Origin of the sequence: Marinobacter sp. LA51 (assembly GCF_030297175.1) — a bacterium.
GTDB classification, from domain to species: Bacteria; Pseudomonadota; Gammaproteobacteria; order Pseudomonadales; family Oleiphilaceae; genus Marinobacter; species Marinobacter apostichopi.
In genome coordinates this window covers 576,717-1,038,089 of the sequence record NZ_AP028070.1, presented here as the reverse complement: position 1 = coordinate 1,038,089, position 461,373 = coordinate 576,717, and the positions used below count along the sequence as shown (strand labels likewise).

The window sequence follows — 461,373 nt, the reverse complement described above, 5'->3', positions numbered from 1 at the left end:
GTGATAGTTCACCTTTTGGGCGAGCTCGTTCAGGTTCACGTCATAGAGCGACAGCCGCTTGAACTCGTCTTCCAGAATAGCCCGGCCATCGACGATGTTGCGGCCACGATCCTGCTCCTTGAACCAGTGCGTCACCTTGGCCCGGGCACGGGAGGTCTGCACGTAGCCCAGGCTCGGGTTCAGCCAGTCCCGGCTCGGAGCCGCGTTGTTGGAGGTCAGGATGAAAATCTGGTCGCCGGTTTTCAGCGGATAGGTCAGCGGTACGATGCGGTTGTTGACCCGCGCACCGCGACAGGCGTGGCCGATTTCCGTGTGCACGCGGTAGGCAAAGTCCACCGGTGTTGCACCTTGTGGCAGGTCGACCACATGACCTTCCGGGGTAAAGACATAGACTCGGTCCGAGGCCACGTCAGACTTCAGATGGTCGGCCAGCCCGGACAGATCACCCAGATCCTCCTGCCACTCCAGCACCTGCCGGAGCCAATTGATCTTGGCGTCATAACCGGTCGATTTGTTGCTCTTGTCCGTGCCTTTGTACAGCCAGTGGGCACAGACACCCAGCTCCGCCTCCTCGTGCATCTTGTGAGTACGGATCTGAACTTCCATCACCTTGCCTTCGGGCCCGATCACGGCGGTATGCAGGGACTGGTAGCCGTTTTCCTTGGGGTTGGCGATGTAGTCGTCGAATTCGTTGGGAATGTGGCGCCAGATACCGTGCACAATGCCCAAAGCGCCGTAGCAATCCCGGACTTCCGGCACCAGGATGCGAACGGCACGAACATCGTAAACCTGGGAAAAATCGATACCCTTGCGCCGCATTTTGCGCCAGATACTGTAGATGTGCTTGGCGCGACCGGACAGGTCGGCGGTGATCCCCGAGGCTTCCAGTTCCGCCTGCAGAGTCTCGATAACCCGTTTGATGTAGCCGTCCCGATCGAGGCGCTTTTCGTCTAACAGCTTGGCGATCTTTTTGTAGGCCGTTTCATGCAGGTAGCGGAACGACAGGTCTTCCAGCTCCCACTTGATGTGACCGATGCCGAGCCGGTGCGCCAACGGGGCGTAGATATCAAATACCTCACGCGCGACCCGCATGCGCTTCTCTTCCGAGACGTTCTTGACCGCCCGGATGGCACAGGTCCGCTCCGCCAGCTTGATCAGCGCGACCCGGACATCGTCAATCATGGTGACCAGCATCTTGCGGACGTTATCCAGCTGGCCCTCACTCTGGCCCAGAACATTGCCCTTGAGCGGATGATGGATCGAGGAGATCGCCGCCATCTGCTGAACGCCATTGATCAAACCGGCAATCTCGTCGCCGAACTCCTTGCGGATATCTTCGAGGGCTACCCGTTCTTCCCGAACGGCCCGATACAGTATCGCCGCCACCAGGCTGGCCTGATCCAGATGCAGCTCAGCCAGCACCTGGGCCATTTCAATACCAATACGAAAGCTGCTGGAGCCCGGTGCCCACAGGCGGTCCTCGCGGAACGCCTCCAGATCGATTTCCGCAGCCTTCTCACAGGCACGGCGAAACTGGTCGACATCGTCCAACTGAGTCTGGGCGGCGATGTGCTGGACACAACGCTCGATGTCCACCTCGCCATCGCCGGTAACGGCATAATCTTCGCGAACTTTTACCATATCGGTTTTACTATTCTCGGTCGTTCCTGCCGCCACCCGGGTGGCGGCGCCAATCCTTTAGCCGGAATCCCGCTCAAACAGGGCGATGGATTCGACATGAGTGGTGTGAGGAAACATATCCATCACGCCAGCACGCACCAGCCGATAACCATTGCGCACCATGACACCAGCATCCCGTGCCAGTGTTGCAGGGTTACAAGAAACATAGACGATTTTACTGGCCCCGAACGCCGTCAGGTATTTGCAGATTTCCTCTGCACCCGAGCGAGGCGGGTCAATCAGGATCTTGTCAAAGCCCTCTTTTGCCCAGCTCTGGCCGGTGAAATCACCGTGCAGATCGGCACCGTGGAAGGCCAGATTGTCGAGGCCGTTCAGTTCCGCGTTTTCGCGACCACGAACCACCATGGCGTCGTCACCTTCCACGCCGACGACCTGGCCACCCTTGCGCGCCAGCGGAAGAGTAAAGTTGCCAAGTCCGCAGAACAGATCGAGCACCCGCTCCCCCGGCTGCACGTCGAGCCAGTCGACAGCCCGGTGCACCATGGTGCGATTAATACCAGCGTTGACCTGGGTGAAATCCATCGGATGGAATTTCATGGTCAATTGGAACTCGTCCAGCCGGTAACTGAGCCGCTCATCATGCCGCCCGGCGGACTCCGGCCAAATCCGGTGTACCGTGTCCGGTCCTTTGGGCTGCAGATAAATATGCAAATCGTGGGCCTGACCAAACTCGACCAGGCTGGCCCGATCACTGTCACTCAAATCGTCCATGTTGCGGAATACCATGACAGCCTCGTCATCGCCGCAGGCCACCTCGACCTGGGGAATGCGATTGTAGGCATCGAGGCCATGGAGTAGTTCACGCAGGGGCAGAATGCGCTCACCGATGCGCGGATCCAGCACAGCACATCTGTCAATGTCGGTCAGGAAGCTGTTGCGTTTTTCGCGAAAACCGACCAGCACCGATTCCCGCGCCGGTACATAGCGCACGCCCAGGCGCGCCTTGCGGCGATACCCCAGGCTGCTTTCTGAACGCATCGGCGCCACCCATTCTTCCGGCTCAATGCCCCCAAAATGGGCAAAGTGTTCGCGCAGGGTGTCTTCCTTGAACTTAATCTGGGCATCGGCACTCATGTGCTGAAGACTGCAGCCGCCACACAGGTCGGCAAATTCGCACGGCGGTGTCTGGCGCTCCGGTACGCTTTCCAGCACTTCCAGGCTCCGCAGTTCGTCAAATTTGCTGCGGGTACTGATCATCTTTGCCATCACGGTTTCACCCGGCAGGGCACCGTCTACGAACTGGGTCTTGCCGTCCTGGCGGGCAATACCCCGGCCGTCATGACTCAGTTTTTCTATTTCACAGCGCACTGGCTCTTTAGGAAGAGCCTTACGGCGTCGTCTACTCATACTGACTACTCTTGGTGATAGGTCCTGGTCGTGAGACTGCTCAGGCGCCGGGAAAGACGCCAGTGGAGAGGTATCGGTCGCCACGGTCACAAATGATGGCCACGATGACGGCGTTTTCAACCTGCTCAGACAGCCTCAGGGCGGCGGCGATGGATCCGCCGGAGGATACGCCACAGAAGATACCCTCCTGGGATGCCAGGGCGCGCATGGTATTTTCAGCCTCTTCCTGGCCGATATCGAGCACCTGATCCACGCGGGCGGCGTCATAGATCTTCGGCAGGTACGCCTCCGGCCAGCGCCGGATACCCGGGATGGAGGCCCCTTCCTTCGGCTGCAGGCCAATAATCCGGATGTCGGGATTACGCTCTTTCAGGTAACGGGAAACGCCCATGATGGTGCCGGTGGTCCCCATGGAGCTGACAAAATGGGTGACCCGCCCTTCGGTCTGCGCCCATATTTCAGGCCCGGTAGTGCGGTAGTGGGCCAGCGGGTTATCCAAGTTGCTGAACTGATCCAGCACCTTGCCCTTGCCTTCGGATTCCATCTGCAGGGCAAGATCCCGGGCCGTTTCCATGCCCTCTTCCCGGCTCACCGTGACAATCTCGGCGCCGTAAGCACGCATTGATGCCCGGCGCTCTTCGCTCATGTTGGCAGGCATGATCAGCACCATGCGATATCCCTTGATTGCCGCTGCCATGGCCAGGGCAATACCGGTATTTCCGCTGGTGGCCTCGATCAGGGTGTCCCCGGGGCTAATCTCGCCGCGGCGCTCGGCCTCCTGGATCATGCTGATAGCCGGCCGATCCTTGACCGATCCGGCCGGGTTGTTGCCTTCCAGCTTTGCCAGGATGACGTTGGAGGTCTCGCCCGGAAGTCGCTGCAGGCGAACCAGAGGGGTATGCCCGACATAATCTTCAATTGTGGGGAAATTCATATCATTACCCTGTGGTACACTTTTGCGATCGCATGATACGCGTTATAGCTCCTGTCTCCCAATACAGCTTCTCGCTATATCCATGACCGACAGCTATAACCGAATCGACTTTTGCCGGGGCGCTGGGACTGATACCTCAGTCAATCGCCTACGGATCATCTATTCTGACAAGGACGTGACCCCGTAATTACATCTCGGGGCCCAGGCAATAAATCAGGAACCGGGTATGCGGCGCTGGGGCATTCGCAAAAAAGTATTGGTGGTGACCCTCATCCCCACCCTGCTAACCACTCTCATGCTGGGCATGTTCTTCACCTACAGCTGGGTGAACAACATCGAAAGCCTGCTGCGTGATCGGGGCGAATCCCTGTCGCGGCAATTAGCGGCAGCCTCCGAATATGGCCTGTTCACCGCTAACCGCAGCCTGCTCAGCAACCTGTCCAATGCCCTGCTGGAAGAGCAGGATGTCCGCTCCATTACCTTCTTCGACAGCGACGGCGCCCGCCTGTTGCACACCGGGCCAGGCAGCTCCGAAGTCGTTACCAGTGAAAACCTGGTGCCCAACACCGCGACCCGCCTTCCCCGGGAAGACAGCACCCGGTTCGTGACCCCTGTATCACTGCAGGAGCTGATGATCGAAACCGTGCTCGACCCGGACGTACGGGAGCTGGGGGCGCAACCGAGGCCTCCTCTGGGCTGGGTTGCGGTGGAAATGTCCCACGTTCGCACCGAGAAGGAAACCTATAAGGCACTGCTGATTTCACTGCTTCTGGTCCTCGCCGGCGTGGTATTGAGTCTGGTCGTTGCCCTGCGCCTGAGCCGGGCCTTTACCGACCCGGTGTTTGAACTGAACGAGGCGGTCGCCAAACTCAAGGAAGGCAAACTCGACACCCGCGTATTCACCCGGGCCGGTCCTGAATTCGAGCAGCTGGAATCAGGCCTCAATGCCATGGCGGAGGAACTGAGCAAGGCCCAGGCCGAGATGCAGCAGAACATCGACCAGGCCACCGAGGATCTCCGCGAAACTCTGGAGACCATCGAGATCCAGAACATCGAACTGGATTTCGCCCGCAAGGAGGCGCTTGAGGCCAGCCGCATCAAATCGGAATTCCTGGCCAACATGTCCCATGAAATCCGTACACCGTTGAACGGCATCATCGGCTTTACCGAGCTGCTACTGAAGAGCCCCCTGCCCCGCCAGCAAAGGGACCACCTCAGCACCATCCGCAAATCCTCGGAAATCCTGCTGACCATCATCAACGACATCCTGGACTTCTCGAAGATTGAAGCCGGCAAGCTGATCCTGGACCGGGTACCGTTCCAGCTGAGAGACATTGTCGAAGAAGTCATGGTGATGCTGGCACCGGCAGCACACGCCAAGAATCTGGATCTGGTACCACTGGTCTATAACGACGTGCCGGACAACATTATGGGCGACCCGTTGCGGGTCAAACAGGTGATTACCAACCTGGTCAACAATGCCATCAAGTTCACCCAGACCGGCGAGGTGGTGCTGCGCGCCAGCCTTGAGGAGGACTCTGAGGACAGCAATCAGGTGACCCTGCGCCTGAGCATTTCCGACTCTGGTGTTGGCCTGTCCCGGGCCCAGCAACAATCGCTGTTCAATGCCTTCAGTCAGGCGGACGCGTCCACCGCCCGCCAATACGGCGGCACTGGCCTGGGCCTGGCGATTTCCAAGCGGCTGGTGGAAGAGATGGGCGGCAAAATCGGCCTGGACAGTGAACTCGGCAAAGGCTCCACGTTCTGGTTTACGCTCACCTCGGAACTGTCCACCAGCGCCGAAGGCGTTGCGCCCCGTGATGGTCTCCAAGGCGAGCGGGTTATCTACCTGGAGCAACAGACCACAACCGGACTGGCAGTTGAGCACCTGCTGCGGGACTGGGGCATAACGGTCGACCGGGTCGCCTCCCCCGGCGCCCTGCAGGAACAGATCGAAGAAGCCCAGAAAAACCAGGCCGGCTACGCCCTGGCGATTATCGGTATCACCCGGCATCTGCTCAATTCCAGCCAGTACTGTGCCATGTTCCGGACCCTGGAGATTGAACGGGACTGCCGCACACTGCTTCTCACACCCACCCTGGAAACACACGACACCCCTCTGTCCGGACTCGCCAGCGGACACCTGACCAAGCCGATCTGCCGGGGCGCGCTCTACGACGAATTGCTGCTACTGGTACACGGCATCAGCTCTGGTGGCCACCTGGCACTGGATTTCGACCACCGCACCACCAGCCTGGCCGCTACCAATGTCCCCCGGGTGCTGGCGGTGGATGACAACGACGCCAACCTGAAGCTGGTAATGACCCTGCTGAGGGACTGCCAGATCGAGGCCGAAGGTGCCTCAAGCGGCTTTGAGGCATTGAGCAAGGCGCGCAAGAAACCGTTCGACCTGGTGTTCATGGACCTGCAAATGCCCGGCATGGATGGGGTGGAAACCACGGCTCGCCTACGAGACCTGGACCAGGCCCCACACCGCACGCCGATCATCGCACTGACCGCCCACGCCCTGGCCGACGAGCAGGACCGGCTGTTCCAGCAGGGCTTTGACGGCTATATGCCCAAACCCATCAGCAGCAGCCAGCTCACCAGCATTATCCGACAATACACCGGGTATGAAAGCATCGCGGTGGGCGAAAGCAAACAGATCCCGGTTCCAGAAGTTCGGGACACCGGGCGGGCCATGAGGCCATCCACCCGTACGATGGAGCAGGACTGCGTCAGTATTCGCGAGAGCATTCAATTGGCGGCGGGCAAGACGGATCTGGCAGAAGAATTGTTCAGCATGCTGCTGGAGCAGGTACACAATGATCAGAGCCAGGTAGCGGAATTCTGGCGCCGGGGCGATTTGGATGGACTACTGGAGTGCGTGCATAAGCTGCACGGCGCTACCCGTTACTGCGGCGTGCCGGAACTTCGAGCCGCCGCCAACCGGTTAGAAACCGCTCTGAAGTGCGCTGCTCCGGATATCGAGCACCACAAGGTACAATTATTGGCAGCGATGGAGCGGCTACAGAACTGGAGCGAACAAACCGACTGGCAACGGTTATTCCGGGCCCAGCCCCAACCGACCGAAACCAGCTGAGACCGGGGAAGGTTTAGGAAGGCTCAGGCCCGGCCGCGGGCCTGATCAAGAATCGCCTTCATGTCCCGCACTGCGTCCTTGAGCCCGGTGAACACGGCGCGGGCAATGATTGCATGGCCGATATTGAGCTCATTGATACCCGGAATCGCAGCAACCCGCTCGGTGTTGTGGTAATGCAGGCCGTGGCCAGCATTAACGATTAGCCCCCTTTTTCGGGCATAGGCGACCGCAGAGGCAATAGTCTGGAACGCAGACTCGGCCTCCTCAGGCGTCTTAGCCTCTGCGTATTCACCGGTGTGCAGCTCGATGACCGGTGCGCCACAGCGCACGGCGGCGTCAATCTGGGCAGTCGCCGGATCGATAAACAGCGACACTTCAGAACCCAGCTGAGCCAGGCGATCGCAGGCCTTGGCCACTCTCGCCTCCTGGCCCTCAACGTCCAGACCGCCCTCGGTAGTCAGCTCCTCGCGCTTCTCCGGCACCAGGCACACGCACTCCGGCCGGACCTGTTCGGCAAAGGCCAGCATGGCGTCGGTCACTGCCATCTCGAGGTTCATTTTGGTCTGCAGGGTTTCCCGCAACAGCAGGACATCACGATCCTGAATGTGACGACGATCTTCGCGCGGATGAATGGTAATCCCATCCGCGCCCGCCTCTTCCGCCATCAGGGCGGCCTGAACCGGATCAGGATAACGGGTACCCCGGGCCTGGCGCAGGGTTGCGACGTGGTCAATATTGACGCCGAGTAAGACTCTAGGATTCATGCCGTTCTCTCCGAAGGTGACTGAACAAATTGCGACTGTGGAGCGGACGCCCCTGCAACAGGTAATCGGTTAAGGCCCGCATGACGCGCTTGGCCACGCGCCGGCAAGGCTCGGCGTCCAGGTCGCCGGCCGCCAGCGCCTGCAGGACCTCCCCGGGAAGTTTCTGGACCCGGGCACCCGGACCTGGCTGCGCGACAATTCCCTGTTCCGGATCATAACAATACTGCTGACCCGCCTCGACGGATTGCCCGGTATCGGTGGCAAGGTCCCAGGAAAAATCAAAACCCAGCTCTGCGGCAAAAGCCCGCTCAAAGCGCCGCAGCACCGGTTCGATGTCGGTGGTTTCGGCCAACTCGGCAATGGCGTCGATGTACGCTGCGAACAGGGTGGGATGCGGATCCGCCGCCGGCAAAATCCGCTGCAGGAGTTCGTTCAGGTAGAGACCGCTGTACAACGACGCCGTGCGGTGCAGCGAGGGGCCAATGCGGGTATCAACCTGAGTCAGGGTTTTCAGGTCGCCGCGCCCGGCCCAGTCAAGCATCAGCGGCTGGAAGGGCTGCAGTTGAGCCTTCAGCGGACTCTTGGCACTGTTGGCGCCCCGGGCAATGACGGTCAACCGGCCACGATTCAGGGTGAACACATCCACCATGAGGCTGGTCTCCCGCCAGGGTCGGCGGTGAATCACGTAGGCGGGCTCTTGGTGCTCCGGCCCCGTCATAGCTGCCTCAGAGGTCGTTCATACCGAGGCTTTTCAGGGCCCGATCACTGTCAGCCCAGCCCCGTTTCACCTTGACCCAGAGCCGCAGCATGATCTTGCTATCAAACAACCGCTCCATATCGGCCCGGGCTTCCTGACCAATGCGGCGCATGCGCTCACCCTTGTCGCCGATCATGATCTTCTTCTGTCCTTCACGCTCCACCAGAACCAGAGCGGAAATGTGCAGGGTCTTGCCTTCGCGCTTGAACTCCTCAATTTCAACCGCCACGGAGTACGGCAGTTCGGCGCCCAGTTGCCGGGTGATTTTCTCCCGCACGATCTCCGATGCCAGGAAGCGCTCACTGCGATCGGTAATCTGGTCATCCGGGTAAAAGTGAATGCTTTCCGGCAGGAAACGGCCAACAGCCTCCTCCAGCGGTTCCAGGTTATTTTCCTTGAGCGCGGACAAGGGGATGATTTCGGCAAAATCCCGCTTTTTCGACAGCATGTCGAGGTGCGGCAACAGAGTTTCCCGCTTCTCGATCTTATCGACCTTGTTCACCGCCAGGATCACCGGACACTTGAGCTTGGCCAGTTTCTCCAGGACCAGCTCGTCCGCCGTGGTCCAGGACAGCTGATCGACCACAAACACCACGACATCAACGTCGATCAGCGCCGAGGTGGCCGCCTTGTTCATGTACCGGTTCAGTGCCCGGGGTTCTTCCTCGTGCATGCCCGGGGTATCCACATAGATAGCCTGAACCGGTCCCATGGATTTGATACCCAGAACCTGGTGACGAGTGGTTTGCGGCTTCCGGGAGGTGATGCTCAGCTTCTGGCCAAGGATATGGTTCAGCAATGTGGATTTACCCACATTGGGACGACCGACAATGGCCACGAACCCGCAGCGACTGTCCGGGTTTTCCGGCCGGGTAATATCATTCATTACTGATTCTCCACGCCCAGTTCTTTCAGGGCGTTTCGGGCTGCCTGCTGCTCGGCGACGCGGCGACTGTTGCCGGTTCCGCTGGTCTTGCGATCCAGTGACGGCAGCGCGCAGGTTACGTGAAAGGTCTGGTTGTGGGCTTCACCATCAACCGAGATGACGTCGTACTGTGGCAACGGAAACTGGCGCGACTGCAGGTATTCCTGCAGACGGGTCTTGGGGTCCTTCTGGGTGTCCTGCAGGTCCAGGTTCCTGAGCCGTTGCTCGAACCACTGCAGCACCTTCTCGCGGCAAGTGTGGAAATCACTGTCGAGATAGATGGCACCGATGATCGACTCCACCGCGTCGGCCAGGATCGACTCGCGGCGAAACCCGCCACTCTTGAGCTCGCCGGACCCCAGACGCAGATAGCTGCCCAGCTCGAACTCGCGACCGATTTCAGCCAGGGTCACGCCTTTGACCATGCGCGCCCGCAACCGACTCAACTGCCCTTCCCGGGCCTTTTCGAAGTGCAGGAACAGATACTCGGCGATCACCATGTTAACAATGGAGTCGCCCAGAAACTCCAGGCGCTCGTTGTTCTGGTTGCCAAAGCTGCGATGGGTAAGCGCCAGCAACAGCCGCTCTGGCGATTTAAACTGATAGCCTATGCGGCGTTGTAACTGATCCAGATCCGGTTGCGAACTCACTTGCCCTTCATCTCGTATTCATGCTTGAAGTGAACGATGGTATCGACATTGCTGAACAGATCGTTGCGAACCTCATAGTCGACCAGGATCATCACAGTGTCCCCGTCCTTCTCGACGGTGATGTTCTTGGCATCAAAGCCGCGAACGTTGTTCACGCTCAGGCGCTTGTTGATCAGAGTGCGTACCTGCGCCGGCCCCATGGTCGACAGACCGTCAGTGCCATCGAGGCTTTCCAGCGCCTCTTGAATGGTGATGTCATCCAGATAGATCGGACCGAGCTTGATGGCCAGGGTTAACAGGCCACCGAAAAACAGCACCATCACCATCATTGTCAACGCCGAAGCACCTGTTTGCCGGGTCATGGCGGAGAGATTATTTTTCTTCATTATGACTGCACTCCAGAATTGTCGGAATTACTCGATACCGCCCACACGATCAAAGGATGGCAGACTGGTAAGCGATTTCCAGTGCATCCAGATGCCAAAAGCCTTGCCCACAACCAGCTCATCGGGAACCATGCCCCAGTACCGGCTGTCGTTGCTGTTGTCGCGGTTGTCGCCCATAACGAAATAGTGATCATCGGGCACTACCCATTCGCCCTCGCCACTGGCGCCGGGCCGACCCATGGTCAGGAAAATATCGTGCTCGACATCACCAAGACTCTCGCGGCGTAACTCGACCGGCGGAAGACGGGCGACAAACTTGCTCTCAACCTGCTCACCGTTGATGAACAGCTGCTTGTCGCGGTAGCGGATAGTGTCACCCGGCATACCGACCACACGCTTGATGTAGTTGGTGGCGCCATCCTTGGGGTAACGGAAGACCATGACGTCACCGCGCTCGGGGTCGCCGAGTTCCAGTACCTCGGTACCGGCTACTGGCAGCCGAAGCCCATAGGCGTATTTGTTGACCAGGATAAAGTCACCCACCTCAAGGGTCGGCAACATGGAGCCAGACGGAATCTGAAACGGCTCCACCAGGAATGAACGCAGCACCAGCACAATCGCCAGAACCGGGAAAAACGACCGGCTAAGATCAACCAGATAAGGCTCTTTCGGCTCGTCCGCCTCGTCGACAGTGCCGACCTGGGCATCAGGGGAAGTCGCCTGGCCATTGGCCCGAGCCGCTTCCAGCCTGCGCTCACGCAAAAACAGTTTGTCCGCCAGCCAGATCAGACCTGTCGCGAAGGTCAGAACTACCAGAACCAGGGGAAAATCGATGTCCATCCAGGCGCCTTCTATTTATCCACTTGCAATACGGCCAGAAACGCTTCCTGAGGCACCTCGACATTACCCAGCTGCTTCATTCGTTTCTTACCCTCTTTCTGCTTCTGAAGCAGCTTCTTCTTACGGCTGACGTCGCCGCCATAACACTTGGCCGTTACGTTCTTACGCAGGGCCTTCACAGTCACCCGCGCCACCACCTGGGTGCCAATGGCAGCCTGGATGGCGATATCGAACATCTGTCTGGGGATCAGTTCTTTCATCTTGTCGATCAGCTGACGTCCCTTGTAGTGCGCCTGTTCCTTGTGAACAATCAGCGCCAGTGCGTCAACCCGCTCACCGTTGATCAACACGTCCAGACGCACCAGGTTGGCTGCCTGGAAGCGAATAAAATGATAGTCCAGAGAGGCAAAGCCACGACTCGCAGACTTGATACGATCGAAGAAATCCAACACCACTTCCGCCATGGGCAGCTCGTAGGTCAGCTGCACCTGGGTGGACATGAAGTGCATGTTTTTCTGTACACCACGCTTTTCTTCACAGAGCGCAATCACGTTGCCAAGATGTTCCTGGGGCACCAGGATGCTGGCCTCGACGATGGGTTCACGCATTTCCTCGATGGAACCAACATCCGGAAGCCTGGACGGGTTGTCCACCGAGAGCGTCTCACCCTGTTTGGTCTCCACCTCGTATATTACCGTGGGCGCCGTGGTGATCAGGTCGATGTCGTATTCCCGTTCAAGCCGCTCCTGGATGATTTCCATGTGCAGCATGCCAAGGAAGCCACAACGGAAGCCAAAGCCAAGGGCATCGGAGCTCTCGGGTTCGAAGAACAGCGAGGCGTCGTTCAGCGTCAGCTTTTCCAGAGCATCCCGGAAATCGTTGTAGTCATCGGCACTGACCGGGAACAGGCCTGCATAAACCTGCGGCTTGACCTTCTTGAAGCCCGGCAGCATCGGTGTCTGCTCGGAAAACTTCTGATGCACGATGGTGTCACCGACCGGCGCCCCGTGGATATCCTTGATACCCGCAACGACAAAGCCCACATCGCCGGACTCCAGGACATCGGTGTCTTTCGGCTTGGGATTGAAGATGCCCACCTTTTCGGCGTTCCAGGATTTTCCGGTGGACTTGATGACAATCCTGTCCCCTTTGCGCATGGTGCCTTCGGTAACCCGTACCAGTGACACCACGCCGAGGTAGTTGTCGAACCAGGAATCGATGATCAGCGCCTGCAATGGCGCGCCCCGATCGCCTTTGGGAGGCGGGACACGCTTGATCAGGTCTTCCAGCACGTCCTCGACGCCGATACCACTCTTGGCACTGCAGCGGACCGCTTCCGACGCCTCGATACCAATGATGTCCTCAATTTCGGCCGCCACCCGCTCGGGCTCAGCCTGGGGCAGGTCCATCTTGTTCAGAACCGGGACCACTTCGAGACCCTGCTCGATGGCGGTGTAACAATTGGCTACCGACTGGGCCTCAACACCCTGTCCGGCGTCGACCACCAGCAGGGCACCTTCACAGGCATACAGGGAACGGGAGACCTCGTAAGAGAAGTCGACGTGCCCGGGGGTATCGATGAAGTTCAGTTTGTATTCGTGACCGTCCTTCGCCGTGTAGTTGAGCGTGACGCTCTGGGCCTTGATGGTAATCCCGCGCTCCCGCTCCAGGTCCATGGAATCCAGGACTTGCTCGGCCATTTCGCGCTCGGTCAGGCCACCGCAGATCTGGATAAAACGGTCCGCGAGGGTGGATTTACCATGGTCAATGTGGGCAATGATGGAGAAGTTACGGATTCGGCTCAGTTCAGTCACAGACAATAAATACTCGTATAGACGAAGGATTGAGCCCGGAAGGGCCGGTGCCGGGATCCGGGAACGCCGTGATTTTACCGGTTACCGGCCGTCATTGCCATGATCAGGACATCAGCGGCTTCTCGTACTGGCGAATCAGGAAGCCAATCAGGGCATCTTCATCCAACGGGTAGCTGAACAGGTTACCCTGACACTGGGCACAGCCTGCAGACTTGAGGAAGGCGAGTTGCTGCGGCGTTTCCACCCCTTCGGCTACGACCGTCAGGTGCAGCTTGCGCGCCAGGGCGATGACCGCCGAGGCCACATCGGTAGCGCTGACATTGTAGGGAATGTCGCGAATAAAGCGGTGATCAATCTTGACCACATCCAGCGGCAGTTGCTGCAGTGACACCAGGGAACAGGAGCCAGTTCCAAAATCGTCCAGAATCAGGCACACCCCCAGATCGTGCAGGGCGGTTAACAGCTCGCGCAGGACTCTGGGGTCTTCATTCAGCAACTCGGCCGGCATTTCCAGCTCCAGGCGTTCCGGCGACACCCCTGTCTCGGTAATTACCTGCCGGATCATGTCCAGGAACCCGGCATCGGTGAGCTGCCGCACGGACAGGTTAATCGCCATCTTCAGGGACTCGAAACCGGCCCGCTCCAGTGCCTGCACCTGAATACAGGCCTGGCGCAGCGCCAGTTCACCCAGCTGGAGAATCAGACCGGTTTCCTCGGCCAGACCAATGAACTGCTGCGCCGAGACCAATCCCTTCTCCGGGTGATGCCAGCGCAAAAACGCCTCAACGCCAATGACCCGCTCGCTGACCAGATCCAGTTTCGGCTGGTAATGCAAAACAAAACGATCGCCTTCCAGCGCTGCCGCCAACTCTTCCTGCTGCAGCAGACGGCGAGCCGCCTGGATATTCATGGCCGGCGTGAAGAACTGATAGGTATTGCGGCCCATTTCCTTGGCACGGTACATGGCCAGGTCCGCGTACTTCATCAATGTCCCGGGATCCTCACTGTCCTGCGGAATCATGGTGATACCGATACTGACAGTGATACCGACTTCATGCTCACTAAGGCGGACACGCTGGCACAACCGGTGCAAAATCGTTTCCGCCACCTTACCGGCAGCCTCCGATTCACCCACCCGGGACAGCAAAACAACAAACTCATCGCCACCCAACCGGGCTACCGAATCCTCCTCGCGGACACAGCCTTCCAACCACTCGGCGACCTGGCGCAACAACTCATCGCCGGCATCGTGCCCGAGGGTATCGTTGATCCGTTTGAAACCATCCAGATCCAGGAACATCAGTGCCGCGGGCTCGCCACTGCGCCGGCAACGACGCACGGCATGATTAAGCCGATCACGGAATAACTGGCGGTTCGGCAGTCCGGTCAGCGGATCGTAAAACGCCAACCGGTGCAGCTCTGTCTGGGCCGCCTTCAGCTGCGTCAGGTCGCGCAGGCTGAGCACCACGCCATTCACGCCTGGCACCGAGAGCATGGCGGTAAAGGTGCAATCCATATCGCGCCAACGGCCTTCCGAGTCACGGACACGGGCCCGAATCACTGGCTGCTGCTGGCCGGGAGCCCCGATGGCGTCCTCGAAGCCTTGCTGCAACTTCGACCAGTCGTCGACATGGACCAGGGTTTCAAGGTTAAGCGCCGCGATCTCACCCGGATCGAAGCCCAGAATTTCGTCGCTGGAGGGACTGGCGTAGGAAGCCTGGCCGGCCCGATCCAGTACCAGGGTCACACTGGCCGCACCTTCGGTGATGGCCCGATAGCGCCCGGCACTGATCTGCGCCATCAGGCGCGACCGGATCAGGGCCAACACAAACAAAAACAGCAGAACACTGATAACAATACCGCTGCCCAACACAATCGGTGGCCGCGGGTCCGAGGCCAGGAAATCAAAGGCGGGCGTGGACCGGGTCTGGAGCAGCCATTCCCGGCCGCCGGCATTCAGCGTCTGGCTCATCTGGAAACTGAAGTCGTTATCCAGGGAGCCCAGGTTCGAGCCGTACATCAGGTTGTCACGGCTGACCGTTCCGTTGTCGTAGATACGGACATCCAGAAAGGGTGAAATCAGCCCGACGATGCCATCAATCAGGTTATTCATCCGGAACGCACTGAACACAAATCCCGCCAGCATCATCTGCCGTTCGTTGCGAAGCTCCGGCACCGCCCCGCCCTGGTACACCGGGTAGTACATCAGGAAGCTGGCCTGATCTTCGGCCACCTCTTCCTGAATCAGCACGACCTTGGCGGTCACCGTCGGCTTGGCTTCGTCCCGCGCCAGCTCCATGGCCCTGCGATGCACTGGATCGCTAAAGGCATCGTAGCCCAGGGCCCGGTGGTTGCGGTCGGTGCCGGGCTCCAGGTATACCATCGGGTAATAGTAGGGGCCGGTACCCAGCGGACTGACCAGGTAATTGTAGACACCTTCTTTTCGCACTGAAGAGATGTGGTCGGCCATCTGCCGGACCCCGATGCGCTTGACGTAACCGATCCCCTGGATACCCGGGTAATAGCGATCAATGTCGACCTTGTCGACGTAAACGCGCCATTCGTCACGGGAGACATCGCCTGCAACGGAGAACAGGCCAGCGCTGCCCGCCAGCACTTGCTCGTAGTTCAGCAAACGTTCTTCTATCGCGGTTTTAAGCTGGAGGGTCTGAGTGCGAAAACGGGCCTGGGTACGCTCATCGACCAAGTGGATCGACACCTGCCAGAGCAACACAGCAACGCCAAGCACGACAAAAAAAATCAGCCAGGCAATCCACGCGTTACGAAATTTCAGCAGCTGTCGTAGAGGAAGATCCTTTGTGTTCGTCATCTGTTCTGGTCCGATCCATGGCCATGATTTTGTTGGAGATGCGCCAGTATAACAAAAGCCCCAAAGTGTGTCGTTTATGACAACACCCGGGGGCTTGAGTTCACCGCTCAGTGCGTGGTGACAATGCTAATGGGCTGGCGGCTCAGGGTTTCATGACCAGATACACCGCCCGGCCCTGACGAATTACTCGCACCGACACCGCCCGGTCCTTCGGGAGTGCCTCAATCACCTCACGGAACTCCTCGACCGACGTTACCTTCTCCCGGTTGATCTCGGTGATCACGTCGCGCGGCCGAATACCGGCCTCAAAGGCGGGCCCGCGGGCGATATCAGACACCACCACACCGCCATCGACGCCAAGGGAGTCGGCCAGTTCAGCCGGGATAGGCTCAACGAGCATGCCCAGCGGCGCCGACGATGACTCCCCCGAGCCATCTGCCGGTGCGGCTTTCTTCTCGCCGCCCTGCTCCGGGAGCTTGCCAATTTCGACGTCCAGCTCAATCTCTTCACCACCACGAAGCACCGTGAGCTGAGCGGTTTCTCCAATCGGCGTTCTGCCCACCATGGGCGGCAGATCGGACGACAACTGCACGTCCTCGCCATCATAAGCCAACACGATATCGCCCGACTGCAGTCCAGCCTGTTGTGCCGGCGAGCCTTCCATCACTTCTGCCACCAGCGCACCACGGGGCCGCTTCAGACCAAAGGATTCAGCCAGATCACGATTGACCTCCTGGATCAGCACGCCAAGCCAGCCCCTTGCCACGGTGCCGTTGTCGCGGATCTGCCGGAATACGTTCATGGCGTCGTCGATGGGGATGGCAAACGAGACTCCCATGAAACCACCGGAGCGGGTGTAGATCTGGGAGTTAATACCGATCACATCGCCATCCAGATTAAATAACGGGCCGCCGGAATTTCCCGGATTGATAGCAACATCGGTCTGAATGAACGGAACATAGTTTTCGGTCGGCAGTGACCGGCCGAGAGCACTGACAATACCAGCGGTTACGGTGTAGTCGAACCCGAAGGGCGAACCGATCGCGAACACCCACTCGCCCACCTTGAGATCGCGGGAGCGGCCAATTTGTACCACTGGCAGATCATCACCGTCTTCGATCTTCAGTACTGCCATGTCCGAACGGGGATCGGTTCCCACCAAAGTCGCCGGCAGTTCGCGGCGATCGTTCAGGCGTACGATGATTTCATCAGCACCTTCCACCACGTGGTTGTTGGTGAGGACATAACCATCCCGGGACACAATGAACCCTGAACCCATGGAGCGGCGAGGCTGGGACTTGCCCGGACCGCCACCAAAGGGCGACTGGGGGCCCCGGAAGAAATCCTGGAAGAACTCGGGGAGTTGTTCGAACTGCTCCTGATCAAATGGGGTGCCATCAAAGCCTTTGAAGCCCTTGAATCCCTGCGAGCCACTTTTTGGCGCACTGGTGGTGGCAATATTAACCACTGCACTGGAGTTTTCCTCCACCAGCTCAGTGAAATCAGGCAGGCCTGCAGCCGCAACCCCCTGACTCCAGAAAACCGAAACCATGACGGACAGCATCAGCAGAGCACAGAACCCTCTCCATACCCGGTTGGCAGGTGCAGGTTGAGCGACCTCTGTCAGTATTGTCGGCATGTTGTTCTCCCTTAGATTTATGTCATCACACTAATTTTTTAAGGTTGACGAAGCGGATTTCAACTTAAAAAACGGTAGGATTTCGATACAGATCAGGCCCACTGACCCGTAGCGATGCGATTGACCCGAAGCAGCCGGGGCTGGTAACGGTCACCCCGACCAGCCTGGAGCCCTCTGCCGATCCAGAAACCGGCAGCCATCCCAGCCACCGCCCCCGCAATAGCCCCAGCGTCCATACCGCCGGATAACTGATGGCCGGCGATGCTTGCCAGCACCATCAGCAGCAGCGGCACTGCATAGACCACCAGTGAAGCGGACAGCAGGGCCTGCTCGTCAATACCGAGGGTTACTTCATCACCAACCTGGGCCCTCACCGTGTTTTCTACCAATACTTGATTGGCGCGCCCGCCAGAAGCCGATGCCAGCACTCGCTGACCGCAGCCATTGCGGGCCGAGCAACTTTCACAGGCACTCTGTCGAATCGTCTGAACCCAGGCCTGCTCACCTTTGAGCGCAACGACAGTTCCGGTTTCAGTAATCATGAATCATCCGAATGGAGTGCCAGGGCATCATCAACGCGCACCGATTCCGCCACCTTACGCGCGGTTTTTGGCGGTACTTCGCCCACCACGGTCACAAGGAACCGGCCATCGCCGGCATCAAGCTCCCGCATGTATACGGTGGTGGCACCAATACGGGAGGCACCAACCGGCATTCTGATCGCACCCTCCGGTTCAACGAACACCGAGAATGCTGCCAGGCCGTCGGAAAAGGCAACGGCTCGCCCAGGACCAGAGCGGGGTGCGGCAGCCGGCACAAACCCGGGCGGCTGCCACCCCAGATCCCAGCCTTTCATGACCGAGCTCTGAACCGGCTCCGGCGATGGCTCCTGCTCAAGATTGTGGGTCACTTCCCGGCCCTTGGTCTGGATCTCAAATTCGCTGTCTGCCAGGTCGTCCGTAATCTCCAGGCTGGTAAACTGGAAATGCTCCAAGACCTTGCCATGGGGCTCGCCCACGTGACTCTTGACCAGCAGGCCACTGGCTTTCTCAAGCCAGAGGCGATGATTGTAACGATGCGGATCCTTGGCGGTTAACGCGATGATCACCGAGTCATAGCCGGCCACACGATCTTCGCCGACCAGCTCAGCCTTATACCAGCGGCTTACCGGCACAAGCTCATTGGCGTAGGCCTCGGCAAAGGGGCCTGACGGAATCACCTGGTCCAGGCGCACCTCGCCATGCCGTGGCAACACACACACCACGTTCATGCCCTTGCGGACAATCTCACCATCGCCACCGTCCTGCAATACCAGGCGCTCGTGCACCATGCCATTCCTGAACCGGTGCGCGATACGCATGGAATGCACACGGTCGCCGCGGGCGTACACAAAAACGCCCCGATAAGAGGTCATATTCAGTGCTGGTCCCAAACGCTCCAGCCATTGGCTGGCCTGGTTCGGCTCGCTTGCTGCCGGTGGACTGGCGAAAAGCAGTACCAGTGCAGCTACGGCCATCAGATGACACCAGCCTCGATGCAGGAGCCCGGCCGGCCGGTTAGGCGCATTGAACTCTGCAACTAACATTAGTAACCGCTGCCTGTGGCACTGACCATGCGGGCATAGCCCACCGATCCACGACCGGCACCCACGCTGTTGTGCTGGGCATGTTCCAGCAAGTACCGACTCACGTGTTCCCACTGTTCCTGATCCAGCCCCTGCAACGCCACTTCATCCACCGCTTGCACCTCAGTGGACTTGTTGAGTTCAGCGCTTGCCACCGGCGCACCCTGATTGGTGTCGGCCGACTCCCATCCGGCACCGGCACCGAAGCCTATGAGCAGCGCCATGGTGACCATGGCAACCGCTGGCCACTGCCAGCGGACTACCGATCTGGGCGCTGCCGGACCCTTTTTGCTAATGCTCGGGGGCCGGCCATCGAGGACTTCACGGACGGCACCACTGACATCGACGCCCTCGGCCGGCGAGTGATTCTTGTGCATCAACCCCCGAACCTGCTGCCAACGCTGCCACTGATCGCAAACTTCGTCCTGCCGACCATGGGACAGCAGTCGACGAACCGACAGCTCGTCGGCTTCATCGTCCATCATGGCAGAAAGTGTTTCTCTGAGACGATCATCCATCGGATGTACCCTCAACTACGTCACTGAATGATTGAGCAAAGGCCCGAGATATCGATCAACGGAATCACGGGCCCGAAAAATACGCGAACGCACCGTACCGATCGGGCAGTCGAGAATCCGGGCAATGTCCTCGTAACTCAGCCCGTCATACTCGCGCAGCAAAAACGCCGAGCGTAGCTCTTCTGGCAACTGGGAAATCGCCTCTGACAACGCCGTCTGGAGTTGTTCCCGCTGCAACATCCGCTCCGGCGAAGCAACGTCCCGGAGCCGACCGCCGTCATCGAAATTCTCGGCCTCGGCCACGTCTGCACTGCCCTGCGGCCTGCGCCCACGCGACTCGAGATAATTCTTGGCGGTATTGACCGCTATCCGGTACAGCCAGGTATAAAATGCACTGTCACCGCGGAACCGATCCATGGCCCGGAAGGCTTTAACAAAGGCCTCCTGGGTCAGATCCATCACTTCCTGACTGTCGTAGACATAACGACTGATGATCGACGCCACCCGGGACTGATATTTCACCACCAGCAGATCGAACGCCGCACGATCACCATTTCTCACCTTGCGTACAAGCTGAAGATCGGTCTGACTGTCGCTTCGTTCACCCTGTCGTGGGTCTTGGTCAGGAGTCATGGACGGCTTGCCGGGCTTCCCTGTTTTCTCGGCCAAAGATTCGGCCTTTGCGAGATTTCGTTGATTCATTCTTGCTGTCCGGCGTCCATTTACAGAAGAGGGCGCACCACCCCGCAGGCGGCTGACCCATTCAGGCCAAATAGACAGCACGTGCAAAGTTTAGTTCAATAGGCGTCCACATTATGGCCCGCGATCACAACCCAATGCCACAGTCCTACGAATTCGATGTCCTTGTTATCGGCAGTGGTGCAGCCGGCCTGACCGTTGCACTCAACTTGCCCGAACACTTGCAGGTCTGCGTTATCAGCAAGGCCGACATTTCCAGCGGTGCGACGCTATGGGCCCAGGGCGGTATTGCCGCGGTGCTCGATGACGACGATTCCACCGAAGATCATATTCAGGACACTCTGGCCGCAGGTGCCGGGCTGTGCCACGAGGATGCAGTCCGGTTTACCGTCGAGCACGGCCGTGAAAGCATCGACTGGCTGATTAATTCCGGTGTCGATTTCACGAAGGATGAAAACGCCCATTACCACCTGACCCGGGAAGGCGGTCACAGTCATCGCCGCATCATCCACGCCGCAGATGCGACCGGCCACGCGGTGTCCACCACACTGACCGAGCAGGCCCTGGCGCGACCCAATATCGAACTGATGTCCAGCCGGGTGGCCGTCGACCTGATCACCAACCGAAAGCTGTCGTTGCCCGGCAACCGCTGTGTGGGTGCGTATATCCTGAACCTGGAAGACAACCACGTGGAACTCTTCCGGGCCCGCTTTACGGTGATCGCCACCGGGGGTGCTTCCAAGGCCTATCGCTACACCACCAATCCGGATGGCGCGTCCGGGGACGGCATTGCCATGGCCTGGCGGGCCGGCTGCCGTGTTGCCAACATGGAATTTAACCAGTTCCACCCGACTTGCCTGTACCATCCTCATGCCAAGTCGTTTCTCATTACCGAGGCGGTCAGGGGTGAAGGCGGTCTGCTGAAGCTGCCAGACGGTAGCCGCTTCATGGATCGTTTCGACGAGCGCGCGGAACTGGCGCCCCGGGATATCGTGGCCCGGGCCATCGACCATGAGATGAAGCGCCTGGGTGCTGACCATCTGTACCTCGATATTAGCCATAAACCGGCCGACTTCATCAAACACCACTTTCCGACCATCTATGAGAAATGCCTTGGTTTTGGCATCGACATTACCCGCGAACCCCTGCCGGTGGTGCCTGCCGCCCATTACACCTGCGGCGGCATCATCACCGACGAGCGTGCCCGGTCTGACATCAACGGCCTGTACGTAGTCGGCGAGGCGGGCTTTACCGGTTTGCACGGAGCCAACCGGATGGCCAGTAACTCTCTGCTGGAATGTCTGGTCTACGGTCGCTCGGCAGCGGCAGATATTGCCCGCCGGGAAGCGGACATCCCGCCACCGCCCGACGCCCCGGGCTGGGATGAAAGTCAGGTTCGCGACTCCGATGAGGACGTCGTGATCTCGCACAACTGGGATGAACTGCGCCACTTCATGTGGGACTACGTCGGAATCGTGCGCACCACTAAACGGCTGCAGCGCGCCAAGCACCGGGTCGATCTGCTGTCCCGGGAAATTGGCGAATTCTACAGCAATTACCGGGTATCCAATGACCTGCTGGAATTGCGGAATCTGGTGACCGTGTCTGACCTGATCATCTGCTCTGCCCTGCAGCGCAAGGAAAGCCGGGGTCTGCACTACACCCTGGATTTCCCCGGACTGACCGGTGAAGCGAAGGACACCGTGCTGGTTCCAACCACCTACCGTACGCTATCCCCCTGACCGGGGTGTATTTTAGCCAACAACCCATTCAACCCAACGGAATCCGCTATGCCCGAACACACTGCTTCCTCCGACAACGTCGATTTCAACCGTATGTGGTGGCACAGCCGCCGCGGCATGCTGGAATTGGACAACCTCCTCATTCCGTTTATCGAGGAGGTCTACCGAGACCTTCCAGACGAAGACAAGGCTCGCTATAAGAAGTTGCTCAGCTGCGAGGACAATGACATGTTCGAGTGGTTCATGCAGCGTAGCCGGCCGGAAGACCCGGATCTGCAGCGCATGGTCGACATGATTGTGAACCGTGTCCAGCCGGATTGAGTTACCACTCCGGCCATCGCTGGCCGCCGGCCTGGTTGCCTCGGCACCCTGGCTGGCGATGGCCTGCTTTATCCTGATAGCAGGTACTGCCAACAAAGGCCTGCTACTGCTGGGCCTCATCCCCACCCTGGCCGGCGCCCTCTTTCAGTTCCGTAGTACTGGGTTGCTGAGGACAAAACGCGCCGTGACCGCCCTGCAGGTTTTGGATGGGCAACTCTACGCCCAGCTAAGCCATTCCCGCACCACCGCCATGGAAATAGCCAGCTCCAGTCAGCTCGGTGCCCACCTGGCACTCTTGAAACTTCGTCCTGTCGGCACAAAGTTGTACCCATATTCCGCGATTCTTCTGACCGGCACCGGCCCTGTTCGTGGTAACGTGCCGGAAGATGAATTTCGTCGCCTGCGGGTATGGCTCAGACTGGGCCGATCTCAGCCAAGCCCCGTGTAACGCCCCGAGTTGGAGTACTCCATGACTGACGCGAAATCCCCGGTCACCGCAGACAGTGGTTCTGACCAATTGACCGCCGATTTTCCTTTGCCCAAGACCGGCTGGTCGAGCTTGAGCAACCAGCTGCTGGTGCGCATCAGCGGACCGGGCACCGACAAGTTCCTGCAAGGTCAATTCAGCCAACACCTCGATGAAGTCGTCACTGGGTACTCACCCCGCGCGGCCGCCGCCACGCCCAAGGGCCGGGCCTACTGCCTGACGCGCATGGTTCGTGACGGCGACGACGTGCTGATTGACCTGCAACACGACTCGGCTGACGCCACCCTGACCCAACTGCGCAAATACCTGATGCTGTTCCGGGGTACGTCGGCAGAGACAGTCAACGAAGGCCGTGTCATGGGTCTGTTCGGCACCTCGGTGGCAAGCGCCCTGGCTGGTGACGGGCTCAGCGAGCTCAACCAGCCCGGCGATACGGTGGCCGTTGACGGTGGCTTCCTGATTCGCGTCGAACCAACTGCCGATGGCCTCGACCGGTTTGAACTCTGGCACACAGGGCCTGGTCAGACGGCCCTCGATGACACCGATGAACATCCCGAAGCTGACTGGCAAGCGTCGGAGATTGCCGCCGGAATTGCCAGTCTGACAGAACAGACCCGGGAAGCTTTCGTGCCCCAGATGCTGAACTGGCAGCACGTCGGTGGCGTGCACTTCAAAAAAGGCTGCTACACCGGTCAGGAAGTCATTGCACGAATGCACTTCCTCGGCCAGCTGAAAAAGAGTCTTTACCGCTGCCGGATTGGCAGCACTGAGACGCCGCAACCCGGGACTTCCGTCCACGCCGACGGCCGGTCAGTGGGCACCGTGGTCAATGCCATCGCGTTGGCCAACGGCAGCTGTGAATTACTCGCAGTGCTCCGGCACGATGCCGAAAACAAACCGCTATCGATAGACGGTTATGCCGACCTCACGCTGGAACAGCTGCCACTGCCCTACGCCGTACCCGAGCGAGAAAAAAGCGCTCAGAAAGATACATAAGTTGACAGGAAAATCTCGGCTGATTTGCTATAAAGTAACTCACTTATTTGATTTTTATGGGCACTGGCTATTTTTGACCGCCGAAGCCCACCCCTGACAAGCGGATTGCTACTGACCATGTCGAATATCGTCGAGACCATTAAGACCGAACTGATTGATGCCATTGAAAATGACAAGCTGCTGCTGCCTACGCTGCCGGAAGTCGCCCTGCAGGTTCGGGAGATCGCGGAGAACGAGGATTCGGGCATTGCCGATCTGGTCAAGGTCATCAGTAATGACACCGCCTTGTCTGCTCGTATCATTCGGGTCTGCAACAGCCCGCTGTTCCGGGGTAGCCGCGCCATTGAGAACCTGAACATGGCGGTCAGCCGGTTGGGCATGGCCTACACCAGCAACCTGGCGATGGGCCTGGCCATGGAACAGATGTTCCAGGCCACCTCAGACATGATCGACAAGCGCCTGCGTGCGACCTGGCAGACCAGCACCGAAGTCGCGGGCGTCTGTCACGTACTGGCGCAGCATTACACCCGACTCAAACCCGACCAGGCGACACTGGCGGGGCTGGTGCACCTGATTGGCGTACTGCCGATTCTTCGTTACGTGGAAGACCAGGACATCCAGATCAGCAGCATCATGCTCGACAATATCATTGATGAACTGCACCCACGCCTGGGTGCCACCATTTTGAAGAAGTGGGATTTCCCGCCCGAACTGCAGAATGTGCCGCTAGAATATGCCAAGTTCCAGCGCCAGGCCCCGGCCGCCGACTACGCCGATCTGGTCATGGTAGCCAACCTGCAACTGGTGTCAGGCAGCGAGCATCCATGGACGGAAATGGACTGGAATGGCATCCCCGCATTCGAGCGCCTGGGCCTTGATCCGAACATCGACATGAGTGAGGAAGAAGACCTGAACGCCCAGATGGAAGCCGCAATGGCGCTTCTGCAGTAACTGCTGGGAATGAGGGTCAAACTTGATGACCGGGGTTGATCGCTAGAACTGATAGTTAGCAAACAACTCGGCTTTGGAGGGCAGCGCCCAATCGATGGATGGCTGCCCTTTTTGTTGCAGCCATTGATTAGCGCGGGAAAAGTGGCGGCAGCCGAAAAAGCCGCGATAAGCACTCAACGGCGAAGGATGCGGCCCTTCCAGCACCAGGTGTCGATCTCGATCGATATGCCGACCTTTCTTGCGGGCGTAACCACCCCAGAGCAAAAACACCACCCCGTCACGCTCACGATTGACGGTCTCGATCACCTTATCGGTAAACGTCTCCCAGCCCTTGCCCTGATGGGCGCCAGCCTGACCCTGCGCGACGGTCAGCACACTGTTCAGCAACAGCACGCCACGATCAGCCCACGGCTGCAAACATCCGTGATCAGGCGTCTCGATACCGAGATCGCTGCGAATTTCCTTGAAGATGTTGACCAGAGACGGTGGCGTCGCCACCTCAGGCCGGACCGAAAAGCACAGCCCGTGAGCCTGCCCGGGGCCATGATAGGGATCTTGCCCGAGTATCACCACGGAGACATTGGCAAGAGGGGTACTGTTGAGGGCATTGAAGCAGTGATCGCGGGCCGGGAACAAAGCCGTGCCGGCCTGCTGCTCCGCCGCCAGAAACCCCGCCAGCGCCTTCATATAGGGCTGGCGGAATTCATTGCCGAGATGGTCGGACCAGCCCCGGTCAGGCCTGAGCTGATGCGCCAGAACCTCAACCGGATGCATGGCTCAGCCCTCGTTGTTGCGGGTTTCTGCCTTGTGCTCCGGACGCATGGCCGGGAACAGGATGACGTCACGGATTGACTGGCTGTTGGTCAGCAGCATCGCCAGACGGTCGATACCAATACCTTCACCGGCGGTCGGTGGCAGGCCGTATTCCAGCGCCATGACATAGTCTTCATCGTAGAACATGGCCTCGTCGTCACCGGCATCCTTCTCGGCGACCTGCTCCTGAAAACGTTCAGCCTGGTCTTCGGCATCGTTCAACTCGGAGAAGCCGTTGGCGATTTCGCGACCACCGACAAAGAACTCGAATCGTTCGGTGACAAACGGATTGCTGTCTTTACAGCGAGCCAGCGGCGACACTTCTTTCGGGTACTCGGTGATGAAGGTCGGCTGAATCAGTCGATGCTCGGCCGTGGCTTCAAAGATCTCGATCTGAACCTTGCCCAGGCCCCAGCCTTCCTTCAGGTGGATACCCAAATCCTTGGCAACCTGTCTGGCGGAGCTCTCGTCGGCCAGTTGCTCGGCCTTCACGTCGGGGTTGTAGCGCAGAATGGCTTCAACGACAGTCAGGCGTTCGAACGACTTACCGAAGTCGTACTCCACCGACTCCTCGGTGCCATCGGACAAGGTTCGGGTGTTGACCACCGTGGTGGTATCCAGAACTTTCTGGGCAATGGTGCGGATCATGTCCTCGGTGAGGTCCATCAGGTCGTTGTAGTCAGCGTAGGCCTGATAGAACTCAACCATGGTGAATTCCGGGTTATGCCTGGTCGAAAGTCCCTCATTCCGGAAGTTCCGGTTGATCTCGAACACCCGCTCAAAGCCACCGACAACCAGACGTTTGAGGAACAGCTCCGGCGCGATGCGCAAGTACATGTCGATACCCAGGGCGTTGTGATGAGTCACAAACGGACGAGCGGTGGCGCCACCTGGGATCACCTGTAGCATTGGGGTTTCCACTTCCATGAAATCCCGGTCGGTGAAGTACTGACGCATGGTACTGATGATTTTCGAACGGGCGTGGAACACCCGACGGCTGTCTTCATTGACCATCAGGTCCACGTACCGGTGGCGATAACGGGCCTCGGTATCGGTCAGGCCTTTGTGCTTCTCCGGCAGCGGACGCAGGGATTTGGTCAGCAGCACGTATTCGTCCATGGTGACGTAAAGATCGCCCCGGCCAGATTTCGACAAGGTGCCCCGAACACCAATGATATCGCCCAGATCCCAGTGTTTGGTGTCCTTTTGCACGTCTTTCGACGCATAAATCTGGATACGGCCAGACGCGTCCTGAACCACCTTGAACGCCTTACGATCCAGCATCATGCGGCCCGCGATGGCCACCTTGATACCCATGGACTCCAGCTCTTCCTTGGTTTTCTCGCCGTAGGTCGCCTGCAGCTCGGCTGCGGTGGCATCACGACGAAAATCGTTAGGGAAGGGATTGCCCTGCTCGCGAAGCTCGGACAGTTTGGCGCGACGCTCGGTAATCAGCTTGTTGTCCTCAGGCTGTGCATTCTGGGTGTGATCAGTCATGTTGGCTCACTAAAATCGGGAATGTCCGGGTTCTTTGGGCGCTGCTAATAATTACAGCGCCATCTTCAGGCTGGCTTCGATAAATTTATCAATATCGCCATCCAGTACCGTCTGGGTATTACTGGTCTCAACCTTGGTCCGCAGATCCTTGATGCGGCTGTCATCCAGCACATAAGAACGGATCTGGCTGCCCCAGCCGATGTCGGCCTTGGCGTCCTCGGCCTTCTGTTTCTCCGCGTTGCGCTCCTGCATCTCGCGCTCAAACAGCTTCGCCTTCAGCTGTTTCATGGCCTGGTCTTTGTTCTGATGCTGGCTTCGGCCAGCCTGACAGGCCACCACAATACCGGTCGGATTGTGGGTCAGACGGACCGCAGATTCGGTCCGGTTAACGTGCTGACCACCAGCACCGGATGCCCGGTAGACATCGACGCGCAGGTCCGACGGGTTGATCTCAATCTCAAAGCTGTCGTCCACTTCCGGCGACACAAACACCGACGAGAACGAGGTGTGACGACGATTACCGGAATCGAACGGAGACTTGCGAACCAGACGATGGACACCGGTCTCGGTGCGCAGCCAGCCATAAGCGTAGTCGCCCTGGATGTGAATGGTGGCACTCTTGATACCGGCCACGTCGCCTTCCTGCAGTTCGACAATCTCAGCCTTGAAGCCGCGACGCTCTGCCCAGCGCAGGTACATGCGCAGCAGCATGTTGCCCCAGTCCTGGGCTTCGGTGCCGCCGGAGCCGGCCTGGATGTCCAGGTAGGCATTATTGGAATCCATTTCCCCGGAGAACATCCGGCGGAATTCCAGCTTTTCCAGCTCTTTGTCGAGCGATTCCAGATCGGCTTCGATCTCCCCGACCGTGTCGGCATCCTCTTCCTCGGCGGCCAGATCGAGCAGACTCTCGGCGTCGCCCAGACCACTGGTGAGGTTGTCGATGGTTTTCACAATCAGCTCAAGATCGGAGCGCTCTTTACCTAGCGCCTGGGCCCGCTCTGGGTCGTCCCAAACGGTGGGCAGTTCCAGTTCGCGCTCTACTTCGACCAGTCGTTCACTTCGTTGATCGTAGTCAAAGATACCCCCTGAGCGCTTCAGTGCGCTCACGAAGGTCTTTAATCTTCGTCACAATGGGATTGATTTCCATGAAACCCTTACTCGCTCTATAAAATGATGAGTAAAAACAGAGGCGGGATTCTACCGGATTTCCGGCAGTAAATCAGCCTGCGGGCTTGCGCAGAGGTTCCAGATAGTCGACGAGCAGCTGAAGATTGGTCCGCCCGCGAAAGGTATTGGCATCCGGCTTGTACACCACCCGCGCTCCGGTGCGAGTGTAGTCCGGCACTTCGGGGCCGGTATTGAAAGCAATGCCATCGATGATGCCGCCACCCTCAAACGGCTGCAAAACCAGTTTGAGGTGATTCTCACCAACCACGCGCTGACTGACCACCCGGAATTCGCCATCAAAGATCGGCTCCGGGAAATGCTGGCCCCAGGGTCCGGCGCGCTTTAGCAGGGCTGCCGTTTCCAGGCGCAGCTCATCCAGCGCCAGCGGGCCATCGGTAGTGATCGCGGCTTCCAGGTCCGCGGCCACCAGAGTGTCGCGCACGACCTTGTCGAAGGCTTCGGAAAAGGCGTCGAGGTCGCTTTGGGCCAGGGTCATGCCAGCAGCCATGGCATGACCGCCGTATTTCTTCAGCATGCCCGGATGGCGGGCATCTACGGCTGCCAGGACATCGCGGATGTGCAAGCCGGGGATGGAGCGGGCTGAACCTTTGATGTCTTCGCCGTTATCATCGCTGGCAAAGGCGATGGTCGGCCGATTGGTTTGCTCTCGAATACGGGCCGCGAGAATACCAATCACGCCCTGATGCCACTCCGGATCATACAACGCCAATCCCCATGGCAGACCTTCCAGATCCAGTGACATCGAAGCAAGCAGATCCTGGGCCTGGGCTTTCATGTCCTTTTCGATGGTGCGGCGTTCCCGGTTAAAGGTGTCCAGCTCACGAGCCAGTCGACGGGCCTCATCGGGACTGTCGGCGAGCAGGCAGGCAATGCCGATACTCATGTCGTCCAGACGGCCGGCGGCGTTCAAGCGCGGGCCAACCACAAAACCAAGATCGGTGGAGCTGATCGCTGTGTGATCCCTTCCAGCGACCTCCAGCAACGCCAGAATGCCCGGCCGGGCCTCGCCCTGACGGATTCGGCGCAGGCCCTGTTCGACAAAAATCCGGTTGTTATGATCCAGGGGCACCACATCCGCGACGGTGCCTAGCGCAACCAGATCGAGGAGCGCGCCGAGGTTGGGTTCAGGTTGCGGCAGCAGCGACTGTTCACGCAGGTGCTTACGCAGCGCGGTGAGGACATAGAACATGACTCCGACACCGGCGGCATTCTTGCTCAGGAACGGACAGCCAGGCTGGTTCGGATTCACGATGGCATCGGCTTCCGGCAGGGTGTCGCCGGCCAGGTGATGATCGGTGACGATCACCTTCATGCCCATATCGCGGGCAGCCTTCACCCCTTCGATGGCGGAAATACCGTTATCCACGGTCACCAGCAAGTCCGGCAACTCGCCCTCATCCCGCAGTCGTTCGATGATGCCCGGGGTCAGACCATAACCATCGGCAAACCGACTGGGCACCCGGAAATCGACGCTTCGCAGCCCGAGCATCGACAGTCCCAGCATGGCAACAGCCGTACTGGTGGCACCATCGGCGTCGAAATCGCCCAGCACCAGAACACGCTGCTGCTGCCCGATGGCCTCGGCTAACAACTCGACGGCACGGTCGATGCCGCGCAACTCCATCGGTGAAGCCAGGGATTTCAGGGTATAGCTCAGTTGCTCATCGGAGGTAATACCCCGTGCAGCGTAGAGACGGCGAAGCAAAGGCGGCAGGTTTTGCCCCCAGGCCGGCGCGGTGTCCGGCTGGGGGCGACGCAGGATTTTTTTTGGTGTCATACCAAGTCAGGCGTTCTTCCAGTGCTTGGTAATAAACTCCTGCACACCGGCGATGTTGTTGTCGAGGACGGTGTAACGCTCCTCGCGCTCAAAAAGATCCGCCATGTGCGCGGGAAGCTCCGGCTTCACCGACACTCCAGATTCGGCAATGGCATCCGGGAATTTCGCCGGATGGGCCGTACCCAGGGTGATCATGGGCACCGAGCTATCGCGCCGGCAGTTACGAGCTGCCCGCACACCGATGGCGGTGTGGGGATCGAGCAAGTACTCGTTCTTTTCCTGAATCTCGCGAATGGTATCGCAGGTCGCCTTGTCGTCCACGGCATCGCTGTCGAACAACTTACGGGCGTGCTTCCAGCGGTAGTCTTCGATGCTGACCGGACCTTTGGTAGCGTTCTCCAGCAGCGTTTTCACTGCCTGGCCATCGCGGCCATGGAGATCGAACAGCAGGCGCTCGAAATTGCTGGACACCATGATGTCCATACTCGGCGACAAAGTATGTTCGAGCTGATGCTGCTCGTACTTGTTGCCACTCATGAAGCGGTGCAGGATATCGTTGCGGTTGGTGGCAATCACCAGCTGGGAGATTGGCAGCCCCATTTTCTTGGCCAGGTAGCCGGCAAAGATGTCGCCGAAATTCCCGGTGGGCACGGAAAACGCCATGCTGCGATCTGGGCCACCCAAAGCCAGGGAGGCTTGGAAGTAGTAGACAATCTGGGCCATGATCCGGGCCCAGTTGATGGAGTTCACCGCGGCCAGCTGGGTCTTGCCACCCAGGAAGCTCTGGTTGCCAAAGCTTTCCTTCACCATACGCTGACAATCGTCGAAATTGCCACGCACGGCGATGTTGTGGATGTTGTCCCCGGTCACCGTAGTCATCTGGCGACGCTGGACTTCCGACACCCGCTCGTGGGGATGCAGAATGAAAATATCCACGTGCTCACAGCGACGACAGCCTTCAATAGCCGCAGAACCGGTGTCACCCGAGGTAGCCCCCATGATGACCACGTGCTGCTTGCGCTTTTCCAGCACGTAATCGAGCAAACGACCCAGCAGCTGCAGGGCGAAATCCTTGAACGCCAGGGTCGGACCGCGGAACAGTTCCATCACCCACTCGTTGGAGTCCAGCTGGACCAGCGGCGCTACCGCCTGGTGGCTGAACACCGAGTAGGTTTCATCCAGCATCTTGCGGAAATCATCGGCCGGAATGGCGTCGTCCACAAACGGATGCATCACATTGAATGCTAGCTCACTGTACGACAGCCCGCGCCAGCTCCGGATTTCTTCCAGGCTGAAATGGGGCAAGGATTCCGGAACGTACAGCCCGCCATCGGTGGCGAGACCGGTGAGTAGAACGTCTTCAAAGCCCAGTGCGGGGGCTTCGCCCCGCGTACTGATATATCTCACGTGCGAGCTACCTGTCAGTTAAAGTTTTCAGCGCGGATGCGGACCACATGACCGTCGGTGTCAGTCAGGGCTTCCAGCTCTTCAATGGCGCGATTGATCTGCCGCTCCTGAACGGTATGGGTCAGGATGATGACCGGAATACGACCATCCTGCAGTTCGGATTCCTTCTGCATGATGGACTCGATGTTGATGCCATGCTCGCTGAGGATCGAGGCAATCTTGGCCAACACACCCGGACGGTCCAGGGCAGTAATGCGCAGATAGTACGCAGACTGGATGTCTTCCATGGACAGCACGTCCAGTTCCTCAAGAGCCTCGGGCTCGAAGCCGAGGTAAGGCACCCGCTGCTGGCTGCCGCTGGCGACAGCCCGTGCCACGTCGACGATGTCGGCGATAACCGCAGAAGCGGTTGCTTCGTCACCGGCACCCGGGCCGTAGTACATGGTCTGACCGACGGCATCACCATCCACCAGAACGGCGTTCAGCACACCATCAACCTGGGCGATCAGGTGACTCTGGGGCACCAGGGTCGGATGCACGCGCAACTCGATACCATCATCGCGGCGACGGGCAATGCCCAGGTGCTTGATGCGGTAGCCGAGGAGTTCGGCGTGGGAAATATCGTAGGGCGTAATCTGGGAAATGCCCTCGGTGAAACCTTTTTCAAATTGCAGCGGAACACCAAAACCGGCCGAGGCCAGGATGGTCAGCTTGTGGGCGGCATCGATGCCTTCCACGTCAAAGGTCGGATCGGCTTCGGCGTAACCCAGGTCCTGGGCTTCTTTCAGCACTTCGGTAAACTCACGGCCGGCGCGCATCTCGGTCAGGATGTAGTTGCCAGTTCCGTTGATGATACCGGCGATCCAGTCGATGCGGTTGGCCGCCATACCCTCACGGATAGCCTTCATCACCGGAATACCACCGGCGACACCGGCCTCGTAGGCTACAACCACGCCCGCTTTCTGGGCCGCCTCGAAAATTTCGTTGCCGTGCACTGCAATCAGCGCCTTATTGGCGGTTACCACGTGCTTGCCGTTATTGATGGCAGTCATCACCAGCTCTTTGGCAGTATCATAACCACCGATGAGCTCGACCACGATGTCCACGCCGGGATCATTTACGACGTCAAAGATATCAGTCGAAAACGGCACATCGCCCAGATCCATATCGGTCCGGGGACGACGACTGGCAATCCGGGTAATTCGGATGTTGCACCCTGCTCTGCCGGCAATGAGCCTGGCATTCCGGGTCAAGACATTGAATGTACCGCCGCCAACGGTACCCAGTCCGCAGATTCCGACACTGACGTCTTTCAAACTCTCACCTCTGATCCCGAACGGGTGCTGATGAATTGCAATTTTGGGGGGATAGTATACCGATTCAGGTGCCCGTGAATAAGCCCTGAACCGGAACCGTATCAAATCCGTGAAGGGCCCCGCATTGGAACGGAGCCCTGACAGGTTTTAGAGCAGACCCAGGCCCTGGGCAAGATTGTCAGCGGGCACGTAACCGCGAACCATGTTGCCGTCTTCCAGCACGATGGCCGGGGTTCCGGTTACGCCAACACGACCACCCAGCTGGTATTGTTCCAGCACTGGGTTCTCACAGCTGGCTGAAGCTACCGAACGGCCACCCTTGGCGGCATCCATGGCAGCTTGCTGATCCTCGGCGCACCAGACCGACACGTACTTGGTAAAGGAAGGGGTGCCCGGACCGGACCTTGGGAAGGCGTAGTAGTTGACGGTAATGCCGTAGGCATTGAGCTGGGGCACTTCGTCGTGGAGCTTCCGACAGTAAGGGCAATCGATGTCGGTAAAGACATGGATTTCAGCTTTTTGCTCGCCTTTGGCCGGGAACCGGATTACGCCGTCGTCACCAAAATTAGCCATGGTCTGTGCACGCTGACTGGCCCGCGCCTCTTCGGTCACATTGGCAATGCCGTTATCGGTGACCTTCAAAAGGTCCCCGGTCAGCAGGTACTGGCCATCGGCGGTGGTGTAGATGGTATCGCCGTTGTTGCTCTGGACCTCATACAAACCCGGCGCCTCGGATTCTTTAACGGACAACACCTTCAGGCCCGGCACGGCAGCGGTCAGGCGGCTGGCGATTCCGTCCTCGACCTCACCCGCCGTGCTCGGCGCGGCCGCCACAACACCGCCTAACAAGGCCGCACCTAAAACCACGTTCTTCAGATAATTTCTGGCAGACATAACTACATCCAGTCAGATGACATTGGGCCCCGGGCGCACCGGACAGGCCATGAAAACACGATACTGCGACACAGCGTGACCGCAAAAGTTCAACTCCGACACCTTAACCAAAAAACACCGGCTCAGCCACGAGGATGATGCGACTGGTGCAGCGACTGCAGACGTTGGCGGGCAACGTGAGTGTAAATCTGGGTGGTAGAGAGGTCAGAATGCCCCAGCAGCATCTGCACCACGCGCAGATCCGCACCGTGATTCAGCAGGTGGGTTGCGAAGGCATGCCGCAGGGTATGAGGGGAAAGATGCTTGCGAATACCAACCCGGCTTGCGTAGTGCTTGATACGGTACCAGAAGGTTTGCCGGGTCATCGCGGCGGGCCGATTGCCTGGGAACAGCGCGTCGCAGGAGCGCCCTTTAAGTAATTCCCCGCGGGACTCTTTCATATAGCGCAGCAGCCAATCCACTGCCTCCTCGCCCAGCGGCACCAGGCGCTCCTTGCCGCCTTTACCGGAAATCCGGACCACACCCTGACGCAAGTTGACCTGGTCTACCCGTAACTGGGTCAGTTCAGACACCCGCAAGCCACAACCATACAATATTTCCAGCATGGCCCGATCCCGCAGCTCAATGGGCACTTCAGGGTCCGGCTCGGCCAGCAGCGACTCCACTTCCTCTTCGGTCAACGAATCCGGCAACCGGCGCGGAAGTCTGGGGCTGTCGATGCGCAGAGTCGGATCCTCCGCAATTACGCCTTCGCGTAACAGAAACCGATAGAAGCGCCGCAGGCCGGACAATCGCCGGGCGGCAGTGGAGGTCTTTACACCTTCAGCCAGCGCCCTGGACATCCACGCCAGCAGATCGGTTCGGCGCACGGCCGTGAGCAAGGGCTGACCGGGCTGATCGTGTAACCAGCCTGCCAGGCGAACAAGATCACTGCGGTACGCTTGCCGCGTTTTCTCGCCCAACCCGTCCTCCAGCCAGATGGCATCGGTAAAACGGGCAATGATGGCCTCATCTTCGAGTCTCAATACTCAAATCCCATGCGATCGCTCAGACAGGAGCATGCCTGACCGAACAAACAGACACAAAAAAGGCAGCCAATGGCTGCCTTTTTTACAAGCGTTCTGCTCAGCGAATGGCTGATCAGCCCAGCTTTTCCTTGATACGAGCTGCCTTACCAGACAGGTCGCGCAGGTAGTAAAGCTTGGCCTGACGCACGTCACCACGACGCTTCACACTGATGCCGTCGATCAGCTTGGAGAAGGTCTGGAAAGTACGCTCAACACCAACACCGTAAGAAATCTTACGCACGGTGAAGGAGGAGTTCATGCCACGGTTACGCTTGCCGATGACAACACCCTCGAACGCCTGCAGACGCTCACGGTTACCCTCGGTTACGCGAACCTGTACAACCACGGTGTCGCCCGGCGCAAAGGCAGGGATCTCCTTGGTCATCTGTTCTGCTTCAAGTTGACTGATGATGTTGTTCTTGCCGCTCATCGTAATGCTCCTGATACCCAATCTTTTAATGCCCTGATGATTCAGAGGCACCCGGTTCGTTCAAAATCTCTTCCAGTAGCTGACGCTCTTCATCCGTAAACACCCGCTGTTCCAGCAGGTCGGGGCGTCGCTCCAGGGTTCGCCTCAGCGACTGCTTCAGTCGCCAACGCCGGATCTGATCATGGTGACCGCCCAATAAAACATCCGGCACCGCCTGACCTTCGTAAACTTCGGGCCGAGTGTAGTGCGGACAATCCAGCAAACCGTCAGCAAAAGAATCCTGCTCTGCCGACTGCGCATGACCCAGCGCTCCGGGGATGAGGCGTGTAACCGCATCAATGACAGCCATGGCCGCCAGTTCGCCACCGGACAAAACAAAATCACCCAGTGACACTTCCCGATCGACTTCCGTCGCAATCAGGCGCTCATCCACACCCTCGTATCGGCCTGCCACCAGAATCAGTCGTTCTTCCGCCGCCAGGGACTCAACAACAGACTGATTCAGCGTTTCACCTTGCGGTGACAAATACACCACACAGGCCTTACCAGGTGCCGACTCCCGTGCCGCACTGATAGCATCCCGGAGAGGCTGAATTTTCATCAGCATCCCCGGCCCACCACCGTATGGCCGGTCGTCCACCGTGCGGTGACGGTCATGGGTGTAGTCACGGGGATTCCAGCTTTGGAAGGTCAGAAGACCATCCCGAACTGCCCTGCCCGTAATCCCAACATCAGTTACCGCACTGAACATCTCCGGGAATAAACTGACTGCGCCAATCCACACCCGTCAGAACTCCGGATCCCAGTCTACGACCATCTGGCCCGCCGCCAGATCCACATCCCTGACCACTTGCTCGGGCAGGTAAGGAATCAGACGCTCGCGCTGATCGATGGAGCTTGCCGAAGCTTGCACCACGAGGACATCATTGGAACCCGTTTCAATCAGGTGGTGCACTGTTCCCAGGCACTCACCGTCGACCGTAGATACCTCAAGACCTTCAAGCTGAAACCAGTAAAACTCACCTTTCGGGAGCTCCGGCAGCTCATGGGTGCCGACTTTGACCTCTGCACCGCAGTACTTGAGAGCAACATCTCGATCATCAATGCCTTTCAGCCTGACGACGATCCCCTGCCCTTGGCGGCGACCCTCCTCAAGCTTGGCCGGAATACGTCTACCGTCGAGCTCTAAAGTCCAGTCGCGGTAGTTCAGGATTCCGTCCTTGGGGTCAGTGAAGGAGTAAACTTTTAGCCACCCCTTGACCCCAAACACCGAGGTAATCCGGCCGATCACAGTTTCCTGCGAAGTCTGTGTCATGCCTTAAACCCCGGTCTTAAGTCGTACTTACTCAGCGCCTTTCAGCAGCTGGGCAACGCGCTCGCTCGGCTGGGCGCCTTGGCCCATCCAGAACTCAACGCGCTCACGATCTACACGCAGACGCTCTTCCTGACCGCGGGCGACCGGGTTGAAAAAGCCAACTCGCTCAATGAAACGACCGTCGCGAGATTTGCGGCTGTCGGTAACTGTCAGATGATAGAACGGGCGCTTCTTGGAGCCACCACGAGCCAAACGGATGCTTACCATTTAACCAATATCCTGTTCTGTTGTACGAAACTTGTACGATTCACGCCAACTGAAACGCAGTTGGCGCGAAGACCCATACTCGAAAGGGGCGCTATTCTATGCTAATTAAGCGCCAATGAAAACAGCGAAACACGTTGATTCCCTGTTTTCGGTGTAAGGCTTTTTACATACGGCCAAACGGAGGCATTCCACCTCCACCACCGCCGCCGGGCGGCATCATACCACCAAGTCCGCGCATCATATTCGCCATACCACCCTTTTTGCCAAATTTTTTCATCATCTTCTGCATTTGCTTGTGCTGTTTGAGCAGACGATTGATGTCCTGAATCTGGGTACCGGAGCCGGATGCGATTCGACGCTTGCGCGAATTATTGATGGTATCGGGGTAGCGACGCTCCTTCGGAGTCATGGAGCAGATAATGGCCTCCATTTGCCCCATGGACTTGTCATTGACCTGCTGCTGCGCCATCTGAGCCATCTGCCCCATGCCCGGCAACTTATCCATCAGGCCACCGATGCCACCCATGCTCTTCATCTGCTGGAGCTGGTCCCGGAAGTCCTCGAGATCGAAGCTCTTACCCTTCTTGATCTTCTTGGTGAGCTTCTGGGCCTTCTTCTGATCCAGTTTGCGCTCTGCTTCCTCTATAAGGGAGAGCACATCGCCCATACCCAGAATCCGGGAGGCAACCCGGTCAGGATAGAAGGGCTCGAGGGCGTCGGATTTCTCACCCACACCCAGGAACTTGATTGGCTTGCCAGTGATGTGACGAACGGACAGCGCCGCACCGCCGCGGGCGTCGCCGTCGGTCTTGGTCAGCACAACACCGGTTAATGGCAGCGCGTCATTGAACGCCTTCGCGGTATTGGCGGCATCCTGACCGGTCATGGCGTCAACGACAAACAGGGTCTCAACCGGATTAACCGCTTTATGCAGTCGGCCGATTTCACCCATCATCTGCTCGTCTACGTGCAGACGACCGGCGGTATCCAGGATGACTACATCAATGTGTTTTTTGCGGGCCGCGTCAATCGCACCCTCTGCAATGTCCACTGGGTCCTGCTCGGCAGTGCTGGGGAAAAACTCCACACCCACTTCACCAGCCAGGGTTTCCAGCTGCCGGATAGCCGCAGGGCGGTAGACGTCTGCACTGACCACCAGCACTGACTTTTTCTGGCGCTCTTTAAGGAAGCGCGAAAGCTTGGCAACCGTTGTGGTTTTACCTGCACCCTGCAAACCGGCCATCATGATGACCGCCGGCGGTTGCACTGCCAGGTTAAGGGACTCGTTGCCCTCGCCCATGACACGCTCCAGCTCCTGCTGGACCACCTTCACGAACACCTGGCCGGGCGTCAGGCTGCGCTGGACTTCCTGGCCAATGGCCCGCTTGCGGACACCTTCGACGAAATCCTTGACGACCGGCAGGGCGACATCCGCTTCCAGCAGCGCCATCCGAACTTCGCGCAGCGTATCCTTGATGTTGTCGTCGGTTAGCCGCGCCTGACCGGAAATCTTGCGCAGGCTACCGGAAAGTCGGTCTTGGAGGTTCTCAAACATGTTGCTCTTCCGTACCCCGGATAAATTGAGTGCATGGAGTGCAGGTGCCGGCTCGGCGCCTTGATTCCAGTTGCATAATCGCGACATTATAACCAGACTATCGCCCTGAAACGACCAGCCCGGTCAAATCGGTGAAACGAACCACCGATCTCCTGTAATAACAGTGGTATATAAGGAAGTTATGGGAACGCTGATTCTCGCGGTCACCGCTCTTTTCCTGTACAGCGTGGGCACCGCGCTGCAGGCTTTGCATTTCAGGGGACGCATTACCAGCAATCTCGCCATCACCACCCTGATTGGGGTGCTCGCACTGATCAGCCACGGTTTGCTCATAGCCCAAAGCGTCCATCACGACGGCGGCTTCGACTTTGGCTTCTTTAAAAGCTCAGTGCTGATTTCCTGGCTGATCGTACTTATGTTGCTGGGCCTGAACCTTAGAAAGCCGGTTCAGAACCTGTTCCTGGTCGTTTATCCGCTGGCCACCCTGACCATCATCCTGGCCCTGGTGACACATACACCGTCGAGACTGGTCTCGGATGACAGCTACGGCATGCTGTCACACATCGCACTTTCGGTCACAGCCTACAGCCTGTGTTCTCTCGCTGCCATCCAGGCAACCCTGCTCTACTTCCAGAACCGTCAGCTGAAACGCAACTACAACAGTCTGCTGGTGCGGAATCTGCCGCCGTTGCAGACCATGGAGTCGCTGCTGTTTGAAATGGTCTGGGCAGGCGTGGTCATGCTGATCCTGGCCATCGCGACCGGCGCCCTGTTTGTGCAGGACCTGTTCGCCCAGGATCTGGCGCACAAAACTGTATTCTCCATGCTCTCCCTGCTGGTTTTCGTCGCCCTTCTGATCGGACGTTACACCAGGGGCTGGCGCGGCCTGACTGCGAGCCGCTGGACGCTGGCAGGCTGCGCACTGCTAATGCTGGCTTTTTACGGCAGCAAATTCGTCCTGGAACTGCTGTTCCAGAAAGGTGCCTGAGCCCGGACCTCATAACTTGACACCGACCTTGGCCACACCCTACTTTCCCCACTTGTCGGTAATATAAGGACGCTCCCCTTGAACGAAACATCGCTGACCGCGCTGTTTATCCTCCTCGTCGGCCTGATCATGCTGTCCGGTTTCTTCTCGAGCTCGGAAACCGGCATGATGTCCCTGAATCGATATCGCCTCAAACATATGGCCAAAACCGGCCACCGGGGCGCACGCCGGGCAGAAAAGCTGCTTCAGCGAACCGACCAGCTGATCGGGGTTATCCTGATCGGAAACAACTTCGTGAATATCTTTGCGTCGTCGATCGCCACCGTCATTGCCATCAAGATCTGGGGCGACGCCGGCATTGCCATCGCAACCATCTTGCTGACCGTGGTGATACTGATTTTTGCCGAGGTCACGCCAAAGACCCTGGCAGCGCTGTTTCCCGAAAAAATCGCCTTTCCGGCCAGCTACATCCTTGGCCCGCTGCTGAAAATCCTCTATCCCATTGTCTGGGCGGTGAACCTGCTCACCGGCGGCATCCTGAAACTCCTGCGCATCTCGCCGGAAGACGCCGCCACCGACCACCTCAGCCGGGAAGAGCTGCGCACCCTGGTGAATGAGGCTGGCGCGCTGATACCAGCCAAACACAAGGACATGCTGGTGAGCATCCTGGACCTGGAAAAGGTCACGGTGAACGACATCATGGTGCCGCGCAACGAAGTGGTGGGTATCGACCTGGAAGACGACACCGACACGATCCTGCGTCAGCTCCGAAGCAGTCAGCACACCCGCCTGCCCGTGTTCTCGGGTGACATTAACGAGATCAAGGGCATACTGCACCTGCGCAGCGTCTCCAAGCTGCTGCTGCACGAGGAAGTCAACAAGGCCATGATCATGCAGCTGTGCCAGGAGCCCTACTTTGTACCTGAAAGCACGCCACTGAATACCCAGCTGATCAACTTCCAGAAAGGCAAGCGCCGGTTCGGCGTGGTCGTTGACGAATACGGAGACGTGCTCGGCCTGGCCACTCTGGAGGACATACTGGAAGAGATCGTAGGCGAGTTCACCACCGACTACGCCGCCACCAGCCCAGACATCATCCCTCAGGACGATGGCACCTTTATTATCGATGGCACCGCTGCCGTGCGCACCATAAACAAGACTCTGGGCTGGAAGCTGCCGATCGATGGCCCGAAAACCCTGAATGGCTTGATCACCGAGACCCTGGAGAATATTCCTGACACCAACGTGTGCCTGAAAGTCGACGGGCACCGCGTTGAAGTACTCCAGATCAAGGATAACGTGGTTAAAGCTGCCATCGTCCATCCCCGAAAGCGCCGAAAACGCGCTGTGGCGAGATAATCACCGAACTCCCTATAGATCCCGGAGTTATGAAGAAGCAGACTTTAGAAAGATCAAATATTAACCACTTTCTTGACCCTTATCGATTAGCCACTAACACTTAGAATGGTGACGAATAAGCAATCTTAAGGAGCATGCCTCTGGACCCATCGCCAAGCGTTGGGTGGCTGCCCCATCCCAGAGCCCCTCAACCCGATGCTCCCCAGAATCTCACTGGCGGTACGGAGAACTGGGCCAGTAATACCGAATACAGTGCCTGACACATGCACCGTTTTTTGACGTCGGTCGCAGGTCTGGCTTTAGTCATGTTAACTTTGCTGAAAATGCGGTAAATTTGACCAATAATTAGAAAATCAGGATTTTTGCTCGGTCATGTATCCGGTTGAGGCGTAAAAGGAGTCTGCCATGAACAAGCAGTCCGGCATACATTACCTTCGCGAGCACAGGGAAGCGGGCAACAACAAACCGGTCCCCGCGGAGGTTACCCGCATCCGTGACACGGTGGTCGCCGGGCTGGGCGATCTGATGCAGGGCGCATTCGATGCCGTCGACGATTCACTGTTCGAGCTCGCCAACAATGCGCGCAGCAACAACGAACAGAATCGCTACTTTGAGGCCATGCGCGAGATCCGGATCAAGCGCAAGGGCGTTGAGCGCCACTTCCAGAGCGCGGTCGCCCACTTCTTCTCGAAGCCACCGCACACCGGCCACAGCCAGGAAGAGACCCTGAGCAAACAGGCCAGCTCCGAGAGTCTGTCGCTGGTCGGCGATGAGGATCTGGAAGAACAGGTCGCCCTGAATGCCATGATCACCAAGGCCAAGGCCCACTTCCAGGGCCCGCTGCTGCAATTGCAGACCCGATTCGGTCAAGTTTACTCCGAAGCGACCGAAGAATCCCCCGTCAACCCGATGGCGCCCGAGCATCTCTGCAGCGCCTTCACCGAAGCCATTGAAGCCCTGGAAATCCAGATTCGTGAGCGTCTCATCCTGCTCAAGCAGTTTGATCGCTACGTGGTATCCAACCTGGGCATGCTATTGGACGAGGCCAACCGGATCTTGATCCAGGCGGGTGTGATCCCGAATTTCCGCTACCACGGCAAAGCTGGCAAGCAACATACCGCCGAATCCGCCAAGGATGCCCCCTCCCAGGCACCAGAGGCAACGGAGCAAACCAGTGCCGAGGCCGCAAGCAACCGTGCGGTATTCGAACAAATTCGTCAGATGTTGGCCCTACAGCGGGCTAATGCCGGGATCCCGCCGCGCGCCTCCGATCCAGGCATTCGCCTGGTTGGCGATTCCGAGCTGGCGGACCTGCTGAACGCCCTACCCCTGCCGGATACCCGTCCGATCAACGGCAATCTCAGCGACGGCGAGCCAATCACCATTGATCTCCGCTACGTAGTCCAGCAGATCCTGTCCCAGGCCGATGCCGGCGATGGCCGGAAGCCAGCACTGGACGAGTTCGATGAGGACCTCATCAACCTGGTGTCCATGCTGTTCGAGTTCATCCTGGACGATTACAACCTGTCTGCGCCAGTACAGGTGCTCATCAGCCGATTACAGATCCCCATTCTGAAAGTGGTGATCCGGGACAAGACCTTTTTCAGCCAGGCCAACCACCCGGCTCGGCGCCTGCTCAACTCTATGGCCCGCGCAGGCATTGGCTGGAGCTCCAGCGATGAAAAGGCAAAAGACAAGCTGTACAACCAGATCCATAACATTGTTCAGCGGATTCTCAACGAATTCACCGGAGACGTGACCCTGTTCGAAACCCTGAACCAAGAATTTGACCAGTTTCTCGAGAAAGAGAATCGGAAATCCTCCCTCGTCGAGCAACGCACCCGTGAATCCGAGCGTGGCCGCATCAAGTCTCAGCGGGCGCAGGAGACCGTCGACAACCTGCTGAAGCAGAAAGTCTCCCGTTACAAACTGCCCGAAACCATTCACGATATCCTGATGAATGGCTGGAGCCGCGTAATGTTCCTTGCATATCTGCGGGACGACGTAGAGCATCGCTGGAACGAATCTGTGCGTGTCGTCGACGACCTGATCTGGTGCCTGCACCCGCACCAGGAAGACGACGAACGGGATCAGTGGGTACGGGTGGTTCCCAGCCTGCTCAAGACGCTTCGCGCCGGACTGGAAGAGGTCTCCTACAACTCATCGAAACTGGATGTGATGATCGGGCACCTCAAGCACGAGCTGGCAGAAGCCTTCCGGACCAACGCAGCTATCGAAGCGAGACAGGACTCCCCAACCGAGCCCGAGCAAGACATTGCCACGCTGCACCAGACCGCTGTGGAGCGTCAGCAAGAGCTGGAAGAGGCCGCGATTTCGGAGTATGTAGCTCAGATCGATACTATCGAAATCGGCAACTGGGTGGAATTCCGCCTGGTGAATGGCGCCAGTTTCCGCTGCAAGCTGTCGGCGATCATTGAAGAGGCGGACTGCTTCGTGTTTGTTAACCGCATGGGCCTGAAGGTCATCGAGAAGAATCGGATTGCGCTGGCGCACGAAATGCGCCGAGGCCGCCTGACCCTGCTCGAACAGGGTGCGCTGATCGACCGGGCCCTGGACGCGGTAGTCGGCAGCCTGCGGAGTAAAACAGCCTGAGTCTGATGCAGAAAACCGAAGGGTCCAAGCACAGCCTGCCGGCCGGCTATCGCATAGTACTGGCGATGTCGGCGGCCTTTCTGGCCCACACGCTGCTACTTTCCGGGTTTCCGTCGCCGTTTCAGGAGCCCGATGATATCCGCCATCGCGTCAGCGTGGAGTTGGTTGCCCCTGGCACAGTAACCCGTCCCGATCGCACTTCGGCAATGGCAAAGGCCAATACCCGCAACCCCAGATTCGAAGTCCCCGCCCTTAAGACCGAGACCACACAAACACGCTCTGAACCCGTTATCCGTACCACCAGCGACTCCAGCGTCAGTAGCCAACCCCAAGCTCAGGCCTTGACCAAGAATGCGCCGAACACACCAGGTGGCGGGGCCACTGCATCAACCTTCGCACCAACCGCCAGCACTCCCTCCCGGGCAGGCGAACAATCGACCAAGGTTAAGCCGCGCCCCGAAGCAACCACCACCCGAATAACGGAATCGCCGGACGAGCAGGACCCCTACCTCGTCAAACTGGCAGTCCACCTTGGTCATGAGCTTGAAAAACTGAGAGTGCCAGCAATCGCCCAGCTGTCGGAACGGCTGGTAATGGAAATCGAGTTGCAGTTGCTGAACAATGGTGCCCTGACACGGGCGAGAGTACTGAAATCGACGGGGCTTAAGCGAATTGACGATGCGGCTTACCGCGCATCATTGGCCGCCAGCCCCTATCCGGAGCCTCCGGTCGGCGGCCAGAGCCGGTTCGAGATTGAACTGGTGTTCTCCCCGAACCGGTTCTGAAGCGTTCAAATCAGGCTTCGGCCTGCTTGGCAGCGTCCTTGACCATCTTGGTCAGTTCACCGCTCTCGGACATTTCGAGGACGATGTCGCAGCCACCTACCAATTCACCGTTGATGTACAGCTGGGGATAGGTTGGCCAGCTGGAGTACACCTTCAGGGCTTCGCGGAGTTCCTGGTTGTCCAGAATGTTTACAAATGCGAAGCGCTCGCCACAGGCCATCAGAGCCTGAACCGTCTTGGCGGAAAACCCGCACTGGGGAGCCTGGGGGCTGCCTTTCATGTAAAGGATGACGGGATTATCGCCGAGCTGGCTCTTGATGGTTTCGTTAATGTCCATGAACATTCACCTCTGATCGGAAACGGAATTGCCAATGGGCAACGGACTTGCAGTCTATTGTACACGTCCAGCGAAGACCGCACCAAACACGGCACCGCGCTGGCCGCCTCAGCCGGGCGCCACAGCGTTGTCATCCCTGCTACGAAGGGCTAGACTTGTTGGCCCATTTTTTCAGGCAACGTATTCGCCAACTCCGGTGATGCCGGGCTTCGTTGACATAAGGGCCAATGCATGGCGGCACGACACTTTCTGACACTGAATGACATGACCACCACCGAGCTGGAAAGCCTGGTGGATCATGCCTCCAAACTCCGGGATGAGTGGCATCAAGGCAAGGTGCGGGACACTCTCAAGAATCGCGTCCTGGCGATGATCTTCGAGAAATCCTCGACCCGGACCCGGGTGTCGTTCGAAGCCGGGATGGCGCAGCTGGGCGGCTCGGCCTTGTTCCTGTCACCCCGAGACACCCAACTGGGTCGCGGAGAACCGATTGAAGACTCTGCAATTGTCATTTCCAGCATGGTCGATGCGGTGATGATCCGCACTTTTGCCCATGACACGGTCGAGCGCTTTGCTGCCGCTTCCCGGGCACCGGTCATCAATGCCCTGACTGACGATTTTCACCCGTGCCAGCTACTTGCCGACATGCAAACCTACCGGGAACACCGTGGCAGCATTCGCGGTGCCACCGTGGCCTGGATTGGCGACGGCAACAACATGTGTCATTCCTACGTCAATGCGGCAGCGCAGTTCGACTTCCATCTTAATGTTGCCTGCCCGGAAGGTTACGAGCCCGATGCCGAACTGCTGAAAGCCCATGGCGATCGGGTAACCCTATTCCGGGATCCGGCTGAAGCGGCGCGCAAGGCCAACCTTTTAGTCACCGATGTGTGGGCGTCCATGGGCCAGGAAGAAGAACAGAAGATCCGCGAGCAGGCCTTCCGAAGCTATCAAATCAGCCCCGCGCTGATGCAGGTGGCCGACAAGGATGCCCTGTTCATGCATTGCCTGCCGGCCCACCGTGGCGAGGAAATTTCGGCTGACATGATGGAACACCCCAGTTCAGTGGTTTGGCACGAGGCCGAGAACCGGCTGCACGCCCAGAAAGCATTGCTGGAGTTCCTCATCCTCAATCAGCTGGACTAATGCCATGCATACTCCCACCCATTCCCCGGACGGCTGGCTGCTCGAGGTGAACAACCTGTCCTGTGGTTACGGGGGTGACTCCGTGGTCCGAGACGTCAGCTTTGCACTCAGCCATGGTGACATCGGCTGTCTGCTGGGGCCCAGCGGCTGCGGCAAGAGCACCATCTTGCGGGCTCTGGCCGGCTTCCTACCTCTAAACAGCGGCGAGATCAGCCTGCTCTCTCAGGCCATCAGCCTGCCCGGCCGGACGTTGGCGCCGGAGAAACGCCGGGTGGGCATGGTGTTTCAGGACTACGCCCTGTTTCCGCACCTGACCATCGCCGACAACGTCGGCTTCGGCCTGCGCAACATGTCCAAGGCCGAGAAGCATCAGAAAGTGGCGGAACTGCTCGACGTGGTGCACCTGCAGGATCTGGCCAACAACTACCCGCACGAGTTGTCGGGTGGCCAGCAACAGCGCGTTGCCCTGGCACGCGCCCTGGCACCGGAGCCGACGCTGATCCTGCTGGACGAGCCCTTCTCCAACCTGGACGCAGACCTGCGTCGCCGGTTAAGCCTCGATGTGCGGGATATATTAAAGACTCTCGGCATCAGCGCCATCCTGGTCACCCACGACCAGCAAGAAGCATTTGCCATGTGCGATCAGGTCGCGGTGCTTCGCGACGGTCAGATCCAGCAGTGGGACGTTCCCTACAACCTCTACCACGAACCCTCGAACCGCTTCGTTGCCGGCTTCGTTGGCCAGGGCGGTTTCGTACCCGGGAAGACCCTCGGGCCGGATACCATCGAATCCGAGCTGGGTGTGATTCACGGCAACCGGGCCTACAACTGGTCAGCCGGCACCCTGGTGGATGTACTCATCCGCCCCGACGATATCGTCTATGATGCCGACTCCGAGCTGCGCCCCAAAGTCGTTGAAAAAACCTTTGCCGGCACCTCGACGCTCTACCGCTTCCGATGCTCGGAGGACACCGAGTTTGAGGCGCTGTTCCGAAGCCACCTCGATTTTCACCTGGGCGAGCACGTCCCCGTGCGCGTAGAAGCCGATCACCTCATCGCGTTTGAGCGCAACGCCTGACCGCAGTCAGTCGTTGCAGACTCGCTCAACAGCATCGATCCAGCCAGCGTACAGGGACTCCCGCAGCGAAGGCCCCATGCGCGGCTCGAATCGGCGCTCGCATTCCCAGAGTTTGGCGATTTCCTCAAGACTGGAGTAGACCCCCGTTTGCAGGCCTGCCAGATAGGCCGCGCCCAGAGCAGTTGTCTCGGTGATTTTTGGGCGGTCCACGGTGACATCAAGGATATCGGCGAGGAACTGCATCACCCAGTCGTTGACCACCATACCGCCATCCACCCGCAAGGTTTTCAGGTGGGCGCCGTCGTTCTGGATGGCCCGAATCAGGTCCTTGGTCTGGTAACACACGGACTGAAGACCGGCCGTCACGATTTCGGCTATTCCGGTATCCCGGGTCAGCCCCATGATTGCGCCCCGGGCATGCGGGTCCCAGTGTGGCGCGCCCAGACCGGTGAACGCGGGCACCAGGTACACCGGATTCTCAACACCTACAGACTCCGCATGCGCCGTCGATTCACTGGCGTGTTTGATCAGCTTCAGGCCATCCCTCAGCCACTGCATGGCAGCGCCAGCCACAAAGATGCTGCCCTCCATGGCATAGCAGGGCTTGCCATTAAGGCGGTAGGCCATGGTGGTTAGCAACCGGTTTTCCGATCGCAGCGCCTTATCGCCGGTATTCAGCATCAGAAAACAGCCGGTGCCGTATGTGCTCTTCGCCATCCCCGGCTCAAAGCACGCCTGCCCGATCAGGGCTGCGTGCTGGTCGCCGGCAACGCCGGCAATGGCAACCGGCGCCCCCAGCCAATCCACCTGGGTAGTGCCATAATCGGCGGCGCTGTCCAGTACCTCGGGCAGTAACGACCGGGGCACCCGGAACAGCTCCAGCAGCTTATCGTCCCAGTCCTGGTCGTGAATGTTGAACAACGCAGTACGAGAAGCATTGGTCGCATCAGTACAGTGGGACTCTCCACCGGTCAGATTCCACAGCAACCAGCTGTCAATGGTGCCGAAGGCCAACTCGCCGGTCTCGGCGCGAGCCCGCGCGCCCTCGACGTTATCGAGAATCCATGCGATTTTCGTGGCCGAGAAATACGGGTCGATCAACAGCCCGGTCCTCTCCACCACCGTATCCTCATGGCCATCAGTCTTGAGCTTTGTGCACACCGATGCGGTGCGTCGATCCTGCCAGACAATGGCGTGGTAGATGGGCTTGCCAGTGCTGCGCTCCCAGATCACCGTGGTTTCGCGCTGGTTGGTGATTCCGATGCCCGACAGGTCTGCAGCCGACACATTTGACCTTTCCAGGGCACTGCGACACACCGCCAGCGTACTTTCCCAGATCTCAATCGCGTCGTGCTCAACCCAGCCGTCCCGGGGGAAATGCTGATGAAACTCCTGTTGGTCAGAAGCAACACTGGCACCGGTGTCGTCAAACACGATGGCGCGGGAGCTGGTAGTGCCCTGATCGATGGCAAGCAGGTAGCGAGTCATAAAGATCTCCGTTTGTTTTTCACGGATTCTAGCAGCAGTGGAAATGCGAGGAGACCGAATGGGACAAAAAAGGAGGGGAAAATAAAAAAAGGGCCGGAAAACCGGCCCTCAAATGACGAATGAAACAAGGAAAGTTCCTAAGAACTACAACCTCAAAAGCCATCCCTTACACTCTTAGTATTAGCCAATCGGTGACGTTCGTCCGTAGCGGTTGTGTAGCGACTTTGTTACATCTGGTTAGACCCTGAGCTGCGGGTCACATAATCGGGTCAATCGGCTTCTTACGCGGCCACACCAGGCTGAAACGCGCCCCACCCAGCTCGTTACTGCGGCCTACAAAAGCCTGCCCGCCATGCCAGTACAGGATGCGCCGGACAATGGACAAGCCCAGGCCATATCCGCCAGAAGTACGGGTTCGGCTGTCATCAAGCCGTGCAAAGGCGGTAAACACTTTTTCCCAATCTTCCTCTGGAACCCCGGAGCCGTCATCTTCAACGTCAATCCGACAGTTGTCCTCGTCGATGCTGCAACGCACCAGCACCCGGCCAGCCGCGTACCGTCCAGCATTACCGACCAGGTTCTGAACAGCCCGGTGGATATAACGCGGCTCGACATCGGCAAGGGCCCATTGCTCGGAGGTCGGGTCAATATCTGCCTCGATTTTCAATGCCGGTCGAATCAGTTGCTGCTCTGACACCACTTGCCGAACCAGATCGGTGACCGACGCCTCCTGCAACGAGAACACCGGTCCGCCCTGCTCCAGCCGAGCGTAGGTCAGAATTTCATCAATCAACTCATCCAGTTCCTGGATATCGCCATCGATGCCTTCGAGCTGTTTCTGCAGCCGCCCTTCATCCTGGCAGTCCTCAATCATCTGCACGCCGAACCGGATGCGGGCGACTGGCGTGCGCAGCTCATGAGAGACCGCGTGAATCATTTCACGCTGCACATTAACCAGACGCTGAATGTGCTCTGCCATGCCGTTAAAAGAGGCACTGAGGCGGGCAACCAGGGTCCCGGACCCGGTTTCCACCCGGGCGCCCATCTCGCCGCGGGCAATGCGAATGGCCACCGACTCAACTTTACGCAGGTTGCTGTCGACGGCACGTACCCCAAGGAACACCGCGACCGCGAGCACTCCACCGACCACCGCTACCAGCAGCAGAATCACCGGCCAGGCCCAGGGCGTGAACGGAGGCGGCATGGCAATCCGGAACAGCTCACCATCATCGAGCTTCAACAGCACATGCCCCATGCCGATCGGACCCTGCTGGTAAAACACCAGGCCATCGCTGGCCACCCGCTCAAGCACCTCATCGGATGGGAGCAGGCCGGCATCATTCACCGGCACCACCTCAACATTAAGCGCCTCGGCAAACTGGGACGCCATGCTGGCACGCTCGTCCGGGCCGGATGCCCGCAAATGCCACCGCACGATCAGGGCAACTGCTTCAGCCACCTCCTGGTACGGATCGTCCAACTCCATCTGCAACACTTGGGCATCGGGACCGGCTGCCAGAATCCGGTAGCCAGAGGGGGTGGCCAGGGAGACAACCTGATTGTAGCCAAGGCGCTCCAGCGTTACCGGAGATAAGGCCAGCTCGTCAGCGGAAGTCACTTCGAAATCGTAGAGTGAACCGAGCCAGTGATAGCGCTCGGCCGCATCGGGGTCGGACTGGAGCCAGCGCATCAGCGGCTCGGGAAAACGCTCATGCCAGAACTGGGACCTGACCGAATTGACGCCCACAAAGAGAGCGACACAGACAACCAGAACCAGCATCACCAGGCCGGCAAAGCGCGCATAAAGCTTGAGAAAGAACATCAGGGGCATGTCATGAACCCTGGTACGGAACGCCGATGCCTTTCAGAGAGATCGCACCGGCTCCAGAGACTGAATTGTCAGGCTTCCTTTACAAAGAGGTAGCCTTTACTGCGGACGGTTTTGATTCGACGGGGATGGATGGGATCGTCGCCAATCTTTGGCCGGATGCGGGAGACCCGAACATCAATAGAGCGATCCTGACCATCGTATTCGATGCCACGCAAGGCGGTGAAGATTTCCTCGCGGCTCAGCACCCGTCCGGCGTTGCTCGCCAACAACCAGAGCAGGTCGAATTCCGCACTGGTCAGGTCGATACTGGCATCGCTTAACCAAGCCTCGCGCATGGACCGATCAACTACCAGGTCGTTGAACTGCAAACGAACCGGCTCTTCACCGTTGGCTTCGTCACTGGCGGCCTGCCCGGCTTCCGACACACGGCGCAGCATGGCGCGTATGCGAGCCAACAACACGCGCGGTTTAGCCGGTTTGCCGATGTAATCGTCCGCCCCCATTTCCAGGCCAAGGACCTGGTCCAGGTCATCGGTGCGGGCTGTCAGCATGATAATGGGGCCGGAATAGAACGGACGCACCCGACGGCAGATCGACAAGCCATCCTCGCCCGGCAACATCAAGTCCAGGACCACCAGATCCGGCTGCTCATTACGAATGCGCTCAACTGCCGCACCACCGTGGGTTTCGAGCGAGACCTGAAGACCGTTGCTCTCGAGATACTCACGGGTCAGCTCGGCCAGTCGCTCGTCGTCCTCAACAATGAGAATTCGCCAACTTTCGTTTGTCTGTTCCACGCCATCCATCTCTGATTTTGTTTTTCCAATTGTGAGTCGTACCGTTTGCCCGACAATACAGACAACCTCCGGTAACAGCAATTATACATGCTATTCAGAAATATACATGGAACCAGGACTCTGTTACAGCCCGTGACAAAGCGCCTCGCCTGCATCAGCTAATCGCGACCTGTCATACAGACGTCACTCCCTCGTCATGGGTGTGTCACACCGGCTTCATAGGCTTGTCGGGAAATGGACACAAAAGAGACCATGCCATGACTGCACAAACCGCGAGACCACGTCGAAGCGCTCGTCGCCTGACCAGTGCCATCACCCGCAGCCCCGATTTGATTGAAGCGGCGCAGCGTCTGCGCTACCAGGTGTTTTCGGAGGAATACGGCAGCGACCTGGGCGCCGAGGTGCCAGGACTGGACCGCGATTCCTTCGACGCCGTCTGCGACCATCTGATCGTCACCGACGGTGACAGTGGTGAGCTAGTAGCGACTACCCGCATCCTGCACCAGGCCAACACCGAACTGGTCGGCGGCTTCTATTCCACTGGCGAATTTGATCTGTCGGCGCTGAACCAGTTGCCGGGCACCGCCGCCGAACTGGGTCGCACCTGCGTGCACCCCGACTACCGCAATGGCGCGACTATAGGGTTGCTGTGGTCGGCCGTGGCTGAATACCTGATGGCCCGCAAGGTTGACTATGTGATCGGTTGTGCAAGCATCAGCATGGCCGATGGCGGTCTGAAAGCCTGGCGGATCGCCCGTCAACTGCAGCACGAGTACCTGGCAGACGACGAGTACCGGGTATTTCCAAAACGAAAACTGCCGCACCTGACCCATGTTATTGATGACACCCGCACGGTCATGATTCCACCGCTGATCAAGGCCTACATGCGACTTGGCGCCAAGGTATGCGGCGAACCCTGCTGGGATCCGGAGTTCCGGTGCGCCGATTTACTGGTCTTACTGGAAGTGAACAATCTGGCCGCTCGCTACAGCCGCCACTTCCTGGGCAAGGCCTCTTAAGACCACTTCTTAAGACCTCCTCTTAAGGCCTTTTGACGGAGCTTGCAGACTGCCAGTAAGACGGCAGAAAACGGGAGACTTTCCATGGCATGGCTCAGACTCACCTTTCGGCTGACCGCCTTTTGCCTGTTCCTGGCCGCGACCGTGCTGCTGGCATCCAGCCTTCTGGCCTTCGATCTGCTGACCCGCCGGCGGGTTGATCGAACGCCCTGGGCGCGTCGATGCTTCCTGTGGGCGTGCCGGTGTCTCGGATTTGGAGTTCGGGTTCACGGCGCCCCACCCGAACGCAACGTCCTGTACGTGAGCAACCACATCAGCTGGTCCGACATCCCGATTCTGGGCAGTTTGACCCCGATCCTGTTTCTGTCCAAGGCAGAAGTGAGCGACTGGCCGATCATTGGCTGGCTGGCGCAACAGGCCGGCACCCTGTTCATCAAACGCGGGGGTGGGCGGGCCAGGCGGGTTCGGGCTTCAATTAGGGAAAAACTGCAGGCGGGGGAATCGGTACTGGTGTTTCCGGAAGGCACCACCGGTGTCGGCTTAACAGTACTGCCCTTTCACGGCTTGCTGCTCGGCGCCGCCACCGACTGCGGGGCGCCGATCCAGCCGGTGACGATCAGCTATCGCCGCTCGGGACGCCCGGACCCTCTGGCTCCGTTCGTAGGCGACGACACCTTCCACAGCCACCTGGTGACGCTGCTGAAACAGCCGCCGACTCAGGTCGATGTTGTGTTCCACCCGGCGATTGGGGTCGAGCCCGAGCTGACCTCGTCGCAATTGGCGCTCCAGCTCCGAAATACCGTTCAGGGAGGTCTGTCGCAAGTTCAGGCCGGGGAACTGGACCGCGCTGGGGACGACGACATCAGGACAGCGGACGGCCCTGAGCCATCTCATCCTCAGTAGCTTCCCGGCGGCCCACGACCTCCAGATCGAAGTACAGGGTGAAGCCGGCCAACGGATGATTGGCATCAACCTTAACCAGGTTGCCGTCAATAGAGACGACTTGAACGATCTGCGCCTCATCACCGGTATTGGTCTGGAATTTCATGCCGATCTGAAGATCCTCCACCCCCTCAAACAGCGAGCGCGGCACCTTGCGAATCAGCTCCGGGTTATGTTCGCCGTAGGCCATCGCCGGCGGCACCGTGACTTCCAGGCAATCACCGACGTTGCGATCCTTCACCGCTTTCTGAATACCCTCGATGATGTCCGGGCTGCCATAGATAAAGTGCAGCGGCTCGCTGCCTTCAGAAGTATCGACAAGTTCGCCGATCTTGTTTTTCAGCACGTAGTGAACGGTGAAAACGTCAGGTTTGGTTTGTGAGACATCCATCAGGCTTCTGGGTTTCCTGTGTCGGTTGGTGTGTCATTCAGTTGCAGACCGTAAATCACCAGGCGCTGATCCAGCTTTGCCCGCAGCCCCGATGGCTGCGCCAGCCCCATGCGTTCGAGCAATGAAGCAAAGCGGTTGTCGTTATCCCGGGCCCTGACAGCCTGCAGAAGTGTCCACAGTTTACCACGGCGGGTTGCCGTTGCGGCTTTCAGAGTCTTAAGGGCTTTCCCTAACGTCAGTTCCTCGTCAGTAAAGTCCCGTCCGAACGGGAACGCCGGAAACACATCGGTGTCGCCTCCGGCCGCAACAGCGGCCTGGACAGCTTCCGGCGTGTTGTCGCACCAGTCCGCCGGCAGGCGGAAATCTGCGGCCACCTTGCCGGCCTTTTGCGCCTGCTTCAGCAAGCCGGGCTGGAAACGGGAATCGGCAATGCGGATCAGCCGCAGATAAACCTGCTCGTCGGACTGGCCCCGCAAATCGGCGATGCCGTACTCGGTAATGACAATGTCCCGAAGATGCCGGGGAATGGTGCAGTGGGCGTAGTTGAAGACAATGTTGGAGACGGCCTTTCCACCGGACTGGCGAGTAGCCCGCAGAGTGACGATGGACCGGGCTCCGGGTAGCTCATGGGCCATGGCGACAAAGTTGTACTGGCCGCCCACGCCGCTGACCACGCGACCATCCGCCAGCCCGTCCGACACTGCGGCACCGCCCAGGGTATACATCATGGTGGAATTGACGAACCGGCTGTGGAGCCGCTGTGCCGCTTTCAGCCGCTGGTCGCCAAAGCGATGATCATACAGGTGATTGATGAAATTGACGCTGGTCATACAGATCTGGTCCCGGCGCTCGTCACTCAGGTCCCGCAGCGACTGATAAAACCTCTCTGGCCCGACGTAGAAGCCGCCGTGCATGGTTACTCCGCCCTTCAGACGCGACCCAAGCGCCAGCGACTTAATGGCCTCCCGGGCCTGGGGATCATCCAGATCCCCATCAACCGGCTGGGAGCCCACAAGCAAACGGCCGCCCCGGAATTCCACGGTATCCCGAAGGATGCCCAACCGGACCAGCCAGGCCACATCTCTGGCCCGCATGGGTGAATCGATCAGCTGTTCGCGACGAAGCACATCCAGGGATTCCATCGTCACCTGCTCACTCAGCTCGCCCCGATTGATCAGGATCTGCAAACCGGCATGGTCGAAGACCTCACGCCTTAGAATGCCCGCCTGCATCAGGTACAGAAAACCATCCACCATCATCTCGCTGCAGCCATACAGGCCTCGTTCGAACGGGCCAGTGCCACCGTCGGTTTCGGCCACGGGAAAGCGCTCGGCAATTCTTAGATCATCGTACACCGCACGCCAACGCTCGTTGTCCTGATGCCGGAGGATGGCGCTGTGCACCAGGGCGGCCCCCAGGGAACCTATGCCCACCTGCAGGGTGCCGCCGTCTTTCAGCAAGGCGCTGGCGTAAAAGCCAATCAAGTGGTCTTCCGGGCTGATGGCCATCTCCGGCGCCGAGAACAGCGGATGATCGGTAGAGGGCTGTTCAAATACCACATCGAACTCCGACTCTTCCACAGCGCAATGGCGGTCCATCCAGGGCAGGTTCTGATTCATTTCCGCTACCAACGCCACCGGTGAGCCCTGCTCTTCCCGGGCGCGCAGCTCCGGTATCAAGTCAAGAGTAAGATCCGGATTACAACTCAGGCTGACCATGCCCTCGCGATCTGCGAGTTCACCCGGAGCGACCATCTGAGCCACCACATTGACACCCTGCGCCATCAGATCGCGAACCGCATGGGTGTAATTGCTGCAGACGTAATGCCGCTGTTGTGATTTATTGTTGAGGTAGTTGCCGGCTTTAAAAAAGAACTCAGAGACCTGCACGTTATCGGGCAAGCGATTGGCGGAGACGTCCCTGGCGTAAGCCAATTCCGGAATCCGGCCGTAGAGCCGGTCGGCAAAGGGGGTCAGGAATCGCTTTTCCAGTGACGAGCCACCCCTGGGTGCCAAAAGCGACAGGGCGGTAACGATGTGCAGCTGGATTTCAGGATCAACTTTGGCACGCTGGTACAGGGCGTTAACGAAACGGATGGGTTTGCCAAGCCCCAGGGGCAGGCCGAGCGTGATGGTTTTCCCCACCCGGTCAATCACTGCATCAACACAAGCCTCTACATCGTTCGAACGTCGACCAGTATCAGTCGCCATTGCCAAGCTCCTTATGGATCAATCCGGCGGTTGTTACGGGCGATGATCACACGACACCTGAACGCTGGCAATGTGCCAGATCAGGTTTACGACAGAGAGATTGGCAATGCGAGGGCAAGAACTAACGGAATCGGGAGAGGGTCAGAAATTCCACTTCAGGTTCAGGCAGGCACCTTCATTCAGCAGCGCGATGCCATGATCGGGCTGCGCCGGCTCGGATGCATACCGTTTACCGCCTTCTTCGGAGCGGGTCAGGGTTAGCGTCAGCAAGCGGGAGCCAATCTCACTGACAGCCTCGAACGGGCCATCGTCAAAATCACCTGACATGCGTTCCTGGAGCTCGTAGACGTCCTCGACGGTGACGGTTTCACCCAATTCATCGAACACGCGCTCAGCGGCTTCGGCGCGGACAACAAAGGCGGCGAGATTAAGGGCTAGTAATGCGACAAAGATGCGAATAATCATGACACTTCAACGACCTGGAAACCGGGAGGATTGTAGAGATACCTAAGTCTAAAGTCTAATGATTAAACGCCGGAAAGATGTGAAATTGAACACAAAAGCGCCACTGATTTGTCAGCGAACACCTCCGTTTTTGTCAAAAAATAATCCAGGGTATTTCAGCGTGTAACAGACAACACGCCCAGCCTCGACATTTGCCGGGACTGGGCCGCCGGTTATGGGCAGGGGTAAGTAAACTCGGCGTGCAACGCCTCGATGGCGTCGAGCACGTCCTGATCAAGGGTGATGGCTGCGGAACCGATGTTCTCCTTCAACTGAGCCATAGAAGTGGCGCCCACGATGGTGCTGGTGACAAAACTGCGACTGTTGACGTAGGCCAGCGCCAGCTCCACCGGTGACAGCCCATGCTGTCGGGCCAGTTCCACATAGGCCCGGGTTGCGGCCATGCCGCGGCTGTTGCTGTAACGCTTGAACCGCTCAAACAGAGTGAGCCGGCCGTTCTCCGGCCAGCTCTCGCCCAGGTACTTGCCGGAAAGCATGCCAAATGCCAACGGCGAGTACGCCAGCAGACCGGCCTGTTCGCGATGGGCGACTTCCGCCATACCCACTTCAAACGACCGGTTCAGTAGGTTGTAAGGATTCTGGATACTGACCGCGCGCGGCCAGCCCTTTTCCCGGGCCAGTCGCAGATACTCCATGGTGCCCCAGGGGGTTTCGTTGGATAACCCGATCTGCCGAATCTTGCCCTCCCGGACCAACTCATCAAGGGCTTCCAGGGTCTCTTCAATGGGGGTCGAGCTCTCCTCCGGGTTGGGTTGGTAACCCAGCTGACCGAAGAAATTGGTGCTCCGATCCGGCCAATGCACCTGGTAAAGATCGATGTAATCGGTTTGCAGGCGTTTCAGGCTGGCCTCGCACGCCTCCCGGATGTGCGCGCGCGTCAACCGGGGGCCGTTTCGGAGGTAGGTCAGGCCATTGCCGGGCCCTGCCACTTTGGAGGCAATCACCAGGTCATCACGGCGACCGCGGCGGGCCAGCCAGTTCCCCAGGTACTGCTCGGTCAATCCCTGGGTTTCGGCCCGGGGTGGCACTGGGTACATCTCAGCAGCATCAATGAAGTTCACACCAGCCCCAGTGGCGTAATCCAGCTGTTCAAAGGCTTCCGACTCGGTGTTTTGCTCGCCCCAGGTCATCGTACCCAGGCAGATCAGGCTGACATCAATGTCAGTATTTCCCAGCTTTCGCGTTTGCATAGTGTCTCCGCATCGGATGGTGGAACGGGTAAAGGGATTGTCATGGGACTGTCGCAGAACTGTCACGCCCGGTTTCCATAGTAAGGACATGTCCGAGGAACCACAGGAATCATCGTGACCGAAACCGTTCAGGCCGCACGGCGCCAACAGCACATTACCATTGTATCTGAGACCTTTCCGCCGGAAATCAATGGCGTGGCGAACACGCTCAGACACCTGTGCCAGGGCCTGACGCAACGAGGCCACCGGGTTACCGTGATCCGTCCTCGTCAGCGACAAGAACGCAAGGGCCTGGTTGCCGAAGCGGGCCAGGCACTGTTCAGTCGAGAACACCTGGTTACCGGCCTGCCGCTGCCGGGCTACGCCGATCTGCGTTTTGGCCTGGCTCGAAGTGGAACTCTTCGCAAACTCTGGCAACAGGACCGGCCCGATGCCATCTACGTGGCCACCCAAGGCCCCTTGGGCATCGCTGCGGTGTCGGCGGCCCATAGCCTGGGCCTGGCAGTCAGTTCCGGCTTTCACACCAACTTTCACAGTTACAGCAACTACTACGGCATTGGTGTGCTCGAACGCCTTCTATGCGCCTATGGCCGCTGGTTTCACAATCGTACGTCGATCACCCTGGTGCCGACCCGGAAAATGGCACAGACCACCGCTGCCATGGGTATCAGGCCCACCGGTCTCTGGAGCCGCGGCGTAGACTGCACCCGGTTTGCTCCCCATAAACGGGATCAGGAATTACGGGCGCAATGGGGCCTGAAGGCCAATGAGCTCGCGGTGATCTACGTTGGTCGGCTTGCCCCAGAGAAGAATCTGCGCATGGCGGTGGCCTGCTTTGAGCGACTTCGCAACCTGCACCCTCGGGCCCGGTTCATCCTGGTGGGTGACGGCCCGATGCGCCGGCAATTGGCCGAGCAACACCCGGATTACATTTTTTGCGGCACCCGGCGCGGTGAGGACCTTGCTCGCCACTATGCCTCCGGCGACCTGTTCCTGTTCCCGAGCAAAACCGACACCTTCGGCAACGTGGTTCTCGAAGCCATGGCCAGCGGGCTGGCGGTGGTTGCCTTTAATGACGGTGCTGCCAGCGAACACCTGCGGAACGAGGAGAACGGCATGAAAGCCGACCTGCAGGAGGACGAGGACTTTGTCGACGGTGCCCTACGGCTGGCCGACCAGCCGACGTTACTGAATCGCATTCGGGCCCAGGCCCGACTGGACGCCCTCGAACTGGATTGGAACTCGCAAATTGAACAGTTCGAACAGTTAGTTTTCACGCAAACAGCCAGGACCCGATATCATGCCATCGACAACCAAAGCATCTCGCTTCTTTGAACTGGCGGACCAGCGGGAATACGCGTTCTGCCAGGCCATTAACCGTGTTGCCGGCGTCCCCTCGGTACTCGGCTATTTCCGACTGGTCAGCCGCCTCGGCGATGGCTGGTTCTGGTACGCACTGATCCTGACCACGCCCTTCCTGTGGCCAACTGAAGGTCCGGCGCTGGCTTTACTGATGACCCTGACCGGCCTGACCTGCACCCTGACCTACAAACTGCTCAAACGACACCTGATCCGAGAACGACCGTTCATTTCGTTCCCGTCCATAAACTGCGGCACGCCACCTCTGGACCGATACAGTTTCCCGTCCGGTCACACCCTGCACGCGGCCTGTTTTCAGACCATGTTGTTTATGGCCAGCCCCGCTTTTGCTCTGATCATCCTGCCCTTCACCCTCAGTGTTGCCGCTTCTCGGGTGATACTGGGACTGCATTACCCGACGGACGTTGCTGCCGGTGCCGTGATTGGCGGATTGTTGGGGTATCTGTCGATGCACTACTTGCTGGGCGACTTCCTGCTGCTGCTCCCGGGCTGAGTTCAGTCAAACAGCCGCAGCTGCGTCACCGGCGCATCGTCGTTGCGGAATCGCACGCCCAACCCCAGCAGTCGCACGGGTCGATCTTTCTCGCCCGCCAGCTCTTTGAACAACGGCAGATAGTCCTCGACTTCCGGCTCCTGCACATGCTCGCGGACCCGTTCGAGGGTATGGGTGGAAAAGTCGCTGTAGCGGATTTTGATGAACAGCTTGTGGATTGGTTTGCGCCCGCCCTTGCGGGTCAGCCGCAGATTCAGATCCGCGACCAGCGACGCCATCACCGTCTCGCAGGCAGCGCGGTCAGGCAGATCCTGGGAAAACGTGCGCTCAACACTGATTGATTTGGCAATCCGCGACACCACCACCGACCGTTCATCACGGCCGTGTGCCATCTCGTGCAGACGGTAACCCTGCTTGCCAAACCGGTCCATCAGCACTTCCGGGCCAATGGCCTGGAGATCGCCGCAGGTCTCGACACCCAGGGCGTTGAGCTTGGCCGCAGTCACCTGCCCTACGCCAAACAGCTTCTGTACAGGCAACGTGCGGACAAAGCCGTCGACGTCCTCAGGTCGGATTACGAACAGGCCGTCGGGCTTTTCCCAGTCACTGGCAATCTTGGCGAGAAATTTGTTGGGTGCAACACCCGCTGACACGGTAATCCCGACCTCGCGGCGAATGCGCTCGCGCAGGTAACGGGCCATCAATGTGGCGCTGCCTTTGTGATCGGTAACTTCGGAGACATCGAGGAAGGCTTCGTCCAGTGACAGCGGCTCCACCAGATCGGTCATTTCCCGCAGAATGGCCATGACCTGCTGGGAAGCCGCCCGGTAACGGCCCATGTCTGTGGGCACAGTCACCAGGCCCGGACACAGCCGTCGGGCCTCACTGCCCGGCATGGCAGAGCGCACACCGTAGGCGCGGGCCTTGTAGTTGCAAGTGGTCACCACACCCCGGCCGCCGTCGCCGCCCACGGCCAGCGGCACCTCCCGCAGGGTTGGATCGTCACGCATCTCCACCGCGGCGTAAAAGCAGTCGCAATCGACATGAATGATCTTGCGCTGGTGCATGGTGCCTGGAACTCGCGTCAACATTCTGTACATTTATACAGCCTTGTATCTTACGGTACTATGCTGAGAATGTCAGGAATTCCAGTGATCACGAATCGAACTCATCGCGAGGCCCCATGAGCAACCCTATTCCCGAATCCGATCGAACAGAAATTGAAGCTGCCGCCTTTCGTCGCCTGGTAAAGCACCTGCGCGAACACACCGAGGTGCAGAACATTGATTTGATGAACCTGGCAAGTTTCTGTCGTAACTGCCTGTCGAAATGGTACCGCGCCGAAGCTGAGCAGCAAGGCTTCGAGATTTCCGACCCGCAGGCCCGGGAAGAGATCTACGGCATGCCCTACGAGGAATGGAAAGCCCGTTACCAGACCGGTGCAAAACAGGATCACAAATAATGAACGTGAACGAGGCGGTGCGTATCCACCTGGCCTCCCTCGCCGCCGGCCATGCGGATTTCAACGATACGCTGGCGCTGATCGAGCGCCACTTCGAGTATCAGCCGACCGGTTTCCACAACGGCCCGCTGTATAACGCCGCCGGAGAAAATGCCGGCTCGTGCCGGGTCTTCGCCTTGGGCCAGCATTGCAATCTGACCGAGGCCGACACGCTGGCACTGTTTGCCCAGCACTACCGCCAGGTTCTGGATGAGCCCGCCGGCACCAGCCATGGCAATATCCGCCAGTTCGTCGGCACCGGCTGGTCCGGCATCCGTTTCGAGGACAGTCCACTGCGACCGCGCCCGTCGCCCAACACCATGGAAGAGACCCCTTCATGACCGATACCGCTACCCCCGGCGTTAAACAGGTTTTCCAGTTGAAAAGTGCCAGTGTGTCCATGACCGCATTGGAACTGCACTATTTCGACAACGACGACTTCGAGGCCACGCTTCGGGACAAGATCAGCCAGGCACCGGGGTTCTTCAAGGACATTCCGATCATTGTCAGCCTGGAAAAGTACGAAGGTCTGGACAGCGAACTGGATTTCTTCAAAATCATCGGCGCCTGCCGGCGCCACCAGATCCATGTGGTCGGCGTGCGCGGAGGCAATGACGACCAGCGACGACTGGCCCGTGGCGCGGCCTTGGCGCTGCTGCCGGGCAACAGCCACCGGGACCGGACCCATGCTCCAGACGCCTCAGCCGAGACCCCGGAATCCAGCAGTGCCACCGCTCCAGACGCCCCGGCAGCCGAACCAGCACCTGCGCGGGTGATCAATCAGCCAGTGCGATCCGGCCAGCAAATCTACGCGCCCGAGGGTGACCTGGTCATCCTGGCACCGGTGCAGGCCGGCGCGGAAGTGCTGGCTGCGGGCAACATTCATGTTTACGGTCCGCTGCGCGGCCGGGCATTGGCGGGTATTCACGGAGCTGAGTCGGCCCGCGTTTTCTGCCAATCTCTTGAAGCGGAGCTTGTGTCCATCGCCGGACACTATAAAATCTCCGAAGATCTTCAGGACAACGGCTGGAAAAAAGCTGTACAGATCCAGCTCAGGGACGACCTGCTGGTGGTGACGCCACTGGACAAGGCCTGATATCGAGACGGACTGCAAAAAATTGACCGGATAATTCCGCAGACACGACGAATCCACCGCGAAACAGGAATTTTACCTTGGCTAGAATCATTGTCGTTACTTCAGGAAAGGGCGGCGTTGGCAAAACCACGACCAGCGCCTCGATCAGCACCGGACTTGCCAAACGCGGCCACAAAACCGTCGTTATCGATTTCGACGTGGGCCTGCGCAACCTGGATCTGATCATGAACTGTGAACGACGGGTCGTGTACGACTTCGTCAACGTCATCCAGGGCGATGCGTCCCTGAACCAGGCGCTTATTCGCGACAAGCGGGTGGATACTCTGTACATCCTGCCCGCGTCCCAGACTCGCGAGAAGGAAGCCCTGACCAAAGATGGCGTTGAAAAAGTCATCAACGAGCTGTCGGAAACCTTTGACTACATCGTTTGCGATTCACCGGCCGGTATTGAACACGGTGCGCTGATGGCGCTGTACTACGCCGATGAAGCAGTGGTTGTGACCAACCCGGAAGTATCTTCGGTGCGCGATTCCGACCGTATCCTGGGCATTCTGCAAAGCAAATCCCGCCGTGCGGAAATGGGCCAGGATCCCGTCAAGGAGCACTTGCTGCTCACTCGCTACAACCCGCATCGGGTCGAGCGAGGAGAGATGCTATCAGTGGGCGACGTTGAGGAAATCCTGGCGATTCCGCTGCTGGGCGTGATTCCGGAAAGCCAGGTGGTCCTGAATGCCTCCAACCAGGGCCTTCCGGTCATTCTGGAAGGCGAGAGCGATGCCGGCCAGGCCTACGACGATGCTGTCGGGCGGCTTTTGGGCGAAGACCGGGAACACCGGTTCATGACCGCCCAGAAGAAAGGGTTTTTCTCACGGATGTTCAAGGGAGGCTGAGGGATGAGTTTCCTCGATTACTTTAAAGGAAAGAAGACGAAAACCGCCAGCGTCGCCAAGGAGCGACTGCAAATCATTGTCGCCCATGAACGCGGACAGCGAGACCAACCGGACTATCTGCCCAAGTTGCAGCAGGAGCTGCTTGAGGTCATTCGCAAGTATGTGCAGATCAGCGATGACATGGTGCAGGTGGAAGTCGACCGCAACGACAGTTGTTCGGTGCTGGAACTGAACGTCACCCTGCCTGAGCGGTAACCGAAGCTCGACGCCCGCCGGTTTACCAGCGGGCGTAATGGTCTTCCATCAATCCCCGTAGTCCGTCTACGGGGATTTTGTTTCCCGCATCGTCTCTGACAAATCCGCGGAAGGTGCCGATGAACTGCCTGAAGTTGGACGCCAGCACCAGCGCATTCAGCTTTTCCCGGCGCACGCCAGCTGGAACAAAGTGCAACGCCACTCGCCCGTCGTCAGTACTTACATACCAGTCGGCCCCTGGGCGGTAACGATCAAAGACAAACCGGGCCGTTCCGACCCGGATGCAACGCCCATCCAGCCAGATGGCGTTTTCAGTCATGCCAGTCTCATTGACTCCAGCCGCCAGGTTGAGCCCCAGTGAGCGCCCGTCGGCCAGCGTTCCCGCCATACAGGCCCAGTTCCAGGCTGTCTCCCGGCGCATAAAACCGCAGCTCCAATCGACTGTCGCCCGGGTATTGGTATCACACCGCCAGATACGATGATCCCAGCGAATCTCGCCCTCCACCGACAGGCCTGCGGATTTACGAGTGAATACCCAGCCATCGTAACCAGCTGGGCACACCAGCCGGAGCGGATCGTTATCGTCTTTGATCTCCAGATCAATCCGGATGCCACCGGGTGCCGAGACGCTGATGTTACGCCCGCCGACGGCGGCACTCACCCGAAGTGAGACATCACCTTTGGTGAAACTGGCGACACCATGCTCTGGCAGAGGCTCAATCCGGGTGCCGCGGGCAAAGGGCTGGAGGAAGGAACGTTCGTACTTGGTGCCGGTTTCAAAGTCATACAGATAGAAAAAACCATTGGCCACCAGCTTGAGATCCACCAGGGCCATACCAAAAACCCAACCGGGCGCCATGGCACTGACAAACTGGAACTGGTTGAAACGCCAGCGTCGAGCCAGGCGGGAGCGTGGGCGGTCCATGACCGAACGCAGGTCATAGTCGAGATAATTGATCTCCTCCACCGGGTGGTCAATCACCCCGGGAGTGAGCCTTCCCTTTCCATCAATGAGCTTGCGTAAAGTCATAATCGCGTCAGTTCGGGTCATTTGACGGGACAGGCTGCCCAGGGAGCTACCTGGTTCACAATCCCTTGTTTTGGTGGGCTTATCGGATATCGCCCCATGCTAGACTCCGGCCACCACTGTCAAGGAAGTTTACCCCATGAGAAAGACCGGAGCCCACCGTTTTTCGGGCTACGTTTCAGCCATCTCCGGCGGACTCTGCGCCTTACTGGTAACCGCGTTCGCGGCCGCCGGCGTACAGACCGGGTTACCGGCCGAAAACGACGATGGCTGGAGCCTGCGCAAAGAAGCCGACAATATCCGGGTGTATACCATCGACCACCACGACTCCAGTTTCAAGGCGTTCAAAGCTGTGGCCACTCTGGACGCGCCCATCGAAACCGTTATGGCGGTCATGATGAACCCAAAATCCTGCGTCGAATGGGTCCATAACTGCACCGAATCCTATGCCTTCGGCACCGGCAGCTTCCACGACCGCTACGCCTATTCCGTCAACGACATGCCCTGGCCCGTCACCGACCGGGATTACGTGCTGCATATCCGAACCCGGGGCAACCGGAACACCGGTGAGATCGTCATGAACCTGAACGCTACCCCCAACCAGCGGGCAGAATTCGACAATCGGGTTCGCGTGGACCGCTCCGACACCCTGTACCGTTTCATCCCGGAGGGTGGCAAAACCCGGATGACCTGGCTGCAGCACACCGACCCCAATGGCGCCCTGCCCGGCTGGTTGGTCAATTCGCTGCTGGTGGATATTCCCGTTCGCTCGCTCAAGGCCCTGGAGCAAGTGGCCGGCAAAGATCGGTACCAGGATTTCGAGCTGGTCTATGATGATCAGGATCGGCTGGTGGATGTGCGCCCAACCGAGCATTGAGGGATGACGCACATCCACTGACAGGCTAAGCTTGATCAAAATGAACACACAGAAGGCAGGCCCCGTTTAATGACCGTTCTCGCTTTCGAGATCATGACCCCGACCATCAAGGCAGTTCCCCAATCCTGGACCATGGACCGACTGGCTCGGTTCCTCACTGACAACGAAATCACCGGCAGCCCGGTCACTGACGAAGACGGCGACATCGTCGGTATCGTTACCCTCAAGGACATCACCGAATTCCGCTGGAACGCACACCGCTCTGGTGCCGATGCAAGTCTGACATCCGAAGAGCAGGAAGAAGCCCGCCGCCTGCGCATGGTGATTTTCGAGGAAATGGGCAAAGTTCCGGTCGAAGTCCGGGATATTATGACCCCAAGCATTTTATCGGTTGACGAGCAGACGCCCGTGCGCGACATTGCGGATATAATGATGCGTGAACACCTGCATCGGATCTTTGTCACCAGGGATTCAAAAATTACCGGTATCATAACGACTTACGACATGCTGAAGCTGATTTCGGACACCGCACTCACGCAACGGTGTACCGGTAACGACTGAGCCACCAGAGAGGTAGCGCCACCTATGCCCAGAGCACCAGAAGCTCGCAAAAAGATGTACGTCCTCGACACCAACGTTCTCATTCACGATCCCAACGCCCTCCTCAACTTTGAAGAACACGATGTCATCATTCCGATGACCGTCCTCGAAGAACTCGACAGTCTGAAATCCGGCAAGCAAGCGGTTGCTGCAGACTGCCGTCAGGCCATCCGGAACATCGATAAACTGCTGGGCGATGCCACTCCGAAAGAGATTGAGAAAGGCGTCCCGATTGTGCGTGGCAAAAAGGCCGAGCCGCTGGGCAAGCTCCTGATTCTGATGAGCACGCAGCATGTGAATTCTCACTCCTTGCCCGAACACCTGAACGACAACAAGATCATCAATACCCTGGCGGCGCTGCAGAACGAGCACCGCGCCCGGGACATCATCCTGGTCAGCAAAGACATCAACATGCGCCTGAAAGCGCGCGGCTTTGGCGTTGAAGCCCAGGATTACCACAACGACCAACTGCTGGACGACATCGACCTGCTGCCCAAAGGTTACCGGGAGTTCCCGAACTCGTTCTGGGACAACATCGAGAAGGTGGAAACCATCCAGCGCGAAGGCATTACCGAGCATATCCTCCGGCGCGAGGGTGAGCTGGCACGGCTGAACATCAACGAGTTCGTGATTGACCAGCAAGGCTTCGTCGGCAAGGTCTCCGACCTGTCCGAGACCCAGATAGTAATCCGGGACCTGCACCAGCATGACCTGATGAACGAAGAAGTCTGGGGCCTGGTGCCGCGTGATATATACCAGGCACTGGCGCTTAACCTGCTGCTGGACCCGGACGTGCATCTGGTCAACCTGACCGGTTCGGCGGGCTCGGGCAAAACCATCCTGGCATTGGCTGCCTGTATCGAAATGACGGTGGCCAGCAAGCTGTACAAGCGCATCATCGCCACCCGCTCAACTCAGGGGCTGGACGAAGACATCGGCTTCCTGCCCGGCACCGAAGCCGAGAAGATGGAGCCCTGGCTGGGCGCCATCGTCGACAACCTTGAGGCCCTGCACGAAGACGATGAAAACATGACCGCCAGCGTGGATTACATCCTCAGCAAGGTGCCTCTGCACTTCAAGTCGATGAACTACATTCGCGGTCGCAGCTTCCAGCACAGCCTGATCATCATTGATGAATCCCAGAACCTGACACCGCATCAGATCAAGACCATCATCACCCGTGCCGGTAACGGCTCCAAAGTGATCTGCCTGGGCAACCTGGCACAGATCGACACGCCGTACCTGAGCGCCCTTAGTTCGGGACTGACCTACATGACGGAACGCTTCAAGAGCTTCCGTCACGGTGCCCACATCCACCTTCAGGGTGTGCCACGCTCGGTTCTGGCGGAGTTCGCCGAGGCCAATCTTTGATCGGGCTACTATAGAGTTGGGCTAAGTTGGAGAGACCAGCAAGACACAAAAAAACCGGGGCCTAAGCCCCGGTTTTTTTTATTCCCCTGCCGACTACACCCGGTAGCGGCTGACCTGATCGGACATATCCGATGCCAAAGCCTTGAGTCGCTGGGTTGCGGCCCCCGCCCGACGGGTACCATCGGCCGTCTGTTCGGTGATCGCCACGATCTCGTGAACATTCTGATTAATGGTCTCGGAGACACTGGTCTGTTCTTCCGCCGCGCTCGCAATCTGGCTGTTCATGTCGTTGATGGTGCTGACTGCCTGATTGATCCGCTGCAGGGCATCGTTAACCTGACGAGTCTCTACCACAGTCGCCTCACTGCGCTCGCTGATCGAACCGATCAAGGTGACGGCATTGCTGGCGCCAGTCTGCAGACGTTCGATGGTTTCCTGAATTTCCTGGGTGCTCTGCTGAGTCCGGCTTGCGAGAGTGCGGACTTCATCCGCAACCACCGCAAAACCACGACCGGCCTCACCGGCCCGCGCGGCCTCAATCGCAGCGTTCAGGGCCAACAGGTTGGTCTGATCGGCAATCTCACGGATCACTTCCAGCACGTTATCAATCTTGCGCGAGTCCGACCCCAGCTTTTCGATAACCTTAACACCCTCTTCGACCTGCTCAGACAAACCACCGATGACACCGATGGTCTGGTGTACCAGGCCCTGGGCATCACAGACCTGAGCGTTGGCGTGGTCCGCAGCCTCGGAGGCCTCACTGGCGTTGTTGGCCACTTCCTGAGCCGCCGCAGTCATCTCGTTCATTGCCGTCGCGACCTGATCACTCTCGGACTTCTGGCGCTCAACACCGCCCTCGGCTTCCGCCATAACCTGGTTCAGCTCTTCGGACGCCTCGTTCAGGGTGCGCGTGGACGACAGCACCTGCTCCACCAGACCATGCACCTGATCGGCGAAACTGTTGAAGGCGGTAGCCAGCTGGCTCAGCTCGTCCTTACCATCAATCTCCAGACGTCGGGTCAGGTCGCCATCACCACTGGCGATGTCATTCATGGCGGATACCGCCGACTTCAGTGGCCGGATGATGCTGCGCACCACGATCAAAGCCAGCAATACAATCAGCGCCAGCGCCACGAGTGAGGTGGTGATGGAACCGAACACGGCGTCATTAAGGGATTCACCAACCTTGGCATCCATGGCGGCAATCTGGCCTTCCAGACCGTCCACCCAGAACCCGGTGCCAATCATGATGCCCCACTTCGGCAGCATTTCGGCGTAACCGAGTTTCGGTGCAACCTGACCGGTATCGCTGTTTTTCCAGCCGTAGGATACGTAGCCACCGCCACTACGGGCGGCCTTGACCAGCTCACGGATCAGGTAGGTGCCGTTGGGATCCTGAAAGCCCCACAGATTCTTGCCTTCCAGCGCAGGCTTAACACCATGCATGACATTCACACCGCTGGTGTCATAGGCAAAGATGTAGCCGGGGCTACCAGAATCGTTGAACCGCAGCTGGCGCAGGATGTCGTAGGCCTGGGCACGGATTTCCGGATCGTCAGCCGAGCCCGGCTGATCGTACAGATGCGCAATCGAAGTGCGCGCCAGCTCCAGATAGTTTTTCAGTTCTTCGCGTTTACTGGCTTCCATATCGGTAGAGAAACCGGCCACGGCTTCATTACCGATTTCCCGGGCCTGATTCAGGTTGTAGCTGGTGAGGAAAGCAGTCAGCACGATGACGGGCACCAATGCCAACAACAGCACCCGGGTCTGGATGGTCAGATTTTTCATAACAAAGGCTTCTTTTAATTCGATGCGCTGAATGTCCGGTGAATCCGGACTCATGAAAGTGCCGTAATGTTACCGAACCCTGCACCGATAAATCATTGGACATAATGCGTAATTTGGAAACAGTCCGTAACCGGAACGGACTGCCCACGGTGTTTTGCTCAGTCCTTGAACTGGGCCTTGTCCAATCCGTGCTTTTTCATCTTGTCGTACAGGGTTTTTCGGGCGATGCCCAGCTGTACCATGGTGTCCTTGATGCTGCCATGACAGGCATTGAGGGCACTGACGATGGCCGAGCGCTCAAAGCCGTCCATCATCTCAGTGAGGGTTTGGCGGCCGGCGACATCGTCAGCGCCATTGCCGGCATTGCCGTCCAGCGCGGCCGGCCCCAGCAGCACATAGCGTTCGGCCAGGTTGCGCAGTTCCCGCACGTTTCCGGGCCAGGAATGCTGCATGAGCCGGGCAGCCTGACTCGCGTCCAGGGGAATGCTCTCGCGATCGTAGCGGGCGGCGGCAATCAGCACGAAGTGATGGAACAGCAGGGGAATGTCCTCCTTGCGTTCCCGCAGTGGAGGTATGTCCACTTTCACCACGTTCAGCCTGTAGTACAGGTCCGAGCGAAACTCACCGACATCGCTCAACTCCTTCAGATCGGCCTTGGTGGCGGCAATGATGCGCACATCCACATCTATGACCTGATTACTGCCCAGGCGCTCAACTTTTTGCTCCTCCAGAACCCGCAGTAACTTGACCTGCAGGGCCATGGGCATGCTTTCCAGCTCGTCCAGGAACAGGGTGCCCCGGTGGGCGTGCTCGATCTTGCCGATGCGCCGCTTGTCGGCCCCGGTGAACGCACCCGCTTCATGACCAAAAAGCTCACTCTCAATCAGGTTTTCCGGCACTGCACCGCAATTAATGGCGACAAAGTTGTGGGCGCTGCGCTGACTGTTTTCATGAATATAGCGAGCCAGTGCGTCCTTACCGGAACCGGTTTCGCCGTGCAGCAAGACACTGGCGGAGATATCCAGAACCGGATCGATGGTGGACATCACCCGCTGCATGGTCGCCGATTCGCCCAGCAGCCGAGGCCCGGGGCGTGCCAAATGCTTTAACTGGGCCTTCAGGCGCCGGTTTTCCAGGGCCAGGTGCCGCTTCTCCAGGGCGTGGTGCAAGAGCTCGATCAATTCCTCATGATCGAAGGGTTTCTCGATAAAATCGTAGGCACCCTGCTGCATCGCGGAGACCGCGGTGCTGATGTCGCCCTGCCCGGTCAGGATTACCACTGGAATGGCGTCGTCCAGGCCACGGACCCGATCCAGCATGGCCAGGCCATCCATGCCCGGCATGTTGTAGTCGCACAGCACTACACCCCCGTAGTCGGCAGTGATGGTTTCCAGTGCGGAGGCTGCGTCCTCAAAACAGGCGACCTCCAGCTCCTCCAGTGCGAACGTCTGGCTGATGGCCTTGCGGATGTGTGGATCATCGTCCACGAAGATTACTGAAGGTTCTGTCATTCCATGGTCTCCCGTTTTTTCAGGGTCAACACAAACTCCGCGCCAGGGCCGTCGGTCCGGTTGTTCCCGGTCAACCGACCACCCAGGGCATCAACAATCTGGCGCGAGATGGACAAACCGAGCCCAAGCCCCTGCTTGACGGACTTGGTGGTGAAGAAAGGCTCGAATATCTGCTCGCTGTTGCCGGGCAGACCGGAACCGTTATCCCGCACCACACATTGCCAATGCTCACCCCGGTCCTTGATATCGATGCTGATCCGGGGTTGCTCCCGATCTTCAACCGCCTGTACCGCGTTGGCCAGGAGGTTAACCATCACCTGTTCAATGCGGATCAGGTCGCCGTGGCACAAGACCGGCTGCTCTGGCCGATGCCAGTGGATTTCGACACCGCCGCTGCTGGTCTGGGCTTTGATGATTTTGAGTGCGGCATCCATAGGCTGACACAGATCCACCACCGACGGCGGACCTTCGGACTTGCGGGCAAACACCTTGAACTGCCGGGTCAGCTCGGACATCTTGTCACACAGGCTGACGATCTCCTGCAGATTGGCATCCACCATCTCGGTGGCGCCCTTGTCCAGAAACTTGCGGCTGTTGCGGGCGTAGGTCTGAATGGCGGTCAACGGCTGGTTCATTTCATGGTTCAGGCCCGCCGACATCTGCCCCAGAACCGCCAGCTTGGCGGCCTGAATCAGCTCTTGCTGGGTTTCCCGCAGCTCGGTCTGGGTGCGCTCACGTTCCTGAATTTCTTCCAGCAGCTTTTCATTGGAGCGTTCCAGATCCACCGTGCGCTCGGCCACGCTGCGCTCCAGCTGCTCGCCCCGCAGCGCCAGTTCCGCCTCCCGGCGGTAGCGCTCGCGCAGATACAGCCAGGTCAGCAGCCCCCCGAAGAAGACCGCCAAACCGCCACCCACGAAAGCCAGCCGCATCCAGACCACCGGCTGGGTACTGACCATCACCTGCAGGGTCCAGTCCAGCCGAGGCAACTCGGTGCGAACACTGAGGTAGTCCCCCTTGTGCCCATCCCCGAGGATCCGGATTTTGCTGGACTGTTCGGACAGCCCCCAGGGCCGCCCCAGCGGTTCAAACTGGATCGGCGCCAGTTCCCGGTTGGGGTAGCGCTGGCGCTCCGTTGCCCCCATCTCGGCATCGGGTTGGAAGTCCCGGTAAAGCCAACGTGATTTGCTGGCCAGAAAGCTGATACCGGATGGATCCAGCACCACCATTTCCGCCTCGGTCAGAGACGCCGGCCGGTGCCACTGGGATTCCAGCTCGTGCACCAGGACTTTCACCGCAATAACACCCAGAACCTTTCCTTCCGTGCCCCGGATCGGATGAGAGAAATACAGGCCGCGCACCCCAGACATCAAACCCAGGGCAAAATAGACCGCGGAATCACCGGTTGCCAGGGCCTCGGAGAAGTACGGACGAAAGGAAAAATTGCGACCGACAAAACTGTCGTTCTGCTGGTAGTTATTGGCGGCGATGGTCAGGCCGGAAGTATCCATCAGATAGACATCGGAACTGCCGACAATGGTGGCCATTCGCTGCATTTCCTCGTTGGCCAGCAGGATCAGCTCCGGGTTGTCAGGTTGGCGCAGCGCCTCTTCCAATAGTGGGTGCTCGGCCATCAGTTCAGGGATCGGCAGGTAGCGGTTCAGCTCATTGGCCACCAGCTGGCGATAACGAAAAGATTCTTCGAGGCTTTCCTGTTCGACCTCGCGGTAGCCCACCCAGCCGCCAAGGGTCCAGGCCAGTAATAGGGTCAGAACAAGCAGTGCGATCGCACCAATCCGGTAGGGCATAGGGCCGGTTCCTGCAAAAGCCGCTAGGGTAGCGCCCGGAACCGGGCCGAACAACCGCAGTGAATGCGTCTGCCCAGCCCGCTCCGGGCCAACCGTCAGGCCGGCGCCATCCCAACAGCGCGCTGGCGCTGCATCAGAAACGCCACGATGGCGAGACCAATACCGGCCAGATCGGTCCAGATTCCGCCTTCAATCATCATCAATGCGGCGACGATGAGCAGTACGCGGGTAATCCAGGGCGCCGACACCCGGGCAAACCAGCCCAGCACACCACCGGACAACATGTACACGCCGAAGGTGGCGGTCACCAGGGCCCGGGCAATCTCGAACCAGGTCGCGTCCATCAACAGCGCACTGTTGTAGAAGAACATGAATGGCACGATGAACGCAGCAATACCGATACGGAACGAGGCTACCGAGGTTTCCATGGCGTTGGCACCGGAGATACCGGCCGCCGCGTAGGAAGCCAGCGCCACCGGTGGGGTGATCGCCGACACCACAGCAAAGTAGAACACGAAGAAGTGCGCAGTGAGCGGTTCAATGCCCAACTGGACCAGACCCGGCGCCACCACCGACGCTGCCACGGCGTAGGCGGCCGTGGTCGGCATGCCCATACCCAGCAGAATCGAGATGAACATGGCAAAGATCAGCGCCAGCAGGTTACTGGCAGCAGCCACATCCAACAGCAGCACCGAGAAGCGCGCGCCAACCCCGGTCAGGGAGATAACGCCAACGATAATGCCGGCGGCAGCACACACAACAATGATCTGGACCGCCATGTAGGACGCAATCTCAAAGGCCCTGAGGATGGACTTCAGGCCCATCTTGTGAGGCGATATCCAGCTCACTACGGCAGCAGACACGGTCGCCAGGGTACCGGCCCGAATCACCGAGTAACCCTGGAACAGGGCCACGATCAGGATCACAATCGGAATAAACAGGTAGGCCTGTTTTGCCAGCCGCTTCAGGTTCGGCAGCTCGTCCTCGCGCATGCCGCGCATGCCCAGCTTCTTGGCTTCAAAATCCACCATGAAGTACACCGACGCGAAATACAGAATGGCCGGGATGATCGCGGCAATAGCAATTTCGGTGTACGGAATGCCGGTAATCTCGGCCATGATGAACGCACCTGCGCCCATGATCGGCGGCATGATCTGGCCACCGGTTGAGGCGGCTGCTTCCACCGCGCCGGCGGATTTCTTGCTGTAGCCCACCTTCTTCATCAGCGGAATGGTCAGCGACCCGGTCGATACCACGTTACCGGCACTGGTACCGTTGATCATGCCCATCAGGCCCGAGGCAAAGATGGCAACCTTGGCCGGACCACCACGGGAGCGGCCGGCGGCGGCAAAGGCGAAGTTGACGAAGTAGTCACCCACTTTCGAGGCCTGCAGAAAGGCTGCAAAAATGATGAACAGGATGATGTAGGTAGACGATACCGCCGTGGTCGGGCCGAGGATGCCAGCGTCGGTATAGACCTGGCTGAAGAACCGCTGGACCGACAGCCCGGGATAACCCAGGAACCCAGGCAGATAGGGCCCGGCAAAGACATACACGAGAAAGACCAGGCCGATGACTACCAGGGCCAGCCCGGCCACCCGCCGGGTGAGTTCCATGATCAGCGCGGTACCCGCAATGGCTGCAAACGAGATGCCGATGGGCGCAAACGAGGTGCCCGTGGACATGCGCATGGAGGTGTTATAGACCACCAGAAAATAGGCCGCGACGGCAATGGAGCACACGATCAGCACCAGATCAGGCACGCTGAACAGGGAGCGCTCGCGCTGGTGGAACCAGGACATAATGATACCGAGTCCGGTGGCCGCCAGCAGAGGCCAGCCAAAATGCCAGGTTTCCAGTTCCACCGGAATCCGCGGGGTTCCACCCTGCACCAGCTGATAGAACGAAAACGTCTGGTACAACGCGTACAGTGCAGGCAGTAGCGCTGCCGCAGCGAACCAGGTGGTCCAGCGATGGCGGGCCGAACCTTCTTCTGCGGAAACAAATCGGGCGCCGGCAAACAACATGAAGCCCAGTACCAGGGCACCGGCAATGTGGACAATCCGGAACGACCAGGTTTCCAGCGGAGCAATGTTCAGGGTGTACAGATGGAACGCTGAATAGGCAATAGCCAGCAGCGTTACGAATTTCAGGAGGCCGCCTTTAAATAGTCGGCGGTTGGCCTCAGCCGGCTCCTCGTCCACATCGTGCGCCAGAATATGATCGTCTTCAGGCATGGCGGTGTCGGCAGACTGGGGGTGGTCGGTTTTGGAAGTGTGTTCTGTGGTCATGATAAACCCTGCTTACAGGAAAGCTGTCGTTGGCCTGAGGCCAACGGCATCCAGGGCGGGCCGCCAGCGCGGTCCGCCCTGTCGGCGATGGTTACTGCTTGATGCTGCCGTCTTCGATCGGGTAGCCGTTCTCATTGAACCAGCGAGCGGCGCCCGGATGCCAGGGCAGTACGTTGTTCTTGCTGTAGTTCTCAGGAACCGAGTTACGAGCTGCCTTGTGGATGGAGACCATCTTGTCGTTGTTCTCCATGGTCAGCTTGGTGATTTCGTACACGAAGCTCTCCGGCATGTCGCAGTTCACCATGGCGAAGTTCCACATGGACACCACGCGAGAGGACTCGTTCAGGGACTGATAAGTATCGGCCGGAATAGTGAACTCAGAGACCGGGAAGTTTTCAGTGATCTTCTTGGCCTCGGCGTCGTTCATGCCAATGATGTTGACGTCGGTCTGCACTTCCAGCTGACTGACCGCGGGGATCGGAATACCCGCGGCGAAGGCCACCACATCAATCAGGCCATCCTGGAGCTGACCACCCAGGTCAGACCAGCTGCCATTGCGGCGCTCGAAGTTTACACCCAGGGTTTCCATCATACGTGGGAAATAGGTATCGGAGGTGGAACCGGCAGGGCCGAAACCGATGGTGGCACCATCCGGAATCTCGTCGATGGAGGTAATGCCGGAGCTGGTCAGTGCGGTCACCGAGAACGGTGTCTCGTACATCGGGAACATGGCGCAGACGTTGTCCATATTCATGCCCGGTGCCAGTGGACTTTTGCCCTCCATGGACTCACGAGCAGGGCCCATGGTAGTCAGGCCGAATTTCAGGTCGCCGGTGTGTACCAGGGCCATATTCTGCATCGGGCCGCCGGTGATTTCAGCACCGCCAGATACACCCAGGTTCTCCGCAACAAAGTTGGCCCAACCCGAGCCATAAGCGAAATAAGTGCCGCCCTGACTGGCGGTACCAACGGTGAAGCTTTCCGGCCATCCGGAACGGTCTTGCGCAAATGCGGTTGGTGCAACAACGAGAGTGGAGGCGAACGCGGCCGCCATTACGGCTTGGGTCTTCATAGAGGATGCTCCCCGTTTCATTTTGTTTGTTGGGTGCTTATTAGAGCCATCAGAAAGACCAACGGCTTCAGGCTAAGGAGCAAGGAGCAGACCAGTTCGAAAAAATCGTTTCAAACCAATGCAATACGAAATGCACTGGGCAATCCCTGCTCGGAAATGGGTGAACTTCCACCCATAATTTTCGGGCAATGGGTGGAAACTCACACTCAGTGTAGAACGGATTGGCAGACTCGTAAGGCGGGAAGGCGAGGCCGGGGATTTACCATCGCCCCTGCAGGGTTGCGACCAGGCGACGGCCACCGGCGTGGTCCCGGTGCTCGCACAGATAGATGCCCTGCCAGGTGCCCAGGGCCAGCCGACCATGATTGACCGGCAGGGTCAGGGAGGGGCCTATGAGGATGCTTTTGATGTGCGCCGGCATGTCATCCGGCCCTTCCAGCACATGCTGATAGTGGGGCGCATTCTCGGGAACCATAACGTTGAAATGCCGTTCAAGATCGCCGCGGACATCCGGATCAGCATTTTCGTTAACCGCTAGCGACGCCGAGGTATGTTGGATAAACAGGTGCAATAGCCCCACCTCGCAGTTGCTCAGGTTGGGCGCCCGGGCCAGAACTTCATTAGTTACCAGGTTGAACCCCCTTGGCAGGGGCTCCAGGTCAATAAATGTCTGGTCCCAGATCATCGCTAGCCTCCCGTCATTTCTAGTTTTCGTCCCACGGGTGCACCGGCACTACATCATCGGCCAGATCCGACTCATAACTGCTACGGAAATGCTTCATGGCGGCTTCGGCCTCACCTAGCTCGTCAAAGCGTGCGATGTGGTAAATCGCCTCGCCTTCGTTGACCAGCGGCAGGTTGTTGACGCAGATGACAATGCCGGAACAGGGTGACAGCACCGCATTTTCTGACTCGCCAAACGGGTCGGCCACCATCGCCAGCTTCTGGCCTTTCCGGACCCTCTGCCCCAACCTCGCCACCGGGCGCATGATGCCGTCGATATCGGTGCGCACCCACTGGGAGTTGGCGGCAGTTTCCGAGCGCGACTTAGGGGCGCCCGGGCCTTTCTTGGCGGGAATCATTTCCAGCTCCCGCATCACGCGAATCACGCCTTTCACGCCGCTGGAGATAACGACCTCATCGAACCTCAAGGCTTCACCGCCCTCGAAGGTGATAACCGGGATGTCCTGGGAATCCGCATAGGCCCGCAGACTTCCCTCGCGCAGGCCAGCGTTAATGATGATCGGTGCGCCAAAGGCCTCAGCCATGCGAATGGTTTCCGGGTTCTTCAACTCGGCCCGAATCTGGGGCAGGTTGAAGCGATGAATCGCACCGGTGTGCAGGTCGATGATGTGCGACACGTTCTCCATGATCTGGGTGCGCAACAGATAGGCGATGCGACCACCCAGCGAACCGGATTCAGTGCCCGGAAAACAGCGGTTCAGATCCCGACGGTCCGGCAGATAGCGAGTGCGCTGCACGAAGCCAAAGATGTTCACGATCGGAACCGCCACCAGGGTGCCACGCAGATGGCGCAGGGCGGAATTCTTCAACACGCGGCGAACAATCTCCACACCGTTGATTTCATCGCCGTGAATGGCCCCACACACCATCAGCACCGGCCCGGCACGACGGCCGTGCACTACCTCCACCGGAATGTGCAGTGGCGTATGGGTGTACAACTTTGCGACCGGCACTTCGACTGTCTTTCGGGTACCGGCCTTTATTTCGTAATCGGCAATGACAAACGGAGCACGAGCTGCCATCTTAGCCGCCCCCGCCCTTGGTTCGGGTTTTCCAGGGCTTCTGGTTCTTTTCGGTCCAGTTGATGATCATGCCGGCGATGTTCTTGCCAGTCGCATTCTCAATGCCCTCCAGGCCCGGTGACGAATTCACTTCCATCACCAGCGGCCCGCGGCTCGATCGCAACAGGTCGACGCCGGCCACGTTCAGACCCATGGCCTTGGCAGCGGCAATTGCTGTGCGTCTTTCCTCGGGCGTAATACGCACCAGAGAAGCACTGCCACCTCGGTGCAGGTTGGAACGGAATTCACCTTCCGCACCCTGACGCTTCATGGAGGCAATCACCTTGTCACCGATGACAAAGCAACGAATATCGGCGCCGCCGGCCTCCTTGATGAATTCCTGCACCAGGATGTCGGCTTTCAGCCCCATGAAGGCCTCGATCACGCTTTCCGCAGCCTTCCGGGTTTCCGCCAGTACAACACCAATGCCCTGGGTGCCCTGCAGGAGCTTGATGACCACCGGCGCACCACCCACCATCTTGAGCAGCTCAGGTACGTTATCCGGCTTATTGGCGAAGCCCGTCACCGGCATGCCCACGCCTTTTCGAGCCAGCAACTGCAATGACCGCAGTTTGTCCCGGGAACGGGTAATAGCCACCGACTCGTTCAGGGGAAAAACGCCCATCATTTCGAACTGGCGCAATACCGCCGTACCGTAAAAGGTCACCGAGGCGCCAATCCGGGGAATAACCACGTCGTACTCTTCCAGCACTTCCTCGTGGTAATGGATCTGGGGCTTGGCCGAGGTGATGTTCATGGAGCAATGCAGGCAATCAATCACCCGCACGTCGTGCCCCCGATTGATGCCCTCTTCCACCAGACGGCGGGTGGAGTACAGATTCTTGTTGCGCGACAACACCGCTATTCTCATTTCTCGGTCCTTAGCGCCGGCTCGCCGGCCAAATAAGAGGCTTCAGGGTAAATCATGGAGCGTCCGGCCATGGCGGTGCGCCCTAGTAGCATCCGGAATCGCATGGAGTCCCGGTTGGTCAACGTCATTTCAATCGGCCAGCTCTGATCACCCACCACCAGCGTGGTTTCGATCACTAACCGCAATTCTCTGTGGCCACCGGAATCCGACACGTCACGTTCGTCCAGCACCTTGGCATCGCACTCTACCACCTGCTGCAAGTTGTTCTGGACCGGATGAACCCAAAATCGAACCCGGCGCTCGCCATTGGTAGTGTATGGCTCAGTGCGAAAGGTATGCAGGCACGAGGTCCGGGCTCCGGTATCTACCTTCGCCTTGATCCGGCCAATATCCAGATCCGGCAGTGCAATCCACTCCCGCCAGCCCAGGGCAACCTTATTGTCGTTGGGTTTCGGCGGGATTGTCTTGATCATCTCAACGGTCTTGGTCGACATCCAGCGGTTCCTTGTTAGCAGTGGTCTCCGGCCCCAGCAACTGCACCCGGAACGGCTCAGAATGACTGCCGGCGTAGATACTGGTGTGTGGGAATGGAATCTCGATCCCGTCCCGATCCAGTGTCTGTTTGATTGCCACCATCATACTGCTCCGGCCATCCAGCACTTTGTCCTTGGGCACCCAAAAGGAAAACTGCAGATCCACCGACGACGGACCAAATGCAGTCACCAGCACAAAGGGCTTGGGCTCTTCCAGGCAAACGGGGTTCTTTTCGGCCAGTTTCAGCAACAGGGCCTCAACTCGCGCTACATCTTCAGCGTAGGCAATACCCACGGTCAGGTCGAGCCGGCGAATGGGGAACCGCGACCGGTTGACTACCCGGGTTTTGATCAGGGTTTCATTCGGGATGCGGACATACAGGTTGTCCGGCGTCCGCAGTTTCACGCTCAGCATGTCGATGCCTATGACCTCTCCGATGGTGGCGTCGGCCTCAATGACATCACCAATTTCAAACGGTTTTTCTACCAACAGGAACAATCCGCTGATCATGTTAGAGGCGGAGGTCTGGGAGGCGAAACCGATGGCCACCGTCAATATCCCGGCCGCACCCAGCACCACATCCAGCGAGAAACCGGCTTCTCGTAGCGCGGCAACGGCGAACAACAGCACGATGACGTAAAACACCAGCCGGCGCACCATCACGGTGTGATGCCGGCTGCTGCGCTGTTCCATGAACCGGGCCGCACTGCGCCCGGCCACGGAGCCCAACACCACGCCCAGCACCAGCAGAAACAGCGAACTGGCCCAAACACCCCAGGCAATATCGGTGAACACCGACATCACGCCGGCCTGAATTTGTTCTAACAAAACAGTGACTCCCTCAAACGGGGTTAACCAAACATGCGATCAAACGCGCGGACAAGACGACCACGAGCAACTGGCTCACGGGCCGGACCTACCTGTTGGCATGGCCCTGCCGCTGCCAACAACGACTGGTCCACGTTCAGACTGGCCGAATTCATTTCGGTTTCACACACTACCGTCACCCCGGGTGTCCAGAGCTGCCCGCGTTCATTCAGGTGCAGGGACAGCAACGGCGTGGGCAGGCTGAACCGCTCCAGCAACAGCGGCTCTGTCCGTTGGTTCACGATGGTGACCGGCGTAACCGCCCGCCAGGGCCGCTTGGGCACGGCTTCCAGCACCAGCCGGGCAAAGCTGGACGACGAATAGCACAGCTCCCCCTCCATGGTGTTGCGCCCGACCCACGTGAGCGAAGGCATTCCCAGAGGCACCTCGGTCAGAACTGTTTTCGCCTCTCCGACGCAGACCTTCATCCAGACCACCGTGCCGACGTAAATTACGCAGCGGCCACCGGCGGGGATGGTCAGCGGTTGGAAAGGTCGGATGACCGTGGGCAGGGACGCAACACCGGGGATAAAGGTCACGACATTGGAATCACCGGGGCGGATGAAACGCTGCAGTTCCACGTCGGACGATGGCAAGGTGTGCCCGATGCCCTGGGTCCAGGTGACGGGATCCGTCTCCGGCGCCCTAGTCTGGGACCGAAGCTGCCATTCCTGATCCAGAAGAGTCACCCAAAGACGCACTTGCCCCAGCTGATGATACTGGGTTTGTCCGGAAGCCAGGGTGTACGGCTGAGCCCACACACCGTCTTGCAGACCTTCGGTTTGGGATTCCATTTGTGCCACGGGGCTCCTTAGCGTCTCACTGGCAGATTTCACTCACTATAATCCAATCGTGGCAGCTCAGCGAATATCCAAGTCTGTGATTTTATTGAATCCTTGGCATGTATTTACCCTTATGCCTGACTTTATAAATGAGGTACTTCAAATGCACCTCCAAGAGAGCAACACGCGACAGGACTTCCCATGACACAGCTGGTCTGGTTTCGAAACGACCTCCGTACCGCCGACAACCCGGCGCTCACCGCCGCCTGCAAAGCCAAGAGCGGCGTGCACGCCTGCTTCATCCTTACACCAGAACAGTGGCAGGAGCACGACTGGTCCCCGGCCCGCGTGCATTTCGTCATTGCCCACGCCAATGCGTTGGCCAAGGAACTTGCGCAACTGGGCATTTCGATGACCTTTATTACTGCCAGGCGATTCAGCGACAGCATCGAATCCCTGGCGCAGCTTTGTCGCGACAAAGGCATCAGCCGTGTGCACTTCAACGAGGAATACGGGGTCAACGAGCGCCGCCGCGACAAGCAGCTGAAACGGCAATTGGGCGCTGAGGACGTGGGAGTCTGCAAGTACCGGGATCAGACCGTGGCCCCGGTTGGCGAGATCCTGACCCAGCAGGAAGAGCCCTACTCGGTGTTCACGCCCTTTTCCCGCAGTTGGAAAAAATGGATCGATGTTGCTCAACCGACGGTGCTGCCGATTCCCGAAGCCCAGGGCAAGCCGGTGAAGGCGGCGCGTGTGGACGAGATACCCGAGGCCTTTCGCGATGCCCCGCCAGCACTGGTGAAAACCGGTGAAGATGCCGCCCATGACCAGCTGGAGCACTTCCTCAGTGAACGCGCGGGCTCCTATAAGGAAGACCGGGACTTCCCATCACTGGACGGCACCAGCCAACTGTCGCCGTACCTGGCCAACGGCGTGCTGTCTGGTCGCCAATGCCTGTTGGCGGCACGTCAGGCCCAGGGCATGGGCGGCAATCAGGAAGGCCTGACCACCTGGATCAGCGAAATTGCCTGGCGCGACTTCTACATCAACATTCTTTACCACTACCCGCGCGTGAGCATGCATCGGGCGTTCAAAACCGACACTGAAGCGCTGACGTGGAATGAACCCGGTGAGAAGTTTGAGGCCTGGAAAGAAGGCCGGACCGGAATCCCGATCGTCGACGCCGCCATGCGGCAGCTGAACGAAACTGGCTGGATGCACAATCGCCTGCGCATGGTGACCGCCATGTTCCTGACCAAGAATCTATTCATCGATTGGCGCCTGGGCGAGGCCTATTTCATGTCGAAACTGGTGGACGGCTTTCTGGCATCAAACAACGGTGGCTGGCAATGGAGCGCGTCGACAGGCACCGATTCAGCGCCCTACTTCCGGGTGTTCAATCCGGTCACCCAGAGCGAGCGCTTTGATCCGAAGGGCTATTTTATCCGCCAGTGGGTGCCGGAGCTGGCCAAGCTCGACAACAAGCAAATCCATGATCCCGGCAGCAAAGGGGGCGTTATTCCGAAGGGGTATCCGCGACCGATTGTGGATCTGAAGGAAAGCCGGAAAGAGGCGATTGCCAAGTTTCGGGCGCTGAAGGATTAGTTCAGGGCGTGCCGCAAACCGGGCATTCAGGATCCCGCGCCAGTTTCATTTCGCGCCAGGCCATTTGCCAGGCATCGAGGATCAGTAACCGGCCAACCAACGGCGTGCCGACACCGGCAATCACCTTGAGGGCTTCCATGGCCTGGGCCGACCCGATCATGCCAACCAGGGGTGCGATCACGCCGGCTTCTGAACAGGTCAGTTCCTCATTGCCCTGCTCGGGATAGAGACAGTGGTAACAGGGACTTTGGTCATTCCGGGAATCGTAAACCGAAAGCTGGCCCTCGCCCCGGATCGCAGCACCGGATACCAGCGGCACCTTGGCAGCCACGCAGGCCCGATTTACCGCGAACCGGGTCTGGAAATTGTCACAGCAATCCACCACCAGACTCGCTTCCTCCACCTGCCGGGCCAGTGCATCACCGTCCAGGCGCTGGTTCAGGGCGGTGACTGAAATCAACGGATTGATGCGCTGCACCCGGTTAGCCAGGGCTTCAGCTTTCGACTGCCCCAGTTCCGACTGCTCGAAGCCAATCTGGCGCTGGAGATTCGCCAGTTCGATGTCGTCGTCATCCACCAGGGTCAGCTGCCCAACGCCCGCCGCACCGAGATACAAAGCCACTGGGCAACCCAGGCCGCCCGCGCCTATGACCAGCACCCGCGCCGATTTCAGTGCAGCCTGGCCAGCCACGTCGAAGCTGGGCATCAGAATCTGTCGACTGTAACGCAGCAGCTCGTCATCACTGAGCATGTCGCTCTCCTGTTTGCTGATTCGATGGTTCCGAACGACCGGCCCAACGCCCGAGCGTCATCCGGTCACGATCACCGTAATCTTTCCGGCTTTCAACCGCCAAAAAACCACGCGTCTCCAGCAACGAACGAACCGCACCGGCCTGCTCGAAGCCGTGCTCCATCAGCAGCCAACCACCGGGCTCAAGCCAGTCTGGCGCCTGCTCCACAATCTGTCGGATATCGTCGAGACCATCCACACCAGACACCAGCGCGGACGACGGCTCGAACCGGACATCACCTTCACGGAGATGATGATCGGTATTGGCAATATAGGGAGGGTTGGACACGATCAGATCAAATTTTCCCGGAGTAAGGCCGTAAAACCAGGAGCTCTGCATTACCTCAACCGACAGCCCAAGCTCTTTGGCGTTTCTGCGGGCAAGTGTCACTGCTTCGTCCACACAGTCGCAGGCGGTTACCTGCCAATCTCGCTGTTCACTGGCCAAAGCCAGGGCAATGGCACCCGTGCCGGTGCCCAGATCCAGAACCCGGGCTGCCGCCGGAACCGGCAGCGACAACGCGACTTCCACCAGGCACTCGGTGTCGGGACGGGGAATCAAAGTAGAGGGGCTGACCAATAAAGGAAGAGACCAGAATTCCTGGTGCCCCAGAAGATAAGCCACAGGTTTTCCGGCAGCGCGTTCAGACACCAGGGCATGAAATTCTGCCGCCTGGTCGGCGGTAACCTCGCGCTCTGGCCAGGCGCGGAAACTGGTCCGGCTCAGGCCAGTAACGTGGTTGAGCAGCAACTCCGCATCCAGGCGGGGGCTGTCACCGCCAATCTGCTCAGCGGCCTGGCGCAGCATGTTCTCACAGCTCAGCGGGGTGCTACTGGTCATCAGCCAGTGACGCCAGCAACTCGGCCTGGTGTTCCTGCTGCAACGGCACCAGCACCGCATCCAGATCACCGGACACCACTTCGTCCAGCTTATACAAGGTCAGGTTAATGCGGTGATCGGTCACCCGGCCCTGGGGGAAGTTGTAGGTGCGTATCCGCTCGGAGCGGTCGCCGCTGCCGACCAGGCTTTTGCGAGTTTCGGCCATGGATTTCTGCTGCCGTTCCAACTCGGCGTTTTGCAGCCGGGACGCCAGAAAACTCAGAGCCTTCGCCCGGTTCTTGTGCTGCGACCGTTCTTCCTGACACTCCACCACAATCCCGGTGGGCAGGTGGGTAATGCGGATCGCGGAATCGGTCTTGTTAACGTGCTGACCACCGGCACCGGAGGCGCGGAAGGTATCAACCCGAAGGTCCGACTTGTTAATTTCTACCGCCTCGGCTTCGTCCGCCTCCGGCATAACCGCCACGGTGCAGGCGGAGGTGTGGATGCGGCCCTGGGATTCGGTTTCCGGTACCCGCTGAACCCGGTGAGCACCGGATTCAAACTTCAAGGCGCCGTACACGCCGTCGCCGGCAACCCGGGCAATGACTTCCTTATAGCCGCCGTGCTCGCCCTCACTCTCGCTGACAACCTCTACCTGCCAGCGGCGGCGCTCGGCATAACGGCCGTACATGCGGAACAGATCGCCAGCAAAAATAGCGGCTTCGTCGCCGCCGGTGCCAGCCCGAATTTCCAGGAACACGCTTTTGCCGTCGTTGGGGTCTTTCGGCAGCATCAGCCGCTGTAGCTCTTCGTCCAGCTCTTCGTTTTTCTGCCGGGCAAGCGCCAGTTCATCAGCCGCCATTTCCCGCATATCGGCATCGCTGTCTTCGGCCAATTCTTTGGCCGCTTCGATGTCGTTCAGGGATTCACGCCAGGCTTCGAAGCAATGGACAATCGGCTCTATCTCGGCAAATTCACGGGAAAGATCCCGGAACTGGCTTTGATTGGAGATAACGGATGCGTCGCTGAGCAACGCGCTGACCTCCTCGAAGCGGTCAGAGAGCTGTTCGAGGCGAGATTGAATCGATGGTTTCATATTTTTTCCGGGGTGGTCGGCTCGTCTGCTTCCAGAACATCCAGCTGGTGCAACTCACGCAGCCATTCGGTCACCTCGGGACGTCCTTCGGTAGTCGCCTTGCGGACCTGTACCGACGGTTCATGCAGAAGTTTGTTGGTCAGACCACGAGCCAGACTGCGCAGCACCGTTTCCGGATCGCCTCCGTTACGGAGAGTACGCAGGGCTTTTTCGGTTTCGACATCGCGCAGAACTTCGGCGCGTTGGCGGAATTGCTTGAGCGTTGATACCGCATCGAGCGCGCGGAGCTGATTGAGAAAATCCTGAACCCCGGAGTCGACCAGGTTTTCAGCTTCACGGGCCGCGCCTTCGCGGGACCGGATATTTTCTTCAATAACCTGGCGCAGGTCGTCAACGGTATACAGATAGACATCGTCCAGCGAGGCCACTTCCGGTTCGATATCCCGGGGTACTGCAATGTCCACCATGAAATAGGGCCTGTGCTTGCGCTTCTTTAACGCCCGCTCAACCGCGCCTTTACCCAGAATAGGCAACGGGCTCGCGGTTGAGGAAATGATGATATCGACGTCAGTCAGGTATTCCGGGATTTCCGACAGCAGAATGCCCTTTCCGCCATGCCGGCCGGCCAGGGTCTGGGCCCGCTCCAGGGTCCGGTTCGCCACCAGGAAATCCTGCACGCCGGCATCGGCCAGATGCCGGGCCACCAGCTCAATGGTCTTGCCAGCACCAATCAACAATGCCTTGTTGCGGGACATGTCGGCGAAAATGTGGTGCGCCATGCTGACGGCGGCGTAGGCCACCGACACCGGATTTTCACCGATCGCAGTTTGTGTCCGTACCCGCTTGGCTACCGAGAACGCCTGCTCAAACATTCGGGACAGGAAGGTACCACTGGCGTTGTTTTCCCGCGCCAGGGCATAGGCATCTTTCAACTGCCCGAAGATCTGCGGTTCGCCCAGCACCATGGAATCAAGGCCTGCGGCAACCCGCATCACGTGCCGGACTGCCTCGGCATCCCGATAGACATACAGCGACTGCTCCAGCTCGGAGCTGTCCAGATCGTGAAAGCCCGCCAGCCAGCGCAGCACCGAAGGCGCGCAGTCGTCGTCGCCCGCCAGGTAGAGCTCAGTGCGGTTACAGGTAGAAAGGATGGCAGCCTCGGTGGCACCGGACGCCGCCCGCAATTCGGCAAAGGCGTCCGCCATGTGCTCCGGTGTGAACGCCACGCGCTCGCGCAGCTCTACCGGAGCTGTACGATGATTGATTCCGAGCGTTACCAGTGCCATGTCTTGGTTGTACAACCTTATGCCAACAGGGGTTAATGAACGACATTTTAACGACCAGCGCCCTCCGCTGCCACCTTATTGCCTGAACGCTGCGGCAAGTGCGGACAGGTTGGGCAAGATCAGGCGCTTATGCCATTATAGGGAACCGGCCACGGCCGCGAGCCGATCCAGCTCAAACCAACGGCGGGTTGGCGTCAATCTCTGAAGAGTTGTCGACAGAATCACGGGAAGTTGCATGCACAAATCCGCACCCTTATTGGTCACCTGCCTGCTGGGCCTCTCCCTCGCCGGCTGCGCCAGCCTGAACGGCTCCGGGCAAGAAACCGGCACCGAAGCCCCAGCCGCCGCCGAGGCCAAACCGGCCAGCGAGGCGAGCATTGCGTATGCCGACTTCGAGCCGGACGTTCTCTACCTTCTCCTTACCGGAGAGATTGCCGCACAGCGCGGTCGCTACGATGTCACCCTGGTGAACTACTTGAAGGCCGCCAAAAAGTCCCGGGACAAAGGCGTTATCGAGCGTGCCATGCGCATAGCCCAATCCCTTAATGGCGACAACGCCCAGAAGCAGCTCGCTGACCTGTGGCTGGAAGTCGACCCCGACAACATGCAGGCCCTGCGCGTATCTGCCATCCAGGCCATCAAGCGCAACGAACTGAATACCGCATTGGGTCACATGGAAAAAATCATGAACCAGGGTGGCGATGCTGATTTCGACAGCCTGGCTGCCATGGCTGGCAACCTGCCCCCGGAACAGCAACAAGAACTCCTGCAGCTCTACAAGGAACTGGCGGAGCGCCACCCGAATTCGCCCGAGCTCGACTACAGCATTGCGCTGCTATTAAAGGTAACCGGCGATCCTGGCCAGGCCTTGAATCGACTGACTCCTTTACTCGAGGAGCATCCCAACTTCCAGCCGGCGATCATTCTCAGGGGCGACCTGCTTTACCAGGAAAACGCCCAGCAGCAGGCGCTCGATTACCTGATGACCAATACCCGGCGCTTCCCGGCCAACCGCCGCATGGGCACACTCTATGGCCGTATGTTGCTGGGCGAGGGTGAATTGCAGGCCGCCCAGGACGAGTTCAAACGCCTCGTGCAGCAGTACCCGAATACTCCGGGCCTTCGCTTGTCCCACGCCCTGGTCGCCATGGAAAACGGCCAGACCGACCTGGCCAGACAGGAACTGAACCGTCTGATCCAACAGGGCCACCACACCAACGAAGCCAACTATTACCTCGGGCGCATGGAAGACGAGGCCGGCAATACCCAGCAGGCCATCAGCTATTACCAGAGCGTCTCCCAGGGCAACTACTATTTCCCGGCACTCGCACGCACCAGCGAATTGCTAGCCGAAGAGAACCGGCTAGACGATGCCGTTACCAACATTCGCAACCTGAAAGACACCAATCCTCAGCAAGCGGAGAACTTCTGGCTACTGGAAGTAAATCTGCTGCTGGACCAGGACCGCAATCAAGCCGCCCTTGAAACCGCCACCGAGGCACTGGACGAGTTCCCCGACAACATCCAGATTCGCTACGCCCGCGCCATGATGCTCGACACCATGGATCAGCCAGGACGCGCCGAGGAAGACCTCAAGCGCATCATCGACGAGGACCCGGGCAACGCCGTCGCCCTCAATGCCCTGGGTTACATCCTGACCACCCGGACTGATCGACTGAAGGAAGCCCGCAACTACATTGAGCGAGCCCTGGCCCTGGACCCGGAAAACCCCGCCATTCTCGACAGCATGGGCTGGGTTCTGTTTCAGGAAGGGCAACTGCAGCCGGCCCTCGACTACCTGGCACGGGCCTGGTCCGCATTCCCCGATCCGGAAGTCGCTGCCCACTATGGCGAGGCACTGTGGGTTAGCGGTGCCGAAGACCAGGCCCGCATTGTCTGGAAGGAAGGCCTGGAGCAGGATGCCGACCACAGCGTTCTGCGGGAAACCATTGACCGCCTGACCGATAACGGTGAGCTGTAATGCCACGAACGCTCCGTTTATGGCTGTTACTGCCATTGATCGCCCTGCTTGGCGCCTGCACCACCATCGACCTGGCACCCCTGCCTGAGGGGATGACCGATCAACCACCCGCCGACTGGGCCAAGCGTAGCCAGCAACTGACCCGCTTCGACCACTGGCAGCTGATGGGCAAACTGGCGGTGCGGCAACCCTCCGACAGCGGTACCGCGCTGATCAATCATTGGATTCAACAGGGCGAGGCCTACGACCTGGCCCTGTCGTCGTCATTCCTGGGCATGGGCAGCACCACTCTAAAAGGTGTGCCGGGGTTTATTGAACTGACCCTGCCCGGTGGCGACACCTACCGGTCCGGCGAACCCGAGGCGCTCGTGGCGGCCGCTACCGGCTGGCAATTACCCCTGAACCATCTGGTTTGGTGGATTCGGGGCCTGCCCGCCCCAGGCGACGATTTCCGGCTTCTGTTTAACGACGCCAATCAATTAGCGATCATTCGCCAGGCCGGCTGGGAAATCCGCTACGACCGCTGGCAGCAATTCCTGCCAGACCACCCCACCCTGCCGGCGAAAATCACCGCCCTGAAGGACGACAAGCGGGTGCGATTAGTGGTCAGTAACTGGAACACCCTGGACACCAAGCCGTGACTACCAGCATCACCCTGCCGGCGCCGGCGAAACTGAACCTGTTTCTGCACATTGTCGGGCGCCGGCCCGATGGCTACCACGAACTGCAAACCCTGTTTCAGTTTCTGGACCACGGCGACGACATCACCCTCACACTGACACCCGAGCGTCCGGGCATTCGCCTTGCCCAAGCCCTCGCCGGCGTTCCCGACCAGGGCAACCTGGTGGTGCGTGCCGCCGAGGTCTTGGCGAAACGGGCGAACTCGCCCCTGCCCGGCGTCGACATCAGCATTGCCAAGCGACTACCTATGGGCGGCGGTCTGGGCGGCGGCAGCTCCGACGCCGCCACTACCCTGCTGGGCCTGAATTATCTCTGGCAGCTGGGCCTCGATATTGACGAGCTGGCGCAACTGGGCCTGGCTCTCGGCGCAGATGTACCGGTGTTTGTCCGTGGCCATGCCGCTTTTGGTGAAGGTGTGGGCGAAAAACTGACGCCGGCGACACCGCCGGAGGACTGGTTCGTCGTTCTGAAACCCGGCTGCAACATCAACACCGGTAAGATTTTTTCCGATCAAGGGTTGACAAGAAACACCCCGAGAATCACAATAGCGCCCGCTTTTGAGGGAGACGCCTCGAGGTACCGAAACGACTGTGAAGATGCGGTTCGAAGACTGTATCCTGAGGTCAACCAAAGCCTGGATTGGCTTGCACAATTCGGACCTGCAAGATTAACCGGAACCGGGGCTTGCATATTTGGACGTTTCCCTACAGAATCCGCAGCCCGGATTATCTGGGAAAGCAAACCCTCCGGCATCACGGGGTTCGTAGCTAAAGGGGTGAACTATTCGCCTCTACACAAAAAGCTGACAGAGCTAAAATGATGCCAAAAAAGCACGATACTGGGGTGTCGCCAAGTGGTAAGGCAACGGGTTTTGATCCCGTCATGCGCAGGTTCGAATCCTGCCACCCCAGCCACCTTTCTCCCGCTTCTTCTGAATCAAACGCCGATACTGAGAAGGATGCCGTCGTGTCCAAACTGATGATTTTCGCTGGCAACGCCAATCCTGAGCTTGCCAAAGACATCGCACAGAAACTCCACATTCCCATGGGCCAGGCTACTGTCGGTCGGTTCAGCGACGGTGAAACCACCGTTGAAATCAATGAGAATGTTCGCGGCCATGATGTATTCATCATCCAGCCGACCTGCTACCCCACCAACGATAACCTGATGGAACTGATCGTGATGGCCGACGCCCTTCGCCGGGCCTCCGCAACACGTGTCACTGCCGTTATCCCCTATTACGGGTATGCACGCCAGGATCGCCGGGTACGCTCCACGCGAGTTGCCATCAGCGCCAAGGTAGTAGCAGACATGATCTCCAGCATCGGCGTGGACCGTGTCCTGACCGTCGACCTGCACGCTGACCAGATTCAGGGCTTCTTCGATATCCCGGTGGACAACATCTACGCCACGCCGGTCATGCTCGAAGACATCGAGAAGCAGCGCTTTGAAAACTTCATCGTGGTTTCTCCCGACGTTGGCGGTGTTGTTCGCGCCCGCGCCGTCGCCAAGAAACTGGACGATGCCGACCTGGCCATTATCGACAAGCGTCGCCCGAAGGCGAACGTGTCCCAGGTCATGCACATCATCGGTGACGTTCGCGACAAGACCTGCATCCTGGTGGACGACATCATCGATACCGCCGGCACCCTGTGCAAAGCAGCCAACGCTCTGAAAGAGCATGGCGCAGCCCGGGTTGTGGCCTATATCACTCACCCTGTTCTGTCAGGCCCCGCGATTGACAACATCAATGCGTCGGATCTGGACGAGCTGGTTGTCTGCGATACCATCCCGCTGGGTGACAAAGCTAAAAATTGTGATAGAATCCGCGTCCTCGGAATGGCCGGGCTGATGGCGGAATCTATTCGCCGCGTCAGCAACGAAGAATCGATCAGTGCCATGTTCGAGAATGCCTAAGCGGGCTTAACGCTTTAGCCCTCTGGCAAAACAAGCAGTTACCGAGTCGGGAGCCTAATCAGGCTCCCGACTCTTTTAGTCAGCCGGAAAAGCCGGCTTTTCAGAAACATCACCTGATCCAACGCCTGGTCGCGGGCAGTTCAGGTGACGATTGAGGTTATTACCATGTCTCAGGATTTTGTTATTGAAGCATTTCCTCGTGGCGATCAGGGGAGAGGTGCGAGCCGCCGCCTGCGTCGTGAGGAACGGAAAATTCCAGCCATCATTTACGGTGGTAACAAGGAAGCAACCGCGATTTCCATCTGGCACAACGAGCTGAAGAAGGCTCTGGAAAACGAAGCGTTCTTCTCCCACGTTCTGACCGTTGAACTGGATGGCAAGAAAGAAAGCGTGATCCTGAAGGATCTGCAGCGTCACCCGTACAAGCCTATCCTGACGCACGCTGACTTCCTGCGCGTAGACAAGGACCACGAAATCCACGTGAACGTACCGCTGCACTTCATCAACGAAGAATCTGCACCGGCTATCAAGCTTCACGGCGGTGTGGCTAACCACCAGATCAACGAAGTAGAAGTGATCTGTCTGCCGCAGAACCTGCCTGAGTTCATCGAAGTCGATATGAACGCAGTTGAAATGGACCAGGTTGTTCACCTGAGCGATCTGAAACTGCCGGAAGGCGTTCGTGTTGCTGCCCTGCTCCAGGGTGAAGACCACGACCTGCCGGTTGTCGCCATTCACAAGCCGCGCGGCGCGAAAGTCGACGAAGCGGAAGACGGTGAAGAAGGCGAAGAAGGCGAAGAGAAGGAGTAATCACTCCGGGGGCAACGGCGAATGGCACAGGATATTGTCATGGTGGTCGGACTGGGTAACCCCGGTCCTGATTACGAGAATACCCGCCACAACGCCGGCGCCCTGTTCGTCGAAGCGCTGGCCCGCCATGCGGGCCAGACGCTCCGTCCCGAAAAGAAGTACCACGGGCTCTATGCCCGCATTCAGTGGCAGGGACTCGACCTGCACTTGCTGAACCCCTCCACGTTTATGAACCGCAGCGGCCTGTCCATCAAGGCTCTGGCGGACTTTTTCAAGATTTCCCCCGAACAGATACTGGTCGCCCACGACGAACTCGACCTGCCCCCTGGCACTGCCAAGCTGAAAAAAGGCGGTGGTCATGGAGGCCACAACGGTCTGCGGGATGCCATTGCGCACCTCGGCAGCAAGGAGTTCCAACGCCTACGACTGGGCATCGGCCATCCAGGCGACAGCCGAAAGGTAACCGGATTCGTTCTCGGCCGACTCGGCAAGAAAGAAACCGAGGAGCTGACCGCGGTTTTTGATGAGATTATGCGGGTTCTGCCAGAGGCCGCCAGCGGCAAACTGGCCGCCGCCATGAACCGCCTGCACAGCTTCAAGCCTGCCCCCTGAGAGGGCATTTCCCCTTACTCGCACGTTCCGGCTGACACCGGTATAATCCGCCCACATTTTTAGTACCAGCAGAGGCATTCCATGGGATTTAACTGCGGCATCGTCGGCCTTCCCAACGTCGGCAAATCCACCCTGTTCAACGCACTGACCAAGTCTGGCATTGGCGCCGAGAACTTCCCGTTCTGCACCATCGAGCCCAATGCCGGTGTGGTAGCGATGCCGGATCCGCGCCTGAACAAGCTGTCCGAGATGGTCAAGCCGGAGCGCACGGTTCCCACTACCATGGAATTCGTCGATATTGCCGGCCTGGTTGCCGGCGCCTCTAAAGGCGAAGGCCTGGGCAACCAGTTCCTGGCCAACATTCGTCAGACCGACGCCATTGCACACGTCGTGCGCTGCTTCGAAGACGGCAACGTGATCCACGTCGCCAACAAGGTTGATCCGGCATCTGACATCGACGTGATCAACACCGAGTTGGCCCTGGCCGATCTGGACACCGTAGAGAAGGCTATCAAACGCGTTCAGCGCGTGGCCAAGAGTGGCGACAAGGAAGCCAAGGCACAGCTGGAGATGTTCGAGAAGCTGCTGCCAGTGCTGAACGAAGGCAAGCCGGTGCGCAGCATGAATCTGGACAAAGACCAGATGGCGCTAGTCCGCGAGCTGTGCCTGCTCACGGTGAAGCCAACCATGTACATCGCGAACGTCAATGAAGACGGATTCGAGGACAATCCACACCTGGATACTGTGCGCGAGATTGCCGCTTCCGAGAACGCCGTTGTCGTCCCCATCTGCAACAAGCTGGAAGCCGAGATTTCGGAACTGGAAGACGAAGAAAAGGCCATGTTCCTGGATGAAATGGGCATGGAAGAGCCGGGACTGGACCGCGTTATTCGCGCCGGTTACGATCTGCTGGGCCTGCAGACCTACTTCACCGCCGGCGTGAAGGAAGTTCGCGCCTGGACTGTCCGTATTGGTGCCACAGCGCCCCAGGCCGCCGCCGTGATCCATACTGATTTCGAGCGCGGCTTTATCCGTGCCGAGATTGTGGGCTACAACGATTTCGTCCAGTTCAATGGCGAAGCCGGTGCCAAAGACGCCGGTAAATGGCGCCTTGAGGGCAAGGATTACATCGTTCAGGACGGCGACGTTATCCACTTCCGCTTCAACGTGTAACTTTTCGGGAAAAAGTCAGCCCTAAGCCTTGACAGGATGGGCCCAAATACTGAAAATACGCGCCTCGTTTAGGGCAACGCCCGGAACGAAATGGCAAGGTAGCTCAGTTGGTTAGAGCACAGCACTCATAATGCTGGGGTCGGCGGTTCGACTCCGCCCCTTGCTACCAGACTTCGAAAAGGGTCACGATTCGTATCGTGGCCCTTTTTTCGTTGGGGACGACCCCACCCTTCCCGGGAACTGAACACGGGACGACCCGCCTTCGTAAGATCCTGCTATGAGAACGACCAGAGACAGAATTCGTCAGGCCATCTCGTTCGAACTTATTGGCCTCCTGCTATCCATTCCCCTGGCTGCGTTTACCTTCGGGTACGATCTCGGTAAAACCGGGGTCCTCGGTGTAATCGGTGCAACCATGGCAACGGTGTGGAACTATGTATTCAACCTGGCCTTCGATCACGGCCTGAAGCGACTGACCGGCTCCACCCGTAAAACCCTACCGGTACGATTCATTCACGCCATCAGCTTTGAGCTAGGCTTGATGATCGCATTTTTGCCGGTGATTGCCTGGTGGATGGGAATCGGACTGATTGAGGCCCTGATTGTCGACGTTGCTTTTGTACTCTTTTACCTGGTGTTCGCGTTTGTGTTCACCTGGTGTTACGACATCGTGTTTCCAGACCCGGATACCGGGGAAGAGCTGAACACACGGGCCTGACACTGAAAGCCGCGCTAGTACACTTCAGTGTCTGCGACTATGCTGAATGCAGAAACTCTAACCTGAAAATAAAAAGCGGGCGCGCAGGAGGCAAATTGAGCTCAAGGGACACCACCCCTACCGGTAGCGATGCCCGGCTGAACCCCCTCCTGAGATCCGTGTTCGACAAGCTGGATGTAGCGGTGGTTATCGCGAACCTCCAGCGTGAAATCGTCATGATTAACGCGGCCGCAGAGTCACTTTTCCAATATTCAGAGTTAGAAATCTGGGGCCGGAAAACCAAGGTGCTCTATGCCTCGTCAGAAGAGTTCGAGGAGCAAGGCCGCCAGCGTTACAACGCGGCAGCTCGTGAAACCTCGATTTACACCATCACTTATGCCCGTAAGAACGGCGAGACATTTGAGGGCGAAACACAGGGCGGCCCCATTCACGACGAGCACGGCAAGCTGATCTATTTTGTGGGCCTGATCCGGGACGTCTCCGCGAGACTGTCCGCCGAGCGCACCCTGAACAGCCTGCACAGCATTACCTCGAACCAGAGCCTTTCCTTTAACGAACGGGTGGACGCGATCCTGGAACTGGGCGCGGATCATTTTGGACTCCCAATCGCCATCTTCAGCAAGATCGATGACCCCACCTACACCGTGATGAGGGCGGTACACCCGGAGAACGTGTTGTCTCCGGGCATGACCTTTGAGCTGGGCAACACCTACTGCTCACACGTTTTTGAAGCCAACGATGTGCAGGGCTTCCACCATGTCGCCCAAAGCAGGATCAACAGCCATCCCTGCTACCAGAATTTTGGGCTGGAAGCCTATCTGGGCTCGCCCATTTTTGTCGACGGTGCCCGTTTCGGTACCCTGAACTTCTCCAGTCCCGAGAAAACCCGCCCGTTCACCGGCCAGGACATTGAGCTGGTCCGTTTGTTCGCAGACTGGATTGGCAATGAAATTCAGCGCCAGCGGCACCTGGACTCACTCACCACAGCCCGTGCAGAGATGGAGCGTATAGCAGCAACCGACCCACTGACCGGGCTGGGCAATCGCCGGATGATGGAAACATCACTGAAAAAGGAAATAGCCCGGGCCAAGCGCCACGGAACAACCTTCTCAATCGCCATCATCGACTTCGATCACTTCAAGCGCATCAATGACCGATTCGGGCACCAGGCTGGCGACGAGGCGCTCAAGGCATTTTCCTCCATTGCTCAGCGTGAGGCGCGGGATGAGGACTTGTTCGCCCGCTGGGGCGGTGAGGAATTCATTGCCGGCCTGCCCTGTACCACCAGCGCCGAGGCAGTCAAGATCATGAACCGACTCGCCAGTCAGCTGAGGAACGTCATCATTTCCGATGACGAGGGTGCAGCCAGGCTGACCATCAGCGTCGGTGTAGCCCAACTGCGCGCTAATGAAAGCATCGGTAGCCTGTTATCCAGGGCAGATGAGGCAATGTATCTGGCCAAAAGCTCCGGACGTGATCACATTGTCATTCACAGCTGAGGCACAGGCATCGAATATTCACTTCCCCGCCCGCTCGCAAATTACACAACCTTTGACAATCTAAACCAGGCTATTGCGGTAGTATCGGGCTCTGGCTTCCTGAACTCTTTTTGGTTAGTTCACATCATGCAATCGCGACAAGCCGAGTCCCTGTTCCTGATCGTTCTGGTAGTGACCGTTAGCCTGCTTTCAGCTGGAAGCAGCCTGAAAACGGTCGCAATCTCGCTAGTCTTGTTCGCAACCTGCCTGGCGGTGTTTTTCTACCCCTCTATCCACGACTACCTGAAGCGTCGCCGCCAAGACGAACAAGACAAAGGGCACTGAGCCCTTATTCTCAACTCAAAGTCCCAGATACCGAAAGCCCAGCGACTGCTGGAGCCGGCCTATATATTTTTCATCGATGCGTGTCACCACGCCCTCTTCGTAGGCGAGGTCGAAACAACTATCAAAGGCTTTCGCCAGCGCGGGTTCGCGAAATACCAATTTGTAGGGTGTGGGCGTGAAGATCGGGGCAAACTTCAGATCCGGCAGCTGATCCAGCTCAAATATTGAGGATGCTGAGGTCAGAATACGTCGGTTGATCTCTGCCACGATAAGCCCGTCGGCCAGAATGGCATCTACCCGCCCAAGCAGCAGTAAGTGGGAATGAATCCGCTGGTTCGCGAGCTCCAGAACTGAACCGAATTTGACCTCGTAATTTTCCAGTTCAAGCAGCTCAACACCATTTTTGAAGGTGACCACGTCCCGGCCCTGCAGATCCGCCACAGAGTTGACCCTCGGAATACGGTTAGCGTCGTACACGGCGCCGTTCTGGTACCAGATGTAAGCAGCGGTAGAGTATCCGGAAAGCTGAGTACCCAGGGGCACAGTCATCACCGCGTCGGCTTTATTGGAATCCCGGTAGGTAAAGATGTGGCGACCAAACGGCTGGGTCAGGAATTTGGCCTCATAACCGCACCGCTGCAAAACCCGCTTGACGGTTTCGGCATCCCGGCCCTTCCCGCCCGGCTCAGAGGTGCCCGGTAAATCCGGGGCGAGGATACGAAGAACGCCGGCCAGACTTAGAGACGAGAACGCCAGCAGGCAAACACTGAAGAGAACGGCAAACAACGTTTTGGAAGGGTTCATCGCTCTGATGTGGCGCACCATTCTGGGTAGAGAGTTCTAGCTCGCTACCTGAGAGTATACCTACAGCCAGCTTGATTACGAAATCAACGGATCTGAACCTGAATGCGCATCGTCGATTAGGATCGTCGCCCAATCAGTGGCCACCGGCGCGGGACAGCACGTTCAGCACAAACACCCCTGACACGATCAGTGCCATTCCGACAATACCCCAGGCGTCCAGCTTTTGATCGAACAACAACCACCCCGCAGCTGCCACCAGCACAATCCCCAGACCAGCCCAGATCGCGTAGGCGGTCCCCACCGGTATGCTTCGCAACGCCAGCGACAGCAGATAAAAGGCCACGCCATAGCCCACAACCACGATCAACGATGGCGTCAGCCGGGTAAAGCCATCACTCGCCTTGAGCGACGAAGTGGCCACCACTTCCGCGACAATCGCCAACGCCAGAAATACCCAATTTGTCATTTATCGTCACCTACCTTGGAATGACGCGCCATTGTGCTGATTGGCCGTCCGGATGTGAATCCCGGCATTTCCCTACCCGGCCTGATCTGCCACCCGCCACCCTTCTCGCCGCCGTCAGAATGGCATAAGCTCCGGTTTTACCCGAAGGAGTCCGTCATGCCCCAACCCAACGTTGTCGCCGGTTTGTCGCTGGATCGTCTGGAGCGCATTGCAAGTCACCTTGATGACAATTACATCAGTACCGGCAAGCTGCCCGGCGCCGTTACCCTGGTGGCCCGCCATGGACAAGTGGTCTGGACCCACGCCCAGGGCTTGATGGATGTGGAGCGTAGCAAGCCAGCCCGCAACGACACCATTTTTCGCATCTACTCCATGACCAAGCCGGTGACTTCCATCGCCATGATGCAGCTCTATGAGCAGGGGCGTTTCCTACTGGACGATCCGGTGCACAAATACATTCCGGCGTGGCGCAATCTGGCAGTTTACAAAGCCGGAAGCTGGCCGAATTTCGAGACCCAACCTGTTACCCGCGCCATGACCGTACGGGACCTGCTCACCCATATGTCGGGCCTGACCTATGGGTTTCTGGAGCGCACCGAGGTTGATGCCGCCTACCGCCAGCTCAAACTGGATGGCAGTGGCACTCTGACCCTGGACAAACTGGTCGATCGGCTGGCCGATCTGCCATTGGAGTATTCACCCGGCACCGCCTGGAATTACTCGGTATCAACCGATGTGCTCGGCTACCTGGTACAGAAGCTGTCTGGTCAATCACTCGACGACTACTTTCAGGAGCACATATTTGACCCTCTGGGCATGACTGATACCGGTTTTCAGGTACCTCAGGCTCAGCTGGATCGCTTTGCCGCCTGCTACCTGCACCAACCGGGTGACACCATGAAGCTGCAAGACGATCCGCAGCGCTCGCGCTACCTGAAAACCCCGGGTTTCCTTTCCGGTGGTGGCGGGCTGGTGTCCACGATCAGCGACTACCACCGGTTTGCCCAGGCCCTGTGCCAGGGCGGCGAGTATCAGGGCGAGCGCATCATCGGCCGAAAAACCCTGGAATTCATGCGCAGCAATCATTTGCCCGGCAATCAGGATCTGCCGGCGCTGTCGATTGGCGCTTTCAGTGAAACACCGTACGAGGGCAACGGCTTTGGCCTGGGATTCTCGGTTAAAACCGACGTCGCCAAGTCACACACCATCGGCTCCGTGGGCGAATACGGTTGGGGCGGCCTGGCCAGCACTAACTTTTTCGTCGATCCGGTGGAGGACATGGTAGTCGTGTTCATGACCCAGCTCATGCCTTCTTCAACTTACCCAATTCGCCAGGAGCTGCGAGCAATGGTGCACGGCGCACTCGTTTGACCGGTGTGACAATCCAGTCAATTCGACGATTTGAAACTCTGTGGCATACTGCTGATCAACACCAATAACTTCAACAAACCACAAGCAAGGAAGTTGCAATGAAACTCGAAACCCTGGCATTGCACGCGGGCTTCAGCGGAGACCCGGCAACCAACGCCGCCACCACCCCGATCTACCAGACCACCTCCTACACCTTCGACGACACCCAGCACGGTGCCGATCTTTTCGACCTGAAGGTACAGGGCAACATCTACACTCGCATAATGAACCCCACCAACGGTGTTCTTGAGGAGCGGATGGCCCAGCTGGAAGGCGGCATTGGCGCCCTGGCCCTGGCCTCGGGCATGGCGGCGATCACCTATGCCCTGCAAACCATCTGCAAGGTTGGCAACAACATCGTCAGCACCAGCCAGCTCTACGGCGGTACCTACAACCTGTTTGCCCATTCGCTGCCCAACCAGGGCATCGACTGCCGTATGGTCCCTCATGACGACTTTGACGCCGTTGAACAGGCCATCGACGACAACACCCGCGCCCTGTTCTGCGAATCCATCGGAAACCCCGCTGGCAACGTGGTGGACATCCAGCGCTGGGCCGACATCGCCCACCGCCACGGCATCCCGCTGATCGTGGACAACACCGTCGCCACCCCGTTCCTGTGCCGCCCGTTCGAGCACGGTGCCGATATTGTCGTGCACTCCCTGACCAAATACATCGGCGGCCACGGCACCACAGTTGCCGGCATCGTGGTGGATTCCGGTAAGTTCGACTGGAAAGCCAGTGCCGACAAATTCCCGATGCTGAACGAGCCGGACCCCTCGTACCACGGCGTGGTGTACACCGAAGCCCTGGGCGCAGCCGCGTTTATTGGTCGCTGTCGTGTGGTCCCGCTGCGCAACACCGGCGCCGCGCTGGCTCCGTTCAACGCCTTCCTGATCATGCAGGGCCTGGAAACCCTGTCCCTGCGCATGGAGCGTCACTGCGAGAACGCGGAAAAGGTCGCCAACTTCCTACAGCAGCATCCCTCCGTGGAATGGGTTAATTACGCGGCGCTGGCCAACAGCCCGTACAAGGCCACCTGTGAGAAAATCTGCGGCGGCAAGGCTTCCGGCATTCTCAGCTTTGGCATCAAGGGCGGCCACCAGGCTGGGGCGAAGTTTATCGACGCCCTGCAGCTAATCTACCGACTGGTCAACATCGGCGATGCCAAATCCCTGGCCTGCCACCCGGCCTCCACCACCCACCGCCAGCTCAGCCCGGACGAGCTCAAGAGCGCCGGTGTGAGCGAGGATCTGGTTCGCCTGTCCATCGGCATTGAACACGTTGATGACCTGATCGCCGACATCACCCAGGCCCTGGACGCCGCCCAGGCCTGATCAAACGGCGCCTTCTCTACCGGGTACGACCAATGTCGTGCCCGGTAACCCCGTGATTGCCCCTACCTGCCTTGTAACTGGCCCCGCCTGCCATTACCCTTAAAGGCTGACCAATTTTTCTGCCTGAATGCCCCATTGCATGTGCCTTAATGCATGCCCAAACGAGAGTCCCGTTGCTATGAGCGACAGCGCAAAACCCCGCATTACCAGTGGTTCCAAATTCCGTAACGAGCACGGCTTTTCCGCCATCAAGGATGGCATCAAACGCAGCTCGGGCGAGACCTCGGAATCCAAACCGGTAGAGCGCAAGCCCAAGTGGCTGCGGGCCAAGATGCCCGGTGGTGAGCGTTACGAGGCCGTTCGCAAAAACGTCAGCGATCACCGTTTGAGCACGGTGTGCCAGGAATCCCACTGTCCGAACATTGGCGAATGCTGGGCAGCCGGTACCGCCACCATCATGGTGATGGGTTCGGTCTGTACCCGGGCGTGCAAGTTCTGTGCAGTGGACACGGGTAACCCCAAGGGCTGGCTTGATCACGACGAGCCGGACAACACCGCCAAATCGGTGGAGCTGATGGGGCTGCGCTACATTGTTTTGACCTCGGTCGACCGGGACGATCTCGACGACGGCGGTGCCGCCCATTACGCGGCCTGCGTGTCGGCCATCAAGCAGCGGACTCCACAGGTGGCCGTTGAAGCACTGACCCCGGATTTCGACGCGGTGATGCCCCACGTAGAAAAGGTGGTGGACTCCGGTCTGGACGTATTCGCCCAGAACGTCGAAACCGTAGAACGCCTGACCAGCCGGGTACGTGACCCCCGTGCCGGCTACGAAAAAACCCTCAGCGTTTTGGCTCACGCCAAGAAACATCGCCCCGGCGTGCTCACCAAGACCAGCCTGATGCTGGGCCTGGGTGAAACCGAAGAGGAAATCCTGAAAACCATGGACGACCTCCGCGCTATCGGGGTGGATATCCTGACTCTCGGCCAGTACCTGCGCCCGACACCGAACCACCTTCCAGTAGAACGCTACGTTACGCCGGAAGAGTTCAACCGATACCGGGAACTGGGCCTGGAAAAAGGCTTTATGGAAGTGCCCTCAGGCCCGATGGTGCGCTCAAGCTATCGAGCCGATAAGGTCTTTGATCAGAACAACCTGGGCCTTGCCGTGCCAGAGGTTCCGCAAGTCGACAACGCCATGCAGATTCCGGTTAAAGCGGTCGACTGATCCGGCGCCGCCAGGCGCCAAACAAAGCCCGGCCAAAGGTCACAGTTCGCGGCACTTTGTGGCACACTCTGCACTCGTTTTCAGCTGAGTAGTTGCTTCATGAACCGGTTCGGTACCCTGTACGATCGCCTGATCCTTGCTCGTCCCCTGGTAGTTCTGGGTATTTTTGCTCTTCTGCTGGCCGTGGCTGCCGTCAAATTCGGCCAGTTCCGGCTGGACGCCTCGGCCGAGTCCCTGGTGTTGGAGAACGATCGGTCACTGGAGCAGTACCGCAAGGTCAACCGTCGCTTCACTACCTCCGACGATTTCCTTATCGTCACCTACACTCCCGAGAGTGAACTTTTTTCCGAGGACGGGCTGGGGCGGCTTCGGGCCCTGCGCGACGAACTGCAGGCCCTGCCCGCAGTGGGCTCCACCAACAGCATCCTGAACGTCCCCCTCCTGCACAGCCCCGAGCTGACTCTGGACACCGTCGACGCCGAAATCAAGACCGTAGACGAGGACATGGTTCCACCAGACACCGTCCGCGCGGCCCTGCTGGACAACCCGCTCTACCCCAACCTGCTAATCAGCGAAGATGCGCGGACCACCGCCATTCAGGTCAACTTGCCGACCCCGGAGCGGTATTTTGAACTGCTGCGGGAGCGGAACCAGCTGCGTGACAAGGTGGAGGCAGGCAATGCCTCAGCTGCCGAGCAGGAGCAACTCGAAGCGGCCCAGCAAGCCTTCATCGGCTTCACTGAAACCCAGGGTGCGGAGCGCGACGCCACCATTGGGCGCGTGCGAACCATCCTCGACAGCTACCGTGACGGCGCCGAGATCCATCTTGGCGGCGTGCCCATGATCGTGTCGGACATGATTCGCTTCATCAAGAATGACCTGTCCACCTTCGGGCTGGGGGTGCTGGCGTTTCTGGTGCTAACCCTGGTTATCATTTTCCGCCAGTGGCGCTGGGTGCTGGTGCCACTGCTGTGCTGTGGCTTTACCGTGTGGCTGATGATCGGTTTCCTGGGCTGGGCCCAGTGGCCAGTTACCGTGATTTCCGCCAATTTTATTGCACTGCTACTGATCATGACCCTGTCCCTGACCATCCACCTGATGGTGCGGTACCGGGAATTCCAGCATGACGACACCGAGGCCGATCCCAGGGAGGTTCTGCGGCAGACCCTGACGGCGATGTTCAAACCCTGCTTCTACATGGCCATCACCACCATTGTCGCCTTTGGCTCGCTGACTTTCAGCGGCATCCGCCCGGTGATCGACTTCGGCTGGATGATGACCCTGGGCCTGACCGTTGCCTTCCTGATCACCTTCCTGATCTTTCCGGTATTGCTGCGGCTACTGCCACCCAAGGCGGACTGGACCGTCACCTCTGACCGGGTGCCGTTTACCGATATCTTTGCCCGCTTCACCGAGCGGTTTGGCAAGAGCGTGCTAGTGGGCTCGGCGGTCATCGCCGTGCTGTGTGCCATCGGAGTCAGCAGGCTGACGGTGGAAAACAGTTTCATTGACTACTTCAAGCCGTCGACCGAAATCCATCAGGGCATGATCACCATTGACGACCGCCTGGGTGGCACCACGCCCCTGGACATCGTGATTACCGACGACCCGGCGCCAGAGAGCGCCAGCGCCGACAGCGACCCGTTTGCCAGCAGTTGCGATCCTTTTGTTGAGGATTGTGGCGACGGCGAGGAATATCGGGATACCTGGTACACCTACCAGAAAATGCAGCGTCTGGAGCAGGTGCACGATTACCTCGATAGCCTGCCGGAAACTGGCAAGGTACTGTCGATCACCACCACCCTCGATATTCTGGCCCAGATCAATCAGGGCGAGCCGCTGGATGCGCTGGAGCTGGCCTTTGTGCCGGCGGCAGTACCGGACGATCTACAGGACACCCTGCTGACACCCTACATTTCAGAAGAGCACGATCAGGCCCGGTTCAGCATCCGGATCCTGGAAACCATGCCAGAGCTGCGCCGACAGGCCCTGCTGGATCGCATTCGAACTCACCTGACAACGGAACTCGGCTACGAAGAGGATCAGGTGCTGTTTGCCGGCATGACCGTCATGTACAACAACATGCTGCAGAGTCTGTTCGATTCCCAGATCAAGACCATCGGGGCGGTGTTCGTGGTAATCACCATCATGTTCCTGCTGCTGTTCCGCTCGCTCAAGCTGGCCCTGATCGGCATTGCCCCCAACCTGATTGCCGCCGGCTCGGTATTGGGCCTGATGGGCTGGCTCGGAATTCCGCTGGACATGATGACCATCACCATTGCGGCCATTACCGTTGGCATCGCTGTGGACGACACCATCCACTACATCCACCGGTTCAAGACCGAGTTCGCCAAGGACCGGGACTACCTCGCCACCATGCATCGCTGCCACCGCAGTATCGGCCGTGCCATGTTCTACACCTCGCTAACCATCGTCGCCGGATTCTCGATCCTGGTGCTGTCCAACTTTATCCCGACCATCTACTTTGGGCTGTTCACCGGCTTCGCCATGTTCATGGCGTTACTGGGCGCATTGACCCTGCTTCCGCGACTGATCATTCTAATCCGTCCCTTCGGTCCGGGCGCGATCGAATAAAGGCACAAAAAAGGCCGCATCCGGGGATGCGGCCTTTTCTCTGTTCAGCGTAACCCGATCGGTTTACTGACCCTGCATCTGCTGCTGCATCATCTGCTGCTGTTGCTGACGCTGCTGCTGCATCTGCTTCATCTTTTTGTCCAGAGTGTCGCGCTGTTCTTCGGTGAACACACTGTCCACTTTCGCCTGCATCAAGGTGGACAGGGCTGCGATTTCTCCGGTTACATCACCAAGCTCTTCGGCGTTGTCACGGATTGAGTCCTCGTCGTACTCCGCCTTGATCTCTGACTGCATCTGCTGCTGCAGAGCGCGGGCTTCCTGGCGCAGTTCGTCAATCTTGTCCTGCTTGTCATCGATGATGCCGCGGATCTCGGTTTGCTGATCATCGGACAGGCCAACCATCTGCGCCAGCTGATCCACCTGATCCGGCTGACCACCGGCGGCTTGCTGTGCAACCGCAGGCGAGGACAGGCTCAGTGCAACAACAGCGGTACCAAACATCTTTGCGAGCTTCATAGAGTTCTCCGTTATCGGGGTGGCCACAATTTAAAACCACCGATTCATGCCAGTTGTGTTGTTCAGGTTGTACACCCTAAAACATCACGACGCCGATTTTCACCCCGATATCCCTTCTTTTTGTACATATTTCCCGGCCTGTTAGCGCTCAGCCCGCCACACGCGCGGGCCGAAACAAATGTGAAAATTTGGTCATTCCCCTTCATAATGGCGCCGACCAACGACCTCCGGAGTATATGAGATGGCTATTAACTGGTTTCCAGGGCACATGCACAAGGCCCGCAAGGAGATCAAGCAGGTCATGCCGCAGATGGACCTCATCATTGAGGTGCTGGATGCGCGCATCCCGTTCAGCAGTGAAAATCCGCTGGTACCTTCCCTGCGTGGCGACAAACCACTCATCAAGGTGCTGAACAAACGAGACCTGGCCGATCCGGAGATCACCCAGCAGTGGCAAAACTGGCTTGAAAAGGAACGGGGGGTGCGCACCATCACCCTGACCCACAACCAGCGCAACGAAGCCCTGGGCATTCTCAAGCTCGCCCAGGAGATGACGCCCGACCACGACCGTCAGAAAAGCGCCCTGCGGGTGATGATCCTGGGCATCCCGAACGTGGGTAAGTCCACCATCATCAATACCTTGGCAGGCCGGCCCGCGGCCAAGACCGGCAACGAGCCAGCGGTGACCCGGGCGCAGCAGGCCATCAAGCTGCCGGACAACATCCTGCTCTACGACACCCCCGGCTTCCTCTGGCCCAAGCTGTCGCCGGAGGCCTGTGGTTATCGCCTGGCAGTGACCGGGGCCATTCGCAGCTCGGTGCTGGATTTTGAAGATGTCGCGCTGTTCGAGGCGGATTTTCTCCGCCAGGCCTACCCGGAACTGATAAAAAACCGCTACGGTTTTGACGAACTGCCAGTCGATGGCCTGGCGGTCATGGATGGCATTGCCGCCAAACGCCGGTTCTTTGGTCGCGGCGGCGTACCAGACCTGCACAAGGTGTCAGAGGTTCTGTTAAATGAATTCCGGGCCGGCACCCTTGGACGGGTGTCACTGGAGACCCCGGCTATGGTCGAGCGAGAAGCCGAGGAGGCGGCCCGGGTCGCCGCCGAAAAGGCCGAACAGGAAGCTACGAACGAGAAGGGGAAGAAGAAGGGCCGCAGCGGCAAACGGTGAACGCACCGGTGGTCACGTATTCCGAGGGCATGGCATCGAACATGCCCCGGGCCGTGCGGACAAAATGGGGCTGGTCGTAGAAGCCTGCATCCATCGCCAACTGGGACATCGACTTGCCCCGCTCCCATTGGGCCAAAACCTGGTTCATTTTCAGGTGCAGCAAAAAGCGCCGCAAGGTCACGCCGGTTTGCTGCCGGAACAAATGACTCAGCCGCGACGACGACAACCCCACTGCCTGCGCCAACAGGGCGACATCCACCTTGTCCGGCAACTGGCTACGGAGCTCGTCACAGATCTTCCGCACTCTCCTGTCCATAGGCTCCGGCGGGCCACCCAATTGCTTTACTGCGCTCGACAGAGCCTGCAAGGCTGCTTGGCAATCACCGGGTCCCGCGCCGTGCAGGCTGGCCCGGGTTACCGAAATATCCACCGAGGACTGATCCCCCAGCCGGTGCTGAAGTGCCCGCCAGAAATCACTGTCCGGATCGAGCTGAGCACACCACATCCGGGTATCACCGGGATCAAGGGATTGTTCAACGTCCGGCGCCACCAGCGCAGCCGAGGTCGTGCGCCAGTGACCAGCAACCTGCAATCGGAAGGGGCCGTCGAGGCCGACCAGCCACGACGCACTGATGTGCCGATGAGGTCGGTTCGGTATCAGGTGCCCGATCACCTGCCAGTGATCGGGCCAGAGGAACAAGGTGCCACGCGGCGAATGGTGCATATCCGGGCCGGTTATCTGTTGGTTGGGATGCCCAAAGCATACCTCAGGACAGCCGTTTCTCCAGCCCTCGTGCGACCGCCCTACGTGCCATCCGGGAAAACGGCGCGGGAAATTAAATCACTCAGTGACCCGGAATCTGTCCCTCAGCGTGGTCTTTGCCGTGGCTGCGCTGGGCATGGGGCACAGGCAAACCAAGCTTGGATGCAAACTCGATACTGACAAAGATTGGCCCGATCAGCAGGAACACCAGGTCTTCCACAAACGATGGTTTTTTGCCTTCGATCTTGTGGCCATAGACCTGCAGGGCCCAGGCCGCGATCCATACCACGAGGCTGGTCCAGAACAGTGACCACCCGGCGGCGATGACACCCTGGATGATTAAGGCCGAGACCGCGAACCAGCCGGCCATCAACACAAACACTCCGACCGACAGGCGCAGGTAGACCAGGCCGGAGATCGCGGCCAGCAGGGTCGCGCCATTCACCCATTCGCCCGTTGTGCCGGTCAGGCCTAGCCAGCTACCGATAGGAATCAGCCAGAGTAGGCCGAGGGTAGAGAACACGATGGCGGGCACACACACGATGTGGACCCATTGGTTGAAATTGTTCTGGTGGCTGTCGCCATAATCACCCAGGAACTGCGCCAGTGTACGCATAAGCAGATCTCCGCTGTTGTTGTCGTTAATAACCGCCACTGTAACAGGGGCCCGGGCTTCAACCTTGTACGTAACGGCTATCCTGCGATCTACCAGACCAGCCTCCTGCCCCTTACCAAGGTCAAATATCCCGGGCCTGGCAAAGGGCCTACACTGGGGGACAACAGCATTGATCGCATGACGTCGCCCCACCCGGGCGAGTCGCACAGGAGGAATGTATGAGACGCGTTGTCGTCACCGGCATGGGCATTGTGTCCTGCCTCGGAAATTCGCTGGATGAAGTGCTGGACAGCCTGAAACACGGCAAATCCGGCATCCGCTTCAATGAAACCTATAAAGAAAAGGGCTTCCGCAGCCAGGTTTCAGGCTCGCCAGACGTGGACACCTCGGTGATCGATCGCAAGATGCGACGTTTCATGGGGCCCTCGGCCATGTACAGCTATTTGTCCATGGAACAGGCGATCGCCCAGGCCGGTCTGACCGAAGACCTGATTTCCAATGACCGCACCGGCCTGATTGCCGGTTCCGGTGGTGCGTCCTGCTCCAGTCAGGTCGAAGCGACCGACATCATGCGGGAAAAAGGCGTCAAGCGTATTGGGCCTTACATGGTGCCGCGGATCATGACCAGCACGGTATCCGCGTGTCTGGCCACCGCTTACAAGATTCGGGGCGTGAACTACTCCATGTCGTCTGCCTGCGCCACCAGCGCTCACTGCATCGGCCACGCCATGGAGCAGATTCAGGCGGGCAAGCAGGACATCGTTTTCGCCGGTGGCGGTGAAGAAGAGGACTGGAGCCTGACCATGATGTTCGACGCCATGGGTGCTCTGTCCACCAAGTACAACGATGCGCCAGCAACGGCCTCGCGCCCGTTCGACAGCGGCCGTGACGGCTTTGTTATCGCCGGGGGCGGTGGCATGGTTGTTTTGGAAGAGCTGGAGCACGCCAAAAAGCGCGGCGCCAATATCATTGCCGAATTGACCGGCTACGGCGCTACATCTGACGGCTACGACATGGTCGCGCCCTCTGGCGAGGGTGCCCAGCGCTGCATGAAGCAGGCCATGGCAACCATCCGCGGCAAGGTTCAGTACATCAACGCCCACGGCACCAGTACGCCAGTGGGCGACGTAGCTGAAATGGGCGCGGTACGCGACACCTTTGGCGCAGACGTACCGGCCATTTCCTCGACCAAATCGCTGTCCGGGCATTCCCTCGGCGCAGCGGGCGTGCACGAAGCCATCTATTCACTGCTAATGCTGCAGAACGGTCTGATTGCCGGCACTGCCAACCTGAACAATGTCGATGACAAGATCAGTAACATGCCACTGGTCGGCCCGGCGGCGCAAAACGCCGAGCTCAGCACCGTCATGTCCAACAGCTTTGGCTTTGGCGGCACCAACGCCTCATTGGTGTTTGAGAAACTGTAATACTGATTGGCATGACAGGTCTTAGGGCCTGTCATGCCTCGCCCGTCCCAATGCCCCTGCCTGCCATTCTCATTGGCAAAGCCCCGCTTTCGTATTATGGTAAGACATTGATCAGGGTCAATTTGGACGATCGTCATGGCCAACACACTACCCTTCCGCCAGGTCCCTGCCGCTCTGAAAGCCTCCTGCCATACGTGCAGTCTTAGCAACCTGTGTCTGCCGCTGGCCATCAATGAAACCGATCTTGAAAGCCTGGAAGACATTGTCCAGCAAGGACGAATTTACAACCGGGGTGAGCACATCTTCGATCAGAGCACACCCTTGCGCTCCTGTTTCGCCGTACGCAGTGGATCAGTCAAGACATCGATGGTTTCGGAGGATGGTGAAGAGCAGATAACAGGATTTTTCCTACCCGGAGAGCTGGTGGGTCTCGACAGTATGGGCGGAGATTACTACGCCTGCACCGCCAAAGCCCTGGAGCGAACCAGTATCTGCGAGTTCCCGGTTCAAAAGCTGGAGGAGTTAACAACCCGATTACCCGACCTTCAGCATCACATGTACCAGCTAATGAGCCAGGAAATTCAGCACAGCCACCAGCTGACTATGTTGTTAAGCAAGAACACCGCAGAAGAACGCATCGCCGCACTGCTGCTGTCGCTGTCCAGCCGTTTTCAACGCAGACGCCTGTCCGGCACCCGTTTCGACCTACCAATGGCGCGCAACGATATTGCCAACTTCCTGGGCCTGGCGGTTGAAACCGTCAGCCGGGTGTTTACCCGCTTTCAGAATCAGGGCCTGATCAAGGCCAGTGGGCGTGAGGTTGAGTTACTGGATGTACCGGCACTACAAGGGATTTCCCGGGAATTATCCCGGCGGGTTTGCCCCTAGCAGGCTGCTGACAGGGCTTAGTCGACCGACGCTTTCTCATCCTGCCCGTTCTGCGCCTTCATCATGGAGAACTCTTCCATCAATCCAGAGCGCCAGGGTAGCTGCTTGATGCCGAATGTGTTGCGGATCTTGGTGCAGATCAACGTGGTGTTAACAGGCTCCAGATGCCCCCAGCTCGGCACCTCATCAACCACCCGGATATCTTCGGGAATACCTGGCAGCCCCGCGATGGACAGCCCCAGCTCATAAAGGTTGATCTCCTCGGCACCGGCATACTGAAACGTACCCCAGACCTCGGCACCGCAATCGATCTGCTGAATCACCGCTGTGACCACCCGGGCAAGATCCCGGACCGCCACCGGCTGGCCACGGCAGCGGCCCGGCAACATCAGGGTTTCGCCGGATGCAGTGCTGGCCTGAACCTTGCGAATAAAGCGGGCCAGACTCCAGCCGGTGCGCAGAATAATATGCCGGGGCAACAAAGTCCGAAGGGCCTGCTCGCATTCCCACTGCCAATTGCCCAGCTCGTTACAGGGATGCCCCGGGTTCGAGGTGATATAACCCGTTTGCTTGCGTCCATCGAACACATAGCACGACGACAGCTGTAACAATGCCATGCCACGATCACGGGCAAACTCGGCGATCGCTACGGGCAGGGAAAAGGCAGCCTTATGAGTGCTCTCAGGATCATTCTGAGCCACTTCCGGATCAGACAGCCACAGCGCATTAACAATCAGATCGGTGTCTTCCGGAATCCAGTTCTCCAGGGCATTGAGATTGGCACCGGCAGGATCGCTGACCAGCAATGGGCTTACCTGTAGCGGCGTCTCGCGTAGACGCTCCAGCACCAATTTGCCCAAGGGCCCATAATCATGAACAACAAGCACGTGCACGAGGGGTCAAAGCCTCCAGAACTTCACTGATTTGACGGAATGGCCCAACCGGTCTGGCCAATGGTTAACGGAGATCGGTCTCTACAATAACAGCCAACTACAAGCGCTGGCAGTTTTTCTCTTTACCTTTTCTTTCAACAGTCTACAACAGCAGGATCCGAGATGCTGAAACAACAGAGCCACATCGTGGCACCGATTCCGGACGAACTGCGTACCCGGGCACTCTATACCGTGGAACAGCTGCGGGAGCGCGGCAAAGCCGACAAGGTCGCCATCGACCAGCTGTTTGACCTCATTGTGGAGTTGACCGACGCAGGTCTCGACTTCTTTTTCCTTGAACCACTGCGCCGGCTGAACGCCAGCAGCATGATGATGGGCATGGCCAGGGTAGGCACCAGCAGTATGCTCAAGGGCAGCAAAATGGTGGTACAAAAGGTTCTGAAAAAACTGGACGATCGAAGCCTGGCCGCGATGCTGGATTTCATTGCAGAAATCATTCATGAGCCGGAACCGGCCTGAACCAGTCCACGCTAACGGCTACAACAAGCTATCAGCTATAAATAGACCCGTGGCACCCGAGCCGTGATGCCCGTCAGCAGCTCATAGGAAATGGTACCGGCGCAACTGGCCACTTCATCCACGGCGACGGTTCCACCCCAGAGTTCTACCAGGTCACCGGCCCTGGCATCGGGCGCGTTGCTCAGATCCACCGCGAGCATGTCCATGGACACCCTACCCAGCAGCCGAATCCGCTGGCCATTGACCGCAGCGGGCGTGCCGGTACCGGCGTGGCGCGGGTACCCATCGCCATAGCCAATAGCCACCATACCCATCGGGGTATCCCGGTCGGCCACAAAGCCGGCACCGTAACCAATCGACTCACCGGCACGAACCGTGCGGGTGGTGATCAGCGGTGCTTCCAGCGACATCACCGGTTTTAGGCCCAGCTCCGGGCCGGTCTGAGCCAGCTTTGGTGAGCCGCCGTAGAGCATGATGCCGGGCCGGCTCCAGTCATACAGGGGCTGATCGTGGATGAAATGGGCGGCGGAATTACCGACGCTCTTCATCAGTTCGGGCCAGGCGGCAGTGGCTTGTTCAAAACACAGAGTCTGTTCCCTGGTCATTGAGCTGGCATTGTCGTCGGCGCAGGCAAAATGGGTAACGAAACCAAGCAATCCCGGGCGAGCGCCCATGGCATCCAGGCGTGTCATCACCTGCACCAGCTCATCGGGCTGGAAGCCGAGCCGATTCATACCACTGTTTATCTTGAGCCAGAACGCCGGTCGGGCGCCGGTCTGGGCCAACCAGTCTAGCTGATGATGGCCGTGCACCACCGGCTCGAACCCCCGCCGGGCACACAATTCAAAATCTTCCGGGGCGTGCACGCCCTGCAACATGACCACCGGTTGCAGCAGACCGGCATCTCGAATGACCTCCGCCTCACCGAGACAGGCCACTGCGTATTTGGGGGCGTCGTCGGCCAGGGCCTGAGCCACCGGCACAATGCCATGGCCATAGCCATCGGCTTTCACCACCGCCATCGACAGGGCCGGCGCGGCGCGCTCGGAAGCCAGCCGGTAATTATGGCGCAATGCCTCCAGATCAATGCGGGCAACGGTACTGCGCGGCATCAGTATTCACCACCATAATCGCCGTAGTTACCATGGGCGAGATCCTCGAACTTGGTGAACTTACCGATAAATGCCAGGCGAATGGTGCCGATCGGGCCGTTCCGCTGCTTACCGATAATGATCTCGGCAATACCCTTGTCCTGGGTGTCTTCGTTGTACACCTCGTCCCGGTACACAAACATGATGACATCGGCGTCCTGCTCGATGGCGCCTGATTCCCGCAGGTCCGAGTTCACCGGACGCTTGTTGGGCCGTTGCTCCAGGCTTCGGTTAAGCTGGGACAGGGCCACCACCGGGCAACTCAATTCCTTGGCAATACCCTTCAGGGACCGGGAAATTTCGGAGATCTCAGCGGTCCGGCCTTCGGTGTTGCCGGGCACCCGCATCAGCTGCAGGTAGTCGACCATGATCAGGCCAATCTTGCCGTCGTTTTCCCGGGCAATCCGCCGGGCCCGGGACCGCATTTCGGTCGGGCTCAGGCCCGGGGTATCGTCGATATACAGTGGCTTGTCCTTGAGTAGGCTCACTGCCGAGGTCAGGCGGGGCCAGTCATCTTCTTCGAGCTTACCGCCCCGGACCTTGGTCTGGTCGATCCGGCCAAGGGACGACAGCATCCGCATGGCCAGAGCATCCGCGGGCATCTCCATACTGAATACCAGCACCGGGGTACCGCTACTGATCAGTGCATTTTCAACAATGTTCATGGCGAAGGTGGTCTTACCCATGGAGGGCCGCCCTGCCACGATAATCAAATCGGCCGGCTGCATACCGGAGGTCTGGTCATCCAGATCCCGAAACCCGGTGGTCAGGCCAGTGGTCTGCTCACCGGATTCAAACAGTTCTTCAATCCGGCTCAGGGTCTTGGTCAGGATCGGGTTGATCCCCTGCGGGCCAGAACCTTCCTTGACCCGGGATTCTGCAATCTGGAATACGTTGCGTTCAGCCTCATCCAGAATCTCGTTACTGTTGCGGCCCTGGGGGTTGAAAGCCGAATCCGAGATCTTGCCGGACACTTCCACCAGTTGGCGCAGCACCGATCGCTCGCGGACGATATCGGCATAGGCCCGAATATTGGCAGCACCCGGAGTTTTCTCCGCCAGTTCGGCCAGGTACGCCAGGCCGCCGGCATCTTCGATATCCCCGGCACGCTCCAGGAATTCCGCCAGCGTGACCACATCCAGGGGTTCACTTTCGCTGGCCAGGCGCTCCACTGCCCCGAAAATCAGACGATGATCCTGGCGGTAGAAGTCGCCAGCGGAAATGATTTCCGACACTTCATCGAACCGACGGTTATCGAGCATCAGGCCACCCAGCACGGCTTGCTCGGCTTCAACCGAATGCGGTGGCACTTTGATGCGACTGGTTTCCAGATCACTACTGGCGGGTTTCAGATTGGGCTTGGCCATAACAACGTCTTCTGATGGGTAACACGAATGGTCCAGTTTACGGGGAACGCTTCGGGTTTGGGAGAGGCTGAGAAAAAACTAAGAATACCAGAAAGCAACGGGCCCGAAACCGTCGCCGGTTCGGGCCCGTTCAATCAAGCTAGGCCGGCAGTGCCGGCCAGGCTGGACGCTGCGACAAATTACGCCGCAACAACCGCCAGCTTAACAGTCACTTCTACGTCAGAGTGCAGCTGCAGCTCGATTTCGTACTCGCCGGTCACGCGAATCGGACCTTCGGGCAGACGAACTTCGCTCTTCTCGACGTCAGTACCACCAGCGGTGATCGCATCAGCGATGTCACGCACACCGATAGAACCGAACAGCTTACCTTCTTCACCAGCTTTCGAGCTGATGGTGAAGGCTGCGCCTTCCAGAGCTTCAGCGCGTGCCTGGGCAGCAGACTGCTTCTCGGCAGCGGCTTTTTCCAGCTCGGCGCGACGCTCTTCGAACGCCTTCAGGTTTGCTTCGGTGGCAGGTACAGCCTTGCCATAAGGAAGCAGGAAATTACGACCGTAACCGGCCTTAACCTTTACCTTGTCACCCAGGGAGCCAAGGTTTGCAACTTTCTCGAGCAGAATAACTTCCATCTCGTTAACCTCTTCGTGCTTTATTCAGCCGGCCCGGCAGGCGTTATACGCTTCCGGATATCCAGCCAGCTATCCACAAAAGCCAGAACCACTAACAGAATCATCAGGCTTGGGCCCAGCAAAACCAGCGCAATGTAGAACAGCACCAGCCACTGACCACTCAGCTTTTTACGTCCAACGATGCCATGAGTCAGGGCCAGGCTCGCCAAAAACAGCGGTGTCCCGGCTACCCAGACCAGCAACATGGCATTCAGCCCGAGTACCGGGCCAATCACCATGGTGACTGCACACACCACCGCAACGGCGGGCGACAGCTTCAGGGCATGAAATTCCGTGCGGAATCCACCGGGGTTATAAAGCCCCGCCTGCCACGACCTGGCCAACATCGTCATACCGATACCAGTCGCCAGGTAAGTCCCGGCCATACTGGCATTCATGGTGTCCCGAATAACCTGTTCCAGGTTGTCCCCGAGGGTTTGGGCCACATCGGCATTGTACTGTTCGTAAAAGCTGACCCCGGCCTGGACCAAATCGTCCAACAATCCGGGGTAGATCACCGGCAGCATAAGCCCGGTGACAATCGCCAGAAAGCTCCCTCCGAGAAGGGCTCTTTCCCAGGACAGCGTGGTTCTGAGCACTGACGCCATCAGCATTACCTGAAGCAGTACCGCCAGAGCCGTCGGGTCTTGCCCGAACCAACTCCAGCCGAGTGCCGGAAGCAATGCCCAGAGGCCGATATTAAGCCCCTGACTGATGCCAAGCCTGAGAATCACCAGGCCGACAACCGCTGCGCCAATCCAGAACAGCAAAGGTACCGCAGTTGTGACTGCTGCTACCGCACTGGCCTGAAGGGGACCGCGCATTACAAATTGTGCGAGTGCACGCATGGTCCCAAGTCCTGTTTATCTGTTACTTAGTTATCGTGGCTGTCCGAGTACGGCAGCAGTGCCAGGTAGCGGGCACGCTTGATAGCGGTAGCCAGCTGACGCTGATAACGTGCTTTGGTGCCGGTGATGCGGCTGGGCACGATTTTGCCGGTTTCAGTGATGTAGCCTTTCAGGGTGTCCAGATCCTTGTAATCGATCTCTTTAACACCTTCTGCCGTGAAGCGGCAGAATTTACGACGTCTGAAAAAACGAGCCATAACTTAACTCCTCAACTCCGGTTAATTACTCTTCTTCGTCCTGGGTCTCAGCTTTCTGACGGTCGTTTTGACGATCATCAGTTTCTGCTGAACGACGCGGACGGTCGTCTCCGCCGGAACGACGGTCCTCACGGGACTCGGCAGCTTTCATCGGAGACAGATCGGTAACAGCTTCATCGCGACGCAGAATCAGTTCGCGAATAATGGCATCGTTGAACCGGAAGTTGTGAGTCAGCTCGTCCATCGCGGCCTGTGAACATTCAACGTTCATCAGCACGTAGTGAGCTTTGTGAATCTTGTTGATCGGGTATGCCATATGACGACGGCCCCAATCTTCCAAGCGATGTACCTGACCGCCATCTTCGGTGATGACGCCGGTATAACGCTCGATCATCGCGGGCACTTGCTCGCTCTGATCCGGATGTACCATGAAAACGATTTCGTAGTGACGCATGAGTTCTCCCTACGGTTTAAACAGCTTTCTTTTTGACCGCCACTTCAAATATCGGCGGCAAAACGCGAAAGCAAGGAGGTGACAGCCTTAGCTGTCGGTTTCTTTTTGCTTTATCAATAAGGCTTTACGAGAAAGGCTTGATCAAAAGCGTGGCTGGTAATGCCTGACAAACAGACAATACAAAGCCACCCCTTGGAAAAGGGGTGACGTATTCTAGGCGGACGGGGGCTTCTGTGCAAGGGTTAACCAAGGCGCTGGCGCAGTGCCTGGTATAGGCAAACACCCGTAGCCACGGACACATTCAGGCTGTCGACATGCCCCAGCATGGGGATATTGATGAGCTGGTCACAATGCTCCCGGGTCAGCCGGCGCATGCCCTTGCCCTCGGCCCCCATCACCAGCGCGACCGGGCCCTTGAAGTCGGCCTGAAACAGCGTTGCATCCGCCTCACCGGCAGTACCAATCAGCCAGACCCCTTGATCCTTCAGGGTTCTCAGGAACCGGGCAAGGTTGGTGACCCGCACAAACGGCACGGTTTCCGCGGCGCCACAGGCTACCTTTCGAGCGACCGGCGTCAGGGACGCGGACTTGTCTTTCGGCACAATCACCGCCTGTACACCCACGGCATCGGCGGTGCGCATGCAGGCCCCCAGGTTGTGGGGATCGGTGACGCCATCCAGCACCAACAGGAACGGCGGCTTGTCACTGCCGGCCAGCTGGGCCAGCAAGTCGTCTTCGGTCCATTCCCGGCTCTCGCTGACCGCAGCCACAATGCCCTGGTGCACACCAGATACGCGCTCATCCAGCTCACGACGGTGGACCACCTTCCAGCGCACGCCCAAACCATCGAGCGCATCGGTCACGCTTTTGACCCGCTTATCCTGTCTGCCGGTCTGAATCCAGACCTGCTGCAATCTCTCGGGCTCACGCTTGAGAACAGCCTCAAACGCGTGCCAGCCAAACACAAATTCTCCGGACACTGACTCTGCTTCCTGTTATTTACGGGATTTGCGTTTTTTGTCGGCTTTACCGTCCTTGCCCGGCTTCTTGTCCTTATCCAGGGCAAGCTTGGCGGCCTGGGCCACCAGCTCATCCCGAGCAGACATCGGCTCGTCCGGGTTCGGCTTCGAGCTTTCCGGCTTGGGCTTGGCACTAGGCTTTGAGGCCGCAGGTCGCTTCCGAGGCGCCTTCAGCGGGGCGTCCGACTTTTTATCCGAACCCCCGGTCCGCGGCGCCTTGCCTGGAGCTTTCGCACGGCCCTCTGGCTTACCGCCTCCGGACTTGCCACCGGCCTTGCGCCGACCTTTCTTGACATCCGTACGATCCGGGATATCGAGCGCGTCACGATCTTCTTTACGGTGCACCGGCTCACTGACCAGCTCCAGATCGATCTTGCGATCCTCCATGCCAACTCGCATCACCTTTACCCGCAGCTCGTCACCCAGCCGGAAACTCATGGCCGTGCGCTCGCCGATCAGCCGATGCTTGGCGGAATCGTGATGGAAGAAATCACCGCTGAGAGTGGACACATGCACCAGCCCCTCAATGTAGACACCGGACAGCTGGACAAAGAACCCGAACGGCACCACGGCCGCAATCACGCCGTCGAACTCTTCGCCCACGTGGTCACGCAGGTACTCGCATTTGAGCCAGGCCATGACATCGCGGGTGGCGTCGTCGGCGCGGCGCTCGGCCATCGAGGTGTGTTCACCCAGCTGCTGCATGCGCGCGAAATCGTAGGGGTACTCCGCCAACTGCGGATCCGGCTTCGGCGGCTTCACAATATCCTTGGACTCTGACTCGCTGTGAATCACCGACTTGATGGCCCGGTGAGCGATCAAATCAGGGTAGCGACGAATCGGCGACGTGAAGTGCGAGTAACCGGAAAAGCCGAGACCAAAGTGACCGCCTTCCTCAGGGCTGTACACCGCCTGACTGAGTGAACGCAGCATAACCGTCTGGATGACGTTGGCATCGGAGCGATCCGAAATCTCTGACAGCAATGCCTGGTAGTCGGCGGAGCTGGGGGTATCACCGCCACCCAACTGCAGACCCAACTCACCCAGGAACAGCCGGACCGCATTCAGACGCTCTTCGGACGGACCATCGTGAACCCGATACAGCGCCGGCAGCTTATGTTTCTTGAGGAACTTGGCGGTGGCCACGTTCGCGCACAGCATGCACTCTTCGATGATCTTGTGAGCATTGTTCCGGGTAACCGGGACGATCTCTTCAATCTTGCGATCAGCATCGAAGACAATCTTCGTTTCCGTGGTTTCGAAATCAATCGCGCCACGCTCGGTCCGAGCCTTACGAAGCAACTGATACAGACCATAGAGGTTGTGCAGCTGGGGCAGCACATGGGCGTACTGCTCACACAAACGATAACCCGACTCGGTATCGGGATTTTCCAGCATGTCGCTCACCTTGTTATAGGTAAGCCGGGCATGACTGTACATCACCGCCTGATAGAAGCTGTAACCACTGATTTTGCCGGAAGCACTGATGGTCATATCGGCCACCATGCACAAGCGATCGACACCTGGATTCAGCGAGCACAGGCCGTTGGATAGCTTCTCGGGCAGCATGGGTACCACGTGGTCCGGGAAGTACACCGACGTACTGCGGTTGACCGCCTCATCATCCAGCGGCGAGCCCGGACGGACATAATGGGATACGTCGGCAATCGCAACCAGCAGGCGGTAACCACCCCGTGGTCTTGGCTCGCAGTAGACCGCATCGTCAAAGTCCCGAGCGGTCTCATCATCAATGGTCACCAACCGGAGGTTACGGATATCAACCCGGTTTTCTTTGTCTTTTTCAGTGACCTCATCCGGAATCTTGGCGACCTGCTCCCCTAACGCTGGCGGCCAGCTGTTGGGAATGTCGTAGGACCGGATGGCAACATCAATTTCCATGCCTGGCGCCATATGCTCACCCAGCACTTCAACAATCTTGCCCAATGGCTGAGTTCGCACACTGGGCTGACGAATGATATCCACAACCACATACTGGCCGTGACGAGCTTCACCGGCATGCTCCTGCGGTATCAGCACCTCGTGATTGATACGGGCATTTTCCGGCACCACGAAACTGATACCGCTTTCCTGGAAAAACCGGCCCACGGTCTGATTGGTACGGTACTCGAGCACCTCAACAATGACGCCTTCGCGGCGCCCCCGATCGTCAACCCGATCCACCCGGGCAGCCACCCGGTCGCCGTGAAAGACTTGACGCATCTGACGTGCGGTCAGGAACAGGTCGGAGCCACCGTCATCCGGCACCAGAAAACCGAAGCCGTCCTTGTGACCAATGATACGACCAGTCACCAGGTCTGCTTCTTCAATGGGCAGGTAGGCACCACGACGGTTGCAGATCATCTGCCCGTCACGACACATAGCGATAAGGCGACGGCGAAGGGCTTCAACCCCCTCAGGCGAGGTTTGACCCAGCTCGTCGCACAGAGTTTCATGAGTTGCCGGCGCCCCTCTCTCTTTCAGGTGGGCGATGATGAACTCACGACTTTGAATAGGGTTTTCGTACTTCTCAGCCTCACGATTGGCGTGAGGATCTTGATCTTCTTTCTTCCTGGAAACCATTCGGATCCTTGCTACGATACGGAGCCTCGAAGGCTCATGTGTATAAGATTTGTGTTGCAGTATAACGTCGTGATGGGGTAGCTGCCTAACCGGAGAAGAAGAATAGGCACAAATACCTGCCCGTCTTTTTTAGAAAAAACGTTTGACAGCTTTTGCCGGAATTATTAAAGTACGCGCCATCGGTTGAGGGACACACCTCACCGCTGGCAGAAACGTCCAGTTTTTCAACTGACTAACGACGAGCTGCAAATCACCTGCCGAGGTGGTGAAATTGGTAGACACGCTAGCTTCAGGTGCTAGTGGGGGCAACCCCGTGGAGGTTCAAGTCCTCTCCTCGGCACCATTTCCTCCCCCAGGAAATGGCGAATCACCCAAAGCAATCGATCCTTTCCAAATGACGACCGACCCGCTGATCTGCGTGGCCGGACTGTTTCCGCTTTATCTCTGGTGGGCAATCGCCTACTGCAACAGCCCTATCAGGTAATCAGACAGCGACTGATAATCGTATTCGACCCGTGCGTAAGCCGATGTCGGCGTGCGCTCGAATTCGCGACCACAGAGCTTGTCGCCGTTGTGCCGAGTCAGATAGGCCTCCGCAATCAAGTTTGGCTGGATTGGCGTAAACTCCGAACTTCCCATCGGCGCGTAGTACATCACCCACTCAAAGCCCCGCGTCGCATCCACGTTGGCCAGACCGGCCGTCTGTGGATCCAGGAAACCATAACGCAGCAAACGATTGAACGTGACCTCGCCATTGGTATCGGGATCTAAGAGGGTGCGGATGTCCAGCTCCATTTCCAGGTCGTTGAATGACACTGGTTGCGGCTCATAACCGGAAAAGGAGAAAGGCTCGATTGAACTGACCACCACATCCAAATCTGCGACATTCTTTAGCTCTTCATCGGTCAAACAGACTCCGCCGGGGTCGGCCAGCTGCAGCGACATTATTTCAGCCATACCTTCATTCAGGGTGTGAGGAACAAAGCCGGCAACTCCGTTTGCAATGGCCTCTGACTCAAGAGTCCGGGTGGTCAGCACGGAGCCATCGGGGCGGAAAATGCGGGCTTCCAGCTCAACCCGGTCATCGCTATCCATTGTCCAGCTGTAGGTGATCTCTGGATTACCTCCCAATTCGCTGGACCCAGCAAAGATGCCCTCATGCTCATGACAGGTGGTCGCCGTTTCGAAATGGATTTGATCATTAGCCCAGTCGAACACGAGACGCTCATCGATGCCGGGATTGTCGTAATTAATCACACTCTGCTCAGACAGTGCCGCCGAGGGGAACCATTGAGTAGCGAGCCTGGAAGCATAGCCTTCAACCGCAACCAATCGAGCCAGCTCTGGCATCGACGGCGCCAGGCAGCCATTGGCCGAAATGGACTTGAGCTGCCCTGCCTCGTTGTAGTCAAACAGCAGTTCCGCCGACTGTTTCAGATCCGACACCCCGGTCGGCAGGTCGGCTGACAATTTCGGCTGGGCAAGTATGCGCTGACGGGTCAGCAAGGTCGGGTTACTGAGCTCCAGAGCGACTACCGGCAACTCCAGCGATTCCACCGCCACGGTGGCGTATTCGCTGCCGGCCACTTCATCGACGATATCCACGATGTCAGGGGCATGCTGCGCCAACGACACTCCCAGCAAAACCGCCGCATCTGCGCTCAGAAAACGCTCGGTACCGGTGCTGCCGGCATTGGCCAACAGCTGGTTATAGTCATCTGGAATCTGACTGGCCATGAACCGGGCCAGTGCCCGGGCGTAAGCGTGGGCACGCTCGTCTTCCGCCTGGACGTAATCCCGCCGGAGGTTCATCCCCACCAAACCTTCCGGAAGATTATGCGTTGACCCTTCCGTCAGCCCAGCCAAGGTCCGGAATCTGGCCAGGGTGGTCAGGGGCGTGACATTGCGCACCCCGGGCGATGCCGACAAAAGGTAGGCACTGGCAACCGCGACATTCCCGGCCGGCGTTTGCTCCAGCGTTTTGCCCGGCAGCGCCAGGGCATGCAGTGGGTAATCCCGGGGATCGAGGTCCGGCCCCACCTCCGGATCCTGCTCCAGCTCGGCCACATCGAGGGAAAAGTTGCCGTTTTCACCAGACATTGCGGTCGGCTCACCGGCTTCAAGCACCACTTCTGCGCCGTTATCCAGGGCAATGGTCATCGGCCCCGGGGTGTACTGGCCGTCACCGTCCATATCAAGCCAGACCCGGGCGTTGATCAGGTAACCATCGATGGCCTTGCCGGTGTAGGCCACCGGTTCGCTGTATTCGACACCGTCAAAGTCTCTGCCATCGACAGGCAGGTTGTCGGATTCCTCACCACACCCGGCCAGACCGAGGGCGAGAACCAGAAGTGACACACTGGGGCAATGGGCAGGCTTCATCACGGCAACCGTTTATCCTTGTTAGAGGTTGTGCCGACACTCTAAGGGATGTGGGGACCGGAGACCTTGATAGGTTTGGCAATTTGTAAACTTTGGTAACTCAACCTGTACAACCCCCGGCGCGCGGCACCGGGGGCTATCGATCAGAACGAGCGGGCGACGATTTCTTTCATGATTTCGTTGGTGCCGGCGTAGATTCGCTGCACCCGGGAATCGGCCCAGGCGCGGGCGATCGGGTATTCCCACATGTAGCCGTAGCCACCGTGCAACTGCACGCATTCGTCCATCACTTTGCACTGCAGATCGGTGGTCAGCTGCTTGAGCATGGCGGCGGTCGGGATATCCAGTTTCTTGTCCAGGTGCAGTTCCAGGCAGCGATCGGTAAACACGCGCGCGGCGGTGATTTCAGCCTTCATTTCCGCCATCTTGAAGCGGGTATTCTGGAATGAAATGACAGGTTTATCGAAGGCCTTGCGCTCTTTCACGTAGCCCAGGGTCCACTGCCACGCGGCCTCTGCAGCGGCAACCGCCGACAACGCCACCTGCAGGCGCTCAGCCGGCAGCTCCTGCATCAATTGCACGAAGCCCTGACCTTCCATGGAGCCCAGTAGATGGGTGGCCGGTACTTTCACGTCCTGGAAAAACAGTTCCGACGTGTCCTGGGCCTTCATACCTACCTTGTTCAGGTTCTGGCCCTTCTCGAACCCTTCCCAGGCCGCCTCAACCAGCAGCAGGCTGGTACCCTTGGCACCCGCTTTCGGATCGGTCTTGGCGACCACGATCACCAGGTCCGCCAGCTGGCCGTTGGTGATAAAGGTCTTGGAACCGTTCAGAACATAGTGGTCGCCGTTCTTGACCGCTGTGGTCTTTACGCCCTGCAGATCGGACCCGGCACCGGGTTCGGTCATGGCGATGGCGGTGACCATCTCCCCGGATACCAGCTTGGGAAGGTAGTGCTGTTTCTGTTCTTCCGAGCCGTAATTGAGAATGTACGGCGCCACGATGTCGGAGTGCAGGCCCCAACCGATGCCGGTCAGACCGGCGTAGGCCACTTCCTCAATGACCACCGCGCTGTAGCGGAAATCCGCCCCTACTCCACCGTACTCTTCTGGCATGGTCGGGCACAGGAAGCCCAGCTCACCAGCCTTGCGCCACAGCTCACGACTGACCTGGCCGTCTTTCTCCCATTGTTCGTGATAAGGCGCTGCCTCCTGCTCCAGGAATTTGCGGACGGAATCGCGGAAGCCTTCGAGATCGGCGTCGAACAGTGTACGTGGAATCATGGTGAACCTCGGTGAGTAACCCGTATTGTGATTGTCGTTCACCAAGTCTCGGCCGGGCGGCCGTTTCACTCAATGGTGAAAACCATCAATCGGGCTGACCAAAACCATCGCCGGAAAGCGTTAGTCCTGGCTGTTGCGCTTACTCTCCGAGCGGGCTTCGCCCCAACGGGGCATCAGGTCCTGAGCGATTCCCAGGTGGTCCAGCAGGCGGGCAACGATAAAGTCGACCAGATCCTGGACCGAATCCGGCTTATGGTAGAAGCCGGGGCTGGCCGGCATGATCACCGCGCCCATCCGGGTCAGCTTCAGCATATTCTCAAGGTGCACTTCGGAGAATGGCGCTTCCCGGGGCACCAATATCAGCTGTCGACGTTCTTTCAGGGCGACGTCGCCAGCCCGCTCAATCAGATTATCGCTGGCGCCGGTCGCCAGTGCCGACAGAGTGCCGGTGCTGCATGGGCACACCACCAGCGGGGCTTTTTCACCGGACCCGGACGCCGGTGGCGCAAACCAGTCGTCGCGCCCAAATACCAGAATCTGCCCGGGCTTGGCGCACGCCCACTCGGTCAGGAAATCCTGCATAGCCGGCGGCGTACCCGGCAGTTTCAGCTCGGTTTCGGTGGCAATCACCACCTGAGCCGCCTTGCTGACCATGACATTAACCCGACAACCCGCCGCCACCAGGCATTGCAACAGGCGCATGCCATACTGGGCACCCGATGCACCGGTAAAAGCCAGATTTACGGTTCGCGCCTGCGCTGCGGTCTCAGTCATGGTTCGCCTTGATCATAGGTGTGACAACAGAAAAATCAGCTCTGGATACGCTCAAGCTCGGCAACAAGTTTACCGTGGATACCGCCAAAGCCGCCGTTGCTCATAATCACAATGTGGCAAGGCGCGGGCAGATCGTCCAACACCTGGCCAATCAGTGCTTCGACTGAAGCCTCGACCCGATGCCGGCCCTCCTCTTCATGCGAGGCTTGCCACTCGGCGACCAGTGCCGGCAGCCAATCCATGTTGTTGAGGTTAGCCCAAAGCACCCGGTCTGCCATGGCCGCGCTAGGCAGCAGTGTCTGCTGGTGCACACCCTGCTTCATGGTATTGGAGCGCGGCTCGATCAACGCCACAATCGGCTCGTCTCCGACCTGCGCCCGCAGACCTTCAAGCGTGGTCGCGATCGCGGTTGGATGATGGGCAAAATCATCGTAGACCCGGACGCCGCCCACATCAGCCAGCAACTCCATGCGCCGTTTGACGCCGGAGAACCGGCACAGGGCTGCAACAGCATGATCCGGCGTGATGCCTACATGGCGCGCTGCGGCAATGGCAGACAGCGCATTACGCACATTGTGCATGCCGGTCTGCGACCACTTCAGGGTGGCCACTGGCTGCTCATGGTGAATCACCATAAACCGGCTACCGTCTTCAGAAAGCAGCTCGGCCCGCCAGTCGCAGGTTCGGGGCGTTTCACTGCCGATGGCGGTGTCCTGAACCGGGCTCCAGCACCCCATCTCAAGCGCATTGTCGAGATGCGAGTCCATGGCCGGGCGAATCACCAGGCCCTGGGATGGCACGGTGCGCACCAGGTGGTGGAACTGTCGTTCGATGGCCTCGACATTTTCAAAGATATCGGCGTGGTCGAACTCCAGGTTATTGAGGATCAGGGTGTGCGGCCGGTAGTGGATAAACTTGGAGCGCTTGTCGAAAAACGCACTGTCGTATTCATCCGCTTCGATGACAAAGAAATCGCTGTTGCCGAGCCGCGCCGACACCGGGAAATCGTTGGGCACACCGCCCACCAGGTAACCGGGCTGGAATCCGGCCTGTTCCAGAATCCATAACAACATAGAGGTGGTGGTGGTTTTGCCATGGGTACCCGCAACCGCCAGAACCCAGCGATGACGCAGCACCTCCCGGGCCAGCCACTCAGGCCCCGACATGTAATCGATGTTTCGATTGAGCACCGCCTCCACTTCGGCATTGCCGCGAGACATGGCGTTACCAATCAGTACCAGGTCAGGCTTGGGTTCCAGATGGTCGGCACTGTAGCCCTCCATCAACTGAATGCCCTGGGCTTGCAGCTGAGTGCTCATGGGTGGGTACACGCCCTGATCAGAGCCGGTCACGGTGTGACCGAGCTCCCGGGCCAGAACCGCAAGGCTACCCATGAAGGTGCCACAGATTCCCAGGATATGAATATGCATTCCGTTACTGCCTCTGCCATTGAAACCCGACAAGCCTCCCGTATCCGTCCGAGCCCGTCAAGAGCCGCGCCATCCGCAATCCTGCTCATGAAAATCCACGCGGTTTGGCGTATCATCTGCGCCAACGTTGAACCAGAGGAGGCTCCAGCCCAAGATGGCCATCAAGAACGCATTCTACGCTCAGTCTGGCGGTGTCACCGCCGTCATCAATGCCAGTGCCAGCGGTGTCATCCAGACCGCCCGCAAACACCCGGATAAGATCGGCAAGGTCTTCGCCGGCCGAAACGGCATTATCGGGGCGCTGCAGGAAGAGCTGATTGATACCAGCCTTGAAAGTGATGAAGCCATCCAGGCACTGATCCACACCCCCGGTGGTGCTTTTGGTTCCTGCCGTCACAAACTCAAGAACATCTCCGAGAACCGTCGCGAATACGAACGCCTGATCGAGGTGTTCCGCGCCCATGACATCGGCTACTTCTTCTACAACGGTGGCGGCGATTCCCAGGACACCGCCTACAAGGTATCGCAGATTGGCGAGAAGATGGGCTACCCCATCACCTGTATTGGCGTGCCCAAGACCGTCGACAACGATCTTCCGTTCACCGACTGCTGTCCGGGCTTTGGCTCTGTGGCCAAGTACATTGCCACCTCCACCATGGAAGCCAGCCTGGACATCAAGTCCATGTGCGAAACCTCCACCAAGGTGTTTATCCTGGAAGTGATGGGTCGCCACGCTGGCTGGATTGCGGCATCAGGCGGTCTGGCAGGCCAGGGTGAAGGCGAGCCGCCTCACATTATCCTGTTCCCGGAAATCCCGTTTGATCGCGACGCTTTCCTGGCCCGTGTTGATCACTGCGTGAAGGAATACGGTTACTGCGTGGTTGTTGCTTCCGAGGGTGCCCAGTACGAAGACGGCCGGTTCCTGGCCGACGCCGGTGCCAAGGATGCCTTTGGCCACACCCAGTTGGGTGGCGTAGCCCCAGCCCTGGCCAACATGGTGAAACAGGCCCTGGGCCACAAATACCACTGGGCCGTTGCCGATTACCTGCAACGCAGTGCCCGCCACATTGCCTCGGCCACAGACGTCAAGCAGGCCTACGCGGTCGGCGAAGCCGCCGTGGAAATGGCCATCAGTGGCAAGCAGGCGCTGATGCCTACCATCGTCCGCGAGCAGGCAAAACCCTACCGCTGGAAGATCGGCGAAGCGCCCCTGAGCGAAGTCGCCAACCAGGAAAAGAAGATGCCGATTCACTACATCACCGATGACGGCTTTGGCATCACCCAGGATTGCCGCGATTACCTGCAGCCGCTGATTGAGGGCGAAAGCTTCCCGCCCTTCGAAAACGGGCTGCCGCGGGTAGCGAAACTGAAGAATCAGCTGGTCGAAAAAAAGCTGAAAACGCCGTTCCAGATCTGAATTAATTGAACGATCTGAAGGCATAAAAAAACGCCCGGCGCTCATCGCGACCGGGCGTTTTTTCTTTGGGGGCCGACACTCAGTCCTGGAGCGCGGTTTCCCGACTGCGGACGAACTGGAAAAATTCGTCACATCCACCGACGTATTCATCGCCAACCAGAATCTGTGGCACTGTGTGAACGGGCCGGCCGATCTTCTCGGCAATGTCCGCCTTGCTCAACCCCTCAGCCGCCATGTCGATCCAGGTGTGGGTCAGTCCCTTGGCCTCACAAAGACCTTTTGCGCGGACACAGAATCCGCAGCTGGTGCGACCGTAGATTGTTACATGATCCATTAGGACCTCCTGAAATTCGAGAATTTGCGCGTGACGCTTTCGTGAAAACTTGGGCCACATGATCGCACGGTCAGAAAAAATTGAAAATTGATGCTCTGAATCAGGGTCATAGCGCAGGACCATACCGCCGGTCCTGGCCATGCCCGCCCTGCCCTCAGGTCTTCAGGCGACCCAGTTCCCGCTCCAGCACCTGAACCTGTTCATCCAGGGTGGACCCGCTGCCCTTGACCCGGGAGGCCAGCTCACGCAAATCATTGGCCGCGTCGCCGATGTGGGTCAGGTTGCGGTTGATTTCCTCACTGACCGAGCTTTGTTCCTCGGCCGCAGTGGCCACATGAGTAACGTGCTCGACAATAGTGCCGATACGCTCGACCACCGTCGCCAGCGAGTGGGCGGCTTCCTGGGTTCCATCAACCGCCGATGAGGCACGCTCAACGCCGTTCTCGATCACCGATACCGCGCTGTTCACATCCACCTTCAGACCATCAATCATCTCGCTGATCTCGTCCGTGGACTGCCGGGTACGCTGGGCCAGGGTCCGGACTTCGTCCGCAACCACTGCAAATCCCCGGCCCTGCTCGCCGGCCCGCGCCGCTTCGATAGCCGCGTTCAGCGCCAGCAGGTTGGTCTGCTCGGCGATCCCGCGAATCACGTCCAGAATCCGGTTGATGTCCTCACTGCGGCTGGCCACGTGACCAATGGCAGTGCTGGCCTGGCCCATATCGGTGGAGACCGCGTTCACGCCACTGACTGCCGACTGCAAAGTGTCCTGAGTAAATCGAATGCCGTCCTGGGCCATGCGCGCGTTTTCGGCCGCATCGCCAGCAAAGCCGGCTACCTCACCGGCTGCCGCCGACATCTCATTCATCGCGGTCACCACACTGTCGATGTCCTGGTGCTGACGCGAAGTCTGCTCGTCCGTCTCCAGAGCAATGGCTCCCACGCCCCGGGCCTGCTCACGGACCTGTGAGTTCACGTCCTTCAGATCATTGATCATGCCCCGCAGCCGGCCCAGGAAGGTATTTAACCCACCCGCCAGGTCAATCAGCTCGGCGTGGGTGTCGATGTCCAATTCCCGGGTCAGGTCACCTTCGGCACTGGCCAGGTTCTGCATCCGATCGCGGATTTCGTTCAACGGCCGGGTCACCGAGCGAACCAGCACAATCAGTACCAGCGTGGCCAATACCACCACCACGATACCAACCACGGTCTGATCGGTGGCAGTCGCGGCCACCTCATCCTTCAGCAAGCGCGTCATTTCCTGCACGCCAGCCAGAGCCGCGTCCCGGGGCAGCTCGATCAGCAACGACCACTGGCTATTGGCGAGACTGATCTCCACCGGGTAGGACACCGCCAGGGTTTCACCGTCGTCGAAGCTGCCTTCGCCCTGATGCAGTTGCACGAATTCGTCCGCCAGTTCCGGCAAGGCTTCATTCAGCGGGCGGCCCAGTTGGTCCTGGTAATGACTGGATGCGGCGATCAGGCCGCGCTGACTCAGCAGGGTGACCCGCGACTGGCCGTCAAACAGCGTCTGGCTGACCTCGGTGATGGCCTGCTGCAGGGTTGTAAGGTTGAGATCGGTTCCGGTCACCCCGGCGAACTCGCCATCATCCAGAATCGGAATGACGAGACTGGTCATCAACTCGGTGTAGCCTTTCTCGATTTCGTACTCGTACGGCTCCATGATGCACGGGGTCTTCGATTCAAGGGAGCACAGGTACCATTCGCCATCGCGGATACCGAATTCGTTGCGGGTTTCCAGGTACTTGAACGCTGTCTCTTCCGAGCGGTTAAACACCACGTTGCCGTCCGGTCCCCGGTAGTAATAGATTTCCAGGGTACCGTCGTTGCTGCTGTGCTCTTCAACACCGCCGGTAAAATACCGATCCTGACCATCGTAGGCGTCCGGCTCGAAATGGGCGTAAATAGAGCTCAGGCTGGTTTGCTCCTCCAGAATGGCGCCGATGGTCTCCTGCATGTCACGGCGGCTGATCCGGCCAGAGCTGTCGGCCTGGATATTGCGCGTGATAATATTGCGCACCACCTCGGGCGTGCGATAAGCCGTGGCAAACTGACCGCTGACCAGCTCGCCGTACTTGCCGGCGGTCGCGCTCAACTGGTCCATGACAATGCCCTGCACCGTGTCTCTGGCTTCGGACGTCAACCGGCCTTCCATACTGGCAAGTGACATCTGGGCGGTGACGACAATACTGATACCCAGCACCAACAATAGGGAAATCACCAGGGCATAGAGTTTGAACTGAAGGGATAGCTGTTTCATCGTGAGACAACCTGTTTGTCGCGGCAGCAACATAGTGAATTTCGAATCGAGGAGAACTGATTGGCGTATCTGACGCTCTTCCTGACGGCGTTTGCAGCCGCAACATTACTTCCGGCCTACTCGGAAATCATGCTGGGCACATTGGTGACGCAAGGATTTTCGTACTGGTGGCTGTGGTTTTCAGCCACCCTGGGCAATACGCTTGGCTCCGTTGTTAATGGGATTATCGGCCGACAAGTCGATCGCTTTAAGGATAAAAAGTGGTTTCCGATCAGCGAAATGCAGTTGCACCGCGCACGTAACCGGTTCAATCGTTACGGTCAGTGGTCACTACTGCTGGGCTGGCTGCCATTGGGTGGCGATGCACTGACCCTGGTGGGCGGCATCATGCGGGTGCCCTGGCTTAACTTCGTGATTCTGGTAGCCATCGGCAAGGGGCTGCGTTACGCCTTCGTGCTCTGGCTGGTCGCCGAGGCGTCCTCATCGTAGAGGTATTTGCGCAGCAACGGCTCGCCGTTGAATTCGGAGTGCAGCACGGCGACAAAGGTATACACGCCAATCAGTTTACGGTTGAGGAAGACAAACTCCTTGGGCGGCACCCGAAAATACCGGCTGATGGCCGAGCGGGCCGCCTGACGAGCCACCCGTGACGGCAGGTCACTCTGCTTCCAGCGGTACTCGCCGCGGCCATTTATCGCGTAATCCGGCCACTGCTCATGATCCGAGGCCAGCGGCTCCAGCACCGACATGCACACGTTGCCGAATGTCTCCAGCACATCCCGGGGCCAGTCCAGGCTCATGAACCGCAGCTTCACACCACCATCGATGACTGCCTCAAGATCCTGCTCATAAGAAGCCTGGATCATCTGGCGCACCGGATTCAGGAACCGGTCACTGTAGGATTGCACGGCGCCAAAGTCGAGCAGCACAATGCGGTCATAGCCGGGATCTTGGCCTTCTTCACCCGCGATCCGAATCCGGTAATTACCAAAATTGGGATCGGTCTGGATCTCGCCCCAGACAAACAACTCGCGGAAGAACAGCTCCAGAGCGGCTTTGCCCAGCGCGCTGCGACGTTCCAGGGGCAACTCCTTGACCGGCCCCGAACTCACTGAGTGGCCATGTTCGTAGGTAGAGGCAATGACGTGGGCGCTGGAGTATTCCTGAAGCACCCGCGGCACGATAAAGCGCGGATCGGAGGCCAGCATTTCCCGGAATTTCTCGGTGGTCCGGGCCTCCAGTCGATAATCCACCTCCCGATGCATCATGTCCCGGACTTCTTCCAGCCAGTCATTGAACTCCGGCCCAAAACTGACTAACCGGGCAATCTTCAATAGCTGAGCAACGGAGTTGAGGTCACTGTCGACGGCATCAGCAACCCCGGGATACTGAACCTTCAACACCAGTTCCAGGCCGTCACTGCGACGTACCGCGCGATGTACCTGACCCAGCGATGCCGCGCCGATGGGCTCGGGATCAACCTCCAGCTCCGCCAGACGCGCCGCCCCCAACTCTTCCTTCAGCACCCGCTCAATGGCGGACCATTCAAGCGAGGTGGTCTGATCCTCGAGCGTGTGCAAGGCTTCAGTTACTTCGTCGGGCAGGAAGTGTTCGCCGTACAGCGCCATAACCTGCCCAATCTTGACCACGCTGCCTTTAAGCTGACCCAGTTCATCCACCAGAAAGCGCGCTTGACTCGAAAGCATGGCGCGATGCTTCTGCTCCCGCTTTTCGCGATTACTGAACCAGTTGGTGGCCATGTGCGAGGCCATGCGGGTACCGGCATACAAACCGGCGCGGGTAAGACTGAGCCGACGCTCGAAGCTGCCGGTTTTAATGCGGGAGACCGATTTTCCTGGACGTCTGCTGGCTGACATGCGTGACCTGTCGGGATCCGAGAATTTCACCGCCACCGGCGGCTCTGGTCATTATACGGATGCGGTGCCTATCTGACCTACCTCTATCGACTCGGCAAAAGCGGCCATCGGGCCAATGCAAGCATGACCCGATACAGGGGTGGCGCTTACCAGCCCTGGCGGTGGTCAACCGCTGATGCGCCGAGACCGGCGACCAGCTGAGCCGCCAGGCAACGTTCAAGCTCGGGCACCGTGGCATCGGGGCTGAAATCGGAGACCTGGCTCATGGGCAGGCCGGCGTAGCCGCAGGGGTTGATGCGGCGGAAGGGTTCCATATCCATGGCCACGTTCAGGGCCAATCCGTGGAACGAACAACCGCGCCGGACCCGCAGCCCGAGCGAGGCAATCTTGGACTCGCCGACATAAACGCCGGGCGCGTCTGCCCGCGGCGCAGCCTCGATATCGAGCTCGGCCAGTGTGCGGACAATGGCCTGCTCGATCTGGTCCACCAGAGCCCGAACTCCAAGCTTACGCCGGCTCAGATCAATCATCAGATAGATCACTAACTGACCCGGACCGTGATAGGTGACCTGACCGCCCCGGTCCACCGGGATAACGGGAATGTCGCCGGGGGCAAGAATATGCTCGGCCTTGCCCGCCTGCCCCTGGGTGTACACCCGGGGATGCTCCAGACACCAGAGTTCGTCGGTGACGGTTTCATCCCGCTCGGCGGTGAAGGCCTTCATGGCCTCCCAGGTTTCCATGTAGGGCTGCTGCCCCAGTGAACGAACGATCAGGTCGGCCATTGTGGTTACAGCACCATATGAACCCGGCCGCTGGCCTTGAGCTCTTCAAACAGCGCTTTGAGCTGGGCTTCCCCGGTCGCCACGATGGTCAGCTGAACGGATGAAAACCGCCCTTTGCTGCTGTCGTTCACCGCGATTCTGTCCTCGGTAATCCCCGGTGCATGGCGCTCGACAACCTCGACGACAAAGTCGGTGAAATCCGGTGCGGCATTGCCGATGACCTTGATGACGTAGTCACAGGGAAATTCAATTTTAGGTGCGTTCGGCTCACTCATGCCGTCAATACTCCCGGAGGCATAGCGTCCCCCTCACTGAAACAACTGAACGAAAAAGAGCTTGATGGCATCCCAGATGCGCTTGAAGAAGCCGCCTTCGGGAACTTCCGTCAGGGCCTGTACCGGCTGGTCAACCAGAACCTCACCGTTCAGGGAAACCTTCACCCGGCCCAGCTCGTCTCCCACCTTGATGGGCGCTTTAATCACAGAATCAAGGTCAACCGTGGATTCCAGGTCATTGCGCGAGCCCCGCGGGATTGTCACGAACACGTCGTCATTCAAGCCCACGGACACCTGATCGGCCTGCCCCGACCAGACGTCGGCCTTCATCACTTCCTGGCCAGTCCGGAACAGGCGCTCGCTCTCGTAGTAGCGGAAGCCATAGTTCAGCATCTTCTGGACTTCCTGGGAGCGGGATTCGGAGCTGCTGGTGCCCATCACCACGGCAATAAACCGGGAATCGTTACGTTTCGCCGAAGCCACCAGGCAATAACCCGCTTCCTCGGTATGGCCGGTCTTCAGGCCATCAACCGTGTCGTCCCGCCACAACAGGCTGTTGCGGTTGGGCTGACGGATCTTGTTATAGGTGAAATGCTTCTCCGCGTAGATCGGGTAGTTTTCCGGGTAATCATTGATGATGGCGCGCGCCAGAATGGCCAGGTCGTAGGCAGTGGAAAAGTGCTCCGGCGAAGGCAGGCCGGTGGCGTTTTCAAAATTGGTACCCTTCATGCCCAGCAGCTGGGCCTGCTGATTCATGATGTCGACAAACGCGTCTTCACTGCCGGCAACAAACTCGGCCAGCGCCACTGATGCATCGTTACCTGACTGGATGATCACGCCTTTTAGCAGGGTCTCAACCGGAACGCTGGTGCCCTCACGGACGAAGGTCCGGGAACCTTCGGTTTTCCAGGCGCGGACGCTGATCGGCACCATGTCCGACATGCTGATCCGACCCTCGTCGAGCTCACGCTCGACAATGTACGCGGTCATCATCTTGGTCAGACTGGCCGGCGGCAGACGCTCATGGCTGTTTTCTTCCATGATGATGCGACCGCTCTTGGGATCCATCAGCACGTAGGAGCTGCCAGCAATCTGCGGCGGCGAGGGGATCAGAACTGACTGCGCTGTCGTTTTTCCAACCAGCGCCAGTGTCAGAACCAACAGTATCGAACAGGAACGGAGCAATGATTTTAGGGCCATGGGTTCAGTCATTTGTCGTTAGGTGTGTGTCTTTCTGGTTGTTTATCAGTGTGAATCAGTCAGCAGAATCGATTGGGCGAAGCCTCGCGATTCCAGCAGACTCTGCGCCCTCCGGGCGCTGGTTTCGTCGGAAAACGGACCTACCTGTACCCGGTGGAAGCGGCCCGAGCCGGTATCAATGGAACGGACCCGCAGCGGACTCTCAACGATAGTCTGAGCCCTGTCCCTGAGCTTCTCCGCCGGACCACGGCTGCTGAACGAGCCCAGCTGGACGAACAGGGCATCACCGCCGGCGGTCATCTCGCCGCTGGCAACCACCTGGGTCTCAGGATAGTTCGCGGCGTCACCGGGCATGAACGGCTTGCCCGCAAGCGACATCGAGCCATCCTTCCGGACGGTGATTGCGGCCACCTCGACCCGGGCAGTGCCCCGAGACTGGTAGCCCAGCTTTTTCGCCGCCGCGTAGGAGAGATCAATCAGTCGGTCGCCATGAAACGGGCCACGATCGTTCACCCGGACGATAACCGAACGTCCGTTATCCAGGTTCGTCACCCGGGCATATCCCGGAATTCTAAGGGATTTATGGGCCGCAGACATTGAGTACATGTTAAAGGTTTCGCCATTCGACGTCTTGTGGCCATGAAACTTCTCGCCGTACCAACTGGCAGTACCCCGGGCCACATAGCCATCATTGCTGCCAAGCACCTGATACTGCTTGCCCCAAACCGTATACGTTGACTTGTTGCCAGCCCGGCGCGGCACCTCGTAGACCGGCTTGGCATCAGACAACCCGGAAGCATCAAAATTGCCCGACGGTGCACGATCCTGGGAAATGCTGTAACGGGAAGATTGGTCGGTTTCCGGCGATGACGCGCACCCTGCAAGCAACAGGGCCAATGACAGCGCCAAAAGGGATGAGAACGAAGGCTTGAAAATCACAGTCCGGAATTCCTCTTGCACAACGGCCACCAAATCGACGGGTGGGCAGCCGTGGCTTATTGTAACGGGTTATAACCAAGGTTCACCATTACCCACTCGCCACCTTTACTTAGGCGCTGATCATTCGGCGGTGGGTATGAATGGACATCAGGACACCAAAGGCCGCCATCAGGGTAACACCGGAGGTGCCGCCATAACTGATTAATGGCAGTGGCACCCCTACCACTGGCAGCAGGCCACTGACCATGCCGACGTTAACAAAGATGTAGATGAAGAAGGTCATGGTCAGGGCACCGGCCAGCAGGCGACTGAACGAATCCTGGGCGGTTGCAGCGATGTAGAGACAGCGCAGGATAATCAGCATATACACCAGCATCAGCACCAGCATGCCAATGAAGCCAAACTCCTCCGCCAGCACCGCAACGATGAAATCAGTGTGACTCTCGGGCAGAAACTCCAGATGGGACTGGGTGCCCTGCAGCCACCCCTTGCCGTCAATGCCGCCGGAACCAATGGCGGTCTTCGACTGAATGATGTTCCAGCCGGCTCCCAGTGGATCGCTCTGGGGATCCAGCAAGGTCAGTACCCGCTGCTTCTGATACTCACGCATGACGAAAAACCACATCATCGGAGCTGAGACCGACACCAGGCCTACAAACGCCAGAATCAGCTTCCAACTGATACCCGCGAAGAAAACCACAAACAGACCGGCCATGCCGACCAGCAGCGAGGTGCCCAGATCCGGCTGCTGAATGATCATCATCATTGGCACCAGCACGATGGCCAGGCCGACGATGACATGACGAAAACGGGGTGGCAGAAAATGCCGCGACAGGTACCAGGCCGCCATCATCGGCACTACCAGTTTCATCAACTCCGAGGGCTGGAATCGGGGCAGCCCGGGAATGGCCAACCAGCGCTGGGCGCCCTTGGCCCCGACTCCTACCAGCAGCACTGCCAGCAGGGCGGCGATCCCGGCGACATAGAGCCAGGGCGCCCAACGCCGAAACACCGAGGGATCAAGCTGGGCGAACACCAGCATCACCACAAACGCGACACCGAGTCTGATGCCCTGAGCCTTGACCACGTCGATGTTGCGATCGGCGCCGCTATAAAGAATGAACAGGCCACCAGAGACCAGCACCAGCAGCAAGAACAGCAGAATCGGATCCAGGTGCAGCGCCGACCAGATACCACGGGGCCGACCCAGCGGATTGGTGGCCGTCGAATCGATAAAATCGTGCAGGGCCATTACTCCCCTCCCCCGGAGTCAACGCTGCCCACCAGCGCCTCGTCATCTGACTGCTGGAACTCCAGCAACCAGGCGTCAAACAGTTCGCGGGCCACGGGTGCAGCCGTACTACTGCCACCACCACCATTCTCAACGATGACGGCAACTGCGATTTCCGGATTCTCAACCGGCGCGAACCCGACAAACAGCGCGTGATCCCGGAGCCGTTCCCGCACTTCCTCGGCATCGTATTCCTCGTCCTCAGCCAGACTGAAGACTTGAGCCGTACCGGTCTTTCCCGCCATGCGGTAAGGTGCGCCAGCCCCAGCCCTACGCGCCGTACCTTTGCGACCGTGCATGACCTCGGCCATGGTTTCTACCACATACTCCCAATCACTGGGGTCCTTCAGCTTCAGGGGTTCGTGATTGCTGTCGGGCAGGAAGCCGGACACCGAGGTGTCGCCATCAATGTCTTTCAGCAAGCGGGGCTCGGCCCAGCTGCCCCGGTTGGCGATCAGGGAGGTGGCGGTAGCCAGCTGCAACGGCGTGGCCAGCATGAAGCCCTGACCAATTCCCAGGTTCACCGAATCACCCGGATACCAGGGTTCGTTACGCGTCGCCCGCTTCCAGTCCCGGGACGGCAACAGGCCACTGAGGGCACCGGACACGTCCAGCGCCGCGTCCTCACCGAAGCCAAATTGCGACAGGTAGCTGTACATGGTGTCGACGCCCATCTTGACGGCAATTTCGTAGAAGTAGACGTCACAGGACTCGGCCATGGCGTCCATCAAATCGACCCAGCCGTGGCCACCCCGCTTCCAGTCCCGCCAAAGCCGGCCGCCCTCCTTCAAACGGAAGTGCCCAGGATCCCAAATGGTATAGTCCCGGGTGGTGGCGTCACTGTCCAGGGCGGCGATGGCCATCATTGGCTTAACAGTTGAGCCGGGCGGGTACTGACCACGCAGGGCCCGGTTGAACAGCGGCTTGTCCTTGCTCTCGCTGAGTTCCCGGTATTCGGCGACGCTGATTCCGGTGACGAATTTGTTGGCGTCGAAACCCGGCACGCTGGCCAGCGCCAAGATGCCGCCGGTTGCCGGCTCGATGGCCACAATGGCACCACGGCGGCCGTCCAATAGTTCGTGGGCGCGTTTCTGCAGCCTCAAGTCGAGATGCAACTGCAGGTCTTCGCCCGGAACCGGATTCTCTCGCTCCAATACCCGCAAGGTACGGCCTCGGGCATTGGTTTCCACATGCTGATAGCCAACCTGCCCGTGCAGAATTTCCTCGTAGAAGCGCTCGATACCGGACTTGCCGATGTAGTTGGTGCCAGCGTAATTAACCGGGTCGATGCGCTGCAGTTCGTCGCGGTTTATACGGCCAACAAAGCCCAGGGCATGGGCGGTGAGTTCACTGTGAGGGTAATAGCGAACCAGCTCAGCCTTGACCTCAACCCCGGGCAACTGGTGCCGGTGCACGGCCAAACGAGCCATCTCCTGTTCATCAAGGTCGTAGCGTAGCGGAATTTCCTGGAACGGCCGGCGGGGCTCCTGCAGGCGACGCTGGAAGCGTTCAAGGTCTTCTTCAGAGACATCCAGAATGCGGTCGAGCTGAGTCAGAGTCTCGGCCATGCCGTCCACCCGCTCAGGCACCAGGGTGACACTGAACACCGGGCGATTTTCCGCCAACAGGGTCCGATTGCGATCGTATACGAGGCCCCGGGGCGGCGGGACGGACTGGACCTGCACCCGGTTCTTGTCAGACAGGGTGGTGTAAACCTCGTGCTCGACAATCTGTAACTGGTACATCCGGGCCAGCAGGGCACCAATCAGCACCAGCACGAACGTCAGCATGACCAGGGTGCGGCGCTGGAACAAACGGCGTTCGGCGGCAGTATCCTTGAATTCACCCCACGGCATAACCGCCCCTATGCCCGGTGATACGGGTGGTTACGGGTAATCGACCAGGCCCGGTACAGTTGCTCGGCAAGCAGAATACGAACCAGAGGATGCGGCAGCGTCAGGGGCGACAGCGACCATTGCTGATCGGCACGTTGACGGCAGGCATCCGCCAAGCCATCAGGACCACCGACGAAGAAGCTGACATCGCGGCCATCCTGTTGCCAGTTCTCAAGCTGACTTGCCAGCTTTTCCGTGGACCAGGGACGACCACCAACCTCAAGCGCGACGACCCGGTCTTTCGGGCCGGACGCGGCCAGCAGGGCCTCGCTCTCGCGTTGCATCAGTCTGGGGATATCCGGGTTTTTGCCCCGGTGTGCCAAGGGGATTTCGACCAGTTCCAGCGGCAGTTCCGGTGGCATCCGGCGAGCGTAATCATGATACCCGGCACTGACCCAGTCGGGCATCTTCTGCCCCACGCAGATCAGACGTAAGCGCATGCTTATTCGCTGCCCGCAACACCAAGATCCGGGGCATCACGCCAGAAGCGCTCCAGATCGTAGAACTCACGCGTGGCGGGCATCATGACGTGAACAATCACATCACCAAGATCCACAAGGATCCAGTCGCTCACAGTGTCGCCTTCCACGCTGTTGGCGCGAATGCCTTCGTCTCGGGCGTCCGAGACCACTGAATGGGCGAGGGATTTCACATGTCGGTTGGATGTTCCGGATGCCAGAACCATGAAGTCGGTGACACTGGTACGGTCACGGACATCAATTACGCTGATGTCCTGTGCTTTCACATCTTCGAGCGCGTTAACTACCAGATCTTTCAGTTGTTCTGCCTGCATAATCACCCTGTTAGACGGGCGTCAGCCGAAATGGCCGCCCGAAAAGTCTATTCAGACGCGATTGTAGCACTAAAAGTTGCCGTCAGGGCAGGCTCGATAGAGCCCCTGACGACGAATCTCCTGCCACACCGAATCCGGCACCAGGTAACGGGGTGAGCGTCCGGCTTCGATCCGTTCGCGGATGCCGGTCGCAGAAATTTCCAGCAATGGCAGCTGCAGGTCCAGCATCAAGCCGCAAGGCTGGGCATGCAAGGCCTGAGGGTCAGACACCCGGCGCTCGGCCAGCATCGCCGCCGGCAATCCATCTGGGTCGAGCTCAGCCCCGGGCCGACGAACCACAACAATGTGGGCAAGCTCGGGAATGGACTGCCACTTCCGCCATCGGTCAAAACTGGCGAACGAGTCGGTACCAACCACCATAGTCAGGGGGTGCTCAGGCCCCAGCTCTTCACGCAACTGGCGCAGTGTATCGGCGGTGTATGACGCCCCTGCCCGTTTGAGTTCGCGATCATCGACACGCAGCTGGGGCTCCCCAGCCACCGCCAGCTCCAGGAGCCGCAACCGTTGTTCGGCAGAGGCTCCGGTATCACCTCGGTGTGGCGGGATGTGGCACGGCACCAAATTGATCGGTGCAACTCTCAACCGATCACTGATTTCCAGGGCCAGCCGGAGGTGTCCGTGGTGAATCGGATCGAAGGTGCCGCCATAAATCACATGCATTGGCATCAGGTCCGGATGTGGCCGTCGCCGAACACCACGTATTTCTGGGAAGTCAGGCCCTCAAGCCCCACTGGCCCGCGGGCATGGATCTTGTCGGTGGAAATGCCAATCTCTGCACCCAGCCCGTACTCGAAGCCGTCAGCAAAGCGGGTGGAGGTATTGACCATCACGGAGCTGGAATCCACTTCGGTCAGAAAACGACGCGCCCGGGTGAAGTTTTCGGTGATGATGCTGTCGGTATGCTGGGAGCTATAGCGGTTGATGTGCTTGATCGCACCATCAAGGCCATCAACCACCCGTACTGCCAGAATCGGCCCAAGGTATTCCGCTTCCCAGTCAGCCTCGACCGCCTCAACGGCATCGATGATGCTCCGGGTACGCTCACAACCGCGTAGTTCTACTTCCTTTTCTGCAAAAGCCCTGGCCAACAAGGGCAGAATATCGTCGGCGATCTCGCCATCAACCAACAGGGTTTCCATGGTATTGCAGGTACCGTAGCGCTGGGTTTTGGAATTCACCGCAACACTCAGCGCTTTTTCCGGATCGGCGTGACTGTCGATGTACACGTGGCAGACACCGTCCAGATGTTTGATCACCGGCACACGGGCGTCACGACTGATGCGCTCAATCAAACCCTTACCCCCACGCGGCACGATGACATCCACGTACCGGGGCATGGTAATCAGCTCGCCCACGGCAGCGCGGTCGGTGGTTTTCACCACCTGAACCGCGGCCTCCGGCAAACTGGCCTCGGCCAGCCCCTGGCTCAGGCACCGTGCAATAGCCTGGTTGGAATGAATGGCCTCTGAGCCGCCCCGAAGAATGGTCGCATTCCCCGACTTCAGGCACAGGCTGGCAGCCTCTACGGTCACGTTCGGACGGGATTCGTAGATGATGCCAATCACGCCCAACGGCACCCGCATCTTGCCCACCTGGATGCCGGACGGACGATAAGTCATGTCAGTGATTTCACCAATCGGATCCGGCAAGGAGGCAACCTGTCGAAGCCCCTCGATCATGGTGTCGATTCGCTCCGGAGTCAGCTCCAGGCGATCGAGCATGGCGCCGTCGAGCCCGTTACTCCGACCGCTATCCAGGTCCTTGGCGTTGGCCTCGGCCAGCTCAGTGCGTGCAGAATCCAACGCCCGAGCCGTGGCCAGAAGGGCCTGGTTGCGCACCGCCGTTGTGGAGCGCGCCACCAGCGTCGCGGCTGCGCGAGCCTGCTCGCCGACCTCAGCCATGTAAGCTGCAATATCCATCCGTCTACCTTCGTGTTAACCAGCAAAATTCATTATCAGGGCTTAACTTTACCTTTCCCGTTTCAAGTACGCACCCCAAACAGATATTATAACCTTGCGATATGCCACATACTTAGGGAGTTTCCAAAAAGGACGGATACCATGGCCCAGTTGGCCGAAAACTTTTTGTTGAGCAGACTGTCGCGGGCCGGATTCGTGGTCCTGATTGCCATTTCGGCGCTCAGCGCAACGCTGGGTGAGCCCTTGACGGCGGCCGCTGCCGCCGCTGCGGCCGGCATCGTGATTTGCGCACAAACCTTTCACAGCAATCGTCAGAAACACCCCTGGCCAAGCGTCCAGCGGCTGTTCTTCGTAGCGCTTCTATTACTGATGCTGACCAGTTTCTGGACCGGCCCCTGGGCGCTCAGTCACTGGTTTTACGCCCTTCCCCTGCTGGCGTTCGCGCTACTGCCACTGCAACTGGCGATGGGAATCACCCTGGCGATGATGCTGCTTGCCGGCCTGGCTATCCCACTCGCGACTGGCCTGGCCGATCGACACCAGATGGTCAGCGCTTTTATGCTGACCACCCTGCTCTCGGGCCTGCTTGTATTCCTGCGCGAATACAAGAACCGCCAACTGGCGCCACTGCGCCGCACCGATGAGCTGACCCAAGCCGCCAGCCGGGAATATTTGTCGGCTGACCTGCACAAGGAAATCCAGCGTAGTGAGCGCGAAGGTACCGATATGTCGATCATCATGATTGGCCTGGACACCCACCTCAGCGACCGCAACCCGGATCAGGACATTCGCTCCATCCTGCCCCGCATCGGGCGCTACCTGCATTCCCAGATCCGGGACTTCGACACCTATTACCGGGTGGCGGACCTGCAGTTCCTGGTCATTCTGCCCGGCATCGCCACCCACGACGCCATCAAGCGTTCGGAGATCATACGCAATGGGCTGGGTAAGCTGCTGGAATCCCACGACATGACGCTGACGGTGAGCACCGGCGTGGCCGGCCTGAACATTGGTGACGATGCCGACAGCCTGCAGCAGAGCGCCGCCAACGCCCTGCGCCGTGCTCAGCAACAAGGCGGCAACCGGACCCAGGCCTACAGCGCCTGGAACCAGACCGGGAGCAAGACCTCACCGCCCGCACAAGGACCCACTTCATGACCGAGACCCGCCTGAGAACCTGGACGCATGGAACCGGCTATGTTCTGGCTACGCTCTTCATCCTGGCACTGGCAATGCAGAATCTCCGTTATGGCTTCTACGAGCTGTTTTACCTCGCTACTGGCATGGCAACGTTGACCCTGGCGGGGGTTGCGTATACCGCAGTATGCCGTCGTCACCAGTTGTCGGCACCGGGACACCTGATCATTCTGTCCGGCCTGAACAGTGGCCTGCTGGCCGCCATGCTGACACTCGACGGCCCCGGCATTACTCACTGGGCCATGCCACTGCTGATTCTGAACCTACTGATCCTGCCACTGCGCCAGGGCATGGCACTGTCATTTCTTCTGCTAGTACCCACGGCAGGGGTGGTGCTGTTCCAGCAACCCACTACCGATGCCATCATTGCCATTACCGGCCTGGCTATCCTGCTGGCCGCGGCGTCGCTTTATATATGGCACTACGATCACATGGCCCAATCCGCCGAAGATCTGGCCATTACCGATCCGGTGACCGGAGCCCATAACGCCCGCTTTCTGGATGAAACCCTGCAAAAAGAGATTAGCCGTGCCATTGCCACCGGACATCAGCTGTCGGTTATCGATCTCAGTATCGACTACGCCGACGAAGCGGCAGACCTGCACGGCAAGGCCGGCGTTCAAACACTGTTCCGCGACATGACCGAGCATCTGTTCGATGTCATCCGGGCCGGCGACACCCTGTACACCCTGAACGATTCGGAATTCTTCCTGATCCTGCCGTACACCCCAGAAGAAGGGGTGCGAGTGATTGCCGAACGAATACGCCGAACCATTGCCGAGCATCAGTGGGCCGTCGTAGGCAAAGCCACGGTCAGCATTGGCTGTACTACTCGAGGTAGCGGCGACACCCGCACCGACAGCCTGCGCAAGCGGGCTCACGCCGCCATGGAAGAGGCCCGCCGACGCGGTGCTGATTCGGTCTGGTTCAGTGCCGGAGAGACTATCGCAGCATGAGCGGGGACTGGCTCAGGGAGTTATCGGCCTGGTTAAGCCTGAACCCGGGATGGCTGGCCACCGCCCTATTCAGCACCGCCTTTGTCGAATCGCTAGCTATCGCGGGCATCATCGTGCCCGGGGTGGCAATCCTATTCGCCATCGCGGCGCTGGCCGGACAAACCGGCATGCCACTGACCGAAGCCCTGATCTGGGCCGGCCTGGGCGCCATTGCAGGCGACACCGCCAGCTTTGCCCTCGGACGCAAACTCCAGGGTCGGCTCGATGTGGTATGGCCACTCAGCCGCTACCCCATCCTGATGGCAAAGGGCCAGGCCTTTTTTCGCCAGCACGGCGGCAAGAGCGTGGTCATCGGACGCTTTGTCGGGCCTATTCGCCCGATCATCCCCCTGATTGCCGGTGCCCTGTGGATGCCCTGGCAGCGATTCCTGGCATTCAATATTGTTTCAGCGGTGGGCTGGGCGCCGGTGTACATTCTGCCCGGCTTTCTGGTGGGGAGTGCACTCGCCAGCGACCTTCAGCCACCGGCGTACTTTTACCCGGTGGTAGGCATCAGCCTGGCCGCTTTGACGGCGGTGTACCTGGTCTTGATCCAGTTCCAGCTGGGCCTGGGCAAAGGTGGACGGCTGTATCGCTGGCTGGAACGGCGCATGGCCAGATACGACGCTACCCACCGGTTCTGGCGCCTGTACACCAACCACCGCCCGGATCGGGGAGGCGAATTCCCCCTCGCCTCCATCATGCTGGCGCTGGCCGCCTCCGGCCTGTTCCTGCTCTGGGGTCTGCTGGCCACCCAGACCCACGGCCTTGAGCCATTCAATCAGCTGGCACTGGCCTGGTTTGATCAGCTCCGGCAGCCGCTGCTCGATGGCCCGGTGATTGTCGCCACCCTACTGGGCGATCCACCCGTTCTGACCGCCGCAGCGGTATTGGCCTGCCTGGCACTCGTCTTTCGGGGCTACTACGCCGCCGCCATTCATATCGTCATGGCCGCCGCGCTCGCGATTGTCCTGGTCTGGCTGCTTAAGTTTACCCTCGGTGTCGACCGGCCCGACGCCGTGTTCCGCCCGCCGTCGTCCGGCGCCTTCCCAAGTGGCCACAGCACCGGTATCACCGTGTTTGTCACTCTGCTGGCCAGCTTCGTCGCGGGCGAAAGCCGCAAGCGCCAACGCTGGCAGTTCTATGTCCTGTTTTCATTGCCACTGGTACCGGTCGCACTCAGCCGACTGTACCTGGGAGTGCATTGGTTTACCGATGTGATTGGCGGGATTTTGCTGGGACTGGCCATCACTGGAGTCGTGCGGGCGAGTTACAGTCGTTACGACCGGGTGCACCTGGCCCCGGATCTGTCGATGGCCGTGGCGACAGGCGCGTGGCTGGCGTTTGCTATTGGCTATGTGGTCCTGGCCTGGCCAGAGGCACAGATGAACCTGCGTCCTGCCTAAATTCTCTGGTTTCAGCCCTCTTCCAGAGCCTCCAGCAATTCCTGCAGGCGGCTCAGCCGCTCCAGCGGGTCCTGCAATTCAACCAGACGCTGCTTTTCCTGCTTATCGAGAGGCAACAGCTCGGTCAGGCGCCAGCCAACATGTCGGGCATCGCCATAGTCCACGTCCATATCCAGATCCCGCACCACCGGGTGGCGAAACAGCGCCCGTAGCACCGACGGCAGTTCGTTAAACCGGTCCGGCACTTCGCTGTCAGCCTCATCGAGCAAAACCTCGACATCGCCGACGTTGAGACCATCCTCCTGTTGCCAACTCCTGACCACGGTGACCTTCGCTGCCCCCTCCACCGTAATACCCAGCAAACCGTTCTCCAGCTGCTGAAAATCAATGATGCGAACGTAAGTGCCGATGTCATAGAACGACGCAGTCGGGCCAACTTCTGCGCCATCGCGCAGCAGCACGACAACAAAGCCCCGGTCTTCTTTCAGACACCGGGTCAGCATGTCGATGTAACGCGGCTCAAACAGCTGCAGGGGAATCCGCCCCCTTGGGAGGACAATGGAATTCAGCGGAAAGAGCGGTACATTCATATCAGCACAGGTCACCGAAAGGTGGACTCCAAAGTTAACAGACCCAGCAAGGTCATCGAATTGACAGCAATTGTTGCACTTCATCCACCCGCGCGCGGGCTTCCGTGAGGAGTTGCAGACTCCTCGACGCATTCAGTTCCAACTCGCCCAGCCGTCGATAGGCGGGCACCTGATCAAAACACGGCAGCCCGGCATTCTGCTGGGATCCGATCATCGAGTGCAACTGCGCCACAATGACCACGTCCGTGAGCTGGGGCTCGGCCGACCGGCACTCATAGTCCCAGCTCTCCGCGTGGCGCACAGCTTCAATGAATGACGCCGGGAACCCCCAGTTTTCCAGTACCGCCGTGCCAACGTCGGCACGCAGCTCGCTGATGGCATGGTGCAGATTATCCGGGTTGGCAAACAGGCCGGCATGGTGCTCCGCCTGTACCAGAATCGGTATCACGCCGATGTCATGCAGCAGGCCCGCCAGCATAGCTTCTTCCGGATTTAACCGGGTGGCATGATCCGCCAGCACCCAACACAGTGCCGCCACTTCCCGGGAGTGTCGCCACAACCGCTCCATTTCCTGCTGCAACGCAGGCTGGCGCGTCTTGAACACCTCTCGCATGGAAAACACTGTCACCAGCTGTCGCGTGGTGTGCATGCCTATGCGGACAACCGCCTCGCGCACAGTACGAACGTCACTAAACCCCCTATAAAGCGGACTGTTGCAAGCCCGCACCAGTTTGACCGCAATGGAGGGATCCGCCGAGACCGCATTGGCCACCAGTTCGGCACTGGAGTCATCCCGGTCCACCGCCCGACGCACCTTCCAGGCCACATCCGGCACACTGGGCAACTGGATCTGATTTGAACGCAGCTCAGAGTAGAACTCCATCAACAGCTCGCTCTCGTCATTCCCCTCGCTGGCTTCAGCGGCCATGGATTCGTTCGAGCCCATCCCTTCCTGCTCTACCGGCGCCGAACGCAGCATCTGGTTCAGGATATCCTGCTCGACGATGAGAAATTCGCACAGTTTGACTGCAATCACGTCGTACATCCGTGGCTGCAGTCTGGCGATGGGGTTAAGCGCCGCATTCGACTCTGCCTCGATCAGCGTTTTCCGCCCGTCCACCGACTCCAGCTCGACCTTGCCGGTAATCAGGAAGAAATCGAGACCGTCCCGGACGCCCTTCTCAACCACTCTCTGACCCAAGCCGTAGGTGCGGCGCTCAGCACGACTGGCAAGCAACACCAGCTGCGCATCAGTAAGCCGATTCAAGGGGTGGAATTCTCTCAGACGACGAAAAGGCAGGCTGTCCTCGCCGGCCATAGGCAAGCTCCTTGTATCATCCCGATCCAGTGACGATGATTGATTCCTGTTCTTCATTGTAAGCGCCGTCCGCCAAAACAACCATGCGATAGGTGTCTAATCTGGTATCCTTTGACGCTGCACAACGCCAACCAACAATCACCACCCGGTAAACACAGAGAGATCAGAACATCATGCCTCAGTATCGTTCGCGGACTTCCACCGCCGGTCGGAACATGGCCGGTGCCCGCGCCCTCTGGCGCGCCACTGGTATGAAAGATGGAGATTTTGGCAAGCCCATCATTGCGGTTGCCAACTCCTTTACCCAATTCGTACCTGGTCACGTTCACCTGAAAGACCTGGGGCAACTGGTCTGCCGCGAAATAGAACAAGCCGGTGGTGTCGCCAAGGAATTCAACACCATCGCTGTTGACGATGGCATCGCCATGGGCCACGACGGCATGCTGTACTCCCTACCGTCTCGGGAGATCATCGCTGACTCCGTGGAATACATGGTCAACGCCCACTGCGCTGACGCTCTGGTGTGCATTTCCAACTGCGACAAGATCACTCCGGGCATGCTGATGGCCGCCATGCGCCTGAACATACCGACCATCTTTGTGTCAGGCGGCCCGATGGAAGCCGGCAAAACCAAGCTCTCTGAGCACAAGCTGGACCTGGTCGATGCTATGGTGATCGCGGCCGACCCGAATGCCGACGACGAAACCGTGGCCGAGTACGAGCGCAGCGCCTGCCCCACCTGCGGCTCCTGCTCCGGCATGTTTACTGCCAACTCCATGAACTGCCTGACCGAAGCCATCGGGCTGGCACTGCCAGGCAATGGCTCCATGCTGGCCACCCACGCCGATCGTGAGCAGCTATTCCTGCAGGCTGGTCGTCAGATTGTGGAGAATGCGCGCCGCTATTACGAGGAAGACGACGCGTCGGTACTGCCCTTGAGTATCGCGTCCATGGCGGCCTTCGAAAATGCCATGGTGATGGACGTTGCCATGGGCGGCTCTACCAACACCATCCTGCACCTGCTGGCGGCAGCTCAGGAAGGCGGCGTGCCATTTACCCTGAGCGAGATCGACCAGCTGTCCCGCAAAGTACCGCAGCTGTGCAAGGTGGCGCCCAACTCTCCGAAATACCACATGGAAGATGTCCACCGTGCCGGCGGCATCATGGGCATCCTCGGCGAACTGGAACGAGGTGGCCTGATCAACACCGACTTGCCCACCGTGCACAGTAAGACCATGAAGGAAGCCCTGGAGACCTGGGACATCATGCGGTCACCACCGGCGAACGTGGTGGAGTTCTACAAGGCGGGACCTGCGGGCATCCCCACCCAGACCGCATTCAGCCAGAGCACCCGCTGGCCAACGCTGGACGGCGATCGTGAGACCGGATGCATCCGGGCCGTCGAACACGCCTACTCCTCCGAGGGTGGCCTGGCGGTGCTGTACGGCAACATCGCCCTGGACGGCTGCGTGGTGAAGACCGCGGGCGTGGACGAGAGCATCTTCGTATTCGAGGGCACCGCGCGGGTCTTCGAGAGTCAGGATTCTGCCGTGGCCGGTATCCTCAGCGATGAGGTTCTACCCGGTGAAGTAGTGATCATTCGCTATGAAGGCCCCAAGGGCGGACCGGGCATGCAGGAAATGCTCTACCCCACCAGCTACCTGAAATCCAAGGGCCTGGGCAAGGACTGCGCGCTGCTGACCGATGGCCGCTTCTCCGGCGGCACTTCCGGCCTGTCCATTGGCCACGCCTCCCCTGAAGCAGCCGCGGGCGGCGCCATCGGGCTGATCGAGAATGGTGATCGCATCCGCATCGACATTCCAAAGCGCACCATTAACGTGGAGCTGGATCAGCATGAGCTGGACCGTCGGCGTGAAGCCCGCGATGCCAAAGGCTGGAAGCCTGAACTGGCCCGGGACCGCAAAGTCTCTGCGGCACTGAAAGCCTACGCCCTGCTGGCCACCAGCGCGGATAAGGGCGCGGTCCGGGATCTCAGCAAACTCGACTGAGTTATCACCGGCCCACAAAAAAGCCCGCTCAGGAACACCTGGCGGGCTTTTTCTATTCTTGCTGGCTTACCAGAGCGACCAGCCACCGTCATCGTCCTCTTCAATGGCGCCTTCAGTCTTGTCGTCGGCCTCAACTGACGCTGAGGAATTCGATGCGTCGTCGTTGCTCGCAGACTGACTGGAACCGTTCGATGCTGCAGCGACCTGTACCGAGATCATGCCCAGAGCCTTCTTGGTCTCATCATCAAGCATACCGGTGGCCTGCAGACCATTGTCCTTCTGGAATTGGGTCAGGGCCGCACGGGTTGAGTCGTCCATTTGGGCACTGACATTCTGGATTTCATACCCGGCCCCGTAGAGCGCATGTTTTACCGCCACGGTGTTGTTGGCGGAAACCGTGGTCGCCAACCCGAGCATGATTACGGTGCCGGCGGCAATGGCCAGACGGCCCAGATTGTTGGTCATTTTTTTTGTATTACTCACCTGCATTACTCCTGATCTCATCGATACACTGGTCTTGTTATGTTGAGGTGCCCCCTCTGCACGATCCGGGGCGAACGCTGAAACCTTACCACATATTCATCTTCGTGCACCCAGGGCGATGCGGTGAACGTCAGACCGAATCCTCGTCCTGACGATTCGGCACCGAAATTGACGGTTGGTGATAGGATTCTTCGCCGAACTCCCGGATAAAGATGCCCCAAAAGGCCATGAACAGTGCGGCAACCAGAGGCCCCATGACAAACCCATTGACCCCGAACATGACGATGCCACCCAGTGTAGACAGCAGCACAATGTAATCCGGCAGCTTCGTGTCCCGGCCCACCAGCACCGGGCGCAACAAGTTGTCCGCCAGCCCGATCACCACCACGCCGAAGATGGTCAGAATGGTCGCCTCCACCATGTCTCCGATCGCCGCCAGGTAAATGGCAGCCGGCACCCAGACCAGCGCTGCGCCCACTGCGGGCAGCAAAGAAACGATGGCCATAACCACACCCCACAGCAGCGCGCCCTTGATCCCCAGAACCCAGAAGATCAGGCCACCCAGGGCACCCTGGATGATGGCGATCAACAGATTGCCTTTAACAGTGGCCCGGGTGACCTCGGCAAACTTGGCGAACAACAAACGCTCGCGTTCATCCCCCAGCGGCAGAGCCTTGATCAGCAACTCCACCAACTTGCTGCCGTCCCGCAGCAGGAAAAACGCCAGGTACACCATCAGTGCAAGACCAAGGAAAAACTGGAAGGTGTTCTGGCCGACCCCCAGCGCCTGCTTTGCCAGGAATTGGCTGCCGCCGACGAACAGGCTGACCACCCGGTCCCGAAGTTCTTCAAAACTGATATCGAAAGGCGCCAGAAACGCCTGGATGGCCGGGAACGCCCGGTTGACCTGGTCAACGTACTCACCCGGCCGTATTTCACCGCTCTGGATTCGCTGGTACAGGCCAACGCCCTCGGCGATCAGCGAGGTGATCAATACGAGGACGGGTATCACCACGATGACCATGCAGATCATCAGGGTAATAAGAGCGTTCAGGTTCGGGCGTTCACCCAGCTTGCGCACCAGCAATTGCTGGACAGGATGGAAAATCAGGGCAATGGCTACAGCCCAGAAAATGGGGCCAAAAAACGGCTTCATCAGCAACACAAATGCCAGGGATACACCCACCAGCATTGCGAGAAAAGTCCGTGTTTCAAGTTTTGCGTACATAGTTCTGGGTATTCCTGAGCAAGAAGCGAAGACGAGCCCACGGTAGTATCAGCCGTCGGACAGGCTTAGCCTATCACGGCAACGTGGCCACTGTAGCCTTCTTAGGGGTATAGTGGTCGGTTATTGATCAGCTAAACTAAGACAGGTTCTACTGTTGGAATTGGAAACGTTTACGCCGGAAACTGCCCTGGAAGCCGCCGTCGAATTGCGCCGGGTTCTGGCCGCCCGTACCCACCGTCGCAAGGTGATGGGACAGGAGGTGCTAGTGCCAGGTCAGCTGGGAGAGGCCTTACAACTGCCACGCACCATCAACCGGCTGCAAAGCAAACAGCTGCGGCAGCGGGAACTTGGCCTGGACGATTTTCACGAACTCTGGCCAACCCTGTCGCCGACCACCCGGGAAAAGGTTCTCCGGGCCATTGGCTGGTATGACCCGAAGGCGCTTGATTGGGAAGACAAGCGCTCCAACCGTCGACCGGTGGTCGATCCGGACAACTGAGGCGTAACACTAAGTCGTAATCAGGGACCCAATCTTTAAATTGTCACACTCCGTCCCTAGGTTGGATGTATCAGGAGGATGAATATGACTATGAATGACCAACAAATCTACACCGCCCACCTGGCCGAGGGCAGCACTGTGCCCACTCTACTTTGCGGCCACTGCCGTTCGATACTGTCCCGGGCCCGGATTTTCAGGAACCAGGGCGACAAGCAACACGACGCCGAATGCCAGACCATTGGCCTCTGTTCCGCCGACGACTGCGGTGCGGTGAACTGCTGCGATGCGGCCATGGCCCACATTGACAACCCGGAACTACTGCTCGGCATCGCGTCCTGATTCAAAGCGGCAACGCTCTGTTACGCAACTCAAACACACAAATTTTCCATCTGATTTATCCTGATCTTCGACGATTGTTTGAATCGGCCCGTCTTTCGGGACCGGCAGTCTCCGGCAATCACCACCCCATCAGTCAGGACAGTCGATGGTATGCGTATTCTGAGAACCGATGAAGCCCGCTTCGCAGGTCTTCCGGATTACCCGTTCGCTCCGCATTACATGGAAGTCGCGCCTAATCTGAGGATGCACTATGTGGACGAAGGGCCGAAGACGGCTTCACCGGTGCTGATGCTGCACGGAGAACCATCCTGGTCTTACCTTTACCGGCACATGATTCCGCTGGTTGCCAACGCCGGCCACCGGGTTTTTGCCCCGGATCTGGTCGGCTTCGGCAAGTCGGACAAGCCGGCGGAGGTTGAGGACTACAGCTACGACCGCCACATGACGTGGCTGAGCGCCTGGCTGGAAGAATTGGATCTGCGCAATGTCACGCTGGTGTGCCAGAACTGGGGTTCACTGCTGGGCCTGAGACTGGCCGCCGAGCACTCGCACCGCTTCAGCCGGATCATTGTGGGCAATGGCATGTTGCCCACGGGCGATGACCCGGTACCGACAGTGTTTTCACTCTGGAAGGCCTTTGCCGGCCACAGCCCCTGGTTTCCGATCGGCCGCATTGTTCAGCTGGGGACCGAGCGCACACTCACCAGGGCCGAGCTGGCCGCCTACGAGGCACCCTTCCCGTCTGCCGACTACAAGGCCGGCGCCCGGGCCTTCCCCCGACTGGTTCCGCTATCCAGCGACGACCCGTCCGGAGCGGCGAACAGAGACGCCTGGCGGGTGCTGGAGAAATGGCGCAAGCCCTTCATCACCTGTTTCAGCAGCGGCGACCCGATTACTCGTGGCGGCGACCGCGACATGCAACGCAGGATTCCCGGTGCCCACGGTCAGCCGCACATCACACTAAGGGGCGGTCATTTCTTGCAAGAGGATTCGCCGGAAGATTTCGCGCGCATTGTCATTGATGCAATGAAATCTGAGTTGGCGGCCTGAGCCGCCAACTACCCACGAAACTCCATTAGCCGGTTAACCAAAGACCGTCACGGTTTGCCGGCTAAAGGCAACCAACTCACCGCTGGCAGTCCAAATGCCAGCCTGGGTGTGGCCATAACCAGCACCGGCCTGATCGATACTGGCCTTATAGAGCAGCCAGTCACCGGGCGCCAGGGCCGGACGCGGGTGCACAATGTCCAGGGCCCAGCTCAGGGAGCTGGCCGGCGCCGGGCCACTCAGGTGCGGCAGAACCGCCGGCGGCCAGGCGTCAATCAAGGCAACGATGTGAGCGTCGGAAAAGCTCTCCGGCGTTTCCCGGAACTGCATCCAGCCACCCATCTCACGACCACCTTTGCCGCTGAAGGGCATGTGACCAAACGCCCACCGCATCTCGATGTGCTGGGTAAAATCCGGCGTCACGCCTGGGATGTAGGGCAATGACGGACATTGGTCGACCGGTTCGCAACTCGGCGCTGGCAGCGCATCTACTTGCACCGCAGATTGGCGGTCGCCACCAAAGCTGGCCAGGCACACCAGGCGCGGTTCGCCACCCTGCAGGATACGGCCCTGCACCTGACTGACCGCCTTGCCCTCTCGCAGAATCTCGGCTTCGAAGGTGGCCGCAACGCCCGGCTCTACCGGACCAACAAACGACACCTGCAGCGAGCGCATGGGCCGGCCGGCACTGACCAGATTTTCCATGCGATCAAACATGAGCGCTGCCACCAGGCCACCGAAACTTGCCCGGCCCTGCCCCCAACTGGGTGGGATCGCAAGATCCCCTTCCACTCGCACCGAAGACAACAACTGATCAAAAGTCATTCTGGATTCCTGTTAGCAACCTATCGGGAAAATGGGAGATTGCCGTAGTTACGCTGCCAACGCAATAATGGCGCACCGGCAACTACCTACAGGGTTCACGGGAATATGCGTATTAAAGAATTGCCAAAGAGGCTATAATGCGATCACATCATGCATTGCCTGCAATGCCTTACCTCCCGAATTCCGAGTGAATCAATGTCAGAATTGTCCTTTGCCGAACTGGGTCTGGACCCGGCCGTACTTGAAGCCGTGACCGCCGTTGGCTATGAAAAACCGTCGCCCATTCAGGCGCAGTCCATCCCCGCCCTACTCGCCGGAAACCATCTACTGGGTGTTGCCCAGACTGGTACCGGTAAAACTGCGGCTTTTGCCCTGCCGCTGCTGAGTCGAATCGACGCGTCCGTTACCGAGCCCCAGATTCTGGTGTTGGCCCCAACGCGGGAGCTGGCCATTCAGGTGGCTGAAGCTTTTACCACCTACGCCAGCAAGTTCCGCCAGTTCCACGTTCTGCCAATTTACGGTGGCCAGGACTTTTACCCTCAGATCAAGGGCCTGCGTCGCGGAGCTCAGGTTATTGTCGGTACTCCGGGCCGCATGCTGGATCATTTGCGCAAGGGCACCCTGAAACTGGACAGCCTGAAGGCTCTGGTTCTGGACGAAGCCGACGAAATGCTGCGCATGGGCTTCATTGACGACGTTGAGGCAATCCTCGCCAAAACGCCGGACAACTGCCAGCGCGCCCTGTTCTCGGCCACCATGCCGCCGCAGATCAAGAAGGTTGCCCAGACTTACCTGCGCAACGCCACGGAAGTGAAGATCGAGAGCGAAACCCGCACCGTCGAGCGCATTTCCCAGTTCGTTCTGCCGGTTTACGCCGAGCGTAAGCTGGATGCCCTGACCCGCATCCTGGAAGTTGAGCCGATTGATGCCGCCATCATCTTCGTGCGCACCAAGGCTGAGACCACCATGCTGGCCGAGAAGCTGTCAGCGCGGGGCCATGCTGTGGCACCCCTGAGTGGCGACCTGAACCAACGCCAGCGTGAACAGACCGTTGAGGATCTCAAGCGCGGCAAGAAGGACATCATCATTGCTACCGATGTGGCAGCTCGTGGTCTGGACGTGGCCCGAATTACCCACGTTATTAACTACGATGTACCCTACGATACCGAAGCGTACATCCACCGGGTTGGCCGTACTGGTCGTGCCGGTCGTACCGGTAAGGCGATCCTTCTGGTCACTCCGCGGGAGCGCAGCTGGCTGAAGACTCTGGAGCGCGCCACCAACTCGCCGATGGAAGCTTACGAGCTGCCCTCGCCGACCGATCTCAAAAAGATGCGCGAGCAGCAGTTTGAGAGTCAGTTGCTGGGCTTTGCCGAAGACAAGAAGCTGGCCAAGGCGATGTCGCTGCTGGATGAGATTGCCGAGCGCAACGAGATGGATATGGCCATGGTGGCTGGTGCACTGGCATGCTGGATGGAAGCCGCTCAGCCAGGCTCTCTGCCGCTGGAGCAACCAGAAGCCCTGCCGGTAGTCTCCGCCACTCCGCCCCGTCGTGACCGCAAGGGTGGTCGTCCGGGTGGTTTCAAGAACGGCCCGAAAGGCGGCTTCAAGAAGGGTGGCCCGAAAGGCCGTGGTGGTCCTGGCGGCCCCGGTGGTCGTGGCAAACCTCCCGGAAAGGGCGGCAAGCCCGCCGGCAAGCGCCCACCTCGCCAGGCTTAAGCCTGGCGCTGATAGACTACGAAGCTGTAGTCGTAAGGGTTGTTATCGGACGCGGAGAAATCCTCCCGTCCGATTTCTTCCCACACATCCCAGTTCACTTCCGGAAAGAACGCGTCCCCTTCCACCTCTGCGTGCACTTGGGTAACGTACATTCGATCCACCATCGGTAGCGCCTCGGTATAAATCTGGCCACCGCCGATGATCATCACTTCCTCGCCACCTTCCAGTTCTGCCTGCGCCTCAGCTTTGACCAGAGCATCTTGCAGTGACGTTGACGCCACTGTTCCAGCAGGGGCTTCCCAGTCCGGATTGCGGGAGATAACCACGTTCATTCGGCCCGGCAAGGGGCGACCAATAGAATCCCAGGTCTTACGGCCCATGATGATGGGCTTACCCATCGTTGCCTGCTTGAAGTAGCGCAGGTCACCGGGCAAGTACCAGGGAAGATTGTTGTTGCGGCCGATAACCCGGTTTCGGGACATGGCTACGATGAGGGCTTTCCTCATTTCGGGTCCTCTTGCATTGGAGTTAGCAAGGGGTGGGCCGAGCTGCTCAAAACCCGCTCAAGCACGTCCGTGTGACGCTTGAGCTCCGCCATCCATGGCTCCGCACAGTTTTGAGCAGCTCGCCCCACCCCTCGCAATCAAAATATGAGATAGCCTACCGCAACTTAGATCGCGATCGGCGCCTTGATCACCGGGTACGGCTCGTAACCTTCAAACTCGAAATCTTCCAGCTCGTACTCAAAGATCGAAGCCGGCTTACGCTTGATGACCAGTTTGGGCAACCCGAGCGGTTCGCGCTTGAGCTGTTCGAATACGATGTCGTCGGTCAGGTGGTTCTGGTACAGGTGGCAATCGCCGAAGGTATGCACAAACTCACCCACGTCCAGATCGCATTGCTGGGCAATCATGTGGGTCAGCAAGGCGTAGGAGGCGATGTTGAACGGTACGCCCAGGAATAGGTCGGCACTGCGCTGGTATAGCTGGCAGGAGAGCTTGCCGTCGGCCACGTAGAACTGGAACAGGCAGTGGCATGGGGCCAGCGCCATGCGACCTTCGCGCGCGTTGTCCTGGGGGCCGATGGATTCGTCCGGCAGTTCAGCCGGATTCCAGGCCGAGACAATCAGGCGGCGGGAGTTGGGCTTGGTCTTGATCTGCTCGATAACCTCGCTGATCTGGTCCACTACCCGGCCGTCCGGGCACTGCCAGCTGCGCCATTGCTTGCCGTAGATTGGCCCGAGATCGCCGTCTTCCAGCGCCCACTCGTTCCAGATCGAGACTTTGCGCTCTTTCAGCCAGTTATTATCCGTGGAGCCGTTCAGGAACCAGAGCAGCTCGTAAATAATGCTGCGCAGGTGAACCTTCTTGGTGGTCACCAGAGGGAAACCATCCTGCAGATTGAAGCGCAGCTGACGGCCAAACACGGAGCGGGTACCGACGCCGGTTCGGTCCCCTTTGTTGAATCCGTTATCCACGACGTCCTGCATCAGGTCGAGATAGGCTTTCATTCTGCAGTTCTCCGATAAGCAATAAACATGAGTACGGCGCCGGCCAGGATCATCGGTGTCGACAACACCTGCCCCATAGTCAGCCAGTCAAAGGCCAGGTAGCCCAACTGTGGGTCCGGCTCGCGCACGAATTCAACCAGGAACCGGAAGATCCCATAGAAGATCAGGAACATGCCGGATACCGCCATTCTCGGCCGGGGATTCGCGGAGAACCACCAGAGGATGACGAACAACGCCACACCTTCGAGGGCAAACTGATACAGCTGGGACGGGTGTCGGGCCAGGCTGTCCGGCGCCGTGCGGAACACCATACCCCAGGTCACGTCGGTCGGCTTGCCCCAGAGCTCGCCGTTGATAAAGTTGCCGATACGCCCGGCACCGAGGCCGACCGGCACCAACGGGGCTACGAAATCGGCGATTTTCCAGAAACCAGAACCGACCTTGCGGCCATACCACCACATCGCAAACATCACGCCCAGCAGGCCACCGTGGAAAGACATACCTCCTTCCCAAACTCGCAGCAACCACAGTGGGTCCGCCAGGAAGACGTCGAAGTTGTAGAAAATCACATAGCCGAAGCGGCCACCCAAAATCACGCCTAACGCCAGGTAGAACAGCAGGTCGCCCATTTGTTCTTCGTTGATCGGCGACCAGGGTTTGCGGGTGCGCAGCCGGCCCAGCCACCAACCCGCTACAAAGCCAACCAGATAGGTCAGGCCGTACCAGTGAATCTTGAACGGTCCAATGGCGACGGCCACCGGATCTATTTGGGGATGCTGCAGCATCGACTACCTCTTAACTCAGAAGGAAACGGAGCCCCACAACCAGCAGGACCACGGCGAAGATTCGTTTCAGCACTGCGCCATCGAGGCGGTGCGCCAGCGCGGCCCCGAAGCGAGCAAAGAACACGCTGGTCAACACAATGCCTATAAACGCTGGCAGATAAATAAAGCCGACGCTGTATTCCGGCAGGCTTGCATGATTCCAGCCGGTCCAGATGTTACCCAGGGCGCCGGCCACGGCGATGGGCAGCCCACAAGCCGCCGATGTTCCGACCGCCTGCTGCATGCGCACGTTGCACCAGTTCAGGTACGGCACGGTCAGGGTGCCACCGCCGATGCCAAAGATTGCCGACGCCCAGCCAACGAGTCCGCCGGAGGCCGCCAGTCCAGTATGACCGGGCACATCCCGGCCTGGTTTTGGATTGGCACCGGTCAGCATCTTGATCGCCACGGCAATGACAAAAATACCAATGACAAGTTCCAACGCTGGGCCACTAAGCAATGACGCCGACCAGGCACCCAGAACCGCACCAACCACGATACCCACGGCCATGGGCCGGAAGATTTCCCAGCGCACGGCGCCGCGGGCGTCATGCGAACGAATCGAACTCAGGGAGGTGAACACGATGGTCGCCAGTGACGTGCCGACCGCCAGGTGGGCCGTCACCTCGGGGCTCACGCCCTGGAGGCCAAAACTGAAGATCAGAACCGGGACAATAATCAGCCCGCCACCGATACCGAACAGGCCGGCCAGAGTGCCGGCCAGGGCGCCCAGCGCGAGGTAGGACGAAAACACGTAAAACAGGGTCATTACCTTGCTCACACCCCCAAGAAAACAAGGCTGGTATGATACACACCACAACTTGCAACTTCATTAACTCCCGGAGCGCCGCGTAACGCCATGTGCCTGATTGCTTTCACCCTAGGCCAGCATCCCGACTTCCCTCTCGTAGTGGCCGCTAACCGGGATGAATTTTTCCGCCGACCGACGGCGGCAATGGACTGGTGGACGACGGAACAGGGCACCGAGATCCTGGCCGGCCGTGATCTGCAATCAGGCGGAACCTGGCTTGCGGTGGACCGGGACGGCCGCGTCAGCGCCGTGACCAATGTCCGCGAAGGCTCCCCCGAAACCGGCCAGAGCAGCCGCGGCGAGTTACCGATTCGCGCCCTGGCGGAACCCATTCCAGTCCTTGCAAGCTCGCTGTCGAGCCAAACCGAACAGTATGCCGGCTTCAACCTGGTGCACCTGAACGACGCATCTGGCTGGTATTACAGCAACCGGGACGCCCACCCCGGCCGACGGGTGCATCGCGGCGCCTACGGGCTCAGCAACCATCTGCTGCAAACGCCTTGGCCAAAGCTGCTTCGGCTCCGCCAGAACGTCGCCGAGGTGGTGGCCTCGTCCGGTGGCGACCCGGACCAACTGCACCAGGCATTGATTCCTCTGCTCCAGGACACCACGCCGGCACCGGATGACCTACTTCCCGACACCGGCGTTGGCCTGGACACCGAGCGTTTCCTGTCATCACCGTTCATTGTCGGCGACGCCTACGGAACCCGTGCCACCACCATTGTAAGCGTGTCTCGCCATGGCCAGATCACGGTCAGCGAACAAGGCTGGGGCCCCAACGCGCAAGCACTTGAATATCGCCGTTTCCAGTGGCAGCGATAGCCCGCAAGCTCTGGTATAATCCGCCAAATTCTGACACCCGATCGGAGGGCCCTGATGGCCAGTGAACAAGGCGCCACATCCATTGCAGACTTCGAAAAATCCCTCGATGAACTGGAGAAGCTGGTTCGGGACCTAGAGCAGGGCGAACTTTCTCTTGAGCAGTCGCTCACCGCATTCGAACGGGGCGTCAAACTGACCCGGGAATGCCAACAAGCCCTGAAGAGTGCCGAGCAACGTGTGGAACAGCTGGTCCAGAACAGCGATGGCTCCCTGGAAACCCGACCGTTCAAGCCGGACGATGCCAACTGATGACTGATCAGAACAAACTGGCCATGGATTTCCTGGAGACCTGCCGAGTTCGCGTGGACGCGGAGCTGGATCGATGCATCGAACGAAGCGCAGCCTCCGAACGGCTCCAGGAAGCCATGCGTTACAGCGTGCTCGGCGGCGGCAAGCGCATCCGTCCTGCGTTGTGCCTGGCCGCGGCCAAAGCGGTTGGACAAGCCGGTGACCAGGGTCTGGCACCTGCCTGTTCGGTGGAACTGATCCACGCCTACTCCCTGATTCACGACGATCTGCCGGCCATGGACGATGACGAGTTGCGCCGGGGCCGACCCACCACGCACATTGCATTTGACGAGGCGACCGCCATTCTGGCCGGCGATGCCTTGCAGACCCTGGCCTTTGGCTTGCTGGCCGGCAACAGTGAAGGCAGTGCCGAGGCACGGCTGGCGATGATCCAGGAGCTGGCGCGCGCCAGTGGCTATCTGGGCATGGTTGGTGGCCAGGCCATCGATCTTGAGTCAGTAGGCAAAACGCTGTCTCTGAGCCAGCTCGAAACCATGCATCGGCACAAGACCGGCGCCCTGATCGAGGCCAGCGTACGGCTCGGCGCCTTGACCGCACCATCGGTGTCAGAAGCCACTTTGACGGACCTGACTGCCTATGCCCGCGCCCTGGGCCTGGCATTCCAGGTTCAGGACGATCTCCTGGATATCGAAGGTGACACCGAGGTGATCGGCAAACCCCAGGGCTCAGACGCTGCCCGCGCCAAACCGACATATCCGGCCCTGCTGGGCGTGGCCGGTGCCCGGGAGCACCTGGCCGCGTTACTTTCCGGTGCGCTCGAGAGTCTCCAAGCCTTTGGCCCCGAGGCGGACCCATTGCGGGCAATGGCGGATTACGTGGTGGCACGAACCCATTGAACCCCTGCCCCCGAAGGGCGCACACTGACTTTAATCAATGCGTAACAACTGGCCCGATTGGTGTGAAACAGGCAGCCCTGTTCCCCTATAATGCCAGGCAGTTACCGAACATTCCGAAAAAGACCCGAGCAGATGCAGGATACTTACACATTCAAGGAAATCCCGTCACAGCGGCCCAACACCCCGCTGCTGGACCGGATCGATGCCCCGGCCCAGCTGCGAGAGTTGCCGTCTGAGCAGCTTACGCAGCTGGCCCGGGAACTGCGCGCGTTTTTGCTGTGGTCTGTGGGCCAGACCGGAGGCCATTTTGGCGCCGGTCTTGGCGTGCTCGAGCTGACCGTGGCTTTGCATTACGTCTTCAACACTCCGGAAGACCGGCTCGTCTGGGACGTAGGTCACCAGGCCTACCCCCATAAGATTCTCACCGGCCGACGTGAACAGATGGGCACCATTCGCCGCAAGGACGGCCTGGCCGGCTTCCCGAAGCGCGCCGAGAGCGAGTACGACACCTTTGGTGTGGGTCATTCCAGCACCTCCATCAGTGCGGCCCTGGGCATGGCCATCGCTGCCCGCATGCAGAATACCGGTCGCAAGAGTATTGCGGTCATCGGTGACGGTGCGATGACCGCGGGCATGGCTTTCGAGGCCCTGAACCATGCCGGCCACCTCCACTCCGACATGCTGGTGATCCTGAACGACAACGACATGTCGATCTCCCGCAATGTCGGTGGACTCTCCAATTACTTCGCCAAACTGCTGGCCAGCCGGACCTACAATCAGGTTCGCGACAGCAGCAAGAAGGTGCTTCAGGGCACGCCGCACCTGATGGCCCTGGCCAAGAAAACCGAAGAGCACTTCAAGGGCATGATCGCCCCCGGCACTCTCTTCGAGGAACTGGGCTTCAATTACATCGGTCCTATCGATGGCCACGACTTGCCGTTGCTGGTCGAGACCCTGGAAAACATCCGGGAACTCGAAGGGCCTCAGTTCCTGCACGTGGTAACCACCAAGGGCAAAGGCTTTGCCCCGGCCGAAGCCGACCCAATTGGCTATCACGCCATTAACAAGATCGAGCCGGTTCCGGCCCACAAACCCGAACCAGTTACCCCCAAGCCGGCGAAGCCCAAGTACGCCAACGTCTTTGGTCAGTGGCTGTGCGACACCGCAGAGCAGGACGAACGGGTGGTTGGTATCACCCCCGCCATGTGCGAGGGCTCGGATCTGCTGGCGTTTGCCGAACGCTATCCTGAGCGCTATTTCGATGTCGCCATTGCCGAGCAACATTCGGTCACCCTGGCCGCCGGGCTCGCCTGCGATGGCGCCAAACCGGTCCTGGCAATTTATTCGACCTTCCTGCAACGGGGTTACGACCAGCTCATCCACGACGTTGCGATCCAGAACCTGGACGTGCTGTTCGCTATCGACCGGGCTGGGCTCGTGGGCGAGGATGGCCCGACCCACGCTGGCGCCTTTGATATCAGCTACCTCCGCTGCATCCCGAACATGCTGGTGATGACACCGTCGGATGAAAATGAAACCCGTCAGCTGCTGCAAACCGGCCTGATGTTCAGCGGCCCGGCTGCCGTTCGATATCCCCGTGGTACTGGCCCTGGCGCAGAAATCCAGCGGTCGCTGGACGGACTGCCCATCGGCAAGGGTCGACGCGTTCGTGACGGCAGCAGCATTGCCATCCTGAACTTTGGTACTCTTCTGACACCTGCGCTGGAGGCAGCTGAGGCTCTGGGTGCGACGGTGGCAGACATGCGCTTTGTGAAGCCACTGGACGAGGAGCTGATCGTGGCCCTGGCCGAGCAGCACGAGTTGCTGGTAACACTTGAAGAAAACGCCATTGCGGGTGGCGCCGGCAGCGCGGTAACCGAGTTCCTGAACCATCGCGAGGTACAGATGCCGGTGCTGCAGCTGGGCCTGCCGGACACCTTTATTGATCACGGCAAGCACGGCGAACTGCTGCATGACTGCGGCCTCGATGCCGACGGCATCCGCATCGCCATCGAAGGGCGCATGGAGCGCCTGCAGCGTCAGAGCCTGAAGGCGGTGAAGCAGTCTTGAACTGGTAGACAGTCTTGAACTGGGGAAAGCCCTGAACAGCTGCCACAAAAAAGCCCGCCATTTGGCGGGCTTTTTCATGCTACTGGCAAGAGCTCCCAACCTCAGTCGGTGAGATCGTCGTCCTGATGGGTTTCCAGCCAGTGCCCGAGTTTGCTCTGCTTGGTGTCCAGGTAGTGCTCATTGTGGGGGTTCCGGCCCACATGCAGCGGCACCCGCTCGGTGATATCGATGCCGTACGACTCCAGGGCTTTAACCTTCTTCGGGTTGTTGGTCATCAGCCTCAGGCTCTTGATGCCCAGATGCTCCAGCATGTCCTTGCACATGCTGTAGTCCCGAAGGTCGGCGGCGAAACCAAGCTGCTCGTTGGCCTCAACCGTATCGGCGCCCTGATCCTGCAGGTTGTAAGCACGGATCTTGTTCAGCAGGCCAATGCCACGGCCTTCCTGACGCAGGTACATGAGAATGCCACGGCCTTCCCGGGCAATACTGCGCAAGGCTTCTTCCAGCTGGTAGCCACAGTCACAGCGCATGCTGTACAGCGCGTCGCCTGTGAGGCACTCGGAGTGAGTGCGGGCCAGCATGGGCTCGTTTCTGTCCAGTTCACCCAGAGTCAGGGCCACATGCTCTTTACCCGTGTCCGGTTCCTCAAAGCCGTGCATGTCAAAAACACCGAACGGGGTCGGCAAACGGCAGGTCTGGATATAACGAACAGCCACAGTGGTTCCTCGTGGTTCAGTCAATCGGGCCGCGCATTCTAGCACGCGGCTGTCGGTGATACCCAGTGGCCGCTGCGTCCGCCCTTCTTTTCCAGCAGGCGCACGGCACCAATTTCCATCCCGCGGTCCACCGCCTTGCACATGTCGTACAGCGTCAGCGCCGCAACGCTGGCCGCAGTCAGCGCTTCCATTTCGACACCCGTCTGCCCTGAGAGTTTGCATCGGGTCTGGATATGCACCGAGGCACCGTCTTCGCCCGGCGCCAGCTCAACCTTAACCGAGGTCAGATTGAGGGAATGGCAAAGCGGAATCAGCTCGTGGGTCTTTTTCGCGGCCATTATGCCCGCAATGCGCGCGACCGCCAGCACATCCCCTTTCGGATGGTCACCGGCAACGATCATGTTCAGGGTTTCCGGGGTCATGCGAATGGTGGCCTCGGCCCGGGCTTCGCGCTCGGTTACGGCCTTGTCAGTGACATCGACCATGCGGGCTTCGCCATTATCATCAAGGTGCGTCAGCTTGCTCACGGTGTCTCCAGAACTGTCTTGAATGAGGGTTTCGATTGGCAGGATTAAAAGCATACCAGAGATGAACGCCACAGCCCCGGATAACGATTAGCCTTGCGGCCACCAGAACCGGATACCCGCAATGCCCTGACCACCCTCGTTGCGGACACGGTCAATGTCTTCAGGGTTCAGGCCGCCCAGCCCGAACACCGGAATCTGCGCGGCGGCGGTCAGGGCTCGAAACGCGTCCCAGCCGAAGCCCTCTGCCCCGGGATGGGTGGTCGTGGCCCGCAGTGGGCCCAGGGTGGCGTAGTCCGCCCCGATCTTAACTGCATGGGCCAGCTCACCAGCGCTGTGGCAGGACACACCGAGCCAGACCTGAGACGGAACCGGTCGGGACACGAGATTTGCTGCCTCGCGCCACGGCAGGTGCAGTCCCGCCGCACCCGGTGTATCGGCAAACCTTGCTGGTGCCCCGTGGACGATCAACCCGGTGCCGGAATCCTGGCATACCGCCAGAGCCTGTCGCGCCATCTCTCGGTATACGTCTGACGCCAGCTCCGGAGCCCGAAGTACGATCAACGACTGCTCTTGTTGCGCCAGCGCCGCCTGCAGGCTCGTCGCGCCGTGGTCAACGCTGGTGATGGTGCCGGTGATCGCCAACGCCGGAGGCAATCGCAGGGCCCGGATGATGGGACGATTGGCAGCCGGAAACTGATCATCCTGAAGCTCTTCTGGCGCCACCCAGGCGATGGGCTGACCCTCGCAGCCGACGGCCTCACCGGCGGCTGCTGTGGTGCGCCACACGTCCAGGAACACCCGCTTGTCACCGTAGTCGTGACGAATGCCGATAAGCGGCTCCAGCGACACCTCCGGCACTACCAGACCAGTTTCCTCGGCGATCTCGCGCACCAGTGCCTGCTGGACCGTTTCGCCCGGCTCGACCTTGCCACCGGGAAACTCCAGCAGCCCACCCTGGTGGGTATGGTCAGGACGCCGGGCAATCAGCACCCGGCCATCACGGATAATCACCGCGACGGCGACGTGAACCTCGCGGATCGGCGCTGCAGCGTCGGTCATGCTCAGGTCCGGTACTCGGCGTTAATGGTCACATAGTCGTGGGAGAAGTCGCAGGTCCAGACGGTTTCATTCACCGTGCCACGCTTGAGATCGATGGCGATGGTAATGTCCTCACGATCCATGACCGCCTGACCACGGCTTTCCGAGTAGTCGTCGGCGCGGCCACCGTTACGAACCAGGCAAACCTCGCCCAGGAAAATCTCCAGGGCATTGAGATCCAGATCCGGAACGCCGGCCCGGCCGACAGCGGCCAGAATCCGTCCCCAATTCGGATCGGAGGCAAACAGGGCTGTTTTCACCAGGGGTGAGTGCGCCACTGTATAGGCCACATCCAGCGCCTCCTGCTGAGTCGCAGCGCCGCTGACGTCAATGGTGACGAATTTGGTGGCGCCCTCGCCGTCGCGCACGATGGCGTGCGCCAGATCCAGGTAGACCTGGCGCAGGGCTTCGCGCAGCTTGGGCAACTCGGGGCTGTCCGCGGTAATCTCGGGCCCGGTGTACTGACCACTGGCCATCAACATGCAGCAGTCGTTGGTGGAGGTATCGCCATCGATGGTAATACGGTTGAACGACTTCTCGCCCAACTCATAGGCCAGGGTCTGCAGCAGTGTCGGCTCAATGCGGGCATCGGTGGCGATGAAACCCAGCATGGTGGCCATGTTTGGACGAATCATGCCCGCGCCCTTGCTGATACCGGAAATGGTCACGGTGTGGCCAGCGAGATCCAGCTGGCAGGATGCACCTTTGGGCCGGGTGTCGGTGGTCATGATGCCGCTGGCCGCTTCGGCCCAGCGGTTTTCGTCGGTACTGGCAAGTGCCGCAGGCAAGGCATCGACAATCTTCGCCACTGGCAGCGGCTCACCAATAACGCCGGTGGAGAATGGCAGCACCTCAGTGGCGCTGACACCGGCATGGTCCGCCAGCGCGGAACAGCAGGCCACGGCGTCGGTCATGCCCCGCTCACCGGTGCCGGCATTAGCATTGCCGGTATTGATCAGCAGATAGCGCGGCGCCTTTGCGGCCAGGTGCTGCCGGCTCAGGGTAACCGGTGCGGCGCAGAACTGGTTGCGGGTAAAGATACCGGCGACCCGGCTTTCCGGCGCCAGTTCGAACACTACGATATCCTTTCGGCCGGGCTTCTTGATACCGGCGCTGGCAATGCCCAGCTTGACACCGGCCACCGGGAAAAATTCGGGCAAGGTTCCGGGACCTACTGCCATCCTGTATCTCCTCTGACAATGCCTGAAACAGGCAATTCATAACGTAAAAACCCGCAGCCTGAGGATGTCAGGTTGCGGGTCTTGAACCTTGGTTCAGTCTCAACGATTAACTGACTTTACCATGGCATTGCTTGTACTTCTTGCCGGATCCGCACGGACAGGGTTCGTTGCGCCCGACCTTGCGCTCCTGACGGACAAAGGTCTCCGGCGTAGCGCCAGCCTGCTGCTCGCCCTGGCCGGCGCCTTCAGCCGCACTTTCTGCGGTGGCGCTGGTCTCGTCGTGACGCAGGCGGGCACGGGCCAGTTCCTGCTCCAGCTCCTGCTTGCGACGGCGCTCGACTTCTTCCATCTCTTCCCGGCTCTGCACCCGGACGTGGCAAAGCACCCGGGTAACATCGCGCTTCATGGTTTCGAGCATGTCCTCGAACAGGTTAAACGCCTCGCGCTTGTATTCCTGCTTAGGGTTCTTCTGGGCATAACCGCGCAGGTGGATACCACGGCGCAGGTGGTCCATGTTCGACAGGTGCTCTTTCCACAAGGTGTCCAACACCTGCAGGAAGACCTGCTTTTCGAACTTGCGCATAGCCTCGGCGCCGGCAATTTCTTCCTTGCCCTTATACGCGGTGACGATTTCATCGAGGATCTTCTGACGCAAATTCTCTTCGTGCAGGTTGCTGTCTTCGTCAAGCCACTTCTGCACCGGCAACTCGATGGACATTTCTGACTGCAGCTGGGATTCCAGCCCGGCCACATCCCACTGCTCCGGCATGCTCTGGGGCGGGATGTACTCGCTGACCATGGTGTCGACCACGTCGGAACGGATGGTATCGACCATCTCAGAAATGTCTTCCGAAGACATCACTTCGTTACGCTGCTCGTAGATCACCGTACGCTGGTCGTTGGCGACGTCGTCGTATTCCAGCAGCGTCTTACGCATGTCGAAGTTGCGGCCCTCGACCTTACGCTGGGACTTCTCGATGGCATTGGTCACCATCCGGTGTTCAATGGCCTCGCCCTTCTTCATGCCCATGGCCTGCATCAGGCTCTTGACCCGATCCGGCGCAAAAATTCGCATGAGGTTGTCTTCCAGCGACAGGAAGAAGCGGGAGGAACCCGGATCGCCCTGACGACCGGCACGACCACGTAGCTGGTTGTCGATACGGCGGGATTCATGCCGCTCGGTACCGATGATGTGCAGGCCACCGGCATCCAACACATGGTTGTGGCGCTCGGTCCATTCGGCCTTGATCTTGGCAACATCTTCCTCGGACGGATTCTCCATGTCCGCGACTTCAAACTCCCAGTTACCACCCAGGACGATGTCGGTACCACGACCGGCCATGTTGGTGGCGATGGTGACCGCACCGGGGCGACCGGCCTGGGCAATGATCAGGGCTTCGGAATCGTGCTGTTTGGCGTTCAGGATCTTGTGATCAATGCGCGCCTTTTTCAGCAGCATCGACAACAGCTCGGACGCCTCAATGGACGCGGTACCCACCAGGATAGGACGGCCCTCGGTGGTGACATCCTTGATCTCATCGATGATGGCGTGGAATTTCTCTTCCTGGGTCAGGTAGATCAGGTCATTGTAATCGATACGCTGGATCGGCTTGTTGGGCGGAATCACCACCACATCCAGGCCATAGATCTGGCGGAATTCAAACGCTTCGGTGTCAGCGGTACCGGTCATCCCCGCGAGCTTGTCGTAGAGACGGAAGTAATTCTGGAAGGTGGTGGAAGCCAGGGTCTGGCTCTCAGCCTGGATATTCACGCCTTCCTTCGCCTCAACAGCCTGGTGCAGACCTTCGCTCCAGCGACGACCCGGCATGGTACGGCCGGTGTGCTCGTCTACGATGACCACCTGACCACCCTGGACGATGTAGTCGACGTCCTTCTGGAACAAGTGATGGGCACGCAGAGCCGAATGGACGTGGTGCAGCAAGCTCAGGTTTGAGGCCGAATACAAACTTTCGCCCTCGGCCAACAGCCCCTGATCCAGCAGCAGTTCTTCGACGCGCTCGTGACCGGATTCGGTCAACTCAACCTGACGGGACTTTTCATCGATGGTGAAATCGCCAGTAGGTTCACCTTCTTCCGGCACTTCGCCCTGTTCCAGATTCGGAATCAGCTCGTTGACCGCCTTGTAGAGCTTGGAGCTGTCCTCTGCGGCGCCAGAGATGATCAGCGGCGTCCGCGCCTCGTCGATCAAGATCGAGTCAACCTCATCCACGATGGCGTAATTCAGGCCACGCTGCACCTTGTCTTCGGTGCTGAACGCCATGTTGTCGCGCAGGTAATCGAAACCAAATTCGTTGTTGGTACCGTAGGTAATGTCGGCCTGGTAGGCGGCACGCTTCTCTTCCTGCGGCTGACCGGACGCAACAACGCCGACCTGCAGTCCCAGGAATCGGTACAACTTGCCCATCCAATCGGCATCACGGCGTGCCAGGTAATCGTTCACGGTTACCACGTGAACGCCTTTACCCGGCAGAGCATTCAGGTACACCGATGCGGTCGCCACCAGGGTCTTACCCTCACCGGTTTTCATCTCTGCAATGTGGCCTTCGTGCAGGGTGATACCACCAACCAGCTGGACATCGTAGTGACGCATGCCCATGACCCGGCGGCTGGCCTCGCGAACCGTGGCGAAAACTTCCGGCAGCAAGGCGTCCAGGCTCTCGCCGTCTTCAATTCGACGTCTGAACTCAGCAGTCTTGCCTTGCAGTTCGGAGTCGGAAAAATTGCCAAACTGTTCCTCAAGTTCGTTAATGCGCACCACTGATTTGCGCATCCGCTTGATTTCTCTGGCATTTTTACTGCCGAACATCTTGGTTGCAAGCTTTGTGAACATAGACCACTGCTTCTTTGATTAATCGGAGGAAGCCGGCATTCTAACCTTATTTCGCGACAGGAAAAAAGGTAGCGCTCACGGCCGGACAGATTGGGATAACTTGTTGATGTTCCAACTGCCGGTCAAGGCGACGCTGAGGACGCCGGGACAGCAGTACGTGAGGGAAGGAACCCTCACGTGGAACGGAAAGGAACTTCAGTTGTTGGACCGGGCGATGTACTTTACCGGATCCTTGGAACGGCCGTTATGCAGCACTTCAAAGTGCACGTGCGGCCCCGTGGATCGGCCGGTGCTGCCCATCAGGGCCACTACCTGCCCTTTCTGCACGACGTCACCGACGTTGACTTCAATGGTCTTGCAGTGGCCGTAGCGGGTGACCAGACCGTCACCATGATCGATCTCAACCAGGTTGCCGTAGCCGTAGCGCTCGCCGGCCCAGGTTACGACACCGCCGGCGACCGAGATAATGTCACTGCCTTCCTTGCCAGCCAGGTCGACGCCGTCGTGCCAGGTGCGTTTGCCATTAAAGGGATCGGAACGGTAACCGTACTTGGAGGAGAGCCATCCCCAGGTGATCGGCCGGCCCTCAACAAACATTTCATCTTCGAGCTTCTGCCGCGATGCCAGCTTATCGAGTAGCCGCAACTGCTGCTCCCGGTCGTCCAGCTGGTCTTCCAGACGCTCAATCATCCGGGTCAGTGCCGGTGCGCTGAATGATTCCCGCTCCCCGCTGTCTTCCGGGCCACCAACGGCCGCTGGCTCGTCAAAATTGAACTCTTCACTGGCAACCAGTCCGGATTCGACAAAACGCTGCCCTAGCGCATCCAGCCGGAGTAGGCGGCCCTGTATCTGGCCCAGGCGAAGGGTCAGCGCATCAATCTGCTGCTGCACTTCCTGCTGTACCACCGACAATTCTGACTTCTGTTCGTCCAGCCGCGCCTGCCAATGGGCCACCAGGGCTGACGGGGTCGGTTTCGCGGCCTCAGCCTTGCTGACCGCAACCTGAAAACCTGCCCAGCCCGCCATACCAAGCACCGCCAGAAACAGGCAGAGCAGGCCAACGGCCACCGGCGCGTTCAGTGCCACCACGCGGGATTGCCCGTGATGCCTGCCAACAAGGATAATGTTCATATCATTTTCTGATTTCATCTTGAGTCGCAACCTGTGTCCTGTAGTGTTGCGCCCCGGAAATTTCCATATGGGCTTGCCATCCATGACAACAACTACGTACTGAAAAGTCGTAGCGCCCGGGTAGACATACTTCGTCTCGACAATGTAAAACGAGTCTAGTACAGGCACTACGCATAAACCGTGCCGAAGTGTAACCAATCGTAAACAAATTCGTCGAGTGAAAACCCGCCCATGAAGCGAAAAAGCGAACAGAAAGCAAGCTTTGACAAGCTCGGTGGCACCCCGGTCCTGAAAGAGCTCATGACCAAGGCGGAACTTCATCGCCAGGCCGAGGAACAGGTGCTGTCTGCCCTGCCCGGCTCGCTTGCCGAGGGCACGCGATTTGTCAGCTGCCAGGAAGGTGAACTGGTTTTGTCCGCAGAGAACGCCGGCAAAGCCAGCCAGATTCGCTTCCGCCAACACGAGATCATGGAGAACGTGCGGGAAAACGAACTGTTCAAGTTCGTCTGGAAGCTCAAGGTTAAGGTTGCCCCGCCAAGATTCCGGGACGCACCCAGGTTCAAAAAAGCACCCCTGAGCAAAGAAAATGCCCAGCTCCTCAAAGAGGAAGCCGGGCACACGAAGGATAAAAAATTACGCGAGGTTCTCGAAAAACTCGCAAGCCACGTCCGGGATTAGGCGTCCTGCCTTAAGCCGGGGCCGCCAGCACGGGTTTCATGTAAGAGATGGGCGCGGTCGCTTCGTCATCGAAGGTAACCACTTCCCACGCATCCTCTTCAGCCCTGAGCTTGCGCAGTAGCTTATTATTCAGATCGTGACCGGATTTAATGCCCCGGAACTCGCCAATCAGGCTATTGCCCAGCAGGTACAGGTCGCCGATGGCATCCAGCACCTTGTGCTTAACAAACTCGTCATCGTAACGAAGACCGTCTTCGTTAAGAATCTTGTAGTCGTCAACCACAATGGCGTTGTCCACGCTGCCACCGAGGGCCAAATTCATCGCCCGCAGCTTCTCAATGTCGCGCATGAAACCAAAAGTCCGAGCGCGGCTCACCTCTTTTACGAACGAGGTGCTGGAGAAGTCGACAGTTGCGGTCTGGGCACGACCCTTGAACACCGGGTGGTCAAAGTCGATGCCAAAGCTCACCTTGAAGCCTTCAAACGGCAGGAAGGTCGCCTTCTTGTCGCCTTCTTCAAGGGTCACTTCCCGCTTAATGCGGATGAAACGCTTGGCCGCTTCCTGCTCGGCAATGCCGGCAGACTGAAGCAGGAACACGAACGGTCCAGCGGAGCCATCCATGATCGGCACTTCAGCAGCGCTGAGTTCCACGAAGCAGTTATCGATACCGAGACCAGCCATTGCCGACAGCAAATGCTCTACTGTCGCCACACGAACACCGTCTTTTACCAGCGTCGTAGACAGCATGGTCTCACCCACATTTTCCGCGCAGGCACGAATCTCGACCATTGGGTCCAGATCGGTCCTCCGGAAGATAATGCCTGAGTCGACCGGAGCCGGCTTCAGGGTAAGGTAAACCTTTTCCCCGGAATGCAGCCCTACACCGGTAGCACGGATAGTGTTTTTAAGTGTCCGTTGTCTGATCATCGGTTCATTATTCCGTCACAAAATGTCGATATTCTGAGCAAAAATCTGCCCGGAGAATATCAGAAAGTAAGACTGAGTACCATTTAACCAACGCGGCTTTGCGTCAAATTTACAATAAGCCAACGCTTGGTAATCAGCGCACGTTTATCCGGATTAATGGTTCCCTTCGTCGCCCCAGTTCTCGAAGCTGGAACGGCGGCAGCCTAAACCGGATCACACTTGCAACAGATTATCAATCAGCCTGACGTCTCAGGAATGCGGGAATATCGAGATAGTCGACACCCTGCTCTTCGCTTTCCTTGCTCTGGTCAATCGCAACGTTGCCGTGAGACACAGCGCGACGACGCAGAACCGCCGGACGATCCAACTGGTTGTAATCGGTTGTGCCATCGAGTGTGCGGGAGTTGTCCACCACCTTGGTGGGCTTTTCCCGGTCACCACCGAGGCCAGTCGCTACTACGGTGACCTTCAGTTCGTCGGTCATTTCCGGATCAATCACCGTGCCCACAACCACGGTGGCGGAATCTGAAGCAAACTCACGCACAATGTCGCCAACCTCGGAGAACTCGCCCAGGTTGAGATCCATACCGGCGGTGATGTTGACCAGGATACCCTTGGCGCCCTGCAGGTTGATATCTTCCAGAAGCGGGCTGCGAACAGCGGCTTCGGCAGCTTCGCGGGCCCGGTTTTCGCCGGTGGCGCGGGCTGTACCCATCATTGCCATGCCCATCTCAGACATCACCGTCTTCACGTCGGCAAAGTCGACGTTGATCATGCCGTTGCGGGTAATAAGATCAGCGATACCCTGAACCGCGCCCAACAGCACATCGTTGGCTGAGGCAAAGGCGTCCAGCAGGCTGGTCTTCTTGCCCATGACCGCCAGCAGCTTTTCGTTCGGGATGGTGATCAGCGAGTCGACGCACTCTTCCAGCTCCTTCAGGCCGGACTCGGCGACACTCATGCGCTTGCCACCTTCAAATGTGAATGGCTTGGTAACCACAGCCACGGTCAGGATGCCCAGTTCGCGAGCCACTTCGGCCACAACCGGAGCAGCACCAGTACCGGTACCGCCACCCATGCCTGCGGTGATGAAGACCATGTCGGCGCCTTGCAGAGATTCAGCAATGCGGTCGCGATCTTCCAGGGCAGACTGGCGCCCAACTTCCGGATTCGCGCCGGCACCCAGGCCCTTGGTGATGTTGCCACCAAGCTGGATGATCTGGCGCGCATCCATGTCGGTCAGTGCCTGGGCATCTGTGTTGGCGCAGATAAACTCCACACCTTCGATGTCGCTGTTAAGCATATGACGCACGGCGTTACCGCCGCCTCCGCCTACACCGACGACTTTAATGACAGCGTTTTGCTGGACATTATCGACGAGTTCAAACATTTCCCCTACTCCTTCGTGCTGTTAGTTCAGCCTTTCCAGGCTGTTTATTCGAGAATGTTTATTCGAGATACCTTCGTTTTCTGCATTCCTGGCGGTCAGAATTGCCCCGTAAACCAGGCTTTCATGCGCTCAAACAGCGAGGGTGCATCTTCACCCTTGAGCACCGGCGCCCGCCCCAGATCCATCTGGCGGAAGCCATGGATCAGCAACCCGACGCCGGTGGCGTATATCGGGTTGTTGACCACTTCCGTCATACCCGAGACCGCCTGCGGACAGGCCAGCCTTACCGGCATGTGGAAGATTTCCTCGGCCAGTTCCACCACACCTTCCATGGTGGAAGAACCGCCCGTGATAACGATGCCTGCCGGGATCATGTCTTCGAACCCCGACCGGCGCAGTTCGGACTGGACCAGCGTGAACAGCTCTTCGTAGCGCGGCTCAACCACTTCCGCCAGAGCCTGACGGGACAGGTCTCTGGGCGCACGATCGCCAACGCTCGGAACCTTGATGGTCTCATCGGCACCAGCCAGCTGTGTCAGTGCACAGGCATACTTGATCTTGATTTCCTCGGCGTTCTGCGTCGGAGTCCGCAGCGCCATGGCAATGTCGTTAGTGACCTGGTCACCGGCAATCGGGATGACCGCGGTGTGGCGAATAGCACCACCGGTGAATACCGCGATGTCGGTAGTACCGCCGCCAATGTCCACGACACAAACGCCCAGTTCTTTTTCGTCCTCGGTCAGGATGGCGTGACTGGAAGCCAGTTGCTCCAGGATGATGTCATCCACCTCCAGGCCGCAGCGCTTCACGCACTTCTCGATGTTCTGGGCAGCGTTAACGGCACAGGTCACCAGGTGCACCTTGGCTTCAAGCCGGACACCGGACATGCCCATGGGCTCCTTGATGCCTTCCTGGCTGTCGATCACGAATTCCTGCGGCAGGATGTGCAGGATTTTCTGATCCGCCGGGATGGCCACTGCTTGAGCGGCATCGATGACCCGATCGATATCAGCCTGGGTCACTTCACGATCGCGAATTGCGACAATGCCATGGGAGTTCAGACTCTTGATGTGGCTACCGGCAATGCCGGCATACACCGAGTGAATACGGCACCCCGCCATGAGCTCAGCCTCTTCCACCGCACGCTGGATGGCCTGGACGGTGGTTTCGATGTTGACCACCACCCCACGCTTGAGCCCCCGTGAAGGGTGGGAACCAATGCCCACCACCTCAATGGTGCCGTCCATCTTGCGCTTGCCGACTATCGCAACAACCTTGGATGTTCCGATATCGAGGCCGACAATCATGTTTTCCGTTTCAACCGATGACATGTATCTCACCAAACCGTGGTCTGAATTAACCGTTGCTATGATTTCGGGCCGGAAGTGGCTTCTGCCGCCTTCCATTGCACTGCCACACCGTTGGTGTAGCGGGCATCGACCCGACTGACTTCGTCCGACCGTGACGCCAGTCGGGTTTCATAAACTGTGATAAACCGTTCGAATCTCTGCTCGACCTGATCCCGGCCCAGCACCACTTCGATGCCATTGGCCAGCTGCAGGGTCCAGGCACCTCGCTGCTCCAGCGACAGGCCCGCGAAGTTGAGGCCATGGCCGACCAAGTCTTCGCTCATGGTCTGAGCCATGCGAATAACATCCCGAACCCGTTCATCGGGCCCTGCCAGCTTCGGCAGACGGCCTGCCACTTCCGGGTTGGGCGGCAGAAACAGCTCGCCGGTGCGGCTGACCAGCCGGCCATCGGTCCAGTAGGCCAACGGCTTCTTTTCGCGAATGTCGATGGCCAGCCGATCCGGCCAGACCCGGCGCACCGCAGCTGACTCAACCCAGGGCCGCCGCTCCAGACTCTCCTTGATCTCCGACAGGTCAGTGGCGAAATAGCTTTTGCCAATCCAGTTACCGGCAGCACGCTCGATCGCGACCTTGCTGTCACCCACCAACTCGCCCTTCACATCGACTGCCAGAATCTGCTGATCCATGGCGCCCAGCACCTTGCCAGTGCCCCATGGCACTAACGCTGCGAGCAGTACGATCACCGCCCCCATGCCCACCTGCAACCAGGGCACGGTGGCCAGCACTGCTTTCAACACGCCAAACCGGTCCCGCTCCGGACCGAGGGACGTAGCCCCCCGGCGCCGCGGGGGATCGGACGGTTCCGCCCGACTCCGGATCAGCAGTGTTTCAAGCATCGCTACCCTCCTGGGGGTTAGAGGCCTGGGTGTCAGAGACCAGCGTGTCATGGAGAATCCGGACCACCAGCTCCTCAAAGCTGATGCCCGCCGCCCTGGCCGCCATCGGCACCAGGCTGTGATCGGTCATACCCGGCACCGTATTCACTTCCAGCAACCAGAACTGGCCGTCGCCGTCCTGCATGATGTCGACACGCCCCCATGTCCGGCAGCCCACCACCCGGAACGCATCCAGTGCCAGCTGCTGCAGACGGATCTCGTCGTCGGGCGCCAAGCCACAGGGAATCCGGTAGCGGGTGTCGTCGGCCAGATATTTCGCGTCGTAATCGTAAAACACGTGATCCGTGCTCAAGCCAATGGCCGGCAATGCCCGATCCTGAAGCAGGCTGACCGTAAACTCCGGCCCTTCAATCCACTCTTCCACCAACACCAGGGTGTCCAGCGCCTCGGCTTCCTCGTAGGCTTCCACCAGCTCTTCGGCAGTGTTGACCTTACGGATGCCGATACTTGAACCCTCGCGAGACGGCTTCACGCTCAAGGGTGCGCGAAGCTCCGCCACGATCTGCTCCGCCTCATCGGCGGACGACATGGTGCGGAACTTCGGCGTCGGCAGACCGCAGCCTTCGAACACGTACTTGGTGCGCAGCTTGTCCATGGCCAGTGCCGACGCCAGCACTTCACTGCCGGTGTACGGGATCCCAGCCTGGTCGAGAATCGCCTGGAGCGTGCCATCCTCACCACCACGCCCGTGCAGGGCGATGAAGACCCGATCAAAGTCCGGCTCTTCCACGGTCTTCAACAGGCAACCACGGACATCGACGGCAAAGGCATCAACGCCGGCTGATACCAGCGCCGCCAGCACCGCTTTCCCGCTTTTCAGGGACACGTCACGCTCGGCGGAATCGCCTCCCATAAATACGGCCACGCGCCCCAGCTCGCGCACGAGCTCAGGGGGCGCCTGATAGGGCTGGGGTTCGGAATGTTGCATGTCACTCACTAGCAATTACTCCTGCTGCGGCCAATCTGGCTGCCACACCACCAATATCTCCGGCGCCCTGGGTCATCAGCAGGTCGCCGTCCTGCAGCACATTCGCTAACAGGCTTTCAATTTCGTTGTTGTCTTCCACAAACATCGGCTCTACCTTGCCCCGCTGCCGGATGCTGCGGCACAGCGCTCGCCCGTCAGCGCCGGGAATGGCTTGCTCGCCTGCCGAATAGACGTCCATCAGCAACAGGCCGTCGACCTCGGACAGCACCCGCACGAAGTCTTCATACAAATCGCGGGTGCGGCTGTAGCGATGGGGCTGATAGAGCATCACCAGACGACGACCCGGCCAGGCATCGTGGGCAGCGCGAATGACCGCCTCAACCTCGGTCGGATGGTGGCCGTAATCGTCCACCAGGGTGATGTTGCCCTTCGGTGTCTGGTAATCGCCGTAGACCTGGAACCGGCGCCCGACACCAGCAAAACCTGCCAGGCCCTGACAGATGGCGGCGTCGTCCACACCCTCGTCGGTGGCGACGGCAATCGCCGCTACCGCATTCAGGACGTTGTGGCGACCCGGCATTTTCAGCTCTACCGCCAGATCGGACCGGCCACTGGGGCGCTTCACCACAAAGCGGGTACGCAGGCCGTCGGATTGAATCTGTTCCGCGCGGTAATCCGCCTCCGGATTGTCGATGCCATAGGTGATAATGGCGCGGGAAATACGCGGTATGATTTCGCGCACGTAGCCGTCGTCCACACACATCACCGCAACACCATAGAACGGCAGGTTGTGCAGGAAATCGACGAAGGTCTGTTTCAGCTTCTCGACGTCACCACCGTAGGTGTCCATGTGATCGGCTTCGATGTTGGTCACCACCGAAATCACTGGCGTCAGGTGCAGGAACGAGGCATCGCTCTCATCGGCCTCCGCTACCAGGTAACGGGAACCGCCCAACTGGGCATTGGTGCCGGCGCTGTTGAGTTTGCCACCAATAACAAAGGTGGGATCCAGCCCGGCTTCGCCCAGCACCGAGGCAATCAGGCTGGTGGTTGTGGTCTTGCCGTGAGTGCCTGCCACCGCAATGCCATGGCGATAGCGCATGATTTCGGCGAGCATCTCCGCCCGCGGCACGATCGGCACCCGGCGACTGCGGGCAGCAACCACTTCCGGGTTGTCCGCTGATACCGCGGTGGATACGACCACCACATCGGCCTTGCCACTGTTCTCGGCCCGGTGGCCAATGTGTACTTCAATACCCATGGCCTCCAGGCGTTTGGTGACCGCGCCGGATTTCAGATCAGAACCTGAAACGTCGTAGCCCTGGTTCTTGAGCACTTCTGCGATACCACTCATACCGGCGCCACCAATACCCACGAAATGGATGTGGCGGATACGGCGCATTTCCGGCACCTGGTAAACCAGCGGCGGATTAGTTGGGTCAGCCATTGGCGGCCTCCAGACAATAATTCACAACTCTCTCCGTTGCATCGGGGCGGGCCAACGTGCGCGCGGCCTTCGCCATGTTGATTACGCGGGTCCGGTCGCGTCCTAAATCAGCCAGTGTCTCTGCCAGGTTGTCCGGGGTCAGCCGGGTCTGGGGAATCAGTACCGCCGCGCCGGCTGCAACCATTTGCTGACCGTTCTTGGTCTGATGGTCATCAACCGCGTGGGGAAAAGGCACCAGAATCGCTCCAACCCCAGCCGCGCACAGCTCAGACACCGTCAGCGCTCCAGCACGGCAAAGCACCACATCGGCCCAGGCATACGCCTCGGCCATATCCTTGATAAAGGGCTCGACATTCACATCCAGCCCCTGCTGTTCATAGGCGGACCGGGCCGCCTCCATATTCTTTTCACCGCACTGGTGACGGATGACCGGACGGTCAGCCTCAGCCATTGCCGCCAGCGCTTCCGGCACTTGCCGGTTAAACACCTCGGCACCGAGACTGCCACCCACAACAAGTACCCGCAGCGCTCCTTCGTGTTCGGTCATGCGGTCTTCCGGGGTTGGCAGCCGGGCCAGATCCTGGCGCACCGGATTGCCCGTGCAGCGGGTAACCACACCGTTACCGAAACTGCCTGGGAAAGCCTCAAGCACCGTTTCTGCAAACCGAACCAGAATCCGGTTGGTCATTCCGGCAACCGCGTTCTGCTCATGAATCACCAGCGGTGTCCGGGTCAGCCAGGCGGCAACGCCGCCCGGGCCGGTGACGAAACCACCCATGCCAACCACGCAATGGGGGCGAATCCGGCGCATGATCGTGAACGCCTCTCCCAATGCCCGCATCAGGCGGAACGGTGCTTTCAGCAACGCCAGCTTGCCTTTGCCGCGCAGCCCGGAAACGTGAATCAGCGACAGCGGGATATCGGTATCGCCGATCAGCCGCTGTTCCATGCCACCACTGGCGCCCAGCCAGTACACCTGGTGGCCCTGTGCTTCGAGCGCCCTGGCCGTGGCCAGCGCGGGAAACACGTGGCCTCCGGTGCCACCGGCCATCATCAGGAACCGACGCTGCTCACTCATAGGCAGCCCCTCCCCGAGCTCGGCGACCGGACTTCTCGCCGGCCAGGCGCACCTTATCCAGACGCTCCATCTCGACTCGAGCCAGAACGCCAATACTCACGCACACAATCATCAAACTGGAACCGCCATAGCTCACCAGTGGCAGGGTCAGGCCCTTGGTCGGCAGCATGCCGGTACTGACTGCAATGTTGATGGTTGCCTGCAGACCAATCAGCAACGTAATGCCATAGGAAAAGCAGGCGCCAAAGGGCATATCTGCCTTCTCTGCCCGGCGGGCAATCACGAAGCCACTGACGACCAGCAGAGTGAACAGAGCCAGCACGATCAACGATCCCAACAGACCAAATTCCTCGGCGATGATCGCAAACACGAAGTCCGTGTGGGCCTCAGGCAGATAAAACAATTTCTGGATCGAGTTGCCGAGCCCGACACCACCCCAGTCTCCCCGACCAAACGCGATCAGCGACTGAGTCAGCTGATAGCCGCTGTCGAACTGATCCTTCCAGGGGTCGAGATAGCTCACCACCCGCTTCAATCGATAGGGCTGGGTCAGCACCAGCAGTGAGCCCAGCACCACCAGAATCACAATCAGCGGCACAAATCGGCTGAGCCGGACGCCACTGAGGAAAATCATGCCGGCGGCGGCCGATACCAGCACCACGGTGGCACCGAAATCCGGCTGAATAACCAGCAAAACCGAGGCAACCCCCAGCACGACCAAGGGCTTGAGAAAGCCCGGCCAGGTGTTCAACAGCTCGTCGCGGCGGCGCACTACGTATCCTGCCAGATAGGCGATCAGGCACAGCTTGGCAACTTCCGAGACCTGCACGTTAAACAGGCCAAACGGGATCCAGCGGGTGGAGCCGTTGACGGTCCGCCCCAGCGGCGTCAACACCAGCACCAGGGCCAGTAGCCCAACCCCAAGCAGCAGCCAGCCGCTGCGCTCCCACCAGGCAACCGGCACATTCACCGCCACCAGGGCCATGCCGCAGCCCATCGCGGCAAACAACAACTGGCGGATGACATAGTGGTAGCTGTTACCCATGGTCTCCGCCGCCATGTCCATGGAGGCGGAGGAAATCATCACCACCCCCATCACCAGCAGAGCCACCGAGCTGATCACCAGCATCGGCAGCGGCTGGATTTCACCCAGCCACTGATGTCGGTTTGGTACGGCGAATCCGGTCTGCATCAGAGCGCCTCCACCAATGCACGGAACTGTTCACCGCGATCAAGGTAATCCCGGAACATATCGAAACTGGCGCAGGCCGGTGAAAACAGCACACAGTCGCCAGCCTGGGCCAGTTTGCCTGCGGTTGATACCGCGTCCGCCAGCGTCTTGACCTGATGACACTCAACACCGGTGCCGACGGCGTCGGCAATCAGCCCGGCATCGCGGCCAATCAGCACTAGCGCCCGGCAGTTCATCAGTGCCGGTGCTTGCAATGGCGCGAAATCTGCACCCTTTCCATCGCCTCCGGCAATCAGCACCACCTTGCCCTGTTCCGGCGCCAGGCTTTCAATTGCTGCCACAGAGGCGCCAACATTGGTGCCCTTTGAATCGTTGATGTAGTCAACACCGGCCACCTGGCGGATAAACTCGCAGCGATGCGGCAGGCCGCCGAACTTGCGCGCCACCTCGAGCATCACATCCATCGGCAGTCCGGCGGCACGGCCAAGACCTAGGGCCGCCATCACATTGCTGACGTTATGGCTCCCCATGAGCGACAGCTCATTGGTTCGCACCAGGTTATCGAAGCCGAAGGTCACCCAGGTTCCGCCGTCGTCGTCGCGGGTACTGAAGGTCTCCGGATTGACCCGGTGGAATCCATAGCAGATGAACTGCAACCCTTCCCGAGCCATGGGCGTGCTCAAGGCATCGTCCAGATTCACTACGGCGGTTTTGCAGCCCTGGAAGATCCGTTGCTTGGCCTGGAAATAAGCCATTTTGTTCGGGTACCGATCCATGTGGTCGTCACTGACATTCAGCACAGTGGCCGCCAGTGCATGCAGACCCTCGGTGGTTTCCAGCTGGAAGCTGGATAGCTCCAATACGTACAGGTCAGCGCCACGGCCAAGCAGATCCAACGCCGGCGTGCCGATATTGCCGCCCACCTCGACCTTGCGACCCGCTGCCAGGGCCATCTCACCAACCAAGGTGGTAACCGTGGTTTTCCCATTGGAGCCTGTGATAGCCACGATCGGCGCATCCGCAGCTTCGGCGAACAAGTCAATATCGCCCCGAATTCGGGCGCCGGCCTGTGCAGCCTGTTTGATCGCAGACTCTGCAATGTCGATCCCGGGGCTAACAACCAGTTCGTTGAAGCCGGAGAACAGCTCTGCATCGAACGGCCCCAGGTGCACCGGCACATCTGGCCAGCCTGCGCGCAACTCGTCCAGGCCGGGAGGCGCTTCGCGACTGTCGGCGACCGTGATGTCACGGCCCTGCTCGGACAGATAGCGCACGCAGGAGAGCCCGGTTTTACCGAGCCCTACTACCAGTGTGCGACGATCCGAAACAATGACGCTCATATGCGATGCAAACCCTTAGCGTATCTTCAGACTGGCCAGGCCAATCAGGACCAGAACTACGGTGACTACCCAGAACCGCACGATTACCCGCGGTTCTGGCCAGCCTTTCAATTCAAAATGATGGTGCAACGGTGCCATGCGGAAGATCCGTCGACCGGTGAGGCGAAACGAAGCCACCTGCAGGATCACCGACACCGTCTCCATGACGAACACGCCACCCATGATGAACAGCACGATTTCCTGACGGACCACCACTGCAACCACACCCAGCGCAGCGCCGAGAGCCAGGGCGCCGACATCGCCCATGAAGACCTGGGCCGGATAGGTGTTGAACCATAGGAAACCGAGCCCGGCACCCACGATCGCACCGCAGAACACAATCAGTTCGCCGGTGCCTGGCAGGTGGGGAATGAGCAGGTAATCGGCAAACTGAGCGTGACCGGACAGGTACGCAAAAATCCCCAGGGCACCCGCCACCATCACCGTGGGCATGATCGCCAGGCCGTCCAGGCCGTCGGTGAGGTTCACCGCGTTACTGCTGCCGACGATGACAAAGTAAGTCAGCAGGATGAAAATGACCGGACCCAGCGTCAGCGACACCTGCTTGACGAACGGCACGTACAGGGAGGTTTCCTGCGGCATCGACGAGCTTAAAAACAAAGCGATGGCGGCCGCAGCACCAATAACCGACTGCCAGAAGTACTTCCAGCGCCCGGGCAGGCCACGGGGGTTACGCTCCACAACCTTGCGGTAGTCGTCGACCCAGCCAATGGCCCCGAACAGCAGAGTGACCAGCAGGGTGATCCAGACGTAACGGTTGCTGAGATCGGCCCACAGCAGCGTACTGATGCCGATACCCACCAGGATCAGGGCACCACCCATGGTCGGCGTGCCAGCCTTGCTCAGATGAGTTTGCGGGCCATCGTCGCGCACCGCCTGGCCGATCTGATACTGGCTCAGCTTGCGGATCATCACCGGTCCGATGATCAGTGAGATCAGCAGCGCCGTGAGCGTACCCAGAATCCCGCGCAGGGTCAGGTACTGAAACACGGTCAGTGCCGAGAAATATTGTGATAGAACCTCTGTCAGCCAGAGCAGCATGAGTTATTCACCTTGTCTTTAATTCCCTCTACCACGCGATCCATGGCAGAACTGCGGGACCCCTTCACCAACACCGTCAGCGGCGACTGCTTCGCGCTGATCACAGCGTTAACGGCGTCTTCGTGGGTCTGATATATCTCTGTCGCTGCACCAAAGCCCTCGGCATAGCCTTCACAACCGGGGCCAACGGTCAGCAAACGTTCAATCTGTTCAGTACGGGCGAATTCACCCACTTCCCGGTGCAGGGCGCTGGCCTGCGGGCCCAGTTCGGCCATGGCGCCGAACACGGCGATGCGTTCGCCCGCCTGCTTGGCCAGGACACTGAGTGCTGCCTTCATGGATGCCGGGTTGGCGTTGTAACTGTCATCAATAACGGTCAGTCCCGGCGCCAGTTCGATATTCTGCAGGCGGCCCTTAACCGGCGCTAACGCCGCTAATCCTGCGACGATGGCCTGATCATCAGCACCCAACTCCCGGGCGGCGGCAATGGCCAGCATGGCGTTGGTCTGGTTGTGCTCACCCGCAAGCGCCAGGCCGACGGTGCAACTCCACCCGTCCGGCCCAACAATCTGGAACGACTGGCCGGACGCCTGCGATTGAACGGCTTTAACGCCGTAATCGGCGTCTATGATCCCTTCCCGGCTGACACTGACCACGCGGCGATGCCCTGCCCGTGCCCGCCATTGGTCGAAGGCGGGGTCGTCCCGGTTCAGCACTACCAAGCCGCCATCTTCGACACCTTCGATAATTTCGCCCTTGGCCTGGACAATGTTCTCGTAGCTGCCAAATCCTTCCAGGTGCGCCGAACCTGCGTTGGTGAGCATCACAACGTGGGGCCGGGTAATGGCGACAGTGTGCGCGATTTCGCCCAGCCCGCTGGCACCCAGCTCAATGGCGCCATAACGGTGCTCCGGCGCCAGTCCAAACAGGGTCAGCGGCACACCAATGTGGTTATTCAGGTTGCCACTGGTGGCCAATGTCGGCCCCAGTTGCGCCAGGATTGCGGCGGTCATTTCCCGAACCGTGGTCTTGCCACTGCTGCCGGTCACGGCCACCAATCGGGCGTTGCTTTCGTTTCGATTGCCGCCGGCCAGCTGGGCCAGAGCGTCAACGGTATCGGCCACCACCAGTTGCGGCAGGTCGACGGTGGCATCGGCCTCATCCACAACCGCGGCCACCGCGCCACAATCACGGGCCATCTGCAGAAAACCGTGACCGTCAAAATTATCACCACGCAAGGCGACGAACAGTTGCCCCGGTCCAATTGAGCGGGTGTCCGTGGAAACCCCGGTAAACAGGATTCCCTCGAGCCCTGAACGGGTGCAGGCAGCACCGGTCCACTGCCGGGCTTCCGCCAGCGAGAAGGCGCGCATCATGCCACACCACCATTCAGGTTCAAGCCATGCTGAACCTGCTCTGCGTCGCTGAACGGAATTTTCTGCCCGGCCACTTCTTGATAGGCCTCGTGGCCTTTCCCGGCGATCAGAACCAGATCGTCCGGCGTGGCCATTTTTATCGCTGTCTGGATGGCTTCTGACCGGTCGTGAATCACCGACGCCCGGACTGGGGCAGAAAAACCGGCCACGATGTCATTGGCGATCACGGCAGGATCTTCGCTTCGCGGGTTGTCGTCAGTAACAATGACAATGTCGGCCCGGGCCTCAGCTTCACGCGCCATTTCCGGGCGCTTGCCACTGTCGCGGTCACCGCCACAACCGAACACGCAGATCAGGCGCCCGGTCACGTGGGGGCGCAGGGCCGCCAGTGCGTTGGCCAGCGCATCCGGGGTGTGGGCGTAATCGACTACAACCCGGACGCCATTGGCGCCGCTGAACTTTTCCAGCCGGCCTGGCGGTGGCACCAGGCCACTCACCGCCTGCTGCACGCGCTCAACGGGCACGCCCAAGCTCAGCACGGTTGCCATGGCTGCCAGGACATTGCTGGCGTTAAAGCTGCCCATCAGGGGAACGGTAATGTCGAACGATCCCCACTGGCCATCCACGGTCGCCTCGAAGCCTTCATCAGTGGCCCGGAAGGATTTCAGCCAGAGTTCGGTCTGGGCCTCGTGGAGACTGTAGCGAACCCGGTCGCACTGGCCGTCGAGCTGGTCATAGAGCTGCCGACCAAACGGGTCGTCAAAATTGATCACCGAGACGTGTACGGCTTCCCGGTCAAACAGGCGTGCCTTGGCTTCGCCATAGGCTTCCATGGAACCATGGTAATCAAGGTGGTCACGGGTAAGGTTGGTAAACACTCCTGCCACAATAGTGAGGCCATCGACCCGGCCCTGATCCAGGGCATGGGAGGACACTTCCATCACCGCAGCACGACCACCCTGAGCCAGAATGCGTGACAGCATCCGGTTGGTCTGCACGACGTCGGGCGTGGTGTGGGTAGCAGGCTGCAACGCACCGGGCATGCCGTAACCGAGCGTCCCCAGTACACCGCAAGGCGTTCCGGTATCTTTTAGCAGCGCCGCAATGTATTGGCTGACCGACGTCTTGCCGTTGGTGCCGGTCACGCCAATCAGGCGCAGACGCTGGGACGGGTGCTCAAAGAACCGATCGGCGATCTCGCCCAGACGGTCGCGCAGGCCGACCACCGGCACCAGCAAGGCACCCTGAAATTCCGAACATTCGCCCGACTCAGACGATTCCAGCAATACCACCGTCGCGCCTGCGGCAATGGCCTGTTCAATGTAATGATCCGCAGGCGTCGTGGCGCCAGCGAGAGCAACAAAGGCATCCCCGGACTTTACCGTTCGGCTGTCCGTTTTGAGCCCGTGAATGGTCACGTCGAACACCGACGGCACGGACACAATTCCCTGTAACAGCGTGCTGAGTGATGTGATGCACATAAGCTTACCCTCGCTCCCCGGCTGTCTTCACCGGCGCATTCGCGCCACCGACTTCCAGTTCAGGCTTCACATTCAACAGTCGCAGTGCGTCACTCATGACCCGGGCGAATACCGGCGCAGCAACTTCACCACCGTAATATTCGCCGGACTGAGGCGCATCCACGGCTACAACCGTGACAATTCGGGGGTTATCGATCGGAGCCATGCCAGCAAAAATTGCTTTGTATTGGCTATCTTCGTAACCCTGTTTTCCAACCAGGTGAACCGTTCCGGTCTTGCCGCCAGCAGTATAAAAGCCCGGCTGAGCGCGCTTACCGCTGCCACGGGAAACCACTTCCCGAAGCATGTTCCGAACCTCATAGGTCACCTTCTCTGAGAGTACCCTCTGCCCCTCAGGTTCCCGGTCCAGCTTAATCAGGCTCAGGGGATAGCGAACACCGCCATTGGCGATCACCATGTAAGCCTGAGCCAACTGCAGGGCATTAACACTCAGCCCATAGCCGTAGGACAGCGTGGCTTCCTCAACCGGACGCCATTTGGGCGGCGACGGCAATACACCGACAGCCTCGCCCGGGAAGCCGATGCCGGTTGGCTGTCCAATTCCCAGTCGGCTGTATAAATTGCGGATGGTGTCACCACCAATGTCGGTGGCGATCCGGCTAATGCCGACGTTGCTGGATTTAGCAATGATATCGGTCAGACTGATCACGCCGTAGTTGCGATGATCCCGAATGGTGAAACGGCCAAACCGGCGATAACCCGGCGACGTATCAATGGTGGTGTTAGTGGAATAGTCTCCGGTTTCGAGTGCCGCCGCCATGGCAACAGGCTTCATGGTTGAGCCCGGCTCGAACAGATCGGTAATAGCCTTGTTCCGGAGATTTTCCGGGGCCAGCTGACTGCGATCATTGGGGTTATAGGAGCCCTGATTCACCATCGCCAGCACTTCCCCGGTGTCCACATCCAGCATCACCAGGGTTCCGCCCCTGGCACTGTGCGCCTGAACCACGGCCTTGAGTTCGCGATAGGCCAGATACTGGAGACGAAGGTCAATGCTGAGCTGGAGGTTATGGCCAGGGCTGGCATCTCGAATTAGAGTCAGATCCTTGATGACGCGACCACGGTTGTCCTTGAGCACCCGCTTGCGACCTGACTCACCGGACAGCCATTGGTTGTAGGCCAATTCCATGCCTTCCTGGCCACGCTCATCAATGTTGGTAAAGCCAACGATGTGAGCGGTCACTTCCCCGGCCGGATAATAACGCCGGTACTCCTGACGGGAATAAACTCCGTCGATATCCAATGCCATGACTTCTTTGGCAAGACCAGGCTGAACCTTCCGACGCAGGTAGATGAACTCACGATCGACGTAGGTTTGCAGCCGTTCACGAAGACGGGCCTCACTGATATTGAGCAGCCGGGAAAGGTTAGTCAGGCGGGCCTCATCGGCATCCATCTCAGACGGGTTGGCCCACAGGGTCTGCACCGGCGTACTGATTGCCAGCGGCTCACCATAGCGGTCAGAGACAACGCCGCGATGGGCATCAATGGACTCGACGCGAATGGTTCGAACGTCACCCTGCTTACGCAGGAAATCGTTATCGACCACGTGCAGGTCAACCAAGCGCCAGCCCAGAGCCACGATCACCAGCAAGAAAACGCCCAGCACGGAGCCATAGCGCCAGGCCTTAAGGCCGGACGCCAATCGCTGGCTCCATGTTTTCTGCGTTTCCTGACCGGACAAATCAATCACCCTGACGGTTGTTATTATCGTGTATTAGTGCGCCAACGCCGGCGACATCAGTGGCACCAGAACGATATCCTGGCGCCCCGGAACGACCATCCCGAACCGCTCTGCTGCGAGTTTTTCCACTCGACCATGGGCGCTCAAGGCACTCTGCTCCAGCAGCAGCTGACTCCACTCCTGCTGGTAGCGGTCGCGCTCACCCTGCAGCTGGGACAACGTGTTAAATAATTCCCGGTTCTCATGGGCGCTGACCACAACGCCAATGGATGAGGCCACCAGCAACGTCACCAGTGCCATGGAAATCATGACGTTACGCTGCCGGGTGGCATCAAAAACCTGCCGGGAAATCCGCACAGCTGTGGCAACACCCACGCGCATCCGCTGCTTGTTGAGTTTGGCCGCTTTAACTGGTTGTTCGATTGCTACCGCACCCATGATTAGGCGCTCCCTTTCGGCTTATTATCTGAATCAATTCGTTCCAGAACGCGCATGACGGCGCTCCGGGCCCTGACATTGTCGCCAACTTCGTCTGCACCGGCTTTCGCCGCCTTGCCAATCAGGCGGAATGCCGAAGCTTCCTGATCGGCAGTCACCGGAATGCCTTTCGGCAGTTGCGGGCCGCGCGCCAGATCACGCATGAACCGCTTCACCACCCGGTCTTCCAGGGAATGAAAACTAATCACCACCAACCGACCACCGAGCGCGAGCCGATCGACGGCAGCCTTCAACCCTACTTCCAGATCCTCGAGCTCCCGATTGATGAAAATCCGGATAGCCTGAAAAGTCCGGGTCGCCGGGTGCTTATGCTTTTCTTTCTTGGGTACAGCCTCGCTCACCAATTCAGCGAGTTGGCGAGTGGTTTCAATCGCCTCTTCCTGACGGCGTGCCACCACCAAACGGGCGATACGGCGGGAGAAACGCTCCTCGCCGTATCGATAGATGACATCGGCAATGTCCTTTTCGTCCGCCTCGGCCAGCCATTCCGCCGCGCTCGGGGACTGCTGCGGATTCATCCGCATATCCAGTGGGCCATCACGCATGAAGCTGAAGCCCCTCGAGGCGTCATCCAGCTGCGGCGACGACACACCGAGATCCATCAAAACGCCATTGACGGCCGGCCACTGCTGCCGCTCGAGCGCCACGTCCAGATCCGCGAACGAGCCGTGAAACCAGGAAAACCGGGAATCTTCAGTGGCCAGCTCCTCGGCTACCCGAATGGCCTCCGGGTCTTTATCAATGCCCAGCAGGTGCGCCTGCTCACTCAAGCGCCCCAAAACCAACCGACTGTGGCCACCACGACCAAAGGTGGCATCAACATAGGTGCCTTCGGGATCATTGACCAAGTAGTCGACCGCCGAATCCAGAAGTACCGAGCGATGCGAGAACGCAGCCCCGGACTTCTGCTTGCGTCCGGAGGTCATAGGGAAAGTGCCTCCATCTCAGGGGGCATATCATCATCGTCGGAGGATTCATCGAGCCAGGCAAGCCAGCGCTCCTCACTCCACAGCTCCAGTTTTTTACCCTGACCAATCAACATCAGTTTCTTCTCTAGATGAGCGTAACTTCTCAGTGTCGGTGGAATCAGGATACGCCCCGCGGAGTCCAGCTCCATGGGCGCAGCATTACCAAGCAGCAATCGCTGCAACCGGCGCGCCGCCTTATTCATGTTGGGCAGCGCTTCAATCTTGGGGCGCAGCGCCTCCCATTCGGGCTCGGGGTAAACCAGCAAACACCTCTCTTCATCGGCATTGGCCGTCAATACAATGCGCCCACCACAGAGCTGCGCGAGCTCTTCGCGCAGCTTGGCGGGGATCGCTAGGCGACCCTTCGCATCCATATTGATGGCATGACTGCCAAGAAAATTGCTCATTTACGCCGTCTCTGAGGGCCTGAAAACCACAAAAAACCACTACTAACCACTTTTTCCCACTTATGCACACTATAGAAACACGCAATACACAATGCAAGCGCCGCGAACAGCGTCGTACTGGTAAAAGTTCCTTTTATGACAAGAGGTTACAGCGAGTGATCTGAGGAGGCGCCGAGATTACGATTAAGAAAAGAAGGAAAATCAAGTACCTGCAAAAAAGTCTGAAGAAGGCAAGTTAGGTTTGAGAATCTTTGGATATAACAGGTGCCGCCTTTGGCGGCACCTGTTATAAGAAGAAGAGAAATGAGTTCGCCGATAAGCCGGGTTCTGTCGTGGACAGTCATTCATCTAGGGTCTGCGTCACCACAGACCTCAAGCAACCTACCCGAATCCAGCGCGGGCCACGCCATTGGATTCCTATTTGGTCTTGCTCCAGGTGGGGTTTACCATCGCCGTGAACTGTTGCCAGTCACGCGGTGCGCTCTTACCGCACCGTTTCACCCTTACCGGCGCCCGAAGGCGCTTAGGCGGTCTACTTTCTGTTGCACTTTCCGTCGGCTCTCACCGCCCAGGCGTTACCTGGCACCTTGCCCTGCGGAGCCCGGACTTTCCTCCCCCGGTGAAACACCGGCGGCGACTGTCTGGCGAGCTCGGTCGAGACCATACTCCTGCGCCACAGGCCATGCAAGGAAAAGTGCCGGCGTAGAAATGCCTATTTCAGCTCCAGCGCCCGCTGATAAAGCTCATTCTTTGGCCGCCCACTCAGTTCAGCCACCAGCTTGGCCACCTTCTTAACTGGCAATTCGGGCAACAGCAGTCTAAGCAGGTGATCAACGTCCAAAGCCCCGGCGTCTTCGTCACTGGTCACCGGCTCCGCACCGTGAATCATCACCACGAACTCCCCCTTGGTGCCGTGCGGATCGGCCTCAAGGGTTGCCAACACCTCAGCGACGCTGCCCGAATAAAAGGTCTCGAAGGCCTTGGTCAGCTCACGACCCAGGACAACTTCCCGCTCCTCGCCAAACACCGCCGCAATATCACTCACAGCATCCAGAATTCGGTGGGGCGATTCGTAGAACACCAGAGTCGCCGTCTCCCGAACCTGCTGCTCCAGAGCGGCGCGCCGACCGGAGCGCTTGGCCGGCAAAAACCCGACGAAGAGAAAGCGGTCGGTGGGCAGACCGGCAGCACTGAGAGCCGCCACCAGAGCACAGGCCCCGGGAATAGGAGAAACCTTGAGACCGCGACTGCGGGCTTCACGGACGAGCACATAACCCGGGTCCGAAATGAGCGGTGTACCGGCATCGGAAATCAGCGCGACACTGCGGCCCGCCTCCAGCTCCTCCAGCAAACTTCCAGCCCGGTCACGCTCGTTGTGGTCGTGCAGCGCAATCAGGCGCTTGTGCAACCCCAGGTGCTGCAGCAACCGACCACTGTGACGAGTGTCCTCGGCGGCCACCACATCAACCCTGTTCAGCACGGACACGGCACGAGAAGACAGGTCGTCCAGATTGCCAATGGGTGTCGCCACAATATAGAGAACGCCTTGAGCCTTCTCTTTTTTGCCGGCTTCGGACACCGACTCCCTACCCTCAGATTTCAAATTCTATGCCTCATTGTCACTGATGCCTGCACGATGACACTTACGTCATGTGAATTAACCCCGGAGCTGTTAAACTTGCCACCGTCAGATCGGCGCCACAAGCCCATTTATCCGGAGTAGTTCGAGCTTGCCATGATCAAAAATTCCGTCAACCACCGAGCCCTCGCCACCGTCTTTGCCGTGGCCCTGTTGTCCGCCGGTTGTGCCAGCGTAAACCTTCAGTCCCACGTTGCCCAGAGCCCGCAGCAGGCGCTGGAGCTTGCCGGCCAGGAAGACAATCGCGAAACCGCGCAACGCTATCTGCTGCGTATTGCCAGTCGGTTTCAGGATCAAGGCAACCATGAGGCCGCGCGAACGCTACTGCAAAGCCAACAGTTAACGCAACCGGCACCGGCGCTGAAAAGCCAGAAACGACTGCTGGCTATGGCAAGCGCCACCGCCCTGGACGACAGCGACTGGGCGAGCACTCTCGCTGCCGGCTTGTCTCCGGACAGCATCACCGAGTACAGCCCGGACTTGATGAACCGGGCGGCGCGATTGCAGGCCGAGACCTACACCCTGGCCGGCGAGCCGCTGCCCGCAGCCATGACCCTGATCTTGCTAACCCAGACGGACAGCCAGGCGAATCCGCAGCAGCTGCATGATCAGATCTGGCAGCAACTGAAGACCGTGCCGGATCGGACACTGGAAAGCGCAAACAGCGAAGCTATCGGCTACGAAGCACAAGGCTGGCTGGAACTGGCCATGACCGTGCGCGCGCCCGGCATCGAGTTCGACCAGCAGGGCCGGACCATTCGGAACTGGCAAAACAACTGGCCCGGACACCCGGCAGCCCAGGTTTTACCATCAGAGTTGCAGCTGATTGCCAGCCTGGCGGAAAGTCGCCCTGAAAAGATTGCACTCGCGTTGCCGCTGACCGGCCCCTTGGGCGCCGCAGGCAAGGCGATCCGTGACGGTTTTATTGCCGCCTACTACGAAGATCCGTCCGTAGACCGCGACGCCACCGAGATCCGGGTGGTTGATACCTCGAGCACGCCGTTCAAGGAACTTTACGGCAAGTTGTCCGGAGAGAACGTTGACCTGATCGTCGGACCGCTCGAGAAAGAAGCACTGACCACCCTGAGCGCAATGAACACCCTTCCGGTTCCGGCACTGGGGCTGAACTACCTGCCCGCAGGCAAGAAAGCGCCCGAGGGTCTGTACCAGTTTGGCCTGTCAGCCGAAGATGAGGCCCGCCAGATTGCGGACCGACTCAAGGCAAAGGACATTCATCATGCCCTGGTCCTGATTCCCCAGGGCGAATGGGGCGACCGGGTTGAAGCGGCCCTGAATCAGCGGATGGCCGAAAACGGCAGCCGGGCCCTGGACATCGAACGCTTCTTCCGGGATGACAATCTGCGCGCGGTCACCGCCGACTTGCTGGGTATCAGCGTGTCCCGGGACCGGGCAATCCAGGTGGAGCGTACCATCGGCCTGGACGTGGAATTCGAGCCCCGGCGCCGGCAAGATGCCGAAGCCATCATCATGGTCGCCGAGCCGACCATTGCCCGCCAGTTCAAACCCCTGTTTGCCTACTACTTTGGCGGCGATCTTCCGGTGTATTCACCGTCAATCGTTTACGAGGGCAATCCCGATCCAGCCCGGGATCGTGACCTGGATCAGGTGATCTTTACCGATACCCCCTGGACCCTGGCCAAGGACAACAAGCTGCAAGCCGAAGCCAACAAACACTTATCCGGCACTCAGGGCCAACTGGGCCGCCTGTTTGCCATGGGGGCCGACGCCTGGCAGTTGAGCAAACGCCTACCTCTTTTACGCCAGGTGAAGTCGGCAACCATCGACGGCCAGACCGGCGAACTGAGCATGACCGACGACGGCAGCATTCATCGGGAGCAACTCTGGGCCCAATTCCGCAATGGCCGCCCGGAACTGCTACCAGAGCTCGAGGCTACTGAACCTGAAACGGCTGAAGAGGGAACTCTCGGCTCACCGGTTCAGGGCGAGTAAAACACCAGACAACGGATTGTTTTTGCCATGGACGGCAACAAAGCAGTAGGCAACCATTACGAGGGCGTTGCCGCACGATACCTGACTGGTCGCGGCGTGCGAATCATTGCCCGCAATGTCCACAGCCGCGGTGGCGAGATCGACCTGATCGGGCAGGACGGAGAAACACTGGTGTTTTTCGAGGTGCGCTATCGCGGACCCGGCAGTCTCGCCGACCCGGCCAGCTCCATCACCCCTCAAAAACAGCGCAGAGTCCGGCAGGCGGCGGCCTTTTACCTCCATCGCCATGGCCAATGGGACTGCCTGAGCCGCATCGATGTTATCGCCATCAGCCCGGGAACCGTAAAAAGATACCGGGTACAATGGATTAAGAACGCAATTGACGCAGGGTAAACACACGTAATGACGGACACCGAACACCAGATCAACCAATGGTTCGCCAGCCACATGGAGCAGACAGCGCAGGCGGCCAGTACGGCTGGGCCCGCCATCGAGGAAGTCGCCGATGCCTTCGTCAACGCACTGCTTCAGGATGGCAAGATCATCACCTGCGCCAACGGAAATGCCAACGTTCTGGCCCAGTATTTCTGCACCGCGCTATTGAACCGATTTGACCAGGATCGCCCGGCACTGCCCGCCATTAACCTGGGCGCGGACGCGACGACGTACTCGGCGATTTGCCGGGATAACCGCTTCAACGATACCTTTTCGCGCCAGGTGCGTGCCATTGGCAAGCCTGGCGACCTGCTGTTTGTCATTGTTGACGACGGACACAAGGCCAACCTGATTCAGGCTATTCAGGCTGCCCACGATCGCGAGATGAATGTGGTGGTGCTGAGCGCGCGGGAGAAATCCGACATCACCTCCCTGATGCACCCGGAAGACCATGAAATCGCCCTCAACAACCTCTCGCCCACCGAGGCAACACCGCTGCTGATGGTCATCATCAACGCCCTGTGCGGATTGATTGACAGCAAACTATTCGGGGGATAAAAAAAGCCAGCAATTGCTGGCTTTTTTGACGATCGATTCGCTATTTCACAACCTTGAGCGTAGGCCGGCCTGATGGCCGATCCTCTCCACCTGGGCCGGAATCGCCCTTGTCGGTGGTGCCGTCCGGATCTGGAGAGCCCGGCTCACTGCCAAACACCATACCCTCACCGTTCTCCTTGGCGTATATGGCCATGACCGCCTGCAGAGGAATGAACACCTGCATCGGCACACCACCAAAGCGCGCACTGAACTCAAGGGCACCGTTACCGACCACCAGACCTCGAACTGCCCCCGGGCTGATGTTCAACACGATCTGACCGTTCGCAACGTGCTCAGTGGGAACCTGAACGCCCTGAACTCCGGCATCCACTACGATGTACGGGGTACAGTCGTTATCCAGAATCCACTCGTTGAAGGCCCGGACAAGGTACGGACGGCTCGATGTCATGGTGATACTGTTATCAGGCACTGCCAATCTCCTGGACCGGTATAGCGGGTGTCGACCGTTTAGCTGCGCATGTCTTCTTCGAGGTCAGAAAGGCTGGCTTTGAAGCCCTCACGACTGAAGATGCTTTCCATGTACTTATGCAGCGGACGCGCCTGCTTGTCGTCCAGATCCACACCGAGCGCCGGCAGACGCCACAGGATCGGGGCGATGCAGCAATCGACGATGGTAAATTCTTCAGACAGGAAGAACGGCATTTCACCAAAAAGCGGCGCAGTCGCCAGCAGACTCTCGCGCAGCTCTTTACGAGCGGCATCTGAGGCCTTGGCATTCGGCTGGGCCACGATCTGATCAACCAGACCACACCAGTCGCGCTGGATACGGTGAATCATCAGACGGCTGTTAGCGCGAGCCACCGGGTATACCGGCAACAACGGAGGATGCGGGAAACGCTCGTCCAGATACTCCATCATGATGTTGGGCTCGTACAGCACCAGATCACGATCGACCAGCGTAGGCAAGGCGTTGTATGGATTCGTGTCCGCCAACTCAGCCGGCGGGTTATCAGGATCCACGTCCACAATGTCGACGGTAACACCCTTCTCTGCCAGAACAATACGCACTCTGTGGCTGTAATGGCTGACCGGATCCGAGAAAAACGTCATTGATGACCGCTTGGTCACAACGCCCATAAAACTACCTCACGAGTAAACAAACCGAAATGATTCCGAAAAAACGCAAAATTCCAGTGGGCCGGTTAATGCCCACTGGAAATCGGGAAACGGGATTATACCCTATTTCTTAGTGCACGTCCTTCCAGTACTCACGATTGAGCAGATAGGCAAAGACGAAGAAGATCGCGACAAAGATTAGAACGAATACGCCCAAACGCTCGCGCTCTACCCGTATGGGGTCGCCCATGTAAGACATGAAGTTGGTCAGGTCGTACATTGCCTGGTCGAATTCAGCAGCAGACATGCTGCCTTCGATAGCGTATTCCGGGCAGACGTCAGCGTTGTTGATGTTACCGCTCAACGGCTCGACACTGGCATCGACACCGATCTTCGGCTCTACCGCGCACAACCCCTGCAGACCCACCATAACGTGAGGCATACCAACATTGGCATAGACCACGTTATTCACGCCCAGCGGACGGCTGTCGTCCTTGTAGAACCCACGAAGATAGGAGTACACCCAGGACTCGCCACGCAGGCGGGTTTCCAGAGTCAGATCCGGTGGCGGTGCGCCAAACCAGTCCGCTGCCATATCCTTGTTCATGGAGTTCTTCATCAGCTCACCGATCTTTGCACCGGTGAAAATCAGATTCTCCTCGTACAGCTCGACAGGAATCTCCAGGTCATCGGACACCCGCTTATAACGGGCGTACTCCATGGAGTGGCAGCCCATGCAGTAGTTGGTGAACAGAGCCACACCACGCTGCAAAGATGCCTTGTCGGTGTGGTCCGTCTCGATGTTATCGAGCGGAACACCGCCGCCGGCAGCCAGCCCGAGGGCTGGCAGGATTGCGATGAAAAGACCAAAAATCAGCTTTCTCATTATCCTGTCACCCTCTCTGGCACTGGCTTGGTTTTTTCCATACGCGTGTAGAACGGCATGAGAATGAAGTAGAGGAAGTACAGCACAGTCAGGATCTGGGCGACGGTGGTACGTCCTTCTGTGGCCGGCACCAATCCCAGGTAACCCAGCACCACAAAGCTGACAACCAGGATGGCAAGCGCGACGCGGCTCATCCAGCCTTTGTATCGCATGGAGCGAACCGGGCTGCGATCCAGCCATGGCAGTACGAACAGGATAGCAATGGCGCCACCCATGACAACCACACCCCAGAACTTGGCCGGCAGACCAAATAGGTCGACCGTAACCGCACGCAACATTGCGTAGAACGGCGTGAAGTACCAGACCGGCGCTATGTGATCCGGCGTCTTGAGCGCGTTCGCCGGCTCAAAGTTGGGCTTCTCGATGAACAGACCACCCGCCTCCGGGAAGAAGAACACCACCACGAAGAAAATAAAGAAGAACACTGCCACACCCAATAAATCGTGCACAGTATAGTAAGGATGGAACGGAATACCGTCTTTGGGGTTGCCGTTCTCGTCCTTGTTCTTCTTGATATCGATACCATCAGGGTTGTTCGAACCCACTTCGTGCAGCGCCAGGATGTGCAGCACTACCAAACCCAGCAACACGATTGGCAGGGCTACAACGTGCAGGGCGAAGAAGCGGTTCAGAGTGATACCTGAAATCAGGTAGTCACCGCGAATCCACAAGGACAGGTCTTCACCGATGACCGGAATAGCACCGAACAGGTTCACGATGACCTGAGCACCCCAGTAGGACATCTGCCCCCAAGGCAGCAGATAGCCCATGAAGGCTTCCGCCATCAGCATCAGATAGATCAGCATGCCGAAGATCCAGATCAGCTCACGGGGCTTCTGATACGAGCCGTACATCAGACCACGGAACATGTGCAGATAGACGACAATGAAGAACGCAGAAGCGCCGGTGGAGTGCAGGTAGCGCAGCAGCCAACCCCACTCGACATCACGCATGATGTATTCAACGGACGCAAACGCCCCCTCGGCCGAAGGGTTGTAGCTCATGGTCAGCCAGATACCGGTGATTAGCTGGTTAACCAGCACCAGCATGGCCAGTGAGCCGAAGAAGTACCACATGTTGAAGTTCTTGGGCGCGTAGTACTTGCCTACGTGCTTGTTCCAAGCATCAACAACGGGCAGACGCTCGTCTACCCAGTTCAACAACTTGTTCATTACGCCGCCTCCGGATCAAGTCCAATCGTGAGGGTCGTATCATCGTCGTAACGATACGGGGGAACCTCTAGGTTCAAGGGCGCTGGCTGTGCGTCATAGACTCGACCGGCAAGATCGTACTTGGAGCCGTGACAGGGGCAGAACAAACCGCCGAGCCAGTCCTCGCCAAGATCTGCCGGAGCAACTTCCGGACGATAGGAAGGCACACAACCCAAATGGGTACACAAGCCGACAATGACCGCGATTTCCGGCTTGAGTGCGCGATAGATTCCCTCAATATAAGGTGGCTGCTGCGGCGTTTCTGACTGAGGGTCTTTCACCGTCTCATTCAGTTTTTCAATATTATCGAGCATCGCCTTATCCCGGCGGATAACCCACACCGGCTTTCCACGCCATTCGACGGTAATCTGTTGACCTGGTTCCAGCTTGCTGACATTGACAGTTACCGGTGCGCCGGCCGCTTCGGCCTTTGCGCTGGGATTCCATGACCCCAGAAAAGGAACCGCCGCACCAACAACGCCAACCCCGCCGACAGCTGCTGTAGCGCCAATCAGAAACCGGCGCCGGCCTTGGCTCACGTCGCCATTACTCATTATGGTTTTCTCCCATCAGGCGATGTCACAGCCCGCAACACAGCTGGCAATGTGCATCTAAAAGGACTTCACAACCCAAAAATATAAGCGACCAAATGGTAATGAAATTACCATGTGCTTACAAGTCGGAAAGCCGCTATCGGCGGCCGTTCCCCACTCCAGCTTAGCTGGCTTGCTCGGAAAACGGGCATAAAAAAACCCGACCAATTGGCCGGGTTTTTCGGGTTCTGCTCCAGCGGTATTAACGCTTGGAGAACTGAGGACGCTTACGCGCCTTACGCAGACCCACTTTCTTACGCTCGACTTCACGAGCATCACGGGTAACGTAACCCGCTTTGCGCAGAGCCGGACGTAGTGTTTCGTCATAATCCATCAGCGCACGAGTCAGACCGTGGCGAATAGCGCCGGCCTGGCCGCTAATACCACCACCTTTAACGGTGATGTTGATATCGAAACGATCAGCCGATTCCGCAACAACCAGCGGCTGACGAACGATCATGCGCAAAGTCTCACGACCGAAGAAATCTTCAATAGTGCGACCGTTGATAGAGATGTTACCGCTTCCCGGCTTGATAAAAACCCGAGCCGTGGATGTCTTGCGGCGACCAGTACCGTAATTTTGTGCTACAGACATATCCGCCTTCCGTTAAATGTCGAGTTCTTTGGGCTGCTGGGCTGCGTGAGGATGCTCAGCGCCGGCATAGATTTTCAGCTTCTTGAACATGGCGCGGCCGAGCGGGCCTTTCGGAAGCATGCCTTTGACAGACTTCATAATAACTTGCTCAGGCGCCTTGTCTACCAGCTTCTCGAAAGAGATGGACTTGATTCCACCCGGAAAGCCAGTGTGACTGTAGTACATCTTGTCAGATGCCTTTTTGCCGGTAACCCGGACCTGGCCAGCATTGATAACTACAATGTAATCGCCAGTGTCTACATGAGGGGTATACTCAGGCTTATGCTTGCCCCGCAGACGACGGGCGATTTCGGTTGACAGACGACCCAGCGTCTTGCCGGCTGCGTCTACAACGTACCAGTCACGTTTTACTGTTTCTGGTTTCGCACTCAGAGTCTTCATTGATTCCGCCTTGAACGCTATATAAGAAACGTTAAAACCTCCACCCGAATAGCTTGGTTCCGGGAGAGATTTGTACCTGTAATTACTGTGGCAGTGACACCGTTCGGGGCTGAGACAGTGACATCGCCTTGAAAAGCCAGGGCGCGAAGTATACTCGAACCACCAAAGAATGCCAACCCTGACCCTCGGTGTTTCGTTATTCCCCTATGCCAAAGGGATGTCACCGGGTCGCCAGCGGTATAGCGCGGCCACGTTATCCAACAGAATTGGCGCCAGCGCCTGCTCTGACATGCCCCGCAACTCGGCGAGCACGCTCAGGATCTGCCCGAGATTGGCCGGCGAATTGCGCCCGGCATCCACACCCTGGGGCGACATATCGGGCGCATCGGTTTCCAGCACCAGCGCCTCCAGCGGCAGCCGGGCTACCGCGTCCCGGGTCTTGCGCGCCCGTGGATGGGTAATGACTCCACCGACACCTATCGAGCAACCCAGCGCCACCAGCTTTTCCGCCTGCTGAAAACTGCCGGAAAAGCCGTGGACCAGCGCAGGCCCATTCCAGTTGAGGCGGCGCAACGCACCGTGAATCTCGTCGTGGGTGCGAACCGAATGAATCACCAGGGGTAAATCCAATCGCGCCGCGAGTCCGACTTGTGCCTCGAACCAGGGCCACTGCTCTGCCATCGTGCCGCGAAGCCGATCCAGCCCGCACTCACCGATAGCAAGAAAACGCTCAGGATGGTCATTGGCCAACTGCTCAAGCAATTCCAGGTCGCCGGCATCATGCTCGCCGACGTACCAGGGATGGATACCCAGGCAATAAGCTCCTTCCGGAAAAGCCACGGCGGTATCGCGCACCCGGGACCAGTCGGACCGACGGACCCCGGGGATAACCAAACCTACCAGGCCAGAGGCCCGTGCCTTCGCCAGCTCACCGTCGCGACAGTCGTCGAACTCCGGAAAGTCAAAATGACAATGGGCGTCGACCAGCTGCACAGCAACCTCCAACTCGGTAGCTTAATGCTCCCGGGTCTTGTGGAATTCCACATCCGGGAACCGCTCCTGGGCCAGATTCAGGTTAACCATGGTTGGCGCGATATAGGCCAGCCGGTCACTGCCATCCAGGGCCAGGTTGTCGTTGTTCTTGCGCTGGAATTCATCCAGCTTGCGCTCGTCCTTGCAGGTTACCCAGCGCGCTGTTGCCACGTTGATGGGCTCGTAGATCGCCTCAACCTTGTATTCGCTCTTCAAGCGGCTGACCACCACATCGAACTGCAGCACACCGACGGCACCAACGATCAGGTCGTTATTCCGCAGTGGCCGGAAGACCTGAACCGCGCCCTCCTCGGACAACTGAATCAAGCCCTTCTGGAGCTGCTTGGCCTTGAGCGGATCTTTCAGGCGAATACGGCGGAACAGTTCCGGGGCAAAGTTCGGGATGCCCGTGAACTTCATGTTCTCACCCGCTGTGAAGGTGTCACCAAGCTGGATGGTGCCGTGGTTGTGCAGGCCGATGATATCGCCAGCAAAGGCTTCGGCGGCATGGTCACGATCGCCAGCCATAAAGGTGAGCGCGTCGGAGAAGCGCACTTCCTTGCCAATACGTACGTGGCGAGCTTTCATGCCCTGCTCGTATTTACCGGAAACAATGCGCATGAACGCCACCCGGTCCCGATGCTGGGGATCCATGTTGGCCTGAATCTTAAACACAAACCCGGAGAAGCCATCGTCGGCGGGTTCCACCTCGCGCACATCAGTTTCCCGGGGCTGAGGTTGCGGTGCCCACTCAACCAGACCGTCGAGCATATGATCGACTCCGAAGTTGCCCAATGCCGTACCGAAGAACACCGGGGTCAGCTCACCGGCGAGAAACGCCTGCTGATCGAATTCGTGGGACGCGCCTTTGACCAACTCGATCTCATCCCGCAGGTCGGCGGCGTAGGCACCAATGACTTCATCCAGCTCGGGATTATCCAGACCGGCAATGATCCGGGTGTCCTGAATCATGTGCCCCTGACCTGACTGGTACAGAACAACCTCGTCACGGAGCAGGTGGTAAACGCCCTTGAACCCCTTACCCATACCGATTGGCCAGGTGATGGGCGCACAGGCGATCTTGAGCACGTCCTCGACCTCATCCATCAGTTCGACCGGGTCCCGAGTGTCCCGGTCCAGCTTGTTCATGAACGTCAGAATGGGTGTGTCGCGCAGGCGGGTGACTTCCATCAGTTTGATGGTCCGCTCCTCAACACCCTTGGCGCTGTCGATCACCATCAGGCAGGAATCTACCGCAGTCAGGGTCCGATAAGTATCTTCAGAAAAGTCTTCGTGACCTGGCGTATCCAGCAGATTGACCAGCTTGCCGCCGTAAGGGAACTGCATGACGGAGGTGGTCACGGAGATACCCCGCTCCTTTTCCATTTCCATCCAGTCGGACTTGGCATGCTGGCCGGATTTTTTACCTTTAACGGTACCGGCTTTCTGGATCGCCTGCCCGAACAGCAGGACCTTTTCCGTGATCGTGGTTTTACCCGCATCCGGGTGCGAGATGATCGCGAAAGTTCGGCGCTTGGCCACTTCCTGAGGAAGGTTCGACATAATAGAAAGACAACCTGAATCTGATGTTCCGAGAAAGGCGCTATTATAGGGGCTAAGGGATTCTGACGCGAACCGCTATTACCGAGACATCAAGCGGGGAATTGGAGCGCCATGACCCGGGCATCCTCACGGCCTTCGCCGTTTGGATAGAACTCCGGCCGTCGACCGATTTCTTCAAACCCCTCCACCGAATAGAGCCGGTAAGCGGCGTCGTTACTGAGGCGAACCTCAAGAATGGTCTGAACCATCTGCTCACGGGCGGCCTCGCTCAGCAAATGCCTGAGCAATCGTCGCCCGGCGCCCTGCCCCTGCCAGCGTGGATCCACGCACAGGTTCAGCAGATGGGCTTCGTCGAACATATAGGCGACCACGGCGTAGCCCACCAAAAGATCGCCATGGCAGGCAGCCCACAACCGATAGTTGGCCCGAAAACAGTCGCGGAACAGTGTCTCAGCCCAGGGGTAGGAATGCCCTTGGCGCTCGATCGAAAGAGCCCGGGGCAGGTCATCCGTGGTGAGGCCACGAATCAGAAGATCCCCGTCCAGCACCCGTTGGTAGGTTTCCGAGCCCCGCATCATTGACCAGCCAGCGGCTTCAGCTCCTGCCATAACGCACGCTTGAGCGCCGGGCTGGTGGCGAGTTCGGCGAGACTATGGTTGAAGCTGATTTCCGCACTGATACCGGCAATGTGCTGGAACCAGGGCTCATCGCCGCGGTAGTCATCCGGTGCAGTAACCCCGAGGGCAATCAGCTTCCGGCCGCCCAGATCCGACAGCGCGTACTCCAGCACAGCTCGAAGATCGCTCAGGGAATTGCCCGGCGCCCGGACGTTGTTGAAGACTGGCCAGTGAATGGGACCAACCGAGCGCAAATCGCGCTCGCCCACACTTTTAAGAATGTTTTCGACCAGAGTCTCCTGAAGCCGAAGACTGGCCTCCTTCGAGACACTGGCAATCACCGCCGTTTTCCGGCCAATCCAGACCTGCAGGTTCAGCGCCAGCACGACTTTTCCGGCAGCGGAAACTGACGTCTTTTCAACCGGCGGAGTGTCGGTAGTGATTTCGGCAGCAACCGCGGCCGATTTCGACGGCTGCGGCCGGTCAGGCTTCGACGCCGGTGTATCCATAAGCGCCTGGAGATTGGCCACGCGGGCACTGTCAGCCTCGGACCGCCCGGGCACAGGTGGCGCTGCTTTGGGCTGAGACCGGGACGGCGCCGGTGCCGCTTCCACCCACGGCTCTGCAACCACATCCGCCTCGTCGTCGCCAAACTCGAATTCGGGACTGGCCGCCGCGCCTGGCAAGGCATCACGGGCATACCACAACCGTATCCCTGCCGCGCCAAGATAGAACTGTCGTTCAGTTTCCGTTTGAATCATCCGGTTTGCCCAGTGTCGCCGCTAGATTGCATTTACACGTCCGCAACCTGGGGGTGTTGCCGGATACCGCCGCGGCTGATCAGGTTGAGTGCTTCTATGTAGGCTTTTGCCGAGGCGATGATGATATCGGTGTCAGCACCCACTCCGTTCACAATACGGCCTCCACGTTCCAGGCGCACGGTCACCTCGCCCTGGGCGTCGGTACCGCTGGTGATCGCATTAACGGAATAGAGCTGCAGATTGCAGCCGGAGTCGACCAGGGATTCAATCGCCTTGAAGGTGGCGTCCACAGGCCCACTCCCCTCAGCCTCTACCTTGTGCTCCTTGCCATCAAGGGTCAGGGTCATATTTGCCTTGGGCACCACACCGGTCTCGGAACAGACCTGCATGCACACCAAGCCGTAGCGCCCCACTTCTTCCTTCTGACGGGTATCGCTGGCAATCGCCTGGAGGTCCTCGTCGAAGATCTCGTGCTTGAGGTCGGCCAAAGCCTTGAAACGGGTGAAGGCTTCGTTCAGCTCGGTCTCGGTGTCGAACTGGATACCCAGCTCCAGCAACCGGGTACGGAAGGCATTCCGGCCGGAATGTTTGCCCAGCACGAGTGAATTGGTGTGCCAGCCCACGTCCTCGGCACGCATGATTTCATAGGTCTCACGGTGCTTCAGTACGCCGTCCTGGTGAATGCCCGACTCGTGGGCAAAGGCATTGGCACCCACGATGGCCTTGTTGGGCTGGACCGGGAAGCCGGTAATGGTGGATACGAGACGAGAGGCCGGAACAATGTGCCGGGCGTCGACCTGAGTGTCGATGTTGAACAGGTCCTGCCGGGTACGTACCGCCATAACGATCTCTTCAAGGGAAGCGTTACCAGCACGTTCGCCCAAGCCATTGATGGTGCACTCCACCTGACGAGCCCCCTGGGTTACTGCCGCCAGGGAGTTGGCAACGGCCAAGCCCAGATCGTTGTGGCAGTGAACCGAGAAGATCGCCTTGTCGGCATTGGGAATGCGGTTCAGCAACTGGTGAATGGTTTCACCGAACTGCTCGGGAATGGCATAGCCCACGGTGTCCGGGATATTGATGGTGCGGGCTCCGGCATCGATGGCCGCCTCAATGATCCGACACAGGAAGTCCAGCTCCGAGCGGCCAGCATCTTCGCAGGAGAACTCCACGTCGTCGACGTGACTACGAGCACGCTTCACCGAGCGCACCGCCTGTTCCACCACTTCGTCCGGCTGCATCTGCAGCTTGTGCTTCATGTGGATGGGAGACGTGGCGATGAAGGTATGAATTCGCCCCCGTTCAGCTGGCTGAATTGCCTCGGCCGCCCGATCAATGTCTTTGTCCAGAGCGCGGGCCAGGCTACAGACCGTAGATTCCTTGATGGACTCGGCAATGGCCTTCACTGCCTCGAAATCACCCTGGCTGGCGATGGCAAACCCGGCTTCGATGACATCGACACGGAGCTTCTCCAGCGCCTTGGCAATCCGGAGCTTTTCCGTCTTGTTCATGGTTGCGCCGGGGCTTTGCTCGCCGTCGCGGAGCGTAGTGTCAAAGATAACCAGATGGTCTTGGGCGGGCATTCGAGGGCTCCATCAAACAGTGTGGCTCAGTATAGCGGCAGTATACCATCGCCCGGGCTTTTCGTTCAGGCAATAAAAAACCCCAGCCTCGAGGAAGCTGGGGTTTTCGGTATTAAGAGTCTGACGATGACCTACTCTCACATGGGCAAGTGCCACACTACCATCGGCGCAGGCTTGTTTCACTTCTGAGTTCGGGATGGGATCAGGTGGTTCCAAGCCGCTATGGTCGTCAGACAAAACGGTTGATCACTGGGGGGACGAGAAAGAAGTGTGATGTTGATTTCGTTGCGTTATCCGCAATTGTCTTGGGTGTTATATAGTCAAGCCGCACGAGCAATTAGTATCGGTTAGCTCAACGCCTCGCAGCGCTTACACACCCGACCTATCAACGTCCTGGTCTTGAACGGCTCTTTAGGGACCTTAAAGGTCCAGGGAGATCTCATCTTGGAAGGGGCTTCCCGCTTAGATGCTTTCAGCGGTTATCCTATCCGAACATAGCTACCGGGCAATGCGTCTGGCGACACAACCCGAACACCAGCGGTTCGTCCACTCCGGTCCTCTCGTACTAGGAGCAGCTTTCCTCAAATCTCCAACGTCCACGGCAGATAGGGACCGAACTGTCTCACGACGTTCTAAACCCAGCTCGCGTACCACTTTAAATGGCGAACAGCCATACCCTTGGGACCGGCTTCAGCCCCAGGATGTGATGAGCCGACATCGAGGTGCCAAACACCGCCGTCGATGTGAACTCTTGGGCGGTATCAGCCTGTTATCCCCGGAGTACCTTTTATCCGTTGAGCGATGGCCCTTCCATACAGAACCACCGGATCACTATGACCTACTTTCGTACCTGCTCGACGTGTCTGTCTCGCAGTTAAGCGGGCTTGTGCCATTACACTAACCGCATGATGTCCGACCATGCTTAGCCCACCTTTGTGCTCCTCCGTTACGCTTTGGGAGGAGACCGCCCCAGTCAAACTACCCACCACACAGTGTCCTCAACCCCGATAAGGGGTCCAAGTTAGAACCTCAAACATGTCAGGCTGGTATTTCAAGGTTGGCTCCATGAGAACTGGCGTTCCCACTTCAAAGCCTCCCAGCTATCCTACACAAACATGCTCAAAGTTCACTGTGAAGCTATAGTAAAGGTTCACGGGGTCTTTCCGTCTAGCCGCGGATACACCGCATCTTCACGGCGATTTCAATTTCACTGAGTCTCGGGTAGAGACAGCGCCCCCATCGTTACGCCATTCGTGCAGGTCGGAACTTACCCGACAAGGAATTTCGCTACCTTAGGACCGTTATAGTTACGGCCGCCGTTTACCGGGGCTTCGATCAAGAGCTTCGCACGAATGCTAACCCCATCAATTAACCTTCCGGCACCGGGCAGGCGTCACACCGTATACGTCCACTTTCGTGTTTGCACAGTGCTGTGTTTTTAATAAACAGTCGCAGGGGCCTGGTATCTTCGACTGGCGTCAGCTCCACCCGCAAGGGGTATCACCTACAACCAGCGTGCCTTCTCCCGAAGTTACGGCACCATTTTGCCTAGTTCCTTTACCCGAGTTCTCTCAAGCGCCTTGGTATTCTCTACCTGACCACCTGTGTCGGTTTGGGGTACGGTCTCGAATAGCCTGAAGCTTAGAAGATTTTCCTGGAAGCATGGCATCAATGACTTCCCGCTCTAAAAGAGCAGTCGTCGTCGCGTCTCAGAATTGTGGACCCGGATTTGCCTAAGTCCACTCCCTACACGCTTAAACCGGGACAACCGTCGCCCGGCTCACCTAGCCTTCTCCGTCTCTCCATCGCAGCTATCCAAGGTACGGAAATATTAATCCGTTTCCCATCGACTACACCTTTCGGTCTCGCCTTAGGGGCCGACTCACCCTGCGCCGATTAGCGTTGCGCAGGAACCCTTGGTCTTCCGGCGTGCGGGTTTTTCACCCGCATTGTCGTTACTCATGTCAGCATTCGCACTTCTGATACCTCCAGCAAGCTTCTCAACTCACCTTCGCAGGCTTACAGAACGCTCCCCTACCCCGCATACAAAGTATGCAGCCGCAGCTTCGGTGACCAGTTTGAGCCCCGTTACATCTTCCGCGCAGGCCGACTCGACTAGTGAGCTATTACGCTTTCTTTAAAGGATGGCTGCTTCTAAGCCAACCTCCTAGCTGTCTGAGCCTTCCCACATCGTTTCCCACTTAACTGGTACTTGGGGACCTTAGCTGGCGGTCTGGGTTGTTTCCCTCTTCACGATGGACGTTAGCACCCACCGTGTGTCTCCCGGATAGTACTCACAGGTATTCGGAGTTTGCATCGGGTTGGTAAGTCGGGATGACCCCCTAGCCGAAACAGTGCTCTACCCCCTGTGGTATTCGTCCGAGGCGCTACCTAAATAGCTTTCGGGGAGAACCAGCTATCTCCGGGCTTGATTAGCCTTTCACTCCGATCCACAAGTCATCCCCTGGCTTTTCAACGACAGTGGGTTCGGTCCTCCAGTTGATGTTACTCAACCTTCAACCTGCTCATGGATAGATCGCCCGGTTTCGGGTCTATGCCCAGCGACTAAATCGCCCTATTCAGACTCGGTTTCCCTACGGCTCCCCTAAACGGTTAACCTCGCCACTGAACATAAGTCGCTGACCCATTATACAAAAGGTACGCCGTCACAGAACAAGTCTGCTCCGACTGCTTGTACGCATACGGTTTCAGGATCTATTTCACTCCCCTCACAGGGGTTCTTTTCGCCTTTCCCTCACGGTACTGGTTCACTATCGGTCAGTCAGGAGTATTTAGCCTTGGAGGATGGTCCCCCCATATTCAGACAGGATACCACGTGTCCCGTCCTACTCGATTTCACTAAACTCAGGTTTCGGATACGGGGCTATCACCCACTATGGCGGCACTTTCCAGAGCCTTCTCCTACCAATTGTTTAGCTTAAGGGCTAATCCCCGTTCGCTCGCCGCTACTTAGGGAATCTCGGTTGATTTCTTTTCCTCGGGGTACTTAGATGTTTCAGTTCCCCCGGTTCGCCCCTTACACCTATGTATTCAGTGCAAGGTACCCGACCGAAATCGGGTGGGTTTCCCCATTCAGAAATGTCCGGATCACAGCTCGTTTGCCAGCTCCCCGAACCTTATCGCAGGCTTCCACGTCTTTCATCGCCTCTGACTGCCAAGGCATCCACCGTATGCGCTTAGTTGCTTGACTATATAACCCCAAGACAACTGTGAACGAAGCAACGCTCGTTACCAGGCAAGCCTGATAAAGAGGTTATTTCGAGACAGTTCCTTGAAGCGATATCACAACCACTTCAACGACAACACCGGATAACGCTTGAAATCGCTATCACTTGAATACGTCCTCTCGGAGATAATGAGAGAATCGTACTCGTGTTCTTTCTCGTCCAATTTGTTAAAGAGCAAATCTGACCCAGTGATCAGAAAGAAGAACTTCGCTTAACAACCGATGTCATTAAACCGAAATGCTTGTTTCTGGACACTGCTAACCGAAGTTAGTCAGTAAATATTGGTGGAGCTAGGCAGGATCGAACTGCCGACCTCCTGCGTGCAAGGCAGGCGCTCTCCCAGCTGAGCTATAGCCCCATTTAAGCTACCTCAAATTGTCCAACTCCAGGAGTTGAGCAATTTTGGTGGGTCTGGGTGGACTTGAACCACCGACCTCACCCTTATCAGGGGTGCGCTCTAACCACCTGAGCTACAGACCCAATGGTACGGGCCTGATAGACCCATCTGCTCTCTTTATTAATCAACCAAGTAATTCGTGTGGACTCTGACCGAAGCATTCGGCTTCGTTTAAGGAGGTGATCCAGCCGCAGGTTCCCCTACGGCTACCTTGTTACGACTTCACCCCAGTCATGAACCACACCGTGGTGATCGTCCTCCCGAAGGTTAGACTAACCACTTCTGGTGCAATCCACTCCCATGGTGTGACGGGCGGTGTGTACAAGGCCCGGGAACGTATTCACCGTGACATTCTGATTCACGATTACTAGCGATTCCGACTTCACGGAGTCGAGTTGCAGACTCCGATCCGGACTACGATGCGTTTTGTGAGATTAGCTCCCCCTCGCGGGTTTGCAGCCCTCTGTGCGCACCATTGTAGCACGTGTGTAGCCCTGGCCGTAAGGGCCATGATGACCTGACGTCATCCCCACCTTCCTCCGGTTTGTCACCGGCAGTCTCCCTAGAGTTCTCAGCCGAACTGCTAGCAACTAGGGATAGGGGTTGCGCTCGTTACGGGACTTAACCCAACATCTCACGACACGAGCTGACGACGGCCATGCAGCACCTGTGTCAGAGTTCCCGAAGGCACCAATCCATCTCTGGAAAGTTCTCTGCATGTCAAGGCCAGGTAAGGTTCTTCGCGTTGCGTCGAATTAAACCACATGCTCCACCGCTTGTGCGGGCCCCCGTCAATTCATTTGAGTTTTAACCTTGCGGCCGTACTCCCCAGGCGGTCAACTTAGTGCGTTAGCTGCGCCACTAAGGATTCAAGATCCCCAACGGCTAGTTGACATCGTTTACGGCGTGGACTACCAGGGTATCTAATCCTGTTTGCTCCCCACGCTTTCGCACCTCAGTGTCAGTGTTGGTCCAGGTAGCCGCCTTCGCCACTGGTGTTCCTTCCTATATCTACGCATTTCACCGCTACACAGGAAATTCCACTACCCTCTACCACACTCTAGCCTGACAGTTCGAAATGCCGTTCCCAGGTTAAGCCCGGGGCTTTCACATCTCGCTTATCAAACCACCTACGCGCGCTTTACGCCCAGTAATTCCGATTAACGCTTGCACCCTCCGTATTACCGCGGCTGCTGGCACGGAGTTAGCCGGTGCTTCTTCTGTGAGTAACGTCAAGGCTAGCCGATATTAACGACTAACTTTTCCTCCTCACTGAAAGTGCTTTACAACCCGAAAGCCTTCTTCACACACGCGGCATGGCTGGATCAGGGTTGCCCCCATTGTCCAATATTCCCCACTGCTGCCTCCCGTAGGAGTTCGGGCCGTGTCTCAGTCCCGATGTGGCTGATCATCCTCTCAGACCAGCTACGGATCGTCGCCTTGGTGGGCCTTTACCCCACCAACTAGCTAATCCGACATAGGCACATCCAATAGCGCAAGGTCCGAAGATCCCCTGCTTTCTCCCGAAGGACGTATGCGGTATTAATCCGGGTTTCCCCGGGCTATCCCCCACTACTGGGCAGTTTCCTATGCATTACTCACCCGTCCGCCGCTCGTCAGCGGGTAGCAAGCTACCCCTGTTACCGCTCGACTTGCATGTGTTAAGCCTGCCGCCAGCGTTCAATCTGAGCCATGATCAAACTCTTCAGTTTAAATCATACAAGAATCCGAAGATTCTCTATTCTTGCTCAAGACAAAACTCAATTTCGACGAGTCACTGTCCTGATATTTCGTATCCGAAATACCTCGGCCAGCGCCCACACGAATTACTTGGTCAATTTTTTAAAGAGCGGTTGAGCTGCTGCTCAATCAAGGTGGCGTATTCTACATCGTGTCGCCGCCTTGTCAACCGTTTATTTTCAATGTTTTCCGTCTCCGGAAAGCGCCGAAAATCAACCGGCTTACTGCTTGTTTCGAGAGGCGCATTCTACAGCGAATCGAGCCTCTGTCAACCGCTTTCTGAAGAATTTTGAAACTCAATTTCTTCAACAATTTCAAGCGGTTGCCTTCTTCGGTAGCCGCTGCGTCAGTGGCTTGTCCCTCAGAAGTGGTGCGCATTCTACAGGCGTCAGGAAAACTGTCAACGCGCTTTGCGAAGAAAATTCCAAAACTACGGGTTTCCACGCATTAGGCAGGTCAACAACCGCACAACTTGAGCAGTGTTTAACCAATATCAGCCCTTTTTCAGAGGGACCAGGCTGGACCAGCCAGACCAATAACCTCGCACCCCCAACAGAATTGCCAATAACAGGCCGTAAATCACCATTTCACCCAGGTCACTTCTTGCTTGCCACAGGAAATGGAACCAGGCGACTACCACAGCCAGATAAATCAACTTGTGCAAACGCTTCCAATAAGGACCCAACCTGCGCATCGCACTCACTGGCGACGTTACAGCCAGCGGCACCAGACACAGGAAGGCCACCGCGCCGGCGATGATGTAAGGCCGCTTGGTAAAGGTGGCCCACAAATCCGACCAACCAAGAATGAATTGCAGAAAAGCCAGAACATGGAGCACCGCATAGAAGAATGCGAACAGACCGAGCATTCGCCGCACCCGCAGCCAACCGCCCCAACCGGTCCAGCGCCGGAGCGGAGTCATCGCCAAAGTTGCTAACAGGAGCTGGAAGGCGGCAAGGCCAAGTGCCTCGGTAATGATCTGGCCCGGATCCGGCCCCACGGCTCCGCTAACCATATCCCTAACCAACAACATAAGAGGCATAGATGCCAGCGCCGCCACCAGCCAGCGAAACCCCAACAGCACTCCTGCGCTTCGGCGCCACTCAATACCCAGCAGTCCCGGCATTAATAGAACTTCCGCAAGTCCATGCCCTTATAGAGACTAGCGACCTGCTCACCATAACCATTGAACTTTTCGGTCTCGATCCAGTTTGGTGAAAACAACCCCGATGGCAGGCGCCGCTCCCGCTTCTGACTCCAGCGCGGGTGGTCGACCTCAGGATTCACATTGGCGTAAAAGCCATACTCACTGGGAGCAATTCGCTCCCACGTGGTCTTCGGCCGCCTCTCCTGAAACCGAATCCTGACAATAGACTTGATACTCTTGAATCCGTATTTCCAGGGCAATACCAATCGAATCGGTGCGCCATTCTGTTTAGGTAGAGCTTTGCCATACAGGCCAACAGCCAGAAACGCCAATTCGTTCATGGCCTCATCCATCCGCAACCCTTCCCGATACGGCCAATCGATGGTGCTGAATATCGACTGCTGCCCCCGCATCTGTTCCGGGTCCTCCAGAGTTTCAAAGTAGAGATACTTGGCCTTGGCCGTTGGCTCCAGGCGCCTCACTACATCGGCAAGCGGTATCCCAACCCAGGGGATCACCATGGACCAGGCCTCCACGCACCGTAACCGGTAAACCCGCTCCTCATAGTCATGGGGCTGAAGCAGGTCTTCGAGGGCATAGGTACCCGGCTTGCCACACTCGCCATCCACAATCACGGACCAGGGATCAACCGACATGGACTCGGCATACTTGGCCGGATCGTCTTTTCCAGTCCCGAACTCATAGAAGTTGTTGTAGCGGATAACGTCTTTGAACGGAGTTTTTTCTTCCTCGGTGGAGAACCGGGGCGCACGGGTGAAGTCGAGCGGCTCGCCCTGAACCGGGGCCGCCGCTGCAGACAGCAACCCGGGCATAGCGAGACCCGCGGCGCCAGCGGCAACACCCGACATGAATCGGCGACGGTTCAGATAGATGTGTTCGGGGGTGACGTGACGGTGGGACAGCTCCCAGGAGGGGCGACTCTTTATCAACATCGAAACTCTCCACTCAAGTCGCCCGGGCATCGGGCGCTGGTAGGGTTGACCGGAGGTTCCGCATTTAATTCCCGGGCCACAGGGGCCCAGGACTCATTACCTTACGCAGACTCCTCCGCGCTACGCTTGGGCTTGCCTCTGAACAGCGCCCGCACCGGACCCGACAGGGCATACAACAGGAAACCCGTAAATAGTACGGTCGCCGGATCAAGCGCGATCACGACAAAGATCAGAACCACGAGCAGGATCGCCGCAAAGGGCACCCGTCCACGCATATCGAGATCTTTAAAACTGCGGTACAGGATATTGCTGACCATCATCACGCCCGTGCCACCAACCACAACAATCGTCAGTAGCGTCAGCCAGGATGATGGCTCGAATTCGTGGAAGCACCACACCAGGCCGGCCACGCACGCAGCCGCAGCCGGGCTCGCCAGACCGACAAAGAACTTCTTGTCGACGGAGCCAATCTGGGTATTGAAGCGTGCCAAACGGAGGGCCGCGCCGGCCACATAGATAAAGGTTATTGCCCAGCCTACTTTACCCAGGCCGTTCAGGGACCAGAAAAACGCCACCAAACCGGGGGCCACGCCAAATGCCACCATGTCGGCCAGGGAATCGTACTCTTCACCGAATTTACTTTGGGTGTTGGTCATCCGTGCGACGCGGCCATCGAGCCCGTCGAGAATCATGGACACGAAAATCGCGATAGCCGCGTTATCAAACATGCCATTGGCCGCAGACACGATGGCGTAAAAACCCGAAAACAGGGACGCTGTCGTGAGTGCGTTCGGCAAAAGGTAGATACCCTTGCGGCGAACCGGGGCGCCTTCTACCAGCTCCTCTTCAACCACTTCGCCGGCTTCCACTTCATACTCGGAAGCCTGTTCGTGCTTTTTTTCCGACGGCGCGTGCTGGGCGTCGGTTTCGGCATTCTTTCTTTCGTCAGTCATTCCCATTACTCCGGAAAGCGTTTGGGCGGAGTATATACGAAAAACGCGGCCACCCGGGCCGCGCTTCTCAAGAACTAGTCAGAAACCCGATCAGTTCTTGTCTTTATCCACGATCTTGTTCGCGGAGATCCAAGGCATCATGCCACGGAGCTTCTCACCCACGGTCTCAATCTCGTGCGCCGCGTTCTGGCGACGACGCGCAGTCATGGACGGGTAGTTGAGAGCGCCTTCAGAGATGAACATCTTGGCATACTCACCGCTCTGGATACGCTTCAGCGCGTTGCGCATGGCTTCGCGAGACTGCTCGTTGATGACTTCCGGGCCAGTCACGTACTCACCATACTCCGCGTTGTTGGAGATGGAGTAGTTCATGTTAGCGATGCCGCCTTCGTACATCAGATCAACAATCAGCTTCAGCTCATGCAGGCACTCGAAGTACGCCATTTCCGGGGCGTAGCCCGCTTCAGTCAGGGTCTCGAAACCTGCCTTGACCAGCTCAACGGCACCACCACACAGCACGGCCTGTTCACCGAACAGATCGGTTTCAGTTTCGTCTTTGAAGGTGGTTTCGATGATACCGGTACGGCCGCCGCCGATACCGCTGGCGTAGGACAGGGCAACGTTCTTGGCGGTGCCGGAAGCGTCCTGGAAGATGGCGATCAGGTCAGGAATACCACCGCCGTTGGCGAACTCGGTGCGCACGGTGTGGCCCGGAGCCTTCGGAGCAACCATGATGACGTCCAGGTCTTTACGCGGAACGATCTGGTTGTAGTGGATGGCAAAACCGTGGGCGAAGGCCAGTGTGGCGCCCTGCTTCAGGTTCGGCTCGATCTCGGCCTTGTACAGCTCGGACTGGAACTCGTCCGGGGTCAGGACCATGACCACGTCAGCGGCAGCAACGGCAGAAGGCACGTCGCTGGTCTTCAGGCCATAGGCTTCAGCCTTGGCAATGGAAGACGAACCCGGGCGCAAGCCAACGGTGACGTCAACGCCGGATTCTTTCAGGTTACACGCGTGAGCGTGGCCCTGGGAGCCGAAACCGATGACGGCAACTTTCTTGCCCTGGATGATGGAAAGATCGCAATCCTTATCGTAGTAAACCTGCATGACAAAACCTCTGTTATTTGTAATGGCCCTATCAGGCCATGATGTTCAATTCGTATCAATAGCCGTTACAGGCTGAGAACCTTTTCGCCGCGGGCTATGCCGGAGACACCGGTACGCACCACTTCGAGGACACCGGAGGTGCCGACCGCCTGGATGAATCCGTCGAGCTTCTCGCTGTCGCCCGCCAGCTGAACGGTATAAACCGAACTGGTGACGTCAACAATCTGGCCCCGGAAGATGTCCACGGTACGCTTGATCTCAGCCCGCTGGGAACCGGTGGCCTTGAGCTTGACCAACATCAGCTCGCGCTCGATGTGGGAGCCTTCGGTCAGGTCCACCAGCTTAACCACTTCAATCAGCTTGTTGAGCTGCTTGGTGATCTGCTCGATGACCTTGTCCGACCCGGTTGTGGTCACGGTCAGACGGGACAGGGTCTCGTCTTCGGTGGGCGCTACAGTCAGCGTTTCGATGTTGTAGTTCCGCTGGGAGAACAGTCCAACAACGCGGGACAATGCACCCGGTTCGTTTTCAAGCAAAACAGAAATGATTCGACGCATGATTACACCCTCTCCGTTTTGCTGAGCCACATGTCCTTCATGGAACCGCGGGCTACTTGCATCGGATAGACGTGCTCAAAGCGATCAACGTAGATGTCGACAAACACCAACTCGTCTTTCATCGCCAACACTTCTTTCAGCTTGGTTTCCAGATCAGCCTTTTTGTCGATCACCACACCCTTATGACCATACGCCTCAGCCAGCTTGGTAAAGTCCGGCAGCGACTCCATGTAGGACTGGGAGTGACGGGACTCGTAGTTCATGTCCTGCCACTGCTTGACCATGCCCAGGGCCTGGTTGTTGAGGTTGATGATCTTCACCGGGAGGTTGTACTGCTTACAGGTGGACAGCTCCTGAATATTCATCTGGATACTGCCTTCACCGGTGATGCACAGCACTTCATCGTCCGGGTGCGTCAATTTAACACCCATCGCCGCAGGCAAACCGAAGCCCATGGTGCCCAAGCCACCGGAATTGATCCAGCGATTGGGTTTGTCGAACTTGTAGTACTGGGCCGCGAACATCTGGTGCTGCCCCACATCGGAGGTCACGTAGGCTTCACCGTTGGTGAGCCTGCACAGCATCTCGATGACTTCCTGGGGCTTGATCACATCGTCGCTGGTTTCGTAGCGCATGCCGTGGAAGGCGCGCCACTCGTCGATCTGCTTCCACCAGGCAGCGATCGCATCCGCGTCCGGCTTTTCCTTGCTTTCTTTCACCAGCGCCTGCATTTCTTTCAGCACCGCATCAACCGGCCCCACGATGGGAACGTCAGCATCCACAGTCTTGGAGATGGACGCCGGATCGATATCGATGTGAATGATGCGGGCGCCCGGACAGAACTTCTCGGTGGCGTTGGTGACCCGGTCGTCAAACCGCGCCCCGACACAGAGAATCAGGTCCGAGTGGTGCATCGCCATGTTGGCTTCGTACGTGCCGTGCATGCCCAGCCAACCAAGGTGCTGCTTGTCGCTGGCCGGAAAACAGCCGATACCCATGAGCGTGTTGGTGATCGGGTAACCAAGAGTGCGAACCAGTTCGGTGAGCTGCTCAGAGGCCTTACCCAGAATGACACCGCCACCGGCATAGATGATCGGACGGCGGGCCGCCAGCATCATGTCGACCGCTTTCTTGATCTGACCAGCGTGGCCGCGAATGGCCGGGTTGTAAGAGCGCAGCTTGACCTTTTTGGGGTACGAATACTCGTAACGCTCATTCGGCGTGGTCATATCCTTGGGGATATCAACCACAACCGGGCCGGGGCGGCCTGTGGCAGCAATGTAATAAGCTTTGCGGATCACCTCGGGAATTTCTTCCGGATGGCGCACGCTGAGGTTGTGTTTAACCACCGGGCGGGAAACACCGATCATGTCGGTTTCCTGGAAGGCATCCTCGCCAATCAGTGTGGACGCAACCTGACCGCACAGCACCACCATGGGGATGGAATCCATAAAGGCGGTGGCAATGCCGGTAATGGTGTTGGTGGCTCCAGGACCCGAGGTCACCAGTACGGTACCTGGTTTTCCGGTCGCACGGGCGTAGCCGTCGGCCATATGGACCGCAGCCTGCTCATGCCTGACCAGAATATGTTTGACCTTGTCCTGCCTGAACAGCGCGTCATATATATGAAGGGCTGCACCACCCGGATAGCCGTAAACGTATTCGATCCCTTCATCTTGCAAGGAACGAATGAGCATGTCGGCGCCAGACAATAACTCCACGATTTTCTACCCTCTTCCTACGAGTGAATGAGCCGGGGTACACCCGGTTGCCTGGATTCACGGTTTCCCTGCTTCTTGTGAAAGCGGAACCGGCTGCTCCTCCACACTTTAATAAGAGGTTGTCTCATGGCCAGCCGCCCTCCTGAGGGTTGCGGAGAACGGCCAATCAACGGGTTGCAAGTAAGCAACAACCATCCCGCGACGACGGCGCGGTGCGTTCAGTGTGGTGATTAACGGGGGTTACTCGCTCGGGATTGCCTGCCGTATTGACCCCAGTCCTCAGGCAATCGGTAATTCTGACAGCGGGAAACTCCCTGTCAATAGCCGTCACGCCTTTATTGCCCCTCCATCGCACCCCGAAAAAGACGCCGGGCGACATTGTCTTGCGGAGTTTTGAACCAAACGGAAGAAAAATACTGACACCGGTGGCATGATGTCCTTGAATACGTACTAACACCGAGACAAATCCGGGCAGACAGATTTTGATCTGCACCGGGTGCAGTAAACCTATGATGAGTGGACTCATGAATAAGAATATCCTGACGCTGAGCTTGTTACTGGCAGTATTACCAAGTGTCTCGATGGGCGCTTCTGTGTACAAATGGACTGACGAGAACGGAGTGACTCACTTTGGTGACCGCCAGCCGACCGGCGCGCAATCAGAAAAGGTGAATGTGCGGTCAGGAAGTGCCTCGCCGGCATCCGCCAACCGTCCGAGCCCAACAGAGCGGGTCAACGCGTTGGAAGAACGGGAGCAGGAAGCGGCGGAGCAGCGGCGTGAATCTGCCGCCGAGGAGGCCCGCCAGAAACAGCGCGCAGCCAACTGCTCAGCTGCCCAAAGCAATCTTGAGGTGATGGCCAACAACGCTCGCATCCGGATTGAAGAAGAAGGCGAGATGCGCTACTTAACGCCGGAAGAAATTGCGGAAAAGCGCACCCGGTTTGAAGAGATCGTCGCTGAGAACTGCGGGCCTGAAGAAGGCTAACAGACCACTGACGTAAGAAAAAAATGGGGACCGGATCAACATCGATCCGGTCCGTACCCTGCTCAGGCCTTCGCAAACACCAGCTCGTGATCCTGAACCGTGGCCAGGATAGTATCCCCGGGCACGAAGTCTCCGCGCAGAAGTTTCTGCGCCAACGGATTCTCGATCATCCGCTGAATGGCACGCTTCAGCGGCCGCGCGCCGTAGACCGGATCGTAGCCAACCTTCGACAGCAACTCCATGGCAGCATCGTCCAGCTCGAGCCTCATCTCCTGATCTTTCAGACGCTTGCCAAGAGCCTCGATCTGAATCTTGGCAATGCCCTGGATCTGGTTCTCCGCCAGCGGATGGAACACCACCACCTCATCGACCCGGTTAATGAACTCGGGGCGGAAATGGGTGCCTACCACCTCCATCACGGCCGCCTTCATGGCCTCGTAATTTTCTTCACCGGCTTTTTGCTGAATGATGTCCGAGCCCAGGTTTGAGGTCATCACGATGACAGTGTTCCGGAAGTCCACTGTTCGGCCCTGACCGTCGGTCAGCCGGCCATCCTCAAGCACCTGCAACAGGATGTTGAAAACATCCGGGTGAGCCTTTTCCACCTCATCCAGCAGCAGGACCGAATAAGGCCGGCGCCGCACTGCTTCGGTTAGATAGCCACCTTCCTCATAGCCGACATACCCCGGAGGGGCACCAATCAGACGGGCCACCGAATGCTTCTCCATGAACTCCGACATGTCGATGCGGACCATCGCTTCTTCGGTATCGAACAGGAACGACGCCAGCGACTTGCACAGCTCGGTCTTACCCACTCCGGTGGGCCCCAGAAACAGGAACGAACCGTTCGGCCGGTTGGGATCGGACAATCCGGCCCGGGAGCGGCGCACGGCGTTGGACACCGCTTCTACCGCTTCGTCCTGGCCAATGACGCGGTCATGCAGCGCCTCTTCCATGCGCATCAACTTGTCGCGCTCGCCTTCCAGCATCTTCGACACAGGAATGCCGGTCCACTTGGAGACAATCTCGGCAATCTCCTCGTCGGTCACCCGGTTACGGAGCAGCTTCATCTCCATCATTTCGGCCTGGCTGGCCATATCGAGCTGACGCTCCAGCTCCGGAATCTGGCCGTACTGAAGCTCTGACATCTTGCCCAGATCACCGGCCCGGCGGGCATTTTCAAGATCAATCCGGGCCTGCTCCAGCCGACTCTTGATCTTCTGGGAGCCGTGCAAGGCCGCCTTTTCGGTATTCCAGACTTCTTCCAGGTCGGCGTATTCGCGCTCGACACCGGTAATGACACCGGACAATTCTTCCAGCCGCTTCTTGGAGGCGGCGTCGGTTTCCTTTTTCAGCGCTTCCCGCTCGATCTTGAGCTGGATCAGCCGGCGCTCGAGGCGGTCGAGGGCTTCGGGCTTGGAGTCCATCTCCATGCGGATCTGGCTCGCGGCCTCATCCACCAGATCAATAGCCTTGTCCGGCAATTGGCGATCGGCGATATAACGGTGCGACAGCTTGGCGGCAGCAATGATGGCGCCGTCGGTCACCTCGACCCCGTGGTGTACCTCATAACGCTCTTTGAGCCCCCGCAGGATGGCGATGGTGTCTTCCTCGTTGGGCTCGCTAACCAGTACCTTCTGGAACCGACGCTCCAGTGCGGCGTCTTTCTCGATGTTCTCGCGATATTCATCCAGGGTGGTGGCACCGACACAATGCAGCTCACCGCGGGCCAGGGCTGGCTTCAACATATTACCTGCGTCCATGGAGCCTTCGGCCTTGCCGGCGCCGACCATGGTGTGAATTTCATCAATGAACAGGATGATCTGCCCCTCTTGCTTGGACAGCTCATTCAGAACGGCCTTCAAGCGCTCCTCGAACTCGCCCCGGAACTTGGCACCGGCAATCAGGGCACCCATGTCGAGGGACAACACTTTTTTGTCTTTCAGGCCATCGGGAACCTCGCCATTGACGATGCGCTGGGCCAGACCTTCGACAATAGCGGTCTTACCGACACCGGGCTCACCGATCAGCACCGGGTTGTTCTTGCGACGGCGCTGCAATACCTGGATCGTGCGACGAATCTCGTCGTCCCGGCCAATCACCGGGTCCAGCTTGCCCTCCTCGGCACGTTCGGTCAGGTCAATGGTGTACTTGGACAGTGCCTGCCGGTTCTCCTCGGCGCCAGCGTCGTTCACCGCTTCGCCGCCGCGAGCTTCGTCAATAGCCTTTTCCAAAGCAGCCTTGTCGACACCCTGCTCGCGCAGCACTCGCCCCAGTGTCCCGCGGTCTTCCAGAGCCGCCAGCAGCATCAGTTCGCTGGAAATGAACTGGTCCTTGCGCTTCTGGGCAAGCTTGTCGGCAATGTTGAACAGGCGCCCCATGTCGTTGGACATGGACACGTCGCCGGCCGAGCCCTGAACTTCGGGCAGATGTTCCAGCTCACGGGCAATGGCCTGGCGGATACGCCCGGGCTCTGCCCCGGCCTGTTTAAGCAGCGGCTGTATGGCACTGCCGTCCTGATCCAGGAGCGCCTGCATCAGGTGCACTGGCTCAATAAAGTTGTGATCCTTGCCCACCGCAAGCGATTGAGCATCCGCGAGGGCGGTCTGCAACCGGCTGGTCAGCTTATCGATTCTCATAGGTTCTGTTCCCCGATTCGTAGGTCCGGGATGTCGGCCGAGCTCTGGGCTGAGCCAACTTCCGCACTGCTTTGAAGTTTAATGTAGGGGCAAGCGCAGGGACTTCAAGCGGCCAGGTCATTAAGCCATCCGGAAGTTGACCGGGATCATCCAACCCCGGCAGCGGGTTTCAGGGCTCGAGCCAGACCAGGGTTGCCATACGGCCAGTCTGGCCGTCTCGGCGGTAGGAGTAGAAACGCTGGGGATCGGAGACGGTACACAGATCGCCGCCGTAAACGGCACTGACACCCGCTTTTTCAAGCCGTTGCCGGGCCAGGCTATAAATATCTGCCATGAAATGCCCGGGGCGGGCGCCAGATACTGAAAAAGCCTCGGCGGCACGAGCGTCGACTGCCATGAACGCGTCCCGGACTTCCTGCCCCACCTCAAAGTGCGCCGGGCCGATGGCAGGCCCCAGCCAGGCAATGATCTCGGCTGACGGAGCGGTGAAGCTGGCCACCACCTGCTCCAAAATTCCAGCACAAAGACCACGCCATCCGGCATGGGCAGCGGCCACCTGCGTACCGGCTCGGTCACAGAGCAGCACTGGTAAGCAGTCGGCGGTCAAGATGGCGCACACCTGACCAGCCTGGGTCGTGGTGGAGGCATCCGCCTCCGGAATGCCATCAACCGGCGAGGTCACAAGGTCTGTGCCATGCACCTGGGATAGCCAGCCAAAGGCGGCCGACTCAAGTGACAATTCGCTGGCCAGCCGGGCTCGATTTTCGGTGACGTACTGCGGATTATCCCTCACATGTGTCCCGAGGTTCAGCGAGTGCCACGGTGGCTGGCTCACACCGCCGAGCCGGGTGGTACTTGCCGCCCGAACCCGATCAGGCGCAGGCCAATCCGGCCGAATCAGATCCAGCTCAGAAGTCATGGTTTTCCAGGTCTTGGACATGCTTTCGCAGCGCCGCCATCAGTTCCACCATATCCTCGGGCACAGGCACCTCCCAGGACACAGTCTCTCCAGTTTCCGGGTGCTCAAGGGTGAGTTGACGAGCGTGCAAGGCTTGCCGATTGAAGGCCGCCAGAGCTTCCCGAAGCTCTTCGGTGGTGCCTTTAGGCAAACGCAGCCGGCCGCCGTACATCGGATCGCCCACCAGGGGGTGTTTCACATGGGCCATGTGAACCCGGATCTGGTGGGTACGACCACTCTCCAGCTTGCAACGAACGTGCGTGTGCGCGGCGAACCGCTCAACCAGCCGATAGTGCGTCACTGCCGACTTGCCGCTGGGAACCACCGCCATTTTCTTGCGCTCACGGGGGTGACGGCTAATCGGGGCGTCCACCGTTGCCCCGCCGGTCAGGGTACCAACCACCACGGCATCGTATTCCCGGCCCATGGTCCGGGTCTGCAACTGGTCCACCAGGGAGGTGTGGGCAACCAGACTGCGCGCCGCCACCATAACCCCCGACGTGTCTTTATCCAGGCGGTGCACAATGCCGGCCCGGGGCAGGTTTTCCACTTCCGGTGCGTAGTTAAGCAGCGCATTCACCAGGGTGCCATCGGCGTGGCCCGCGGCCGGGTGCACTACCAGGCCAGCCGGCTTGTTGATCACCAGTAGATGCTCGTCTTCGTAGACGATATCCAGCGTGATCTCCTCGGCCTGCCAGCTCACCTGGGCTTCGGGCTCGGCATCCAGCTCCAGGCGGTCATCCAGCATGACCTTGTCCCGGGGCCTGCGCTTCTCACCATTAACAAGGAGCGCGCCACTCTTGATCCAGTTTTGCAGCCGCGAACGGGAATGCTCGGGCATCAGGTCAGCCGCGGCCTGATCCAGACGCCGGTCACTCAGCTCTGGTGGCACCAGAAAACTGGCGGTAATTCGATTATCAGATGACATTAAGCCCCCGGGGCCGGTGTGTGTTACGTTTCACAAAGAATTTTTCAAAGAAAGAGGCACAGTCTGCACATGCGGCTTCTTCCCCGCTACAATGGCGGCTCTTTTGAACTTATCGACATTATACGGGAATCCGGCATGAGATCAGTTGTCCGTTTACTGCTACTGACCACTCTGATGGTTTTGGTCAGTGCCTGCGCCTCCAACAAGCAGGAAGAAGTACTGCCGGAACAGACCTATTATGAAAATGCCCGCGAAGCCATGAGCTCAGGCAATTTTAACGAAGCCGAGGAAAATCTCGACGCACTGGAAACCTATTATCCGTTCGGGCGCTATGCCGAGCAGGCCCAGCTGGACCTGATCTATGCCCGCTTCCAGAACCTTGACCTGGAAGGCGCCCGGGCCGCGGCCGACCGTTTCCTCCGCTTGAACCCGCAAAGCGAGCACGCCGATTATGCCTTGTTCATGCGCGGGCTGGCATCTTACAACCTCGACCTTGGTCTGGCGGCCCGCTATTTCCCGGTCGAGGTCTCTGCGCGGGATCCCGGCGAGCAAACTCAGGCCTTCCGGGATTTTTCCGAACTGCTGAACCGTTATCCAGACAGTGAGTACGTGGCCGATGCCCGCCAGCGGATGATTGCCATCCGGAACAGAATGGCGGCACTGGAAATCCACGCGGCACGTTACTACATCAAGCGAGAGGCCTACATCGCTGCCAATAACCGGGCGCGCTACGTGGTTGAGAATTACCCGACGTCACCGGTGGTCGAAGAGGCTCTGATCATTCTGGCCGAAACCTTCCGTTTCCTCGATCTGAAGAAGGGTGCGCGGGATGCCATTGCCCTGCTGCAGACCAACTTCCCCGACAGCGAAGCGTTCAATGAAGACGGTGAATTTGTAGCCGACGTTCTGACAAGAGAAGACCGCTCACTGACCAGCGTTATCACCTTCGGCCTAATGGGCGACGAGTAACCTCGCCGCCCGATCCTTGCGTTACTTGCCGCTTTTCCATCCATTGGTGATGGGATAGCGGCGATCCTTGCCAAAGCCCCGCTCAGTAATCCGCACGCCAATCGGCGCCTGCCGACGCTTGTACTCATTGATATCCACCAAGCGGATCACGCGGTCTACATCCGCGCGCTCAAATCCTTCAGCCACAATGGCATCGGCACTGAAATCCCGTTCGACGTAAAGATTCAGGATCTGGTCCAGCACATCGTAGCCCGGCAGGCTGTCTTCATCTTTCTGGTCGGGCGCAAGTTCCGCCGATGGCGGACGGGTAATAACCCGCTCCGGAATCACCGGTGACACGGTATTGCGATAGGTCGCCAACCGGAATACCAGAGTCTTGGGTACGTCCTTCAGCACATCGAAGCCGCCAGCCATGTCGCCGTAGAGCGTGGAATACCCGACTGCCATCTCACTCTTATTGCCGGTAGTCAAAACCAGTGAACCAAACTTGTTGGACAGCGACATCAGCAAAACGCCACGCAGGCGCGCCTGCAGGTTTTCCTCGGTGGTGTCCGGACTGGTGCCCTCAAACGGCCCGGCCAACCCGGCCATGAACGCGTCGTACATGGGCTCGATGGAGAACACATCGTACTGGACCCCGAGCGCCACCGCCTCGGCTTCGGCATCCTCAAGGCTCATGCTGGAGGTGTAGCGGAACGGCATCATCACCGCTCGGACCCGATCCTTACCCAGGGCATCAACAGCCACGGCCAGTGTTACCGCGGAGTCAATACCGCCAGACAGTCCGAGCACCACCGAGCGAAAACCATTCTTATTGACGTAATCCCGGACACCGATCACCAGTGCGCTGTAGACATTAGCCTCAAGGGAAGGCTCGGCCGGCAACGACTGGGACACTGGCTGACAATGGTGCTCACACAGGAACTCGACCGGGAACAAGCCGCTGCTAAATTGGGGTGCTTCGCAGGTGATCTGGCCGGAGTGGTCGAACACCATGGAGCCACCATCAAACACCAGTTCATCCTGGCCGCCAACGAGATTGACGTACACAATGCTGACCTGATTCTCCCTGGATTTGCGCTCCAACAGGGCCTTGCGACGGGCCTGCTTGTCGATGTCGTAGGGCGATGCGTTCAGGTTCAGGATCAGCTTGGCACCGGCGGCCGCTGCCTCTTCCACCGGACCATCCTTCCAGATGTCTTCACAGACCGTGATGCCCATTGGAACGCCACGAATATCGCTAGTGACCACATCCCGGCCTTCGGCGAAGTAGCGCTTCTCATCGAACACCTGGTAGTTGGGCGGAAACCGTTTGAAATAGCGGCCAGTCATCGCACCACCGTCGATTACCACTGCTGCGTTGTACAACAGCCCCCCTTCCCTCAACGGCGCACCAATGACAATGGCCGGCGCCAGATTCTCATTCCGCAGCCGTTCCAGAGCCTCAAACACCCGCACTTCCAGGCTTGGCCGAAGCAACAGATCCTCCGGCGGGTAGCCGGTTAAACACAGCTCCGGAAATACCACGATATTCGCTTCGTGCTCAGAGGCGGCACGCTGAGTGGCCTCAATCACCAGGTCCGTATTTCCGGGGATATCACCCACCAGAAAATCCAGCTGCGCCATAACCACCCGGAGTTTCTTGGGGGAAAGTTGAGGGGAAGATACACTCCCGGAAACGGACATAAATCGGCTCCTGTAACTCATTGCCACGAAAAGGCTATTATAACCCCGCAAGCATGAGGATTTCTTCCGACCACCAGCGGATTCCGGTAAATCATGGCAGTAACACAACAATCAACAGCTGAGCTCGGCCCAGTTTCCCCGTACGACCTGCAACAACAGAAGCTGTTCCGCATCTATAATCATTACCGTCTGGTTGTCAGCCTGATGCTGCTGGGCCTGTTATTTGTCGACCCGGTCAACTTGGATTCCCGCTTCCGACTACTGGACTACTACCAGGCCGGCGTGGCTGGCTATTTTGGTCTCAATGCCTTCGTCGCCCTGCTCATTCTGGCCGGATTCCAGCCCAGTCGCCGCCACATCACGCTTTCAATCCTGCTCGACGTGCTGGTCATGCACTGGTTGCTGTTGACCAGCACCGGTATCACCAATGGCCTCGCCAACCTGGTAATTGTGTCCGTGGCTGCGGGCAACATTCTGACGCCAAGCAGAATGGGATTTTTCTACGCCGCGCTTGCGGCCATCTGCTCGCTCGGCATTTCCGGCTGGTCAGTGCTGGTGCTGGAGGCGCCTGCGGATGACATTGTGCGAGCTGGCTCGCTAGGCATTCTCTACTTCGCCGCGGCCTTTGTACTGCAATCCATTTCGAAGCGTATGCGCAGCAGCGAAGCACTTGCCAGCAGCCGCGCCCAAAGCCTCGCGGAACTCGAACGGATCAATCAGCAAATTATCCAACGCATGCGCACAGGCATCTTATTGCTGGACCGTTACGGCCACATCCGGTTGGCAAATGCTGCAGCTGAGGAACTGCTGTTTGGCGAACCCTCCGCAGACAGATCTGACCAAACTGAGGCAACCCGAGTGCTTCCTCAACCGCTAAAACTGGGCCTGGAGTCCTGGCTCAGAGATCCGGCACGCCGCATCGAGCCGTTCCGGCCGTTCCAAACCTCCCCGATCCTGCAGGTCAATTTCACCCAACTCGACCAGGAACGGGGCGATCAGATCCTGGTGTTCATTGAAGACATGAGCAAGATCACCCAGCAGGCCCAGCAAATGAAGCTAGCTTCCCTCGGGCGCTTGACCGCAGGTATTGCCCACGAAATCCGCAATCCTCTGGGCGCGATCAGCCACGCCGCTCAGCTGATGGAGGAATCGCCGCATCTGGATCAGGGCGACCTGCAGATGCTGGACATCATCCGGCGCCACTCGCGGCGCGTGAACGGTATCGTGGAAAATGTTCTGGACCTGTCACGCCGGCGCACCGCCAATGCCGATTTAATTGACGTTTCCGAGTGGCTGAAAGAGTTCAAAGCGGATTACCTGCAAACCCAGGAAGAATCAGCCGGCTCAATCATTGACCTGAGCCTCGCCCCCACTATACCGCCCGCCCGTTTCGATAAGAGCCAAATCGAGCAGGTAATGGTGAACCTTTGCGACAACGGCCTGCGCTACAGTCAGCAGCAAACCGGCCAGCGCCGTATCGAAATTCGCGGAGGCGCGACCGTGGACGGTGAACGAGCCTATCTGGATGTGTGTGACGCCGGGCCAGGCATCTCGCAGGAACACCAGGGCTCCGTTTTTGAGCCGTTCTTTACCACCGACAAAAGCGGCACCGGCCTCGGCCTTTATCTGGCCCGGGAACTGTGCGAGGCTAATCAGGCTCACCTGTCACTGGTGGACGACAATCAACCCGGCTGCTGTTTTCGCATCACTTTTGCGCACCCCGGGCGGCTGATTTAATACGGCGCCCGCGGACACTGCGCGCCTGCACAATAACAGGGAAATGACACTCGACGATGACCACTCACACCGCGCTGATTGTTGACGACGAACCAGACATTCGGGACCTGCTGGAAATCACCCTGACCCGCATGGGTATCAAGGCACAGACCGCTTCGGACCTGACCAGCGCCCGAAAACTGCTGGACGAACACAGCTTTCATCTTTGCCTGACGGACATGAACCTCCCGGACGGCAATGGCATAGAACTGGTGCAGTGGATTCAGCAGCACGCGCCCGCCACCCCGGTTGCGGTGATCACCGCCTACGGCAACATGGATACGGCCATTCAGTCTCTGAAAGCCGGGGCATTCGACTTCGTATCCAAGCCGGTGGAACTACCCCGCCTACGGGAATTGGTAAACAGCGCCCTGCGACTGTCGCAGCCGAAACCAGAACAGGATGACGCCTCCGATGAGCCTGGCTTGCTGCTGGGCAACTCGCCGCAGATCAAGACACTGCGTAACCAGACCCGCAAGCTGGCCCGAAGCCAGGCGCCCGTGTTCATCAGCGGCGAATCTGGCAGTGGTAAAGAACTGGTCGCCAGGATGATTCATCTGCAGGGGCCGCGGCGAGAAGGGCCTTTCATTGCGGTCAACTGTGGCGCAATCCCATCAGAGCTGATGGAGAGCGAGTTTTTTGGGCACAAGAAAGGTAGTTTTACCGGCGCGGTGGAAAACAAAGACGGCCTGTTCCGCTCGGCCAGCGGCGGCACTCTATTCCTGGACGAAGTTGCGGACCTTCCATTGGCAATGCAGGTTAAGCTGCTGCGCGCCATTCAGGAGAAAGCCGTGCGTCCGGTCGGGGACACCCGTGAAATTCCAGTCGACATTCGAGTTCTCAGCGCCACCCACAAGAATTTGCCGGAGCTTGTGCAGGAAGGCAGCTTTCGCCAAGATCTGTTTTATCGCATCAACGTGATTGAGCTTGGTGTTCCCCCTCTTAGGGAAAGGGCTGCAGATATTGAGCTTCTCGGGTCACACATACTTGAACGCATTGCCCGTGAGTATGAGTGTCAGCCAGCCCTCCTCACGCCTGAGGCAGTCAGCCTGCTGCAGGATTACGATTTCCCGGGCAACGTACGAGAACTTGAGAACATTCTGGAGCGCGCCTACACACTGTGCGACGCAGACCGGATCGGACCAGAAGATCTGCATCTCGGTAATGGCGGCCAGCACTCCACGGCACCCAAAGACTCAGCTCCCGATACAGATTCGACAGGACCGGAAACCATTACCACGCCGGACGGGGAAATTGATCTGGAAAGCTACCTGGAAAGCATTGAGCGCCAAACCATAGAGAAAGCACTAGAAGCCACCCGCTGGAATAAAACTGCCGCTGCCAAGCGGCTGGGAATCAGCTTCCGGGCCCTGCGTTATCGGCTGAAAAAGCTCGACATGGAGTGACTCCGGTCTCAGATTTCGCCATCTCCCATCCCCAGCATGGCCTCGGTTAAGTACACTGATCAAATCGGTCATCACAGGATGTGATGCCGCATTACTTTCCTAACCAACAAGGATGTTGGAACATGCCTACCCGAAAAGCGCTTATGGGCTTCACGCTCATTGAGCTATTGTTTACTGTCGTTTTGCTTGCACTGCTGGCCGGAATGGCAAGTATGTCCTGGAGCACCCTGATCGGATCCAGTAAGCATCGGCAGATGATCAACGATTTGCGACTCGTGTTCGCAGTCGCCCGTTCCTACGCAACGGATAAACGCGGACTCACCACTGTGTGCCCGTTATCAGCGTCACAGAGATGCATCGATGACTGGTCTCTCCCGATCGCGGTATTCACCGACAAGAATAACGACAAGCGCCCGGACAACGGAAAGATCCTTCGCCTCTTCAAACCAGTTCCAGAAAAATCCACGCTGTATTCCCGAACTGCCGGCCGAGGCTACTTTCAGCTGGCGCCGGACGGAATGAGTCGGGGTACAATGGGCAGCCTGGTCGCTTGCACCTCAATACCTGGCTCGGCCACGCAGATGAGTTATGTGGCCCTGAACATTGGCGGTCGTCTGCGGGTGCTGAGTGACGCCAATGGCGACGGGGAAATCAAACTGCCCTGGGGTCCAGTACTGACCTGTCCTACGCTCTAACACTCAGCTCTGATCTCTTGGGATCGGCCCAGTGATGTGACGAAAATCACAGGCTTCGACGCTGCGTACCGTTCATGCCCAATCATCGACCGCTTATCGTTCTCAGGATGCGTGACTTATGAAGCTCTGCTTCACTAGAGTCAGGAAAAGAATAGCGGGATAAGGCATGTTGAAGAATTCCTCGGGTTTTACCCTAATTGAATTACTGGTCACTACCTTGATTCTTGTAATCATTGCGACCGTGGCCGTTCCTGGATTCGGCAATCTGATCGGTGAGAATCGCCTGACCACCGGGACCAACCTATTGATGTCGTCCATTCGCATGGCCCGGGCCGAGGCCATTAAACGCGGCACCACTGTTACATTCAGTACCGATGGAGGGATGGAGTCCGGCTGGTGCGTACACGAAGGTGATGATGCTGGTGATTGTGCCAATAATCAGATTCGCGGTTTTGAAGGTCCGGGAAATCTAACGTACACCGCATCGGCTGCTGACCTGATGTTTGACCGACGCGGTTTTTTGGTTCCACAGGTCGGACAATCGTTCACGGTGGCGCCGAATGGTTGCGCCACCGGTGGCCGCCTCCTGACGATCAACGTGAGCCCGGTTGGGCGAACAGAGATTGATCCTGACATCGGAGCCTGCCCATGATCTACAACTCACTTCGACTGCCTGGCAGAAAAAGCCAGATGACTCTCCCGGCAAGTCAAACGGGCATCGGACTCATAGAGATCCTGATTGCCGTACTCGTCCTGGGCATCGGGATTCTTGGAGTCGCCTCGACCCAGGTCGTCTCCATGCAAATGAACTCGCAGTCTCAGAACCGGAGCCAGGCTGTGCTTTTGGCAGAGGACCTTTTTGACCGGATCCGGGCGAACCCGGCAAACCCGGCAGGTTATGCCTTGGCCGCCGGCGCCGCACAAGGCGGCAACAATGGCGACTGCGCAACAGGATTCGTGCCCGGAAACGGCAACGTCACCGACGACGACATCGCATCGTGGCAGAACAGTCTTACTTGTCTGCTTCCGGCAGCCCAACGCACCGTAGCGGTCAATGGCAATGTCGTGACCATAACGATCGACTGGGATCAAAACGACGCTAACGCCACCCCGGTTGTAGTGAGGACTCAGATTTGAAACTGCAAGATTCCAACAATATTTCGTCTATCGAGCAGTCAGTGCCCAAACGGCAGATCGGGCTGTCTTTGATCGAACTCTTGATCGCCATGGCGCTCGGCCTCCTGCTGACGCTGGGTGTCACCCAAATCTATCTTAGCGGCGATGACAGCTACAGGCAGACTCAGGGACTTTCCTACGCGCAGGAAAGTACCCGATTCGTAGCCTCTATCCTGAAACCGGACATCCGCTCTGCCGGGAGTTTCGGTTGCCTTGCGGAAATGGGCAGGCCTCTGGACCAGGTTGTTGATAACCGACTAAATGCCGGCCCCGTGGTTCCGGCGGCTCAGGCAGTGCAGGGCTGGGAATTCAATAACACCGGCCCAGGCGACAATGTCACGCTTGCCGCGGCATTGGCGACGCCTGGAGCGGGAAACTGGAGTTCAGGTACGGCAGGCGCGGCACTACCCGCAGCCCTCACCGGGGCCGTCGTGGCCAACTCGGACGTTGTCATTGTCAATGCTTTATCGGCGATTAACGTACCAATGAATGCAGGCAATCCACAGAATGGCAACAGCCTGAATCTGACCGACGGAACCGGATTACCCGCAGGACGGGTAATTCTGGCAACCGCCGAGGACTGCTCCGAAGGCGAGCTATTCCAAAAGTCAAACAATGCGAACGCCAGCTCCATCACAATGGCGGGCGGTAACACGAACCCGGGAAACAATGGCAATAATTTCAATCTCACCTACGGCCCCCAGACCCGGGTTTACGAATTTATCTCTACAGCCTTCTATATTGGCCAGGGCACCAACGGTGAACCCGCACTATTCCGCCGCCTGATGACACCGCTTCAGCCGCCTCAGGAACTGGTTTCCGGTGTCGAAACCCTACAGATTCTTTATGGCGTCGATACGGGCGGCACCTCAGCCGCGGACACCTATGTTGCGGCCGATCAGGTAAATAATTGGCAAGAAGTGGTCAGCGTTCGCTTTTCAGTGATGACGCGTAGCCAGGATGAAGTGCTCGACGAGCCCAACACTCGCAATTTCGACATGTTGGGTAGCCAATTTGCCCAGGCGAACAACTCTGCTGACGGCAGAGTGAGAGTTGTGTCAGTGGCAACCACCGCCGTGCGGGCCAGGATGTAGGCAGGAATCTGATAATGATTAACGTAAAAAATCCTATGACCAATCAACGCGGCGCAACCCTCATCGTTGCCCTGGTAATGCTCCTGCTCATATCACTACTGGCGATGGGCGGCATGCAGAGCTCCATTCTGCAAGAGCGAATGGCCAGCAATGCTCATGATGGCTCTATCGCGTTTCAGGCATCAGAAGCGGCCTTGCGCCAGGCAGAAACCGATCTGCTTAACACCCTCGCAACCCGGCAAGCCGCCTCCGGCACCGCCCGGCTAGCGTCCCCATGGGACTGGGACGGCGTCGCTCCGGCACCATCGGGAACGGGAAACGTTGGCACACAGGTTAGCGCGGAACCCCAGTTTCACCAGGCGCGCCTGGCCGACATCTGCCCTATTGATCCAACTGAACCCTGTTTTGAGCGTTTTCTGGTGACCTCCCGAGGCGTGGGCGGCAGCCCCGACGCCTTGGCCGTCATCCAGTCCACAGTTCTTCTGCCCCCGGAATAAATCTGGCGGGCCAGTATCACTGAAACACGAAACGACTACCGATTCGCACTCTCCCATCAGGAGGAGATCAGATGAAACATAAAAGCAAAAACCACAAGCCAGGGTTCAGAGACACCCTTTGCAGGCTGAGCAGAACCAAGCCAGCCCAGAGAGCCGGACATGCCCTTCTGGCATTCGCCCTCTCAACGGCAACCTTTCAATCGGCACTGGCAGATGTAAACCTCGCTACCGCCCCAATATTTCTGAAAGAGTCCGTTGATGCTAACCTGCTTTTCATTTTCGATGACTCGGGGTCCATGGGCCGAGAGTATATGCCCGACAGCGTCAGTAGTGATTTAGACCTGTTCATTGATGACGACGGCCCGCTCCGCTACTGGGACGGTGACGAGTTCCGGAACATCAATACCGGCCGGCGTTGGTACTTCAGTAACCGGGTCAACAAGGTCTATTACGATCCGACTATCACTTACCTGCCGCCATTCAAACCCGACGGTTCCGGCCGTCACCCGAACTCCGATTTCTCCAATGCTTGGCGAAACGGCTACAACACGGGTAGCGGAACGGTAAACCTCAACAACCGTTACCGCACCTCACGCTTCGACTATCGCAACGGTGCATTCTTTTACCGCTTCGATTCCACTGCTGACTGCGAAGCGGATCCCGAAGACAACGATTGTTACACGCTGGTTTTCCTTTCCAATGAGAGTGCCGAACAACAGCAAAACTTCGCTAACTGGTATTCCTACTACAGCCTGAGGGTCTATGCCTCCCGGGCAGGTATCTCTGAAGCCTTTTTCGACCTCCCCCAGAATATTCGAGTAGGGTACGGAGCCATCAACGAAGACAACAACAGCATTGATGGCGTAACTACAGATACTCTCATTAGTGGTGTTCGGCCGTTCAATGCGGCCCGTAGAGAGCAATTCCTGAGCTGGCTTCAGTCGAAATCCGTATCGGGCGGTACGCCACTTCGGCCCGCCCTGGAAGACGCGGGCGAATACTACTCCCGAACCGATAACTCGGGCCCCTGGGGTAACACTCCGGGCACCAACGACAACAGTTCGCATGTGGAATGTCGCCCCAGTTACACCATCATGATGACGGATGGTATCTGGAACGGTAATAACCCGGGCATTGGTAACGTAGACAACACACCAGGCCCGTCGCACACCAACCCCAAACCCGAAGGTGATGACTTTAACTACCAGTCGGTTTCGCCATTTGCAGACGGGCACTCGGATACGTTGGCCGATATGGCCATGAAATACTGGAAAACCGATTTGCGCCCCAATCTTGAGGACCGGGTTCCAACCGCAGGCATCGATGAAGCCTTCTGGCAGCATATGACCACCTTCACCATCGGCCTTGGTGTTGAGGGTGCCGTCAGTGAGGCAGATGCATTCGCCGCCATTGAGAATGGCAACACGATCAACTGGCCTCAGCCCTCAGCAAATGCCGGTTCGCCCAACATCGACGATTTGCTGCACGCTGCGGTGAACGGTCGAGGTGGCTTTGCCAGTGCGCAGAACCCGGATGAATTCTCGCGGGAAATTGCTGGCTTCCTCGATACGGTAATTGCCCGTTCCGAAACATCAGCATCCGCTGCTGCTGTCAGCTCTGCGGTTCTTCGGACGGATTCAGCCGGATTCTTCGCTGGATTCCGGAGTGAGGACTGGTCTGGAACCCTGACCGGCTTCAGCTTCACCTCCGGCCAGGAAATTTGGGACGCGGAAGAAACCCTTCGCGACACCACGCCGGCAAACCGAAACATCCTTACTCACAACGGTACCAGCGCCGTCGAGCTAAAGGATATTAACGATCTGTCTGCCAACCAGGAGAACGCTCTAAACGCTGACCCTGAAAATCCAGGCGATTTCGATAACCTTGGGACCAACCGGATTGCCTGGATAAGGGGCGAAGCCAATGCCCACAGCAGCTTCCGGGATCGCGACTTCACCAACGAAGACGGCACCACGGTTCGCCGCTTGCTCGGCGACATCATCAACGCCAACCCACTGTTCGTGAGCAACTCAAACTACGGGTTCTCAAGACTGCCGGGCGACGCTGGCACTAAATATGCGACTTATCGCTCGACATCTGACTATCAAAATCGGACCAAAGCTCTTTTTGTTGCTTCAAATGACGGCATGCTTCATGCCTTCGATAGCGATAATGGTGACGAGCTGTTTGCCTACATGCCAGGCGAATTGTTAACGCCAGCTGCAGGTTCAAGTTATGCCCAGGTTTCATCGCTGATGTCGTCTAATTATGACCATCGATATTTCGTCGACGGTTCTCCAAAGGCCCTTGATGCCTATATCAATACGGATGGCACCACCAAGTGGCGTACCGTGCTGCTAGGAAGCATGGGAGCCGGCGGCCAAACCGTTTTTGCGATCGATGTCACCGACCCTACAGTCGTCGATGAGGATAAGGTGCTCTGGGAGTTCACCCACCCCGATCTCGGGTTTGGTGTCACCGACCCTGAGATCGCCCGTCTTCCAAATGGCGAGTGGGCTGCAATTTTCGGCAACGGTTACAACGGCAATGACGAAAAGGCCAGCCTGTTTGTGGTACGACTCTCTGACGGTACCCTGCTGAAGCAGTTTGAAACCGGCGCAGGAAGCTCCGCCAGTCCAAATGGCCTGGCAGCGCCAGTTTTGACAAACTTCCCAGACCGAGGCGCGATCACTCAGTACGTCTATGCGGGCGATCTGCTCGGCAATCTCTGGCGCTTTGACCTGCTCGCCAAAAACCCGAGCAATTGGTCTCTGGAGAAAGTTTTCACGGCACAGGATCCGGACGGCAACGCTCAGCCGATCACCGTATCACCACGGCTGACCATCAACCCTTCTAATCTGGACGAGCTCATCCTGACCATTGGTACCGGGAGCTTTAACCGGAATGGTGATGACACCACGGATCAGGTCCAAACACTCTACGCAATCACCGACGACCTTCAGCAGGTCAATCTGACTCGTAGCGATCTTCTGGAGCAGACAATCACCCGACAAGACGAGGTCACGGTTGCGCGTGCTGACGGTTCCGGAGACAACGAATTTGGCATTCGGAAAACCTCCAGCAACAAGCTCACAAATGAGCAGGGCTGGTACCTGGACTTGATTTACAACGGTAACAAGACCGGTGAACGGGTCATCAGTCGGGCCAGCTATCCGTTTGGAATTTTTCCGGACCGCGTCCGCTTCAGCACGCTGATCCCCGATCCGGACCCCTGCGGCAGCGGTCGTCGCGGCTACATCATGGATCTCCAGATTGTTTCTGGAGAAGCGCCTGAAGATCCTGTTTTTGATTTGGATAGCGATGGTGAATTTGGCAAAGGCGACCTAATAGGCGGCGGTGGAACCGACTACGCACCGAGTGGCATCACTGTCGCCCTCGATGGCGCTGAGATTCGCACAATCACTCAGGGCAAGGCGGAAGCATTCATCACGGATCCGACGCAGATCAACAAAGATGATCCTTGTAAGGATGCCGTCTGTGGGAAGACCCTGGATAACAGCATTGGCCGTCAAACCTGGGAGCAGCTCCGCTAGGAGCTGCCTTACTCCCACGAACGCAGGAAATTTCACATGAGACAACTCATTAGAAAATCGCTCCATGGTACCGCTCTGGCAGTAGTACTGGGAATGACAGCGGTTGGCACCACCGGTTTCGCCCAGGCTGAAAACTCGCTGGATGATGTCCAGGTTCAGGGTACCTTCGACACTGCTGCCCCTACAAAATATCTGGGTACGGTTGATCGTATTCCATCGGGCAGCCGAACACTGATCATTGACGACACGTTGCTTACGATCGACAACGTGGTTTTGGTCAACGGTCAGAGCTGGTCACGTGAACGCCTTGCAGGGTACCTGGAAGAAGGCATGCAGGTGAGCTTCGAGCTCAAGCAAGGCCCGTCTGGCCGGTTCCCCCTCATTATTTCAATCAATGTGCGTTAGTGACCTGAAAGGTTTGCGCCAGGCAGTAAAGGAAAGCGAATGGGTACATTAATCAAACCGACGGCCAGAACACTGGCTCCAAGGATGAATAACAACGGCGGTTTCACGCTTCTCGAGCTGGTCATTGCCGTTGCGATCATTGGGATTATCGTTGTGGTGGCCTTCCCGGCCTATCAAAATCAGGTTGAAGATACGCGCCGACGGACTGCCCAAGCTGATCTTTTGGAACTCGCTCAGTGGCTTGAGCGGCGCTATTCCAACGGCTTCGATTACAGGAATGCAGGTAACAATCCGGCATTACCATTCACCCAGTCGCCTCAGGACGGCACTGCGTTCTATAACCTCAGTTTCACTGCCGCTATCGGTCGGGATACATACACCCTGCAGGCCGTTCCCACAGGTGCCCAAGCCGGCGATGACTGCGGGACTTTGACACTGGATGAGCAAGGTAACCGGGGCGCGGCACTTGCGGCGGGCTGCTGGTAACTGACAATAAACTGCGGTTGTGTTCGCTCAGTCGAGCTCAACCGCATCTATTCTCAATTCCTTGGGCATAGAAAACACGATATTTTCTTCACGCCCCGCTACTTCTTGCGGAACACTCCCTCCGAGCTCACGCAAGCGTTCGATCACCTCATTTACCAATACCTCAGGCGCAGAGGCCCCAGCCGTAACGCCCACAGCCGTCTTGCCATCCAGCCACGCCGGCTCAATCTGTGCCGCCTCATCAATGAGGTAGGCCGGTGTGCCCATACGTTCCGCCAGCTCGCGCAGGCGGTTGGAGTTGGAGCTGTTCGGAGAGCCAACCACCAGCATCAAGTCACAATCACCCGCCAGCTGCTTTACCGCATCCTGTCGGTTCTGAGTGGCGTAGCAGATGTCGTCCTTGCGCGGGCCTTCAATCTGCGGGAATTTTGCGCGCAGGGAATCGATGACCCGAGCGGTGTCATCCATGGAAAGCGTCGTCTGGGTAACGTAGGAAAGACGGCTGGCGTCTTTTACCTTCAGCTTGGCAACATCCGCCTCGTCTTCCACCAGGTAGATATCACCGCCGTTGCTGTGATCATACTGCCCCATGGTGCCTTCCACCTCGGGGTGGCCATGGTGACCGATCAGGATGCACTCGCGGCCGTCCCGGCTGTAGCGCATCACTTCCATGTGGACCTTGGTTACCAGTGGACAGGTGGCGTCGAAGACTTTCAGGCCACGACGGGCGGCTTCATTCTGAACGGCCTGGGATACGCCGTGAGCGCTGAAAATCACCAGTTTGTCATCCGGCACCTCGTCCAGCTCGTCCACGAAGACGGCGCCGCGATTACGCAGGTTATCCACCACGAACTTGTTGTGGACCACTTCGTGGCGTACGTAAATGGGTGCTCCGAACACATCGAGGGCACGATTGACGATTTCGATGGCGCGGTCCACGCCGGCGCAAAAGCCACGTGGGTTGGCGAGTCGGATCTGCATGCTGGGTTCCCGCTGGTAAAGAATGTGCCGTGTCGACGTCAGTGCGTCAGTGCGTCGGTTTCGCCGGTTCGACGTCGATGATTTCCACTTCAAAGGTCAGTGTACGCCCCGCCAGCGGATGGTTGAAGTCCACTTCGACTTCGTCTCCCTCGACACGGCTGACCACACCCGGCAGTTCGCTCTGGCGGGCATCCGCGAAGGAAATCATCACGCCAGGCTCAAGCACCATATCGGCGCTGAACTCGTGGCGCTTGAAGGTTTGCAGGTTGTTCGGGTTGTGCTGACCGAAGGCCTTCTCGGGCGGCACTTCGTAACTAGCGCGCTCCCCTGTCTTCATCCCCAACAAGTAAGCTTCAAAATTTTCCGGCAGGTTATCATCGCCGATTTCCAGCGTGGCCGGCTCTTTTTCGAAGGTGGAATCAATTACTTCCCCGTCCGTGAACTTCAGGGCAAAGTGCAGTTTGACGCGGGTTCCCTTGTCTACGGGCAATTCTTTCATGAGCGTTAGTCACTCCTGTCGGCATCGCCGCCAGAGTTGGCCGGCGAGCGAAACGTATCGATGATCATCATGGCGGCACCGACGGTAATCGCCGTGTCCGCCAGGTTGAAGGCGGGGAAGTGCCAGTCCTGCCAGTAGAAGTGCAGGAAATCGACAACGTAGCCATGAACCACACGGTCATAGACATTGCCGAGGGCGCCGCCAAGAATCAGTACGATGGCAATGGCGGTCCAGGTTTCATGGCGCTGTAGTTTTCGCAACCAGATAACCAGCACACAGCTCACCACCAGCGCCAGGGCCACAAAGAACCAGCGCTGCCAACCGGCAGCCTGCGCCAGGAAGCTGAAGGCCGCGCCGGTGTTGTGCAGCAATGTCAGATTGAACATCGGCACAACCGGTACCGGATTGCCATAAGTCAGCATGGCGGTAGCCAGGGCTTTGGTACCCAGGTCGAGCACTATCACCAGCACCGCCAGCCACAGCCATTTCATTTTCGAGCCGGTATCCACTTCCGCCATCACAGAGCCCATCAGGCGAACGCGCGGGCTTCGCCTGGCCCTTCCAGATTGGTCACACAGCGACCACAGAGATCGGTGTATTGGGTATTGGAACCGACGTCCTCACGGTGGTGCCAGCAGCGCTCACACTTGGCGTGCGCGGCCGGTGTTACCGCAACCCGCAGCCCTTCGCAGGCTGTCAGCTCGGCTTCGCCGGCTTCTGAAGCCGGCTTCACGATAGCCTCGGAAGTAATCAGGACAAAGCGCAGTTCGTCGCCAAGGTGCTTCAGATTAGCGGCCAGATCGCCTTCGCAGAACAGAGTCACTTCCGCGCTCAACGAGCCCTTGATTTCACCACGGGCACGGGCGTCTTCGAGGCACTTGTTGACCGCCTCTTTCACGCTGAAGATTTCGCGCCAGTACTCACGGCCCAGCTCCGCGGTTTCCGGCAGTTCTATGAGACCGTCGTACCAGGTCTCATAGAACACCGTGTCACCACGCTTGCCCGGCAGGTGCTGCCAGATTTCGTCGGCGGTGAAGCTCAGAATCGGCGCAATCCAACGCACCAGCGCCTCGGCTACGTGATAGAGCGCGGTCTGGCAGGAGCGTCGTGTCAGGCTGTCTGCCGGTGTGGTGTACTGACGGTCCTTGATGATGTCCAGATAGAAACCACCCAGAGTCGACTCGCAGAAGTTGTAAACTTTCTGGTAGATGCGCAGGAACGCGTAGTTCTGGTAGTCCTCTTGCAGCTCGTTCTGGAGCCGCAAAGCCCGATCCACCATCCAGCGGTCCAGCGCAATCATGTCTTCCGGCGCAACGGTGTGCTGTTCGGGATCGAAGCCACTGAGGTTGCTGAGCAGGAAGCGTGAGGTGTTGCGAATCCGGCGATAGCCATCGGCAGTCTGACGCAGGATATCCTTGGACACCGTCATCTCACCGCTGTAATCGGTCGCAGCAACCCACAACCGCAGGATATCGGCACCCAGTTCGTTCATGACTTCCTGGGGCGCGATGACGTTACCCAGCGACTTGGACATCTTGTGTCCCTTGCCGTCCACGGTAAACCCGTGGGTCAGCACCTGGCGATACGGCGCCTCGCCGTTCATGGCGATGGAAGTTTTCAGGGACGACTGGAACCAGCCGCGATGCTGATCCGATCCTTCCAGGTAGATGTCCGCCGGGAACTGGCCCAGCTCGTCCCGAACCCGCAGGACGGAATCGTGAGTTACCCCGGAATCAAACCAGACGTCCAGCGTGTCAGTGACCTTGTCATACTGGTCGGCGTCGTCACCCAGCAGAGACTTGGTTTCGATGTCGTACCAGGCATCAATGCCATCCACTTCGATGTGCTTGGCCACCTTCTCGATCAGTGCCTGGGTATCCGGGTGCAGCTCCTGGGTTTCCTTATGGATAAACAGGGTGATCGGCACGCCCCAGGTACGCTGGCGCGAGATACACCAGTCCGGGGATTGCTGGAACATGGCTTCAATACGATTCTGGCCCCAGGACGGCACCCAGCGCACGCCCTTGATAGCCTCAAGCGCGTCGGCCCGAAGATTCTGCTTATCCATGCTAATAAACCACTGCGGTGTGGCGCGGTAGATCAGCGGTGTCTTGGTGCGCCAGCAATGCGGGTAGCTGTGCCGGAACTTCTCGGAGCGCACCAGCTTGCCTTCGCGCGTAAGGGCGGCGCAGACCGGTTCATCGGCTTTATAGACGTGCACGCCCGCCAGTTCGCCGGCGGCACTGGTGTAGGTACCGTCGGCCTGAACCAGATTGATGGTGCCGATGTTGTAGGCCTTACCCACTTCAAAGTCTTCCATACCGTGGTCGGGCGCGGTGTGCACCGCACCGGTACCTGCTTCGGTAGACACGTGGTCACCCAGGATGACCGGCACTTGCTTGTCGTAGAACGGATGCTGCAGTGCCAGGTGCTCGAGTTCGGAACCGGTACAGGTGCCCAGCACCTCGTACTGCCCGACTTCCCAGCGACTCATCACGCCCTCAACCATATCGGCGGACAGAATCAGACGCTCCTGCCCCTGGCCTAGATCAGCCTGGACCAGTGCGTACTGAAGCTCGGCGTTGAGCGACACGGCCTGGTTGGCGGGAATGGTCCAAGGCGTGGTAGTCCAGATCACGACAGAGACATCACCCTCACCGCTGTCTGTTCCGAACGGCGCCAGAGCCTTACCTTGATCCACAGCAGTGAAACGCACATCGATCTGGGTGGACGTCTTGTCCTGGTACTCGACCTCGGCCTCTGCCAGTGCGGACTGACCCACCACACTCCAGTAGACCGGCTTGAAACCGCGTATCAGATGCCCCTTGGCAACAATCTTACCGAGGGCACGGACAATGCCCGCTTCCACCTTTGGATCCATGGTCAGGTAGGGCTTGTCCCACTCCCCCATGACACCCAGGCGAATGAAATCAGCCTTCTGGCCTTCAATCTGTTTGGCCGCATAGTCACGACAGGCCTGGCGGAAGGTTTTGTAATCCACCTTCACGCCGGCCTTGCCGATTTCCTGCTCGACCTTATGTTCGATCGGCAGGCCATGGCAGTCCCAGCCCGGCACATAGGGGGCGTCATAACCCATGAAGCCCTGGGACTTCACGATCATGTCTTTCAGAATCTTGTTGACCGCATGACCAATGTGAATGCTGCCGTTGGCGTAAGGAGGGCCGTCATGAAGAACGAACTTTTCCCGCCCTTCGCGCTGCTTGCGCAGGTTGCCGTAGACATCCAGATCCTGCCAGCGTTTGAGCATTTCCGGCTCACGCTTGGCCAGGTTGCCGCGCATGGGAAAGGCGGTTTCCGGCAGATTCAGGGTATGCTTATAGTCGCTCATGGTCTGTGTGCGTGCTCTTTTGGTCAGTTTGGGTCAGTAATCACTAATGTGTGGGCCGAAGCCGCCGGTTTTCAATGCGCTGTACAACAGGATCCGTTCCTGGACAGCCAGTCCCGGGCATCGTCAAAGTCGTTGGCGATCTGCTCTTTCAGCGCGTCCACGGAGCCGAATTTGATCTCCTCGCGCAGGGCCTCACGAAACACAACGTCGATTTGGCGACCATAGAGTGTGCCAGCAAAGTCAAACAGGTGCACTTCCAGCGCCGGCTGCTTGCCATCCACCGTTGGCCTCAGGCCGATATTGGCGACGCCATCGTAGGTCAAACCGTCATCAAGCGTCGTGCTGACGACGTAAACGCCCTTCAGGGGCGCCATGCGCTTAAGCAGAATATTGGCTGTTGGCGCCCCGATTTCGCGCCCGAGTTGACGCCCGTACACCACGCGACCGGTGATCCGGTAGGCGTGGCCCAGAAGCGCTTCCGCTTCGGCCAGTCGGTTCAGGCCCAGCCGGTCGCGAATCCGGGTACTGCTCACCCGCTCACCATCGATGGTGACCGTGCGGGTATTCTCTACCGTGAACCCCTGGCTTTCGCCAGCCTCCCGCAGCAACATGAAATCGCCGGTGCGGTCACAGCCGAAGCGGAAGTCATCACCCACCACCAGATGGCGCACGCCCAGGCCATTGACCAGAACGGCATCAATGAACTCACGGCTGGTCAAACGGCGGAATCGGCTGTTGAAATGCAGGCACAGGACGTAATCAATACCCGCCGCCGTCAGGGCCTCAAATTTCTGCCGGAACGACATCAGCCTTGGAGGCGCCTCTTTGCCCTGAAAAAACTCTCTCGGCTGAGGCTCAAAAACCATGACCACCGACGGCAGTCCCAGACTGGCCGCTTTCTCTTTGACCTGCTCCAGGATGGTCCGGTGCCCGATGTGCACTCCGTCGAAATTTCCAATGGTCGCGACACAGCCACCAGCAAGAGGAGAATCCTCACGCCGGGACAGCAGAGTCAGGTTGGTCAGGCCTCGGATCAGACGCATGCAATGCGAACCTTCAATTGCCAGCTGGCTTTCAGCTCCCCGCATCATCCAGGGCAAACACGCGTGGTTTTGCCGGACCGGGGATCACTGGTGAGAAAACGCGCGATTATACCTTACCTCTGGCGGAAATGTCTTACCCTCACCCCGGTCAACGCCAGCACCAGGAAGTAAACCGCCACGCCAACGCCAACCAGCACCGCCATATCAGAAGCTCGCTGGAAGCCACCGGCCGCCAGCCAATCGCTCACGGGCGCCTTGAGCCAGACAATGCTTGCGGCCAGCGCCAGGTTCGCACTGACAATCTGGAGCAAGAAACGCCCCCACCCGGGCTGGCTACGCCAGGCCCCCTGCTTGCGCAACCCGCGCCAGAGCAGGTAGCCATTGAGCCAGGCCGACAAGGAAGTCGCCAGCGCCAGGCCGGCATGGGCCAGCGGAATCACCAGCATGAGGTTGAAGGCCATATTGGCCACCATGGCGATCACACCGATCTTGACCGGGGTTTTGGTGTCCTGCCGGGCAAAGAACCCTGGCGCCAAAACCTTGATTACCATGAACGCAAGCAGGCCGGCGGAATAAGCACGCAGACTCTGGGCCGACATCAACACATCGCGATCAGTCACTTCGCCGTAGTGGAACAAGGTGGCAATGAGAGGCTCCGCCAGCAGTGCCAGAGCCACCGCGGCCGGCAAACCAATCAGCAGGACGGCACGCACCGCCCAGTCGAGGGTGGCCGCAAACTGATCTGCCGACTCCGCCGCATGTTTGCGGGACAAGCTGGGCAAGATGACGGTGGCAATGGCGATGCCGAACACACCCAAAGGCAGCTCCGACAGCCGATCCGAGTAGTACAGCCAGGACACACTGCCGGTCTGGAGAAACGATGCCAGCACGGTATCCAATAGCAGATTAATCTGACTTACCGATACCCCGAACAGCGCCGGCGCCATCAACCGGAGAATACGGCCAACCCCTTCGTGCCGGTAATCGACCCGGGGACGCGGCAACAGGCCCAGGCGCGCCAGGAACGGCAGCTGGAAGAACAGCTGCAGGGCACCGGCAATGAACACACCCCAGGCCAGCGCCATAACAGGCTCGGCCATCAACGGCGTCAGGTAAATGGCGGCGCCAATCATCGCCAGATTAAGCAGAACCGGGGTAAAGGCGGGCACCGCAAACCGGTCGTAGCTGTTCAGTATGCCACCGGCAAACGCCGTCAATGAGATCAGCAGCAGATACGGAAAAGTGATGCGCAGCATGTCGCTGGCCAGGGCGAACTTAACCTCATCCTCAAGGAAGCCGGGCGCAAAGACTGCCGTCAGCACGGGGGCGCCCAGCATAGCCACCAGGGTGACGGCCAACAGAATCAGCCCCAGTGAACCCGCCACCGCATCCACCAGTCGCTTCACCTCCGACACCGGCTGATGCTCACGATAGGAGGACAGCACCGGCACAAACGCCTGGGAAAAGGCACCTTCAGCAAACAGACGGCGCAGGAAATTGGGGATCTTGAACGCCACAAAGAAAGCGTCCGCACCGGCGCCCGCACCGAAATAACGGGCTATGACCATGTCCCGGACCAGGCCCAGCACTCGGGACAGCATGGTCATGGCACCAACGAGCCCGGAGGAACGTAACAGTCCAGGGGCCTTTGGCAGGCGTTTTTGCTCGGTCTTGGTTTCGGGTTCCGATGACATGCAGGTACTGATCTGGCGTTAGACGGCGATACGGCAAGGCGTCTCGGAAACTACTAGCTCGGCCCGGACACCCTCACCCAATGAGCGGCGAGTTTAGCACAGGCCTCTCGTGCCGGGGGATGACTGGGCGATGAAATGACCAATGGTCTTGACATTTCAGGGTTTCAGCGGCATAGTTCCGCGTCATTTATTTCGACGCGCTGGTTTTGGCGCGCCCGCGATGTAACGAATCATTCAGCAACGAATTTGAGATTTTCAGGAGTTTTACGGTGGCAAATACCCCGCAAGCCAAAAAGCGCGCACGTCAGAACGAGAAGAACCGCAAGCACAACGCAAGCCTGCGTTCTATGGCTCGTACCTACATGAAAAAGATCCAGACCAAGATTGAGTCCGGCAACTATGATGAAGCCCAGGCCGCTTTCAAGCAGGCTCAGCCGATTCTGGACAGCATGGTCAACAAAGGCATCTTTGCCAAAAGCAAAGTCGCTCGTCATAAGAGCCGCCTGAGTGCCAAGATCAAGTCCCTGAAGAGCGCGTAAGCGGAATTCTCTTCGGAAACGAAAAAACCGGCCAACTGGCCGGTTTTTTTATGTTTGCAATTCGGGCTTTAAACGAGAACCAGATTATCCCGATGAATCATCTCGTCACCTGAGACATACCCCAACACCTCGGCAATCCGATCACTGGAGCGCCCGGCGATCGCCCTGGCCTCATCCGCGTCGTAATTGACCAGCCCCCGGGCAACCTCTTTGCCCGTCGCATCGACACAGGACACCATCTCGCCCCGACGAAACTGACCAACAACCTCACGAACCCCAACCGGCAGCAAACTTCGACCACCCAGACAGACAACCTTGACCGCACCGTCGTCCAGACTCAGCTTGCCGCGAGTTTGCAGATGACTCGCCAGCCACTGCTTGCGCGCCGCAACCCTTCCCTGTTCTGGCAGCAGCAGTGTGCCTACCACGTCGCCCTGACGCAGGCGGGTAATCACGCCTTCGATCCGCCCACCAACGATAACCGTAAAGGCACCGGAACGGGCCGCCAGCCGGGCAGCACGAACCTTTGTCAACATGCCACCGCGCCCGAGCGCACCGGCACCACCGCCAGCCATGGCATCAAGCGCCGGATCACCGGCCTTGCTCTCAGCTACCAGTGAGGCATCGGAGTGCTTGCGCGGGTCTTTATCGAACAAACCCAGCTGATCCGTCAGGATGATCAGGCCATCGGCCTCAATCAGGTTGGCAACCAGCGCACCGAGGGTATCGTTGTCGCCAAACCGGATCTCGTCGGTGACCACCGTGTCGTTTTCATTCACGATCGGCACTACGCCAAGGTCCAGAAGCGCTCGCAAAGTACTGCGACCGTTCAGGTAGCGCTTGCGATCGGAGAGGTCGTCGTGAGTCAGCAAAATCTGTGCAGCATGCAAACCATGGCGCCGGAACTGAGCTTCCCAGGTTTGCACCAGCCCCATCTGCCCCACGGCAGCTGCGGCCTGGAGCTCATGCAAGTGTTGCGGCCGCGCTTTCCAACCGAGCCGGCTCATGCCCTCGGCCACGGAGCCGGAGGACACGATCACAACCTCCACACCCTCTTCAATCAAACCGGCAATCTGATCGACCCACAATCCCAACGAGGCCACATCCAGACCTTTGCCGTCGTTGGTCAGCAGGGCACTTCCGATTTTGATGACCAGGCGCTTGGCCCGACGCAGATGGGTGCGCTCACTCATGATCCGTGAAACTCTCTTCAATTACTCGGGGGCGTAGACCACTTCGACGTCGTAATCATCGTCATCGAAGTCGTCATCATCATCGTCGTCCTGACGGGCCGCACGACGCGCCTGGCGCTCCGCTTCGATCCGAACACGAGCCTCCTCATCCATCCGGCGCTGGCGAGCAGCTTCGCGCTCAGCCACCTCAGGATTCTGAGTCTCTTCCTCGGCCTGCTGTTCTATCCAGCGCATAACGGCCTGGGTTAGCGGTTTGGTGCCTTCACCGCTGAGCGCGGAGATCCAGAACACCGGCCCCTTCCAGCCCAGCTCGTCGACGATAGCCTGACAGTGGGCATCGCGATCTTCATCGGCGACCATATCCACCTTGTTCAGCACCAGCCAGCGCTCACGCTCGGCCAGTGTTTCACTGAACTTCTCCAGCTCATGCTCGATCGCACGCACTGCCTCAACCGGTGAGGAGCCGTCATAGGGAGCCACATCCACCAGATGCAAGAGCAAACGAGTACGAACCAGGTGCTTGAGGAAACGAATGCCAAGACCAGCACCCTCTGCCGCACCTTCGATCAAGCCGGGAATATCGGCGATCACGAAACTCTGATGCGCCTGCACGCTGACCACACCAAGATTGGGCACCAGCGTGGTAAACGGATAGTCGGCAACTTTGGGCCGCGCCGCCGAGACCGAACGGATAAACGTCGACTTGCCGGCATTGGGCATACCAAGAAGACCAACGTCCGCCAGCACTTTCAGCTCAAGACGGAGATTTCGCAGCTCACCCTCGGATCCCTTGGTAGTCTGCCGGGGCGCCCGGTTCACCGACGACTTGAAACGAGTATTGCCAAGGCCATGAAAGCCGGCCTGGGCCACTTTCAGACGTTCGCCGGCACGGGTCAGATCACCCAGCACCTCATGGGTATCCATATCCACCACGGTGGTTCCCACGGGCACCGGCAATACCAGATCTTCACCCTTGTTGCCCGTACAATTACGACCCGAACCAGGCTGACCATTCTGAGCCTTGTGCTTACGCTGGAACCGATAGTCGATCAGCGTATTCAGCGCACTTTCGGCTTCCAGATACACGGAGCCACCGTCACCACCGTCGCCGCCGTCGGGACCGCCCTTTGGCACGTATTTCTCGCGCCGAAAACTGAGGCAACCATGCCCGCCTTTTCCAGCTTCAACGATGATGGTGGCTTCGTCTACGAATTTCATTGATAAACCCTTTGCGCTTCGCGCATAAACTAAAAAGCCCCGCAGCCTCTAGGAAGCTTTGCGGGGCTCCTGGCAACCCTGATATCTGATGATATCAGGGCCGCCTAAGGTTCGACAGAACCGGATCGCCGCTGCTTACGCAGCAGGAACGATGCTCACGAACTTACGGCTCTGCGGGCCTTTGACCTCGAACTTCACCTGACCTTCCGCTTTCGCGAACAGGGTGTGGTCCTTGCCAATGCCTACATTGTTACCAGCGTGGAAACGAGTTCCGCGCTGACGAACGATGATGCTGCCTGCAGATACATTTTCGCCGCCATAGCGCTTCACACCAAGTCGTTTCGACTCGGAATCGCGACCGTTACGGGTACTACCTGCTGCTTTTTTGTGAGCCATTACCAGCCTCCTTCTCTAAGGGGTAATTCGAGAGCCTCAGCCCTTGATACCCGTGATCTTGACTTCAGTAAACCACTGACGGTGGCCCTGACGCTTCATGGAATGCTTCCGACGACGGAACTTGATGATCTGAACCTTGTCGTGACGACCGTGGCTGACCACTTCCGCAGTCACTTTGGCGCCATCTACAACCGGCGCACCTACCTGAACCTTGTCGCCGTCGGAGACCAGCAGAACGCGATCGAACTCAACGTTGCCACCAGTTTCAACTTCCAGCTTTTCCAGCTTCAGTGTTTCGCCTTCTTTTACACGGTGCTGTTTACCACCGCTAACAATAACTGCGTACATTAACCTTCTCCGCGATTGACCCATCCCTGCTCTTATCCACCTGGTTCTAAGGGAAGCTCTTTGGCAACCCTATAGCAGGGAGCGCAGGTTGGGATGAGTTGGGCGCGTGATTGTACGAAAAGGTGTCGCGCAATACAAGCCAAGTTGACACTGTAGGCAGCAATACCTAGCATTGCCGCGACCTGCCCGAAATATCACTGACCGCTTTCATCTAACAGCGGCCATCAAATAGTAATAAGGGATCAACAAGCCGCATGACAGCCCAGCGCATTTACGACACCGTGGCCGACGACTTCAGCCGCGTCAACGAACTGATCATCCAGCGGCTGTCATCAGACGTTCCCTTGGTGGAAAAGATTGCCCAGTACATTATTGAGAGCGGTGGCAAGCGCCTGCGCCCCCTGCTGGTACTGCTTTCCAGCCAGGCCGCCGGCTACAGCGGGAGCAATCACCTGAAACTGGCCGCGGTGATCGAGTTCCTGCACACCGCCACCCTGCTCCATGACGACGTGGTCGATACCTCGGACATGCGCCGGGGCCGGAGCACCGCCAATGCCCGCTGGGGGAATGCACCCAGCGTTCTGGTAGGGGATTTCCTCTACGCCCGGGCGTTCGAGATGATGGTGGAGCTGGAAAGCCTTCCAATCATGAACGTGCTCTCACACGCCACCGCGGTCATTGCCGAGGGCGAAGTGATGCAGCTGATGAATGTCAAGAACCCGGATCTCACCGAAGAACAGTACATGAAGGTCATTCACAACAAGACCGCCATGCTGTTCGAAGCCGCATCCCACTCCGGGGCCCTGCTGGCCGGCGCCAACGAAGTGCAGGAAAAGGCACTGCAGGATTACGGCAAACACCTGGGCCTGGCATTCCAATTAGTGGACGACGTGCTGGATTACCGTGGCGATGCCGACACCATGGGCAAAAACGTTGGCGACGACCTGGCAGAAGGCAAGGCCACGCTGCCACTGATTCACGCCATGGCCAATGGCAGTGACGAAGAGCGACAACTCATCCGTCAGGCCATTCGCAAAGGCGGCCTGGACGACCTGTCCCAGATCTTGGCCGTTGTCGAGAACACTGGTGCCCTGGAATACACCATGGCGCGAGCCCGAGCCGAGGCAGCGCAGGCCAGCGAATGCCTATCCTGCCTTGCCGACTCCAGCCACAAGACCGCACTCACCCTACTTACCGAAGTCGCCGTGGCCCGGGTTAGCTAAGTACTTCCCGGCCATGGGGAGCATCCAGCTCGACCTCGGGACCGACCGGAACCACCTGGGTCGGGTTAATGGTGCGCTGACTGACGTAGTAGTGGCGTTTGATCTGCTCCAGATCCACGGTTTCAGCCACACCCGGCACCTGGTACAAATCCCGCACGTAGGCTGACAGAGCTGGGAAATCAGCTATCCGCTGGCGATTGCATTTGAAGTGACTGAAGTAAACCGCATCAAACCGGATCAAGGTTGTGAACAACCGCCAGTCGGCCTCGGTCAGCTGGCGACCTACCAGATAGCGCTGGGTCGACAACCGATCCTCCAGCCAATCCAGCGTCCGGAACAGCTCAGCATAAGCCTCTTCGTATTTATCCTGCGCAGTCGCAAAGCCAGCCTTGTACACCCCATTGTTGACGGTGCGATAAACCCGTTCGTTGACAGCCTCAATGTCTGAATGAAGCTCAGCCGGGTAGAAGTCCAGCTCCGCCTTGACCCCATCCAGGCCGTCGAAAGCAGAATTCAGCATTCTGATGATGTCCGCCGACTCATTACTGACAATGGTTTGCTGGTGGGCATCCCAAAGCACCGGCACCGTCACCCGGCCAGAATAGGTGGGTGCAGCCCGGGTGTAGAGCTGATGCATAAACAGGCTGTTGTACAGGTGATCCCGGTGGCTCTCATCATCCGGTCGGAATTCCCAGCCGTTCTCGACCATATCAGGATGCACGACGGACACGGCGATGTGCGGCTCCAGCCCCTTGAGCTTACGGAAAATCAGGGTCCGGTGTGCCCAGGGACAGGCCATGGAGACATACAGATGGTAGCGGCCGGACTCGGCCTGAAAGCCACCCTCACCCTGAGGCCCCGGTGTTCCGTCTGCGGTGACCCAGTTACGAAAGCGCGCGGCTTCTCGCTCGAATTTACCTCCAGTCTTATCAGTGTCGTACCACTTGTCGTGCCATTTGCCGTCTACAAGAAGACCCATCGATACACTCCCGTTAAAATTTCTGATCGTGACCGCCCGTTTACAATTAATTGCCAAAGGGCCCATCTACATTTAACGAGAAGAATAACGAGTACCCTGCTACCCTCTCAAACAAGCATTTCTGGCCAACAACTTCAGATATTTCGAACATGCACACAGCCATCACCATCGACGCGCTTAAAGTTCTCGACGCCATTGACCGCAAAGGCAGTTTTGCCGGCGCCGCCAATGAGCTGTTCCGGGTGCCCTCGGCCATCAGCTACACCGTGCAGAAGCTGGAAGAAGACCTCAACGTTGCCATTTTCGACCGCAGCGGACACCGCGCCAGCCTGACACCGGCCGGCCGCTACCTGCTCGAGGAAGGCCGCACGCTTCTGGAGGCGGCGGAGAATCTTGCCCATACCACCAAACAGGTCGCCCAGGGCTGGGAAACGCGCCTGCGTATTGGCTTCAACTCGCTGCTACCGGCAACCTGCCTGTTCCCGGCAGTTCGGGAGTTCTACGCGCTGGGCGTGCCGGTTGATGTGCAGATTGTCGAAGAGGTATTTGCTGGCTCCTGGGATGCCCTGCAGGACCGCCGCGTCGACCTGATTCTCGGCGCCGACCAATCCAGCAAACCCGCCGGCAATTTCACCACCCAAGCCCTGGGCACCATACCCTTCGTGTTTGCGGTCGCCCCCGACCATCCGTTGGCGAAAACCAGCGAGGCCCTGACTGAGGACGATATAACCGAATACCCGGCGGCGGTGGCAGCCGATACCTCGCGCTCGCTCCCGCCCGGTCATGCCGGCATTTTCCGGCGCCAACGCACCCTGACGGTTGCCAACATCGACCAGAAAATTGCGATCCAGGAATCCGGCCTTGGGGTCGGATGGCTGCCTCTACCCCGCATTCGGGAGCAACTCGAGCGTGGCAGCCTCATCACCAAAAAAGTGCACGAGCCCAGATCGCCAATCATGCTGCATGCAGCCCGGCATGCGGACGATCAAGGCAAGGCGCTGATGTGGTTCTGGGATCGATTGACCAACGATGTCGCTATCAAGGAATGGCTCGCCAACTAAACCGGGCCAAGATATTGTGACTGAGGTAGAGTCAGGATCCTGGCGGCAGAGCCAACGGGAAAACCCCTCGGTTCGCGTATAATCAGCGGACTTTAGCGCCAAGGGAGTTTATTAATGCGGCAGTTGTCGGAACTGGATGCCTCGTTCCTGTACCTGGAATCAGAGACCACGCCCATGCACATTGGTGGCATCTACCTGTTCGATGCCAGTGAGCAGAAAGCGCCCCTGGGATTCAGCACTTTTATCGCCTACCTCCGAAGCCGACTGCATGTGGTCCCGGTCTTCCGCCAGCGGTTAAAGGAAATCCCCATTCGCCTGGGTCGCCCTTACTGGATTGACGATCCCGACTTCAGCATCGAGCGCCACCTGGCCTACGTCAACCTGGGGGAACACGGGCAAAGGGATACTTTGATGACTCTGGCATCGAAGATCCTGGAAGAGCCTCTGAAACGGGACCGGCCACTTTGGCACATCACCTTTGTGGATGGCTTCCGACTGAACGACGATGATCCCGACAGTCAGGGGTTCGCACTTATCGTGAGACTGCACCATGCTGCCATCGACGCCTTCAGCGGCGAGGACATCCTGAGCAATCTGCTGGAATATACCCCGGAACCCCGTCCAATCCATGCTCCACGCCCCTGGCAACCGCGCCCTGCACCATCGGAAGAGCGCGTCATGCTCCAGGCCGGCGCCAACATCCTGAGAACACCGGTGCAATTTACCGCCCTGGCGGTTAATGCCGCCCAGGCCACGGCACGAGGCCTGATCCATAAGCAGTTGCGCAAGCTCCCTATGCCTTTCCCGCTGTTCTCTGCACCACACAGTCCGTTCAACCGACAGATCACGGCCAATCGGCAAATTGTCTCTGCCAATGTCGACCTGGCACGGCTCAAGGCAATCAAAGCCACATTGGGGGACGTCACGCTCAATGATGTGGTTTTGGGCCTGTGTGCCGAAACCCTTCGCCGGTATAGCGTTGATCACAAGGCCGACACCCGGAAATCGCTGATCGCCATGACCCCAATTTCGGTTCGCTCCAACAGCCTGCGCAGGGCTACCGGCAACCAGATGTCGGCGATGCTGCTGGATTTGTCCACCTGTGAGTCGGACCCAGCCTTGCGGATACGCCGAATTCACTGGAATGCGGTTGCCTCGGAACCCTACCGGGAAGCCATTGCCGCCGATCGACTGACCGAACTGCTGCCCTCAACCATGCTGGCGTTGTCTGCCCGCTTGTACTCGGAACTGCAGATAGCTCAGCGCTACCAGCCCGCGTTCAATCTCCCCATCACCAATGTTCCGGGCCCCCAAGTTCCGCTGTACCTGCAGGGCGCGCGACTGGTCCAGCAGTACAACACCGCACCATTGTTCGACAGCATGGGGCTGGTGATCGTCGCGGTCAGCTACCAGGGCAGTCTCACGTTGAACTTTACCTTGTGCCCGGACGTGGTCGCAGATGGCGCCTCCCTGGCGGGCTATGTTGAGGAAAGCCTGGACGCTATCGAGACGGCAGCGAACTCACTGGAACCGGAGGAAGACTCAGAAGACGATGTGGCCTCATCACGCCAAACCTTGGCTGACGATGTACTGACCGCACTGGAAGGGGTTCTGAAAAAGGCGCTGCACCGCTTTCGCGCCTGATGAGGGGGAGAGAGCTAGCGGCCCACCCAAGGGCAGGCCGGAGTCTTGCTATGGGCCGTTATTCAAAAGCCCAGCGCAGGAAAGCTTTCTTCTCGTCTTCGGTGGCCGTTGCCCAAACCGCCTTGAGTCTCTCCAGCGCATTCTCATCGGCTGAATCGACCGCACGGCTAGCAGGAATAGGCGTGCGGTCAGAGGCGAGCTCAGGCGCCCATACCTGAGAGGTCGCTACCGCCTGACCATCTTCGTTGACGACTGTGGCCATGAACGTCTCGGCCATTTGCTCGGCCTCGGCGCGGGATTTCGGGTCAGGGAAACTAAAGCGATACACCTCGTCCTGCCTGGCATTGAATCGGACAACTTGGGGTTCACTCAGGTACACGTGCACCTTTGATTCGCCATTCTCAACCACACCAGACTTGGCCCAGATAGTCTTGTGGGTAAACACTACTTCGTTCTCACCAGGCAATAGGGCGAAGTCCAGTGCCAGATCGTCCATCAGGAAGCTGCTCATATTGCGGCCGTTAACCTGGGTTACCTTAATGGCACCGGGGGCCTTCAGCGTAGAAGCCTGGCTTGCTTCTTCCGGCTCCCCTTCCCAGGTCTCTACCCGCGTCATAGAAGACGCACAGCCGGCCAGCGCGACCACCAGAACACTCGCCACCAGTGAACGCGAAACTCGCTTGATTGAACGACCAAAGGTCGGCTGAGACGATGAAGCTTGCGTGATACCCATGAAATCTCCTTGATGTGAAGGGAAAAGGCCCTGAGGTTAGCACCCGTTTGATGGCATTCTGACGAGTGCGCCCAGCCAGGGCAAGCCATCTCGCCCAATCAGCCACACCGGAACCGTCGGCGATTTTGCCGATCTTAATAGCGACTGATACCGTGAGATTGTAAAAAAGTGTTGAATTTCGGCGGAATTGGATTAATTTTATACAGATCGGCCAAAGAAACGTTGCGAACGATGCAAATCGGTCGGCAGCGGGCACAGGAGACGTTATGGATACCCAAATCAGATCGGGAGAAGCCGGGCCCGTTCCCTTTAGAAGTAGCCGGTTCTTCTGCGTCGGCAGCAAATGGTACTTTACCACTCGGGAAGGCTTCGACAGTGGTCCTTTCGCATCCAGGGAGCGTGCCGAAACCGGTCTCCGCAGGTTCCTGCACGTTGTGAGACTGCTACCAGAGGAACAGTCGCTGCACTGAACTGCCCATCAGGGCAAACGCCGGCTCAGACAATGACCGGCAACAACCAACGATCAATGGCGAGCATGGACAGCATCGCCATCAACCCTGCCACCACGTCATCCACCATGATTCCCAGCCCTCCGGGCAGACGATCATCCAGCCAGTTAATCGGCCATGGCTTCAGGACATCAAACAGCCGGAACAGGGTAAATGCCAGCAAGACCCCGACTATCTGCTCCGGAAACAGGCCCAGGGCAATCCACATACCGACGAACTCGTCCCAGACAATGCCACCGTGATCATGAACTTTCAGATCCCGCGCGGTTTGGCCACACAGCCAGATACCCACCAGAAAGGCCACCAGGACAATGCCCCAGTAAACCGGCCCTGGCAGCCATGCGAAGGTGTACCACAAAGGGATGGCGGCCAGACTGCCCCAGGTTCCCGGCGCCCTTGCCGCCGCCCCGCTGCCAAAACCAAACGCCAGGAGGTGTACCGGATTTTTCAAAAAGCCCGGCGGCAACAACGCCTGCGGCAAATCCGGTTCGGGAAAATCGTCCTGACTCATGCCTTGCTCCTGAAATGGTCGAAACCTGCACCCGGACTGTCGGTCGGGCCGGGGCTATCCTTGATGTGTAACCCGGCATCCTGATTCACAGTGCCGATCACAGTCAGCTGGTTGCGAATTGCCTCCGAAGCGCCCTGCCAGAGCGCCTCGGGAATAGTAACGCAGAGTTCGTAATCATCTCCGGCGTTTAAAGCGTAGTCCACCGCGCTCGTGCCTTTCAGCCTGGACAACGCAGGTGACAGCGGGATCAAGGTCGGATCGATGGTGGCACCGGCCCCAGAGGCCTCCAGAATGTGCCCCAGATCGGCCATCAAACCATCGGATATATCAATGGCTGAAGTTGCTAGCCCGAATAACGACTCACCGAGTTCGAGGCGCGGGCGCGGATGATGGTACCGTTCAAGCACACGAGCCATGTCGTCGGTGGGCTTGACCTCCTCAAGGTAGTCCAGAGCCGCGCCCGCGTCGCCCAAAGTGCCAGATACACAAATCAAATCTCCTGCTCTCGCTCCGGAACGTCTCAAGCCACAACCTTCTGCCACAGTGCCATGAACCTGAATACTCAATGACAATGGCCCGCGAGTGGTATCGCCACCTGCCAGCGCCAATCGGAACGTGTGGCTGGCATTGGCGAGCCCACGAGCAAAGCCTGTAAGCCAGTGATCGTCAGCCTCCGGCAATGTCAGTGCCAGGGTAAAGCAGGCCGGCTCAGCGCCCATAGCCGCCAGGTCACTGGTAGCTGCGGCGAGGGCACGCCAACCAAGGTATTCGGGAGGATAGGATTCGGGGAAGTGGATGCCCTCCACCATGGTATCGATGGAGAACACCAGATCACGGCCGGCGGGAATGCGCTGAATCGCACAGTCATCTCCAGGCCCCATTACCAGCGAACCGTTAGACACGGAACGAGCTAAGGGCAGGAAATGCTTTTGAATCAGCTCAAACTCGCCCATGCCCTAGCGGGGACGTGTCTCTGCCAGACGCAAGCGACGGCTGAGCTTGTCCAGAACACTGTTGACGAACTTGTGGCCTTCCGTACCGCCGAAGCGCTTTGCCATTTCAATGCCTTCGTTGATCACCACTTTGTAGGGCACATCCAGGCGATGCTTCAACTCATAGGCGCCGAGGCGAACAATCGCCAGTTCAATAGCATCCACTTCCTGCAGCGGGCGATCCAGGTACGGCTCCAATAGCTGGTCGAGATCGGCCTGCTCCCGGTGCACGCCCCGCAACAGGTCGCGAAAATACAGCAGATCCACCTTGGCCATGTCGTTATCAACCATGAACTCGGCCTCAATGTCCGAAATCGAGCTCTTGCTGAAGTGGCGCTGGTACAGTCCCTGCAGAGCCAGGGCCCGGGCGCGGCGGCGATCGCCGGCTTTGGGCTGACCGCTCGGGGCTGGCTGTGGGGTGTTATCGTCAATTGCGCTCATTACTCACCCAGCTTCTTGAACAGGCTGACCATTTCCAGCGCGGTAATGGCCGCTTCCGCGCCCTTGTTACCGGCTTTGGTGCCTGAACGTTCGATAGCCTGTTCGATAGAATCCACTGTCAGCACACCAAAGGTAACCGGTACGTCGGTTTCCAGACTAACCGCGCCCAGACCACTGGAGGCTTCACCGGCAACATACTCGAAATGAGGCGTACCACCACGAATCACAGCGCCCAGAGCGATGATTGCGTCGTAGTTGGAGGTCTCGGCAACGCGTTTTACCGCCAGCGGCATCTCGTACGCGCCCGGTACACGGATAATGGTAATGTCATCGTCTGAAATGCCATGGCGACGCAGCGTATCCACTGCTCCGTCCACCAGGCTTTCAACTACAAAGCCGTTAAAACGGCCGACGACCAGCGCGTACCGTCCGCTGCACTGGGTAAAATCACCTTCAATTACTTTGATATCTGCCATGCATGGCTCCTTCACGGGTCACGACGCGTTGGTCATGACCGGGTTAATCAATTAGGGGTATAGGGAACGTATTCAACCACTTCCAGATCAAATCCGGAGATGGCGGAGAACTTGATCGGCGGACTTAACAGGCGCATTTTACCAACGCCGATGTCCCGCAGAATCTGGGAGCCGGTACCCACGGTGAAATAAACACCGGAGCTGCCCTTGCCAGCGGAGCCTTTCCCTTCATCAAAGAACTCGTGAATACGGTCTTCCAGGTTGTAGCTGTCCTCAGCACTGTTCAGCAACACGACGACGCCCCGGCCCTCGGCTGCCACTTTCTCCAGAGCGTGGTGCAACGGCCAGCTGCGGGAATCCTTGCGGCGGGCGCCGAGCAAATCACGCAGGGTGTCGGTAATGTGCACACGCACATGGACCGGCTCTTCAGCGCGGATATCACCCATGACCATGGCCAGGTGGGTGGCACCCTGGATGTTGTCACGGTAGGTGCGCAGGTTGAACTTACCGTACTCGGTGTCCAGCGTGTTCTCTTCCACGCACTCGATGGTGCGCTCATTCATGGTGCGGTAGTGGATCAGGTCGGCAATGGTGCCAATCTTCAGATCGTGCTCCTCGGCAAACCGCTCAAGATCTTCCCGACGGGCCATAGAGCCATCGTCGTTCATGATCTCGCAGATCACACCCGCCGGCTCCGATCCGGCCAATGCGGCCAGATCGCAGGACGCCTCGGTGTGCCCGGCTCGGCTGAGTACGCCACCAGGATCGGCCATCAACGGGAAGATATGGCCCGGCTGGACCAGATCCGACGCCTTGGCATCCCGCGCCACTGCGGCCTGAACCGTGCGGGCACGGTCAGCAGCGGAAATACCGGTTGTCACACCCTCTTTCGCTTCAATCGACAGGGTGAACTTGGTGCCAAAACCAGAGGCATTCTGATGCACCATCAGCGGCAGGCCCAGCTGTTCACAGCGATCCCGGGTCATGGGCATACAGATCAGGCCGCGACCGAAACGCGCCATGAAATTGATGGCTTCGGCGGAGCAGTGTTCAGCCGCCATCACCAGATCGCCTTCGTTTTCGCGATCCTCATCATCCATCAGGATGACCATCTTGCCCTGACGGATATCTTCGATGATTTCTTCAATGCTGTTCAGTGCCATACAGTTTTGCACCCTTGCGGTTTGCCGGCAGCCTCGGGTTGCCGGGACACCGTGAATTTAATGATTACTGGCGCGCCAGGATCAGTCGCTGATCCTCACCCACCTGACGTCGATCAAGCACTTTCCACTGCACTTTGTCTGCCATGGACTCCAGTGGCAGGTGCGCAGTCGGGCGCCCGGTGCTACCCAGAAACACCGGCGCCTGGTAGAGCCAGAGTTCGTCGACCAGGCCTTCGCTGATGAAGGTGCCCGCGAGTGTTGGCCCGGCTTCCACCAGCAGTTCGTTGATGCCCAGCTCACCCAGGGAATCCAGCAACTCCGCCACGTCGATGCCGTTATCTTTCCAGGCAACCCCGTTGATGCTTATCCCAAGGGCCGCCAAATCCTGCGCCGGCGCGGTCGCCAGGGTCGACGAAGCACAGAACACCTGCACGTTGCCGCCCTTCAGGATGGTTGCCGAGGCCGGGGTACGGGCGTCCCGATCCGCAATAACGCGCAGCGGCTGCCGGGATGGCTCGGTAGCATCGCCAATATCTCCCAACTCTTCCCGGCGGACGGTGAGCGATGGATCGTCTGCCAGCACCGTGCCGACACCGGTAACGATGGCGTCACTCATAGCGCGCAGACGCTGGACATCCTGGCGCGCCTCGGCGCCGGTAATCCATTGACTCTCACCCGATGCCATCGCGGTTCGACCATCCAGGCTGGCCGCCATCTTCAAGCGCACCCAGGGGCGGCCGGTGTTCATGCGCTTCATGAAGCCCGGATTCAGGCGTGCCGCCTCTTCCGCCAGCACACCTTCAGTGACCTGAATACCCGCCTCGCGCAGCAGTTCCAGGCCGCGCCCGGATACCGACGGATTGGGATCTTTGGTAGCCGCAACCACGTGCGCCACACCGGCATCAATCAGGGCCCGAGCACACGGAGGTGTCCGGCCGAAGTGACTGCACGGCTCAAGCGTGACATAGGCCGTCGCCCCGCGGGCAGACGGACCAGCCTGACTCAGCGCCCGAATCTCGGCATGGGCCTCACCGGCGCGTTCGTGCCAGCCTTCACCCAGAATTTCATCGCCCCGGGCAATGACACAGCCCACCCGCGGGTTTGGGTGCGTTGAATAGCGGCCGCGCCAGGCAAGCTGAACCGCCCGCGCCATCATGGTCCGGTCACGGACGTCGATCATACGTTTCCTTTCGAGGATTGGTTGTCGGCCAGCGCCTTGGCCACATCTACCGCATTCTCGCCATTGGTCGCCGACAACCGTTCGATCTCTTCCTTGAATTCATTGATGTCCTGGAAGCTGCGATAAACCGAGGCAAACCGCACGTAGGCAACCTTGTCCAACTGCCGTAGTTCGGTCATCACTTCCTCACCCAACTGCATCGACTTGACCTCGCGCTCACCGGTAGCGCGAAGCCGGTACTTGATTCGGTTCAATGCCGCATCAATCTGTTCGATACTCACCGGCCGTTTTTCCAGTGCCTTCATGATGCCAGACCGCAGCTTTTCCTCATCGAAGGGCTGACGAATCCCGTCCTGCTTGACCACGCGGGGCATGACCAGCTCAGCACCTTCGAAGGTGGTAAAACGTTCGTGGCAGGACAAGCACTCCCTGCGGCGACGCACCTGATCGCCCTCGGCCACCAGGCGCGAGTCGATCACCTTGGTATCTGCTTCACCACAAAAGGGACAATGCATAATCAAAGACTCCGGAAAGGAGCCGGCTCCGGTCGCGTAAATACGCAGACGGAGCCGGCGGATCTTGCCTGTAGTTTAGCCGTAGACCGGGAAACGGGCACACAGAGCAGAAACTTGCTCGCGTACGCGGTCGTTTACGGCGTCGTCTTCGAGGTTATCGAGGATGTCACAAATCCAGCCGGCCAGATCCCGGGACTCGGACTCACCGAATCCGCGGGTGGTGATGGCCGGCGTGCCGATACGCAGACCGGAAGTGACGAACGGTGAACGCGGGTCGTTGGGAACGGCGTTCTTGTTGACGGTGATGTGAGCACGGCCCAAGGCGGCGTCCGCGTCTTTACCGGTGATGTCCTGCTTGATCAGGCTGACCAGGAACAGGTGGTTCTTGGTGCCACCGGAAACCACATCGTATCCGCGCTCAACAAATACCTGGGCCATGGCACTGGCGTTCTTGACCACCTGCTTCTGGTAGCTCTTGAACTCGTCGCTCATGGCTTCTTTGAAGCAGATCGCCTTGGCGGCAATCACGTGCATCAGCGGGCCACCCTGGCCGCCCGGGAAGACAGCGGAATTCAGCTTCTTCTGCAGATCAGCGTCGTCGCAGGCCAGGATGAGGCCGCCACGAGGACCGCGCAGGGTCTTGTGGGTGGTGGTGGCAACGACATGGGCGTGCGGCACCGGGTCAGGGTATACGCCTGCAGCGATCAGGCCAGCCACGTGCGCCATGTCGACGAACAGGTAAGCACCCACTTTATCGGCGATGGCACGGAAACGGGCAAAATCCAGCTCCTGGGAGTAAGCGGAGAAGCCGGCAATGATCATCTTCGGCTTGTGCTCTACGGCCAGCGCTTCCACTTCGTCATAATCGATCAGGCCAGTTTCCGGGTTGAGGCCATACTGGACTGCGTTGTAGATCTTGCCGGAAAAGTTGACGCTGGCGCCGTGGGTCAGGTGACCGCCGTGGGCCAGGCTCATGCCCAGAACGGTGTCGCCCGGCTTCAGCAGCGCCATGAACACCGCAGAGTTGGCCTGGGAACCGGAGTGCGGCTGTACGTTGGCGTAAGCAGCGCCGAACAGCTCTTTGGCGCGTTCAATGGCCAGATCTTCGGCGATGTCGACGAACTCACAACCACCGTAATAACGCTTGCCCGGGTAGCCTTCGGCGTACTTGTTCGTCAGCAGACTGCCTTGGGCCTCCATCACTCGGGGGCTGGTGTAGTTTTCGGATGCAATCAGCTCAATGTGAGCTTCCTGACGTTTCTCTTCCGCCTGCATGGCGTTCCAGAGTTCGTCATCAAAGCCGGCTATTTTCATTTCACGATTAAACATGGATGCGCTGCCCCTGTGTGCTTGACTGGCCCGGAGAGCTTTGGAATTCTCCGCAGGCTCCCTGAAAAATTGGGCCGCTATTCTATCTTACAAATGGGTAAAAAATCATCTTTTATGGGCCTCACAGGCCCTCCGCAGAAACCGGCACGCCGCAATCTGCGATTTTCCCTCAATTGCTATCGTTTTCCGGTTTCGCTACCTTACGTGGCTTATCTGCAAGTTCCTTTTATTTACCTCCGATTACTAAAGAGGACCTACCCTGTTATGGCCCAATACGTATACTCAATGAACCGCGTGGGCAAAGTGGTCCCGCCCAAGCGTGAAATCCTCAAAGACATTTCCCTGAGCTTCTTCCCTGGCGCCAAAATCGGCGTGCTCGGTTTGAACGGCGCCGGTAAGTCCACCTTGCTGCGGATTATGGCGGGCGTAGACCAGGATTACATCGGCGAAGCCCGACCACAGCCTGGCATCCAGGTTGGTTACCTGCCCCAGGAACCTGAGCTGGATGATGAGAAAACCGTCAAGGAAATCGTCGACGAATCGGTTTCCGGGGTGCACGACGCCCTGGCCGAACTCGATAAGGTTTACACCGCCTACGCCGAACCGGATGCCGATTTCGATGCCCTGGCCAAGAAGCAGGGTGAGCTGGAAGCCTACATCCAGGCCACCGACGGCCACGACATCGAGCGCAAGATGGAAGTGGCAGCTGACGCCCTGCGCCTGCCGGCCTGGGATCAGAAGGTTAAGCTGCTCTCTGGCGGTGAGCGCCGCCGCGTCGCACTTTGCCGCTTGCTGCTGTCCGGCCCGGACATGCTGCTGCTGGACGAGCCCACCAACCACCTGGACGCCGAGTCGGTAGCCTGGCTTGAACGCTTCCTACACGACTACGAAGGCACCGTGGTTGCCATTACCCACGACCGTTACTTCCTGGACAACGTTGCTGGCTGGATCCTGGAACTGGACCGTGGTCAGGGCATTCCGTTCGAAGGCAACTACAGTCAGTGGCTGGAGAACAAGGAAAAGCGCCTGGAGATGGAATCCAAGCAGGAAGCTTCGCACCAGAAAGCGGTCAAGCAGGAACTGGAATGGGTTCGCAGCAATGCCAAGGGCCGCCAGTCCAAGAGCAAGGCCCGTCTGGCCCGCTTTGAGGAGATGAGCTCCCAGGAATTCCAGAAGCGCAACGAAACCAACGAGCTTTACATCCCGCCCGGACCACGCCTGGGCAACAAGGTGATCGAAGTAGACGGCATCAGCAAGTCCTTCGATGATCGCCTGCTTTACGAAGATGTGTCCTTCAGCGTGCCGCCGGGCGCCATTGTTGGCATCATCGGTGGTAACGGTGCCGGTAAATCCACCCTGTTCAAGATGATCGGCGGCTACGACAAGCCCGATGCCGGTGACATCGTGGTGGGCGAAACCGTGGAACTGGCTTACGTCGACCAGATGCGAGACCTGGACGGCAGCAAGACCGTGTGGGAAGAGCTCTCCGATGGTAACGACATCATCAAGGTGGGCAACTACGAAACACCGTCCCGCGCTTACGTTGGCCGCTTCAACTTCAAGGGCAGCGACCAGCAGAAGCGCGTTGCCGATTTGTCCGGCGGTGAGCGTAACCGACTGCACCTGGCCAAGCTGCTGAAACAGGGTGGCAACGTTCTGATGCTGGACGAACCGACCAACGATCTGGACGTGGAAACCCTGCGTGCGCTGGAAGAGGCGCTGCTGAACTTCCCGGGCGCGGCACTGGTGATCTCGCACGACCGCTGGTTCCTTGACCGCGTAGCGACGCACATCCTGGCCTTCGAGGACGATGGCGAGGTGGTGTACTTCGAGGGTAACTTCAGCGAGTACGATGAGGACCACAAGAAGCGCAAGGGCGACTCAGCCATGGTGCCCCAGCGTATGAAATACAAGAAGCTGGCCTGATGGCAAAGACGAAGACCGCCTATGTCTGCACCGAGTGCGGTTCAGACTATTCCAAATGGCAGGGCCAGTGCACGGCCTGCCAGGCCTGGAACACCGTTAGCGAGGTTCGCGGCGTTAGCGCCAATAATAGCGGCGCGCGCGGCGCCCGCTTCGACGGGTTCGCCGGCAGCCTGTCGGAGATCCGGAGCCTGGACGACGTTAGCCTGGCCGAACAACCCCGAATCAGCACCGGCATGCAGGAGTTCGACCGAGTGCTCGGCGGCGGGCTGGTTGAGGGCTCGGCGGTACTGATGGGCGGCCACCCTGGCGCCGGTAAAAGTACCCTGCTGCTGCAGGCGGTCTGCCATCTCGCGGCCAGCGTTTCAGCGCTGTATGTGACCGGTGAGGAATCCCTGCAACAGGTTGCCATGCGCGCCAAACGCCTGGGACTGCCCACCAAAGACCTGAAGATGCTCTCTGAGACGAGCGTTGAGCGGCTCATGCAGGTCGCCGAATCCGAGAAACCCCGAATTCTGGTGGTCGATAGTATTCAGGTTATGCACATGGCGGATATCGAGTCCGCGCCGGGCTCGGTATCTCAGGTTCGGGAAAGTGCGGCCTACCTGACCCGGTTCGCCAAGCAAACCGGCACCATCCTGTTTCTGGTTGGCCACGTGACCAAGGACGGCAGCCTCGCTGGGCCAAAAGTCCTTGAGCACATGATCGACTGCTCGATCCTGCTGGAAGGCTCCAGCGACAGCCGTTATCGCACCCTGCGCGGCATCAAGAACCGTTTTGGTGCGGTTAATGAGCTGGGCGTCTTCGCGATGCTGGAGCAGGGCCTCAAGGAAGTGAAGAATCCCAGTGCCATTTTCCTGAACCGAGGTGAGGAAGCAGCGCCCGGGAGTGTGGTGATGGTGGTCTGGGAAGGCACTCGCCCGATGCTGGTGGAAATCCAGGCTCTGGTCGATATGGCTCAGGGCGGCTACCCGCGTCGGGTCGCGGTCGGCCTGGACCAGAATCGCCTGGCGATGCTCCTGGCGGTTCTACATCGCCACGGTGGCATGCATGTGTCGGATCAGGATGTCTTCGTGAATGTGGTTGGCGGCGTGAAGGTGGCCGAAACCAGTGCTGATTTGGCGCTGTTGGCAGCCATCGTATCCTCTTTCCGGGATCGCGCCTTGCCCCAGGATCTGGTGATCTTCGGGGAGGTAGGACTTTCTGGTGAAATTCGGCCAGTGCCCAGCGGCCAGGAGCGGATTTACGAAGCGGCCAAGCACGGCTTTACGCGGGCATTGGTGCCGAAGGCCAATGCACCTCGCAAGGACATTGAAGGCATGAAGGTTATTCCGGTTACCAAGCTTAGTGATGCTTTGTCTGCCCTGGAAGAACTCTAGGGGTTTGAGCTCTTGAGTTAACGGGACGGGTGGCTTTCCTATTTCCAAAAACCGCTACGAGCACATCCATGTGCACTTGTTTCCGGCCTTCCCTGGCCTACAACATTTTTGGAAATAGGAAAGCCACCCGCTCCTGCCTAGCTCGAAAGAGCCGTCAACTTATCCTTCCGGATTAATCAATTAAATGGGCGAACTCTCGCTCAAGCAACGCCTGATCACCTAAATTTAGCTCAACAAGACGCTTGAGGTGGGCGGCGCTATCTAAATCAATGTACTGGCATTTGAATCCGAGCCGGTGAGCTTCAACGTGCCGCAATTCCACCGCCATCACGATGGCCGCCTCATGATCGTTCAGGTGAATGGTCACCTCACACGGCTGCCTTAATGGCACATCCCACCCTTCCGGCCGCTTGACCAGAACGCCTTTCAGGCAAATATCCAAAACTTCAGTCGGCCAGACGCTATCAAGACAATGCAGCTCGCACGGAGCATCGAACTCAATGCGGTGAAATCGACGTTTTTCAGGTTCTTGGATGGCCAAGATAGGGCTCCCGCTACTCAGTCTGATGTTATCTGACTATAGACCGGACAGAACGCCTGATCCACTCAGGGTGCGGGATTCTAGACTCATATATCTTCGAGGTTCGACAGTGGCCGTTGTGTGGGCCCTTCCAAAAACGTCGCAGGCCAAGGATGGCCGGAGACAAGCGCACATGGGTGAAGCCGAGCGTTCAGGAAGCAAAGCTTCCTGCGACGGTTGAACGACAGCAATCTGTGATTGCTGGCTGGACCCGAAGGGGCTCGTAGCGGTTTTTGGAAGGGCCCGCACAACGGGCGCTAGCTACTGACTATAAGGCTACCTGCAGGTCCGCCTCAGATTACCGGTGGTATTCAGGGCTTAACTCAACAACCGCCTCAATGAACGCCCGGGCATTCTCGGGGTCCACATCCGGGGTGATGCCATGGCCAAGGTTAAACACGTGGCCGGTGCCGGTGCCGAAGCGGCGCAGAATGTCCGCGACTTCCTCGCGGATACGGGCCGGTGGCGCGTAGAGCATGGTTGGGTCCATATTGCCCTGCAGTGTTACCCGATCGCCAACGCGGGCGCGGGCGTTTCCAATATCCGTAGTCCAGTCCAGACCAACGGCATCAGCTCCGGTATCTGCTATGGATTCGAGCCACTGACCACCGTTCTTGGTAAACAGGATTACGGGGATATGACGCCCTTCCTGCTCGCGAATAAGGCCGTCTACAATTTTTCTCATGTAACGCAACGAGAATTCCTCGTACGCCCAGCTGCTGAGCACGCCGCCCCAGGTATCAAAGATTTGTACTACCTGCGCACCGGCGCGAATTTGACCGTTCAGGTAATCGATAACCGAGTTGGCCAGATGATCCAGCAGGCGGTGCATAACCTCGGGCTGACCGTACATCAGCTTCTTGGCTTCCCGGAAATCCTTGGAAGAACTGCCCTCGATCATATAGGTGGCCAGGGTCCACGGACTGCCTGAGAAGCCAATCAGCGGCACACTGCCATTGAGCGCGCCACGGATCGTGGACACGGCGTTCATGACATAGTCCAGATCCACTTCCGCCTTCAGCGTTGGCAGAGCGGCGACATCGGCCTCGGAGCGAATGGTGTGCTTGAACTTTGGCCCTTCACCGGTCTCAAAGTAGAGCCCCAGACCCAGTGCATCGGGGATGGTGAGGATGTCAGAGAACAGAATCGCCGCATCGAGCGGGAAGCGCTCCAGCGGTTGCAGGGTTACCTCACAGGCAAGCGGCGTATTCTTGCACAGACTGAGAAAATCGCCGGCCTTGGCACGGGTAGCCCGATACTCCGGCAGGTAACGCCCGGCCTGGCGCATCATCCATACGGGGGTGCGGTCAACTGGCTGGCGCATGAGGGCGCGCAGGAAGCGATCGTTCTTCAGCTCGGTCATAAATTATCCAGCGTTCTCAGTCTATAAATGGTCGTATCGAATGGGAAGCAATGATACCCAGTTCGCCACAATAAAAAAGGGCGGCATACCCTTAGTACGCCGCCCTTCGAATCGGGATCAAGCCGACACTCAGATATCCAGGTAGTCCATGATACCTTCAGCCGCCTGACGGCCTTCCCAGATGGCGGTCACGACCAGATCAGAACCCCGAACCATATCGCCCCCGGCAAAGATCTTTTCGTTGCTGGTCTGGAAAGCAAAGTCGGATTGCTCAGGCGCAGAAACGCGACCGGAGTCGTCGGTGTCTACCTTCAGCTCATCAAACCAGTCCGCCGGGCTCGGCCGGAAACCAAAGGCCACCAGAACCGCATCCGCAGGGATCACTTCCTCACTACCAGGCACCACTTCCGGACGACGACGTCCGTTTTCATCGGGCTCGCCCAGCTGCGTGGAGACAACCTTCACACCTTCAACCTGATCTTCACCAATGATGGCAATCGGCTGACGGTTGAACAGGAACTTCACGCCTTCTTCCTTCGCGTTTGCCACCTCACGACGGGAGCCCGGCATGTTGGCCTCGTCCCGGCGATAGGCACAGGTCACGCTCTCGGCCTGCTGGCGAATGGAGGTACGGTTACAGTCCATTGCGGTGTCACCACCACCCAGAACCACCACACGCTTGCCCTTCATATCAATGAATTCAGAGGCGTCCTTCTCAAAGCCAAGGCGGCGATTAACGTTCGAAACCAGGAACGGCAGTGCATCGTAAACGCCCGGCAGGTTCTCACCGGGGAAGCCGCCCTTCATGTAGGTGTAGGTGCCCATGCCCATGAACACGGCATCGTACTCATCGATGATGTCCTGCAGCATGACATCCTTGCCCACTTCGGTGGACAGACGGAACTCAACGCCCATTTCCTCAAACACCTTGCGGCGTCGGGTCATGACCGACTTTTCCAGCTTGAACTCGGGGATCCCGAAAGTCAGCAGGCCACCGATTTCCGGATAGATATCGAACACCACCGGCTTCACGCCGTTGCGCACCAGCACATCAGCACAGCCCAGCCCGGCAGGCCCAGCACCAATCACCGCTACTTTCCGGTCGGTCCACTTGACCGCCGACATGTCCGGCTTCCAGCCCAGGGCGAACGCGGTGTCGGTAATGTACTTCTCAACCGAACCGATGGTAACCGCGCCGTAGCCATCGTTAAGGGTGCAGGCGCCCTCACACAGACGGTCCTGCGGGCAAACCCGGCCACACACCTCCGGCAAAGAGTTGGTGTGATGACACAACTCCACTGCGCGCATGATGTTGCCTTCGGACACCAGCTTCAGCCAGTTCGGAATGTAGTTGTGAACCGGGCACTTCCACTCGCAGTAAGGGTTGCCACACTCCAGGCAGCGATGCGCCTGGTTGGAGGCATTATCTGCGGTGAACGGGTGGTAAATTTCGCCAAATTCTTTCTTTCGCTTTTTGGCCGGTACCTTCTTCGGGTCAATCCGCCCTACTTCGACAAACTGGAAGTCGTTACTCAGTCTTTCTTTCATCATGGTGCTCTCATCAGCTCAATTTCGACTGGGGCGCCGGCGACGGCGGCCCCAAAAACTGTTCGACCCGGTCGGTTTATTCCGGACGTGCCCGGGTGCTGGCCAGCAGGCTGCGGAGATTGGCAGCCTTGGGCTTAACCAGCCAAAAACGGCCGATGTAGTCGTCGAAATTCTCAAGAATGTGCTCAGCCCACGCACTGCCGGTTTCCGAAATGTGCTCCCGGATTACACCGCGCAAGTGGTTGCGGTAAGACTCCATGTCTTCACTCGAAATCCGCTGGATCTCGACGAGTTCATGATTGTACTTATCCACGAAGGTGTTGTTCTGGTCCAGAACGTAGGCGAAACCACCGGTCATACCGGCGCCAAAGTTATGGCCAGTTCCGCCCAGCACGGTGACCAGACCGCCAGTCATGTATTCACAGCAGTGATCGCCAGCACCTTCTACCACGGCATGGGCGCCGGAGTTCCGGACTGCAAAACGTTCACCTGCGGTGCCCGCGGCGAACAACTTGCCTCCGGTCGCGCCGTACAAGCAGGTGTTACCGACAATGGAGGTCTCGTGAGTCTTGAAGGTGCTGCCCCGGGGCGGCTTCACAACCAGCTTGCCGCCTGTCATGCCCTTGCCCACGTAGTCGTTGGCATCGCCTTCGAGGATCAGGTTAAGACCACCGACGTTCCAGACACCAAAGCTCTGGCCAGCAGTACCGGTCAGGTCCAGCGTAATGGGCGCATCGACCATGCCCTGGTTACCGTGCTGACCGGCAATTTCGCCGGACAGGCGAGCACCAATGGAGCGATCGCAATTGGTCACACGGTAAGACCAGGCACCACCGGACTTGTTGGCAATGGACGAGGCAATGTCCTGAACCATCTGCTCAGCCAGGGTACCCTGGTCGAACGGGTGGTTGCGCTCGACCTGACAGGTTTGCGGCTTGTCGGCAGGAATGTGGTCGTTGGACAGCAAACGGGAAAGATCCAGCTTCTTCTGTCGCTCGGTGTTACCCGGCAGACGCTCCAGCAGATCAACCCGACCAACCAGCTCTTCCAGACTGCGAACACCCAGCTTGGCCAGCCACTCACGGGTTTCTTCTGCAACAAAGCGGAAGAAGTTCATGGCCATTTCCACGGTGCCCTTGAAGTGCTCCTCGCGCAGATGCTCGTTCTGGGTGGCGACACCGGTCGCGCAGTTGTTCAGGTGGCAGATCCGCAGATACTTACAACCCAAAGCAACCATCGGCGTGGTGCCGAAGCCGAAGCTTTCCGCACCCAGAATGGCGCCTTTCACAACGTCCAGGCCGGTCTTGATGCCACCATCGGTCTGCAGGCGAATTTTGCCGCGCAGATCGTTGGCACGCAGGGCTTGCTGAGTCTCGGTCAGACCTAGCTCCCATGGCGACCCGGCATAGCGGATAGAGGTCAACGGGCTGGCCGCGGTGCCACCATCGTAACCAGACACGGTGATCAGATCGGCATAAGCCTTGGCCACACCGGCTGCGATGGTACCGACACCCGGCTCAGAGACCAGCTTGACCGACACCAGCGCCTGCGGATTGACCTGCTTGAGGTCAAAAATCAGCTGCGCCAGATCCTCGATAGAGTAAATATCGTGGTGCGGCGGCGGTGAAATCAGGGTCACGCCCGGCACCGAGTACCGCAGACGGGCGATCAGGTCATTGACCTTGCCACCAGGCAGCTGTCCGCCCTCGCCGGGTTTTGCACCCTGAGCCACCTTGATCTGCATGACATCGGCACTGCGCAGATATTCCGCGGTGACACCGAAGCGACCCGACGCAACCTGCTTGATTTTCGAGCGTTTGTTAGTGCCGTATCGCGCGGGATCTTCACCACCCTCACCCGAGTTGGAGCGACCGCCCAGCGTGTTCATGGCAACGGCCAGCGCTTCGTGCGCCTCGGGCGACAAGGCACCCAATGACATGGCCGCTGAATCGAAGCGCGGGAAGATATTATCGACCGGCTCGACTTCTGACAGATCGATGGCCTGAATGTCCTTACGGAAGCCCAGCAGGTCCCGAAGCGTCGACACCGGGCGCTCGTTGACCAGGCCGGCGTATTCTTTGTAGTGTCCGTAATCGCCACTGATAACCGCTTCCTGGAGCTTACCTACCACATCCGGATTGAAGGCATGGTATTCCTGGCCGTGCACGTACTTCAGCAAACCGCCCTGCGAAATCGGCTTACGCGGCTTCCAGGCGATTCCCGCCAGTTGTTCCTGATCCTGTTGGAAATCGAAGAAACTTGCGCCCTGAATCCGACTGGGCACGCCCTTGAAGCAAAGATCAACCACATCATCCGCCAGGCCGATCGCCTCGAACAGCTGGGCGCCCCGGTAGGAGGTCATGGTTGAAATGCCCATCTTCGAGAGGATTTTCAGCAGGCCCTTGTTGATGCCCTTCCGGTAGTTATTCTTGGCCTCGATGGGATCCATCAAAACTTCGCCGGTACGAATCAGGTCGTTCAGCACCTGGTAGGCCAGGTACGGATAGACTGCGGTCGCGCCGAAGCCAAACAACACGGCAAAGTGGTGCGGGTCACGGGCCCAGCCAGTTTCCACCAGGATGTTGGAATCACAACGCAGACCTTTGGCCACAAGATGGTGGTGTACGGCGCCGGTGGCCATCAGGGCGCTGACTGGCAGCTCCCCTTCTTTCAGGTCTTTGTCGGACAGAACCAGAATTACCTTACCATCGCGCACTGCCTGCTCGGCTTCGTCACACACCTGACGGATCGCCTGCTCCAGGCCCTGTTCGGGGCGATAGCTCATGGAGATACGGGCAACTTCGAAACCGGGGCGATCGTTATTGGTGATCTTGAGGAACTTCGCTGGCGACAGCACCGGCGTGGTCAGGATAATCCGGTCGGCGTGTTCAGCGGATTCCTCGAACACGTTCCGTTCGGCGCCAATGCAGGTTTCCAGTGACATAACGATGGACTCGCGCAGCGGGTCGATCGCGGGGTTGGTGACCTGAGCGAACTTCTGGCGGAAGTAATCGGCAACGTGTCGCACTTTGCTGGACAGCACCGCCATCGGAGTATCGTCACCCATGGAGCCTACGGCTTCCTGAGCGTTTTCGGCCAATGGCCGCAGAACCTGATCACGCTCCTCAAACGACACCATGAACATCTTCTGGTGCACCAGAAGTTCATCGGCATCCATCAGCTTAAATTCGGGCGTGTCCTGATTCAGGGTCGTTTCTACCCGCAGGGCCTTCTCACGCAACCAGCGCTTGTACGGCTGGGCGGACTTCAGACGCTGATCGATATCTTTGGTATGCAGAACTTCGCCAGACTCGGTATCGATTGCCAGCATCTGACCTGGGCCGACCCGGCCCTTGGCCACGACGTCGTCGGGCTGGTAGTCATAGGTGCCGATTTCGGAGGCCAGGGTGATGAAATCATCCTTTGTGATAACCCAGCGTGCCGGACGCAGACCGTTCCGATCCAGCATGCAGACAGCGTAACGGCCATCAGACAGAACCAAACCAGCGGGGCCGTCCCAGGGTTCCATGTGCATGGAGTTGTATTCGTAAAACGCACGGAGTTCTGAATCCATGCTGTCGACGTTCTGCCATGCGGGCGGGATCATCATCCGTACGGCTCGGAACAGATCAACACCACCTGCCAGCAGCACTTCCAGCATGTTATCCATGCTGGACGAGTCAGAACCGGTCAGGTTGACCAGCGGTTGCAGCGTCTGGAGATCCGGCAGGTCCGGCGAGCTGAATTTGGCGGCGCGAGCGATGGCCCAGTTACGGTTACCGTCAACGGTGTTGATCTCACCATTGTGGGCCAGGTAACGGAAAGGCTGTGCCAGCGGCCAGCGCGGCATAGTGTTGGTGGAAAAACGCTGGTGGAAGACGCAGATGGCGGTTTCCAGATCCGGGTCGTCCAGATCCTTGTAAAAATTCGCCAGGTCCGCCGGCATCATCAGGCCCTTGTAGGCCAGTGTCCGGTGCGAGAGGCTGCAGATGTAGAACTCGGAATCATCGACCATGTCGCGCTCGGCGTGACGACGGCCCACGAACAGGCTGATGGCAAACTCTTTCTCTGCCTTTCCACCAGGAACCACAAACACCTGTTCAATGCGCGGCAGGCAATCCAGCGCCATGGGGCCGAGACAGCTGTCATCAACCGGCACCTCACGCCAACCCATGATTTCCAGACCCTGCTCGGTCAGACGCTTTTCAATGGCAGCGCGGCCGGCGGCAGCCTTGGCTTCATCCGGGTTCAGGAACACCTGGCCAACGGCAAACAAATCGCCGGGCTCTTTGCCGAAGGCAGCCTTGGCGGCTTTTTTCAGGAAGGTGTCCGGGCTCTGGATCAGTAGGCCACAACCATCGCCGGTTTTTCCGTCTGCAGCGATACCACCTCGGTGGGTCATGCAGGTCAGCGACTCGATGGCAGTTTGCAACAACTTGTGGCTGGTCTCGCCTTTCATATGGGCAATCAGACCGAAGCCACAGTTGTCCCTGAATTCGTCGGGATGATACAAACCTGTCATCATAAGCGTTCTCTCGCGTAGAAATGCTTTTCAATCAAAGAGTTAGTCAGCGCGCAGCTAAACAACCACCCTTCGACACTGAAAATGGGGGCTGATCATTTTACACACGTAGAAATACGTACTCAAATGAGAGCGGAGTTATTTTGGGGAACAATGGCCGGCTTTCCCAGTTCGCGGGCTCTTTTGACCGCCCGTAGATGCAGCGCCAGGCGCTGCTACAGCCCGTCAGTCGTCCTGACCCACGGCGACCGTTTCCGCAATGATTCTGGAAGGCTCGCTACCGCTTCTTTCGCCGCAGCTTTAGTCGCGTACTCACCGTAGAATACCATAAACCACGGCTCACCCTGCCGTTCACCCTTTGTGTAAACAGCATCACCCAGTTGCGGGTACTGTCGCAGGACATTCAGAGCGGTTTGTTCAAGGTTTCCGGCCACCAACTGTATGGTCCATGCCGAGCGTACCTTCAACTCAGGCAGAGATACGAAGCGCTCCGGATTGTTCGGAGTATATGCCGGCTCTGGCTCTGGCTCTGGCTCTGGCTCTGGCTCTGGCTCTGGCTCTGGCTCTGGCTCTGGCTCTGGCTCTGGCTCTGGCTCTGGCTCTGGCTCTGGCTCTGGACGAGTGTCAGCAATGACGCCCGGTGATGGAACGCTTTCTTCGGGATCTGGCGTTTCCGGACCGATCGTAATGCTTTTTCGCACCCGCTCTGGGTTCTCAGCCCGCAATTCGTTGCTGGCGACAGAATCCTCATACTGATCAGAAACAAACCACCACGACCCGCCAAGCAGCGCCAACGCGAGCGCAGGCCAAGCCAACTTGCTTAACGAGGGCAGCGACCGCCCACCAGTCCGGGGCGCTTCCGATACCATATCGAGCCAAACCCCAGGTGTAACCCTTTTCAGCCGACCAAAACTTCCCTGGCTCAGAGCGTGAATTCGAGAAACCTTTGAGGCACTCAGCAGCTCACTGACCTTGCCACCTGCTACCTGGACTCGCGGCTCGAGGTACGAAAAAACCTCATCCCGGGTCAGTGGGCGCAGATGGATCTGATGAACGTTGGCCGATACTGGATCAAGGCCCAAGTGGCCTATGAGGTCATCACTACCGGTAAAAACCGGTACCGCGGCGGCCCCGCGCTCCGCTGCCAGAAAGCCCGCCAGCAGCAACCGCAACAATTCGGTGGGTGCCCGATCAGCGTCATCAATAAGCAGCACCATACGCTGCCCTTTCTTGGCCTTGGCCTCAGACCAGCGAAAAAAACTGTAAACGGCGTCCCGAGGGCCCTGATTGGCGTGAAAAGATGAAGGCGCAAGCTCCTTGAGCGCGCCGGCAAGCGCCCTGGAACCGGTCAGAGCCGCGGTTGGGATCCTATGGAATTCAATGCGCGCCGACTCACTGCGCACCAGCTCGGTCAGCAAACGGGTCTTGCCTGACCCAGGAGCCCCGGTAAGCAGCAGCGCCATGTCACCAAAGCCACAAAGGTGGCGCAGCGTCTCCAGTGCATGATGACGCATTGCATCAGGGAAAAAAGGTGTTTCCAGCTCCAGAGGATTGGCCCTGAATCCGTAACGCTCTTGTAGGCGAGGGAAAAGCCCTCCACCTTCCGCACTACTCAGTCGATCTTCGGTCACACCCGTCCCTGCTGCCTTTTAACCCAGTTCTGCGTTTGCCAACTGTCAGCCACAATGACAATATCTGGCAAGTGTTGCGGCCAGGTTCTCCGCCGCTGCGTCTTCCGTAACAATGGCCTCACCAAGATTTGCCAAAAGTACCAGGCGCAAGCGACCATCAACGTTTTTCTTATCCACGGCCATCAGGTTTCTGAAATCATCCGGCGTCATGCCTTTTGGCGGCAACTCTGGCAAGCCCGCGCGCTTGATCAAAGTTACCGCTCGCTCAAATTGCTCGCGACTGATCATGCCCTCACGCGCCGACAGGTCGGCTGCCATAATCATACCGGTGCCAACTGCCTCGCCGTGGAGCCAGTTACCATAGCCCGCGAAAGTCTCGATGGCATGACCAAAGGTGTGGCCAAGATTCAAGATTGCCCGCAAACCACCCTCTCGCTCATCTTTGGCGACCACGTCCGCCTTACAGGCGCAGGACCGCAGAATTGCTTCGGCAATCGCGGTCGCATCAAGTGCTACCAGGCGATCTACATTCGCCTCCAGCCAGTCGAGAAACTCAATGTCCCGAATCAACCCATACTTGATCACTTCGGCCAGCCCAGCCGCCACTTCCCTGGTCGGCAGTGAGCGGAGGGTGTCGGTATCGATCAGCACAATCTCGGGCTGATGAAAGGCCCCCACCATGTTCTTGCCGAGTGGATGATTGATGCCGGTCTTACCACCCACTGAGGAATCAACCTGGGACAGCAGAGTCGTTGGAATCTGAATGAACGGAACGCCACGTTGGTAGCATGCTGCAGCAAAGCCGGTCATATCTCCCACTACTCCACCACCCAGCGCAACCAGGGTGGTCTTGCGGGAATGACGGTTTTGTAGCAAGCGGTCAAAAATCTGATTGAGCGTCTGCCAGTCCTTGAATTGTTCCCCATCGGGCAAAACGACTACATCGACAGACTTGTCCGGAAAGCAGCTCTTGGCTCTATCCAGGTATAGAGGCGCAACCGCCTCATTGGTCACAATCAAGACCTGAGAACCTTGAACATATCCTGATAGATCACGACTTCCCAAAAGACCCTGCCCAATCAGGATCGGGTAGCTTCGTTCGCCCAGTTCCACGGTCAATTCACGGACTGCGTCAGACATGGTTTCGACCCTCTTTGCGTACCTGCCGCTTGTGCCGAGGCGTCCTCGGATTCATTCGATTCACCAGTTGACGGACCACCAGCCTGGGACTTTTTCGGTCCGTATACATGGTGATATCAGCCAGCTGGGTGTAAAGCGGATCCCTGATCGAAAACAATTTGCGGAGGACCGCTTCCGGATCATCATTCTGAAGCAGAGGCCGGTTGCGATCTTTCCGGGTCCGCTCAACCTGTTGCTCGATTGATGTCTTCAGATAAACAACAACAGCATCCTGCTTCAAGAATGGGCGGTTCTCGGGGCGCATGACGGCACCTCCACCGGTCGCCAATACCGTGTCGGGCAGCAGGGACAACTCTTCAAGCATGGCCGTCTCGCGCAACCGGAAACCGTCTTCCCCCTCCACATCGAATATCCAGGGGATATTCGCACCGCAGCGTTCTTCGATGATGCGATCGGAGTCCAGGAAACGATAGCCCAGCTCTTTGGCGAGCATTCGGCCAATCGTACTCTTTCCGGCCCCCATAGGGCCCACCAGGACAACGCGTTTGGGCAAAGACATAACTTCCGCTCGATTGTGTTCAGGCGGGTGAGAATATCACAGCGGTTCTGATTCCATAAATTTCCCGCGCAATTGCCGGATATTCAGACATAAAAAAGCCGCCGGCTTTACCCGGCGGCTTTTTATCTGAGCCCGACGTTAGCGGATCAGATCGTTCTTCAGGATCTTGGGCGTGATGAAGATCAGCAGCTCACTGCGCTCATCCACATGCTCAGTCCGCTTGAACAGACGACCGAGGTACGGGATATCACCCAGGAACGGTGTCTTGGTGGTTTGGGTGGCCACCTCCGACTGGAAGATACCGCCCAACACTACGGTTTCGCCGTTGCCAACCAGCACCTGAGTTGTAACTTCGTTGGTGTTGATTGACGGAATGCCCGCAGTTACCTCGCCACGCGAATCCTGATTCACCACCAGGTCCATGATGATCTTGTCATCAGGCGTGATCTGCGGAGTTACCTCAAGCGACAACACCGCTTCCTTGAAGGACACAGAGGTGGCACCGCTTGAAGATGCTTCCTGGTATGGAATTTCTTCGCCAGACTTGATCGACGCTGTCTGGCGGTCCGCAGTCACTACTCGCGGCTGTGATACGACTTCGGCTTGACCGTCACTTTCCAATGCGGAGAGTTCCAGGTCGACCAGGAAGTCGTCACTGCCCCAACCGATGGCGAATGAAGACGCACCTTCACCCGTTACACCGAGATCTACTGCCAATGCTCCCGGGAAGGTGATCGTGTTATTGGTGCCTCCGGCTGCCTGACGGGCCTCTTCAACCGCACTCTGGGAGCCGCCGACTGAGAAAACGTTGTCGCCGCTCACATCGTAGGCTGCGCCACCCCAGCGAATACCGAGATCTTCAGCCACGTTGGTTTGGGCACGAACGATACGAGCTTCTATAGACACCTGACGAACCGGCACGTCCCAGGTCGAGACCAAGCGTCGAATTTCTTCCAACTTTTCAGTGGTCTCACGCACACTGATAGTGTTGGTGCGCACGTCCGAAGAGACAAATCCTCGGTCGGTAATCAGTTCCTTGTCCGCTTCAATCAACGCCACCACATCAGCAGCTTTGGCATAATTCACCTGAATGATATCAAGACGAACCGGAGCAAGTTCGGCAATTTGCTTGGTGGTTTCCAGTTCAAGCTTCTCACGAGCAGCGATCTCATCAGCGGGCGCCACAAGAAGTACGTTACCGATCTGACGCTTATCCAAACCCTTGGTTTTAAGAATCAGATCAAGCGCTTGATCCCAGGGAACATTCTGGAGCCTCAGGGTTATGCTTCCACCAACAGTGTCACTGGCCACCAGGTTCAATCCGGTGAAGTCGGCAATCAACTGGAGCACGGAGCGAACTTCAATGTCCTGGAAATTGAGAGAGAGCTTCTCACCCGTGTATGGGAACTTCTCTTCGCGGCGGGACTCAGCTTCCTGCTCAGTCAGCTTTTCAACACTGACCGTGAACTGACTGCCAGACTGATAGGCAATGTAGTCGTAGTTCCCTTCCGGCCTGATTTCTACAATGGCATTGCCATCCTGCACGAAAGTGTCAATTCGATTGACTGGTGTCGCAAAGTCGGTCACGTCCAGCCGACGACGGAGGTTTTCGGGCACCGAAATGCCTGACATGGTCAGACGAATTTTCCCACCCAACTCAGACAGGTCTACAGGGGTGCTCTCGCTGCCCAAGTCGACTACAACCCGACCTTCTCCGTTGTTGCCACGGCGGAAATCAACACCTGCTAGCGCATCCGGTCTATTCGACGCTGGCGCTGCTGTCGGTGCTGAGGTGGTCGAGCCCGCAGACGATGACCCGGATGCATCTCCTCCCAGAGTCATGACCAGGGAATTACCACTCCGGACCGTGTCATAAGGGACCAGTTCGACAAGGTTAAAGATCAGGCGAGTCCGATCCTTGGTTTCGACCACTGTCATGCTCTGAGCATTGCCGGAGCCTAGCGGAATGCTGCGACTTCCAAGTCCGTTAGTAGTATCGCTCAAGTCTACTGCGATACGAGCCGGACGCTCGATCGTATATCCCGTCGGTTCTGGGGGCTGCCCATCAAAGGCAAGTTTCACCTCCAGACGATCTCCCGGTAGCGACGAAAACGACACGTCTTCCAGCGTGACCGCGTTGGCCAGGCCGGATAACAACCCAAAAGCAATCACGCCGACGTATACATTGAGTTTTTTAAACATCGCTAGCCTCGACCCTAAACTTTTTTGTTCGTGCATGGTTCTTTCAATTTTCATATGCCGCTCCTTAGCCCTCTTCCTCTTCCAGTGTCAGGGAGCGTGGACGCTCTACCCATCCACCCCGGCCATTCGGAACGATTTCGATTAGTTCAATTCGGGTTTCATTCACGCCAATAACGCGGCCATAGTTCTGCCCCATATAGTTACCAGCGCGGACGCGGTGAATACCGCCGACCTCGTCCTGAATCAAAGCAAAAAGATTGCCCGATGCCCCCTGCAAGGTACCCACCATATCGAGCTCCTTTAGATCAAAGTTCTCAAGAACCTCTCTGGGACGATCAAGATCCGGCTCAACATCACTTACCGGCTGCTCATCAACCATCGTTAGCTGAACGTCCACGGGTGGCTCAAATGGGGCCCGACGGTCTGCCGCCGAATAGCTAAAGGCCTCATACGCTTTGAACTCAGGGAGAGGCTCTACATGCCCTCTCGGCTTTGCTCGTGTATCTGACATGAACTTGTCGAGATCAGAAAATCCGCTGCCCTGAGAACATGCCGTGAGTAGGGAGACCAAACAAACTCCCAGGCAGGCTCGTACTGCATGTTTCTTTACCATGCCTATTCTCCCGCCCGGTAACGGTAGGTTCGAGCAAGCACTTGCATGTTCAGTCGCTCTCCATCACCGTCAGTTGGTTCGATGGTCAAATCGTGGAGGGTCACGATCCGCGGAAGGCTTGCGACGCTGCTAACAAACGACGCCAGCTCATGATAAGAGCCAGATACTCGAATATTAATCGGTAGCTCGGCGTAGAAATCTCGCCGTTGCTCAGCCTGCAACTTCACCTCCTGCAATGACAGACCACTTCCCAGTGCCGTATTAGTAATATCCTCCAACAGACCCGGAACTTCTGTTTCGCTGGGCAACTGACGCACCAGTGCACCAAATGTCTCTTCCATTTCGGCCATTTGGGCTTTAAACACTTCCAGATTGGCTACCTGGTAGGCTTTCTGTTCGTATTTTTGACGGAGATCCTGCTCAGTCTTCTCTACCCGCTCCAGCGTCATGTACTGGTCTTTGATGAAAAACCAGTAGCCGCCACCAACAATGAGACCAACAATAATCAGGACAACAATGGCTTTGATAGGAGCAGGCCAGATGCCTGCGTTATTAACGTCCAAGTCATTGATATCGAATTCATTCAGGCTCTTTAGTGAGTCCGCGAGGCTCATTTCTTATCCTCCACTTCGGGCTCTGGCGTTTTCTGCTGCACCGACAGATTAAACTGGCTGTACCCTGCCCGGCGATTATCCGCTGCGGAAACATTAGAAAGGTTTGGGTTAGCGAACCAATCAGAATCTTCGAACTGACGCATCAAAGAAGAAATTCGGCTATTCGATTCAGCCATACCAACGATATCTACCTTTTCCCCAGTTTTCTTCAGCTCAGTATAGAAAAGCCCGTCCGGCAAGGTCCGAACCAACTCATCGAAGACCCGAACAATCACTGGCCGCTTTCCCTGCAAATCCTGAATCACCTGCATCCGCGCCAAAAGCTCATCCCGCTTACGCTTGAGACTCTCGATTTCTCGAATCTGCAAATCGAGTTTCTTGGCGGCAGTTTCAATATAGGCATTACGAGATTCCTGATAGGCAATCCGGCTGTCCATGTCGGACTTCCAAAGGAACACTAGGCCACCGGCAACAATTGCAGCACCCAGAATCATAACCACGAACTGCTTCTGTTTTTCTGCCCGGAGCTCTTCGCGCCAGGGTCTGAGGTTAATCTTTGCCATCAGTCGAAGCTCCTCATTGCCAGGCCACAGGCAATCATCAGCGAGGGAGCATCGTTACTCAGTGCAGACGCATTCACCCGGGACCCTACTGCCATGTCGGCAAACGGGTTGGCGACCAAAGTCGGCGTTCCTGTTTTTTCCTCGACCATCTCTGTCAGCCCCTGTATCGAGGCAGTACCACCTGCCAGAACCACATAATCGACTGCGTTGTATTGGCTAGCGCCAAAGAAGAACTGCAAGGCCCGCGCTACTTGCTGAACCACCGCCTCGCGGAATGGCATCAACACTTCAGACTCATAGTCGTCGGGCAAGCCGCCCTGCTTCTTGGCGAGGCCTGCTTCTTCAAGCGACAGTCCGTAACGACGCTGAATTTCTTCGGTAAGCTGCTTGCCACCGAAGATCTGTTCGCGGGTATAAACGGTCTTGCCATCGGCGAGAACGCTGAGTGTGGTCATGGTGGCACCGACATCGACTATCGCCACTACCAGTTCTTCGCCCTGGGAATCGAGCTGCGGTTCGATCAAGGAATAAGCGCGCTCAAGGGAGTAAGCTTCGACATCAACAATCTTTGCGGACAGCGAGGCAATCTCAAGCGCGTCCTCACGTATGTCGACGTTTTCCTTTCTGCATGCAGCCAGGAGAACATCAACCTGATCGGGATTGTTTTCCGAAGGGCCCTGGACCTCAAAGTCGATGGCAACTTCATCCAGCGGATATGGAATGTACTGATCAGCCTCAAGGGCAATCTGGTCTTCCATCTCAAATTCGTTGAGGCCGCCATCCATCTGGATGAGCTTGGTGATCACGGCAGAGCCTGAGACGGCCACGGCAACCTGTTTCACACCCGTGCGCGATTTCGAGGCGACGCGCTTGAGCACTTCACCTACTGCCTCGACGTCCGTGATATTTTTCTCGACAACGGCGTTAGCCGGCAAAGGCTCCACCGCGTAGCTTTCGACTTTTATGCGGCCGCCCTGCTTTGACAGCTCCAGAAGTTTGACCGAACTGGAGCTAACGTCCACGCCCAGCACTGCACTGGATTTCTTTCCGAACAATCCGAACACGCGCTCACCCTATACCTGGTTAGATGCACCCGGTTAAGTTACTTATGTGTTTTTTATTTAAGAGAATTTCTTCAGTTTTCCGTCTACAATGCCATTTCTTCTTAGTTGAGAAGCATTGCGGCGGTGAAGCGACTCATCCTTCCTAAAGCAATTTCTCAAATGATAGACCTATATCCAACAGTTGTCAGAAAAAAATGTCTCATTTGTTGCGCACATCTCGCCTTTTCGCATGGTTATTTCTCACCGGACTGAGTGTCTCCATAATCGTTACCTCAGGCTTTTATCTGTACCTTCGTCCCGGCCTTCCTCCGGTCGACCAACTGCTCGACATCAAGCTGCAGACGCCACTGCGAATTTACAGCCAAGACAGCAGATTAATAGCAGAATTCGGTGAAAAGAGAAGGGCACCGATCACAATCGAACAGATCCCAACAATTCAGTTACAAGCGTTTTTAGCGGCTGAGGACTCAAGGTTTTACGAGCATTCCGGGGTCGACATCAAAGGCCTGGCGCGGGCTGCAATCGAACTGGTCTCCACTGGCTCCATCCAGTCTGGCGGCAGCACCATCACAATGCAGGTTGCAAAAAATTACTTTTTGTCACGGGACCGGACCTTTATCCGGAAGTTCAACGAGATACTTCTGGCTCTTCAGATTGAGCGCGAACTGGACAAAAACCGCATCCTCGAGCTCTATCTGAATAAGATTTACCTCGGCAATCGTGCTTACGGGATCGCGGCAGCGGCACAGGTTTACTACAACAAACCGATCAAGGAACTCTCGCTAGCTCAAATGGCCATGCTCGCCGGCTTGCCGAAGGCACCCTCGTCGTTTAATCCATTGGCCAATCCGGATCGGGCCAAGATCCGACGAAACTGGATTATTGGACGCATGCGGGACCTGGGCTACATCACTCCAGATGCGCATGACCTTGCCATCTCCGCCCCACTAACAGCTGACTACAATGCAACAGACGCCGAAGTCGACGCAGACTACGTGGCGGAAATGGCGCGCTCGGAAATCGTTCGTCGGTTTGGAGATAACGCGTACACGGATGGCTATACAGTCACTTTGACGGTCAACAGCCGTAAGCAGCAAACGGCTACAGACGCCCTACGCAAAGGCCTGGAAGCCTACGACCGCAGGCACGGATTCCGAGGCCCCATCGGCCAAATCGATGATGATACTCTCGAGGAGAGCACTCCGGACGAGCTGATCCTCAACTATCCAAAAGTAGCCGAGCTCCTCCCTGCTCTAGTTACGGATATCAGCGACGAACACGCAAACGTCCGAGTCCATGCCCGAGGTATCGGCGAAGCCATCATGCCGTTCGAGACCATGACTTGGGCGCGACGCTACAAAACCGAAGACCTGCGCGGCCCCGAACCCGAGAAACCGACAGACGTGCTATCGGTCGGTGACGTCGTTTACGTACGGGCCAACTCGCAACCGGGGGATATTGGCGACTCAACGACCCAACCGGGCGTCGCCCTCGCGCAAGTGCCACGAGCGGAAGGCGCGCTCATTTCTCTGGATGCCGATACTGGCGCGGTTCAGGCACTCGCAGGCGGTTACAGCTTCCGGCAGAGTAAATACAACCGCGCAATTCAGGCGAAGCGACAGCCAGGCTCAACCTTCAAACCGTTCCTCTACTTAACGGCACTTGAAAATGGCCTGACGCCGGCAACTATCTACAACGACGCCCCCATCGTGTTTGACGACTCGGAACTGGAAACAGCCTGGCGCCCGCAGAATTCTTCTGGCCAGTTCTACGGCCCGACTCGCTTGCGTGAAGCACTCTACCGGTCCCGCAACATCGTCTCGATCCGGCTACTTCGGGACGTCGGCATCCAGACCACCCTGGACTATCTGAAACAACTTAAAATTCCGGTCAACAACATGCCGGACAACCTCTCCCTCTCGCTAGGGAGCGGACAACTCACACCCATGGAGCTGGCCCGCGGACTTGCCGTGATCGCCAACGGCGGCTACGACGTTCAACCCTACCTGATCGAACAGATTCAGGACGTCAATGGCGAGACGATTTACGAAGCGCCGAAAACCGTTCTTTGCGATCAGGACTGCGAATCGCAAATGACTGACATTGCGAGCAAGAGCGAGACTGACGAACCGACATCACTCGCCGACACCAGCGAGGAGCCAGAGGTCAGAGTCATGCCGAGACTGGCCGATGAGCGCTCGGTGTACATCCTGCACTCCATGATGCAGGACGTAATCCGCCGGGGCACAGGTCGTCGAGCCCAGGCGCTCGGGCGCAATGACATTGCAGGCAAGACCGGCACCACCAACGAACAGAAAGACACCTGGTTTGCTGGTTTTAACCACGACATTGCCACCACCACCTGGGTCGGCTTTGATCAGCCCGCCCCATTAGGGCGGCGGGAATTCGGCGCCAGCACCGCACTACCGATTTGGGTCGACTATATGCAAGTAGCCTTGGAGAATGCACCATCAGCAACAATGCCCCGCCCCAACGGCATCGTAAATGTGCGCATCAACCCCGAGACCGGCAAGCGAGCCAGGCCAGGCGAAGAAGGTGTCTTCGAGGTATTCAAGGAAGAGGATGCACCCGCACCACTTTCACCCCAAGATGAGAACGATCGCAACGGCAGCGCGGACGATTACTCTCGACAGATCTTCTGACCCTGACTGAGCGCCAGCACCGGAAATCTCCGGACACAAAAAAACCGGCGGGATCACCGCCGGTTTTTTTCTTTCTGAACGAACGTTAGATAATGTCGTCCATGGACTTCAGCGGGTAGTGCGCAGGGTACGGGTTGCGCGCAACACCGGAATCAACGGCCGCACGAGCGACCGCCGCAGGTACCACCTCAAGCAGACGCACATCCATCGGCTTAGGAATGATGTACTCCCTGCCGAACTCGAAGCTGTCCACGCCGTAGGCTTCGCAGATTTCCTGCGGCACCGGCTCCTTGGCCAGCTCACGAATGGCGTTGACGGCAGCCACCTTCATCTCTTCATTAATGGCAGTAGCTCGAACGTCCAGCGCACCGCGGAAGATGAACGGGAAGCCCAGTACGTTATTTACCTGGTTCGGGTAGTCGGAGCGACCGGTCGCCATGATCAGATCATCACGGGTGGCCAATGCGACTTCCGGGCTGATTTCCGGATCCGGGTTTGAACAGGCAAACACGATAGGGTTAGGCGCCATCTTCTTCAGCTGGTCTGCAGTCAGCAGATCCGGACCTGAAAGTCCGAGGAACACATCTGCGCCGTCGATCGCGTCATCCAGCGTACGCCGATCGGTTTCGTTGGCAAACATTGCCTTGTACTGGTTCAGATCATCACGACCAGAGTGGATCACACCCTTACGGTCGAGCATGAAGATGTTCTCAGAGCGAATACCGCAGCTGATCAGCAGCTTCATGCATGCGATTGCGGCTGCACCTGCACCGAGGCACACCACCTTCGCTTCGTCAATTTTCTTACCCTGCAGCTCAAGGGCATTGATCATGCCTGCTGCAGTTACGATGGCCGTGCCGTGCTGATCATCGTGGAAGATGGGCACGTTGCACTTTTCGATCAGCGCACGCTCAACCTCAAAGCACTCGGGCGCCTTGATATCTTCCAGGTTGATGCCACCAAAGGTATCCGCAATACGCTCAACGGTTTCGATGAATGCCTGCGGGCTCTCGGAATTGACTTCAATATCGAAAACATCAATACCGGCAAAGCGCTTGAACAGTACGCCCTTGCCTTCCATTACCGGCTTGCTTGCCAGAGGTCCCAGGTTACCCAGGCCAAGAATCGCGGAACCGTCCGAGATGACAGCCACCAAATTTCCTTTGGCGGTGTACTTGTACGCATTCTCCGGGTCCTTTGCGATCTCGCGGACCGGTTCGGCAACCCCGGGGCTGTACGCCAGAGAGAGATCGCGGGAGGTTTTGGTTGGCTTGGTGATTTCAACACTCAGCTTACCAGGCCGCGGCTTGGCGTGATATTCAAGGGCTGCTTCTTTCAGATCTTGAGACATTGCCACTGTTCCGTTTGTCACGTTTAAAGGTAATGAACCGCAAAGCACTGCTCAGCGGAGCGCGCCATTATGGCTCGACCGCCCCTAAACGACAAGTGCTCTCCGACCATTTCTCGATCAGTCAATAGGGCTAATTGCGTATGTACACAAACACGACGCCTTTTTTTGGGCAGGCACAAAAAAAGCGCCCGAAAGGCGCTTTCTTTAGCGATGCAAGAAAGATCAGTCTTTCTTGCCACCGGCGATACGGCCGCCGAAACGCTTCTGGAACCGATCAATACGACCGCCGGTATCCATAACCTTCTGCTTCCCGGTGTAGAACGGGTGGCACTGGGAGCAAACATCCAGCTGCAGGTCGTGTCCGATGGTGGAACGGGTCTTAACAACATTACCGCAGGAACAGGTTGCGGTGATATCTTCGTACTTGGGGTGGATACCTTCTCTCATGGCGAACCTCGTTAGGTTATGCCGCTACCCAATCGCGGGACTCTGTGAGTCCGGGCGCCAGGCACCGCATATTTGAATCAATTAAGAAGACGGGGCACAATCATGCCCTGTCTAAAACAGACCGCGAATCTTACTTGTAATTCTGCCATCAGGCAAGCATACAGGGACGCCCTACCCTCCTGAATCCGCTGTTCCGGACGATGAACCGGACAATAAAGGATACGCACATACCGTGACCCCCGACCTGCTCTGGAGCAATCTGTGTCGTCTATCGCCCGAATCGCCCTGAACCGACCACTGAGACGACTGTTTGATTACCGTATTCCGGAGGGGCTGTCGCTGGCCCCGGGGCAAAGAGTGCAGATCCCATTCGGTCGGCAACAGGCCACCGGCTTGGTAGTCGACACCAACGTACAGCCCCCCGACGGCATCACGATCAAACCGGTGAGCGCGGCAGCCGAAGACTGGCCAGCACTGCCTACGGAAACGTTCAGGCTGCTAAGCTGGGCCAGCGACTATTACCAACACCCGCTGGGCGAATGCCTGTTCACGGCACTCCCAACAGCGCTGAGGCGAGGACGACCCGCCAAGGAAAAACCAGTAGTGTGGTGGATCGCAACCGGCTCACCCGACACGTTACCCTCCAACGCCCGCAAACAGAGGGCGCTGCTGGCATGGCTTGCGGAGCAACCTGACGGGGTTCCGGAAAAAGAGATCACCCGGGCAAGCTACACCCGCGCCCAGATCAAGGCACTAGAGGACAAGCAGTTAATAGAGGCGTTTAGTCAAGACACCGGGCACCGAACAACCACATCCCCGGAAATCCATCAGCGAACGCCTCAGCTTTCGCCCGCTCAGCAAGAGGCTGCCAGCCAACTAGCTCACCCCAGCGATGGGTTTGGCGCGTCTCTTTTATATGGCATTACCGGGAGCGGAAAAACCGAACTCTATCTTCATTATCTAAAGATCAACCTGGAAGCCGAGCAGCAGGCCCTGGTTTTGGTACCGGAAATCAATCTGACTCCACAGACAGTCGCCCGCTTCAGGCACTATTTCGGTGATCGCATTGTGGTCTGGCATTCGGCACTGAACGATGGCGAACGACTCTCCACCTGGCTGAAAATTCGAAACGGTGAGCCGGTCATCCTGATTGGCACCCGCTCAGCAGTGCTGCTGCCTTTTACCAAGCTGAAGGCCATCATTGTCGATGAAGAACACGACAGCTCCTATAAACAGGGAGAAGGATTCCGCTACTCCGCCAGAGACATGGCGGTGTACCGGGCACACCTGAACGCCTGCCCGGTCATCCTTGGCTCAGCAACCCCCTCTCTGGAGTCGTATCACAATGCCCGACAGCGAAAATACCAGCTGATTCGCCTGGAGGAACGCGCTGGCAATGCCCTGCCCCCAACCATCAACCTGCTGGACATTCGTTCCCGACCCCTGGAAGGAGGTATATCCCAGCCGGCGCTTGAGGCCATCAGGAAAACCATTGATAGCGGCCAGCAAGCCTTGGTGTTTGTGAATCGTCGAGGGTTCGCTCCGGTTATGATGTGTTTTGATTGCGGCCACATGGTCGAGTGTCCCCGATGCGACACCCGCTTGACCTATCATCGCCGCGATCGCGCCATGCGCTGCCACCACTGCGATTATCAGGCAGCCGCCACGGAGCACTGCCCCAAATGCGAGAGCGATGCTTTCAAACCGGTCGGCCAGGGTACCGAGAGGACCGAAGACATTCTTGCCGCCACCTTCCCCGACACCCCCGTCGTGCGGGTTGACCGGGACAGCACGCAGCGCAAGGGCAGCATCCAGAAGATCCTCGACACCGTGAATACCGGCAAGCCGTGCGTATTGGTCGGCACACAGATGCTGGCCAAGGGCCATGACTTTCCGGGCGTCACTCTGGTCGTCGTAGTGAACGCCGACGGCGGCCTGTTCAGCGTCGACTTCCGGGCCCCGGAACAACTGCTCCAGACCCTACTACAAGTGAGCGGCCGGGCGGGACGAGGCAAGGTCCCAGGCAAGGTACTGGTTCAAACCTGCCACAGCGACCACCCTCTGCTGCAAACCCTCTGCAAGGGCCGATATCTGGACATGGCCGACCAACTGCTTGCCGAGCGCGAAACCGGTCAATTCCCTCCGTTCCGGGCAATGGCCATTTTCCGGGCTGAAGCCGACACCATGGGGCAGAGCCTGCAACTACTGGACTCGATTAAGCCAATGGCTCAGGCACCCGGCATCGACGTCTGGGGCCCGCTTCCAGCACTGATCGCCCGCCGCGCCGACCGACACCGCTCTCAGCTCATTCTGAACGCTGATAATAGAAAGCGACTGAACGTCCTGCTGAAGGACATCTGCAATGAACTGGACCAACGCAAACTCCCGGGCAATGTGAAGTGGATGATTGATGTTGATCCGCAGGAAACTGGCTAAGCCCTCAAAAACCTGACACTTTTCACATTATTTAACACCACAGCCCATCCTTCTGATTTGCATATTTTACCCTTATGCTAATATCCGATCGGTATATTAAACTTATTTTAATTGCAAAGATCATATATGTGATTCTCACGCAGGGAACTCACGTTATGGATAGCCTCACCACCCAAATGGAAAACATGGAGATTGGATATGTCAGGGAAATTCCTTGCGCGAACGTCCGTATTGGCGCTTGCATTTACACTTGCTGCCTGCGGCGGGGATGATGGATCCAGCCCAATTGTGAATGTCGGTTCATCGGACTCTGGGTCGAGCAGCTCTAATAATGAAGGAGGAAGCACCCAAAGGGAGGTCTCACTTGAGCTTGGAACCGGGGCCGCTGACAACTTTCAATCAGGAGCTATCGACCTATCAGCGACAAACCTATCTTCAGGCGGTATCGCGAGAATAGAATTTAACGTCGTTGACGCGAATGCAGACAACAGCATCTACAACGCCCAGGAGACAACGGTAACACTGACATCGGAATGCGAGTCCGCAAAACTCGACACACCACTCGTTACTACTTCCGGCAAAATCAGCACGTCCTATGAAGCTGGTTGCTCTGGCACCGACACCATCACAGCCAGACTGAGCAATGGATCAACAGCAACCGCCGTTGTATCGGTAGCAAGCCAAGAGGTTGGCGCGCTGGAATTTGTAAGCGCCTCACCAACTGCCATTGCCACGCTCGGTAGCTCCGATTCTGCGCGAGCCAGCGTATCAACAATCATCTTTCGTTTGGTCGACAAAAACGGCGACCCGATAGTCGGCCAGCCAGTGGACTACACAATTTCTACAACGGTCGGCGGTATATCTCTAACAGAAACAAGCTCTGACACAATCGCCGATGGTACCGCACAAACGCGAATAAATGCTGGCACAGTCGCGACTGTGGTCAGCGTGACAGCAACATTCGATGTCGACAATGGCGAAGTCATTCAAACAACATCTGACCCTGTTTCCGTCAGCGCCACCATTCCCGATCAGGACAGCTTTTCGATATCAGTGGCGGAAAACTTCCTTCCGAATGCTCGTCGCTACGACGGCGAAACGGTTCAGATCAATATTCGCGCCGCGGACAGAAACAACAACCCTATCAATGACACCATCGTAAACTTTGTAACTTCGGGGGGCGCAGTTCCCAATGAGTGCACGCTAACCGAGGGCGCTTGCGTCGTTGGCTGGGTAAGCCAGGATCCGAAAACTCCAGATAACGGAATCATTGCCATTTTGGCACGAACTGTCGGAGAGGAGAGCTTTCGAGACCTGAACAGTGATGGGATCTACACAGCCGGCACAGACCTGTTTATTGCCAATGAACACGACTCTTCCGAGGCGTTCCTTGATCGAAACAGAAACAATTCGAGAGACCCAGACGAGGAGTTTTTCGATTACAACACCAACAATGCTTTTGACGTAGCCGACGGCATCTACAACGGCACGGCTTGCTCCCCCGAATCCGAAGACGCCAACGATTGCACCACTGCAGTGAAAGAGATTTTTGAGCTTACTTACTTGTACGCGACTAGCGACATTATTGGAATCGACCCGCCGGCAATAATCTCTGCCCCTGGAAATTTATGCTTCGACATTTCGGGAGACTTCTTTGACAGCACGTCCAGCCTCGTTCAGGGCCCACCTCCTGGCAACACGTCCGTCGAATTTTCAACCACAAATGGCAGAATCATCGGCGAAAGCAGCTTCAACACTACGACTAGTTTTCGAACAACTCCGGTAACCCTATGCATAGCTACCGAGTCAGACGGTACAAGTGACTCAGGCACCTTAACCGTGACGGTGACGCCACCCGCGCCGTATTCGGGCTCGCCCTATGTCCAAAACTATTCAATCACCGACTGACAACCCTGCTCAAGAAGTGCAAAAGACCCGGCATTCGCCGGGTCTTTTGCTTGCAACGCCAGTTTCCGCGATAATACCCGGCTCCTATTTTCAACGGGCCCTCTGCCCTAACGCCAATTCTCCAGTAAACCGAGTCATTCGACAGCATGAAAGAGACCGTTTCCGATCTGCTCCAGTCCGCGCTGGCCGCCCTGCAATCCGAGGGCACGCTGCCCGCAGACCAGGCCTTCACGCCGCAAGTAGGCAACACCAAGGACAAGTCGCACGGGGATTACGCCTGCAACATAGCCCTGGTCGCCTCGAAAGCAGCGGGCTGTCCGCCCCGGAAGCTGGCTGAAGCACTGATTGAAAAGCTGCCGGAAAGCGATGCGGTCCAAAAGGTGGAGATCGCCGGCCCTGGCTTTATTAACTTTTTCATGAGCACCGCCAGCGCGTTCGAGGTGGTGAACACCATCCTCGAGCAATCCACGCAGTTTGGCCGGAACCAGACGGGTCAGGGTGAAAAAGTTCAAGTGGAGTTTGTCTCGGCCAACCCAACCGGACCATTGCACGTTGGCCACGGTCGCGGTGCGGCGATCGGCGACTGCCTTTGCCGGCTGCTCGAAGCCAACGGATACCAGGTAACCCGCGAATTCTACTACAACGATGCCGGCGCCCAGATCAACAATTTGGCGTTGTCGGTGCAGTCCCGGGTGAAAGGCCTGACGCCTGACGATGACAGCTGGCCCGCCGATGGCTATCGTGGCGCCTACATCGTCGACGTCGCCAACGCCTATCTGGCCGGCGAAACGGTCACCGCGGACGACCGTGAAGTCACCGCCAAGGCTGACCCTGAGAACCAGGATGCAATTCGTGAATTCGCCGTCGCCTATCTGCGCCGGGAGCAAGATCTCGACCTGAAAGCCTTTGGCGTGCACTTTGACGTGTATTTCCTGGAATCCTCGTTGTACGAGGAAGGCAAGGTAGAGTCCGCGGTAAACCGCTTGCAGGAAAACGGCTACACCTATGAGCATGATGGTGCCATGTGGCTGAAGACCACAGAATTTGGCGATGACAAAGATCGAGTCATGCGCAAGAAGGACGGTGGCTACACCTACTTCCTTCCGGATGTGGCTTACCACCTGGACAAGTGGCAGCGTGGTTTCTCCACTGTGATCAATGAGCAGGGTGCAGACCACCACTCTACCGTAACCCGGGTACGCGCCGGATTGCAGGCGCTGGACGCCGGTATTCCGAAAGGCTGGCCGGACTATGTTCTGCATCAGATGGTGATGGTGACTCGCTCAGGCCAGGAAGTGAAAATCTCCAAACGTGCCGGCAGCTATGTCACGGTGAGGGACCTGATCGACGAAGTGGGCCGGGATGCCACCCGGTTCTTCCTTGCGGCACGTCGGGTTGATTCCCAGTTGACCTTCGATATCGATCTGGCACGCTCGCAGACCAATGAAAACCCGGTGTATTACATTCAGTATGCTCATGCCCGGATCTGCAGTGTCCTGCGGAAACTGTCGGAAGAAGGCATCCAGAGAGGGCTCAACGAGTGTGTCGGCGACCTGTCCTTGCTGACCCTCGATGAGGAAAAAGACCTGGCCAACCAACTGGCCAAGTACCCGGAACTGATTGCCAATTCGGCAGCCCAACGGGAACCGCACCACCTGACGCATTATCTGCGGGAGCTGGCTGGCCAGTTCCATACCTATTACAACGCCCACAAGGTGCTGATTGAGGATACCGCCGTTCGCGATGCCCGCGTCAGCCTCTACCTCGCCGTCCGCCAGGTGATTGCCAACGGGCTCGACCTGCTGGGTGTCAGCGCTCCGGAAGAGATGTAAGCAACCATCATGGCCCGAGATTACGCGCGAAAGAACCGGTCAACTGCTGCTTCAGCAACGCCGCGAAAAAAGGCGGCAAAGCCTGCGCCGAAACGAAGCAGCCGGCCAAAGCCGACCGCACCTGCACGCTCGCAGCACGGCGGACTTTCGGTTAAGTGGATTTTCTCCCTGGCCGCGGTAGGCGGGTTCATCGGCTTTATCGTGTATCTCAATTCCCTGCCTACAGGCGGGCCGCAACCATCGACAGAGGCGCCGGCAACGGAAACCACCGAGGCCCAGCGCCCTGCCGAAACCGCAAAGACAAAAGAGAAGGAAAAGAAGCCCGGCTTCCGCTTCTATGAAATGCTGCCGGAATCGGAGGTGGTGCCACCCAAGGTGGAGGAATACACCCCCGGCCCGGCGAAGCAGGATTTCAACTACCTGGTGCAGTCCGGCTCCTTCCGCCAAAAAGGCGACGCCGAACGCCAGCGCGCCCAGATTGCCTTCCAGGGCCTGCGTGCCAGCGTGCAGCGTATAGATCTGGATAGTGGCTCAGTTTGGTATCGGGTCAACGTAGGCCCGTTTACCTCACGCAGCCAGATGAACTCGGCGATCGACAAGCTGGTCTCCATCAACATCCAGCCCCTGATCCGGAAAATTCCCAAAGAAGGCTGAGTTCCGCAGCTTTCGGGCAGCACTGTCCAAAACACGCTGTGAATACATCCCTGTACGCTCGGCTCCGCCATCCATGGCTCCGCACGGTTTTGGGCAGTGCTGCCCCAAACCTGCAACATGTACCGGGCGTTACAGCGCCTACTCCCACTTGAATTCTCTCCCCAAGCCTCCATAACTGCTCAATACCGATTTCAATCAGGCAATTGGAGCCCAAATGACTACGATACTTTCGGTTCGGCGCGATGACGAAGTCGCCATGGGTGGCGACGGCCAGGTTTCGCTGGGCAACACCGTGATGAAAGGCAACGCTCGCAAGGTTCGCCGGCTTTATAACGGTAAGGTAGTTGCCGGATTCGCCGGCGGTACCGCCGATGCATTCACCCTGTTTGAGCGTTTTGAGGCCCAACTGGAAAAGCACCAGGGCAACCTGACCCGGGCAGCCGTGGAACTGGCGAAAGATTGGCGAACGGACCGTGCCCTGCGCAAGCTGGAAGCCCTGCTTGCGGTGGCGGACAAGACCGCATCGTTGATCATTACCGGCAATGGTGATGTGATCGAGCCAGAGCAAGGCTTGATTGCCATTGGTTCCGGCGGTCCATTCGCCCAGGCGTCAGCTCGGGCACTGCTTGAAAACACTGACCTGTCGGCGCACGAAGTGGTCGAGAAGGGCCTGGATATCGCCGCTGACATCTGCATTTACACGAATCACAATCGCACCCTCGAAGTGCTGTCCACCAACGACTGATCCGGAGCGACCATGTCTGCAATGACACCCCGTGAGATCGTTCACGAGCTGAATAAACACATCGTGGGCCAGGACGAAGCCAAGCGGTCAGTGGCGATCGCCCTGAGAAACCGCTGGCGTCGGATGCAGCTCGATAGCAGCCTGCGCGATGAAATCACCCCGAAGAATATCCTGATGATCGGTCCGACCGGTGTTGGTAAAACCGAAATCGCCCGCCGGCTGGCGAAGTTGGCGGACGCCCCGTTCCTGAAGGTGGAAGCCACCAAGTTTACCGAGGTTGGTTACGTTGGCCGGGACGTGGAGTCTATTATTCGGGACCTGGCCGACATGGCGATCAAGATGCTGCGCGAGCAGGAAATGAAGCGCCATGACAACCGTGCCCTGGATGCCGCCGAAGATCGCATTCTCGACGCCCTACTGCCCCCGGCCCGGGATTTCAAAGAAGACAGCCAGCGTCCGGACGATTCGTCCACGCGTCAACTGTTCCGCAAGAAGCTGCGTGAAGGCGAGCTCGATGAAAAAGAAATTGAGATCGACCTGAGCAACAGCGGTGGTGGCGTCGAAATCATGGCGCCTCCGGGCATGGAAGAGATGACCAATCAGCTGCAGAGCATGTTCTCCAACCTGTCATCTGACAAGCGTAAGACCCGGAAAATGAAGGTCGCCGATGCGCTGAAGCGGGTGAAGGACGAGGAAGCGGCCAAACTGGTCAACGAAGAAGAGATCAAGCAGAAGGCCATTCAGGCGGTCGAGCAGAACGGCATTGTCTTTGTCGACGAGATCGACAAGGTGGCCAAGCGCTCGGAGAACACATCATCCGATGTCTCCCGTGAGGGCGTCCAGCGAGACCTGTTGCCCCTGATCGAAGGCAGCACGGTGAGCACCAAGTATGGCGCGATTCGCACCGACCACATCCTGTTCATTGCCTCTGGAGCCTTCCATCTGTCGAAGCCTTCCGACCTGATTCCTGAGCTTCAGGGCCGGCTGCCGATCCGGGTAGAGCTTCAGGCGCTTACGCCGGAGGATTTCAAACGCATCCTCACAGAGCCAGATGCATCGCTGGTGCAGCAGTACGAAGCCTTGATGGCAACCGAAGGTGTCCAACTGACCTTTACCGATGACGCCATTGCCCGCATTGCGGAAGTGGCCTACAAGGTGAACGAAACCACTGAAAATATCGGTGCGCGCAGACTGCACACGGTACTTGAGCGTTTGCTGGAAAGCCTGTCATACGACGCTGGCGACAAAGTCACCGACGGCTTCGAAGTGACCGCGCAGTATGTGGATGAAAAGCTTGGAGAATTGGCTGAGGACGAGGACCTGAGCCGGTACATCCTGTAATTGTCCAGTTGAGTGGGGCACGGCGATCCGTGTCCCACCTACACTTGCCTACCCTACTGAGCTCGACTGAACAGCTGAGTCACGTTTTCCAGGCCAGAGGCCAGCTTGCCCTTCTCTGCCTGCTTTTTTCTGCCTTTCGCCACATACAGTGGCAGCATCTCACCATACAGACTGGTACTGATCGTGCGCTGCTCGTCTTCCAGGCGATCCCGACGTAGTTTGATACCGTACTTGGCCAGCTTTGGCTCCAACTCATCAGCGCGGTTAAGCAGATCCCGCCGGGTCATCTGGTAGGCATGTTCACACACCATGCGGCGCGACTGGAAACTGAATACGTTGGAGAAAAACAGCTTGGCGTCGTCCCGGGTCGGCTCGAACAGCAGAATGTCTTTGTCCGGATAATCGCGATTGTACTGGGCGATACCTGACTGCATGCGGGAATAGACCATGGTCCGGAACATCTGAGACAACATGTGCGGCATTCCAGAGCGTGTCAGCTCGCCCGGCTTCATGGTGCCGGCGCGAACCGCAGCGCTGGCATCAATCGGCACCTGGGGATTCACAGCAAACACCAGATCGGCACCGTCCTCGAACGCCACTGACGCGTGCAGACCTTTGCGCAGCGTGCCATCCACGTAGTAACGGCCATCAATATCCACCGGCACATAGAGTCCCGGTGACGCCGTGCTCGCCTGGATAGCTTTGGAAATGGGCACGTGATCAAAGCCCGGGGCACCGAAACAGACCGCCTCAGTACTCTCAACATCGGCTGCGACGATGTAGAGGCTGCGCTTGAGTTGGCGGAAATCGTTAGTCCTGCCAAGCATGGTGAAGGCGCGCTTGAGGTACTCGTGCAAGCCCTCGTTATCGAACAGGCCAGCCGGCGCGGCCTGGGCAAGAATGGTCAGTGCCTCCAACAAGCTCTGATCGTAGGGGTTGTTGACGAAACGCTGAACCGCGGTGGACATAAGACCGGGCACGGACAGCAATCGCCGGCCAATCTCCCGGAAAGCCGGCCGATAGAACACCTCGGGATGGAATGGGTGCACCTCGGCTTCATTGCGAACGAAAATTCGGCACAATTGCGCCGTAGTCATCTGATTGGCCAGATTGGCTGCCACGAACGAGCCGCCATTCACCCCGACATAGACGTCGAGATCGTTAAAATCCAGACCATCCAGGGCTTCGTCCAGAGCTCGCAGCGCGCCGATTTCATAGATGCCGCCCAGCGGCCCGCCACCACCAAGCGCCAGGCCTATGCGGGGAGCAGATTGAAGATCGGCTGGATCAGTCATCGTGTTTCCTTTTTCGGTTGGCGTGACGGGAAATGGTTTCCGCACGCTCGAATACCCTCCAACCTAACAGCAGGTTTTAGAGTACACACCCTATAATCGCTCAAAATGCGATAACAGGTCAGGAAAGGGCCTTTTCAGCAAAGGCCACGGTGTTCGATTTCCCCGGGCGGAGGTAGCGCCCGAAACCGGCATTGCGCAACGCCAGATCCACGCAACTCTTGATAACATGGGGAGAATCCAGCAACAGGACGTCTTCAAGCAGCTGCATTGCCCACTCCCGGCTAACGCTACGAATCACCGACTTCACCTTGGGCAGGCTGGCCGCGTTCATGGACAGGGAGTCATAGCCCATGGCCATCAACAAGAGTGCCCCTCCCGGGTCCCCGGCCAATTCGCCGCATATACCTACCGGTTTACCCACAACATGAGCGTCCTGGGCAATCCGCACCAGTGCCTGCAGCACGGCCGGATGATAGGAATGGTAGAGCTGCGCCACTCGTGGATTGTTCCGGTCAACCGCCAGCAAATACTGGGTCAGGTCGTTGGAGCCCACGGACAGGAAATCTACCCGGTCTGCCAGTTCACGGATCTGGTAAACCGCGGCGGGTATTTCCACCATCACGCCCACTTTCGGCATGTGGATGTCGTAGCCCTCTTCGCGGACCTCATGGTACACCCGGTAGATCAGGTGCAACGACTCCTCAACCTCGGAAATATTGCTGATCATGGGCAGCATGATCTGCAAGTTGTTCAGCCCTTCACTGGCCTTGAGCATGGCCCGAACCTGCACCAGGAAGATTTCCGGATGGTCGAGCGTAACCCGGATGCCGCGCCAGCCCAGGAATGGATTTTCTTCCTGAATCGGGAAATAGGTCAGCGACTTGTCGCCTCCGATGTCCAGGGTCCGCATGGTGACCGGGTTCGGGGCAAATGCCTCCAGCTGCTCACGATAGTACTCTCGCTGTTCCTGCTCAGACGGAAAGCGGTCCTTGATCATGAACGGAACTTCGGTGCGGTACAGACCGATGCCTTCGGCCCCGTGCGACAGCGACCGGACCACATCAGTCATCAGCCCGGTATTCACCAGCAGTGACACACGATGGTTATCGGTGGTCTCGCACGGCTTGTCCCGAAGCACCTCAAGACCGCGAATCAGCTCATCTTCTTCGTCGTAGATGGCCTGATAAAAGGCCCGCAAATCATCTGACGGCGATGCAAAGATCTGGCCCTCGAAGCCGTCGACAATCAGTTCTTTGCCATCCAGCTGGTTTACCGGGATATCCACCAGGCCCATAACGGTGGGTACGCCCATCGCGCGGGCCAGGATCGCAACATGTGAGTTACTGGAACCTTTAACAGACACCAACCCCACCAACTGCCCCTTGGGCACTTCCCCGAGCATAGCCGGTGTCAGCTCCTCGCTGACCAGCACCGTCCGCTCCGGATACTCAAGGTGCAGCTGCTCCCCCTCCTGCAGATGCGAGAGCAGCCTGCGGCCCAGATCTCGTACGTCGACAGCGCGCTCCTGCAGATAGTGATCGTCCATCATTTCGAAATGACGGATGTACTGTTGGACCACCTGTTTCAAGGCCCCCTGGGCCCAAACCCCAGCGCGGATATTGTTGGCAACCTCGCCCGGCAAGGCTTCATCACCGAGCATTCGCAGATAGACATCAAACAGCGCCTGCTCTTCTGGCCGAAGTTGCGACGCCAGCCGATTGGCGACCCGTTCGATGTCCTCCCGTACAGCCTTCACGGCAGCACGGAACAGCTCAAGTTCCTGATCGATATCGTCAGTTGGTTTCTCTGGCACCACATCCAGATCGGCGGACGGATAGACCACCACACCTGCGCCGATGGCAACGCCGGGAGCGCCCGGCACACCGTTGAAACTGACATCCCGAGCCTCTTCGCCGGTCAGCGACAGGCCACTAATAGCTCCGGTGGCCTCGCTGTGGGCGATCACCCCTGCCAGTTGGGCAGACACGGTGACAAGGAAAGCCTCTTCGCCTTCGTCAAAGCAACGGGAGCTTTCACGCTGCTGGACGACCAGGACGCCCAGCACGCGCCGGTGGTGAATGATGGGCACACCCAGGAACGACCGGAATCGCTCTTCACCGGTCTCCGGGAAATAGCGGTAGCGGGGATGCGACGGCGCGTCTTCGAGATTGATTGGCTCCTCACGGGAGCCAACAAGGCCGACCAGACCTTCGGAATAACCAAGGCTGACCTTACCGACAGCCTTGCGATAGAGGCCTTCGGTGGCCATCAGAATATAGCGGTTGGTAGCGGGATCCAGCAGGTAAACGGAACAGACCTCTGTCCCCATGGCCTTTTGCACCCGCGAGACAATGACATCCAGCGCCTCCTGCAAATCGCGGGCGCTGTTTACCTCTTGTACAAGACTTCGCAGTATGCTCAGCATGGCGGGGTCAATCCGTCATTTCTGGTGTTCCTTTGCGTTCCGGTTCTGCTCATGCCTGCGCCACTGCTCCATGTTGTAGAACAGCCGAGGCGCGAGCTCTCGCAACGCACGTCGATACACTTCCCGTTTAAACGATACTACCTGACCCAACGGATACCAGTAGCTAACCCACTGCCAGCCGTCGAATTCCGGTGAATCGGTACCGTCCACGCACACTTGCGCATCCGGCGATAACATCCTCAGCAGGAACCATTTCTGTTTTTGGCCCACACAAACGGGGTGCGAGTTATGGCGTACCATCCTCCTCGGAAGCCGGTACCTAAGCCAGCCACGGGTACAGCTGATGATTTCGACATCGCTAGCTCCGAGACCGATTTCCTCTCCCAGCTCCCGGTACAGTGCCGCCTCCGGTGATTCATCATGATTGATGCCACCTTGGGGGAACTGCCAAGAGTCCTGCCCTATTCGCCGTGCCCAGAGAACTTCTCCCCGGTGGTTGGCCAGAATGATTCCGACGTTGGGTCTGAAACCGTCTGAATCAATCACGGCACAGTCCTCTCAAAAGTCGGCGGACCGGTTCAAAAAATGACCGGTCAGAATTGTCCAAGTTGCTCTCATTCTTGCAGAAACCCAAGGGTACGGCAAACGAAGCCGCATTCCGCCGGTCGTGCTAGACTAGCCGACCTAAGGCAGGCCACGTAATCACCGGAGGTAACAGCTTGACGCTCGCAATTTTTGATCTGGACAACACGCTTCTTGCTGGCGACAGCGACCACGCCTGGGGAGAATTCCTGGTTGAAGAAGGCATTGTGGATGCGGAAGAGTATCGCAAGGCTAATGACCGGTTTTATCAGGAATACCTGAACGGCGAACTGGATATTCTTCACTACCTGGGCTTTGCCTTGCAGCCGCTGGCAAGCCACAATCTGGATCAGTTACTGACCTGGCGTGACTCCTTTATGGACAAGAAGGTCCGGCCGATGATGCAACGAAAGGCGGCTGAACTACTGGACAGCCATCGGGCGCAGGGCCACACCCTGATGATCATCACCGCCACCAACCGTTTTGTGACCGAACCGATTGCCGAGGCACTGGGCATTGAACACCTGATCGCAACCGAGCCTGAGCTGGTGAACGGTCGCTACACCGGCGAGGTTGCCGGTGTGCCCAGTTTTCAGGATGGCAAGGTTACTCGCCTGCAGGATTGGCTTACCGCCTACGGGCATGACCTTGACGGAGCCTGGTTCTATAGCGATTCCCACAACGACGCCCCCCTGCTCCGAGAAGTCGAAAACCCCGTCGCCGTCGATCCGGACCCAACGCTTGAGGGGCTGGCCCGGGAAAACGGCTGGCAGATCCTCTCTCTAAGGGACTGACGCGGACGGGCCCTACCCCTCGAGGGCTGGGGCAGCCCAGCACAATCAGAAGAAACCGGTTAGAGACCGGACAAAGCTGGACTTGATGTAGTCAGTCTCCGGAATACCCGGAATGACCGGGTGGTCCGGCGCCTGATGCCCCTGCTCCAGCAGCTGCACAAATCGGTCGATTTTCCGGCCGCTGCTGCGGATGATATCGGTTAGCCGATCCTGGGACAGGTGCATGGAACAGGATGCCGATACCAGAATACCATCCCGCTCGAGCAGCCGCAGGCCCAGTTGATTCAGCCGGGCATACGCCTGCTCACCCGCCTTTTGGTCACGACGCCTGGGAATCAGCGCGGGTGGATCAAGCACGACGATGTCGAATTTTTCTTTCTCGTCGCACAACGCTTTAAGCGCCTCAAAGGCATCGCCTTCAATAGTTTCCACGTTATCAAGACCGTTAAGGCGAGCGTTGTGATGCACCGACTCAATGGCCGAGGACGAGCTGTCGACACAGGTAACCTGGGTGGCGCCGGCGCAGGCGGCCTGAATGCCCCAACCGCCCACGTAGCTGAACACATCCAGCACTCGTTTCCCAGGAGCATAGGATTGCAACCGCTGGCGATTCATCCGGTGATCGTAGAACCAACCGGTTTTCTGGCCGCCTTCAAGCGGCACTTCGAAGCGTACGCCGTTTTCCTCCACCTTCAGCAGAGACACCTCAGGTCCATGAGCCTGTTCAACGTAGGTCTCAAGCCCCTCGACCTTCCGCATCTTGCCATCGTTCTTCAGGATGATCGCGGTGGGGTGGGCCAGGCGCTGAACTGCACGCACAATGGCGTCTTTCAGCAGTTCCATGCCAGCGGTGGAGATCTGCACCACGACGGTATCGTCAAAGCGATCAATCACCAGTCCGGACAGGCCATCGCTGTCACCGAACACCCAACGGTAAAACGGCCGGTCAAACAGCTTTTCCCGTAGCGACAGCGCCGTTTCCAGGCGATCCGTCAGGCGCTTGGGCGTCATGCCGTGACTGGCATCCCGGCTAATCAAACGACCGCAGATCAGCGCATGGGGATTGACGAAAATTGTTCCCAGCGGCTTGTCATTGGCGGCCCGCAGCTCGGCCTGGGAGCCCGCCTCAAATTCTGTCAGCGGCGAACGCCGGGTATCCACTTCGTTGCTGTAAACCCATAAGTGCCCCGCCCGCAGCCTGCGCTCGGCGCCTTTGCGTAAATACAACACTGGGAAATTCATAAAGGGCACCTGGTAGAGGAGAAAATGGGGCGGGGATTATACATGACGGGGTGAATCAGACACCCCGAATTAAACATGTGCAAATGGCCTGACATCTAGCTACAGCTTAGCCCTCGGCAGCCACGTGCTCGGTGTAGGCGGTTGCGTCCATCAGCCCGTCGAGTTCGCCCTGGTCCACCAGCTTGACCTTGAACAGCCAGCCATCACCGTAGGGGTCTTCGTTGACCTTTTCCGGTTCGTCCTCAAGGGCCTCGTTCACCGCAACAACTTCACCTGTGACCGGGCTGAACACGTCCGATGCAGACTTCACCGACTCCGCCACGCCGGCTTCTTCGCCGCCGTTCACTGTCACACCCAGATCAGGCACCCCGATGTAAACCACATCACCAAGCTGCTCCTGAGCAAAGTCGGTGATGCCCACGGTTGCGGTGCCATCGTCAGAGACACGTACCCACTGGTGGGTTTCGATGTATTTCAAATCTGCAGGTATATCACTCATGATCGGATTCCTGATTGCGTTTTTTCGCGCAGTTTACCGCAAGTCCCTAGCGCCAGCGAACATCACGGGCCATCGTCATGAAGGAATTCAGGTAGTCCACCCCCAGATCCCGCTCCCGAAGGCCTAAAAAGATCTGTTTAGCGATGCCGTGTTCACCGAGGCGCACCGGCGTGACCGGGATTTTATCGCGGTATTCCAACACCAGCCAACGCGGCAGCGCCGCAACTCCGCGCCCAGTGGCGACCATCTGTAGCATGATGTCCGTGGTTTCGATGGTTTTGTGGCGGGCTGGCCGAACATGAGCTGGCAACAAAAACTGGCTGAAGATGTCGAGCCGTTCAATCTCCACCGGATAGGTGATGAGCGTTTCACCGGCGAGATCCTTCGGCGTCGCCCATTGCTCGCCCGCCAGCGGGTGATCATCGGCCACCACCAGCACCTGCTCGTAGTCAAACACCGGCTGAAACACCAGGCCCGGCCGATGCAGAGGATCGGGTGTCACCAACATATCGATATCATGACCGTAAAGGGCACCGATCCCGCCGAACTGAAATTTCTGCTTCACATCCACATCAACGTCGGGCCATTGCTGAAGGTAGGGGCCAACCACCTTCAGCAACCATTGGTAGCAGGGATGGCACTCCATCCCGACCCGCAGACTACCCCTCTGGCCCATGGCAAACTGGCCGACCAGCCTCTCCGCGTGTTCAAACTGCGGCAACAGCCGGTTCGCCAGCGCAAGTAAATACTCACCTGATTGAGTTAACCGCAGCTGTCGCCCTTCACGAACCCACACCGCCGTACCCAGCTGTTGCTCCAGCTTGCGAATGGCGTGACTGAGCGCCGACTGCGTCAGGTTCAATGTATCGGCTGCGGCGGTCAGCGACCCGTGCCGGTCGACAGCACTGAGAATCTCCAAATGGTTTCGGTCCAGCACCTCACCACCTCTAATGCGTGAATTTTTTTCATGGATTCCTGAAATAATACCATTATTTTTCATTGCCACGGCAATTTAGGCTAGCTCCTTTCTATCCCAACCAGGCAGACACAAGGAGATCATCAGCCATGGTGACCACGCACAATCTCGGCTTTCCCCGCATAGGAAAGCAACGCGAACTGAAGTTTGCGCAGGAAGCGTTCTGGCGCAGCCAGATTACCGAAACTGAATTGACCGAGACCGGCGCCCGACTGCGAAAGGAAAACTGGCACGCGCAGAGTCAGTTCGATCTGGTGCCCGTTGGTGACTTCTCGCTTTACGATCAGGTTTTGGATATGAGCTTTACCTTGGGGCACCGCCCCGAACGGGCCCGAAATGGAGGCGGAACCGACCTCGACCAGTACTTCCGGATCGCCCGGGGGCGCTCGGCCAACGATGACGCGTGTCAGTCAATTCACGCTGGCGCCATGACCAAATGGTTCGACACCAACTACCACTACATCGTGCCCGAATTCGACGCGACCACCGCGTTTGCACTCAACCCGGAGCGTCTGCAGGCGCAGATTACCGAAGCCAGAAATCAGGGCGTCACGCCAAAGCCGGTGATCATCGGGCCCATCACCTATTTGTGGCTGGGCCGAGTAAAGGACGACAGCAACCCGCTGGATCTGCTCGATCGCCTGCTACCGATCTATGCCGAGCTGCTGGAGCACTTTGCTGATCAAGGCATCGACTGGGTTCAGGTGGATGAACCGATACTGGTCACCGAACTGGACCTGGCCTGGCGTCATGCCTTCAATCTGGCCTACCACCACCTGAAAACGACAGCACCAAAACTGCTGCTAACCACCTATTTCGGCGACCTGCGGGAAAACCTCCAACTCGCCTGTGACTTGCCCGTGGCAGGCCTGCACCTGGATGCCATCAGTGCGCCCCAGGAGGTCAGCCGGGTTGCAGACTGGTTGGCGCCGCACAAGGTTTTGTCAGTGGGCGTAGTCAACGGCCGCAACATCTGGCGCACCGACCTGAGCAAAACACTGGACTGGCTTGAGCCCCTGTACCAAAAGCTGGGTGAGCGGTTGTGGCTGGCGCCATCCTGCTCACTACTGCATGTTCCCGTGGACCTGGAGAGCGAGCAGAAACTGGACGCTGAGGTCAAAGGCTGGCTCGCATTCGCTGTGCAAAAACTCGAGGAACTGACCACACTGGCCCGCGCTCTGAATCTGGGCCGTGACGCCGTGAAGGACGTCTTGGGGACAAACGCAGCGGCGGTCCGGAGCCGACAAACTTCCGTGCGTGCCAACACCGCGACAGCCTTTCAAGCGCTTCATGATCTGGACCGCTCAGCAGGTTCCCGAAAGACCGCGTATCACGAACGACGAGAGATCCAGCGCCGACAGCTTCCGCTGCCGCCCTATCCAACCACAACGATCGGCTCGTTCCCCCAAACCCAGGAAATCCGCAAGGCACGCCAGCAATTCCGCAAAGGAGCACTGGCAGAGGCGGACTACACAGCGCGGATTCGCGCCGAGATCGCTGACTGCGTTCGCAGGCAGGAGGAACTCGGGCTTGATGTCCTGGTTCATGGCGAAGCGGAACGCAACGACATGGTGGAGTACTTCGGCGAGCACCTGGAAGGCTATGCCTTCAGCCAGTTTGGCTGGGTCCAGTCCTACGGCTCCCGGTGCGTGAAACCGCCCATTCTGTTTGGCAATATCTCCCGCCCCCGCGCCATCACCGTGGAATGGAGCCGCTACGCTCAGTCACTCACGGACAAACCGGTAAAAGGCATGCTCACCGGCCCAGTCACCATTCTGAACTGGTCCTTTGTTCGCGATGACCAGCCCCGCAAAGACACGGCCCTGCAACTGGCCCTGGCGATACGGGAAGAGGTTCTTGATCTGGAAAAGGCTGGCCTGAAGATCATCCAAATTGACGAAGCCGCGCTCCGAGAGGGGCTGCCACTGCGCCAGTCAGATTGGGCAGGCTACCTGGATTGGGCCATCGATGCTTTCAGGCTGGCGGCGAATGGCGTTAAGGATGAGACCCAAGTGCACACTCACATGTGCTACTCCGAGTTTAACGACATCCTGGGCGCCATCACCCGGATGGACGCCGATGTCATCACCATTGAAACATCCCGGTCGGACATGACTCTTCTGGAAGCCTTCAAGGACAAGTCCTACCCGAACGATATAGGCCCGGGCGTTTACGATATCCACTCTCCCAACGTTCCCGAGCCACAGGACATTGTGGCCCTAATTGGAAAGGCTGCAGAGCGGATTCCTGCCGAGCGACTGTGGGTTAACCCGGACTGTGGGTTGAAAACGCGAGGTTGGGAGGAAGTCATTCCGGCGCTGGAAAACATGGTTCGAGCCGCAAAAGCGCTCCGGCTGGAGCAATCCGCTTAATAGCCCGAACTGTTCTGGTCCAGCTCGAACTCAAAATCGTTTGCCCGGCCCACTTCGGTGCGAAACTCACCGGAGGGCATCAGCTCAAACCACCGATAGCCGGGCGGCCGCGGCTCCACGGAAAAATCGCTGGAGCCGGAAGTGAACTGGATACAGGTGGATGGCGTGGCCAACAGGTGCACGCCATTTCTATTTAGCCCTTGCTCCTGATGAATGTGCCCCCACAGCACAATTTTCACCTGGGGGAACCGGTCGACGATTTGCCAGAAGTCTTCCCGGTTGCGCAGACCGATGGGCTGCATCCAGTCGCAGCCGACGTCCACCGGATGATGGTGCAGCGTGATCAGTGTTGGCAGTTCCGGGCTCTCAGACAGGGCTATTTCCAGAAAATCGAGCTCAGACTGAGCCAGCTCACCATAAACCTTTCCCGACACTGAGGAGTCCAGCAGCAGGCATTGCCAGCCACCCTGAATAACTTGCCGACGATGAGCCTCGTATTCCGACGCAACTCTCCGCAATGCTCCGGATTCATCGTGATTGCCGGCCAGCCAGGCCGAACCGCAGGAGAACACCTTCAGGCGATCACCAAAGGCCCGGTAGGCTTCTTCGGTGCCATCCTGGGCAAGGTCCCCGGTTGCCAGGATGAGGTCCGGCTGACCATGGCTTTTCACCGCCTGGGCAATGACGGCATCAAGGCTGTCCCGGGTATTCACCCCGAGAAGCTCGCCATCGGCATCGGCCATCAGGTGCGGATCTGTCAACTGCAGTACCCGGAATGGCCGGTTCCTATCTTTTGTAGTCATACGCCTTTGTAGTCATGCGCTCTTGGTCAAGTCAGTGCCCAATTCAAACTCTCGGGCAAGTGTACGACGGCTGCTTGCGGTTTGGTTTCTCTTGAATGCCACAAGGATCACATTCTGATCAGCCCCCGATGACAAAATGCCCTTTTTGACAACTGCGACACACCCACTTACAAGCATTCGCGCGTTTGCAAGCCGTGTCGGACCGGAAATCCGGATCAATCGACGCCCTCGCCAGCGGACCAGGCAGCGTGCTCCATCGGCAGGTGACCAAAGCGCAGGCAATAGTCCAGCCAGTCCGCTAGGAAGCCGTTGACCTGGGCTTTTTCATCGGGGTGGTGCATGAATCGGTTGGGATAGTCGTTGACAGGTGCGATCTGGCGATCACGATAACAGCTGATCACCTCAGCCATAGAGGCATCGTGATAGACACGCACGGTCATTTGCGGGTTATTGAGCCAGCGTCCAGAATTGTGAATCTGTTCCAGCAGGAGGGTTTCCGTGTACTTGGCGGTCTGCAACAGCTTGATTTGAACCCGACCCAGGTAGATATTTTCACTGTGGAGCTCGAATTCGCACACCGGCTTACCGTCCACCTCAAGCTGGCGCAACCGGCGCAGGCGCTGGTAATTGCCATCGCACAGGGCACCAAGCTGCCGCAGATCCGGCACATAGCGCTTTGGTTGCATGCTCCACTCAGTCATTAGCTGGCCTCTCTCCGAAGTCTTGAACGGTTCAGTTCAAGCCACTGCAAGGCAATAATAGCTGCTGCGTTGTTGATCCTGCCATCGTGGATCATGGCAATGGCATTCTCGGCACTGACCACATGGGCCCGGATATCTTCATGCTCATGCTCGACACCGAACAGCCCTCCGGCTGCCTCGGTGCTGATCAACCCACAAAACAGATGGATCAGCTCGGTAGTGCCACCGGGCGACACCATGTAGTCACAGATCCTGGTCAGCTCACGAAAGGATAGCCCGGCTTCTTCCTGACCTTCCCGTTGGGCCACATCTTCAGGCGTCTCACCGTCCTCGTTCATCCCGGCCACCAGCTCCAGCAACCAGGGTGACTGATTGCGCCCAAGGGCTCCCAGGCGGAACTGCTCTAACAGCACCACTTCATCCCGGACCGGATCGTAGGGCAAAACGCAGGTGGCATCGCCACGAATGAACAGCTCCCGGGTAAAAACAGGCATGTCCCGGCCATCGAAGCGCGCGTGCGTTAGCCAAAGCTTGTCCATGCGGAAAAAGCCCTGGAAAACGGTCTCACGTTTCTCGATGGTGACGTCGTTGGCGTTGAACTGAAATGGTTCGGTCATTGTTCACCCTGATTCGGCAATGACTTCGAACGATAGCCTTTGGCTGTTCTTGATTGCAAGGGGATTGGCGCTCGGCACACCAATCCCCAATCAATTCAGACCTTGTCGTACAGCTTGCTGCCGGACTCAACAAACTCCCGGGACTTCTCCTGCATGCCAACGTCCACGGCGGCCACCTCATCCAGGCCATGCTCCTTGGCATAATCCCTCACCTCCTGGGATATTTGCATGGAACAGAACTTGGGGCCACACATGGAGCAGAAGTGGGCAACCTTGGCGGAATCCTTGGGCAAGGTTTCATCGTGGTAGGCGCGGGCAGTGTCCGGATCGAGGCCCAGATTGAACTGGTCTTCCCAGCGGAATTCGAACCGGGCCTTGGATAGCGCATTGTCACGCACCTGGGCACCCGGGTGGCCTTTGGCCAGGTCAGCCGCGTGCGCCGCGATCTTATAGGTGATGATGCCGGTTTTGACGTCATCCTTGTTGGGCAGGCCCAGGTGCTCTTTGGGGGTGACGTAACAGAGCATGGCGCAGCCGTACCAGCCGATCATCGCGGCACCAATGCCGGACGTGATGTGATCGTATCCCGGTGCGATGTCGGTGATCAGCGGGCCCAGCGTGTAAAAGGGGGCCTCATCGCAGCACTCCAGCTGCTTGTCCATATTCTCTTTGACCAGATGCATGGGCACATGACCGGGACCTTCGATCATCACCTGCACATCGTGTTTCCAGGCAATCTTGGTCAGCTCTCCCAGGGTCTCCAGCTCGCCGAATTGGGCCGCATCATTAGCATCGGCAATGGATCCCGGGCGCAAGCCATCGCCCAGGCTGAAAGACACATCGTACGCTTTCATGATCTCGCAGATGTCTTCGAAGTGCTCGTACAGAAAACTTTCGCGATGATGGGCCAGGCACCACTTCGCCATGATGGAACCACCCCGGGACACAATGCCGGTGGTCCGTGCCGCAGTCAGCGGCACGTGGTGCAACCGGACACCCGCATGGATGGTGAAGTAATCCACGCCCTGCTCCGCCTGCTCGATCAGGGTGTCCCTGAAAATTTCCCAGGTCAGGTCCTCGGCCACGCCACCGACCTTCTCCAGGGCCTGGTATATCGGGACGGTGCCAATGGGAACCGGCGAGTTACGCACAATCCACTCGCGGGTTTCGTGGATGTTCTTGCCGGTGGACAGGTCCATGATGGTGTCGGCGCCCCAGCGAATTCCCCAGGTCAACTTCTCCACCTCTTCCTCAATCGACGAACTCACCGCGGAATTACCGATATTGCCATTAATCTTCACCAGGAAATTTCGGCCAATAATCATCGGCTCCGATTCCGGGTGATTGATGTTGGCAGGAATGATGGCACGGCCACGGGCTACTTCGTCCCGGACGAATTCCGGTGTAATTTCCGCTGGCAGGTTGGCGCCGAACGACTGCCCAGGATGCTGATCCTTCAGCAGGCCGCGCTCCCGGGCCTCCTGCAACTTCTGGTTTTCCCGGATGGCGATGTACTCCATCTCCGGGGTGATGATGCCATTGCGGGCATAATGCATCTGACTGACATTGCAGCCGGGCTTGGCCCGCAGGGGACTGCGCTCGTCCATGAACCGAAGCGGATCCAGCCGGGGGTCGCCCATGCGGCGCCGGGTGAATTCCGAGCTGTAGCCGGACAGAGATTCCACGTCGTTACGCTCTGCGATCCAGCTTGCGCGAATCGGCGCCAGCCCTTTGCGCAGGTCAATAGTAGCCTCGGGATCGGTGTACGGCCCGGAGGTGTCGTAGACCATCACCGCTTCGTTCTTTTCTCCTCCCATCTCGGTCGGGGTATCGGCCAGTGAAATCTCGCGCATGGGTACCCGGAGATCGGACCGGCTGCCAGACACGTAAACCTTGCGGGAATTGGGTAGCGGCTTGACCGCTGCGGAATCCACCTGGGCGGAATCACTGAGGTAGGTAGGTAGCTCTGTCATCGTTTGCTCCCGGAACTTTTATTGGATGTCGGGTCGCGTATGACGGAGCTGAGCACGGTCTCCCCCTGTTCGATCGGAGACACGATTTGCCAATCAGCTATGTGGTCTTAATTCCTACGCCGGTATTATCCGGATCAGGTCGCGGGTTCTGCGTTGCAATCTCAGCCATCTGCCCATATCTAGTTTAGGCAGACCAGCACCCCGTCAAGACGCGAATCTGTTTTGTGTGACACCGCAAATGAGTGCCGTTTGCAAGTGTAGAGCTGTGACTGATTATTGTCCATAATGGCGCACCAAAGCCTTATCAACGGTCTGTTTCTGCACAACTTGCACAGTGCAGCGACCATATCAGCGTTTGCGAGTAGGACGCTCACGTCCACAAGTATTCAGGAGAAACAATGAAGAAACGTCTGCTTTCCGGACTTGTTGGTCTCATGGTGGCTCAACCTGCCCTGTCCATCGATCTGATGGAAACCTATGAGAAAGCACTGTCCTACGACTCCGGCATTGCCGCCGCCCAGGCCAGTTTCGAAGCCCAGCAAGCCGCCAGCGATGTGACTCGCAGCGTGCTGCTACCCCAGCTCGGCGCATTTGGCGAAGCCAATTACATTGATGTGGAGGGCCCCAACCAGGACAACAGCTACCGCGAACTGGCCTACGGAGTTCAACTCACCCAACCCCTGTTCCGGGCCGACGCCTGGTTCGATTATGACGCCAGCCAGTTTCAAACCGAGTCTGCTCGCGCCGATTACAACCTCGCTCAACAGCAGTTGATCTTGGATGTGGCCACAGCCTACTTCAACGTACTCCGCGCCCGGGACACCGTCATCACGACCCGCTCAGCGGAGGCCGCAATCCAGCGTCAGTATGAGCAGGCCCAGGAGCGTTTCGACGTTGGCCTGATCGCCATTACCGAAGTCTACGAGGCACGCGCAACCTACGACGACACTCGCAGTCAGCGTATTGTTGCGGAAAACCAGCTCAATATTGCCCAGGAACAGGTGGCACGTCTGACCGGTGAATTCCCGGAAGAGATCGAAAATCTGCGGCAGAATTTCCCACTGGGTCGACCGGACCCGATGGATCCGTCAGCCTGGGAGACCACGGCTCTCGATCAAAACTGGTCTGTCCAATCGGCGCTGTACGAATTGAATGTCAGCGAAGCCAATCTCAAGTCCGCCAAGGCGGGCCACTACCCCACCCTGGACCTGAACGCCTCGTACGGGAAAACCAAAACCGACGGGCTGGAAGATCCCAGCTCTTTCCAGATGCAACGGGATGGCACTACAACGCAGGGTGTGATTGGCGTGACTCTGAACGTGCCACTTTACACCGGCGGTGGAACTCAGGCCGGCGTTCGCCAACGGCGTTCCTTGGTCACAGTCGCCGAACAGTCACTGAAAACCGTTCGTCGAGACGTACGGGTGAGCACACGCAGCCTGTTCTTGACCGTAAATAACAACATTGAGACTGCCTCGGCACTTGAGCAGACCATTGTCTCCCGCCGCAGCGCCCTGGACGCCACCCGAGCCGGGTACGAGGTTGGTACACGAAACATTGTTGAGGTACTGGATGCCGAGCAGGCCTATTACGTGGCGCTCAGGGACTACGCCAACTCTCGCTACGACTACGTAATCAACACCCTGCAGCTCAAGCAGGCTGCCGGAACGCTGAGCCCACAGGATCTGGTTGCACTGAACAACTGGCTGAGTGAATCGGCGCCGGGTATCGAAGCGTTGGCCAACGAAGACAAGGTTTTGGACAGCCCAGTCCAGTAAGACGCGAGGCGGGCTCGACTCCGGGCTCGCCTTAAATCCGCTCTACGATCCCGTCGACAACCTTGTCCAGCGCACCCCGATTCTTGTTAACGACGGCCAGAGCCCCTTCACCAGCGGTGCGGCGCTCATCATCGTCGCTGATCAGCTGAACAAGGTGAGTCGACAGTTCGTCAGCATCGGCAACCAGCTTGACACCGGAATCGTCCAGCAGACGCTGGTAGATGGTCTCGAAGTTAAACACGTGCGGACCGGAGAATACGGGAATACCCCAGGCCGCCGGTTCCAATGGGTTATGCCCACCGCGCTCGATCAACGATCCTCCCACAAACGCCATGTCACTGGCGCCGTAGAGCATCATCAACTCGCCCATGGTATCGGCCAGGTAAACATCGGCCGAAGCCACACCGTTACCGGTTGAACGGCGTGCCAGCGTCAAACCGGCTTTTTCAACCTTATCGGCCACCGACGCAAATCGCTCCGGATGACGCGGCACGATAATGAGCAGAGTGCCGGGATGGACGGCAAGCACTTTTCGATGCGCTTCCAGCAACTGCGCGTCTTCTCCCTCATGGGTGCTACCTGCGATCCATACTGCCGGCCTGGAGAGGGATTGCCGAAGCTCCGCCGATGCACGGCGGACCTCTTCGGTGATATCGACGTCGAACTTAATACTTCCAGTGACAGCGACTTTCGAGCTGGCAACGCCAATCCGACAAAAGCGCTCGGCGTCTTTTTCAGCCTGGGCGGCCACCCAACTGATACTGCGCATGATCGGTGCGGCCAGGCTCTTGATGCGCTCATAGCCCTGGGCTGAACGCTCGGAAAGCCGAGCGTTAATCAGAAACACCGGCACCTCAAGCGTCCGGCACTGGCGTATCATGTTCGGCCAGATTTCGGTTTCCATGATGACCAGAATACGGGGTTGTGCCCGCTTCAGAAACCGCCGGATGGAACCAGGCGTATCATAAGGCGCGTAGGCGTACTGCACCTGGTCGCCGAACATTTTTTGGGCCTGTGCCAGGCCGGTGTCGGTCATCGCGGTCATCAGGATGGTGATACCGGGGTCGCGGGCCAAAAGGCGACGAACCATAGGACCGGCAGCAATGGTTTCACCCACAGATACCGCATGCACCCACACAACTGCGCCCTCGTAGCGGGGCACAATGCCCAGTCGTTGGTACCAGTTGCGGCGCAACTCCGGAGCCTGACGACCGTTCCACCACAGGCGCAACAAAATGAAGGGCAAAAGTAACCGAATCAACTGGGAATAGATAAATTGCAGCACACAGGACTCCGGATAAAACAGTAAGGTATCATAGCCGAAAACCCATTGATTTACTTCTGATTGATACTGGCATTCGCCCGCAACGGCGACCGGTTTCGCGGACAGGCAGGGTCATTATTCCCGTGAAGAAGAAGCACCGAAAACTCCCGAGAAATACCGACTACTCCGCCTACCGCCACCCCCGGTGGTGGCCAACGTGGATCGGCATTGGCCTGATGCGGTTGCTGGCGCAGCTGCCGATCCGGGTTCAATGGTGGCTCGGAAAAATCGCCGGGCTGCTGGCGTGGCGCCTGGCCGGCAGCCGTCGCCACATCACCGAGGTTAACATTGGCCTGTGTTTTCCAGAGCTTAGCTCTGCACAGCAAGCTGCCCTCGTTCGCAAGTCGTTCATTGCCAATGGTATTGGCCTGATGGAACTGGGCCTGGCCTGGTTCCGGGATCCCGCTAAGCTAACCTCCATTACCACCGTTCATGGGCTCGAACATTTTGAGCAGGCCCTCGCTCGCGGCAAAGGTGTTCTTTTGCTTGGCGGCCACTACAGCACGTTGGATCTCGGAGGCAGTCTGGTCACCGAGTACATCAACGCCGATGTCATGCAGCGGGATCACAACAACCCTCTGATGAATGCAGTGATGACCCGGGCACGGGAGCGCCGGTACGGCAAGGTCCTCGGTGCCAGGGATTTGCGCGGTCTGTTCAGAAGTCTGAAAAACAATCACGCAGTCTGGTACGCCACCGATCAGGATTACGGCCGCAAGGACATTGTCTTTGCCCCGTTTTTCGACATCCCGGCAGGCACTATTACGGCCACCTCCCGCATCGCCGAACGCAGTGGTTGCGCCGTTGTGCCCTTCAGTCACGTCCGGCGTGAAGGCCAGCCCGGGTACGACATCTTCTTTCATCCGGCTCTTGAGAACTTTCCCAGTGGCGATGATCTACAGGATGCCACGCTCGTTAACCACACCATCGAACAGGAAATTCGTCGGGCGCCGGAGCAGTACCTATGGATGCACCGCCGCTTCAAAACACGCCCGAACGTTGGCGATCCTGGCTTTTATGGTCGCCACTAACCAGCACGCAAACGGAGGCCGGTTTACATGACCGGAATCTATGCCCAAGTCCACTGAGCGTAACAACGGCGCGCCTGCGATCTGGCTGCTGACCGACAACAAAGCGGGCCACCGGAGTCAACTGAAGGGGCTGGGCAATCGCCTTCGCGTGCTCACCGGCGCCAGTCTTCACTGGATTGACGCCAACGAAGTTTCGGTACCCGTATGGCGCGCTCTGCTGGGCATCGCCCCCACCCTTGATGCCGCATTGCCATCACCGAACCTGATCGTTGCGGCAGGCACGGGCACCCACCGGCTGTTACTGTCCCTGCGCAGAGTCGGCCGCGCCAAAATGCTAACCCTGATGAAACCCGGCTTCCCCCTCAGCTGGGTCGACGGCGTGATTACCCCGGCCCACGATGCCATCCACAGCAAACACGTTCTGCTCACCGAGGGCGCGCTTAATTCGATCACGCCTCTGGCCCGCATCACCGATAAACCAGAGGCACTTATACTCATCGGTGGCCCATCGCCGCATTTCGAGTGGGACAATGACGTGCTGCTCGGACAGATCAACAACCTGATCGGGCAATACCCGGCATGGCGTTGGACCATCGGCGGCTCCCGCCGAACGCCGGAAGAATTGCTAGGCCGGCTGGCAGAACTGCAAGGCCCCAAAATCACCGTTGTTCACCCAAATGACACCTACCAGGACTGGCTTTCGCACCAGCTGGCCGCATCCAGAGCCGCCTGGGTCACCCCGGACAGCATGTCCATGGTGTGTGAGGCGGCAACAGCGGGGGTGCCAACCGGTATTTTCGAGCTCGCCGCTCGCCCTGCCAGCCGCGTCGCCCAAGGTATTGGCCATCTGGTTGAAAACGGACGAATCGCCCGCTGGACCGATCATGCTGCAGTCATGACCGGGGATACCGCCCCAACAGCGATACTATGGGAGTCCGATCGCGCGGCACGCTGGGTCATTGACCGGCACCTGCCCGCCTCTCGCGCAATCCCACCAGCGAACAAAAGGACGAACGGATGAGAATTCTCCAGGCCCTGCCCGCGCTATACAGCGGAGGGGTTGAACGAGGCACCGTGGAATTCGCGTCTGACCTGGTCAAGCGTGGCCATGAATCCTACGTGGTCTCCAAGGGCGGCCCAATGGCCGAGCAGCTGCGCGGCCAGGGTTCCAACCACATATTCATGCCAATCCACCGGAAATCACCCGTATCGTTCGGACAGATTCTGCCCATGCGCAAGCTACTACGGGAGCTGAAACCCGACATTGTTCATGTCCGTTCACGCATGCCGGCCTGGATCATCCGCCTGGCGCTCAGAGGCATCCCCCCCAGCGAACGGCCGGCCGTGGTTGCCACTTTTCATGGCATGTACTCGGTCACCCCTTACAGCGCCATCATGACCCGGGCTGACCACCTGATTGCAGTCTCAAGCTGTGTGCGGGATTACGTACTCGAAAACTACCCGGTGCCGGAGCACAAGCTTACGGTCATCCAGCGCGGAGTTGACCTGAACGCCTTTCGCCAGCGCGAGCTCAGCACACAATGGCGGCAACGATGGTTTCGACAGTACCCGCAGCTGGCTGGCAAGAAAATCATCATGATGCCGGGCCGGATTTCGCGCTGGAAAGGCCAGCTCGACTTCCTGGCGATGATGGCGAAACTGGTCCGCCAGCAGCCGGACTGCCACGGCATAGTGGTTGGCGGCGCGGAACCGGGTAAGGAACCTTTCCTTGAAGAGCTTGAAAAAGAGCGGGCCCGCCTGAACCTGACCGATCATGTCAGCTTCCTGGGACAGCGCAACGACATGACCACGCTGTACCTGCTGGCCGATGTGGTGTGCCACATGAGTACAAAACCGGAACCGTTCGGGCGCACGGTTACCGAAGCCCTGGCCTCGGGCACACCGGTCGCCGCCTACAATCGGGGCGGAGCCGCCGAGACACTGCAAGCGTGTTTTCGGGATGGTCTGGTCTCACCGGACGACACCGACGAATTCTCCAAAACCGTCCTTAGGCTTTTGGATTCAGGCCCGCCCGATATTGAAATCCCCTACCGCTTTCAGCTCCAGGCGCAAACCGAGGCCACGCTTCGGGTTTACGAATCCGTGCTGGCAGAGCGTCAACCCCAGCCATGAACCGCTCGCGGCCACTGACGATTGCGCTACTGTTTGCAACGCCTGGCACCGGCTGGGGTGGCATGGAAAAGCATGTGTTTGACTTGGGCCTTGAGCTCGCCAGGCGCGGCCACAGCGTGCATGTTATGGCGCATGGGAGTTATCGGGCCCGGTTTCCAGCCGAGGTACATTTTCATCCGCTACCGGTTGAATGCAGCCGTTTGAACCCCTGGCTTCGCTTTGCCCTGCGGCAATGCCTTCGCCGGATCAAACCCGATGTCCTGCATGCTCACGGCAACAAAGCAGCCCAGCTTTCCGGGCAAACACCACTGGGTCTTGCGCCGCTACGCGTTGGCACCGTACACGGCATCAAAAAAAGCCATAAAGCCTTCCTGCGTCAAGACGCTGTGATCGCGGTTAGCCCCCGGGTTTTTGAGAATCTGGAACATGGCAACAAGCACCTGATCTACAACGGCATTGCGATGGACGATGTTTCAGAGCGCGCGCCCTGCTCCGATGACTATCGCGCCAGCGCCACTGCCACCGACGACGCCGCGGTCCCAACGCGATGCATCTCCGCTGGCCGGCTAGAGGCGGTGAAAGGATTTCACACACTGATCGAAGCCTGGTCAAAACTGGCACAGCCTGAACAATTGACGATTTATGGCGAAGGCTCTGAGCGGCCTCGTCTTGAACGCCTGATCGACACCCTGAACCTGCACAACAAGGTCACGCTGCCCGGCTATTGCGAAGATCTGCAATCCCTCTATCGGCACGCCGACCTGACCATCATCAGTTCCGAGCGGGAAGGATTCTCCTACGTACTCATAGAGGCCCTCGCAGCAGGTTGCCCGGTGGTCTCGACACCGGTGGCCGGACCGGTGGAGCTGCTGCCACAATCTGCATTGAGCCACGACGGAAGCGCCGAGAGCCTTCGGGCGGTCATCGATCAGGCCCTGTCCGATCTGCCCCGGACCCGGCAGGCCCAAACACCAGCAATGCAGCGGATCAAAACAGCCTTCACCATCGAGGCCATGGTGGATAGCATGGAAAGGCTGTATCGGGAGGCCATGACGTGATCGACCTGTCCAACCAGACCCCGTTCGCCTCCGGTTCCAACCGCCATTGCTACCGGCATCCGAGTTATCCCGACCGCTGCCTGAAAGTTATTCGCCCCGACAATATCGAGGCCCGTTACCAACGGCAGCCGGCACTGAAAAAAATGTTGGGAAAAAAGCGGTTGAATGACAATCTCCAGGAGCTCGAAGCCCACGAACAAACCATCATTCAGCATCTTCTGAAGCACGGTCAGGGCGGCGTAGTATGGGCCCACCTGCCCCGTTTTTATGGCCAGACGGCTACGGCGCAGGGCCCTGCCAATGAAAGCGAATTTCTAACGAATCCTGAGGGCGGCGCTGCGGAAACTTTCGAGCATTATCTGGCCCGCGCTGGCTATGACGAAACAGCCCAGGCCTTGGTCCGGGAATTCACCGATTGGCTGCAACGCACAGGCATCCTGACCCGCAACCTGCTGCCCCACAACCTGGTGCTTTGCGTGCGGAACGAAAAGCTCAGGCTGTTTCTGGTGGATGGCCTCGGTGCCCCGCTGATACCCAGCCTCCTTTCGACCAGCCAGAACTGGCGGCTACACTACATTGATCGGCGCATTCGCCGGTTCTACAAACGCATTGAGTGGGAAACCAGCGGGCGACAGGATCCATGGGAGCTTTCACAAAAACTCTAGGTCTTCACGGCGAGATTTTCAGGCCCTTCAATCATCTTGGCCTGGAAACTTTCTCCTGTCTGCAAGGGCGCCGAAACTGGCTCTGCCAAGCCCATATGATAATATGCCCGACCCTTACACAGATTTTTTCGGACATCTCAACCTCAAGCTTGGAGTGAACCTATGATTCATCCGGTCATCATGGCTGGCGGCACCGGCTCGCGTCTCTGGCCCCTGTCACGACAGTTGAACCCCAAGCAGTTCCTGAAACTGACCGACAGCCCGCTGTCCATGCTGCAGTCGACAGTGGCTCGGCTTGAGGGATTGAAGGCAGAAAAACCGCTGCTCATCTGCAATGAAGAACACCGTTTTCTTGCCGCTGAGCAAATGCGGCAGTCCGGTCAGGACGATGTCCAGATTATTCTTGAACCTTGCGGGCGCAATACGGCGCCAGCCATCGCTCTGGCGGCTATCCAGCTGTGCGAAAGTTCTGGCAGCAACAACCCCTTGATGCTGGTACTGGCGGCGGATCATCTGATCCAGAACACCGAAGCTTTTCAACAGGGCGTTGCCAAGGCCATCCCTCTGGCCGAGCAAGGCAAGCTGGTCACCTTCGGTATCGTACCCAGCCATCCGGAAACGGGTTACGGCTACATCCATCGCGGCACTGAGCTCGCTTCCGACTGCTACTCGGTCGACAAATTTGTCGAAAAACCGGACCTGGATACGGCGAATGCCTACCTCGCCTCCGGCGACTATCTCTGGAACAGCGGCATGTTCCTGTTCTCAGCCCGGGAATACCTGAAGGAACTGGAGACGCACCGGCCGGACATCCTGTCTGCCTGCAAGGCGGCCATTGCCGATGCCAGCGAAGACCTGCACTTCACCCGGGTTAATGCCGACCTGTTTGCCCAATGCCCAGCTGAATCGGTGGACTACGCGGTTATGGAGAAGACCGACAAAGCAGCGGTAGTCGCTCTCGACGCGGGTTGGAGTGACATTGGCTCCTGGTCCGCACTCTGGGATGTCAGCTCCAAGGACGATGCCGGCAACAGCCTGACCGGCGACGTGATAGCCCGGGATACCGAGAACACCCTGGTGCGCGCCGACAGCCGCCTGGTCGCAACGGTCGGTGTCGATAACCTGGTGATCATCGAAACCAAGGACGCACTTCTGGTCGCTCACAAGGACAAAGTCCAGGATGTGAAAAGCGTGGTCGAGCAGATCCGCAACGATGGTCGCCATGAGCACATGAACCATCGCGAAGTCTACCGGCCCTGGGGCGTCTACGACTCAATTGATAACGGTACCCGCTACCAGGTTAAACGAATTACCGTAAAGCCCGGAGCCAAGCTGTCGGTGCAGATGCACCACCACCGTGCTGAGCACTGGATTGTGGTCAGTGGCACCGCCCGGGTGACCAACGGCGAAAAGACCTATCTTGTCACCGAAAACCAGTCCACCTTCATTCCCGTTGGCCAGGTTCATTCCCTGGAGAACCCCGGGGTGATTGATCTGGAACTGATTGAGGTGCAGTCGGGCTCCTACCTTGGTGAAGATGACATTGTCCGGTTCGAAGATCGGTACGGCCGTAATTAATCATGGCGTTATCGAAAGCGACATTCCTGATCTTTGCGCTCAAGCTGGCTGGCAAGCTATCCCTGCGCGGCGCCCAATTGATTGGCCGCCTTCTCGGCACTCTGGGCTGGGTATTCAATAGCCGGTCGCGCAAAGTGACGGAAACCAACATTCGCATCTGCTTTCCGGACATGCCCGAAGACCAGCGACGGGATCTGTCCCGCTCAAGCCTTCGGCACACCGGCCAGACCCTGATGGAAATCCCGCTAATGTGGGAATGGCCGGTGCAGGATTGTCTCGACCTGGTTCGGGAAGTCGAGGGCGAGCAACTGGTTCACGATGCCATCGCCAAGGGCAAGGGGGTCGTGCTACTGGCACCCCATCTCGGCAATTGGGAGCTGACTGGCCTGTATTTTTCTTCCCACCATAAAATGGCAGCGCTCTACAGCCCACCCCATATTCGTGAATTCGAGGATTACATGATTCGGGTACGCGGACGCCTTGGCTCGGAGTTAGTGCGGGGTGACCGGCGCGGGCTCGCCCGCTTGATTACCCTGTTGCGGGAAGGCGGTGTAGCCGGAATCCTGCCCGACCAGAGCCCTCGCGCGAAAGGCGTGGCCCACGCGCCATTTTTCGGCCTCAACGTGCGCACTATGACCCTGGTATCCAAGCTCATTCAAAAGTCCGGGGCAACGCCCCTGCTGGCCTTCTCCGAGCGATTGAAAGATGGCAAGGGTTTCCGGCTGGTCGTTCGTGAGTGCGAGCCCAACCTGGATGCAGTCGACCCTGTCGTCGCGACCACTGCCCTGAACCGGTCCATCGAAAACGGTGTGCGTGAAATTCCCGAGCAGTACCAATGGGAGTACAAGCGTTTCCGCCACCTCACACCCGGGACCCCTAACCCCTACAACCCGAAAAAACTGTGCCGCTGAACCTACCGAATGGTAAGAACCCCTGACGGGCAACAAGCATCTCGCGCGTGTATACTAGGCCCCAAATTTTCATGCGAACCGTCACGGGCCCAACAACGTTATGACACCACAATCCATCGGCGTGGTTATTACCACCTACAACTCCCCCTTGTGGCTTGGCAAGGTTCTGAGCGGGTATGAAAACCAGACCTGGAGTGACTTTCGGGTCATCGTGGCTGATGACGGTTCCACGGAACAAACCCGGGAGCTGATTGAAAGCTTCCGGGCGCGCGGCATCCTGGCCATCGACCATGTCTGGCATGAGGACGATGGTTTCCGCAAGTGCCAGATTCTGAACAAGGCTATTCAGGAAACCAGCTGCGATTACCTGATTTTTACCGATGGCGACTGCATTCCAGAGCCGCGCTTTATCGAAACCCACCGCACTCTGGCGGAGCCCGGACACTTCCTGTCTGGTGGGTACATCAAGCTCACTATGCCGGTGTCGGAAAAAATCTCTGATGACGACATTCGCTCCGGCGTAATCTTCACTCCCGAGTGGCTCGTCGAACATGGCCAGCCGAAAACTCACAAGCTCTGGAAGCTGTCACCTTCCCCGCTGGTTAAAAAACTGATGAACGCCGTGACGCCTGCAGCGTCCAGCTGGAACGGCATGAACAGTTCCACCTGGACCAAAGACCTGATTGCGGTTAACGGCTTCAATGAAGACATGCAGTACGGCGGTCTCGACCGGGAGCTGGGCGAGCGCCTGTGGAACTACGGCCACAAATCGAAGCAGGTCCGCTACAGCACGGTGTGCCTGCATCTGGACCACGCCCGGGGCTATTCAAAGCCTGAGATCTGGGCGAAGAATCGGGCCATCCGAAAAGACGTGAAACAGAATGGAACCTTCTGGGCAGTAAATGGCATCGAAAAACGAGAGAACACCCAGTCTTCCTAACGTGTTGAACTCTCAGTACTGCTGAAGGAGCGAACCATGAAAGTTAAAGAGTATCCACCGTCACTTGCGCGCATGATATATCTGAACTCCCTGAATGCCGCTGGATTAAACGATCCATCCAGGGGGAGCGAGCTTCCGGTCATTGTTTCACTCACCTCTATCGAATCGCGGCTCAAATGTGTGCATCTGGCCGTCCGCAGCGTGCTGAGGCAATCACAACCGCCAAAGAAGATGATTCTTTGGCTTGGGCACGAATGCGAAAACAAGATTCCGGAAAAGCTGCATCGTCTGCAAGGACAACGCTTTGAGATCAGGTTCAGGCCCGATGTTGGCCCGCACACCAAACTGATCTACTGCCTGAAAGAGCACCCCTCAGAAACCATCGTAACCTGTGACGACGACCTTATGTACCCACAGGGATGGCTGCAGTCCCTCTATCATGCTCACACGAATAATCCAGATCAGATCGTAGGCCACCAGTGCAGAAGAATCCGCTACTCGGAGGCCAGATCGCCAGCCCCGTATCGCCAATGGACCTACGAGACCCCGGACAGCTCTGACACATACACGATGCCACTAGGATACGGTGGAGTGCTCTATCCGCCGGGCTCACTGCCGGAGATGTCCACATCGAGTGACTTGTTCTTGAAGCTGTCCCCGAAAGCAGATGATCTTTGGTTTAAAGCAATGAGCCTCCTGGCAGGAACCTCTTCTCGAAATACGATGAAAACGGAACGCAAGCCCTACCCGATTCCGTTCTCCCAAGGCGTGGCTCTTAAGAAGTCAAATGTCCGAGAAGACGCGAACAGAGATCAGTGGATGGAGCTCGCGGAACACTTTGACCTGCACCCTTAACGCCGGCTAAAAACTGATGAACTATTTGCGCCATCCAGATTATCAAGCACAGGTCCGCTCGAACCGAACAGTCCTGTTCGCAAAAGACACGATTGGTGCTGTTTCAGCGTCGGAAAAATCCTGGCAACAGGAAATTTATCGAATGCTCGACTCTGAAGAGCCTAAATTGACGATGTCATTGGCCAGCTTCAACCCTCCGTTACTGCTGAAAACCAACACGCTCAAATATTTCAGCCAAAAGGTTCGAGCACGCTTTGGCATTCAGCGACAAGGACGATTCGAGTGGGCGACTGCAGAACTCGACACTGCCCTTCGCATGCAGGGGAAGCCCTACATACCGGAGATTTATGCGTACGGTTGGCGGGTTGATCATTTTGGGCTTCCCAAGCAAACCTTCTCGGTGACGGAAAACTTGAGCAACACCGTTACGCTGGAAGACTACATTCTGCAGCGACCAGAACGCGCCACCGAGGCAATGAAGCTGGCATTCGATACGCTTCTGACAGCAATGAAAGATGGCTTGTTGCACCTTGACCCCTGGGCGGGCAATTTTTTGCTGTGCCCGGACCTCACCCAATGCTGGCTAATCGATCTTGAGTTTTCGAAAATCAACTCGCCCGCTCCACTGGAGAAACAGCTAGGATTTGCTTTCGGCTTTTTCTTCCGCAATAAGTTTGAGAAACAATGGTCACGTGAAAGGTATCTTTCGTTCGTAGAGGGCTGGCTTACGGCGTCTGCTCCTGAGCTCAGTTTCGAAGAATTTCAGAAACATTTCAGGTTTTATCTGGATAACCACGTGAAGCGCAAGAAACGCTTTGCAGCTTTCTAGGTAGTTCCTTTCACTTGGGATTAAGTAGGCAATTATCATGCGGCTAGCATTTACTGGTCGCCTTGTTTTTAGTTCTCACATGGGCTGAGCACATCGTCACTATGACATCATCAATCGCCGTTATCATTACTACGAAAAACCGCCCCATCTATGTTGCGGAGGCTATTACATCTGTTGTCGATCAGACTAAGTCGGCCAGTTCGATCATTGTTGTCGACGACGGAAGTGACACCCCCATTACAGACCAGCTCGATCCAAGGCTTGCCGAGCATTGCACCGTCATTCGAAACGAGAAGAGCGCTGGCGTATCTGCCGCTCGCAATCAAGGCGTTAAAGCCGCTACTGCAGAGTGGATTGTGTTTCTTGATGACGACGACTGGATAGATCCAGATTTCGTCCAGTCGATTGATCACACAATTAACGAACAATCCGCAGCTAGAATCTTCTGGCCTTCCCGTTTGATGGTCAACGAGGCGACAGGCGAAACCAAATCCAGAAAAACACCGGCAGTAGCTCCGGGCACTGAAACTCTCAGCACCGAGTTAATGGCCAGCCTGATGGAAACCGGCTGCTCTGGCACAACCGTTCACAAATCGGTCTTTGAGAACGTGGAAGGTTTTGACGAATCACTGATTGTATCCGAGGATCGAGATCTGACATTCCGGCTGCTCGCAGCTGGTTTCCTTGCACTTCCTGTTCAGCAGGCCGTAATCAACATACGGGTGCATGAGGGCCCTCGCCTGAGCAGTCACGAAAAAGGTGAACTGCAGGCCAGATCAGATCTGAAGGCGATTGAAAAGAATCTGGATTTCTTGAAAACGCACCCAGTTCTCGCGGAAAAGTTCATGGGCAGGGCCGCAAAGCGCATGTGGGAACGCAATCACAAACGCGAAGCACGATACGTAATCAAACTGTTAGCGGGAATTTGTCCCTACTCCATTCGCGTGCGTCAAAGACAGCTAAAGTGGCTGGTCGCTTCAGCCTTTTCTTAGTCCCTGAATAGCGCACCAAAGGACATACACTTGCCTGCAATGCCCGGCATATATCCCTCTGTCCTACCTATAGGCATCTTTCGGAAATGATGCCTCCAGCTTTTCTTTATTTTCTTTAAATCGTTTCACGGAGGCCAGGTCGCCGATTGATTCCAGGCAAACATCCAGCTCCTGCGCGTCCGTTATGCGAACGACATCCTCGTCAGGTTGGCTGGTTGTGGAATAATAGTCCGAAAATTTGAAGCGCCCTCCTGCAAGTCCATCTGAAAAAGACACCCATTTATTGGGCACCCCATAGGTATCCGCAAGTATCAACCCATGCAAGGACGAAGATAGGACAAATTCACATTCGAGCAGTTCACGAATAAAGCTTTCCGGACTATTCCGAACATTGATCACACGGACATCACCTCGGCTTAAAGCTTTGAGCATCGACAAGTCTTCGTCGACGTAATGCGGAATGATGCCAATGCGGTATTTTTTCTCCACCTTGGGATCAAAAAAGCCTTTCATCAAAACTGCCGGGTCACCCAAGGGAATGTCGAGACCACTGGCATCCTCGCCATACAGTAATGCCTTGCTAAGATGCCCCCGAAGAGCATGAACTCTTAAATCAGAGACGGGGATCTTACTGGCAATTTCCGGCCCCAAAGTCCCAGTCCCCCATATGTCACTATTGTTCTTCGCCCTGTGCATCATGCTCCCGACGGCCAACATGTGCCGAAAATACCGACTCTTCACGTTGTGTGCGGTTCGGCCAGTCAGTTTCTCGATCAAGTAGGGGGTAAGCAGATCACCAACATTCCTCTCTGCGCTGAAGTAATACACAGGCGCGCGATTACGCACCTTAATGTTGATGAAATCGTCGAAAAAGTAGAAAAACTTAGCCATCAAACCGACACCTTGTTAAACCTCTATCCCATTCAGCGCTTTCCGGAACGTGCAGAAAGGTAGAGCATAAAATCTAAGCTACAGAATAAGAAACTCGATGAATCTGGTAGAATCCAGCATCTATTTTCGTCACATCTGCGTCCTCAAGAGCCTCATTAAAATCCATGCCCAACGATTCCATCAAACACTACGCAAGCAACGCGCTTTGGTTTCTTCCTGTTGCCTACACCATGACGGCACTGTGGTGGCTCCCAGAGGGCGACAAATATTTCCCAGCGATTGTTTTACTGACACTCCTTCTCTGGGGAATTCGTAAAATCGCACTGAAATCAACTGGAAACACCGAGCAAAATTTCAGGCAGCAAAAGATCGCTTTTGCGGGGGCCATTTTGCTAGCCACCTTAATTTTTGGGGTCGGCTACGTGCAAAATGACGGTAGCATAACCCAACTGAGGACGCTGGCAGCATTAAGCATTTTTGCCGGGCTGTCCGTAAATGCATCAGTTCGCCCCAAGGTCTTGACCACCACAATTTTGATATCTGGCGCAGCCTTTACCACCATCTGCTTCTTTCAATATTTTGCAGCTGACATGAGCCGTGCTCATTTGCACTACAACCCCATTCCCTTTGCAACCGGCGTGGCAACGACCCTGGTAATTGTTCTGTTTTTGGCAATTACAACGAAGCAAAAATTGGTAAAAACTGCGGCCCTTATTCTCACTCCTCTTCTGATTGGCTCTGTCGCCATGACAGGTACGCGTGGCGTAGCCCTTCCGATCTTGTTGATCCTGCTCGCCTTGACCCTGCTGTTTCTTTATCAGCGAGGGCGCTCACACCGTATAGCTACTGCAGCTATCGTTGCCGTCTTTTGCGTGGCTAGCGCAACAGGCGCCCACCTACTCCAGGACCGACTAAATGAGACAATGGCTGACCTGGAACGGGTTGAATCTGGACACAACTCCGGGTCTATTGGACTGCGCCTCGAATTCTGGAGTGCCGCGCTAGCACTGGCGAAGCTCGAGCCGATCACCGGCCTCGGTGATCGCCATAAAGAACAGTTCCAGGAACTTGCGAAACAGGGGAAGGTGAACAAAGCAGCCGCCAACTACGCTCCTTACCACTATCACAATCAATATCTGGATACGCTGGTGAAGCACGGTATCCTTGGCCTTTGCGCATTGCTGGCCATCTTGCTGATGCCAGCTTTTCTGGCATTCAAGTACTACCGAAACAACAGATTCGTTTTTGGAAGCGTGCTCAGCATCACCTTCCTCTATTCGATTGCCTGCCTCACCGACGTCCCCTTTAACCATCCGGCAACCATCAGCATGTTTGCCTCTTCAATGATTGCTTTGCTAAGCGTTCAACCGGAAATGCCAGCGTATAGCGCTGAATCAGAACAGGATCTTTCGGTGACCACTTAACCTGCACCAGCTTGCACCAGCTCTACGCTTGAGCCTGGACATCCGCTTCAACCAAAAGGCCTTGAAACCTTTATTTTTCTCCGCGTTGATGGTGGCTCGACCTTGCTCAATGTGGCTGTTGTTACGATCAATGGGGTGGGCCAGATCACGACTGAAATACAGAGTAAAGTCGCCACCTCGCGCAAGAATAGGCCACGCATCGGCAAGCTTTAGCGACCGCTTCTGCGAAGCAACGATCTGCGTGGCGCTGTAACGTGTTACCCCGTAGCAGCAGGTCCGGAACACATGATGGTGGGAATAGGACGGCAGCTTGAAGACATCGCTTGCGCCTGCCGGCTTGCCGAAAATGTACTTTCTGGAGGGCATGCCCTCCTGGCCACCAAGAATAATGACCGCATCCTCAGGAATCCCTTGCACTTTTTCGACCGAGCGCTGAATTCCCTGATCGTTCCCAATTACATCGTCCTCCAAGATGATCGCGCGCTCTGCACCACCTTCAAGAAACTGCTCCAAAACCTTTAGATGGCTGAGGCTGCACCCCACCTCAGCGGGAGAAAGTATCCGATTGTGGTTTTCCATGGCACTGGAAATGTACTGGAAGTACTTTTGGGCAGGCAGCTGACGTCCGTCAACTGCGTCCGTCAAAATCATACCCGGATAGGAATCGGGAAACGCCTGCGACATCTGCTCTCGGCGTGAAGAGTCACCCGCCATGGAAACCAGGTAAATGGGAATATCTGACATCAGTCGTACTCACGGTCGGGCGCTGCATCTCGCGCTTCACGTTTAATTCGGAACTGCTCTTTCTGACGAAAGACTTCATGATCAAAGCCCCGTTCATCGAACTCGACGTCCATCTGGAGACCTTTCCGGGCCTGAACATAGGCTTTTCTGAGGCACTGAGGGAGTTCACCACTGGGCAGTCTGGCACCAACATTGGCCAGGTTTAACATGGCCGAACGACCAGTCAAAGCGCCCTTAGACACCCTCACATCGTCTTCGTCGACCATTTTAATATCACCACTGGGGCCAAGTAAGAAGTTAGTCAGATTTCCGTCTGGCTGCTCAATCCCCCGTTGGTGTAGATCAGCAATACACTCAGCCAGTTTTTCTAGCAGCTGTTCTTGCTCATCCAGCCCAGCGGACTCCCGCAGCGCTGCGCGTAGGGAACGATACCCCTCAAGGAACTCTGTTGCGAATCCGAAGCACCGAAGTTCAGGAACCCATCCCGCGTAAATTATAGGGGGCACAGGCCCGCCAGCATTACGGATCTTGCGTGCTTTTATACGCGCTCTTTGCCAGTGAAATAAACCGAAAAGCGGCTTCCGAAAGCACTTGATTGCGGCTGGCTGGCTGTCGATAAGGGCGGAATAAGTTATGCGGGTACGCCGGACATTCGCGTGTAATTCTCTTTGCAGAACAACGTTAGCCATGAATTTGGTCACTCAACCTTTTTTGCTTGCGGAAAGACTTTGCTCATACCCGCTCAACAACGCTTGCCAACGTAAAGGCAGTGTTCCTTCAGGTAGATCGTCGAGTCGCTTTTCCAAAGATCTTTTAAGTCTATTCAGGTTCCGCTTCTGCCACCCAGCCATACCCGAACCCGATCGCACTCCACGCAACTTGCAACGGTCAAAATCAATTAGGTACACATCCTTAGCCGACACAAGAATGTTGTCACAATTGAGATCCACATGATCCAGACCTTCGGCATGAAATCGCCCGATGGTTTCACCCACTTGCCGCCAAATCAGATCGTCTGCAATCGAATCATGCTCCAGCATCGCAACGGCCCCTGGAACCCTCCGGACAAGAATCGCGGCCTGATAGCGAAAAGTGCCAACGCGTTCTGCGAGCGCTCCCACTGGTTCGGGAACCGGAAGGTTGAGCTTGAGAAGTTGAGCAAGGATCCGGAACTCGCGAAAAGAACGAGACCGCTCGAAACCGGTAAAGATATATCGTCTTTTGGACAGGTGAGCGACGAGCCCACCCCGATAATAGTGACGAAGTACGATATCCTCACTGTCACAACGTAAAAACCAGGCACCACCACGCCCCCCGGTTCCCACGGGCACGAGACTGGCTCCCCAATGATCCGGTTCAAACCAACGAGGACCCAAGGCTTCAAATTTTTCGTTGCGCAGAAAAGCCGTTTCTCCGGACTTCACTGTTTGCCGACTGGCTTTCACTGGCACAGCACCATGAAAAAAACACCTCATGCTTGTTCGATGCAGACAAGACGCATTCCAGCAAGTGGGCTAGAATGCGGCTCAGTTTAGCAATGAGCACCGCCCGGCTCCACATTAAGCGATAACCAATTGGATAACGTTAAATTGATTAACTCCATCTGCATCCTGCGCCTCTCCGCCATAGGCGACGTCACCCACGTCATCCCTGTTGTCCTGAGCCTTCAGGAGCAGCTGCCGGGGGTGAAGATCACCTGGGTGATTGGCAAGATCGAGGCGAAGCTGATTGGAGACCTTCCGGGCGTCGAGTTTATTGTCTTCGATAAGAAAGCCGGCCGTCAGGGTTACGCTGATCTGCGCAAGAAGATGAAAGGCCGCAGCTTTGACGCTCTGCTGCACATGCAGGTGGCACTTCGGGCCAACCTGGCCGCGGCCTGCATCCCAGCCAAGGTGAAAGTCGGCTACGACAAGGCCCGCAGCAAAGACCTGCACAGCCTGTTCATCAACAAACGGATTGCACCGGCTCCTCAACAGCACGTGCGTGACTGCCTGGCCAGTTTCCTAGAGCCGCTCGGGCTTGCACCGGCTAAGCCTCAGTGGAACATTCCACTTAGTGAGGATGACCACGAGTTCGCCCGCCAGCAGTTGGCAGCCGATCGCCAAAATCTGGTGATCAGCCCTTGCGCCAGCCACACCTTGCGAAACTGGCCGGCGGAGCGCTATGCACAACTGGCGGATCACGCCATCCGAGAGCATGGCATGAAGGTGATCCTGGTTGGCAGCCCGGCGCCGTTCGAGGCGGAGTACTGCGACGCCATTGAAGCTGCAATGAAGGAAAAGGCCCACAACATATGTGGCAAAGACACGCTGAAGCAGCTAACTGCCCTGATGACCCACGCCGACTTGGTGGTGGCGCCAGACACCGGCCCTGCCCACATAGCCAGTGCCGTGGGCACAGACGTCCTGGGCATATACGCCGCCAGCAACCCCTACCGTTCAGGCCCTTACAACTCACAGGAGTGGTGTATAAACCGCTACCCGGAAGCGCTGGAACAGTTCACCGGCAAAACCGTGGACCAGTCTCGATGGGGCGCGAAAGCGGAGTTTGAAGGCGCGATGGAACTGGTGACAGTACAGGATGCCACCGACATGCTGAACAAGTGGATTGAGAGCCGGCGTGCAGCAGAACCAAAAACGGCGTCGGACCTGAGCTGATCCAACGCCGTTTTCGATATCCGCATTACACCGGATGAATCCGGACTTCAGTGACTCGCGCTTCGAGAGTCAGTAGCAAGTCACTGAAGAGTCTCTAACGAGTCACTTGCGAGCGGTGTAATCCTGATAGGATTTTTCTTCCACGAAGCGTGAGCCCAAGGCCAGATTCACGTCTTTCTTGATTGCAGCACGCTTGTCGTTAGTGACATAGACCGCTCGGGCGAGCTCAATGAAACGGTCGCCAAAATCCTGCGCGGCTTCCTGATCCCGGATATCGTCTTCAATCACCCACAGTTCCTCGTTCACAGCCTTGAGCTGTTTTCTCAGGTCGGCGATTGCGCTCTGATCGGTAACGGCTTCGTCCCAGGTAGCACTGAGCTCGTCCAGCTCCAATCGTACGTTCTTGAGTTTGGCCTCGTCCTTGATGCGCTCGGACTTGATTTCGAGGATGGTGATTTTGTCGAGAACCTCGCCGAAGGAGACGGGGACTTTAATGACGTCTGCCATGTGCTGTTCCTGAAAATAGAGTGAATTTAAACAACAAAGCCGCCTTACTGCTGCAACACAGAAGGCGGCCTGGATAATCCTTCGCTGATCAGCCCTTAACGTGGGTCAGCCAGCTGTTGCGGGACTCGAGCTTGCCCTTCACCGCATCGAAGTACATGGCCTGCAGCTTCTCGGTAACCGGACCACGCTTGCCAGCACCAATGGCGCGGCCGTCCAGTTCTCGGATCGGCAGAACTTCAGCGGCGGTGCCGGTGAAGAAGGCCTCATCGGCGATGTACACTTCATCACGAGTGATGCGACGCTCTTTCACCGGAATGTTCAGCTCGCTCGCGAAATCCAGGATAGTCTGGCGGGTGATACCTTCCAGACAGGAGGTCAGTTCAGGCGTATGCAGAACACCGTCGCGAAGAATGAAGATGTTCTCACCCGAACCTTCCGCGACATAACCCTCGTTATCCAGCAGCAACGCTTCCTCACAGCCACTGGCAATAGCTTCATTCAGTGCCAGCATGGAGTTGATATAGTTGCCGTTCGCCTTCGCCTTACACATGGTGATGTTGACGTGGTGACGGGTGTAGGACGACGTCCGCACCTTGATGCCCACCTCTTTGGCTTCCGGCGACATGTAGGAAGGCCAGCTCCAGGCAGCAACCATCACATGAACCTTCAGGTTATCGGCGCGCAGGCCCATGCCTTCTGAGCCCAAAAACACCATGGGGCGCAGGTAGGCTTCGTCCAGGTTGTTTTCACGTACGGCTGCGCACTGCGCTTCGTTCAGCTCTTCTTTGCTGAACGGCATCTTCATATTGAGGATGTGAGCGGAGCGGAACAGCCGATCGGTATGCTCTTTCAGGCGAAAAATAGCCGGACCGTTGGCGGTGTTGTAGGCTCGCACGCCCTCAAAACAGCCCAGACCATAATGCAGGGTGTGGGTAAGCACGTGAGTTTTGGCTTCCCGCCAGGGAACCATTTCACCATCCAGCCAGATGTGGCCATCGCGATCAGCCATCGACATTCTTCGTTGCTCCTAAAAAAGCGGTTTTCGGGGATTTGGCATTCTAGCAGGAAACTTCGCAGGAAGAAAACTTAGCAAGCTAATCAATCATGATATCCTGCCAAAGCCCCCGGACGTAGTCACGCTCCTCCGGGAAGCTCCCTGCTTCCACCTCACTGTTCAGGTTCTGCAGCGCTCGACGGTGAATGGTCGACCGCAAAGCGATAAAGACATCGCGCAGCTTCTCAGTATCCGCCACCGACATCACCCCAACCTGCCCCAATGCCTCCATCTGGCGGATATTATCCGACCACTGGGTCAGTTCCGGGTGGTCGGCGCAATTAGCCAGCATCAGATTCTGCACCAGAAACTCGATATCGACGATGCCGCCGGTGTCGTGCTTGATATTGAAGACTTCCTGCTGACGGGACTCCGGCGTACCCAGGCTGGTTCGCATTTTCTCCCGCATATCGACCACTTCCTGCCGGAGCTTTTCCCGGTCCCGGGACTGGCACAGGATATCGTGGCGAATCGATTCGAACGCCTCCAGTGTCTCCCGGCAACCGGCCACCCCGCGGGCACGGGCCAGGGCCTGATGCTCCCAGGTCCACGCTTCGCTGCGCTGGTACTTTTCAAACGCGTGCAACGTGCTGACCAGAAGGCCCGAATTACCCGAGGGCCGCAACCGCATATCCACTTCGTAGAGCAGGCCGGACGGCGTCTGGGTGTTCAGGATGTGAACAATGCGCTGCCCCAACCGGGTATAAAAAACCGCATTATCGATCGATTTCTCACCATCGGTTGCGAGCTCGGGATCGGCTCCATGGACGAACACCAGATCCAGATCCGAGGTGTAGCCAAGCTCAATGCCGCCAAGTTTGCCGTAGCCTATGATCGCAAAGTCGGTCTCACACACTGAGCCATCGGCCCGTTTCGGATATCCATGTCGACTCACCAGATTGGAGAAAGCCACATCCACCACGTGGTCCAGCACCACTTCCGCCAGCCAGGTCAGATAATCACTGACCTTCATCAGCGGCAGCGTGCCCTTCAGTTCCGAGGCCGCCAGCCGCAACAGGTGCGCCTTCTTGAAATGACGCAGGGACTCCATCTGCTCTTCCAGATCCTCAAACGGAATCCTCAGCATCTGTTGCCGTAAGTCATCCTGCAGCTCGGCCTTGGCCGGCGGGTGATACAGACTTTCCGCGTTCAGCAACTCGTCCAGCAACAACGGGGTTTCCGCCAGCTGTTGGGCGATCCAGGGACTTTCGCTGCAGAGACTGACCAGTTGCGTACAGGCACCGGGATTTTCCAGCAGCAGCACCATGTAGGCGGTTCGCCGAAGGATGGCCTCCACCAACTGAAGCACACGGGACAGGGTTTCGGAAGGGTTGTCGACCTGGGTCAAGGCGTCGAGCAACATCGGCATAAACTGGTTCAGACGCCTGCGACCCTGGGTCTGAAGAGTCTGAACCGTCCGGTTCTCCCGCAACTCCCGAAGCAGCGCGTAGCTGCCAGCCGCGTCTTCGTAACCATGGTCGGCCAGCCAGCGGACGGAGGCTTCCTCATCCAGCTCCGCCAGCCAAAGCTCCTGCCAACCCTCTTCCAGAGCGTCAGCCCCCTCTTCATCGTCGTCCTCGGTCGCGATGATGTTCGCAAAGTGGGTCGCAACCCGCTGCCGGTGGGCTTCCAGTGCCGACTCACAGCTCTGCCAATCATCAAAGCCCATAATCAGCGCCACCCGCGCCCTGTCCAGTTCGTCCTCGGGCAGCAACTGGGTCTGCTTGTCGGCCATCCCCTGCAACGCATGCTCCAGGTTGCGCAGGAAGACATACGCCTCCCTCAGCTCCTTGACGACGTTTGACGGCAGCAGCTCGAGCTCTTCAAGCTCCTTGAGGATGACCAGCAATTCGCGCTGCTGGAGCTCACGGTCGCGGCCACCGCGAATCAACTGGAACGCCTGGACCACGAATTCGATCTCGCGAATGCCGCCACTACCAAGCTTGATGTTGTTTTCCAGCCCCTTGCGACGAACCTCCCTGCCAATCATTGCCTTCATGCTTCGCAGCGACTCGAACGCACTGAAATCGATGTACTTGCGGTACACGAACGGGCGCAGGGTCTTCATCAACACCTTGCCCGCTTCCTGATCACCGGCAACCACGCGGGATTTCACCATGGCGTAGCGTTCCCAGTCCCGGCCCTGATCCTGGTAATAGGCTTCCAGTGCGGCAAAGCTAAGGGCCAGCGCGCCACTCTGGCCGTAGGGACGTAGCCGCATATCCACACGGAAGACAAAACCGTCGGCAGTGATCTGGTCCAGCGCCTGAATCAGGCGCTGGCCAAGGCGGATAAAGAACGTCTGGTTATCGATAGAGCGGCGGCCGCCCCGGGTCTCGCCCTTATCAGGAAAGGCAAAGATCAGGTCAATATCCGAGGACACATTCAACTCGCGACCACCGAGCTTGCCCATGCCCAACACCACCATTTTCTGAGGCGCATCTTCGCCGGTCACCGGGTCCGGTCCATAGGGCGTGCCAGACTGCTCACAGGCATCCTCGTAAAGCCAGTGCAGAGCCCCCTCAAGACACGTATCGGCAAAGGCACTGGTTGCCGCCACGGTTTCAGCCAGGTCAGCCCAGCGCAGCAAATCGCGCCAGATAATCCGAAACTGAACCTCACGGCGGAACTGGCGCAGGGTCGAGTGCAGGGACGACTCATCATTCACCGAGCTCAGGTAATCCTGCCAGCGCTGCGACAGAAACTCGGGCGTTGTCGGCTCTGTCAGCGGATGGGCTTGCACCATCATCTGAACATGCTCGGGATACCGCTCCAGCACCTGACGCACGAAAAGACTCCGCGCCACGGCCCCGGCTACCGTTTCTTCCGACTGCCCGGCCGTGGAAGTCAGCCAGCCCGGCACACCGTCAGGGAACACCGAATCCCAGCACGAGGCAACGTCGTCAGCTAAGGGTGTCGGAAGGGAGCTCCACGGCTCAGACATAATGCAAACCCCTGTCTCTCTGTTATATTTCCGGTACTGTATAACGAACTCAATCGCGACTGAACAGGCCTGACTCCCTGAATGCTGAGAAACCGACGTCCACTGAACCCGGAGCACGAGAAAACACACCTTCCAATGGGAGGGCTGATCCGCCGACGGGTAAAACGGCTGTTCTTGATTCTTGCGGGGCTGCTCAGCACCCAGATCCTGATCATGTGGGGCGTCGAAGACCTTAGCCTGTTCGAATCGGTCTGGATCACAATGACCACGGTCTCCACCGTTGGTTACGGGGATTTCGCTCCGAAAACAACGATCGGCCGGCTAAGCACCATTGCCATCATGTTCGTCGGGGCAATCACCCTGCTAACCCTCATTGTGAGTGATTTTATCGAGTACCGCTTCTATCGTCGCGAACGCATCATTACCGGAAGGTGGATTTATAACATGAACGACCACATCGTCATCATCAATACGCCCCGGAACGGGGGCGCGCAATATTTCATGCGATTTGCCTCACAGGTCCGCTCGGTCCCAGGCTATGAGACGATTCCGATCATGCTGCTGACGCGGGAATTTCCGAGCGGGCTGCCCACGGAGCTATCAGATGTAGGCCTCGTTCACTACCACGGCTCCGGTTTCGATCCGGAGGCACTGAAGGCCGTTCATGCCGGCAGTGCCCGTCACATCATTGTGCTCGCCGCCGATGAATGCGACCCCTACTCTGACAGCCTGACATTCGACATCGCCCACCGTCTCAGTGAGCGCAACCTCGGCACACTCACCACGGTAGAGAGTGTCAGCGACGGCAACCGCGCAAGGTTCAAAGCCCTCGGCATTCGAACCATCCTCCGGCCCGTGCGAACCTACCCCGAGATTATGGTGCGCTCCGTGGTTGCGCCTGGCTCTGAGAAAGTCTTGGAGGACATGTTTAATTACGAGCGCGACCACCCACATCGGTACGACTTGGAGCTGGACGACCTGAACTGGGCGGATATTGTCAGCGCCCTGGTCAGGCACGATATCGGCACCGCACTGGCGTACATCGACGAGGATGACGAGGTGATCTGTCACCCGCCGACGTCGGAAGAAGTTGAAGGAAAAGGCTTGATTGTGCTGGTTAAATCCACCAACACACCAAGCGTTGAATTGGTTCAGGAGGCTCTGGAGCGATACCGGACATTCATAGCCCAGTGGCACAAGGCGGGTGCCGACAAGACTTCCGCCGGCTGACTGGACTGAATACGGTCAGGTAGCCGCCAGGCGGATCTGAAACGACCCCAGACTGCCTGTTTTTGCCAACTCGGGAATGCGGGAACCAGCTTCCAGATCTTTGACCACCTGCTCCAGCTGATCAGAAAGCCCTACCACGGACGCTCTGCTGGAGACCTCCGAGAGATCGACCTGCGAAACCGGATAGGCCATGTCTCGCATCCAGGCCACACTCAGACCCTCGAGAAAGCCAGTAACCGACACGGGGCCGCCATCTTCACTGGCTATGGCAACTTCCGGCAGGTATTGGCCCGCCAGCAAATAACCCTGCTCCGCCTTACTGACCAGATTCAGGAAAACCGGCACGTCTTCGGCCAACTCCAAAGCGCTTCGCAACAGCACTTCCGGCGCCCCTGATTTAAGCTCGAACTCGACCTCGTACAGTGGTCGCACCTTATCGCCAGCGAGAATGGAGCCACTATCGACAGCAACTTCGATTTCCGCGCCATCACGGTGGAGCATGAAAATCTGGCGCTCAAAATTGGTTTCGAAGACGGGCTGGAGGTTGGACAGCGCTTCATCCCCAGCCAGCGGCGTGTCCGCCAACAGCGAAATATCGAGTTCTGCACTTGGCAGACTCCATTCCCACTCATTACGACGGTGAGCGCCACTGGAAAATTCGCCTTTGGTTTTCAGGGTCTGGATGAACTGGTCATCCTGTTGCCGAAGCCGCAAGGCAATACGGCGCTCATTCAATGACCCCAGAGAGGTGTCGTAGTAGCAGTTGCGGAGCTTCTTCGTGCCCGCTGGCACAACATCGGCTCGATTCGCTAACCACTGGGCTGCCCGGGTAAGACTTGCCTCTGTGAGCGTCAGTTTTATTTCCAGCTCAACCGCCATACTGCTCCCAATTGTTTAGAATTCGTCTCGCATTGCCCGCAGCGTATGCGCTGAAAGCTTGCCATTTACGCCCCAGTTATAGGGCAGGTCTGCATCCATCTCCCACGCCTCGGGGAGATCGGGCCGATAACCCCGGACGAACTGCTCTACTCCGCCCGCGGATTCAAAATCCTCTTCAAACCAGTCAAAAATCGATGACAGCCGCACCCTCTGATTTTCGGAGTCGAGCAACATACCTTTGTAGTCCTGATCCAGAAAACGCATCACCTGATCATCCAGCTGCTCATCGATCACCGCGGCCTTATAAGGTTCGTGACGCAGATCCGGGCAACTCAGGGACGCACAATTGATGGCCATGTGAACTCTCGGGTCGCCCATAGCTCGGAGCAAATCGTGCTCGAGATAACTGAGGGTGACCGGATCACCTGCAACCACCCCGGCATCGTGCTTCCACACCGGATTTACAAGCGACCCGACCGATCTCAGGCTCCGCAACGGCCAATTACTCAACACCATATCCATGGCCAGGATGTTGTAGGCATTCAGGTAAAAAGCCTTGCGCGCCTCGGCGGAGCTAAGCTCCTCTTTCGGGTAGGTTGCCAGCAGGGCAATGAGGCTGGACCAGCGTTCATCACCGGTAAGTGCTGGGTAATCCACCAGCCGGACCGCCAGACCGTCGTTCCGGCCTTCGCGGGTATGGTCTTCCAGCAATGCACCATAGAGGTCCGTCAGCTTTTGCTCCGGAGCCTTGGCTGCATGGACGTGATGCCAGAAAAGGAACACGGACAGGAAGGACATCAGTTTGGTCAGATTACGCATACGCACACCGCTAAGTGTCATCTCTCAGGCTTGATAAACTATCACGAAACTCGACACAAAAAAAAAGCCGACCCCGGAGGGTCGGCTCTTCTGCTGTGTTACTCAGCTGATCGTCAGGTATGACGAATCAGAAGTAGTAAACACCACCAACGGCCAGCGCAGAACGCTCGCTTTCGCCGGAACCAGCTACATACACGTTGTCGTCACCGTCACCCAGGTAGCCTTCAACGTACACGTACATGTGGTCAGACAGGTTGTGCAGAGCCTGCAGGGTGATAGTGCTCACCTCTGTGTCGTCTGCATCGTCAGCAACACCCAGCTCGTATGAAGCGGCAAACTGGTTGGCGCCCATGGAGTAGACAGCCTGAACACCGAACAGATCACCAACGTCTTTGCGAGTCTGGAACTGACCAGTCAGGCTCAGTGCGTCCAGGCCAACAGTAGCGCGCAGGCCGTAGGTGTTTTCGTTGTTAGCACCGCCAGCACCGTCGTTGGAGTCCATGGCTACTGCCAGTTCAACGTTGTCAACTGCGTAGGTAGCAGCCAACTGGTACGGGTAAGATTTGTCAGCGCCTTTATCAGGCAGAGCAGCATCGTCCAGGTCGCCGTTGATCTGCACGGCGGCACCCAGAGTCAGACCACCGAAAGATGGAGTCTTGTACTGGACCAGGTCGCCTTCGCCAGTCTCAAAGTCACCTGCGAAGTTATAAGCAGCGAACTCGTAAAAGTTAGCAATCTTGTCGATGGCGCTTTCGTAAGTAGAGTCGTCAGAACCAACCCAAACCTGACCGAAGCTATCGCCACGAACACCGATGTAAGCCTCATCGACGTCTTCCAGACCGGATTCACGGTCCTTGTCGTCAGCAGCCAGACCTTCAAGCTCAAGCTTGAAGAAACCGGTGATGCCCGGAGCGATTTCGTGATCGTGCTTAACACCGATGGTAGAACCGTTGTCAGCGTGCTCGAGGCCGTTTTCGCCTCCCTTTACGTCGGCATGGTATACAACGTACTGGATGTTACCGTAAACCTGCGGCATGGAATCCATGCGTGCGGCCAGTTCAGAGGCGCTCTCCATAGCCAGCGCGGAGCCAGAGAAGGTCGCGGCTGCAATAGCGGATGCGATGAGCGTTTTTTTCATTTTGCGTCTTCCTTTTTGAGTTAACTCAGGTTTTAGCGACGGGTTCTTGTCCCGATTTTGTAAGGCAATACCAGTCTTCGCTGGATAGGCCCGATTCTGTATTACCCCTATGTCAGTTTCATGACATCCAGGATAACTTTTCTTCTAGTTATTAAGATCCGCTTCCCAGCAGGTCTTTTAGCTCAGTCACTTACAGGTCTTTGTTAAAGCCCTGCATGATGAACCTGTTTTAATACAAGCTACCTGTTTTTGCAAACTTTTAGCGTTGCATTTTTAGCTCGTTTTGCACCAGAAACGCAAGTGTTTATGCGATTCAGCACTCAAAAGCCAGCTGACATTCTTTTTACAATATCGGGGCCAAGCTTTATTTACCCCTTAAAAATCAATTTGTTAAAAATGACAAACTTGTGACGGAATCTCTTATCCTCGGGTGGAGCGCAGTTGGGCGCACCATTCAAATACACCCTGGCCCTATCCGCCTCATCATGGTGCGGCGCACCATTCTTACCAAAATCTTACTCACCCCTTAACCTCCAGCATGAAGGTTACCGGGCCGTCATTTATCAACTGAACTTTCATATCCGTACCGAACCTACCCTCGGCTACGCGCTCGCTGCCAAGCTCAGCCTGTGCAGTCGTTATAAACGTGCGATAGAGCGTTTCGGCCAAATCAGGAGCGGCCGCACTAGAAAAACCGGGGCGTGTGCCCGAGGCCGTGTCGGCAGCAAGGGTAAATTGGGGGACAACAAGAAGCTCGCCTCCGGTATCCAGCAGACTCCGGTTCATGCGGCCCTGGTCATCGGGAAACACTCGGTAGGTCAGTATCTTTCGGCACAGCTCCCTGGCCTGTGCATCCGCATCGCCACGCTCAACGCCTAACAACAGAAGCAGGCCCCTCCTGATGGCGCCAACCTGTTGATTGCTCACGGCGACATTGGCTTCCGATACTCGCTGGATAAGCCCTTTCATGCACTTCTCTAGGAATTGTTAAGCGGGAGAACGTCGAATGGCTACTGAGTCTATCGGCAGGATTAACGAACCGCAACCATCAAAAAGTACGACTAGCTCGCACTTTCTCCAGATTTGGCGACAACCTCTTCCACCCCTCGAATCAGGGCATCAACTATCGCGGGTTCAGAGGCAGAATGCCCGGCGTCCCGGATAATTCGAAGATCTGCCCCGGGCCAGGCTTTGCTGAGCGCGAGCGCATTGTCCAGCGGGCAGACCATGTCGTAGCGGCCGTGGATAATGATGCCCGGAATGTCAGCCAGGGTGTGCGCGTCCCGCACGATCTGATCCGGTTCAAGGAAGGCCCGGTTAATGAAGTAATGGCACTCGATACGCGCCAGGGCGATGGCAACGTGCGGATGGCCAAAATGCTCTACCACCCGTGGATTGGGGTGCAATGTAGCGCAGCGCCCCTCCCAGACGGACCACGCCTTGGCGGCCTGAATTTGTTCCAATTCGTTAGCGCTGGTTAGTCTTTTGTAATAGGCCGCGACCATGTCGCCCCGCTCTTCGACGGGTATCTGAGTTTCAAAATCCTGCCAGTAGTCCGGAAATACCCGGCTGGCGCCATCCTGATAAAACCATTGAATATCGCGAGGACGGCACAGGAAGATGCCCCGCAGCACCATGCCCAGGACTCGCTCCGGGTACGCTTGGGCATACACCAGGCTGAGTGTAGAACCCCAACTGCCGCCAAACAGCAGCCACTTATCGACACCCAAAAAGGAGCGCACCGTTTCCATATCTTCGATGAGCTTGTCCGTGCTATTACCCTCAAGCTCAGCCAAGGGTGAGGAGCGCCCTGCCCCGCGCTGATCCATCAAGATGATGCGGAAGCGCTCGGCGTCGAAGAAGCGTCGCTGATAGTCCTCACAGCCGCCACCGGGACCACCATGAACCACCAACACTGGGATGCCCTCCGGGTTGCCACTTTCTTCCACGTAAAGCTCATGGGGAGAATCCACCGCAATGCGGTGCCGGGCATTGGCCTTGATGTCGGGATAGAGGGTGAGCATGACGCGATCCGGCAAAGGGTTTAACCGGAGTTTAGCTGATATGAACAAAAAGGGGCGGATCAAACCTGATCCGCCCCTTTTGGAATTCCTGCTGGAATTTACTTCTTCTTGGCGCGCTTACGCTCGTTCTCCGTCAACAACTTCTTACGCAGGCGGATGGACTTGGGCGTCACCTCTACCAGCTCGTCGTCGTCGATGAACTCGAGCGCCTGCTCAAGGGTGAACTTGATCGGCGGCACCAGGCCAATAACCTCGTCCTTGCCGGAAGCACGCATGTTGTCGAGCTTCTTGCCTTTGGTCGGGTTCATGACCATGTCGTTGTCACGGCTGTGAATGCCGCACAACTGACCTTCATAGATTTCCTGACCTGGATCCAGGAACAGCTTGCCGCGACTCTGCAGGGTTTCCAGCGAATAAGTCAGCGCCGTACCCGTTGCCATGGACACCAGAACACCGTTTTGGCGGCTGGTGACGTCACCGACCTTGATCGGGCCGTAATGGCTGAAGGTGGAGGTCAGGATACCGGTACCTGAAGTCATGGTCAGGAAGGTATTACGGAAGCCAATCAGACCACGGGCCGGGATGGTGTAATCAAGACGCATGCGCCCTTTACCGTCCGGTACCATGTTGGTCAGGTCGCCTTTACGCAGACCCATCTGCTCCATGACAGGACCCTGGTGCTGCTCTTCAATGTCGACGATGACATTTTCGTACGGCTCCTGCTTCACGCCGTCAACTTCGCGAATGACTACTTCCGGGCGGCCAACCGCCAACTCGAAGTTCTCACGACGCATGTTCTCGATCAGAACCGACAGGTGCAGCTCGCCACGACCGGACACTTTGAACTTGTCGGCAGACTCCCCTTCTTCCACACGCAGAGCTACGTTGTGCAGCAGCTCTTTTTCCAGACGCTCTTTAATGTTGCGGCTGGTCACGTACTTGCCTTCTTTACCAGCGAAGGGCGAGTCGTTGACCTGGAATGTCATGGAAACGGTCGGCTCGTCTACGGTCAGTGCCGGCAGCGCTTCAACCTGAGACTGATCACACAGGGTATCGGAGATAAACAGCTCATCCATACCGCTGACGCAAACAATGTCGCCCGCCTGGGCTTCATCAACTTCAACACGCTGAAGACCGGAGTGACCCATGATCTTGAGGATACGACCGTTGCGCTTCTTGCCGTCGGCGCCAATGGCGGTCACTGGCGAGTTGGTCTTGACCTTACCCCGCGCGATGCGGCCGATACCGATTACACCCAGGAAGCTGTTGTAGTCCAGCTGGGAGATCTGCATCTGGAACGGGCCGTCCATATCAACGTTCGGCGCAGGTACGTGGTCGACGATGGCCTGGAATACGGCATCCATGTTGTCGTCCAGGTTCTCGTGGTCCATACCGGCGATGCCGTTCAGGGCACTGGCGTAAACAATCGGGAAGTCCAGTTGCTCTTCAGTGGCACCCAGGGCATCGAACAGATCGAACACCTGATCAACGACCCAATCCGGACGTGCGCCCGGACGGTCAATTTTGTTCACCACAACGATTGGACGCAGGCCTGCTGCGAATGCTTTCTGGGTTACAAAGCGGGTCTGCGGCATCGGGCCATCGATAGAATCGACCACCAGCAGCACGCAATCCACCATGCTCATCACCCGCTCCACTTCGCCGCCAAAATCGGCGTGGCCCGGGGTGTCGACGATGTTGATATCGTACTCATTCCATTTCAGGGCCGTGTTCTTGGCCAGAATGGTGATACCACGCTCTTTTTCCTGATCGTTGGAATCCATAACGCGCTCGTTTTCGAGCTCTTTTCGGTCCAACGTGCCGGATTGGCGCAGCAGTTTGTCAACGAGGGTCGTCTTACCATGGTCGACGTGCGCGATGATGGCGATATTACGAAGCTTTTCAATCACAACTATAATCCTGCGGCATGCTTTCTTTGACCTGAGAGGGTCTTAAGGAGGTAAAACCTCTCACATGCCGTCTCAAATCCGTAAAGTGAACCCATTGTCCAATACCGGGCGGCATCGGCGCGTCCCAACCAGCTGAAAAGGTCCGGGAGCAAATGAGGCGGCGGGCAGTATATCGAAAAGTCCACACTGATTATATGCAGATAAACGACTATATCTGCGTCAAGCCTCTGCACCAAAGGTGATCACAGCCAGACAATAGCGCACTATTCTGGTGCGTGCGCCGACGAGGTTTCCGCCAGAACAACGCCCCACAATCCCCATAAAAGTGCCGCAGGCCGCACCACTGTGCACTTCTGGCGCACGCCCCAAAAATTGGCAAGCGCCTTGCTTTACCCAAGTCAGCCGAATTTTGCAGGTAAGTGGCTAAAGCTTTTGCTAAGCTGCAATGCCTGAATAAAAGATCGGACATCAGTCATTCTGAACGATCCGGCAAAACGAACACGTATACGCCCGTCAAAACGGGACAACTAACGGAGCATGCACAATGTCCAAGACAATTGATCTGATCAAAGAACACGAAGTGAAGTGGGTAGACATGCGCTTCACCGACAGCCGCGGTAAAGAGCAGCACGTTACCCTGCCCGCCTCTGAGGTGGACGAAGACTTCTTCGCAGACGGCAAGATGTTCGACGGTTCTTCAATCTCCGGCTGGAAAGGCATCAACGAATCCGACATGATTCTGATGCCAGACGATTCCAGCTCCGTCCTGGACCCGTTCACCGAAGAAACCACCCTCAACATCACTTGTGACATCGTTGAGCCTTCAACCATGCAGGGTTATGAGCGCGATCCGCGTTCCGTTGCACGTCGCGCTGAAGAGTACCTGAAGTCTACCGGCATCGCCGATGGCGCCCTGTTCGGCCCGGAGCCTGAGTTCTTCGTATTTGACTCGGTCAAATGGGAAGTGGACATGAAAGGTGCTGGCTATTCCCTGCACTCCGAAGAAGCCGCCTGGGTTTCTGGCGAAGATTTCGACCGCAACAACATCGGCCACCGCCCAGGTGTGAAAGGCGGTTACTTCCCGGTTCCTCCGGTAGACAGCCTGCATGACCTGCGTGGCGCTATGTGTGCTGCCATGGAGTCCATGGGCCTGGAAATCGAAGTACACCACCACGAAGTGGGTACAGCTGGCCAGTGCGAAATCGGTGTTGGCGCCAACACCCTGACCAAGAAAGCCGACGAAGTTCAAATCCTTAAGTACTGCGTACACAACGTGGCCCATGCCTACGGCAAGACCGCCACCTTCATGCCGAAGCCGGTAGTGGGTGATAACGGTTCCGGCATGCACGTTCACATGTCCCTGAGCAAAGATGGCAAGAACCTGTTTGCCGGCGACAGCTACGCGGGCCTGAGCGAAGCGGCTCTGTATTACATTGGTGGTGTTATCAAGCACGCCAAGGCCATCAACGCCTTCACCAACAGCTCCACCAACTCTTACAAGCGTCTGGTTCCGGGTTTCGAAGCTCCGGTTATGCTGGCCTACTCTGCCCGTAACCGCTCTGCTTCCATCCGTATTCCGTACGTGAACAGCCCGAAAGCACGTCGTATCGAAGTACGCTTCCCGGACGCCTCTGCCAACCCGTACCTGGCCTTCGCGGCCCTGATGATGGCTGGTCTGGACGGCATTCAGAACAAGATCCACCCAGGCGATGCCATGGACAAGGATCTGTACGACCTGCCGAAGGAAGAAGCACTGAACATTCCGGTTGTTGCCGAAACTCTGGCCGAAGCACTGGATTGCCTGGAAGCAGACCACGAGTTCCTGACCCGTGGCGGCGTCTTCACTGAAGACATGATTCAGGGCTACGTGGACCTGAAGCGCGGTGAAGTAGAGCGCCTGAACATGACCACTCACCCGGTCGAGTTCGAGCTGTACTACTCTTGCTAAGCAGTCCGCTCTGCTAGAACAAACCGGAAGCTTCGGTTTGTGACGAAGCCCCGCCCAGTGCGGGGCTTTTTTATGGCCTAATTAGAAGTGTCTGCCGTTCTTAACGATATGTAACTAACAACCTGCCTCAGGGGCGTTGAAATGACGTCGGGGGCCGCAGATAATCGAATAAAACATCAACACAGGTGTGCTTATGAAACCAAGGACCGGACTATTCGCCGCAGCCCTGATCCTGCTCACTGGCCCCACGGTCGCAGAGGTTTACCGAAATGTGGATGCCAATGGCAATGTTACCTTCTCCGACGAACCGTCCAAGGGCTCCGAAGCCGTAGAGGTCAAGCCAGTTACCACCGTGACCCTACCTAAGCCCCAAAATGTGCGCGAAACCGACAAACTGCGCGAAGAGGTCAAACGCGAAGGCTCGGTGTACGAAAGCGTTGGCTTCGCCTACCCCGAAAACAATCAGGCCTTTCACAGCGGCAGCGGCGATATCCAGTTTGAAGTCCAAAGCACCCCTGGCCTCCAGTCCGGCCACAAGTACGAGGTTACCCTGGACGGACAACCGGTAGGCCAGACTACTTCAGGTTCTGTTAGCGTCCGTAATGTGTTCCGTGGCACTCACGATGCCCGTGTCCACATCGTTGATGAAAACGGTGTTCAGGTGAAAACCGGCCCGGCCATCAGCTTTACCGTGCACCGCCCGTCCGTCGCCAATTGACAGCGCACTATTTTGGTGCGATTGCACCATAAACACGCCATACTCTGACCAGCTATAGGGCGAAACCACCGGGCTGGTCATCCTTCCCCTTCGACTTACGCACCAGCGTACGGCACAGCTCCACGCTGTTTGACGCACATGCCCGCACTTTGCCCACTCTTTTTGCGCTGACCTTCAAAGTGGTTCGCTTCTTGCAGTTTCACAAAGATAGGAAGGTCACCACATTCACAATGTCGAACCAACGGGATTGATACATGGCATTGCCTACGGCCACCACAAACGGCGACAAGCGCATCCTCGACAGCCTGACCACAGCGGTTCTGGTTCTGGAGGAAAGCCTGAGGATTAGTTACTTCAATCCGGCCGCAGAGAGCCTGTTCGAAACCAGCATGACCCGGAGCCGGGGTCAGTTGTTCGATGACATCCTGATTGATTCCGAAGACGCCCTGAAAACCCTTCATGCTGCCGCCGAAAATGGCCAATCCTACACCCGCCGCGAGGCTGAGTTCGTTCTGGCCAGCGGCTTACGATTGACGGTGGATTACTCGGTAACACCTACCAGCCTGGATCCGGTTGAACTGCTGATCGAAATTCAGCCCCGGGACAGACTGCTCCGCATCAGCCGGGAAGAGGACATTATCTCGCAGCAGGAAACCACCCGGATTCTGGTGCGCGGCATGGCCCACGAGATCAAAAACCCACTAGGCGGCATTCGGGGCGCAGCGCAACTGCTCGACCGCGAACTCAATGACGAGGACCAGCGCGAATACACCCGTGTCATCATTGATGAGGCCGATCGCCTGCGCAGCCTGGTCGACCGCATGCTTGGCCCCAACAAGGCTCTGAAGCTGGCTGAAACCAACGTGCACGAGGTACTGGAACGGGTGGGCACATTGCTGGAAGCCGAAAGCAAAGGTCGTCTTTTATTCCGCCGGGACTACGACCCCAGTATTCCGGAATTCCCAGGCGACAAGGAACAGCTGATTCAGGCATTCCTGAACATCGCCCGGAATGCCATGGAAGCGGCCTTCGAGAACCAGACCGGCCACCGGGATGAAGCGCCGCCCACCATCACATTCCGAACCCGCGCCCTGCGCCAGTTCACCATCGGCAATCGGCGTCATCGCCTGGTATGCCGGGTCGACGTAATCGATAACGGGCCCGGCATTCCACCGGATCTATTGCAAAACATCTTCTACCCGATGATTAGCGGCCGCGCCAGTGGCACCGGTTTGGGACTATCCATTACCCAAAGCATCATCGGGCAACATCGCGGCCTGGTCGAGTGCGAAAGCGAGCCCGGCCGAACCGACTTCATCATCTTCCTGCCTCTGGAGGACACCCCATGAGCCAACCGGCAAACGTCTGGATCATAGACGACGATCGCAGTATTCGCTGGGTGCTGGAGCGCGCCCTTAACCAGGCCGGTTTACAGCCCCGGGTTTTCGAAAGTGGCGAGAGCATCATGATGCGTCTCGAACATGAGCAACCAGACGCCATCATCAGCGATATCCGGATGCCCGGGGTTGATGGCATTACCCTGTTGTCTCAGATTGTAGAGGCTCATCCCGATCTGCCAGTGATCATCATGACCGCGCATTCGGATCTAGAGAGCGCGGTGACCAGCTACCAGACCGGCGCCTTCGAGTATCTTCCCAAGCCGTTCGATGTGGATGACGCAGTTGCGTTGGCCAAACGGGCCGTTGCCCATAGCCACGAGAAGAAGGCCAGTGCCGAGCCCCTTGCCGAAAGTACGCAGCGCAATACCGAGATCATCGGTGAAGCCCCCGCCATGCAGGAGGTCTTTCGCGCGATTGGTCGGCTTTCGCATTCCAACATAACGGTGCTGATCAACGGTGAGAGCGGCACCGGTAAAGAGCTGGTAGCCCAGGCACTGCACAATCACAGCCCGCGCGCCAAACATCCGTTCATTGCTCTGAACATGGCCGCCATTCCGAAAGACCTGATTGAATCCGAGCTGTTCGGGCATGAGAAAGGCGCTTTCACCGGAGCCGGCGCTGCGCGTCAGGGGCGGTTTGAGCAGTCCAACGGTGGCACCCTGTTCCTGGATGAAATTGGCGACATGCCCGCCGACACCCAGACCCGCCTGTTGCGAGTACTCGCGGATGGCGAGTTCTACCGGGTCGGCGGCACCACACCCATCAAGGTGGACGTGCGCATCATCGCCGCCACGCATCAGGATCTGGAGCAGCTGGTTCAGGCCGGCTCCTTCCGGGAAGATCTATTCCACCGGTTGAATGTTATCCGGGTGCATCTACCCAAGTTGGCGGAACGGCGTGAAGACATTCCCCGGTTGATGCAGCACTTCCTGAAGCGGGCAGCCAAAGAATTGGCGGTGGAATCCAAGATCCTGCGGCCGGATGCCGAGGAATACCTGACGACTATGCCCTGGCCAGGCAACGTCCGCCAACTGGAAAACACCTGTCGCTGGCTGACAGTGATGGCCAGCGGCCGCGAGATCCACATCGATGACCTGCCACCGGAACTGCTGCATCAGGCGGAAACCCCCACTGTGGGCACCACCTGGCAGGAAGGCCTGCGCAATTGGGCCGAACAGGAACTGAAGCGCGGCAAGAAAGGTATTCTGGATAGTGCGATACCTGAATTCGAAAAGATCATGATCGAAACCGCCCTGAAGCACACCGGCGGTCGCCGCCGGGACGCCTCCGTGCTACTGGGCTGGGGGCGCAACACCCTGACTCGGAAGATCAATGAACTGGGGCTGGACCACCCCGAAGGAGATGACGATTGAGCCACCGGGCTCGTTTTCCAGGGGCAGTCTGAGAAGGCTGCCCCTTTTTTGTGGCCGGATGGGCGACCAATTTCGGGATCGGCGCTAGCGCTCCTGCCAGTAGATCACGCGATCATGGCCCCGGTAGACGCCAAACGTGGCAATCGCCGATGGATTTTCGTTGGTACCATCACCGTCATAATCATCCTGCCAATACACAGGCACCGGATATTCAACCATTACGCTGCCGGTGTTGCCGGCGCCCGGCGGCGTTAGCAGAAGCTCTTCATCTGACTCCGCAATGCCATTGGTCATGGTTCCCGATCTGGCATCCACCGAGGTATTAGGCGGGGTATCGGTCACCAACGCATCGGCAGTGTTGTAGACCCAGCAGTTTTCATCAGTATGGCGGGTGAAACGGGAACCGTTCCAGATCTGCGCCTCGAAAGGCATTTGTAGCGCCCTCGGCGTCGACGCATAGGCGTTAGGGTCTTCCGGGCCGTAAGCGTTTTCCAGCACCAGCCGTCCGTAACGGATGGAAGTGCCCGTTGCGGGCAGGGATACCGGTAAATCAGTGGCTGACAAGGCCACACTGTCGCTGTCCTGAACGCTGGTAATGCTCACCTCAAGAGCAGCATCAAATGGCGCGACTCGAGCATTGCCGTTGCGGGTGTACACGAACGTGTCGGGTCCCTGCCTATATACCATAGACCCATTACCCAGCGGCGTTAACACTTCCGTGTCCGGGGTCGTTGTGACCGCCAGCAGGCTGCCGTCATTGCCAGTCTGAGTTGAGTCTGCGACTGGAAGATTCTGGGCGACATTATCTACGTCCAGCTTTTGCCAGTCGCCCCGGTAATTGCGGGTGATTGGGCCAAGTCCAGCGCCGCCACCATTATAGGCTCTTGCCGCGATGGTGAAATCTGGTGCCGTGGCATAGCCGAAACTCTGACCGGTGTAGGTAAACCCATTACACTGTGCCGCCAGCACACCATCCGTCTGACCTTCCAGGGAGAAATGTTCCGGATGGAAACGCCCCACCGGACCAGTGTCACCGACCAGATCGATGGCGCGGCCCAAATATGTGCTGCTGAATGCCGTGGCCACCTCAATAACACCCACCTCGTTGTAACGCGCAGGACCGCTAACTGAGCCACCACTAAACCCACTTACTGCGCTCGGCCCCGCCAGCCCGGGGTCAGCTGGATCAGGCGGGCCGGGGGGCCCCGCAATCAGGTAGCCGTTCAGCGCTACGGAATCATCAAAGCTGACGACGGTGGCATTGTCGACAAGGGTCGCGTTGTTGGTCGCCAGAGCCACCGTTTTATTTGCAGTATTGTCATTGTGCCCATCGGGCTGACCGTCGAGATCACTATCATCGGCACTGTCGTACTGAACGGCCCTTACTCCGATATCAAAAGACCGACCTGCCGCCAGAAAAGCGGTTCCGCCCGCGCCAGTTGCCGCCGGATTGCCGGCCACCGTGACCGCAAACCCAAAGGGGCGAACCGACAGTGCGGCACTTGTACCCGTGATCGTACGCGGCGCATCATTCTCGTCCAGGATAAGTCCCGACTCACTGTCTTCCAGCTCGAGTGCATAATGACCCACATCCGACGGGCTTAACGTCAGCTGAGCGAGGCCCTGAACAAAGTCCATTGTGAGGTTGGTCGAACCGGGCCGGGACGAAGGCAAGGTGACAGAACCGGAACCACCGTTCAGATCCGGCGCGGCTCCACTCGGGTCATCCCCCTGACGGTCCAGCCAGGCCCGAAGATCAATGGGACCATCGTAAGCCTCAACACGGCCGCATTCGCCACTACTCGGGTCCCGTCGCAACACTTCTGCTTCCAAACCATGGGGCCGCCCGGCAATCACGTCCGCACCAAAGGTGTCGGCCAGGGACACCACAAGAGCATTCTCCCGGAACTCCACCACGCTGGAGACTCCAGATTGCCCCCCGGAGGTATCCCGGGCAGTAATGGTCAACCGGTCCGCCCGACTGTTGGCGAGACCCAGGGTTACCGAACCATTGTCTGCAGCATCAAACTGATACCGGACCTGGCCATCGTCGTCACTGTCTGGATCGGGCGCCAGTGAACCGGCTGCCGAAACCCTCTGCCAGTTGCCATGATCGGTGCTGGTGGTTAGATTCACGGTGCCCTGATAACCCACCAATAGATTATCGCCGGCATCTTCGGCCTGGATCTGGACATCAACCGGCGCGCAAACACTGGCTGTGGCCGGAACAGTTATCCGGAAATGGTCCAGAACCTGGGAACAGGGGCGGCTGCGATTGGCTTCGCGCAGAATCGCCGTATTGGATAGTGCCCGGCCATACAAGCGTACCTCATCAATCTGGCCTTCAAACTCACGGCCGGCGAAGCCCTGGTCTGCGCCAATCTGGAATGGGTCGGTGTTCTGGCTCAATGACTCATTGGTGAAGGTTTGCCTGGCCCGTTCAACCCCGTCCACGACGATGCGCTGAACGCCATCCCGCCGGGAATAAGTGATGGCGGTGTGCACCCAAGTGTTTGTCGGAAGTTGGTAGCCCGAGGTAAACGACCGGGTAGCGCCAGCACTATTGTTCCACCACCAGAACAGCTCGCCATTACTGTCGACATGGTATTCGTAATTCTCGTCCTTCGAGACGATTGTTTTGAGATTCCCACTGGAAGGCAGCGCCGCAATATTAATCCAGGCCATGACGGTGAATTCTTCGTCGGCCGACAACTCAGGATCGTGAGGAATATCAACGTAGGAGCCGCCAGACAGAGTTGCGCCGTAGCAGACTTGTGCCGGCTCAGCCATGGCGCCGCCAACGCTTTGGCCATCCAACCCTGTGCCCCGAAGCTCTTTAACTTCCCCCGGATCGCCCTGCCAGCGCGGCCCTTCCAGCCCATAGATCGCCCGAAGCGAAAAGTCGACGGCAAAGTTGTCTGAAAACGCGAGGAAGCTGGCTTCCTCAGTGGTATGGCTCAGATCCTGATCGCTGGCCCAGTCCTCTTCAATTTTCAGATCAACGCTGGCATTCGACACCGAACACCGGCGTAGCCAGCCACCATCACCCCCATCGCGCGAAACCTGGGAACCGATAACCCGAGGCGGCGCGGGGTAAGATTGAAGGAAAGACATCGAATCGCAATTCCGGGTGCCGCCAATTTGGTCAGGGGTAACCTGCGCCTCAGCCGTTATCGTCTGGCCATCGTTGTCCACAAAGGCACCGATAACACCAGCCTCAATGGCAAGGTAGGCGACGGTTTCCGGCGATGAAATCGTACCGCTGCGGGTTTCCGCGCGCTCCAGGGCAAGATCAATACCGGACACCCCCAGCCGGTCATGAGCCATGGTCAGCCAGGGATCTGAGCGACCAGGCGGCGCAGAAGTCTCGTTGACGGTGCTCTGGATCTGACTGATGAAAGCCGGTGTGCTGCTGAATGCGGACAGGAAGTTCAATCGTGACCAGCTTGATCCAGAGATATTGCGAGCCTGGTAGGCTTGCAGGGGTAGCTGCCCAACTTCCAGCTGAGTGCCGTCCGGAAACTGGTGCTGTCCATAGGTAGCCGCCAGGTAATGAATCGTCGTGTCCTGATTCCCGACGGACCAACCTGGATTCCCAAGTGGAGGTTCGACCGGTAAAACCTCAAAACCCTGCTCAGTGACGTTCCGTATTCTCACGGAAGAGGGCTCGGGATTATTGTCATCCCCCAACACAAAAACGGCCGGCGGCGAGGGGTACACCTGATCGAAGTTGACGGTGGTTGCTGAGCCGGCTGACACTGTCACCGAGCGTGACTCCAGCATCAGAGGCTCCGCAACCGGCGGTCGTGCTTCAGAGTCATAGGTGAAGGCTTGGGAAAAGGCCAACAAACCAATACTTTCCCGTCCATGACTGCGCTCTGAATCCTGATAGTCATCTTCGTCGATAGTCAGCCCGATATTCGAAGCAGAAAGCTGACATTGCCGAAGCCAGCCGCCATCGTCCTCTCGTCGGCTGGTTTTGCTGGCAAGTACTATCGGGCTGGAGCCAAAGGCACTGTTAAAACCGAATAGATCGCATCCGTCGTCCCAACCACGAGGTCCATTATCTATGTTCTGAGACTCGTACCGCACATTGACGTTGCCGATGGCCTTGAAAGAGCTAGTCGGTGTTGCGCTGAACGCGATAAAGCCGATCTGTTCAAGCTCAGGTAGCTCGTGGATATCTGTATCAGAAAGGGAAAATACCTCACTGAACTCCAGCGCATAATCAAAGCCGTTGTTCAGGACCTTTTCGAAAACCAATGTCATCCATGGTTCTGACTGATCATCCGGAACGTCGTCGTTAATTTCATTTGCAAGCGTCTGGATAGCACCGATGACGACAGGGTTGTTAGAGAAGTTACTTCCAAATTTGTGCTTTCCCCATCTTGTCTTACCATCCCCATCCTTCTGGAACTGCACATAGGTTTTATCAGTTTTGTCCCCATCTCGACTGTCGAGCAGCCCAGCGTCAATGCGGGTTCCATCCGGAAGTGTATGACTGCCCCTCTCCACCGCAACGTAACTCACCGTCATATTAGTGTGCGGCCCATCCTCAGAAAGCGGTTCCACCTGAGCCATTTGGAAGCCAGTGGTAGTTACATTAGCGATGCGCAGCGCCGACGCATTAGGGCCGTCGTCAGTTGGCAGCGCCACCACGATAGGTGGAGTGGCATAAGTTTGTTTAAAAGAGAAGGAAAACAGGCTGCTGACGTTTGTAGTCTGAGGAAGATCAAGGGTACCCGCTTCCATTTTCCAGGCATGCGCCCATCCGGGGACCAACATAACCAGAATTAACAACGTACAACGAATCCAGGTTACGACTGCAGTCATCGGACTCGAACCTCCACGGTACGGAATGCGGCCTCGGCGCCAGAGCCACACTGGCCCACACTGACCAGGGTGTAAACGCGCTCCAGGGTAGAGTCGCCGTCAATGTCTGCCTGCACCGAAGTACAACTCAGGTTGGCGCTGCAACCAGTGAGACCGGCTTGAGTATAGTTCACTGCTCCCGGCACTGAGCCACAGCTGCCACCATCCAGCGCCTCAGTTACCGCCACTTGGGCGCCGCTCTCGGCGGCATAGAATGCCCGCTGGGAGAGAATCTGTTGGCCAACAGCCGCCCCGGCACTCTCTTGTTGCTGGGCCATGCTGACCACAATCAACGCCAGCACGGTAATCACAAACAGGGCCACTGGCAGACCGGCGCCCCGCTGTCGGTTCAGGAAGGTGTCAGGGAACATTGCGGATCTGAACCTCCTGGCTGACTGTGGTGGTTTCGTTGCCGTCGGCGCTTACAAGGCCAAAGGTAAATTGCACCACCGCTGCCCGTTGCAAAGTGGCCGGTAGGAAACGGAAATCCACCGTCCCAGTCAGGTTGGCGGCCAATACTTCCGGCGTCACTGCCGGCGGCGTGGGTTGGCTGGATGTCCGGCCGTAGCCGCTGTAACGGTGAAGGAAACGACCGCTCTGGCAAAGACTCACCGGATCACCCACTATAAATAGTCGCCGCGCTGGCGAGGTTTCGCTGAATTGATGGCTGCCCGACAAGGTGATGGCTGCAGGTGATGCCGAGTTGTCGATAATGGAAATAGTCTCGGAAACGGGACCGGGATTGGTATCGGCGTAGAGGTCGTCTGTTGCGGTGCCGTAGCCATAAACTACGGCCCTGGTATTGCCCACCGCCGGCACCTGGGCGAAGGCGGCGATATCAATTTCATCAAACCCAGGGCCAGAGGTCAGCTCCAGATAATTCGTCCCCGCCTGCAGTGGTAGCCATTCAATACAGGAGCCATTGCTGCGCACCGATAACGGGAAAGCCTCCCGCAGTTCCCGGGTAATTTGCTCACTGATTACCACCGACTGCAGCGCGCGGAGCTGCCGCGCGCCTGTATCAAGGGCACCTCGGGTCGACAGGCTGACAAACCGAACGGACACAATGGACACTATGCTAAGCAGCACAATCACCATCAGCAGTTCGATCAGAGTAAATCCGGTCCGGCGACGCATCAGTAATTCGCCCTGTAGACCGAGAAATTGTAACCCTGTCCTGAGGGATCGGTGATGGCAAGATCAATACGCTTGGCATCGTCTGATGGAAGACCTACCTCCGTGCCCGCACACTGCACATCAACGGAAATCAGAAAATTCGCGTAGTCTGCCGCAAGCGGCGTGCCTTCAGCGTTTTGTGGAGCAGAGTTATTGATGGCGTTGTAGTCATCGACATCATCATAATCGGCGCGGCTGCCCTCTTCCGTGTTAATAGTGCAACCCGGCTCTTTTGGAACACCACCCACAGGGGTGTCTTCGTCATAACGACGACCAAGAATCTCATCCATGTAGATCTGTGCCAGGGCCACGGCCCGCGTTTGGTTGAGCGGATCCGCACTGCGTCCCGCAATCAGGGAGAACGCTCCCACGGTTCCGGCAATGGCAACACTGATGATGACGATGGTAATAACAAGCTCTACCAGAGTTGCACCGGATTGGTCTTTCGGCGGACTCGCCTGACACTTCATGGGCAAGCCTCACCAAACACCGCGCCCAGAGAGCTCAGGCACAGGTTGAATGTGCTATCCCCGGTAATCCGGAAATCGATATTGGTTCGCGCGGCAGGAGTGGCAATTCTACCCATTGGGCTGAAGCCAATGTCGATGCCGCCTGCTGGAACGTCAGCATAGGGACTGCCTGCTACGCGATAGGCCAGAGTGGAACCACTGCGAGGCAAGCTAAATTGAGAAGATGCAGCCAGGAAAATCAGATCGTCGCTGGTCTGGCGGATGGTTAAGGTGGAAGAGGAATTCCCCGCCAGCGCCGCCTGTTGGGCAAGCAGCGTGGCGGAGGAGAGTTGCTGGGTGGCGAGTAATGGAGAAAAGGCAGTTCTGCCTGCGAAAAGGCCTATGCTGACGGCAGATAAAACTCCTACCAGTATCAGCACCATGACCAACTCAACAAGAGTAAAGCCTGCACACGAGGAACCCTTGGGTTGCCTCATACGATCTCCCACTATCTTAGAGGTCGCCCCACATTTAGTGGGCCGCTTCCGCTTCCGCGGCCGATAACCTTAGCAACCGCCAGTCTGAACCCCAGTAACCTGGCCACTAGTCTCATCATAAGTGAACTGACATTGGGTACCGGACGCAGGTGTATAACCTGTAATCGTAAATACGCCGGTACTGGCATCAAATGAAAAATCCGTCGCGTCAGTCTGCGCAGCGGCGGTAATGCCTGGGGGAGTAGCGGTAGCTGCTACAGCATCAGGATACCCTTCTGCCGACATATCCACTGTTACTCCGTCAAGAACAACTGTCGCAGCATTGTTGCCGTCTGCCAACCACTGAGCATGAGCAATAGATGCAGCGGATTTAACTGCGCCAACAGCGCCCTGCAAGCTCGCCGTTCTTGCTTCATTTCCTAAGTCTGCAAACCGCGGCAAAGCAAACGCTGCCAGGATGCCCAAAATCACAATCACCATCACCAGTTCGATAAGGGTAAAGCCTTTTTCTTTTCTCACTGCCATTGCACTCATAGCATTCATGGTACTTCTCCGTTTTTTACTCTGCGTGAGCCGTTTTAATTCACTGTTGTTATGATGTCGCCGTTATCGGCGTCGTATTCGATGGTGCTGCTCTGAGCATCCGCCTGGTACGTATAGACACAGTCACCTGCGTCTATCGTCACTGCATACTCCGGGGTAGCGCCTGTCACAATTGGTGCATTTGATTGCAGCACGCCAAGCCAGACTTCCTGACACTTCGCGGCCGTCATTGTGGTGCTGGTGTCATCAGACGCGACCGAGGTCGGCCAGCCATCAGCGCCCACATCCACATTGTCGTCACCAAATCCCTGAACGTCAGTTGACGCTGCAGTAAGTCCGTTAGACACCCACTGGGTTTTGGCCAATGCCACGCCAGCAGCCAATGCACCCGATGTGGCCCGAATATTGGCTTGATGAGCCTGTTCGGAAAGCTGTGCAAATCGGGGAAGCGCGAAAGCCGCGAGGATCGCCAGAATGGAGATCACGACCACCAATTCGATCAGGGTGAACCCCTTTTGATTTTGTGTTTTTCCGCACTGCCTCATAGGTCAGCCTCTTTCCAGATTTTTGTCCGTCGTGTCAGTGTCGTGCGTCCTGCATAAGCACTGTCTGTTCCCCAGACGATACCGGCGACAGCTTTAGTCCCGTTGATCGCTCGCTTTGCTCCCGCTGTCCGTTTTTATTGCGGTCTGCAAATTCTGTTGTGACCCTCCAGGCCAGTAATTCTCCGGCTTGAGCGCCACGTCCGTTCAAGGTTATCGGCTGGTTAGCGGTATAAATTAACCATCCTCGGGCAATGTTTACTGTTACTTTTTGTTCTTCCTGTCGAAAACACCAGGTTCCCGGCTGGAATTCCGATTCTTTGCACAGCCCTTTGTAGCTCGGCCACTGGTGGTTAACCAGCTCAAACGGGTTTAAATCCTGATGCTCCTCAAGCCGGCCATTCCGGCTCAGCATCACTTCTGCACCTTTAATCACCAAAGACGCCCGTAGCTGGTTTAGGATCAGGTTGGCAGACTGCTCTTCCGCCTTCTGAACTTCCCTCTCCAACACACCCAAAAGGAACCAGACGACCAGTGCCAATACTGACAGTGACGCAGCTAGCCGAAACAATCGGGCCAGCGCCACCCCTTCGGCGCTGAACAGGCGTTCCCCTCTCACTTAGCCCCGCCCCATAGCGGCGGCCCCCAGATCCCAGATCGGCAGGAATACGCCAAGTGCGAGAATCAACACCAACACACCCATGGCCACGATAAGGATCGGCTCGATGGATTCCGCCAGCCGTTTGAGCCCGTAATCCACGTCCTCGTCGTAGAAATCGGCAACGTTGTTGAGCATGTCATCCACGGAGCCTGTTTCTTCTCCTACTGCAATCATTTGCAAAATCAGGGGCGTGAACATGCCACTTTGACGAGCGGTACGCAACAGGCTCTCGCCCCGCTCAATGCCCATACGCATCTCTTTGATGTGCCTGGATATCCAGGCATTGTCGGTGGCATCTGCCACCACAGTCAACGCGGTGGTTACCGGCATTCCTGCCGCCAGCATGGAGGCAAAATTGCGAGCGAACCGGCTCAACGTTATCAGCTCCAACAAGGGACCAATGACCGGCATTCGCAATTTATACCTATCCCAGGTCAACTCGCCCTGTTCCGTGCGCCTCCACTGGCGCAGCAGAAGGCCACCAGCGGCGACCACAAACAGCATCACGTACCAATAGTCGATCAGGAAATTCGAGGTGCCGACCAGCACCTGTGTCAGGAATGGCAGGTCCGCGCCCAGCTTATTGAACACCGCGGCGAATTTCGGGATGACCAGAAAGTTCACCACCATCAGCGCCGCCAGCAAGGCAACCACCACAAACGTGGGGTAGCGCAGAGCCTGTTTGAGGCGGCGCTTGGTGTCCCGCTCCAGCTCCAGGATCTCTGACAGCCGCTTGAAGGCGTCGTCCAGCATGCCGGTATTTTCGCCGACGTGTATCATGGAGATGAACAACTCCGAAAACACTTCCGGGTGCGCCTGCATGGCAGTCGCCATGGTGGTGCCGCCCTCCAGCCGGGAGGTGACATCCTCCAGCACTTCCGCCAGCACCGGTGACCGGGTGGTTTCGGCCAACCCACGCATGGTGCGAATCAACGGTATGCCGGCTTTGGTGAGGGCGTACATCTGGCGGCAAAAAACGATCAGCTCATCCAGAGTCACCTTCTTCCGGAACAGCGGCATTTTGTTCAGCCGGTCGACCAAGGACGCTTGCTCTTGTTGCTCGCGAATGGTGAGCGGGGTAATGCCCCGACGCACCAATTCCGAAGCCGCCGCATCCGCATTGGCGGCTACCAGCGACCCCTGCTGCAGAATTCCGCGATCATCCTTACCCCGGTACCTGAACTGCATCAGACGATGCTCCCCTCACGCTCATCCAGAAGCGGCACTTCGGCGGTGTCTTCATAGTCGCTTTCAGAGGCTGCAGCCACGCGGGCCACCTCTTCCAGGGTGGTTTTCCCTTGCAACGCGTAATCCATAGCGCAATGGCCGAGCGGACGGTAAAGCTCGCCCTGACGAGCCGCCCGAGTGAATCCGGAAACGTCCTGGCGCCGCAAGGCGTCAAGCATGCTTTCGTTCATTTCGAGCAGCTCATAGACGCCGACACGACCTTTATAGCCAGTGTTACTGCACTGATAACATCCTCGCCCATGAACAAAACCGGCCTCCCGATCCAGAGGGTCTAGATCAAAGCTATCCAGCCAAATCCGTTCCTGATCGGTGGGGTCATAGGGCTCAGAACAGTTCTCACAAATCCGCCGCACCAGGCGCTGGGCAACCACGCCCAGCAGTGAACTGGCTACCAGAAACGGTTGCGCACCCATATCAATCAGGCGCATGGCACTGCTGATGGAGTCGTTGGTGTGCAGGGTGGAGAGTACGAGGTGACCGGTCATAGCGGCCCGGAGTCCGATGTCCACCGTTTCCTGGTCACGCATCTCGCCCACCAGAATCACATCAGGATCCTGACGCAGCGCAGAACGCAGAACGCCGGCAAATTCCAAGCCGATTTTCGGGTTCACCTGCACCTGCGTAATTCGCGGCAGCCGATATTCCACCGGGTCTTCGGCAGTGATGATCTTCACTTCCGGCCGGTTCAGTTCACTCAGTGCACCGTACAGCGTGGTGGTTTTACCACTACCGGTCGGCCCGGTAACCAGAATCATGCCGTGGGGCTTTCGAATCATGCGCCGGAACCTCTCCATGAGCTCCGCCGGCATGCCTGTGGCATCCAGGTTCAGCATGCCCTGGCTCTGATCCAGCAGTCGCATCACCACCGATTCTCCATACTGGACCGGCATGGTGGAGATCCGCACGTCGATGCTTCGTCCTTTCACCCGAATATTGAATCGGCCATCCTGGGGCAGTCGCTTTTCCGAGATATTAAGCCCTGCCATGAGTTTCAGACGCAGGACCAGCGCGGCGTTGACGCGCTTTTCCTTCATCACCTGCTCCTGGAGGACGCCATCGACCCTCTGACGAATCCGGACCACGGTTTCATCGGGCTCGATATGAATATCGGAGCTGCGGGCCTGCACCGCATCTTCGAACAACGTTTGCAGCAACTTAACCACTGGCGCTTCGGTGCTTTCGGACTCAGCGGACAGGTCGGCCAGGTCAAAGGCATCATCGCCCAGCTCGTCTTCCAACTCTTCCGCCAGCGAGGCGATTTCCTCGGTACGACGATAGACGAGATCGATGGTGCTGAGCAGTTCACTCTCCCGCACCACCGCCTGCCTGATCGGCTGCTTTAGAATTCGAACCAGCTCGTCGTAGGCGAAAATGTCGAGGGGGTCGGCCATGCCAACCAGCAGGTCGCCACTTTGCTCTGCCAGCACAATACTGCGGAAACGTCGGGCCATGGCTTCCGGCAGCTTTTTCACCAGCTCATTATCGAACTGGTAGTGCCGGAGCTGAACAAAGGGCACTTCAAGTTGCCGGGACAGGATGTTGAGCAGGTTATCCTCATCCACGTAGCCCAAATCAATCAGGGTACGGCCAAGCTTGCGCCCGGTATTTTTCTGTTCCCGCAGGGCGGTCATCAGCTGCTGTTCAGTGATGACATCGTTCTGGACCAGCAGGTCACCTATGCGGATTTTTTTCTTTGGCTCCGTCATCTCTATCCTGCCTGCAAAAGTGTCAAACGGTTACGAACATAGTCCGCCAGCGACGGCGACAAACCAGGTAGTTGGGCCGCCTGCGTGTATGCCTTCAAGGCACCAGCAGCCTGCCCCCCGGCTTCAAGGGCTATGGCGAGACCAACCCACCAGGTTGGCTGGCTGTCGTCCAAAGCAATCAAGGCTGACCAGTGCCGTGCCGCTTCAACGTTCTGGCCGGCTTGCTGCGTCAGGGTGGCTAGCGTAATCCGGTACTCGATGTTGTCAGCCACCGGCGGAACATCCTGGGACAAGGTAGTCACGGCTTCATTCAACCGGCCCAGCGAAAGCAGTGCCCGGGCTCTCAGCAAACGTAATTCAGGGTAGCCCTGGGCTTCCTCACCGGAGACCCAGGGAAGCGCCCGCCCTGGAGAATCCTGCAACAACATGGTCCGAGCGTAGACGCCTCGGCTCACCGGTGCCGTCTGGTTAGAAGTCACATCCGCCAGTTGCTGTCCGGCCGCCCTGAATTCACCCGCTCGCAGCAGCCGGGCAACTTCCCGGCTCACACGCAGATCGATTGTCTCCGCGGTCTCGCGAACCTGTTTGACCGCCGGCGCCTGAGCCTGAGCCTCTGCAGATTCGGGCTCCGGCAGTGGCTCAGCAGGCTGTGAGGCTACCGGCGCAGTGTCGGAAATCTCAGGCTCGGCTTGTGGCTCTGGCGAGATAGCTTCGGGCTCTGGGCGGGCGGCTTCTGACGCCGGCACCGTGTCAGATAATGCGGTGTGACCTGTACTCGTCGCCAGCACTGCCTCGGACCCAGGCGCTTGTTCGGGTTCGGATTCAACTTCTGCTTTCGGTGCAGAATCGCTCAGCTGCTTAGGCACTTCTGGCGCGGCCGGCGGTGCTGGTGTTGGTGCTACCGGTATACGGAAGAAGTAGCCATACACAGCGACGACCACAAGAATGACCAGCAGCAACGCCATAACCGGAACCAACCAGCGACGAGCCGCCGGCTGCCGGTTGACCTGACCGGTGTAGGCGGTCGAAACATCCGTACGCCCCTGGCGCTGTTCGGCGGCTCGCAGAGCATCATTGAGCAGACTCATAACCACCTCGCCAACAAGCCGGGATACCGGACGCTTTCCGTGTCACGAATCGCCCGTGCCACGTGCCGACGATTCACGTGCCGATCGCCCACACCCCAGGCCGACAGCATGGCTTTGTGAGCGAGAATGTTTACCAACCTGGGAATGCCTCCGGACGAGCGGCTAATCAGACGCAACGCGGCAGCCGAAAACAGGTCGCCACCGTTATAGCCAGCCTGGGACACGCGATGGCGCAGGTAATGAGCCACCGACCGCCGATCGAGCGGAGCTAGCCGGTAGTGGAAGGTAATGCGCTGGCGTAACTGGCGCAGGCTGTCTTTCTGCAACAGGGCATCCAGCTCCGGTTGGCCAAACAGAACGATTTGCAGCAGCCGCACGCTTTCAGTCTCAAGGTTTGTCAGCAGCCGAAGGGCTTCAATCGTCGCCTCCGGCATAGCCTGGGCTTCGTCTATGACCAGCACCACCTGTTTCTGCCCCATCGCCAGATCAATCAGCTTTTCATTCAGTGCCTTCAGAATCTGATGAGTGTTGGCACACGCCGAAACATCCACTCCCAACTCCTCAGCCACGGCCTCATACAGGGTGTCGGGGTCCAGATGCGGATTCGGGATGTAAGCGGTATGAGCTTTCTGTTCCAGCTCATTCAGCAGCAACCGGCATAACAGGGTCTTGCCGGTGCCGACTTCGCCGGTGATCTTGATAAAGCCCTCGCGCTCGCTCAACGCTACCAACAGCAACTCCAGCGCATCACTATGGCTGGGCGCCCGCAGAAAATAGCGGGTGTTGGGCGTCAATGCGAACGGTGCTTCCTGCAGTCCGAAATGGGCTTCGTACATGCTAGCGACGGGCTTTCTCCGGTTCCGGGGTAACAGATTTCGACGATTGCAGCAGCTCGCGGAGCACGTTCATGCGCTCACGGCTGGCCGCAATGTCCGCGGTAACTCGAGCAGGTTCTGAAACAACCGGGCGCAACAGAATAACCAGTTCGCTTTTCTGGGACTTGAACCGGCGCTGCTTGAACAGCTCACCCACTACCGGGATGTCGCTGAAGAACGGCACCGCCGAGTTAGTGTCTTCACTGCTGTTCTGGATCAGGCCGCCGATGACCACAATCTGGCCGCTCTCGGCGCGGATCACACTGTCGGTTTCGCGCACGGTGCTGATCGCCAGCGGCAAGGTGACATCGCGCTCACCGATGGTGATGACTTTGTTCTGGTCGTCCACTTCGGTCACCGATGGGTGAACGTGCAGGGTAATACTGCCGGATTCGGAAATCTGCGGCGTAACATCCAGGGAAATGCCGGAGAAGAACGGCGTCAGCTCTACGGAAGTGGAGGTGCTGTCGGCCCCTGTCACGGCAGAGTTGTCATCATCAAAGTCGATATCGGTAACGAAGAACTCGTCGGTGCCGACCTTGATCACTGCCTTCTGGTTATTAACCGTAGAAATCCTCGGGCTGGAGAGAATCTGCACATTACCCTGCTCACCCAGCAACTCAATGAGTGCGGTGAAGTCTCCGGCGCGAACGCTTGCCGAGAACAGGCCGCCAATGTCTGAGGTCCGGATAACCTGCCCGCTCAACGCCTGGGCCGTAAAATCTTCGGGCAGGCCGTCGGAGTCGGTAACGCTGGAAGCGCTTTGCAGATCAGACCAGTTGATGCCCTGCTGGTAGCCCTCGTTGAGAATGATCTCGAGGATTTTCGCCTCAAGCACCACCTGGCGCTGCATGATCAATTCAGTACGGCGAAGGTATTCTTCCACCAGACGCAAATCGTCGGCACCGGCTCGGACCATCACCAGGCCGGCACCGGGATTAACGATCACCTGGCTATCGTCGCCACGGCCGATGATCATGCTCAAGGCCTGATCAATGTCGGACCAGAAGTCCGATTCCGTTGCTGTGGAGATGGTCGTGCCCACCAGGTTACGAGTCTCATTGCTGCGGTTATCGTCCACACCGTTGGAAGAGTTTCCGTTGCCGCTTTGCGTTCCGCTCACCTGACCCGAACTGACACGGGTTTCCGAGCCACCTTTGCGTTTGAAGTGCAGGTAGTCGATCGGGAACATCCGGGTTTGAATCCGGTCGCCATTCACTTTGTACAGCCGACCACTGCGCTGAATATCCAGGCCGTAGAGGTCGGCAGCAATGTCCATAACGTCGGGTACCGTCACATCCCGCAGCCGCAGATCAATGACCGCTTCGACACCCGGATAAACTGCCACGTTGTAGCGGGTGCCATCGACCAGGGATTCGAAGAAACTGCCGGCGGGAATGCCACTGGCATTCACATCAAACCGTTCGTCCAGATCCTGCCCCTGAGACAAGGGTGGCAACAAAGCCGCACTGACCTCTGCAGGCAGAGCTGCGGCCTTGTTGTCGGCGACATCGGCAGCTACCGACTGCCGCTCAGCCTCAGCCAAACTGCGTTGAATGTCATCGGCCACATCAGTCGACGTCGCGTTGGATGTACGCATGAGCGGATTGTTACTGCACGCCGTCAGGGTCGCTGCAATCAGCAGGACCGCCATTGGTCTCATCGAAGTCATGATTTTCCGTTCATTGGTCATTGGGTTCTGCGTACCTGCGGTAGCTTGTCGAGATACAACGTGCGAACGCGCCCGCGGTCGATAACCTCAACCCGGTCCCGATGGATTCTGCGCACACGGATGCCATCGAAAGACTGGCCCTCGGCACGGGGCTCGCCATTAATAACGGCAACCCGACGCTCCGCGCCCACCAGAATAGACTGCAGGGCAAGGTCGGCCAGGGGTGCGGCTTTTGCCGGTGCATCATTTAGCCCAGGAGGCCGGGTTGGATCCTGGAGTGCAGAGGCGGGCGCAGCCATTCCAAAGCCGCAACCTAACAGCATCAGGGCTAACCACAACCGACGGCCTGCGTTCGATCGAATCATGTCACACCCCCAACCAGGCCGGCTCAAGACTGAGCGTCCGAACCCGGATAATGGCCTCACCAGCGGGCCAGTTTTCGGCATCGTATTCGAACACCACCCAACCAAGCCGGTTATCCAGGCCCTCGAGACGCTTGAGATACGCCAGTACGTCCAGGTAGCTGCCCAGAATGCTGAGCTCCACATCATAAGCGTACAGCAGCGGGCCACCTTGCTTTTGCTGTTCGGCAGCTGTCGCTTTCGCATCTGCCCCTTCGGCCCCTGGGCCGTATACCGGTGTCGGTGTCTTTAATTCGAAGGTCTGAAGTTCCAACGACGCCTGCGCCGCCAGCATATCTTTTAGCAGGGACACCATCGCCTTGGGCGCAATCAGCTTGCCGGTGGTATCGGCAATCTGGCGATCCAGCCTGGCCAGGCGCTTCTGCCGTGCGTCCAGCTGGTCTCTCAACGTCTCGGAAGGGTCCGAGGCCAGCTGATTGGTCAGGCCCTGCTGCTGAGCCAACAGGCTGTCCCTGCTGGCTGCCAAAGTGCTTAGCCGGGATTCAAACTGGTCCTGCTGGTTCACGGCCGGAGCAATGGCAAGCTCCCAGCCGATAAACAGCACTAACACCAGCAGGGTAACAGTGATCAGTACCCGCTCTCGAATCGGTCGCTCATTGAACAGGTCGGCACCGGTTTGCAAAGAATCGCGCCAGGAAGTCGCCATCAGTTGTTCTCCCCTGCCCGTTCCGTGGCCACGTGAAATTCGATCCACTGCCCCTCTTCGGGCCGCGTCAGCCGAAAGGCACCAAATGTCTGCCCGGTAAAGACCGGCTCGTTTCCAAGATTCTCAAGGTAGGTTGGCACCAGCGCACCTGAACGCGCTCGACCCTCGATAGTCACCAGCGACGGCTGGGCATCGAGCCGGATGCCGGTCAACCAGACATCCTTCGGAATTTGCCGGGCCAGCGCTGCCATTTGTGGAGAGAATCGTCCGCCGTCATTCAGGATCAGGCCCTCCACTCTCTCAAGCAGTTTTTGACGACGGGCCAGAGTTTCAGTAACTCGATCCAACGCGTCCTGGACTTCCGGTGCGGGTTGCCGGGCACTGACACTCTCTGACAGTTGGAGCACATTCTGCTCCAGAGTCTGGGTCTGCGACTCCAGCGCGCTTACCCGCGCTTCAAGCTCGCTGTTCTGGTAGCGGATAATTGCAGAACCAACTCCAAGCGTAACCACCAAAACGATCACCAGCGCTATCAAGGCGCCAGCCTGGAGGGTTTCCTTCCGAGGCCTTAGCTCCTGGGTGTACAAATTCACTTGCTGGGTCATGACAGCACCCCCGATTGCTTCGAGAGACTGGCACTCCAGGCAGGAAGACAGCGACTATCAACCGGCCGCTCGACTCCCAGTGCCGCCCAATCGAGCATTTCGACACCGGCCGCAACATAAGAGGACACCATGGACGCCAGAGGCAGCGCACTGTCGCGAGCCACCAACCTGATCATCGCCGGCGGCACCTGCCCCAACTGACTTTCGTAATAATCCAGGGATCGCTGCATTTCCAGCGCCAGCGACTGCACCGCGTTTTCCTGGCGGCCGGCGTCGCGCAGATCTTCTGCGGCGACATCAAGGCGACGGGACAGGTACAATGTGTCTTCGCGACACACCACCATCTGGCCATAACTTTCCCGCAGATGGACCAGTGCAGCGCCACGCTGGTTGTTATCCAGCTGGCTGACCAGGTTGCGCAGCGCTAGCTCCGCAATATCCACACACTCCAGGTGCAGGCCAGAGCCATTCACCAGGGCGACCAGTTCGCTGACCAGAGACTTTCGCGCGGCAACCACATTGACCAATTCGCCGCGGCCGCGGGAGGCATCTTCAGGAAAAGGGAAAACATCGGAGACCGCATCGGTGGGACTAAAATCCAGCAGGTCTTTCAGCTTCCATCGCAGGGCGTCGCTCAACTCGGATTCGTCGATACCATCCGGGCGATCCATCTGGAACACCTGATATTGGTCCAGCGGCAACACCAGGGTAGTGATCGCGCCGGTCCAGCCGCGCTTACCAACCAGGCGCTGTAACACCTGAGCACGCTTGGCCGGCCGACAATCTTCGAAACCAAATTCAGGGATAGCCGTGCCTGAGGCTTCCGCCCAGGCAATGCCGTCAGGTCGAATTTCAAGACCTACGCGCAGGTGGCCATTGGTGCCACTGAATTTATCGGTGATCTTCTTAAAAATGGAGCGTTTTGTCATGAGGGTCTTTCAGGTAGATGCTGGGCCACACGCCGACCCTAATTTATTATTTTTCTGGGAGTAATAGCACTGCTGTTTACATTAAATGACATCATAAATTAGAAACCGAACCTAACTCCACGTTTATAGTGCAATTTCACGTGTTTTTGCGCCTCTGTAACAAAAAGGCCCCCTTAAAAGGAGGCCTTTACAACCCTTCTTAGAAAGGGATGTCATCATCAAAGTCGTCCACCGGCTCAGGCATGCTTCCCTGAGAAGGCTGGTTGTAGCCACCCGATTGCTGCTGTGGCGGCGGGTTGTTGTTCTGCTGCGGCGCCGGTGCATTGTAATTGGACTGCTGCGGACGCCCCGCCGGTGCACCCTGGTTCATGCCGCCTTCACCCCGGCTGTCCAGCATCTGCATCTGGCCATTGATGTCCACCACTACTTCGGTGGTGTAGACGTCCTGGCCTTCCTTGTTCGTCCACTTCCGGGTTTGCAGCTTGCCTTCGATGTAGACCTTGGAACCTTTGCGCAGGTACTGCCCCGCCACTTCGGCCACTTTTCCGAACAGCACAATACGGTGCCACTCGGTTTTTGGCACCATTTGTCCGGTCTGACGATCCTTGTAGCTCTCGTCAGTGGCAAGGTTCAGGTTGACCACCGCATTACCGTTCGGGGTATAACGGGTATCAGGATCCTGACCAAGGTTCCCGATAAGAATGACTTTGTTTACGCCTCGTGCCATGTTCCGCTCCTGACTCTGTTTTCAGGGACGACCCGCGCTCCTTGCAGGTCTCCAAATTTCAAGATTTGCTACCGTGCCGAACAAAGGAAAAGTCCGCCAGTAACGCTTCATCAAAGTGCCGTCGATCCACCTTAAGATAGGCAGTTGCAGCACCCTCAACAATGACCACATCCTGGACACCGGGAAGCCGGCGCAGGCTGTCGTCGATTTCGTCATACTGACCAGCTACAGCTTGCTGCAACTGTAACACGAAACTGGAGGTGTATCCCGGCGATGGCATGGTCAGGGCAACCAGGAACCAGATCCCCAGAACTGCGACCATAAACCAGAGCACACCGGTGAGCCCGAACTGCTCCAGCAGCAGACCACCCAGGGCCCCACCCAGAAAGGCGCCCATAAACTGAGAGGTGGAATAGACTCCCATCGCAGTGCCCTTGCTGGCCGCCGGCGCCTCCTTACTGATCAGCGACGGCAAACTTGCCTCCAGCAGGTTGAATGCCATGAAGAAGAAAAACAGCAAACCCCACGCCGCCAACAATCCTACCGCGACACTGGCCAGGCCCGCAGTCGCCAGCATCAGCAGCGCGATGGCCCCGCAAAGCACCGGCTTCATCTTGCGCTTCTTTTCACCAATGATGATGAACGGCACCATCGCGAAGAATGACGTCACCATGACACTGAGGTAGAACCACCAGTGGGAGCGACTGGCCAGCCCCAGGCTGTCCTGAAGGATAGAGGGAAACGCAAGAAACAGAGCTGTCAGCACAAGGTGAAGCGCGAATATCCCAAAATCCAGCCGCAGCAGACGGCGATCCGACAGCACCTTGCCCAACATCTCCCGAGCCGGGTGGGTATCGGCACTGATTCGATGCTGATGCGGCGTTGGCACCACCCGATGGACCACCACCAGGGCGATAGCCGCGAGTGCGGCGGTGACATAGAAAATGCCCGACAGTCCCCAGACCGAACCGATCAACGGCCCCAGTACCAGCGACACCGAAAACGACAAACCGATCGAAATCCCGACCGTCGCCATCGCCTTGGTTCGCTCTTCTTCCCGGGTAAGGTCACTCAGCAGCGCCATCAGCACACTGGCAATCGCTCCGGCGCCTTGAAGAATCCGACCAGCGATCACAACGTATATGGAGTCGGTGGAAGCGGCCAGCAGACTACCCGCGGCAAATAGCACCAGCCCGATGTAGATCATTCGCTTGCGGCCAACCCGATCGGACAGCATGCCGAAGGGAATCTGCAGCAGTGCCTGGCTCAGGCCATAGGCGCCAATGGCAAAACCCAGCAGCGCCGGGGTGGCGCCATCCAGATCATTACCCAGCAACATGAACACAGGCATGACCATAAACAGGCCAAGCATCCGCATTGCATAGACAGACGCCAAGGCTGAAACCGATCGTTTTTCCAGCGCGTTCATTGAAGCACTACCTCAGCTGGGGTTGAGAAGCAGATGGGCGCAAAAGCAGCAGGCCTTCGCAGGCGGCGCATTGTATCAGAAGGCAGCCAATCACGGCACAGCCACCCGGACGGCCAAACATCCGGTTTCTTCGCCGCAGCCACTCGAACGCGGTATAATTTTCGTTTTTATTTGAGCGAGGTAGTATGGACCACATCCAGATCAAAGGGGCACGCACCCACAACCTGAAGAATATCGACCTCGATATGCCTCGGGACAAGCTGATTGTGGTCACCGGCCTGTCCGGCTCCGGCAAATCATCCCTGGCCTTCGATACCCTTTACGCCGAGGGTCAGCGCCGGTACGTGGAATCCCTGTCGACCTACGCACGCCAATTTCTGTCGATGATGGAAAAGCCCGATGTCGACCACATCGAGGGCCTGTCCCCGGCGATCTCCATTGAACAGAAATCAACATCGCATAACCCACGCTCAACCGTCGGCACCATCACCGAAATCTACGATTATCTCCGACTGCTGTTTGCCCGCGCCGGCGAACCCCGCTGCCCGGACCATGACCAACCTCTGGAAGCCCAGACCATCAGCCAGATGGTTGACCAAGTGTTGGCCATGCCGGAAGACAGCAAACTGATGATCCTGGCGCCGGTGATTCGCGATCGCAAAGGCGAACACCAGCAAATCATCGATACCATGAAGAGTCAGGGCTTTATCCGCCTGCGCGTCGACGGCACCGTGTACGACATCGACGACGTTCCGGCCCTGGACAAGAAGCGCAAACACCAAATTGATGTGGTGGTTGATCGGTTCAAGGTTAAACCCGGGCTGGAACAGCGATTGGCAGAAAGTTTCGAGACCACCCTGGAACTGGCCGACGGCATTGCACTGGTGGCGCCCATGACTGGCGAAGGTGAAGAACACACCTTCTCGGCGCGGTACGCGTGCACGCAGTGTGGTTATTCCCTCAGCGAACTCGAACCACGGATCTTTTCATTCAACAACCCTGCCGGCGCCTGCCCTACCTGTGATGGCCTGGGCGTGAAGCAGTTCTTTGATCCGGAAAAGATCATCCAACACCCCGAAGCCACTCTGGCCGCCGGTGCCATAAAGGGCTGGGATCGCCGGGCCGTTTATTACTTCCAGATGCTCGGCAGCGTTGCAGACCATTACGGCATGGACCTGGAAACGCCCTGGATCGACCTGCCCGCAGAGTTCCAGGAAGTTCTCCTGAACGGCTCTGGCACTGAGGACATCCCCTTCCGGTACGTAAACTCCCGTGGTCACATCATGGAGAAGGCGCATCCGTTTGAGGGCATCCTGCCCAACCTTGAGCGTCGCTACCGGGAAACAGAATCCCAGAGCATGCGCGAAGAGCTGGCCCGTAACCTGAGCACCCAGCCCTGCAAGGCCTGCCATGGCTCACGGCTGCGGCGCAGTGCCCGCCACGTGTTTATCGAGAAACGAAATCTGCCCGAGGTAACCCGGTTGCCGGTCGGCGAGGCCCATCATTACTTTGAGCACCTGGCCCTGCCCGGCCGCAAGGGCGAAATCGCAGAAAAGATCCTGAAAGAAGTGCGCCAGCGCCTCCAGTTCCTGGTCAATGTCGGCCTGGAATACCTGACCCTGGAGCGCAGCGCCGATACCCTCTCTGGCGGCGAGGCCCAGCGCATCCGCCTGGCCAGCCAGATTGGTGCCGGCCTGGTCGGTGTCATGTACATTCTCGATGAGCCGTCCATCGGGCTGCATCAGCGCGACAATGATCGCCTGCTTGCCACGCTTACCCATCTGCGGGATCTTGGCAACACGGTGATCGTGGTCGAGCACGACGAAGATGCCATTCGGGCAGCCGATCACGTCATAGATATCGGCCCCGGCGCAGGCATCCACGGCGGCAAGATCATTGCTCAGGGCACGCCACAGCAGATTATCGACCACCCTGACTCGTTAACCGGGCAGTACCTGAATGGCACCCGCGAGATTGCGGTGCCGAAAAACCGAAACTCAGGCAACGGCAAGTCGCTGACCCTGACTGGGGCCACTGGCAACAACCTGCAGGATGTCACCCTGAACCTGCCACTGGGCATTATGACCTGCGTTACCGGTGTCTCCGGCTCAGGCAAGTCCACCCTGATCAACAGCACCCTGTATCCGGTCGCGGCCGCCAAACTGAACAAGGCCACCAGTCTGAGCCACGCCCCTTACCGATCACTCAAGGGCCTGGACCATCTGGACAAGGTCATTGATATTGACCAGAGCCCGATTGGCCGCACGCCCCGATCCAACCCGGCCACCTACACCGGACTGTTCACCCCCATTCGTGAGCTGTTCGCCGGCACCCAGGAGGCTCGCTCCCGGGGCTATAAGCCGGGGCGTTTCTCGTTCAACGTCAAGGGGGGGCGATGTGAGGCGTGCCAGGGCGACGGTGTCATCAAGGTTGAGATGCACTTCCTGCCGGATGTGTATGTGCCCTGTGATGTCTGCAAAGGCAAGCGTTATAACCGGGAAACCCTGGAGGTCCGGTACAAGGGCAAAAACATTCACGAAGTGTTGGAGATGACCGTCGAGGAAGGCCGGGAATTTTTCGATGCGGTTCCGTTTCTCGCCCGCAAACTCCAGACCCTGATGGACGTGGGCCTCTCGTACATCCGCCTGGGCCAAAGTGCCGTCACGCTCTCAGGTGGCGAAGCCCAGCGGGTCAAACTCGCGAAAGAACTGTCCAAGCGAGACACTGGCCAGACCCTGTACATTCTGGACGAGCCGACCACTGGCCTGCACTTCTACGACATCCAGCAATTGCTGCTCGTACTCGAACGCCTGCGGGACCACGGCAATACCATCGTGGTAATCGAGCACAATCTGGACGTCATCAAGACCGCGGACTGGATAATCGACCTGGGACCAGAGGGCGGCTCAGGCGGCGGCCAGATCATTGCCGAAGGGACACCGGAAGACGTTGCGGACAACTCTGCCTCGCACACCGGCAAGTACCTCAAATCAATGCTGAGCAAATAACCGGCGGGCGGGTAACACCCCGCCCATCCGTCAGACACAAAAAAACCGGGAACCTTTCGGAACCCGGTTTTTTATGGGCCGAAGCCGAGGAACTTACTCCTCGCCTTCGTCCACCTCTTCCGCTTCGATATCCAGCGGACGACCGACCAGTTCAACAAATGCCATCGGGGCATTGTCACCAGCACGGAAACCGCACTTCAGGATACGAAGGTAACCACCCGGACGCTCGTTGTAACGAGGGCCAAGCTCATCAAACAGCTTGGCTACCGCTGCATCGTCACGCAGGCGAGAGAACGCCAGACGACGATTCGCGACCGAATCATTCTTAGAGAGCGTGATCAAAGGCTCAGCTACTCGACGAAGCTCTTTAGCTTTCGGCAGCGTTGTTTTGATCAGCTCGTGTTCAACCAGTGACGCAGTCATGTTACGGAACATGGCCTTGCGATGCGCACTGGTCCTGCTGAACTTACGACCACTCTTACGATGACGCATTGCTCTTATTCCTTACCTTAAACTAATCGGCGATTAACCGCCCAACACCCGGTCGTCGCCACGAAGGCTAGCCGGCGGCCAGTTATCAAGACGCATGCCCAATGACAGACCACGAGACGCCAAAACGTCCTTGATCTCGGTCAGCGACTTTTTACCAAGGTTAGGCGTCTTCAACAGCTCAACTTCAGTGCGCTGGATCAGATCGCCGATGTAGTAAATATTCTCAGCCTTCAAGCAGTTAGCTGAACGCACTGTCAATTCCAGATCATCAACCGGACGCAACAGGATCGGATCGATTTCTTCCTCTTCCTCTACGCGCTCTGGCTCTTTTTCATGATCGAAATCAACAAATACCGCCAGTTGCTGCTGGAGGATGGTCGCGGCCCGGCGAATTGCTTCTTCCGGATCGATCGTCCCATTGGTCTCCAGATCAATCACCAGCTTGTCCAGATCGGTCCGCTGCTCTACCCGTGCACTTTCCACGGCGTAAGCCACACGACGAACCGGGCTGAAAGTTGCATCCAGCTGCAGGCGTCCAATGGCGCGAGTTTCGTCCTCGTCGAGACCACGCTGGTCTGCCGGCTCATAGCCGCGACCGCGGTTAACACGCAGACGCATGTTCACTTCACCATTTTCGCTCAGGTGACAGATCACGTGCTCCGGGTTAGCGATCTCAACATCATGGTCGAGCTTGATATCACCGGCGGTGACAACGCCCGGGCCTTTCTTGCTGAGCGTGAGCTCGGCATCGTCCCGACCGTTCATTTTCACGGCGACGCCTTTGAGATTCAAAAGAATCTCGATGACGTCTTCCTGGACACCCTCAATGGCGCTGTACTCGTGCAAGACGCCATCGATCTGCGCTTCAGTTACAGCGCAGCCCGGCATCGAGGACAAGAGAATACGGCGCAGCGCGCTGCCCAGAGTGTGGCCAAAGCCTCTTTCCAGAGGCTCGAGCGTCACCTTGGCACGCGTGGCGCTGGATTCTTTCACGTCAATGGTACGAGGTGTCAATAACTCATGTACTGAACGCTGCATAGACGCCCCTATCTGCTATCGTTGCTAACTGGGCTTTACTTAGAGTAAAGCTCGACGATGAGGTTCTCGTTGATGTCGGCCGGCAGTTCAGTACGCTCAGGCACTGACCTGTAAACGCCTGACATCTTGTTGGCGTCGACCTCTACCCAGCTCACCGGTGCACGACTTGCAGACAGATCCAGCGCGCCTTTTACGCGAAGCTGGTTCTTGGCCTTTTCGCGCACGCTCACAACATCACCCGGCTTGACCTGGTAGGAAGCAATGTTCACTACCTTGTCGTTCACCAGGATCGCTTTGTGAGAAACGAGCTGACGGGATTCAGCACGGGTAGAACCAAAGCCCATGCGGTATACAACGTTATCCAGACGACCTTCCAGCAGCTGCAGCAGGTTTTCACCAGTTGCACCTTTGCCTCGGGCTGCCTCTTTGTAGTAATTACGGAACTGCTTCTCAAGCACGCCGTAGATACGACGAACTTTCTGTTTTTCACGAAGCTGAACGCCGTACTCGGACAGACGACCGCGACGCGCGCCGTGCATACCCGGCGGAGTCTCGATGTTGCACTTGGAATCGAGCGCGCGAACACCGCTCTTTAGAAAAAGATCTGTCCCTTCACGACGAGACAGCTTGCACTTCGGGCCTATATAACGAGCCATATTTCACTGTCTCCTGTGTTAGACGCGGCGCTTTTTGGGCGGACGACAGCCGTTATGGGGAATCGGCGTCACATCTGTGATGTTAGTGATCTTGTAGCCGCACGCGTTCAGCGCACGAACTGCAGATTCACGTCCGGGCCCAGGACCCTTAACCTCTACGTCCAGGTTTTTAAGGCCGTATTCAGCAGCCGCGTTACCGGCTCTTTCAGCTGCTACCTGCGCAGCAAAAGGTGTACTCTTGCGTGACCCACGGAAACCGGAACCACCAGAGGTGGCCCAGGACAGGACGTTGCCCTGACGGTCAGAAATGGTCACGATAGTGTTGTTGAAGGACGCGTGAATGTGCGCGACGCCATCAACAACCGTCTTTTTCACCTTTTTACGGGTACGTGTACCTGGCTTTGCCATGTTTGCCTACCTGTTACTTACGAATAGGTTTGCGTGGACCTTTACGGGTGCGAGCGTTGGTCTTGGTGCGCTGGCCACGGACCGGAAGGCCATGACGATGACGCAGACCACGGTGACATCCGAGATCCTTCAAACGCTTGATGTTCATCTGTACTTCACGACGCAGATCGCCTTCGACAGACACCTTGCCCACTTCAGTACGAAGTGATTCAAGCTGCTCATCGCTCAGGTCTTTGACCTTGACGTCCGGCTTAACGCCGGTTGCATCGCAAAGCTTCTGGGCTGTTGTCTTGCCAACACCAAAAATGTATGTCAGCGAGATAACAGCATGTTTGTTATCGGGTATATTGACACCGGCTATACGTGCCATCCAAATTACTCCGCGTTCAAAGCTTTGCTGTGTGAATTTTCCGCCACAAAAAGGGCGCGAAATAATAGCGCCTGACTCCTGTCGAAGTCAAGCGCCAGTATTCCGAACCCCTTTGCGTTATCAGGTTTTGTCCCGAAGGATTAACCCTGACGCTGCTTGTGGCGAGGCTCCGAGCAAATGACTCGTACTGAGCCATTGCGACGAATTACTTTGCAGTTACGGCAAATTTTCTTTACCGAAGCGCGTACTTTCATTGTCGACTCCAGTTTTCAAGGGGAACAGCTTAGCCGTTCCGACCATAGCCCTTGAGATTGGACTTCTTCATCAGCGAATCATACTGATGAGACATCAGGTGTGACTGTACCTGCGCCATGAAATCCATCACCACGACTACCACAATCAGCAGTGAGGTGCCGCCCAGATAGAACGGTACATTCCCGGCCACCATCAGAAACTGTGGGAACAGGGACACTGCTGCAATGTACATTGCACCGAACAGCGTCAGGCGGGTCAGCACACCATCGATATACTTGGCTGTCTGATCGCCCGGACGAATGCCCGGAATAAACGCTCCAGAGCGCTTGAGGTTATCCGCAACTTCTTTCGGATTGTACATCAACGCTGTATAGAAGAAGCAGAAGAACACAACTGCTGCTGCGAACAGGATGATATACAACGGCTGACTGGGCGCCAATGCCTGAGAAACATCGCTGAGCCATTCCATGCCCTCGCCCTGGCCAAACCACTGCCCGATCGACGCCGGGAACAACAGAATGGATGAAGCAAAGATCGGCGGAATAACCCCGGCCATGTTCACCTTAAGTGGCAGATGGCTGGATTGCTGTGCAAACACACGGCGACCCTGCTGACGCTTGGCGTAGTTGATGGTCAGACGACGCTGACCACGCTCCATGAACACCACGAAGCCGATGACGGCTACCGCGAGAACACCAATTCCCAGTACCACCAGGAGACTCATCTCGCCATTTCTGGCTTGCTCGAGAGTCTGACCAATGGCGCCAGGCAAGCCAGCCACAATGCCCGCGAAAATCAGCAGGGAAATCCCGTTGCCGACGCCGCGCTCAGTGATCTGCTCACCCAGCCACATCATGAAGACTGCACCACTCACGAAGGAAACAACTGCCACGAAGTGGAAGCTGAAGCTGTCGTTAAAGGTCACGCCTTGTGATGCCAGACCGACAGAAATACCAGCGCCCTGAACCAGGGCGAGGATAACCGTACCATACCGCGTGTATTGACTGATCTTACGACGACCAGCCTCGCCTTCTTTTTTCAGCTGCTCAAGCTGCGGGCTTACCGCAGTCATGAGCTGCATGATAATCGAAGCCGAAATATACGGCATGATACCGAGAGCGAAGATACTCATGCGCTCAAGCGCACCACCAGAAAACATGTTGAACATGCTCAGGATTGTGCCCTGATTCTGCTCAAACAGTGCCGCCAAACGGTCGGGGTTGATCCCCGGCACCGGAATATGGGCACCGATCCGGTACACCAACAATGCCAGGAAGACAAACCAGAGCCGCGATCGCAGCTCTGCCAGTCCTTTACCCGCGCCCGCAGGCAATGATGCTGTCTTGGCCATTTAGTCCTCGACTCGCCTTAGTCTTCGACTTTACCACCCGCGGCGGCAATTGCCTCGCGTGCGCCTTTGGTTACCCGAAGGCCCTTAACGGTTACTGCACGGCTCAGTTCGCCGGACAGGATAACCTTGGCTTCGCGAATTTCTTCGCGAATGATATCCGCCTTTTTAAGAGCTTCCAGATCGACCACATCGCCTTCAACCTTCGCCAGTTCATTCAGGCGAATTTCGGCAACGTAACGCTGCTGACGAGAGGTAAAACCAAACTTCGGCAGACGACGAGCCAGAGGCTGCTGACCACCCTCGAAACCAGGAGCTACGCTGCCACCTGAACGGGCCTTCAGACCCTTGTGACCGCGACCACCGGTTTTACCGAGACCGCTACCGATACCACGACCAACTCGCTTAGGAGCCTGACGTGAACCGGGTTCCGGACTAAGTTCGTTCAGACGCATCTTAGTTCTCCTCAACCCGAACCAGGTAATCTACCCGGTTGATCATGCCGCGGATGGAAGGTGTATCTTCCAATTCCACGGTGTGACCGATTTTACGAAGACCCAGGCCCTTCACACATGCTTTGTGCTTGGGCTGGCAGCCGATAGGGCTGCGGGTCAGAGTTACTTTGATCGTTTTTGCGTTCGCCATGACTTCAACCCAGAATCTCTTCCACGGTCTTACCGCGCTTGGCTGCGATATCTTCAGGCGCTTGCGTTGCCTGGAGACCCTTGATGGTGGAACGTACCACGTTGACCGGGTTGGTAGACCCGTAACACTTGGACAGTACGTTCTGAACACCTGCCACTTCCAGTACAGCGCGCATCGCGCCGCCGGCGATGATGCCGGTACCTTCGGAAGCCGGCTGCATGTAGACCTTGGAGCCGCCATGCTGTGCCTTCACCGCGTACTGCAGAGTAGTACCGTCCAGCGGGACATCAACCATGTTTTTACGCGCAGCTTCCATAGCCTTCTGGATAGCGACCGGCACTTCACGCGCCTTGCCACGACCAAAACCAACGCGACCTTTACCATCACCCACTACAGTCAGTGCGGTGAAGGCGAAAATACGGCCACCTTTTACTACTTTGGCGACACGATTGACCTGAACCAGCTTTTCCTGGAGCTCAGGCGCCTTCTGTTCGTTAACGCTCATCTTCTCCACCTCTTAGAATTGCAAGCCAGCTTCACGGGCTGCGTCGGCCAGAGCCTGAATACGGCCGTGATAACGGTAACCTGAGCGGTCAAAAGCGACCTGCTCAACACCTGCTGCCTTGGCACGCTCAGCGATCAGCTGACCGACCTTCTTGGCAGCGTCCACGTTACCGGTTGCACCCTGGCGCAGTTCCTTATCCAACGTGGAGGCAGAAGCCAGCACTTTGCTGCCATCTGCAGTCGTAACCTGGGCGTACATGTGACGCGGTGTGCGATGGACGCACAGGCGATTGGTACCCAGTTCACGGATCTTCATGCGCACTTTGCGTGCGCGACGCAATCTTTCGTTATTCGCGCTCATAGTCCCGCCTTATTTCTTCTTGGCTTCTTTGCGTCTGACCTGCTCATCCGCATAACGAACACCCTTACCCTTATAAGGCTCGGGCGGACGGAACGCGCGGACATCAGCAGCGACCTGGCCAACCTGTTGCTTGTCGATACCGCGGATAACTACTTCCGTATTGGACGGAGTTTCTGCGGTAATCCCCTCGGGCAGCTCATATTCAACCGGGTGTGAAAAACCCAGTGTCAGATTGAGCTTCTTACCTTGCGCCTGGGCACGGTAACCTACGCCCGTCAGCTGGAGCTTGCGCTCAAAGCCTGTGGATACACCAGTCACCATGTTGTTGACCAGTGCACGAGTAGTACCAGCAAGAGCGCGGGACTGTTTAGCACCATCGCGGGCAACAAAGCGCAGTACGTTTTCGTCCTGCGTTACTTCGACCGCTTGGTGAATGGTGATTTCAAGTGCTCCTTTGGAGCCCTTTACACTAATTTCCTGTCCGTTCAGCTTAACCTCAACACCGGAAGGCAGCACGACAGGATTATTGGCAACCCTGGACATGTGTATCTCCTAGAATACGGTGCAGATGACTTCGCCACCCACGCCAGCAGCTCGTGCGGCGCGGTCTGTCATAACGCCCTTGGACGTTGAGACAATCGCGACTCCCAAACCACCGGATACCTTCGGTAGTTCCCCAGCGCCGTTGTACTGGCGCAGACTCGGACGGCTGACCCGCTTGATCTCTTCAATAACCGGCTTGCCGCCGAAGTATTTCAGAGTGATCGTCAGCTCGGGCTTCGCGTCGGCTGAAACGGAAAAGTCTTCCACGTAACCTTCGTCCTTAAGGACCTGGGCTACGGAGATCTTCATCTTTGAAGACGGCATCGTAACATCTGTCTTAGACGCCATCTGTGCATTACGAATACGAGTAAACATATCCGCAAGCGTGTCTTGCATACTCATTGGTATGAGGCTCCTGATCTTTTTAGTTGTGCAGCGGCGTGCCGCACCGCTTACCAACAGGCACCTGACCGAAGTCAGGGTGCCTATCTTACCAGCTTGCCTTGGTCAGGCCCGGAACGTCACCGCGCATGCCGTACTCACGGAGCTTAATCCGTGAAAGTTCGAACTTGCGGAGAACGCCGTGGGGACGACCAGTCACCTGGCAACGATTCCGAAGACGCGAGGGGCTTGCATCGCGAGGAAGCTGTTGCAGCTTCATCTGTGCGTCCCAACGGTCATCATCGCTGGTATTCGGGTTCTTGATAATCGCCTTGAGCTCAGCACGCTTCGCTGCAAATTTCGCAACGGTTTGTTCGCGCTTCAGCTCACGGTTTTTCATGGAAACCTTAGCCATTACACTCGTTCCTTTATTTCTTGAACGGAAAGCCGAAGGCTTTCAGCAGTTCACGACCTTCATCGTCGGTACCGGCAGTAGTGGTAATGGTGATGTCCAGACCACGGATCTTGTCGACTTTGTCGTACTCGATCTCAGGGAAAATGATCTGCTCACGCACACCCATGCTGTAGTTACCACGACCGTCGAACGACTTGGGATTCAGACCACGGAAGTCACGAATGCGGGGTACCGCAATGTGAACCAGGCGATCAAAGAAGTCCCACATACGCTCGCCGCGCAGAGTAACCTTGCAACCGATCGGCCAACCTTCACGGATTTTGAAACCCGCAACGGATTTACGTGCCTTGGTAACAACAACCTTTTGACCTGCCAGGCGCTCTAGATCCGCCACGGCATTTTCAATCAGCTTCTTGTCACCAACCGCTTCGCCGACACCCATGTTAAGGGTGATCTTTTCGATACGCGGCACCTGCATGATGTTCTTGTAGCTGAACTCTTTCTGCAGGGCGGGTACCACTTCCTTACTGTACTGCTCTTTCATGTTAAGCATCGTAACCACCACCGCTTACTGGTTATCGACAGCTTCGTTCGTGGACTTGAAGATCCGCACTTTAGCGCCGTCTTCCTTGGTCTGGAAGCCAACACGATCGGCTTTGCCGGTCTGCGGATTAAAAATAGCCACGTTGGAAGCCTGGATAGGTGCTTCTTTTTCGACGATGCCACCTGGGGTGCCCAGCATCGGGTTAGGTTTGGTGTGCTTCTTGATCATGTTGATCCCAGAAACAAGCACTCGACCATCGTCCTGAACCTTCAGGACTTTACCACGTTTGCCTTTATCTTTCCCCGTGGTGACGATTACTTCGTCATCTCGTTTGATCTTTTTCATAACCGGCCTCTGGTCCTTTAAAGTACTTCGGGTGCCAGTGAAATAATTTTCATGAACTTCTCATTACGCAGTTCACGGGTAACCGGTCCGAAGATACGGGTACCAATGGGAGCGTCCTGAGGGTTCAGAAGTACCGCCGCGTTTCCGTCGAAACGGATCAGCGAACCGTCGGGACGGCGAACACCCTTACGAGTGCGCACCACCACAGCCTTCAGGACCTGGCCTTTCTTCACTTTACCGCGGGGGATGGCTTCCTTAACGGTAACCTTGATGATATCCCCTACGCTGGCATAACGCCGATGTGAACCGCCCAGGACCTTAATGCACATCACCTGACGCGCACCGCTGTTATCCGCGACTTCAAGCATTGTTTGAGTCTGAATCATGGTTGTTCTCCGGCGTTACACCTTGGATGCACGTTCGGTGACTTCCACCAGGGCCCAGCTCTTGGTCTTAGAGACCGGACGGGTTTCCTGGATGGTCACAGTGTCACCGACGTTACACTGATTACTCTCATCGTGAGCGTGAATCTTGGTTGAGCGCTTCATGTACTTACCGTACAGAGGGTGCTTCACCTGACGCTCGACCAGAACGACGATGGATTTCTCCATCTTGTTGCTCACGACCTTGCCGCTCAGAGTTCTGGCAGTTTGGGTAGCTTCAGTCATGTCACTGTCCTGCCTTTTCATTCAATACTGTTTTCACGCGAGCAATCTCACGTTTCACCTTGCCGAGAAGGTGAGACTGATTCAGCTGACCTGTCGCCTTACGCATGCGCAGGTTGAACTGCTCCTTCAGGAGGTCGATCAGCTCTTTGTTCAGCTCCTCGACTGACTTTTCACGCAGCTCTGTTGCTTTCATCACATCACCGTCCTCGTTACAAAGGTGGTCTGTACCGGCAGTTTGGCCGCAGCGAGAGTGAAGGCATCACGAGCGATTTCCTCAGATACACCTTCCATCTCGTAGAGCATGCGGCCTGGCTGAATTTCAGCGACCCAATACTCGACAGAACCCTTACCTTTACCCATTCGTACTTCCAGCGGCTTACCAGTGATCGGCTTGTCCGGGAATACCCGGATCCAGATCTTCCCGCCACGCTTAATGCGACGAGTCATGGTACGACGCGCTGCCTCAATCTGGCGCGCAGTTATACGCCCACGACTGGTAGCTTTCAATCCGTATTCACCGAAGCTCACCTTGTTAGCGCGGTGAGCAAGACCGGTATTACGGCCTTTCATTACCTTGCGAAATTTGGTGCGTTTTGGTTGCAGCATAAGAGTGCCCCTTTACTTAGAACCTTTCTTCCCAGAGGCTTTCTTGTCAGCACGGACCTGCTCCATACCACCAAGAATCTCACCTTTGAAGATCCATACCTTGACGCCGATTACGCCGTAAGTGGTATGCGCTTCGTAGGTTGCGTAATCAATATCTGCACGCAGTGTGTGCAGAGGTACACGACCTTCGCGATACCACTCGGAACGCGCAATTTCAGCACCCCCGAGACGACCGCCTACCTGGATCTTGATACCCTTGGCGCCTTGACGCATGGCGTTCTGTACCGCGCGCTTCATAGCACGACGGAACATCACACGACGCTCCAGCTGACCGGCAACGTTTTGCGCTACCAGGCGGGCATCCAGGTCCGGCTTGCGGACTTCTTCGATGTTGATGTGCACAGGCACACCCATCATGTCGCTGACTTCGCGACGCAGACGATCAACATCTTCACCCTTCTTACCGATAACAATACCGGGACGGGCAGTATGGATCGTGATACGGGCGTTCTGAGCAGGGCGCTCGATCACAATCTTGCTGACAGACGCCTTAACCAGACGCTTGTCGAGGAATTCACGAACCTGAATGTCATTCAACAGGTTCTGTGAGTATTCCTTTTTGTCGGCATACCAGACTGAGTTGTGCTCTTTGATCACACCCAGGCGAATGCCGGTTGGATTTACTTTATGACCCATCTGAGCATCTCCTACTTGTCGGCGACCTTGACGGTGATATGGCAGGTGCGCTTGAAAATCCGGTCAGCGCGCCCCTTGGCTCGAGCTTTGATTCGCTTGAGCGTCGGACCCTCATCCACCATTACGGTGGAAACCCGCAGTTCGTCAACGTCCAGACCTTCGTTGTGCTCAGCGTTAGCGATGGCAGACTCAAGAGCTTTCTTGAGTACAACCGCCGCCTTCTTTGGGCTGAAAGTCAGAATGTTCAGGGCATCCTCAACCGCCTTGCCGCGTACTTGGTCAGCGACAAGACGTGCTTTCTGAGCTGAGAGGTTAGCGCCCTTATACTTGGCTGCTACTTCCATTTCTATTCCCTCACAATCAGCGTTTAGCTTTCTTGTCGGCCGCATGACCACGATAAGTACGCGTTGCCGCGAACTCACCCAGCTTATGTCCAACCATATCTTCGGTGACATAAACCGGCACGTGCTGCTTGCCGTTGTGGACTGCAATGGTCAGGCCTACCATCTCCGGAAATACTGTCGACCGGCGCGACCAGGTCTTGATCGGTCGCTTGTCGTTAGCTTCCAGAGCTGCCTCGACCTTCTTCAACAGATGCAGGTCTATAAAAGGACCTTTCTTTAAAGAACGTGGCACAGCAATTACCTCTATGTAGTCGTTTACTTGGCCGAACGACGACGTACTATCATTTTATCAGTACGCTTGTTCTTACGAGTCTTATGCCCTTTGGTCGGAACACCCCACGGAGTAACCGGGTGACGTCCGCCAGAGGTACGCCCTTCACCACCACCATGTGGGTGGTCAACTGGGTTCATAGCAACACCACGTACTGTTGGGCGTTTGCCGCGCCAACGTGATGCACCCGCTTTACCAAGCTGCTTGAGACTGTGCTCGCTGTTGGATACTTCACCCAACGTTGCGCGGCAATCTACAAGCACCTTTCGCATTTCACCTGAGCGCAGGCGGATGGTGGCATATGCACCTTCACGCGCTACTAGCTGTACGGATGCGCCCGCGGAGCGAGCCAGCTGAGCACCTTTGCCAGGCTTGAGTTCAACGCAGTGGATTACGGAACCGACCGGAATATTCCGGAGCGGCAACGTGCTACCCACTTTAATCGGCGCGTCGATACCGGAGCGCACAGGATCACCGATCTGCATACCTTTGGGAGCGACAATGTAACGACGCTCGCCATCGGCGTACTTGACCAGTGCAATGTGCGCAGAGCGGTTAGGATCGTATTCCAGGCGCTCAATGACCGCCGGGATACCATCTTTGGTCCGCTTAAAATCAATTACACGGTAGTGCTTCTTGTGACCACCACCAGTGTGACGTGTGGTAATGCGACCCGCATTATTACGTCCACCCGTCTTATTCTTTCTTTCTACCAACGGCTCGTAAGGGCGCCCTGTGTGCAGATCCGGGTTGTAAAGCTTTACAACGTGACGGCGTCCGGCAGATGTTGGTTTGGTTTTGACGATCGGCATATTACGACCCCTTTACCTTATTCCACATCCAGAAAATCGATGTCCTGACCTTCAGCCAGCTTTACGTAAGCCTTACGAATGTCATTACGCTTGCCGAACCCGCGGATAGTGCGCTTGAGCTTACCCTTACGGTTCAGAACCTGAACACCTTCGACGGTGACGTTGAACAGTTGCTCAACGGCTTTCTTGATCTCGGGCTTGGTTGCGTCCGGGGCTACCCGAAACACTACCTGGCCGTGCTCGGCCACCAGAGAAGCTTTCTCAGATACGTGCGGTCCAAGCAGGACCTTGTAAATACGCTCCTGATTCATCCCAGCATCTCCTCGATCTTCTTCAGAGCAGGCACAGTGATCACGACGCTGTCGTGAGCAACCAGGCTAACCGGATCAAGACCTGCGATATCACGAACATCAACGTGCGGGATGTTGCGTGAAGCAAGGTGCAGGTTCTGCTCAACGCTTTCAGACAGGATCAGCGCATTGCTTACTCCGAGATCCTTCAGCTTAGCGGTGAACGCCTTGGTCTTCGGGCTGTCGACATTCAACTCATCAACAACTACCAGACGCTCTTGGCGAACCAGCTCAGAAAAAATAGAACGCATTGCTGCGCGGTACATCTTCCGGTTTACCTTTTGCTCAAAACCGCGAGGCTTGGCTGCAAAGGTAACACCACCGGCGCGCCAGATTGGGCTGCGGATAGTACCAGCACGGGCACGACCAGTGCCCTTCTGACGCCATGGCTTCTTACCACCACCGCTGACTTCAGAACGCGTCTTTTGAGCCTTGGTACCTTGGCGGCCAGCTGCCATATAAGCAGTAACAACCTGGTGCACCAGCGACTCGTTAAAATCTTTGGCAAATGCAGCGTCGGAAACAGAAATTCCCTTGCCGCTACCTGTAATAGTCAATTCCATCGCACCGCTCCTCAGGCTTTAACTGCAGGCTTGATGACAACGTCGCCGCCAGTAGCACCGGGTACGGCACCACTCACCAGCAGCAGGTTGCGCTCGGCGTCGACACGGACAATTTTCAGGTTCTGCACAGTTACTTGCGCATTACCCATCTGGCCCGCCATCTTCTTGCCTTTGAATACCTTACCCGGAGTCTGGTTCTGACCAATGGAGCCCGGAGCACGGTGAGAGAGGGAGTTACCGTGAGTAGCGTCTTGCATGGAGAAGTTCCAACGCTTTACGCCGCCCTGAAAACCCTTACCTTTGGACCGACCGATGGCGTCAACCACCTGACCGTCTTCAAAGATTGAAGCTGTGATCTCGCCGCCGGCGGCCAGGTCTTCGCCCTCGCCTTCAGCCAGACGGAATTCCCACATACCACGACCGGCTTCAACACCCGCCTTAGCATAGTGACCAGCTTCACTCTTGGTTACACGTGAGGAACGACGGGCACCTACAGTGACCTGAACGGCACGGTAGCCATCGCTTTCAAGAGTTTTAAGTTGGGTAATCCGGTTAGGTTCAACCTCGATTACCGTTACGGGCAGTGCCTGCCCATCTTCCGTAAAAATACGGGTCATACCGGCCTTACGACCGACAACACCAATTGCCATGTTTCACCTCTTAAGTGTACGGGGCTCGCACCCTCTATGGCCTTATGACAGTTACACAGACTAATACCTGGCGGTATTAGCCGAGGCTGATCTGAACGTCTACACCTGCTGCCAGGTCCAACTTCATCAAAGCATCTACTGTCTTTTCCGTCGGCTCAACGATGTCGAGCAAACGCTTATGCGTACGAATTTCATACTGGTCGCGCGCGTCTTTGTTGACGTGCGGAGAAACCAGGATGGTGTACTTTTCCTTCCGCGTCGGCAGAGGGATAGGTCCACGCACCTGAGCGCCGGTCCGCTTCGCGGTATCGACGATCTCCTGTGTGGACTGGTCGATCAGGCGATAATCAAACGCCTTCAACCGGATTCGAATTTTTTGGCTTTGCATGATGCACCAAACTCCACTCGTAGCAGCTACTTGTTAGCCGACCTTCAAAAAAAGGAGCCGCATTGTATGCATAATACCCAACCCTGTCAACAGGCATCCTGTTTGACCGGGTCAGGCACAAGCATCGCGACTGAAACAGAAAAAGGGGCTGAATAATTCAGCCCCTTTTTCCTGATCACACGAGTGACTTACTCGATGATCTTGGCGACCACGCCGGCACCAACGGTACGACCACCTTCGCGAATCGCGAAGCGCAGGCCATCTTCCATGGCGATCGGAGCGATCAGGGTAACGCTCATCTTCACGTTGTCACCCGGCATAACCATTTCCACGCCTTCCGGCAGTTCACAGGAACCAGTTACGTCGGTGGTACGGAAGTAGAACTGAGGACGGTAGCCCTTGAAGAACGGAGTATGACGACCACCTTCGTCCTTGCTCAATACGTACACTTCGCACTCAAACTTGGTGTGCGGCTTGATGGAGCCCGGCTTACACAGAACCTGACCACGCTCAACGTCGTCACGCTTGGTACCACGCAGCAGAACACCAACGTTCTCACCAGCACGGCCTTCGTCCAGCAGCTTGCGGAACATCTCAACGCCGGTGCAAGTCGTCTTGACGGTATCTTTGATACCAACAATCTCGATCTCTTCACCAACCTTAATAACGCCACGCTCAACACGACCGGTCACAACGGTACCACGACCCGAGATGGAGAACACGTCCTCGATCGGCATCAGGAACGGCTGATCGATAGCACGCTCTGGCTCAGGGATGTACTCGTCCAGGGCTTCTACCAGCTTCTTAACAGCGGTAGTACCCATCTCGTTGTCGTCCTTACCTTCCAGCGCCATCAGCGCGGAACCGGTAACGATCGGAGTGTCGTCGCCCGGGAAGTCGTACTGGCTCAGCAGATCACGAACTTCCATCTCAACCAGCTCGAGCAGCTCTTCGTCATCAACCATGTCCGCTTTGTTCAGGAACACAACGATGAACGGAACGCCAACCTGACGAGACAGCAGGATGTGCTCACGAGTCTGCGGCATGGGGCCGTCAGCTGCGGAGCAAACCAGGATCGCGCCGTCCATCTGCGCCGCACCAGTGATCATGTTCTTCACATAGTCAGCGTGGCCCGGGCAATCTACGTGTGCGTAGTGACGAGTCGGGGAGTCGTACTCAACGTGAGAAGTGGCGATGGTGATACCACGCGCTTTCTCTTCCGGAGCGTTATCGATCTGATCGAATGCACTCGCAGAACCTGTACCCCAAACTTCGTGACATACACGAGTCAGAGCGGCGGTCAGTGTGGTCTTACCATGGTCAACGTGACCAATGGTGCCAACGTTCAAGTGCGGTTTACTACGGTCAAATTTTTCTTTAGACACGGTTACACCTCTTCCTGTTTCTTAAGTCCTGGGGATCAACCCTGTTTAATGATCGCTTCGGCAATGTTCGAAGGAGCTTCAGAATAACCCGCAAACTCCATCGCATAAGACGCCCGGCCTTGCGTAGCAGAACGCAGGTCGGTGGCGTAACCGAACATCTCCGACAACGGAACCTCGGCACGGATAACTTTACCTGCCGGCGACTCATCCATACCCTGGATCAGACCGCGGCGACGGTTAAGGTCACCTACAACGTCACCCATGTACTCTTCCGGGCTCACAACTTCGACCTTCATCATCGGCTCAAGCAACGCAGGGTTAGCTTCAAGAGCACCCTTCTTCATTGCCATGGAACCAGCGACTTTGAACGCCATTTCGTTGGAGTCAACATCGTGGTACGAACCGTCGTACAGCGTGGCCTTGATGCGCAGCAGCGGATAGCCGGCCAGGCAGCCGTTCTGCATCTGCTCTTCAATACCCTGCTGGACAGCCGGGATGTATTCCTTGGGAACAACACCACCAACGATTTCGTTCACGAAGATAAAGTTTTCGCCATCTTCTTCGTCCAGCGGCAGCGGCTCAAGCTTGATCTTGACGTGACCGTACTGACCACGACCACCAGACTGACGAACGAACTTACCTTCGACATCCACGGCCTTACGGATGCGCTCACGGTAAGCTACCTGCGGCTTACCAATGTTAGCTTCAACCTTGAACTCGCGACGCATACGGTCAACGATGATGTCCAGGTGCAGCTCACCCATACCAGAGATGATCGTCTGACCGGACTCTTCGTCAGTCTTGACCCGGAATGACGGATCTTCCTGAGCCAGCTTGCCCAGTGCAACACCCATCTTCTCCTGATCGGCCTTGGACTTCGGCTCAACGGCAACAGAGATAACCGGCTCCGGGAACTCCATGCGCTCAAGAATAATCTTGTTATTCTCATCACACAGAGTATCACCGGTGGTAACGCTCTTCAGGCCGATGGCAGCGGCGATATCGCCGGCCAGCACTTCCTTGATCTCTTGACGATCCTTGGAGTGCATCTGAACCATACGGCCAACACGCTCTTTCTTACCCTTCACAGAGTTATAGACCGCATTACCGCTTTCCAGCTTACCGGAGTAAACACGGAAGAAGGTCAGCGTACCTACGAACGGGTCGGTGGCGATCTTGAACGCCAGCGCCGCGAACGGAGCATCGTCTTCAGCCTGACGAGTCTCTTCGGTGCCGTCTTCGTCAACTTCACCGCGGATCGCCTTAACTTCGTCTGGTGCCGGCAGAAACTCGATAACAGAGTCCAGAACTGCCTGCACACCCTTGTTCTTAAACGCAGAACCGCAAGTAGCCAGGACAATCTCGTTAGCCAGCGTACGCATACGCAGACCTTTCTTGATGTCCTCGACGCTCAGGTCGCCCTCTTCCAGGTAACGCTCCATAAGCTCTTCGTTGGCTTCCGCAGCCGCCTCAACCATCTGCTCGCGGTACATGGCGACTTCTTCAACCATTTCTGCCGGAACGTCGCGCTGGTCATAGGTAGCACCGGCGTCGTCTTCGTTCCAGTAGATTGCCTTGTTCCGGATCAGATCGACGATGCCTGCGAAGTTATCTTCGGCACCAATCGGCAACTGAATGGGAACGCAGTTCGCGCCCAAGCGGTTTTTGATCTGGTCAACCACGCGCAGGAAGTTAGCGCCGGCACGGTCCATCTTGTTGACGAACACCATGCGGGGAACTTCATACTTGTTGGCCTGACGCCATACAGTCTCAGACTGCGGCTCTACACCAGAGGAGCCACAGAATACGACGACCGCACCATCCAGAACACGCAGGGAACGCTCTACCTCGATGGTAAAGTCAACGTGCCCCGGGGTGTCGATGATGTTGATCCGGTGTTCAGGATACTGCTTGTCCATGCCCTGCCAGAAACAGGTCGTCGCAGCAGAGGTAATGGTGATACCACGCTCCTGCTCCTGCTCCATCCAGTCCATGGTAGCCGCACCATCATGAACTTCACCGATTTTGTGGGAAATACCTGTGTAGAACAGGACCCGCTCGGTGGTTGTGGTTTTGCCCGCATCAACGTGCGCACAAATACCAATGTTTCTGTAACGCTTGATAGGAGTCTTGCGTGCCACTGTATTAACCTCGGCTGTTTAGAAACGGAAGTGAGAGAACGCCTTGTTGGCTTCTGCCATGCGATGAACGTCTTCGCGCTTCTTAACCGCAGAACCTTTGCTGTCAGCGGCGTCCAGAATTTCACCGGCCAGACGTTGCGCCATGGACTTCTCACCGCGCTTCCGCGAGTATTCTACAAGCCAGCGCATGGCCAGCGCGTTCTGACGGGAAGGCCGTACTTCTACGGGCACCTGGTAGGTAGCACCACCCACACGACGGGACTTAACCTCGACCATCGGCTGAATGTTTTCCAGGGCCTTCTCGAACATGTCGATCGGCTCTTCCTTAGACTTGTCGGCAACGATATCGAGCGCGCCATAAACAATGCGCTCAGCTACGGATTTCTTGCCGCTTTCCATCACGTGGTTGATGAACTTGGCAAGCCGTGCACTGCCGAACTTCGGATCCGGGATAATTTCCCGTTTTGCTGCAACTCTTCTTCTAGGCATCGATAAGCCCTTCTATTTAAAGGTCTTCAGGAACCCCTGAGATAGCATCTGCTACTCAGCCTTACTCTTACCGTTCTGACAAGCAACGATAAAAGACACCCGTCTGGGACATTAGGACTTGGGTCGTTTTGCACCGTACTTGGAGCGGCCTTGCTTACGGTTTTGAACACCCTGGGTATCCAAAGTACCGCGAACAGTGTGATAGCGCACACCCGGAAGGTCTTTTACTCGACCGCCACGGATCAACACAACACTGTGCTCCTGAAGGTTGTGACCTTCACCACCAATGTATGACGAAACCTCGAAGCCGTTAGTCAGACGAACACGGCACACTTTACGCAGTGCTGAGTTCGGCTTCTTCGGCGTTGTGGTGTATACACGAGTGCATACACCACGGCGCTGAGGACAGGCCTGAAGAGCAGGAACATCGCTCTTGGCTACCTTGCGCTTACGAGGCTTACGCACCAACTGATTAATCGTTGCCATGTAAGCAAACTCCAAAAAACCATATCAATGAAACTTACCCCCAATGAAGGGGGTAAAATTTAAGGGACGCAAGTGTAAGCCTGCGCCCCTGGACAGTCAAGATGACTGGTCTCTTTTTAACCACCTCTCGGGTAGGTATCTACCCGGAGGCGGCGCACCGACTCAACTCAGCTTTCGCGGTTGAGTTCGGCACTCAGAGCTTCTTCCACGTCAGCCGCAGTCACGCCCTGTGAATCCAGTTCGCGCTTGCGACGACGCTCCGCGTGGTAGGCAAGGCCGGTTCCCGCAGGAATCAGTCGACCAACCACAACGTTTTCCTTCAGGCCGCGCAGGTAATCCCGCTTGCCAGTCACCGCACCTTCGGTCAGGACACGCGTGGTCTCCTGGAACGAAGCGGCCGAAATGAACGATTCAGTCGCCAATGACGCCTTGGTGATACCCAGCAGCAGACGCTCGAAACGTGCCGCTTCTTTATCGCCAGCATTGGCCTTCTCGTTCTCTTCCAGCACCTGGGTAATTTCCACCTGGTCGCCAGACAGCAACGTGGTGTCGCCCGGATCGGTGATCTCAACCTTCCGCAGCATTTGTCGAACGATAACCTCAATGTGCTTATCGTTGATGACAACGCCCTGCAGACGGTAGACGTCCTGGATCTCGTTGGTGATGTACTTGGCCAGCTCGACCACACCCAGCAGACGCAAAATGTCGTGCGGGTTGGACGGACCGTCCGAGATCACCTCGCCCTTCTCAACCGTTTCACCTTCGAATACGTTGAGCTGGCGATGCTTGGGAATCAGCACCTCGTAGGCATCACTGTCTTTCGGAGTGATGACCAGGCGCTTCTTGCCCTTGGTTTCTTTACCGAAGGAGACCATGCCGCTGATTTCAGCAAGAATGGACGACTCTTTCGGGCGACGGGCCTCGAACAGGTCGGCAACCCGCGGCAGACCACCGGTGATGTCACGGGTCTTCGAGCTTTCCTGCGGAATACGGGCAACCACGTCACCCAGCTCGATGCGCGCGCCGTTGGCCATGGTGACCAGGGCGTTCGCCGGCAGGAAGAACATCGCGGCACCGCCACCTGGCAGTTCAACGTCGTTTCCGTTCTCGTCGAGCATCTGGATAGCCGGACGAATGTCCTTACCAGCAGCCGGACGCTCCTTCGGATCGATAACTTCCATGGTCGAAAGACCGGTCAGCTCGTCGGTCTGGGTACGGACGGTGATGCCCTGATCCATGTTGACGAACTTGGCAGTACCTTCGGCCTCGGCAATGATCGGGTGGGTGTGTGGATCCCACTTGGCTACCGCAACGCCTGCTTCAACAGTGTCGCCGTGCTTGACCGACAGTACCGCACCGTATGGCAGCTTGTACCACTCGCGCTCACGACCTTGCTCGTCGGCAATGGCCAGGGCGGAAGAACGGGACACCACAACCAGAGAACCGTTGGTCTTCTCGATCGACTTCAGGTTGTGCAGACGAACGGTGCCGCCGTGCTTGACCTGAATGTTATCAACCGCGGATGCCCGGCTTGCCGCACCACCGATGTGGAAGGTACGCATGGTCAGCTGGGTGCCCGGCTCACCGATGGACTGGGCAGCGATAACACCGACCGCCTCACCAACGTTGACCCGATGGCCACGCGCCAGATCCCGGCCATAACACTTCGAACAGATGCCGTGACGGGTATCACAGGTAATCGCAGAGCGCACCCATACTTCGTCCACACCCGCACGTTCCAGCGACTCAACGGTTTTCTCGTCGAGCAGCGTACCGGCGGTGACAACAGCGTTGTCTTTGTCGGTCGGGGTGAAGGCATCGCGTGCCGTTACCCGGCCAAGGACACGGTCACCCAGTGGCACAACAACGTCGCCGCCTTCGATGTGCGGTGTCATCAGCAGGCCTTCGTCGGTACCGCAGTCTTCTTCGGTAACAACCAGGTCTTGGGAAACGTCAACCAGACGACGAGTCAGGTAACCGGAGTTCGCGGTCTTCAGAGCGGTATCCGCCAGCCCCTTACGAGCACCGTGAGTCGAGATGAAGTACTGGAGTACGTTCAGACCTTCTCGGAAGTTCGCGGTAATCGGCGTCTCGATGATGGAACCGTCCGGCTTCGCCATCAGACCACGCATACCGGCCAGCTGACGAATCTGCGCTGCGGAACCCCGTGCGCCGGAATCGGCCATCATGTAAACCGAGTTGAACGACTCCTGCATCAGGTATTCGCCGTCCTCACCTTTAACCGGCTCGCCATCAGGACCGATAACCTGTTCTTTCGCCAGGCGCTCCATCATGGCCTTGGACACTTTGTCGTTGGCCCGGGACCAGATATCGATAACCTTGTTGTACTTCTCGCCCTGGGTCAGCAGACCGGACGCGTACTGGGTCTCGATGTCCTTCACTTCCTGGGAAGCCGCATCAACCAGCTCGTACTTCTCCGGCGGAATCTCGAAGTCGTTGAAGCCAATCGAGATACCGGAAACCGTCGCGTAGTGATAGCCCATGTACATGAGCTGATCGGCGAAGATAACGGTGTCTTTCAGACCCGCATCCCGGTAACAGGTGTTGATCAGGTTCGAGATCGCCTTCTTGACCATCGGCTTGTTGACCAGCTCGAAGGACAGACCGTCAGGAACGATATCAAACAGCAGAGCACGACCAACGGTGGTGTCTACGATGTTGTATGCGTGAGAACGTGAGCCGTCCTCAGCGATCGCAACTTCTTTGACGCGAACCTTGACCTTGGCCTGCAGATCCACCTTGCCGGCGCCGTAAGCGCGATGCGCTTCCTTGACGTCAGCAAAGGTCATGCCCTCACCCTGCGCACTTTCACGCTCACGGGTCATGTAGTACAGACCCAGTACCACGTCCTGGGACGGCACGATGATCGGCTCACCGTTGGCGGGCGACAGCACGTTGTTGGTAGACATCATCAACGCACGCGCTTCGAGCTGGGCTTCCAGGGTCAGCGGCACGTGAACGGCCATCTGGTCACCGTCGAAGTCGGCGTTGTAGGCCGCACAAACCAGCGGGTGCAGCTGGATAGCCTTGCCTTCGATCAGAACCGGCTCGAACGCCTGGATACCCAGACGGTGCAGTGTCGGCGCACGGTTCAGCATGATCGGGTGCTCACGGATGACTTCATCCAGGATATCCCAGACTACGCCTTCCTCACGCTCAACCATCTTCTTGGCGGCCTTGATGGTGGTCGCCAGGCCACGGTGTTCCAGCTTGGAGAAGATAAACGGCTTGAACAGCTCCAAGGCCATCTTCTTGGGCAGACCACACTGGTGCAGACGCAGGTATGGACCGACCACGATAACGGAACGACCGGAGTAGTCGACACGCTTACCCAGCAGGTTCTGACGGAAACGACCCTGCTTACCCTTGATCATGTCAGCCAGGGACTTCAGCGGGCGCTTGTTGGTGCCGGTGATGGCACGACCGCGACGACCGTTGTCCAGCAGGGCGTCGACCGCTTCCTGCAGCATCCGCTTCTCGTTGCGCACGATGATGTCGGGAGCGTTGAGCTCCAGCAGGCGCTTCAGACGGTTGTTCCGGTTGATCACACGACGGTAAAGGTCGTTCAGGTCGGAGGTGGCGAAACGACCACCGTCCAGCGGGACCAGCGGACGCAGATCCGGCGGCAGCACTGGCAGCACGGTCATGACCATGTCGCCCGGTTTGTTACCAGAATAAAGGAACGCCTCAAGAATCTTCAGACGCTTGCTGAATTTCTTGATCTTGGTCTCGGAGTTGGTCTGCGGAATTTCTTCGCGCAGCGATTCAACTTCGGCCTGCAGATCGATACCCTCGAGCAGCTCCTTGACAGCCTCGGCGCCCATACGCGCGTCGAATTCGTCGCCGAACTCTTCCAGGGCTTCGTAATACTGCTCGTCGTTCAGCAGCTGGCCGCGCTCAAGGGTGGTCATACCCGGATCGATCACGATGAACGATTCGAAGTACAGCACGCGCTCGATGTCACGCAGCGTCATGTCCAGCATCAAACCGATGCGGGACGGCAATGATTTCAGGAACCAGATGTGAGCAACCGGGCTGGCCAGCTCGATGTGGCCCATACGCTCCCGGCGAACACTCGCCAGCGCTACCTCTACGCCACACTTCTCGCAGATAACACCGCGATGCTTGAGGCGCTTGTACTTACCGCACAGGCATTCGTAGTCTTTGATCGGGCCGAAAATCTTGGCACAGAAAAGACCGTCACGCTCTGGCTTGAAGGTACGGTAGTTAATGGTCTCAGGCTTCTTCACTTCACCAAAAGACCATGAGCGAATCATGTCAGGCGATGCCAGCCCGATACGGATGGCATCAAATTCCTTGCTTTGGTTCTGGCTCTTGAGAAGATTCAGCAAATCTTTCATCAGTAAAAGCTCCGGATGGCGTTAATCTCGGGCGGGCACACGAGGTGCCCGCTCACGCTGCCAAAAACAATTCGGCTCACTCGGATTCCAGCTCGATGTCGATACCCAACGAGCGGATTTCCTTGACAAGAACGTTGAAGGATTCGGGCATGCCCGGCTCCATGCGATGGTCGCCATCGACAATGTTCTTGTACATCTTGGTCCGACCGTTCACGTCATCAGACTTAACGGTGAGCATTTCCTGCAGCGTATACGCCGCACCGTAAGCCTCAAGGGCCCACACTTCCATCTCACCGAAGCGCTGGCCACCGAACTGAGCCTTACCACCCAGCGGCTGCTGGGTAACCAGGCTGTAAGAGCCGGTGGAACGAGCGTGCATCTTGTCGTCGATCAGGTGGTTCAGCTTCAGGATGTACATGTAGCCGACAGTCACCGGACGATCGAACGCATCACCAGTACGGCCGTCGTACAACATGGTCTGCCCGGTTGTGCTCAGGCCAGCCAGCTCAAGCATACGCTTGACTTCGGCTTCCTTGGCTCCGTCGAATACCGGTGTTGCCATCGGTACACCGCCACGGAGGTTGTGGCACATTTCCAGGATTTCCTTGTCGCTCAGAGAATCCAGATCCACCTTGAACACTTCATCAGAGTGGTTGTAGATCTCATCCAACAGCTTTCTCAGTTCCGCGATCTTGCGCTGCTCGTCCAGCATCTGGCTGATACGCTCACCCAGACCCTTGGCCGCGGCGCCCAGATGCGTCTCAAGCACCTGACCTACGTTCATCCGCGAAGGAACACCCAGCGGGTTCAGAACAACGTCAACCGTGTTGCCGAACTCGTCGTAAGGCATGTCTTCAATCGGCATAACCGATGAAATAACACCCTTGTTACCGTGACGACCCGCCATCTTGTCACCCGGCTGGATACGACGTTTGATCGCGAGGTATACCTTGACGATCTTCAGGACGCCCGGAGCAAGGTCGTCGCCCTGCTGCAGCTTGCCCTTCTTGTCGTCAAACCGCTCTTCGTGCTCCTTCTTGCGATCGTCCAGACCCTGCTCGGACTTCTCCAGCAGTTCGTTCAGGCCGTCGTCTTTCATACGCAGCTTGAACCAGTCTGGGCGCGGCAGCTCGGCCAGGTAACCTTCTTCCAGTGTGGCGCCTTTTTTCAGGCCCGGACCACTGATGACTTCCTGCCCTTTCAGCGCGTTCATCAGTCGCTCAAAGGTGGCACCTTCAACAATGCGGTACTCGTCCTTCAGATCCTTGCGGTACTGGTCCAGCTGCTCTTTCTCGATGGACTGAGCGCGCTGGTCCTTCTCGATACCGTCGCGGGTAAAGACCTGTACGTCGATAACCGTACCGCGAGTACCGGTTGGCACCCGTGACGACGTGTCCTTCACGTCGGAAGCCTTCTCACCAAAGATGGCACGCAGGAGCTTCTCCTCCGGAGTCAGCTGGGTCTCGCCCTTCGGCGTGACCTTACCGACCAGGATGTCACCCGCGCCAACTTCGGCACCAATGTACACAATGCCGGACTCGTCCAGCTTGGACAGCGCACTTTCACCAACGTTCGGAATATCCGCGGTGATTTCTTCGCTACCCAGTTTGGTATCCCGAGCCACACAGGTCAGTTCCTGAATGTGGATGGTGGTCAGGCGATCTTCCTGTACCACTTTCTCGGAAATGAGGATGGAGTCCTCAAAGTTGTAACCGTTCCAGGGCATGAACGCGATGCGCATGTTCTGACCCAGAGCCAGCTCACCCAAATCAACGGACGGACCGTCAGCCAGCACGTCGCCGCGGGCAATGACATCACCCTGGCGAACAATCGAACGCTGGTTGATGCAGGTATTCTGGTTCGATCGGGTGTACTTGGTGAGGTTGTAGATATCCACACCCGCATCACCGGCCTCAGTTTCGGCGTTGTCGACGCGAACCACGATACGGGCCGCATCTACACTCTCAATCACACCGCCACGGCGAGCCGTAACGCAGACGCCAGAGTCCTGAGCCACTGTCCGCTCAACACCGGTACCCACCAGCGGTACCTGTGAACGCAAGGTCGGCACAGCCTGACGCTGCATGTTCGCGCCCATCAGGGCCCGGTTAGCGTCGTCGTGCTCGAGGAACGGAATCAGAGACGCAGCCACCGACACAACCTGGCGCGGCGATACGTCCATGAAGTTAACGCTTTCCGGCGGTGTAACCGTGAATTCGTTCTGGTGACGTACCGTAACCAGCTCATCGGTGAGGCGCTTGGATTCATCGTCCATAGCCGCGCTGGCCTGGGCGATAACAAAGTTGCTCTCTTCGATGGCGGACAGGTAAACCACCTCATCAGTTACCACACCCTCGACAACCTTCCGGTACGGGCTCTCAAGGAAACCGTAGGAGTTGGAACGGGCATAGGTAGCCAGCGAGTTGATCAGACCGATGTTCGGACCTTCCGGAGTCTCGATCGGGCACACACGGCCATAGTGGGTCGGGTGTACGTCACGGACTTCGAAGCCAGCACGTTCGCGGGTCAGACCACCTGGGCCAAGCGCAGAGATACGACGCTTGTGGGTGACTTCTGACAGCGGGTTGTTCTGGTCCATGAACTGGGACAGCTGGCTTGAGCCAAAGAATTCTTTGACCGCGGCCGCAACCGGCTTGGCATTGATCAGATCCTGCGGCATCAGGCCTTCGCTTTCGGCCAGGCTCAGACGCTCGCGCACGGCGCGCTCGACCCGTACCAGACCAACGCGGAACTGGTTTTCGGCCATTTCACCAACGCAACGAACACGACGGTTACCCAGGTTGTCGATATCATCGACATTGCCCTGGCCGTTACGGATATCGATCAGCGTCTTCAGGACATCAATGATGTCCTCGTGTGTCAGGATGCCAGCACCGGTACTCTCTTCTCGACGAAGACGACGGTTCAGCTTCATCCGACCCACAGCAGACAGGTCGTACCGCTCTTCGGAGAAGAACAGGTTGTTAAACAGGTTCTCAGCCGACTCTTTGGTGGGCGGCTCGCCAGGACGCATCATGCGATAGATCTCGACCAACGCTTCCAGCGGCGTGCGGGTCGGGTCGATACGCAGGGTGTCTGACATGAACGGACCGCAGTCCAGGTCGTTGGTGTACAGAGTTTCGATCTCGGTAACACCCGCGTCCAGAATCTTGGTAACCAGTTCTTCGGTCAGCTCGGAGTTGCACTCAACCAGCACCTCACCGGACTTGGTATCAACCATGTCCTTGGCCAAAAGACGGCCGTACAGGTACTCAGTCGGCACTTCCAGCTCACTGATGCCGGCCTTTTCAAGCTGCTTGATATGGCGAGCGGTGATCCGGCGGCCTTCCTCAACAATAACCTTGCCGTCATTGTCTTTAATATCGAAGGTCGCGATGTCACCACGCAGACGGCTCGGAACCAGCTCCAGCTTGCACACTTCCGCGCCCAGGCTGAACTTACTGGTTTCAAAGAACGTTTCCAGCATCTGCTCGGAGGTGTAGCCCAGAGCGCGCAGGAGAATTGACGCCGGCAGTTTACGACGACGGTCGATACGAACGAACACGGAGTCCTTCGGATCGAACTCGAAGTCCAGCCAGGAGCCACGGTAAGGAATCACCCGGGCCGAATACAGCAGCTTACCGGATGAGTGGGTCTTACCCTTGTCATGATCAAAGAATACACCGGGCGAACGGTGCAACTGGGAAACAATAACACGCTCGGTACCGTTGATAACGAAGGTACCGTTTTCAGTCATCAGGGGCATTTCGCCCATGTAGACTTCCTGCTCTTTAATGTCCTTGATCGCCTTGTTGGACGATTCCTTATCGTAAATGATAAGGCGGACTTTCACGCGCAGCGGTGCTGCGTAGGTTACGCCCCTAAGCTGGCATTCCTTGACATCAAAAACCGGCTCGCCAATACGGTAACTCACGTATTCGAGCGCGGCGTTGCCAGAGTAACTGACAATCGGGAATACGGATTTGAATGCTGCGTGAAGACCGGTTTCCCGACGGTCCTCTGGAGCGGCTTCCATTTGGAGGAAGTCCCGGAATGAATCCAGCTGAATAGACAGCAAATAGGGGACGTCCATCACGGAAGGCAATTTACTAAAATCTTTGCGAATCCGCTTTTTCTCAGTGTAGGAGTAAGTCATCTGCATTCCCCAGCTTTAGACCTGATACCTGGTATCAAGAAGCAACCATTGTTCTGCTTCGGGGCCGAATTGCTCGGCATATCGCGCCGTCTTGAACAAGACTCTGGCTGTAGGTTAAAGATCCGACATCGACCTGTAATTGCTCACCAGACTCTATAGCATATACAACAAACAGAAAAAGGCCGGTGGCACAAGGCCACCAGCCTATCCATGCTTAATGCACGGTTTCGATCAACAGCCGACTCTTACTTGAGCTCAACAGAAGCGCCTGCTTCCTCAAGCTTCTTCTTGGCTTCTTCAGCGTCGTCTTTGCTAGCAGCTTCCTTGATAACGGAAGGTGCGCTGTCGACCATTTCCTTAGCTTCTTTCAGACCCAGGCCGGTCAGTTCACGAACGGCCTTGATTACGTTGACTTTCTTCTCACCAGGACCGGTAAGAACAACGTCAAATTCGGTCTGCTCTTCAACAGCGGCAGCTTCGCCACCAGCAGCTGCAGGTGCAGCAGCTACGGCTGCAGCGGCAGATACACCGAACTTCTCTTCCATTGCTTCAACAAGCGCAACTACGTCCATTACGCTCATTTCTGCGATTGCGTTCAAAATGTCTTCGTTAGACAGAGCCATGACTTTCTCCCAAAAATATAAAAAATGGTGTTCAACAGAATCAAGCAGCTTCTTGCTTCTGGTCGCGAACTGCCGCTACAGCACGAGTCACTTTCGAAGGAACTTCGTTCAGTGTCCGTGCCAGCTTGGTGATCGGTGCCTGTGTAACCGCGGCCAGCATCGTCAACGCTTCGTGACGTGTTGGCAGCTTGGCAAGGCGATCAATCTGGTCTGCACCCATCAGCTCTCCGCCGACGGCCAGTCCCTTGATCTCAAACGCCTCTTTCTCCTTGGCAAAATCCTTGAGCAGACGTGCTGCTGCGCCCGGATCTTCCATAGAGAATGCCAAAATGGTCGGGCCTACTAGAGCCTCATCGATGCACTCGAACTCAGTACCACGAATCGCGATCTTTGCCAGGTTGTTACGAACAACCTTCAGACGCACGTTTTCGGCACGAGCCTTGGCACGAAGAGCCGTCATGTCACCGGAAGTGACACCACGGTAGTCAGCCATTACCACAGACAGAGCACCACCGGCAGTCTCGTTGACTTCAGCGACGATCGCTTTCTTGTCTTCGAGTCTAATTGCCACTGGATTTCTCCTCGATTTCGCCGGGGTTATCCCGGCAAACCCATCATTGCCCTTGCGGGCGCCTTAACGGTGTTTGGGTTCAGAGAGAACGTCTTCACACCGTCTGCGCAGGCGTTGCTTTAACCCTTGTGACCCTCTGCAAGCAGAGAGCCTCGGGGGCCTGCGGTCTTTGACAGCCTTGGCTTCCGCCTAGACTACAAAGTAACTACCGTTCAGAGGATCAGATTGCCAGACCGCTCTGATCGATAGTCAGACCAGGACCCATGGTCGAAGAAACAGTGATCTTCTTGAGATACACGCCCTTCGCCGATGAAGGCTTGGCCTTTTTCAGATCCGCGATCAGCGACTCAAGGTTTTCCTTGATGTTCTGCGCAGAGAATTCAACGTTACCCAACGGAGCGTGGATAATGCCGTTCTTGTCGGTGCGGTAGCGAACCTGACCGGCCTTGGCATTTTTCACCGCGGTCTCAACGTCAGGAGTTACCGTGCCAACCTTCGGGTTCGGCATCAGGCCACGGGGACCCAGGATCTGGCCCAGCTGACCAACAACACGCATGGCGTCCGGAGTGGCGATAACCACGTCGAAATCCATGTTGCCTTTCTTAACTTCCGCTGCCAGATCGTCCATGCCCACGATGTCTGCGCCAGCTGCCGTCGCCTTATCGGCATTGGCACCCTGGGTGAACACGGCGACGCGTACGGTCTTGCCGGTACCGTGAGGAAGTACAGTGCTGCTACGAACCACCTGGTCCGATTTACGCGCATCAACCCCGAGGTTTACAGCAACATCTACCGACTCTTTGAACTTGACGTTCTGACCCAGCTCAACCAACAGGGCAACAGCCTCGTCTACGGAGTAGGCACGGGTAGCATCGACTTTTTCACGAATAAGCTTTTGACGCTTGCTCAGCTTTGCCATGTTACAGGCCCTCCACGTTCAGGCCCATGCTACGGGCAGTACCTGCGATGGTACGAACTGCTGCATCCATATCGGCTGCAGTCAGATCGGGCTCTTTGGTCTTGGCAATTTCTTCCAGCTGCTCGCGAGTAACGGTGCCAACCTTCTCAGTGTTCGGACGGCCAGAACCACTCTTGATACCAGCTGCTTTTTTCAGCAGAACCGGCGCCGGCGGAGTCTTGGTAATAAAGGTAAAGCTGCGATCACTGTATACTGTGATAACAGTCGGAATCGGCAGACCAGGCTCCATGTCCTGAGTCTGGGCGTTAAACGCCTTACAGAATTCCATGATGTTTACGCCGCGCTGACCCAGAGCCGGACCAACGGGGGGACTCGGGTTAGCCTTGCCGGCAGCAACCTGAAGCTTGATGTACGCTTCGATCTTCTTTGCCATGATTCATCTCCTGTGGGTTCAAACGCCTTTCGGCTCCCCGGTGGTTAATCCTGCCAATAGCAGACACAAAAAGCCCGCGTCGCCAGAGCGCGCGAGCTTTCAGCTTTTAGACTGCCGCTTAATCCTTCTCAACCTGCCCAAACTCCAGCTCTACCGGAGTTGAACGGCCGAAAATCAAGACAGCAACCTTGACTCGACTCTTGTCGTAGTCGACTTCTTCCACAACGCCGTTGAAGTCCGCAAACGGGCCTTCAACAACCCTGACGATTTCACCTGGCTCAAACAGAGTCTTGGGCTTCGGCTTCTCGGCGCCACTTTCAACGCGACGGAGAATTGCCTCAGCTTCTCTCTCAGTGATCGGAGCCGGCTTATCCTTGGTACCGCCGATAAAACCAAGAACCCGCGGCGTATTCTTAACAAGGTGCCACGTAGCGTCGTCCATTTCCATCTGCACGAGTACGTATCCCGGGTAGAACTTGCGCTCACTCTTGCGCTTCTTACCCTCTCGCATTTCGACAACTTCTTCGGTCGGGACCAGGATCTCGCCGAACTTGTCTTCCATGCCATCTAGCGCAACGCGCTCCTTCAGAGTGCGCATTACGTGCTTTTCGAAGCCAGAATACGCATGAACGACGTACCAGCGCTTAGCCATTGCCCACTCCTGTTTAACCGATAAATCCGGCGACCAGCATACTGATCAGCGAATCCATTCCCCACAACAACAATGCCACCACCAGAACAAACACCACCACAATTACAGTAGTTTGAACCAGCTCGGGCCTGGTAGGCCACACTACCTTCCGAATCTCGACGCGAGCCTCTTTAAGAAGCGTAGCGAAACGACGACCACGATCGGTCTGAAGCGCCACGAAAGCGGCCACGATCGAAAGCCCTACGAGAGCCAGAACACGATACAGCAGGGACTCGGCACTAAAGTACTGATTCCCGACCACACCGATGGCGATCAGAACGAAAACAACCAGCCATTTCACTGCATCGAAACGGCTGGCTGATTGAACGGCTTTTGACTCCATAGGAATCAACTTATGTATCCGGATGTTAAAAAATGGCAGGCCAGGAGGGAATCGAACCCCCAACCTGCGGTTTTGGAGACCGCTGCTCTGCCAATTGAGCTACTGGCCTGCACCGAAACTACACAGTGCACTTTCTTCGAGTCTATTACTCGATAATCTTGGCGACCACGCCGGCACCAACGGTACGACCACCTTCGCGAATCGCGAAGCGCAGGCCATCTTCCATGGCGATCGGAGCGATCAGGGTAACGCTCATCTTCACGTTGTCACCCGGCATAACCATTTCCACGCCTTCCGGCAGTTCACAGGAACCAGTTACGTCGGTAGTACGGAAGTAGAACTGAGGACGGTAGCCCTTGAAGAACGGAGTATGACGACCGCCTTCATCTTTGCTCAATACGTATACTTCGCACTCGAACTTGGTGTGCGGCTTGATTGAGCCCGGCTTACACAGAACCTGACCACGCTCAACGTCGTCACGCTTGGTACCACGCAGCAGAACACCAACGTTCTCACCAGCACGGCCTTCGTCCAGCAGCTTGCGGAACATCTCAACGCCGGTGCAAGTCGTCTTGACGGTATCTTTGATACCAACAATCTCGATCTCTTCACCAACCTTGATAACGCCACGCTCAACACGACCGGTCACAACGGTACCACGACCAGAGATGGAGAATACGTCCTCGATCGGCATCAGGAACGGCTGATCGATAGCGCGCTCTGGCTCAGGGATGTACTCGTCCAGGGCTTCTACCAGCTTCTTAACAGCGGTAGTACCCATCTCGTTGTCGTCCTTACCTTCCAGCGCCATCAGCGCGGAACCGGTAACGATCGGAGTGTCGTCGCCCGGGAAGTCGTACTGGCTCAGCAGATCACGAACTTCCATCTCAACCAGCTCGAGCAGCTCCTCGTCATCGACCATGTCCGCCTTGTTCAGGAACACAACGATGAACGGAACGCCAACCTGACGAGACAGCAGGATGTGCTCACGAGTCTGCGGCATGGGGCCGTCAGCTGCGGAGCAAACCAGGATCGCGCCGTCCATCTGCGCCGCACCAGTGATCATGTTCTTCACATAGTCAGCGTGGCCCGGGCAATCTACGTGTGCGTAGTGACGAGTCGGGGAGTCGTACTCAACGTGAGAAGTGGCGATGGTGATACCACGCGCTTTCTCTTCCGGAGCGTTATCGATCTGATCGAATGCACTCGCAGAACCTGTACCCCAAACTTCGTGACATACACGAGTCAGAGCGGCGGTCAGTGTGGTCTTACCATGGTCAACGTGACCAATGGTGCCAACGTTCAAGTGCGGCTTACTGCGATCAAACTTTTCTTTAGACATTCGACCAATCTCCCTAATCAACCTGGATCGTAACGTTGACCGGATTAATGATGGAGCTCATGGGCGGATTTGAACCGCCGACCTCACCCTTACCAAGGGTGTGCTCTACCAACTGAGCTACATGAGCATTGCAAAACCAAATTGGAGCGGGCAGCGGGAATCGAACCCGCGTCATCAGCTTGGAAGGCTGAGGTAATAGCCACTATACGATGCCCGCGAGCAATTAGTGGTGGAGGGGGCAGGATTCGAACCTGCGAAGGCGATGCCGTCAGATTTACAGTCTGATCCCTTTGGCCACTCGGGAACCCCTCCGAGTCGGTATCGCTATCGCGACACCGTCAAAAAAAGTGGAGCTGGCGGACGGAATCGAACCCCCGACCTGCTGATTACAAGTCAGCTGCTCTACCAACTGAGCTACGCCAGCTCACATTCGCCTCGTCAGCGAGGGCGGTATACTACGGATTTTTTTAGAGCGTTGCAACACCCTAGCAGGGGTTGATTTCGACGAAATCGAAATCCGCTCCGTAATCCGTTTTTACCGCCTGCACCACATCTTTTACAAGATCCGGCTCAGCCTTAAAAACGAGCGCGTAGCTTATCTGATTTCGGGGGAAGTTGGCCAGTACTGCGTTAAGATTCTGGCGTTTTTTTTCTTCGAGCACGGATATTGCAGCCTCACGAGACTCAAACAGGCCCAAAGAAATGGCATTTCGGTTCTCACCCTCGGTCACCAGGTACGAATCGATGCCCTGACGTTGAATATCCCGGAACTGTTTCAATGCCACCGCTGGCGGCTGCGGGGGAATGATTACCCAATGAAACGAAGGCAATTCCCGGGTCACCTCCTGCCAGCCCAAACCAACCTCCCCTGCCATCGGCTGGCCAGCAACTAATGCCTTGGCCGCGCCGAGTGAAGGGATCAGTCCCAGGCGACCACACACCAGCGCTGACATGTCCGCCCCCTGCTCGGAAAACTCCGCGGAAGACTCATCAGACCCACCAATACCCGAGACCTTTTGAGCCTCAGCCTTCGAGAAAGACTGGTCGACCGGGGCTCCCCTTGAAGCAACCGACTCAACGGACTCTTCGGCTTTGAGACTGGCCACTCTCGGAAGGTTGCCGCTGGCGATCACCTTTGATCGTTCAGGGCTTTGAAACGCTCCGGCGCCATACCAGAGGCCGACATTGAGGAGCAGGAGGAGAAAGATAAACCATTTCATTGCGCATGATCCTCGGAATCAATCAGCGCTAATCCGTCTAATACCAGCTGCGGCCGTATCTCAGCCGACAATCCCAACCCCAGAAGCCGATCGGCGTCGCCACCGGTGACCAGAATACGCTCCAGGCCAAATTTTCGGACATCGGCGTGCACCCGCTCCACCATCCCTGTCGACAACCAGGCCAAGCCGTGGTTCACACACTCACCAGTGGAATGCCCGGGACTGGTCTCCAGCACCTGGTCCGGATCGAAACCGATTCGGGCGGCGTCATTCTTCAGGCTCCGAAGCATCATCTGCAAACCCGGGAGGATAAAGCCGCCAAGGTGTCGGCCCGAGCCATCAACATAATCCACCGTCACAGCACTACCGGCGTCCACCACAGCCACGCCCTGGCGATAGTGGGCCCAGGCACCGTACATGGCGTGCCAGCGGTCGGCGCCCATTTTCAGATAATCGGTATAGGCGTTTACCAGGTCACCACGTTCCGGCTCGGACCAATAAAACCGAACCGGTGCTTTCGTTTGGCGCTCCAGGAAAGCCTGCAAGGCCAGGCGCTTGTCTTCCGCGGCCACGGTAGAAACCGCAACTGCAGCAATCTCGGCCGAGCTTGCTTCCAACCCGGGCATGGGATCGGCATCGTCCAGCCGACCCACTCCCTCGGCGATAACCTGCACGCCCTGAGCCAGGCGCCACTTCAGTCTCGAATTGCCGGCATCAACCAACAACTTCATTGGACAACCCTTAAACTGATTTCGCCCGCCCTCACTGGCACTATGCCTTCCTCTGTGTGCAGGAGGTAATTACCGGCCTCGTCGATACCTTCGCCTTTACCGTGAAGCTCGCCATTACGCGCCTCCAGCGGCATACCCGCAAAGATATCCCGACGCTGCCAGGGCCCATGAAAATCGCGAAAGCCATTTTCAGAGAACTGATGAGCAGCATCAAGTACGGCGGTGATGATGTTGCCGGCAATGGCGTTCCTCGACCAATCGATGCCCGGACTGGCATTTCCCAGACTGCTCCAGGGTTGATCCACTTCCTCAGCTTCAGCCATGTGCACATTGATGCCAATTCCGGCAATCACCTGAACCACCCCTTCCTGCAACTCCCCCTGCAACTCGATCAGAATGCCGCCCAGCTTGCCACTGGGAAGGAAGATGTCATTGGGCCACTTCAGACCAATATCCGAAGCCCCCAGGGTTTCCAGGGCGTTGGCCACAGCCACTCCCAGCACCAGGCTCAAGCCATCCAGCACCGAGAAACCGCCATGAAAAGTCAGCCCAATACTCAGATATAGATTCTGACCGCGCGGACTGCTCCAAACCCGGCCACGACGACCCCGACCAGCGGTCTGGCAATCCGCAATAGCCACCGGCACACCGGAAGCGCCATCGGCCACTTGCCGCAAAACTTCAGCGTTGGTGGAATCGACTTCATCCAATACCACCAGTGACAGAGCGGAGCGATAGCCGTTATCAACGTCGGCCAGGATGGCATCGCGATCGAGCAGGTCTACCGAGGACAGCAACTGGTAACCCCGACCACGAATGGTCTCAATCTTTACCCCTTCGTCCATCGCCCGCCGGACTTGCTTCCAAACTGCGGTCCTGCTTACGCCGAGCTGAGCGGCCAGGAATTCGCCAGAGTGGACGTCACCGTCGCTCAGCAGGTTGATTAAGGCTTTGGATTTCATGAGGCAGTATCCAGCTTGAAGAATGAGTAACGCCGGATTAAACACCAGGCGAACACAAAAGACAAAGTTGCCCGCCATTTTTTGCGGGAAAGCACCCTTCCGGGCCTTTCGTTCAGGCAATAAAAAACCCCAGCCTCGAGGAAGCTGGGGTTTTCGGTATTAAGAGTCTGACGATGACCTACTCTCACATGGGCAAGTGCCACACTACCATCGGCGCAGGCTTGTTTCACTTCTGAGTTCGGGATGGGATCAGGTGGTTCCAAGCCGCTATGGTCGTCAGACAAAACGGTTGATCACTGGGGGGACGAGAAAGAGATGTGATGTTGATTTCGTTGCGTTATCCGCAATTGTCTTGGGTGTTATATAGTCAAGCCGCACGAGCAATTAGTATCGGTTAGCTCAACGCCTCGCAGCGCTTACACACCCGACCTATCAACGTCCTGGTCTTGAACGGCTCTTTAGGGACCTTAAAGGTCCAGGGAGATCTCATCTTGGAAGGGGCTTCCCGCTTAGATGCTTTCAGCGGTTATCCTATCCGAACATAGCTACCGGGCAATGCGTCTGGCGACACAACCCGAACACCAGCGGTTCGTCCACTCCGGTCCTCTCGTACTAGGAGCAGCTTTCCTCAAATCTCCAACGTCCACGGCAGATAGGGACCGAACTGTCTCACGACGTTCTAAACCCAGCTCGCGTACCACTTTAAATGGCGAACAGCCATACCCTTGGGACCGGCTTCAGCCCCAGGATGTGATGAGCCGACATCGAGGTGCCAAACACCGCCGTCGATGTGAACTCTTGGGCGGTATCAGCCTGTTATCCCCGGAGTACCTTTTATCCGTTGAGCGATGGCCCTTCCATACAGAACCACCGGATCACTATGACCTACTTTCGTACCTGCTCGACGTGTCTGTCTCGCAGTTAAGCGGGCTTGTGCCATTACACTAACCGCATGATGTCCGACCATGCTTAGCCCACCTTTGTGCTCCTCCGTTACGCTTTGGGAGGAGACCGCCCCAGTCAAACTACCCACCACACAGTGTCCTCAACCCCGATAAGGGGTCCAAGTTAGAACCTCAAACATGTCAGGCTGGTATTTCAAGGTTGGCTCCATGAGAACTGGCGTTCCCACTTCAAAGCCTCCCAGCTATCCTACACAAACATGCTCAAAGTTCACTGTGAAGCTATAGTAAAGGTTCACGGGGTCTTTCCGTCTAGCCGCGGATACACCGCATCTTCACGGCGATTTCAATTTCACTGAGTCTCGGGTAGAGACAGCGCCCCCATCGTTACGCCATTCGTGCAGGTCGGAACTTACCCGACAAGGAATTTCGCTACCTTAGGACCGTTATAGTTACGGCCGCCGTTTACCGGGGCTTCGATCAAGAGCTTCGCACGAATGCTAACCCCATCAATTAACCTTCCGGCACCGGGCAGGCGTCACACCGTATACGTCCACTTTCGTGTTTGCACAGTGCTGTGTTTTTAATAAACAGTCGCAGGGGCCTGGTATCTTCGACTGGCGTCAGCTCCACCCGCAAGGGGTATCACCTACAACCAGCGTGCCTTCTCCCGAAGTTACGGCACCATTTTGCCTAGTTCCTTTACCCGAGTTCTCTCAAGCGCCTTGGTATTCTCTACCTGACCACCTGTGTCGGTTTGGGGTACGGTCTCGAATAGCCTGAAGCTTAGAAGATTTTCCTGGAAGCATGGCATCAATGACTTCCCGCTCTAAAAGAGCAGTCGTCGTCGCGTCTCAGAATTGTGGACCCGGATTTGCCTAAGTCCACTCCCTACACGCTTAAACCGGGACAACCGTCGCCCGGCTCACCTAGCCTTCTCCGTCTCTCCATCGCAGCTATCCAAGGTACGGAAATATTAATCCGTTTCCCATCGACTACACCTTTCGGTCTCGCCTTAGGGGCCGACTCACCCTGCGCCGATTAGCGTTGCGCAGGAACCCTTGGTCTTCCGGCGTGCGGGTTTTTCACCCGCATTGTCGTTACTCATGTCAGCATTCGCACTTCTGATACCTCCAGCAAGCTTCTCAACTCACCTTCGCAGGCTTACAGAACGCTCCCCTACCCCGCATACAAAGTATGCAGCCGCAGCTTCGGTGACCAGTTTGAGCCCCGTTACATCTTCCGCGCAGGCCGACTCGACTAGTGAGCTATTACGCTTTCTTTAAAGGATGGCTGCTTCTAAGCCAACCTCCTAGCTGTCTGAGCCTTCCCACATCGTTTCCCACTTAACTGGTACTTGGGGACCTTAGCTGGCGGTCTGGGTTGTTTCCCTCTTCACGATGGACGTTAGCACCCACCGTGTGTCTCCCGGATAGTACTCACAGGTATTCGGAGTTTGCATCGGGTTGGTAAGTCGGGATGACCCCCTAGCCGAAACAGTGCTCTACCCCCTGTGGTATTCGTCCGAGGCGCTACCTAAATAGCTTTCGGGGAGAACCAGCTATCTCCGGGCTTGATTAGCCTTTCACTCCGATCCACAAGTCATCCCCTGGCTTTTCAACGACAGTGGGTTCGGTCCTCCAGTTGATGTTACTCAACCTTCAACCTGCTCATGGATAGATCGCCCGGTTTCGGGTCTATGCCCAGCGACTAAATCGCCCTATTCAGACTCGGTTTCCCTACGGCTCCCCTAAACGGTTAACCTCGCCACTGAACATAAGTCGCTGACCCATTATACAAAAGGTACGCCGTCACAGAACAAGTCTGCTCCGACTGCTTGTACGCATACGGTTTCAGGATCTATTTCACTCCCCTCACAGGGGTTCTTTTCGCCTTTCCCTCACGGTACTGGTTCACTATCGGTCAGTCAGGAGTATTTAGCCTTGGAGGATGGTCCCCCCATATTCAGACAGGATACCACGTGTCCCGTCCTACTCGATTTCACTAAACTCAGGTTTCGGATACGGGGCTATCACCCACTATGGCGGCACTTTCCAGAGCCTTCTCCTACCAATTGTTTAGCTTAAGGGCTAATCCCCGTTCGCTCGCCGCTACTTAGGGAATCTCGGTTGATTTCTTTTCCTCGGGGTACTTAGATGTTTCAGTTCCCCCGGTTCGCCCCTTACACCTATGTATTCAGTGCAAGGTACCCGACCGAAATCGGGTGGGTTTCCCCATTCAGAAATGTCCGGATCACAGCTCGTTTGCCAGCTCCCCGAACCTTATCGCAGGCTTCCACGTCTTTCATCGCCTCTGACTGCCAAGGCATCCACCGTATGCGCTTAGTTGCTTGACTATATAACCCCAAGACAACTGTGAACGAAGCAACGCTCGTTACCAGGCAAGCCTGATAAAGAGGTTATTTCGAGACAGTTCCTTGAAGCGATATCACAACCACTTCAACGACAACACCGGATAACGCTTGAAATCGCTATCACTTGAATACGTCCTCTCGGAGATAATGAGAGAATCGTACTCGTGTTCTTTCTCGTCCAATTTGTTAAAGAGCAAATCTGACCCAGTGATCAGAAAGAAGAACTTCGCTTAACAACCGATGTCATTAAACCGAAATGCTTGTTTCTGGACACTGCTAACCGAAGTTAGTCAGTAAATATTGGTGGAGCTAGGCAGGATCGAACTGCCGACCTCCTGCGTGCAAGGCAGGCGCTCTCCCAGCTGAGCTATAGCCCCATTTAAGCTACCTCAAATTGTCCAACTCCAGGAGTTGAGCAATTTTGGTGGGTCTGGGTGGACTTGAACCACCGACCTCACCCTTATCAGGGGTGCGCTCTAACCACCTGAGCTACAGACCCAATGGTACGGGCCTGATAGACCCATCTGCTCTCTTTATTAATCAACCAAGTAATTCGTGTGGACTCTGACCGAAGCATTCGGCTTCGTTTAAGGAGGTGATCCAGCCGCAGGTTCCCCTACGGCTACCTTGTTACGACTTCACCCCAGTCATGAACCACACCGTGGTGATCGTCCTCCCGAAGGTTAGACTAACCACTTCTGGTGCAATCCACTCCCATGGTGTGACGGGCGGTGTGTACAAGGCCCGGGAACGTATTCACCGTGACATTCTGATTCACGATTACTAGCGATTCCGACTTCACGGAGTCGAGTTGCAGACTCCGATCCGGACTACGATGCGTTTTGTGAGATTAGCTCCCCCTCGCGGGTTTGCAGCCCTCTGTGCGCACCATTGTAGCACGTGTGTAGCCCTGGCCGTAAGGGCCATGATGACCTGACGTCATCCCCACCTTCCTCCGGTTTGTCACCGGCAGTCTCCCTAGAGTTCTCAGCCGAACTGCTAGCAACTAGGGATAGGGGTTGCGCTCGTTACGGGACTTAACCCAACATCTCACGACACGAGCTGACGACGGCCATGCAGCACCTGTGTCAGAGTTCCCGAAGGCACCAATCCATCTCTGGAAAGTTCTCTGCATGTCAAGGCCAGGTAAGGTTCTTCGCGTTGCGTCGAATTAAACCACATGCTCCACCGCTTGTGCGGGCCCCCGTCAATTCATTTGAGTTTTAACCTTGCGGCCGTACTCCCCAGGCGGTCAACTTAGTGCGTTAGCTGCGCCACTAAGGATTCAAGATCCCCAACGGCTAGTTGACATCGTTTACGGCGTGGACTACCAGGGTATCTAATCCTGTTTGCTCCCCACGCTTTCGCACCTCAGTGTCAGTGTTGGTCCAGGTAGCCGCCTTCGCCACTGGTGTTCCTTCCTATATCTACGCATTTCACCGCTACACAGGAAATTCCACTACCCTCTACCACACTCTAGCCTGACAGTTCGAAATGCCGTTCCCAGGTTAAGCCCGGGGCTTTCACATCTCGCTTATCAAACCACCTACGCGCGCTTTACGCCCAGTAATTCCGATTAACGCTTGCACCCTCCGTATTACCGCGGCTGCTGGCACGGAGTTAGCCGGTGCTTCTTCTGTGAGTAACGTCAAGGCTAGCCGATATTAACGACTAACTTTTCCTCCTCACTGAAAGTGCTTTACAACCCGAAAGCCTTCTTCACACACGCGGCATGGCTGGATCAGGGTTGCCCCCATTGTCCAATATTCCCCACTGCTGCCTCCCGTAGGAGTTCGGGCCGTGTCTCAGTCCCGATGTGGCTGATCATCCTCTCAGACCAGCTACGGATCGTCGCCTTGGTGGGCCTTTACCCCACCAACTAGCTAATCCGACATAGGCACATCCAATAGCGCAAGGTCCGAAGATCCCCTGCTTTCTCCCGAAGGACGTATGCGGTATTAATCCGGGTTTCCCCGGGCTATCCCCCACTACTGGGCAGTTTCCTATGCATTACTCACCCGTCCGCCGCTCGTCAGCGGGTAGCAAGCTACCCCTGTTACCGCTCGACTTGCATGTGTTAAGCCTGCCGCCAGCGTTCAATCTGAGCCATGATCAAACTCTTCAGTTTAAATCATACAAGAATCCGAAGATTCTCTATTCTTGCTCAAGACAAAACTCAATTTCGACGAGTCACTGTCCTGATATTTCGTATCCGAAATACCTCGGCCAGCGCCCACACGAATTACTTGGTCAATTTTTTAAAGAGCGGTTGAGCTGCTGCTCAATCAAGGTGGCGTATTCTACATCGTGTCGCCGCCTTGTCAACCGTTTATTTTCAATGTTTTCCGTCTCCGGAAAGCGCCGAAAATCAACCGGCTTACTGCTTGTTTCGAGAGGCGCATTCTACAGCGAATCGAGCCTCTGTCAACCGCTTTCTGAAGAATTTTGAAACTCAATTTCTTCAACATTTTCAAGCGGTTGCCTTCCTCGGTAGCCGCTGTGTCAGTGGCTTGTCCCTCAGAAGAGATGCGCATTCTACAGACCTGCTCTGAGGTGTCAACGGCGATTCTGAAAAAAACTCAAAATCGCCGTAAATCGATCACGCAGTGATCACTACCCGGGCAATCTTCTTCTTTCCGGCCTGTACCACACAGTCATCACCCTCTTTAAAGAGGCGATCGCCCTCAAACTGGTCGCCGTCAACAAAGACCGCGCCACGCCCCAGAACATCTCGAGCTGCCGCACCGTTCTTCACCAGACCCGCCAAACGCAGAACCGAGGCCATCGGAATTTCCGGCTGCCCGTCCAGTGACACCTCTACTGTCGGTACGTTATCGGGAATCGCACCCAGCGCCACCCGGTTACCCGCAGACTTGTGCGCAGACTCGGCCGCCTCCTTATTGTGGAAGCGAGTAATGATCTCTTCCGCCAGCAGCTTTTTATAGTCCTGGGGATTGGCACCACCTTCTACAGCCTTGCGGAACTCATCTACTTCCGCCAGCGGCCGAAAGCTCAGCAACTCAAAGTAACGCCACAGCAGATCGTCCGGCATGGACAACAGTTTGGTGTACATCTCGCCGGGGGAATCGTTCACACCTACATAGTTGCCCAACGACTTGGACATCTTCTGGACACCATCCAGCCCCTCCAGGATTGGCATGGTGAGAATGGCCTGCGGCGTCTGGCCATAGGCTTTCTGCAGAATCCGCCCCATCAACAGGTTGAACTTCTGATCGGTACCGCCCAACTCAACGTCAGCTTCCATGGCCACCGAGTCGTAACCCTGTACCAGGGGGTACAGAAACTCATGGATCGCGATGGACTGCTCAGCACGGTAGCGCTTGGTAAAATCATCACGCTCCAACATCCGCGCCACCGTATATTGGCCCGCCAGCTTGATCATGTCCGCCGCACCCATCTTGCTCATCCACTCGGAGTTGAACATGACTCGGGTCTTGGCCGGATCAAGAATCTTGAACACCTGCTCTTTATAGCTGATGGCGTTCTGGGCAACCTGCTCTTCTGTTAAAGGGGGGCGCGTTGCACTTTTACCCGTGGGGTCGCCGATCATCCCGGTGAAATCCCCAATAAGGAACATGACCTCATGACCGAGATCCTGGAACTGCCTTAGCTTATTAATTAGGACAGTGTGCCCAAGATGCAGATCCGGGGCGGTGGGGTCGAAACCTGCCTTGATTCGAAGCGGGCGACCTTCCTTTAACTTCTCAATCAGCCCTTCTTCCGGAATAAGCTCGTCAACGCCGCGCTTGATTACGGCCAACGCCTCATCAATAGATGCCATGAACAACACGTCCCCAGTTTTTACCTAGATGGATTCTGACAGTTACAGACCTCTACAAAAGAAATCTGTGAGTTACCTGCACTCCTGCTACAGTAGATTTGCCTAGTTTTTGAGCAGCTCTGGCTGGGCAGGGCGGCATATTATAGCAATGCCACCCGAAGAAATCCGGAGGATGGAGCAGTAACCGTAATGTTCCACGCTGTCCCGCATGCATTTTATACGGTAATCTGTTTGTCTATACTTGAACAACAGCTTTAATTAGGTAGTTCAACCTACCGGAATACCGATTAAAACGGGTGCGATACGTGCTGAATATGTTTCCCAAAACACACCTTACCATTGCCGCCGCTGCCACCGTTGTAGTGACTGCCGCCATTTTAATGAGCCCGAGCGCCCAGGTTGAAGCCAAGCGTATGTCCTATGCGCTGGATCTCGAGCAGGGAACGGTGTCTGATAATGGCACTGCTGGAGAGTCTGCGCCCGAAGCGCCGGCCGAGGTAGTGGTTGAAGAACAGGCTCCAGTTGCGGATACCGAGCAACAAGCCACAGTGACCGAACCGGTACCTGCCGCTGAGCCCGCGCTCGACTGGCAGACCTACAAGATCAAATCAGGCGACACACTGTCTTCCTTATTCAAGAAAGCCGGCTTTAACGATGGCATCATGCTGTCGGTTATCCACGGCGAAGGCGAAGCAGACAAACTTCAGCGCCTGTACGCTGGCGAGACCATCCGATTTGCCACCGATGAAGCGGGCGATCTGGCGGCCGTTGAACTGCAACGCAGTCTGCTGGAATCCCTGAAAATCGAAAAAGGGGAAGAAGGCTTTGCCGGCCAGACCGTTATGCGGGAACCGGAGGCACGCCCGGCGTTTGCATCCGGCACCATTGATGGCTCCCTTTACTTGTCCGCTCGTGAAGCCGGCCTGAACGACCGCCTGACCATGGAACTGGCCGGCATTTTCGGCTGGGAAATCGACTTCGTTTACGATGTCCGCAAGGGCGATCAATTCGAAGTGGTTTATGAAGAGCTGTATCTCGACGGTAAGAAATTCGACACCGGCCGCATACTGTCGGCGCGGTTTGTGAACCGTGGCGAAGACAACACCGCCCTGCTCTACACCGACAGCAACGGTGACAGCGACTACTACGCCCCGAACGGCAAGAGCATGCGCAAGGCGTTCCTGAGAACTCCGATCAACGCCCGGGTGTCCTCTGCCTTTAACCTGCAGCGCCGCCACCCGGTACTGGATGTCGTCCGGCCGCATGAAGGCACCGACTACGGCGCGCCAACAGGCACACCGATCAAGGCCGCAGGTGCTGGCCGAGTTCGCTTTTCCGGCTGGAAGGGAGGCTACGGCCGCACCGTCATCCTGCAGCACGGCGACAACATCACTACCCTGTACGCACACATGAGCCGCCTGGGCAAAGGCATCAAGAATGGCGCTCGGGTGAAGCAGGGCGAAACCATCGGCTACGTAGGCTCGTCCGGCATGGTCACGGGCCCGCACCTGCACTACGAATTCCGCCTGAACGGATCGCCGCGCAACTCCCGCACCGTCAAGCTGCCGGACGCCAAGCCTGTGCCTGCCTCAGAAATGGCGCGGTTCAAGCGCTATACTGAGCAGCGGCTGGCGCAGTTCAATGGCTTTCGTGAAAACTTTCAGCAACTTGCACTAGCATCGGACGAATAACGGGCATGGACGCCTGGATCGGACTCATGTCCGGCACCAGCATGGACGGCATTGACGCCGTGCTGGTGTCGTTCAACGGTCACTCAGTAGAAGTACACGCCTCCCAGACCCTGAATTACCCGGATGAGCTTCGACACCGGCTTTTGGCTGTCAGCCAGAACCAGGGCACTCCCGATGAGATTGGCGAACTGGACACCCTGACCGGCGCCCTCTTTGCCGACGCCGCCTGTCAGGTAATTGAAGCCTCCGAGATCTCGCCGAGATCCATTCGCGCCATCGGCAGCCACGGCCAGACCATCCGGCACCAGCCGTCTGGCTCGGCCCCGTTTTCCCTCCAGATTGGCAACCCGTCGGTGATCGCGGAACGGACCGGCATCACCACCGTGGCCGATTTCCGGCGCCGGGATATGGCCGCCGGCGGCCAGGGAGCACCTCTGGTACCGGCGTTTCACAAGGCGTTCTTCAATTCCGGCACCGAGGACCGGTGCATTCTGAACCTGGGCGGCATTGCCAACATCACCTGGATCCCTGCAGACGACGGCAAACCAGTGACCGGGTTCGATACCGGCCCTGCCAACGCACTCATGGATGCCTGGTGTCTGAACCAGACCGGCCTGCCTTACGACGCCGACGGCCACTGGGCAGAGGAAGGCACCGTCAATCAGGCCTTGCTGCACGACATGCTGTCAGACGCGTACTTCTCCCGCCCGGCTCCCAAGAGCACCGGCAAGGAACGGTTTAACCTGGAGTGGGTAAAAACCCTGGTGCGTCGACACCCCGATCTGCCGGCTGAAGACGTACAGCGAACCTTACTGCAACTGACCGTTACCAGCATTATTCACCAGCTGCCCGAAGTTCCGGCCCTGCGGGTGTACGCCTGCGGCGGTGGTACCCGGAACCCGGTGCTGATGCGGGAACTGGAACAGGCATTGAGCCCGGCGCCGCTCGCTATTACCAGTGATCTGGGCCTGAACCCCCAATGGGTGGAGCCGGTCGCCTTTGCGTGGCTGGCGCAGCAGTCACTGGCCAGGCAGCCCGGCAATCTGGCGGAAGTGACTGGCGCACGGGGCCCAAGAATCCTCGGTGCAATTCATCACGCCTGACACGTCGGCTTTGCTGACGCCAGAAATAAAAAAGGAGAGCCAGTGGCTCTCCTTTTTTCTGCGTGTCTTACCTGCCTGCCGTCGTCAGATCGAGAACGAACTGCCACAACCACAGGTAGAGCTGGCGTTCGGGTTCTGAACCACAAACTGTGAGCCCTGGAGGCCTTCCTGGTACTCAATGGTAGCGCCCACGAGATATTGATAACTCATCGGGTCGACCAACAGGCTGGCGCCATCCCTTTCTACCACGGTGTCTTCTTCGTCCTGACTGTCGTCGAACGAAAACCCATACTGGAAGCCAGAGCAACCACCACCGGTGACAAACACACGAAGCTTAAGACTAGGATTTTCTTCTTCCTCAATCAGCTCCCGCACCTTGGCAACAGCGCTGTCACTGAAGAACAGCGGGGCGGCCATTTGTTGCTGGACTACACTCAAGTTTGCCTCCGGATTACGTGGTAACAACTCAGGCGATTATGGTATTCCTGAGTAAAACAATCAACTATTCGGACTTTCCACCATCGGCGGTGTCAGTCGCCAATTCTCCGGGTGCCCCTTCACTGGTCGCCATTGCGTCAGAAACACGGGCTTCAGGCTGACTGCCAGATTTGGACCGGCCCTGGTCGTTGGTCAGCAGGCCCGTTGGCTCGCGCTGATGCACCAGGTTACCGTTCACCGAGGCGCCCATGGCCATTTCGATCAGGTTGTAATAGACGTTGCCATTGATCGAGGCTTTCTCCGCCAGCTCGAGATGAGCGGAGGCGTAGACATCACCGTGAACGGTACCGTTAATGATGACGTGCGGCGCCACGATGTCACCAGAAACTTCACCAATTTCCGAGATCCGCAGGACGGCGTCGCTACCCTCCTCGGCAATGACTTTGCCATGAACGTGGCCATCCACATGCAAACCGCCAGAAAACTGCACGTCGCCATCGACCCGGGTGCGGGACGAGATCAGGGTGTCAAAATGGCCTGAGGCGCGGCGCGGTTTCTGTTTTTTATTTCCAAACATGTTACTTCTCCGTTAGGTCATCCCAGTCGAATGTTCGTTCGGCCTGTGAGGATTTTCGCCCTTCAGCCTGGGCCACCACCTGGATTTCGATCGGTTCGAATCCGTTAGGCAGCGCCAGCACACCTTCCACATCCTGAAAATAGCGGAAGCGGAATTTTACACCAAGGTCTTCAATATCCTGAGACAGGTCGCGCAAGGCGATGACTTCTTTCTCTTCGTCACGCAGGCCGATGACGTTAACCGCCACTACGCCTGAAATATAGCTTTTATTATTGCCCACCTGGGTCAGCACCAGCTTGAAGTCGTAGGCACCGGGCTGCCGATCGGGGGCCAGCGTAAAGCTGTCCACCTGAAGCCCCTTACTGGTTTCCGAAGGGGCCATGATGTTTTTATAGAACGTCAGATCCGATTTCAGCGATGCAATCCGGGTTTCCAGCTTAACAATGCTTGTCCGGGCCTGCTTCATTGCCTGGCCATCAATGGCCCGGCCTCGCTCAAGATTAATGACCTGCTGGCGCGCCTCGGTGTACTTGGTCCGAAGCGAGTCCAGCTCTTCTTCCAGCACCTGCATGGTCGCTTCAGCACTGGAGGAGCGGAAGCCACCCTGGGACAGCCCCGTGGCGTAGCCGGCAATGGCCGCGATGATGGAAAACGCCAGCAGTATGGCGGTCCGCCGCAGCCGGTAACCTGGCCGGTGGCGGATCACCACATACTCGTGCTCGGGCTTTTGATCCTGGCTCACCACCGCTCCCTATGGCAGAAGTGCCGGGGCTTCCAGCCCAAGCGTTTCTTTCAGGCCAAACATGATGTTCATGTTCTGAACCGCCTGTCCGGCTGCGCCCTTCACCAGGTTATCAATCACCGAGGATACGATAACGATATTGCTCTGCTCCTGCCGGTGAAGCGCCATGCGGCACTGATTGGCACCCCGGACACTGCGTGTTTCAGGGTGACTGCCAAACGGCATGACATCAACAAACGGCTCGTCCTGGAAGCGAGCTTCGAACAGGCTTTGCAGCCGGTCGAAATCCGCCGGGTTCTTCAGCTCCGCGTAGAGGGTAGCCTCGATACCACGGATCATCGGGATCAGGTGCGGGACAAAGGTGACGCCAACGTCGGTTCCGGCCGCACCTGCCAGTCCCTGCCTGATTTCGGGAAGATGGCGGTGGCCCGAGGCGCCGTACGCCTTGAAGCTTTCTCCCACTTCGCCGTGCAGCATGCCAATCTTGCCTTGGCGACCGGCGCCGCTGGCACCGGACTTGGCGTCGGCGATCAGGCGGGCCGGGTCAACCAATTCGTTCTCCAGCAGCGGTAGGAAACCAAGTTGTACTGCTGTCGGGTAGCAACCCGGATTGGCAACCAGCTGGGCTTCGCGAATGGCACCGCGGGCTATCTCCGGCAAACCGTAGACGGCCTTATCTGCCCATTCCGCGCTTTCGTGGGGCATACCGTACCAGTTGGCCCAGACATCGAGATCCTTCAGGCGGAAGTCGGCGGACAAATCAACCACCCGCACGCCCGCTGCCATCAGCTCAGGCACCATGCGCATGCACACACCGTGAGGCGTGGCAAAAAACACCAGATCACAAGCTTTGAGCACGTCGGCTTCCGGCTCGGAAAAGGCCAGGTCGTAATGCCCACGCAAATTTGGGTACATGTCGGCAACAGGCATACCTGCTTCCGACCGGGAAGTGATGCAATTTACGGTAACTTCCGGATGAACTGCCAGAATTCTCAGCAGTTCGACACCGGTATAGCCGGTGCCACCAACGATGCCTACTTTTATCACCTTACTCTCCAGCGTCTCCAGTGACGTCCTCTCGGGGATGGGAGGATTGACCCCGTAGTCTACCATGATAAACCAAGGACTTATTGCAGCTAGCAGGGCGACCGTTACAATGTTGTCTTAAAGGCGCTGTTGCCCCATCGCACCTAACCGGAACTCCGGCGTTCATGCAAAAACTCTGGCATCAGATTACCGAGCAACTCATTCCGCTTTTCCGGCGCCGACTATCCGGTGTTGATGCCCTGCCACAACTGGCTGTGCTTGGCCTGCTGTCGGGACTGATCACCGGCGGTGTCATCCTGGCATTCCGACTGGCCATTGAATGGCCCCTTGAATACTTCCTGCCCGGGGACGGCTCGGAATCCTTTGAAGAACTGGACCTGCTGACCCGAGGGCTTTTGCCACTCACCGGTGCCCTGATCCTTGGCTTCATGCTCCACCGGCTGGCAGTCCAGGACCGCAAGGTTGGGATTGTCCATGTCATGGAGCGCCTGAATTATCACCAGGGCTACATCCCCTTCCGCAGCGCCGTCGTTCAGTTTGTTGCCGGCGTAGCCACCGTGGTAACTGGCCAATCGGCGGGCCGTGAAGGCCCCGCAGTGCACCTGGGCGCCGCGTTCTCCAGCCTGATGGGCCAGTGGATGCGCCTGCCCAACAACAGCATTCGCACCCTGGTGGCCTGCGGCTGCGCGGCAGCGATCTCGGCGTCATTCAACACTCCCATTTCCGGTGTCATCTTCGCCATGGAAGTGGTGATGATGGAGTACACCATCGCCGGGTTTACGCCGATCATCCTGGCCGCGGTGAGTGCCGGTATCGTGACCCAGGCGGTCTATGGCTCGGAACCGGCCTTCAACGTGCCGGCCCTGACCATGAATTCGCTGCTGGAAATCCCGTGGGTGCTGGTCATTGCGATCATCATCGGTATTGCCGCAGCGGCTTTTATTCATGTCGTGGAAGTGATGGGGCGCCATCAAAACCGACCGATCATGCTCCGGATCACCCTGGCCGGTATGCTGATGGTACCGTTTGCCATCCTGATGCCGGAAACCATGGGCATCGGGTACGACACGGTAAACGAAACCATCAACGGCCAGCTTGGTTTCTGGCTGCTGCTCGGCATTGGCGTGTCCAAGCTGCTGATCACCTCACTCAGTATTGGCCTGGGCATGCCCAGCGGGGTCATTGGCCCAACCCTGTTCATGGGGGCAACCCTGGGTGGCGCCATGGGATTGATCGGCGCCCAGCTGCTGCCGGAGCAGGCGTCATCAATTGGTCTCTACGCCATGCTGGGCATGGGCGCGATGATGGGGGCGGTATTGCAAGCGCCGTTGGCAGCCTTGATGGCACTGATGGAACTGACCCGCAATCCCAACATCATCCTGCCCGGCATGTTGATCATTACCACCTCCAGCCTGGTCACCAGCGAAGCCTTTGGAAAGAAATCCCTGTTCCTGACCATTCTGAAAAGCCAGGGGCTGAGCTACCAGAATTCACCGGTGACCCAGGCCCTGAGGCGGGTTTCCGTCGGTGCGATCATGGATCGGAGCATACTCCGGACTGAACGCCACCTGACGGTCGAAGAAGCCCGCAGGATTCTGAAATCGGAACCAAAATGGTTGATTGTCGAAGGCAGTAATGGACCCACTGCCCTGCTTCCCGCGGTGGATCTGGCCCGATACCTGGAGGACACCGAACAACCCAAGACTGAAGACGAAACCGAGGAGCCGGAAGCCGTAGACCTGATGAACATTCCGGCCAACCGACGTGATGTGGCGCCGGTGCAGTATCAGGCCACGCTGGAAGAGGCCCTGAACGAATTCGATACAACCAATGCGGAGGCTCTGTACGTACAAAGGCATGTCGCACCGATGATCCAGCGGGTTTACGGCGTGGTACTGAAATCTGATATTGAAAGCCATTACCAATACCGACGGAGCTGATACATGCTGTGGGTGAAAGCCTTCCACATAATCTCAATGGTGTGCTGGTTCGCCGGCATTTTTTATCTGCCCAGACTGTTCGTATACCACGCCGCTTGCGAGGACGAGCTCGGCCGAGAACGCTTCAAGGTCATGGAGCGAAAACTTTACCGGGGCATCACCACGCCCTCTATGGTTGCCACGCTGATCTTTGGCTTCTGGCTGATCAGTTACAACCCGTCCGGGTATGCCAGCCAGGGCTGGCTACACGCCAAACTGGTGCTGGTCGCGCTGCTGGTCGTTTATCATTTTTACTGCGGCCATCTGGTCAAGGTGTTCCGTGACGACCGCAACACCCGTGGCCACGTGTTTTACCGCTGGTTTAACGAATTGCCGGTGTTTGTTCTGCTGGCCGTTGTTATTCTGGCCGTTGTGAGACCTTTCTAGCTTTTAAAGACTCTTCGAAGGAGCCAAGTCATCAAACGTTATACGCGACCTCAGGTTTTGATCCTGTCCGGCCTGGACCCTTCGGGCGGTGCCGGCATTCAGGCTGATATTCAGGCTGTGACCTCGCTCGGCTGTCACCCACTGCCGGTGCTGACCTGCCTGACGGTGCAGGACACCACCAACGTGTACGGCGCTGAAGCCGTTGATGCCGAGCTGGTCCGCCAGCAGCTGAAGTGTGTGGCCGACGACGCCCCGATTCATGCCATTAAAACCGGCGCCCTGGGCAACGCCGCCATTGTCGATGTGCTGGTGGAGTTTCTCGCTCAGCATCCGGGCATTCCGGTGATTACCGATCCGGTGATCAAGGCAGCCGGCGGCGGCGACCTGGCCGATGACGATCTGATCGCCGCGATGAAACAGCGCCTGTTCCCCATGGCCGAAATGATCACTCCAAATGGCATCGAACTGAGCATTCTGGGTGACCACAATGATTCGGCGCAGGCAGCCCAGAACCTGCTGGACGGCGGCTGCAAATCAGTGCTGGCAACCGGTGGCCACGGCACCGGGCTACACATCATCAACACCCTGTTCAACCACACCCCGGACCCGATGACTTGGGAAATCGAGCGCGTGGGTGGTGAATATCATGGCACCGGATGCACGCTCGCAGCGGCCATTGCCGCCGGCCGGGCCTGTGGCCTGTCGCCCCGGGCAGCCATATCCCAGGCTCAAAACTACGTTAACCGCGCCATCCTGCACGCTCTGGAAGTGGGCAAAGGCCAGCCAGTCCCCGATCGGGGCATTGCATGGGAACGGTGAGCAACATTCTCCAGCCCGGGCTCTATGCCATTACCGACAGCAAGCTGACACCCCCGGAATCCCTGATTGCCTCGGTGGACGCGGCTCTGCGTGGTGGCGCTGTTTTGATACAATACCGCGAGAAGTCGGCGCCCATGCCGGACCGACTCCGCCAGGCCCAGGACCTGCAGGCGATATGCTCGAATGCCGGTGTGCCGCTGTTGATCAACGATGACGTGGAACTGGCCCGACGCGTTGGCGCCGCCGGTGTTCACCTCGGCCAGACCGACGGCTCTCATCGCCAGGCCCGGGAGGTACTGGGGGAAGACGCGATCATCGGCATCACCTGTCACGCTGACCTGGAGCTGGCGCAAAAGGCCTACGACGCCGGCGCTAACTACTTGGCGTTTGGCCGCTTTTACCATTCGGGCACCAAGCCCAATGCGCCGGCGGCCAGCCCGTCGGTACTGACCAGCGCCAAACGGTTTCAGCGCCCACTAACGGCGATCGGCGGCATCACCGTGGACAACGGTACTCCGCTGATTCTGGCGGGCGCGGACATGTTGGCGGTAGTCGGCGGCGTATTCGGTGGCAGCCCGGCAGACATCGAACAGCGCGCGCGGGCCTTTACCCGCCTGTTCCAGGAACATCATCCACTTTTTTCAATCTCCAGATAACAGGACCCAGCCCATGACACACTCCGAAACTCTGTTCGAAGAAGCCCAGAAATACATTCCCGGCGGTGTGAACTCCCCGGTCCGGGCCTTTCGCGGCGTGGGTGGCACCCCGGTGTTCTTCAAGCACGCCGAAGGCGCTTACCTGTACGACGAGGACGACCGCCGCTACATCGATTACATCGGCTCCTGGGGCCCGATGATCCTCGGTCACGCAGATCCGCGCATCAAAGAGGCCCTGCACGCCCAGGTTGATCTTGGCATAGGCTACGGCGCACCCACCTCGCTGGAAACCGACATGGCCAAGAAGGTCTGTGAACTGGTGCCATCCATTGATCTGGTGCGCATGGTCAACTCCGGTACCGAGGCGACGATGAGTGCGGTGCGACTGGCCCGCGGTTACACCGGCCGGGATAAGATCGTTAAGTTCGAGGGCTGCTACCACGGCCACGTGGATTCCCTGCTGGTGAAAGCCGGCTCTGGCGCCCTGACCCTGGGCGTGCCCAATTCCCCGGGCATTCCCGCCAGCCTGGCGGAACACACCCTGACCCTGACCTTCAACGACATCGACAGCGTGCGCGAGACCTTCGCCAAGATGGGCGACGAGATTGCCGCCATCATCGTTGAACCGGTTGCCGGCAACATGAACTGCATTCCACCGGTACCGGGCTTTCTGGAAGGCCTGCGGGAAGTCTGCGACGAACACGGCACGGTACTGATTTTTGACGAGGTGATGACTGGCTTCCGGGTATCCCGTGGTGGCGCCCAGGAATATTACGGCGTAACACCCGACCTGACCGCCCTGGGCAAGATCATCGGCGGCGGTTTGCCGGTCGGCGCCTTTGGTGGCAAACGCGAAATCATGGAACACATCTCGCCGCTGGGGCCGGTGTACCAGGCCGGCACCCTCAGCGGTAACCCGCTGGCCATGCGTGCAGGCCTGACCACGCTGAATGCGATCTCCGAACCGGGCTTCCACGACCGGCTGACCGAGAAGACCAACGCCGTGCGCGATGGCTTCAAGGCCGCTGCCGACGCCGCCGGCATCCCCCTGGCCGTGCAGAGCGCAGGCGGCATGTTTGGCTTTTTCTTCACCAGCGAAGCATCGGTAACCCGCTTTGATCAGGTCATGGGTTGCGATGTCGAGCGCTTCAAGAAGTTCTTCCAGGGCATGCTTAAAGAAGGCGTGTACCTGGCGCCGTCAGCGTTTGAAGCCGGCTTCACCACCGCCGCACTGTCCGATGCCGATATCGAGTACACGGTAAACGCAGCCCACAAGGTCATGGCGACGCTCTAACCCGCCATGCGTTAACCGCGACCTATGCACCGGCCCGCATGACCGTCACGCTCGACGTGTCATCGCGGGCCATGCTTGTGACCGGTGTCACAACCCGCCCCAGAACTCGCCGCTCCCTCGTCCTGCGCCATTGACTTACACACCACGCTGATCAAATTATGGTCACATCTCACTAGAGATGCTCTGACGGTAACGACTCAACAATCACAACAACGTAGTCAGCGCACGGATGCACAGCAGTACCCAGCCCGTCGGGGCAGTTTGAATAACAAACACAACATCAAACTGTAGGAACGACAATGAAATCCTGGATCAAAGTGATGGCTTTGGCCTGCGCTGTGGCGTGGTCAGCTCCCGCCGCTGCCTGGTGGTGGAACTCAACTCCCTCAAACTATACCGACACCCGGTACCCGATTGTTCTCGTCCATGGCATGTTCGGTTTCGACTCCATAGTCGGTGTCGATTACTGGTACGGCGTGGCCGAAGACCTGCGCAAATACGGCGCCGACGTTTTCACCACGCAAGTGCCAGCGCTGGACAGCACTATTGCCCGGGGCGAAGCACTATTGCCTCAGGTACAGGCCATTGCCGCGGTGTATGGCAAGGTCAACCTGGTAGGGCATAGTCACGGCGGCCCGACCGCACGCTACATTGCCCGGGTACGGCCAGACCTGGTGGCCTCGGTAACCTCTGTCGGCTCCCCCCACAAAGGATCGCCGGTGGCGGACCTGATTTACGGTTCTCCTGCGGAGAGTCTGGCGGCTTCACTGGGTAATGCCCTGGGCGGGCTGATTGATCTGATTTCCGGTGGTGGCTACAACCAGGACCTGCGCTCCAGCCTGTACTCCCTGACCTCCGAAGGCAGCGCAGAATTCAACAACTTTGCGCCAGCGGGCATGCCCACCACGTCCTGTGGCGAAGGAGCCCATGCCGCCAACGGCATTCGTTTCTATTCCTGGGGCGGGACTGGCGTACTGACCAACATACTCGATCCGTCCGATGCCCTGTTGGGCACCACCAGCCTGGCGTTTGGCTTCAGCCAGAACGATGGCCTGGTTGGCCGCTGCAGCAACCACTTCGGAAAGGTGATTCGCGACAACTACTTCATGAACCATCTGGATGAAGTGAATCAGGCGCTGGGCCTGCACAGCCTGTTTGAGACCGACCCGAAAACGGTATTCAAGCAGCACGCCAACCGCCTGAAAAACGCCGGCCTTTAAACCAATAAAAGAACTCGCCGGGTCGTCTCACGACCCGGCCTTCAACCTATCCTGCCTGTTACATTTGCTTAACACTCCTACCTATCCCTCCAACATGTCGCTAGAGTAAAAGGAAGAATCGGCACTCATTTCTTGTCGGTGATTTTCTTTGGACGGATTGAGGAGGTTTATATGTATCGGTCACTTCGACTTATTGGCATTTCTGCTTTGACTGCCGGCGTTGCTGCCTGCGGTGGCGGCGGGAGTAGCAGTGATTCAGGCGAAACGGGCACGGTATCCTTTGGGGTCACCGACGCACCGGCGACGGAATTCAGCAATGTGACAGTTGCCTTCACAGAGATCCGACTCAAGCCGGAAGACGGCGACTGGATCAGCTTCCCTCTGGATGGCTTTGAAGACCAGAACCTGCTGGAACTGCAAGGTGGTGTCAGCGCTCCGCTGATCACCGATGAGGAAGTGCCGGCGGGCAACTACACCGAACTGCGACTGATCGTCGACACTGACAATTCGTTCGTCAAGCTTGAATCCGAAGGTGACAGCACCTATACCCTTGCCGTGCCATCGGGTGAACAGAGTGGCCTCAAACTCAAGGGCGATTTCATCGTAGCCGCGGACACCTCGACCGACTTTACGGTGGATTTCGATGTGCACAAGTCCATTGTGGATCCGCAAGGCGGCTCCTTGGCGGATTACCTGCTCAAGCCCAGCATGCGTCTGGTGAACAACCTGGAGGTGGGCAGCATCAGCGGCCTGGTGGATTACGCGCAGATTAACTCCACTCGTGGTGAGGACGATACTGAAGATGCGCTGGCGGACTGCGCTCTAAATTACGAGGGCTCTGCCTACGTCTTCGCCGGAGCGGGTGTCCAGCCCAGCGACCTCAATGTAAATAACGACACCGGCAACCCGCTACTGGTGCTTCCGGTCGCACCGGACGATCAGTCCAGCTTCTACACCTATACCGCCGGCTTCCTGCCCGCGGGTGAATACACCATCAGTTACAGCTGTCAGCTAGACGACAACGAAAGGGACGATGAGCTGGAATTTGACGGCACCCAGAACGTTACCGTGGTCGCAGGTGAAACCGCTCAGGCGGAAACCATCCCGTTAACGGAATAATAGATCTGGTTCTACCGATGAAAAAAAGCCCCGCAAAGTTGCGGGGCTTTTTTTTATTGGAAAAGGATTAGTTAGAAAGTCACAACGCCGAAGCCCGCGCCTCGGCCTGATCCGCCCCTGCGACATTACCCCGAGCCCGGCGAATATCCGCCAGCAACAACCAGCCCGAACGCTGCAGGCGCGCATCGCTGCCCGCCAGGGACAACCCCTTCAAGGTGAACTGCTCCGCCGTACCCAGCTGATTGCTGGCAACGTAGGCTTCCGAGAGTTTGAAATACACCTCGGCCGAGCGCGGTGCGATGCGCTGGGCCCGCTCCAGCCGGGCGATGGCCGCCGGAGCATCACCCTGGGCCAGCAGGTTATCGGATTCCCGGATCAGGCTGATGGCCGCCGGAGACAGGCTGTCGCCGGCATCCCGGTAGCTGGGCGAACTGCTGCGCGGAGCCGGCTCGGCCGGTTCAGATACGTCCGGCTGCTCGCTCTTGCGCCATACCCGGGGCTTGTCCTCTTTGCTGCTGGCCTTGGGTGGCTCCGGCGCCTCTGCCTTGCTGCCGCCAGCCGGCACATAGATGGATTCACCCGGTGCGGACGCGCAGCCCGCCAAGCCCAGAAACGCCGCCGCAGTGGCGGTATAAACTAAAAATCGCGTATTCATCGGAACAGTCCCTCAAACCAGCCTTCAATTTGCCGCTGCAGGTTACCAGAACAGGACACCGTCTGGGTGGGTTCGCTGCCGGAAATCAGTGGTACCAGCCGTGCTCCATTGCAATGCTCCTTGGTCAACGCCTGGCGCTCGGCGTTCACCCACTGGTACTGCACGCCATCCGGGACCACTGGCGAGAAGCTGTGCTGGGGCACCTGGGCCATGAACCGGGACCAGACCGGCAGTGCGCCACTGGCACCAGTGAGCGACGTCGGGCCGTTATCATCCCGGCCGACCCAGGACACCGCCAGCAAATCCCCACTGAAGCCGGCAAACCAGGAATCCCGGCCATCATCGGTGGTGCCGGTTTTACCCGCCAGCGTCAGTTCCTCGGGCACCGTGTAATAAGCGGACTTGCCGGTACCTTCCTGCATCGTTTCCTGCATGGCGTATTGCACCAGGTGCACCGCGGCCGGATCGGCAACCTGGTCCACTTCCAGGCTGTACCGGGACAGGGCTTCCCCGCCAGCATCGGTCACTTCGCGAATGGTGCGAAGCGGCGTGTTGAAGCCGGAAGTCGCCAGGCCCTGATACATCTGCGCCACGGTTACCGGGTTCATGGTTACCGAGCCCAGTAGCATGGACGGGTACTCTGAGATCGAGGACGTTACCCCGAACGCCTGCAATGTGTCCTTGACCACATCCACGCCGATATCCAATCCGACCCGCACCGCCGGCAGGTTGTAGGAATGAGACAGGGCCTCGTGCAGCGGCACTTCCCCGCGCTCGGTCTTGTCATAGTTTTTCGGCTGCCAGCGCCGGCCGTCGTCAAATTCCAGGGTGAAGGATTTGTCCAGCACCGGGGTAATCAAGGTATACCGCTCTGGCTGCTCCAGGGCGGCCAGATAGATGAACGGCTTGATCAGAGAGCCAATAGGACGATTGGCATCCAGCGCCCGGTTGAAGCCGGCGTATTGTGGATCGCGACCTCCTACCAGGGCCAGCACCTCACCGCTGTCTTTCGCGGTGACCACCATGGCGGCCTCCAGCGCCTTGCGGGTTTCACCACTGGCCAGCCGGCTCAGGGTGTCGGTCACCGCATACTCGGCCGCGTTCTGAATGGCCGGATTCAGGGTGGTGAAGATTCGCAGACCTTCGCTGCGCAGGTCCTCTTCCCGGTAATCCCGGGCCAGGTGGCGGCGAACCAGATCGATGTAGGCCGGGTATCGGTTCTCCGAGTATGACGGACGGGCACTGACGCCAAGCGGCTTGCCCCTGGCCTTGGCGGCCCGCACCGAATCGATCAGACCGGCCTCTTCCATCTCCGATAGCACCAGATTGCGGCGTTTGGTGGCGCGCTCCGGATGGCGGCGGGGGTTGTAGTAACTGGGCCCCTTGACCATGCCCACCAACAGGGCGATCTGATGCTCTTGCAGGTCACGCAGAGATTCCCCGAAATAGAACTGACTGGCCAGGCCAAAGCCATTGATGCTGCGGGTTCCCGCCTGCCCCAGGTACACCTCATTCAGGTAGGTCTCAAGGATGTCACCTTTCTCGTAGTGCAGCTCCAGCAGCAGCGACATCAAGGCTTCGTTGCCCTTGCGCACCAGGGTTTGGTCCCGGGTCAGGAAGAAGTTTTTCACCAGCTGCTGGGTCAGGGTGCTGCCGCCCTGAACAATCTCGCCGGCGCGAATGTTAGCGAGCATCGCCCGGGCAATGGACAACGGCGCGATGCCGGCGTGATCAAAAAAGTTACGATCCTCGACCGCCATCAGAGTGGTCGGCAGCAGGGCCGGCACTTCCTCCAGCTGTACCAGAATCCGGTCTTCCTTGTGAGACGGATAGATGCCACCGATCTGCGCCGGCTCCAGCCGGACGATGGGCGAAGCGTCGCCGCTCAGCACCGAGAACTTCTCGACCCGGTCCCGGTACACGGTAAGTGCCAGCCGGCGCCTGGACTCTTTTCCATCCGGGAACCGGAAGCCCCGGGTGCTGATGACAAAACGCCCGCCGCTGCGCTGATAGGTACCGGCCCGCGAACCATCGCCCTTACGGAATCCAGACAATTCCAGCTCCCGCTCCAGGGCGCTGGCGCTGATGCTGGCGCCGTCATAAAGCTCCAGTGGGCGGGCATACACCCGCGACGGCACTTCAAAACGGCGGCCCTCGAAACGTGAGGTAACGACGGCATCAAGGTAGACCGTCCATCCTGCCAGCAGGACCAGGCCTATGGCGCCGGCCCGAAAGACGAACCGCCAGAACCACGGGCGGCGACCGTTTCTTGGTGATTTACGGGGTGTTTTTCTGTTGCGCTTGGAAGAAGGGGTCGATTTTTTCATGGGCCGATTATACCGAAGGCGATCGCTCCAAAGGCAGGCCAACTGTGTGTTATTTCTGTAATCCGCCCGTTATAGTGGGACCAGAGAATTCAATAGGTTCAGGACGTTTTCCAGGGCACTGTCCATGGCAGCCCATAGCATTTTAGGAGCACACTGTGAGCGAGACTTCCCCAGGCACGCTGGTTCAGGCAATGCAGAATTCCGACCTGTACCCGCACCCGGTTCATGAATTTCACGTCATCGAAACTCACATTTCCCAGGTCATACTGACCGGTGAGTTTGCCTACAAGATCAAGAAACCCATGGATTTCGGCTTCCTGGACTTCTCAACACTGGCCCGCCGCAAGCACTTTTGTGAGGAAGAGCTGCGCCTGAACCGCCGTCTGGCCGAGCCGTTGTACCTGGAGGTTCTGCCCATCACCGGCAGCCCCGAACAGCCCGTACTGGGGGGCTCCGGCGAAGCCTTCGAATACGTGATTAAAATGCGTCAGTTCAGCCAGGATCAGCTGTTTGATCGCCTGCAGGAACAGGGTGAGCTGGCGCCCGAGGCCCTGACTGATCTGGCCCGGCAGGTTGCAGGCTTCCACGAACAGTTGCCACCGGTGCCTGAGGACAAGCCGCTGGGGACGCCGGAAGCTGTTTACGCAGCCATGCAGGAGAACTTCGACCAAATCCGGCCGATGATTGACGATAAAACCCTGCTGGCCCAGCTCGACAACCTAGAGGCCTGGACCGAAACCACCTTCGAGCGCCACCGAGAGCTGATCGCCGAGCGCCGTGCCAAGGGACTGGTGCGGGAATGCCATGGTGACCTGCACCTGGCCAATATCACCAGCTACGACGGCAAGGTCACGGTCTTCGACTGCATCGAGTTCAATGAGCCATTCCGCTGGATCGATGTCATCAACGATCTCGCGTTCCTGCTGATGGATCTGGAATCCCGGCAGGAAGAGGCGCTGGCGAACCTGGTCCTGAACACCTACCTGGAGTATCGGGACGACTTCGAAGCCCTGCCCCTGTTGCCGCTGTACAAGGCCTACCGGGCCATGGTTCGCGCCAAGATCGCTCTGTTTACCCTGGGCAATCCCGCCCTCAGCGACGATGAGAAGGCCAGCCTGCATCAGCGTTACCGGGATTATGCCCAACTGGCGGAAGACTACAGCACTATCCCCAACCCTTACCTTCTGACGACCACCGGCCTGTCGGCCAGCGGCAAATCCGTTGTCTGCTCGGCGATGGCGGGTGACCTCGGACTGATCCGGTTGCGCTCCGACGTTGAGCGTAAACGCATGCATGGGCTTGCGCCGCTGGAGAGCAGCAAGTCACCCACCGGAGGCAACCTCTACACTGAGGAAGCCAATGAGCAAACATACCAACGACTGGCGACATTGGCCGGTCAGCTGCTGGCGGCGGGCATGCCGGTAGTGGTGGATGCGGCATGCCTGAAGGAGCGTGAGCGTTCGCTGTTCGCCGATGTCGCCGAGGACCTGGCGGTGCCTTTCGCACTGCTGCACTGCGATGCCCCTGAGGAATTGCGCCGGAAATGGATTCGGAACCGGAGCGGCGACGCTTCGGAAGCCACTGAAGAGCTGCTGGACGAGCAACAAACCTGGTACGAGCCCTTAACTCAGGTAGAGCGCAGCCATACCATCCACTTGCAGACGGATCAGGAACACGTGGCCGAGGCGGTCGCCGATCGGATCCGCCAGCATTTCGGCCTGACCCCGCGCTGACACCCACCGACACATACTGAATAGCGGGAGGAACACCTTGGCGAAAACGGCACCAGACAGCGGCCAGTGGCAAACCGTTTGCCAGCAGGATGAGCTTCAGCCGGGACAACCCGTGGAATTTCGCATCCAGCGGCCAGCCCCCGAACCGGGGGCCATGCCGCTGACCGGCTTCCTGTTATTGCACGATGGCCAACCCCAGGCCTACGTTAATCAATGCCCGCATCTGGGCATTGAATTGAACTGGATGCCCGGCAAGTTCATGGACGCCGACAACCTGTTCATTCAGTGCTCCACTCACGGCGCCCTTTTTAAACCGGGCACCGGCGAGTGCATCGCAGGCCCTTGCCAGGGCGATGCCCTGACCGCTCTCGACCTTCGGATTGAGAGCGGTGCCATTCAGATCAGACTTCCAGAATAACCGGCACCGACTCGGTCAACGTCATCTTTCCGGAAGGATCGCCGCTATCGGTGGCCAGGCCGGCTCGGTAGGCAATCACCTCAACTCCGGCATCACAGGCTTCCCGCAGCAACTGCCCATAGGTCGGATCAATGTGATCGGCTGGGCGCACAGTCTGTATGCCGGTGTGATTCACCACAAAAAACAACACCGCCCGGTCTCCCCGGGCCACCTGGGCCATCAGCTCCCGCAGGTGCTTCTGACCTCGGGTAGTGACCGCATCGGGAAAGAAGCCCTGATCAGTTTCTGCCAGGGTGACGTTTTTCACTTCCACCCAGGCGTCCGGCTGATGGTCGTGGCCAGTCAGCAGGAGATCGATACGACTCTTTTCATCGCCGTATTTTACTTCCGCCCGGCACTCCGGGTAACCCGCCAGCTCCACCACTACGCGACTCTCGACTGCGGCCCGAGCCTGGGCGTTGGGACGCGCGGTGTTGATGCAGGCCAGCATGCCTGGCGAAGTCTCCACCAGCTCCCAGGTATAGGCCAGTTTACGTTTGGGATTGTCGCTTCGACTCAGCCAAACCCGGGCATCCTCGGGCTGGCAGCCCAGCATGGAACCAGTGTTCGGACAGTGGGCGGTCACCTCGCTTCCGTCCGGCAGACGCACGTCCGCCAGGAAGCGTTTATAACGGCGAATCAGGCGCCCTTCGACCAGGGGTTCGGGAAAGTTCATGTGGTCTCCATTCAAAAGTCGGTATCACAAGGCTGGCACCCCCGTGACTTATCTGCTATTTTCCGCAAATTCCCGTTTCAGGACGAATGCTTCATCCAGGGTTAAATCGCTCAGCCACGGGGGCTCAAGCGGTGGGAAGCAAAGCGTTCTTGTGAAGTACAAACAAGAGGCCGGGTTCAATGGCAAACACTGCAGAACAACCACGCGAACGTTTTACTAACTTCACCCCTTACGAAATGAAGAAGGGTGAAGAGTACATGAGTGCTGACATGCTGGAGCACTTCAAAAATCTGCTGCTGCAATGGAAACAGGAGCTGATGGAAGAAGTGGACCGCACGATGCACCACATGCAGGAAGACGCCGCAAATTACGCCGATCCCAGTGATCGCGCAACCCAGGAAGAGGAATTCAGCCTGGAACTGCGGACCCGTGATCGCGAGCGTAAACTGATCAAGAAGATCGACAAGACCATTGATCGCATCGACAAAGACGACTACGGCTTCTGCGATCAGTGCGGTGTCGAAATTGGCATCCGTCGCCTGGAAGCACGGCCGACAGCGACCCTGTGCATTGACTGCAAAACTCTCGCTGAAATTCGCGAGCGCCAGACTGGCATCTGAGCCAGCCTACCCGCAGCAGCCGGCCGTGCTTTTCAAAAGCCGCCGGCTGACTGAGCAAGCATGACTGCAGCACGTTACCGGGGTCGATTCGCGCCCTCACCCACCGGCCCTTTGCATTTTGGCTCTCTGGTCGCGGCCCTTGCCAGCTATCTGGAGGCCCGCAGCCACAACGGCCAATGGCTGGTTCGTATCGAAGACCTGGACCCACTCCGAGAGCCCGCCGAAGCCACCGGCCAAATCCTGAACAGCCTTGAAGCCCATGGCCTGTTTTCCGACGAAGCCGTACGTTTCCAGTCCCGTCGCCACGAGGCCTATCAGGCAGCCATCGATCTGTTGATGACCACCAGCGACGCCTATCGGTGTGTGTGCTCTCGCAAGGAGCTCCAGCAACACGGCGGCCGACACCCTCATAGCTGCCGGGATCGTCAAGCTGACCCCACCGATCGCCCATCGGCAGTTCGCTTTGCCCTCACCGATGAACACAATCACTGGCAGGATCTGCTGCTAGGCCCCCAGAATCAAACTGTCAGCGCCGAACTGGACGACCCGGTTATCCTGCGCAAGGAAGGCTTTTACGCCTATCAGCTGGCCGTAGTGGTGGACGACATTGATCAGGGCATTACCGATGTGGTCCGGGGCTCGGATCTACTCGACATGACCGCCCAGCAAACCCAGATTTACCGGGCATTGGGCGCCACCCCGCCGCGCTGGCTGCATGTGCCGGTCATCGTCAACGAACAGGGCCAGAAGCTCAGCAAACAGACCCACGCCCCAGCGCTGAACGACGACCAGCCTGCCGACAATCTGATCCAGGCCCTGGTGGCATTGGGCCAGATGCCACCGGCGTCTCTCGCCGGCGCGTCAGTCGACAGCATCCTGGACTGGGGCGCCAGCCACTGGCGGCGCGAGGCCATCCACCTGACAGCTGGGTGAACCCCGTGGTATAAAGCGGTTCACAAACCTCAGCGCGGATAGCATGCCTGATGTATATCTATCGTCTGGTCTTCCTGTTGGTTTTGGCCATTTACATCTTCTCTCCCAATATCCTCGATTGGTGGACCTCGCCGGGCAACGCCTGGTACAGCCCCTATTTGATCTGGGCTGGTATTATCGCCATCGGTTTCTGGCTGGAATGGCGACGGGATCCCAATGAGTTTTAGCGCCGCCAGTCTACTCGCAGCCAGCCTGCTTTACCTGGTGATCCTGTTTGCTATTGCCTGGGTAACCGAGAAAGGCACCTTGCTCCGGCACTGGGTCCGGCATCCGCTGGTTTACACCCTGAGTCTGGGTGTCTACGCCGGTATCTGGGCGGTCTATGCTGCCGTCGGTGTAGCGGCGGACTCCGGTTACGGCTTTCTCGCCTATTACCTCGGCATCAGTGGTGCCTTCCTGCTGGCGCCGGTACTGCTCAACCCAGTGCTGCGCATCGGCCGCGCCTATCAGTTAACCTCGCTGGCCGACCTGTTCGCCTATCGATATCGCAGTCAGTGGGCCGGCACCCTGGTCACCCTGTGCTCAGGCGGTGCCATTCTGGCCCTGCTCAGCATGCAGATTCAGGCGGTTACTACCTCAGCCAGCATTCTCGCTCCGGACACCTCGCCCCAGGCCATTAGCGTGATGTTCAGTATCACGGTGGTACTGTTTGCCATGCTGTTTGGTGCCCGCCGCGACCAGAAGTCCGACAATCATCAGGGCCTGGTGCTGGCCATCGCCTTCGATTCTCTGGTCAAGCTGGTGGCCATGCTGGTATTGGGCGGGGTTATCCTGTTTGGCGTCTTCGGCGGCATGAACGGCCTCGAAGGCTGGCTGCTCAGCAACAGCTCGCCGGCCACCACCATGACCCTGAGCGTGGACGATGGCAGCTGGCGAGCTCTGATGCTGATGTCGTTTGCCGGGGCCCTTGTACTGCCACACATGTATCACATGACATTCAGCGAGAACCCGTCACCCAAGGCGCTGGCCAAGGCCAGCTGGGGGCTGCCGCTGTATCTGCTGTTAATCGGCCTGCCGGTTCCGCTGATCCTGTGGGGTGGCCAGGCCCTGGCGGTAACCACCGGCCCGAGCTTCTACGCCATCGGCGTGGCCCAGAGCCTCGGCAGCCCGGGACTAACCCTGCTGATGTACATCGCCGGGTTGTCGGCCGCCAGCGGCCTGATGATCGTCAGCACCCTGGCCCTGGCCGGGATGGTGCTCAACCACGTGGTGTTACCGGTCAAAACCCCTCGGGACCAGGGCGACATCTACCGCTGGCTGCAGAGCATCAAGCGCGTACTGATCGCCGGCATTATTTTCCTGGCCCTGCTGTTTCATGAAACTCTGGGCAAGAACCTGGATTTGTCCATTCTGGGAATCATTTCCCTGTCCGGTGTACTGCAGCTTCTGCCCGGCGCCCTGGGAGTGATCTACTGGCCCGAAGGCAATCGCCGGGGCCTGATTGCCGGGATGTTGGTCGGACTTGCCATCTGGATCGTCACCCTGGTGCTGCCATTTGCGCACACCACTAACTTGCTCGCCCTGTTTGGTGCTCCGCTGGTGCCGGACTACAGCAACTGGCATATCTTTACCTTCATCAGTCTGACTGCCAATGTCGCAGTGTTCGCGCTGATATCCATGGTCAGCACCAGCAGCAACGAAGAAAACAGCGCGGCCCAGGCCTGCTCGCTGGGCGCCCTCTCCCGCCCCCAACGTCGGGAGCTTCTGGCCGCCTCCTCCACCGAATTCGCCAAACAATTGGCCGAACCCCTGGGCCGGGGCGTGGCCAAACGGGAAGTTGAACGGGCTCTGGCGCAACTGAAACTGCCCAAGCTGGAGTACCGACCGTACCAACTGCGCCGACTGCGGGATCAGATTGAGGTCAACCTGTCCGGCCTGCTTGGGCCCTCAGTTGCCCGGGACATGGTAAAACGGCACTTGGGCTTCAAGCCCATGACACGGGGCGGCACCGGCCAGGACATCCGTTATGTCGAACGAGCACTCGGGGAATACCAGAACCAGCTGACGGGGCTTGCCGGCGAGCTGGACAATCTGCGCCGACATTATCGGCAGACTCTGCAGAATCTGCCGATTCCGGCCTGCTCGGTGGGCGAGGACGGCGAAATCCTGATGTGGAACCACACCATGGAAAGCCTGACCGGCATCACCGCCGACGATGTTGTCGGCGCCCGCCTGATGGCCCTGCCCGAGCATTGGCACATCCTGCTGGACGACTTCCACAACGGCGACGAACTGCATCGCTACAAACATCGCCTGGACCTGCGCGGCAAACCCCACTGGCTGAACCTGCACAAGGCAGCCCTGAGTGGGCCGGATCATACCGAAGGCGGCAGTATCATCCTGGTGGAAGACCAGACCGAGACCCGGCAACTGGAAGACGAGCTGATGCACAGCGAGCGTCTGGCCTCGGTGGGCCGGTTAGCCGCTGGGGTTGCCCATGAGATCGGCAACCCGGTGACCGGCATCTCCTCACTGGCGCAGAATCTGCGGCTGGAAACGGACAACCCGGACATCCTGGATACCGCCGATCAGATTCAGCAGCAAACCCGGCGGATTTCGACCATCCTGCAATCGCTGATGAATTTCGCCCGCACCGGCAACCGTGCTCATGCGAACCGCTATGAGCCGGTGACCATTCACCGGTGCGTGGATGAGTCTATTAATCTGCTGTCGCTGAGCGACAAGGGCATGGGGGTGCACTTTGTAAACGACTGCCCTCCGAATCTTCAGGTGCTCGGCGATGAACAACGCCTCGTACAGGTTTTTATTAACCTGCTGGCCAATGCCCGGGACGCCTCTCCCATTGGCGGCACCGTCCGGGTCAGTGGAAACGGCGACGGCTACTCCGCTATCATCGAGGTCGTCGATGAGGGCTCCGGCATACCGGCCGATCAGCTTGATCACGTGTTCGAACCCTTTTACACCACCAAAGCCCCGAACAAAGGCACCGGACTGGGCCTGTCATTGGTGTACAGTATCGTGGAAGAACATTACGGCAACATCCAGGTGGACAGCCCGGCCAACCCGGGCACCAATACCGGCACCTGTGTACGCCTGAGGCTACCGGCTTACGAGCCGGAAACCGGCACCACCACCGTCAGCCAGAACGAAAGGTCATGAAACCTCTATGCCTCGCATTCTGATCGTAGAAGATGAAGACATTATCCGCTCAGCAGTGCGTAAACTGCTCCAGCATGCTGGATATACGGTATCCGACGCCGCATCGGTGGAGGAAGCCGAGCAGAATTACGAGCCGGAACAGTTTGATCTGATCATCTCTGATCTTCGACTCCCGGGCGCCCCCGGCACCGAACTGATCAACCGGGCCCCGAACACTCCGGTACTGATCATGACCAGCTACGCCAGCCTGCGCTCGGCGGTCGATTCCATGAAGATGGGCGCGGTCGAATACATCGCCAAGCCGTTCGATCACGATGAAATGCTTGCTGCGGTTGAGAAAATCCTGGCCCGGAAGATACCGGGCGCCACCACCGGCGACCTGCAGGGCGGTTCAGACGCCAGCCCGGAGGACAGCGACCCGGCCAACATCATGTTTGGCAACTGCGAACCCATGCAGCGCGTCTTCACGCTGATTCGCAAGGTCGCACCGACCGAAACCACCGTGCTGATCCAGGGCGAATCGGGTACCGGTAAGGAGCTGGCGGCACGGGCCCTGCACCTGCTCAGCCCCCGCGCCGCCAAACCTCTGATCTCAGTGAACTGCGCCGCGATTCCGGAGAGCCTGATTGAGTCGGAATTGTTCGGTCATGAGAAGGGCGCCTTCACCGGCGCGGTTTCGGCACGGACCGGCCTGATCGAGGCCGCCGACGGCGGCAGCCTGTTCCTGGACGAAATTGGCGAACTGCCGGCAGAGGCCCAGGCCCGCCTGCTGCGGGTGCTGCAGGAAAGCGAAATTCGCAAGGTCGGCTCCACCCAGAGCCGGACCGTGAATGTTCGAATGATTGCCGCGACCCACCGCAACCTGAAAGCCATGACCCGCACCGGCGAATTCCGTGAGGATCTGTATTACCGTCTCAACGTCATGCAAATCCGGATTCCGCCGCTGCGCGAGCGCCAGGCCGATATCCTGGGCCTGGCCCGACGCTTCCTGAAACGTCAGGGTGAGAAGATGAGCAAGCCACTGCTCAACCTGAGCCCGGAAGCCATGCGGGCGCTGGAACGGCATCGCTGGCCGGGCAACGTGCGCGAGCTTGAGAATGCCATTGAACGCGCGACCATCCTTTGTGACGGCGACGTGATCTCACCGGGACTGCTCGACCTGGACAGCGAAGCTGGCGATGAATACATCCCGGAAACGCTGGTCGAGGGCAACAACGAGCAAACCCGCGCCACCGATGTCGATTCCTCTAACGACCTGTCACTGGAAGACTACTTCCAGCACTTTGTCCTGGAAAACCAGGATCGCATGAGCGAAACCGAGCTGGCCCAGAAACTGGGTATCAGTCGGAAGTCCCTGTGGGAGCGTCGCCAGCGCCTGGGCATTCCGCGCAAGAAAAGTTCAGGCAATTAAAAAAATGAATCCAGGCTCCATTGTTACCACCTGTTCCTCCCGGTAACACTCGCCACAGAATTAATGAGACATCAGTAACACTTTCGCTGTGTACGGGGTAACACTTACAACCCATAAAATCGTAAGCCACTGTTAAAAAAGAAATTTTAAAAACTGGCACACGGACTGCAACCTATAGGGCGCACGACAACAAAAACAATCGTGACAACGCAGCGCCAAAACAAAAACAAAAAGCTGCAGAAGAGCGTTCAGTAATAAAAACAAATACAGAACGTGAGCGAACTGAGTGTTTTGGGTACTTTGCTTTTTAGTGGTCCCTCGGCACGTGTGAGTTGTAGATGTAGAGAAGAATCGTCCTCCAGGCGACACTGCACCTGCCCTAATCTCATTCGTTGTCTCTGACCGCTCTGTGTGTTCAAAGCTTTCCGTTTGCACCGCTGACCCCCGGAATTGGGGACATGCAGTGGGGTAGAAAAATTAAGAAGAATCCCGGTAACAACAAAAACAATGCAGATCGTCAACGCTTTCAGGGCGGATTCGTGAAAACGGATCCGCCTTTTGATTATCTGGACCAACCACCTTTCAGTGCCTCATTCCCAGTCAAACGTGGGCAAATCCTGCACAAACCGTTAAACTCTCGGTTTTTGCTCTTCGCAACCACGGATTTAAATGCCTAAACGACTCGTCGAAAAACTCCGTTCCTTTATTCCCGGCACCGGGAAAAAGAAGCTCCGCCCCTATCAGCGTCGGGAAATTCCGCGCGACCAGCACAATGTTTCCCGCTCGGCCATCAGTGAACCTGCCAAGAAGGTTCTCAACCGGCTGAACAAAGCCGGCTTCGAGGCCTATCTCGTTGGCGGCGGCGTGCGCGATATACTGCTCGGCGGCGTGCCCAAAGACTTCGACATCGCGACCAACGCGACGCCAGAAGAGGTGCACGAGCTGTTCCGTAACTCCCGGCTGATTGGCCGCCGTTTCCGCATCGTGCACGTGGTGTTTGGCCGCGAGGTCATTGAGGTGACCACGTTCCGCGGCAACGCCGGCGAAGCCGAAGACGACGCGCCGGACGACGATCGCAAAACCTCCGAGCACGGCCTGCTATTGCGTGACAACGTCTACGGCAGCCAGGAAGAAGACGCCCTGCGCCGGGATTTCACGGTTAATGCTCTTTACTACTGCATCCGCGACTTCACCGTGATCGATTTCGCCGATGGCGTCGAGGATCTGCGCAACCGCCAGCTCCGGCTGATTGGCGACCCCGAAACCCGGTACCGGGAAGATCCGGTGCGCATGCTGCGAGCCATCCGCTTTGCCGCCAAGCTTGATTTTGACATTGAGCCGGACACCGAGGCCCCGATCCGGGAGCTCGCGCCCCTGCTCACTCACATTCCGCCCGCTCGCCTGTTCGAGGAAGTGCTCAAGCTGTTCTCGGCTGGCCAGGGCGAAGCGACTTACGATCTGTTGAGCCGCTATAACCTGCTGGCGCCACTGTTCCCCGAGACCGTGCGGGCGATCAATAACGGCGAGTCGGATGAGCTTATCCGTCAGGCCCTGCGCAATACTGATGCCCGCATCGCCCAGGGCAAGTCGGTGACGCCTTACTTCCTGTTTGCCGCCATGCTCTGGCCGGCCCTGCAGGCTGAATGGACCCAACGTCAAGACAACGGCGACCCGGTTCAACCGGCCCTGCACGGCGCCATCGGTAAGGTCATTGGGCGTCAGGTTCAGGCCACGTCCATCCCCAAGCGTTTCTCCGGACCGATGAAAGAGATCTGGGAAATGCAGATGCGCCTTCCCCGTCGTCAGGGCAAGCGCGCTTTTGCCGCTATGAGCCATCCCAGATTCCGGGCCGCCTATGACTTCCTGCTGGTACGCGAAGCGGCGGGCGAAATCGAACCCGGTCTCGGTCAATGGTGGACCGATTTCCAGAAAACCGATGAACGCGGCCAGGAGCGCATGCTGACCGAGCTGGGCAGCGACGCTCCCAAGAAGCGCAAGCGTCGGCGTAAGCCTCCCACCAAGCGCCCCGCCGAGTAATGACCACGGACGCCTTTATTGGCCTCGGCAGCAACCTTGAGAACCCGGCTGCACAGCTGGCTCAGGCAGTTGCCGCCCTGGCCGGCCTGCCGGATTCAGTACTGGTGGCGCAGTCGCCCTTTTACGCCAGCCGCCCGGTTGGCCCGCAGGATCAGCCGGACTTCGTTAACGGCGCGGTCTGGCTGCGCACCACCCTGGGCGCCCACGAGCTGCTTGACCACCTGCAGACCATCGAGCAGCGTCATGGCCGTGAGCGACTCCGGCACTGGGGCCCGAGAACACTGGATCTGGACCTGCTGGTTTTTGGCAATCAGACCCTGGCTGACGAGCGTCTGACCGTCCCCCACAAAGAACTACCGAACCGGGATTTTGTACTTCAGCCCCTGCTGGATCTTGAGCCCGCACTGACCCTCCCCGACGGCCGCACCGTCAAGGAGCTGCGCCAGCATTGCCCTGACAACGAGCTGCGCAAGCTGCCGCCGGTGGCACGGGAGCCCTTCGCTCCGTCTTGAGCCACTCTCAAGTCGCACTCAAGCCGCACTCACACTAACTTCGAGCAACCTCCGGCCAGGCACTGACTGCACCGGCCTAATCACGGCCGTGCTACTATTGCCTCAGACATAGCCCCGGATTACCCTTAGCACTGAACGCCGGCAGACCCCGGCCCGGTCTTGGCCCATCCACCCACAAGGCAAGGATTTTATGGCTGTTACCATCAATACCCTTCGGGAATACAAACAAAAGGGCGAAGCCTTTTCCGTCCTGACCTCATACGATGCCACCTTTGCCCAGGTGGTCAGTGAAGCGGGTGTCGATGTCATCCTGATCGGAGACTCCCTGGGCATGGTGTTGCAGGGCCACGATAGCACCCTGCCGGTCACCATGGACCAGATGGTTTATCACACCAGTTGCGTCGCCAAGGGTAATGCCGGCGCCTTGATCATGGCCGACATGCCGTTCATGACTTACGGCACCGTGGACGCAGCCCTGGAAAATGCTGCCGAACTGATGCGTGCCGGCGCTCACCTGGTCAAGCTCGAAGGCACCGACTGGATGAAAGACACCATCCACGCCCTGAGCGAGCGCGGTGTACCCGTGTGCGCACACCTGGGCCTGACCCCTCAGTTCGTCAACAAGTTTGGTGGCTACAAGGTGCAGGGCCGCAATGAGAAAGCAGCGGAAATGATGATCGAGCACGCCTGCGAACTGGAAGCGGCCGGCGCCGACCTGATTCTGCTTGAGTGCGTACCCGCGCCCCTGGCCGCCCGCATCACCCAGGCCGTCAAGGCGCCCGTCATCGGTATTGGTGCCGGCGCCGATACCGACGGCCAGGTGCTGGTCCTGCACGATATGCTGGGTGTCACCACCGGGCGCAAACCCCGATTTGTGAAGAACTTCCTGGCGGAGACCAATTCCGTCCAGGAGGCCATTGAGGCCTACGTGAGCGCTGTGCGCGCGCGAACTTTCCCCGCCGAGGAGCATACGTTCAAGGCATGAGAACCGTACATTCCCTGAAAGAACTTCGCACCATCCTCCGCGGCTATCGACGCCAGGGCAAAACCATTGGCCTGGTGCCGACCATGGGCAACCTCCACGAGGGTCACATATCGCTCGTGCGCAAAGCCGCGGAAGCGGCGGACGTGGTGGTCACCAGCATTTTCGTAAACCCGATGCAGTTCGGGGCTGGCGAAGATCTGGACACCTACCCGCGCACACTGACGGAAGATCAGGAGCAGCTGGAAGCGGCCGGCAACACCCTGGTGTTCGCCCCCGGTGTGGAAGAGGTCTATCCCGAAGGGCTGGCCTTGCAGACCCAGGTGGTGGTTCCGGAAGTCAGCGACGGTCATTGTGGCGCCAGCCGCCCAGGTCATTTCGAGGGTGTGGCGACGGTTGTCACCATGCTCCTGAACATGGTTCAGCCGGACGTCGCAGTGTTTGGCGAAAAGGACTTCCAGCAACTCGCGGTAATCCGGAAACTGGTCCGCGATCTGATGCTACCGGTGGAAGTCGTGGGCGCGCCCACCATCCGGGAAGACGACGGCCTGGCCAAGAGCTCCCGAAACGGTTACCTGACAGCGAGCGAACGCAAAATCGCCCCGGTGGTTTATCAGACCCTGCAAGCTACCGCCCGTGAATTGACCGGAGGCCGCTCGGACTTCCAGACCCTGGAGGAGGAAGCTCGCAACCGCCTCGCCGAGGCCGGCTTGCGACCGGACTATTTCAACATCGTTAATAGCCAAACCCTGAAGCCGGCCAGCACCGAAGACACCGACATTACCCTGCTGGTGGCAGCCTTCCTGGGCACCACCCGTCTGATCGACAACCTGTCAGTGAGTCGCTGAGCCAGCATCAAGCAAATGACGGAAAAGGATGTTCTAATGCCTGATCGCGCGCCCCAACTGACCTCCTCCCCGGAGTGGCAGGTGCTGGAGCAACACCGGCTGCAAATGCAGTCGGTGCCGATAAAACAGCTATTTACCGAGGATCCGGAACGGGCCAGCCGCTACTTCATCAAGGGCGCGGGAATATCCCTGGATTTTTCCAAGAACCGCATCACCGACGAAACCCTGAGCGCCCTGCTCGCGCTGGCCGAACGCCGTGATTTGCCGGCACGCCGGGACGCACTGCTGAGCGGCGCCCCGGTCAACCGCACCGAACAACGTCCGGCCCTGCACACGGCCCTGAGACACCCCGGCAACGCCTCTATCATGGTGGACGGGGTCGATGTGGTGGCCGAGGTCCAGCACACCCTGGAGCGGATGGAAGCAGTAGTCACCGGCGTTCTGGATCAGTCCAGGACCGGTTATAGCGGCAAGGCCTTCACCGATGTGGTCAGCATCGGCATTGGCGGCTCCTATCTCGGGCCGAAGCTGGTCAATGAGGCCCTGCAGCCTTACTGGCAGGGCGGCATGCGCTGCCACTTTGTCGCCAACATCGACGGCACTGACATCCTGGAAGTGCTCCGGCAGGTGAACCCGGAAACCACCCTGTTCCTGATCCAGTCGAAATCATTCCGCACCCAGGAAACCCTCGAGAACAGCAACGTGGCTCGGCAGTGGCTGGTGGACTATTGCGGCGACGATGCAGCCGTAGCCAAGCACTTCCTCGCAGTAACCGCCAACGTACCTGGCGCAGAAAGCTTCGGCATCCAGGCCGATCAGGTGTTCCCGATGTGGGACTGGGTTGGCGGGCGCTACTCCCTGTGGTCCGCCATTGGCCTACCGGTGGCACTGGCCATCGGCATGGACAATTTCCGGCGCCTGCTGTCCGGCGCCCATGCCATGGACAGCCACTTCCAGGAGGCACCACTGGCGCAGAATCTGCCTGTGGTCATGGGCCTACTGGGCGTCTGGTACAACAACTTCTGGAACGCCCACACCCACGCCATCCTGCCGTATGACCAATACCTGCGCAGCCTTCCGGATCATCTTCAGCAACTGGACATGGAAAGCAATGGCAAGAGTGTGACCGAGACCGGAGAACCGCTGGCCTGTGAATCCGGCCCGATCATCTGGGGTGGCACAGGCTCCAATGGCCAGCATGCTTACCACCAGCTGATCCATCAAGGCACCCGGCTGATTCCGGCCGATTTCATCATTCCGTTGAAAACGCACAACCCCGTGGCAACCCACCACGCCGACCTGTTTGCCAACTGCCTGAGCCAAAGCCAGGCAATGATGGCGGGCAAATCACTGGCAGAAGCGCGAGCCGAACTCGCAGCAGAAGGTCTTACGGAAGCGGAAATAGAGCAGTTGGCGCCCCATAAGGTGATTCCCGGCAACAAACCCAGCAACACCCTGGTGCTTGAGCAGGTGACGCCTGAGAGCGTCGGGGCACTGATCGCCCTGTACGAGCATCGAACCTTTGTTCAGGGGGTCATCTGGGGCGTGGATTCGTTTGATCAATGGGGCGTGGAGCTGGGCAAACAGTTGGGCAAGGGTATTCTGCCCCGATTACTCGGGAAGGACGCGCAGGATGCAGGCAGCGACAGCTCAACGGACCACCTGATCGAACTGTTCCGGTCAGTCGGCGATTACTGAAATCTGACGGCCCTGCCAGGTAAAGTCCACCGGCCAGAGTTTCTGGTCGGACCGGTAGTTCTGCCACAATTCCCGATAGCTCTGCCCCGTCACCGGATGCAGGTCCTCGGGCGCGATGTCTGCTAACGGCCGCAAAACGAAGGCGTTCTTCAGAATTTCGCCGCGAGGCAACTCAACCCCATCGACTACCCCCACCCGATCGCCATAGGTCAGGATATCCAGATCCAGGGTTCGGGCACTGAACTTGGGCACATCCCGACGGCGGCCATTATCGGCCTCCAGCTGTTTGAAGCGCCGGGACAATTCACCCACCGGCAGCCCGGTTTTTACCCCGACCACCAGATTCAAAAACGGCGAGCCCTTAAAGCCCACCGCCTCGCTGTCATAGACCGGTGAAATCTCAAGGTCGCCAAACCAGCTCGCCAGCGCGTCCAGAGCCGCGGTAACGTAATGCTCCCGGTCTACGTTGCTGCCAATACTGATGTACACCCGGACCTGGTCGGTCATTAACGCGTTCCCCTTTCTATTCGGACACCTACCGCTTGCGCCGCCGGCACCGCTCCGGGCTTTCTCAGAGTCAGCGCCAGCCAGGTAATTCCGAACTGCCGCTGCAGTTGCGCCGCGAGCTGCTCAGCACCGTGCTCCAGCAACTTGGGCTGAAGCGCTTGCAGGCACGATGTAACCAGCTCGCTGACCGCAGCATAATCCAGGGCATCCCCGACATCATCCGAGGCACCCGGAACCCGGTTATCCCAGGCCATTTCCAGGTCCACCAGCAGGCGCTGGTCGACCTTCCGCTCCCAATCGTAGACACCGACAACGGTCTCAACTACCAGACCTTCAATGAGTACACTGTCTGCCAAGGGGGCTCCCGGAGTATTCCACTCTTTGCTGATTGAATAACGCACAACCAACGGATACTGTGATAACGCTGGCCTGTTTTACTGGGTCGGCATTTTCGCACACTACACCCTGAGACGTCTCCGCCTTCGAGCCGACACCATGACCCTCGCCTCCACACTCACCACCACACTGTCCAGCGACCCAGTTGTCACCGTTGTGCTCTGCTTTGCCGCCTACCTGGCCGGCTCGGTGCTGTTTGCGCTGCCGGTGTGCCGACTGTGGAAGCTGCCCGATCCTCGGGCCCAGGGTTCTGGCAATCCTGGTGCCACCAATGTTTACCGCACCGGCGGCTGGGCGCCTGCCCTGACGACACTGGCACTGGATGCCGCCAAGGGCTGGCTCCCCGTCTGGCTGGCCCACAACCTGGGGCTGTCGGTGATGGCACAGGCCATAGTGGCGCTGTGTGCCGTTACCGGCCACATGATCCCCGTGTTCTACCGCTTCAAGGGTGGCAAAGGCGTGGCGACCGCACTGGGCGCAGGCCTGGCCCTGGCGCCGATAACCACCTCGCTGATGGCAGCCATCTGGCTGCTGGTGATCTGGCGCTGTCGCATCTCGGCACTGGCATCCCTGATCGCCATCGTCTCCGGCCCGATCATCAGCGCCCTGATCGAACCCGATACCCTGGCCCTGTTCGGCCTACTGGCACTGCTGATCGTGGTTCGGCACCGGAATAACCTGATCCGACTGGCTCAGGGCCGGGAAGCCGGCCTTTAAAGCGTCAATCGTCCGCCAGGACAAGGCGTGGGCTAATCCACCAATCCGGTTGAGCGCGGCTCGGTAATGGCCGGCAAGGTATTCATCGGCCAGCGCGGAACCGCCACAATTCGCTCACCATCCTGCTGCCCGGCCCGCAAGCGCTGGGCTCCGGCATAGGCAATCATGGCCCCGTTATCGGTACAGAATTCCGGCCGGGCGTAGAAAACCCCAGCCTGCAACTTGGCGGTCATGGCTTCCAGGGCGGTGCGCAAGCGCTTGTTGGCGCTAACACCCCCGGCGATGACCAGACGCTTGCAGCCGGTCTGTTCCAGGGCACGCCGACACTTAATGGTGAGGGTCTCAACCACAGCGGTTTCAAACGCCAGCGCGATGTCGGCGCGGGTCTGATCATCAAGACCGTCCGCATCCCGGGCTGCACTGACGGTATTCAGGGTAAAGGTCTTCAAGCCACTGAAGCTGAAATCCAGACCCGGGCGGTCGGTCATCGGGCGGGGGAATCGATAGCGGCCCGGCGTGCCCTGCTCGGCCAGTGCCGCAACCCGCGGCCCACCCGGGTAATCCAGCCCGAGCATCTTGGCGGCTTTATCGAAGGCCTCGCCGGCGGCGTCGTCCACGGATTCACCCAGCATTTCGTAGGCACCAATACCATCTACCCGCACCAACTGGGTGTGGCCTCCGGACACCAGCAGGGCGACAAACGGAAAGGCGGGCGGATTGTCCTCCAGCATCGGCGCCAGCAAATGGCCCTCCATGTGATGCACACCCAGAACCGGCACTCCCAGGGCGAAGCCCAGAGAGTGAGCAACCGAGCCGCCGACCATCAGCGCACCGACCAAGCCTGGCCCGGCCGTGTAGGCAATGCCTTCCAGGTCAGCCCGAACCTTGCCGGCCTGGGCCAACACCTGATCGCACAACGGCAGCAACTTGCGCACATGGTCGCGCGATGCCAACTCTGGCACCACGCCACCGTAGTCCGCGTGCATGTCGATCTGACTGAACAGGGCGTGCGCCAACAGCCCCTGTTCGCTGTCGAACAGGGCCACGCCGGTTTCATCGCAGGAGGTTTCAATACCGAGAATCAACATAATATCCGGGCCAGGTTTATAGGCATGTGTGGAAAACGCCGCATTTTAGCAGAAACCCGAAACGCCCTGTCAGATTCATCTGAACAATCATTGACCTTGCCATAACCCAGGCGCTATCATTGCCGCCCTAAAATATGCACTGGTCGAGTTTTAGCCAATCTGACCAGGGATCGAACCGGTCTGGCGCTGCCAGGCGGATTACATTGAAACCGAATCTATCAGGTAGGTGATTTCCGAATGCCAGCTGTTAAAGTGAAAGAGAATGAACCGTTTGACGTAGCACTGCGTCGCTTCAAGCGTTCCTGCGAAAAAGCGGGTGTACTTTCTGAAGTACGTCGTCGCGAGCACTACGAGAAGCCGACCGCTGTTCGTAAGCGCAAAGCAGCCGCTGCCGTTAAGCGTCATCTCAAGAAGCTTCAGCGGGAACAGCGCAAGTTCGAGCGTCTGTACTAAGTTTTATCGACGCCGCTTGACTGCAAAGCACTGATTGCCTGTTCAGCCGCAGGCTGCACAGAGCGACTTCAAAAATGCCGCCGAGGCCTGGCTTCGGCGGCATTTTTGGCTATGGCTGAACCCGACACAAGTCCCGGTTGATCTGGAGTCTCCATGAGTGGACTGATCCCTCAACGTTTTGTTGAAGACCTGCTTGATCGCCTCGATCTGGCAGAGCTGATCGGTTCTCGCATCACACTCAAGAAAGCCGGCGCAAATTACAAGGCGTGCTGCCCGTTTCACGATGAAAAGACGCCGTCCTTCAACGTGCGTCCGGACAAGGGCTTTTACCACTGCTTTGGCTGTGGTGCCCATGGCGATGCCATCAGCTTCATTCGTGAATTCGAGGGCATCGGCTTCACCGAAGCCGTTGAAGAACTGGCCAAGCGGGCCGGCCTGGAAGTGCCTTACGACAAGGCCGCCAAGCAGGAGATCCAGCAGGCCCGAACGCTGACCGACGCGCTCGATTTTGCCAGCCGGTTCTATCAGTCCGCACTGACCAGCCAGCAAGGCGCCTACGCCCGGGATTACCTGCAACAGCGGGGCCTGGACGACGCCATCGTGCAGCAGTACCAGATTGGTTACGCGCCTTCGGCCGGGACCGCCCTGTTCGATGCTGCCAGCAAGGACTTGAAAGGCCCGTTGGTAGAAACCGGCACGGTCTCCGACAAGTACGGGCGGCCCCGGGATCTGTTCCGCAATCGGGTCATGTTCCCGATCCGCAACAGCCGGGGCAAGACCATTGCCTTTGGTGGTCGGACCCTGGGTGACGACAAGGCCAAGTACATCAACTCTCCGGAGTCTGATGTCTTTCACAAGAGCCGGGAAATATACGGCCTGTTCGAAGCCAAACAGGCGGTAAGGCAACTGGACAAACTGCTGGTTGTCGAAGGGTATATGGATGTCATTGCCCTGGCCCAGCACGGCATTCACTACGCCGTCGCAACGCTGGGCACGGCAACCAACCAGGACAGCCTGACTGCCCTGCTCCGGCAAGTGCGGCACATCGTGTTCTGCTTCGACGGCGACCAGGCCGGGTTCAGGGCAGCTGACCGCGCCATGGACAACGCGCTTGAGCTGATGGCCGACGGCATGCACCTGCAATTCCTGATGCTGCCCCAGGGCGAGGATCCGGACACGCTGGTGCGCAAGGAAGGCCAAGAGGCGTTCCAGGCTCGGATTGACGGTGCCACTCCGCTGTCCCGCTACCTGTTCGACCGACAGAGTGAGGGCCTGGACCTGCAGCTACCGGAACATCGGGGCGAATTGAGGGCTCGGGTAGAGCCGCTGCTGAACAAGATGCCGAAGAGCACACTGCGGGATGCCATGTGGCACGAAATGCTCCGGCTTTGCGGTGGCCGCAATCAGTGGCAAAACCGGCCGAAGAATCAGGGCGGAAACTGGAAAGACGGTCGTCGGGACCGCGTCGCTGAAGAGCGCATTGATGTAAAGCTCAGCAAAGACAGCATCTTGTGCCTGGCACTGCTGGAAGCACCGGAAATGGCCGCCGAAGTGGTCGAACTGTCGCGGAGCTCGCGCCAGTTCACCCAGTCCCGCAACTTCGCCAGCTGGATTCTCGATCAGGAAGTCCGGGATCGGAAATCACTGGTGCGTTGCCTGGCCCTCGATGGCCAGGCCCGGGACCGCTTTTTCCATCTGTTTGATGGCATTGAGCACATTCCCGCCAGGGAGAGCACACTCGAAGCGGCACGGGAATTACTGAGCCCGAACGAAGAATCATCGCGACAACAGCGGCTTGCGGCTCTGTTGCGCAACTTCTCGAACCTCACAGCCGAGGAACGGAAGGAATTACGAACCCTGAGTAGTGGTACTCAGGAGTAACAGGACTTGAAACTAGACGCATTGATCACCATCTAACCATTCGGTGGCAGTGCGACCGAGCGACAGCTATAATGGCTGTTTCACTTTTTTCCTTCTCAAAGCGAGTTCACAGGGTGTCTATGTCAGGCAATTCGCAAAAATCACGTTTAAAAGACCTCATTGCACGAGGCAAGGAACAAGGTTACCTGACTTACGCCGAGGTAAACGACCACCTCCCGGAAGACATTGCCGACCCGGATCAGGTCGAAGACATCATTCGCATGATCAACGACATGGGTATCCAGGTAACCGAAGAAACACCGGATGCCGATACCCTGCTGATGACCGAAGGCGACTCCACTGCGGACGAAGCCGCTGCTGCCGAAGCCGCAGCTGCACTCGCCGCGGTTGAAACCGATGCCGGCCGCACCACCGATCCGGTGCGTATGTACATGCGTGAGATGGGTACCGTAGAGCTGCTGACCCGTGAAGGCGAAATTGTTATCGCCAAGCGCATTGAGGAAGGCATTCGTGACGTCATGGCTGCCGTTGCCCACTTCCCGGGCACCGCGGGTACCGTGATTCAGGCGTACAACCGCATTATCGAGAACGAAGGCCGCATCAGCGACATCGTCACCGGTTTCCTGGACCCGGACGACGCCGAGCCATTCATGGGCGAGGAAACTCCAGCCGCCAGCACTGACACCTCCAGCTCTTCATCCGACGATGACGACGATGACGAGGAAGAAACCGAAAGCGGCCCGGATCCCGAAGAGACCCGGCTGCGTTTCGAACTGCTGACCGAAAAACTGGAAGCAGCCGACAAGGCACTGGCCAAGCACAGTCGTGGCGACAAGAAAACCCAGGAAGCTCTGAACGAGCTGGGCCAGGTGTTTGCCCCGTTCAAGCTGGCCAACAAGGCCTTCGACGAGCTGGTCAACGTGGTCCGTTCCACCAACGTGCTGGTGCGCGAGAACGAGCGCGCCATCATGCAGATCTGTGTCCGCGACTGCAAAATGCCGCGTAAGGACTTCATCAAGTCCTTCCCGGGCAACGAGACCAATCTGGACTGGGCCGAAAAGATTGGCCGGAGCAAGAAGCCGTACGCCGCGCCAATGTCAGAGCGCATTGACGAGATCGTTCGCCTGCAGAAGCGCATCCAGAACGTTCAGACCGAAGTGGATCTGGACGTGGCCGACGTCAAGGAAATCAACCGTCGCGTTTCCATCGGTGAAGCCAAGGCCCGCCGTGCCAAGAAGGAAATGGTTGAAGCCAACCTGCGACTGGTTATCTCCATCGCCAAGAAGTACACCAACCGCGGCCTGCAGTTCCTGGATCTGATCCAGGAGGGCAACATCGGTTTGATGAAGGCCGTGGACAAGTTCGAATACCGTCGTGGTTACAAGTTCTCAACCTACGCCACCTGGTGGATTCGTCAGGCCATTACCCGCTCCATCGCGGACCAGGCCCGCACCATCCGTATTCCGGTGCACATGATCGAGACCATCAACAAGCTCAACCGGATCTCCCGCCAGATGCTGCAGGAGATGGGCCGCGAGCCCACGCCGGAAGAGCTGGGTGAACGCATGGAAATGCCGGAAGACAAGATCCGTAAGGTCCTGAAGATCGCCAAAGAGCCGATCTCCATGGAAACCCCGATCGGTGATGATGAAGACAGCCATCTGGGCGACTTCATTGAAGACATCCAGGCACTGTCTCCGGTGGATTCAGCGACCGCCGAAGGCCTGCGTGAAGCCACCCGTTCGGTTCTGGCCGGCCTGACCGCGCGTGAGTCCAAGGTACTGCGCATGCGTTTTGGTATTGAAATGAATACCGACCACACTCTGGAAGAAGTCGGCAAGCAGTTCGACGTTACCCGAGAACGCATTCGTCAGATCGAAGCCAAGGCTCTGCGCAAACTGCGTCATCCGTCCCGCTCCGATCACCTGCGTGGCTTTATCGACGATCAGGGCAATCCTCAGGGATAAGGCCCACAACAGTAGCGGGCGCCTCACCTCACCGGTATAATGGCGCCCGCTCTGTTTCCCTTCCCGGAAACACCTTTCAAAACAGCAAGTAGCACACGGGCCTATAGCTCAGTTGGTTAGAGCAGGGGACTCATAATCCCTTGGTCGCTGGTTCGAGTCCAGCTGGGCCCACCATTCTCTCCTTGATACTCACTTCTTTTGCGTTACTTGGCAGGTTTCCGCCTGGGCGCTTTGATACCGCTCTAATACGAAAATGCCCCGGAAGGACCGAGGCACTTGTTCGCACGATGATACGTCACGCTATTTTCAGTCGACGCCTGTACCCTAGTGCCGCCAGTCCAAGCCCCAGAAGGGCCAGCGAGCCGGGCTCGGGCACCTCAAAGGTTCTGCCTATCGGCGCAATGTGGCTGATCTCGTACTCATCACTCGGCAAGTTGAACCCTGCTGCAATTAGCGACGTGTCGATAACCGCCCAATCCTGATTGAAGGCATTTTGGAACAGCCCGTACCACTGCGCATTCTTTATAAAGAAATACTCTGTCGGGCTCGATAATTCGAAGGCGATTACCGAAGAGCTGCCATCCACTTTGACGAATGACTGGTTTTCAACCTTGTCACTTTCCACGTAGGTCGTCGTGCTCCCTAACAAATTATTGATCCAGCAAAGCTCTGTACTTGGGCTGTTACCAGTGCCACAAGGACCAAGCGCATTCAGATTATCTGTCTGACCAACCAGCGCATCCGCACCCCCGACATCCTCCAGACCTACCATGTAGGCATGAGCCGGAGCAATCCAAGCAAACGTTAGCGCGATTACTATTGATCTTGTTAATGCATTCATCCTCGTACCCCCCCACAAAGGGACTATCAAGGCCAATGACCTCCCTGCATCAATTGCAGGCCCTGGACGCGAACCATCGTCAAGACCGCCATTAAAAACTTGCCGTGTACCTATACGCGCTAACGAATCAGAGGCATAACATAGGCCAAAAAAGCACTAACAGTGCAACTTCAAGGGGATAAACATCAGCCCTAAAAAGCCCTCAATTCCAGTGTAAAAATTCTCGACACAGTATGTCTGACTTTCATGACCTGAAACGCCAATCTGATGGTCGACACTATAAGAGGCAACATCAAACTCTGCTTTCTGAATTTTAGTCAGACAATCCGTCAGAACTGATCATAAAAACACAAGCCTGTGTCAAAAAAGCCAAGGCCCTCATCAAGCGGGCCCAATAAACTGGCTTCGAAAACTAAAAAGAAATATCCGTGTTCCATGAAAGGACACAGCTCAAGAACAAAAAACAACGACATAATGGAGTGTATCAATGCCTTCCACCTCCCGATTTTCAGTACGGGCGATGTCCCTGGCCGTTGCAACGGTTTCCACTGGCCTTTCCCTGTCTGCCGCTGCCAGCATGGGTAATCTCGGCACTACCTACGGTGTCATGCCGGTCGACGTTGCGACGGCGCAATCTCTGTCCATGTTCAATGACCAGGTCTCAGCTACTTACTACAACCCGGCCTACCTCACCAAGGACAGTCGGGGTGAACTGACCACCGGCATCCTGCACGCCGAGCAGGAGCTGAGGTCGGCCAACCCGAACGCCAACAGCGACGTCCTGTCGAACTCGCCCAGTCAGCATGTGCTGATTGGCATGAAAACCAACCTCGGCTCACTGACCCGCTCCAAACATCCGATCTACCTCGGTTTCATCGCCGGCGTCGAGAAGTACGGCAAGGAAATGCTGGCCTTCCGCTCGGAGACCACTGAAAGCGGACAGTTCCTGCAGTATGGCAAGGAGCCGCTCTTTCTGAACATTGGCGGCGCCACCCCGATCTGGCGGGGCATCTCCGCCGGTGCCTCGGTCCGGATCACCCTGGAGGCGGCGGCCAACCTAGAAGCAGTCTCTACCCTCGGTGGTGAAACCAGCCGGGAACGTCTGGGCGTTAATGCGGAGCCGTCCCTGAAAACCATCCTCGGCACCAGCATGGACTTGGGAAGCACCTTCTGCCCCGACTCCGAGTGTTTCCTGGATGGCTGGGAGACAGCCCTGACCTACCGCACCAAATCGGCTGCGTCCACTGCCGTCGACTCCAACATCATTGTGACCCAGACCATTCCCGACCCGGGCCTGAGCCTGGCGGTTTCCACCATCGACTCATTCCAGCCGGAAACCATTGGCATCGGGGCTCAATACCGGACTGAAAACTGGCGAATCGGCGGCTCTATTGAGCAGCAGAACTGGTCTGAGCTGGAGGATGAGTTCGCCTCCGACACCATCAAGGATCAGGAATCCCAATCGCCGGGCGACCGCATTCAGTTCGACGATATCCTCATCCCCCGTCTTGGTGCGGAGTACCAGCTGAACAAGAACTTTGCGGTACGAGCCGGCGTTGCCTTTGAGGAATCACCCCTCAAGACCACTCGAAATCCGGAGATCAACTACCTCGACACCGACAAAATTGTCCTCGGACTGGGCCTGAGCGCCACTTATGATCGCACCCGACTGCTCGCCTATCCGGTTCGACTCGACGTGGGCTATCAGTACCAACAACTCCAGGACCGGGACTTCACCCTGGTGGATTACGACGGCAATGAGACCGACGTGACCGCCGACGGCGATGTTCACGTCATTAGCGGCTCCATCACCCTGAAGTTCTGAGTGCCTGACGTTTTCAGCCTCTGAATTCCTGAGCATCCAAGCTTTGAGGAGAAGTTCTGCCATGAAATACAACAAGACCCTGGCACTGATACCCGCGCTTCTGTTTGCTGCCTGTGGTGGCGACGAACAGAGTGTGACCAAGACAACACCTGGCTCGGTAGTCTACTCCTACCCGGCCGATGGCCAGACCGGCATCAGCCCGGCCGCGGACATTGTGGTTCGGTTTTCCCACGCCATCACCGACACCGAGGCCGATCTGAAGGAGAAAATCCGGGTCACAGACGGGACCACCCCGGTAGACTTCACCGTCACGAAAGTGGATGGCGGACACAGTCTGAAACTGACACCGGCAACGGCCCTGAGTACCGGAACAGACTACTCGGTGATGTTCCAGGATCCGCTGCTGGCCGAGGAAACCAGAACCATCATCACACCCAACGCCCATGGAGCTGAAGGCATTCAGTTTTCCACTCGTGGCGGTTTCACCGGAATCGCCAGCCTGGACAACAGCGCCAACAAATTTGCGGTAGCGGAAATGGTTCCGGCTCCGGATAGTGAATTCCAGCCGATGAATTTCTCCACCTTCCGTCTGGCCCTCACCCACCCGGTGCATCCAAACTGGCAGGCCATGGGCGGCCAGATTCGCCTGGAAGATTCAGCCGGTGAAACCGTGCCTGCCACCGTTTTGGTGGATGGCCGCCGCATCACCGTCGATCCCTGCACCGTCGAAGCCCGGGAGCTCTGCGGCACCAAGGACGATGCCCTTGCCGCCGGCCAAAGCTACACGCTACGGATTCAGAACTTGCCGAGCCACACCACCGGCGGAACCCTGGATTTCAGCAAACAGTTTAGCGCCCGCGAAACCGGCCCGACCGTGGTGCTGTTCCAGGAGGTGATTGACTCCGGCATGCTCGCCGGCACCGGTGAATCCGGTGCCCGAAAATCCCGGCTCAATGGCCAGATTATCAATGGGGTCACCCTGAATTCAGTCCTGCAAGGCGTAGCCGGACCTTCTCAGCAGACTGGAGGCCTGTTCGCCGAACTGGCCTACGCGCCATCCTTTGACGCCGATGAACCCCTGCCCCTGCGTGTGCCGAAAGGCAGCGTGCTCACCAGCAGCAGCCTGGATGTAAAGATCAATGGCAGTGTGCCGGTGATCAACCCCAGGACCGGCCAGATGCAGACCACAGGCAATATCAAGGTGACTATGCTCTCAGACGCCACCGGTTACCTGAGCCCCAATCCGTACACCGACGATCTCAATGCGCCACGGCACGTTAAGCTGTTTATGGATGTCTCCATGAACACTGAGGAAGCACAGCCGAACGCCGCTCTGTCCCAGGACCTGCTCGGGGTCGAATTGAGCGGCATTGCCATCGTGCAGGAGGGAGTCCTCACCATTGATGCCATCGGTGTGGTCGAACCTGAGCTGTTGGGCCAGGAATACACCGATGCCACTATCGCCTTCCGGATTGAGGCGGCCACCGATGCTGATTCCGCCCTGGATGCCGAAGAATTGTATGAACCCGACAGCACTAGCCCACAGCTCGTCAGCTGGATGCCAGGCCCCGCGGATGCCATTCCAGCCACTCGCCAGTCAATGCAGCGACCCGGCGACCCGGTGATCCTGAACTTCGACGAACCGCTGGACGGCAGGACCATCGCCTCAGGTATTACCCTATTCGAGGATGGCCTCAAGCTCGAAAACCTGGATTCAAAACTCGACGGCACCGCGATCGTTTTGAATCCCAAGGGCGGCCTGAAACATGGCAGTGAATACACCTTGCAGATTGAAGGTCTGAAAGATCTGGCCGGCAATGCTGCTGCGACTCAGAGTCTGAACTTTGAGCTTGAGCCAATTGAGAATGAAGCCTCTCCAGTCACTCAGCGCTCTCCGCTTGCCTTGACGACCTATCCTGGATATCCCTGCGTCACCGAGAATCGGCAACTAGCAGACGACAAACATGGCTACTGCATTGACAAACTCAGTGAAGAAGGCAGCGAACTTCCCAAGGACAATGAGGGCAACCCTCAATCTCGGGACATTCTTCCGGTAACCACCATGCCGGCGGATCGACCGATTACCGTTGTGTTCTCCCAATCCATGGATCTCGGCTCGATCCGGGCCGGCGAAACCCTCCTTGTTCAGAAGGTTGATGAAAGCGAAACCGTGCTTGAGGAAGTACCCGGCCGACTGGAGAAAAACAATCAGAGGGTCAGATTCTATCCCGACTCACCTTGGGAGCCGGGCACACTGTATCGCTACACCATGGTGTCGGCAGAAAACGGGGACTGCACGAACGTTATTTGCGGTGAAAACGGCATGGCACTGCAGACCGACCTGCTTCTCGACCCGACCGACAATGGTGGCGAACCGCTTTCCATCTATTTCCGCGGTACAGACGCGACGAACACCGTGTTCGCCCCCCTTCGAAATCTTCCCATACGGGACACCAACTCGAACTTCATCATCGACGAAACCATCGAACCATTTAACGCGATTGCTGAGGCATTCGATGCCGGTGGCGAGATTCTCAGCTTCGCCACGCCACCCAATGCGACAAAACTCATTATGAACGGCAATGCGGTTGTGCTTGGTAACGACGGCGACCCCGAATCACAAGCCAATGCCCGCGTGGGTTGCAGCTATGTAGGCGAAGAATGCCCGGATCAGAAGTTCATTTACCAGACCTATGGTCTGAACACCGAGATCATCGGCCCGGAAATTGATCCATCGACAGGGAAACCAACCGGCAACATTCGCGTGTTGCTTTACCCCACTATGCTGGCCACGACCTCAGCAACTGTCTGGTACGATCTGCTGGGGCCCTCGGAGTCTGTTACTGGACCACAAGTCCTGCGAATGCGATATGGCCAACCAACAGAAGACAATCCAATGGGTCTGGTTGAAGGACTGATTGTGGAAGACGAGAACGGGCGGCCGGAATTCCGCACCCAGGCAGACCTTATGTTGGATGCCCCGAACCTTCACTTACCGCTGGAAGGCCTGCTTGCGCACAACTTGTTCAGCTATCCGTTCACCCTCAACCTTAAGGGCGAAATAACGTTCTTTGACGACGGAAGGATGCAGATTGAACAGCGCAACTCCAACCTCCCTGAAATAACCGTGGACGTCGCCGGGAGCTCTGACGCAGCAACCGGGTTTGTTGGTTTCATCAGTTGTCTGGGAGGCATTTTCACGGGCAATGGCTTTGATGCCTGTGAAGACGTAGCCTCCGGCAAAGGCAAGGCCGTTCAGCTACCACTGATGATTCCCGAACAGGGCGTCTACCTGAACTTCATCTCCAACCCGGTGAAGGAAATCCCTGCCCAGCAGTAACTTCAGGCTTTTACCCTTTCAGGCCAGCCTTCGCGGCTGGCCTTTTTGTAGCCAACACTGGCTGGAGAGCTTTTCCCATGCCCGGGCTTTCCTGCTAATCTCGATGCAACCCCAAGCGCCACAACAATAAGATCCCGCCAGAAGAGAGGGCTCCATGGATAACGGTACCCATCACCGCACATGCCACCTGTGCGAAGCCATGTGTGGCGTCGCCATCGAAGTGACCAATGGCCAGATCAGCTCGGTCAAAGGCGACGAAGACGACCCATTAAGTCAGGGCTATATCTGCCCCAAGGCGGTCGCCCTGCAGGACCTGCACAACGACCCTGACCGGTTGCGCAAGCCGGTGCGCCGCACGGATTCCGGCTGGCAGGAAATGGAATGGGACGAGGCCTTCGACCTGGTGGCGCACAAGCTGCATAAGACCCGATCAGAATTCGGCCGCAACAGCATCGGTGTCTACCTGGGCAACCCCAACGTGCACAACCACGGCGCCCTCGTGGCTACCCTGCCATTCCTGCGCGCCATCGGCAGCCAGAACCGGTTTTCGGCCACCTCCAACGATCAGCTTCCCCACATGCTCGCCAGTCTGGAGATGTTCGGACACCAGATCCTGTTCCCGATTCCGGATATCGACCACACCGATCTGTTTATCTGCATTGGCGCCAACCCCATGGCCTCCAATGGCAGCTTGATGACGGTTCCGGATTTCCGGGGCCGGATCAAACGCCTGCACGAGCGCGGTGGCCGACTCATCGTGGTCGACCCTCGGCGAACCGAAACCGGCAAGCTGGCAGACGAATTCCATTTTATCCGGCCTGGCAGCGACGCCTTGTTGCTGATGGCCATGGTGAACACCCTGTTTGCCGAAGATCTGGTTGAACTGGGGCCGGCCGAGCATCTGGCCAAAGATGCTGACCTTTTACGTCTGGCGGCATTGGCGTTCACCCCGGAAGCGGTCAGTGACCACACTGGCATCACCGCTGAAGCCGTCCGCCAGCTCACCCGCCAGTTGGCCAATACCCCAAAGGCCGCACTGTACAGCCGGATGGGCACCAGCACCCAGCGCTTTGGTGGCCTGGCGACCTGGCTCACCTACTGCCTGAACATCCTCACCGGCAAGCTCGACACACCGGGCGCCCTGCTGTTTACCCAGCCCGCCATTGATCTGGTGACGCTGGGGGCCCTGGGCGGGCAAAGTGGTCATTTCGGCGCCCGCCACAGCCGGGTAAAAGGCCTGCCGGAGTTTGGCGGTGAGTACCCGGCCAGCACTATGGCCGATGAAATCCTGACTCCCGGCGAGGGCCAGGTTCGCGCATTCGTAACCGTGGCCGGCAATCCGGTGCTGTCCAGCCCCAACGGCACCCGCCTGGAAAAGGCCCTCTCCGGCCTCGATTTCATGGTGTCGGTGGACTACTACCTGAATGAGACCACCTGCCACGCCGATGTAATCCTGCCGCCGACCGCGGCCCTGGAACGCAGCCACTACGATCTGATTTTCAGCATGTTCGCAGTACGGAACGTCGCAAAGTACAGCGAGCCCCTGTTTGACGCCGGCCCGGACAGCCGCCACGACTGGCAAATCCTGTTGGAGCTGGCACACCGACTTGAGAAACACCGGAACGGCGGCCGCCTGCCCTTGCGCTCGGAACTGGGCTGGCGCACTTTCAAGCAGCTCGGACCGGACCCGATCCTGGACCTACTGCTCCGATCCGGGCCCTATGGCACCGATGGTGGCCGTGTCCGCGGCCTGGTACAGCCAGCGGTGGACCTGATTCTCGACATATTGCCCGAGCGCCATCCCGTACGTGCGCTCACCAAACTCAGTCCGCTGAACCGAAACTGGCAGGCGCTGCCAAAGGGCTTGTCGCTGGCGGCATTAAAGGAGGTTCCCAGTGGTGTGGACCTAGGGCCGCTGCAACCGTCCCTGCCCGACCGCCTGTTTACCCGGGACGGCATGATTCATCTTGCGCCACGACGCTACCTTAACGATGTCGAGCGCCTGCATCAGTTCCTGCAGGAGCCGGTCAACACCGAGTTGCTGCTGATCGGACGCCGCCACGTGCGCAGCAACAATTCCTGGATGCATAACAGTCAGCGCCTGGTTAAAGGCAAGGACCGCTGCACACTGATGATTAACCCCAAGGACGCCAGCCGGTTGGGCCTGCAGGCGGGCAACTCCGCGCAGATCAGCACGGACACAGGTACCATCGTACTCCCGGTGGAAATCACCGAGGATCTGATGCCCGGTGTGGTCTCCATTCCTCACGGCTGGGGCCACGATCGAGTTGGCACCAGGCAAACAGTGGCCAACGAAAACGCCGGGGCCAGCATCAATGACGTACTCAGTGATGAGCAAATTGATCCGCTGGTGGGCACCTCCGTATTGAATGGTCAGGTCGTAACTGTCAAAGTCTGGCGGCCTGATCGCCAACGCAAACAAGCCTGACCAAGACGAGGAGACGAGAATGCCCCAGTGGCTGCAGTGGACCCTGATTATTGTCGGCGTGATTGCCATCGCCTTGCTGCTGGTATTTATCAGACGCCAGTCCAATACCCTGTCTGAAAGCCGCCTCCGCCAGGAAAAGGCCGATGCGTTCAATCAGAAGCGACGCGAAGATATGATCTCGAGTATTCAGGTGATTGCCATGGCCGTGGAATCGGACCAGGTTGAGTATTCCGAGGCGTGTCTGCGCCTGAAGGGCTTGCTTGATCACGTGGCGCCGGAACTGCTGGAGCAGCCGCCGTTTTCGGTGTTCCAGGACGTGCACGAGAAGCTGAAACACATGCCGACACACCAGGCCCGGCAGGACACCGATACCCGCTTTGTGGAAAAGTTGGACAAGGAGCGGTTTGAGGTGGAAAAGGCTTATGCGGAAGAGATCAAGCGAGCCGCGACCGCCATTCGCCACCACCCGTTCGACGCCAGCTAAACACTAGGCCGACGGCCGGGCTGCACTCACCGAGTTTTGTAATTTTTTGTAAAACTGGATCTGAGCGCGGCCGGCTGTTTCGTTATTGAATCAACCGGTTAAGAGTCTCGAAAACTGTGACATCCGTCTCAATTTACCCAATGCACGGCCGATGGCTTTTCTTTTCGGCTCCTTTGACTAAATTGAAAACAAGGGCGCTGCCTTAATCTGCGACGGCAACAGCTCTTTGTTGTTTTCTCCTGATAAGTTTGGACGACTCTGCAACAAGCGGGTGAGCTTGCCGGCCTTAGGGCCGGCTCTTTTTTGGCGGGAAAAAGGGAAGGCAGTAACTCAGGGACTCATCATCCCGGCCATGGCCATGATGCTGTCCTTACTGCTGACCAGCTCATCAAATTGTGCCTCGACCGCATCCCGATCCAGTCCCAATTCGTCATAGAACGATTGCGGCACCGCTTCACCCGCGCCCAGAGCGACACCGCGAGCGGTCAGCAGCTGACGTCCTAGCCAGAGCAGCTTGGCATAGACCTGGCAATCGCCATCGTAGGCCGGATTCTTCTGGAAACGGATGGCCAGCGTGACCTCATCGGGCATGCCCCAGTTCTCCATCAGCTGGGCCGCCATCTGTTCCCGGGTAATGCCCAGCAGGTAGTGTTCGGTCACTGAGGAATCAATGTCCGGGTTTACCTCCAGCGAGCGACACACCAGCTTGAAGTGAGGGGGAAACACATGGCCCAGCACCAGATGACCAAAGTTGTGCAGCAACCCGGCCAGGTAGGCCAGACCAAAATACGGTCGCTGCCCTCTCGGCATCATGCTGGCGAGCACGCCGGCTGACTGGGCCTGCCAGATCGCCTGCTGCCAGTAATCCACGTAGCCTTCCGGGTGATCCTGGGGCTGTTTCAGCGCGCGGCCCAGAGACAGCCCCATGGCCAGGTTCATCACCAGGTCGAAGCCCAATACCCGCGACACCGCATCATGGACTGAACGAACCTGCCCTGCGGCCGCGTAAAATGAGGACGAGGCCCAACTAACCACTTGCGCCGCCAGACTGGGATCGCTTTCAACGATGTCCACCAGGTCGCCCATGACTGCATTCGGGTTCACCCGCAGGTGAATAATGCGCTGCGCGGTCTCCGGCAACGGCGGCAGTTCAAGGGTGTCTTCCAGGCGCTGTTGAATGCGTACACTGGTAAACTTCTTGAGTGCAGTGTGCAGCTGCTCCCGGTCCCGCTCGCTGTCATCGAGATTAACCTCGATGGATTGCGGATCTGTGGTGAAACTCCAACGCTCGGCTTTACTGGTCAACGCCCGAAAGTCGGCACCGGGCATCACCATCGCGAGATCGTGTTCCTCTAACTCCAGGGCGACAGCCGACATGTCGTCAACCCGGCTGTCGACCACGGTCGGCCAACCGGTGAGAGATGGCAGGGCTGGCAGTTCCTTCAAGCCAGCCCGCTCACGGACACGTACCTGTTCGCGGCGCTTCATCAGCCGGAAATCGCGACTCAGACGTTTGTTCAGCGCCTCCAGGTCGATCAGATCGTGTTTCCGGCATATCACCTGGAGGTTACCGGCCGTGTCGCTCAGCAAAGCCATGCGCAGGAGTTCTTCTCCGTTCGCCTGGCTTGCGTTGCGCAGCGACACGCCCGAAGCAGAAGCCCCAAGTGCCTGCTGGACTGCGACAGGTAGTTCCATAGTGTTTGCTCCTGATTGTTGCTAAAGGCCGGCACGCGGTCCTTTCCTTAGAGAGTCTGGGTCAGTATAGGGCAAGGCGCTCGGTCACACGTCGCCGTAGCGAATTTTTTCGCCCAGCCATCGCCGGATCAGGGCGTCAACCCGCTGCCGGTCGCCCATTAAGGCCGGCGCCATTTCCCGCACCGGCTCAATCCAACCCTTGTCCCGCTCAAAGTCCGCCAGCCGGAACTGCATCATGCCGGTCTGTCTGGTACCCAACACCTCTCCCGGGCCGCGGATCTCGAGATCCTTTTCGGCAATGACGAAACCGTCCTGACTGTCCCGCAGCGCCTGTAGTCTCGCTTTACCGTTATTGGACAGGGGTGGGTGGTACATCAACACACAAAAACTGGCCTGCTCACCTCGCCCTACTCGCCCCCGTAGCTGATGCAGCTGTGCCAGGCCAAGGCGTTCAGGGTTTTCAATAATGATCAGAGAGGCGTTCGGAACATCGACGCCAACCTCAATAACCGTGGTCGCCACCAACAGATCCAGCTCACCATTCTTGAACTGTTCCATCATCGCGGCTTTCTCCACCGCTTTCAGGCGACCATGGACCAGGCCCACCTTGAGATCTGGCAGCCGCTCCGTCAACTCCTGCGCGGTCACTTCCGCCGCCTGGCATTGCAAGGCCTCAGATTCCTCAATCAGGGTGCATACCCAATAGGCCTGGCGCCCCTCGTTGCAGGCACTGCGAACACGACCGATAACGTCTTCCCGACGGCTATCGGGGATAACAATGGTCTCGATGGGCTTACGCCCGGGCGGCAGTTCGTCGATCACCGACGTATCCAGATCGGCGTAGGCGCTCATGGCAAGCGTTCTGGGAATGGGGGTCGCGGTCATAATCAGCTGGTGTGGTGCAAGCGAGCCGCCCACACCTTTCTCCCGCAACGCCAGACGCTGATGCACCCCGAATCTGTGCTGCTCATCAACAATGACCAATGCCAGACGATCAAATACCACGTCGTTCTGGAACAGGGCGTGGGTGCCAATCACCACTGTAGCCGCTCCCGACCGGACTGCTTCCAACGCCTGCAGTCGCGCTTTACCTTTTACCTTGCCAGACAGCCACGCCAACTCAATACCCAGAGGCTCAAGCCAGCCACGGAAGTTCTGGTAATGCTGTTCAGCAAGGATTTCAGTCGGCGCCATCAGCGCCACCTGGGCACCCGCGGCAATCGCCTGCAGAGCCGCCAGCGCGGCCACCACGGTTTTACCGGAACCGACATCGCCCTGGACCAGTCGCAACATGGGCAGCGGCTGGCTCAGATCCTGACGAATGTCGGTCATCACGTGGCGCTGGGCCCCGGTCAACTTAAATGGCAGGGAGTCGAGAAATTGATCGGGTAAATCGCCGGTGGGTAACAGCGGCAGCGCTTCCCGGGCCTGGATTTGCTCCCGCACCTGCAGCAGGCTGAGCTGATGCGCCAGCAACTCTTCCATCACCAGCCGCTGCTGAGCCGGATGCCGGCCTTCCATCAACAGAAGCACTGGCGCATCGGCAGGAGGCGAATGCACCAGTAGAACCGCCTCGCCGATGCCCGGCAACTGATAATCCGCCAGCAATGACGATGGCAACCAGTCCCGAATCGGATAACGCTGCAGATAACCCAGTGCCTGCTGGCACAGTGCCCGCACTCGAGGCTGCTGAATGCCCTCGGTAAGGGGATAGACCGGCGTCAGCGTGGCCTGACCTTCCGCCGGCATCGGCGGTGGATCAACCTGGTATTCGGGGTGGTAGAACTCGTAACCGGCACGGCCCGGACGGACTTCACCGAAGCAGCGTACCCGCGCGCCCTGGGTCAGCTGGTTCTTCTGGGCGGCGTTGAAGTGGAAAAACCGCATTACCAGGAAACCGCTGTTGTCCTTGAGGGTAACCTGCAGACTGCGGCGACGCCCCATCACCAGGTCGGCCTTCATGACCTCACCTTCCACCACGGCCACGTCGCCAATCCTGAGGTTGCCCATGGCCACCACCCGGGTGCGGTCCTCGTACCTGTGCGGCAGATGGAACAGCAGATCCTGCAGCGAGGCAATTCCCAGCTTGCCCAGCTTTTCGGCCAGGGCGCTGCCTACGCCCTTGAGCTGGGTAACCGAGATGTCATCCAGCGACGTCATGCAGGACTCAGGCGCTCTCGGCCACGGCCGGGGTATCCGTCTTGGCTTTTTCGATGACCCGGCACTGGCTGGCCGCCAGCGATAGCATATCGATGGCCTTGGGCCTCGGGAAAGTCACCCGCCAGGCCAATGCAACCGTGCGGAAGGGTACCGGCGGGGCAAAACGCCGCACCGCCAGAATGTCTTCGTGGTACTGCATGGCCGTCGCCGCCGACAGCGGCAGTACCGTGATACCCAGCCCCGACGCCACCATGTGACGAATGGTTTCCAGCGAACTGCCCTCAGTCACCAGCGCCGGCGCGTCGACATCGACACGTCGGGTTACGGCCTCAACCAGGGGTGGACAGGATTCCAGCACCTGATCCCGGAAACAGTGACCCGGGCCAAGCAACAGCAACTGCTCCTTCGCCAGCTCTTCGGCGGTCAGCTCATCCTTCTTGGCCAGCGGGTGCTCGGCCGGCAGCAGCACCACGAAGGGCTCGTCGTAAAGTGGCAGGGTCAGCACTTCGGGCTCTTCGAACGGCAGCGCTATGATGATGGCGTCCAGCTCGGACTGGCGCAGCTTCTGCCGCAGCGTGGCCGTGTAGTTCTCTTCAATGTACAGGGGCATCTGCGGTGCCGCGCGCCGCAATTCTGGCAGGAGATGAGGGAACAGGTAGGGACCGATGGTGTAGATAGCGCCTACCTTCAGCGCGGAATTCAGCTGATTTTTACCGTCCTGGGCCATGTCCTTGATCACCCCGACCTGGTCCAGCACCCGCTGCGCCTGCTCGATGATCCGCTGCCCGGTTTCGGTGACCCGGATACTGCTTTTACTGCGCTCAAACAGCGGAATACCCAGCTCGTCTTCGAGCTTCTTAACGGCCACACTGAGTGTCGGCTGGCTGACATGGCAGCGCTCGGCCGCACGGCCAAAATGCCTTTCGCGGGCAAGCGTAACGACGTATCGTAACTCGGTGAGAGTCATGGTGAGCTCCGGTCAGGTGGATACGGGGCAATAGTTCACTAATTTATGGGTTCAAGCATAAGGATTGAGATTGTCTATGGCAATGACTGAACGCACCAACACGCCCCGGATTCTGGTGGCCGGCTGTGGCAAACTTGGGGGCGCCATTGCCAGCCTGCTCAGCGACTCGGCAACCGTGTTTGGATTGCGCCGAAATGCGGCTCAGGTTCCGGCTGGCATCCAGGGTGTAAAAGCCGACCTGATGGCACCGGAGTCCCTCGAAAAAGCGGCTCCGGAAAACCTCGACCTTATCGTCTATTGCCTGACTCCCGCCAGTTACGACGAACAGGGCTATCAGGATGCCTACGTCAACGGGCTCTCAAACCTGCTGGATGTGGTCAAGGGTCAGCCACTGGCACGCCTTGTCTTCATCAGCAGCACCAGCGTCTACTCCCAGGATGATGACAGCTGGGTGGACGAAACCAGCCCGGCACAGCCCAGTCGCTTCAGCGGCGAACAGATTCTGGCGGGTGAGCGCACGGCCCTGGACAGCGGACACCCGGCAACCATCGTGCGGTTCAGCGGTATCTACGGACCCACCCGGCAAAGATTTCTGGACGAGGTTATCGCCGGGCGGATGGCGCCCAAGAAACCCGCGCCCTTCACCAACCGCATCCATGAAGACGACGCCGCCCGAGTGGTTCAACATCTGGCGCTCAAGGCACTGGCTGGCGAGTCACTGGAGTCGCTCTATGTCGCCAGCGACAGCGAACCGGTGCGATTGGATGAGGTGGTGGAATGGGTACAGGCGCACACTGACTGCGCGTCACCGGTCGACGACGCCCGCACCGGTGGACGCGCGGGCAGCAAGCGGTGCCGCAACCAGCGTCTGCTGGCGAGCGGTTTCGAGTTCCGGTTCCCGGACTTCCGGGCCGGCTACCGAGCCATGATCGCCGGGCGATAACCAATCGATAGCCGGGCAACAGCCACAAAAAAAGGCGGCCGAAGCCGCCTTTTTTTCACTGATTCCGAGGGCTAGGCCCAGGGCTTCAGGTCAATACCATTACCGCTTCCATCTCAACCGGCACCCCTTTGGGCAGCGCTGAAACACCAACGGCAGCGCGGGCCGGATACGGCTCTTCAAAGTAGGTCGCCATGATCTCATTGACGGTGGCAAAGTTCTCGAGGTCCGTCATGTAGATGTTGAGCTTGACGATGTCCTTCAGCTCGCCGCCGGCCGCTTCACAGACCGCCTTGAGATTCTCGAACACTTGGCGGGTCTTGGCGGCAAAATCCCCGGCAACCACTTCCATGGTTTCCGGCACCAGCGGAATCTGACCAGACAGGTAGACCGTGTCACCGGCTTTTACTGCCTGCGAGTAGGTACCAATCGCCTGCGGGGCGTTTTCAGTCTGGATAACGGATTTGTTGGTCATGACTTGGGTATTCCTCTCTTCCAAAACGCCAATCGTCACCTCTGGGCGCGGCTGCTGTCAACCAGACGTTGGGGGAGATGGCTTACGCCGGACCGGGCGGGTCAGTGACGGACCCGCCCGATGTGGGTCACGGCCCGGATGTTCTTCACCCGCCGCATGACCCGGGCCAGGTGCCGGCGTCCGTTCACATGCAGAACCAGGCTGACGATACTGAACTTGGCGTTCTGCTCTTCCACGTTGATGCGCTCGACGTTGCCATCGGCCATCGCGATGGCGTTGGCGACTTCTGCGATCACACCGCGTTGGCGCTCCAGCTCAACCCGAAGCTCGACCGAGAACTCGTCGGCAATGTCCTTGGCCCACTTGAGGTGGGTGAGTCGGGCCCGGCCTTCATCGTCCTCCGGCAAGCGGGAGCAGGTGTCAGAATGAATCACCATGCCCTTGCCGGAATCCATCATGCCCACCACCGGATCACCCGGTATGGGTTTGCAGCAACTGGCAAAGCGCACCAGCAGGCCTTCCGTACCACGAATCGTGACCGGGCTGTGCTCGCCGCTGCCATGCACCTCTTCCGCCACCTCGGCAATGGGGGGCGACTCGGCTCCGGTCACCAGCTGCCGCGCCACCAGGTAGGCCATGCGATTACCCAGACCAATGTCAGCAATCAGGTCATCCAGACTGTTGACCTGATTGTGATTGACGACGGCCTGAACCTGCACATCGCCGATGTCCGCCAACCGGGTACCAAAGCCTTTAAGGGATTTCTTCAACAGGGTCTTGCCCAGCTCCAGTGACTCTGCCCGTTTTTGATGCTTGAGCACGTGGCGAATGCTGCTGCGCGCCTTGCCTGTTACCACGAAGCTGAGCCAGGCAGGGTTCGGCCGGGCGCCTGGTGCGGTGATGACCTCCACCGTCTGCCCGCTCTGCAGCGGCTGGCTTAAGGAACTCAGGTTCCGGTTGATCCGGCACGCCACGGTAGCGTTACCGATATCGGTATGGATGGCGTAGGCAAAGTCCACCGGCGTGGCACCGCTGGGCAGTTCCATGATCTTGCCCTTGGGAGTGAAGACATAGATCTCGTCCGGGAACAAATCGACCTTCACGTGCTCGATAAACTCCAGGGAGTCATCGGCGCGCTCGCGCATCTCCATCAGCCCTTTCACCCAGCGGTCTACCCGGGCCTGATTGGCGTTGGACACGCTGCTCGGTTCGCTTTTGTACATCCAGTGGGCGGCGATGCCGTTGTTGGCAATATGCTCCATCTCCTCGGTACGGATCTGGATCTCGATATTCACGTGCATGCCAAACAATGTGGTGTGGATAGACTGATAGCCGTTGGCCTTGGGCATGGCGATGTAGTCTTTGAACCTGCCCGGCAGCGGCTTGTACAGGCTGTGCACCGCACCCAGGATGCGGTAACAGTCGTCTTCGGTGTCGGTAATGATCCGGAACGCGTACACGTCCATGATTTCATGGAAGGATTTCTGCTTGAACTTCATCTT

General features: G+C 57.9%; 416 protein-coding genes, 13 tRNA genes, 6 rRNA genes, 1 other RNA gene, 1 pseudogene and 1 riboswitch (2 of these 438 running past the window's edge). Of the genes and pseudogenes, 143 read left to right on the top strand and 294 right to left on the bottom strand.

Annotated elements, in window-relative coordinates:
* The 3 genes in view from relA to cysM are tightly spaced (at most 57 nt apart) and all read right to left on the bottom strand, a layout consistent with a single transcriptional unit that may run on beyond the window.
* Nucleotides 1-1,641: the 5' portion of a GTP diphosphokinase gene (relA, locus tag QUE89_RS04760; protein ID WP_286222072.1), read on the bottom strand. The gene continues 597 nt to the left of window position 1, outside the view; the window shows 1,641 of its 2,238 coding nt (coding positions 1-1,641); it begins with the start codon at nt 1,639-1,641; its stop codon lies off the left edge, out of view.
* Nucleotides 1,642-1,698: 57 nt separating this feature from the next.
* Nucleotides 1,699-3,048: a 23S rRNA (uracil(1939)-C(5))-methyltransferase RlmD gene (rlmD, locus tag QUE89_RS04755; protein ID WP_286222071.1), complete on the bottom strand. Its 1,350-nt coding sequence runs from the start codon at nt 3,046-3,048 to the stop codon at nt 1,699-1,701.
* A gap of 40 nt (nt 3,049-3,088) precedes the next feature.
* Nucleotides 3,089-3,982 (bottom strand): cysteine synthase CysM, encoded by an 894-nt coding sequence (gene cysM, locus QUE89_RS04750; RefSeq protein WP_286222070.1) that lies wholly within the window; start codon nt 3,980-3,982, stop codon nt 3,089-3,091.
* 226 nt (nt 3,983-4,208) lie between these two features.
* On the opposite strand from cysM, the gene QUE89_RS04745 reads away from it, so the two are divergent.
* Entirely contained in the window at nt 4,209-7,085 is a 2,877-nt protein-coding gene (locus QUE89_RS04745) for an ATP-binding protein (protein ID WP_286222069.1), read from the top strand.
* Nucleotides 7,086-7,108: 23 nt separating this feature from the next.
* Here QUE89_RS04745 and pdxJ read toward each other — a convergent pair whose 3' ends face one another.
* From pdxJ to rpoE, 13 genes are all read right to left on the bottom strand, one after another.
* Nucleotides 7,109-7,849 (bottom strand): pyridoxine 5'-phosphate synthase, encoded by a 741-nt coding sequence (gene pdxJ / locus QUE89_RS04740; RefSeq protein WP_286222068.1) that lies wholly within the window; start codon nt 7,847-7,849, stop codon nt 7,109-7,111.
* Complete coding sequence (recO, locus tag QUE89_RS04735; RefSeq protein ID WP_286222067.1) at nt 7,839-8,567, bottom strand: DNA repair protein RecO; 729 nt, start codon at nt 8,565-8,567, stop codon at nt 7,839-7,841. The genes pdxJ and recO overlap by 11 nt, the downstream gene beginning before the upstream one ends.
* Before the next feature lie 7 nt (nt 8,568-8,574).
* Entirely contained in the window at nt 8,575-9,492 is a 918-nt protein-coding gene (gene era, locus QUE89_RS04730) for a GTPase Era (RefSeq protein ID WP_286222066.1), read from the bottom strand.
* Entirely contained in the window at nt 9,492-10,181 is a 690-nt protein-coding gene (rnc, locus tag QUE89_RS04725; protein WP_286222065.1) for a ribonuclease III, read from the bottom strand. The genes era and rnc overlap by 1 nt, the downstream gene beginning before the upstream one ends.
* The gene (locus QUE89_RS04720) at nt 10,178-10,567 is read right to left on the bottom strand and encodes a DUF4845 domain-containing protein (RefSeq protein WP_286222064.1); all 390 of its coding nucleotides are present in this window, start codon (nt 10,565-10,567) and stop codon (nt 10,178-10,180) included. The genes rnc and QUE89_RS04720 overlap by 4 nt, the downstream gene beginning before the upstream one ends.
* A gap of 27 nt (nt 10,568-10,594) precedes the next feature.
* Nucleotides 10,595-11,407: a signal peptidase I gene (gene lepB, locus QUE89_RS04715; protein WP_286222063.1), complete on the bottom strand. Its 813-nt coding sequence runs from the start codon at nt 11,405-11,407 to the stop codon at nt 10,595-10,597.
* Nucleotides 11,408-11,418: 11 nt separating this feature from the next.
* The gene (lepA, locus tag QUE89_RS04710) at nt 11,419-13,221 is read right to left on the bottom strand and encodes a translation elongation factor 4 (protein ID WP_286222062.1); all 1,803 of its coding nucleotides are present in this window, start codon (nt 13,219-13,221) and stop codon (nt 11,419-11,421) included.
* A gap of 103 nt (nt 13,222-13,324) precedes the next feature.
* On the bottom strand, nt 13,325-16,051 hold the full coding sequence (locus tag QUE89_RS04705) for a bifunctional diguanylate cyclase/phosphodiesterase (RefSeq protein WP_286222061.1): 2,727 nt from the start codon (nt 16,049-16,051) through the stop codon (nt 13,325-13,327).
* Between the two features lie 142 nt (nt 16,052-16,193).
* Complete coding sequence (locus tag QUE89_RS04700) at nt 16,194-17,690, bottom strand: DegQ family serine endoprotease (RefSeq protein WP_434784093.1); 1,497 nt, start codon at nt 17,688-17,690, stop codon at nt 16,194-16,196.
* Nucleotides 17,691-17,782: 92 nt separating this feature from the next.
* Nucleotides 17,783-18,232, bottom strand: a complete 450-nt coding sequence (locus QUE89_RS04695; protein ID WP_286222060.1) for a SoxR reducing system RseC family protein — start codon at nt 18,230-18,232, stop codon at nt 17,783-17,785.
* Nucleotides 18,229-19,206, bottom strand: coding sequence for a MucB/RseB C-terminal domain-containing protein (locus QUE89_RS04690; protein WP_286222059.1), 978 nt, complete (start codon nt 19,204-19,206; stop codon nt 18,229-18,231). Before QUE89_RS04690 ends, QUE89_RS04695 begins: the two co-directional genes overlap by 4 nt.
* A 68-nt stretch (nt 19,207-19,274) precedes the next feature.
* Complete coding sequence (locus QUE89_RS04685; RefSeq protein ID WP_286222058.1) at nt 19,275-19,832, bottom strand: sigma-E factor negative regulatory protein; 558 nt, start codon at nt 19,830-19,832, stop codon at nt 19,275-19,277.
* Nucleotides 19,833-19,847: 15 nt separating this feature from the next.
* Nucleotides 19,848-20,465: an RNA polymerase sigma factor RpoE gene (gene rpoE / locus QUE89_RS04680; protein ID WP_491844569.1), complete on the bottom strand. Its 618-nt coding sequence runs from the start codon at nt 20,463-20,465 to the stop codon at nt 19,848-19,850.
* A 203-nt stretch (nt 20,466-20,668) separates the two neighbouring features.
* On the opposite strand from rpoE, the gene nadB reads away from it, so the two are divergent.
* From nadB to QUE89_RS04655, 5 genes are all read left to right on the top strand, one after another.
* Nucleotides 20,669-22,273: an L-aspartate oxidase gene (gene nadB / locus QUE89_RS04675; RefSeq protein ID WP_286222824.1), complete on the top strand. Its 1,605-nt coding sequence runs from the start codon at nt 20,669-20,671 to the stop codon at nt 22,271-22,273.
* Nucleotides 22,274-22,321: 48 nt separating this feature from the next.
* Nucleotides 22,322-22,594, top strand: coding sequence for an FAD assembly factor SdhE (locus tag QUE89_RS04670; RefSeq protein WP_041340459.1), 273 nt, complete (start codon nt 22,322-22,324; stop codon nt 22,592-22,594).
* Nucleotides 22,578-23,042: a hypothetical protein gene (locus QUE89_RS04665; RefSeq protein WP_286222056.1), complete on the top strand. Its 465-nt coding sequence runs from the start codon at nt 22,578-22,580 to the stop codon at nt 23,040-23,042. The genes QUE89_RS04670 and QUE89_RS04665 overlap by 17 nt, the downstream gene beginning before the upstream one ends.
* Nucleotides 23,043-23,063: 21 nt before the next feature.
* Nucleotides 23,064-24,077, top strand: a complete 1,014-nt coding sequence (gene ygfZ / locus QUE89_RS04660; RefSeq protein WP_286222055.1) for a CAF17-like 4Fe-4S cluster assembly/insertion protein YgfZ — start codon at nt 23,064-23,066, stop codon at nt 24,075-24,077.
* A 117-nt stretch (nt 24,078-24,194) separates the two neighbouring features.
* Entirely contained in the window at nt 24,195-25,028 is an 834-nt protein-coding gene (locus QUE89_RS04655; RefSeq protein WP_286222054.1) for an HDOD domain-containing protein, read from the top strand.
* Nucleotides 25,029-25,070: 42 nt separating this feature from the next.
* Here the strand turns inward: QUE89_RS04655 and ung are convergent, their stop codons facing one another.
* The 13 genes from ung to ffh all read right to left on the bottom strand — a co-directional run bounded on the left by ung (nt 25,071) and on the right by ffh (nt 38,554).
* Nucleotides 25,071-25,802 carry a uracil-DNA glycosylase gene (gene ung, locus QUE89_RS04650; RefSeq protein ID WP_286222053.1) on the bottom strand — a complete coding sequence of 244 codons (732 nt, stop codon included), beginning with the start codon at nt 25,800-25,802 and terminating at the stop codon, nt 25,071-25,073.
* Nucleotides 25,803-25,805: 3 nt separating this feature from the next.
* Nucleotides 25,806-27,338 carry a lysine--tRNA ligase gene (lysS, locus tag QUE89_RS04645; protein ID WP_286222052.1) on the bottom strand — a complete coding sequence of 511 codons (1,533 nt, stop codon included), beginning with the start codon at nt 27,336-27,338 and terminating at the stop codon, nt 25,806-25,808.
* A 51-nt stretch (nt 27,339-27,389) separates the two neighbouring features.
* Nucleotides 27,390-28,485, bottom strand: a protein-coding gene (gene prfB, locus QUE89_RS04640; protein WP_286222051.1) for a peptide chain release factor 2 whose coding sequence is annotated in 2 segments (ribosomal slippage) — nt 27,390-28,412 and nt 28,414-28,485 — 1,095 coding nt in all. Because the reading frame shifts where the segments join, the coding sequence is not laid out codon by codon here.
* Nucleotides 28,486-28,557: 72 nt separating this feature from the next.
* Nucleotides 28,558-30,303, bottom strand: coding sequence for a single-stranded-DNA-specific exonuclease RecJ (gene recJ, locus QUE89_RS04635; RefSeq protein WP_286222050.1), 1,746 nt, complete (start codon nt 30,301-30,303; stop codon nt 28,558-28,560).
* Between the two features lie 6 nt (nt 30,304-30,309).
* Nucleotides 30,310-31,710, bottom strand: a complete 1,401-nt coding sequence (thrC, locus tag QUE89_RS04630; protein ID WP_286222049.1) for a threonine synthase — start codon at nt 31,708-31,710, stop codon at nt 30,310-30,312.
* Nucleotides 31,711-31,724: 14 nt separating this feature from the next.
* Complete coding sequence (locus QUE89_RS04625) at nt 31,725-33,026, bottom strand: homoserine dehydrogenase (protein ID WP_286222048.1); 1,302 nt, start codon at nt 33,024-33,026, stop codon at nt 31,725-31,727.
* Nucleotides 33,027-33,173: 147 nt separating this feature from the next.
* Nucleotides 33,174-33,920: a DsbC family protein gene (locus QUE89_RS04620; protein WP_286222047.1), complete on the bottom strand. Its 747-nt coding sequence runs from the start codon at nt 33,918-33,920 to the stop codon at nt 33,174-33,176.
* 122 nt (nt 33,921-34,042) lie between these two features.
* A complete protein-coding gene (gene xerD, locus QUE89_RS04615) occupies nt 34,043-34,945 on the bottom strand; it encodes a site-specific tyrosine recombinase XerD (RefSeq protein WP_286222046.1) in 903 nt (300 codons plus the stop codon).
* 115 nt (nt 34,946-35,060) lie between these two features.
* The gene (gene rplS, locus QUE89_RS04610) at nt 35,061-35,417 is read right to left on the bottom strand and encodes a 50S ribosomal protein L19 (protein WP_041340442.1); all 357 of its coding nucleotides are present in this window, start codon (nt 35,415-35,417) and stop codon (nt 35,061-35,063) included.
* A gap of 25 nt (nt 35,418-35,442) precedes the next feature.
* Entirely contained in the window at nt 35,443-36,168 is a 726-nt protein-coding gene (trmD, locus tag QUE89_RS04605) for a tRNA (guanosine(37)-N1)-methyltransferase TrmD (protein ID WP_236744602.1), read from the bottom strand.
* Nucleotides 36,169-36,204: 36 nt separating this feature from the next.
* Nucleotides 36,205-36,732: a ribosome maturation factor RimM gene (gene rimM / locus QUE89_RS04600; RefSeq protein ID WP_286222045.1), complete on the bottom strand. Its 528-nt coding sequence runs from the start codon at nt 36,730-36,732 to the stop codon at nt 36,205-36,207.
* Between the two features lie 27 nt (nt 36,733-36,759).
* Nucleotides 36,760-36,999, bottom strand: a complete 240-nt coding sequence (rpsP, locus tag QUE89_RS04595; protein ID WP_138440822.1) for a 30S ribosomal protein S16 — start codon at nt 36,997-36,999, stop codon at nt 36,760-36,762.
* A gap of 163 nt (nt 37,000-37,162) precedes the next feature.
* On the bottom strand, nt 37,163-38,554 hold the full coding sequence (gene ffh / locus QUE89_RS04590; protein WP_286222044.1) for a signal recognition particle protein: 1,392 nt from the start codon (nt 38,552-38,554) through the stop codon (nt 37,163-37,165).
* Nucleotides 38,555-38,735: 181 nt separating this feature from the next.
* Here ffh and QUE89_RS04585 point away from each other — a divergent pair, with 181 nt between their 5' ends.
* From QUE89_RS04585 to QUE89_RS04570, 4 genes are all read left to right on the top strand, one after another.
* Nucleotides 38,736-39,542 carry a cytochrome C assembly family protein gene (locus tag QUE89_RS04585; protein WP_286222043.1) on the top strand — a complete coding sequence of 269 codons (807 nt, stop codon included), beginning with the start codon at nt 38,736-38,738 and terminating at the stop codon, nt 39,540-39,542.
* Nucleotides 39,543-39,620: 78 nt separating this feature from the next.
* Nucleotides 39,621-40,901, top strand: a complete 1,281-nt coding sequence (locus QUE89_RS04580) for an HlyC/CorC family transporter (RefSeq protein WP_286222041.1) — start codon at nt 39,621-39,623, stop codon at nt 40,899-40,901.
* 405 nt (nt 40,902-41,306) lie between these two features.
* Entirely contained in the window at nt 41,307-43,514 is a 2,208-nt protein-coding gene (locus QUE89_RS04575) for a DUF1631 domain-containing protein (protein ID WP_286222040.1), read from the top strand.
* Nucleotides 43,515-43,519: 5 nt separating this feature from the next.
* Complete coding sequence (locus tag QUE89_RS04570) at nt 43,520-44,299, top strand: TonB family protein (RefSeq protein WP_286222039.1); 780 nt, start codon at nt 43,520-43,522, stop codon at nt 44,297-44,299.
* A 10-nt stretch (nt 44,300-44,309) separates the two neighbouring features.
* Here QUE89_RS04570 and grxD read toward each other — a convergent pair whose 3' ends face one another.
* Complete coding sequence (gene grxD, locus QUE89_RS04565) at nt 44,310-44,636, bottom strand: Grx4 family monothiol glutaredoxin (protein ID WP_286222038.1); 327 nt, start codon at nt 44,634-44,636, stop codon at nt 44,310-44,312.
* A gap of 231 nt (nt 44,637-44,867) precedes the next feature.
* Here grxD and argF point away from each other — a divergent pair, with 231 nt between their 5' ends.
* Both argF and QUE89_RS04555 read left to right on the top strand, forming a co-directional pair.
* Nucleotides 44,868-45,782 (top strand): ornithine carbamoyltransferase, encoded by a 915-nt coding sequence (argF, locus tag QUE89_RS04560; protein ID WP_286222037.1) that lies wholly within the window; start codon nt 44,868-44,870, stop codon nt 45,780-45,782.
* Between the two features lie 4 nt (nt 45,783-45,786).
* Nucleotides 45,787-46,860: an ABC transporter ATP-binding protein gene (locus tag QUE89_RS04555; RefSeq protein ID WP_286222036.1), complete on the top strand. Its 1,074-nt coding sequence runs from the start codon at nt 45,787-45,789 to the stop codon at nt 46,858-46,860.
* Nucleotides 46,861-46,866: 6 nt separating this feature from the next.
* Here QUE89_RS04555 and glpK read toward each other — a convergent pair whose 3' ends face one another.
* The 3 genes from glpK to QUE89_RS04540 all read right to left on the bottom strand — a co-directional run bounded on the left by glpK (nt 46,867) and on the right by QUE89_RS04540 (nt 50,985).
* The gene (gene glpK, locus QUE89_RS04550; protein ID WP_286222035.1) at nt 46,867-48,348 is read right to left on the bottom strand and encodes a glycerol kinase GlpK; all 1,482 of its coding nucleotides are present in this window, start codon (nt 48,346-48,348) and stop codon (nt 46,867-46,869) included.
* A gap of 256 nt (nt 48,349-48,604) precedes the next feature.
* Nucleotides 48,605-50,179, bottom strand: a complete 1,575-nt coding sequence (locus QUE89_RS04545) for an ATP-binding protein (RefSeq protein WP_286222034.1) — start codon at nt 50,177-50,179, stop codon at nt 48,605-48,607.
* A gap of 68 nt (nt 50,180-50,247) precedes the next feature.
* Entirely contained in the window at nt 50,248-50,985 is a 738-nt protein-coding gene (locus QUE89_RS04540; RefSeq protein WP_286222033.1) for a response regulator, read from the bottom strand.
* Nucleotides 50,986-51,233: 248 nt separating this feature from the next.
* On the opposite strand from QUE89_RS04540, the gene QUE89_RS04535 reads away from it, so the two are divergent.
* Together QUE89_RS04535 and QUE89_RS04530 are read left to right on the top strand one after the other, a co-directional pair.
* Nucleotides 51,234-51,995 (top strand): GNAT family N-acetyltransferase, encoded by a 762-nt coding sequence (locus QUE89_RS04535; RefSeq protein ID WP_286222032.1) that lies wholly within the window; start codon nt 51,234-51,236, stop codon nt 51,993-51,995.
* Between the two features lie 84 nt (nt 51,996-52,079).
* A complete protein-coding gene (locus QUE89_RS04530) occupies nt 52,080-52,898 on the top strand; it encodes a lysophospholipid acyltransferase family protein (protein WP_286222031.1) in 819 nt (272 codons plus the stop codon).
* Here QUE89_RS04530 and QUE89_RS04525 read toward each other — a convergent pair.
* The 4 genes from QUE89_RS04525 to QUE89_RS04510 all read right to left on the bottom strand — a co-directional run bounded on the left by QUE89_RS04525 (nt 52,858) and on the right by QUE89_RS04510 (nt 57,253).
* Complete coding sequence (locus QUE89_RS04525) at nt 52,858-53,328, bottom strand: FKBP-type peptidyl-prolyl cis-trans isomerase (RefSeq protein WP_286222030.1); 471 nt, start codon at nt 53,326-53,328, stop codon at nt 52,858-52,860. The two genes, QUE89_RS04530 and QUE89_RS04525, sit on opposite strands and share 41 nt — an antisense overlap.
* Nucleotides 53,328-55,538 carry an acetyl-CoA hydrolase/transferase C-terminal domain-containing protein gene (locus QUE89_RS04520; RefSeq protein ID WP_286222029.1) on the bottom strand — a complete coding sequence of 737 codons (2,211 nt, stop codon included), beginning with the start codon at nt 55,536-55,538 and terminating at the stop codon, nt 53,328-53,330. The genes QUE89_RS04525 and QUE89_RS04520 overlap by 1 nt, the downstream gene beginning before the upstream one ends.
* A 141-nt stretch (nt 55,539-55,679) precedes the next feature.
* Nucleotides 55,680-56,003, bottom strand: a complete 324-nt coding sequence (locus QUE89_RS04515) for a hypothetical protein (RefSeq protein ID WP_286222028.1) — start codon at nt 56,001-56,003, stop codon at nt 55,680-55,682.
* A gap of 212 nt (nt 56,004-56,215) precedes the next feature.
* Nucleotides 56,216-57,253 carry an NADP(H)-dependent aldo-keto reductase gene (locus tag QUE89_RS04510; RefSeq protein WP_286222027.1) on the bottom strand — a complete coding sequence of 346 codons (1,038 nt, stop codon included), beginning with the start codon at nt 57,251-57,253 and terminating at the stop codon, nt 56,216-56,218.
* Between the two features lie 114 nt (nt 57,254-57,367).
* Here QUE89_RS04510 and QUE89_RS04505 point away from each other — a divergent pair, with 114 nt between their 5' ends.
* Nucleotides 57,368-58,588, top strand: coding sequence for a glycosyltransferase family 4 protein (locus QUE89_RS04505; protein ID WP_286222025.1), 1,221 nt, complete (start codon nt 57,368-57,370; stop codon nt 58,586-58,588).
* Nucleotides 58,554-59,126, top strand: a complete 573-nt coding sequence (locus QUE89_RS04500; RefSeq protein WP_286222024.1) for a phosphatase PAP2 family protein — start codon at nt 58,554-58,556, stop codon at nt 59,124-59,126. The genes QUE89_RS04505 and QUE89_RS04500 overlap by 35 nt, the downstream gene beginning before the upstream one ends.
* 2 nt (nt 59,127-59,128) lie before the next feature.
* Here QUE89_RS04500 and dinB read toward each other — a convergent pair whose 3' ends face one another.
* Nucleotides 59,129-60,193 (bottom strand): DNA polymerase IV, encoded by a 1,065-nt coding sequence (gene dinB, locus QUE89_RS04495; RefSeq protein WP_286222823.1) that lies wholly within the window; start codon nt 60,191-60,193, stop codon nt 59,129-59,131.
* A gap of 116 nt (nt 60,194-60,309) precedes the next feature.
* Here dinB and QUE89_RS04490 point away from each other — a divergent pair, with 116 nt between their 5' ends.
* The 5 genes from QUE89_RS04490 (at nt 60,310) to minE (ending at nt 62,868) form a co-directional block, all read left to right on the top strand.
* Nucleotides 60,310-60,588, top strand: a complete 279-nt coding sequence (locus tag QUE89_RS04490; protein WP_286222023.1) for a DUF1244 domain-containing protein — start codon at nt 60,310-60,312, stop codon at nt 60,586-60,588.
* Complete coding sequence (locus tag QUE89_RS04485; RefSeq protein ID WP_286222022.1) at nt 60,588-60,968, top strand: HopJ type III effector protein; 381 nt, start codon at nt 60,588-60,590, stop codon at nt 60,966-60,968. The genes QUE89_RS04490 and QUE89_RS04485 overlap by 1 nt, the downstream gene beginning before the upstream one ends.
* On the top strand, nt 60,965-61,723 hold the full coding sequence (minC, locus tag QUE89_RS04480) for a septum site-determining protein MinC (protein ID WP_286222021.1): 759 nt from the start codon (nt 60,965-60,967) through the stop codon (nt 61,721-61,723). The genes QUE89_RS04485 and minC overlap by 4 nt, the downstream gene beginning before the upstream one ends.
* A 77-nt stretch (nt 61,724-61,800) precedes the next feature.
* Complete coding sequence (gene minD, locus QUE89_RS04475) at nt 61,801-62,613, top strand: septum site-determining protein MinD (protein ID WP_286222020.1); 813 nt, start codon at nt 61,801-61,803, stop codon at nt 62,611-62,613.
* A 3-nt stretch (nt 62,614-62,616) separates the two neighbouring features.
* Nucleotides 62,617-62,868 carry a cell division topological specificity factor MinE gene (gene minE / locus QUE89_RS04470; RefSeq protein WP_286222019.1) on the top strand — a complete coding sequence of 84 codons (252 nt, stop codon included), beginning with the start codon at nt 62,617-62,619 and terminating at the stop codon, nt 62,866-62,868.
* Nucleotides 62,869-62,890: 22 nt separating this feature from the next.
* Here minE and QUE89_RS04465 read toward each other — a convergent pair whose 3' ends face one another.
* On the bottom strand, nt 62,891-63,898 hold the full coding sequence (locus QUE89_RS04465; protein ID WP_286222018.1) for a DUF2804 domain-containing protein: 1,008 nt from the start codon (nt 63,896-63,898) through the stop codon (nt 62,891-62,893).
* 136 nt (nt 63,899-64,034) lie between these two features.
* Here QUE89_RS04465 and QUE89_RS04460 point away from each other — a divergent pair, with 136 nt between their 5' ends.
* From QUE89_RS04460 to QUE89_RS04450, 3 genes are all read left to right on the top strand, one after another.
* Nucleotides 64,035-64,772: an START domain-containing protein gene (locus tag QUE89_RS04460; RefSeq protein ID WP_286222017.1), complete on the top strand. Its 738-nt coding sequence runs from the start codon at nt 64,035-64,037 to the stop codon at nt 64,770-64,772.
* Nucleotides 64,773-64,841: 69 nt separating this feature from the next.
* Entirely contained in the window at nt 64,842-65,333 is a 492-nt protein-coding gene (locus QUE89_RS04455; RefSeq protein WP_286222016.1) for a CBS domain-containing protein, read from the top strand.
* A gap of 54 nt (nt 65,334-65,387) precedes the next feature.
* The gene (locus QUE89_RS04450; protein WP_286222821.1) at nt 65,388-66,743 is read left to right on the top strand and encodes a PhoH family protein; all 1,356 of its coding nucleotides are present in this window, start codon (nt 65,388-65,390) and stop codon (nt 66,741-66,743) included.
* Nucleotides 66,744-66,836: 93 nt separating this feature from the next.
* Here QUE89_RS04450 and QUE89_RS04445 read toward each other — a convergent pair whose 3' ends face one another.
* From QUE89_RS04445 to QUE89_RS04395, 11 genes are all read right to left on the bottom strand, one after another.
* Nucleotides 66,837-68,531, bottom strand: a complete 1,695-nt coding sequence (locus tag QUE89_RS04445; RefSeq protein ID WP_353506802.1) for a methyl-accepting chemotaxis protein — start codon at nt 68,529-68,531, stop codon at nt 66,837-66,839.
* Between the two features lie 158 nt (nt 68,532-68,689).
* Nucleotides 68,690-70,042, bottom strand: a complete 1,353-nt coding sequence (locus QUE89_RS04440) for a sigma-54-dependent transcriptional regulator (RefSeq protein ID WP_286222014.1) — start codon at nt 70,040-70,042, stop codon at nt 68,690-68,692.
* Nucleotides 70,039-71,847: a sensor histidine kinase gene (locus QUE89_RS04435; protein WP_286222013.1), complete on the bottom strand. Its 1,809-nt coding sequence runs from the start codon at nt 71,845-71,847 to the stop codon at nt 70,039-70,041. Before QUE89_RS04435 ends, QUE89_RS04440 begins: the two co-directional genes overlap by 4 nt.
* A 95-nt stretch (nt 71,848-71,942) precedes the next feature.
* Nucleotides 71,943-74,138 carry a TRAP transporter permease gene (locus QUE89_RS04430; RefSeq protein WP_434784092.1) on the bottom strand — a complete coding sequence of 732 codons (2,196 nt, stop codon included), beginning with the start codon at nt 74,136-74,138 and terminating at the stop codon, nt 71,943-71,945.
* A gap of 91 nt (nt 74,139-74,229) precedes the next feature.
* Nucleotides 74,230-75,210 carry a TAXI family TRAP transporter solute-binding subunit gene (locus tag QUE89_RS04425; protein ID WP_286222012.1) on the bottom strand — a complete coding sequence of 327 codons (981 nt, stop codon included), beginning with the start codon at nt 75,208-75,210 and terminating at the stop codon, nt 74,230-74,232.
* A gap of 259 nt (nt 75,211-75,469) precedes the next feature.
* A complete protein-coding gene (locus QUE89_RS04420; RefSeq protein WP_286222011.1) occupies nt 75,470-75,895 on the bottom strand; it encodes a secondary thiamine-phosphate synthase enzyme YjbQ in 426 nt (141 codons plus the stop codon).
* Between the two features lie 19 nt (nt 75,896-75,914).
* Nucleotides 75,915-76,976 (bottom strand): succinylglutamate desuccinylase/aspartoacylase family protein, encoded by a 1,062-nt coding sequence (locus QUE89_RS04415; protein WP_286222010.1) that lies wholly within the window; start codon nt 76,974-76,976, stop codon nt 75,915-75,917.
* Nucleotide 76,977: 1 nt separating this feature from the next.
* Nucleotides 76,978-77,886 (bottom strand): 30S ribosomal protein S6--L-glutamate ligase, encoded by a 909-nt coding sequence (gene rimK, locus QUE89_RS04410; RefSeq protein ID WP_286222009.1) that lies wholly within the window; start codon nt 77,884-77,886, stop codon nt 76,978-76,980.
* The gene (locus QUE89_RS04405; RefSeq protein ID WP_286222008.1) at nt 77,883-78,380 is read right to left on the bottom strand and encodes an ATP-dependent zinc protease family protein; all 498 of its coding nucleotides are present in this window, start codon (nt 78,378-78,380) and stop codon (nt 77,883-77,885) included. The genes rimK and QUE89_RS04405 overlap by 4 nt, the downstream gene beginning before the upstream one ends.
* Entirely contained in the window at nt 78,361-79,221 is an 861-nt protein-coding gene (locus QUE89_RS04400; protein ID WP_434784100.1) for a mechanosensitive ion channel family protein, read from the bottom strand. The genes QUE89_RS04405 and QUE89_RS04400 overlap by 20 nt, the downstream gene beginning before the upstream one ends.
* A 50-nt stretch (nt 79,222-79,271) precedes the next feature.
* Nucleotides 79,272-80,081 (bottom strand): DUF432 domain-containing protein, encoded by an 810-nt coding sequence (locus tag QUE89_RS04395; protein ID WP_286222006.1) that lies wholly within the window; start codon nt 80,079-80,081, stop codon nt 79,272-79,274.
* A gap of 189 nt (nt 80,082-80,270) precedes the next feature.
* Between QUE89_RS04395 and phrB the strand changes: the two genes are divergently transcribed.
* Nucleotides 80,271-81,674: a deoxyribodipyrimidine photo-lyase gene (gene phrB, locus QUE89_RS04390; RefSeq protein ID WP_286222005.1), complete on the top strand. Its 1,404-nt coding sequence runs from the start codon at nt 80,271-80,273 to the stop codon at nt 81,672-81,674.
* A 1-nt stretch (nt 81,675) separates the two neighbouring features.
* On the opposite strand, the gene QUE89_RS04385 is transcribed toward phrB, so the two are convergent.
* From QUE89_RS04385 to hemA, 4 genes are read right to left on the bottom strand one after another with little or no spacing between them, the layout of a single operon-like run.
* The gene (locus QUE89_RS04385; protein WP_286222004.1) at nt 81,676-82,425 is read right to left on the bottom strand and encodes a HesA/MoeB/ThiF family protein; all 750 of its coding nucleotides are present in this window, start codon (nt 82,423-82,425) and stop codon (nt 81,676-81,678) included.
* Nucleotides 82,415-83,305 (bottom strand): peptide chain release factor N(5)-glutamine methyltransferase, encoded by an 891-nt coding sequence (prmC, locus tag QUE89_RS04380; protein ID WP_286222003.1) that lies wholly within the window; start codon nt 83,303-83,305, stop codon nt 82,415-82,417. The genes QUE89_RS04385 and prmC overlap by 11 nt, the downstream gene beginning before the upstream one ends.
* Nucleotides 83,295-84,383 (bottom strand): peptide chain release factor 1, encoded by a 1,089-nt coding sequence (gene prfA / locus QUE89_RS04375; RefSeq protein ID WP_286222002.1) that lies wholly within the window; start codon nt 84,381-84,383, stop codon nt 83,295-83,297. The genes prmC and prfA overlap by 11 nt, the downstream gene beginning before the upstream one ends.
* Nucleotides 84,380-85,669, bottom strand: coding sequence for a glutamyl-tRNA reductase (gene hemA, locus QUE89_RS04370; protein ID WP_286222001.1), 1,290 nt, complete (start codon nt 85,667-85,669; stop codon nt 84,380-84,382). Before hemA ends, prfA begins: the two co-directional genes overlap by 4 nt.
* Nucleotides 85,670-85,904: 235 nt before the next feature.
* Here hemA and QUE89_RS04365 point away from each other — a divergent pair, with 235 nt between their 5' ends.
* From QUE89_RS04365 to QUE89_RS04310, 12 genes are all read left to right on the top strand, one after another.
* Nucleotides 85,905-87,650 (top strand): tetratricopeptide repeat protein, encoded by a 1,746-nt coding sequence (locus QUE89_RS04365; protein WP_286222000.1) that lies wholly within the window; start codon nt 85,905-85,907, stop codon nt 87,648-87,650.
* Nucleotides 87,650-88,291: a lipoprotein insertase outer membrane protein LolB gene (gene lolB / locus QUE89_RS04360; RefSeq protein ID WP_286221999.1), complete on the top strand. Its 642-nt coding sequence runs from the start codon at nt 87,650-87,652 to the stop codon at nt 88,289-88,291. The genes QUE89_RS04365 and lolB overlap by 1 nt, the downstream gene beginning before the upstream one ends.
* Nucleotides 88,288-89,151 (top strand): 4-(cytidine 5'-diphospho)-2-C-methyl-D-erythritol kinase, encoded by an 864-nt coding sequence (gene ispE, locus QUE89_RS04355; RefSeq protein ID WP_286221998.1) that lies wholly within the window; start codon nt 88,288-88,290, stop codon nt 89,149-89,151. Before lolB ends, ispE begins: the two co-directional genes overlap by 4 nt.
* A 19-nt stretch (nt 89,152-89,170) precedes the next feature.
* Nucleotides 89,171-89,245 (top strand) — tRNA-Gln (locus tag QUE89_RS04350).
* A 52-nt stretch (nt 89,246-89,297) separates the two neighbouring features.
* A complete protein-coding gene (locus tag QUE89_RS04345) occupies nt 89,298-90,248 on the top strand; it encodes a ribose-phosphate pyrophosphokinase (RefSeq protein ID WP_041340382.1) in 951 nt (316 codons plus the stop codon).
* Nucleotides 90,249-90,413: 165 nt separating this feature from the next.
* Nucleotides 90,414-91,058: a 50S ribosomal protein L25/general stress protein Ctc gene (locus QUE89_RS04340; protein WP_286221997.1), complete on the top strand. Its 645-nt coding sequence runs from the start codon at nt 90,414-90,416 to the stop codon at nt 91,056-91,058.
* A gap of 21 nt (nt 91,059-91,079) precedes the next feature.
* On the top strand, nt 91,080-91,670 hold the full coding sequence (gene pth, locus QUE89_RS04335) for an aminoacyl-tRNA hydrolase (protein ID WP_286221996.1): 591 nt from the start codon (nt 91,080-91,082) through the stop codon (nt 91,668-91,670).
* Nucleotides 91,671-91,751: 81 nt separating this feature from the next.
* A complete protein-coding gene (gene ychF / locus QUE89_RS04330) occupies nt 91,752-92,843 on the top strand; it encodes a redox-regulated ATPase YchF (protein WP_286221995.1) in 1,092 nt (363 codons plus the stop codon).
* A 92-nt stretch (nt 92,844-92,935) separates the two neighbouring features.
* Nucleotides 92,936-93,012, top strand: a tRNA-Met gene (locus tag QUE89_RS04325).
* A gap of 108 nt (nt 93,013-93,120) precedes the next feature.
* Nucleotides 93,121-93,561 carry a PACE efflux transporter gene (locus QUE89_RS04320; RefSeq protein WP_286221992.1) on the top strand — a complete coding sequence of 147 codons (441 nt, stop codon included), beginning with the start codon at nt 93,121-93,123 and terminating at the stop codon, nt 93,559-93,561.
* Nucleotides 93,562-93,656: 95 nt separating this feature from the next.
* On the top strand, nt 93,657-95,060 hold the full coding sequence (locus tag QUE89_RS04315; RefSeq protein WP_286221991.1) for a diguanylate cyclase: 1,404 nt from the start codon (nt 93,657-93,659) through the stop codon (nt 95,058-95,060).
* A gap of 126 nt (nt 95,061-95,186) precedes the next feature.
* Nucleotides 95,187-95,384, top strand: coding sequence for a hypothetical protein (locus QUE89_RS04310; RefSeq protein ID WP_286221990.1), 198 nt, complete (start codon nt 95,187-95,189; stop codon nt 95,382-95,384).
* A gap of 15 nt (nt 95,385-95,399) precedes the next feature.
* Here QUE89_RS04310 and QUE89_RS04305 read toward each other — a convergent pair whose 3' ends face one another.
* Together QUE89_RS04305 and QUE89_RS04300 are read right to left on the bottom strand one after the other, a co-directional pair.
* Nucleotides 95,400-96,188 carry a type 2 periplasmic-binding domain-containing protein gene (locus QUE89_RS04305; RefSeq protein ID WP_286221989.1) on the bottom strand — a complete coding sequence of 263 codons (789 nt, stop codon included), beginning with the start codon at nt 96,186-96,188 and terminating at the stop codon, nt 95,400-95,402.
* Between the two features lie 133 nt (nt 96,189-96,321).
* Nucleotides 96,322-96,654, bottom strand: a complete 333-nt coding sequence (locus tag QUE89_RS04300; RefSeq protein ID WP_286221988.1) for a DMT family transporter — start codon at nt 96,652-96,654, stop codon at nt 96,322-96,324.
* 156 nt (nt 96,655-96,810) lie between these two features.
* Between QUE89_RS04300 and QUE89_RS04295 the strand changes: the two genes are divergently transcribed.
* The 4 genes from QUE89_RS04295 (at nt 96,811) to QUE89_RS04280 (ending at nt 103,224) form a co-directional block, all read left to right on the top strand.
* Nucleotides 96,811-98,025, top strand: a complete 1,215-nt coding sequence (locus tag QUE89_RS04295; RefSeq protein WP_286221987.1) for a serine hydrolase domain-containing protein — start codon at nt 96,811-96,813, stop codon at nt 98,023-98,025.
* 98 nt (nt 98,026-98,123) lie between these two features.
* Entirely contained in the window at nt 98,124-99,401 is a 1,278-nt protein-coding gene (locus QUE89_RS04290) for an O-acetylhomoserine aminocarboxypropyltransferase/cysteine synthase family protein (protein ID WP_286221986.1), read from the top strand.
* 178 nt (nt 99,402-99,579) lie between these two features.
* On the top strand, nt 99,580-100,629 hold the full coding sequence (lipA, locus tag QUE89_RS04285) for a lipoyl synthase (RefSeq protein ID WP_286221985.1): 1,050 nt from the start codon (nt 99,580-99,582) through the stop codon (nt 100,627-100,629).
* A gap of 99 nt (nt 100,630-100,728) precedes the next feature.
* On the top strand, nt 100,729-103,224 hold the full coding sequence (locus QUE89_RS04280; RefSeq protein WP_286221984.1) for an efflux RND transporter permease subunit: 2,496 nt from the start codon (nt 100,729-100,731) through the stop codon (nt 103,222-103,224).
* A 63-nt stretch (nt 103,225-103,287) separates the two neighbouring features.
* Here the strand turns inward: QUE89_RS04280 and QUE89_RS04275 are convergent, their stop codons facing one another.
* Nucleotides 103,288-103,740: a Spy/CpxP family protein refolding chaperone gene (locus QUE89_RS04275; protein ID WP_286221983.1), complete on the bottom strand. Its 453-nt coding sequence runs from the start codon at nt 103,738-103,740 to the stop codon at nt 103,288-103,290.
* 241 nt (nt 103,741-103,981) lie between these two features.
* Between QUE89_RS04275 and ylqF the strand changes: the two genes are divergently transcribed.
* Nucleotides 103,982-104,914 (top strand): ribosome biogenesis GTPase YlqF, encoded by a 933-nt coding sequence (gene ylqF, locus QUE89_RS04270; RefSeq protein ID WP_286221982.1) that lies wholly within the window; start codon nt 103,982-103,984, stop codon nt 104,912-104,914.
* Here ylqF and QUE89_RS04265 read toward each other — a convergent pair.
* Together QUE89_RS04265 and QUE89_RS04260 are read right to left on the bottom strand one after the other, a co-directional pair.
* Entirely contained in the window at nt 104,868-105,638 is a 771-nt protein-coding gene (locus tag QUE89_RS04265) for a helix-turn-helix domain-containing protein (RefSeq protein ID WP_286221981.1), read from the bottom strand. The two genes, ylqF and QUE89_RS04265, sit on opposite strands and share 47 nt — an antisense overlap.
* Nucleotides 105,639-105,759: 121 nt before the next feature.
* Nucleotides 105,760-106,293, bottom strand: coding sequence for an Mpo1 family 2-hydroxy fatty acid dioxygenase (locus QUE89_RS04260; protein WP_286221980.1), 534 nt, complete (start codon nt 106,291-106,293; stop codon nt 105,760-105,762).
* Between the two features lie 218 nt (nt 106,294-106,511).
* On the opposite strand from QUE89_RS04260, the gene fabB reads away from it, so the two are divergent.
* Together fabB and fnr are read left to right on the top strand one after the other, a co-directional pair.
* On the top strand, nt 106,512-107,720 hold the full coding sequence (gene fabB / locus QUE89_RS04255; protein ID WP_286221979.1) for a beta-ketoacyl-ACP synthase I: 1,209 nt from the start codon (nt 106,512-106,514) through the stop codon (nt 107,718-107,720).
* Nucleotides 107,721-107,855: 135 nt separating this feature from the next.
* Entirely contained in the window at nt 107,856-108,608 is a 753-nt protein-coding gene (gene fnr, locus QUE89_RS04250; RefSeq protein WP_286221978.1) for a fumarate/nitrate reduction transcriptional regulator Fnr, read from the top strand.
* Between the two features lie 17 nt (nt 108,609-108,625).
* On the opposite strand, the gene QUE89_RS04245 is transcribed toward fnr, so the two are convergent.
* A complete protein-coding gene (locus tag QUE89_RS04245; protein ID WP_286221977.1) occupies nt 108,626-109,501 on the bottom strand; it encodes a sugar nucleotide-binding protein in 876 nt (291 codons plus the stop codon).
* A 162-nt stretch (nt 109,502-109,663) separates the two neighbouring features.
* Between QUE89_RS04245 and QUE89_RS04240 the strand changes: the two genes are divergently transcribed.
* Complete coding sequence (locus tag QUE89_RS04240; protein ID WP_286221975.1) at nt 109,664-110,020, top strand: hypothetical protein; 357 nt, start codon at nt 109,664-109,666, stop codon at nt 110,018-110,020.
* Nucleotides 110,021-110,055: 35 nt separating this feature from the next.
* Here QUE89_RS04240 and alr read toward each other — a convergent pair whose 3' ends face one another.
* From alr to rnr, 8 genes are all read right to left on the bottom strand, one after another.
* Nucleotides 110,056-111,132 carry an alanine racemase gene (alr, locus tag QUE89_RS04235; protein WP_286221974.1) on the bottom strand — a complete coding sequence of 359 codons (1,077 nt, stop codon included), beginning with the start codon at nt 111,130-111,132 and terminating at the stop codon, nt 110,056-110,058.
* Nucleotides 111,132-112,538, bottom strand: a complete 1,407-nt coding sequence (dnaB, locus tag QUE89_RS04230) for a replicative DNA helicase (RefSeq protein WP_203301290.1) — start codon at nt 112,536-112,538, stop codon at nt 111,132-111,134. Before dnaB ends, alr begins: the two co-directional genes overlap by 1 nt.
* A gap of 179 nt (nt 112,539-112,717) precedes the next feature.
* Entirely contained in the window at nt 112,718-113,164 is a 447-nt protein-coding gene (gene rplI, locus QUE89_RS04225; RefSeq protein WP_286221973.1) for a 50S ribosomal protein L9, read from the bottom strand.
* A gap of 20 nt (nt 113,165-113,184) precedes the next feature.
* Nucleotides 113,185-114,051 (bottom strand): YybS family protein, encoded by an 867-nt coding sequence (locus QUE89_RS04220; RefSeq protein ID WP_286221972.1) that lies wholly within the window; start codon nt 114,049-114,051, stop codon nt 113,185-113,187.
* A gap of 26 nt (nt 114,052-114,077) precedes the next feature.
* The gene (rpsR, locus tag QUE89_RS04215; protein WP_007154918.1) at nt 114,078-114,308 is read right to left on the bottom strand and encodes a 30S ribosomal protein S18; all 231 of its coding nucleotides are present in this window, start codon (nt 114,306-114,308) and stop codon (nt 114,078-114,080) included.
* A gap of 25 nt (nt 114,309-114,333) precedes the next feature.
* Nucleotides 114,334-114,762 carry a 30S ribosomal protein S6 gene (rpsF, locus tag QUE89_RS04210; protein WP_286221970.1) on the bottom strand — a complete coding sequence of 143 codons (429 nt, stop codon included), beginning with the start codon at nt 114,760-114,762 and terminating at the stop codon, nt 114,334-114,336.
* 242 nt (nt 114,763-115,004) lie between these two features.
* The gene (gene rlmB / locus QUE89_RS04205) at nt 115,005-115,742 is read right to left on the bottom strand and encodes a 23S rRNA (guanosine(2251)-2'-O)-methyltransferase RlmB (RefSeq protein ID WP_286221969.1); all 738 of its coding nucleotides are present in this window, start codon (nt 115,740-115,742) and stop codon (nt 115,005-115,007) included.
* Nucleotides 115,743-115,757: 15 nt separating this feature from the next.
* Entirely contained in the window at nt 115,758-118,361 is a 2,604-nt protein-coding gene (rnr, locus tag QUE89_RS04200) for a ribonuclease R (protein WP_286221968.1), read from the bottom strand.
* A 256-nt stretch (nt 118,362-118,617) separates the two neighbouring features.
* On the opposite strand from rnr, the gene QUE89_RS04195 reads away from it, so the two are divergent.
* Nucleotides 118,618-118,704, top strand: a tRNA-Leu gene (locus QUE89_RS04195).
* Nucleotides 118,705-118,820: 116 nt separating this feature from the next.
* Here QUE89_RS04195 and QUE89_RS04190 read toward each other — a convergent pair.
* The 4 genes from QUE89_RS04190 to mpl form a co-directional block, all read right to left on the bottom strand.
* Nucleotides 118,821-120,743, bottom strand: a complete 1,923-nt coding sequence (locus QUE89_RS04190) for a hypothetical protein (RefSeq protein WP_286222819.1) — start codon at nt 120,741-120,743, stop codon at nt 118,821-118,823.
* A gap of 143 nt (nt 120,744-120,886) precedes the next feature.
* Nucleotides 120,887-122,026 (bottom strand): acyl-CoA dehydrogenase family protein, encoded by a 1,140-nt coding sequence (locus QUE89_RS04185; RefSeq protein WP_286221967.1) that lies wholly within the window; start codon nt 122,024-122,026, stop codon nt 120,887-120,889.
* A 120-nt stretch (nt 122,027-122,146) separates the two neighbouring features.
* Nucleotides 122,147-122,800 carry a flavin prenyltransferase UbiX gene (locus QUE89_RS04180; protein WP_286221966.1) on the bottom strand — a complete coding sequence of 218 codons (654 nt, stop codon included), beginning with the start codon at nt 122,798-122,800 and terminating at the stop codon, nt 122,147-122,149.
* Between the two features lie 35 nt (nt 122,801-122,835).
* Nucleotides 122,836-124,230 carry a UDP-N-acetylmuramate:L-alanyl-gamma-D-glutamyl-meso-diaminopimelate ligase gene (gene mpl / locus QUE89_RS04175; protein ID WP_286221965.1) on the bottom strand — a complete coding sequence of 465 codons (1,395 nt, stop codon included), beginning with the start codon at nt 124,228-124,230 and terminating at the stop codon, nt 122,836-122,838.
* A gap of 154 nt (nt 124,231-124,384) precedes the next feature.
* On the opposite strand from mpl, the gene QUE89_RS04170 reads away from it, so the two are divergent.
* Nucleotides 124,385-125,647, top strand: coding sequence for a 6-phosphofructokinase (locus QUE89_RS04170; protein WP_286221964.1), 1,263 nt, complete (start codon nt 124,385-124,387; stop codon nt 125,645-125,647).
* A 79-nt stretch (nt 125,648-125,726) separates the two neighbouring features.
* Here the strand turns inward: QUE89_RS04170 and QUE89_RS04165 are convergent, their stop codons facing one another.
* Nucleotides 125,727-125,981: a GrxA family glutaredoxin gene (locus tag QUE89_RS04165; RefSeq protein ID WP_286221963.1), complete on the bottom strand. Its 255-nt coding sequence runs from the start codon at nt 125,979-125,981 to the stop codon at nt 125,727-125,729.
* Between the two features lie 154 nt (nt 125,982-126,135).
* Nucleotides 126,136-128,262: a methyl-accepting chemotaxis protein gene (locus QUE89_RS04160; protein ID WP_286221962.1), complete on the bottom strand. Its 2,127-nt coding sequence runs from the start codon at nt 128,260-128,262 to the stop codon at nt 126,136-126,138.
* Nucleotides 128,263-128,322: 60 nt separating this feature from the next.
* Between QUE89_RS04160 and QUE89_RS04155 the strand changes: the two genes are divergently transcribed.
* A complete protein-coding gene (locus tag QUE89_RS04155) occupies nt 128,323-128,751 on the top strand; it encodes a YqaA family protein (protein WP_286221961.1) in 429 nt (142 codons plus the stop codon).
* Here QUE89_RS04155 and QUE89_RS04150 read toward each other — a convergent pair.
* The 11 genes from QUE89_RS04150 to QUE89_RS04100 all read right to left on the bottom strand — a co-directional run bounded on the left by QUE89_RS04150 (nt 128,706) and on the right by QUE89_RS04100 (nt 139,296).
* Complete coding sequence (locus tag QUE89_RS04150) at nt 128,706-130,139, bottom strand: ABC1 kinase family protein (protein ID WP_286221960.1); 1,434 nt, start codon at nt 130,137-130,139, stop codon at nt 128,706-128,708. The genes QUE89_RS04155 and QUE89_RS04150 overlap by 46 nt on opposite strands.
* A 146-nt stretch (nt 130,140-130,285) precedes the next feature.
* Nucleotides 130,286-130,924 carry a lipoyl(octanoyl) transferase LipB gene (lipB, locus tag QUE89_RS04145; RefSeq protein ID WP_286221959.1) on the bottom strand — a complete coding sequence of 213 codons (639 nt, stop codon included), beginning with the start codon at nt 130,922-130,924 and terminating at the stop codon, nt 130,286-130,288.
* 5 nt (nt 130,925-130,929) lie between these two features.
* On the bottom strand, nt 130,930-131,199 hold the full coding sequence (locus QUE89_RS04140; RefSeq protein WP_041340331.1) for an HP0495 family protein: 270 nt from the start codon (nt 131,197-131,199) through the stop codon (nt 130,930-130,932).
* Nucleotides 131,200-131,232: 33 nt separating this feature from the next.
* Nucleotides 131,233-132,399 carry a D-alanyl-D-alanine carboxypeptidase family protein gene (locus tag QUE89_RS04135; RefSeq protein WP_286221957.1) on the bottom strand — a complete coding sequence of 389 codons (1,167 nt, stop codon included), beginning with the start codon at nt 132,397-132,399 and terminating at the stop codon, nt 131,233-131,235.
* A gap of 45 nt (nt 132,400-132,444) precedes the next feature.
* Complete coding sequence (locus QUE89_RS04130; RefSeq protein WP_434784091.1) at nt 132,445-133,359, bottom strand: septal ring lytic transglycosylase RlpA family protein; 915 nt, start codon at nt 133,357-133,359, stop codon at nt 132,445-132,447.
* Between the two features lie 88 nt (nt 133,360-133,447).
* Nucleotides 133,448-134,590 carry a rod shape-determining protein RodA gene (gene rodA, locus QUE89_RS04125; protein ID WP_286221956.1) on the bottom strand — a complete coding sequence of 381 codons (1,143 nt, stop codon included), beginning with the start codon at nt 134,588-134,590 and terminating at the stop codon, nt 133,448-133,450.
* Nucleotides 134,590-136,485 carry a penicillin-binding protein 2 gene (gene mrdA / locus QUE89_RS04120; protein WP_286221955.1) on the bottom strand — a complete coding sequence of 632 codons (1,896 nt, stop codon included), beginning with the start codon at nt 136,483-136,485 and terminating at the stop codon, nt 134,590-134,592. The genes rodA and mrdA overlap by 1 nt, the downstream gene beginning before the upstream one ends.
* An 8-nt stretch (nt 136,486-136,493) precedes the next feature.
* Complete coding sequence (gene rlmH, locus QUE89_RS04115) at nt 136,494-136,964, bottom strand: 23S rRNA (pseudouridine(1915)-N(3))-methyltransferase RlmH (RefSeq protein ID WP_138440904.1); 471 nt, start codon at nt 136,962-136,964, stop codon at nt 136,494-136,496.
* Nucleotides 136,965-136,966: 2 nt separating this feature from the next.
* Complete coding sequence (gene rsfS / locus QUE89_RS04110; protein WP_041340322.1) at nt 136,967-137,317, bottom strand: ribosome silencing factor; 351 nt, start codon at nt 137,315-137,317, stop codon at nt 136,967-136,969.
* 69 nt (nt 137,318-137,386) lie between these two features.
* The gene (nadD, locus tag QUE89_RS04105) at nt 137,387-138,037 is read right to left on the bottom strand and encodes a nicotinate-nucleotide adenylyltransferase (protein ID WP_286221954.1); all 651 of its coding nucleotides are present in this window, start codon (nt 138,035-138,037) and stop codon (nt 137,387-137,389) included.
* A 5-nt stretch (nt 138,038-138,042) separates the two neighbouring features.
* Nucleotides 138,043-139,296 (bottom strand): glutamate-5-semialdehyde dehydrogenase, encoded by a 1,254-nt coding sequence (locus tag QUE89_RS04100; protein WP_286221953.1) that lies wholly within the window; start codon nt 139,294-139,296, stop codon nt 138,043-138,045.
* Between the two features lie 141 nt (nt 139,297-139,437).
* Here QUE89_RS04100 and QUE89_RS04095 point away from each other — a divergent pair, with 141 nt between their 5' ends.
* From QUE89_RS04095 to QUE89_RS04085, 3 genes are read left to right on the top strand one after another with little or no spacing between them, the layout of a single operon-like run.
* Complete coding sequence (locus QUE89_RS04095) at nt 139,438-140,454, top strand: GGDEF domain-containing protein (RefSeq protein ID WP_286221952.1); 1,017 nt, start codon at nt 139,438-139,440, stop codon at nt 140,452-140,454.
* Nucleotides 140,451-141,449, top strand: coding sequence for a GGDEF domain-containing protein (locus tag QUE89_RS04090; RefSeq protein ID WP_286221951.1), 999 nt, complete (start codon nt 140,451-140,453; stop codon nt 141,447-141,449). Before QUE89_RS04095 ends, QUE89_RS04090 begins: the two co-directional genes overlap by 4 nt.
* Nucleotides 141,446-142,894 carry a bifunctional DedA family/phosphatase PAP2 family protein gene (locus QUE89_RS04085; protein WP_286221950.1) on the top strand — a complete coding sequence of 483 codons (1,449 nt, stop codon included), beginning with the start codon at nt 141,446-141,448 and terminating at the stop codon, nt 142,892-142,894. The genes QUE89_RS04090 and QUE89_RS04085 overlap by 4 nt, the downstream gene beginning before the upstream one ends.
* An 11-nt stretch (nt 142,895-142,905) precedes the next feature.
* Here the strand turns inward: QUE89_RS04085 and QUE89_RS04080 are convergent, their stop codons facing one another.
* The gene (locus tag QUE89_RS04080; RefSeq protein ID WP_203301268.1) at nt 142,906-143,484 is read right to left on the bottom strand and encodes an LON peptidase substrate-binding domain-containing protein; all 579 of its coding nucleotides are present in this window, start codon (nt 143,482-143,484) and stop codon (nt 142,906-142,908) included.
* Nucleotides 143,485-143,536: 52 nt separating this feature from the next.
* Nucleotides 143,537-144,802: an HDOD domain-containing protein gene (locus QUE89_RS04075; protein ID WP_286221949.1), complete on the bottom strand. Its 1,266-nt coding sequence runs from the start codon at nt 144,800-144,802 to the stop codon at nt 143,537-143,539.
* A 173-nt stretch (nt 144,803-144,975) separates the two neighbouring features.
* Here QUE89_RS04075 and ilvD point away from each other — a divergent pair, with 173 nt between their 5' ends.
* On the top strand, nt 144,976-146,811 hold the full coding sequence (ilvD, locus tag QUE89_RS04070) for a dihydroxy-acid dehydratase (protein ID WP_286221948.1): 1,836 nt from the start codon (nt 144,976-144,978) through the stop codon (nt 146,809-146,811).
* A 66-nt stretch (nt 146,812-146,877) separates the two neighbouring features.
* On the opposite strand, the gene QUE89_RS04065 is transcribed toward ilvD, so the two are convergent.
* The gene (locus QUE89_RS04065) at nt 146,878-147,294 is read right to left on the bottom strand and encodes a peptidoglycan-binding domain-containing protein (RefSeq protein ID WP_286221947.1); all 417 of its coding nucleotides are present in this window, start codon (nt 147,292-147,294) and stop codon (nt 146,878-146,880) included.
* A gap of 130 nt (nt 147,295-147,424) precedes the next feature.
* Entirely contained in the window at nt 147,425-148,522 is a 1,098-nt protein-coding gene (locus QUE89_RS04060) for an AI-2E family transporter (RefSeq protein WP_286221946.1), read from the bottom strand.
* A 154-nt stretch (nt 148,523-148,676) separates the two neighbouring features.
* Between QUE89_RS04060 and QUE89_RS04055 the strand changes: the two genes are divergently transcribed.
* The 3 genes from QUE89_RS04055 to QUE89_RS04045 all read left to right on the top strand — a co-directional run bounded on the left by QUE89_RS04055 (nt 148,677) and on the right by QUE89_RS04045 (nt 150,410).
* Nucleotides 148,677-149,021 (top strand): hypothetical protein, encoded by a 345-nt coding sequence (locus QUE89_RS04055; protein WP_203301264.1) that lies wholly within the window; start codon nt 148,677-148,679, stop codon nt 149,019-149,021.
* Nucleotides 149,022-149,111: 90 nt separating this feature from the next.
* On the top strand, nt 149,112-149,360 hold the full coding sequence (locus QUE89_RS04050; protein WP_286221945.1) for a hypothetical protein: 249 nt from the start codon (nt 149,112-149,114) through the stop codon (nt 149,358-149,360).
* 150 nt (nt 149,361-149,510) lie between these two features.
* The gene (locus QUE89_RS04045; protein WP_286221944.1) at nt 149,511-150,410 is read left to right on the top strand and encodes a haloalkane dehalogenase; all 900 of its coding nucleotides are present in this window, start codon (nt 149,511-149,513) and stop codon (nt 150,408-150,410) included.
* Between the two features lie 33 nt (nt 150,411-150,443).
* Here the strand turns inward: QUE89_RS04045 and QUE89_RS04040 are convergent, their stop codons facing one another.
* Entirely contained in the window at nt 150,444-151,232 is a 789-nt protein-coding gene (locus tag QUE89_RS04040) for an acyl-CoA thioesterase (RefSeq protein ID WP_286221943.1), read from the bottom strand.
* Nucleotides 151,233-151,427: 195 nt separating this feature from the next.
* Between QUE89_RS04040 and QUE89_RS04035 the strand changes: the two genes are divergently transcribed.
* Nucleotides 151,428-152,951: a DEAD/DEAH box helicase gene (locus QUE89_RS04035; protein WP_138440918.1), complete on the top strand. Its 1,524-nt coding sequence runs from the start codon at nt 151,428-151,430 to the stop codon at nt 152,949-152,951.
* On the opposite strand, the gene QUE89_RS04030 is transcribed toward QUE89_RS04035, so the two are convergent.
* From QUE89_RS04030 to QUE89_RS04015, 4 genes are all read right to left on the bottom strand, one after another.
* A complete protein-coding gene (locus QUE89_RS04030) occupies nt 152,948-153,457 on the bottom strand; it encodes a dihydrofolate reductase (protein ID WP_286221942.1) in 510 nt (169 codons plus the stop codon). The two genes, QUE89_RS04035 and QUE89_RS04030, sit on opposite strands and share 4 nt — an antisense overlap.
* Before the next feature lie 164 nt (nt 153,458-153,621).
* The gene (locus tag QUE89_RS04025; RefSeq protein ID WP_286221941.1) at nt 153,622-154,461 is read right to left on the bottom strand and encodes a thymidylate synthase; all 840 of its coding nucleotides are present in this window, start codon (nt 154,459-154,461) and stop codon (nt 153,622-153,624) included.
* The gene (lgt, locus tag QUE89_RS04020; RefSeq protein WP_286221940.1) at nt 154,458-155,246 is read right to left on the bottom strand and encodes a prolipoprotein diacylglyceryl transferase; all 789 of its coding nucleotides are present in this window, start codon (nt 155,244-155,246) and stop codon (nt 154,458-154,460) included. Before lgt ends, QUE89_RS04025 begins: the two co-directional genes overlap by 4 nt.
* 10 nt (nt 155,247-155,256) lie before the next feature.
* The gene (locus QUE89_RS04015; protein ID WP_286221939.1) at nt 155,257-156,054 is read right to left on the bottom strand and encodes a sulfite exporter TauE/SafE family protein; all 798 of its coding nucleotides are present in this window, start codon (nt 156,052-156,054) and stop codon (nt 155,257-155,259) included.
* A gap of 90 nt (nt 156,055-156,144) precedes the next feature.
* On the opposite strand from QUE89_RS04015, the gene QUE89_RS04010 reads away from it, so the two are divergent.
* The 4 genes from QUE89_RS04010 to dxs all read left to right on the top strand — a co-directional run bounded on the left by QUE89_RS04010 (nt 156,145) and on the right by dxs (nt 160,193).
* Nucleotides 156,145-156,918, top strand: a complete 774-nt coding sequence (locus tag QUE89_RS04010; RefSeq protein WP_286221938.1) for an NRDE family protein — start codon at nt 156,145-156,147, stop codon at nt 156,916-156,918.
* Between the two features lie 54 nt (nt 156,919-156,972).
* Complete coding sequence (locus tag QUE89_RS04005) at nt 156,973-157,227, top strand: exodeoxyribonuclease VII small subunit (protein WP_286221937.1); 255 nt, start codon at nt 156,973-156,975, stop codon at nt 157,225-157,227.
* Entirely contained in the window at nt 157,227-158,123 is an 897-nt protein-coding gene (locus tag QUE89_RS04000; protein WP_286221936.1) for a polyprenyl synthetase family protein, read from the top strand. The genes QUE89_RS04005 and QUE89_RS04000 overlap by 1 nt, the downstream gene beginning before the upstream one ends.
* Nucleotides 158,124-158,255: 132 nt before the next feature.
* Complete coding sequence (dxs, locus tag QUE89_RS03995) at nt 158,256-160,193, top strand: 1-deoxy-D-xylulose-5-phosphate synthase (protein ID WP_286221935.1); 1,938 nt, start codon at nt 158,256-158,258, stop codon at nt 160,191-160,193.
* A 101-nt stretch (nt 160,194-160,294) separates the two neighbouring features.
* Here dxs and ribA read toward each other — a convergent pair whose 3' ends face one another.
* The 6 genes from ribA to QUE89_RS03965 all read right to left on the bottom strand — a co-directional run bounded on the left by ribA (nt 160,295) and on the right by QUE89_RS03965 (nt 167,697).
* Complete coding sequence (gene ribA, locus QUE89_RS03990; protein WP_434784099.1) at nt 160,295-160,852, bottom strand: GTP cyclohydrolase II; 558 nt, start codon at nt 160,850-160,852, stop codon at nt 160,295-160,297.
* A 95-nt stretch (nt 160,853-160,947) separates the two neighbouring features.
* Nucleotides 160,948-161,436: a cyclic pyranopterin monophosphate synthase MoaC gene (moaC, locus tag QUE89_RS03985; RefSeq protein ID WP_138440927.1), complete on the bottom strand. Its 489-nt coding sequence runs from the start codon at nt 161,434-161,436 to the stop codon at nt 160,948-160,950.
* 87 nt (nt 161,437-161,523) lie between these two features.
* Nucleotides 161,524-162,495 carry a Nudix family hydrolase gene (locus QUE89_RS03980; protein ID WP_286221933.1) on the bottom strand — a complete coding sequence of 324 codons (972 nt, stop codon included), beginning with the start codon at nt 162,493-162,495 and terminating at the stop codon, nt 161,524-161,526.
* Between the two features lie 2 nt (nt 162,496-162,497).
* Nucleotides 162,498-163,715 (bottom strand): bifunctional glutamate N-acetyltransferase/amino-acid acetyltransferase ArgJ, encoded by a 1,218-nt coding sequence (gene argJ, locus QUE89_RS03975; protein ID WP_286221932.1) that lies wholly within the window; start codon nt 163,713-163,715, stop codon nt 162,498-162,500.
* Nucleotides 163,716-163,821: 106 nt separating this feature from the next.
* Nucleotides 163,822-166,566 (bottom strand): preprotein translocase subunit SecA, encoded by a 2,745-nt coding sequence (secA, locus tag QUE89_RS03970; RefSeq protein WP_286221931.1) that lies wholly within the window; start codon nt 166,564-166,566, stop codon nt 163,822-163,824.
* A gap of 195 nt (nt 166,567-166,761) precedes the next feature.
* Nucleotides 166,762-167,697: a M23 family metallopeptidase gene (locus QUE89_RS03965; protein ID WP_286221930.1), complete on the bottom strand. Its 936-nt coding sequence runs from the start codon at nt 167,695-167,697 to the stop codon at nt 166,762-166,764.
* A 231-nt stretch (nt 167,698-167,928) separates the two neighbouring features.
* Between QUE89_RS03965 and QUE89_RS03960 the strand changes: the two genes are divergently transcribed.
* Nucleotides 167,929-168,375 (top strand): DUF721 domain-containing protein, encoded by a 447-nt coding sequence (locus tag QUE89_RS03960; protein ID WP_286221929.1) that lies wholly within the window; start codon nt 167,929-167,931, stop codon nt 168,373-168,375.
* A gap of 10 nt (nt 168,376-168,385) precedes the next feature.
* On the opposite strand, the gene lpxC is transcribed toward QUE89_RS03960, so the two are convergent.
* The 18 genes from lpxC to rsmI all read right to left on the bottom strand — a co-directional run bounded on the left by lpxC (nt 168,386) and on the right by rsmI (nt 188,122).
* Complete coding sequence (gene lpxC / locus QUE89_RS03955) at nt 168,386-169,303, bottom strand: UDP-3-O-acyl-N-acetylglucosamine deacetylase (protein WP_138440933.1); 918 nt, start codon at nt 169,301-169,303, stop codon at nt 168,386-168,388.
* 232 nt (nt 169,304-169,535) lie between these two features.
* Nucleotides 169,536-170,693, bottom strand: a complete 1,158-nt coding sequence (gene ftsZ, locus QUE89_RS03950; RefSeq protein WP_286221928.1) for a cell division protein FtsZ — start codon at nt 170,691-170,693, stop codon at nt 169,536-169,538.
* A 95-nt stretch (nt 170,694-170,788) separates the two neighbouring features.
* Complete coding sequence (ftsA, locus tag QUE89_RS03945; RefSeq protein WP_203301245.1) at nt 170,789-172,024, bottom strand: cell division protein FtsA; 1,236 nt, start codon at nt 172,022-172,024, stop codon at nt 170,789-170,791.
* Nucleotides 172,025-172,059: 35 nt separating this feature from the next.
* Nucleotides 172,060-172,899 carry a cell division protein FtsQ/DivIB gene (locus tag QUE89_RS03940; RefSeq protein ID WP_286221927.1) on the bottom strand — a complete coding sequence of 280 codons (840 nt, stop codon included), beginning with the start codon at nt 172,897-172,899 and terminating at the stop codon, nt 172,060-172,062.
* A complete protein-coding gene (locus QUE89_RS03935; RefSeq protein ID WP_286222817.1) occupies nt 172,892-173,887 on the bottom strand; it encodes a D-alanine--D-alanine ligase in 996 nt (331 codons plus the stop codon). Before QUE89_RS03935 ends, QUE89_RS03940 begins: the two co-directional genes overlap by 8 nt.
* A 1-nt stretch (nt 173,888) precedes the next feature.
* Nucleotides 173,889-175,334: a UDP-N-acetylmuramate--L-alanine ligase gene (murC, locus tag QUE89_RS03930; protein ID WP_286221926.1), complete on the bottom strand. Its 1,446-nt coding sequence runs from the start codon at nt 175,332-175,334 to the stop codon at nt 173,889-173,891.
* Entirely contained in the window at nt 175,327-176,412 is a 1,086-nt protein-coding gene (murG, locus tag QUE89_RS03925) for an undecaprenyldiphospho-muramoylpentapeptide beta-N-acetylglucosaminyltransferase (protein WP_286221925.1), read from the bottom strand. The genes murC and murG overlap by 8 nt, the downstream gene beginning before the upstream one ends.
* A complete protein-coding gene (gene ftsW / locus QUE89_RS03920; protein ID WP_286221924.1) occupies nt 176,405-177,604 on the bottom strand; it encodes a putative lipid II flippase FtsW in 1,200 nt (399 codons plus the stop codon). Before ftsW ends, murG begins: the two co-directional genes overlap by 8 nt.
* Nucleotides 177,604-178,944 carry a UDP-N-acetylmuramoyl-L-alanine--D-glutamate ligase gene (gene murD, locus QUE89_RS03915; RefSeq protein ID WP_286221923.1) on the bottom strand — a complete coding sequence of 447 codons (1,341 nt, stop codon included), beginning with the start codon at nt 178,942-178,944 and terminating at the stop codon, nt 177,604-177,606. Before murD ends, ftsW begins: the two co-directional genes overlap by 1 nt.
* 15 nt (nt 178,945-178,959) lie before the next feature.
* Entirely contained in the window at nt 178,960-180,045 is a 1,086-nt protein-coding gene (gene mraY, locus QUE89_RS03910) for a phospho-N-acetylmuramoyl-pentapeptide-transferase (protein WP_041340272.1), read from the bottom strand.
* Complete coding sequence (locus QUE89_RS03905; protein ID WP_286221922.1) at nt 180,030-181,421, bottom strand: UDP-N-acetylmuramoyl-tripeptide--D-alanyl-D-alanine ligase; 1,392 nt, start codon at nt 181,419-181,421, stop codon at nt 180,030-180,032. The genes mraY and QUE89_RS03905 overlap by 16 nt, the downstream gene beginning before the upstream one ends.
* Complete coding sequence (locus QUE89_RS03900; protein WP_286221921.1) at nt 181,418-182,902, bottom strand: UDP-N-acetylmuramoyl-L-alanyl-D-glutamate--2,6-diaminopimelate ligase; 1,485 nt, start codon at nt 182,900-182,902, stop codon at nt 181,418-181,420. The genes QUE89_RS03905 and QUE89_RS03900 overlap by 4 nt, the downstream gene beginning before the upstream one ends.
* Before the next feature lie 4 nt (nt 182,903-182,906).
* Nucleotides 182,907-184,646, bottom strand: a complete 1,740-nt coding sequence (locus QUE89_RS03895) for a peptidoglycan D,D-transpeptidase FtsI family protein (RefSeq protein WP_286221920.1) — start codon at nt 184,644-184,646, stop codon at nt 182,907-182,909.
* 33 nt (nt 184,647-184,679) lie between these two features.
* Nucleotides 184,680-185,084 carry a cell division protein FtsL gene (gene ftsL, locus QUE89_RS03890; protein ID WP_203301235.1) on the bottom strand — a complete coding sequence of 135 codons (405 nt, stop codon included), beginning with the start codon at nt 185,082-185,084 and terminating at the stop codon, nt 184,680-184,682.
* Between the two features lie 2 nt (nt 185,085-185,086).
* On the bottom strand, nt 185,087-186,070 hold the full coding sequence (gene rsmH / locus QUE89_RS03885) for a 16S rRNA (cytosine(1402)-N(4))-methyltransferase RsmH (RefSeq protein ID WP_286221919.1): 984 nt from the start codon (nt 186,068-186,070) through the stop codon (nt 185,087-185,089).
* Nucleotides 186,067-186,519, bottom strand: a complete 453-nt coding sequence (gene mraZ, locus QUE89_RS03880; protein ID WP_041340262.1) for a division/cell wall cluster transcriptional repressor MraZ — start codon at nt 186,517-186,519, stop codon at nt 186,067-186,069. Before mraZ ends, rsmH begins: the two co-directional genes overlap by 4 nt.
* A gap of 300 nt (nt 186,520-186,819) precedes the next feature.
* An RNA gene (gene rnpB / locus QUE89_RS03875) (RNase P RNA component class A) lies at nt 186,820-187,172 on the bottom strand.
* A 59-nt stretch (nt 187,173-187,231) separates the two neighbouring features.
* Nucleotides 187,232-188,122 carry a 16S rRNA (cytidine(1402)-2'-O)-methyltransferase gene (gene rsmI / locus QUE89_RS03870; protein ID WP_286221918.1) on the bottom strand — a complete coding sequence of 297 codons (891 nt, stop codon included), beginning with the start codon at nt 188,120-188,122 and terminating at the stop codon, nt 187,232-187,234.
* A 132-nt stretch (nt 188,123-188,254) separates the two neighbouring features.
* On the opposite strand from rsmI, the gene QUE89_RS03865 reads away from it, so the two are divergent.
* The 3 genes from QUE89_RS03865 to QUE89_RS03855 are packed head-to-tail and all read left to right on the top strand — an operon-like array spanning nt 188,255 to nt 191,122.
* Nucleotides 188,255-190,129, top strand: a complete 1,875-nt coding sequence (locus tag QUE89_RS03865) for a penicillin-binding protein activator (protein WP_286221917.1) — start codon at nt 188,255-188,257, stop codon at nt 190,127-190,129.
* A 27-nt stretch (nt 190,130-190,156) separates the two neighbouring features.
* On the top strand, nt 190,157-190,522 hold the full coding sequence (locus tag QUE89_RS03860; protein ID WP_286221916.1) for a YraN family protein: 366 nt from the start codon (nt 190,157-190,159) through the stop codon (nt 190,520-190,522).
* Nucleotides 190,523-190,531: 9 nt separating this feature from the next.
* Nucleotides 190,532-191,122: a D-sedoheptulose-7-phosphate isomerase gene (locus QUE89_RS03855; protein WP_138440950.1), complete on the top strand. Its 591-nt coding sequence runs from the start codon at nt 190,532-190,534 to the stop codon at nt 191,120-191,122.
* 40 nt (nt 191,123-191,162) lie between these two features.
* On the opposite strand, the gene QUE89_RS03850 is transcribed toward QUE89_RS03855, so the two are convergent.
* From QUE89_RS03850 to QUE89_RS03735, 24 genes are all read right to left on the bottom strand, one after another.
* A complete protein-coding gene (locus tag QUE89_RS03850) occupies nt 191,163-191,570 on the bottom strand; it encodes a ClpXP protease specificity-enhancing factor (RefSeq protein ID WP_041343772.1) in 408 nt (135 codons plus the stop codon).
* Between the two features lie 59 nt (nt 191,571-191,629).
* The gene (locus QUE89_RS03845) at nt 191,630-192,259 is read right to left on the bottom strand and encodes a glutathione S-transferase N-terminal domain-containing protein (protein WP_041340254.1); all 630 of its coding nucleotides are present in this window, start codon (nt 192,257-192,259) and stop codon (nt 191,630-191,632) included.
* Between the two features lie 109 nt (nt 192,260-192,368).
* Complete coding sequence (locus tag QUE89_RS03840; protein ID WP_286221915.1) at nt 192,369-193,124, bottom strand: cytochrome c1; 756 nt, start codon at nt 193,122-193,124, stop codon at nt 192,369-192,371.
* A complete protein-coding gene (locus tag QUE89_RS03835; RefSeq protein ID WP_286221914.1) occupies nt 193,124-194,356 on the bottom strand; it encodes a cytochrome b in 1,233 nt (410 codons plus the stop codon). The genes QUE89_RS03840 and QUE89_RS03835 overlap by 1 nt, the downstream gene beginning before the upstream one ends.
* Nucleotides 194,356-194,949, bottom strand: coding sequence for a ubiquinol-cytochrome c reductase iron-sulfur subunit (petA, locus tag QUE89_RS03830; RefSeq protein ID WP_286221913.1), 594 nt, complete (start codon nt 194,947-194,949; stop codon nt 194,356-194,358). Before petA ends, QUE89_RS03835 begins: the two co-directional genes overlap by 1 nt.
* Nucleotides 194,950-195,190: 241 nt before the next feature.
* Nucleotides 195,191-195,583 (bottom strand): 30S ribosomal protein S9, encoded by a 393-nt coding sequence (rpsI, locus tag QUE89_RS03825; RefSeq protein ID WP_041340250.1) that lies wholly within the window; start codon nt 195,581-195,583, stop codon nt 195,191-195,193.
* Nucleotides 195,584-195,595: 12 nt separating this feature from the next.
* A complete protein-coding gene (gene rplM / locus QUE89_RS03820; protein ID WP_286221912.1) occupies nt 195,596-196,024 on the bottom strand; it encodes a 50S ribosomal protein L13 in 429 nt (142 codons plus the stop codon).
* Between the two features lie 204 nt (nt 196,025-196,228).
* Nucleotides 196,229-197,017 (bottom strand): TatD family hydrolase, encoded by a 789-nt coding sequence (locus tag QUE89_RS03815; protein ID WP_286221911.1) that lies wholly within the window; start codon nt 197,015-197,017, stop codon nt 196,229-196,231.
* A 21-nt stretch (nt 197,018-197,038) separates the two neighbouring features.
* Complete coding sequence (gene prfC / locus QUE89_RS03810) at nt 197,039-198,619, bottom strand: peptide chain release factor 3 (RefSeq protein ID WP_286221910.1); 1,581 nt, start codon at nt 198,617-198,619, stop codon at nt 197,039-197,041.
* Nucleotides 198,620-198,708: 89 nt separating this feature from the next.
* Nucleotides 198,709-199,227 carry a ribosomal protein S18-alanine N-acetyltransferase gene (rimI, locus tag QUE89_RS03805; protein WP_286221909.1) on the bottom strand — a complete coding sequence of 173 codons (519 nt, stop codon included), beginning with the start codon at nt 199,225-199,227 and terminating at the stop codon, nt 198,709-198,711.
* A complete protein-coding gene (locus QUE89_RS03800; protein ID WP_286221908.1) occupies nt 199,194-199,997 on the bottom strand; it encodes a 2-isopropylmalate synthase in 804 nt (267 codons plus the stop codon). The genes rimI and QUE89_RS03800 overlap by 34 nt, the downstream gene beginning before the upstream one ends.
* Nucleotides 199,998-200,029: 32 nt before the next feature.
* Nucleotides 200,030-201,580, bottom strand: a complete 1,551-nt coding sequence (locus QUE89_RS03795) for a 2-isopropylmalate synthase (protein WP_286221907.1) — start codon at nt 201,578-201,580, stop codon at nt 200,030-200,032.
* A 118-nt stretch (nt 201,581-201,698) separates the two neighbouring features.
* A 5S ribosomal RNA gene (rrf, locus tag QUE89_RS03790) occupies nt 201,699-201,814 on the bottom strand.
* Between the two features lie 82 nt (nt 201,815-201,896).
* A 23S ribosomal RNA gene (locus QUE89_RS03785) occupies nt 201,897-204,791 on the bottom strand.
* A gap of 319 nt (nt 204,792-205,110) precedes the next feature.
* A tRNA-Ala gene (locus tag QUE89_RS03780) sits at nt 205,111-205,186 on the bottom strand.
* Nucleotides 205,187-205,231: 45 nt separating this feature from the next.
* Nucleotides 205,232-205,308: transfer RNA gene (locus QUE89_RS03775), tRNA-Ile, on the bottom strand.
* 89 nt (nt 205,309-205,397) lie between these two features.
* A 16S ribosomal RNA gene (locus tag QUE89_RS03770) occupies nt 205,398-206,937 on the bottom strand.
* The 16S, 23S and 5S rRNA genes sit together here with 2 tRNA genes alongside, the layout of an rRNA operon.
* Before the next feature lie 521 nt (nt 206,938-207,458).
* Complete coding sequence (gene msrQ, locus QUE89_RS03765; RefSeq protein ID WP_286221906.1) at nt 207,459-208,091, bottom strand: protein-methionine-sulfoxide reductase heme-binding subunit MsrQ; 633 nt, start codon at nt 208,089-208,091, stop codon at nt 207,459-207,461.
* Nucleotides 208,091-209,065 (bottom strand): protein-methionine-sulfoxide reductase catalytic subunit MsrP, encoded by a 975-nt coding sequence (gene msrP / locus QUE89_RS03760; protein WP_286221905.1) that lies wholly within the window; start codon nt 209,063-209,065, stop codon nt 208,091-208,093. Before msrP ends, msrQ begins: the two co-directional genes overlap by 1 nt.
* Nucleotides 209,066-209,166: 101 nt before the next feature.
* Entirely contained in the window at nt 209,167-210,018 is an 852-nt protein-coding gene (pssA, locus tag QUE89_RS03755; RefSeq protein ID WP_286221904.1) for a CDP-diacylglycerol--serine O-phosphatidyltransferase, read from the bottom strand.
* Nucleotides 210,019-210,108: 90 nt separating this feature from the next.
* Nucleotides 210,109-211,125 carry a ketol-acid reductoisomerase gene (ilvC, locus tag QUE89_RS03750; RefSeq protein WP_286221903.1) on the bottom strand — a complete coding sequence of 339 codons (1,017 nt, stop codon included), beginning with the start codon at nt 211,123-211,125 and terminating at the stop codon, nt 210,109-210,111.
* A gap of 65 nt (nt 211,126-211,190) precedes the next feature.
* Nucleotides 211,191-211,682 (bottom strand): acetolactate synthase small subunit, encoded by a 492-nt coding sequence (ilvN, locus tag QUE89_RS03745; protein WP_070970156.1) that lies wholly within the window; start codon nt 211,680-211,682, stop codon nt 211,191-211,193.
* 2 nt (nt 211,683-211,684) lie between these two features.
* Complete coding sequence (locus QUE89_RS03740; protein WP_286221902.1) at nt 211,685-213,403, bottom strand: acetolactate synthase 3 large subunit; 1,719 nt, start codon at nt 213,401-213,403, stop codon at nt 211,685-211,687.
* Nucleotides 213,404-213,569: 166 nt separating this feature from the next.
* The gene (locus tag QUE89_RS03735) at nt 213,570-213,929 is read right to left on the bottom strand and encodes a hypothetical protein (protein ID WP_286221901.1); all 360 of its coding nucleotides are present in this window, start codon (nt 213,927-213,929) and stop codon (nt 213,570-213,572) included.
* Between QUE89_RS03735 and QUE89_RS03730 the strand changes: the two genes are divergently transcribed.
* Complete coding sequence (locus QUE89_RS03730) at nt 213,928-214,389, top strand: DUF4124 domain-containing protein (protein WP_286221900.1); 462 nt, start codon at nt 213,928-213,930, stop codon at nt 214,387-214,389. The two genes, QUE89_RS03735 and QUE89_RS03730, sit on opposite strands and share 2 nt — an antisense overlap.
* 62 nt (nt 214,390-214,451) lie before the next feature.
* Here the strand turns inward: QUE89_RS03730 and clpB are convergent, their stop codons facing one another.
* The 3 genes from clpB to rluD form a co-directional block, all read right to left on the bottom strand.
* Nucleotides 214,452-217,028, bottom strand: a complete 2,577-nt coding sequence (gene clpB / locus QUE89_RS03725) for an ATP-dependent chaperone ClpB (RefSeq protein WP_286221899.1) — start codon at nt 217,026-217,028, stop codon at nt 214,452-214,454.
* 169 nt (nt 217,029-217,197) lie between these two features.
* A complete protein-coding gene (gene pgeF, locus QUE89_RS03720; protein ID WP_286221898.1) occupies nt 217,198-217,947 on the bottom strand; it encodes a peptidoglycan editing factor PgeF in 750 nt (249 codons plus the stop codon).
* A complete protein-coding gene (rluD, locus tag QUE89_RS03715) occupies nt 217,937-218,914 on the bottom strand; it encodes a 23S rRNA pseudouridine(1911/1915/1917) synthase RluD (protein ID WP_286221897.1) in 978 nt (325 codons plus the stop codon). The genes pgeF and rluD overlap by 11 nt, the downstream gene beginning before the upstream one ends.
* Nucleotides 218,915-219,049: 135 nt before the next feature.
* Here rluD and QUE89_RS03710 point away from each other — a divergent pair, with 135 nt between their 5' ends.
* Entirely contained in the window at nt 219,050-219,883 is an 834-nt protein-coding gene (locus QUE89_RS03710; RefSeq protein WP_286221896.1) for an outer membrane protein assembly factor BamD, read from the top strand.
* A 21-nt stretch (nt 219,884-219,904) separates the two neighbouring features.
* Here QUE89_RS03710 and QUE89_RS03705 read toward each other — a convergent pair whose 3' ends face one another.
* Nucleotides 219,905-221,569: an NAD+ synthase gene (locus QUE89_RS03705; protein ID WP_286221895.1), complete on the bottom strand. Its 1,665-nt coding sequence runs from the start codon at nt 221,567-221,569 to the stop codon at nt 219,905-219,907.
* Nucleotides 221,570-221,662: 93 nt separating this feature from the next.
* On the opposite strand from QUE89_RS03705, the gene QUE89_RS03700 reads away from it, so the two are divergent.
* The 10 genes from QUE89_RS03700 (at nt 221,663) to QUE89_RS03655 (ending at nt 232,658) form a co-directional block, all read left to right on the top strand.
* Nucleotides 221,663-223,306 carry a sensor histidine kinase gene (locus QUE89_RS03700; protein WP_286221894.1) on the top strand — a complete coding sequence of 548 codons (1,644 nt, stop codon included), beginning with the start codon at nt 221,663-221,665 and terminating at the stop codon, nt 223,304-223,306.
* 56 nt (nt 223,307-223,362) lie between these two features.
* Nucleotides 223,363-224,751 carry a sigma-54-dependent transcriptional regulator gene (locus QUE89_RS03695; protein WP_286221893.1) on the top strand — a complete coding sequence of 463 codons (1,389 nt, stop codon included), beginning with the start codon at nt 223,363-223,365 and terminating at the stop codon, nt 224,749-224,751.
* A 122-nt stretch (nt 224,752-224,873) separates the two neighbouring features.
* Nucleotides 224,874-225,446, top strand: a complete 573-nt coding sequence (locus QUE89_RS03690; protein ID WP_286221892.1) for a GspH/FimT family pseudopilin — start codon at nt 224,874-224,876, stop codon at nt 225,444-225,446.
* A 166-nt stretch (nt 225,447-225,612) separates the two neighbouring features.
* Nucleotides 225,613-226,098: a GspH/FimT family pseudopilin gene (locus tag QUE89_RS03685; protein WP_286221891.1), complete on the top strand. Its 486-nt coding sequence runs from the start codon at nt 225,613-225,615 to the stop codon at nt 226,096-226,098.
* On the top strand, nt 226,095-226,583 hold the full coding sequence (pilV, locus tag QUE89_RS03680) for a type IV pilus modification protein PilV (RefSeq protein WP_286221890.1): 489 nt from the start codon (nt 226,095-226,097) through the stop codon (nt 226,581-226,583). The genes QUE89_RS03685 and pilV overlap by 4 nt, the downstream gene beginning before the upstream one ends.
* On the top strand, nt 226,580-227,716 hold the full coding sequence (locus QUE89_RS03675) for a PilW family protein (protein ID WP_286221889.1): 1,137 nt from the start codon (nt 226,580-226,582) through the stop codon (nt 227,714-227,716). Before pilV ends, QUE89_RS03675 begins: the two co-directional genes overlap by 4 nt.
* A gap of 14 nt (nt 227,717-227,730) precedes the next feature.
* Nucleotides 227,731-228,213 (top strand): pilus assembly PilX family protein, encoded by a 483-nt coding sequence (locus QUE89_RS03670; protein ID WP_286221888.1) that lies wholly within the window; start codon nt 227,731-227,733, stop codon nt 228,211-228,213.
* Nucleotides 228,214-228,524: 311 nt separating this feature from the next.
* Nucleotides 228,525-231,767: a pilus assembly protein gene (locus QUE89_RS03665; RefSeq protein ID WP_286221887.1), complete on the top strand. Its 3,243-nt coding sequence runs from the start codon at nt 228,525-228,527 to the stop codon at nt 231,765-231,767.
* Nucleotides 231,768-231,803: 36 nt separating this feature from the next.
* Nucleotides 231,804-232,172: a hypothetical protein gene (locus QUE89_RS03660; protein WP_286221886.1), complete on the top strand. Its 369-nt coding sequence runs from the start codon at nt 231,804-231,806 to the stop codon at nt 232,170-232,172.
* Between the two features lie 39 nt (nt 232,173-232,211).
* Nucleotides 232,212-232,658 carry a type IV pilin protein gene (locus QUE89_RS03655; RefSeq protein WP_286221885.1) on the top strand — a complete coding sequence of 149 codons (447 nt, stop codon included), beginning with the start codon at nt 232,212-232,214 and terminating at the stop codon, nt 232,656-232,658.
* A 27-nt stretch (nt 232,659-232,685) separates the two neighbouring features.
* Here the strand turns inward: QUE89_RS03655 and ispH are convergent, their stop codons facing one another.
* The 6 genes from ispH to murJ form a co-directional block, all read right to left on the bottom strand.
* Nucleotides 232,686-233,639, bottom strand: a complete 954-nt coding sequence (ispH, locus tag QUE89_RS03650) for a 4-hydroxy-3-methylbut-2-enyl diphosphate reductase (RefSeq protein WP_286221884.1) — start codon at nt 233,637-233,639, stop codon at nt 232,686-232,688.
* 46 nt (nt 233,640-233,685) lie between these two features.
* Entirely contained in the window at nt 233,686-234,138 is a 453-nt protein-coding gene (gene fkpB, locus QUE89_RS03645) for an FKBP-type peptidyl-prolyl cis-trans isomerase (RefSeq protein WP_286221883.1), read from the bottom strand.
* Nucleotides 234,139-234,143: 5 nt separating this feature from the next.
* Nucleotides 234,144-234,668 carry a signal peptidase II gene (lspA, locus tag QUE89_RS03640; RefSeq protein ID WP_286221882.1) on the bottom strand — a complete coding sequence of 175 codons (525 nt, stop codon included), beginning with the start codon at nt 234,666-234,668 and terminating at the stop codon, nt 234,144-234,146.
* Nucleotides 234,668-237,487, bottom strand: a complete 2,820-nt coding sequence (ileS, locus tag QUE89_RS03635) for an isoleucine--tRNA ligase (RefSeq protein WP_286221881.1) — start codon at nt 237,485-237,487, stop codon at nt 234,668-234,670. Before ileS ends, lspA begins: the two co-directional genes overlap by 1 nt.
* A gap of 71 nt (nt 237,488-237,558) precedes the next feature.
* Nucleotides 237,559-238,530 carry a bifunctional riboflavin kinase/FAD synthetase gene (ribF, locus tag QUE89_RS03630; protein WP_286221880.1) on the bottom strand — a complete coding sequence of 324 codons (972 nt, stop codon included), beginning with the start codon at nt 238,528-238,530 and terminating at the stop codon, nt 237,559-237,561.
* Nucleotides 238,531-238,643: 113 nt separating this feature from the next.
* The gene (murJ, locus tag QUE89_RS03625) at nt 238,644-240,224 is read right to left on the bottom strand and encodes a murein biosynthesis integral membrane protein MurJ (RefSeq protein WP_286221879.1); all 1,581 of its coding nucleotides are present in this window, start codon (nt 240,222-240,224) and stop codon (nt 238,644-238,646) included.
* Between the two features lie 269 nt (nt 240,225-240,493).
* Here murJ and rpsT point away from each other — a divergent pair, with 269 nt between their 5' ends.
* Nucleotides 240,494-240,763: a 30S ribosomal protein S20 gene (gene rpsT / locus QUE89_RS03620; RefSeq protein WP_286221878.1), complete on the top strand. Its 270-nt coding sequence runs from the start codon at nt 240,494-240,496 to the stop codon at nt 240,761-240,763.
* A 68-nt stretch (nt 240,764-240,831) separates the two neighbouring features.
* Here rpsT and proB read toward each other — a convergent pair whose 3' ends face one another.
* From proB to rplU, 4 genes are all read right to left on the bottom strand, one after another.
* Entirely contained in the window at nt 240,832-241,956 is a 1,125-nt protein-coding gene (gene proB / locus QUE89_RS03615; protein ID WP_286221877.1) for a glutamate 5-kinase, read from the bottom strand.
* Nucleotides 241,957-241,977: 21 nt separating this feature from the next.
* Nucleotides 241,978-243,174 carry an Obg family GTPase CgtA gene (cgtA, locus tag QUE89_RS03610; RefSeq protein WP_286221876.1) on the bottom strand — a complete coding sequence of 399 codons (1,197 nt, stop codon included), beginning with the start codon at nt 243,172-243,174 and terminating at the stop codon, nt 241,978-241,980.
* Nucleotides 243,175-243,309: 135 nt separating this feature from the next.
* The gene (rpmA, locus tag QUE89_RS03605) at nt 243,310-243,570 is read right to left on the bottom strand and encodes a 50S ribosomal protein L27 (protein ID WP_041341649.1); all 261 of its coding nucleotides are present in this window, start codon (nt 243,568-243,570) and stop codon (nt 243,310-243,312) included.
* A 36-nt stretch (nt 243,571-243,606) separates the two neighbouring features.
* Nucleotides 243,607-243,918: a 50S ribosomal protein L21 gene (gene rplU, locus QUE89_RS03600; protein ID WP_041341647.1), complete on the bottom strand. Its 312-nt coding sequence runs from the start codon at nt 243,916-243,918 to the stop codon at nt 243,607-243,609.
* Nucleotides 243,919-244,172: 254 nt separating this feature from the next.
* Here rplU and ispB point away from each other — a divergent pair, with 254 nt between their 5' ends.
* Complete coding sequence (ispB, locus tag QUE89_RS03595) at nt 244,173-245,141, top strand: octaprenyl diphosphate synthase (RefSeq protein ID WP_286221875.1); 969 nt, start codon at nt 244,173-244,175, stop codon at nt 245,139-245,141.
* On the opposite strand, the gene QUE89_RS03590 is transcribed toward ispB, so the two are convergent.
* The gene (locus QUE89_RS03590; protein WP_286221874.1) at nt 245,134-246,120 is read right to left on the bottom strand and encodes a glutathione S-transferase family protein; all 987 of its coding nucleotides are present in this window, start codon (nt 246,118-246,120) and stop codon (nt 245,134-245,136) included. The two genes, ispB and QUE89_RS03590, sit on opposite strands and share 8 nt — an antisense overlap.
* A 149-nt stretch (nt 246,121-246,269) precedes the next feature.
* Between QUE89_RS03590 and QUE89_RS03585 the strand changes: the two genes are divergently transcribed.
* Entirely contained in the window at nt 246,270-247,181 is a 912-nt protein-coding gene (locus QUE89_RS03585; protein ID WP_286221873.1) for a LysR substrate-binding domain-containing protein, read from the top strand.
* A 114-nt stretch (nt 247,182-247,295) separates the two neighbouring features.
* On the top strand, nt 247,296-248,825 hold the full coding sequence (locus QUE89_RS03580) for a wax ester/triacylglycerol synthase family O-acyltransferase (protein ID WP_286221871.1): 1,530 nt from the start codon (nt 247,296-247,298) through the stop codon (nt 248,823-248,825).
* A 58-nt stretch (nt 248,826-248,883) separates the two neighbouring features.
* On the opposite strand, the gene QUE89_RS03575 is transcribed toward QUE89_RS03580, so the two are convergent.
* Entirely contained in the window at nt 248,884-249,558 is a 675-nt protein-coding gene (locus QUE89_RS03575; RefSeq protein ID WP_286221870.1) for a DUF2057 family protein, read from the bottom strand.
* Nucleotides 249,559-249,824: 266 nt separating this feature from the next.
* Between QUE89_RS03575 and QUE89_RS03570 the strand changes: the two genes are divergently transcribed.
* Complete coding sequence (locus tag QUE89_RS03570; RefSeq protein ID WP_286221869.1) at nt 249,825-250,028, top strand: DUF6316 family protein; 204 nt, start codon at nt 249,825-249,827, stop codon at nt 250,026-250,028.
* A gap of 25 nt (nt 250,029-250,053) precedes the next feature.
* On the opposite strand, the gene QUE89_RS03565 is transcribed toward QUE89_RS03570, so the two are convergent.
* The 8 genes from QUE89_RS03565 to glyA form a co-directional block, all read right to left on the bottom strand.
* A complete protein-coding gene (locus QUE89_RS03565; protein WP_286221868.1) occupies nt 250,054-250,578 on the bottom strand; it encodes a phosphatidylglycerophosphatase A family protein in 525 nt (174 codons plus the stop codon).
* Nucleotides 250,575-251,531, bottom strand: coding sequence for a thiamine-phosphate kinase (thiL, locus tag QUE89_RS03560; protein WP_286221867.1), 957 nt, complete (start codon nt 251,529-251,531; stop codon nt 250,575-250,577). Before thiL ends, QUE89_RS03565 begins: the two co-directional genes overlap by 4 nt.
* A 3-nt stretch (nt 251,532-251,534) precedes the next feature.
* Nucleotides 251,535-252,011 (bottom strand): transcription antitermination factor NusB, encoded by a 477-nt coding sequence (nusB, locus tag QUE89_RS03555; RefSeq protein WP_203301778.1) that lies wholly within the window; start codon nt 252,009-252,011, stop codon nt 251,535-251,537.
* Nucleotides 252,011-252,487, bottom strand: coding sequence for a 6,7-dimethyl-8-ribityllumazine synthase (gene ribH, locus QUE89_RS03550; RefSeq protein ID WP_247845719.1), 477 nt, complete (start codon nt 252,485-252,487; stop codon nt 252,011-252,013). Before ribH ends, nusB begins: the two co-directional genes overlap by 1 nt.
* 47 nt (nt 252,488-252,534) lie before the next feature.
* The gene (ribBA, locus tag QUE89_RS03545; RefSeq protein WP_138441930.1) at nt 252,535-253,650 is read right to left on the bottom strand and encodes a bifunctional 3,4-dihydroxy-2-butanone-4-phosphate synthase/GTP cyclohydrolase II; all 1,116 of its coding nucleotides are present in this window, start codon (nt 253,648-253,650) and stop codon (nt 252,535-252,537) included.
* A gap of 64 nt (nt 253,651-253,714) precedes the next feature.
* Entirely contained in the window at nt 253,715-254,830 is a 1,116-nt protein-coding gene (ribD, locus tag QUE89_RS03540; protein WP_286221866.1) for a bifunctional diaminohydroxyphosphoribosylaminopyrimidine deaminase/5-amino-6-(5-phosphoribosylamino)uracil reductase RibD, read from the bottom strand.
* A complete protein-coding gene (gene nrdR / locus QUE89_RS03535) occupies nt 254,827-255,345 on the bottom strand; it encodes a transcriptional regulator NrdR (protein WP_286221865.1) in 519 nt (172 codons plus the stop codon). Before nrdR ends, ribD begins: the two co-directional genes overlap by 4 nt.
* A 75-nt stretch (nt 255,346-255,420) precedes the next feature.
* Complete coding sequence (gene glyA / locus QUE89_RS03530; RefSeq protein WP_286221864.1) at nt 255,421-256,674, bottom strand: serine hydroxymethyltransferase; 1,254 nt, start codon at nt 256,672-256,674, stop codon at nt 255,421-255,423.
* A gap of 264 nt (nt 256,675-256,938) precedes the next feature.
* Here glyA and ettA point away from each other — a divergent pair, with 264 nt between their 5' ends.
* Both ettA and radA read left to right on the top strand, forming a co-directional pair.
* On the top strand, nt 256,939-258,600 hold the full coding sequence (gene ettA / locus QUE89_RS03525; protein WP_286221863.1) for an energy-dependent translational throttle protein EttA: 1,662 nt from the start codon (nt 256,939-256,941) through the stop codon (nt 258,598-258,600).
* A complete protein-coding gene (gene radA, locus QUE89_RS03520; RefSeq protein ID WP_286221862.1) occupies nt 258,600-259,976 on the top strand; it encodes a DNA repair protein RadA in 1,377 nt (458 codons plus the stop codon). The genes ettA and radA overlap by 1 nt, the downstream gene beginning before the upstream one ends.
* Before the next feature lie 172 nt (nt 259,977-260,148).
* On the opposite strand, the gene QUE89_RS03515 is transcribed toward radA, so the two are convergent.
* The 12 genes from QUE89_RS03515 to QUE89_RS03460 form a co-directional block, all read right to left on the bottom strand.
* A complete protein-coding gene (locus QUE89_RS03515) occupies nt 260,149-260,517 on the bottom strand; it encodes a PilZ domain-containing protein (protein ID WP_286221861.1) in 369 nt (122 codons plus the stop codon).
* Nucleotides 260,518-260,854: 337 nt separating this feature from the next.
* On the bottom strand, nt 260,855-261,919 hold the full coding sequence (gene hemE / locus QUE89_RS03510; RefSeq protein WP_286221860.1) for a uroporphyrinogen decarboxylase: 1,065 nt from the start codon (nt 261,917-261,919) through the stop codon (nt 260,855-260,857).
* Between the two features lie 129 nt (nt 261,920-262,048).
* On the bottom strand, nt 262,049-263,467 hold the full coding sequence (locus QUE89_RS03505) for an FAD-dependent oxidoreductase (RefSeq protein ID WP_286222815.1): 1,419 nt from the start codon (nt 263,465-263,467) through the stop codon (nt 262,049-262,051).
* Nucleotides 263,468-263,543: 76 nt separating this feature from the next.
* A complete protein-coding gene (gene gltB / locus QUE89_RS03500; protein WP_286221859.1) occupies nt 263,544-267,992 on the bottom strand; it encodes a glutamate synthase large subunit in 4,449 nt (1,482 codons plus the stop codon).
* Nucleotides 267,993-268,204: 212 nt separating this feature from the next.
* Nucleotides 268,205-269,620, bottom strand: a complete 1,416-nt coding sequence (locus tag QUE89_RS03495) for an SPOR domain-containing protein (protein ID WP_286221858.1) — start codon at nt 269,618-269,620, stop codon at nt 268,205-268,207.
* Between the two features lie 45 nt (nt 269,621-269,665).
* Nucleotides 269,666-270,760, bottom strand: a complete 1,095-nt coding sequence (gene aroB / locus QUE89_RS03490) for a 3-dehydroquinate synthase (RefSeq protein ID WP_286221857.1) — start codon at nt 270,758-270,760, stop codon at nt 269,666-269,668.
* Complete coding sequence (gene aroK, locus QUE89_RS03485) at nt 270,753-271,319, bottom strand: shikimate kinase AroK (RefSeq protein ID WP_286221856.1); 567 nt, start codon at nt 271,317-271,319, stop codon at nt 270,753-270,755. The genes aroB and aroK overlap by 8 nt, the downstream gene beginning before the upstream one ends.
* Before the next feature lie 138 nt (nt 271,320-271,457).
* Nucleotides 271,458-273,521 carry a type IV pilus secretin PilQ gene (locus QUE89_RS03480; RefSeq protein ID WP_286221855.1) on the bottom strand — a complete coding sequence of 688 codons (2,064 nt, stop codon included), beginning with the start codon at nt 273,519-273,521 and terminating at the stop codon, nt 271,458-271,460.
* 64 nt (nt 273,522-273,585) lie between these two features.
* On the bottom strand, nt 273,586-274,134 hold the full coding sequence (locus QUE89_RS03475; RefSeq protein WP_286221854.1) for a pilus assembly protein PilP: 549 nt from the start codon (nt 274,132-274,134) through the stop codon (nt 273,586-273,588).
* A 2-nt stretch (nt 274,135-274,136) separates the two neighbouring features.
* Entirely contained in the window at nt 274,137-274,748 is a 612-nt protein-coding gene (locus QUE89_RS03470) for a type IV pilus inner membrane component PilO (protein ID WP_286221853.1), read from the bottom strand.
* Nucleotides 274,745-275,311 carry a PilN domain-containing protein gene (locus QUE89_RS03465; protein ID WP_286221852.1) on the bottom strand — a complete coding sequence of 189 codons (567 nt, stop codon included), beginning with the start codon at nt 275,309-275,311 and terminating at the stop codon, nt 274,745-274,747. The genes QUE89_RS03470 and QUE89_RS03465 overlap by 4 nt, the downstream gene beginning before the upstream one ends.
* Nucleotides 275,311-276,375: a pilus assembly protein PilM gene (locus tag QUE89_RS03460; RefSeq protein ID WP_286221851.1), complete on the bottom strand. Its 1,065-nt coding sequence runs from the start codon at nt 276,373-276,375 to the stop codon at nt 275,311-275,313. The genes QUE89_RS03465 and QUE89_RS03460 overlap by 1 nt, the downstream gene beginning before the upstream one ends.
* A 194-nt stretch (nt 276,376-276,569) precedes the next feature.
* Here QUE89_RS03460 and QUE89_RS03455 point away from each other — a divergent pair, with 194 nt between their 5' ends.
* Complete coding sequence (locus QUE89_RS03455; protein ID WP_286221850.1) at nt 276,570-279,038, top strand: penicillin-binding protein 1A; 2,469 nt, start codon at nt 276,570-276,572, stop codon at nt 279,036-279,038.
* Between the two features lie 85 nt (nt 279,039-279,123).
* On the opposite strand, the gene QUE89_RS03450 is transcribed toward QUE89_RS03455, so the two are convergent.
* Complete coding sequence (locus QUE89_RS03450) at nt 279,124-280,389, bottom strand: malic enzyme-like NAD(P)-binding protein (RefSeq protein ID WP_286221849.1); 1,266 nt, start codon at nt 280,387-280,389, stop codon at nt 279,124-279,126.
* A 222-nt stretch (nt 280,390-280,611) separates the two neighbouring features.
* On the bottom strand, nt 280,612-280,836 hold the full coding sequence (gene rpmE / locus QUE89_RS03445) for a 50S ribosomal protein L31 (RefSeq protein WP_041341598.1): 225 nt from the start codon (nt 280,834-280,836) through the stop codon (nt 280,612-280,614).
* Between the two features lie 261 nt (nt 280,837-281,097).
* On the opposite strand from rpmE, the gene QUE89_RS03440 reads away from it, so the two are divergent.
* The 6 genes from QUE89_RS03440 (at nt 281,098) to hslU (ending at nt 289,752) form a co-directional block, all read left to right on the top strand.
* On the top strand, nt 281,098-283,272 hold the full coding sequence (locus tag QUE89_RS03440; protein ID WP_286221848.1) for a primosomal protein N': 2,175 nt from the start codon (nt 281,098-281,100) through the stop codon (nt 283,270-283,272).
* 198 nt (nt 283,273-283,470) lie between these two features.
* Nucleotides 283,471-285,180, top strand: a complete 1,710-nt coding sequence (locus QUE89_RS03435) for a hypothetical protein (RefSeq protein WP_286221847.1) — start codon at nt 283,471-283,473, stop codon at nt 285,178-285,180.
* Nucleotides 285,181-285,326: 146 nt separating this feature from the next.
* Complete coding sequence (gene argS, locus QUE89_RS03430) at nt 285,327-287,012, top strand: arginine--tRNA ligase (protein WP_286221846.1); 1,686 nt, start codon at nt 285,327-285,329, stop codon at nt 287,010-287,012.
* 9 nt (nt 287,013-287,021) lie between these two features.
* The gene (locus tag QUE89_RS03425; protein WP_286221845.1) at nt 287,022-287,666 is read left to right on the top strand and encodes an SPOR domain-containing protein; all 645 of its coding nucleotides are present in this window, start codon (nt 287,022-287,024) and stop codon (nt 287,664-287,666) included.
* Between the two features lie 214 nt (nt 287,667-287,880).
* The gene (gene hslV, locus QUE89_RS03420; RefSeq protein ID WP_041341590.1) at nt 287,881-288,411 is read left to right on the top strand and encodes an ATP-dependent protease subunit HslV; all 531 of its coding nucleotides are present in this window, start codon (nt 287,881-287,883) and stop codon (nt 288,409-288,411) included.
* 12 nt (nt 288,412-288,423) lie between these two features.
* A complete protein-coding gene (gene hslU, locus QUE89_RS03415; RefSeq protein ID WP_286221844.1) occupies nt 288,424-289,752 on the top strand; it encodes an ATP-dependent protease ATPase subunit HslU in 1,329 nt (442 codons plus the stop codon).
* A gap of 53 nt (nt 289,753-289,805) precedes the next feature.
* Here the strand turns inward: hslU and QUE89_RS03410 are convergent, their stop codons facing one another.
* From QUE89_RS03410 to QUE89_RS03400, 3 genes are all read right to left on the bottom strand, one after another.
* Nucleotides 289,806-291,047 carry a patatin-like phospholipase family protein gene (locus QUE89_RS03410; RefSeq protein WP_286221843.1) on the bottom strand — a complete coding sequence of 414 codons (1,242 nt, stop codon included), beginning with the start codon at nt 291,045-291,047 and terminating at the stop codon, nt 289,806-289,808.
* 118 nt (nt 291,048-291,165) lie between these two features.
* Complete coding sequence (ptsP, locus tag QUE89_RS03405; RefSeq protein ID WP_286221842.1) at nt 291,166-293,472, bottom strand: phosphoenolpyruvate--protein phosphotransferase; 2,307 nt, start codon at nt 293,470-293,472, stop codon at nt 291,166-291,168.
* A 15-nt stretch (nt 293,473-293,487) separates the two neighbouring features.
* On the bottom strand, nt 293,488-294,018 hold the full coding sequence (locus tag QUE89_RS03400) for an RNA pyrophosphohydrolase (protein WP_041341587.1): 531 nt from the start codon (nt 294,016-294,018) through the stop codon (nt 293,488-293,490).
* A gap of 173 nt (nt 294,019-294,191) precedes the next feature.
* Between QUE89_RS03400 and QUE89_RS03395 the strand changes: the two genes are divergently transcribed.
* Entirely contained in the window at nt 294,192-294,848 is a 657-nt protein-coding gene (locus QUE89_RS03395) for a histidinol-phosphatase (protein ID WP_286221841.1), read from the top strand.
* Between the two features lie 45 nt (nt 294,849-294,893).
* On the opposite strand, the gene QUE89_RS03390 is transcribed toward QUE89_RS03395, so the two are convergent.
* The 3 genes from QUE89_RS03390 to QUE89_RS03380 form a co-directional block, all read right to left on the bottom strand.
* Nucleotides 294,894-296,090 carry a class I SAM-dependent rRNA methyltransferase gene (locus tag QUE89_RS03390; RefSeq protein WP_286221840.1) on the bottom strand — a complete coding sequence of 399 codons (1,197 nt, stop codon included), beginning with the start codon at nt 296,088-296,090 and terminating at the stop codon, nt 294,894-294,896.
* A 106-nt stretch (nt 296,091-296,196) separates the two neighbouring features.
* The gene (gcvH, locus tag QUE89_RS03385) at nt 296,197-296,589 is read right to left on the bottom strand and encodes a glycine cleavage system protein GcvH (protein ID WP_286221839.1); all 393 of its coding nucleotides are present in this window, start codon (nt 296,587-296,589) and stop codon (nt 296,197-296,199) included.
* 46 nt (nt 296,590-296,635) lie between these two features.
* Nucleotides 296,636-297,526 carry a LysR family transcriptional regulator gene (locus tag QUE89_RS03380; RefSeq protein ID WP_286221838.1) on the bottom strand — a complete coding sequence of 297 codons (891 nt, stop codon included), beginning with the start codon at nt 297,524-297,526 and terminating at the stop codon, nt 296,636-296,638.
* Nucleotides 297,527-297,654: 128 nt separating this feature from the next.
* Here QUE89_RS03380 and metE point away from each other — a divergent pair, with 128 nt between their 5' ends.
* Nucleotides 297,655-299,937: a 5-methyltetrahydropteroyltriglutamate--homocysteine S-methyltransferase gene (gene metE / locus QUE89_RS03375; protein WP_286221837.1), complete on the top strand. Its 2,283-nt coding sequence runs from the start codon at nt 297,655-297,657 to the stop codon at nt 299,935-299,937.
* On the opposite strand, the gene cpdA is transcribed toward metE, so the two are convergent.
* The 4 genes from cpdA to thiC all read right to left on the bottom strand — a co-directional run bounded on the left by cpdA (nt 299,934) and on the right by thiC (nt 304,031).
* Entirely contained in the window at nt 299,934-300,740 is an 807-nt protein-coding gene (cpdA, locus tag QUE89_RS03370; protein WP_286221836.1) for a 3',5'-cyclic-AMP phosphodiesterase, read from the bottom strand. The two genes, metE and cpdA, sit on opposite strands and share 4 nt — an antisense overlap.
* Nucleotides 300,741-300,955: 215 nt before the next feature.
* The gene (locus QUE89_RS03365) at nt 300,956-301,441 is read right to left on the bottom strand and encodes a DUF1249 domain-containing protein (protein WP_286221835.1); all 486 of its coding nucleotides are present in this window, start codon (nt 301,439-301,441) and stop codon (nt 300,956-300,958) included.
* A complete protein-coding gene (locus QUE89_RS03360) occupies nt 301,441-302,058 on the bottom strand; it encodes an NUDIX domain-containing protein (RefSeq protein WP_286221834.1) in 618 nt (205 codons plus the stop codon). Before QUE89_RS03360 ends, QUE89_RS03365 begins: the two co-directional genes overlap by 1 nt.
* Before the next feature lie 95 nt (nt 302,059-302,153).
* Nucleotides 302,154-304,031: a phosphomethylpyrimidine synthase ThiC gene (gene thiC, locus QUE89_RS03355; RefSeq protein ID WP_286221833.1), complete on the bottom strand. Its 1,878-nt coding sequence runs from the start codon at nt 304,029-304,031 to the stop codon at nt 302,154-302,156.
* A gap of 94 nt (nt 304,032-304,125) precedes the next feature.
* A riboswitch (TPP riboswitch) is annotated at nt 304,126-304,245 on the bottom strand.
* Nucleotides 304,246-304,429: 184 nt separating this feature from the next.
* Between thiC and QUE89_RS03350 the strand changes: the two genes are divergently transcribed.
* A complete protein-coding gene (locus tag QUE89_RS03350; protein WP_286221832.1) occupies nt 304,430-305,809 on the top strand; it encodes a TolC family outer membrane protein in 1,380 nt (459 codons plus the stop codon).
* A 31-nt stretch (nt 305,810-305,840) separates the two neighbouring features.
* On the opposite strand, the gene waaA is transcribed toward QUE89_RS03350, so the two are convergent.
* Nucleotides 305,841-307,094 carry a lipid IV(A) 3-deoxy-D-manno-octulosonic acid transferase gene (gene waaA, locus QUE89_RS03345; protein WP_286221831.1) on the bottom strand — a complete coding sequence of 418 codons (1,254 nt, stop codon included), beginning with the start codon at nt 307,092-307,094 and terminating at the stop codon, nt 305,841-305,843.
* 122 nt (nt 307,095-307,216) lie between these two features.
* Here waaA and lpxL point away from each other — a divergent pair, with 122 nt between their 5' ends.
* The 11 genes from lpxL to QUE89_RS03290 all read left to right on the top strand — a co-directional run bounded on the left by lpxL (nt 307,217) and on the right by QUE89_RS03290 (nt 318,125).
* A complete protein-coding gene (gene lpxL / locus QUE89_RS03340) occupies nt 307,217-308,164 on the top strand; it encodes an LpxL/LpxP family Kdo(2)-lipid IV(A) lauroyl/palmitoleoyl acyltransferase (protein WP_286221830.1) in 948 nt (315 codons plus the stop codon).
* A gap of 40 nt (nt 308,165-308,204) precedes the next feature.
* Entirely contained in the window at nt 308,205-309,185 is a 981-nt protein-coding gene (locus tag QUE89_RS03335) for a mitochondrial fission ELM1 family protein (RefSeq protein WP_286221829.1), read from the top strand.
* Nucleotides 309,182-310,297 carry a glycosyltransferase family 4 protein gene (locus QUE89_RS03330; RefSeq protein ID WP_286221828.1) on the top strand — a complete coding sequence of 372 codons (1,116 nt, stop codon included), beginning with the start codon at nt 309,182-309,184 and terminating at the stop codon, nt 310,295-310,297. Before QUE89_RS03335 ends, QUE89_RS03330 begins: the two co-directional genes overlap by 4 nt.
* Nucleotides 310,294-311,355 carry a glycosyltransferase gene (locus tag QUE89_RS03325; RefSeq protein ID WP_286221827.1) on the top strand — a complete coding sequence of 354 codons (1,062 nt, stop codon included), beginning with the start codon at nt 310,294-310,296 and terminating at the stop codon, nt 311,353-311,355. The genes QUE89_RS03330 and QUE89_RS03325 overlap by 4 nt, the downstream gene beginning before the upstream one ends.
* A complete protein-coding gene (locus QUE89_RS03320) occupies nt 311,352-312,020 on the top strand; it encodes a YrbL family protein (RefSeq protein ID WP_286221826.1) in 669 nt (222 codons plus the stop codon). The genes QUE89_RS03325 and QUE89_RS03320 overlap by 4 nt, the downstream gene beginning before the upstream one ends.
* Nucleotides 312,021-312,182: 162 nt before the next feature.
* A complete protein-coding gene (locus tag QUE89_RS03315) occupies nt 312,183-313,598 on the top strand; it encodes a mannose-1-phosphate guanylyltransferase/mannose-6-phosphate isomerase (RefSeq protein ID WP_286221825.1) in 1,416 nt (471 codons plus the stop codon).
* A 2-nt stretch (nt 313,599-313,600) separates the two neighbouring features.
* Complete coding sequence (locus QUE89_RS03310) at nt 313,601-314,509, top strand: lysophospholipid acyltransferase family protein (protein WP_286221824.1); 909 nt, start codon at nt 313,601-313,603, stop codon at nt 314,507-314,509.
* 100 nt (nt 314,510-314,609) lie between these two features.
* Complete coding sequence (locus QUE89_RS03305) at nt 314,610-315,449, top strand: glycosyltransferase family 2 protein (protein ID WP_286221823.1); 840 nt, start codon at nt 314,610-314,612, stop codon at nt 315,447-315,449.
* Between the two features lie 36 nt (nt 315,450-315,485).
* The gene (locus QUE89_RS03300) at nt 315,486-316,304 is read left to right on the top strand and encodes a glycosyltransferase (RefSeq protein WP_286221822.1); all 819 of its coding nucleotides are present in this window, start codon (nt 315,486-315,488) and stop codon (nt 316,302-316,304) included.
* Nucleotides 316,305-316,320: 16 nt separating this feature from the next.
* Complete coding sequence (locus tag QUE89_RS03295; protein ID WP_286221821.1) at nt 316,321-317,133, top strand: protein kinase family protein; 813 nt, start codon at nt 316,321-316,323, stop codon at nt 317,131-317,133.
* A 101-nt stretch (nt 317,134-317,234) separates the two neighbouring features.
* On the top strand, nt 317,235-318,125 hold the full coding sequence (locus QUE89_RS03290) for a glycosyltransferase family 2 protein (protein WP_286221820.1): 891 nt from the start codon (nt 317,235-317,237) through the stop codon (nt 318,123-318,125).
* 63 nt (nt 318,126-318,188) lie between these two features.
* Here the strand turns inward: QUE89_RS03290 and QUE89_RS03285 are convergent, their stop codons facing one another.
* Nucleotides 318,189-319,016, bottom strand: a complete 828-nt coding sequence (locus tag QUE89_RS03285) for a polysaccharide pyruvyl transferase family protein (RefSeq protein WP_286221819.1) — start codon at nt 319,014-319,016, stop codon at nt 318,189-318,191.
* A gap of 164 nt (nt 319,017-319,180) precedes the next feature.
* On the opposite strand from QUE89_RS03285, the gene QUE89_RS03280 reads away from it, so the two are divergent.
* Complete coding sequence (locus QUE89_RS03280; protein ID WP_286221818.1) at nt 319,181-320,440, top strand: O-antigen ligase family protein; 1,260 nt, start codon at nt 319,181-319,183, stop codon at nt 320,438-320,440.
* On the opposite strand, the gene QUE89_RS03275 is transcribed toward QUE89_RS03280, so the two are convergent.
* The 3 genes from QUE89_RS03275 to QUE89_RS03265 are packed head-to-tail and all read right to left on the bottom strand — an operon-like array spanning nt 320,411 to nt 322,629.
* Nucleotides 320,411-321,184: a glycosyltransferase family 25 protein gene (locus tag QUE89_RS03275; RefSeq protein WP_286221817.1), complete on the bottom strand. Its 774-nt coding sequence runs from the start codon at nt 321,182-321,184 to the stop codon at nt 320,411-320,413. The genes QUE89_RS03280 and QUE89_RS03275 overlap by 30 nt on opposite strands.
* Nucleotides 321,184-321,873, bottom strand: a complete 690-nt coding sequence (locus tag QUE89_RS03270) for a BUD32 family EKC/KEOPS complex subunit (protein ID WP_286221816.1) — start codon at nt 321,871-321,873, stop codon at nt 321,184-321,186. The genes QUE89_RS03275 and QUE89_RS03270 overlap by 1 nt, the downstream gene beginning before the upstream one ends.
* 12 nt (nt 321,874-321,885) lie before the next feature.
* Complete coding sequence (locus tag QUE89_RS03265) at nt 321,886-322,629, bottom strand: 3-deoxy-D-manno-octulosonic acid kinase (RefSeq protein ID WP_286221815.1); 744 nt, start codon at nt 322,627-322,629, stop codon at nt 321,886-321,888.
* Nucleotides 322,630-322,776: 147 nt separating this feature from the next.
* Between QUE89_RS03265 and QUE89_RS03260 the strand changes: the two genes are divergently transcribed.
* Nucleotides 322,777-323,841: a glycosyltransferase family 9 protein gene (locus tag QUE89_RS03260; RefSeq protein ID WP_286222814.1), complete on the top strand. Its 1,065-nt coding sequence runs from the start codon at nt 322,777-322,779 to the stop codon at nt 323,839-323,841.
* 102 nt (nt 323,842-323,943) lie between these two features.
* Here the strand turns inward: QUE89_RS03260 and QUE89_RS03255 are convergent, their stop codons facing one another.
* The 3 genes from QUE89_RS03255 to glnE all read right to left on the bottom strand — a co-directional run bounded on the left by QUE89_RS03255 (nt 323,944) and on the right by glnE (nt 328,346).
* Nucleotides 323,944-324,348, bottom strand: a complete 405-nt coding sequence (locus QUE89_RS03255; protein WP_041341538.1) for a DUF6165 family protein — start codon at nt 324,346-324,348, stop codon at nt 323,944-323,946.
* 88 nt (nt 324,349-324,436) lie between these two features.
* Nucleotides 324,437-325,363: a branched-chain amino acid transaminase gene (locus tag QUE89_RS03250; protein WP_203301735.1), complete on the bottom strand. Its 927-nt coding sequence runs from the start codon at nt 325,361-325,363 to the stop codon at nt 324,437-324,439.
* A gap of 79 nt (nt 325,364-325,442) precedes the next feature.
* Nucleotides 325,443-328,346, bottom strand: coding sequence for a bifunctional [glutamate--ammonia ligase]-adenylyl-L-tyrosine phosphorylase/[glutamate--ammonia-ligase] adenylyltransferase (gene glnE, locus QUE89_RS03245; protein WP_286221814.1), 2,904 nt, complete (start codon nt 328,344-328,346; stop codon nt 325,443-325,445).
* Nucleotides 328,347-328,427: 81 nt separating this feature from the next.
* Between glnE and QUE89_RS03240 the strand changes: the two genes are divergently transcribed.
* On the top strand, nt 328,428-329,576 hold the full coding sequence (locus QUE89_RS03240) for a potassium channel family protein (protein ID WP_286221813.1): 1,149 nt from the start codon (nt 328,428-328,430) through the stop codon (nt 329,574-329,576).
* Nucleotides 329,577-329,591: 15 nt separating this feature from the next.
* On the opposite strand, the gene QUE89_RS03235 is transcribed toward QUE89_RS03240, so the two are convergent.
* The 6 genes from QUE89_RS03235 to typA form a co-directional block, all read right to left on the bottom strand.
* A complete protein-coding gene (locus QUE89_RS03235) occupies nt 329,592-330,455 on the bottom strand; it encodes a CYTH domain-containing protein (protein WP_286221812.1) in 864 nt (287 codons plus the stop codon).
* A 15-nt stretch (nt 330,456-330,470) separates the two neighbouring features.
* A complete protein-coding gene (locus QUE89_RS03230) occupies nt 330,471-331,274 on the bottom strand; it encodes a DUF547 domain-containing protein (RefSeq protein ID WP_286221811.1) in 804 nt (267 codons plus the stop codon).
* Nucleotides 331,275-331,401: 127 nt separating this feature from the next.
* Nucleotides 331,402-332,412, bottom strand: coding sequence for a porin (locus QUE89_RS03225; RefSeq protein WP_286221810.1), 1,011 nt, complete (start codon nt 332,410-332,412; stop codon nt 331,402-331,404).
* A 519-nt stretch (nt 332,413-332,931) separates the two neighbouring features.
* The gene (gene dtd / locus QUE89_RS03220; protein ID WP_286221809.1) at nt 332,932-333,381 is read right to left on the bottom strand and encodes a D-aminoacyl-tRNA deacylase; all 450 of its coding nucleotides are present in this window, start codon (nt 333,379-333,381) and stop codon (nt 332,932-332,934) included.
* Between the two features lie 92 nt (nt 333,382-333,473).
* Nucleotides 333,474-334,436: a prolyl aminopeptidase gene (gene pip / locus QUE89_RS03215; protein WP_286221808.1), complete on the bottom strand. Its 963-nt coding sequence runs from the start codon at nt 334,434-334,436 to the stop codon at nt 333,474-333,476.
* Nucleotides 334,437-334,534: 98 nt separating this feature from the next.
* Entirely contained in the window at nt 334,535-336,346 is a 1,812-nt protein-coding gene (typA, locus tag QUE89_RS03210) for a translational GTPase TypA (protein ID WP_286221807.1), read from the bottom strand.
* A 544-nt stretch (nt 336,347-336,890) separates the two neighbouring features.
* Between typA and glnA the strand changes: the two genes are divergently transcribed.
* From glnA to ntrC, 4 genes are all read left to right on the top strand, one after another.
* Nucleotides 336,891-338,294, top strand: a complete 1,404-nt coding sequence (gene glnA / locus QUE89_RS03205) for a glutamate--ammonia ligase (protein ID WP_286221806.1) — start codon at nt 336,891-336,893, stop codon at nt 338,292-338,294.
* 193 nt (nt 338,295-338,487) lie between these two features.
* Nucleotides 338,488-339,012, top strand: a complete 525-nt coding sequence (locus QUE89_RS03200; protein WP_286221805.1) for a DUF4124 domain-containing protein — start codon at nt 338,488-338,490, stop codon at nt 339,010-339,012.
* A 254-nt stretch (nt 339,013-339,266) separates the two neighbouring features.
* Nucleotides 339,267-340,361, top strand: a complete 1,095-nt coding sequence (gene glnL, locus QUE89_RS03195) for a nitrogen regulation protein NR(II) (protein WP_286221804.1) — start codon at nt 339,267-339,269, stop codon at nt 340,359-340,361.
* Complete coding sequence (gene ntrC, locus QUE89_RS03190; RefSeq protein WP_286221803.1) at nt 340,358-341,785, top strand: nitrogen regulation protein NR(I); 1,428 nt, start codon at nt 340,358-340,360, stop codon at nt 341,783-341,785. The genes glnL and ntrC overlap by 4 nt, the downstream gene beginning before the upstream one ends.
* A gap of 84 nt (nt 341,786-341,869) precedes the next feature.
* On the opposite strand, the gene QUE89_RS03185 is transcribed toward ntrC, so the two are convergent.
* From QUE89_RS03185 to QUE89_RS03095, 19 genes are all read right to left on the bottom strand, one after another.
* Nucleotides 341,870-346,054: a LamG domain-containing protein gene (locus QUE89_RS03185; RefSeq protein ID WP_286221802.1), complete on the bottom strand. Its 4,185-nt coding sequence runs from the start codon at nt 346,052-346,054 to the stop codon at nt 341,870-341,872.
* A 560-nt stretch (nt 346,055-346,614) separates the two neighbouring features.
* Entirely contained in the window at nt 346,615-347,028 is a 414-nt protein-coding gene (locus QUE89_RS03180) for a pilus assembly PilX family protein (protein WP_286221801.1), read from the bottom strand.
* Nucleotides 347,018-347,794 carry a PulJ/GspJ family protein gene (locus QUE89_RS03175; RefSeq protein ID WP_286221800.1) on the bottom strand — a complete coding sequence of 259 codons (777 nt, stop codon included), beginning with the start codon at nt 347,792-347,794 and terminating at the stop codon, nt 347,018-347,020. The genes QUE89_RS03180 and QUE89_RS03175 overlap by 11 nt, the downstream gene beginning before the upstream one ends.
* Nucleotides 347,794-348,303 (bottom strand): type IV pilus modification PilV family protein, encoded by a 510-nt coding sequence (locus tag QUE89_RS03170; protein ID WP_286221799.1) that lies wholly within the window; start codon nt 348,301-348,303, stop codon nt 347,794-347,796. Before QUE89_RS03170 ends, QUE89_RS03175 begins: the two co-directional genes overlap by 1 nt.
* Complete coding sequence (locus QUE89_RS03165; protein ID WP_286221798.1) at nt 348,300-348,779, bottom strand: pilus assembly FimT family protein; 480 nt, start codon at nt 348,777-348,779, stop codon at nt 348,300-348,302. The genes QUE89_RS03170 and QUE89_RS03165 overlap by 4 nt, the downstream gene beginning before the upstream one ends.
* A gap of 69 nt (nt 348,780-348,848) precedes the next feature.
* Entirely contained in the window at nt 348,849-349,322 is a 474-nt protein-coding gene (locus QUE89_RS03160) for a type IV pilin protein (protein WP_286221797.1), read from the bottom strand.
* A gap of 35 nt (nt 349,323-349,357) precedes the next feature.
* Nucleotides 349,358-349,867, bottom strand: coding sequence for a type II secretion system protein (locus tag QUE89_RS03155; RefSeq protein WP_286221796.1), 510 nt, complete (start codon nt 349,865-349,867; stop codon nt 349,358-349,360).
* A 34-nt stretch (nt 349,868-349,901) separates the two neighbouring features.
* Nucleotides 349,902-350,405: a hypothetical protein gene (locus tag QUE89_RS03150; RefSeq protein WP_286221795.1), complete on the bottom strand. Its 504-nt coding sequence runs from the start codon at nt 350,403-350,405 to the stop codon at nt 349,902-349,904.
* A gap of 78 nt (nt 350,406-350,483) precedes the next feature.
* Nucleotides 350,484-351,713 (bottom strand): type II secretion system F family protein, encoded by a 1,230-nt coding sequence (locus tag QUE89_RS03145; protein ID WP_286221794.1) that lies wholly within the window; start codon nt 351,711-351,713, stop codon nt 350,484-350,486.
* The gene (locus tag QUE89_RS03140) at nt 351,713-353,479 is read right to left on the bottom strand and encodes a GspE/PulE family protein (protein ID WP_286221793.1); all 1,767 of its coding nucleotides are present in this window, start codon (nt 353,477-353,479) and stop codon (nt 351,713-351,715) included. The genes QUE89_RS03145 and QUE89_RS03140 overlap by 1 nt, the downstream gene beginning before the upstream one ends.
* Nucleotides 353,480-353,481: 2 nt before the next feature.
* On the bottom strand, nt 353,482-354,567 hold the full coding sequence (locus QUE89_RS03135) for an MSHA biogenesis protein MshN (protein WP_286221792.1): 1,086 nt from the start codon (nt 354,565-354,567) through the stop codon (nt 353,482-353,484).
* On the bottom strand, nt 354,564-355,403 hold the full coding sequence (locus QUE89_RS03130) for an ExeA family protein (protein ID WP_286221791.1): 840 nt from the start codon (nt 355,401-355,403) through the stop codon (nt 354,564-354,566). Before QUE89_RS03130 ends, QUE89_RS03135 begins: the two co-directional genes overlap by 4 nt.
* Before the next feature lies 1 nt (nt 355,404).
* The gene (gene mshL, locus QUE89_RS03125) at nt 355,405-357,114 is read right to left on the bottom strand and encodes a pilus (MSHA type) biogenesis protein MshL (RefSeq protein WP_286221790.1); all 1,710 of its coding nucleotides are present in this window, start codon (nt 357,112-357,114) and stop codon (nt 355,405-355,407) included.
* Nucleotides 357,115-357,131: 17 nt separating this feature from the next.
* Nucleotides 357,132-357,479 carry a hypothetical protein gene (locus QUE89_RS03120; RefSeq protein WP_286221789.1) on the bottom strand — a complete coding sequence of 116 codons (348 nt, stop codon included), beginning with the start codon at nt 357,477-357,479 and terminating at the stop codon, nt 357,132-357,134.
* 1 nt (nt 357,480) lies between these two features.
* Nucleotides 357,481-358,182, bottom strand: coding sequence for an MSHA biogenesis protein MshJ (locus tag QUE89_RS03115; RefSeq protein ID WP_286221788.1), 702 nt, complete (start codon nt 358,180-358,182; stop codon nt 357,481-357,483).
* Nucleotides 358,182-358,787 (bottom strand): PilN domain-containing protein, encoded by a 606-nt coding sequence (locus tag QUE89_RS03110; RefSeq protein WP_286221787.1) that lies wholly within the window; start codon nt 358,785-358,787, stop codon nt 358,182-358,184. Before QUE89_RS03110 ends, QUE89_RS03115 begins: the two co-directional genes overlap by 1 nt.
* Entirely contained in the window at nt 358,784-359,716 is a 933-nt protein-coding gene (locus QUE89_RS03105; RefSeq protein WP_286221786.1) for a type IV pilus biogenesis protein PilM, read from the bottom strand. The genes QUE89_RS03110 and QUE89_RS03105 overlap by 4 nt, the downstream gene beginning before the upstream one ends.
* Nucleotides 359,717-359,915: 199 nt before the next feature.
* Nucleotides 359,916-360,443: a single-stranded DNA-binding protein gene (gene ssb / locus QUE89_RS03100; RefSeq protein ID WP_041341488.1), complete on the bottom strand. Its 528-nt coding sequence runs from the start codon at nt 360,441-360,443 to the stop codon at nt 359,916-359,918.
* Between the two features lie 58 nt (nt 360,444-360,501).
* Nucleotides 360,502-361,872: an MFS transporter gene (locus QUE89_RS03095; protein WP_286221785.1), complete on the bottom strand. Its 1,371-nt coding sequence runs from the start codon at nt 361,870-361,872 to the stop codon at nt 360,502-360,504.
* A gap of 185 nt (nt 361,873-362,057) precedes the next feature.
* Here QUE89_RS03095 and uvrA point away from each other — a divergent pair, with 185 nt between their 5' ends.
* Nucleotides 362,058-364,880, top strand: a complete 2,823-nt coding sequence (gene uvrA / locus QUE89_RS03090; RefSeq protein ID WP_286221784.1) for an excinuclease ABC subunit UvrA — start codon at nt 362,058-362,060, stop codon at nt 364,878-364,880.
* Between the two features lie 93 nt (nt 364,881-364,973).
* Here uvrA and rplQ read toward each other — a convergent pair whose 3' ends face one another.
* The 55 genes from rplQ to tyrS all read right to left on the bottom strand — a co-directional run bounded on the left by rplQ (nt 364,974) and on the right by tyrS (nt 406,545).
* Entirely contained in the window at nt 364,974-365,372 is a 399-nt protein-coding gene (rplQ, locus tag QUE89_RS03085) for a 50S ribosomal protein L17 (protein ID WP_041341481.1), read from the bottom strand.
* 33 nt (nt 365,373-365,405) lie between these two features.
* Nucleotides 365,406-366,410, bottom strand: a complete 1,005-nt coding sequence (locus QUE89_RS03080; RefSeq protein ID WP_218637441.1) for a DNA-directed RNA polymerase subunit alpha — start codon at nt 366,408-366,410, stop codon at nt 365,406-365,408.
* Nucleotides 366,411-366,445: 35 nt separating this feature from the next.
* Nucleotides 366,446-367,066 carry a 30S ribosomal protein S4 gene (gene rpsD, locus QUE89_RS03075; RefSeq protein WP_286221783.1) on the bottom strand — a complete coding sequence of 207 codons (621 nt, stop codon included), beginning with the start codon at nt 367,064-367,066 and terminating at the stop codon, nt 366,446-366,448.
* Between the two features lie 18 nt (nt 367,067-367,084).
* Nucleotides 367,085-367,474: a 30S ribosomal protein S11 gene (rpsK, locus tag QUE89_RS03070; protein ID WP_007153992.1), complete on the bottom strand. Its 390-nt coding sequence runs from the start codon at nt 367,472-367,474 to the stop codon at nt 367,085-367,087.
* A gap of 13 nt (nt 367,475-367,487) precedes the next feature.
* Nucleotides 367,488-367,844, bottom strand: coding sequence for a 30S ribosomal protein S13 (rpsM, locus tag QUE89_RS03065; protein ID WP_012139789.1), 357 nt, complete (start codon nt 367,842-367,844; stop codon nt 367,488-367,490).
* A gap of 140 nt (nt 367,845-367,984) precedes the next feature.
* Nucleotides 367,985-368,098, bottom strand: coding sequence for a 50S ribosomal protein L36 (rpmJ, locus tag QUE89_RS03060; RefSeq protein WP_008174902.1), 114 nt, complete (start codon nt 368,096-368,098; stop codon nt 367,985-367,987).
* A 29-nt stretch (nt 368,099-368,127) separates the two neighbouring features.
* Complete coding sequence (gene secY, locus QUE89_RS03055; protein WP_286221781.1) at nt 368,128-369,450, bottom strand: preprotein translocase subunit SecY; 1,323 nt, start codon at nt 369,448-369,450, stop codon at nt 368,128-368,130.
* 17 nt (nt 369,451-369,467) lie between these two features.
* Nucleotides 369,468-369,902 (bottom strand): 50S ribosomal protein L15, encoded by a 435-nt coding sequence (rplO, locus tag QUE89_RS03050; protein WP_041341467.1) that lies wholly within the window; start codon nt 369,900-369,902, stop codon nt 369,468-369,470.
* 1 nt (nt 369,903) lies between these two features.
* Nucleotides 369,904-370,092, bottom strand: coding sequence for a 50S ribosomal protein L30 (rpmD, locus tag QUE89_RS03045; RefSeq protein ID WP_203301759.1), 189 nt, complete (start codon nt 370,090-370,092; stop codon nt 369,904-369,906).
* A gap of 4 nt (nt 370,093-370,096) precedes the next feature.
* Nucleotides 370,097-370,597: a 30S ribosomal protein S5 gene (gene rpsE / locus QUE89_RS03040; protein ID WP_041341461.1), complete on the bottom strand. Its 501-nt coding sequence runs from the start codon at nt 370,595-370,597 to the stop codon at nt 370,097-370,099.
* A 12-nt stretch (nt 370,598-370,609) separates the two neighbouring features.
* Nucleotides 370,610-370,957: a 50S ribosomal protein L18 gene (gene rplR, locus QUE89_RS03035; RefSeq protein WP_041341459.1), complete on the bottom strand. Its 348-nt coding sequence runs from the start codon at nt 370,955-370,957 to the stop codon at nt 370,610-370,612.
* Between the two features lie 9 nt (nt 370,958-370,966).
* On the bottom strand, nt 370,967-371,500 hold the full coding sequence (gene rplF / locus QUE89_RS03030; RefSeq protein WP_041341456.1) for a 50S ribosomal protein L6: 534 nt from the start codon (nt 371,498-371,500) through the stop codon (nt 370,967-370,969).
* Between the two features lie 9 nt (nt 371,501-371,509).
* Complete coding sequence (gene rpsH, locus QUE89_RS03025; protein ID WP_041341454.1) at nt 371,510-371,902, bottom strand: 30S ribosomal protein S8; 393 nt, start codon at nt 371,900-371,902, stop codon at nt 371,510-371,512.
* An 88-nt stretch (nt 371,903-371,990) separates the two neighbouring features.
* On the bottom strand, nt 371,991-372,296 hold the full coding sequence (gene rpsN, locus QUE89_RS03020; RefSeq protein ID WP_041341451.1) for a 30S ribosomal protein S14: 306 nt from the start codon (nt 372,294-372,296) through the stop codon (nt 371,991-371,993).
* 13 nt (nt 372,297-372,309) lie between these two features.
* Nucleotides 372,310-372,849, bottom strand: coding sequence for a 50S ribosomal protein L5 (gene rplE / locus QUE89_RS03015; protein WP_041341448.1), 540 nt, complete (start codon nt 372,847-372,849; stop codon nt 372,310-372,312).
* 15 nt (nt 372,850-372,864) lie between these two features.
* Entirely contained in the window at nt 372,865-373,185 is a 321-nt protein-coding gene (gene rplX, locus QUE89_RS03010; RefSeq protein ID WP_041341445.1) for a 50S ribosomal protein L24, read from the bottom strand.
* A 17-nt stretch (nt 373,186-373,202) separates the two neighbouring features.
* A complete protein-coding gene (gene rplN, locus QUE89_RS03005) occupies nt 373,203-373,571 on the bottom strand; it encodes a 50S ribosomal protein L14 (protein WP_041341441.1) in 369 nt (122 codons plus the stop codon).
* Between the two features lie 15 nt (nt 373,572-373,586).
* A complete protein-coding gene (gene rpsQ, locus QUE89_RS03000; protein WP_012139774.1) occupies nt 373,587-373,853 on the bottom strand; it encodes a 30S ribosomal protein S17 in 267 nt (88 codons plus the stop codon).
* A 1-nt stretch (nt 373,854) separates the two neighbouring features.
* The gene (gene rpmC, locus QUE89_RS02995) at nt 373,855-374,046 is read right to left on the bottom strand and encodes a 50S ribosomal protein L29 (protein ID WP_041341437.1); all 192 of its coding nucleotides are present in this window, start codon (nt 374,044-374,046) and stop codon (nt 373,855-373,857) included.
* Nucleotides 374,046-374,459 carry a 50S ribosomal protein L16 gene (rplP, locus tag QUE89_RS02990; protein WP_008174875.1) on the bottom strand — a complete coding sequence of 138 codons (414 nt, stop codon included), beginning with the start codon at nt 374,457-374,459 and terminating at the stop codon, nt 374,046-374,048. Before rplP ends, rpmC begins: the two co-directional genes overlap by 1 nt.
* 12 nt (nt 374,460-374,471) lie before the next feature.
* Nucleotides 374,472-375,155: a 30S ribosomal protein S3 gene (rpsC, locus tag QUE89_RS02985; protein ID WP_041341433.1), complete on the bottom strand. Its 684-nt coding sequence runs from the start codon at nt 375,153-375,155 to the stop codon at nt 374,472-374,474.
* Nucleotides 375,156-375,166: 11 nt separating this feature from the next.
* The gene (gene rplV, locus QUE89_RS02980; RefSeq protein ID WP_041341430.1) at nt 375,167-375,499 is read right to left on the bottom strand and encodes a 50S ribosomal protein L22; all 333 of its coding nucleotides are present in this window, start codon (nt 375,497-375,499) and stop codon (nt 375,167-375,169) included.
* Nucleotides 375,500-375,515: 16 nt separating this feature from the next.
* The gene (rpsS, locus tag QUE89_RS02975; RefSeq protein ID WP_007154011.1) at nt 375,516-375,791 is read right to left on the bottom strand and encodes a 30S ribosomal protein S19; all 276 of its coding nucleotides are present in this window, start codon (nt 375,789-375,791) and stop codon (nt 375,516-375,518) included.
* A 23-nt stretch (nt 375,792-375,814) separates the two neighbouring features.
* Nucleotides 375,815-376,642, bottom strand: a complete 828-nt coding sequence (gene rplB, locus QUE89_RS02970; protein ID WP_286221779.1) for a 50S ribosomal protein L2 — start codon at nt 376,640-376,642, stop codon at nt 375,815-375,817.
* A 17-nt stretch (nt 376,643-376,659) separates the two neighbouring features.
* The gene (gene rplW / locus QUE89_RS02965; protein ID WP_041341428.1) at nt 376,660-376,953 is read right to left on the bottom strand and encodes a 50S ribosomal protein L23; all 294 of its coding nucleotides are present in this window, start codon (nt 376,951-376,953) and stop codon (nt 376,660-376,662) included.
* Nucleotides 376,950-377,555 (bottom strand): 50S ribosomal protein L4, encoded by a 606-nt coding sequence (gene rplD / locus QUE89_RS02960; RefSeq protein WP_041341426.1) that lies wholly within the window; start codon nt 377,553-377,555, stop codon nt 376,950-376,952. Before rplD ends, rplW begins: the two co-directional genes overlap by 4 nt.
* An 11-nt stretch (nt 377,556-377,566) precedes the next feature.
* Nucleotides 377,567-378,205, bottom strand: coding sequence for a 50S ribosomal protein L3 (rplC, locus tag QUE89_RS02955; RefSeq protein ID WP_041341423.1), 639 nt, complete (start codon nt 378,203-378,205; stop codon nt 377,567-377,569).
* A gap of 76 nt (nt 378,206-378,281) precedes the next feature.
* Nucleotides 378,282-378,593, bottom strand: coding sequence for a 30S ribosomal protein S10 (gene rpsJ, locus QUE89_RS02950; protein WP_041341420.1), 312 nt, complete (start codon nt 378,591-378,593; stop codon nt 378,282-378,284).
* Nucleotides 378,594-378,781: 188 nt separating this feature from the next.
* A complete protein-coding gene (tuf, locus tag QUE89_RS02945) occupies nt 378,782-379,978 on the bottom strand; it encodes an elongation factor Tu (RefSeq protein WP_286221773.1) in 1,197 nt (398 codons plus the stop codon).
* Between the two features lie 35 nt (nt 379,979-380,013).
* Nucleotides 380,014-382,119 carry an elongation factor G gene (gene fusA / locus QUE89_RS02940; RefSeq protein ID WP_286221778.1) on the bottom strand — a complete coding sequence of 702 codons (2,106 nt, stop codon included), beginning with the start codon at nt 382,117-382,119 and terminating at the stop codon, nt 380,014-380,016.
* 18 nt (nt 382,120-382,137) lie between these two features.
* Nucleotides 382,138-382,608 carry a 30S ribosomal protein S7 gene (rpsG, locus tag QUE89_RS02935; RefSeq protein ID WP_203301817.1) on the bottom strand — a complete coding sequence of 157 codons (471 nt, stop codon included), beginning with the start codon at nt 382,606-382,608 and terminating at the stop codon, nt 382,138-382,140.
* Between the two features lie 111 nt (nt 382,609-382,719).
* On the bottom strand, nt 382,720-383,094 hold the full coding sequence (gene rpsL, locus QUE89_RS02930) for a 30S ribosomal protein S12 (RefSeq protein WP_012139854.1): 375 nt from the start codon (nt 383,092-383,094) through the stop codon (nt 382,720-382,722).
* Nucleotides 383,095-383,261: 167 nt separating this feature from the next.
* Nucleotides 383,262-387,476: a DNA-directed RNA polymerase subunit beta' gene (gene rpoC / locus QUE89_RS02925; RefSeq protein WP_286221776.1), complete on the bottom strand. Its 4,215-nt coding sequence runs from the start codon at nt 387,474-387,476 to the stop codon at nt 383,262-383,264.
* Nucleotides 387,477-387,552: 76 nt separating this feature from the next.
* Entirely contained in the window at nt 387,553-391,632 is a 4,080-nt protein-coding gene (rpoB, locus tag QUE89_RS02920; RefSeq protein ID WP_286221775.1) for a DNA-directed RNA polymerase subunit beta, read from the bottom strand.
* Nucleotides 391,633-391,877: 245 nt separating this feature from the next.
* The gene (gene rplL / locus QUE89_RS02915; RefSeq protein WP_286221774.1) at nt 391,878-392,255 is read right to left on the bottom strand and encodes a 50S ribosomal protein L7/L12; all 378 of its coding nucleotides are present in this window, start codon (nt 392,253-392,255) and stop codon (nt 391,878-391,880) included.
* Between the two features lie 40 nt (nt 392,256-392,295).
* Entirely contained in the window at nt 392,296-392,826 is a 531-nt protein-coding gene (gene rplJ / locus QUE89_RS02910) for a 50S ribosomal protein L10 (RefSeq protein WP_064228578.1), read from the bottom strand.
* Between the two features lie 220 nt (nt 392,827-393,046).
* On the bottom strand, nt 393,047-393,745 hold the full coding sequence (rplA, locus tag QUE89_RS02905; RefSeq protein WP_138442236.1) for a 50S ribosomal protein L1: 699 nt from the start codon (nt 393,743-393,745) through the stop codon (nt 393,047-393,049).
* 1 nt (nt 393,746) lies between these two features.
* Nucleotides 393,747-394,178, bottom strand: a complete 432-nt coding sequence (rplK, locus tag QUE89_RS02900; RefSeq protein WP_041343263.1) for a 50S ribosomal protein L11 — start codon at nt 394,176-394,178, stop codon at nt 393,747-393,749.
* Between the two features lie 118 nt (nt 394,179-394,296).
* Nucleotides 394,297-394,830 (bottom strand): transcription termination/antitermination protein NusG, encoded by a 534-nt coding sequence (nusG, locus tag QUE89_RS02895; RefSeq protein WP_041343260.1) that lies wholly within the window; start codon nt 394,828-394,830, stop codon nt 394,297-394,299.
* A 13-nt stretch (nt 394,831-394,843) separates the two neighbouring features.
* Nucleotides 394,844-395,212, bottom strand: a complete 369-nt coding sequence (gene secE / locus QUE89_RS02890) for a preprotein translocase subunit SecE (RefSeq protein WP_286222813.1) — start codon at nt 395,210-395,212, stop codon at nt 394,844-394,846.
* A 33-nt stretch (nt 395,213-395,245) separates the two neighbouring features.
* Nucleotides 395,246-395,321: transfer RNA gene (locus QUE89_RS02885), tRNA-Trp, on the bottom strand.
* A 36-nt stretch (nt 395,322-395,357) separates the two neighbouring features.
* Nucleotides 395,358-396,554: an elongation factor Tu gene (gene tuf, locus QUE89_RS02880; RefSeq protein ID WP_286221773.1), complete on the bottom strand. Its 1,197-nt coding sequence runs from the start codon at nt 396,552-396,554 to the stop codon at nt 395,358-395,360.
* 51 nt (nt 396,555-396,605) lie between these two features.
* Nucleotides 396,606-396,681: transfer RNA gene (locus QUE89_RS02875), tRNA-Thr, on the bottom strand.
* 15 nt (nt 396,682-396,696) lie between these two features.
* Nucleotides 396,697-396,771 (bottom strand) — tRNA-Gly (locus QUE89_RS02870).
* 10 nt (nt 396,772-396,781) lie between these two features.
* A tRNA-Tyr gene (locus QUE89_RS02865) sits at nt 396,782-396,866 on the bottom strand.
* A gap of 36 nt (nt 396,867-396,902) precedes the next feature.
* Nucleotides 396,903-396,978 (bottom strand) — tRNA-Thr (locus tag QUE89_RS02860).
* A 61-nt stretch (nt 396,979-397,039) separates the two neighbouring features.
* Nucleotides 397,040-397,774 carry a hypothetical protein gene (locus QUE89_RS02855; RefSeq protein WP_286221772.1) on the bottom strand — a complete coding sequence of 245 codons (735 nt, stop codon included), beginning with the start codon at nt 397,772-397,774 and terminating at the stop codon, nt 397,040-397,042.
* On the bottom strand, nt 397,771-398,505 hold the full coding sequence (locus QUE89_RS02850; RefSeq protein WP_286221771.1) for a type III pantothenate kinase: 735 nt from the start codon (nt 398,503-398,505) through the stop codon (nt 397,771-397,773). Before QUE89_RS02850 ends, QUE89_RS02855 begins: the two co-directional genes overlap by 4 nt.
* On the bottom strand, nt 398,502-399,467 hold the full coding sequence (locus QUE89_RS02845; protein WP_286221770.1) for a biotin--[acetyl-CoA-carboxylase] ligase: 966 nt from the start codon (nt 399,465-399,467) through the stop codon (nt 398,502-398,504). Before QUE89_RS02845 ends, QUE89_RS02850 begins: the two co-directional genes overlap by 4 nt.
* 165 nt (nt 399,468-399,632) lie before the next feature.
* Nucleotides 399,633-399,748, bottom strand: a 5S ribosomal RNA gene (rrf, locus tag QUE89_RS02840).
* Between the two features lie 82 nt (nt 399,749-399,830).
* A 23S ribosomal RNA gene (locus QUE89_RS02835) occupies nt 399,831-402,725 on the bottom strand.
* Between the two features lie 319 nt (nt 402,726-403,044).
* Nucleotides 403,045-403,120, bottom strand: a tRNA-Ala gene (locus tag QUE89_RS02830).
* A gap of 45 nt (nt 403,121-403,165) precedes the next feature.
* Nucleotides 403,166-403,242 (bottom strand) — tRNA-Ile (locus tag QUE89_RS02825).
* A gap of 89 nt (nt 403,243-403,331) precedes the next feature.
* Nucleotides 403,332-404,871: ribosomal RNA gene (locus QUE89_RS02820) — 16S ribosomal RNA — on the bottom strand.
* 471 nt (nt 404,872-405,342) lie between these two features.
* Nucleotides 405,343-406,545 carry a tyrosine--tRNA ligase gene (gene tyrS, locus QUE89_RS02815; RefSeq protein WP_286221769.1) on the bottom strand — a complete coding sequence of 401 codons (1,203 nt, stop codon included), beginning with the start codon at nt 406,543-406,545 and terminating at the stop codon, nt 405,343-405,345.
* A gap of 305 nt (nt 406,546-406,850) precedes the next feature.
* Here tyrS and QUE89_RS02810 point away from each other — a divergent pair, with 305 nt between their 5' ends.
* Together QUE89_RS02810 and QUE89_RS02805 are read left to right on the top strand one after the other, a co-directional pair.
* Nucleotides 406,851-408,236: an OapA family protein gene (locus QUE89_RS02810; protein ID WP_286221768.1), complete on the top strand. Its 1,386-nt coding sequence runs from the start codon at nt 406,851-406,853 to the stop codon at nt 408,234-408,236.
* Nucleotides 408,237-408,241: 5 nt separating this feature from the next.
* Entirely contained in the window at nt 408,242-409,339 is a 1,098-nt protein-coding gene (locus tag QUE89_RS02805) for an anhydro-N-acetylmuramic acid kinase (RefSeq protein WP_286221767.1), read from the top strand.
* An 84-nt stretch (nt 409,340-409,423) separates the two neighbouring features.
* Here the strand turns inward: QUE89_RS02805 and erpA are convergent, their stop codons facing one another.
* From erpA to argC, 4 genes are all read right to left on the bottom strand, one after another.
* Nucleotides 409,424-409,756: an iron-sulfur cluster insertion protein ErpA gene (gene erpA / locus QUE89_RS02800; protein WP_286222812.1), complete on the bottom strand. Its 333-nt coding sequence runs from the start codon at nt 409,754-409,756 to the stop codon at nt 409,424-409,426.
* 85 nt (nt 409,757-409,841) lie between these two features.
* On the bottom strand, nt 409,842-410,354 hold the full coding sequence (locus QUE89_RS02795) for a bactofilin family protein (protein ID WP_286221766.1): 513 nt from the start codon (nt 410,352-410,354) through the stop codon (nt 409,842-409,844).
* 1 nt (nt 410,355) lies between these two features.
* Nucleotides 410,356-411,096, bottom strand: a complete 741-nt coding sequence (locus tag QUE89_RS02790; protein ID WP_286221765.1) for a DUF6776 family protein — start codon at nt 411,094-411,096, stop codon at nt 410,356-410,358.
* Nucleotides 411,097-411,105: 9 nt separating this feature from the next.
* The gene (argC, locus tag QUE89_RS02785; protein WP_286221764.1) at nt 411,106-412,143 is read right to left on the bottom strand and encodes an N-acetyl-gamma-glutamyl-phosphate reductase; all 1,038 of its coding nucleotides are present in this window, start codon (nt 412,141-412,143) and stop codon (nt 411,106-411,108) included.
* Between the two features lie 164 nt (nt 412,144-412,307).
* Between argC and QUE89_RS02780 the strand changes: the two genes are divergently transcribed.
* The 7 genes from QUE89_RS02780 to QUE89_RS02750 all read left to right on the top strand — a co-directional run bounded on the left by QUE89_RS02780 (nt 412,308) and on the right by QUE89_RS02750 (nt 419,617).
* Complete coding sequence (locus tag QUE89_RS02780) at nt 412,308-414,083, top strand: chloride channel protein (protein ID WP_286221763.1); 1,776 nt, start codon at nt 412,308-412,310, stop codon at nt 414,081-414,083.
* 3 nt (nt 414,084-414,086) lie between these two features.
* Nucleotides 414,087-414,509, top strand: coding sequence for a protoporphyrinogen oxidase HemJ (gene hemJ / locus QUE89_RS02775; protein WP_286221762.1), 423 nt, complete (start codon nt 414,087-414,089; stop codon nt 414,507-414,509).
* Nucleotides 414,510-414,569: 60 nt separating this feature from the next.
* Nucleotides 414,570-415,328: a bifunctional hydroxymethylpyrimidine kinase/phosphomethylpyrimidine kinase gene (gene thiD / locus QUE89_RS02770; RefSeq protein ID WP_286222811.1), complete on the top strand. Its 759-nt coding sequence runs from the start codon at nt 414,570-414,572 to the stop codon at nt 415,326-415,328.
* Nucleotides 415,316-415,984 (top strand): thiamine phosphate synthase, encoded by a 669-nt coding sequence (gene thiE / locus QUE89_RS02765; RefSeq protein WP_286221761.1) that lies wholly within the window; start codon nt 415,316-415,318, stop codon nt 415,982-415,984. Before thiD ends, thiE begins: the two co-directional genes overlap by 13 nt.
* 13 nt (nt 415,985-415,997) lie before the next feature.
* Nucleotides 415,998-417,278 (top strand): glutamate-1-semialdehyde 2,1-aminomutase, encoded by a 1,281-nt coding sequence (gene hemL / locus QUE89_RS02760; protein WP_286221760.1) that lies wholly within the window; start codon nt 415,998-416,000, stop codon nt 417,276-417,278.
* 299 nt (nt 417,279-417,577) lie between these two features.
* Nucleotides 417,578-418,498: a lipase family alpha/beta hydrolase gene (locus QUE89_RS02755; protein WP_434784090.1), complete on the top strand. Its 921-nt coding sequence runs from the start codon at nt 417,578-417,580 to the stop codon at nt 418,496-418,498.
* A gap of 171 nt (nt 418,499-418,669) precedes the next feature.
* The gene (locus QUE89_RS02750; protein WP_286221759.1) at nt 418,670-419,617 is read left to right on the top strand and encodes a DUF4382 domain-containing protein; all 948 of its coding nucleotides are present in this window, start codon (nt 418,670-418,672) and stop codon (nt 419,615-419,617) included.
* A gap of 79 nt (nt 419,618-419,696) precedes the next feature.
* On the opposite strand, the gene QUE89_RS02745 is transcribed toward QUE89_RS02750, so the two are convergent.
* A complete protein-coding gene (locus QUE89_RS02745; protein WP_286221758.1) occupies nt 419,697-420,272 on the bottom strand; it encodes a tetratricopeptide repeat protein in 576 nt (191 codons plus the stop codon).
* Complete coding sequence (mrcB, locus tag QUE89_RS02740; RefSeq protein WP_286221757.1) at nt 420,269-422,599, bottom strand: penicillin-binding protein 1B; 2,331 nt, start codon at nt 422,597-422,599, stop codon at nt 420,269-420,271. Before mrcB ends, QUE89_RS02745 begins: the two co-directional genes overlap by 4 nt.
* A gap of 191 nt (nt 422,600-422,790) precedes the next feature.
* Here mrcB and QUE89_RS02735 point away from each other — a divergent pair, with 191 nt between their 5' ends.
* Complete coding sequence (locus tag QUE89_RS02735; RefSeq protein ID WP_434784098.1) at nt 422,791-424,332, top strand: bifunctional aminoglycoside phosphotransferase/ATP-binding protein; 1,542 nt, start codon at nt 422,791-422,793, stop codon at nt 424,330-424,332.
* Between the two features lie 37 nt (nt 424,333-424,369).
* Nucleotides 424,370-424,750: a Rieske (2Fe-2S) protein gene (locus QUE89_RS02730; RefSeq protein WP_286221755.1), complete on the top strand. Its 381-nt coding sequence runs from the start codon at nt 424,370-424,372 to the stop codon at nt 424,748-424,750.
* Here the strand turns inward: QUE89_RS02730 and sfsA are convergent.
* On the bottom strand, nt 424,734-425,465 hold the full coding sequence (gene sfsA / locus QUE89_RS02725; RefSeq protein ID WP_286221754.1) for a DNA/RNA nuclease SfsA: 732 nt from the start codon (nt 425,463-425,465) through the stop codon (nt 424,734-424,736). The genes QUE89_RS02730 and sfsA overlap by 17 nt on opposite strands.
* A 179-nt stretch (nt 425,466-425,644) precedes the next feature.
* Between sfsA and dksA the strand changes: the two genes are divergently transcribed.
* The 10 genes from dksA (at nt 425,645) to pgi (ending at nt 437,686) form a co-directional block, all read left to right on the top strand.
* Nucleotides 425,645-426,085 carry an RNA polymerase-binding protein DksA gene (gene dksA / locus QUE89_RS02720; protein WP_138442194.1) on the top strand — a complete coding sequence of 147 codons (441 nt, stop codon included), beginning with the start codon at nt 425,645-425,647 and terminating at the stop codon, nt 426,083-426,085.
* Nucleotides 426,086-426,145: 60 nt separating this feature from the next.
* Nucleotides 426,146-427,018 carry a tRNA glutamyl-Q(34) synthetase GluQRS gene (gene gluQRS / locus QUE89_RS02715; protein ID WP_286221753.1) on the top strand — a complete coding sequence of 291 codons (873 nt, stop codon included), beginning with the start codon at nt 426,146-426,148 and terminating at the stop codon, nt 427,016-427,018.
* Between the two features lie 50 nt (nt 427,019-427,068).
* Nucleotides 427,069-427,245, top strand: coding sequence for a hypothetical protein (locus tag QUE89_RS02710; RefSeq protein WP_041340954.1), 177 nt, complete (start codon nt 427,069-427,071; stop codon nt 427,243-427,245).
* A complete protein-coding gene (locus QUE89_RS02705) occupies nt 427,235-430,198 on the top strand; it encodes an ATP-binding protein (protein ID WP_286221752.1) in 2,964 nt (987 codons plus the stop codon). The genes QUE89_RS02710 and QUE89_RS02705 overlap by 11 nt, the downstream gene beginning before the upstream one ends.
* Before the next feature lie 7 nt (nt 430,199-430,205).
* Nucleotides 430,206-431,609: a sigma-54-dependent transcriptional regulator gene (locus tag QUE89_RS02700; RefSeq protein WP_286221751.1), complete on the top strand. Its 1,404-nt coding sequence runs from the start codon at nt 430,206-430,208 to the stop codon at nt 431,607-431,609.
* Between the two features lie 669 nt (nt 431,610-432,278).
* On the top strand, nt 432,279-433,646 hold the full coding sequence (gene pcnB / locus QUE89_RS02695) for a polynucleotide adenylyltransferase PcnB (protein ID WP_286221750.1): 1,368 nt from the start codon (nt 432,279-432,281) through the stop codon (nt 433,644-433,646).
* A complete protein-coding gene (gene folK / locus QUE89_RS02690; RefSeq protein ID WP_286221749.1) occupies nt 433,646-434,158 on the top strand; it encodes a 2-amino-4-hydroxy-6-hydroxymethyldihydropteridine diphosphokinase in 513 nt (170 codons plus the stop codon). Before pcnB ends, folK (QUE89_RS02690) begins: the two co-directional genes overlap by 1 nt.
* Nucleotides 434,159-434,348: 190 nt before the next feature.
* On the top strand, nt 434,349-435,143 hold the full coding sequence (panB, locus tag QUE89_RS02685; protein ID WP_286221748.1) for a 3-methyl-2-oxobutanoate hydroxymethyltransferase: 795 nt from the start codon (nt 434,349-434,351) through the stop codon (nt 435,141-435,143).
* Complete coding sequence (panC, locus tag QUE89_RS02680) at nt 435,140-435,988, top strand: pantoate--beta-alanine ligase (RefSeq protein WP_286221747.1); 849 nt, start codon at nt 435,140-435,142, stop codon at nt 435,986-435,988. Before panB ends, panC begins: the two co-directional genes overlap by 4 nt.
* Nucleotides 435,989-436,024: 36 nt before the next feature.
* On the top strand, nt 436,025-437,686 hold the full coding sequence (gene pgi / locus QUE89_RS02675) for a glucose-6-phosphate isomerase (RefSeq protein ID WP_286221746.1): 1,662 nt from the start codon (nt 436,025-436,027) through the stop codon (nt 437,684-437,686).
* On the opposite strand, the gene folK (QUE89_RS02670) is transcribed toward pgi, so the two are convergent.
* Together folK (QUE89_RS02670) and folB are read right to left on the bottom strand one after the other, a co-directional pair.
* Entirely contained in the window at nt 437,669-438,193 is a 525-nt protein-coding gene (folK, locus tag QUE89_RS02670) for a 2-amino-4-hydroxy-6-hydroxymethyldihydropteridine diphosphokinase (protein WP_286221745.1), read from the bottom strand. The two genes, pgi and folK (QUE89_RS02670), sit on opposite strands and share 18 nt — an antisense overlap.
* Nucleotides 438,193-438,549 carry a dihydroneopterin aldolase gene (gene folB, locus QUE89_RS02665; protein WP_203298735.1) on the bottom strand — a complete coding sequence of 119 codons (357 nt, stop codon included), beginning with the start codon at nt 438,547-438,549 and terminating at the stop codon, nt 438,193-438,195. Before folB ends, folK (QUE89_RS02670) begins: the two co-directional genes overlap by 1 nt.
* Before the next feature lie 139 nt (nt 438,550-438,688).
* Between folB and plsY the strand changes: the two genes are divergently transcribed.
* Nucleotides 438,689-439,306, top strand: a complete 618-nt coding sequence (gene plsY, locus QUE89_RS02660) for a glycerol-3-phosphate 1-O-acyltransferase PlsY (protein WP_286221744.1) — start codon at nt 438,689-438,691, stop codon at nt 439,304-439,306.
* 32 nt (nt 439,307-439,338) lie between these two features.
* Here plsY and tsaD read toward each other — a convergent pair whose 3' ends face one another.
* A complete protein-coding gene (gene tsaD, locus QUE89_RS02655; RefSeq protein ID WP_286221743.1) occupies nt 439,339-440,394 on the bottom strand; it encodes a tRNA (adenosine(37)-N6)-threonylcarbamoyltransferase complex transferase subunit TsaD in 1,056 nt (351 codons plus the stop codon).
* A gap of 237 nt (nt 440,395-440,631) precedes the next feature.
* Here tsaD and rpsU point away from each other — a divergent pair, with 237 nt between their 5' ends.
* The 4 genes from rpsU to QUE89_RS02635 all read left to right on the top strand — a co-directional run bounded on the left by rpsU (nt 440,632) and on the right by QUE89_RS02635 (nt 444,869).
* Entirely contained in the window at nt 440,632-440,847 is a 216-nt protein-coding gene (rpsU, locus tag QUE89_RS02650; RefSeq protein WP_007153483.1) for a 30S ribosomal protein S21, read from the top strand.
* A gap of 153 nt (nt 440,848-441,000) precedes the next feature.
* Nucleotides 441,001-442,728, top strand: a complete 1,728-nt coding sequence (dnaG, locus tag QUE89_RS02645) for a DNA primase (protein WP_286221742.1) — start codon at nt 441,001-441,003, stop codon at nt 442,726-442,728.
* A gap of 119 nt (nt 442,729-442,847) precedes the next feature.
* Nucleotides 442,848-444,695 carry an RNA polymerase sigma factor RpoD gene (gene rpoD / locus QUE89_RS02640; RefSeq protein ID WP_286221741.1) on the top strand — a complete coding sequence of 616 codons (1,848 nt, stop codon included), beginning with the start codon at nt 442,848-442,850 and terminating at the stop codon, nt 444,693-444,695.
* A 97-nt stretch (nt 444,696-444,792) separates the two neighbouring features.
* Nucleotides 444,793-444,869, top strand: a tRNA-Ile gene (locus QUE89_RS02635).
* A gap of 121 nt (nt 444,870-444,990) precedes the next feature.
* Here QUE89_RS02635 and QUE89_RS17425 read toward each other — a convergent pair.
* Nucleotides 444,991-445,080, bottom strand: a pseudogene (locus QUE89_RS17425) (PEP-CTERM sorting domain-containing protein); the annotation flags it as partial.
* 943 nt (nt 445,081-446,023) lie between these two features.
* On the opposite strand from QUE89_RS17425, the gene aupA reads away from it, so the two are divergent.
* The 4 genes from aupA (at nt 446,024) to QUE89_RS02610 (ending at nt 453,634) form a co-directional block, all read left to right on the top strand.
* Nucleotides 446,024-447,361, top strand: a complete 1,338-nt coding sequence (aupA, locus tag QUE89_RS02625) for an alkane uptake protein AupA (RefSeq protein ID WP_286221739.1) — start codon at nt 446,024-446,026, stop codon at nt 447,359-447,361.
* A gap of 61 nt (nt 447,362-447,422) precedes the next feature.
* Complete coding sequence (locus QUE89_RS02620; protein ID WP_286221738.1) at nt 447,423-450,701, top strand: Ig-like domain-containing domain; 3,279 nt, start codon at nt 447,423-447,425, stop codon at nt 450,699-450,701.
* Nucleotides 450,702-450,855: 154 nt separating this feature from the next.
* Nucleotides 450,856-453,150 carry a molybdopterin-dependent oxidoreductase gene (locus QUE89_RS02615; RefSeq protein WP_286221737.1) on the top strand — a complete coding sequence of 765 codons (2,295 nt, stop codon included), beginning with the start codon at nt 450,856-450,858 and terminating at the stop codon, nt 453,148-453,150.
* Between the two features lie 19 nt (nt 453,151-453,169).
* On the top strand, nt 453,170-453,634 hold the full coding sequence (locus QUE89_RS02610; RefSeq protein WP_286221736.1) for a DUF2489 domain-containing protein: 465 nt from the start codon (nt 453,170-453,172) through the stop codon (nt 453,632-453,634).
* Between the two features lie 330 nt (nt 453,635-453,964).
* Here the strand turns inward: QUE89_RS02610 and QUE89_RS02605 are convergent, their stop codons facing one another.
* The 3 genes from QUE89_RS02605 to QUE89_RS02595 form a co-directional block, all read right to left on the bottom strand.
* Nucleotides 453,965-455,329: an HDOD domain-containing protein gene (locus QUE89_RS02605; RefSeq protein WP_286221735.1), complete on the bottom strand. Its 1,365-nt coding sequence runs from the start codon at nt 455,327-455,329 to the stop codon at nt 453,965-453,967.
* Nucleotides 455,330-455,413: 84 nt separating this feature from the next.
* Nucleotides 455,414-457,489, bottom strand: coding sequence for an ATP-dependent DNA helicase RecG (gene recG, locus QUE89_RS02600; RefSeq protein WP_286221734.1), 2,076 nt, complete (start codon nt 457,487-457,489; stop codon nt 455,414-455,416).
* 7 nt (nt 457,490-457,496) lie between these two features.
* Complete coding sequence (locus tag QUE89_RS02595; RefSeq protein ID WP_286221733.1) at nt 457,497-458,456, bottom strand: hydrogen peroxide-inducible genes activator; 960 nt, start codon at nt 458,454-458,456, stop codon at nt 457,497-457,499.
* Between the two features lie 76 nt (nt 458,457-458,532).
* On the opposite strand from QUE89_RS02595, the gene QUE89_RS02590 reads away from it, so the two are divergent.
* A complete protein-coding gene (locus tag QUE89_RS02590; RefSeq protein ID WP_286221732.1) occupies nt 458,533-459,399 on the top strand; it encodes an NAD-dependent epimerase/dehydratase family protein in 867 nt (288 codons plus the stop codon).
* Between the two features lie 85 nt (nt 459,400-459,484).
* Here the strand turns inward: QUE89_RS02590 and QUE89_RS02585 are convergent, their stop codons facing one another.
* Both QUE89_RS02585 and QUE89_RS02580 read right to left on the bottom strand, forming a co-directional pair.
* Nucleotides 459,485-459,871 (bottom strand): RidA family protein, encoded by a 387-nt coding sequence (locus QUE89_RS02585; RefSeq protein ID WP_041340926.1) that lies wholly within the window; start codon nt 459,869-459,871, stop codon nt 459,485-459,487.
* Nucleotides 459,872-459,972: 101 nt separating this feature from the next.
* A protein-coding gene (locus tag QUE89_RS02580; RefSeq protein ID WP_286221731.1) for a RelA/SpoT family protein crosses the window boundary here: on the bottom strand, nt 459,973-461,373 show its 3' portion. The gene runs 744 nt beyond the window's last position; only the last 1,401 of its 2,145 coding nucleotides appear in the window; its start codon lies beyond the right edge, outside the window; its stop codon occupies nt 459,973-459,975.

Coding starts and splice junctions, on each gene's coding strand:
- hemA (WP_286222001.1), bottom strand. CDS start 85,669: ATGGCACTGGTAACGCTCGGAATCAATCATCGTACAGCTCCGGTAGAG.
- folK (WP_286221749.1), top strand. CDS start 433,646: ATGACCACGGACGCCTTTATTGGCCTCGGCAGCAACCTTGAGAACCCG.
- QUE89_RS03480 (WP_286221855.1), bottom strand. CDS start 273,521: ATGTTTAAAAAACTCAATGTATACGTCGGCGTGATTGCTTTTGGGTTG.
- QUE89_RS03735 (WP_286221901.1), bottom strand. CDS start 213,929: ATGAGTCCACTCATCATAGGTTTACTGCACCCGGTGCAGATCAAAATC.
- QUE89_RS03980 (WP_286221933.1), bottom strand. CDS start 162,495: ATGACCGACGCTGCAGCGCCGATCCGCGAGGTTCACGTCGCCGTCGCG.
- QUE89_RS04405 (WP_286222008.1), bottom strand. CDS start 78,380: ATGTCGACCAAGACCGTTGAGATGATCAAGACAATCCCGCCGAAACCC.
- QUE89_RS03835 (WP_286221914.1), bottom strand. CDS start 194,356: ATGAACAAGTTGTTGAACTGGGTAGACGAGCGTCTGCCCGTTGTTGAT.
- QUE89_RS04265 (WP_286221981.1), bottom strand. CDS start 105,638: ATGCACCATTCGCCGCGTGGCACCTTGTTCCTCTGGCCCGATCACTGG.
- QUE89_RS04050 (WP_286221945.1), top strand. CDS start 149,112: ATGAATGACCAACAAATCTACACCGCCCACCTGGCCGAGGGCAGCACT.
- rpsN (WP_041341451.1), bottom strand. CDS start 372,296: ATGGCTAAGGTTTCCATGAAAAACCGTGAGCTGAAGCGCGAACAAACC.
- QUE89_RS03240 (WP_286221813.1), top strand. CDS start 328,428: ATGCTGAGAAACCGACGTCCACTGAACCCGGAGCACGAGAAAACACAC.
- rpsE (WP_041341461.1), bottom strand. CDS start 370,597: ATGAGCGTTAACGAACAGAAGGCGCCTGAGCTCCAGGAAAAGCTGGTT.
- QUE89_RS03315 (WP_286221825.1), top strand. CDS start 312,183: ATGATTCATCCGGTCATCATGGCTGGCGGCACCGGCTCGCGTCTCTGG.
- QUE89_RS02700 (WP_286221751.1), top strand. CDS start 430,206: ATGCCTCGCATTCTGATCGTAGAAGATGAAGACATTATCCGCTCAGCA.
- QUE89_RS04690 (WP_286222059.1), bottom strand. CDS start 19,206: ATGGCCGTAGCTGCACTGGTACTGCTTTTCGCCAGTCCACCGGCAGCA.
- rpsJ (WP_041341420.1), bottom strand. CDS start 378,593: ATGCAAAGCCAAAAAATTCGAATCCGGTTGAAGGCGTTTGATTATCGC.
- uvrA (WP_286221784.1), top strand. CDS start 362,058: ATGGACCACATCCAGATCAAAGGGGCACGCACCCACAACCTGAAGAAT.
- QUE89_RS03865 (WP_286221917.1), top strand. CDS start 188,255: ATGATCAAAAATTCCGTCAACCACCGAGCCCTCGCCACCGTCTTTGCC.
- fnr (WP_286221978.1), top strand. CDS start 107,856: ATGGCCAACACACTACCCTTCCGCCAGGTCCCTGCCGCTCTGAAAGCC.
- grxD (WP_286222038.1), bottom strand. CDS start 44,636: ATGGACATTAACGAAACCATCAAGAGCCAGCTCGGCGATAATCCCGTC.
- QUE89_RS04435 (WP_286222013.1), bottom strand. CDS start 71,847: ATGCCCTACCGGATTGGTGCGATCGCACTGCTTGTTCTGACCCTATTA.
- QUE89_RS03940 (WP_286221927.1), bottom strand. CDS start 172,899: ATGCTTGAAACACTGCTGATCCGGAGTCGGGCGGAACCGTCCGATCCC.
- rplF (WP_041341456.1), bottom strand. CDS start 371,500: ATGTCCAGGGTTGCCAATAATCCTGTCGTGCTGCCTTCCGGTGTTGAG.
- rplW (WP_041341428.1), bottom strand. CDS start 376,953: ATGAATCAGGAGCGTATTTACAAGGTCCTGCTTGGACCGCACGTATCT.
- argJ (WP_286221932.1), bottom strand. CDS start 163,715: ATGGCAGTAGGTCCCGGAACCTTGCCCGAATTTTTCCCGGTGGCCGGT.
- QUE89_RS03250 (WP_203301735.1), bottom strand. CDS start 325,363: ATGTCGATGGCTGATCGCGATGGCCACATCTGGCTGGATGGTGAAATG.
- QUE89_RS03935 (WP_286222817.1), bottom strand. CDS start 173,887: ATGCAACATTCCGAACCCCAGCCCTATCAGGCGCCCCCTGAGCTCGTG.
- thiL (WP_286221867.1), bottom strand. CDS start 251,531: ATGGGCGAGTTTGAGCTGATTCAAAAGCATTTCCTGCCCTTAGCTCGT.
- mraY (WP_041340272.1), bottom strand. CDS start 180,045: ATGCTGCTCTGGCTGACAGAGGTTCTATCACAATATTTCTCGGCACTG.
- QUE89_RS04015 (WP_286221939.1), bottom strand. CDS start 156,054: ATGACCCTGTTTTACGTGTTTTCGTCCTACCTCGCGCTGGGCGCCCTG.
- rnr (WP_286221968.1), bottom strand. CDS start 118,361: ATGGTTTCCAGGAAGAAAGAAGATCAAGATCCTCACGCCAATCGTGAG.
- QUE89_RS03390 (WP_286221840.1), bottom strand. CDS start 296,090: ATGAATTTCCCAGTGTTGTATTTACGCAAAGGCGCCGAGCGCAGGCTG.
- fkpB (WP_286221883.1), bottom strand. CDS start 234,138: ATGAAAGAATTGCCCGTAGACAAGGGAACCCGCGTCAAACTGCACTTT.
- gcvH (WP_286221839.1), bottom strand. CDS start 296,589: ATGAGTGATATACCTGCAGATTTGAAATACATCGAAACCCACCAGTGG.
- QUE89_RS04575 (WP_286222040.1), top strand. CDS start 41,307: ATGAACAAGCAGTCCGGCATACATTACCTTCGCGAGCACAGGGAAGCG.
- hslU (WP_286221844.1), top strand. CDS start 288,424: ATGTCTGCAATGACACCCCGTGAGATCGTTCACGAGCTGAATAAACAC.
- ileS (WP_286221881.1), bottom strand. CDS start 237,487: ATGAGCGACTATAAGCATACCCTGAATCTGCCGGAAACCGCCTTTCCC.
- dnaG (WP_286221742.1), top strand. CDS start 441,001: ATGAGTGGACTGATCCCTCAACGTTTTGTTGAAGACCTGCTTGATCGC.
- QUE89_RS04005 (WP_286221937.1), top strand. CDS start 156,973: ATGGCCAGTGAACAAGGCGCCACATCCATTGCAGACTTCGAAAAATCC.
- ssb (WP_041341488.1), bottom strand. CDS start 360,443: ATGGCACGAGGCGTAAACAAAGTCATTCTTATCGGGAACCTTGGTCAG.
- ygfZ (WP_286222055.1), top strand. CDS start 23,064: ATGACTGACGCGAAATCCCCGGTCACCGCAGACAGTGGTTCTGACCAA.
- QUE89_RS04515 (WP_286222028.1), bottom strand. CDS start 56,003: ATGATTATTCGCATCTTTGTCGCATTACTAGCCCTTAATCTCGCCGCC.
- thiC (WP_286221833.1), bottom strand. CDS start 304,031: ATGACAGAGCTACCTACCTACCTCAGTGATTCCGCCCAGGTGGATTCC.
- QUE89_RS04415 (WP_286222010.1), bottom strand. CDS start 76,976: ATGGCAGCTCGTGCTCCGTTTGTCATTGCCGATTACGAAATAAAGGCC.
- QUE89_RS04000 (WP_286221936.1), top strand. CDS start 157,227: ATGACTGATCAGAACAAACTGGCCATGGATTTCCTGGAGACCTGCCGA.
- ribH (WP_247845719.1), bottom strand. CDS start 252,487: ATGGCAGATATCAAAGTAATTGAAGGTGATTTTACCCAGTGCAGCGGA.
- QUE89_RS03180 (WP_286221801.1), bottom strand. CDS start 347,028: ATGTTCCCTGACACCTTCCTGAACCGACAGCGGGGCGCCGGTCTGCCA.
- rplQ (WP_041341481.1), bottom strand. CDS start 365,372: ATGCGTCATCGTAAGAGTGGTCGTAAGTTCAGCAGGACCAGTGCGCAT.
- ispH (WP_286221884.1), bottom strand. CDS start 233,639: ATGCAGATCCGACTCGCCAACCCACGTGGCTTTTGCGCCGGCGTGGAC.
- QUE89_RS03225 (WP_286221810.1), bottom strand. CDS start 332,412: ATGAAAAAAACGCTCATCGCATCCGCTATTGCAGCCGCGACCTTCTCT.
- QUE89_RS04040 (WP_286221943.1), bottom strand. CDS start 151,232: ATGACTTTTGATCAGTTGTTGTCTTCGGTGCGAGTGGAAGGGGATCTT.
- QUE89_RS03145 (WP_286221794.1), bottom strand. CDS start 351,713: ATGCAGTTCAGGTACCGGGGTAAGGATGATCGCGGAATTCTGCAGCAG.
- nadD (WP_286221954.1), bottom strand. CDS start 138,037: ATGCATGTGATTTATGGCGGCACCTTCGATCCGATTCACCACGGACAC.
- lysS (WP_286222052.1), bottom strand. CDS start 27,338: ATGACTGATCACACCCAGAATGCACAGCCTGAGGACAACAAGCTGATT.
- QUE89_RS03470 (WP_286221853.1), bottom strand. CDS start 274,748: ATGAGCCTCGCGGACTCACTAAAGAGCCTGAATGAATTCGATATCAAT.
- QUE89_RS04430 (WP_434784092.1), bottom strand. CDS start 74,138: ATGACCACAGAACACACTTCCAAAACCGACCACCCCCAGTCTGCCGAC.
- QUE89_RS03130 (WP_286221791.1), bottom strand. CDS start 355,403: ATGTACGAAGCCCATTTCGGACTGCAGGAAGCACCGTTCGCATTGACG.
- QUE89_RS04485 (WP_286222022.1), top strand. CDS start 60,588: ATGAACGTGAACGAGGCGGTGCGTATCCACCTGGCCTCCCTCGCCGCC.
- rpoC (WP_286221776.1), bottom strand. CDS start 387,476: ATGAAAGATTTGCTGAATCTTCTCAAGAGCCAGAACCAAAGCAAGGAA.
- glpK (WP_286222035.1), bottom strand. CDS start 48,348: ATGACTCGCTACCTGCTTGCCATCGATCAGGGCACTACCAGCTCCCGC.
- QUE89_RS03290 (WP_286221820.1), top strand. CDS start 317,235: ATGACATCATCAATCGCCGTTATCATTACTACGAAAAACCGCCCCATC.
- aroB (WP_286221857.1), bottom strand. CDS start 270,760: ATGTCTGACGCAGTCCGTGAATTGACCGTGGAACTGGGCGAACGAAGC.
- ilvC (WP_286221903.1), bottom strand. CDS start 211,125: ATGCAGGTTTACTACGATAAGGATTGCGATCTTTCCATCATCCAGGGC.
- ftsZ (WP_286221928.1), bottom strand. CDS start 170,693: ATGTTTGAACTCGTCGATAATGTCCAGCAAAACGCTGTCATTAAAGTC.
- QUE89_RS03475 (WP_286221854.1), bottom strand. CDS start 274,134: ATGGTAAAGAAACATGCAGTACGAGCCTGCCTGGGAGTTTGTTTGGTC.
- rsmH (WP_286221919.1), bottom strand. CDS start 186,070: ATGACCTCCGGACGCAAGCAGAAGTCCGGGGCTGCGTTCTCGCATCGC.
- QUE89_RS03465 (WP_286221852.1), bottom strand. CDS start 275,311: ATGGCAAAGATTAACCTCAGACCCTGGCGCGAAGAGCTCCGGGCAGAA.
- QUE89_RS04340 (WP_286221997.1), top strand. CDS start 90,414: ATGTCTCAGGATTTTGTTATTGAAGCATTTCCTCGTGGCGATCAGGGG.
- metE (WP_286221837.1), top strand. CDS start 297,655: ATGGTGACCACGCACAATCTCGGCTTTCCCCGCATAGGAAAGCAACGC.
- QUE89_RS03270 (WP_286221816.1), bottom strand. CDS start 321,873: ATGGCTAACGTTGTTCTGCAAAGAGAATTACACGCGAATGTCCGGCGT.
- clpB (WP_286221899.1), bottom strand. CDS start 217,028: ATGAGAATCGATAAGCTGACCAGCCGGTTGCAGACCGCCCTCGCGGAT.
- QUE89_RS03255 (WP_041341538.1), bottom strand. CDS start 324,348: ATGGCAGACGTCATTAAAGTCCCCGTCTCCTTCGGCGAGGTTCTCGAC.
- ribD (WP_286221866.1), bottom strand. CDS start 254,830: ATGATCGACGTCCGTGACCGGACCATGATGGCGCGGGCGGTTCAGCTT.
- QUE89_RS04420 (WP_286222011.1), bottom strand. CDS start 75,895: ATGATCTGGGACCAGACATTTATTGACCTGGAGCCCCTGCCAAGGGGG.
- prfC (WP_286221910.1), bottom strand. CDS start 198,619: ATGTCGAACCTTCCTCAGGAAGTGGCCAAGCGCCGAACTTTCGCGATC.
- QUE89_RS02745 (WP_286221758.1), bottom strand. CDS start 420,272: ATGAATACGCGATTTTTAGTTTATACCGCCACTGCGGCGGCGTTTCTG.
- hemL (WP_286221760.1), top strand. CDS start 415,998: ATGACACACTCCGAAACTCTGTTCGAAGAAGCCCAGAAATACATTCCC.
- secA (WP_286221931.1), bottom strand. CDS start 166,566: ATGTTCACAAAGCTTGCAACCAAGATGTTCGGCAGTAAAAATGCCAGA.
- QUE89_RS04520 (WP_286222029.1), bottom strand. CDS start 55,538: ATGGCGACTGATACTGGTCGACGTTCGAACGATGTAGAGGCTTGTGTT.
- murJ (WP_286221879.1), bottom strand. CDS start 240,224: ATGTCATCGGAACCCGAAACCAAGACCGAGCAAAAACGCCTGCCAAAG.
- QUE89_RS03335 (WP_286221829.1), top strand. CDS start 308,205: ATGCCCAAGTCCACTGAGCGTAACAACGGCGCGCCTGCGATCTGGCTG.
- ntrC (WP_286221803.1), top strand. CDS start 340,358: ATGAGCCAACCGGCAAACGTCTGGATCATAGACGACGATCGCAGTATT.
- QUE89_RS03365 (WP_286221835.1), bottom strand. CDS start 301,441: ATGACTGAGTGGAGCATGCAACCAAAGCGCTATGTGCCGGATCTGCGG.
- QUE89_RS04655 (WP_286222054.1), top strand. CDS start 24,195: ATGTCGAATATCGTCGAGACCATTAAGACCGAACTGATTGATGCCATT.
- QUE89_RS03580 (WP_286221871.1), top strand. CDS start 247,296: ATGCGGCAGTTGTCGGAACTGGATGCCTCGTTCCTGTACCTGGAATCA.
- QUE89_RS03710 (WP_286221896.1), top strand. CDS start 219,050: ATGAGATCAGTTGTCCGTTTACTGCTACTGACCACTCTGATGGTTTTG.
- pgeF (WP_286221898.1), bottom strand. CDS start 217,947: ATGACTTCTGAGCTGGATCTGATTCGGCCGGATTGGCCTGCGCCTGAT.
- rplI (WP_286221973.1), bottom strand. CDS start 113,164: ATGGAAGTTATTCTGCTCGAGAAAGTTGCAAACCTTGGCTCCCTGGGT.
- QUE89_RS03665 (WP_286221887.1), top strand. CDS start 228,525: ATGCCCGACAGCGTCAGTAGTGATTTAGACCTGTTCATTGATGACGAC.
- QUE89_RS03570 (WP_286221869.1), top strand. CDS start 249,825: ATGGATACCCAAATCAGATCGGGAGAAGCCGGGCCCGTTCCCTTTAGA.
- rplB (WP_286221779.1), bottom strand. CDS start 376,642: ATGCCGATCGTCAAAACCAAACCAACATCTGCCGGACGCCGTCACGTT.
- QUE89_RS02710 (WP_041340954.1), top strand. CDS start 427,069: ATGTATATCTATCGTCTGGTCTTCCTGTTGGTTTTGGCCATTTACATC.
- murG (WP_286221925.1), bottom strand. CDS start 176,412: ATGAGTGAGCAGCGTCGGTTCCTGATGATGGCCGGTGGCACCGGAGGC.
- QUE89_RS03590 (WP_286221874.1), bottom strand. CDS start 246,120: ATGGGTCTTCTTGTAGACGGCAAATGGCACGACAAGTGGTACGACACT.
- rpsK (WP_007153992.1), bottom strand. CDS start 367,474: ATGGCAAAGCCAGGTACACGTACCCGTAAAAAGGTGAAAAAGACGGTT.
- QUE89_RS04295 (WP_286221987.1), top strand. CDS start 96,811: ATGCCCCAACCCAACGTTGTCGCCGGTTTGTCGCTGGATCGTCTGGAG.
- QUE89_RS03705 (WP_286221895.1), bottom strand. CDS start 221,569: ATGTCCGTTTCCGGGAGTGTATCTTCCCCTCAACTTTCCCCCAAGAAA.
- QUE89_RS03855 (WP_138440950.1), top strand. CDS start 190,532: ATGACGGACACCGAACACCAGATCAACCAATGGTTCGCCAGCCACATG.
- QUE89_RS03305 (WP_286221823.1), top strand. CDS start 314,610: ATGACACCACAATCCATCGGCGTGGTTATTACCACCTACAACTCCCCC.
- QUE89_RS04455 (WP_286222016.1), top strand. CDS start 64,842: ATGACCGTTCTCGCTTTCGAGATCATGACCCCGACCATCAAGGCAGTT.
- QUE89_RS03900 (WP_286221921.1), bottom strand. CDS start 182,902: ATGTGCATCACATCACTCAGCACGCTGTTACAGGGAATTGTGTCCGTG.
- rluD (WP_286221897.1), bottom strand. CDS start 218,914: ATGTCATCTGATAATCGAATTACCGCCAGTTTTCTGGTGCCACCAGAG.
- QUE89_RS02615 (WP_286221737.1), top strand. CDS start 450,856: ATGGATAACGGTACCCATCACCGCACATGCCACCTGTGCGAAGCCATG.
- ribA (WP_434784099.1), bottom strand. CDS start 160,852: ATGCACGGCTTTGAGGAACCGGACACGGGTAAAGAGCATGTGGCCCTG.
- lspA (WP_286221882.1), bottom strand. CDS start 234,668: ATGGGCTCTGTGATGGCGGAAGTGGATACCGGCTCGAAAATGAAATGG.
- QUE89_RS03800 (WP_286221908.1), bottom strand. CDS start 199,997: ATGATTCAAACGGAAACTGAACGACAGTTCTATCTTGGCGCGGCAGGG.
- QUE89_RS04085 (WP_286221950.1), top strand. CDS start 141,446: ATGAGCGGGGACTGGCTCAGGGAGTTATCGGCCTGGTTAAGCCTGAAC.
- nrdR (WP_286221865.1), bottom strand. CDS start 255,345: ATGCATTGTCCCTTTTGTGGTGAAGCAGATACCAAGGTGATCGACTCG.
- rpsM (WP_012139789.1), bottom strand. CDS start 367,844: ATGGCACGTATAGCCGGTGTCAATATACCCGATAACAAACATGCTGTT.
- pth (WP_286221996.1), top strand. CDS start 91,080: ATGGCACAGGATATTGTCATGGTGGTCGGACTGGGTAACCCCGGTCCT.
- ettA (WP_286221863.1), top strand. CDS start 256,939: ATGGCCCAATACGTATACTCAATGAACCGCGTGGGCAAAGTGGTCCCG.
- dinB (WP_286222823.1), bottom strand. CDS start 60,193: ATGCACCAGCGCAAGATCATTCATGTCGATTGCGACTGCTTTTACGCC.
- QUE89_RS04100 (WP_286221953.1), bottom strand. CDS start 139,296: ATGGATATTGCAGCTTACATGGCTGAGGTCGGCGAGCAGGCTCGCGCA.
- QUE89_RS04570 (WP_286222039.1), top strand. CDS start 43,520: ATGCAGAAAACCGAAGGGTCCAAGCACAGCCTGCCGGCCGGCTATCGC.
- dksA (WP_138442194.1), top strand. CDS start 425,645: ATGGCAAACACTGCAGAACAACCACGCGAACGTTTTACTAACTTCACC.
- QUE89_RS03155 (WP_286221796.1), bottom strand. CDS start 349,867: ATGAGGCAGTGCGGAAAAACACAAAATCAAAAGGGGTTCACCCTGATC.
- QUE89_RS04465 (WP_286222018.1), bottom strand. CDS start 63,898: ATGACTTTACGCAAGCTCATTGATGGAAAGGGAAGGCTCACTCCCGGG.
- rpsP (WP_138440822.1), bottom strand. CDS start 36,999: ATGGTAAGCATCCGTTTGGCTCGTGGTGGCTCCAAGAAGCGCCCGTTC.
- rimI (WP_286221909.1), bottom strand. CDS start 199,227: ATGGCAGGAGCTGAAGCCGCTGGCTGGTCAATGATGCGGGGCTCGGAA.
- QUE89_RS03285 (WP_286221819.1), bottom strand. CDS start 319,016: ATGGCTAAGTTTTTCTACTTTTTCGACGATTTCATCAACATTAAGGTG.
- QUE89_RS02755 (WP_434784090.1), top strand. CDS start 417,578: ATGAAATCCTGGATCAAAGTGATGGCTTTGGCCTGCGCTGTGGCGTGG.
- QUE89_RS03655 (WP_286221885.1), top strand. CDS start 232,212: ATGGGTACATTAATCAAACCGACGGCCAGAACACTGGCTCCAAGGATG.
- aroK (WP_286221856.1), bottom strand. CDS start 271,319: ATGTCTTTGCCCAAACGCGTTGTCCTGGTGGGCCCTATGGGGGCCGGA.
- QUE89_RS02620 (WP_286221738.1), top strand. CDS start 447,423: ATGAAATACAACAAGACCCTGGCACTGATACCCGCGCTTCTGTTTGCT.
- recG (WP_286221734.1), bottom strand. CDS start 457,489: ATGACGTCGCTGGATGACATCTCGGTTACCCAGCTCAAGGGCGTAGGC.
- QUE89_RS03965 (WP_286221930.1), bottom strand. CDS start 167,697: ATGAACATTATCCTTGTTGGCAGGCATCACGGGCAATCCCGCGTGGTG.
- QUE89_RS04300 (WP_286221988.1), bottom strand. CDS start 96,654: ATGACAAATTGGGTATTTCTGGCGTTGGCGATTGTCGCGGAAGTGGTG.
- QUE89_RS04685 (WP_286222058.1), bottom strand. CDS start 19,832: ATGGATGATCGTCTCAGAGAAACACTTTCTGCCATGATGGACGATGAA.
- dnaB (WP_203301290.1), bottom strand. CDS start 112,538: ATGGCCAAGCCCAATCTGAAACCCGCCAGTAGTGATCTGGAAACCAGT.
- QUE89_RS03565 (WP_286221868.1), bottom strand. CDS start 250,578: ATGAGTCAGGACGATTTTCCCGAACCGGATTTGCCGCAGGCGTTGTTG.
- QUE89_RS04060 (WP_286221946.1), bottom strand. CDS start 148,522: ATGTACGCAAAACTTGAAACACGGACTTTTCTCGCAATGCTGGTGGGT.
- rpmA (WP_041341649.1), bottom strand. CDS start 243,570: ATGGCTCACAAAAAAGCAGCAGGTAGTACCCGTAACGGTCGCGATTCC.
- rplM (WP_286221912.1), bottom strand. CDS start 196,024: ATGAAGACTCTGAGTGCGAAACCAGAAACAGTAAAACGTGACTGGTAC.
- mpl (WP_286221965.1), bottom strand. CDS start 124,230: ATGCATATTCATATCCTGGGAATCTGTGGCACCTTCATGGGTAGCCTT.
- QUE89_RS04385 (WP_286222004.1), bottom strand. CDS start 82,425: ATGCTCAGTGATGACGAGCTGCTGCGTTACAGTCGACAGATTCTGATG.
- lipA (WP_286221985.1), top strand. CDS start 99,580: ATGAGCGACAGCGCAAAACCCCGCATTACCAGTGGTTCCAAATTCCGT.
- QUE89_RS03670 (WP_286221888.1), top strand. CDS start 227,731: ATGATTAACGTAAAAAATCCTATGACCAATCAACGCGGCGCAACCCTC.
- rplR (WP_041341459.1), bottom strand. CDS start 370,957: ATGAGCGCGAATAACGAAAGATTGCGTCGCGCACGCAAAGTGCGCATG.
- rimK (WP_286222009.1), bottom strand. CDS start 77,886: ATGAGAATAGCGGTGTTGTCGCGCAACAAGAATCTGTACTCCACCCGC.
- rpmE (WP_041341598.1), bottom strand. CDS start 280,836: ATGAGAGAAGGTATCCACCCCAAGTACGAAGATATCACCGCAACCTGT.
- rplC (WP_041341423.1), bottom strand. CDS start 378,205: ATGGCAATTGGTGTTGTCGGTCGTAAGGCCGGTATGACCCGTATTTTT.
- QUE89_RS03095 (WP_286221785.1), bottom strand. CDS start 361,872: ATGAACGCGCTGGAAAAACGATCGGTTTCAGCCTTGGCGTCTGTCTAT.
- minE (WP_286222019.1), top strand. CDS start 62,617: ATGAGTTTCCTCGATTACTTTAAAGGAAAGAAGACGAAAACCGCCAGC.
- QUE89_RS04490 (WP_286222023.1), top strand. CDS start 60,310: ATGAGCAACCCTATTCCCGAATCCGATCGAACAGAAATTGAAGCTGCC.
- QUE89_RS04170 (WP_286221964.1), top strand. CDS start 124,385: ATGGCCATCAAGAACGCATTCTACGCTCAGTCTGGCGGTGTCACCGCC.
- ffh (WP_286222044.1), bottom strand. CDS start 38,554: ATGTTTGAGAACCTCCAAGACCGACTTTCCGGTAGCCTGCGCAAGATT.
- QUE89_RS03425 (WP_286221845.1), top strand. CDS start 287,022: ATGGCCCGAGATTACGCGCGAAAGAACCGGTCAACTGCTGCTTCAGCA.
- cpdA (WP_286221836.1), bottom strand. CDS start 300,740: ATGACTACAAAAGATAGGAACCGGCCATTCCGGGTACTGCAGTTGACA.
- rpsL (WP_012139854.1), bottom strand. CDS start 383,094: ATGGCAACGATTAATCAGTTGGTGCGTAAGCCTCGTAAGCGCAAGGTA.
- QUE89_RS03860 (WP_286221916.1), top strand. CDS start 190,157: ATGGACGGCAACAAAGCAGTAGGCAACCATTACGAGGGCGTTGCCGCA.
- QUE89_RS03135 (WP_286221792.1), bottom strand. CDS start 354,567: ATGAGTCTGCTCAATGATGCTCTGCGAGCCGCCGAACAGCGCCAGGGG.
- QUE89_RS04135 (WP_286221957.1), bottom strand. CDS start 132,399: ATGGCCCTAAAATCATTGCTCCGTTCCTGTTCGATACTGTTGGTTCTG.
- rpsU (WP_007153483.1), top strand. CDS start 440,632: ATGCCAGCTGTTAAAGTGAAAGAGAATGAACCGTTTGACGTAGCACTG.
- panC (WP_286221747.1), top strand. CDS start 435,140: ATGAGAACCGTACATTCCCTGAAAGAACTTCGCACCATCCTCCGCGGC.
- QUE89_RS04445 (WP_353506802.1), bottom strand. CDS start 68,531: ATGAAAAATCTGACCATCCAGACCCGGGTGCTGTTGTTGGCATTGGTG.
- QUE89_RS04310 (WP_286221990.1), top strand. CDS start 95,187: ATGCAATCGCGACAAGCCGAGTCCCTGTTCCTGATCGTTCTGGTAGTG.
- dxs (WP_286221935.1), top strand. CDS start 158,256: ATGCAGGATACTTACACATTCAAGGAAATCCCGTCACAGCGGCCCAAC.
- QUE89_RS04555 (WP_286222036.1), top strand. CDS start 45,787: ATGCATACTCCCACCCATTCCCCGGACGGCTGGCTGCTCGAGGTGAAC.
- QUE89_RS03310 (WP_286221824.1), top strand. CDS start 313,601: ATGGCGTTATCGAAAGCGACATTCCTGATCTTTGCGCTCAAGCTGGCT.
- QUE89_RS04460 (WP_286222017.1), top strand. CDS start 64,035: ATGAGAAAGACCGGAGCCCACCGTTTTTCGGGCTACGTTTCAGCCATC.
- ftsW (WP_286221924.1), bottom strand. CDS start 177,604: ATGCAGACCGGATTCGCCGTACCAAACCGACATCAGTGGCTGGGTGAA.
- tyrS (WP_286221769.1), bottom strand. CDS start 406,545: ATGGCATCTATTGATGAGGCGTTGGCCGTAATCAAGCGCGGCGTTGAC.
- glnL (WP_286221804.1), top strand. CDS start 339,267: ATGGCATTGCCTACGGCCACCACAAACGGCGACAAGCGCATCCTCGAC.
- QUE89_RS03685 (WP_286221891.1), top strand. CDS start 225,613: ATGTTGAAGAATTCCTCGGGTTTTACCCTAATTGAATTACTGGTCACT.
- QUE89_RS04025 (WP_286221941.1), bottom strand. CDS start 154,461: ATGAAAGCCTATCTCGACCTGATGCAGGACGTCGTGGATAACGGATTC.
- rpsD (WP_286221783.1), bottom strand. CDS start 367,066: ATGGCTCGTTATATAGGCCCGAAGTGCAAGCTGTCTCGTCGTGAAGGG.
- ylqF (WP_286221982.1), top strand. CDS start 103,982: ATGGCTATTAACTGGTTTCCAGGGCACATGCACAAGGCCCGCAAGGAG.
- ptsP (WP_286221842.1), bottom strand. CDS start 293,472: ATGCTGAGCATACTGCGAAGTCTTGTACAAGAGGTAAACAGCGCCCGC.
- QUE89_RS03700 (WP_286221894.1), top strand. CDS start 221,663: ATGGCAGTAACACAACAATCAACAGCTGAGCTCGGCCCAGTTTCCCCG.
- QUE89_RS04500 (WP_286222024.1), top strand. CDS start 58,554: ATGCCATCGACAACCAAAGCATCTCGCTTCTTTGAACTGGCGGACCAG.
- mraZ (WP_041340262.1), bottom strand. CDS start 186,519: ATGAGCAATTTTCTTGGCAGTCATGCCATCAATATGGATGCGAAGGGT.
- QUE89_RS04075 (WP_286221949.1), bottom strand. CDS start 144,802: ATGGCCGGCGAGGACAGCCTGCCTTTTCGTCGTCTGAGAGAATTCCAC.
- QUE89_RS03350 (WP_286221832.1), top strand. CDS start 304,430: ATGAAGAAACGTCTGCTTTCCGGACTTGTTGGTCTCATGGTGGCTCAA.
- QUE89_RS04035 (WP_138440918.1), top strand. CDS start 151,428: ATGTCAGAATTGTCCTTTGCCGAACTGGGTCTGGACCCGGCCGTACTT.
- QUE89_RS03120 (WP_286221789.1), bottom strand. CDS start 357,479: ATGATTCGATCGAACGCAGGCCGTCGGTTGTGGTTAGCCCTGATGCTG.
- QUE89_RS03690 (WP_286221892.1), top strand. CDS start 224,874: ATGCCTACCCGAAAAGCGCTTATGGGCTTCACGCTCATTGAGCTATTG.
- rplL (WP_286221774.1), bottom strand. CDS start 392,255: ATGGCTCTGTCTAACGAAGACATTTTGAACGCAATCGCAGAAATGAGC.
- QUE89_RS03110 (WP_286221787.1), bottom strand. CDS start 358,787: ATGACCCAGCAAGTGAATTTGTACACCCAGGAGCTAAGGCCTCGGAAG.
- QUE89_RS02850 (WP_286221771.1), bottom strand. CDS start 398,505: ATGAAGTTGTTGGTTGATGCCGGCAATTCGAGACTGAAGTGGCGCCTG.
- QUE89_RS04705 (WP_286222061.1), bottom strand. CDS start 16,051: ATGACGAACACAAAGGATCTTCCTCTACGACAGCTGCTGAAATTTCGT.
- phrB (WP_286222005.1), top strand. CDS start 80,271: ATGACACAGCTGGTCTGGTTTCGAAACGACCTCCGTACCGCCGACAAC.
- QUE89_RS02735 (WP_434784098.1), top strand. CDS start 422,791: ATGCAGAATTCCGACCTGTACCCGCACCCGGTTCATGAATTTCACGTC.
- QUE89_RS03140 (WP_286221793.1), bottom strand. CDS start 353,479: ATGACGGAGCCAAAGAAAAAAATCCGCATAGGTGACCTGCTGGTCCAG.
- QUE89_RS04190 (WP_286222819.1), bottom strand. CDS start 120,743: ATGAAGCCTGCCCATTGCCCCAGTGTGTCACTTCTGGTTCTCGCCCTC.
- aupA (WP_286221739.1), top strand. CDS start 446,024: ATGCCTTCCACCTCCCGATTTTCAGTACGGGCGATGTCCCTGGCCGTT.
- rpsR (WP_007154918.1), bottom strand. CDS start 114,308: ATGGCTCGTTTTTTCAGACGTCGTAAATTCTGCCGCTTCACGGCAGAA.
- QUE89_RS03295 (WP_286221821.1), top strand. CDS start 316,321: ATGAACTATTTGCGCCATCCAGATTATCAAGCACAGGTCCGCTCGAAC.
- mrcB (WP_286221757.1), bottom strand. CDS start 422,599: ATGAAAAAATCGACCCCTTCTTCCAAGCGCAACAGAAAAACACCCCGT.
- QUE89_RS04700 (WP_434784093.1), bottom strand. CDS start 17,690: ATGCCGACAATACTGACAGAGGTCGCTCAACCTGCACCTGCCAACCGG.
- QUE89_RS02610 (WP_286221736.1), top strand. CDS start 453,170: ATGCCCCAGTGGCTGCAGTGGACCCTGATTATTGTCGGCGTGATTGCC.
- rplO (WP_041341467.1), bottom strand. CDS start 369,902: ATGCGTCTGAACGAACTTAGTCCGGAACCCGGTTCACGTCAGGCTCCT.
- cysM (WP_286222070.1), bottom strand. CDS start 3,982: ATGAATTTCCCCACAATTGAAGATTATGTCGGGCATACCCCTCTGGTT.
- ribBA (WP_138441930.1), bottom strand. CDS start 253,650: ATGGCACTGAACAGCATTGAAGAAATCATCGAAGATATCCGTCAGGGC.
- QUE89_RS03185 (WP_286221802.1), bottom strand. CDS start 346,054: ATGACATTGGTTTTCGAAAAGGTCCTGAACAACGGCTTTGATTATGCG.
- argF (WP_286222037.1), top strand. CDS start 44,868: ATGGCGGCACGACACTTTCTGACACTGAATGACATGACCACCACCGAG.
- QUE89_RS02705 (WP_286221752.1), top strand. CDS start 427,235: ATGAGTTTTAGCGCCGCCAGTCTACTCGCAGCCAGCCTGCTTTACCTG.
- radA (WP_286221862.1), top strand. CDS start 258,600: ATGGCAAAGACGAAGACCGCCTATGTCTGCACCGAGTGCGGTTCAGAC.
- QUE89_RS04260 (WP_286221980.1), bottom strand. CDS start 106,293: ATGCGTACACTGGCGCAGTTCCTGGGTGATTATGGCGACAGCCACCAG.
- QUE89_RS04275 (WP_286221983.1), bottom strand. CDS start 103,740: ATGAAGCTCGCAAAGATGTTTGGTACCGCTGTTGTTGCACTGAGCCTG.
- lipB (WP_286221959.1), bottom strand. CDS start 130,924: ATGGCCGACCTGATCGTTCGTTCACTGGGGCAGCAGCCCTACATGGAA.
- hslV (WP_041341590.1), top strand. CDS start 287,881: ATGACTACGATACTTTCGGTTCGGCGCGATGACGAAGTCGCCATGGGT.
- petA (WP_286221913.1), bottom strand. CDS start 194,949: ATGAGTAATGGCGACGTGAGCCAAGGCCGGCGCCGGTTTCTGATTGGC.
- QUE89_RS04585 (WP_286222043.1), top strand. CDS start 38,736: ATGGGAACGCTGATTCTCGCGGTCACCGCTCTTTTCCTGTACAGCGTG.
- lepB (WP_286222063.1), bottom strand. CDS start 11,407: ATGGACATCGATTTTCCCCTGGTTCTGGTAGTTCTGACCTTCGCGACA.
- rplU (WP_041341647.1), bottom strand. CDS start 243,918: ATGTACGCAGTTATTGTTAGCGGTGGTAAACAGCACCGTGTAAAAGAA.
- lgt (WP_286221940.1), bottom strand. CDS start 155,246: ATGCTGCAGCATCCCCAAATAGATCCGGTGGCCGTCGCCATTGGACCG.
- QUE89_RS03165 (WP_286221798.1), bottom strand. CDS start 348,779: ATGAGGCAACCCAAGGGTTCCTCGTGTGCAGGCTTTACTCTTGTTGAG.
- rlmH (WP_138440904.1), bottom strand. CDS start 136,964: ATGCGCTTACGTCTGATCTGCGTGGGGCAGAAGATGCCCGACTGGGTC.
- QUE89_RS03730 (WP_286221900.1), top strand. CDS start 213,928: ATGAATAAGAATATCCTGACGCTGAGCTTGTTACTGGCAGTATTACCA.
- QUE89_RS03170 (WP_286221799.1), bottom strand. CDS start 348,303: ATGAAGTGTCAGGCGAGTCCGCCGAAAGACCAATCCGGTGCAACTCTG.
- QUE89_RS02750 (WP_286221759.1), top strand. CDS start 418,670: ATGTATCGGTCACTTCGACTTATTGGCATTTCTGCTTTGACTGCCGGC.
- QUE89_RS03200 (WP_286221805.1), top strand. CDS start 338,488: ATGAAACCAAGGACCGGACTATTCGCCGCAGCCCTGATCCTGCTCACT.
- QUE89_RS02595 (WP_286221733.1), bottom strand. CDS start 458,456: ATGACTCTCACCGAGTTACGATACGTCGTTACGCTTGCCCGCGAAAGG.
- panB (WP_286221748.1), top strand. CDS start 434,349: ATGGCTGTTACCATCAATACCCTTCGGGAATACAAACAAAAGGGCGAA.
- ftsL (WP_203301235.1), bottom strand. CDS start 185,084: ATGGGTGCGGTAGCAATCGAACAACCAGTTAAAGCGGCCAAACTCAAC.
- folK (WP_286221745.1), bottom strand. CDS start 438,193: ATGACCGACCAGGTCCGGGTGTACATCAGTATTGGCAGCAACGTAGAC.
- QUE89_RS04425 (WP_286222012.1), bottom strand. CDS start 75,210: ATGAAGACCCAAGCCGTAATGGCGGCCGCGTTCGCCTCCACTCTCGTT.
- plsY (WP_286221744.1), top strand. CDS start 438,689: ATGACCCTCGCCTCCACACTCACCACCACACTGTCCAGCGACCCAGTT.
- QUE89_RS03080 (WP_218637441.1), bottom strand. CDS start 366,410: ATGCAGCGTTCAGTACATGAGTTATTGACACCTCGTACCATTGACGTG.
- mshL (WP_286221790.1), bottom strand. CDS start 357,114: ATGACTTCGATGAGACCAATGGCGGTCCTGCTGATTGCAGCGACCCTG.
- secE (WP_286222813.1), bottom strand. CDS start 395,212: ATGGAGTCAAAAGCCGTTCAATCAGCCAGCCGTTTCGATGCAGTGAAA.
- QUE89_RS03455 (WP_286221850.1), top strand. CDS start 276,570: ATGTCTCATTTGTTGCGCACATCTCGCCTTTTCGCATGGTTATTTCTC.
- rplN (WP_041341441.1), bottom strand. CDS start 373,571: ATGATTCAGACTCAAACAATGCTTGAAGTCGCGGATAACAGCGGTGCG.
- QUE89_RS04450 (WP_286222821.1), top strand. CDS start 65,388: ATGTACGTCCTCGACACCAACGTTCTCATTCACGATCCCAACGCCCTC.
- lolB (WP_286221999.1), top strand. CDS start 87,650: ATGCCACGAACGCTCCGTTTATGGCTGTTACTGCCATTGATCGCCCTG.
- gluQRS (WP_286221753.1), top strand. CDS start 426,146: ATGACTGCAGCACGTTACCGGGGTCGATTCGCGCCCTCACCCACCGGC.
- ribF (WP_286221880.1), bottom strand. CDS start 238,530: ATGCGTCTGATCCGAGGCCTGACCAACCTGACTCTGCTGTCCCGGCGT.
- hemE (WP_286221860.1), bottom strand. CDS start 261,919: ATGACCGAGCTGAAGAACGATCGCTTCCTGCGCGCCCTCATGCGCCAG.
- era (WP_286222066.1), bottom strand. CDS start 9,492: ATGAATGATATTACCCGGCCGGAAAACCCGGACAGTCGCTGCGGGTTC.
- QUE89_RS03435 (WP_286221847.1), top strand. CDS start 283,471: ATGTCAGGGAAATTCCTTGCGCGAACGTCCGTATTGGCGCTTGCATTT.
- QUE89_RS03160 (WP_286221797.1), bottom strand. CDS start 349,322: ATGAATGCTATGAGTGCAATGGCAGTGAGAAAAGAAAAAGGCTTTACC.
- QUE89_RS02805 (WP_286221767.1), top strand. CDS start 408,242: ATGGACGCCTGGATCGGACTCATGTCCGGCACCAGCATGGACGGCATT.
- QUE89_RS04030 (WP_286221942.1), bottom strand. CDS start 153,457: ATGAGGAAAGCCCTCATCGTAGCCATGTCCCGAAACCGGGTTATCGGC.
- QUE89_RS02780 (WP_286221763.1), top strand. CDS start 412,308: ATGCAAAAACTCTGGCATCAGATTACCGAGCAACTCATTCCGCTTTTC.
- ilvN (WP_070970156.1), bottom strand. CDS start 211,682: ATGCGTCGAATCATTTCTGTTTTGCTTGAAAACGAACCGGGTGCATTG.
- dtd (WP_286221809.1), bottom strand. CDS start 333,381: ATGAAAGGGCTTATCCAGCGAGTATCGGAAGCCAATGTCGCCGTGAGC.
- msrP (WP_286221905.1), bottom strand. CDS start 209,065: ATGTTGATAAAGAGTCGCCCCTCCTGGGAGCTGTCCCACCGTCACGTC.
- thiE (WP_286221761.1), top strand. CDS start 415,316: ATGGGAACGGTGAGCAACATTCTCCAGCCCGGGCTCTATGCCATTACC.
- QUE89_RS03575 (WP_286221870.1), bottom strand. CDS start 249,558: ATGGGTATCACGCAAGCTTCATCGTCTCAGCCGACCTTTGGTCGTTCA.
- QUE89_RS04140 (WP_041340331.1), bottom strand. CDS start 131,199: ATGAGTGAGCCGAACGCACCTAAAATTGAATTTCCCTGTGACTACGTC.
- rpsI (WP_041340250.1), bottom strand. CDS start 195,583: ATGTCTGTAGCACAAAATTACGGTACTGGTCGCCGCAAGACATCCACG.
- QUE89_RS03275 (WP_286221817.1), bottom strand. CDS start 321,184: ATGTCAGATATTCCCATTTACCTGGTTTCCATGGCGGGTGACTCTTCA.
- rsfS (WP_041340322.1), bottom strand. CDS start 137,317: ATGCAGGCAGAACAACTGAAAGATCTGGTAGTTAACGCGCTCGAAGAT.
- QUE89_RS04530 (WP_286222031.1), top strand. CDS start 52,080: ATGGCATGGCTCAGACTCACCTTTCGGCTGACCGCCTTTTGCCTGTTC.
- QUE89_RS04090 (WP_286221951.1), top strand. CDS start 140,451: ATGACCGAGACCCGCCTGAGAACCTGGACGCATGGAACCGGCTATGTT.
- pssA (WP_286221904.1), bottom strand. CDS start 210,018: ATGACTGACGAAAGAAAGAATGCCGAAACCGACGCCCAGCACGCGCCG.
- pilV (WP_286221890.1), top strand. CDS start 226,095: ATGATCTACAACTCACTTCGACTGCCTGGCAGAAAAAGCCAGATGACT.
- QUE89_RS04290 (WP_286221986.1), top strand. CDS start 98,124: ATGAAACTCGAAACCCTGGCATTGCACGCGGGCTTCAGCGGAGACCCG.
- rplD (WP_041341426.1), bottom strand. CDS start 377,555: ATGGAATTGACTATTACAGGTAGCGGCAAGGGAATTTCTGTTTCCGAC.
- QUE89_RS03230 (WP_286221811.1), bottom strand. CDS start 331,274: ATGCGTAATCTGACCAAACTGATGTCCTTCCTGTCCGTGTTCCTTTTC.
- msrQ (WP_286221906.1), bottom strand. CDS start 208,091: ATGCCGGGACTGCTGGGTATTGAGTGGCGCCGAAGCGCAGGAGTGCTG.
- murD (WP_286221923.1), bottom strand. CDS start 178,944: ATGAGCGTCATTGTTTCGGATCGTCGCACACTGGTAGTAGGGCTCGGT.
- gltB (WP_286221859.1), bottom strand. CDS start 267,992: ATGATGACAGGTTTGTATCATCCCGACGAATTCAGGGACAACTGTGGC.
- lpxC (WP_138440933.1), bottom strand. CDS start 169,303: ATGATCAGACAACGGACACTTAAAAACACTATCCGTGCTACCGGTGTA.
- rplK (WP_041343263.1), bottom strand. CDS start 394,178: ATGGCAAAGAAGATCGAAGCGTACATCAAGCTTCAGGTTGCTGCCGGC.
- nusB (WP_203301778.1), bottom strand. CDS start 252,011: ATGAGCGCAATTGACGATAACACCCCACAGCCAGCCCCGAGCGGTCAG.
- recJ (WP_286222050.1), bottom strand. CDS start 30,303: ATGACACCAAAAAAAATCCTGCGTCGCCCCCAGCCGGACACCGCGCCG.
- rplE (WP_041341448.1), bottom strand. CDS start 372,849: ATGCTTAACATGAAAGAGCAGTACAGTAAGGAAGTGGTACCCGCCCTG.
- pgi (WP_286221746.1), top strand. CDS start 436,025: ATGCCTGATCGCGCGCCCCAACTGACCTCCTCCCCGGAGTGGCAGGTG.
- rpsG (WP_203301817.1), bottom strand. CDS start 382,608: ATGCCTAGAAGAAGAGTTGCAGCAAAACGGGAAATTATCCCGGATCCG.
- rpsQ (WP_012139774.1), bottom strand. CDS start 373,853: ATGACTGAAGCTACCCAAACTGCCAGAACTCTGAGCGGCAAGGTCGTG.
- QUE89_RS03235 (WP_286221812.1), bottom strand. CDS start 330,455: ATGGCGGTTGAGCTGGAAATAAAACTGACGCTCACAGAGGCAAGTCTT.
- rpoB (WP_286221775.1), bottom strand. CDS start 391,632: ATGACTTACTCCTACACTGAGAAAAAGCGGATTCGCAAAGATTTTAGT.
- rpmD (WP_203301759.1), bottom strand. CDS start 370,092: ATGGCGAACGCAAAAACGATCAAAGTAACTCTGACCCGCAGCCCTATC.
- ychF (WP_286221995.1), top strand. CDS start 91,752: ATGGGATTTAACTGCGGCATCGTCGGCCTTCCCAACGTCGGCAAATCC.
- QUE89_RS04165 (WP_286221963.1), bottom strand. CDS start 125,981: ATGGATCATGTAACAATCTACGGTCGCACCAGCTGCGGATTCTGTGTC.
- QUE89_RS04160 (WP_286221962.1), bottom strand. CDS start 128,262: ATGAAACAGCTATCCCTTCAGTTCAAACTCTATGCCCTGGTGATTTCC.
- QUE89_RS03840 (WP_286221915.1), bottom strand. CDS start 193,124: ATGAGAAAGCTGATTTTTGGTCTTTTCATCGCAATCCTGCCAGCCCTC.
- hemJ (WP_286221762.1), top strand. CDS start 414,087: ATGCTGTGGGTGAAAGCCTTCCACATAATCTCAATGGTGTGCTGGTTC.
- ilvD (WP_286221948.1), top strand. CDS start 144,976: ATGCCTCAGTATCGTTCGCGGACTTCCACCGCCGGTCGGAACATGGCC.
- QUE89_RS03905 (WP_286221922.1), bottom strand. CDS start 181,421: ATGATGCGCGCCTTCTCGCTGGCGGAAGCCCGGCAGTGGACCGGTGCT.
- QUE89_RS03585 (WP_286221873.1), top strand. CDS start 246,270: ATGCACACAGCCATCACCATCGACGCGCTTAAAGTTCTCGACGCCATT.
- QUE89_RS04010 (WP_286221938.1), top strand. CDS start 156,145: ATGTGCCTGATTGCTTTCACCCTAGGCCAGCATCCCGACTTCCCTCTC.
- prfA (WP_286222002.1), bottom strand. CDS start 84,383: ATGAAACCATCGATTCAATCTCGCCTCGAACAGCTCTCTGACCGCTTC.
- fabB (WP_286221979.1), top strand. CDS start 106,512: ATGAGACGCGTTGTCGTCACCGGCATGGGCATTGTGTCCTGCCTCGGA.
- proB (WP_286221877.1), bottom strand. CDS start 241,956: ATGAGTGAGCGCACCCATCTGCGTCGGGCCAAGCGCCTGGTCATCAAA.
- QUE89_RS03660 (WP_286221886.1), top strand. CDS start 231,804: ATGAGACAACTCATTAGAAAATCGCTCCATGGTACCGCTCTGGCAGTA.
- rplP (WP_008174875.1), bottom strand. CDS start 374,459: ATGCTGCAACCAAAACGCACCAAATTTCGCAAGGTAATGAAAGGCCGT.
- QUE89_RS04150 (WP_286221960.1), bottom strand. CDS start 130,139: ATGTCAGCCAGCAGACGTCCAGGAAAATCGGTCTCCCGCATTAAAACC.
- QUE89_RS04280 (WP_286221984.1), top strand. CDS start 100,729: ATGAACCGGTTCGGTACCCTGTACGATCGCCTGATCCTTGCTCGTCCC.
- murC (WP_286221926.1), bottom strand. CDS start 175,334: ATGGCTGACCCAACTAATCCGCCGCTGGTTTACCAGGTGCCGGAAATG.
- QUE89_RS03795 (WP_286221907.1), bottom strand. CDS start 201,580: ATGCCCGCCCAAGACCATCTGGTTATCTTTGACACTACGCTCCGCGAC.
- pdxJ (WP_286222068.1), bottom strand. CDS start 7,849: ATGAATCCTAGAGTCTTACTCGGCGTCAATATTGACCACGTCGCAACC.
- QUE89_RS04220 (WP_286221972.1), bottom strand. CDS start 114,051: ATGCGTGCACTCGCACAATTTGTAATGCGCGGTCCCCTTCAGGCCAGT.
- QUE89_RS04045 (WP_286221944.1), top strand. CDS start 149,511: ATGCGTATTCTGAGAACCGATGAAGCCCGCTTCGCAGGTCTTCCGGAT.
- QUE89_RS04320 (WP_286221992.1), top strand. CDS start 93,121: ATGAGAACGACCAGAGACAGAATTCGTCAGGCCATCTCGTTCGAACTT.
- QUE89_RS04535 (WP_286222032.1), top strand. CDS start 51,234: ATGACTGCACAAACCGCGAGACCACGTCGAAGCGCTCGTCGCCTGACC.
- rodA (WP_286221956.1), bottom strand. CDS start 134,590: ATGGCCCTGCACGATTTTATCGATTCGACGGCCACCAATCCGCTGGGT.
- QUE89_RS03360 (WP_286221834.1), bottom strand. CDS start 302,058: ATGACCGAACCATTTCAGTTCAACGCCAACGACGTCACCATCGAGAAA.
- tsaD (WP_286221743.1), bottom strand. CDS start 440,394: ATGTTGATTCTCGGTATTGAAACCTCCTGCGATGAAACCGGCGTGGCC.
- rpmJ (WP_008174902.1), bottom strand. CDS start 368,098: ATGAAAGTACGCGCTTCGGTAAAGAAAATTTGCCGTAACTGCAAAGTA.
- rplS (WP_041340442.1), bottom strand. CDS start 35,417: ATGAGCGGCAAGAACAACATCATCAGTCAACTTGAAGCAGAACAGATG.
- rpsF (WP_286221970.1), bottom strand. CDS start 114,762: ATGCGTCACTACGAAATCGTTTTCATGGTACATCCGGATCAGAGCGAG.
- QUE89_RS04745 (WP_286222069.1), top strand. CDS start 4,209: ATGCGGCGCTGGGGCATTCGCAAAAAAGTATTGGTGGTGACCCTCATC.
- prmC (WP_286222003.1), bottom strand. CDS start 83,305: ATGACCAGTAGCACCCCGCTGAGCTGTGAGAACATGCTGCGCCAGGCC.
- nusG (WP_041343260.1), bottom strand. CDS start 394,830: ATGGCTAAGCGCTGGTACGTCGTTCATGCGTATTCTGGCTTCGAAAAG.
- rpoD (WP_286221741.1), top strand. CDS start 442,848: ATGTCAGGCAATTCGCAAAAATCACGTTTAAAAGACCTCATTGCACGA.
- QUE89_RS04670 (WP_041340459.1), top strand. CDS start 22,322: ATGCCCGAACACACTGCTTCCTCCGACAACGTCGATTTCAACCGTATG.
- sfsA (WP_286221754.1), bottom strand. CDS start 425,465: ATGAACTTTCCCGAACCCCTGGTCGAAGGGCGCCTGATTCGCCGTTAT.
- tuf (WP_286221773.1), bottom strand. CDS start 396,554: ATGTCTAAAGAAAAGTTTGATCGCAGTAAGCCGCACTTGAACGTTGGC.
- rplA (WP_138442236.1), bottom strand. CDS start 393,745: ATGGCAAAGCTGAGCAAGCGTCAAAAGCTTATTCGTGAAAAAGTCGAT.
- trmD (WP_236744602.1), bottom strand. CDS start 36,168: ATGTTCAGTGCGGTAACTGATGTTGGGATTACGGGCAGGGCAGTTCGG.
- QUE89_RS04540 (WP_286222033.1), bottom strand. CDS start 50,985: ATGGATGGCGTGGAACAGACAAACGAAAGTTGGCGAATTCTCATTGTT.
- QUE89_RS04365 (WP_286222000.1), top strand. CDS start 85,905: ATGCACAAATCCGCACCCTTATTGGTCACCTGCCTGCTGGGCCTCTCC.
- QUE89_RS03300 (WP_286221822.1), top strand. CDS start 315,486: ATGAAAGTTAAAGAGTATCCACCGTCACTTGCGCGCATGATATATCTG.
- pip (WP_286221808.1), bottom strand. CDS start 334,436: ATGCTCACCCTCTATCCCGACATCAAGGCCAATGCCCGGCACCGCATT.
- ispB (WP_286221875.1), top strand. CDS start 244,173: ATGACAGCCCAGCGCATTTACGACACCGTGGCCGACGACTTCAGCCGC.
- QUE89_RS04545 (WP_286222034.1), bottom strand. CDS start 50,179: ATGCCCCTGATGTTCTTTCTCAAGCTTTATGCGCGCTTTGCCGGCCTG.
- QUE89_RS03280 (WP_286221818.1), top strand. CDS start 319,181: ATGCCCAACGATTCCATCAAACACTACGCAAGCAACGCGCTTTGGTTT.
- nadB (WP_286222824.1), top strand. CDS start 20,669: ATGCCACAGTCCTACGAATTCGATGTCCTTGTTATCGGCAGTGGTGCA.
- mrdA (WP_286221955.1), bottom strand. CDS start 136,485: ATGCCGTGGGGTGAATTCAAGGATACTGCCGCCGAACGCCGTTTGTTC.
- QUE89_RS02590 (WP_286221732.1), top strand. CDS start 458,533: ATGGCAATGACTGAACGCACCAACACGCCCCGGATTCTGGTGGCCGGC.
- QUE89_RS02585 (WP_041340926.1), bottom strand. CDS start 459,871: ATGACCAACAAATCCGTTATCCAGACTGAAAACGCCCCGCAGGCGATT.
- pcnB (WP_286221750.1), top strand. CDS start 432,279: ATGCCTAAACGACTCGTCGAAAAACTCCGTTCCTTTATTCCCGGCACC.
- QUE89_RS04620 (WP_286222047.1), bottom strand. CDS start 33,920: ATGTCTGCCAGAAATTATCTGAAGAACGTGGTTTTAGGTGCGGCCTTG.
- QUE89_RS04440 (WP_286222014.1), bottom strand. CDS start 70,042: ATGACAGAACCTTCAGTAATCTTCGTGGACGATGATCCACACATCCGC.
- rplX (WP_041341445.1), bottom strand. CDS start 373,185: ATGAAAAAGATCAAACGAGATGACGAAGTAATCGTCACCACGGGGAAA.
- rpoE (WP_491844569.1), bottom strand. CDS start 20,465: ATGACTCCTGACCAAGACCCACGACAGGGTGAACGAAGCGACAGTCAG.
- QUE89_RS03105 (WP_286221786.1), bottom strand. CDS start 359,716: ATGACAAAACGCTCCATTTTTAAGAAGATCACCGATAAATTCAGTGGC.
- alr (WP_286221974.1), bottom strand. CDS start 111,132: ATGCCGCGCAGTACCGTTGCCCGCATTGATCTGGAGGCATTGCGCCAT.
- rimM (WP_286222045.1), bottom strand. CDS start 36,732: ATGACACAGACTTCGCAGGAAACTGTGATCGGCCGGATTACCTCGGTG.
- QUE89_RS04400 (WP_434784100.1), bottom strand. CDS start 79,221: ATGTCGGTGTTCACCGATATTGCCTGGGGTGTTTGGGCCAGTTCGCTG.
- rpsC (WP_041341433.1), bottom strand. CDS start 375,155: ATGGGTCATAAAGTAAATCCAACCGGCATTCGCCTGGGTGTGATCAAA.
- QUE89_RS02855 (WP_286221772.1), bottom strand. CDS start 397,774: ATGAAATGGTTTATCTTTCTCCTCCTGCTCCTCAATGTCGGCCTCTGG.
- ftsA (WP_203301245.1), bottom strand. CDS start 172,024: ATGTCATCGGTTGAAACGGAAAACATGATTGTCGGCCTCGATATCGGA.
- QUE89_RS03330 (WP_286221828.1), top strand. CDS start 309,182: ATGAGAATTCTCCAGGCCCTGCCCGCGCTATACAGCGGAGGGGTTGAA.
- QUE89_RS04185 (WP_286221967.1), bottom strand. CDS start 122,026: ATGATTCCACGTACACTGTTCGACGCCGATCTCGAAGGCTTCCGCGAT.
- recO (WP_286222067.1), bottom strand. CDS start 8,567: ATGACGGGGCCGGAGCACCAAGAGCCCGCCTACGTGATTCACCGCCGA.
- QUE89_RS03695 (WP_286221893.1), top strand. CDS start 223,363: ATGACCACTCACACCGCGCTGATTGTTGACGACGAACCAGACATTCGG.
- QUE89_RS03450 (WP_286221849.1), bottom strand. CDS start 280,389: ATGTCTCAAGATCTGAAAGAAGCAGCCCTTGAATATCACGCCAAGCCG.
- QUE89_RS04525 (WP_286222030.1), bottom strand. CDS start 53,328: ATGGATGTCTCACAAACCAAACCTGACGTTTTCACCGTTCACTACGTG.
- QUE89_RS04510 (WP_286222027.1), bottom strand. CDS start 57,253: ATGCAAACGCGAAAGCTGGGAAATACTGACATTGATGTCAGCCTGATC.
- glnA (WP_286221806.1), top strand. CDS start 336,891: ATGTCCAAGACAATTGATCTGATCAAAGAACACGAAGTGAAGTGGGTA.
- rlmD (WP_286222071.1), bottom strand. CDS start 3,048: ATGAGTAGACGACGCCGTAAGGCTCTTCCTAAAGAGCCAGTGCGCTGT.
- ung (WP_286222053.1), bottom strand. CDS start 25,802: ATGCATCCGGTTGAGGTTCTGGCGCATCAGCTCAGGCCTGACCGGGGC.
- QUE89_RS03410 (WP_286221843.1), bottom strand. CDS start 291,047: ATGACTGATCCAGCCGATCTTCAATCTGCTCCCCGCATAGGCCTGGCG.
- QUE89_RS04695 (WP_286222060.1), bottom strand. CDS start 18,232: ATGATTACTGAAACCGGAACTGTCGTTGCGCTCAAAGGTGAGCAGGCC.
- minC (WP_286222021.1), top strand. CDS start 60,965: ATGACCGATACCGCTACCCCCGGCGTTAAACAGGTTTTCCAGTTGAAA.
- QUE89_RS04240 (WP_286221975.1), top strand. CDS start 109,664: ATGCTGAAACAACAGAGCCACATCGTGGCACCGATTCCGGACGAACTG.
- QUE89_RS03960 (WP_286221929.1), top strand. CDS start 167,929: ATGAAGCGAAAAAGCGAACAGAAAGCAAGCTTTGACAAGCTCGGTGGC.
- QUE89_RS04395 (WP_286222006.1), bottom strand. CDS start 80,081: ATGGAATCCCAAACCGAAGGTCTGCAAGACGGTGTGTGGGCTCAGCCG.
- QUE89_RS04305 (WP_286221989.1), bottom strand. CDS start 96,188: ATGAACCCTTCCAAAACGTTGTTTGCCGTTCTCTTCAGTGTTTGCCTG.
- QUE89_RS03115 (WP_286221788.1), bottom strand. CDS start 358,182: ATGGCGACTTCCTGGCGCGATTCTTTGCAAACCGGTGCCGACCTGTTC.
- rpmC (WP_041341437.1), bottom strand. CDS start 374,046: ATGAAAGCAACAGAGCTGCGTGAAAAGTCAGTCGAGGAGCTGAACAAA.
- argS (WP_286221846.1), top strand. CDS start 285,327: ATGAAAGAGACCGTTTCCGATCTGCTCCAGTCCGCGCTGGCCGCCCTG.
- QUE89_RS03175 (WP_286221800.1), bottom strand. CDS start 347,794: ATGCGTCGCCGGACCGGATTTACTCTGATCGAACTGCTGATGGTGATT.
- cgtA (WP_286221876.1), bottom strand. CDS start 243,174: ATGAAATTCGTAGACGAAGCCACCATCATCGTTGAAGCTGGAAAAGGC.
- QUE89_RS03325 (WP_286221827.1), top strand. CDS start 310,294: ATGAACCGCTCGCGGCCACTGACGATTGCGCTACTGTTTGCAACGCCT.
- QUE89_RS04180 (WP_286221966.1), bottom strand. CDS start 122,800: ATGACTGAGACCGCAGCGCAGGCGCGAACCGTAAATCTGGCTTTTACC.
- QUE89_RS03505 (WP_286222815.1), bottom strand. CDS start 263,467: ATGAAAGAAAGACTGAGTAACGACTTCCAGTTTGTCGAAGTAGGGCGG.
- glnE (WP_286221814.1), bottom strand. CDS start 328,346: ATGTCTGAGCCGTGGAGCTCCCTTCCGACACCCTTAGCTGACGACGTT.
- secY (WP_286221781.1), bottom strand. CDS start 369,450: ATGGCCAAGACAGCATCATTGCCTGCGGGCGCGGGTAAAGGACTGGCA.
- QUE89_RS04720 (WP_286222064.1), bottom strand. CDS start 10,567: ATGAAGAAAAATAATCTCTCCGCCATGACCCGGCAAACAGGTGCTTCG.
- rpsH (WP_041341454.1), bottom strand. CDS start 371,902: ATGAGTATGCAAGACACGCTTGCGGATATGTTTACTCGTATTCGTAAT.
- QUE89_RS03850 (WP_041343772.1), bottom strand. CDS start 191,570: ATGACATCGAGCCGTCCGTACCTTGTCCGGGCCTTCAACGAGTGGATT.
- glyA (WP_286221864.1), bottom strand. CDS start 256,674: ATGTTTAATCGTGAAATGAAAATAGCCGGCTTTGATGACGAACTCTGG.
- QUE89_RS02845 (WP_286221770.1), bottom strand. CDS start 399,467: ATGAAATCCAAAGCCTTAATCAACCTGCTGAGCGACGGTGACGTCCAC.
- QUE89_RS02605 (WP_286221735.1), bottom strand. CDS start 455,329: ATGGAACTACCTGTCGCAGTCCAGCAGGCACTTGGGGCTTCTGCTTCG.
- QUE89_RS04080 (WP_203301268.1), bottom strand. CDS start 143,484: ATGAATGTACCGCTCTTTCCGCTGAATTCCATTGTCCTCCCAAGGGGG.
- rplV (WP_041341430.1), bottom strand. CDS start 375,499: ATGGAAGTAGCAGCCAAGTATAAGGGCGCTAACCTCTCAGCTCAGAAA.
- QUE89_RS04095 (WP_286221952.1), top strand. CDS start 139,438: ATGGCCCAGTTGGCCGAAAACTTTTTGTTGAGCAGACTGTCGCGGGCC.
- erpA (WP_286222812.1), bottom strand. CDS start 409,756: ATGGCCGCCCCGCTGTTCTTCAGTGACAGCGCTGTTGCCAAGGTGCGG.
- QUE89_RS02795 (WP_286221766.1), bottom strand. CDS start 410,354: ATGTTTGGAAATAAAAAACAGAAACCGCGCCGCGCCTCAGGCCATTTT.
- QUE89_RS03845 (WP_041340254.1), bottom strand. CDS start 192,259: ATGGGCGTTGTGACCAAGCGGTCATCAATGACGTTTTTCTCGGATCCG.